Origin of the sequence: Prochlorococcus marinus CUG1417, from assembly GCF_017695975.1 — a bacterium.
GTDB classification, from domain to species: domain Bacteria; phylum Cyanobacteriota; class Cyanobacteriia; order PCC-6307; family Cyanobiaceae; genus Prochlorococcus_A; species Prochlorococcus_A marinus_AG.
Genome location: NZ_JAAORN010000001.1, coordinates 1 through 461,373 on the forward strand (window position 1 = coordinate 1; position 461,373 = coordinate 461,373).

Annotated in this window: 508 protein-coding genes, 13 tRNA genes and 3 rRNA genes (1 of these 524 only partly in view); 264 read left to right on the plus strand and 260 right to left on the minus strand. The window is 31.7% G+C overall.

Annotated elements, in window-relative coordinates:
- Positions 1-138 precede the first annotated feature (138 nt).
- The 4 genes from dnaN to purF are packed head-to-tail and all read left to right on the plus strand — an operon-like array spanning position 139 to position 5,856.
- Entirely contained in the window at positions 139-1,296 is a 1,158-nt protein-coding gene (gene dnaN, locus HA140_RS00005; protein ID WP_209039171.1) for a DNA polymerase III subunit beta, read from the plus strand.
- 1 nt (position 1,297) lies between these two features.
- Positions 1,298-2,005 (plus strand): PRC-barrel domain-containing protein, encoded by a 708-nt coding sequence (locus HA140_RS00010; protein ID WP_209039172.1) that lies wholly within the window; start codon positions 1,298-1,300, stop codon positions 2,003-2,005.
- A 3-nt stretch (positions 2,006-2,008) separates the two neighbouring features.
- Positions 2,009-4,348, plus strand: coding sequence for a phosphoribosylformylglycinamidine synthase subunit PurL (gene purL / locus HA140_RS00015; protein WP_209039173.1), 2,340 nt, complete (start codon positions 2,009-2,011; stop codon positions 4,346-4,348).
- Between the two features lie 47 nt (positions 4,349-4,395).
- Positions 4,396-5,856, plus strand: coding sequence for an amidophosphoribosyltransferase (gene purF / locus HA140_RS00020; protein ID WP_209039174.1), 1,461 nt, complete (start codon positions 4,396-4,398; stop codon positions 5,854-5,856).
- Here purF and HA140_RS00025 read toward each other — a convergent pair.
- The 3 genes from HA140_RS00025 to queG all read right to left on the minus strand — a co-directional run bounded on the left by HA140_RS00025 (position 5,853) and on the right by queG (position 10,187).
- Complete coding sequence (locus HA140_RS00025; protein WP_209039175.1) at positions 5,853-8,294, minus strand: DNA gyrase/topoisomerase IV subunit A; 2,442 nt, start codon at positions 8,292-8,294, stop codon at positions 5,853-5,855. The two genes, purF and HA140_RS00025, sit on opposite strands and share 4 nt — an antisense overlap.
- A 77-nt stretch (positions 8,295-8,371) precedes the next feature.
- On the minus strand, positions 8,372-9,235 hold the full coding sequence (locus HA140_RS00030) for a tetratricopeptide repeat protein (RefSeq protein ID WP_209039176.1): 864 nt from the start codon (positions 9,233-9,235) through the stop codon (positions 8,372-8,374).
- 4 nt (positions 9,236-9,239) lie between these two features.
- Positions 9,240-10,187, minus strand: coding sequence for a tRNA epoxyqueuosine(34) reductase QueG (gene queG, locus HA140_RS00035; protein ID WP_209039177.1), 948 nt, complete (start codon positions 10,185-10,187; stop codon positions 9,240-9,242).
- 145 nt (positions 10,188-10,332) lie between these two features.
- Here queG and HA140_RS00040 point away from each other — a divergent pair, with 145 nt between their 5' ends.
- The 6 genes from HA140_RS00040 (at position 10,333) to HA140_RS00065 (ending at position 16,607) form a co-directional block, all read left to right on the plus strand.
- Positions 10,333-11,067, plus strand: coding sequence for a DUF502 domain-containing protein (locus tag HA140_RS00040; RefSeq protein WP_209039178.1), 735 nt, complete (start codon positions 10,333-10,335; stop codon positions 11,065-11,067).
- A gap of 3 nt (positions 11,068-11,070) precedes the next feature.
- On the plus strand, positions 11,071-11,700 hold the full coding sequence (gene nusB, locus HA140_RS00045; RefSeq protein ID WP_209039179.1) for a transcription antitermination factor NusB: 630 nt from the start codon (positions 11,071-11,073) through the stop codon (positions 11,698-11,700).
- Positions 11,701-11,758: 58 nt separating this feature from the next.
- Positions 11,759-13,018: a signal recognition particle-docking protein FtsY gene (gene ftsY, locus HA140_RS00050; RefSeq protein WP_209039180.1), complete on the plus strand. Its 1,260-nt coding sequence runs from the start codon at positions 11,759-11,761 to the stop codon at positions 13,016-13,018.
- Between the two features lie 67 nt (positions 13,019-13,085).
- The gene (locus tag HA140_RS00055) at positions 13,086-14,429 is read left to right on the plus strand and encodes a PP2C family protein-serine/threonine phosphatase (protein ID WP_209039181.1); all 1,344 of its coding nucleotides are present in this window, start codon (positions 13,086-13,088) and stop codon (positions 14,427-14,429) included.
- A 62-nt stretch (positions 14,430-14,491) separates the two neighbouring features.
- Positions 14,492-15,871, plus strand: a complete 1,380-nt coding sequence (gene argH, locus HA140_RS00060; protein ID WP_209039182.1) for an argininosuccinate lyase — start codon at positions 14,492-14,494, stop codon at positions 15,869-15,871.
- Positions 15,872-15,986: 115 nt separating this feature from the next.
- Positions 15,987-16,607 (plus strand): RNA recognition motif domain-containing protein, encoded by a 621-nt coding sequence (locus HA140_RS00065; protein WP_209039183.1) that lies wholly within the window; start codon positions 15,987-15,989, stop codon positions 16,605-16,607.
- Here HA140_RS00065 and dusA read toward each other — a convergent pair.
- A complete protein-coding gene (gene dusA, locus HA140_RS00070) occupies positions 16,604-17,608 on the minus strand; it encodes a tRNA dihydrouridine(20/20a) synthase DusA (RefSeq protein ID WP_209039184.1) in 1,005 nt (334 codons plus the stop codon). The two genes, HA140_RS00065 and dusA, sit on opposite strands and share 4 nt — an antisense overlap.
- A gap of 22 nt (positions 17,609-17,630) precedes the next feature.
- Between dusA and msrB the strand changes: the two genes are divergently transcribed.
- The 5 genes from msrB to rsgA all read left to right on the plus strand — a co-directional run bounded on the left by msrB (position 17,631) and on the right by rsgA (position 21,211).
- Positions 17,631-18,125 (plus strand): peptide-methionine (R)-S-oxide reductase MsrB, encoded by a 495-nt coding sequence (gene msrB / locus HA140_RS00075; protein WP_209039185.1) that lies wholly within the window; start codon positions 17,631-17,633, stop codon positions 18,123-18,125.
- A gap of 75 nt (positions 18,126-18,200) precedes the next feature.
- Positions 18,201-18,920 carry a nucleotide exchange factor GrpE gene (gene grpE, locus HA140_RS00080; RefSeq protein WP_209039186.1) on the plus strand — a complete coding sequence of 240 codons (720 nt, stop codon included), beginning with the start codon at positions 18,201-18,203 and terminating at the stop codon, positions 18,918-18,920.
- Positions 18,921-18,949: 29 nt separating this feature from the next.
- Positions 18,950-20,074: a molecular chaperone DnaJ gene (dnaJ, locus tag HA140_RS00085; RefSeq protein WP_209039187.1), complete on the plus strand. Its 1,125-nt coding sequence runs from the start codon at positions 18,950-18,952 to the stop codon at positions 20,072-20,074.
- The gene (locus HA140_RS00090; protein ID WP_209039188.1) at positions 20,074-20,304 is read left to right on the plus strand and encodes a sulfurtransferase TusA family protein; all 231 of its coding nucleotides are present in this window, start codon (positions 20,074-20,076) and stop codon (positions 20,302-20,304) included. The genes dnaJ and HA140_RS00090 overlap by 1 nt, the downstream gene beginning before the upstream one ends.
- Complete coding sequence (rsgA, locus tag HA140_RS00095) at positions 20,294-21,211, plus strand: ribosome small subunit-dependent GTPase A (RefSeq protein ID WP_209039189.1); 918 nt, start codon at positions 20,294-20,296, stop codon at positions 21,209-21,211. Before HA140_RS00090 ends, rsgA begins: the two co-directional genes overlap by 11 nt.
- On the opposite strand, the gene HA140_RS00100 is transcribed toward rsgA, so the two are convergent.
- The 3 genes from HA140_RS00100 to murC are packed head-to-tail and all read right to left on the minus strand — an operon-like array spanning position 21,177 to position 23,864.
- Positions 21,177-21,527 carry a YbaB/EbfC family nucleoid-associated protein gene (locus tag HA140_RS00100; RefSeq protein WP_209039190.1) on the minus strand — a complete coding sequence of 117 codons (351 nt, stop codon included), beginning with the start codon at positions 21,525-21,527 and terminating at the stop codon, positions 21,177-21,179. The two genes, rsgA and HA140_RS00100, sit on opposite strands and share 35 nt — an antisense overlap.
- Before the next feature lie 16 nt (positions 21,528-21,543).
- Entirely contained in the window at positions 21,544-22,437 is an 894-nt protein-coding gene (murB, locus tag HA140_RS00105; protein ID WP_209039191.1) for a UDP-N-acetylmuramate dehydrogenase, read from the minus strand.
- Between the two features lie 17 nt (positions 22,438-22,454).
- Positions 22,455-23,864 carry a UDP-N-acetylmuramate--L-alanine ligase gene (gene murC, locus HA140_RS00110; protein WP_209039192.1) on the minus strand — a complete coding sequence of 470 codons (1,410 nt, stop codon included), beginning with the start codon at positions 23,862-23,864 and terminating at the stop codon, positions 22,455-22,457.
- Between the two features lie 193 nt (positions 23,865-24,057).
- Between murC and gap the strand changes: the two genes are divergently transcribed.
- Positions 24,058-25,080 carry a type I glyceraldehyde-3-phosphate dehydrogenase gene (gene gap, locus HA140_RS00115; RefSeq protein WP_209039193.1) on the plus strand — a complete coding sequence of 341 codons (1,023 nt, stop codon included), beginning with the start codon at positions 24,058-24,060 and terminating at the stop codon, positions 25,078-25,080.
- Here gap and thiL read toward each other — a convergent pair whose 3' ends face one another.
- Positions 25,081-26,067 carry a thiamine-phosphate kinase gene (gene thiL, locus HA140_RS00120; RefSeq protein WP_209039194.1) on the minus strand — a complete coding sequence of 329 codons (987 nt, stop codon included), beginning with the start codon at positions 26,065-26,067 and terminating at the stop codon, positions 25,081-25,083.
- A complete protein-coding gene (locus tag HA140_RS00125) occupies positions 26,060-27,151 on the minus strand; it encodes a peptidylprolyl isomerase (protein WP_209039195.1) in 1,092 nt (363 codons plus the stop codon). Before HA140_RS00125 ends, thiL begins: the two co-directional genes overlap by 8 nt.
- Positions 27,152-27,194: 43 nt before the next feature.
- On the opposite strand from HA140_RS00125, the gene efp reads away from it, so the two are divergent.
- Together efp and accB are read left to right on the plus strand one after the other, a co-directional pair.
- On the plus strand, positions 27,195-27,755 hold the full coding sequence (gene efp, locus HA140_RS00130) for an elongation factor P (protein WP_209039196.1): 561 nt from the start codon (positions 27,195-27,197) through the stop codon (positions 27,753-27,755).
- Entirely contained in the window at positions 27,755-28,261 is a 507-nt protein-coding gene (gene accB, locus HA140_RS00135) for an acetyl-CoA carboxylase biotin carboxyl carrier protein (protein ID WP_209039197.1), read from the plus strand. Before efp ends, accB begins: the two co-directional genes overlap by 1 nt.
- On the opposite strand, the gene pdxA is transcribed toward accB, so the two are convergent.
- From pdxA to HA140_RS00160, 5 genes are all read right to left on the minus strand, one after another.
- Positions 28,238-29,272 carry a 4-hydroxythreonine-4-phosphate dehydrogenase PdxA gene (pdxA, locus tag HA140_RS00140; protein ID WP_209039198.1) on the minus strand — a complete coding sequence of 345 codons (1,035 nt, stop codon included), beginning with the start codon at positions 29,270-29,272 and terminating at the stop codon, positions 28,238-28,240. The genes accB and pdxA overlap by 24 nt on opposite strands.
- 22 nt (positions 29,273-29,294) lie before the next feature.
- Entirely contained in the window at positions 29,295-30,173 is an 879-nt protein-coding gene (locus tag HA140_RS00145; protein WP_209039199.1) for an SDR family NAD(P)-dependent oxidoreductase, read from the minus strand.
- Positions 30,174-30,436: 263 nt separating this feature from the next.
- Positions 30,437-30,838 carry an HNH endonuclease gene (locus HA140_RS00150; protein WP_209039200.1) on the minus strand — a complete coding sequence of 134 codons (402 nt, stop codon included), beginning with the start codon at positions 30,836-30,838 and terminating at the stop codon, positions 30,437-30,439.
- A 164-nt stretch (positions 30,839-31,002) separates the two neighbouring features.
- On the minus strand, positions 31,003-31,467 hold the full coding sequence (locus HA140_RS00155; RefSeq protein ID WP_209039201.1) for a DUF6554 family protein: 465 nt from the start codon (positions 31,465-31,467) through the stop codon (positions 31,003-31,005).
- A gap of 56 nt (positions 31,468-31,523) precedes the next feature.
- A complete protein-coding gene (locus tag HA140_RS00160; protein WP_209039202.1) occupies positions 31,524-32,036 on the minus strand; it encodes an AbrB family transcriptional regulator in 513 nt (170 codons plus the stop codon).
- 133 nt (positions 32,037-32,169) lie between these two features.
- On the opposite strand from HA140_RS00160, the gene HA140_RS00165 reads away from it, so the two are divergent.
- Complete coding sequence (locus HA140_RS00165) at positions 32,170-32,367, plus strand: hypothetical protein (RefSeq protein ID WP_032515134.1); 198 nt, start codon at positions 32,170-32,172, stop codon at positions 32,365-32,367.
- Positions 32,368-32,374: 7 nt separating this feature from the next.
- Here HA140_RS00165 and HA140_RS00170 read toward each other — a convergent pair whose 3' ends face one another.
- Positions 32,375-33,505 carry a pyridoxal-phosphate-dependent aminotransferase family protein gene (locus tag HA140_RS00170; RefSeq protein WP_209040204.1) on the minus strand — a complete coding sequence of 377 codons (1,131 nt, stop codon included), beginning with the start codon at positions 33,503-33,505 and terminating at the stop codon, positions 32,375-32,377.
- Positions 33,506-33,592: 87 nt separating this feature from the next.
- Between HA140_RS00170 and cbiD the strand changes: the two genes are divergently transcribed.
- From cbiD to mrdA, 6 genes are all read left to right on the plus strand, one after another.
- The gene (gene cbiD / locus HA140_RS00175) at positions 33,593-34,705 is read left to right on the plus strand and encodes a cobalt-precorrin-5B (C(1))-methyltransferase CbiD (RefSeq protein ID WP_209039203.1); all 1,113 of its coding nucleotides are present in this window, start codon (positions 33,593-33,595) and stop codon (positions 34,703-34,705) included.
- A 53-nt stretch (positions 34,706-34,758) separates the two neighbouring features.
- A complete protein-coding gene (gene guaA / locus HA140_RS00180; protein WP_209039204.1) occupies positions 34,759-36,345 on the plus strand; it encodes a glutamine-hydrolyzing GMP synthase in 1,587 nt (528 codons plus the stop codon).
- Positions 36,346-36,420: 75 nt separating this feature from the next.
- On the plus strand, positions 36,421-37,134 hold the full coding sequence (locus tag HA140_RS00185) for a PD-(D/E)XK nuclease family protein (RefSeq protein ID WP_209039205.1): 714 nt from the start codon (positions 36,421-36,423) through the stop codon (positions 37,132-37,134).
- Between the two features lie 81 nt (positions 37,135-37,215).
- Complete coding sequence (locus HA140_RS00190; protein ID WP_209039206.1) at positions 37,216-37,824, plus strand: hypothetical protein; 609 nt, start codon at positions 37,216-37,218, stop codon at positions 37,822-37,824.
- Between the two features lie 107 nt (positions 37,825-37,931).
- A complete protein-coding gene (locus tag HA140_RS00195) occupies positions 37,932-38,075 on the plus strand; it encodes a hypothetical protein (protein ID WP_209039207.1) in 144 nt (47 codons plus the stop codon).
- Positions 38,076-38,086: 11 nt separating this feature from the next.
- A complete protein-coding gene (gene mrdA, locus HA140_RS00200) occupies positions 38,087-39,889 on the plus strand; it encodes a penicillin-binding protein 2 (protein ID WP_209039208.1) in 1,803 nt (600 codons plus the stop codon).
- A gap of 11 nt (positions 39,890-39,900) precedes the next feature.
- Here mrdA and HA140_RS00205 read toward each other — a convergent pair whose 3' ends face one another.
- From HA140_RS00205 to HA140_RS00220, 4 genes are all read right to left on the minus strand, one after another.
- Entirely contained in the window at positions 39,901-40,425 is a 525-nt protein-coding gene (locus tag HA140_RS00205; RefSeq protein ID WP_209039209.1) for an NAD(P)H-dependent oxidoreductase, read from the minus strand.
- Positions 40,426-40,442: 17 nt separating this feature from the next.
- Positions 40,443-42,245 (minus strand): diflavin flavoprotein, encoded by a 1,803-nt coding sequence (locus tag HA140_RS00210; RefSeq protein ID WP_209039210.1) that lies wholly within the window; start codon positions 42,243-42,245, stop codon positions 40,443-40,445.
- A gap of 206 nt (positions 42,246-42,451) precedes the next feature.
- Positions 42,452-42,598, minus strand: a complete 147-nt coding sequence (locus HA140_RS00215; protein ID WP_209039211.1) for a hypothetical protein — start codon at positions 42,596-42,598, stop codon at positions 42,452-42,454.
- Positions 42,599-42,881: 283 nt separating this feature from the next.
- Positions 42,882-44,657, minus strand: a complete 1,776-nt coding sequence (locus HA140_RS00220) for a diflavin flavoprotein (RefSeq protein ID WP_209039212.1) — start codon at positions 44,655-44,657, stop codon at positions 42,882-42,884.
- A 119-nt stretch (positions 44,658-44,776) separates the two neighbouring features.
- Here HA140_RS00220 and alaS point away from each other — a divergent pair, with 119 nt between their 5' ends.
- Positions 44,777-47,437: an alanine--tRNA ligase gene (gene alaS / locus HA140_RS00225; RefSeq protein WP_209039213.1), complete on the plus strand. Its 2,661-nt coding sequence runs from the start codon at positions 44,777-44,779 to the stop codon at positions 47,435-47,437.
- Here alaS and speA read toward each other — a convergent pair.
- On the minus strand, positions 47,422-49,368 hold the full coding sequence (gene speA / locus HA140_RS00230; protein WP_209039214.1) for a biosynthetic arginine decarboxylase: 1,947 nt from the start codon (positions 49,366-49,368) through the stop codon (positions 47,422-47,424). The genes alaS and speA overlap by 16 nt on opposite strands.
- A gap of 122 nt (positions 49,369-49,490) precedes the next feature.
- Between speA and ndk the strand changes: the two genes are divergently transcribed.
- Complete coding sequence (gene ndk, locus HA140_RS00235; protein ID WP_025932884.1) at positions 49,491-49,949, plus strand: nucleoside-diphosphate kinase; 459 nt, start codon at positions 49,491-49,493, stop codon at positions 49,947-49,949.
- Positions 49,950-49,952: 3 nt separating this feature from the next.
- Here ndk and thiO read toward each other — a convergent pair whose 3' ends face one another.
- Positions 49,953-51,062 (minus strand): glycine oxidase ThiO, encoded by a 1,110-nt coding sequence (gene thiO, locus HA140_RS00240; RefSeq protein WP_209039215.1) that lies wholly within the window; start codon positions 51,060-51,062, stop codon positions 49,953-49,955.
- Positions 51,063-51,141: 79 nt separating this feature from the next.
- On the opposite strand from thiO, the gene gatB reads away from it, so the two are divergent.
- The gene (gene gatB / locus HA140_RS00245) at positions 51,142-52,614 is read left to right on the plus strand and encodes an Asp-tRNA(Asn)/Glu-tRNA(Gln) amidotransferase subunit GatB (RefSeq protein WP_209039216.1); all 1,473 of its coding nucleotides are present in this window, start codon (positions 51,142-51,144) and stop codon (positions 52,612-52,614) included.
- Between the two features lie 3 nt (positions 52,615-52,617).
- Here gatB and coaE read toward each other — a convergent pair whose 3' ends face one another.
- Positions 52,618-53,235, minus strand: coding sequence for a dephospho-CoA kinase (coaE, locus tag HA140_RS00250; RefSeq protein ID WP_209039217.1), 618 nt, complete (start codon positions 53,233-53,235; stop codon positions 52,618-52,620).
- Between the two features lie 76 nt (positions 53,236-53,311).
- Between coaE and argJ the strand changes: the two genes are divergently transcribed.
- On the plus strand, positions 53,312-54,550 hold the full coding sequence (gene argJ, locus HA140_RS00255; RefSeq protein ID WP_209039218.1) for a bifunctional glutamate N-acetyltransferase/amino-acid acetyltransferase ArgJ: 1,239 nt from the start codon (positions 53,312-53,314) through the stop codon (positions 54,548-54,550).
- Positions 54,551-54,721: 171 nt separating this feature from the next.
- On the opposite strand, the gene HA140_RS00260 is transcribed toward argJ, so the two are convergent.
- A complete protein-coding gene (locus tag HA140_RS00260) occupies positions 54,722-55,393 on the minus strand; it encodes a ParA family protein (protein ID WP_209039219.1) in 672 nt (223 codons plus the stop codon).
- Between the two features lie 150 nt (positions 55,394-55,543).
- Between HA140_RS00260 and HA140_RS00265 the strand changes: the two genes are divergently transcribed.
- The gene (locus HA140_RS00265) at positions 55,544-56,506 is read left to right on the plus strand and encodes an aldo/keto reductase (RefSeq protein WP_209039220.1); all 963 of its coding nucleotides are present in this window, start codon (positions 55,544-55,546) and stop codon (positions 56,504-56,506) included.
- Between the two features lie 8 nt (positions 56,507-56,514).
- Here HA140_RS00265 and HA140_RS00270 read toward each other — a convergent pair whose 3' ends face one another.
- Entirely contained in the window at positions 56,515-56,652 is a 138-nt protein-coding gene (locus HA140_RS00270) for a hypothetical protein (RefSeq protein ID WP_198025670.1), read from the minus strand.
- 483 nt (positions 56,653-57,135) lie between these two features.
- Here HA140_RS00270 and HA140_RS00280 point away from each other — a divergent pair, with 483 nt between their 5' ends.
- On the plus strand, positions 57,136-58,260 hold the full coding sequence (locus tag HA140_RS00280; protein WP_209039221.1) for a THUMP domain-containing class I SAM-dependent RNA methyltransferase: 1,125 nt from the start codon (positions 57,136-57,138) through the stop codon (positions 58,258-58,260).
- A 1-nt stretch (position 58,261) separates the two neighbouring features.
- Here HA140_RS00280 and HA140_RS00285 read toward each other — a convergent pair whose 3' ends face one another.
- Together HA140_RS00285 and HA140_RS00290 are read right to left on the minus strand one after the other, a co-directional pair.
- Positions 58,262-58,648, minus strand: coding sequence for a phage holin family protein (locus HA140_RS00285; RefSeq protein ID WP_025880084.1), 387 nt, complete (start codon positions 58,646-58,648; stop codon positions 58,262-58,264).
- Between the two features lies 1 nt (position 58,649).
- Positions 58,650-59,111: a DUF883 C-terminal domain-containing protein gene (locus HA140_RS00290; protein WP_209039222.1), complete on the minus strand. Its 462-nt coding sequence runs from the start codon at positions 59,109-59,111 to the stop codon at positions 58,650-58,652.
- Positions 59,112-59,280: 169 nt separating this feature from the next.
- Here HA140_RS00290 and HA140_RS00295 point away from each other — a divergent pair, with 169 nt between their 5' ends.
- From HA140_RS00295 to HA140_RS00310, 4 genes are all read left to right on the plus strand, one after another.
- Positions 59,281-59,436: a hypothetical protein gene (locus HA140_RS00295; RefSeq protein ID WP_209040250.1), complete on the plus strand. Its 156-nt coding sequence runs from the start codon at positions 59,281-59,283 to the stop codon at positions 59,434-59,436.
- A gap of 83 nt (positions 59,437-59,519) precedes the next feature.
- Positions 59,520-59,882 carry a hypothetical protein gene (locus HA140_RS00300; protein ID WP_209039223.1) on the plus strand — a complete coding sequence of 121 codons (363 nt, stop codon included), beginning with the start codon at positions 59,520-59,522 and terminating at the stop codon, positions 59,880-59,882.
- Between the two features lie 76 nt (positions 59,883-59,958).
- Positions 59,959-63,549, plus strand: coding sequence for a chromosome segregation protein SMC (gene smc, locus HA140_RS00305; RefSeq protein WP_209039224.1), 3,591 nt, complete (start codon positions 59,959-59,961; stop codon positions 63,547-63,549).
- A 45-nt stretch (positions 63,550-63,594) separates the two neighbouring features.
- A complete protein-coding gene (locus HA140_RS00310) occupies positions 63,595-64,638 on the plus strand; it encodes a PRC-barrel domain-containing protein (RefSeq protein ID WP_209039225.1) in 1,044 nt (347 codons plus the stop codon).
- Between the two features lie 3 nt (positions 64,639-64,641).
- On the opposite strand, the gene HA140_RS00315 is transcribed toward HA140_RS00310, so the two are convergent.
- Both HA140_RS00315 and HA140_RS00320 read right to left on the minus strand, forming a co-directional pair.
- Positions 64,642-65,928: a glycosyl transferase gene (locus HA140_RS00315; protein WP_209039226.1), complete on the minus strand. Its 1,287-nt coding sequence runs from the start codon at positions 65,926-65,928 to the stop codon at positions 64,642-64,644.
- 4 nt (positions 65,929-65,932) lie between these two features.
- A tRNA-Leu gene (locus HA140_RS00320) sits at positions 65,933-66,014 on the minus strand.
- A 260-nt stretch (positions 66,015-66,274) separates the two neighbouring features.
- Here HA140_RS00320 and accC point away from each other — a divergent pair.
- Positions 66,275-67,624, plus strand: a complete 1,350-nt coding sequence (accC, locus tag HA140_RS00325) for an acetyl-CoA carboxylase biotin carboxylase subunit (RefSeq protein ID WP_209039227.1) — start codon at positions 66,275-66,277, stop codon at positions 67,622-67,624.
- Positions 67,625-67,641: 17 nt separating this feature from the next.
- On the opposite strand, the gene HA140_RS00330 is transcribed toward accC, so the two are convergent.
- Positions 67,642-67,947: a YggT family protein gene (locus HA140_RS00330; RefSeq protein ID WP_209039228.1), complete on the minus strand. Its 306-nt coding sequence runs from the start codon at positions 67,945-67,947 to the stop codon at positions 67,642-67,644.
- An 89-nt stretch (positions 67,948-68,036) separates the two neighbouring features.
- Here HA140_RS00330 and psbX point away from each other — a divergent pair, with 89 nt between their 5' ends.
- Complete coding sequence (gene psbX / locus HA140_RS00335; protein WP_025905805.1) at positions 68,037-68,222, plus strand: photosystem II reaction center X protein; 186 nt, start codon at positions 68,037-68,039, stop codon at positions 68,220-68,222.
- A gap of 80 nt (positions 68,223-68,302) precedes the next feature.
- Positions 68,303-69,235: a Ycf66 family protein gene (locus HA140_RS00340; RefSeq protein WP_209039229.1), complete on the plus strand. Its 933-nt coding sequence runs from the start codon at positions 68,303-68,305 to the stop codon at positions 69,233-69,235.
- Here the strand turns inward: HA140_RS00340 and HA140_RS00345 are convergent, their stop codons facing one another.
- The 5 genes from HA140_RS00345 to def are packed head-to-tail and all read right to left on the minus strand — an operon-like array spanning position 69,236 to position 72,821.
- Entirely contained in the window at positions 69,236-69,511 is a 276-nt protein-coding gene (locus HA140_RS00345) for a chlorophyll a/b-binding protein (RefSeq protein ID WP_209039230.1), read from the minus strand.
- An 8-nt stretch (positions 69,512-69,519) separates the two neighbouring features.
- Positions 69,520-71,502, minus strand: a complete 1,983-nt coding sequence (locus HA140_RS00350) for an ABC transporter ATP-binding protein/permease (protein ID WP_209039231.1) — start codon at positions 71,500-71,502, stop codon at positions 69,520-69,522.
- A gap of 42 nt (positions 71,503-71,544) precedes the next feature.
- Complete coding sequence (locus HA140_RS00355; RefSeq protein ID WP_209039232.1) at positions 71,545-71,823, minus strand: hypothetical protein; 279 nt, start codon at positions 71,821-71,823, stop codon at positions 71,545-71,547.
- A 46-nt stretch (positions 71,824-71,869) separates the two neighbouring features.
- Positions 71,870-72,211, minus strand: a complete 342-nt coding sequence (locus tag HA140_RS00360) for a histidine triad nucleotide-binding protein (RefSeq protein ID WP_209039233.1) — start codon at positions 72,209-72,211, stop codon at positions 71,870-71,872.
- Positions 72,212-72,215: 4 nt separating this feature from the next.
- Positions 72,216-72,821: a peptide deformylase gene (gene def, locus HA140_RS00365; protein WP_209039234.1), complete on the minus strand. Its 606-nt coding sequence runs from the start codon at positions 72,819-72,821 to the stop codon at positions 72,216-72,218.
- A 75-nt stretch (positions 72,822-72,896) separates the two neighbouring features.
- Between def and HA140_RS00370 the strand changes: the two genes are divergently transcribed.
- Positions 72,897-74,822, plus strand: coding sequence for an alpha/beta hydrolase family protein (locus HA140_RS00370; RefSeq protein ID WP_209039235.1), 1,926 nt, complete (start codon positions 72,897-72,899; stop codon positions 74,820-74,822).
- Here the strand turns inward: HA140_RS00370 and HA140_RS00375 are convergent.
- From HA140_RS00375 to sufB, 4 genes are read right to left on the minus strand one after another with little or no spacing between them, the layout of a single operon-like run.
- Positions 74,819-76,072: a SufS family cysteine desulfurase gene (locus HA140_RS00375; RefSeq protein ID WP_209039236.1), complete on the minus strand. Its 1,254-nt coding sequence runs from the start codon at positions 76,070-76,072 to the stop codon at positions 74,819-74,821. The two genes, HA140_RS00370 and HA140_RS00375, sit on opposite strands and share 4 nt — an antisense overlap.
- Positions 76,072-77,289 (minus strand): SufD family Fe-S cluster assembly protein, encoded by a 1,218-nt coding sequence (locus HA140_RS00380; protein WP_209039237.1) that lies wholly within the window; start codon positions 77,287-77,289, stop codon positions 76,072-76,074. Before HA140_RS00380 ends, HA140_RS00375 begins: the two co-directional genes overlap by 1 nt.
- Before the next feature lie 4 nt (positions 77,290-77,293).
- On the minus strand, positions 77,294-78,079 hold the full coding sequence (gene sufC / locus HA140_RS00385) for a Fe-S cluster assembly ATPase SufC (RefSeq protein WP_209039238.1): 786 nt from the start codon (positions 78,077-78,079) through the stop codon (positions 77,294-77,296).
- A 21-nt stretch (positions 78,080-78,100) separates the two neighbouring features.
- Entirely contained in the window at positions 78,101-79,543 is a 1,443-nt protein-coding gene (gene sufB, locus HA140_RS00390; protein WP_209039239.1) for a Fe-S cluster assembly protein SufB, read from the minus strand.
- A gap of 95 nt (positions 79,544-79,638) precedes the next feature.
- Between sufB and HA140_RS00395 the strand changes: the two genes are divergently transcribed.
- The 5 genes from HA140_RS00395 to HA140_RS00415 all read left to right on the plus strand — a co-directional run bounded on the left by HA140_RS00395 (position 79,639) and on the right by HA140_RS00415 (position 84,539).
- Positions 79,639-79,992 (plus strand): hypothetical protein, encoded by a 354-nt coding sequence (locus tag HA140_RS00395; RefSeq protein WP_209039240.1) that lies wholly within the window; start codon positions 79,639-79,641, stop codon positions 79,990-79,992.
- 269 nt (positions 79,993-80,261) lie between these two features.
- A complete protein-coding gene (locus tag HA140_RS00400) occupies positions 80,262-81,362 on the plus strand; it encodes a DUF4912 domain-containing protein (protein ID WP_209039241.1) in 1,101 nt (366 codons plus the stop codon).
- A gap of 12 nt (positions 81,363-81,374) precedes the next feature.
- Positions 81,375-81,545 carry a hypothetical protein gene (locus HA140_RS00405; protein WP_209039242.1) on the plus strand — a complete coding sequence of 57 codons (171 nt, stop codon included), beginning with the start codon at positions 81,375-81,377 and terminating at the stop codon, positions 81,543-81,545.
- Between the two features lie 32 nt (positions 81,546-81,577).
- Positions 81,578-83,215, plus strand: a complete 1,638-nt coding sequence (locus HA140_RS00410) for an alpha-D-glucose phosphate-specific phosphoglucomutase (RefSeq protein ID WP_209039243.1) — start codon at positions 81,578-81,580, stop codon at positions 83,213-83,215.
- A 34-nt stretch (positions 83,216-83,249) separates the two neighbouring features.
- The gene (locus tag HA140_RS00415; protein WP_209039244.1) at positions 83,250-84,539 is read left to right on the plus strand and encodes an AAA family ATPase; all 1,290 of its coding nucleotides are present in this window, start codon (positions 83,250-83,252) and stop codon (positions 84,537-84,539) included.
- On the opposite strand, the gene HA140_RS00420 is transcribed toward HA140_RS00415, so the two are convergent.
- On the minus strand, positions 84,536-85,192 hold the full coding sequence (locus HA140_RS00420; RefSeq protein ID WP_209039246.1) for a 4'-phosphopantetheinyl transferase family protein: 657 nt from the start codon (positions 85,190-85,192) through the stop codon (positions 84,536-84,538). The two genes, HA140_RS00415 and HA140_RS00420, sit on opposite strands and share 4 nt — an antisense overlap.
- Here HA140_RS00420 and bcp point away from each other — a divergent pair.
- The gene (gene bcp / locus HA140_RS00425) at positions 85,192-85,659 is read left to right on the plus strand and encodes a thioredoxin-dependent thiol peroxidase (protein ID WP_209039248.1); all 468 of its coding nucleotides are present in this window, start codon (positions 85,192-85,194) and stop codon (positions 85,657-85,659) included. The genes HA140_RS00420 and bcp overlap by 1 nt on opposite strands.
- On the opposite strand, the gene HA140_RS00430 is transcribed toward bcp, so the two are convergent.
- Positions 85,656-86,345 (minus strand): type III pantothenate kinase, encoded by a 690-nt coding sequence (locus HA140_RS00430; protein WP_209039249.1) that lies wholly within the window; start codon positions 86,343-86,345, stop codon positions 85,656-85,658. The genes bcp and HA140_RS00430 overlap by 4 nt on opposite strands.
- A 15-nt stretch (positions 86,346-86,360) precedes the next feature.
- A complete protein-coding gene (locus HA140_RS00435) occupies positions 86,361-87,083 on the minus strand; it encodes a phosphoadenylyl-sulfate reductase (protein ID WP_209039251.1) in 723 nt (240 codons plus the stop codon).
- Positions 87,084-87,178: 95 nt separating this feature from the next.
- Between HA140_RS00435 and HA140_RS00440 the strand changes: the two genes are divergently transcribed.
- From HA140_RS00440 to HA140_RS00455, 4 genes are read left to right on the plus strand one after another with little or no spacing between them, the layout of a single operon-like run.
- Positions 87,179-88,360 (plus strand): NAD(P)/FAD-dependent oxidoreductase, encoded by a 1,182-nt coding sequence (locus HA140_RS00440; protein WP_209039253.1) that lies wholly within the window; start codon positions 87,179-87,181, stop codon positions 88,358-88,360.
- A gap of 59 nt (positions 88,361-88,419) precedes the next feature.
- On the plus strand, positions 88,420-90,228 hold the full coding sequence (locus HA140_RS00445) for an SLC13 family permease (RefSeq protein WP_209039254.1): 1,809 nt from the start codon (positions 88,420-88,422) through the stop codon (positions 90,226-90,228).
- A 5-nt stretch (positions 90,229-90,233) separates the two neighbouring features.
- The gene (locus HA140_RS00450; protein ID WP_209039256.1) at positions 90,234-91,637 is read left to right on the plus strand and encodes a TrkH family potassium uptake protein; all 1,404 of its coding nucleotides are present in this window, start codon (positions 90,234-90,236) and stop codon (positions 91,635-91,637) included.
- 18 nt (positions 91,638-91,655) lie between these two features.
- Positions 91,656-92,360 carry a potassium channel family protein gene (locus HA140_RS00455; RefSeq protein WP_011862125.1) on the plus strand — a complete coding sequence of 235 codons (705 nt, stop codon included), beginning with the start codon at positions 91,656-91,658 and terminating at the stop codon, positions 92,358-92,360.
- 6 nt (positions 92,361-92,366) lie between these two features.
- Here the strand turns inward: HA140_RS00455 and HA140_RS00460 are convergent, their stop codons facing one another.
- Entirely contained in the window at positions 92,367-92,669 is a 303-nt protein-coding gene (locus HA140_RS00460) for a ribbon-helix-helix domain-containing protein (protein ID WP_209039257.1), read from the minus strand.
- A 117-nt stretch (positions 92,670-92,786) separates the two neighbouring features.
- Between HA140_RS00460 and HA140_RS00465 the strand changes: the two genes are divergently transcribed.
- Together HA140_RS00465 and HA140_RS00470 are read left to right on the plus strand one after the other, a co-directional pair.
- Positions 92,787-93,125, plus strand: coding sequence for a hypothetical protein (locus HA140_RS00465; RefSeq protein ID WP_209039258.1), 339 nt, complete (start codon positions 92,787-92,789; stop codon positions 93,123-93,125).
- A 34-nt stretch (positions 93,126-93,159) separates the two neighbouring features.
- Complete coding sequence (locus tag HA140_RS00470; RefSeq protein WP_011817578.1) at positions 93,160-93,390, plus strand: hypothetical protein; 231 nt, start codon at positions 93,160-93,162, stop codon at positions 93,388-93,390.
- Here the strand turns inward: HA140_RS00470 and HA140_RS00475 are convergent.
- Entirely contained in the window at positions 93,368-93,544 is a 177-nt protein-coding gene (locus HA140_RS00475; RefSeq protein WP_209039260.1) for a hypothetical protein, read from the minus strand. The two genes, HA140_RS00470 and HA140_RS00475, sit on opposite strands and share 23 nt — an antisense overlap.
- Positions 93,545-93,615: 71 nt before the next feature.
- On the opposite strand from HA140_RS00475, the gene HA140_RS00480 reads away from it, so the two are divergent.
- Both HA140_RS00480 and HA140_RS00485 read left to right on the plus strand, forming a co-directional pair.
- The gene (locus HA140_RS00480) at positions 93,616-95,244 is read left to right on the plus strand and encodes an ABC-F family ATP-binding cassette domain-containing protein (protein ID WP_209039262.1); all 1,629 of its coding nucleotides are present in this window, start codon (positions 93,616-93,618) and stop codon (positions 95,242-95,244) included.
- Between the two features lie 142 nt (positions 95,245-95,386).
- On the plus strand, positions 95,387-95,530 hold the full coding sequence (locus HA140_RS00485) for a hypothetical protein (RefSeq protein ID WP_209039264.1): 144 nt from the start codon (positions 95,387-95,389) through the stop codon (positions 95,528-95,530).
- 5 nt (positions 95,531-95,535) lie between these two features.
- On the opposite strand, the gene HA140_RS00490 is transcribed toward HA140_RS00485, so the two are convergent.
- Positions 95,536-96,657 (minus strand): trypsin-like peptidase domain-containing protein, encoded by a 1,122-nt coding sequence (locus HA140_RS00490; RefSeq protein ID WP_209039271.1) that lies wholly within the window; start codon positions 96,655-96,657, stop codon positions 95,536-95,538.
- 172 nt (positions 96,658-96,829) lie between these two features.
- Here HA140_RS00490 and HA140_RS00495 point away from each other — a divergent pair, with 172 nt between their 5' ends.
- The 3 genes from HA140_RS00495 to HA140_RS00505 all read left to right on the plus strand — a co-directional run bounded on the left by HA140_RS00495 (position 96,830) and on the right by HA140_RS00505 (position 97,714).
- Positions 96,830-97,093 carry a DUF2973 domain-containing protein gene (locus tag HA140_RS00495; RefSeq protein ID WP_209039273.1) on the plus strand — a complete coding sequence of 88 codons (264 nt, stop codon included), beginning with the start codon at positions 96,830-96,832 and terminating at the stop codon, positions 97,091-97,093.
- Between the two features lie 23 nt (positions 97,094-97,116).
- A complete protein-coding gene (locus tag HA140_RS00500) occupies positions 97,117-97,500 on the plus strand; it encodes a hypothetical protein (protein ID WP_209039275.1) in 384 nt (127 codons plus the stop codon).
- Between the two features lie 67 nt (positions 97,501-97,567).
- Complete coding sequence (locus tag HA140_RS00505; RefSeq protein WP_209039277.1) at positions 97,568-97,714, plus strand: high light inducible protein; 147 nt, start codon at positions 97,568-97,570, stop codon at positions 97,712-97,714.
- Positions 97,715-97,717: 3 nt separating this feature from the next.
- Here the strand turns inward: HA140_RS00505 and HA140_RS00510 are convergent, their stop codons facing one another.
- The 5 genes from HA140_RS00510 to HA140_RS00530 all read right to left on the minus strand — a co-directional run bounded on the left by HA140_RS00510 (position 97,718) and on the right by HA140_RS00530 (position 102,704).
- Entirely contained in the window at positions 97,718-98,059 is a 342-nt protein-coding gene (locus HA140_RS00510) for a hypothetical protein (protein WP_209039279.1), read from the minus strand.
- Positions 98,060-98,063: 4 nt separating this feature from the next.
- Positions 98,064-98,981 carry a YihY/virulence factor BrkB family protein gene (locus tag HA140_RS00515; protein WP_209040205.1) on the minus strand — a complete coding sequence of 306 codons (918 nt, stop codon included), beginning with the start codon at positions 98,979-98,981 and terminating at the stop codon, positions 98,064-98,066.
- A gap of 87 nt (positions 98,982-99,068) precedes the next feature.
- Positions 99,069-99,869 (minus strand): inositol monophosphatase family protein, encoded by an 801-nt coding sequence (locus HA140_RS00520; protein ID WP_209040206.1) that lies wholly within the window; start codon positions 99,867-99,869, stop codon positions 99,069-99,071.
- On the minus strand, positions 99,869-101,299 hold the full coding sequence (locus tag HA140_RS00525) for a TolC family protein (protein WP_209039280.1): 1,431 nt from the start codon (positions 101,297-101,299) through the stop codon (positions 99,869-99,871). Before HA140_RS00525 ends, HA140_RS00520 begins: the two co-directional genes overlap by 1 nt.
- A gap of 25 nt (positions 101,300-101,324) precedes the next feature.
- Positions 101,325-102,704: a TIGR03279 family radical SAM protein gene (locus tag HA140_RS00530; protein ID WP_209039282.1), complete on the minus strand. Its 1,380-nt coding sequence runs from the start codon at positions 102,702-102,704 to the stop codon at positions 101,325-101,327.
- Between the two features lie 178 nt (positions 102,705-102,882).
- Between HA140_RS00530 and HA140_RS00535 the strand changes: the two genes are divergently transcribed.
- A complete protein-coding gene (locus HA140_RS00535; RefSeq protein ID WP_209039284.1) occupies positions 102,883-103,650 on the plus strand; it encodes a DUF3120 domain-containing protein in 768 nt (255 codons plus the stop codon).
- The gene (nadB, locus tag HA140_RS00540) at positions 103,650-105,317 is read left to right on the plus strand and encodes an L-aspartate oxidase (RefSeq protein WP_209039286.1); all 1,668 of its coding nucleotides are present in this window, start codon (positions 103,650-103,652) and stop codon (positions 105,315-105,317) included. The genes HA140_RS00535 and nadB overlap by 1 nt, the downstream gene beginning before the upstream one ends.
- Here nadB and HA140_RS00545 read toward each other — a convergent pair.
- Entirely contained in the window at positions 105,307-106,242 is a 936-nt protein-coding gene (locus HA140_RS00545; protein ID WP_209039287.1) for a vitamin K epoxide reductase family protein, read from the minus strand. The two genes, nadB and HA140_RS00545, sit on opposite strands and share 11 nt — an antisense overlap.
- Before the next feature lie 106 nt (positions 106,243-106,348).
- Here HA140_RS00545 and rimO point away from each other — a divergent pair, with 106 nt between their 5' ends.
- Positions 106,349-107,713 (plus strand): 30S ribosomal protein S12 methylthiotransferase RimO, encoded by a 1,365-nt coding sequence (gene rimO / locus HA140_RS00550; protein ID WP_209039288.1) that lies wholly within the window; start codon positions 106,349-106,351, stop codon positions 107,711-107,713.
- Between the two features lie 3 nt (positions 107,714-107,716).
- Here rimO and petL read toward each other — a convergent pair whose 3' ends face one another.
- The 5 genes from petL to HA140_RS00575 all read right to left on the minus strand — a co-directional run bounded on the left by petL (position 107,717) and on the right by HA140_RS00575 (position 111,067).
- Complete coding sequence (petL, locus tag HA140_RS00555) at positions 107,717-107,809, minus strand: cytochrome b6-f complex subunit PetL (RefSeq protein ID WP_025925809.1); 93 nt, start codon at positions 107,807-107,809, stop codon at positions 107,717-107,719.
- Positions 107,810-107,873: 64 nt separating this feature from the next.
- Complete coding sequence (locus tag HA140_RS00560; protein ID WP_209039289.1) at positions 107,874-108,260, minus strand: DUF4346 domain-containing protein; 387 nt, start codon at positions 108,258-108,260, stop codon at positions 107,874-107,876.
- A 61-nt stretch (positions 108,261-108,321) separates the two neighbouring features.
- The gene (locus HA140_RS00565; RefSeq protein ID WP_209039290.1) at positions 108,322-109,476 is read right to left on the minus strand and encodes a peptidogalycan biosysnthesis protein; all 1,155 of its coding nucleotides are present in this window, start codon (positions 109,474-109,476) and stop codon (positions 108,322-108,324) included.
- A gap of 17 nt (positions 109,477-109,493) precedes the next feature.
- Entirely contained in the window at positions 109,494-110,144 is a 651-nt protein-coding gene (locus HA140_RS00570; RefSeq protein ID WP_209039291.1) for a dihydrofolate reductase family protein, read from the minus strand.
- Positions 110,141-111,067 (minus strand): 6-pyruvoyl trahydropterin synthase family protein, encoded by a 927-nt coding sequence (locus HA140_RS00575; RefSeq protein ID WP_209039293.1) that lies wholly within the window; start codon positions 111,065-111,067, stop codon positions 110,141-110,143. Before HA140_RS00575 ends, HA140_RS00570 begins: the two co-directional genes overlap by 4 nt.
- Positions 111,068-111,117: 50 nt before the next feature.
- Between HA140_RS00575 and HA140_RS00580 the strand changes: the two genes are divergently transcribed.
- Positions 111,118-111,675, plus strand: coding sequence for a shikimate kinase (locus HA140_RS00580; RefSeq protein ID WP_209039295.1), 558 nt, complete (start codon positions 111,118-111,120; stop codon positions 111,673-111,675).
- Positions 111,676-111,687: 12 nt separating this feature from the next.
- Here HA140_RS00580 and HA140_RS00585 read toward each other — a convergent pair whose 3' ends face one another.
- Positions 111,688-111,945 (minus strand): chlororespiratory reduction protein 7, encoded by a 258-nt coding sequence (locus HA140_RS00585; RefSeq protein ID WP_209039296.1) that lies wholly within the window; start codon positions 111,943-111,945, stop codon positions 111,688-111,690.
- A gap of 1 nt (position 111,946) precedes the next feature.
- Here HA140_RS00585 and HA140_RS00590 point away from each other — a divergent pair, with 1 nt between their 5' ends.
- Positions 111,947-112,654 (plus strand): DUF6816 family protein, encoded by a 708-nt coding sequence (locus HA140_RS00590; protein WP_209039298.1) that lies wholly within the window; start codon positions 111,947-111,949, stop codon positions 112,652-112,654.
- On the opposite strand, the gene HA140_RS00595 is transcribed toward HA140_RS00590, so the two are convergent.
- On the minus strand, positions 112,641-113,366 hold the full coding sequence (locus HA140_RS00595) for a glutathione S-transferase family protein (RefSeq protein ID WP_209039300.1): 726 nt from the start codon (positions 113,364-113,366) through the stop codon (positions 112,641-112,643). The two genes, HA140_RS00590 and HA140_RS00595, sit on opposite strands and share 14 nt — an antisense overlap.
- 54 nt (positions 113,367-113,420) lie before the next feature.
- On the opposite strand from HA140_RS00595, the gene HA140_RS00600 reads away from it, so the two are divergent.
- The 3 genes from HA140_RS00600 to HA140_RS00610 are packed head-to-tail and all read left to right on the plus strand — an operon-like array spanning position 113,421 to position 114,806.
- Entirely contained in the window at positions 113,421-113,630 is a 210-nt protein-coding gene (locus HA140_RS00600; RefSeq protein ID WP_002806502.1) for a DUF751 family protein, read from the plus strand.
- A complete protein-coding gene (rbfA, locus tag HA140_RS00605; protein WP_209039301.1) occupies positions 113,630-114,022 on the plus strand; it encodes a 30S ribosome-binding factor RbfA in 393 nt (130 codons plus the stop codon). The genes HA140_RS00600 and rbfA overlap by 1 nt, the downstream gene beginning before the upstream one ends.
- The gene (locus HA140_RS00610) at positions 114,009-114,806 is read left to right on the plus strand and encodes a uroporphyrinogen-III synthase (protein ID WP_209039302.1); all 798 of its coding nucleotides are present in this window, start codon (positions 114,009-114,011) and stop codon (positions 114,804-114,806) included. Before rbfA ends, HA140_RS00610 begins: the two co-directional genes overlap by 14 nt.
- On the opposite strand, the gene HA140_RS00615 is transcribed toward HA140_RS00610, so the two are convergent.
- Positions 114,799-115,269 carry an SRPBCC family protein gene (locus HA140_RS00615; protein ID WP_209039303.1) on the minus strand — a complete coding sequence of 157 codons (471 nt, stop codon included), beginning with the start codon at positions 115,267-115,269 and terminating at the stop codon, positions 114,799-114,801. The genes HA140_RS00610 and HA140_RS00615 overlap by 8 nt on opposite strands.
- A gap of 3 nt (positions 115,270-115,272) precedes the next feature.
- Positions 115,273-116,727 carry a 9,9'-di-cis-zeta-carotene desaturase gene (gene zds / locus HA140_RS00620; protein ID WP_209039304.1) on the minus strand — a complete coding sequence of 485 codons (1,455 nt, stop codon included), beginning with the start codon at positions 116,725-116,727 and terminating at the stop codon, positions 115,273-115,275.
- A 99-nt stretch (positions 116,728-116,826) separates the two neighbouring features.
- Between zds and HA140_RS00625 the strand changes: the two genes are divergently transcribed.
- The 4 genes from HA140_RS00625 to HA140_RS00640 are packed head-to-tail and all read left to right on the plus strand — an operon-like array spanning position 116,827 to position 119,120.
- The gene (locus HA140_RS00625; RefSeq protein WP_209039305.1) at positions 116,827-117,219 is read left to right on the plus strand and encodes a HesB/IscA family protein; all 393 of its coding nucleotides are present in this window, start codon (positions 116,827-116,829) and stop codon (positions 117,217-117,219) included.
- A gap of 6 nt (positions 117,220-117,225) precedes the next feature.
- Entirely contained in the window at positions 117,226-117,654 is a 429-nt protein-coding gene (locus tag HA140_RS00630) for a tetratricopeptide repeat protein (protein ID WP_025880236.1), read from the plus strand.
- Between the two features lies 1 nt (position 117,655).
- Positions 117,656-118,858 carry a lipid-A-disaccharide synthase-related protein gene (locus HA140_RS00635; RefSeq protein ID WP_209039306.1) on the plus strand — a complete coding sequence of 401 codons (1,203 nt, stop codon included), beginning with the start codon at positions 117,656-117,658 and terminating at the stop codon, positions 118,856-118,858.
- Complete coding sequence (locus HA140_RS00640; protein ID WP_209039307.1) at positions 118,851-119,120, plus strand: hypothetical protein; 270 nt, start codon at positions 118,851-118,853, stop codon at positions 119,118-119,120. Before HA140_RS00635 ends, HA140_RS00640 begins: the two co-directional genes overlap by 8 nt.
- Here HA140_RS00640 and HA140_RS00645 read toward each other — a convergent pair.
- Positions 119,071-119,997 (minus strand): TIGR01777 family oxidoreductase, encoded by a 927-nt coding sequence (locus HA140_RS00645; RefSeq protein WP_209040207.1) that lies wholly within the window; start codon positions 119,995-119,997, stop codon positions 119,071-119,073. The two genes, HA140_RS00640 and HA140_RS00645, sit on opposite strands and share 50 nt — an antisense overlap.
- A 136-nt stretch (positions 119,998-120,133) precedes the next feature.
- Here HA140_RS00645 and HA140_RS00650 point away from each other — a divergent pair, with 136 nt between their 5' ends.
- Complete coding sequence (locus HA140_RS00650; RefSeq protein WP_209039308.1) at positions 120,134-120,370, plus strand: NAD(P)H-quinone oxidoreductase subunit O; 237 nt, start codon at positions 120,134-120,136, stop codon at positions 120,368-120,370.
- Between the two features lie 10 nt (positions 120,371-120,380).
- Here HA140_RS00650 and HA140_RS00655 read toward each other — a convergent pair whose 3' ends face one another.
- Entirely contained in the window at positions 120,381-121,058 is a 678-nt protein-coding gene (locus HA140_RS00655) for a J domain-containing protein (RefSeq protein ID WP_209039309.1), read from the minus strand.
- A 16-nt stretch (positions 121,059-121,074) separates the two neighbouring features.
- Positions 121,075-122,043, minus strand: coding sequence for a cysteine synthase A (gene cysK / locus HA140_RS00660; protein WP_209039310.1), 969 nt, complete (start codon positions 122,041-122,043; stop codon positions 121,075-121,077).
- A 152-nt stretch (positions 122,044-122,195) separates the two neighbouring features.
- On the opposite strand from cysK (HA140_RS00660), the gene HA140_RS00665 reads away from it, so the two are divergent.
- The 3 genes from HA140_RS00665 to HA140_RS00675 all read left to right on the plus strand — a co-directional run bounded on the left by HA140_RS00665 (position 122,196) and on the right by HA140_RS00675 (position 123,272).
- Entirely contained in the window at positions 122,196-122,468 is a 273-nt protein-coding gene (locus HA140_RS00665; protein WP_209039311.1) for a hypothetical protein, read from the plus strand.
- An 8-nt stretch (positions 122,469-122,476) separates the two neighbouring features.
- Positions 122,477-123,151 (plus strand): ABC transporter ATP-binding protein, encoded by a 675-nt coding sequence (locus tag HA140_RS00670; RefSeq protein ID WP_209039312.1) that lies wholly within the window; start codon positions 122,477-122,479, stop codon positions 123,149-123,151.
- A gap of 49 nt (positions 123,152-123,200) precedes the next feature.
- A tRNA-Asn gene (locus tag HA140_RS00675) sits at positions 123,201-123,272 on the plus strand.
- A 218-nt stretch (positions 123,273-123,490) separates the two neighbouring features.
- On the opposite strand, the gene HA140_RS00680 is transcribed toward HA140_RS00675, so the two are convergent.
- Positions 123,491-123,673, minus strand: coding sequence for a hypothetical protein (locus HA140_RS00680; RefSeq protein WP_209039313.1), 183 nt, complete (start codon positions 123,671-123,673; stop codon positions 123,491-123,493).
- 161 nt (positions 123,674-123,834) lie between these two features.
- Between HA140_RS00680 and HA140_RS00685 the strand changes: the two genes are divergently transcribed.
- Complete coding sequence (locus HA140_RS00685; protein ID WP_209039314.1) at positions 123,835-124,152, plus strand: hypothetical protein; 318 nt, start codon at positions 123,835-123,837, stop codon at positions 124,150-124,152.
- A gap of 582 nt (positions 124,153-124,734) precedes the next feature.
- Here HA140_RS00685 and rfbB read toward each other — a convergent pair.
- The 5 genes from rfbB to HA140_RS00710 form a co-directional block, all read right to left on the minus strand.
- Positions 124,735-125,811, minus strand: a complete 1,077-nt coding sequence (gene rfbB / locus HA140_RS00690) for a dTDP-glucose 4,6-dehydratase (protein WP_209039315.1) — start codon at positions 125,809-125,811, stop codon at positions 124,735-124,737.
- A 15-nt stretch (positions 125,812-125,826) separates the two neighbouring features.
- On the minus strand, positions 125,827-126,756 hold the full coding sequence (gene rfbA, locus HA140_RS00695; protein ID WP_209039316.1) for a glucose-1-phosphate thymidylyltransferase RfbA: 930 nt from the start codon (positions 126,754-126,756) through the stop codon (positions 125,827-125,829).
- Between the two features lie 367 nt (positions 126,757-127,123).
- Positions 127,124-128,371, minus strand: coding sequence for a hypothetical protein (locus tag HA140_RS00700; protein ID WP_209039317.1), 1,248 nt, complete (start codon positions 128,369-128,371; stop codon positions 127,124-127,126).
- 115 nt (positions 128,372-128,486) lie between these two features.
- Positions 128,487-129,683: a class I SAM-dependent methyltransferase gene (locus HA140_RS00705; RefSeq protein WP_209039318.1), complete on the minus strand. Its 1,197-nt coding sequence runs from the start codon at positions 129,681-129,683 to the stop codon at positions 128,487-128,489.
- Between the two features lie 22 nt (positions 129,684-129,705).
- Positions 129,706-130,677, minus strand: coding sequence for a glycosyltransferase family 2 protein (locus tag HA140_RS00710; protein WP_209039319.1), 972 nt, complete (start codon positions 130,675-130,677; stop codon positions 129,706-129,708).
- 208 nt (positions 130,678-130,885) lie between these two features.
- Between HA140_RS00710 and HA140_RS00715 the strand changes: the two genes are divergently transcribed.
- Both HA140_RS00715 and HA140_RS00720 read left to right on the plus strand, forming a co-directional pair.
- A complete protein-coding gene (locus HA140_RS00715) occupies positions 130,886-132,055 on the plus strand; it encodes a DegT/DnrJ/EryC1/StrS family aminotransferase (RefSeq protein ID WP_209039320.1) in 1,170 nt (389 codons plus the stop codon).
- Positions 132,048-132,794, plus strand: coding sequence for a class I SAM-dependent methyltransferase (locus HA140_RS00720; RefSeq protein WP_209039321.1), 747 nt, complete (start codon positions 132,048-132,050; stop codon positions 132,792-132,794). Before HA140_RS00715 ends, HA140_RS00720 begins: the two co-directional genes overlap by 8 nt.
- 952 nt (positions 132,795-133,746) lie before the next feature.
- On the opposite strand, the gene HA140_RS00725 is transcribed toward HA140_RS00720, so the two are convergent.
- On the minus strand, positions 133,747-134,106 hold the full coding sequence (locus tag HA140_RS00725) for a DUF7326 family protein (RefSeq protein WP_209039322.1): 360 nt from the start codon (positions 134,104-134,106) through the stop codon (positions 133,747-133,749).
- A 382-nt stretch (positions 134,107-134,488) separates the two neighbouring features.
- Between HA140_RS00725 and HA140_RS00730 the strand changes: the two genes are divergently transcribed.
- Positions 134,489-135,271 (plus strand): response regulator transcription factor, encoded by a 783-nt coding sequence (locus HA140_RS00730; protein WP_209039323.1) that lies wholly within the window; start codon positions 134,489-134,491, stop codon positions 135,269-135,271.
- 3 nt (positions 135,272-135,274) lie between these two features.
- On the opposite strand, the gene HA140_RS00735 is transcribed toward HA140_RS00730, so the two are convergent.
- From HA140_RS00735 to HA140_RS00745, 3 genes are read right to left on the minus strand one after another with little or no spacing between them, the layout of a single operon-like run.
- Positions 135,275-136,237, minus strand: a complete 963-nt coding sequence (locus HA140_RS00735) for a DNA polymerase III subunit delta' (RefSeq protein WP_209039324.1) — start codon at positions 136,235-136,237, stop codon at positions 135,275-135,277.
- A complete protein-coding gene (tmk, locus tag HA140_RS00740; protein ID WP_209039325.1) occupies positions 136,234-136,872 on the minus strand; it encodes a dTMP kinase in 639 nt (212 codons plus the stop codon). Before tmk ends, HA140_RS00735 begins: the two co-directional genes overlap by 4 nt.
- Positions 136,873-139,167 carry a heavy metal translocating P-type ATPase gene (locus HA140_RS00745; protein ID WP_209039326.1) on the minus strand — a complete coding sequence of 765 codons (2,295 nt, stop codon included), beginning with the start codon at positions 139,165-139,167 and terminating at the stop codon, positions 136,873-136,875.
- Positions 139,168-139,288: 121 nt separating this feature from the next.
- Here HA140_RS00745 and HA140_RS00750 point away from each other — a divergent pair, with 121 nt between their 5' ends.
- Positions 139,289-139,810: a photosystem I assembly protein Ycf3 gene (locus tag HA140_RS00750; protein ID WP_025913995.1), complete on the plus strand. Its 522-nt coding sequence runs from the start codon at positions 139,289-139,291 to the stop codon at positions 139,808-139,810.
- Between the two features lie 6 nt (positions 139,811-139,816).
- On the opposite strand, the gene radA is transcribed toward HA140_RS00750, so the two are convergent.
- Positions 139,817-141,169, minus strand: coding sequence for a DNA repair protein RadA (gene radA, locus HA140_RS00755; protein WP_209039327.1), 1,353 nt, complete (start codon positions 141,167-141,169; stop codon positions 139,817-139,819).
- Positions 141,170-141,276: 107 nt separating this feature from the next.
- Here radA and rpaB point away from each other — a divergent pair, with 107 nt between their 5' ends.
- Genes rpaB through HA140_RS00780 form a run of 5 tightly spaced genes read left to right on the plus strand, consistent with a single transcriptional unit; the run spans position 141,277 to position 146,094 of the window.
- Positions 141,277-142,023: a response regulator transcription factor RpaB gene (gene rpaB, locus HA140_RS00760; RefSeq protein WP_209039328.1), complete on the plus strand. Its 747-nt coding sequence runs from the start codon at positions 141,277-141,279 to the stop codon at positions 142,021-142,023.
- The gene (gene plsX, locus HA140_RS00765) at positions 142,024-143,496 is read left to right on the plus strand and encodes a phosphate acyltransferase PlsX (RefSeq protein WP_209039329.1); all 1,473 of its coding nucleotides are present in this window, start codon (positions 142,024-142,026) and stop codon (positions 143,494-143,496) included.
- A gap of 53 nt (positions 143,497-143,549) precedes the next feature.
- Complete coding sequence (locus tag HA140_RS00770; RefSeq protein WP_209039330.1) at positions 143,550-144,557, plus strand: beta-ketoacyl-ACP synthase III; 1,008 nt, start codon at positions 143,550-143,552, stop codon at positions 144,555-144,557.
- Between the two features lie 14 nt (positions 144,558-144,571).
- The gene (gene fabD, locus HA140_RS00775; protein WP_209040208.1) at positions 144,572-145,468 is read left to right on the plus strand and encodes an ACP S-malonyltransferase; all 897 of its coding nucleotides are present in this window, start codon (positions 144,572-144,574) and stop codon (positions 145,466-145,468) included.
- Positions 145,469-145,473: 5 nt separating this feature from the next.
- On the plus strand, positions 145,474-146,094 hold the full coding sequence (locus HA140_RS00780) for a lysophospholipid acyltransferase family protein (protein WP_209039331.1): 621 nt from the start codon (positions 145,474-145,476) through the stop codon (positions 146,092-146,094).
- Positions 146,095-146,098: 4 nt separating this feature from the next.
- On the opposite strand, the gene HA140_RS00785 is transcribed toward HA140_RS00780, so the two are convergent.
- Together HA140_RS00785 and HA140_RS00790 are read right to left on the minus strand one after the other, a co-directional pair.
- Complete coding sequence (locus HA140_RS00785; protein ID WP_209039332.1) at positions 146,099-146,752, minus strand: molecular chaperone; 654 nt, start codon at positions 146,750-146,752, stop codon at positions 146,099-146,101.
- A 9-nt stretch (positions 146,753-146,761) separates the two neighbouring features.
- Positions 146,762-147,013: a Ycf34 family protein gene (locus tag HA140_RS00790; protein WP_209039333.1), complete on the minus strand. Its 252-nt coding sequence runs from the start codon at positions 147,011-147,013 to the stop codon at positions 146,762-146,764.
- Positions 147,014-147,026: 13 nt separating this feature from the next.
- Between HA140_RS00790 and HA140_RS00795 the strand changes: the two genes are divergently transcribed.
- Both HA140_RS00795 and HA140_RS00800 read left to right on the plus strand, forming a co-directional pair.
- Positions 147,027-148,244: a CCA tRNA nucleotidyltransferase gene (locus HA140_RS00795; protein ID WP_209039334.1), complete on the plus strand. Its 1,218-nt coding sequence runs from the start codon at positions 147,027-147,029 to the stop codon at positions 148,242-148,244.
- Between the two features lie 57 nt (positions 148,245-148,301).
- Positions 148,302-148,721 carry an RNA recognition motif domain-containing protein gene (locus HA140_RS00800; RefSeq protein WP_209039335.1) on the plus strand — a complete coding sequence of 140 codons (420 nt, stop codon included), beginning with the start codon at positions 148,302-148,304 and terminating at the stop codon, positions 148,719-148,721.
- On the opposite strand, the gene HA140_RS00805 is transcribed toward HA140_RS00800, so the two are convergent.
- Both HA140_RS00805 and pds read right to left on the minus strand, forming a co-directional pair.
- Entirely contained in the window at positions 148,722-149,630 is a 909-nt protein-coding gene (locus tag HA140_RS00805) for a phytoene synthase (RefSeq protein ID WP_209039336.1), read from the minus strand.
- Positions 149,631-149,664: 34 nt separating this feature from the next.
- Positions 149,665-151,065, minus strand: coding sequence for a 15-cis-phytoene desaturase (pds, locus tag HA140_RS00810; protein WP_209039337.1), 1,401 nt, complete (start codon positions 151,063-151,065; stop codon positions 149,665-149,667).
- Between the two features lie 90 nt (positions 151,066-151,155).
- On the opposite strand from pds, the gene ndhM reads away from it, so the two are divergent.
- A complete protein-coding gene (gene ndhM, locus HA140_RS00815) occupies positions 151,156-151,503 on the plus strand; it encodes an NAD(P)H-quinone oxidoreductase subunit M (RefSeq protein WP_209039338.1) in 348 nt (115 codons plus the stop codon).
- Positions 151,500-152,132, plus strand: coding sequence for a DUF3172 domain-containing protein (locus tag HA140_RS00820; protein ID WP_209039339.1), 633 nt, complete (start codon positions 151,500-151,502; stop codon positions 152,130-152,132). The genes ndhM and HA140_RS00820 overlap by 4 nt, the downstream gene beginning before the upstream one ends.
- A gap of 6 nt (positions 152,133-152,138) precedes the next feature.
- On the opposite strand, the gene HA140_RS00825 is transcribed toward HA140_RS00820, so the two are convergent.
- Positions 152,139-153,083, minus strand: a complete 945-nt coding sequence (locus HA140_RS00825) for a LysR family transcriptional regulator (protein WP_025922065.1) — start codon at positions 153,081-153,083, stop codon at positions 152,139-152,141.
- A gap of 83 nt (positions 153,084-153,166) precedes the next feature.
- Here HA140_RS00825 and HA140_RS00830 point away from each other — a divergent pair, with 83 nt between their 5' ends.
- The 5 genes from HA140_RS00830 to HA140_RS00850 all read left to right on the plus strand — a co-directional run bounded on the left by HA140_RS00830 (position 153,167) and on the right by HA140_RS00850 (position 159,848).
- Positions 153,167-153,895, plus strand: coding sequence for an NnrU family protein (locus HA140_RS00830; RefSeq protein WP_209039340.1), 729 nt, complete (start codon positions 153,167-153,169; stop codon positions 153,893-153,895).
- A gap of 33 nt (positions 153,896-153,928) precedes the next feature.
- Entirely contained in the window at positions 153,929-155,950 is a 2,022-nt protein-coding gene (locus HA140_RS00835; RefSeq protein ID WP_209039341.1) for an NAD(P)H-quinone oxidoreductase subunit 5, read from the plus strand.
- Positions 155,951-156,071: 121 nt separating this feature from the next.
- A complete protein-coding gene (locus tag HA140_RS00840; RefSeq protein WP_209040209.1) occupies positions 156,072-157,676 on the plus strand; it encodes an NAD(P)H-quinone oxidoreductase subunit 4 in 1,605 nt (534 codons plus the stop codon).
- 123 nt (positions 157,677-157,799) lie between these two features.
- Positions 157,800-158,621: a segregation/condensation protein A gene (locus HA140_RS00845; protein ID WP_209039342.1), complete on the plus strand. Its 822-nt coding sequence runs from the start codon at positions 157,800-157,802 to the stop codon at positions 158,619-158,621.
- A 48-nt stretch (positions 158,622-158,669) separates the two neighbouring features.
- Positions 158,670-159,848, plus strand: a complete 1,179-nt coding sequence (locus HA140_RS00850; RefSeq protein ID WP_209039343.1) for a nucleotidyltransferase family protein — start codon at positions 158,670-158,672, stop codon at positions 159,846-159,848.
- Here HA140_RS00850 and HA140_RS00855 read toward each other — a convergent pair.
- Complete coding sequence (locus HA140_RS00855; protein WP_209039344.1) at positions 159,832-160,722, minus strand: methylenetetrahydrofolate reductase; 891 nt, start codon at positions 160,720-160,722, stop codon at positions 159,832-159,834. The two genes, HA140_RS00850 and HA140_RS00855, sit on opposite strands and share 17 nt — an antisense overlap.
- Before the next feature lie 77 nt (positions 160,723-160,799).
- On the opposite strand from HA140_RS00855, the gene HA140_RS00860 reads away from it, so the two are divergent.
- A complete protein-coding gene (locus HA140_RS00860; protein WP_025922072.1) occupies positions 160,800-161,078 on the plus strand; it encodes a helix-turn-helix domain-containing protein in 279 nt (92 codons plus the stop codon).
- Positions 161,079-161,080: 2 nt separating this feature from the next.
- Here the strand turns inward: HA140_RS00860 and HA140_RS00865 are convergent, their stop codons facing one another.
- From HA140_RS00865 to HA140_RS00905, 9 genes are all read right to left on the minus strand, one after another.
- Positions 161,081-161,230: a hypothetical protein gene (locus HA140_RS00865; protein ID WP_209039345.1), complete on the minus strand. Its 150-nt coding sequence runs from the start codon at positions 161,228-161,230 to the stop codon at positions 161,081-161,083.
- A 66-nt stretch (positions 161,231-161,296) separates the two neighbouring features.
- The gene (locus HA140_RS00870) at positions 161,297-161,794 is read right to left on the minus strand and encodes a CYTH domain-containing protein (protein ID WP_209039346.1); all 498 of its coding nucleotides are present in this window, start codon (positions 161,792-161,794) and stop codon (positions 161,297-161,299) included.
- Positions 161,795-162,706 carry an NAD(+) kinase gene (locus HA140_RS00875; RefSeq protein WP_209039347.1) on the minus strand — a complete coding sequence of 304 codons (912 nt, stop codon included), beginning with the start codon at positions 162,704-162,706 and terminating at the stop codon, positions 161,795-161,797.
- 9 nt (positions 162,707-162,715) lie between these two features.
- Entirely contained in the window at positions 162,716-163,036 is a 321-nt protein-coding gene (gene nuoK / locus HA140_RS00880) for an NADH-quinone oxidoreductase subunit NuoK (protein ID WP_002807273.1), read from the minus strand.
- An 18-nt stretch (positions 163,037-163,054) separates the two neighbouring features.
- On the minus strand, positions 163,055-163,654 hold the full coding sequence (locus HA140_RS00885; RefSeq protein WP_209039348.1) for an NADH-quinone oxidoreductase subunit J: 600 nt from the start codon (positions 163,652-163,654) through the stop codon (positions 163,055-163,057).
- 13 nt (positions 163,655-163,667) lie between these two features.
- Positions 163,668-164,294, minus strand: a complete 627-nt coding sequence (gene ndhI, locus HA140_RS00890) for an NAD(P)H-quinone oxidoreductase subunit I (RefSeq protein WP_032519732.1) — start codon at positions 164,292-164,294, stop codon at positions 163,668-163,670.
- Positions 164,295-164,362: 68 nt separating this feature from the next.
- A complete protein-coding gene (gene nuoH, locus HA140_RS00895) occupies positions 164,363-165,481 on the minus strand; it encodes an NADH-quinone oxidoreductase subunit NuoH (protein ID WP_209039349.1) in 1,119 nt (372 codons plus the stop codon).
- 75 nt (positions 165,482-165,556) lie between these two features.
- Positions 165,557-166,702, minus strand: a complete 1,146-nt coding sequence (locus HA140_RS00900) for a citrate synthase (RefSeq protein WP_209039350.1) — start codon at positions 166,700-166,702, stop codon at positions 165,557-165,559.
- Positions 166,703-166,827: 125 nt separating this feature from the next.
- Complete coding sequence (locus HA140_RS00905; RefSeq protein WP_209039351.1) at positions 166,828-168,288, minus strand: hypothetical protein; 1,461 nt, start codon at positions 168,286-168,288, stop codon at positions 166,828-166,830.
- 89 nt (positions 168,289-168,377) lie between these two features.
- On the opposite strand from HA140_RS00905, the gene HA140_RS00910 reads away from it, so the two are divergent.
- Positions 168,378-168,728, plus strand: a complete 351-nt coding sequence (locus tag HA140_RS00910) for a rhodanese-like domain-containing protein (protein ID WP_209039352.1) — start codon at positions 168,378-168,380, stop codon at positions 168,726-168,728.
- Here the strand turns inward: HA140_RS00910 and trpB are convergent, their stop codons facing one another.
- Positions 168,729-169,973: a tryptophan synthase subunit beta gene (trpB, locus tag HA140_RS00915; protein WP_209039353.1), complete on the minus strand. Its 1,245-nt coding sequence runs from the start codon at positions 169,971-169,973 to the stop codon at positions 168,729-168,731.
- Between the two features lie 48 nt (positions 169,974-170,021).
- On the opposite strand from trpB, the gene HA140_RS00920 reads away from it, so the two are divergent.
- On the plus strand, positions 170,022-170,333 hold the full coding sequence (locus tag HA140_RS00920) for a translation initiation factor SUI1 (protein ID WP_209039354.1): 312 nt from the start codon (positions 170,022-170,024) through the stop codon (positions 170,331-170,333).
- A gap of 42 nt (positions 170,334-170,375) precedes the next feature.
- The gene (cysC, locus tag HA140_RS00925; RefSeq protein WP_209039355.1) at positions 170,376-170,999 is read left to right on the plus strand and encodes an adenylyl-sulfate kinase; all 624 of its coding nucleotides are present in this window, start codon (positions 170,376-170,378) and stop codon (positions 170,997-170,999) included.
- Positions 171,000-171,014: 15 nt separating this feature from the next.
- Here the strand turns inward: cysC and purE are convergent, their stop codons facing one another.
- Positions 171,015-171,551 carry a 5-(carboxyamino)imidazole ribonucleotide mutase gene (gene purE / locus HA140_RS00930; protein ID WP_257469807.1) on the minus strand — a complete coding sequence of 179 codons (537 nt, stop codon included), beginning with the start codon at positions 171,549-171,551 and terminating at the stop codon, positions 171,015-171,017.
- A gap of 89 nt (positions 171,552-171,640) precedes the next feature.
- On the opposite strand from purE, the gene bchM reads away from it, so the two are divergent.
- Positions 171,641-172,342, plus strand: coding sequence for a magnesium protoporphyrin IX methyltransferase (bchM, locus tag HA140_RS00935; RefSeq protein ID WP_209039356.1), 702 nt, complete (start codon positions 171,641-171,643; stop codon positions 172,340-172,342).
- Between the two features lies 1 nt (position 172,343).
- On the opposite strand, the gene HA140_RS00940 is transcribed toward bchM, so the two are convergent.
- The gene (locus HA140_RS00940) at positions 172,344-173,072 is read right to left on the minus strand and encodes a response regulator transcription factor (protein WP_209039357.1); all 729 of its coding nucleotides are present in this window, start codon (positions 173,070-173,072) and stop codon (positions 172,344-172,346) included.
- 60 nt (positions 173,073-173,132) lie between these two features.
- On the opposite strand from HA140_RS00940, the gene HA140_RS00945 reads away from it, so the two are divergent.
- Positions 173,133-174,278 carry a cysteine desulfurase family protein gene (locus tag HA140_RS00945; RefSeq protein WP_209039358.1) on the plus strand — a complete coding sequence of 382 codons (1,146 nt, stop codon included), beginning with the start codon at positions 173,133-173,135 and terminating at the stop codon, positions 174,276-174,278.
- A 6-nt stretch (positions 174,279-174,284) separates the two neighbouring features.
- Here the strand turns inward: HA140_RS00945 and rsmH are convergent, their stop codons facing one another.
- Positions 174,285-175,190 (minus strand): 16S rRNA (cytosine(1402)-N(4))-methyltransferase RsmH, encoded by a 906-nt coding sequence (gene rsmH, locus HA140_RS00950; RefSeq protein ID WP_209039359.1) that lies wholly within the window; start codon positions 175,188-175,190, stop codon positions 174,285-174,287.
- Positions 175,191-175,228: 38 nt separating this feature from the next.
- Here rsmH and HA140_RS00955 point away from each other — a divergent pair, with 38 nt between their 5' ends.
- Positions 175,229-176,416, plus strand: coding sequence for an NAD(P)H-quinone oxidoreductase subunit H (locus HA140_RS00955; protein ID WP_209039360.1), 1,188 nt, complete (start codon positions 175,229-175,231; stop codon positions 176,414-176,416).
- A 9-nt stretch (positions 176,417-176,425) separates the two neighbouring features.
- Positions 176,426-176,878: an acyl-CoA thioesterase gene (locus HA140_RS00960; protein ID WP_209039361.1), complete on the plus strand. Its 453-nt coding sequence runs from the start codon at positions 176,426-176,428 to the stop codon at positions 176,876-176,878.
- Between the two features lie 3 nt (positions 176,879-176,881).
- Here HA140_RS00960 and HA140_RS00965 read toward each other — a convergent pair whose 3' ends face one another.
- The 3 genes from HA140_RS00965 to menA are packed head-to-tail and all read right to left on the minus strand — an operon-like array spanning position 176,882 to position 179,960.
- Positions 176,882-178,084 carry an AMP-binding protein gene (locus HA140_RS00965; RefSeq protein ID WP_209039362.1) on the minus strand — a complete coding sequence of 401 codons (1,203 nt, stop codon included), beginning with the start codon at positions 178,082-178,084 and terminating at the stop codon, positions 176,882-176,884.
- Positions 178,081-179,046 (minus strand): o-succinylbenzoate synthase, encoded by a 966-nt coding sequence (locus tag HA140_RS00970; protein WP_209039363.1) that lies wholly within the window; start codon positions 179,044-179,046, stop codon positions 178,081-178,083. Before HA140_RS00970 ends, HA140_RS00965 begins: the two co-directional genes overlap by 4 nt.
- Entirely contained in the window at positions 179,043-179,960 is a 918-nt protein-coding gene (gene menA, locus HA140_RS00975; protein ID WP_209039364.1) for a 2-carboxy-1,4-naphthoquinone phytyltransferase, read from the minus strand. Before menA ends, HA140_RS00970 begins: the two co-directional genes overlap by 4 nt.
- 101 nt (positions 179,961-180,061) lie before the next feature.
- Between menA and HA140_RS00980 the strand changes: the two genes are divergently transcribed.
- A complete protein-coding gene (locus tag HA140_RS00980; RefSeq protein WP_209039365.1) occupies positions 180,062-181,474 on the plus strand; it encodes a chorismate-binding protein in 1,413 nt (470 codons plus the stop codon).
- Here the strand turns inward: HA140_RS00980 and gshB are convergent.
- On the minus strand, positions 181,467-182,390 hold the full coding sequence (gene gshB / locus HA140_RS00985) for a glutathione synthase (RefSeq protein WP_209039366.1): 924 nt from the start codon (positions 182,388-182,390) through the stop codon (positions 181,467-181,469). The genes HA140_RS00980 and gshB overlap by 8 nt on opposite strands.
- 5 nt (positions 182,391-182,395) lie before the next feature.
- Complete coding sequence (gene grxC, locus HA140_RS00990) at positions 182,396-182,650, minus strand: glutaredoxin 3 (RefSeq protein ID WP_209039367.1); 255 nt, start codon at positions 182,648-182,650, stop codon at positions 182,396-182,398.
- 76 nt (positions 182,651-182,726) lie between these two features.
- Here grxC and prfB point away from each other — a divergent pair.
- The 6 genes from prfB to HA140_RS01020 all read left to right on the plus strand — a co-directional run bounded on the left by prfB (position 182,727) and on the right by HA140_RS01020 (position 186,352).
- Positions 182,727-183,849 (plus strand): peptide chain release factor 2 gene (gene prfB, locus HA140_RS00995; RefSeq protein ID WP_209039368.1). Its coding sequence is split into 2 segments (ribosomal slippage): positions 182,727-182,801 and positions 182,803-183,849, totalling 1,122 coding nucleotides; the frame shifts between segments, so codons are not numbered across the junction.
- Between the two features lie 2 nt (positions 183,850-183,851).
- Positions 183,852-184,034, plus strand: a complete 183-nt coding sequence (locus HA140_RS01000; RefSeq protein ID WP_209039369.1) for a DUF3285 domain-containing protein — start codon at positions 183,852-183,854, stop codon at positions 184,032-184,034.
- A gap of 6 nt (positions 184,035-184,040) precedes the next feature.
- Positions 184,041-184,580 (plus strand): rRNA maturation RNase YbeY, encoded by a 540-nt coding sequence (gene ybeY, locus HA140_RS01005; RefSeq protein WP_209039370.1) that lies wholly within the window; start codon positions 184,041-184,043, stop codon positions 184,578-184,580.
- 6 nt (positions 184,581-184,586) lie between these two features.
- Positions 184,587-184,997: a diacylglycerol kinase family protein gene (locus tag HA140_RS01010; protein WP_209039371.1), complete on the plus strand. Its 411-nt coding sequence runs from the start codon at positions 184,587-184,589 to the stop codon at positions 184,995-184,997.
- Positions 184,998-185,009: 12 nt separating this feature from the next.
- A complete protein-coding gene (locus HA140_RS01015; RefSeq protein WP_209039372.1) occupies positions 185,010-185,606 on the plus strand; it encodes an anthranilate synthase component II in 597 nt (198 codons plus the stop codon).
- 20 nt (positions 185,607-185,626) lie between these two features.
- Positions 185,627-186,352 (plus strand): MBL fold metallo-hydrolase, encoded by a 726-nt coding sequence (locus tag HA140_RS01020; protein ID WP_209039373.1) that lies wholly within the window; start codon positions 185,627-185,629, stop codon positions 186,350-186,352.
- Here the strand turns inward: HA140_RS01020 and HA140_RS01025 are convergent.
- The 4 genes from HA140_RS01025 to mnmE form a co-directional block, all read right to left on the minus strand.
- The gene (locus tag HA140_RS01025; RefSeq protein ID WP_209039374.1) at positions 186,349-187,458 is read right to left on the minus strand and encodes a pyridoxal phosphate-dependent aminotransferase; all 1,110 of its coding nucleotides are present in this window, start codon (positions 187,456-187,458) and stop codon (positions 186,349-186,351) included. The genes HA140_RS01020 and HA140_RS01025 overlap by 4 nt on opposite strands.
- A complete protein-coding gene (gene argS, locus HA140_RS01030; protein ID WP_209039375.1) occupies positions 187,458-189,272 on the minus strand; it encodes an arginine--tRNA ligase in 1,815 nt (604 codons plus the stop codon). The genes HA140_RS01025 and argS overlap by 1 nt, the downstream gene beginning before the upstream one ends.
- Positions 189,273-189,299: 27 nt before the next feature.
- Positions 189,300-190,166 carry a carboxylating nicotinate-nucleotide diphosphorylase gene (gene nadC / locus HA140_RS01035; RefSeq protein ID WP_209039376.1) on the minus strand — a complete coding sequence of 289 codons (867 nt, stop codon included), beginning with the start codon at positions 190,164-190,166 and terminating at the stop codon, positions 189,300-189,302.
- 82 nt (positions 190,167-190,248) lie between these two features.
- The gene (mnmE, locus tag HA140_RS01040; protein ID WP_209039377.1) at positions 190,249-191,631 is read right to left on the minus strand and encodes a tRNA uridine-5-carboxymethylaminomethyl(34) synthesis GTPase MnmE; all 1,383 of its coding nucleotides are present in this window, start codon (positions 191,629-191,631) and stop codon (positions 190,249-190,251) included.
- A 66-nt stretch (positions 191,632-191,697) separates the two neighbouring features.
- On the opposite strand from mnmE, the gene HA140_RS01045 reads away from it, so the two are divergent.
- Positions 191,698-192,141, plus strand: a complete 444-nt coding sequence (locus HA140_RS01045) for a DUF2062 domain-containing protein (protein ID WP_011817683.1) — start codon at positions 191,698-191,700, stop codon at positions 192,139-192,141.
- Between the two features lie 18 nt (positions 192,142-192,159).
- Here the strand turns inward: HA140_RS01045 and HA140_RS01050 are convergent, their stop codons facing one another.
- Complete coding sequence (locus tag HA140_RS01050) at positions 192,160-194,469, minus strand: RelA/SpoT family protein (RefSeq protein WP_209039378.1); 2,310 nt, start codon at positions 194,467-194,469, stop codon at positions 192,160-192,162.
- Positions 194,470-194,523: 54 nt separating this feature from the next.
- Here HA140_RS01050 and HA140_RS01055 point away from each other — a divergent pair, with 54 nt between their 5' ends.
- Positions 194,524-196,122 (plus strand): ABC transporter ATP-binding protein, encoded by a 1,599-nt coding sequence (locus tag HA140_RS01055; RefSeq protein ID WP_209039379.1) that lies wholly within the window; start codon positions 194,524-194,526, stop codon positions 196,120-196,122.
- Here HA140_RS01055 and HA140_RS01060 read toward each other — a convergent pair.
- Positions 196,115-197,074 (minus strand): RluA family pseudouridine synthase, encoded by a 960-nt coding sequence (locus tag HA140_RS01060; protein ID WP_209039380.1) that lies wholly within the window; start codon positions 197,072-197,074, stop codon positions 196,115-196,117. The two genes, HA140_RS01055 and HA140_RS01060, sit on opposite strands and share 8 nt — an antisense overlap.
- Positions 197,065-197,937 carry a ribosome biogenesis GTPase YlqF gene (gene ylqF, locus HA140_RS01065; protein WP_075507480.1) on the minus strand — a complete coding sequence of 291 codons (873 nt, stop codon included), beginning with the start codon at positions 197,935-197,937 and terminating at the stop codon, positions 197,065-197,067. Before ylqF ends, HA140_RS01060 begins: the two co-directional genes overlap by 10 nt.
- 212 nt (positions 197,938-198,149) lie before the next feature.
- On the opposite strand from ylqF, the gene HA140_RS01070 reads away from it, so the two are divergent.
- A complete protein-coding gene (locus HA140_RS01070) occupies positions 198,150-199,358 on the plus strand; it encodes a phosphoglycerate kinase (protein WP_209039381.1) in 1,209 nt (402 codons plus the stop codon).
- Position 199,359: 1 nt separating this feature from the next.
- Here the strand turns inward: HA140_RS01070 and HA140_RS01075 are convergent, their stop codons facing one another.
- Positions 199,360-200,085, minus strand: coding sequence for a hypothetical protein (locus HA140_RS01075; RefSeq protein WP_209040211.1), 726 nt, complete (start codon positions 200,083-200,085; stop codon positions 199,360-199,362).
- Positions 200,086-200,126: 41 nt separating this feature from the next.
- Between HA140_RS01075 and HA140_RS01080 the strand changes: the two genes are divergently transcribed.
- The gene (locus tag HA140_RS01080; protein ID WP_209039382.1) at positions 200,127-201,218 is read left to right on the plus strand and encodes a UDP-N-acetylglucosamine--N-acetylmuramyl-(pentapeptide) pyrophosphoryl-undecaprenol N-acetylglucosamine transferase; all 1,092 of its coding nucleotides are present in this window, start codon (positions 200,127-200,129) and stop codon (positions 201,216-201,218) included.
- On the opposite strand, the gene HA140_RS01085 is transcribed toward HA140_RS01080, so the two are convergent.
- The 10 genes from HA140_RS01085 to HA140_RS01130 all read right to left on the minus strand — a co-directional run bounded on the left by HA140_RS01085 (position 201,197) and on the right by HA140_RS01130 (position 210,416).
- Positions 201,197-202,324, minus strand: a complete 1,128-nt coding sequence (locus HA140_RS01085) for a pyridoxal phosphate-dependent aminotransferase (RefSeq protein WP_245156168.1) — start codon at positions 202,322-202,324, stop codon at positions 201,197-201,199. The genes HA140_RS01080 and HA140_RS01085 overlap by 22 nt on opposite strands.
- A 16-nt stretch (positions 202,325-202,340) precedes the next feature.
- Entirely contained in the window at positions 202,341-203,510 is a 1,170-nt protein-coding gene (locus HA140_RS01090; protein ID WP_209039383.1) for a quinone-dependent dihydroorotate dehydrogenase, read from the minus strand.
- A complete protein-coding gene (locus HA140_RS01095) occupies positions 203,507-204,235 on the minus strand; it encodes a ribonuclease H family protein (RefSeq protein WP_209039384.1) in 729 nt (242 codons plus the stop codon). The genes HA140_RS01090 and HA140_RS01095 overlap by 4 nt, the downstream gene beginning before the upstream one ends.
- 48 nt (positions 204,236-204,283) lie before the next feature.
- Positions 204,284-204,679, minus strand: coding sequence for a 50S ribosomal protein L7/L12 (gene rplL, locus HA140_RS01100; RefSeq protein WP_209039385.1), 396 nt, complete (start codon positions 204,677-204,679; stop codon positions 204,284-204,286).
- 28 nt (positions 204,680-204,707) lie between these two features.
- Entirely contained in the window at positions 204,708-205,235 is a 528-nt protein-coding gene (gene rplJ, locus HA140_RS01105) for a 50S ribosomal protein L10 (protein WP_011862246.1), read from the minus strand.
- Between the two features lie 190 nt (positions 205,236-205,425).
- Positions 205,426-206,133, minus strand: coding sequence for a 50S ribosomal protein L1 (gene rplA, locus HA140_RS01110; RefSeq protein WP_209039386.1), 708 nt, complete (start codon positions 206,131-206,133; stop codon positions 205,426-205,428).
- Positions 206,134-206,199: 66 nt separating this feature from the next.
- The gene (rplK, locus tag HA140_RS01115) at positions 206,200-206,625 is read right to left on the minus strand and encodes a 50S ribosomal protein L11 (RefSeq protein WP_002805232.1); all 426 of its coding nucleotides are present in this window, start codon (positions 206,623-206,625) and stop codon (positions 206,200-206,202) included.
- Between the two features lie 67 nt (positions 206,626-206,692).
- Positions 206,693-207,304 carry a transcription termination/antitermination protein NusG gene (gene nusG / locus HA140_RS01120; RefSeq protein ID WP_032517322.1) on the minus strand — a complete coding sequence of 204 codons (612 nt, stop codon included), beginning with the start codon at positions 207,302-207,304 and terminating at the stop codon, positions 206,693-206,695.
- Positions 207,305-207,355: 51 nt separating this feature from the next.
- Complete coding sequence (gene secE, locus HA140_RS01125; protein ID WP_077141848.1) at positions 207,356-207,598, minus strand: preprotein translocase subunit SecE; 243 nt, start codon at positions 207,596-207,598, stop codon at positions 207,356-207,358.
- Positions 207,599-207,659: 61 nt separating this feature from the next.
- Positions 207,660-210,416, minus strand: coding sequence for an ATP-dependent Clp protease ATP-binding subunit (locus HA140_RS01130; RefSeq protein ID WP_209039387.1), 2,757 nt, complete (start codon positions 210,414-210,416; stop codon positions 207,660-207,662).
- Between the two features lie 262 nt (positions 210,417-210,678).
- Between HA140_RS01130 and eno the strand changes: the two genes are divergently transcribed.
- A complete protein-coding gene (eno, locus tag HA140_RS01135; RefSeq protein WP_209039388.1) occupies positions 210,679-211,971 on the plus strand; it encodes a phosphopyruvate hydratase in 1,293 nt (430 codons plus the stop codon).
- A 4-nt stretch (positions 211,972-211,975) separates the two neighbouring features.
- On the opposite strand, the gene HA140_RS01140 is transcribed toward eno, so the two are convergent.
- Together HA140_RS01140 and HA140_RS01145 are read right to left on the minus strand one after the other, a co-directional pair.
- A complete protein-coding gene (locus HA140_RS01140) occupies positions 211,976-213,643 on the minus strand; it encodes an ABC1 kinase family protein (RefSeq protein WP_209039389.1) in 1,668 nt (555 codons plus the stop codon).
- Positions 213,640-213,957 carry a hypothetical protein gene (locus HA140_RS01145; RefSeq protein WP_209039390.1) on the minus strand — a complete coding sequence of 106 codons (318 nt, stop codon included), beginning with the start codon at positions 213,955-213,957 and terminating at the stop codon, positions 213,640-213,642. Before HA140_RS01145 ends, HA140_RS01140 begins: the two co-directional genes overlap by 4 nt.
- A gap of 255 nt (positions 213,958-214,212) precedes the next feature.
- Here HA140_RS01145 and HA140_RS01150 point away from each other — a divergent pair, with 255 nt between their 5' ends.
- Positions 214,213-215,169, plus strand: a complete 957-nt coding sequence (locus tag HA140_RS01150; RefSeq protein ID WP_209039391.1) for an NAD(P)/FAD-dependent oxidoreductase — start codon at positions 214,213-214,215, stop codon at positions 215,167-215,169.
- Positions 215,170-215,191: 22 nt separating this feature from the next.
- Here the strand turns inward: HA140_RS01150 and HA140_RS01155 are convergent, their stop codons facing one another.
- The 3 genes from HA140_RS01155 to HA140_RS01165 are packed head-to-tail and all read right to left on the minus strand — an operon-like array spanning position 215,192 to position 218,133.
- The gene (locus HA140_RS01155; protein WP_002805886.1) at positions 215,192-215,473 is read right to left on the minus strand and encodes a P-II family nitrogen regulator; all 282 of its coding nucleotides are present in this window, start codon (positions 215,471-215,473) and stop codon (positions 215,192-215,194) included.
- Positions 215,474-215,475: 2 nt separating this feature from the next.
- Positions 215,476-216,474 (minus strand): sodium-dependent bicarbonate transport family permease, encoded by a 999-nt coding sequence (locus tag HA140_RS01160; protein WP_209039392.1) that lies wholly within the window; start codon positions 216,472-216,474, stop codon positions 215,476-215,478.
- A gap of 6 nt (positions 216,475-216,480) precedes the next feature.
- Positions 216,481-218,133: a SulP family inorganic anion transporter gene (locus tag HA140_RS01165; protein WP_032519679.1), complete on the minus strand. Its 1,653-nt coding sequence runs from the start codon at positions 218,131-218,133 to the stop codon at positions 216,481-216,483.
- Positions 218,134-218,357: 224 nt separating this feature from the next.
- Between HA140_RS01165 and hemB the strand changes: the two genes are divergently transcribed.
- The 5 genes from hemB (at position 218,358) to HA140_RS01190 (ending at position 223,528) form a co-directional block, all read left to right on the plus strand.
- Entirely contained in the window at positions 218,358-219,359 is a 1,002-nt protein-coding gene (gene hemB / locus HA140_RS01170; protein WP_209039393.1) for a porphobilinogen synthase, read from the plus strand.
- A 62-nt stretch (positions 219,360-219,421) separates the two neighbouring features.
- Positions 219,422-219,808, plus strand: a complete 387-nt coding sequence (locus HA140_RS01175; protein ID WP_209039394.1) for a VOC family protein — start codon at positions 219,422-219,424, stop codon at positions 219,806-219,808.
- Between the two features lie 14 nt (positions 219,809-219,822).
- A complete protein-coding gene (locus tag HA140_RS01180; protein WP_209039395.1) occupies positions 219,823-222,234 on the plus strand; it encodes an endonuclease MutS2 in 2,412 nt (803 codons plus the stop codon).
- Between the two features lie 42 nt (positions 222,235-222,276).
- Positions 222,277-223,260, plus strand: a complete 984-nt coding sequence (obgE, locus tag HA140_RS01185; protein WP_209039396.1) for an Obg family GTPase CgtA — start codon at positions 222,277-222,279, stop codon at positions 223,258-223,260.
- Positions 223,261-223,345: 85 nt separating this feature from the next.
- Complete coding sequence (locus HA140_RS01190) at positions 223,346-223,528, plus strand: hypothetical protein (RefSeq protein WP_011817712.1); 183 nt, start codon at positions 223,346-223,348, stop codon at positions 223,526-223,528.
- Positions 223,529-223,599: 71 nt separating this feature from the next.
- Here HA140_RS01190 and HA140_RS01195 read toward each other — a convergent pair whose 3' ends face one another.
- Complete coding sequence (locus HA140_RS01195) at positions 223,600-223,818, minus strand: CP12 domain-containing protein (protein WP_011817713.1); 219 nt, start codon at positions 223,816-223,818, stop codon at positions 223,600-223,602.
- 128 nt (positions 223,819-223,946) lie between these two features.
- Positions 223,947-224,891 carry a glutathione S-transferase family protein gene (locus HA140_RS01200; protein WP_209039397.1) on the minus strand — a complete coding sequence of 315 codons (945 nt, stop codon included), beginning with the start codon at positions 224,889-224,891 and terminating at the stop codon, positions 223,947-223,949.
- A gap of 23 nt (positions 224,892-224,914) precedes the next feature.
- Between HA140_RS01200 and HA140_RS01205 the strand changes: the two genes are divergently transcribed.
- A complete protein-coding gene (locus tag HA140_RS01205; RefSeq protein ID WP_209039398.1) occupies positions 224,915-225,820 on the plus strand; it encodes an aspartoacylase in 906 nt (301 codons plus the stop codon).
- A 117-nt stretch (positions 225,821-225,937) separates the two neighbouring features.
- Here HA140_RS01205 and HA140_RS09395 read toward each other — a convergent pair whose 3' ends face one another.
- Positions 225,938-226,066, minus strand: a complete 129-nt coding sequence (locus tag HA140_RS09395; RefSeq protein WP_257469811.1) for a hypothetical protein — start codon at positions 226,064-226,066, stop codon at positions 225,938-225,940.
- 189 nt (positions 226,067-226,255) lie between these two features.
- Between HA140_RS09395 and psbA the strand changes: the two genes are divergently transcribed.
- Entirely contained in the window at positions 226,256-227,338 is a 1,083-nt protein-coding gene (gene psbA, locus HA140_RS01210) for a photosystem II q(b) protein (RefSeq protein ID WP_002805533.1), read from the plus strand.
- Between the two features lie 107 nt (positions 227,339-227,445).
- A complete protein-coding gene (gene aroC / locus HA140_RS01215) occupies positions 227,446-228,543 on the plus strand; it encodes a chorismate synthase (protein ID WP_209039399.1) in 1,098 nt (365 codons plus the stop codon).
- Between the two features lie 34 nt (positions 228,544-228,577).
- Here the strand turns inward: aroC and HA140_RS01220 are convergent, their stop codons facing one another.
- The 6 genes from HA140_RS01220 to isiD all read right to left on the minus strand — a co-directional run bounded on the left by HA140_RS01220 (position 228,578) and on the right by isiD (position 234,850).
- Entirely contained in the window at positions 228,578-229,204 is a 627-nt protein-coding gene (locus HA140_RS01220; RefSeq protein ID WP_209039400.1) for a bifunctional 4-hydroxy-2-oxoglutarate aldolase/2-dehydro-3-deoxy-phosphogluconate aldolase, read from the minus strand.
- Positions 229,205-229,225: 21 nt separating this feature from the next.
- Positions 229,226-231,079: an ATP-dependent zinc metalloprotease FtsH gene (ftsH, locus tag HA140_RS01225; RefSeq protein WP_209039401.1), complete on the minus strand. Its 1,854-nt coding sequence runs from the start codon at positions 231,077-231,079 to the stop codon at positions 229,226-229,228.
- Between the two features lie 46 nt (positions 231,080-231,125).
- Positions 231,126-232,301 carry a sulfate adenylyltransferase gene (gene sat, locus HA140_RS01230; protein ID WP_209039402.1) on the minus strand — a complete coding sequence of 392 codons (1,176 nt, stop codon included), beginning with the start codon at positions 232,299-232,301 and terminating at the stop codon, positions 231,126-231,128.
- A gap of 71 nt (positions 232,302-232,372) precedes the next feature.
- The gene (locus HA140_RS01235) at positions 232,373-233,167 is read right to left on the minus strand and encodes a photosystem II manganese-stabilizing polypeptide (protein ID WP_209040213.1); all 795 of its coding nucleotides are present in this window, start codon (positions 233,165-233,167) and stop codon (positions 232,373-232,375) included.
- 215 nt (positions 233,168-233,382) lie between these two features.
- Positions 233,383-234,639: a bifunctional phosphopantothenoylcysteine decarboxylase/phosphopantothenate--cysteine ligase CoaBC gene (gene coaBC / locus HA140_RS01240; protein WP_209039403.1), complete on the minus strand. Its 1,257-nt coding sequence runs from the start codon at positions 234,637-234,639 to the stop codon at positions 233,383-233,385.
- Positions 234,629-234,850, minus strand: coding sequence for a protein IsiD (gene isiD, locus HA140_RS01245; RefSeq protein WP_209039404.1), 222 nt, complete (start codon positions 234,848-234,850; stop codon positions 234,629-234,631). Before isiD ends, coaBC begins: the two co-directional genes overlap by 11 nt.
- 218 nt (positions 234,851-235,068) lie before the next feature.
- On the opposite strand from isiD, the gene HA140_RS01250 reads away from it, so the two are divergent.
- Positions 235,069-235,269, plus strand: a complete 201-nt coding sequence (locus HA140_RS01250) for a hypothetical protein (protein WP_209039405.1) — start codon at positions 235,069-235,071, stop codon at positions 235,267-235,269.
- A gap of 11 nt (positions 235,270-235,280) precedes the next feature.
- Complete coding sequence (locus HA140_RS01255) at positions 235,281-235,622, plus strand: DUF565 domain-containing protein (protein WP_209039406.1); 342 nt, start codon at positions 235,281-235,283, stop codon at positions 235,620-235,622.
- 2 nt (positions 235,623-235,624) lie between these two features.
- Here the strand turns inward: HA140_RS01255 and HA140_RS01260 are convergent, their stop codons facing one another.
- Both HA140_RS01260 and HA140_RS01265 read right to left on the minus strand, forming a co-directional pair.
- A complete protein-coding gene (locus HA140_RS01260; protein WP_209039407.1) occupies positions 235,625-236,641 on the minus strand; it encodes an aspartate carbamoyltransferase catalytic subunit in 1,017 nt (338 codons plus the stop codon).
- Positions 236,642-236,662: 21 nt separating this feature from the next.
- Entirely contained in the window at positions 236,663-237,247 is a 585-nt protein-coding gene (locus HA140_RS01265) for a DNA-3-methyladenine glycosylase (RefSeq protein WP_209040214.1), read from the minus strand.
- Between the two features lie 171 nt (positions 237,248-237,418).
- On the opposite strand from HA140_RS01265, the gene gatC reads away from it, so the two are divergent.
- Positions 237,419-237,712, plus strand: coding sequence for an Asp-tRNA(Asn)/Glu-tRNA(Gln) amidotransferase subunit GatC (gene gatC, locus HA140_RS01270; protein ID WP_209039408.1), 294 nt, complete (start codon positions 237,419-237,421; stop codon positions 237,710-237,712).
- A 5-nt stretch (positions 237,713-237,717) separates the two neighbouring features.
- On the opposite strand, the gene HA140_RS01275 is transcribed toward gatC, so the two are convergent.
- On the minus strand, positions 237,718-238,665 hold the full coding sequence (locus tag HA140_RS01275; RefSeq protein WP_308788982.1) for a fatty acid desaturase: 948 nt from the start codon (positions 238,663-238,665) through the stop codon (positions 237,718-237,720).
- Between the two features lie 241 nt (positions 238,666-238,906).
- On the opposite strand from HA140_RS01275, the gene HA140_RS01280 reads away from it, so the two are divergent.
- From HA140_RS01280 to ileS, 3 genes are all read left to right on the plus strand, one after another.
- Positions 238,907-238,988 (plus strand) — tRNA-Leu (locus HA140_RS01280).
- Positions 238,989-239,060: 72 nt separating this feature from the next.
- The gene (locus HA140_RS01285; RefSeq protein WP_209039409.1) at positions 239,061-239,510 is read left to right on the plus strand and encodes a hypothetical protein; all 450 of its coding nucleotides are present in this window, start codon (positions 239,061-239,063) and stop codon (positions 239,508-239,510) included.
- A gap of 121 nt (positions 239,511-239,631) precedes the next feature.
- Positions 239,632-242,538, plus strand: coding sequence for an isoleucine--tRNA ligase (ileS, locus tag HA140_RS01290; protein WP_209039410.1), 2,907 nt, complete (start codon positions 239,632-239,634; stop codon positions 242,536-242,538).
- Here ileS and HA140_RS01295 read toward each other — a convergent pair.
- Entirely contained in the window at positions 242,535-242,843 is a 309-nt protein-coding gene (locus HA140_RS01295; RefSeq protein WP_245156169.1) for a hypothetical protein, read from the minus strand. The genes ileS and HA140_RS01295 overlap by 4 nt on opposite strands.
- Complete coding sequence (locus HA140_RS01300; protein WP_209039412.1) at positions 242,830-243,453, minus strand: DUF3177 family protein; 624 nt, start codon at positions 243,451-243,453, stop codon at positions 242,830-242,832. The genes HA140_RS01295 and HA140_RS01300 overlap by 14 nt, the downstream gene beginning before the upstream one ends.
- A gap of 123 nt (positions 243,454-243,576) precedes the next feature.
- Between HA140_RS01300 and trmB the strand changes: the two genes are divergently transcribed.
- Entirely contained in the window at positions 243,577-244,206 is a 630-nt protein-coding gene (gene trmB, locus HA140_RS01305; protein ID WP_209039413.1) for a tRNA (guanosine(46)-N7)-methyltransferase TrmB, read from the plus strand.
- A gap of 7 nt (positions 244,207-244,213) precedes the next feature.
- Here trmB and glmM read toward each other — a convergent pair whose 3' ends face one another.
- Positions 244,214-245,566 carry a phosphoglucosamine mutase gene (glmM, locus tag HA140_RS01310; protein WP_209039414.1) on the minus strand — a complete coding sequence of 451 codons (1,353 nt, stop codon included), beginning with the start codon at positions 245,564-245,566 and terminating at the stop codon, positions 244,214-244,216.
- A gap of 135 nt (positions 245,567-245,701) precedes the next feature.
- Here glmM and HA140_RS01315 point away from each other — a divergent pair, with 135 nt between their 5' ends.
- On the plus strand, positions 245,702-246,247 hold the full coding sequence (locus HA140_RS01315; protein ID WP_209039415.1) for a thioredoxin domain-containing protein: 546 nt from the start codon (positions 245,702-245,704) through the stop codon (positions 246,245-246,247).
- Between the two features lie 3 nt (positions 246,248-246,250).
- Here HA140_RS01315 and thyX read toward each other — a convergent pair whose 3' ends face one another.
- From thyX to HA140_RS01330, 3 genes are read right to left on the minus strand one after another with little or no spacing between them, the layout of a single operon-like run.
- Positions 246,251-246,883, minus strand: a complete 633-nt coding sequence (thyX, locus tag HA140_RS01320; protein WP_209039416.1) for an FAD-dependent thymidylate synthase — start codon at positions 246,881-246,883, stop codon at positions 246,251-246,253.
- A gap of 1 nt (position 246,884) precedes the next feature.
- On the minus strand, positions 246,885-247,478 hold the full coding sequence (gene dcd / locus HA140_RS01325) for a dCTP deaminase (protein WP_209039417.1): 594 nt from the start codon (positions 247,476-247,478) through the stop codon (positions 246,885-246,887).
- Between the two features lie 4 nt (positions 247,479-247,482).
- Positions 247,483-248,064: a cob(I)yrinic acid a,c-diamide adenosyltransferase gene (locus tag HA140_RS01330; RefSeq protein ID WP_209039418.1), complete on the minus strand. Its 582-nt coding sequence runs from the start codon at positions 248,062-248,064 to the stop codon at positions 247,483-247,485.
- A gap of 200 nt (positions 248,065-248,264) precedes the next feature.
- Between HA140_RS01330 and ntcA the strand changes: the two genes are divergently transcribed.
- The 3 genes from ntcA to HA140_RS01345 are packed head-to-tail and all read left to right on the plus strand — an operon-like array spanning position 248,265 to position 250,443.
- Positions 248,265-248,999 (plus strand): global nitrogen regulator NtcA, encoded by a 735-nt coding sequence (ntcA, locus tag HA140_RS01335; RefSeq protein ID WP_209039419.1) that lies wholly within the window; start codon positions 248,265-248,267, stop codon positions 248,997-248,999.
- Positions 249,000-249,038: 39 nt separating this feature from the next.
- Complete coding sequence (locus HA140_RS01340; protein ID WP_209039420.1) at positions 249,039-249,998, plus strand: DUF3084 domain-containing protein; 960 nt, start codon at positions 249,039-249,041, stop codon at positions 249,996-249,998.
- Between the two features lie 7 nt (positions 249,999-250,005).
- Positions 250,006-250,443 (plus strand): hypothetical protein, encoded by a 438-nt coding sequence (locus HA140_RS01345; RefSeq protein WP_209039421.1) that lies wholly within the window; start codon positions 250,006-250,008, stop codon positions 250,441-250,443.
- On the opposite strand, the gene HA140_RS01350 is transcribed toward HA140_RS01345, so the two are convergent.
- From HA140_RS01350 to psbH, 3 genes are all read right to left on the minus strand, one after another.
- A complete protein-coding gene (locus HA140_RS01350; RefSeq protein WP_209039422.1) occupies positions 250,424-250,681 on the minus strand; it encodes a DUF3146 family protein in 258 nt (85 codons plus the stop codon). The two genes, HA140_RS01345 and HA140_RS01350, sit on opposite strands and share 20 nt — an antisense overlap.
- 3 nt (positions 250,682-250,684) lie before the next feature.
- Positions 250,685-251,287, minus strand: a complete 603-nt coding sequence (gene pth / locus HA140_RS01355; protein ID WP_209039423.1) for an aminoacyl-tRNA hydrolase — start codon at positions 251,285-251,287, stop codon at positions 250,685-250,687.
- 142 nt (positions 251,288-251,429) lie between these two features.
- On the minus strand, positions 251,430-251,630 hold the full coding sequence (psbH, locus tag HA140_RS01360) for a photosystem II reaction center phosphoprotein PsbH (protein ID WP_002805661.1): 201 nt from the start codon (positions 251,628-251,630) through the stop codon (positions 251,430-251,432).
- An 80-nt stretch (positions 251,631-251,710) separates the two neighbouring features.
- Between psbH and psbN the strand changes: the two genes are divergently transcribed.
- From psbN to HA140_RS01375, 3 genes are all read left to right on the plus strand, one after another.
- On the plus strand, positions 251,711-251,863 hold the full coding sequence (gene psbN, locus HA140_RS01365) for a photosystem II reaction center protein PsbN (RefSeq protein WP_011817745.1): 153 nt from the start codon (positions 251,711-251,713) through the stop codon (positions 251,861-251,863).
- A 108-nt stretch (positions 251,864-251,971) separates the two neighbouring features.
- Positions 251,972-252,100: a photosystem II reaction center protein I gene (locus HA140_RS01370; protein WP_002805124.1), complete on the plus strand. Its 129-nt coding sequence runs from the start codon at positions 251,972-251,974 to the stop codon at positions 252,098-252,100.
- 13 nt (positions 252,101-252,113) lie between these two features.
- A complete protein-coding gene (locus HA140_RS01375) occupies positions 252,114-254,123 on the plus strand; it encodes a DUF3769 domain-containing protein (protein ID WP_245156170.1) in 2,010 nt (669 codons plus the stop codon).
- Here the strand turns inward: HA140_RS01375 and leuD are convergent, their stop codons facing one another.
- From leuD to HA140_RS01400, 5 genes are all read right to left on the minus strand, one after another.
- Positions 254,124-254,747 (minus strand): 3-isopropylmalate dehydratase small subunit, encoded by a 624-nt coding sequence (gene leuD, locus HA140_RS01380; protein WP_209039424.1) that lies wholly within the window; start codon positions 254,745-254,747, stop codon positions 254,124-254,126.
- Positions 254,744-256,153 carry a 3-isopropylmalate dehydratase large subunit gene (leuC, locus tag HA140_RS01385; RefSeq protein WP_209039425.1) on the minus strand — a complete coding sequence of 470 codons (1,410 nt, stop codon included), beginning with the start codon at positions 256,151-256,153 and terminating at the stop codon, positions 254,744-254,746. Before leuC ends, leuD begins: the two co-directional genes overlap by 4 nt.
- A gap of 13 nt (positions 256,154-256,166) precedes the next feature.
- Positions 256,167-257,441, minus strand: a complete 1,275-nt coding sequence (locus HA140_RS01390) for a competence/damage-inducible protein A (protein WP_209039426.1) — start codon at positions 257,439-257,441, stop codon at positions 256,167-256,169.
- A complete protein-coding gene (gene glyA, locus HA140_RS01395) occupies positions 257,438-258,709 on the minus strand; it encodes a serine hydroxymethyltransferase (protein ID WP_209039427.1) in 1,272 nt (423 codons plus the stop codon). The genes HA140_RS01390 and glyA overlap by 4 nt, the downstream gene beginning before the upstream one ends.
- Positions 258,710-258,785: 76 nt before the next feature.
- A tRNA-Arg gene (locus HA140_RS01400) sits at positions 258,786-258,859 on the minus strand.
- A gap of 85 nt (positions 258,860-258,944) precedes the next feature.
- On the opposite strand from HA140_RS01400, the gene HA140_RS01405 reads away from it, so the two are divergent.
- Both HA140_RS01405 and HA140_RS01410 read left to right on the plus strand, forming a co-directional pair.
- Complete coding sequence (locus tag HA140_RS01405) at positions 258,945-259,196, plus strand: hypothetical protein (protein ID WP_209039428.1); 252 nt, start codon at positions 258,945-258,947, stop codon at positions 259,194-259,196.
- A 15-nt stretch (positions 259,197-259,211) separates the two neighbouring features.
- The gene (locus tag HA140_RS01410; protein WP_209039429.1) at positions 259,212-259,502 is read left to right on the plus strand and encodes a DUF3181 family protein; all 291 of its coding nucleotides are present in this window, start codon (positions 259,212-259,214) and stop codon (positions 259,500-259,502) included.
- 15 nt (positions 259,503-259,517) lie between these two features.
- On the opposite strand, the gene murJ is transcribed toward HA140_RS01410, so the two are convergent.
- Positions 259,518-261,080: a murein biosynthesis integral membrane protein MurJ gene (murJ, locus tag HA140_RS01415; RefSeq protein WP_209039430.1), complete on the minus strand. Its 1,563-nt coding sequence runs from the start codon at positions 261,078-261,080 to the stop codon at positions 259,518-259,520.
- 71 nt (positions 261,081-261,151) lie between these two features.
- On the opposite strand from murJ, the gene sfsA reads away from it, so the two are divergent.
- The 4 genes from sfsA to HA140_RS01435 all read left to right on the plus strand — a co-directional run bounded on the left by sfsA (position 261,152) and on the right by HA140_RS01435 (position 265,485).
- Positions 261,152-261,892 (plus strand): DNA/RNA nuclease SfsA, encoded by a 741-nt coding sequence (gene sfsA / locus HA140_RS01420; RefSeq protein WP_209039431.1) that lies wholly within the window; start codon positions 261,152-261,154, stop codon positions 261,890-261,892.
- A gap of 181 nt (positions 261,893-262,073) precedes the next feature.
- Entirely contained in the window at positions 262,074-263,534 is a 1,461-nt protein-coding gene (locus HA140_RS01425; protein ID WP_011862304.1) for an ammonium transporter, read from the plus strand.
- 89 nt (positions 263,535-263,623) lie between these two features.
- Positions 263,624-264,820 (plus strand): 4-hydroxy-3-methylbut-2-enyl diphosphate reductase, encoded by a 1,197-nt coding sequence (locus HA140_RS01430; protein WP_209039432.1) that lies wholly within the window; start codon positions 263,624-263,626, stop codon positions 264,818-264,820.
- A gap of 104 nt (positions 264,821-264,924) precedes the next feature.
- Entirely contained in the window at positions 264,925-265,485 is a 561-nt protein-coding gene (locus HA140_RS01435; protein WP_209039433.1) for a DoxX family protein, read from the plus strand.
- A 1-nt stretch (position 265,486) separates the two neighbouring features.
- Here HA140_RS01435 and purH read toward each other — a convergent pair whose 3' ends face one another.
- Positions 265,487-267,040, minus strand: a complete 1,554-nt coding sequence (gene purH, locus HA140_RS01440; RefSeq protein WP_209039434.1) for a bifunctional phosphoribosylaminoimidazolecarboxamide formyltransferase/IMP cyclohydrolase — start codon at positions 267,038-267,040, stop codon at positions 265,487-265,489.
- 33 nt (positions 267,041-267,073) lie between these two features.
- On the opposite strand from purH, the gene HA140_RS01445 reads away from it, so the two are divergent.
- Entirely contained in the window at positions 267,074-267,691 is a 618-nt protein-coding gene (locus HA140_RS01445; RefSeq protein WP_209039435.1) for an alpha/beta hydrolase, read from the plus strand.
- Here the strand turns inward: HA140_RS01445 and HA140_RS01450 are convergent.
- Positions 267,688-268,056, minus strand: a complete 369-nt coding sequence (locus tag HA140_RS01450; protein WP_011817760.1) for a DUF3155 domain-containing protein — start codon at positions 268,054-268,056, stop codon at positions 267,688-267,690. The genes HA140_RS01445 and HA140_RS01450 overlap by 4 nt on opposite strands.
- Positions 268,057-268,312: 256 nt before the next feature.
- Between HA140_RS01450 and HA140_RS01455 the strand changes: the two genes are divergently transcribed.
- Positions 268,313-269,449, plus strand: coding sequence for a sensor histidine kinase (locus HA140_RS01455; protein ID WP_209039436.1), 1,137 nt, complete (start codon positions 268,313-268,315; stop codon positions 269,447-269,449).
- Here the strand turns inward: HA140_RS01455 and HA140_RS01460 are convergent.
- Positions 269,427-270,209, minus strand: coding sequence for an adenosylcobinamide-GDP ribazoletransferase (locus tag HA140_RS01460; RefSeq protein ID WP_245156171.1), 783 nt, complete (start codon positions 270,207-270,209; stop codon positions 269,427-269,429). The two genes, HA140_RS01455 and HA140_RS01460, sit on opposite strands and share 23 nt — an antisense overlap.
- Positions 270,210-270,264: 55 nt before the next feature.
- Between HA140_RS01460 and tgt the strand changes: the two genes are divergently transcribed.
- Positions 270,265-271,383, plus strand: a complete 1,119-nt coding sequence (gene tgt, locus HA140_RS01465; protein WP_209039437.1) for a tRNA guanosine(34) transglycosylase Tgt — start codon at positions 270,265-270,267, stop codon at positions 271,381-271,383.
- Positions 271,384-271,416: 33 nt separating this feature from the next.
- Positions 271,417-271,557: a photosystem II reaction center protein K gene (locus HA140_RS01470; protein ID WP_002805418.1), complete on the plus strand. Its 141-nt coding sequence runs from the start codon at positions 271,417-271,419 to the stop codon at positions 271,555-271,557.
- A gap of 23 nt (positions 271,558-271,580) precedes the next feature.
- Here HA140_RS01470 and HA140_RS01475 read toward each other — a convergent pair whose 3' ends face one another.
- The 3 genes from HA140_RS01475 to HA140_RS01485 all read right to left on the minus strand — a co-directional run bounded on the left by HA140_RS01475 (position 271,581) and on the right by HA140_RS01485 (position 273,995).
- The gene (locus HA140_RS01475) at positions 271,581-272,585 is read right to left on the minus strand and encodes a Gfo/Idh/MocA family protein (protein WP_209039438.1); all 1,005 of its coding nucleotides are present in this window, start codon (positions 272,583-272,585) and stop codon (positions 271,581-271,583) included.
- A gap of 50 nt (positions 272,586-272,635) precedes the next feature.
- Positions 272,636-273,904 (minus strand): hemolysin family protein, encoded by a 1,269-nt coding sequence (locus tag HA140_RS01480; protein ID WP_209039439.1) that lies wholly within the window; start codon positions 273,902-273,904, stop codon positions 272,636-272,638.
- Positions 273,905-273,922: 18 nt separating this feature from the next.
- Positions 273,923-273,995: transfer RNA gene (locus HA140_RS01485), tRNA-Ile, on the minus strand.
- Positions 273,996-274,136: 141 nt separating this feature from the next.
- Here HA140_RS01485 and pyrE point away from each other — a divergent pair.
- On the plus strand, positions 274,137-274,697 hold the full coding sequence (gene pyrE, locus HA140_RS01490) for an orotate phosphoribosyltransferase (RefSeq protein WP_209039440.1): 561 nt from the start codon (positions 274,137-274,139) through the stop codon (positions 274,695-274,697).
- A 10-nt stretch (positions 274,698-274,707) separates the two neighbouring features.
- The gene (locus HA140_RS01495) at positions 274,708-275,544 is read left to right on the plus strand and encodes a folate-binding protein YgfZ (protein ID WP_209039441.1); all 837 of its coding nucleotides are present in this window, start codon (positions 274,708-274,710) and stop codon (positions 275,542-275,544) included.
- Here HA140_RS01495 and HA140_RS01500 read toward each other — a convergent pair whose 3' ends face one another.
- Positions 275,545-276,948, minus strand: a complete 1,404-nt coding sequence (locus HA140_RS01500) for a TM0106 family RecB-like putative nuclease (RefSeq protein ID WP_209039442.1) — start codon at positions 276,946-276,948, stop codon at positions 275,545-275,547.
- An 80-nt stretch (positions 276,949-277,028) separates the two neighbouring features.
- On the opposite strand from HA140_RS01500, the gene HA140_RS01505 reads away from it, so the two are divergent.
- Positions 277,029-278,483: a phosphoglucomutase/phosphomannomutase family protein gene (locus HA140_RS01505; protein ID WP_209039443.1), complete on the plus strand. Its 1,455-nt coding sequence runs from the start codon at positions 277,029-277,031 to the stop codon at positions 278,481-278,483.
- A 2-nt stretch (positions 278,484-278,485) separates the two neighbouring features.
- Positions 278,486-279,061 carry an RdgB/HAM1 family non-canonical purine NTP pyrophosphatase gene (rdgB, locus tag HA140_RS01510; protein ID WP_209039444.1) on the plus strand — a complete coding sequence of 192 codons (576 nt, stop codon included), beginning with the start codon at positions 278,486-278,488 and terminating at the stop codon, positions 279,059-279,061.
- A 2-nt stretch (positions 279,062-279,063) separates the two neighbouring features.
- Here rdgB and HA140_RS01515 read toward each other — a convergent pair whose 3' ends face one another.
- The 3 genes from HA140_RS01515 to fabI form a co-directional block, all read right to left on the minus strand.
- Positions 279,064-280,548 carry a carotenoid oxygenase family protein gene (locus tag HA140_RS01515; RefSeq protein ID WP_209039445.1) on the minus strand — a complete coding sequence of 495 codons (1,485 nt, stop codon included), beginning with the start codon at positions 280,546-280,548 and terminating at the stop codon, positions 279,064-279,066.
- Between the two features lie 72 nt (positions 280,549-280,620).
- Positions 280,621-281,226, minus strand: a complete 606-nt coding sequence (hisB, locus tag HA140_RS01520; RefSeq protein ID WP_209039446.1) for an imidazoleglycerol-phosphate dehydratase HisB — start codon at positions 281,224-281,226, stop codon at positions 280,621-280,623.
- Positions 281,227-281,247: 21 nt separating this feature from the next.
- The gene (gene fabI, locus HA140_RS01525; RefSeq protein ID WP_209039447.1) at positions 281,248-282,030 is read right to left on the minus strand and encodes an enoyl-ACP reductase FabI; all 783 of its coding nucleotides are present in this window, start codon (positions 282,028-282,030) and stop codon (positions 281,248-281,250) included.
- A 104-nt stretch (positions 282,031-282,134) separates the two neighbouring features.
- Between fabI and HA140_RS01530 the strand changes: the two genes are divergently transcribed.
- On the plus strand, positions 282,135-282,728 hold the full coding sequence (locus HA140_RS01530; protein ID WP_209039448.1) for a thioredoxin family protein: 594 nt from the start codon (positions 282,135-282,137) through the stop codon (positions 282,726-282,728).
- Positions 282,729-282,781: 53 nt separating this feature from the next.
- On the plus strand, positions 282,782-283,987 hold the full coding sequence (locus tag HA140_RS01535; protein ID WP_209039449.1) for a DegT/DnrJ/EryC1/StrS family aminotransferase: 1,206 nt from the start codon (positions 282,782-282,784) through the stop codon (positions 283,985-283,987).
- Here the strand turns inward: HA140_RS01535 and HA140_RS01540 are convergent.
- Genes HA140_RS01540 through folK form a run of 3 tightly spaced genes read right to left on the minus strand, consistent with a single transcriptional unit; the run spans position 283,972 to position 286,580 of the window.
- Positions 283,972-285,405: a cryptochrome/photolyase family protein gene (locus HA140_RS01540; RefSeq protein ID WP_209039450.1), complete on the minus strand. Its 1,434-nt coding sequence runs from the start codon at positions 285,403-285,405 to the stop codon at positions 283,972-283,974. The genes HA140_RS01535 and HA140_RS01540 overlap by 16 nt on opposite strands.
- The gene (locus tag HA140_RS01545) at positions 285,402-285,965 is read right to left on the minus strand and encodes an NUDIX hydrolase (protein WP_209039451.1); all 564 of its coding nucleotides are present in this window, start codon (positions 285,963-285,965) and stop codon (positions 285,402-285,404) included. Before HA140_RS01545 ends, HA140_RS01540 begins: the two co-directional genes overlap by 4 nt.
- Before the next feature lie 51 nt (positions 285,966-286,016).
- Positions 286,017-286,580, minus strand: a complete 564-nt coding sequence (folK, locus tag HA140_RS01550) for a 2-amino-4-hydroxy-6-hydroxymethyldihydropteridine diphosphokinase (RefSeq protein ID WP_209039452.1) — start codon at positions 286,578-286,580, stop codon at positions 286,017-286,019.
- A 96-nt stretch (positions 286,581-286,676) separates the two neighbouring features.
- On the opposite strand from folK, the gene bchD reads away from it, so the two are divergent.
- Positions 286,677-288,809 carry a magnesium chelatase ATPase subunit D gene (gene bchD / locus HA140_RS01555; protein ID WP_245156173.1) on the plus strand — a complete coding sequence of 711 codons (2,133 nt, stop codon included), beginning with the start codon at positions 286,677-286,679 and terminating at the stop codon, positions 288,807-288,809.
- Positions 288,810-288,816: 7 nt separating this feature from the next.
- On the opposite strand, the gene HA140_RS01560 is transcribed toward bchD, so the two are convergent.
- Both HA140_RS01560 and HA140_RS01565 read right to left on the minus strand, forming a co-directional pair.
- Entirely contained in the window at positions 288,817-289,662 is an 846-nt protein-coding gene (locus tag HA140_RS01560; RefSeq protein WP_209039454.1) for an MlaD family protein, read from the minus strand.
- A gap of 5 nt (positions 289,663-289,667) precedes the next feature.
- Positions 289,668-290,453, minus strand: a complete 786-nt coding sequence (locus HA140_RS01565; protein ID WP_209039455.1) for an ABC transporter ATP-binding protein — start codon at positions 290,451-290,453, stop codon at positions 289,668-289,670.
- A gap of 134 nt (positions 290,454-290,587) precedes the next feature.
- Here HA140_RS01565 and HA140_RS01570 point away from each other — a divergent pair, with 134 nt between their 5' ends.
- On the plus strand, positions 290,588-291,973 hold the full coding sequence (locus HA140_RS01570) for a gluconeogenesis factor YvcK family protein (protein ID WP_209039456.1): 1,386 nt from the start codon (positions 290,588-290,590) through the stop codon (positions 291,971-291,973).
- On the opposite strand, the gene HA140_RS01575 is transcribed toward HA140_RS01570, so the two are convergent.
- The 3 genes from HA140_RS01575 to HA140_RS01585 are packed head-to-tail and all read right to left on the minus strand — an operon-like array spanning position 291,970 to position 293,598.
- On the minus strand, positions 291,970-292,500 hold the full coding sequence (locus tag HA140_RS01575) for an NAD(P)H-quinone oxidoreductase subunit J (protein WP_209039457.1): 531 nt from the start codon (positions 292,498-292,500) through the stop codon (positions 291,970-291,972). The two genes, HA140_RS01570 and HA140_RS01575, sit on opposite strands and share 4 nt — an antisense overlap.
- On the minus strand, positions 292,500-293,231 hold the full coding sequence (locus HA140_RS01580) for an NADH dehydrogenase subunit K (RefSeq protein ID WP_245156174.1): 732 nt from the start codon (positions 293,229-293,231) through the stop codon (positions 292,500-292,502). The genes HA140_RS01575 and HA140_RS01580 overlap by 1 nt, the downstream gene beginning before the upstream one ends.
- Before the next feature lie 4 nt (positions 293,232-293,235).
- Positions 293,236-293,598: an NAD(P)H-quinone oxidoreductase subunit 3 gene (locus HA140_RS01585; protein WP_011817786.1), complete on the minus strand. Its 363-nt coding sequence runs from the start codon at positions 293,596-293,598 to the stop codon at positions 293,236-293,238.
- A gap of 77 nt (positions 293,599-293,675) precedes the next feature.
- On the opposite strand from HA140_RS01585, the gene HA140_RS01590 reads away from it, so the two are divergent.
- From HA140_RS01590 to HA140_RS01615, 6 genes are all read left to right on the plus strand, one after another.
- The gene (locus HA140_RS01590) at positions 293,676-294,104 is read left to right on the plus strand and encodes a rubredoxin (protein WP_209039458.1); all 429 of its coding nucleotides are present in this window, start codon (positions 293,676-293,678) and stop codon (positions 294,102-294,104) included.
- Positions 294,105-294,113: 9 nt separating this feature from the next.
- Positions 294,114-295,130: a photosynthesis system II assembly factor Ycf48 gene (locus HA140_RS01595; protein WP_209039459.1), complete on the plus strand. Its 1,017-nt coding sequence runs from the start codon at positions 294,114-294,116 to the stop codon at positions 295,128-295,130.
- Between the two features lie 136 nt (positions 295,131-295,266).
- Positions 295,267-295,515, plus strand: a complete 249-nt coding sequence (gene psbE / locus HA140_RS01600) for a cytochrome b559 subunit alpha (protein ID WP_002806020.1) — start codon at positions 295,267-295,269, stop codon at positions 295,513-295,515.
- Positions 295,516-295,517: 2 nt separating this feature from the next.
- On the plus strand, positions 295,518-295,664 hold the full coding sequence (gene psbF, locus HA140_RS01605; RefSeq protein WP_011375863.1) for a cytochrome b559 subunit beta: 147 nt from the start codon (positions 295,518-295,520) through the stop codon (positions 295,662-295,664).
- Positions 295,665-295,675: 11 nt separating this feature from the next.
- Positions 295,676-295,795 carry a photosystem II reaction center protein L gene (locus HA140_RS01610; protein WP_002806119.1) on the plus strand — a complete coding sequence of 40 codons (120 nt, stop codon included), beginning with the start codon at positions 295,676-295,678 and terminating at the stop codon, positions 295,793-295,795.
- Between the two features lie 9 nt (positions 295,796-295,804).
- Positions 295,805-296,002 (plus strand): photosystem II reaction center protein J, encoded by a 198-nt coding sequence (locus HA140_RS01615; RefSeq protein WP_011375864.1) that lies wholly within the window; start codon positions 295,805-295,807, stop codon positions 296,000-296,002.
- A gap of 43 nt (positions 296,003-296,045) precedes the next feature.
- On the opposite strand, the gene mtnP is transcribed toward HA140_RS01615, so the two are convergent.
- Complete coding sequence (gene mtnP, locus HA140_RS01620; RefSeq protein ID WP_209039460.1) at positions 296,046-296,939, minus strand: S-methyl-5'-thioadenosine phosphorylase; 894 nt, start codon at positions 296,937-296,939, stop codon at positions 296,046-296,048.
- 10 nt (positions 296,940-296,949) lie between these two features.
- Here mtnP and selD point away from each other — a divergent pair, with 10 nt between their 5' ends.
- Positions 296,950-299,124: a selenide, water dikinase SelD gene (gene selD, locus HA140_RS01625; protein WP_209039461.1), complete on the plus strand. Its 2,175-nt coding sequence runs from the start codon at positions 296,950-296,952 to the stop codon at positions 299,122-299,124.
- Here selD and HA140_RS01630 read toward each other — a convergent pair whose 3' ends face one another.
- From HA140_RS01630 to HA140_RS01640, 3 genes are read right to left on the minus strand one after another with little or no spacing between them, the layout of a single operon-like run.
- Positions 299,125-300,372, minus strand: coding sequence for a CCA tRNA nucleotidyltransferase (locus HA140_RS01630; protein WP_209039462.1), 1,248 nt, complete (start codon positions 300,370-300,372; stop codon positions 299,125-299,127). It abuts the gene before it with no gap.
- A gap of 5 nt (positions 300,373-300,377) precedes the next feature.
- The gene (locus HA140_RS01635) at positions 300,378-302,786 is read right to left on the minus strand and encodes a UvrD-helicase domain-containing protein (RefSeq protein ID WP_209039463.1); all 2,409 of its coding nucleotides are present in this window, start codon (positions 302,784-302,786) and stop codon (positions 300,378-300,380) included.
- 22 nt (positions 302,787-302,808) lie between these two features.
- Entirely contained in the window at positions 302,809-303,015 is a 207-nt protein-coding gene (locus HA140_RS01640) for a hypothetical protein (RefSeq protein WP_075449222.1), read from the minus strand.
- A gap of 178 nt (positions 303,016-303,193) precedes the next feature.
- Here HA140_RS01640 and HA140_RS01645 point away from each other — a divergent pair, with 178 nt between their 5' ends.
- Positions 303,194-303,706, plus strand: coding sequence for an R-phycoerythrin subunit beta (locus HA140_RS01645; RefSeq protein WP_209039464.1), 513 nt, complete (start codon positions 303,194-303,196; stop codon positions 303,704-303,706).
- On the opposite strand, the gene HA140_RS01650 is transcribed toward HA140_RS01645, so the two are convergent.
- From HA140_RS01650 to HA140_RS01660, 3 genes are all read right to left on the minus strand, one after another.
- Complete coding sequence (locus HA140_RS01650; protein ID WP_209039465.1) at positions 303,690-304,241, minus strand: phycobiliprotein lyase; 552 nt, start codon at positions 304,239-304,241, stop codon at positions 303,690-303,692. The genes HA140_RS01645 and HA140_RS01650 overlap by 17 nt on opposite strands.
- A complete protein-coding gene (locus tag HA140_RS01655; RefSeq protein ID WP_209039466.1) occupies positions 304,216-304,395 on the minus strand; it encodes a hypothetical protein in 180 nt (59 codons plus the stop codon). The genes HA140_RS01650 and HA140_RS01655 overlap by 26 nt, the downstream gene beginning before the upstream one ends.
- A gap of 118 nt (positions 304,396-304,513) precedes the next feature.
- On the minus strand, positions 304,514-305,149 hold the full coding sequence (locus tag HA140_RS01660; protein ID WP_209039467.1) for a TVP38/TMEM64 family protein: 636 nt from the start codon (positions 305,147-305,149) through the stop codon (positions 304,514-304,516).
- A 147-nt stretch (positions 305,150-305,296) separates the two neighbouring features.
- On the opposite strand from HA140_RS01660, the gene HA140_RS01665 reads away from it, so the two are divergent.
- Positions 305,297-305,716 carry a hypothetical protein gene (locus HA140_RS01665; RefSeq protein ID WP_209039468.1) on the plus strand — a complete coding sequence of 140 codons (420 nt, stop codon included), beginning with the start codon at positions 305,297-305,299 and terminating at the stop codon, positions 305,714-305,716.
- 88 nt (positions 305,717-305,804) lie between these two features.
- Here the strand turns inward: HA140_RS01665 and HA140_RS01670 are convergent.
- The 7 genes from HA140_RS01670 to psbB all read right to left on the minus strand — a co-directional run bounded on the left by HA140_RS01670 (position 305,805) and on the right by psbB (position 312,016).
- Positions 305,805-305,877 (minus strand) — tRNA-Phe (locus tag HA140_RS01670).
- Positions 305,878-305,968: 91 nt separating this feature from the next.
- Positions 305,969-307,198, minus strand: a complete 1,230-nt coding sequence (locus HA140_RS01675) for an FGGY-family carbohydrate kinase (RefSeq protein ID WP_209039469.1) — start codon at positions 307,196-307,198, stop codon at positions 305,969-305,971.
- 13 nt (positions 307,199-307,211) lie between these two features.
- Complete coding sequence (metK, locus tag HA140_RS01680) at positions 307,212-308,453, minus strand: methionine adenosyltransferase (RefSeq protein ID WP_209039470.1); 1,242 nt, start codon at positions 308,451-308,453, stop codon at positions 307,212-307,214.
- A gap of 136 nt (positions 308,454-308,589) precedes the next feature.
- A complete protein-coding gene (locus tag HA140_RS01685) occupies positions 308,590-309,681 on the minus strand; it encodes a 30S ribosomal protein S1 (protein ID WP_209039471.1) in 1,092 nt (363 codons plus the stop codon).
- Between the two features lie 109 nt (positions 309,682-309,790).
- Complete coding sequence (nrdR, locus tag HA140_RS01690) at positions 309,791-310,270, minus strand: transcriptional regulator NrdR (RefSeq protein ID WP_209039472.1); 480 nt, start codon at positions 310,268-310,270, stop codon at positions 309,791-309,793.
- 100 nt (positions 310,271-310,370) lie between these two features.
- Positions 310,371-310,469 (minus strand): photosystem II reaction center protein T, encoded by a 99-nt coding sequence (locus HA140_RS01695; RefSeq protein WP_011131951.1) that lies wholly within the window; start codon positions 310,467-310,469, stop codon positions 310,371-310,373.
- Between the two features lie 23 nt (positions 310,470-310,492).
- Positions 310,493-312,016, minus strand: coding sequence for a photosystem II chlorophyll-binding protein CP47 (gene psbB, locus HA140_RS01700; RefSeq protein WP_209039473.1), 1,524 nt, complete (start codon positions 312,014-312,016; stop codon positions 310,493-310,495).
- A 222-nt stretch (positions 312,017-312,238) separates the two neighbouring features.
- Here psbB and HA140_RS01705 point away from each other — a divergent pair, with 222 nt between their 5' ends.
- From HA140_RS01705 to HA140_RS01720, 4 genes are all read left to right on the plus strand, one after another.
- A complete protein-coding gene (locus HA140_RS01705; protein ID WP_025890419.1) occupies positions 312,239-312,601 on the plus strand; it encodes a 2Fe-2S iron-sulfur cluster-binding protein in 363 nt (120 codons plus the stop codon).
- Between the two features lie 104 nt (positions 312,602-312,705).
- Entirely contained in the window at positions 312,706-312,858 is a 153-nt protein-coding gene (gene psbM, locus HA140_RS01710) for a photosystem II reaction center protein PsbM (RefSeq protein WP_025893997.1), read from the plus strand.
- 11 nt (positions 312,859-312,869) lie between these two features.
- On the plus strand, positions 312,870-313,739 hold the full coding sequence (prmC, locus tag HA140_RS01715) for a peptide chain release factor N(5)-glutamine methyltransferase (RefSeq protein ID WP_209039474.1): 870 nt from the start codon (positions 312,870-312,872) through the stop codon (positions 313,737-313,739).
- A gap of 19 nt (positions 313,740-313,758) precedes the next feature.
- Positions 313,759-314,340: an L-threonylcarbamoyladenylate synthase gene (locus tag HA140_RS01720; RefSeq protein ID WP_209039475.1), complete on the plus strand. Its 582-nt coding sequence runs from the start codon at positions 313,759-313,761 to the stop codon at positions 314,338-314,340.
- A gap of 178 nt (positions 314,341-314,518) precedes the next feature.
- On the opposite strand, the gene HA140_RS01725 is transcribed toward HA140_RS01720, so the two are convergent.
- The 6 genes from HA140_RS01725 to ctpZ all read right to left on the minus strand — a co-directional run bounded on the left by HA140_RS01725 (position 314,519) and on the right by ctpZ (position 319,166).
- A tRNA-Thr gene (locus HA140_RS01725) sits at positions 314,519-314,590 on the minus strand.
- Between the two features lie 65 nt (positions 314,591-314,655).
- Entirely contained in the window at positions 314,656-314,982 is a 327-nt protein-coding gene (gene minE / locus HA140_RS01730; RefSeq protein ID WP_002806062.1) for a cell division topological specificity factor MinE, read from the minus strand.
- A 1-nt stretch (position 314,983) separates the two neighbouring features.
- A complete protein-coding gene (gene minD / locus HA140_RS01735) occupies positions 314,984-315,799 on the minus strand; it encodes a septum site-determining protein MinD (RefSeq protein ID WP_209039476.1) in 816 nt (271 codons plus the stop codon).
- 111 nt (positions 315,800-315,910) lie between these two features.
- Complete coding sequence (locus HA140_RS01740) at positions 315,911-316,573, minus strand: septum site-determining protein MinC (RefSeq protein ID WP_209039477.1); 663 nt, start codon at positions 316,571-316,573, stop codon at positions 315,911-315,913.
- Positions 316,574-316,583: 10 nt separating this feature from the next.
- Positions 316,584-317,840: an HD domain-containing protein gene (locus HA140_RS01745; protein WP_209039478.1), complete on the minus strand. Its 1,257-nt coding sequence runs from the start codon at positions 317,838-317,840 to the stop codon at positions 316,584-316,586.
- 36 nt (positions 317,841-317,876) lie between these two features.
- Positions 317,877-319,166, minus strand: coding sequence for a carboxyl-terminal processing protease CtpZ (gene ctpZ / locus HA140_RS01750; protein WP_209039479.1), 1,290 nt, complete (start codon positions 319,164-319,166; stop codon positions 317,877-317,879).
- 71 nt (positions 319,167-319,237) lie between these two features.
- Between ctpZ and petB the strand changes: the two genes are divergently transcribed.
- Complete coding sequence (petB, locus tag HA140_RS01755; RefSeq protein WP_011817812.1) at positions 319,238-319,894, plus strand: cytochrome b6; 657 nt, start codon at positions 319,238-319,240, stop codon at positions 319,892-319,894.
- A 33-nt stretch (positions 319,895-319,927) separates the two neighbouring features.
- Positions 319,928-320,410, plus strand: a complete 483-nt coding sequence (petD, locus tag HA140_RS01760; protein WP_002808353.1) for a cytochrome b6-f complex subunit IV — start codon at positions 319,928-319,930, stop codon at positions 320,408-320,410.
- Here petD and HA140_RS01765 read toward each other — a convergent pair.
- Entirely contained in the window at positions 320,407-321,846 is a 1,440-nt protein-coding gene (locus HA140_RS01765; RefSeq protein WP_209039480.1) for a glycoside hydrolase 100 family protein, read from the minus strand. The two genes, petD and HA140_RS01765, sit on opposite strands and share 4 nt — an antisense overlap.
- A 611-nt stretch (positions 321,847-322,457) precedes the next feature.
- Here HA140_RS01765 and HA140_RS01770 point away from each other — a divergent pair.
- The 5 genes from HA140_RS01770 to rrf all read left to right on the plus strand — a co-directional run bounded on the left by HA140_RS01770 (position 322,458) and on the right by rrf (position 327,539).
- Positions 322,458-323,942 (plus strand): 16S ribosomal RNA (locus tag HA140_RS01770).
- A 125-nt stretch (positions 323,943-324,067) separates the two neighbouring features.
- Positions 324,068-324,141, plus strand: a tRNA-Ile gene (locus HA140_RS01775).
- Positions 324,142-324,153: 12 nt separating this feature from the next.
- Positions 324,154-324,226, plus strand: a tRNA-Ala gene (locus tag HA140_RS01780).
- 256 nt (positions 324,227-324,482) lie between these two features.
- Positions 324,483-327,358: ribosomal RNA gene (locus tag HA140_RS01785) — 23S ribosomal RNA — on the plus strand.
- 64 nt (positions 327,359-327,422) lie between these two features.
- Positions 327,423-327,539: ribosomal RNA gene (gene rrf, locus HA140_RS01790) — 5S ribosomal RNA — on the plus strand.
- Together the 16S, 23S and 5S rRNA genes with 2 tRNA genes alongside form the textbook arrangement of a ribosomal RNA operon.
- A gap of 43 nt (positions 327,540-327,582) precedes the next feature.
- Here the strand turns inward: rrf and HA140_RS01795 are convergent.
- From HA140_RS01795 to HA140_RS01810, 4 genes are all read right to left on the minus strand, one after another.
- Entirely contained in the window at positions 327,583-328,461 is an 879-nt protein-coding gene (locus tag HA140_RS01795; RefSeq protein ID WP_209039481.1) for a DNA-formamidopyrimidine glycosylase, read from the minus strand.
- A 4-nt stretch (positions 328,462-328,465) separates the two neighbouring features.
- Entirely contained in the window at positions 328,466-328,675 is a 210-nt protein-coding gene (locus HA140_RS01800) for a photosystem I reaction center subunit IV (protein WP_011375896.1), read from the minus strand.
- An 80-nt stretch (positions 328,676-328,755) separates the two neighbouring features.
- Positions 328,756-329,517 (minus strand): LysM peptidoglycan-binding domain-containing protein, encoded by a 762-nt coding sequence (locus HA140_RS01805; protein ID WP_209039482.1) that lies wholly within the window; start codon positions 329,515-329,517, stop codon positions 328,756-328,758.
- Positions 329,518-329,589: 72 nt separating this feature from the next.
- Complete coding sequence (locus HA140_RS01810; protein ID WP_209039483.1) at positions 329,590-330,981, minus strand: aldehyde dehydrogenase family protein; 1,392 nt, start codon at positions 330,979-330,981, stop codon at positions 329,590-329,592.
- Positions 330,982-331,137: 156 nt separating this feature from the next.
- Here HA140_RS01810 and HA140_RS01815 point away from each other — a divergent pair, with 156 nt between their 5' ends.
- Entirely contained in the window at positions 331,138-332,028 is an 891-nt protein-coding gene (locus tag HA140_RS01815; protein ID WP_209039484.1) for a GNAT family N-acetyltransferase, read from the plus strand.
- Between the two features lie 65 nt (positions 332,029-332,093).
- Here HA140_RS01815 and HA140_RS01820 read toward each other — a convergent pair whose 3' ends face one another.
- Positions 332,094-332,342, minus strand: a complete 249-nt coding sequence (locus HA140_RS01820; protein WP_209039485.1) for a DUF3104 domain-containing protein — start codon at positions 332,340-332,342, stop codon at positions 332,094-332,096.
- A gap of 449 nt (positions 332,343-332,791) precedes the next feature.
- Positions 332,792-332,929, minus strand: a complete 138-nt coding sequence (locus tag HA140_RS01825) for a hypothetical protein (protein ID WP_012007127.1) — start codon at positions 332,927-332,929, stop codon at positions 332,792-332,794.
- A 365-nt stretch (positions 332,930-333,294) separates the two neighbouring features.
- Here HA140_RS01825 and HA140_RS01830 point away from each other — a divergent pair, with 365 nt between their 5' ends.
- Complete coding sequence (locus HA140_RS01830) at positions 333,295-333,729, plus strand: NADH-quinone oxidoreductase (protein ID WP_209039486.1); 435 nt, start codon at positions 333,295-333,297, stop codon at positions 333,727-333,729.
- Here HA140_RS01830 and HA140_RS01835 read toward each other — a convergent pair.
- On the minus strand, positions 333,726-334,235 hold the full coding sequence (locus HA140_RS01835; protein WP_209039487.1) for an alternative oxidase: 510 nt from the start codon (positions 334,233-334,235) through the stop codon (positions 333,726-333,728). The two genes, HA140_RS01830 and HA140_RS01835, sit on opposite strands and share 4 nt — an antisense overlap.
- A 156-nt stretch (positions 334,236-334,391) precedes the next feature.
- Between HA140_RS01835 and HA140_RS01840 the strand changes: the two genes are divergently transcribed.
- Positions 334,392-334,532, plus strand: a complete 141-nt coding sequence (locus HA140_RS01840; RefSeq protein WP_209039488.1) for a hypothetical protein — start codon at positions 334,392-334,394, stop codon at positions 334,530-334,532.
- Positions 334,533-334,806: 274 nt separating this feature from the next.
- On the opposite strand, the gene HA140_RS01845 is transcribed toward HA140_RS01840, so the two are convergent.
- On the minus strand, positions 334,807-335,115 hold the full coding sequence (locus tag HA140_RS01845) for a hypothetical protein (RefSeq protein ID WP_209040219.1): 309 nt from the start codon (positions 335,113-335,115) through the stop codon (positions 334,807-334,809).
- A 301-nt stretch (positions 335,116-335,416) separates the two neighbouring features.
- Here HA140_RS01845 and HA140_RS01850 point away from each other — a divergent pair, with 301 nt between their 5' ends.
- Both HA140_RS01850 and HA140_RS01855 read left to right on the plus strand, forming a co-directional pair.
- A complete protein-coding gene (locus HA140_RS01850) occupies positions 335,417-335,623 on the plus strand; it encodes a hypothetical protein (RefSeq protein WP_075449072.1) in 207 nt (68 codons plus the stop codon).
- Between the two features lie 90 nt (positions 335,624-335,713).
- Positions 335,714-336,004 (plus strand): TIGR03894 family protein, encoded by a 291-nt coding sequence (locus HA140_RS01855; RefSeq protein WP_011817831.1) that lies wholly within the window; start codon positions 335,714-335,716, stop codon positions 336,002-336,004.
- 11 nt (positions 336,005-336,015) lie between these two features.
- On the opposite strand, the gene HA140_RS01860 is transcribed toward HA140_RS01855, so the two are convergent.
- Together HA140_RS01860 and HA140_RS01865 are read right to left on the minus strand one after the other, a co-directional pair.
- Positions 336,016-336,219 carry a hypothetical protein gene (locus HA140_RS01860; RefSeq protein WP_025922916.1) on the minus strand — a complete coding sequence of 68 codons (204 nt, stop codon included), beginning with the start codon at positions 336,217-336,219 and terminating at the stop codon, positions 336,016-336,018.
- Between the two features lie 117 nt (positions 336,220-336,336).
- Positions 336,337-337,866, minus strand: a complete 1,530-nt coding sequence (locus HA140_RS01865; protein WP_209039489.1) for a phytoene desaturase family protein — start codon at positions 337,864-337,866, stop codon at positions 336,337-336,339.
- A 322-nt stretch (positions 337,867-338,188) separates the two neighbouring features.
- Between HA140_RS01865 and HA140_RS01870 the strand changes: the two genes are divergently transcribed.
- A complete protein-coding gene (locus tag HA140_RS01870) occupies positions 338,189-338,674 on the plus strand; it encodes a hypothetical protein (RefSeq protein ID WP_209039490.1) in 486 nt (161 codons plus the stop codon).
- 1 nt (position 338,675) lies between these two features.
- Here HA140_RS01870 and HA140_RS01875 read toward each other — a convergent pair whose 3' ends face one another.
- The gene (locus tag HA140_RS01875; protein WP_011817836.1) at positions 338,676-338,891 is read right to left on the minus strand and encodes a Nif11-like leader peptide family natural product precursor; all 216 of its coding nucleotides are present in this window, start codon (positions 338,889-338,891) and stop codon (positions 338,676-338,678) included.
- Positions 338,892-338,978: 87 nt separating this feature from the next.
- Here HA140_RS01875 and HA140_RS01880 point away from each other — a divergent pair, with 87 nt between their 5' ends.
- Positions 338,979-339,296 carry a hypothetical protein gene (locus tag HA140_RS01880; protein WP_209039491.1) on the plus strand — a complete coding sequence of 106 codons (318 nt, stop codon included), beginning with the start codon at positions 338,979-338,981 and terminating at the stop codon, positions 339,294-339,296.
- Between the two features lies 1 nt (position 339,297).
- Here HA140_RS01880 and HA140_RS01885 read toward each other — a convergent pair whose 3' ends face one another.
- Together HA140_RS01885 and HA140_RS01890 are read right to left on the minus strand one after the other, a co-directional pair.
- On the minus strand, positions 339,298-339,690 hold the full coding sequence (locus HA140_RS01885) for a hypothetical protein (protein WP_025906283.1): 393 nt from the start codon (positions 339,688-339,690) through the stop codon (positions 339,298-339,300).
- A gap of 4 nt (positions 339,691-339,694) precedes the next feature.
- Positions 339,695-339,961 (minus strand): TatA/E family twin arginine-targeting protein translocase, encoded by a 267-nt coding sequence (locus tag HA140_RS01890; RefSeq protein WP_209039492.1) that lies wholly within the window; start codon positions 339,959-339,961, stop codon positions 339,695-339,697.
- Positions 339,962-340,439: 478 nt separating this feature from the next.
- Here HA140_RS01890 and HA140_RS01895 point away from each other — a divergent pair, with 478 nt between their 5' ends.
- The 3 genes from HA140_RS01895 to HA140_RS01905 all read left to right on the plus strand — a co-directional run bounded on the left by HA140_RS01895 (position 340,440) and on the right by HA140_RS01905 (position 341,701).
- Positions 340,440-340,610 (plus strand): hypothetical protein, encoded by a 171-nt coding sequence (locus HA140_RS01895; protein WP_245156175.1) that lies wholly within the window; start codon positions 340,440-340,442, stop codon positions 340,608-340,610.
- 301 nt (positions 340,611-340,911) lie between these two features.
- Positions 340,912-341,361 carry a peroxiredoxin gene (locus HA140_RS01900; protein ID WP_209039494.1) on the plus strand — a complete coding sequence of 150 codons (450 nt, stop codon included), beginning with the start codon at positions 340,912-340,914 and terminating at the stop codon, positions 341,359-341,361.
- A gap of 67 nt (positions 341,362-341,428) precedes the next feature.
- Positions 341,429-341,701, plus strand: a complete 273-nt coding sequence (locus tag HA140_RS01905) for a small RNA NsiR4-regulated ssr1528 family protein (RefSeq protein WP_002808213.1) — start codon at positions 341,429-341,431, stop codon at positions 341,699-341,701.
- Positions 341,702-341,801: 100 nt separating this feature from the next.
- Here HA140_RS01905 and HA140_RS01910 read toward each other — a convergent pair whose 3' ends face one another.
- Together HA140_RS01910 and HA140_RS01915 are read right to left on the minus strand one after the other, a co-directional pair.
- On the minus strand, positions 341,802-342,146 hold the full coding sequence (locus HA140_RS01910) for a hypothetical protein (protein ID WP_209039495.1): 345 nt from the start codon (positions 342,144-342,146) through the stop codon (positions 341,802-341,804).
- Between the two features lie 228 nt (positions 342,147-342,374).
- On the minus strand, positions 342,375-342,611 hold the full coding sequence (locus HA140_RS01915; RefSeq protein WP_025914197.1) for a hypothetical protein: 237 nt from the start codon (positions 342,609-342,611) through the stop codon (positions 342,375-342,377).
- A 204-nt stretch (positions 342,612-342,815) separates the two neighbouring features.
- Here HA140_RS01915 and arfB point away from each other — a divergent pair, with 204 nt between their 5' ends.
- Positions 342,816-343,244, plus strand: coding sequence for an alternative ribosome rescue aminoacyl-tRNA hydrolase ArfB (gene arfB, locus HA140_RS01920; RefSeq protein ID WP_209039496.1), 429 nt, complete (start codon positions 342,816-342,818; stop codon positions 343,242-343,244).
- A 72-nt stretch (positions 343,245-343,316) separates the two neighbouring features.
- Positions 343,317-343,565: a DUF1651 domain-containing protein gene (locus HA140_RS01925; RefSeq protein ID WP_209039497.1), complete on the plus strand. Its 249-nt coding sequence runs from the start codon at positions 343,317-343,319 to the stop codon at positions 343,563-343,565.
- Between the two features lie 255 nt (positions 343,566-343,820).
- Here the strand turns inward: HA140_RS01925 and HA140_RS01930 are convergent, their stop codons facing one another.
- Together HA140_RS01930 and HA140_RS01935 are read right to left on the minus strand one after the other, a co-directional pair.
- Positions 343,821-344,702 (minus strand): CPBP family intramembrane glutamic endopeptidase, encoded by an 882-nt coding sequence (locus HA140_RS01930; protein WP_245156176.1) that lies wholly within the window; start codon positions 344,700-344,702, stop codon positions 343,821-343,823.
- Positions 344,699-344,896, minus strand: coding sequence for a hypothetical protein (locus tag HA140_RS01935; protein ID WP_025892753.1), 198 nt, complete (start codon positions 344,894-344,896; stop codon positions 344,699-344,701). Before HA140_RS01935 ends, HA140_RS01930 begins: the two co-directional genes overlap by 4 nt.
- 377 nt (positions 344,897-345,273) lie before the next feature.
- Here HA140_RS01935 and HA140_RS01940 point away from each other — a divergent pair, with 377 nt between their 5' ends.
- The 3 genes from HA140_RS01940 (at position 345,274) to pip (ending at position 347,060) form a co-directional block, all read left to right on the plus strand.
- On the plus strand, positions 345,274-345,414 hold the full coding sequence (locus tag HA140_RS01940) for a hypothetical protein (RefSeq protein WP_209039498.1): 141 nt from the start codon (positions 345,274-345,276) through the stop codon (positions 345,412-345,414).
- Positions 345,415-345,416: 2 nt separating this feature from the next.
- Positions 345,417-345,599 (plus strand): hypothetical protein, encoded by a 183-nt coding sequence (locus tag HA140_RS01945; RefSeq protein ID WP_025887448.1) that lies wholly within the window; start codon positions 345,417-345,419, stop codon positions 345,597-345,599.
- A 510-nt stretch (positions 345,600-346,109) separates the two neighbouring features.
- Positions 346,110-347,060: a prolyl aminopeptidase gene (gene pip, locus HA140_RS01950; protein ID WP_209039499.1), complete on the plus strand. Its 951-nt coding sequence runs from the start codon at positions 346,110-346,112 to the stop codon at positions 347,058-347,060.
- Positions 347,061-347,084: 24 nt separating this feature from the next.
- Here pip and HA140_RS01955 read toward each other — a convergent pair whose 3' ends face one another.
- Together HA140_RS01955 and HA140_RS01960 are read right to left on the minus strand one after the other, a co-directional pair.
- Positions 347,085-347,258, minus strand: a complete 174-nt coding sequence (locus tag HA140_RS01955; protein ID WP_179852285.1) for a hypothetical protein — start codon at positions 347,256-347,258, stop codon at positions 347,085-347,087.
- Between the two features lie 127 nt (positions 347,259-347,385).
- A complete protein-coding gene (locus HA140_RS01960) occupies positions 347,386-348,882 on the minus strand; it encodes an FAD-binding domain-containing protein (RefSeq protein ID WP_209039500.1) in 1,497 nt (498 codons plus the stop codon).
- A gap of 86 nt (positions 348,883-348,968) precedes the next feature.
- Here HA140_RS01960 and HA140_RS01965 point away from each other — a divergent pair, with 86 nt between their 5' ends.
- Together HA140_RS01965 and thiD are read left to right on the plus strand one after the other, a co-directional pair.
- On the plus strand, positions 348,969-349,592 hold the full coding sequence (locus HA140_RS01965; protein ID WP_209039501.1) for a TenA family protein: 624 nt from the start codon (positions 348,969-348,971) through the stop codon (positions 349,590-349,592).
- A 49-nt stretch (positions 349,593-349,641) separates the two neighbouring features.
- Positions 349,642-350,421, plus strand: a complete 780-nt coding sequence (thiD, locus tag HA140_RS01970; protein ID WP_209039502.1) for a bifunctional hydroxymethylpyrimidine kinase/phosphomethylpyrimidine kinase — start codon at positions 349,642-349,644, stop codon at positions 350,419-350,421.
- A gap of 18 nt (positions 350,422-350,439) precedes the next feature.
- Here thiD and HA140_RS01975 read toward each other — a convergent pair whose 3' ends face one another.
- On the minus strand, positions 350,440-350,625 hold the full coding sequence (locus tag HA140_RS01975; protein ID WP_209040251.1) for a hypothetical protein: 186 nt from the start codon (positions 350,623-350,625) through the stop codon (positions 350,440-350,442).
- A gap of 182 nt (positions 350,626-350,807) precedes the next feature.
- On the opposite strand from HA140_RS01975, the gene HA140_RS01980 reads away from it, so the two are divergent.
- The 5 genes from HA140_RS01980 (at position 350,808) to HA140_RS02000 (ending at position 352,988) form a co-directional block, all read left to right on the plus strand.
- On the plus strand, positions 350,808-350,951 hold the full coding sequence (locus HA140_RS01980) for a hypothetical protein (protein ID WP_209039503.1): 144 nt from the start codon (positions 350,808-350,810) through the stop codon (positions 350,949-350,951).
- A gap of 83 nt (positions 350,952-351,034) precedes the next feature.
- Entirely contained in the window at positions 351,035-351,502 is a 468-nt protein-coding gene (locus tag HA140_RS01985) for a cupin domain-containing protein (RefSeq protein WP_209039504.1), read from the plus strand.
- A 70-nt stretch (positions 351,503-351,572) separates the two neighbouring features.
- Positions 351,573-351,950 (plus strand): phosphoenolpyruvate carboxykinase, encoded by a 378-nt coding sequence (locus tag HA140_RS01990; RefSeq protein ID WP_209039505.1) that lies wholly within the window; start codon positions 351,573-351,575, stop codon positions 351,948-351,950.
- 388 nt (positions 351,951-352,338) lie between these two features.
- Positions 352,339-352,659, plus strand: coding sequence for a DUF3303 domain-containing protein (locus tag HA140_RS01995; protein ID WP_209039506.1), 321 nt, complete (start codon positions 352,339-352,341; stop codon positions 352,657-352,659).
- 71 nt (positions 352,660-352,730) lie between these two features.
- Positions 352,731-352,988, plus strand: coding sequence for a DUF1651 domain-containing protein (locus HA140_RS02000; RefSeq protein ID WP_209039507.1), 258 nt, complete (start codon positions 352,731-352,733; stop codon positions 352,986-352,988).
- Positions 352,989-353,421: 433 nt separating this feature from the next.
- Here HA140_RS02000 and HA140_RS02005 read toward each other — a convergent pair whose 3' ends face one another.
- The 3 genes from HA140_RS02005 to HA140_RS02015 all read right to left on the minus strand — a co-directional run bounded on the left by HA140_RS02005 (position 353,422) and on the right by HA140_RS02015 (position 357,484).
- Complete coding sequence (locus HA140_RS02005; RefSeq protein WP_209039508.1) at positions 353,422-353,607, minus strand: hypothetical protein; 186 nt, start codon at positions 353,605-353,607, stop codon at positions 353,422-353,424.
- A gap of 26 nt (positions 353,608-353,633) precedes the next feature.
- Positions 353,634-353,771 (minus strand): hypothetical protein, encoded by a 138-nt coding sequence (locus HA140_RS02010; RefSeq protein ID WP_209039509.1) that lies wholly within the window; start codon positions 353,769-353,771, stop codon positions 353,634-353,636.
- Positions 353,772-353,929: 158 nt separating this feature from the next.
- Positions 353,930-357,484, minus strand: coding sequence for a BspA family leucine-rich repeat surface protein (locus HA140_RS02015; RefSeq protein WP_245156177.1), 3,555 nt, complete (start codon positions 357,482-357,484; stop codon positions 353,930-353,932).
- Between the two features lie 273 nt (positions 357,485-357,757).
- Between HA140_RS02015 and HA140_RS02020 the strand changes: the two genes are divergently transcribed.
- From HA140_RS02020 to HA140_RS02040, 5 genes are all read left to right on the plus strand, one after another.
- Positions 357,758-358,042 (plus strand): DUF3764 family protein, encoded by a 285-nt coding sequence (locus HA140_RS02020; protein WP_209039511.1) that lies wholly within the window; start codon positions 357,758-357,760, stop codon positions 358,040-358,042.
- Between the two features lie 2 nt (positions 358,043-358,044).
- Positions 358,045-358,362 carry a hypothetical protein gene (locus HA140_RS02025; RefSeq protein ID WP_245156178.1) on the plus strand — a complete coding sequence of 106 codons (318 nt, stop codon included), beginning with the start codon at positions 358,045-358,047 and terminating at the stop codon, positions 358,360-358,362.
- Positions 358,359-359,333 carry a hypothetical protein gene (locus tag HA140_RS09360; protein WP_245156179.1) on the plus strand — a complete coding sequence of 325 codons (975 nt, stop codon included), beginning with the start codon at positions 358,359-358,361 and terminating at the stop codon, positions 359,331-359,333. Before HA140_RS02025 ends, HA140_RS09360 begins: the two co-directional genes overlap by 4 nt.
- Complete coding sequence (locus HA140_RS02035; protein ID WP_209039512.1) at positions 359,330-359,881, plus strand: hypothetical protein; 552 nt, start codon at positions 359,330-359,332, stop codon at positions 359,879-359,881. Before HA140_RS09360 ends, HA140_RS02035 begins: the two co-directional genes overlap by 4 nt.
- 244 nt (positions 359,882-360,125) lie before the next feature.
- Positions 360,126-360,908 (plus strand): SIMPL domain-containing protein, encoded by a 783-nt coding sequence (locus tag HA140_RS02040; protein ID WP_209039513.1) that lies wholly within the window; start codon positions 360,126-360,128, stop codon positions 360,906-360,908.
- Between the two features lie 96 nt (positions 360,909-361,004).
- Here the strand turns inward: HA140_RS02040 and HA140_RS02045 are convergent, their stop codons facing one another.
- The gene (locus HA140_RS02045) at positions 361,005-361,196 is read right to left on the minus strand and encodes a hypothetical protein (protein WP_032526694.1); all 192 of its coding nucleotides are present in this window, start codon (positions 361,194-361,196) and stop codon (positions 361,005-361,007) included.
- Between the two features lie 317 nt (positions 361,197-361,513).
- On the opposite strand from HA140_RS02045, the gene HA140_RS02050 reads away from it, so the two are divergent.
- The 6 genes from HA140_RS02050 (at position 361,514) to HA140_RS02075 (ending at position 370,614) form a co-directional block, all read left to right on the plus strand.
- Positions 361,514-361,930 carry a very short patch repair endonuclease gene (locus HA140_RS02050; RefSeq protein WP_209039514.1) on the plus strand — a complete coding sequence of 139 codons (417 nt, stop codon included), beginning with the start codon at positions 361,514-361,516 and terminating at the stop codon, positions 361,928-361,930.
- A gap of 114 nt (positions 361,931-362,044) precedes the next feature.
- A complete protein-coding gene (dcm, locus tag HA140_RS02055) occupies positions 362,045-363,094 on the plus strand; it encodes a DNA (cytosine-5-)-methyltransferase (RefSeq protein WP_308788983.1) in 1,050 nt (349 codons plus the stop codon).
- 98 nt (positions 363,095-363,192) lie between these two features.
- Positions 363,193-364,617 carry an ATP-binding protein gene (locus tag HA140_RS02060; protein WP_209039515.1) on the plus strand — a complete coding sequence of 475 codons (1,425 nt, stop codon included), beginning with the start codon at positions 363,193-363,195 and terminating at the stop codon, positions 364,615-364,617.
- Positions 364,614-367,481 (plus strand): Z1 domain-containing protein, encoded by a 2,868-nt coding sequence (locus HA140_RS02065; RefSeq protein WP_209039516.1) that lies wholly within the window; start codon positions 364,614-364,616, stop codon positions 367,479-367,481. Before HA140_RS02060 ends, HA140_RS02065 begins: the two co-directional genes overlap by 4 nt.
- Positions 367,481-368,515 (plus strand): PD-(D/E)XK motif protein, encoded by a 1,035-nt coding sequence (locus HA140_RS02070; protein ID WP_209039517.1) that lies wholly within the window; start codon positions 367,481-367,483, stop codon positions 368,513-368,515. Before HA140_RS02065 ends, HA140_RS02070 begins: the two co-directional genes overlap by 1 nt.
- Complete coding sequence (locus HA140_RS02075) at positions 368,512-370,614, plus strand: AIPR family protein (protein WP_209039518.1); 2,103 nt, start codon at positions 368,512-368,514, stop codon at positions 370,612-370,614. Before HA140_RS02070 ends, HA140_RS02075 begins: the two co-directional genes overlap by 4 nt.
- Positions 370,615-370,706: 92 nt before the next feature.
- Here the strand turns inward: HA140_RS02075 and HA140_RS09365 are convergent, their stop codons facing one another.
- From HA140_RS09365 to HA140_RS02090, 3 genes are all read right to left on the minus strand, one after another.
- Positions 370,707-371,336, minus strand: a complete 630-nt coding sequence (locus tag HA140_RS09365; RefSeq protein ID WP_308788979.1) for a tyrosine-type recombinase/integrase — start codon at positions 371,334-371,336, stop codon at positions 370,707-370,709.
- Positions 371,337-371,812: 476 nt separating this feature from the next.
- Positions 371,813-371,884 (minus strand) — tRNA-Thr (locus HA140_RS02085).
- 10 nt (positions 371,885-371,894) lie between these two features.
- Positions 371,895-371,976, minus strand: a tRNA-Tyr gene (locus tag HA140_RS02090).
- 102 nt (positions 371,977-372,078) lie between these two features.
- Here HA140_RS02090 and aroQ point away from each other — a divergent pair.
- From aroQ to proC, 10 genes are all read left to right on the plus strand, one after another.
- Entirely contained in the window at positions 372,079-372,519 is a 441-nt protein-coding gene (aroQ, locus tag HA140_RS02095) for a type II 3-dehydroquinate dehydratase (RefSeq protein WP_079318543.1), read from the plus strand.
- Positions 372,520-373,128: a tRNA-(ms[2]io[6]A)-hydroxylase gene (locus HA140_RS02100; RefSeq protein ID WP_209039520.1), complete on the plus strand. Its 609-nt coding sequence runs from the start codon at positions 372,520-372,522 to the stop codon at positions 373,126-373,128.
- A 16-nt stretch (positions 373,129-373,144) separates the two neighbouring features.
- Positions 373,145-373,900, plus strand: coding sequence for a precorrin-2 C(20)-methyltransferase (gene cobI / locus HA140_RS02105; protein WP_209039521.1), 756 nt, complete (start codon positions 373,145-373,147; stop codon positions 373,898-373,900).
- A complete protein-coding gene (locus tag HA140_RS02110; RefSeq protein WP_209039522.1) occupies positions 373,900-374,385 on the plus strand; it encodes a DUF1823 family protein in 486 nt (161 codons plus the stop codon). The genes cobI and HA140_RS02110 overlap by 1 nt, the downstream gene beginning before the upstream one ends.
- A 73-nt stretch (positions 374,386-374,458) precedes the next feature.
- Positions 374,459-375,832 (plus strand): ribosome biogenesis GTPase Der, encoded by a 1,374-nt coding sequence (der, locus tag HA140_RS02115; RefSeq protein ID WP_209039523.1) that lies wholly within the window; start codon positions 374,459-374,461, stop codon positions 375,830-375,832.
- The gene (locus tag HA140_RS02120; protein ID WP_209039524.1) at positions 375,832-376,746 is read left to right on the plus strand and encodes an energy-coupling factor transporter transmembrane component T family protein; all 915 of its coding nucleotides are present in this window, start codon (positions 375,832-375,834) and stop codon (positions 376,744-376,746) included. Before der ends, HA140_RS02120 begins: the two co-directional genes overlap by 1 nt.
- A gap of 18 nt (positions 376,747-376,764) precedes the next feature.
- Complete coding sequence (locus HA140_RS02125; RefSeq protein WP_209039525.1) at positions 376,765-377,031, plus strand: PII-interacting protein PipX family protein; 267 nt, start codon at positions 376,765-376,767, stop codon at positions 377,029-377,031.
- Between the two features lie 3 nt (positions 377,032-377,034).
- Complete coding sequence (locus HA140_RS02130; RefSeq protein ID WP_209039526.1) at positions 377,035-377,670, plus strand: YggS family pyridoxal phosphate-dependent enzyme; 636 nt, start codon at positions 377,035-377,037, stop codon at positions 377,668-377,670.
- Positions 377,671-377,820: 150 nt separating this feature from the next.
- Positions 377,821-378,396: a cell division protein SepF gene (locus tag HA140_RS02135; RefSeq protein WP_209039527.1), complete on the plus strand. Its 576-nt coding sequence runs from the start codon at positions 377,821-377,823 to the stop codon at positions 378,394-378,396.
- Between the two features lie 7 nt (positions 378,397-378,403).
- Positions 378,404-379,216: a pyrroline-5-carboxylate reductase gene (gene proC / locus HA140_RS02140; RefSeq protein WP_209040223.1), complete on the plus strand. Its 813-nt coding sequence runs from the start codon at positions 378,404-378,406 to the stop codon at positions 379,214-379,216.
- Between the two features lie 9 nt (positions 379,217-379,225).
- Here the strand turns inward: proC and HA140_RS02145 are convergent, their stop codons facing one another.
- The 4 genes from HA140_RS02145 to hpf form a co-directional block, all read right to left on the minus strand.
- The gene (locus HA140_RS02145; RefSeq protein ID WP_209039528.1) at positions 379,226-380,380 is read right to left on the minus strand and encodes a glycosyltransferase family 4 protein; all 1,155 of its coding nucleotides are present in this window, start codon (positions 380,378-380,380) and stop codon (positions 379,226-379,228) included.
- 82 nt (positions 380,381-380,462) lie between these two features.
- Positions 380,463-381,248, minus strand: coding sequence for a DNA repair protein RecO (gene recO / locus HA140_RS02150; RefSeq protein WP_209039529.1), 786 nt, complete (start codon positions 381,246-381,248; stop codon positions 380,463-380,465).
- Complete coding sequence (locus HA140_RS02155) at positions 381,249-381,908, minus strand: 2-deoxyribose-5-phosphate aldolase (protein ID WP_209039530.1); 660 nt, start codon at positions 381,906-381,908, stop codon at positions 381,249-381,251.
- A gap of 7 nt (positions 381,909-381,915) precedes the next feature.
- Positions 381,916-382,500, minus strand: a complete 585-nt coding sequence (hpf, locus tag HA140_RS02160; protein WP_209039531.1) for a ribosome hibernation-promoting factor, HPF/YfiA family — start codon at positions 382,498-382,500, stop codon at positions 381,916-381,918.
- Positions 382,501-382,544: 44 nt separating this feature from the next.
- On the opposite strand from hpf, the gene lipB reads away from it, so the two are divergent.
- From lipB to queA, 5 genes are all read left to right on the plus strand, one after another.
- Positions 382,545-383,195, plus strand: coding sequence for a lipoyl(octanoyl) transferase LipB (gene lipB / locus HA140_RS02165; RefSeq protein ID WP_209039532.1), 651 nt, complete (start codon positions 382,545-382,547; stop codon positions 383,193-383,195).
- A 27-nt stretch (positions 383,196-383,222) separates the two neighbouring features.
- Entirely contained in the window at positions 383,223-385,166 is a 1,944-nt protein-coding gene (locus tag HA140_RS02170) for an AMP-binding protein (protein ID WP_209039533.1), read from the plus strand.
- Between the two features lie 38 nt (positions 385,167-385,204).
- Positions 385,205-385,648, plus strand: coding sequence for a YlqD family protein (locus HA140_RS02175; protein WP_209039534.1), 444 nt, complete (start codon positions 385,205-385,207; stop codon positions 385,646-385,648).
- Positions 385,649-385,865: 217 nt separating this feature from the next.
- Positions 385,866-387,233, plus strand: a complete 1,368-nt coding sequence (locus HA140_RS02180; RefSeq protein ID WP_209039535.1) for a dihydrolipoamide acetyltransferase family protein — start codon at positions 385,866-385,868, stop codon at positions 387,231-387,233.
- A 6-nt stretch (positions 387,234-387,239) separates the two neighbouring features.
- The gene (gene queA, locus HA140_RS02185) at positions 387,240-388,364 is read left to right on the plus strand and encodes a tRNA preQ1(34) S-adenosylmethionine ribosyltransferase-isomerase QueA (RefSeq protein ID WP_209039536.1); all 1,125 of its coding nucleotides are present in this window, start codon (positions 387,240-387,242) and stop codon (positions 388,362-388,364) included.
- Between the two features lie 2 nt (positions 388,365-388,366).
- On the opposite strand, the gene cysK (HA140_RS02190) is transcribed toward queA, so the two are convergent.
- The 4 genes from cysK (HA140_RS02190) to rpsD all read right to left on the minus strand — a co-directional run bounded on the left by cysK (HA140_RS02190) (position 388,367) and on the right by rpsD (position 392,759).
- Entirely contained in the window at positions 388,367-389,353 is a 987-nt protein-coding gene (gene cysK, locus HA140_RS02190) for a cysteine synthase A (protein WP_002805805.1), read from the minus strand.
- A gap of 84 nt (positions 389,354-389,437) precedes the next feature.
- Positions 389,438-390,907: a PLP-dependent transferase gene (locus HA140_RS02195; protein WP_209039537.1), complete on the minus strand. Its 1,470-nt coding sequence runs from the start codon at positions 390,905-390,907 to the stop codon at positions 389,438-389,440.
- A 3-nt stretch (positions 390,908-390,910) separates the two neighbouring features.
- A complete protein-coding gene (locus HA140_RS02200; protein ID WP_209039538.1) occupies positions 390,911-392,074 on the minus strand; it encodes a trans-sulfuration enzyme family protein in 1,164 nt (387 codons plus the stop codon).
- Positions 392,075-392,150: 76 nt separating this feature from the next.
- Positions 392,151-392,759: a 30S ribosomal protein S4 gene (gene rpsD / locus HA140_RS02205; RefSeq protein WP_011817920.1), complete on the minus strand. Its 609-nt coding sequence runs from the start codon at positions 392,757-392,759 to the stop codon at positions 392,151-392,153.
- Positions 392,760-392,854: 95 nt separating this feature from the next.
- On the opposite strand from rpsD, the gene yidD reads away from it, so the two are divergent.
- From yidD to HA140_RS02225, 4 genes are all read left to right on the plus strand, one after another.
- Positions 392,855-393,091 (plus strand): membrane protein insertion efficiency factor YidD, encoded by a 237-nt coding sequence (yidD, locus tag HA140_RS02210; protein WP_025928090.1) that lies wholly within the window; start codon positions 392,855-392,857, stop codon positions 393,089-393,091.
- A gap of 4 nt (positions 393,092-393,095) precedes the next feature.
- Entirely contained in the window at positions 393,096-393,398 is a 303-nt protein-coding gene (locus tag HA140_RS02215; RefSeq protein WP_209039539.1) for a glutaredoxin family protein, read from the plus strand.
- 7 nt (positions 393,399-393,405) lie between these two features.
- Positions 393,406-394,941, plus strand: coding sequence for a UDP-N-acetylmuramoyl-L-alanyl-D-glutamate--2,6-diaminopimelate ligase (locus HA140_RS02220; RefSeq protein WP_209039540.1), 1,536 nt, complete (start codon positions 393,406-393,408; stop codon positions 394,939-394,941).
- An 81-nt stretch (positions 394,942-395,022) separates the two neighbouring features.
- Entirely contained in the window at positions 395,023-395,727 is a 705-nt protein-coding gene (locus tag HA140_RS02225; RefSeq protein WP_209039541.1) for an SDR family NAD(P)-dependent oxidoreductase, read from the plus strand.
- A gap of 28 nt (positions 395,728-395,755) precedes the next feature.
- Here the strand turns inward: HA140_RS02225 and HA140_RS02230 are convergent, their stop codons facing one another.
- From HA140_RS02230 to HA140_RS02240, 3 genes are all read right to left on the minus strand, one after another.
- Positions 395,756-396,931 (minus strand): aminotransferase class V-fold PLP-dependent enzyme, encoded by a 1,176-nt coding sequence (locus HA140_RS02230; RefSeq protein WP_209039542.1) that lies wholly within the window; start codon positions 396,929-396,931, stop codon positions 395,756-395,758.
- Positions 396,932-396,967: 36 nt separating this feature from the next.
- The gene (locus tag HA140_RS02235) at positions 396,968-397,762 is read right to left on the minus strand and encodes a methyltransferase domain-containing protein (protein ID WP_209039543.1); all 795 of its coding nucleotides are present in this window, start codon (positions 397,760-397,762) and stop codon (positions 396,968-396,970) included.
- A 77-nt stretch (positions 397,763-397,839) separates the two neighbouring features.
- Positions 397,840-398,013 carry a DUF4278 domain-containing protein gene (locus HA140_RS02240; protein WP_071813219.1) on the minus strand — a complete coding sequence of 58 codons (174 nt, stop codon included), beginning with the start codon at positions 398,011-398,013 and terminating at the stop codon, positions 397,840-397,842.
- A 253-nt stretch (positions 398,014-398,266) separates the two neighbouring features.
- Here HA140_RS02240 and HA140_RS02245 point away from each other — a divergent pair, with 253 nt between their 5' ends.
- A complete protein-coding gene (locus HA140_RS02245) occupies positions 398,267-398,524 on the plus strand; it encodes a hypothetical protein (RefSeq protein ID WP_011375974.1) in 258 nt (85 codons plus the stop codon).
- A 21-nt stretch (positions 398,525-398,545) separates the two neighbouring features.
- On the opposite strand, the gene HA140_RS02250 is transcribed toward HA140_RS02245, so the two are convergent.
- Positions 398,546-398,791, minus strand: coding sequence for a NifU family protein (locus HA140_RS02250; protein ID WP_002805305.1), 246 nt, complete (start codon positions 398,789-398,791; stop codon positions 398,546-398,548).
- 70 nt (positions 398,792-398,861) lie between these two features.
- Between HA140_RS02250 and HA140_RS02255 the strand changes: the two genes are divergently transcribed.
- The 3 genes from HA140_RS02255 (at position 398,862) to HA140_RS02265 (ending at position 403,147) form a co-directional block, all read left to right on the plus strand.
- Positions 398,862-400,358, plus strand: a complete 1,497-nt coding sequence (locus HA140_RS02255) for a malate:quinone oxidoreductase (RefSeq protein WP_209039544.1) — start codon at positions 398,862-398,864, stop codon at positions 400,356-400,358.
- Between the two features lie 55 nt (positions 400,359-400,413).
- Positions 400,414-402,222, plus strand: coding sequence for a translation elongation factor 4 (gene lepA / locus HA140_RS02260; protein ID WP_011817927.1), 1,809 nt, complete (start codon positions 400,414-400,416; stop codon positions 402,220-402,222).
- Positions 402,223-402,391: 169 nt separating this feature from the next.
- The gene (locus tag HA140_RS02265) at positions 402,392-403,147 is read left to right on the plus strand and encodes an ABC transporter permease (RefSeq protein WP_012007248.1); all 756 of its coding nucleotides are present in this window, start codon (positions 402,392-402,394) and stop codon (positions 403,145-403,147) included.
- A gap of 2 nt (positions 403,148-403,149) precedes the next feature.
- Here HA140_RS02265 and trmH read toward each other — a convergent pair whose 3' ends face one another.
- Entirely contained in the window at positions 403,150-403,821 is a 672-nt protein-coding gene (trmH, locus tag HA140_RS02270) for a tRNA (guanosine(18)-2'-O)-methyltransferase TrmH (protein ID WP_209039545.1), read from the minus strand.
- A gap of 96 nt (positions 403,822-403,917) precedes the next feature.
- Here trmH and HA140_RS02275 point away from each other — a divergent pair, with 96 nt between their 5' ends.
- The 7 genes from HA140_RS02275 to HA140_RS02305 all read left to right on the plus strand — a co-directional run bounded on the left by HA140_RS02275 (position 403,918) and on the right by HA140_RS02305 (position 408,368).
- On the plus strand, positions 403,918-404,121 hold the full coding sequence (locus HA140_RS02275) for a hypothetical protein (protein ID WP_011817930.1): 204 nt from the start codon (positions 403,918-403,920) through the stop codon (positions 404,119-404,121).
- Positions 404,122-404,298: 177 nt separating this feature from the next.
- Positions 404,299-404,688: a thiol-disulfide oxidoreductase DCC family protein gene (locus tag HA140_RS02280; RefSeq protein ID WP_209039546.1), complete on the plus strand. Its 390-nt coding sequence runs from the start codon at positions 404,299-404,301 to the stop codon at positions 404,686-404,688.
- 5 nt (positions 404,689-404,693) lie between these two features.
- Positions 404,694-404,930 carry a TIGR03643 family protein gene (locus HA140_RS02285; protein ID WP_002806923.1) on the plus strand — a complete coding sequence of 79 codons (237 nt, stop codon included), beginning with the start codon at positions 404,694-404,696 and terminating at the stop codon, positions 404,928-404,930.
- A gap of 3 nt (positions 404,931-404,933) precedes the next feature.
- A complete protein-coding gene (locus HA140_RS02290; RefSeq protein ID WP_209039547.1) occupies positions 404,934-405,065 on the plus strand; it encodes a DUF2256 domain-containing protein in 132 nt (43 codons plus the stop codon).
- Entirely contained in the window at positions 405,062-406,552 is a 1,491-nt protein-coding gene (locus HA140_RS02295) for a cryptochrome/photolyase family protein (RefSeq protein ID WP_209039548.1), read from the plus strand. Before HA140_RS02290 ends, HA140_RS02295 begins: the two co-directional genes overlap by 4 nt.
- A 105-nt stretch (positions 406,553-406,657) precedes the next feature.
- Positions 406,658-406,837: a hypothetical protein gene (locus tag HA140_RS02300; protein WP_209039549.1), complete on the plus strand. Its 180-nt coding sequence runs from the start codon at positions 406,658-406,660 to the stop codon at positions 406,835-406,837.
- A 214-nt stretch (positions 406,838-407,051) separates the two neighbouring features.
- Positions 407,052-408,368, plus strand: coding sequence for a 16S rRNA (cytosine(967)-C(5))-methyltransferase (locus tag HA140_RS02305; protein ID WP_209039550.1), 1,317 nt, complete (start codon positions 407,052-407,054; stop codon positions 408,366-408,368).
- A gap of 9 nt (positions 408,369-408,377) precedes the next feature.
- Here the strand turns inward: HA140_RS02305 and HA140_RS02310 are convergent, their stop codons facing one another.
- From HA140_RS02310 to petP, 3 genes are read right to left on the minus strand one after another with little or no spacing between them, the layout of a single operon-like run.
- Positions 408,378-410,147, minus strand: a complete 1,770-nt coding sequence (locus tag HA140_RS02310) for a transglycosylase domain-containing protein (RefSeq protein ID WP_209039551.1) — start codon at positions 410,145-410,147, stop codon at positions 408,378-408,380.
- Between the two features lies 1 nt (position 410,148).
- A complete protein-coding gene (chlG, locus tag HA140_RS02315) occupies positions 410,149-411,096 on the minus strand; it encodes a chlorophyll synthase ChlG (RefSeq protein WP_011817939.1) in 948 nt (315 codons plus the stop codon).
- 8 nt (positions 411,097-411,104) lie between these two features.
- Positions 411,105-411,329 carry a cytochrome b6f subunit PetP gene (petP, locus tag HA140_RS02320; RefSeq protein ID WP_011375988.1) on the minus strand — a complete coding sequence of 75 codons (225 nt, stop codon included), beginning with the start codon at positions 411,327-411,329 and terminating at the stop codon, positions 411,105-411,107.
- Between the two features lie 59 nt (positions 411,330-411,388).
- On the opposite strand from petP, the gene hisF reads away from it, so the two are divergent.
- Together hisF and ubiE are read left to right on the plus strand one after the other, a co-directional pair.
- A complete protein-coding gene (hisF, locus tag HA140_RS02325; protein WP_209039552.1) occupies positions 411,389-412,159 on the plus strand; it encodes an imidazole glycerol phosphate synthase subunit HisF in 771 nt (256 codons plus the stop codon).
- Between the two features lie 42 nt (positions 412,160-412,201).
- Complete coding sequence (ubiE, locus tag HA140_RS02330) at positions 412,202-412,903, plus strand: bifunctional demethylmenaquinone methyltransferase/2-methoxy-6-polyprenyl-1,4-benzoquinol methylase UbiE (RefSeq protein ID WP_209039553.1); 702 nt, start codon at positions 412,202-412,204, stop codon at positions 412,901-412,903.
- Positions 412,904-412,908: 5 nt separating this feature from the next.
- Here ubiE and HA140_RS02335 read toward each other — a convergent pair whose 3' ends face one another.
- On the minus strand, positions 412,909-413,394 hold the full coding sequence (locus tag HA140_RS02335; protein ID WP_245156181.1) for a DUF721 domain-containing protein: 486 nt from the start codon (positions 413,392-413,394) through the stop codon (positions 412,909-412,911).
- 75 nt (positions 413,395-413,469) lie between these two features.
- Between HA140_RS02335 and HA140_RS02340 the strand changes: the two genes are divergently transcribed.
- Entirely contained in the window at positions 413,470-414,219 is a 750-nt protein-coding gene (locus HA140_RS02340) for a biotin--[acetyl-CoA-carboxylase] ligase (protein WP_209039554.1), read from the plus strand.
- Positions 414,220-414,221: 2 nt separating this feature from the next.
- Here HA140_RS02340 and HA140_RS02345 read toward each other — a convergent pair whose 3' ends face one another.
- Both HA140_RS02345 and HA140_RS02350 read right to left on the minus strand, forming a co-directional pair.
- Complete coding sequence (locus HA140_RS02345) at positions 414,222-414,908, minus strand: ABC transporter ATP-binding protein (RefSeq protein ID WP_209039555.1); 687 nt, start codon at positions 414,906-414,908, stop codon at positions 414,222-414,224.
- A gap of 16 nt (positions 414,909-414,924) precedes the next feature.
- Positions 414,925-416,445, minus strand: coding sequence for an NAD(P)H-quinone oxidoreductase subunit N (locus HA140_RS02350; RefSeq protein WP_209039556.1), 1,521 nt, complete (start codon positions 416,443-416,445; stop codon positions 414,925-414,927).
- 175 nt (positions 416,446-416,620) lie between these two features.
- On the opposite strand from HA140_RS02350, the gene topA reads away from it, so the two are divergent.
- The 5 genes from topA to HA140_RS02375 are packed head-to-tail and all read left to right on the plus strand — an operon-like array spanning position 416,621 to position 422,564.
- Positions 416,621-419,227, plus strand: coding sequence for a type I DNA topoisomerase (topA, locus tag HA140_RS02355; protein WP_209039557.1), 2,607 nt, complete (start codon positions 416,621-416,623; stop codon positions 419,225-419,227).
- A gap of 7 nt (positions 419,228-419,234) precedes the next feature.
- Positions 419,235-419,738: a hypothetical protein gene (locus tag HA140_RS02360; protein ID WP_209039558.1), complete on the plus strand. Its 504-nt coding sequence runs from the start codon at positions 419,235-419,237 to the stop codon at positions 419,736-419,738.
- Positions 419,739-419,757: 19 nt separating this feature from the next.
- Positions 419,758-420,396, plus strand: coding sequence for a DUF2232 domain-containing protein (locus HA140_RS02365; RefSeq protein ID WP_209039559.1), 639 nt, complete (start codon positions 419,758-419,760; stop codon positions 420,394-420,396).
- Positions 420,397-420,407: 11 nt separating this feature from the next.
- Positions 420,408-421,565 (plus strand): nicotinate mononucleotide-dependent phosphoribosyltransferase CobT, encoded by a 1,158-nt coding sequence (gene cobT / locus HA140_RS02370; RefSeq protein ID WP_209039560.1) that lies wholly within the window; start codon positions 420,408-420,410, stop codon positions 421,563-421,565.
- A complete protein-coding gene (locus HA140_RS02375; RefSeq protein WP_209039561.1) occupies positions 421,566-422,564 on the plus strand; it encodes a hypothetical protein in 999 nt (332 codons plus the stop codon). It abuts the gene before it with no gap.
- On the opposite strand, the gene HA140_RS02380 is transcribed toward HA140_RS02375, so the two are convergent.
- Positions 422,553-423,695 carry an aldo/keto reductase gene (locus HA140_RS02380; protein WP_209039562.1) on the minus strand — a complete coding sequence of 381 codons (1,143 nt, stop codon included), beginning with the start codon at positions 423,693-423,695 and terminating at the stop codon, positions 422,553-422,555. The two genes, HA140_RS02375 and HA140_RS02380, sit on opposite strands and share 12 nt — an antisense overlap.
- Positions 423,696-423,806: 111 nt before the next feature.
- On the opposite strand from HA140_RS02380, the gene HA140_RS02385 reads away from it, so the two are divergent.
- Positions 423,807-424,460 carry a riboflavin synthase gene (locus HA140_RS02385; RefSeq protein ID WP_209039563.1) on the plus strand — a complete coding sequence of 218 codons (654 nt, stop codon included), beginning with the start codon at positions 423,807-423,809 and terminating at the stop codon, positions 424,458-424,460.
- A gap of 10 nt (positions 424,461-424,470) precedes the next feature.
- Here HA140_RS02385 and HA140_RS02390 read toward each other — a convergent pair whose 3' ends face one another.
- The 4 genes from HA140_RS02390 to coxB form a co-directional block, all read right to left on the minus strand.
- Positions 424,471-424,824, minus strand: coding sequence for an AbrB family transcriptional regulator (locus HA140_RS02390; protein ID WP_025922214.1), 354 nt, complete (start codon positions 424,822-424,824; stop codon positions 424,471-424,473).
- A gap of 97 nt (positions 424,825-424,921) precedes the next feature.
- Positions 424,922-425,524, minus strand: a complete 603-nt coding sequence (locus tag HA140_RS02395) for a cytochrome c oxidase subunit 3 (protein WP_209039564.1) — start codon at positions 425,522-425,524, stop codon at positions 424,922-424,924.
- 7 nt (positions 425,525-425,531) lie between these two features.
- Positions 425,532-427,157 (minus strand): cytochrome c oxidase subunit I, encoded by a 1,626-nt coding sequence (gene ctaD / locus HA140_RS02400; protein ID WP_209039565.1) that lies wholly within the window; start codon positions 427,155-427,157, stop codon positions 425,532-425,534.
- Positions 427,154-427,957, minus strand: a complete 804-nt coding sequence (coxB, locus tag HA140_RS02405) for a cytochrome c oxidase subunit II (RefSeq protein ID WP_209039566.1) — start codon at positions 427,955-427,957, stop codon at positions 427,154-427,156. Before coxB ends, ctaD begins: the two co-directional genes overlap by 4 nt.
- Positions 427,958-428,220: 263 nt before the next feature.
- Between coxB and HA140_RS02410 the strand changes: the two genes are divergently transcribed.
- Genes HA140_RS02410 through HA140_RS02430 form a run of 5 tightly spaced genes read left to right on the plus strand, consistent with a single transcriptional unit; the run spans position 428,221 to position 432,586 of the window.
- On the plus strand, positions 428,221-429,147 hold the full coding sequence (locus HA140_RS02410) for a COX15/CtaA family protein (RefSeq protein ID WP_209039567.1): 927 nt from the start codon (positions 428,221-428,223) through the stop codon (positions 429,145-429,147).
- The gene (locus HA140_RS02415; protein WP_209039568.1) at positions 429,144-430,145 is read left to right on the plus strand and encodes a heme o synthase; all 1,002 of its coding nucleotides are present in this window, start codon (positions 429,144-429,146) and stop codon (positions 430,143-430,145) included. The genes HA140_RS02410 and HA140_RS02415 overlap by 4 nt, the downstream gene beginning before the upstream one ends.
- Before the next feature lie 39 nt (positions 430,146-430,184).
- Positions 430,185-431,201, plus strand: coding sequence for an ABC transporter ATP-binding protein (locus HA140_RS02420; protein ID WP_209039569.1), 1,017 nt, complete (start codon positions 430,185-430,187; stop codon positions 431,199-431,201).
- A 49-nt stretch (positions 431,202-431,250) separates the two neighbouring features.
- Positions 431,251-432,075 carry an ABC transporter permease gene (locus HA140_RS02425; protein WP_209039570.1) on the plus strand — a complete coding sequence of 275 codons (825 nt, stop codon included), beginning with the start codon at positions 431,251-431,253 and terminating at the stop codon, positions 432,073-432,075.
- A gap of 7 nt (positions 432,076-432,082) precedes the next feature.
- On the plus strand, positions 432,083-432,586 hold the full coding sequence (locus tag HA140_RS02430) for a glycoprotein (RefSeq protein WP_209039571.1): 504 nt from the start codon (positions 432,083-432,085) through the stop codon (positions 432,584-432,586).
- Positions 432,587-432,589: 3 nt separating this feature from the next.
- Here HA140_RS02430 and groL read toward each other — a convergent pair whose 3' ends face one another.
- The gene (groL, locus tag HA140_RS02435; protein ID WP_209039572.1) at positions 432,590-434,335 is read right to left on the minus strand and encodes a chaperonin GroEL; all 1,746 of its coding nucleotides are present in this window, start codon (positions 434,333-434,335) and stop codon (positions 432,590-432,592) included.
- A 131-nt stretch (positions 434,336-434,466) separates the two neighbouring features.
- Between groL and HA140_RS02440 the strand changes: the two genes are divergently transcribed.
- Positions 434,467-434,646, plus strand: a complete 180-nt coding sequence (locus HA140_RS02440; RefSeq protein ID WP_011376012.1) for a hypothetical protein — start codon at positions 434,467-434,469, stop codon at positions 434,644-434,646.
- On the opposite strand, the gene fabG is transcribed toward HA140_RS02440, so the two are convergent.
- Entirely contained in the window at positions 434,647-435,396 is a 750-nt protein-coding gene (fabG, locus tag HA140_RS02445; protein WP_209039573.1) for a 3-oxoacyl-[acyl-carrier-protein] reductase, read from the minus strand.
- A gap of 92 nt (positions 435,397-435,488) precedes the next feature.
- On the opposite strand from fabG, the gene ispD reads away from it, so the two are divergent.
- Positions 435,489-436,166: a 2-C-methyl-D-erythritol 4-phosphate cytidylyltransferase gene (gene ispD / locus HA140_RS02450; RefSeq protein ID WP_209039574.1), complete on the plus strand. Its 678-nt coding sequence runs from the start codon at positions 435,489-435,491 to the stop codon at positions 436,164-436,166.
- On the opposite strand, the gene HA140_RS02455 is transcribed toward ispD, so the two are convergent.
- Positions 436,161-437,030 (minus strand): S66 peptidase family protein, encoded by an 870-nt coding sequence (locus tag HA140_RS02455; RefSeq protein WP_209039575.1) that lies wholly within the window; start codon positions 437,028-437,030, stop codon positions 436,161-436,163. The two genes, ispD and HA140_RS02455, sit on opposite strands and share 6 nt — an antisense overlap.
- A gap of 9 nt (positions 437,031-437,039) precedes the next feature.
- Positions 437,040-437,948, minus strand: coding sequence for a 4-hydroxybenzoate polyprenyltransferase (locus HA140_RS02460; protein WP_374938789.1), 909 nt, complete (start codon positions 437,946-437,948; stop codon positions 437,040-437,042).
- Positions 437,949-438,052: 104 nt separating this feature from the next.
- Between HA140_RS02460 and HA140_RS02465 the strand changes: the two genes are divergently transcribed.
- Positions 438,053-439,648: a Ppx/GppA phosphatase family protein gene (locus HA140_RS02465; protein WP_209039576.1), complete on the plus strand. Its 1,596-nt coding sequence runs from the start codon at positions 438,053-438,055 to the stop codon at positions 439,646-439,648.
- Here HA140_RS02465 and HA140_RS02470 read toward each other — a convergent pair.
- From HA140_RS02470 to petC, 5 genes are read right to left on the minus strand one after another with little or no spacing between them, the layout of a single operon-like run.
- Complete coding sequence (locus tag HA140_RS02470) at positions 439,641-440,135, minus strand: helix-turn-helix domain-containing protein (RefSeq protein WP_209039577.1); 495 nt, start codon at positions 440,133-440,135, stop codon at positions 439,641-439,643. The genes HA140_RS02465 and HA140_RS02470 overlap by 8 nt on opposite strands.
- A 55-nt stretch (positions 440,136-440,190) precedes the next feature.
- Positions 440,191-440,946 carry a precorrin-4 C(11)-methyltransferase gene (gene cobM, locus HA140_RS02475; protein WP_209039578.1) on the minus strand — a complete coding sequence of 252 codons (756 nt, stop codon included), beginning with the start codon at positions 440,944-440,946 and terminating at the stop codon, positions 440,191-440,193.
- Positions 440,939-441,832: a prolipoprotein diacylglyceryl transferase gene (gene lgt, locus HA140_RS02480; RefSeq protein ID WP_209039579.1), complete on the minus strand. Its 894-nt coding sequence runs from the start codon at positions 441,830-441,832 to the stop codon at positions 440,939-440,941. Before lgt ends, cobM begins: the two co-directional genes overlap by 8 nt.
- A gap of 10 nt (positions 441,833-441,842) precedes the next feature.
- Positions 441,843-442,775, minus strand: a complete 933-nt coding sequence (petA, locus tag HA140_RS02485) for a cytochrome f (RefSeq protein ID WP_374938795.1) — start codon at positions 442,773-442,775, stop codon at positions 441,843-441,845.
- Positions 442,776-442,800: 25 nt separating this feature from the next.
- The gene (gene petC / locus HA140_RS02490; RefSeq protein WP_209039581.1) at positions 442,801-443,337 is read right to left on the minus strand and encodes a cytochrome b6-f complex iron-sulfur subunit; all 537 of its coding nucleotides are present in this window, start codon (positions 443,335-443,337) and stop codon (positions 442,801-442,803) included.
- A gap of 123 nt (positions 443,338-443,460) precedes the next feature.
- On the opposite strand from petC, the gene HA140_RS02495 reads away from it, so the two are divergent.
- Entirely contained in the window at positions 443,461-443,778 is a 318-nt protein-coding gene (locus HA140_RS02495) for a DUF3067 family protein (RefSeq protein ID WP_209039582.1), read from the plus strand.
- Here HA140_RS02495 and tatC read toward each other — a convergent pair.
- The 3 genes from tatC to HA140_RS02510 all read right to left on the minus strand — a co-directional run bounded on the left by tatC (position 443,747) and on the right by HA140_RS02510 (position 446,577).
- A complete protein-coding gene (tatC, locus tag HA140_RS02500; protein ID WP_209039583.1) occupies positions 443,747-444,505 on the minus strand; it encodes a twin-arginine translocase subunit TatC in 759 nt (252 codons plus the stop codon). The genes HA140_RS02495 and tatC overlap by 32 nt on opposite strands.
- Before the next feature lie 80 nt (positions 444,506-444,585).
- Positions 444,586-444,846 carry a hypothetical protein gene (locus HA140_RS02505; RefSeq protein WP_079293330.1) on the minus strand — a complete coding sequence of 87 codons (261 nt, stop codon included), beginning with the start codon at positions 444,844-444,846 and terminating at the stop codon, positions 444,586-444,588.
- A gap of 30 nt (positions 444,847-444,876) precedes the next feature.
- Entirely contained in the window at positions 444,877-446,577 is a 1,701-nt protein-coding gene (locus tag HA140_RS02510; protein ID WP_209039584.1) for an Rqc2 family fibronectin-binding protein, read from the minus strand.
- Between the two features lie 74 nt (positions 446,578-446,651).
- On the opposite strand from HA140_RS02510, the gene gmk reads away from it, so the two are divergent.
- The gene (gmk, locus tag HA140_RS02515; RefSeq protein ID WP_209039585.1) at positions 446,652-447,206 is read left to right on the plus strand and encodes a guanylate kinase; all 555 of its coding nucleotides are present in this window, start codon (positions 446,652-446,654) and stop codon (positions 447,204-447,206) included.
- A gap of 16 nt (positions 447,207-447,222) precedes the next feature.
- Here gmk and psaJ read toward each other — a convergent pair whose 3' ends face one another.
- Together psaJ and HA140_RS02525 are read right to left on the minus strand one after the other, a co-directional pair.
- A complete protein-coding gene (gene psaJ / locus HA140_RS02520) occupies positions 447,223-447,357 on the minus strand; it encodes a photosystem I reaction center subunit IX (protein ID WP_011862490.1) in 135 nt (44 codons plus the stop codon).
- Between the two features lie 23 nt (positions 447,358-447,380).
- Positions 447,381-447,935, minus strand: a complete 555-nt coding sequence (locus tag HA140_RS02525) for a Photosystem I reaction center subunit III (protein ID WP_209039586.1) — start codon at positions 447,933-447,935, stop codon at positions 447,381-447,383.
- A 74-nt stretch (positions 447,936-448,009) separates the two neighbouring features.
- Here HA140_RS02525 and tsaD point away from each other — a divergent pair, with 74 nt between their 5' ends.
- The 3 genes from tsaD to HA140_RS02540 all read left to right on the plus strand — a co-directional run bounded on the left by tsaD (position 448,010) and on the right by HA140_RS02540 (position 450,634).
- The gene (gene tsaD / locus HA140_RS02530) at positions 448,010-449,080 is read left to right on the plus strand and encodes a tRNA (adenosine(37)-N6)-threonylcarbamoyltransferase complex transferase subunit TsaD (protein ID WP_209039587.1); all 1,071 of its coding nucleotides are present in this window, start codon (positions 448,010-448,012) and stop codon (positions 449,078-449,080) included.
- A gap of 5 nt (positions 449,081-449,085) precedes the next feature.
- A complete protein-coding gene (locus HA140_RS02535; RefSeq protein ID WP_209039588.1) occupies positions 449,086-449,262 on the plus strand; it encodes a high light inducible protein in 177 nt (58 codons plus the stop codon).
- 166 nt (positions 449,263-449,428) lie between these two features.
- On the plus strand, positions 449,429-450,634 hold the full coding sequence (locus tag HA140_RS02540; protein ID WP_209039589.1) for a cation:proton antiporter: 1,206 nt from the start codon (positions 449,429-449,431) through the stop codon (positions 450,632-450,634).
- On the opposite strand, the gene gltX is transcribed toward HA140_RS02540, so the two are convergent.
- The 6 genes from gltX to HA140_RS02570 all read right to left on the minus strand — a co-directional run bounded on the left by gltX (position 450,626) and on the right by HA140_RS02570 (position 453,474).
- Positions 450,626-452,065 carry a glutamate--tRNA ligase gene (gene gltX / locus HA140_RS02545; RefSeq protein WP_209039590.1) on the minus strand — a complete coding sequence of 480 codons (1,440 nt, stop codon included), beginning with the start codon at positions 452,063-452,065 and terminating at the stop codon, positions 450,626-450,628. The genes HA140_RS02540 and gltX overlap by 9 nt on opposite strands.
- Positions 452,066-452,082: 17 nt before the next feature.
- Positions 452,083-452,156: transfer RNA gene (locus HA140_RS02550), tRNA-Asp, on the minus strand.
- A 148-nt stretch (positions 452,157-452,304) separates the two neighbouring features.
- Positions 452,305-452,499, minus strand: a complete 195-nt coding sequence (locus HA140_RS02555) for a hypothetical protein (protein ID WP_002807701.1) — start codon at positions 452,497-452,499, stop codon at positions 452,305-452,307.
- Between the two features lie 37 nt (positions 452,500-452,536).
- A tRNA-Trp gene (locus tag HA140_RS02560) sits at positions 452,537-452,609 on the minus strand.
- A 53-nt stretch (positions 452,610-452,662) separates the two neighbouring features.
- Complete coding sequence (gene rplS / locus HA140_RS02565; RefSeq protein ID WP_245156182.1) at positions 452,663-453,133, minus strand: 50S ribosomal protein L19; 471 nt, start codon at positions 453,131-453,133, stop codon at positions 452,663-452,665.
- A 32-nt stretch (positions 453,134-453,165) separates the two neighbouring features.
- Positions 453,166-453,474: a PepSY domain-containing protein gene (locus tag HA140_RS02570; RefSeq protein ID WP_209039591.1), complete on the minus strand. Its 309-nt coding sequence runs from the start codon at positions 453,472-453,474 to the stop codon at positions 453,166-453,168.
- A gap of 88 nt (positions 453,475-453,562) precedes the next feature.
- Between HA140_RS02570 and map the strand changes: the two genes are divergently transcribed.
- Positions 453,563-454,402, plus strand: coding sequence for a type I methionyl aminopeptidase (gene map, locus HA140_RS02575; RefSeq protein WP_209039592.1), 840 nt, complete (start codon positions 453,563-453,565; stop codon positions 454,400-454,402).
- A 3-nt stretch (positions 454,403-454,405) separates the two neighbouring features.
- On the opposite strand, the gene HA140_RS02580 is transcribed toward map, so the two are convergent.
- Positions 454,406-455,125 (minus strand): SDR family oxidoreductase, encoded by a 720-nt coding sequence (locus HA140_RS02580; protein ID WP_209039593.1) that lies wholly within the window; start codon positions 455,123-455,125, stop codon positions 454,406-454,408.
- 157 nt (positions 455,126-455,282) lie between these two features.
- Here HA140_RS02580 and HA140_RS02585 point away from each other — a divergent pair, with 157 nt between their 5' ends.
- From HA140_RS02585 to HA140_RS02605, 5 genes are all read left to right on the plus strand, one after another.
- Entirely contained in the window at positions 455,283-456,392 is a 1,110-nt protein-coding gene (locus HA140_RS02585) for a phosphotransacetylase family protein (RefSeq protein WP_209039594.1), read from the plus strand.
- Positions 456,393-456,417: 25 nt separating this feature from the next.
- Positions 456,418-456,930, plus strand: coding sequence for a DNA recombination-mediator protein A (locus HA140_RS02590; protein WP_209039595.1), 513 nt, complete (start codon positions 456,418-456,420; stop codon positions 456,928-456,930).
- A 66-nt stretch (positions 456,931-456,996) separates the two neighbouring features.
- Entirely contained in the window at positions 456,997-457,494 is a 498-nt protein-coding gene (locus HA140_RS02595) for a YajQ family cyclic di-GMP-binding protein (RefSeq protein WP_209039596.1), read from the plus strand.
- Between the two features lie 26 nt (positions 457,495-457,520).
- Positions 457,521-457,730: a hypothetical protein gene (locus HA140_RS02600; protein ID WP_209039597.1), complete on the plus strand. Its 210-nt coding sequence runs from the start codon at positions 457,521-457,523 to the stop codon at positions 457,728-457,730.
- Positions 457,731-457,839: 109 nt separating this feature from the next.
- Positions 457,840-458,643, plus strand: coding sequence for a prohibitin family protein (locus tag HA140_RS02605; protein ID WP_011817992.1), 804 nt, complete (start codon positions 457,840-457,842; stop codon positions 458,641-458,643).
- Positions 458,644-458,714: 71 nt separating this feature from the next.
- Here HA140_RS02605 and hemL read toward each other — a convergent pair whose 3' ends face one another.
- Together hemL and xth are read right to left on the minus strand one after the other, a co-directional pair.
- Entirely contained in the window at positions 458,715-460,016 is a 1,302-nt protein-coding gene (gene hemL / locus HA140_RS02610; protein WP_209039598.1) for a glutamate-1-semialdehyde 2,1-aminomutase, read from the minus strand.
- A gap of 226 nt (positions 460,017-460,242) precedes the next feature.
- Positions 460,243-461,088 carry an exodeoxyribonuclease III gene (gene xth / locus HA140_RS02615; RefSeq protein WP_209039599.1) on the minus strand — a complete coding sequence of 282 codons (846 nt, stop codon included), beginning with the start codon at positions 461,086-461,088 and terminating at the stop codon, positions 460,243-460,245.
- Positions 461,089-461,160: 72 nt separating this feature from the next.
- Between xth and HA140_RS02620 the strand changes: the two genes are divergently transcribed.
- Positions 461,161-461,373 carry the 5' portion of a hypothetical protein gene (locus tag HA140_RS02620; RefSeq protein ID WP_209039600.1) on the plus strand. It continues 84 nt past the right edge of the window, so 213 of the gene's 297 nt are visible here — the first part of the coding sequence; its start codon is at positions 461,161-461,163; the stop codon falls past the right edge of the window.

Consider the following 461,373-nt stretch of genomic DNA (forward strand, 5'->3'; position numbering starts at 1 on the left):
ATTCCACAATTTCCACAAAAACTACTACTACTAAAATTATTTTATTTATTTATTTTTATATTAGAAAAAGAAAAAAAATAATTTATTGAATTTAATTTACGAAAAAAGTATATTGTGTGTAAAAAGTCCCAAAATCCAATGGAGATTATTTGTAATCAAAATGAGTTAAATAATGCTATACAACTAGTAAGTAAAGCAGTTGCTTCGCGTCCAACTCATCCAATTCTTGCAAATATCCTTTTAACAGCTGATGAAGGAACGAATAAAATTAGTTTAACTGGATTTGACCTTAACCTCGGAATTCAAACTTCTTTTGATGGAACTGTTAAAAATAGTGGTGCTATTACGATCCCTTCAAAACTTTTATCTGAAATAGTTAACAAATTACCTAATGAAACTCCTGTATCTTTGGAAGTAGATGAGAGTTCAGACAATATTTTAATAAAAAGTGATAGAGGTTCTTTTAATCTTAAAGGGATCCCCTCTGATGATTATCCTAATTTGCCATTTGTTGAAAGTGGTACTTCTTTAAATATTGACCCTAGTTCTTTTCTAAAAGCTTTAAAACATACAGTTTTTGCTAGTAGTAATGATGATTCAAAGCAATTACTTACAGGGGTTAATTTTACTTTTAAACAAAATTACTTGGAGTCAGCATCCACAGATGGCCATAGACTGGCAGTTGCTTTAATTGGCAATGAAGATTACCTAGATAATAAAGATAAATCATCTTCCAATATAGATGATTTATCAGTAACTATTCCAACAAGATCATTAAGAGAAATTGAAAAACTGGTATCTTTAAGAAGCTCAGAAAATCCAATAAAGCTCTTCTATGATAAAGGTCAAGTAGTTTTTATTTCATCAAATCAGATAATCACAACAAGAACTCTTGAAGGTAGTTACCCTAATTATTCACAATTAATTCCCGATAATTTTTCTAAGATTTTTAATTTTAATACTAAAAAATTAATTGAAGCATTAGAAAGAATTGCTGTTTTAGCCGATCAGCAGAGTAGCGTTGTTAAGATTAAATTGGATAATACAGATTTAGCTTCAATCAGTGCTGATGCACAAGAGATAGGAAACGCAAATGAATCAATCCCTGTTTCTAATTCTGATGAAAATTTTGATATCGCATTTAACGTTAGATATCTATTAGAAGGTTTAAAAGTTATTTCCTCTGAAAATGTACTTTTAAAGTGTAATCTTGCAACTACTCCAGCTGTTTTTGTTCCTGAAGATAATCTAAACTCTTTTACTTATTTAGTGATGCCTGTGCAGGTTCGTTCTTAAATTGAAATTACCTAAAGAAATTTTATTAAGTGAACTACTAAATTACAGTGTTAAGGGTAATATGACCCTAAATTATGGAAACGGTGAAAACGTTTGGATGCATCCTCCAGTTCATAGAATTTTAGGATGGTACTCTCGTCCTTCAAATTTTGATTTAAAACGAAATGTTTGGAGATTAAACCAAATAAGTCAAATAATAGATAATGAAATTTATGTTAAAGGTGATCCTGCAATATCTGATTTATCAACTTTAAATAGGTTTCCAACTTTAATAGAAGCTAATCTGATAAATATAAATGGTTCAAAAATAGGAGTTATTGCAGATTTTTTATTCGAAATTAAAACGGGAAAAATTAAATACTATTTAATTTCTCGATCTAATCCTAAGATTCCAGGTTCAAGTAGATGGAAATTAAATATTGAAAATATTAATGATCAACAACCAGGTTTAGTATTTTGTAAAAGTAATTCTTTAGATGATTTATCTTTAATAAGATCAAGTATTAAAAATGAATTTTTGCAAAAAGGGAAAAAAATTTTTGATAGATTTGATGAAATGAAAAATATAGCCTCTAATAGATTAGAGGATTGGCTTGAAGAAGATGAAGATATAACCCAAAACTTAGATTTTAAAGAAAATAGTTTTTATAATAACAATAGAAAATCAAGATCTTTTAGTAATAAAAAAGAAGATGACCCTTGGATCTGAAGAATGTTAAATTTAAACAGTAATGATCTATATGATCTTAATGAGGCATTAAAAGTTGAAAATTTAACAAATGATGATTACGAAGAAATTTGTAAAAGATTAAAGAGAAAACCAAATAGAACTGAACTAGGAATGTTTGGTGTGATGTGGTCTGAACATTGTTGTTACAGAAATTCAAAACCTTTATTATCTCAGTTTCCCACTAAAGGAAAAAATGTTTTGGTTGGTCCCGGAGAAAATGCTGGTGTGATTGATGTTGGAAATAATCAAAAACTTGTTTTTAAAATAGAAAGTCATAATCATCCTTCTGCAATTGAACCTTTTCAAGGAGCTGCAACAGGTGTTGGAGGAATATTAAGAGATATATTTACAATGGGAGCAAGACCAATCGCAGTATTGAATTCATTAAGATTTGGAAATCTTGATAAATCATCTAATGTTGATTTACTTCGAGGAGTAGTCTCTGGTATTGCACATTATGGAAATTGTGTAGGTGTTCCAACTGTTGGTGGCGAAATTGATTTCGATGATAGTTATTCTGGAAATCCTCTTGTCAATGTAATGGCTCTAGGGCTTTTGGAGACTAATCAAATCGTTTGTTCTGGAGCAAAACATGTAGGATCACCAGTACTATATGTTGGAAACACTACTGGAAGAGATGGTGTTGGTGGTGCTAGTTTCGCAAGTTCAGAGTTAACTACTTCTTCATTAGATGACAGGCCTGCAGTGCAAGTAGGTGATCCATTTATTGAGAAAAGTCTCATAGAAGCCTGTTTGGATGCTTTTAAGACTGGAGATGTAATCGCAGCTCAAGATATGGGTGCAGCAGGTTTAACTTGCAGCAGTGCAGAAATGGCTGCTAATGGAAATTTAGGCATATCCATTGATTTAGATTTGGTTCCTTCTAGAGAAGAAAATATGACTTCATACCAATATTTATTATCTGAATCCCAAGAAAGGATGTTGTTTGTCGTAAAGGAAGAAAAAATTAATTCTCTTATTGAAAAATTTAATAAATGGGGATTAAATGCCAATGTAATTGGTGAAGTAATAAAGGCTAAAGAAGTAATTATTTCTCATAAAAATAAAATTGTTGCTCAAATACCCACCTCTGCTTTATCCGATGATACTCCTGTTAATTTTCATAATTCTATTAATAAGCCCCCTGAATATCTTTTAAATAAATGGAAATGGAAAGAAAATAAATTACCAGAAATTAATGAGCAAAAAATACTTTCCTTAAAGGAAAAAAAGAGTTTTTCTTATTCACAAATTCTTTTAAAACTTCTATCCAATCCCTCAATTGCATCTAAAAGATGGGTTTATAAACAATATGACTCTCAAGTACAGGCAAATACTGTTTTTAAACCTGGAGAATCAGATGCAGCTTTAATAAGATTAAGAGAACAAACTGAAAAAAACAAAAATAAAGTATTTTCTGGTGTTGCTGCTTCAGTCGACTGTAACAGTAGATGGGTTTCTCTTGATCCATTTAGAGGAACTATCGCTGCAGTTGCAGAATCTTCCAGAAACGTTAGCTGTGTTGGGGCTGAACCATTAGCAATTACAAATAATTTAAATTTTTCTTCTCCTGAGACTCAAACAGGATATTGGCAACTTGCATCTTCATGTAAAGGCATTTCTGAAGCATGTAAAGCTCTTGAAACACCTGTTACAGGAGGAAATGTTTCCTTATACAATGAGTCAAAAAATAAAGATAATGAAATTACTCCTATTAACCCTACACCAGTAATTGGAATGGTTGGGAAGATTGATAATGTTGATAAAGCTATAAGTAGTGGATGGAAAAATTTAAATGATCAAATTTGGGTAATTGGTTCTTATAACTCAGAAACAACAATTGCAGCCAGCTCTTATTTGGAATATTTTCATGGTGAAATTACAGGTCGGCCTCCAAAAATAGATTTGTTGGATGAAAAGTTTTGCCAGAGTTTTATAAGAAATGCTATCTTAAACAATTTTGTAGTTTCCGCTCACGATATTAGCGATGGAGGTTTAGCTGTAGCTTTAGCAGAGTGTTGTATTTTGTCTTCAAAAGGTGCATCGATAGAGATAGATAAAGACCTTAAAAGAGATGATAATTTATTGTTTGCAGAAGGAGGCTCTAGAATTATTTTTTCAGTAGATAGAATAAAAGAAAAAAAATGGCTTGATTATTTAAAATCAAATCAAATAATCACCCATTCAAGTGTTTATATAAAAAAAATAGGATTTGTTTCTAATGAAACTCTTGATATAAAAATTCAAGAAAATATTATTTGCAATATTGGGGTTGAGGAATTAACCGAAAAATTTAATAATAGTATTTCAAGTTACTTTTAAATATGAATAAGATTTTTCAACTATCAAACTTTTTAAGAAATTAAGTTATGTGTGGAATAGTTGGAATCGTTTCTTCAGAAGATGTAAATCAACAAATTTACGATAGTCTTTTACTTCTCCAGCATAGAGGTCAAGACTCAACAGGTATAGCTACAATGGAAAATACTATTTTCCACATACACAAGGTTAAAGGTCAGGTAAGCACAGCATATAGAACAAGAGATATGAGGAATTTAATAGGCAAAATTGGATTGGGTCATGTTAGGTATGCTACAAAGGGATCAGCAGAAAGTGTAGAGGAAGCTCAACCTTTTTATGTCAATGCACCATATGGAATTGTGTTAGTACATAATGGTAATTTAACGAATACCAGAGATTTAGAAAAACAATTATTTAATATTGATAAGCGGCATACAAATTCCTCAAGTGATACTGAAATGTTATTGAATGTATTTGCTACAGAATTGCAAGATCAGATTCATAATCAAGAATTACAACCTGATATTATTTTTGATGCTGTCAAATCTTTACACAAAAGAATTCAGGGATCATATGCTTCAATCGCATTAATTTCTGGCCACGGTTTATTAGCATTCAGAGATCCTTTTGGAATAAGACCTTTAGTTATAGGAAAAAGACTTTCATTAACAACAAATAAGGAAGAATGGATGGTTGCTAGCGAATCTTTGGTACTTGAGAATAACGATTATCAAGTAGTTAGAGATGTAGATCCTGGAGAAGCTATTTTTATAAATCTTAATGGTGAGTTTTTTTCTAAGCAATGTTCTGAAAATCCAGTTTTATGTCCTTGTGCTTTTGAATATGTTTATTTAGCTAGGCCAGATTCAATTATGAATGGAATTTCAGTATATAAAGCTCGTCTGAAAATGGGAGATTATTTGTCTGAAACAATAAAACAGACAATTAAGCCTGGAGATGTTGATGTTGTAATGCCTATTCCTGATTCTTCTCGACCTGCGGCTATGCAAGTTGCAAGACAGTTAGGTATAGAATATAGAGAAGGTTTTTTTAAAAATAGATATGTTGGTAGAACATTCATAATGCCTGGTCAGCAGAAACGTAAGAAATCGGTTAGACAAAAATTAAATGCTATGAGTGCAGAGTTTAAAAACAAAAATGTATTAATTGTTGATGACTCAATAGTAAGAGGTACTACTTCTAAAGAAATTGTTCAGATGGCTAAAGATGCAGGTGCAAATAAAGTTTTTTTCACATCTGCGGCGCCACCTGTTCGATTTCCTCATGTTTATGGAATTAATATGCCTAATAAAGATGAATTGATTGCTCACGATAGAACAATTAGTGAAATCGCTGATCAACTCGCAATTGATAATCTTGTTTATCAAAGTGTTGAAAATTTACGCAAATCTATAATAAGTGATTCGCCAATAAAAGATTTGGAGATGAGTTGTTTTACTGGTTCTTATGTAACAGGAACAGTAAATCAAGAATACTTAAATTGGGTTGAAAATGAATATAACTCTTAATTGACAAGGTTTTTAAGTCGAAAACAATTTTCAAGATGTTCCCCTTCCTCTAATTTTAAAAAGTCAATTAAGAAATTTGTTTTAATAGATTTGAAATTTAAGTTATTAAAATTTAATCTAGCAGATTTATTTTTATTAGTTTCAATATCAAGGTAATGATTACTAGGTAAGATTTTAAGGAAGTAATCGTTTTTTAGCTGAGTTCTTTCATTTAAATAGCCTAGACTGTATTCATTCGCGTAATAAATTTCATTATTATTTATGCAAAAGATTTTCCCTTTTTTAGAAACTAAATAAATATCTTCTCCATTTTGACACGGGCAACAAGAAACAATCATTTCGTTCGGTAAAAGATTTACAAGTATTAATCCCTGAGATTGTTTACTAGTTGGAGCTAAAAATTTATCAGATAAATTAAATTTTAAAATTCTTCCTATTGAGGTTAATATTATTAAAATTTTTTCTTCGTTAGATATAAATGAATCAATTATTTTAATATTTTTTTTTAATTTTGTTATTGCGAAAGATCTATTAGTATTAATCATATCTTTATCAAAAAAAACTTTTTTAAATCGTCCATCAGAATTCAAGATACACAAATAGTTTTTAATTCCTTTTGTAATTGAATGGAAATTTATTATTTCATTTGGTTCAATATTTCCAAGGCTTTTTTGATCTAATTTATAGTCATTATTAATATTTGACTCCCAATCTATGTGAAAAACTTTTCCTGAATATGTAATTCCAATTAATTTTAAATTTTTATCAATATTACAAATAAATTTTTGAATATTTCTATTATCTATAATTTTATTTATATCCTCAAAAGATTTCTTATAATTATTTAAAATCATTTTTCTTAAATATAGTCTATTGTCTATGTTTAATTTAGTTTTTTTATTAATAAAATCTTCTAATATCTGATTATTTATTGTTTCTAATTCTTCATTTTGATTAATATTTTTAAGGATTTTTGTTTTTCTTTTGACATTATATTTCTGTTTTAAAAATAATAATTCATCCATTAGTAATTCAAGTAATAAACTTCTATTAATCAATATTTTTTGCAGATAATTCTTTTTTTCTTGGAGAATTTTTATATCATCATCTATTTGATTTTTTTCAAGATTTGTTAATTTTTTTAGAGGCATATCTAAAACTGAATTTGCTTGTTTTTCACTTAAGAAAAAATTACCAATCAATTTTGATTTTGCTTCTGCAGAATTTTCTGAGTCTTCAATTATCGCGATAACTGCTTTTATATCTTTTGTTGCCTTAGATAAACCCTCTAATATTTCAAGTTTTTCAAGAGTATTTTTTAGAAAATAATTAGTTCTTTTTCTAATTGTTTCTTCTCGAAATTCAAGAAAAAAGTTGAGATATTGTTTTAAGTTGAGTTGGATAGGCTTGCCTTTAATTAAAGCTAAAAATATTGCGCCAAAGTTGGTTTGGAGAGTAGTTTTTTTATATAAATTAGAAATTATGAGTTCAGCATTAGAGTCTTTTTTTAACTCTATTACAATTCTCATTCCATCTCTGTCGCTTTCGTCCCGAATGTCTGAGATCCCATTGATTTTGCTTGTATTAACAAGTTCTGCTAATTTTTCAATCCAACCTGCTTTACTAATTTGATAAGGAAGTTCAGTAATAATTAGTGCAATTTTTTTATGTTTACCTTTGCCTAAATTTATTTCTTCTGTATTTATTACTCCTCTAATTGTTATTGATCCTCTACCAGTTTCGTAAAGCTCCTCTATTGCTTCAGTATGTATTAATTCTCCGCCAGTAGGAAAGTCAGGTCCTCTTATTATTTTAGAAAGCTTTCTACTACTTACATCTTTATTTTTGATTAAAGCAATTAAACCATCTACTACTTCTCCTAAGTTATGAGGCGGGATATTTGTTGCCATTCCCACAGCAATTCCCGATGATCCATTTAACAATAAAAATGGAAGTTGGGCTGGAAGAACAGCAGGTTCTTTTTGCGAACCGTCAAAGTTATTTGAGAAATTTACTGTTTCTGACCCAATCTCTTCAAGAAATCCTTTATGAGCTATTGGAGATAGCCTAGTCTCAGTGTATCTCATTGCTGCAGGAGGATCATTATCCACAGATCCAAAATTTCCATGCCCGTCTAGAGTAGGATATTTAGTTGAAAAATTTTGCACTAGTTTTACTAATGCATCATATACTGCTTGATCTCCATGAGGATGGTATTTTCCAAGAACATCTCCAACAACTCTCGCACATTTTCTAAATGGTTTATCAGGCGTTAAACCTAATTCGTACATTGCAAACAGTATTCTTCTCTGGACGGGCTTAAGACCGTCTCTCGCATCTGGAAGAGCACGACCAACTATTACACTCATCGCATACTCCAGATAAGAACGTTCCATTTCTTCTTGGAGAGAGATAGAAGTGAATTTTTTCTTATCCATCAGTTTGCAAAACTAAATATGTATTGATTATCTAAATTAAGACTAATAGGTAAACAAATATTTACCAGTCTTGAAAATTAAGAAGATGTATTTATTTTTGATTTTGCCAATATTACATCTGTTTGAAGCTGATTATTTTTTAAAAGGATTTCAGTAGAAGATTGTAAATTTTCTCCCCATAACTGATCTTTTCTATAATCATAGCTAACGTAGTTAGGATCTTGAGCTAAAGCTTTTTTTGCTAGTTGAAGCGCTAATTCAATATCTTTCACCCTTAAACTCGAAGCAAGCCCTAATAATGGTTCTGCATTTTCCTGAATTGAGATTGCTTTTTTAAAAAGTTTTATAGATTTATTAAGATTGTTTTTTTCGAAATAAGCTAAAGCTTTATTATTTATTGCTTGCCAAAAATCAGGTTTTATATTTATTGACTTATCAAATAATCTTATAGCTTCAGAGTAATTTTTTTCCATTAATGAAATATTTCCCAGTTGAAAAATAGCAGTATGGTTATTTGGTTTTATTTTTAATCCTGTTTCTAAAGCGGCCTTTGCCTTTTCTAATTGTGAAATTTTAAGATAAATATTACTTTTAGCAAAGTATATTTCGCTATTTTTTGAATTAATTTTTTGTGCTTTATTTAAAGAAATTAATGCGTTTTTATATTGTTTATTAGCTATCTGTGCTTCAGATAAAATTAACCATAGCTTTTCATCCTTTCTACTTATTCGTACTGCTAATTTAGCCAAGTTAAGGCTCTGCTTATATTGTCCAAAATATAAAAGTTGATATGCATTTTTTCCAATAGATAAGCTTTCCTTTTGTAAATTTTTTATTGAAGGAAAATAATAATAGGGGACAAGCGATTGAACTTGTTCTGCCTTAAATAAGCTGAAACTGATTAATGAGACGCATATTATTTCTTTTAAAAACTTTTTCATATACTTATTTTTTACTTAGATTTGCTTTCATGTTTCTTCTCCACATCCAAGGTTTTATTCTTTTTAGCGTAGTTCCTTTAAGATTTTCTTCCCAAGTTTTATCATCCCAATTTAATGACTCAATATTAAGATTTTTAATCCATTCTTTTGGAGTTGTTTCAAAAGTATTGTTGTGTGGCACTCCTTTGTTCCAAGGGCATACATCTTGACAAATATCACATCCTGCAACCCATCCATTTAAATTTTTCTCAATATTTTTTGGAATAGTTTTTGATCTACTTTCAATTGTATGATAGGCAATACATAGATCTGATTGAATCACAAAGGGCTCTACTATTGCATTTGTTGGACAAAGGTCAATACATCTATCACATTTTCCGCAAAGTGATTGATGAGGTTTATCTGGTACTAAATCTGTTGTAAGGATCATAAAACCCAAAGTAAACCAAGAACCATATTTATTGCTAATTAAGTTACTGTTTTTACCTATCCAACCAAGACCTGACTCTTCAGCCCATGCTTTTTCTAGAAGTGGCGATGTGTCAACACATATTTTCCATTTGCAATCTGGAATTTCTAGATTAATCCATCTACCAATATTTTTTAATTTCTTATAAATTACTTTATGGTAATCTTCTCCTTGACTAAATTTACCTACTTTGAAGATTTTGTCTTTGTTATTGTCTTCTGAATTAATATAAGTAAATCCAACGCTTAGAACACTTTTTGCTCCTTCAAGCAGTGAGCTTATATTTTTCCTTCTTTCTGCTTCCATCCATTTCATTTCACTATGGTGGTTATTAGATAACCATCTGTTTAATGCATTAGTTCTTAACTTTAAGCGCGAACTCCCTGGTATTGATGCAATTCCAGATATTGTAAAACCTTCATTGATTGCTTTTTCTTTTAATTTTTTACTTATTTCTTTTTTGTCCTGAGTTGTATTTATCATTTCTTTATTATGAATAGCATTTTGTTGAAAAGTTATTTTTTGACTTAGAAAATGATGAAAATTTTAATTAATTAAGAAAATATATCTTAACTAAGTTTAAAAGAGTTAAATTATTAGTAAAATTGGTTTAATTATAAACGTTATTTTGGTTGAATCTAATCAAAATCAAGATTCGAATTTAGGGTCTAGGCTTCAACAAGATCTCAAAAATGATCTTATTGCTGGCTTGCTGGTCGTAATACCTTTAGCAACAACTATTTGGCTTTCTTCATTAGTTAGTAAATTTGTTTTAACGCTAGTTACCTCTGTTCCTAAGCAACTAAATCCTTTTATAACTTTAAATCCATTGTTGCAAGATTTAATTAATCTCACTTTGGGTTTAACTGTGCCGTTATTAGCTATTTTGCTCATTGGCTTGATGGCAAGAAATTTTGTAGGTAGATGGTTATTAGAATTCGGGGAAGGTACTTTATCAAAAATTCCAGTCGCAGGAGCGGTTTATAAAACTCTTAAACAATTACTTGAAACTTTCTTAAGTAATAAATCTAATCGATTTAGAAGAGTTATATTGGTTGAATACCCACGTAAAGGGCTTTATAGTGTGGGCTTTGTGACGGGTGATGTTGGCCCCTCTCTTCAACCAGAATTGGACGAAAAGTTGCTAAGTGTTTTTATACCTACAGCACCAAACCCAACCACTGGATGGTATACCTTGGTCCCTGAGTCTTCAGTTAAAGATTTGGATATTTCTGTTGAAGATGCTTTTCGAACAATAATTTCTGCTGGAATAGTTAATCCAGATGAGAAAAATAATACTACAAATCCAACATTTTCAAAATTATTTTCTCAATTACGTGCTTCCACTAATACCTCTTCTTAAGTGATGCATAATAATAAATCTCTTTCTAGAGAGTTATCTTTAATTTCTCTAAGTCTGATAAAGGATAAAGGTGATTTTCAATTAAATAAATCTCAAATAGAAGATATTTTTGAATCTGCTCTTGATTCACTAATTAACCATTGCAGAGATGAATTAGATAATTGCGAATCAGATTTAGAAAACGCATCACAAAAAATATTAGATAGTGAATTGCGAGAAGGACTTGATTCTCCTTTTGTAAATGTTAGAAACGACTTAAAAAAATCTTTAACAAAAATTGAAGCTGTAATGAATACACTCTCAGTAACTTTAGACTTTCCAAAATTAATAGTTTCTAGTGGTCAAATTGATATTAGAGAGGATGTGAATGAGAGGGTTACTAATATTATCGATAATCTTACAATTATTGATGCTGAAATTGATCAAGCAATGGAAGGTTGGAGACTAAAAAGATTACCAAGAATTGATCGTGATATTTTGCGTTTAGCTTATGTTGATATTAATTATTTGAGTACACCAGTTGCTGTTGCTTGTGATGAGGCAGTTAATCTAGCCAATAAATATAGTGATATGCAGGGAAGAAAATTTATTAATGGAGTTTTAAGGAGATTACAAACAGTAAAATTACAATGATTATTTGATATAAATAAGTAATATTTACAAATTTAATAAATACGGACTAAATATATCAATGACAAATACTGATTCTGATAATTCTCGTGAGTGGGCTGCACAGGCTTATGCACTTTTAAAAAAACGACAGGAGGATCAAAAGCAAGAATTAAAAAAACAGGAGGATCAAAAGCAAGAATTAAAAAAACAGGAGGATCAAAAGCAAGAATTAAAAAAACAGGAGGATCAAAAGCAAGAATTAATTGATAACTCTAGTAAAGAAAATATTTCTGTACCTTCTAAAACTATTGCTGAAACTAAATTAGGAGAATTTGACGATAATTTTACTTGGTCTGCAATGGTATTAGCTGCTCAAGGAAAAAAAATAAATCAAATATCGATAGATGAAATTGATTGGTTAACTAAATTAAGAAGAGGATTAGAAGAAACTCGAAAAGGATTTGTTACTGAATTATTGGATAAATTAGGAGATGATCCTCTTACTCCTGAATCTCTTGATGATTTAGAGACTTTATTAATTAGAGCAGATGTTGGTATTGATTCAACTGATAGAGTAATAAGTGCTCTTAGAACAAAATTAAACGAAGAAGTCTTAGGTGGGGAAGCAGGAATAAAATTTTTAAAGAAGGAATTAAAAATAATTATCGATAAACCAATAGTAAATTCAGGTGTTGATATTTTAGTGCCTCAAAAGGGTAAGTTAAATGTTTGGTTACTTGTAGGAGTTAATGGCGTTGGAAAAACTACTACTTTAGGAAAATTAGCATATTTGTCATCAAAGAGTAATTATAAAACTTTAATAGCTGCTGCTGATACTTTTAGAGCTGCGGCGGTAGAACAACTTAAAGTTTGGGGTGAAAGAAGTAATGTTGATGTTATATCTAATCAATCAAAAAATGCTGATCCAGCTGCTGTAGTTTTTGATGCAATTAATTCTGCACAAAAAAGAAACGTTGACTTATTACTTGTTGATACAGCAGGTAGATTGCAGACAAAAAATAATTTGATGGATGAATTAGCAAAAATAAAAAAAATTATTGATAAAAAGGTTCCAGATGCAATTATTGAATCATTATTGGTTTTAGATGCAAGTCAAGGTCAAAATGGCTTAAAGCAAGCAAAAAGTTTTGCTAAATCAGCAAATTTAACTGGAGCAATTATTACTAAATTAGATGGGACCTCTAGAGGAGGAGTTTCATTAGCTGTATCTGAAGAGGTAAATTTGCCTATAAGATTTATTGGGGCTGGAGAGGGTATAAAAGATTTGAGACCTTTTAATAGTTATGAATTTGTCGAAGCTATGCTTGCAGATAAATAAATATTTAATTAATTTTTTTTAAAAATTAAAATTTAATGTTAAAACATATTTATCTATTAGATTTGTTGTGACAAATAATCAAAATGAGAAATTATTTTCAAACAAATTTATTAAAAAATTTTTAGAAAATGAACCTGCACTATTTTTAAAAAATAAATATAAATTTGCTGAAATCGCGTCTTCATTATCATATTACTTAAAATCTTTTTCAAACGTAGATAAATTATTGGATTACATATGCTTAATTTTTAAACATATTTTTAATGAAAAAATAATATTAATTATCCCTTTAAATTATGAGGGAGAGATATGGAATGAAAATATAAAAATTTCAGCTAATAATGAATGTTCAATAATTCAAGAAGAAATTGCTAGTTTTTTTAAGCAATTTTATTTTTCTAGAAATTTTAAAATAAAAGAAATTTTAACTTTTGAAAATGCTCTAAAAGATAATTTTAAAGAATATAAAATTGAAACAAAAAAGATATTATCAAGAGGGAAATGTAGAGGATTTATATATATTTTTAGCAATGATATGACTAGCATATCGATTACTGAAGATAATAATTTTAATTTTATTCAAAATTGTTTGGCTGTTGGATTAGAAAATTACTGCTTAATAAAAGCAAAGAAAAAGCATGAGAACGTAGATAGAGAAATTTCAACTGGGGCTGAAATACAATCTCAATTGCTTCCAGATTATTGTCCCATTATTTATGGAGTTGACCTAGCCGCACATTGCAGACCAGCTCTCCAGTTAGGAGGGGATTACTATGATTTTATGTGCGTAAAGACGAATATCTCAGAAAAAAGAAAAGAAAAAGCTAGATGGGCATTTGTAATTGGTGACGTTATGGGTAAAGGAATTCCAGCTGGCCTTTTAATGACTATGCTGAGAGGAATGCTACGTGCAGAAGTTCTTACGGGGCTGCCTCCAGATAGAATTTTGCATGATTTGAATCAACTAGCGATAGATGATTTAGATCAATCTCATAGATTTGTAACATTGTTCTATTCAGATTATGACCCCAGAACTAGAAAATTGAGATTTGCTAATGCTGCACATAATCCTCCTTTGCTTTGGAAAAGTTCAGATCAGAAAATTATAAAATTAGATGCAGAGGGATTTGTACTTGGATTACAAAAAGACGCTGAATATGATTGTGGTGAAATCAAACTTAATGAAAATGATTTAGTTCTTTATTACACAGATGGAGTAATCGATACTTCTAATTCTTTGGGTGAAAGGTTTGATGAGGAAAGGTTAATTAAAACCCTTACAAAATTATGCAAGCAATCTTATACATCTCAAGAAATTTTAAATAAAATCTTCAAAAAATTAGATGATTTTACTGGCCAAAATAGACATTTGGAAGATGATGCATCTATTGTTATTTTTCAATTAAGGTAGATATTTTTTGTCACCTATATGAAAAAATGCTTTATTAGAGATATCTAAAGTTACTAATTGATATGGCAAAAGTTTGGAGTAAAAGGTTTGATAATTCACTTAACCCTTTTATTGAAAAGTTTAACGCTTCAATTGGTTTTGATAGAAAGCTTATTTTAGAAGATTTGGATTGTTCGATAGCTCATGCAAAAATGCTTGGCAAAACTAAAGTGTTATCCTCATCTGAAACGTCGATAATTATTAATGGTCTAGAGAAAATTAAGGTTGAGTATTTGCAGGGTAAATTTTTTCCAAGTTTTCCTTCTGAAGATATTCACTATTGTATTGAAGAAAAACTAATAAGTCTAATTGGTGAAACGGGGAAAAAGCTACACACAGGTAGAAGTAGAAATGATCAAGTTGGCACAGATATAAGGTTGTGGCTAAGAAAAGAGATTGATAACCTTGACATCTTAATAACTGATTTGCAAAAAGCTTTCTTAAATCATGCCAAATCTAATATTTATACTTTAATTCCTGGTTATACACATATGCAAAGAGCGCAACCTTTATCTTTGGCTCATCATTTATTGGCTTATTTAGAAATGCTTCAAAGGGATCGCGAAAGGTTGAAGGAAGTAAGATCAAGAGTCAATATTTCCCCATTAGGAGCTGCAGCATTAGCTGGCACAAAAATAAAAATAGATAGGAATTTTACAGCTGCAGAATTAGGTTTTGAAAACATTTATAAAAATAGTATTGATGCTGTAAGCGATAGGGATTTTTGTATTGAGTTTGTTTCTGCATCTGCTTTATTAATGTCTCATTTGAGTAAAATATCAGAGGAAATAATTTTGTGGGTAACTGATGAATTTTCTTTTGCAAAGTTAACGGACAAATGTGCTACTGGAAGTAGCTTGATGCCGCAGAAAAAAAACCCTGATGTTCCAGAATTGATAAGAGGTAAAACCGGAAGAGTTTATGGACATCTTCAAGCATTGTTAACAATGGTCAAAGGTGTACCACTTGCATACAATAAGGATTTTCAAGAAGATAAAGAGCCAATATTTGATACTGCAGAGACAATCTCTTCTTGCCTTAAAGCAATGACAATCTTAATTGATGAAGGCATAAAATTTAATATCAAAGATTTATCTAATTCGGTAGCAAATGATTTTTCTAACGCCACTGATTTAGCAGATTACTTAGTTGGTAAAAATGTTCCTTTTCGAACTGCGTATCAAGTTGTTGGTGAAATCGTTAAATATTGTTTGGAGAGGAAAATGTTGTTTAAAAATCTCAAAATTGATGAATTTAAAAAATTTCATCCCGAATTTGATGAGGATGTTTTTGTGGACCTTGAACCTTTTAATGTTGTTAAGTCAAGAACTAGTGAAGGTGGAACTGGTTTTGAACAAGTAGAAAAAGAGGTAAATAATTGGCAGAAAAAATTGTTACTTTGAATCTAAATTTTTTTTCTACAACTGGGGTATTCTTTGAAGTAGAATAATGATGTAAAGTTATGAGACTACTTATTGTAGTTTTTTAATAAGGTAAATTTTCTTTGTTGAGTTTAAAGTGAGTATTTTTGTTGGCAATCTGCCATTCCGCGCGGAGCGTGAAGACGTTTTACAGTTGTTTGCCCCTTTTGGTGAAGTTTTAAATTGTTCTCTTCCCCTTGAAAGAGATACTGGAAGAAAAAGAGGATTCGCATTCGTTGAAATGTCAGATGAAGCAATTGAGTCAGCAGCTATTGATGGTTTGCAAGGTACGGAGCTCATGGGTAGACCATTAAGAATTAATAAGGCCGAGCCAAGAGGTTCTGGCGGATCTCGAAGAGGAGGAAGAAGTGGCGGTTACGGCGGTGGAAATAATGGTGGCAGCTATGGCGGTGGCGGTTACGGCGCTGGAAATAATGGTGGCAGCTATGGCGGTGGCGGTTACGGCGCTGGCGGTTACGGCGGTGGAAATAATGGTGGCGGTTACGGCGGTGGCGGTTACGGCGGTGGAAATAATGGTGGCAGCTATGGCGGTGGGTCTGAATCTAATGCCAATTACACTAATAAACCTTCTGGAGCAGAAGGGTGGGAGGACAGAAGTTATGGAAACACCTCTGAAAATGCTGAATATGAAAGCGGTAGGAGTAGAAGAAAAAGGGGAGTTTCTAATGACAGCAATGCTGCAATCGAGGATAACTAGTACCCCATTTCTTCGAGCTTTTTAGTTTCTTTAAGTAGATATTCAATATCTAATTTTTTATCTATAGATTTATTAGAAATTTGATTTCTCCAAATTTTTGCTTTTGGAATACCTTCGACCAAATTTATTAGATGTTTGCAAATATCCCAAGATTTTCCTCCATTAGTTAAATGTTCATCTATGTATGGGATTAAGGAGAATATAATATTTGAAGCTGATTTAGGTTCGGTATTGATTCCATAAACTTTTTGATCAATTTCAGACCATCTTAAGGGATGTTTATACACAGAACGTCCAATCATGACACCATCAAAATCATTTAGAGCTTTTAATGATTCATCGATATTTGTGAAACCTCCATTGATTTCTATTAATAATTCTGGATTTGATTTTTTCAATTTTTTTACTAAATCATAATTTAGTGGGGGTATAGTTCTGTTTTGTTTTGGATTAAGACCTTTTAATATCGCTTTCCTTGCATGGACTGTAAATCTGTCTGCACCAGCATTTGCGATAATTCTTACGAATTTATTCAAGTTAACGAAACTATCATCATTGTCTACACCGATTCTGTGTTTGATTGTCACCGGTAAGTTGCAATTATTTTTTAAGGATTCTATACATTTTGCTACTGTTAGAGGGTCTTTCATAAGTGAAGCTCCAAAATTTCCAGAACAGACCCTTGGACTCGGACAACCAACATTAAAGTTTATTTCGTCATAACCCCAATCCTGTGCTATTCGGGCTGCCTCTTTAAGGATTTTTGGATTGTCCCCTCCAAACTGAATCGATATCGGGTGTTCTTCATTATTAAAATCTAAAAATTTTTCCTTTTTATCCGTATGAAATAAACTTTTGGCCACAATCATTTCCGTATATAGCAGAGCTTTAGAGCTTATTTTTCTCATTATCATTCTGAAATGTTTATCAGTACAATCCATCATTGGAGCAATACTTAATTTATGAATATTTTTAATAGAATCGGAATGTATGGAACTCATTACTTTTTATGTGAGTAAATATATGAATCAATTTTTATCAAGAAGAACTTTTATTCTAATTCCTACTATGTCAATACTAAAAACATTTTTTAAGCCTATGCAAGTTTTAGCTTCTTCGCTTGCTTCTAAAGAGGAGTGGAATTTATCAAAAGAAGAATGGAAATCTAGGCTAAGTCCAGAATCCTACTATATTTTGAGGGAGGAAGGCACTGAAAGAGCTTTCAGTAGCGAATTAAATAATGAGAAAAGAAAAGGGGTTTTTCACTGTGCAGGATGTGATTTACCACTTTTTCTCTCAGATAAAAAGTTTGATAGTGGCACTGGTTGGCCAAGTTTTTGGGATTCAATTCAAGGATCAGTTGCAACAAAGGTTGATTTTAAGTTAATTGTTCCCAGAACTGAATATCATTGCTCTAGATGCGGAGGTCATCAAGGACATGTTTTTAATGATGGCCCTCTTCCTACAGGGAAAAGATACTGTAATAATGGATTAGCATTAAGGTTTGTTCCTGAGTAAAAATTTGTGCGGCCTTCCGTAACTTGTTTTGTGCATCACTTTATTAGAAAATAGTCTTATTAAATTTTTAGAAAAATGATTGAAAATCAATCAGATAATATTGATATTAAAGAAAATGATGTTTCTAATCAGGATAATGCTTCTGAAGATACTTCATCTGCCGAAGAAAAAATAATCGATAATGATGAATTATCTTCTCAAAAAACAGAAGAAATAAATACCGAAGAATTAAAAAATACTATTTCTAATAATGATGCGAGATTAGAACAATTAGAAAAAGAGCATGAGACATTAAAAAATCAGTATGTAAGAATTTCAGCAGATTTTGATAATTTTAGAAAAAGGCAGTCTAGGGATCAGGGGGATTTAAAAATCCAACTTGTTTCAAAGACTTTAACGGCAATACTTCCTATCGTTGATAATTTTGAGAGAGCAAGACAACAACTGAAACCAGAAAGTGAAGAAGCTCAAGCTCTTCATAGAAGTTATCAAGGATTGTATAAACAATTGGTAGAAGTTTTAAAACAACAGGGAGTCTCTCCAATGAGGGTTGTTGGTCAGCAATTTGATCCAAGCTTGCATGAAGCTGTATTAAGAGAGCCAAGTGACGAGTTTGATGAAGATTGTATTATTGAGGAATTACAGCGTGGATATCATCTAGAAGGTAAGGTTTTGAGACATGCATTGGTTAAGGTTTCTATGGGACCCGGTAAACAAAATTCACAACAGGAAGTAGAAACGGATACAGTTGAAGAGGATGTAGATTCAGAGGAAAATACTTCTGAAGATGTATAAATTCCAAATTTTTATTTGAGCATTATCCAATGGCTGATTTTTACCAAATACTTGGAGTTTCAAGAGATGCAGATGCTGATACCTTAAAAAGGGCTTATAGAAAATTAGCTAGACAATATCATCCTGATGTTAACAAAGAACCTGGTGCTGAAGACAAATTTAAAGAAATTGGCAAGGCTTATGAAGCATTAGCTGATCCTGAAACAAGAGCTAGATATGATCAGTTTGGAGAGGCCGGCCTTGGAGGTGCGGCTGGAATGCCTGATATGGGAGATATGGGTGGCTTTGCAGATTTATTTGAAACTTTTTTTAATGGCTTTGGCGGACAAAATCCCCAGGGTGGAAGAACTCAAAGAAGAGGCCCTCAACAAGGAGATGATTTAAGGTATGACCTTAATGTTGACTTTAAAGATGCAATATTTGGCCAACAAAGAGAAATTAAAATTCCTCATCTTGAGACATGTGAAGTCTGTAGGGGAACAGGTGCCAAACCAGGAACTGGACCAAAAACTTGTTCTACATGTGGTGGAAGCGGACAAGTTAGAAGAGCTACAAGAACACCTTTTGGTAATTTCACACAAGTAGCTGAATGTCCTTCATGTAATGGAGCTGGTCAGATTATTGCTGATCCATGTGTAAGTTGTGGCGGTAATGGAGTAAAGCAAGTTAGAAAAAAATTAAGAATTAATATTCCTGCAGGAGTTGATACTGGTACTAAATTAAGAGTTTCCGGAGAGGGAAATGTTGGTTTGAAAGGGGGCCCGCCTGGAGATCTTTATGTTTTTATTAAGGTTAAGAATGATTCGAAATTAAAAAGAGATGGTGTGACTATTTATTCAGAAATAGTTGTGAGTTATTTACAGGCAATTTTAGGAGATACTGTCGAAATTATTACAGTTGATGGCAAAGTTAATTTAAAAATCCCTAGTGGTACGCAACCAAATACTACCCTTTCACTTGAAAATAAAGGAGTACCTAGACTTGGTAATCCAGTTGCTAGAGGAAATCATGAAGTTCTTGTAAAAGTAAAATTGCCAACTCGTATAACTGATGAAGAGCGAAATCTTTTAGAGGGTTTAGCTTCTCAGTATTCAGATAAAAATATTAATTCCAGTAGTGGACTATTTAGTAAATTATTTGGTAAAGAATCTTAATGACTTCTTTAAAGTATTTGGATCTGAAATCTGTTCCATGTCCTTTAAATGTCGTAAAAATTAAATTGGCTTTAGAGAAGTTATCCAAAAATGAACAACTTATTGTTGAACTAGATAAAGGAGAACCAGAAGAAATGGTATTAAAAAACTTAAAAGAGATGGGATGTTTGTATGAACAAATCAAAGAACATGAAAAATTTTTAAAAATAAAAATTCTGAATGAAAACTAATAGTAAACATTTAGGTTTAGTTACGAAAAAATTTAATGAATTTTTCTTTGTTGACCTAAAAAATAAAGAACACTTTGGAACTAGTCAAAGATTTTTATGTAAGGTAAAAAAGTCTATTAATTTCAAAGATCAATTTATTTATGTTGGAGATGAAGTAGAAATTGATAATATTGATTTAACAAGCAAAAGGGCAGTAATAACAAGTCTAAAAAAGAGACAAAATTTATTAAATAGACCATCAGTTGCAAATCTTTCTAACATTTATATTACTTTTTCAGTTGAAGAGCCAAAGTTAAATTTATCTCAAGTTAATAGGTTTTTGATATCAGCAGAATCTATGGGGGTAGAAGTGTCATTAGTTTTGACAAAGTGTGATTTAATATCAGACAAAAAACAGATTTTTTTACTTGATAAATTTAAGAAATGGGGTTATCAAGCAATTACTTTAAATTTACATCAATCTAATCACTTTGAAGATTTATTAGCTGATTTAAAGAAAAAAAAGTGTTCGATTTTTATGGGCCCATCGGGTGTTGGTAAAACTACTTTGCTTAACAAGATAATTCCAGGTCTTCAAAATAATACTGCTCCAGTTTCTAATAAAATTAAGAGAGGTAAAAACACTACTCGAAATGTTGAGTTATTTTCCATATCTAATCAAAGTTATGTTGTTGATACGCCAGGTTTTAATATGCAACCTCTAGAGGTTGATATAAGACTGTTGCCAAATCTTTTTTCGGAAATATATAAACAAGTAATCGATGAGGGAATTAGGTGTAAATTTCGGGACTGCTTACATTTGAATGATGATGGCTGTAATTTAAATAAATCTTTTGAAAGATATTCTTTTTATAAAGAAATAATCGAGTCTTCTAAGAGTCACTATTATCAAAACCTGGAAGATTAAGATTTAATCCACCAGTTAAATCATTCATTCTTTCTTTCATAGTGGTAGTAGATAATTCATGAGCTTTTTGAATGGCTTGTAATATGTTTTGCTCAATTTTTTCTTTATCTGAATTTAAAATATTATCTTGCACTTCTACCTTTAAAGGAACTTGGTTCCCGCTTATCCATACTTTTACCATTTCATCATCACTTTTCCCTTCAATTTCCATATTTTCAAGTTCATCTTGTAATTTTTGTGCATCTTGTTGAATTTGTTTAGCTTTTTTAAAAGCTTCTGTAAGTTGTCCAAAATTAGGAAGTCCAAAACCCGCCATTTTAAAAAAAGTTTCTTTAATTAGGATAGTCAAAACCAATCATTCTTACTTCCGGTTGCAGATAAATCCCTTTGTTTTGTAGTATTTTTTGTTGAATTACAGTTATTAATTCATAAATATCTTTTGAACTTGCTGAAGAATTGTTAATTATAAAATTTGAATGCATTGTAGAAATTTCAGCTCCCCCAATTTTAAATCCCTTTAAACCCAAATCATCAATTAATTTCGCTGCATAATTATTTTCTGGATTTTTAAAAACACTACCAAAACTTGGTAGATGATATGGCTGGGCTTTTGTTTTTAATTTGAGGTTATTTTTGGTTGTTTTAATTAATTGTTCTAGATTACCATTGGGCTCAAAATGTAGCTTTGCACTAATAATAGCTAAATCATTACTTTGAAAAGAACTAAATCTATACTCAAAATCGATATCTTTTTTTTTAATTTCAAGTTGTTCATTAGTTTTATTATTGATAACTTTTACAGAAATAAGGTTTTTTGCTAGCGATAAATTATTTGTACCAGCATTCATATAAATTGCACCTCCTAAAGTTCCTGGAATTCCGACAGCCCATTCTCCTCCTTGTAATCTATTTTTTGCAAGACAATTAGATAATGTTGGGAGCATTACACCAGCTTCCGCTTCAACGATTCCTGAAAAAGGTTCAATCGCTAAAGTTTTCATTTTTTTTGTACATATAACTAAACCTTTTATAAAAATATTATTTATTAGTAGATTTGAACCTGCACCAATTATTTGGCATTTATGTTTATTTGAATTAGCCCATTTTATGAGGTATGAAAATTCGGCAATGCTGCTTGGCTCAGCAAAATATTCCGCTACTCCTCCCACTTTTATGGTTGTAAAACTACTCAGATTACAGTTCTTAGAAAAAATCTTTTTATTCATAAATTAGTTAAGAATTTTTATAATTTTTTATCATTTAAAATTGACCAGAAATTATGACAATCTCCAGCTCCCATATTCAAAATTAAATCCCCTTTTTGAGTTAAATTGTAAAAATTTTTTGTAATTTCATGATAATTATTTATGTAACTAACATTTTTGTTTTGTTTATAAATCAGATCAGTGATAATTTCCGAATTAATTTTCTCTTCGTTTATTTCTCCCGCGTCATAAATACTAGTTACGTAAATAACATCTGCTTTAGACAATTCTTCAGCGAATTCTTTAGTAAATTTCTTGACTCGAGAGTATCTATGGGGTTGAAATATAGCGATTAATCTGCTTTTTTGAGATTCATTATTATGTTTTTGCTTAATAAATAATCTTCCTAATTTAATCGTTTCTTTTATTTCGTTTGGATGATGTGCATAGTCATCATATAAGTGTCTTTCATCTATTTCGCCTCTGAATTCAAATCTTTTTTTTGGTAGTTTAAGGTATTTTATATTTTTCTTAATTTCTAAAAAATCTATACCTATCATTCTTGAAGCTGCAATTGCAGCGGTGATATTAGATAGATTATGTGATCCTGGAATTGGAATATTTAAACTACTAATAAAATTTCCATTTTCATAATATTCACCAATTGTATACCTTTCATTAATTACAGTTGGAATTATGGCATAAGCTACGTTTTTTGTTGTAATATTTGACCACTTGCTATCAGAATGAAAATTTTCTCTCGTAGTTTTACAATCAAAATTAATTAATAATTTTTTAGAATTTTCAGCGAAACTTGTAAAAGAAGATATAACTTCACTTAAATTAGAAAAATGATCGCAATGATCAAAATCAATGTTATTGATTATTCCAATGTCAGATTTATATTTATTAATTGTCCCGTCAGATTCATCAACTTCGGCTACTAAGAATTCTGTATTTTCTAAATGACAATTAGAGTTATAGATGGGAATTATTCCTCCAGTTATTGAAGAAGAATTATGTGTACATAACTCAAGTATCGTAGAGAGAAATGTACTGGTTGATGTTTTTCCGTGGCTGCCTCCTACGGCTAATGTAGTGTAATTGCGCATTAGCATTGCAAGTATCTCTGAACGATGTTTAACTGGTAAATTTTTTTTCTTACAGTACATTAATTCTTTATTTTCTGGCTTGATAGCTGTGCTTACAACAAAATTAATCAATTTGTTGTTAAATTTTGAAGTTATAAATTCAATATTTTGCCCAACTTGATTATTGAAGATAATTGCACCTAATTTTTCTAATTTATATGTTTCATCGTTTTTAACTAAATCAGATCCTGAAACTGAATAACCATTTTTCAGTAAACCCATTGCAATTGCTGACATTCCAATACCTCCCACTCCAATGAAATGAAAATGATTTTTAGGTATTAATTCTTTAACCAATGTTTATCTTTTCCTTAAATTAAAATAACTTCAATGTAAAATTTTGGTATTTTTTCTTAAAAAAAAATGATTTTTTTTCTCGAATTAATACAAAACTAGACTTATTTGCTTAATAAATCAAAAAAACCTTACGTTATTGCACAAAATTCAGTATGATCAGCAACTTAGGTTAATCATTTAGAAATTATTAGTTATGACTTTGCGTGTTGCAATTAACGGATTTGGCAGAATTGGTCGAAACTTTATGCGTTGTTGGCTCAGTAGAGGTGCTTACACCAATATTGAAGTTGTTGGTATTAACGTTACTTCAGATCCTAAGACCAATGCTCATCTTTTAAAATACGACTCAGTTCTTGGTCAACTTGATGGCGTTGATATTAAGTATACTGACGATACTTTTGTAATTAATAATAAAACAATCAAGTGTTTCTCTGATAGAAACCCGTTGAATTTACCTTGGAAAGACTGGGGTGTAGATCTTGTAATTGAATCAACTGGAGTTTTTAATACAGATGTTGGGGCAAGTAAGCACCTAGAAGTAGGAGCAAAAAAAGTTATTTTAACTGCACCTGGTAAGGGTGCTGGAGTTGGTACTTTTGTTGTTGGAGTAAATGCTGACACATACAAACATAAAGATTATGATATTTTGAGCAATGCTAGTTGTACCACAAACTGTTTAGCTCCAGTAGTTAAAGTTTTGGATCAAACCTTTGGGATTAATAAAGGTTTGATGACTACAATTCATAGTTATACTGGTGATCAAAGAATTCTAGATAATAGTCATAGAGATTTAAGAAGGGCTCGAGCCGCCGCTACCAATATCGTTCCAACTTCTACGGGTGCTGCTAAAGCTGTTGCACTGGTTTATCCAGAAATGAAAGGTAAATTAACAGGAATTGCAATGAGGGTTCCTACACCTAATGTCTCAGCGGTTGATTTTGTTTTTGAATCTTCTAAATCCGTCACAAGTGAGGAAGTTAATAATGCTCTTAAAGAAGCATCTTTAGATTCAATGAAGGGCATTATTAAGTATGGAGATGAACCACTAGTTTCTAGCGATTATGCAGGTACGAATGAATCATCAATTGTAGATAGTGACCTCACAATGTGTATAGGAGATAATCTTGTTAAGGTCCTTGCTTGGTATGATAACGAGTGGGGTTACAGCCAAAGGGTTGTAGATTTAGCGGAGATTGTTGCCAAAAATTGGGAATAATTAAAAGTGCTTGAAAGGTGTGTTTTCCAATAATTGATTTTTATTTTTATCTTTAAATTCTATTGTTGGTCTACCATTAGAAAAATAACCAATCTCGTAAATACTTTTATCGAGCTTTGATAAATTATTTGCCCATTTTTTGGGTAATGAGAAAACTAATTCGTAATCTTCACCTCCAAAGAAATAATATTCATCCCATTTATCTCCTTGGGGCCAATGCTTATCTTTGGGTATTTTTTCGTAATTCATAATTGCTTTACAGTTGCTAGCTATTGCTAAATCTTGTATGGCTTGAAATAGACCGTCACTACTATCAGTACATCCTATTCTTCTGATTTTTTTATTTGATCGAGTTTTAAGGAGATTTTTTAGAAAATTTGGGTAAACTTGAGGACGACAAAAATGTTTAATGGACTTACTGATTAATTTCTCATCAAGAGAAATATCATTATCGAAATTAATTTTATTTTGTATCATAAATCCTAATTTGCTGAGGCCATGAATTCCCGTAGTACAAATAACATCTCCTGGTTTACATGCGTTTCTTCGTAATTCAAGTTCACCTTGAATTCCAAAGGCCGTAATGGAAATAATTTTTTCATCTCCCTTTGAGCAATCTCCCCCAAGAATTATCCCGCCATATTTTTTTAATGCTTCATTGATTCCAGTGTATAATTCTTCAATCCAAATCCATTCAGTTTTAGAAGGTAGAATTAGACTTATTGTAATACCTATAGTTTTTTTACTTCCACTTGATATTAAGTCAGAGATGTTGCTAACAACTGCTTTCCAACCAAGGTCTTGAGGGCAAATAGTATTGTCATTGAAATGAACATTTTCTACCAAAGAATCAGTATTAACAAGTAAATTTTCATTTTTAGTTTTGATTAAAGCGCAGTCATCTGAAACTTGATTTCTAGGCATAAATTTTCCTAGCCTGTTTATTAATTCTTTTTCCCCTATATCTTCTAATTTTTCTTTATGCATTTAATTTGAGGTTTTCAATCCCTTCTAAAACATCTATTGAAATTATTGTGTCATCTTTAGTGAGCTCTTCTAATACATCAAATCCATTTACAACGTAACCAAATGCAGCATTCCGCCCGTCTATTAAATTACGACCTGCTGGATTTAATTCTGCTTCATATAAAAAGAAGAAAAATTGCGATGAGCCATCATCAACTGCGGTATTTGAATGGGACCATCCTAGAGTTCCAAGTGTTGCAAAAGGTAATGTTGGCGTCTCTGTGTAAAGACCTAAATCTTCAAAAGTTTGATTATAAAAAGTATCCTTTTCATCAGGAATTCTAATTTCTAGAGGAACGTGACGTTCTTCATTTGTTTCAGGATCTATGAATCCAATTGCATCACCAATTGGATCACCTGTTTGCAATACAAAAAATTCTTCTGCTCTGTTAATCGGTAAATCTTTGTAGAAGTTTTTTGATGATAAATCTATAAATGCTCCAGCTGTAAGTGGTGCGTTAAATCCATCCACAATAGCTTGCATATCTCCTTTGGAGGTTTTTATATTGACTTTTGCTCTGCCCAGTAATCTTGGTAAATTATCAAATTCTTCGGGTATAGAATATGGAAATTTATTTGGTAGAAAATATTCTTCTATCCCACCTATTTTATCTAAAGCATCTCTTCGGGTCGCTATAAATGAGTATTTATCTTTTGATTTAGAATAATCTTGAAGGCTATTAAAATTTTCTTTGAGCTCTAAAAATGTTTTTTCAGCAATTTTCTTTTTATCGTTTGGCAATTCTTGAATAATTTTACTTTGGTATTTTTTTAGTAAAGATTGACATTTTGTAACAGTTTTCGTAAGAGCAGGCCATCTTCCTCCTCTTACAAGGTCACTAGTTTCTTCTAATTTGTGTTGAATTTCTTGTAACTCAACTTGCTTGATAGGGAGAGCGTTTCTGAGGATTGCATTAGGGTCTTTTACTGCATTTCCAGTAGGTAAATCAGCTAGTACTTGAGTTGGTTTAATGAGAAAAACCTGTAAAATTATGATTGATAGAATTAAGAAAAGTTTGTTCTGATTTGATAAGAATTTTTGCATAGCACTCTTGCAGGTTTATGATCCTTGGGGATGTAATACAGGAATGATTTCCAGTAACGATTTTCGCACAGGTACCACCATCGAATTGGATGGACAAGTTTGGCGTGTTGTAGAATTTCTACATGTCAAGCCTGGTAAGGGTTCTGCGTTTGTGCGAACAAAATTAAAATCAGTTCAAAGCGGCAACGTGGTTGAAAAAACTTTTCGAGCCGGAGAATCAGTACAACAGGCTATCCTTGAGAAGTCTAACCTGCAACATACTTATGTGGAGTCTGGAGATTATGTTTTTATGGATATGACAAGTTTCGAAGAGACAAGACTTTCCGCTGAGCAAATCGGGAGAGGCGCAAAGTATTTGAAAGAAGGTATGGAGGTTAATGTAATTTTCCATAATGGTAAAGTTTTAGAAGTTGAACTTCCAATATCTATTACTTTGAAAGTTACAGAGACTGACCCTGGAGTTAAAGGTGATACTGCAAGTGGGGGTACTAAACCAGCTATTCTGGAAACAGGTGCTCAAGTTATGGTTCCTTTATTTATTTCGGTAGGAGAAATGATTAAGGTGGATACACGTAACGATAGTTATCTTGGACGTGAAAATTAATGGCTATGAAATTAGATCATGAAGACTTAAATCGCTTAATAGATAAGATCTCTTTAAGCGATATTCAAGAATTCTCACTAGAGGGAGAAGATTTTAAACTCGAAATAAAACGGAATTTAAATGATCAGACTCATTTAAATAATAATTTAGTTTCTAATACTTCATTTGATAGCCAATCAATTTCCAATCAAAAAACTATCAATGATAATTTATCATTGGCAAATGAGCCTGAAGTGCCCCAGGTGGCACCTCCAGGCCGTGCAGATCTAGTTGAAATTACTTCTCCTATGGTAGGAACCTTTTACAGGGCAGCAGCCCCTGGGGAGGCTCCATTTGTCGAAGTAGGAAACCTTATTAAGGTTGGCCAGACGATTTGTATTTTGGAAGCTATGAAGTTAATGAATGAAATTGAATCTGAATTTAATGCGGAAATAGTAGAGATTCTTGTGGAGAATGGAACGCCAGTTGAATTTGGTCAAGTTTTAATGCGAGTTAAGCAGTCTTGAATTTCTAGTAATTTCAATCGCAGCCTTTATAGCCTCAATCATGCTTTGACATTGAGCTATCCCTTTGCCAGTAATATCAAATCCCGTTCCATGATCTGGAGATGTTCTTATAAAAGGCAAACCTATAGTGGTATTTACTGAGTAATTAAGAGCTATAACTTTCATCGGTATTAAACCTTGATCATGATACATTGCAAGAATACCATCATGATGTTCAGCATCTTTGTCTCTCCAAGCTTTTGCTGACGAATTCCAGCAGCTATCTGGGGACAAAGGCCCTAATAATTTAATATCTCTATTCCTTTTATTCCAATCAAGCAATGCTTTATTAAGCCAATCTTTTTCTTCACTACCCAAAATCCCTTCTTCGCCAGCATGAGGGTTTAATCCGGCAACTTTTAAAGTAGGTTTATTAATATAGGTGCTACAAAAATCCCTGAAAAGATCTAATTTGGAATGGATTAGTTCTGTGGTTAATTTTTTAGGAACCTCACAAAGAGCTATGTGGGTTGTGGCTAGTAAAGTATTAAATCTCCAGCCTGTAATTGGTGATTTTGCGGTGAATAACATTCCAACATTTTTCACTCCACATGATTTTGCTAACACTTCAGTTTGACCAGAGTAGAAATGACCCGCTAATGACCATGATTTTTTACAAATTGGTCCAGTTACAAGTGCTGAATTAGGATATTCTTTTACAATTTCAATTGCTTTTTTCAAGTAATAAAAACTAGCATTTCCATAACTTGATGGAGAGTTATTTTTAGCTGATGAAATTTCAAGATCATGAATTTTTAAATAATTAGGATTTGCGAGGTTTTCTATTCCTAAAGACTTAAGGTGCCTATATGTATTTTGTAGATTTTTTTTTGAACCAACTAATAAAAAGTCAATATTTTCTGGTATTTCATCAGAACAAAGAGCTTTTAAGATTATTTCAGGTCCTATGCCAGATTCATCTCCCACCGTTATTACAATTTTAAATGAATTTTCTGTATTTTTAGTATTCATAAAAAGTTTTAAAATTTATTTTTTAAAAATTTAATAAGCAATCTTTTAATCCTAATTTATAGTTTTTGTAAATTAATTTATAACCAAGTATTTCGCATAATAGTTTATTAGAAACTCTTCTATTTTCCATCCAAAAAGATAGAGCTATAGGTGATAATTCTTTTTGTGCTTCTTCAAATAATATTGGTTTTGGCATTTTTAACCCAAGCTTATTATAACAATATTGAATAACTTCTATTTGAGGACAGGGTTCATCATCTGCAATATTGATTATTTGGTGAAATTTTAAAGAGTCTTTATTTTTTAATAGATAAATAATTGCATTTGTTATGTCAGCCACATGAATCCTTGAAAATACTTGATCTTTTTTAGAAATAACTCGAATTTTTTGATTTCTGATTGCTTCAAAAGTGGATCTTCCCGGTCCATAAATACCTGGCAACCTAAAAATTTGTACTGGCAAACCGGATTTAATCCACTCTTTTTCGCAATTTAATCTGTTATGACTTCTTTTTTGAAAAGGATTAGGCTTATCTATCTCAGAAACCCAATCACCATCTTTGTTCCCATATACTCCTGTGGTAGATAAATAACCAGCCCATTCAATAGATAAACTCTTTATTTTATTTTGCAGACTTCCTAAAACTGGATCTTTCCCATTTTTATCGGGAGGTATGCAACTCAGAATATGTGTGACCCCATCAAAAATTTTGTCATTAGGAACTATACCCTTTTCACTATTAAAAACATAATTATTTGGATCACTGTTTTCAGATCTTGAAGTTGTCAAAGCGGTACAACCAAATTTTCTTATAGCTTTTGCAAAAAAACTACCGCTAAAGCCGCATCCTAAGATCAAAAATTTTTTTTTATTATCTAGTGAACTTGCTGTATTCTTCATTTGGAGTTATTGTAGTACATATGTATTAATTAGTAATGAAGACAGCTCTTAAGCCTTATTTAAAATCAAGAACTTTCTGCATAAGCCAAAGTTATACTCGCTTGAAAGAAAAAGAAACTTATTTAGATAATTGTAAATTCTACCAAAAATTATTTGTTCTTCTCATTTCATTTCTTACAATTTTAATATTCCCAGAATCGCCAAGAGTATTGGGAAATGTATGTGAGATTTATAACTCTAGAAAAATATGCAATATTTTGTAGTCAAGCTGCTTTATATTCTGTTTCATCTTTTTCATAATCTTTATTATTTACCATAAAGTTAGGATTTGCCCATTGCAGTAATCTTATAGCTAATCTTAAATCACCTTCTAACCAAGCTCTTATAGCCATTGCTCTTCGAGGGTCATAGAATTTTTGTTTTCTATACCAATACAATGCATTTTTATCTGATTTATCTCCATTACAGGAAAGACATGCAGGTACACAGTTTTCTGTTGTACTTAAACCACCTTGGCTACGTGGTAATACATGGTCAATTGATTCAGATGGTTTTCCGCAATAAATACAACTTTTACCAGTAAATCTATGTATTGATTTTCGCCATTGTCTCAATCTGAATTTGGGACATAAATCCTCTAAAAACACCGCATCATTAATATGCATTCAGACTATTTAATTAAATAAATAATGGCTCGAATATATTAAAAGTCAATCTTTATTTATAATTTTTTTCTTGAAATTTACTTTAAAAATGAAATTTAGTGTTGATAGATACAAAAAAAAATATTATAAAATTTTTTGTAAATTTGAAAATAGTTATAGCTTTATTAGTAACTGTATCTTTCAATTGTTTCTTCTGAAAATTCAGCGTTAGCTTCTTCAGTAGCTTCTTCTAATTCTTTTTCTAACCTTTTTCTCTTTGCTTCTTTTTCTTGAGCTTCCTTTTCTTTTCTTTCTTCTTCTTTTTGTAAATCTCTTATTAGTTTTCTATTTGGATGAAGGTTATCTAAGTATTCAACGCAATAACTAAACTTTTCTCTTTCTCTTATAACTGTTTCTGTAATTTGCGCTGCTGCATTTTTAGGTGAAACTTTGAATAATCCTCCTTTTTGTTTTTTTATATACGTATACGCTGCATCCCAGCTACTTTCATGGTCATTACCACCATCTCTCATAGTACAAAAAATTTCCGCCCCAAATGAACTTGCATTTACTTTTAGCGAAATAAAGTTTAAAGGAGTGAAAATTCCTAAAGCTAATATAGTTAGTTTTTTCTTCTTAAATCTTTGCATTTAGTTTTTGCCTCCTAATTAAAAATATCTTTTATTAGAAATATGTCTATAGATATTTAAGATTTTATTATTCCAATTAGGTTCAAACATTTTACAACTAAAGGGAGAATTAGAAGCACGGTAATCAACCTTACTGCGTGTAGAGTTGCGACTGCAGCACCTACGCCATATTCAGACCCTACAAGGCTCATACCACTAATACCTCCTGGTGCTGCACCAAGAATTGTTGTAATGACATCTATATTGAGTAATCTGCTTGTCCATAATCCAATTGCGAGGCCTGTAATTACTAAGGTAAAAGTTATCAAAATGGCTGGCCTCCATAAGGTTTGAAGATCAACCAACGAATCTTTAGTTAATGATGTACCAATAACTGTTCCAATTCCAATTTCTAATACCGTTCTTGTGCCGATTGGCCACTCTGCTATGTCGACTTTACCACTGAGGCTTAATATGCTTGCTCCGATTAAAGCACCTGCTAGAGGAGCTGCGGGAATACCTGTTTTTAGAGCTAAAGCTCCAAAAATACTACCTGCAAGTAGATAATATATTAGATTTATGTTTGACATGAATTTGGAACATGTTTGGACATAATATTAGAAAAATTTTCTACTTCTTGGGTTTGTAGTCAAATAATATTTTTGTTTTCCTCTCATAATGTCCCCTTTTGTTGGCATAATAATAATTAAAGCATGAATTTTTATGTCTTCACAAATTTCATATAAAGATAATAAAAACCGCATAAAGAAAAAATTATCTTTTTTTGAGGGTGGTCACCAACTTGAAAAGTTAGAGTTTGCCCTTGCAATAGCTCAAACTAAGGGTGATGAAAAAAAATCGATCGTTCTTAGAAAAAAGATCGTTGAATTAGGCGGAAATATAGAAGAGCCTGGCACTTAACTTAATTTTACTCAAGATACTTAGATGCTTCAACTAATGCTTCTCCTACTTCTTTACTAGTTATTTTTCCTAGATCAATAAGTGTTTTACCAATAGCAGAAATCACTGTAATTATATCTCTATCGTTTACATAACCTAAGTGACCGACTCTAAATATTTTTCCCTTCAAATGATCTTGACCACCGGCAAGTAGGATATCAAATTTATTTTTTATTGTCTTTCTAAATTCTTCAGCATCAATTTCTCCAGTATCTATAGCAGTTATTGAGGGGCTTAGATGTCTTTCATCAGCAAATAATTTGAGATTTAATGCCTTTACTGCATTACTCACTGCTAATTTATGTTTTTTATGTCTGAGGAAAATATTATCTAATCCTTCTTCTCGCATCATGTTTAAAGCTTCCTCTAAAGCAAAAACCAAATTAATTGCTGGAGTATATGGATTACTATTACTTATAAGACTCTTTCTGTAGGATTTCAAATTTAAGTAAAATTTTGGTAAATTCGATTTCTCTGTAGCTTCCCATGCTTTTTGGCTCATTGCTACAAAACTAAGTCCTGGCGGTATCATATATCCCTTTTGAGAACCTGAAGCAACGATATCTAACTGCCATTCATCTACTGGTACATTGCAAGCTCCAAGACTTGTAACGCAGTCAACAATAGATAAAGCTGTGTTGTGTGCTCGAATATAGGAACTTATACTTTCTAAATCATTAATGACACCTGTTGAGGTTTCAGAATGAGTTAAAATAACGGCTTTTATTTCCTTTTGCTTATCTTCCTCTAATAACTTTTTGAATTTTTCTGGATTAAGCGGAGTGCCCCATTCTGATTCAATTTTTATTACTTCTAAACCAAATTCTTCGGCAACTTTTACCCATCTTTCGCCAAATTTTCCATTTTCTCCACAAATCACTTTATCTCCTTTACTTAAGGTATTTATTATTCCAGCTTCCATAGCGGCAGTTCCACTACCAGTAATTGTTAGAACATCATTGTGAGTTTGATGAAGCCAACGTAAATTTTTCGTAGTACTTTCTACTAGATCTTGAAATTCTTTACTGCGATGGCCTATTGGATGTTTACTTAATGCTTGTAAAACTTTTTCTGGTACTGGAGTGGGTCCAGGAATCATCAATGATAATTTTTGTTCTATGGCCACTTTTTGTTAAATAAGTCATTCTTAGATTAGTTACCATTATATATTTTTCAATTACTTAATTTGAAAAAAGGATTTTCTTTACCTTTGTGGGTTGCTGGCGCTGCTAGGTCAGCATTAAAAAAACTAGTAGGATTGCCATTTGAGAATTATGAACTTATAAAAATTCCTAATGAAAAAAAAGAAATAAAAATCGAGATTCATTCTGTTGGTTTACTTAAAGATGACTCACATGCATTAGGAATTTCCTTTGCAAAGTCTGGCTTAGAGCTTGATATTACTCAAAACCTAGAAATATGGACAATAGCTTCTTTAGAAAAAATTTCTTCTAATAATCCTGTTAAAACTAATCATATAAATATTATTGCGGGATCTGGTGTAGGCATAAAAGAGAAAACATCAGAGATATGCATTTCTAATTTTGCTAAGGAAGTTTTATATGAAAATTTATTAGATATTATTCCTGAGGGTTTTAATTTAAATTTAGAAATTATTTTCCCAAATGGGGAGTTTTTAGCTGAAAGAACAAGTAATAAGTCATTTGGTATCGTTGGTGGATTATCCATTATTGGAACTTCTGCCGAGACTTATTCAAGTGCTTCCCCTCAACAATTAGAAGAGGCTAAATTTAATCTAGCAAAGTTGATTCAAGATGATTTTAAAGGGAAAGTTGTTTTTGTTATTGGTGAAAATGGTTTAAATTTAGCAAACAATTATAATGTTAACTTGCCAATTATTAAAATTGGAAATTGGATTGGACCATTATTAGTTGATGCTGCAATAAAAAAAGTTAAAACTGTTATTCTTTTTGGTTATCACGGAAAGTTAATTAAATTAGCAGGTGGTATTTTTCATACACATAATCATTTGGCTGACGGAAGAATTGAGATACTCGTTTATTTAGCCGTTCGAGAAAAGTTGCCATTAGAGATAATTGTCAAATTATCTCATTTAAATACTCTTGAGGATGCACTACTTCTTATTGAAAGATTTAATAAATCTTTAGCTGATAGATTATTCCAAAATCTATCAAATACAATTGAAAAACGTTCTTTTGCTTATGTAAATAGGTATTTAAAAACGGATATGGAAATCGCATCAATCATTTTTGATAGAAAACGGAAAATAAGGTGGTCAGGAAATCATGGTAAAAATTATATTTCTTATTTCCAATGAGATTAATTTTTGATTGATTATGCTTTTTAAATAAATTGAGCTAACTTTTATACATGAGTCAAACATCTTTAAAAAAAGAACGAGATCCTTCAATATTAATTTTAGATTTTGGATCTCAATATTCTGAATTGATTGCGAGAAGAATCCGAGAAACTAATGTTTTTTCTCTTGTAGTAAGTAACTGTATTTCAATTGAAGATATTCATGACATTAATCCTAAAGGGATAATTTTGAGTGGAGGACCAAATTCTGTATATGACAAAAATGCTCCTACGTGTGATGAAAAAATTTTTGATCTAGGAATTCCTATTCTTGGAATATGCTACGGAATGCAATTAATGGTTAAAGAACTCGGAGGATCTGTTACTTCAGCAATTAAAAAAGCTGAGTATGGAAGGGCACCAATAAATGTAGATTTAGAATGCGACCTACTTTCTGATGTAAAAGATAAATCTATAATGTGGATGAGTCATGGCGATTCAATACACTTTTTACCTGATGGATTTAATAAAATTGCTCATACCGAGAATACAGTTCATGCAGCAATTTCAAATGATATAAAGAAATTATTTGGGGTGCAATTTCATCCTGAAGTAATTCATTCAGAGTTTGGTATGACCGTAATCAAAAATTTTGTTTATAAAATTTCTGGTTGTGCTGCTGACTGGACAACCGAAACCTATATAGAGGAAACTATCCCCAGAATAAGAGAGCAAGTTGGCAATAAAAAAGTTTTGCTTGCCTTGTCTGGAGGAGTTGACTCCTCAACTCTTGCTTTTCTTCTCAATAAAGCAATTGGAGATCAGCTTACATGCATGTTTATAGACCAAGGTTTTATGAGAAAAGGTGAACCAGAATTTTTAATGAATTTTTTTGATAAGAAATTTCACATAAAAGTTGAATATATTAATGCAAGGGAAAGGTTTATCGCTAAATTAAAAGGAATTACTGATCCAGAACAAAAAAGGAAAATTATAGGTGAAGAATTTATTAGAGTATTTGAAGAAGAAAGTAATAGATTAGGACCTTTTCAGTATTTAGCTCAAGGTACTCTTTATCCTGATGTGATTGAAAGTGCTGGTACTAATATTGATCCTAAGACTGGTGAAAGAATAGCTGTAAAAATAAAGAGTCATCATAATGTGGGTGGATTGCCAAAAGATTTACAATTTAAATTAGTTGAGCCATTAAGAAAACTTTTTAAGGATGAAGTCCGAAAAGTTGGAGCTGCTTTAGGTTTGCCAGATGAAATTATAAAAAGGCATCCATTCCCAGGACCAGGATTAGCTATAAGAATTTTGGGAGAGGTAAATAATGAAAAACTTAATTGTTTAAGAGATGCAGACTGGATAGTGAGAGACGAAATTAAAAAAGCTGGTCTTTACAATGAAATTTGGCAGGCTTTTGCAGTATTGCTACCTGTTAAAACTGTGGGAGTGATGGGAGATAAAAGGACTTATGCATGGCCAATAGTTTTACGTTGTGTATCAAGTGAAGATGGTATGACAGCAGATTGGTCAAAAATTCCTTTTCAGATTTTGGAAAGGATCGCAAATAGAATCGTAAACGAAGTAGATTCGGTTAATAGAGTTGTTTATGATATTACAAGCAAACCTCCTGGAACTATTGAGTGGGAGTAAGTTAACAAATTGTCTAAAAACTTTAAAACTTTTTATTTTACATAAGAAATATTTTTAAATGAAATATTAATCGTAATGACTGAGATTATTAAATTAAGTAGATCTACTGTTGAGAAATATCTTAGTTGTCCCAGATGTTGTGTACTTGACAAAAAATATAAAATAAAACCACCATCATTACCATTTACTCTAAATATCGCTGTAGATAATTTGTGTAAAAATGAATTTGATTACTACAGAAAAATTCAGGAGCCACATCCTTTATTTATTGAATATGGTATTGATGCTGTCCCTTTTAAACACAAAGATTTAGAACTTTGGAGAAGTAATTTTCAAGGGATAAGATATAAGTCTGTTGAACACAATTATGATTTTGGTGGAGCTATAGACGATATTTGGCAGAAAAAAAATGGTGATCTTATTATCGTTGACGTAAAAGCAACATCTAGAAATAATTTTGATTGGTTTGAGACTTTTAATAAATACGAATATGCAAAAGCTTATAAGAGACAATTGGAAATGTATCAGTGGTTATTTAAAAAAAATGGTTTTCAAGTAGCTCAAGAAGCTTACCTTTTATATTTCAATGGCAAGAAAAATGAAGAGTTTTTTCATAACCAATTAAATTTTGACGTACATCTAATTAAATTAGATTGTTCTAATACATGGGTGGAAAATAAGATAATTGATACGGTCAATTTATTACGTTCGGATAATTTCCCCAAACCTTCCTTAAATTGTGAATATTGTAATTATTTGAAGAAGCGTTGGCAGTTATCGAAAACTTAATATTTATAGGATTATTTTTTCATTTTTCTGGAAAAATAGTGAATAAAAGATAATCTTTAATTAAATTATTAATTTAGACTTTTGATTAAATCGAAAAATTCTGAAAGAAAGATAACCAATCATCTTCAACAAGATGTAGTCAAAGTATCTGGTAAAACAGTTTTTATTAATCCTTTTTTATATTGGCGGAGATTTGACGAAAATACTAATAGATGGCTTAGAGAACCTGGTCAAATGTCAGAGGATCAAATTTCTCCAAACAGGAACCGTTTTTATCCAGAAATAGAGTGGGCTGATTTAAGCCATGAACAAAAACTCATAAAAGATGCAACTGTTGAGATGTTTTTAAAAACTCTTGAATTGATAAGTACATTTCATCCTTATCTAAGTTCTGGACAATTATTAGAAGTCGAGAGAAAAATGGCTATCATAAAAAAGATCTCTTTCGAAAAGTGGGTAACAAAATCGTTCGCCAAAAAAGCGAGATTATTAGAAAATGAAAAAAGAAAATTTCAAAGAGAAAGATTTTTTAATAGCTGGAGGGAATGGTTTAGTCTCGTAAATACTCAACAAGCCATTTTGCCGTTAATCGTCACATTATTTATTTCTTCATTTATTGGATGGTCTTTAGGGATATCAAAGAATAGTTGCAATCCTTACTTTGAACAAAATATAGATCAATTAAATTAATTTGTTTTTCATATGTTTAAGTATCAAAGTTAATATAATTTTGAAAAAATAAATTTCTTATTTAGAATTATATTAATTAGTTTATTACTTAAAAAAGTATATTTTTTATGTGTGAAAATTTTGATTCAAACAGCATAGAAAATGATGAGTTTAATCTGAAGAATGATGATAGTGAATATAAAGATTTAATAAATAGACTTAAAGAGATAAAATCAACCATTGCTTTATTAGAAAAAATAATATTTAAATAAATTTTATATTTTTGATTAAAACAAGTCCTAATAAAAAACTTATTTCATTTAAAAGACAACCTTTAGTCTTACTTATCTTTTCTTCTATTTCGTTTTTATTGATTCTATTTAGGCTAATTTTTTTACAACTATTAAATTATGAATCTTTTAAGAAGATGTCAGATGAAAATAGGATCAGACTTATTGCTTCGCAGCCTATACGTGGAAGAATACTAGATAAGAATGGTTATGTTTTAGCAGATAGTAGAGTTAAATATTCTTTAATAATAAAGCCTCAATCTGTTAATAAAAGTAATTGGGAAAAACATAAATCAAGTATTTCTAACTTGTTAAACATTGATAGTAATGTAATTCAAAAAAAATATTCTGATGGTCTAAAAAATCAAAAGCTTTTAGTTACTATTCTTGATGATTTAAATGTAGATCAATTAATAAAATTTAAGGAAAATGAAGGTAATTTAATTAGTTTTGAAATAGCAACCAAATTAATTAGAAATTATCCTTATAAATCCCTTGCTGCCCATGTAATTGGTTATACCCAGCCAATTACTGAATCAGAATATAAATTCTTATCTAAAAAGGGTTATAAATTAAGTGACTTAATAGGAAGAACAGGAATTGAATATGTTTACGAAGATTTTATAAGAGGTGAATGGGGTGGCGAAATGGTTGAAGTAAATTCATTAGGAAAATTTCAAAGATCCTTGGGTATAAAACCTCCAATTCAAGGTAATGATGTTGAATTAACAATCGATATAAATTTGCAATTAGTTGCTGAGGAAGTTCTTAAAGATAAAAAAGCAGGCGCGATAATAGTTATGGATCCCAGAGATGGTGCAATAAGAGCGATGGCAAGTAAGCCTACCTTTGATTTAAATTTTTTTTCAAAGGATTTCAAGCCTGAAAAAGAATATAATAAGATATTTAATTCTCCAGAAAAACCTCTTTTTAATAGAGCATTAAATGCTTATGATCCTGGAAGTATTTGGAAAATTGTAACCGCTTTAGCCGGCTTGGAAAGTGGAAAATTTCCTAGAGATACCATTTTAGATACAAAGCCATGTTTAACTTATGGGAGTCAATGTTTTAGAGAGCATAATGATTTAGGCTTTGGGTTGATAGGTTACGAAGATGCTTTAAGAGTTTCTAGTAATACATTTTTTTATCAAGTAGGCTACGGAGTAGGAGTTGATGAAATTCACAAGGTTTCACGAAAGCTTGGTTTTAATTCTTTATCTGGCATTGAAATTTCTGAACAAGAAAATATAGGATTAGTAGCTAGTAGTGAATGGGCTAAAGAAGGTAGAGGATGGGGGCAGCCAGGAAGAACTCCTTGGGTTCCAGAAGATATTGCAAGTATGTCTATCGGACAATTTGTTGTTCAAGTTACTCCAATTCAAATAGCTAAAGCATATGCAGCGATTGCCAATGGAGGTTACCTAGTTACTCCACATTTGACTAAAAAAGATTTAGAAAGTCGTTTAGATGAAAAACGTACTCCAATTGACATTGATCCTCAAAATATTCATTTGATAAAAAGTGGTCTAAGGAAAGTAGTAGAGTCTGGTACAGGGGTATCAATTAATTATGGAGTTTCAAATTTACCTCCAGTATCAGGTAAAACAGGAACTGCTGAAGATGGTGAAGGCGGATTAGATCACGCTTGGTTCGTTTGCTTTGCTCCTTCGGAAAAGAGTGAATTGCTCGTAGTCGCTTTTGCACAAAATACTCCTGGTGGAGGTTCGGTACATGCGCTTCCTATGGCTAGAGAAATTTTGAAAGTTTGGAATGAAAAAAGAATGAAATTTTATTAGGTTTTAAATGTTTATGTTTTTATTTTTTTCATTTGTAAAAGTCTTTGAATAATATCTTCAATTGTTTTTGTATCTATAGGTTTACTATATGAGGACAAAAGTTGTCTACCTAATACTTGACTTCCCAAATGTACTAATTGAATACGTAATGAGGTAAGTAACTCTAAACCTATTCCACCAGAGAATGTAGCAATTGCAATTGGTTGACCATTAAATAAATTCCTAAAATCATCTCCTGAAATAGATAACCAAGCTATGAAGTTTGAGAGAATAGGAGGAATAGATCCATTATATTCAGGAGCACAAATCACCCACTTTTCTATTGTGAAAAGCTTTTTTTTTAATTCTTCTATTACAACTGGGATATTATCTTTGCTGTGAATTCTTGGATTAAATAATGGAATATCAAGAGTCGTAAGATCTAGTATCTCAGAACTTATTTTAAGTTCAATACTTTTTTCAAGGAATTTTTCTGAAAGTTCTAGATTTTTTCCACAACTAGCAGTAATGATTATAAGATCTTTTGATTCAGTCATAAATTAGATAAATAAATTTAATAGCTAGCACCAGTTTTACGGTGATGAACTGCGGTTAGACTATCGGAGTTTAGTATATTACCGTGTAGTACTTCAGCGTATATTACCCAATGATCCCCACATTCCATTCTCTCTTTTACTGAAGCGTCTAACCACGCTAAGGATTCAGGAATGATTATTTGTTCATTGGGAGTTAATTCAATATCTAAACCTTCAAATCTATCTTCTCCTGGCGCAAAGGGTTTTGTAAATCTTTTCAGAGGTTCTTTAAAATCTTTTTCACTGAGAATATTTAATGCGAATGAATCTCCTATTTGCAGAAGAGACTCTACCGATCTATCTTTTGCTACTGCAATACTTAATCCCGGAGGAGAAAAACTTGCTTGACTAACCCAAGATGCAAGCATAGCCCCTTTGATATTATTCTCATCTTTGCCTTTAGAGGCAGTTAGAACGCAGAGTGAGCCAATTACTCTTCCAAGAGCTTGTAGCTTTGGATCCGTTTTGCTTGTAATCATTCCAGTATCTGATTTTCTGGGTTTTTTCTTTGCTTTTTTTATAATTTTTCTTCCAAAGTGAGTTCCTATTTCTTCTAGCTCTTTAATTTTTGGTTTATTTGGACTGAATTTAATTCTTATAGGTTCAAAACTAAACTTAAAACCACCATCTTTTAATTTTGTTTCAAGTAAATCTATAGCTTCGCCGCTCCAGCCAAAACTACCAAAAATTCCAACTGGTTTATCTCTATTACCCTCTGATAATAATGTGCCTAGTGCACTTACTATTGGAGTTGGGGCGTGACCGCCTAGTGTTGGTGATCCTATTAAATATCCATCAGCGTTTTGGATAGATTTTATAAGTGCATCATTTGGTGTAAATTCACAATTTATACTTTCAACTTCGACAGAAGTTCTATTTATCCCTTTAGCCAATGCATCACCTATTGAGGCTGTATTTCCATATGCACTTGCATATATCAGAGCTATCTTAGGATTATTTCTTGAGAGATTTTCACCCCATCTAATGTAGTCATTTAAGAAGCTTTTTAAGCTATATTCGATAGCGGGACCATGTAATGGTGCAATAGTTTTAATGTCGTAATCTGCAATTTTTTCAGTTATTGATACTACTTGATTAGACATTGGTGCCATCAAGCAATCATAAAAATGTTTCCTATCAATTTCTGTGCTAACTCGATTTGTTTCAGACCATTCTGTAGAAGCAATATGAGCAGAGAAAATTTTTTCACTTAGAAGAATTTCTTGATTACGTTCATAAATTATCAGGCCCCCAGGCCAACGTGCTGTTGGAATAGGAATTAACTCTAGTGAAATGTTATCTAATTCTAAATTATGTTCTTTTTTGATTATGTTTATTTCAGGTAAGTCAATTTCAACGAAGTCTTTTAATTTAGGATTTCTTTGATTCCAAAGTTCGCTAATAAGTTTATAACCTGGATTCGAGCAAGTAATAGTTGTGTTTTTAAATTGGGTGCTTATATTTTTTATGGTTTCAATGATTTGGGGATTAATATGACCAGAAATAAAGTTGATTTTATTTAATTTAAATTGATCGCAAAACCTAGAAATTACTTTATTAAATGAATTTAAATATTGTTTCTCAGGGGGATGAATAATAAAAAGTTCTTCATGACTTCTAATGAAAAAAGTATTAAAAGAGGTTCCTTTTTCAAGGTTAAATTCAAGTTCAAATCTTTCTTTATTTTGGTCTAAAAATCTTACACAAGAAAAATTTTCGCTAATTTCAAATTCTGATAAGTTTTGATTTTCAGCTAGTAAGCCTATATTAATATCTGACATTTTAAAGACTTATTTTCTAGTTTTAATTTGCGACTTATTAGTCGAGAAGTGGTGTCATATTGACTTTCAACGGATTTTCAACTATCGACCAGAACATTTAGTTCTTGTGAAACCGTTATTTATCAATCGATTATACCTATAACAGCACCATTAATGAGTTGTTAAATGTAGGGTTTTCAACTGGAACGCGATATCTTTTTGGTTATCTAAACAAATTGATGATATTTATACATTTTCCTATAATCGTCATGCAATCTTTCTGTTGCTAATTTTCTATTCTTCATTGCGTCTCTAATCAAATCTATTTCATGGAAGTTTTGATTGAGAATAGTGAAAGGAGTAATGAGTTTCATAAGACCTCCTGTATCTACACTTATATTGTCCTCCTTTTTACTTGAAATTCATAGGCTATTTCTACCCGAGTATTAGTGCTTTGTGGTTGTTACGACTATCATTTTCCATTTAGTAGGAGTAGAAATAATTCAGGAGTCAAAAGCACTTCATCGACTTTGTGGACAGCGAGGTGCATACGACTCGAAGAGGGCAAAGAAATGCCCTCTTATAAATTAAAAAAAATATTTGCTATTTGAGTTGAGTGATATCAAGTAGTCTCAAAACTCTATTTGAAAAGTCTAATCAATAGTGATTAGCAACTTTTCTGTGATGAACTGCTGTCTTGCATGATAAGTCAGAAACATTACCATTTTCAACAACCCCATAAATTATCCAATGGTCTGGAGTCTCTAGTCTGGAACTAACTTTGCAATCTAAAAAGGCGAGTGAATCTGAGAGAACTGGTCCACCTTCAGCGATGTTGCTAATTACATCTACATCCGCAAATCTATCAGCTCCAGGGGCAAATCTTTTTAGAAAATGTCTGAACATTTTTTGATAGTTATCTTCTCTCAAAATATTCACAACAAAACCTTTCCCAACTTGCATATATGATTCAATAGCTCTATCTTTTGCTACTGCAACTGTAATACCAGGTGGAGAAAAGCTTGCTTGACTAACCCAACTTGCGACCATTGCACTTTGTCTAAATGTAGAACCTTCGCCTTGGCTCGCTGTAACTACATATAATCCTCCACTTAATCTCCCTAACGCTTTATCTAAATTTGAATCAAGGCTCTTCATAGAGGCAATATTCTTCTTTTTATTGATCAATTGACCCAAGTCAGTTCCGGCTTCTTCGAATTTTTGATAAACAATGGGATCTGGAATATTTTTAACTCTCAAGGGAGAGAAAGCTTCTTTTTGACCAAGTTCTCTTAATTTATTTGCTAAGGAATCTATTGGTTCATCATTTCCACCAAATGCATCATAAACTGCAGTAAATTGTTTTGGTTTTAGTGCTGCAAATAAAGTACCGAGAGATTCTTTTAATTCGTTATCTGAGTCTACTGGCCATGTGGGAATGACTACTGCTTTTGATTCGGAAATTAAACTTGTTAATTCTTGCGGGTCAGAAGATCTTAAATCAATTAATTGAACCTGCGCATCTGCTTTGCTTATTCCATGAGATATAGCTTGACTTAGTCGATCACAATAACCATAGTCGCTTATATAGCAGACTGACACAAAATCATTGCCTTTGCTTTTATTACTACTCCATTCTAGATATTTTCCTTTCCAAAAATTGACCTGATTATGGAGCAAAGGCCCATGACCAACAGCTATTGTTTTTAATTCAGGTAGCTTATCTATTCTTTTAATTGCCTGCATAACGCTTCTAGCGTTTGGACCCATAAGGCAATCGTAATAAAAACGGAAATCATCGTATATTTCTTTTTGATCAGCGTCAAAAAATTCGTCAGAACAATAATGTAGTCCAAATGCATCGCATGTATAGAGAACATTTGTGCTGTGATCATATGAAAAAATGGTATCTGGCCAATGTAAATTTGGTGCGCTTATGAATTCAATATTATGTTCTAAACCACTATTAGGATTAGTTCCGAGATTTAAAAACTCTCCACTCTTAACCTCTAGACGTTTAAAAGGAATATGTATTTGGTCTTCAATAAATTTAAGTGCTAATTTCGATCCAACTACTGTAATATTTTGGTTTAATTCTAAAAGATTACCTATTAAACCAGAATGATCAGGTTCTGTGTGGCTAGTAATTAGATAATCAACTTCTTGCGGATTTACCTTTTTAAGTAATTCTTCAAACCATAATTTTTCGAACTTTGCGTGACTAGTATCAATAATTGCTAGTTTCTCGCCTTTAATAATAAAACTATTGTAAGTAGTTCCATTTCTCAAACCAAATTCAATATCAAATCTACTGCGATCCCAATCCAAAGATCTTATGGCACAAGAATCATCAGCAAAGTTTTGAGATTGAACCGTCAACTTGTTATTAGTTTGTGCCAATTTTGAATTACTTGTCTGGGCAGAGGCTATCATAGAATAATTAGCTTTATAAATTAACTTTAGTTATATAGAATATAAATTCGCGTGATTATTTTTGCGAAATAACCGAAATTACGCTTTTCTTTAATTTTTAATCTTCTTATTCTGGATAAATGACATCTCAACTAATTAAAAAAATAGTTACTGGAGATGAGATAAGAAATGCTTTTTTAAAATTTTATAGTGAAAAATTACATAAAATCATTCCAAGTGCATCTTTGATTCCAGATGACCCTACGGTTATGCTCACAATTGCTGGAATGCTACCTTTTAAACCAGTTTTTTTAGGTTTAAAAGAAAGACCATCAAAAAGGGCTACATCTAGCCAAAAGTGCATCAGAACAAACGATATAGAAAACGTTGGAGTTACAGCTAGACACCACACTTTTTTTGAAATGCTTGGTAATTTTTCTTTTGGAGATTATTTCAAACGAGAGGCTATTCAATGGGCTTGGGAATTAGTTACTAATATTTATCAACTTTCTGTTGAAAATATAATTGTGAGTGTTTTTCACGAAGACGAAGAGTCTGCAAAAATTTGGAGAGATGAAATTGGTATTCATCCAGATAGGATAGTCAAACTAGGTGAAGAAGATAATTTTTGGTCATCTGGCAAAACAGGTCCATGTGGACCTTGTTCAGAACTTTATTTTGATTTTCATCCCGAAAAGGGTCTGCATAATATTGATTTAGAAGATGGAGATCGTTTTATTGAATTTTATAATCTTGTTTTTATGCAATATAATCGTGACCCTAATGGAAAATTGACAGATTTAAAATTTAAAAATATTGATACAGGCATGGGTCTTGAAAGGATGGCTCAAATACTACAAAAAAAGCAAAATAATTATGAGACAGATTTAATTTTTCCCATCATTCAAAAAATTTGCGAGATTGCAAATATTGATTATTTTTCTACAGAAGATAAAAACAAAATTTCTTTAAAAATCATTGGTGATCATACAAGAGCTGTTATTCATTTAATTTCTGATGGTGTAGCAGCAAGTAATCTCGGCAGGGGATATATATTAAGACGGCTTATTAGAAGAATGGTTAGACATGGCAGATTATTAGGAATAACAAATGAATTTTTACCTCATATTGCTACTGTTGGGATCAATTTAATGCAAAATAATTATCCTGATTTAAAAAATAATAATGATTTAATTTTGAATGAGATAAAAATCGAAGAAATAAGATTTAGGGAAACTCTTGAAAGAGGAGAGAAATTGCTAGATGAGATAATTTCTTCAGGCCAGAAATTAATTTCTGGTTTTAAAGCTTTTGAACTTTATGATACGTATGGATTTCCTTTAGAACTTACTGTAGAAATTGCTGAAGAAAATAGTATCAGTGTAGATGTAAAGGGTTTTGAAGAAGAAATGAATGCACAAAAAGATAGAGCTAAAGCTGCTTCAAGTAATATTGATTTGACATTAGAGGGATCATTAGAGAGAGAAATAGATCTTTTTAACAAAACTGTTTTTAATGGTTATAAGTCACTCATTTCGGAAGCTGAAATAAAGGGTATATTTTTGGATTCAACATTAGTTAAGCAAGCAAGTGAAGGTCAGAAAGTTTTAATTGTTCTTGATCAGACAACTTTTTATGGAGAATCTGGCGGGCAAGTTGGTGATATTGGAACGATATTTTCAAAAGATGTAGAGGTCTTGGTTGATAATGTTGTGCGAAAGAAAAATGTTTTTTTACATTATGGAACGATCAAAAAAGGAATATTAACTATTGGACAAAAAGTTAAGACTAATGTTAGTCCCTCTAATAGAGCTAAGGCTGCTGCAAATCATACAGCTACTCATTTATTACAATCTGCACTTAAATCAGTTGTTGATGAAAGTGTTGGACAAAAAGGTTCATTAGTAGCTTTTAATAAATTACGATTTGACTTTAATTCCTCTAATTCTATTTCTAAAGATCAAATTTCTAAGATTGAGACTTTAGTTAACTCTTGGATTATGGAAAATCATGCCCTAGAAATAAAAAATATGTCTAAGAGTGAGGCTCTTGAAAAGGGAGCAGTCGCCATGTTTGGAGAAAAATATGATGATGAAGTGCGCGTTGTGAATGTACCAGGAGTTTCAATGGAACTTTGTGGGGGCACACATGTTAAAACTACATCCGAATTAGGTTCTTTCAAAATAATTAGTGAGGAAGGAATCTCAGCCGGAGTACGAAGAATCGAAGCATTATCAGGCCAATCAGCATTAGAATATTTCAGTGATAGAAATGCTTTAGTAAATCAATTAAGTGATTTGTTAAAGGCAAATCCTAATCAACTTTTTGAAAGGGTTAATAATTTGCAAGCAGAGCTTATCAATAAGAAGAAAGAGATACAAAAAATGAAAGATGAAATTGCATATATTAAATACTCTTCTATAAAATCATCCGCAGAAATAGTAAATTCTTTTTCAATTTTGGTAAATCAGATTGATGGATTAGATGGGAACTCATTGCAATCAGCAGCACTTAATTTAACTTCTAATTTAGGAAATAAAGCAATAGTGATTCTTGGGGGGATACCAAATCCAGAAAATAGAAAGTTGTTATTTGCAGTTTCTTTAGGTGATGATGCAGTAAAAATAGGATTGCATGCAGGTAAATTAATCAATGAGATTGCAAGAATTTGTTCGGGAGGAGGAGGAGGAAAGCCTAACTTTGCTCAAGCAGGTGCTAAAGATATTGATAAGTTAAGTGATGCTTTAGATTATGCTAAAAATTATTTGCAAAAAACATTAGATAGTCATTCTGATAAATAACTACTTTTTCTAAGACTAGTTTCGATTTGATCCATTAATTTCCTTGCTTCTTCAATAGTTAATTTTTTTTGATCAATTGCTGATTCAGTATTAATTCTTATAGATTCAACCAAAGAAGCTGAACTGTAATCTAATAATTGCAAAATTTCAGATTTACTTTCCTCTTTAATAATATTTTTGACCTTATATGAATTTTCTTGATTTATATCTATATGAACAACGTTTGTACTGCCAAATAAATTGTGCAAGTTTCCTAATGCTTCTTGATACGCTCCAGTCATAAAAATTCCAATTAGATAATCTTTATCTTCCTCTGGCTTATGCAAATTTAGTAATGATTTAATTTTTCCATTATCAATAAAATTATTTAGTTTCCCATCTGAATCACATGTTAAATCTGCAAAGTTGCCTTTGCAGAAAGGCTCCTCTAAGTGCCTATGTATTGGTACTACTGGAAAAATCTGATTGATTGCCCAGCTATCGGGAATAGATTTAAAGATAGATAAATTTGCATAATAAGTTGATGCAAGAGTTTCTGTAATTTCAGATAAATCAGGGTGATTAATTTCATCATTATTCAGGTTATTAGAAATTTCTTTTGCACAAGCCCAAGTAAGTTCTTCGGCATAAGCTCTTTCTGCCAAACTTAAAAATCCTAATCTAAAAGCGACTAAGCAATCTTCTTTAAACTTTTTTGCATCATTCCATAGTTCAATTATTTGAGATAAATTTATTTTTTTATTTTTAAGTTTTTTTAATTCATTGAAAGTTTCAAGTAAATTTGAAATTATTAATTGTTGATTTTTTTTATCAAAAATTTTTAGTTTTGAATTGACATGGCTTGTTCCTAAGACATTAAAAATTAAAACTGAACAATGACTAATTATTGCTCTTCCACTTTCTGAGATTATGGTTGGATGCTTGATATTATTTAATTCACATGAATCCTTAATAGTTGCAATTACATCGTTAGCATAATTTTGAAGCGAATAATTAGTAGAGGTGTTGGAGGAGGTTTTAGTTCCATCAAAATCTATTCCTAATCCTCCCCCAACGTCGATATATTGCATAGGGGCTCCTAGTTTGCATAGTTCAACATATATTTGACTAGCTTCTTGTAATGCGTCTTTGATCACAGCAATATCACTTATTTGACTGCCTATATGAAAATGGAGCAATTTCATTTCGTTGATAAGATTTGCTTCTTTTAGTTCTTTGATTGTCAACATAATTTCTGGGATTGATAATCCAAATTTGGAATTATCTCCAATAGATTTACCCCACCTACCGCTGCTTTTACTTGATAACTTTGCTCTAATTCCTATCAGTGGAGTAGCGTTAAGTTCTTGAACTGCTTGAATTATTCTTTTTACCTCATCTCGTTGTTCAATAACTATTATTGGATTTTTGCCCAGTTTTCTGGCCAAAGTAGCAATCTCAATATATTTTTTATCTTTATATCCGTTGCATATTAATAATGAATTTTGGTTTTCAAGAAGTGCAAGGCCAATTAATAGTTCTGATTTACTTCCTACTTCTAAACCAAAATTCCATTGGCTACCAAACTCTATTATCTTTTCTAGGACATTTTTCTGTTGATTACATTTGACAGGAAAAACACCTTGATAAATATTCTTATATTTATAGGTTTTTATTGCTTTAAAAAAAGAGTCATGTAATGCATTTATGCGATCTTTCAAGATATCGTTAAATCTTATGATTAATGGAGGATTTATTTCTCTACTCTTAAGTTCTTGGGCAAGCTTAAAAAGATCAATCTTATTTTCAGATTTTATATCTTTAGTTACTGATATATTTCCTTTGGAATTTATAGAAAAATATTTATCTCCCCATTTGTCTATGTTATAAGTCGAAATACTATCTTTAATAGTCCAAATATTCTTTAATTTTTTCGGTTCAAAATTGGTCAATTTATGTCTTAGTGATTAATAAATGTTTTTGAAAATAACTCAAAACAATATCTTTTATTTTAATGATTACTTGCCAAGTTACCACCCAAAAGTTGAATATACATAGAGTGATTATTAACTAAATGACCAAAGAGAGAACCTTTATTGCAATTAAACCAGATGGAGTTCAAAGAGGATATGTTTCTGAGATTATTGGCAGATTTGAAAAAAAAGGATTTAAATTGGTTGGATTAAAGCAATTAATTCCTTCAAAAGAACTTGCTCAAAATCATTATGGAGTACATAGAGAAAGACCCTTTTTTGGTGATTTAGTAGACTTTATTTCAAGTGGTCCTGTTGTAGCAATGGTGTGGGAAGGCGAAGGAGTTATTTTGAGTGCAAGAAAACTAATAGGTGCAACAAAACCTCTGGAAGCAGAGCCTGGAACAATTAGAGGTGATTTAGCTATTGATATTGGGAGGAATATTATTCATGGTTCTGATGGAGAAGATACAGCAAAATTTGAAATTGATCTTTGGTTTAACGAAGAGGAATTATGTGAGTGGGAAACTTCTGATTCGAAATGGCGATCTGAAAATTAAAATTTAAATCGCAAATCTATCTAAACTAAATTTTTCTAAAAAGCTTTTTTCTATTTCTTTGAGATTTTTATTTTGAACTATTTTCAAAAGAAGATCACTTGTTATTGCAGAAAATAAAACTCCATTTCTGTAATGTCCTGTAGCTATAAAAAGATTTTCAATTTTTGATTTTCCAATTATTGGTTTTAGATCTGGTGTGCAAGGTCTAAAACCCCACCAATGTTCCATTTGTGGCCAATTAATAGCTTCTGGCAATAATGAGCGAATGCCTTGTTGCAGTTGTTTTATTCCATTAGGAGTATTACCCTGATTAAATTTTGAATCTTTTTCAACTGTCGCTCCAACTATAATAAGTCCATCATCACGGGGAACTAGATAAGTTTTTGGACCAAAAATAACTCTTTTCAAAAAATTTGTTGGACCTTGTATTGATAGCATTTGTCCCTTTACAGGAAAGACTGGAATCTTATTAAAAATCTTTTTACTCCAAGCACCGCTGCATATAATTGCTTTTTCGCAGTTAATTTTTTTTATTTCCCCAGTGGCACATACAACTGTTGCGCCTGTAACTTTGTTTTTTTCGAATGTCAAATCCTTTACTTCTGATCCCTCTTGAAATTCGACTCCATGCAAGGAGCATGCTCTCTCAAGAGCACGCATCAGTCTTCTTCGGTTATCTATTTGACCATCTTGTTCAAAAAGTAAACCATGTTTCCAAATAGAATGCATTCCATTAATTTCTGTTTGAAGATCTTTGTGATTTAAATATTTTCCATATTCATAAGTGGGAAATTTTTCAAGATCTTCTTTGTTTTTAAAAGGAACTACTATGCCACATTTTCTTAAACCGCATTTAATATTACTATCTTGTTCAATACTTTTTATCCACTTTGGAATTAGATTTTGACTTTCTTGGCCAAATTTTAGTAATTCATCTTCGAGCCCTTCGGCATGAGTAGCTAACATTCCTGCAGCAACAAATCCAGCTGATTCATTTCTGTTTTTGCTTAAAACTAAAACTTTGAAGTTATTTCTGGAAAATTCATAAGCAATAGATAAACCTAAAAGTCCACCGCCAATGATTAATATTGAATTTTTGGTTTCTTGTGCCATTTAAAAATTAATATTTTTATTTGTGTTTTGGTCCTCTTTTCCTTTATATCCAATAATATTAATAAAGAGACTTTTGATAATGAACAATTTGGAATCTTGGGAAGCTGTGATTGGTTTGGAAACTCATGTACAGCTTAATACGAAAAGTAAAATATTCACATCTGCGTCAACAGCTTTTGGAGATGCACCTAATACTCATATAGATCCTGTAGTTTGCGGGTTACCAGGAACTCTTCCAGTCTTGAATGAGACTGTTCTTGAGTATGCTGTAAAAACTTCGTTAGCATTAAATTTAAACGTTGCAGAACATTGTAAATTTGATAGAAAACAATATTTTTATCCTGATCTGCCTAAAAATTATCAAATTTCACAATTTGATGAGCCATTAGCTGAAAATGGTTGGTTAGAGGTTGAAATAATTGAAAAGGACAAGGAACCCTATATCAAAAAAATTGGTATAGAAAGGCTACATATGGAAGAAGATGCCGGAAAACTAGTCCATTCAGGAAGTGATAGATTAGCTGGCTCTAAGTATTCTTTAGTTGATTACAATCGTGCCGGAATAGCACTTTGTGAGATTGTAAGTAAACCAGATATTAGATCAGGTAAAGAGGCATCTGAATATGCTTCAGAGATTAGAAGAACAGTTAGATATCTAGGGGTATCAGACGGAAATATGCAAGAGGGTTCATTACGCTGTGATGTCAATATTTCAGTTAGAAAAGGACCTAATGCTCCTTTTGGTACCAAAGTGGAAATAAAAAATATGAATTCATTTTCTGCAATTCAAAAGGCTTGTGATTATGAAATAGCCAGACAAATAGAAGTTTATGAAAATGGAGGAAAAATTCTCCAAGAAACAAGGTTATGGGATGAAGCTAAGCAATTAACGAAAAGTATGAGATTAAAAGAAGGTAGTAGTGACTATAGATATTTTCCTGATCCTGACTTAGGCCCAATTGAAATAACTAAAGCCCAACAAGAAATATGGTTTAAAGAACTACCAGAATTACCTTCACAGAAAAGAAATAAATACGTAAGTCAATTTGGATTGTCTGCATATGATGCAAGGGTAATTTCTGATGAAATAAGCATGGCAAACTTTTTTGAAGAAACAGTAGCAAATGGTGCCGAGGCCAAACTAGCTTCAAATTGGGTAACAAGTGATATTGTGGGCTATTTAAAATCAAACAAACTAAGTTTTAGTGAATTAAAGCTTAGTCCTGAGAATCTTGCTGAAATGATTAATATGATTTCAAAAAATATAATTAGTGGAAAAATTGCTAAAGAAATTTTACCTGAACTTATTCAAAAAAATATTTCTCCGAAAAAATTAGTTGAAGAAAAAGGGTTGGCAATGATATCTGATTCTTCAAGTATTTTACCAATAATTGATGAACTGATAAATGAACATCCAAATGAAGTTGAAGCATTTAAAAATGGCAAAACTAAGTTACTTGGTTTTTTTGTTGGTCAACTTATGAAAAGAACAAAAGGTAAAGCTGACCCGAAACTTGCAAATAAACTTCTTATGGAAAAATTGAATAGCTAAAGCTTAAAGAAGCTCTTTTATTGTATTTATCCATTTATTTTGATCATCCGAATTATCTAAAATAATATCTGAAAATTTTCTTTTTTCTTCAAAACTTAATTGAAAATTTATTAGTTTATATGCTTCTTTTTCGCTAATTTTATCTCTTGTGATAAGTCTTTTTTTTTGTAGTTCTTTAGGACATTTAACTAACCATATTTCAGTGCAAATATCTTCAAATTTTGCTTCAAACAATAATGGAATAGCCAATACTATAGTTTGATTATTTCTGTATTGACTGCATTCTTTTATCATTCTTTCTTTAATTAAAGGGTGAAGCAGTTTTTCAATCCATTCCTTGCTTGCTGAATGTTTAAAAATAATGTTCCTTAAAAGTTTTCTATTTATTTCCCTTTTTGAATTGCTTTTATTATCAATAATTTTATTTCCAAAATAATCTAAAATTTTCTTATATCCATACGTATTTGGTTTGATTAATTCTCTTGAAAAATGATCTGCATCTAATATTGGTATGTTTTTATGTTTTCTAATGTAATTAGTTATGGTTGTCTTCCCACTTGCAATACCACCTGTTAAACCAATTCTTCTTTGGTTGTTTTTTAATTTTTGAAGAATATCCATATAATTAATAATAATCTAATTACTTAGTGTCTTTAGTATTAAAGAGTAGTTAGTATGAATTAAAATACCAAAAAGTTTGAGCCAGTTAGATTCCAATTGGTCGTTTGTTGATGACAGTAAGGTAACACCTAAGGGGTTTCTTTTTGCTGGGATATCTGCTGGTTTAAAAGCTTCTCAAAAAAAGGATTTAGCACTAATACTCGCTCCAGAAGGAAGTATTTTTAGTGGAATGTTTACCCAATCAATAGTTCGCGCTTCTTGTGTGGATATTTGTGAGGAAAGGATTAAAACAACTTCAGGTTTTGTAAGAGCAATACTAATTAATTCTGGTCAAGCAAATGCCTGTACAGGAGATCTTGGCATTCAACATTTGCAAATTGCTACAGGAAAGATTGCGGAACTTTTAGGAATAAAAGAAGAAGAAGTTTTAATGTGCTCAACTGGTGTAATTGGTGTTCCAATACAAATAAATAATCTAGTAAAAAATCTGCCGAATTTAGTTAGTGATTTAAAGGATAATAATTTTGAAAATGCAGCAGAAGCAATTTTAACTACTGATTTGACTTTGAAAAAAGTGTCAATAGAGACGATTATTCAAGGTAGAAAAATAAAAATAGCAGGATTTGCAAAAGGTTCAGGAATGATTTACCCCAACATGGCTACAATGCTTGCTTTTCTAACCTGTGATGCGGGTATTCAAAAAGAAGAATGGGACAAAATGATTGCTATTGCGGTTCAAAAATCTTTTAATGCAATATCGGTTGATGGAGAGACAAGCACAAATGATTCTTTTGTTGGAATAAATGCAGGAGAGAAAATTGAAAAAAGGTTTTTTCCAATTATCCAAGAAGGGATTGATATTGTATGTCAGAACTTGGCAAAAAATATTGCGAGGGATGGAGAGGGAGCAAATTGTTTATTAGAAGTTTTGGTTCAAGGAGCAAAAACTACAGATGATGCAATTATGCTCGCGAAATCTATTTGTAATTCTGCCTTGGTAAAAACTGCGATACATGGTTGTGATCCGAATTGGGGACGAATCATTTCTGCTGCAGGTAATTCTGGAGTTAAATTTAATTTAAATCACGTTGACTTGTATATTGGAAACGCTCAGATTTTGGAAAACGGAAAGTTAAATAAATATGATCCACAAAAAGTCACAGACTATATTAAGTCCAGAATGAAAGGTAGATATTTAGTAGATGATATTGTAAAAATTGCGATTAATCTAAATTCTGGCGAATCAAAAGGCACAGCTTGGGGGTGCGATCTTTCTAAAAAATATGTTGAAATAAATAGCGAATATACTACTTAAGTTTTAGTAAATCTAAGGGTAGATATTCATTCATATAAAGAAACAGTATTGTTAAAGTTCCAATTACAGAGCCTATAAAACCTCCAAAAAAATTAACTAATAATCCAGATTGTGTAATTATTGCTTCTTCGTTTTTTTCTTCTTCTTCAAAGTTAGGAGAATCAACTACTTTTAAGCGCTGATTGGTTGATGGTTGTTTAAGTTGTTGGTGTCGGATGAGGGCTTCGAAATCAGGCATGGAATTTGTGAGGCAATTGAACAATAAGCAGACCAGCCCGTCATTCGACGAGGATCTGATCTACCTAAATCGTCTACAGCTTCAAATACAGCGTTGCCCGAGGCTTCTGCTTTATCAAATGCTGAAAGTAAGGGTATAAATGTATCAAAAACATATAAACCAAAATTTTCTAGAGCTGCTTTGGCTTGTTGCGCTGCTTTTTGCTGTCTAAAATCAACTTTTACTATTACTACAGCATGGTTAACTTTTAAGTTGCTTAATAAATTAGCTAGTTCAACAGTTAATTCTACTGATCTTGCTTTTGCAGTTGTAGGTAAGATAACTAAATCTGAACCATACGCTAAGTGTTTAAGTTCTTCTTGATCACTGCTAGCTTGGCCATCAGTTATTACAATTTCTGATGATCTTGATGCTTTAGCAGCTGAACTGACGGGGAAAACTGGAAATGGAAGATTGCCTCTTGATGCGTATGCTAAAGCAGATCTATTCTTGTCGGCATCGACTATGCAAACTTTTTTACCTTCAGAATGCCAAACACTAGCAAGGTGAATACTTGTACAGGTCTTGGCCACCCCCCCTTTTTGTCCGCAAACGGTAATGAACAATTTTTTATTTTTATTTCTCTTACTTTGGAGAATAATTTCTCAATGTCAAGAGAAATTGATTTTTAATGCTTTAAAACTTATTTTTTGAAATATTTTTAAGAAGTTAATATTTTTAGATAACCTTATAAAGTTCCTTATTTAAATTGGCTAGTGAAGAAAAGAATTGGATTAGGTACGTGGTCTTGGGGGAATAAGCTTTTCTGGAATTACCAATCTACAAATGATGATGATTTACGTGAGACATATAATGAAGCCTTACTAAGAGGTTTCGATCTAATTGATACTGCAGATTCTTACGGTACTGGAAATCTTCAGGGTAGAAGTGAATTGTTGATAGGAAAATTTTTACTAAATACTCCTTCAGCAAAGAAAAAAAGAATTCAAGTAGCAACCAAACTTGCACCTTATCCCTGGAGAATAGGTAACAGAGGTTTTAATAAACCTTTTTTGAAAAGTTTAGAAAGACTTAATAACAAATTAGATATAGTTCAATTACATTGGTCAACTGCAAAATACAATCCTTGGCAGGAATTAGACCTGTTGAATAATCTTTGCGATTTAAAAGATGAAGGCTTTGATTTTCAAATAGGCTTATCAAATATAGGCCCTAAAAGATTGATGAAATTAATTAATTTTTTAGCAAAAAGAGATCAGAGCCTAAAGAGTGTTCAAATACAGTTTTCTTTGCTTGCTCCCGATTTAGGAAAACAATATCAAGTAAAAAAAATTTGCGACGAAAATAATATTGATTTCTTTGCTTATAGTCCTTTGTCCTTTGGAATACTTTGTATTGATCCTGATAAAGAACAGAATAAAGAAAAAAGTTTTATTCGTAATGCATTATTTGAAAACTATAAAAAACCAACATATGAATTGCGGAGGTGTTTAAAAAGAATTGCAAATCAAAGATCAGTTTCCCAAGCGCAAGTAGCAATTAATTGGTGTTGTTATCAAGGAGCTATTCCGCTTGTTGGAATGCGAAAAAAATCTCAAGTTATAGATGTATCGAATGTATTCAAGTGGAATTTAAATAAAAGTGAATTTAAGGTACTTCAGGAATTGTCAAAAAAATGTTTAAAAAAAATGCCTAAAAATCCTTTTTCAAGCATTTAATTAAATTTTTAGCTAGATATTTTCTTATTTTTTTTTATTTGACAACCACTATTCCATAGTTCATTGGGAAATTTTTCGCCAGTGAATCTAATAACTTTTGGTTTGAGATTTATTATCAAGTCATTCAGTTTTTTATTAGATTCCATTTTGCAAGATTCGATTTTTTAATAAGATAAATTAATTTAAAACTTATCTTCTCAGTATTTATACTTATAAAATTAAAAAAATTCTTTTTAATACAAGCATTTGCAGCAATATTTACAAACTAATAAATTATCTATTACAACTTCTTAGTTATTTTAAAAAAAGTGGAGTCCTTCCAGACTCCTCGTATCATTTGGTTGATAAGGCTGATATAACCCCATCTCCTTTAGGATCAAGCAGCAACTGGTGCTGTTTGACGGGAGAAACTAACGATTTTGTTAGCATTTGTGTTTTTGCTCTAACCGAGCCGGCTTCAGTCACCTTCCTTATGCCCCGTCGAAACCATTACAACCCCAAATAGTGGAGTTGAGCGGAATCGAACCGCTGTCCGAAACATCGGTTGAGATCACCTAGTCCAATTGGACATTTATATTCTGACAGGCAAAATGGTTATTGAATAGTTTTTTTACTAAGTTTTATCGTATATGAATGTAGTGGCATCATCTCCGGAGGGACTAGAGAAATCTTTAGCAGAAGAAATTGCAAATTTAGGCGGCTTTAATATTAATACTTATAAAAGATTTATTAATTTTGAATGTGATTTTGAAACTTTTTATAGAGTTCATTTCTATTCCAGATTAGCTTTTCGTTTTTATAGAGAAATTGCAAGTTTTAATTGCTATGACAAGCAATCTTTATATGCGGGGGTTAGAGATTCATTTGATTGGTTAAATTGGTTGCACTTTGATAAAACGTTTAATGTTCAAGTGACTGGGAGAACATCTTCATTAAGTCATACTCATTTCACTGCTCTTGAAGTAAAAAATTCTATAACTGATTTGCAACAGGCAGTTTGGAATAAAAGATCAAATATTTCTCTAGCTAATCCTGATTTTATAATTCATCTGCATTTAAATAATAATAAAGCAATTCTCAGTCTTCAAAGCAGCGTTGAGAGCTTACACAAAAGAGGCTATAGACCCGCAATTGGAAATGCTCCATTAAAAGAAAATTTAGCTTCTGGATTGATAAATATGACTCAATGGAATGGCAAAGTTCCATTAATAGATTTTATGTGCGGTTCGGGAACTTTTTTAATTGAGGCAGTCAACCAATACCTTGGAGTTCCCATAAATATTGATCAAGTATATCTTTTTGAGAATTGGTTGGACTTTAGGAAAGATATTTATCTTAATGAAAAAAATAAGGCAAAAAATAAAATTATAAATTATGAAAAATTGCCAATAATAATGGGATGTGAAATTAATAAAAAGGTTTTTGAGCAGGCGAATGTAAACATATCATTAGCTGGACTAGAAAATTATATTGAGCTTATAAATAATGATTTTTTAGCACTCCAATTAAGTTGCACACCTGGGATAATCATATGTAATCCTCCGTACGGCAAAAAATTAGGCGATGAAAATGAATTGATATATTTATATGAACAAATGGGAATCTTCCTAAAGAATAATTTTTCAGGTTGGGAATTTTGGCTGCTAAGTGGAAATCCAAAACTAACAAAATATTTGAAAATGAAATCTTCATTGAAAATTCCTGTTAGCAATGGGGGAATAGATTGTAGATGGATAAAGTATTTAATAAGGTAATTTATTTTTTGCCTAAAACGGCTTTTGTTGTCTTGCCTAAACCCTCTAATGTTTGAGGAAGATATGGTCCTTTTGCTAATTTTCCTCCAAGTTTTAAACTTAAGCCTGCAAGAACTAAATCGATAAATATTATGAGTAATAAATTATATTCAATATTCCAGTTATTATATTTTGTTAGAAAAAGGTAGAAAATAATATGGATGCAAATTAGTACTAATAATAATAATGTGCTGCCAATTGCCAAAAATATTCCACCACTAATTAATCTTCTTTTTTCTCTATCTACTTCTTGAAGAGCTATTCTTACATGCAAATCCATAACTGAACTTGCGATCGCTGAAATTCTCGAGGCGGTATTTGCAAAGTTTTTATTTTTTGGTTTTTCCATATTATTTTCTACCACTATTTAGGAGCGTTCCTATTAGTAAACCAATACCAGCCGCAATAGCAATAGATAATAATGGTTTTTTTCTTATAGGACTTTCTATTTTTGGTCTAAGTGTATCGTTAAGTTCTTCTAATAATTCTTCTAATTGACTTTCTATAGGCTCAATTTTTTCTGATATTTCCCAATTGTTTTCTCTTATTGAATCAATTATTTCAAATAGTTGGCTTTTTATTCTAATTGCTGAGGTTCCGCTATGGCTAGCTATTACTTCAACCAAATCATCAATACTCCCTTTTGTGGCTTCAAGGGTTTGTTGTGCAATGTTAGGCCATTTTTCTTTTATTAAAGGTATTAAACTGTCAATTTTTTCGAGTAACCATTTTTCCGAGAGAACCTCTCTTTCAGGAAGATTAGAGTTATCTTCTTTATCTTCTGCTTCTTTGGGAGGATGATAAGTCTCCATTATTCAAACTTATTTATTTTAAGATTAGACCCATTTTCTTAATTTGGAACCCTTATCTAAATAATTGTGGGATTTATATAGAATAAAAACATATAAAAGTTTATTTACATTTTATTTATCTACTCTGTTCTGCAAGAAGCTTTTGTTAAGCTATTACAGGAATTATTAAATGAGTTTAAATTTCATCATGGATATTACATTTGCATCATTAATTTTTGCATCTCGCACAATCCCTACAGATTTTGGATTAATAGCTGCAGCTATTGCTGGAGCTGGAAGTTTGCTATTCATCGCTTTAAGATTTGTTCCTGATGCAGGTAATTAAATAAAAGAGACCATCTTTAATAAAAAATATCTTTATCTAAACTTTGTTTTGCAAAAAGATTTAATTTATTTATCAACTACATAATGGATAAATGGGTTTTGCTGGAACATGAAGTTTATAATGCTAAGTCTAAAGATATTCATTATGATTTTCTTGTTGAAAATGGAATAGATTGTTTAACTTGGAAATTTTTAAAACTACCTTTATTAAATCAAGCTTCTGTAGAAATTTCTAAGCAGCCAAATCATAGACTTATATGGCTATCTAGGATAGAACATGAACTTTCTGATAATAGAGGTTTTGTAAAAAGAATTGATCATGGAATATTTAAAAACGTTTCTACAGACTTGGACTCTGAAAATTATCGATTCATTTTGGATGGTGAACTTCTTTATGGCTTGTTTGAAATTTCGGCTAATTCTTGTAGATTAAGGAAAAATTATTAATATTCATTTATAAATAAACGTAATATTTCTATTGAGAATTTTTGCAAATTAGTTATTCTTATTTAGCTATTGAGACTTGAGATTGGTACATATCAATCAGGTCGAGTTTGAAAATTTTAAATCTTTTGGGGGAAATGTAAAAATTCCTCTTGAAGAAGGCTTCACAGTGGTTACAGGCCCTAATGGTTCTGGGAAAAGTAATATATTAGATGGAATTTTATTCTGTTTAGGTCTGGCTAATAGTAGAGGGATGAGGGCTGAAAGATTACCAGATCTAATAAATAACTCCAAAGTTAAAGAGGGTAAGTCATCAGAAACATCTGTATCAGTAAAATTTAATATTCAAGATTGGTCTCCCAGAGAGGACCTTCCGCCTTTGGAACTAGAAGAAGAAGAAATTGCCCTTAATAAAGGTCAAAAAGAATGGGTAGTTTCTAGAAAATTAAGGCTTATGCCAGGTGGTTCTTATGCTTCTACTTATACTTCTGATGGCAAACAATGTACCTTGCTACAAATACAGAGAATATTAAGAGATATTAGTGTTGATCCTGAGGGCAGCAATGTTGTTATGCAGGGTGATGTAACAAGAATAGTATCAATGAATAATAAGGAAAGAAGAAATCTTATTGATGAATTAGCAGGAGTCGCACTTTTTGATACAAGAATAGAACAAACTAATGCAAAATTAAATGACGTTTTTGAAAGACAAGAAAGATGTGAAATTTTAGAAAATGAATTGCAATCTAGTAAAAATAAGCTTGAAAAAGAATGTGAAAAAGCAAAGCGATATAAAGAGTTAAAGGCAAAACTATTACAAATAATAGAATTAGAGAAAGTTCTCATTTTTGAAAATCAAGTTAAGCATGTTGAATCTATAGAAAAAAAAGAAAGTGAAATTGAAAAAAATAAAATCTTGTTTAATAAAGAAAAAGAATCTATTAGTAAAGAAATATCAGTTTTAGAAGATGCTTTGAAAATACTTGTTAATGAGCTTAAGGAGAAAGGAGAGGATAAATTGATAAAAGTTAATTCTGATATTGGAAGTATTAATTCTAGCTTGAGAGAACTTGATAGGATATCAAGTTTGAATAAAGAAGAAGGTATTAAATTACAAAAACAGAGAGATGAAATTGCTATTTCTAAGAGGGATATCGAGTCAGAAAAGATGAGACAAGAAAATTTCGATGATAATTTTTTAAATCAATTGAACTTGCAAATTGATGATCTCACTTTAAAACACAAACTTTCCAGAAAAAAACTTTCTGACGCAGCTGGAGAATCTGGAGAATTCTCAAAACAAAGTATCAAATTAAATACAGAGCTTGAAAGTATAAAAAATCAAATTAATCCTTTGGAAATAAAAAAAAGGAAAATTGAAGAAGAAACTATTCAAAATAATATACAAAAAGATGAGATATTGTCACAGATCGAATCCTTAGAATTAGAACAGGAGAAGCTTTTTCAAGGAAATCAAAGCAAAAAAGAGACATCAGATACAAAGAATAAAAACCTGGCAACTAACAGCGCAGAAATTAATTCTTTAAAAAATGAAATTGATTTATTAATTAAAACCAAATCAAGGCTAAACAATGAGCAATTAAGGCTTGAAAAGGATTTATCTAGATTCGAAAGCAGAAAGGAAGCTTTAAACGAATCTAGAGGTTCATATGCCCTCAGGATTCTCTTAGAGGCAGGGTTAGAGGGTATACATGGTTATGTAGCTCAACTTGGAGAGGTCAGTGAGAAAAATAGATATGCATTAGAAATTGCTGCTGGAAATAGGTTAGGACAAATAGTTGTTGATAATGATCATATTGCTGCTAAAGCAATTGAAATTCTTAAAAAGAAGAAAGCGGGAAGATTAACTTTTTTACCTTTAAATAGAATTAAAAGTCAAAAAAAGAATTATGCGATTTCAAGATCTGAAAATAACAGAGAGAATGGATTTATTGATAAAGCTATTAATCTAATTACTTTTGATGAAGTTTATTCAGATGTTTTTCGATATGTTTTTGGAGATACTTTGGTTTTTTCAGACTTATCTTCAGCTAGGTTGTCTACACAAAAAAATAGGTTGGTTACCTTAAGTGGTGAATTATTAGAAGTAAGTGGTGCTATTACAGGAGGTAGTAAGTTAAATAAAGATTTGGCTTATAGGTTTGGAATTAATAATGATATTGATGATTCCAGTCCTATAAAAGAAAGATTATTAGTTATCGAAGAAGCTTTAAAAGAGTCAAATAATGATTTGATACTAAAAAATAATAGACTAAGTAAATTAAATTCTAATCGCAGTCAAATTATTGAGGATTGTGCCTCATTTAATAAAGAAATTGAAGTAAATCAAGATTCTCTTAAAGTTGTCTCGCAAAGAATTGAGGATTGTAAATCGAGATTAAATAAACTTGATACTGCTAATAATTTATTAGTTAACGAGTTAGGTCTTTTAAAAAATGAATTGCAGCCTTATCACGATAAGTTTAATCAACTACAAACCATTCAAAAGGCAAATTATGAAAAAAATCAAAAATCATCATTAATATCTTTTAATGACGATTTTAATAATCTTGATAAAAAACTTGAATTACTTATTAAGGAGAGAAATACATTATTAGATAAAAAGAATCAATTTGCTTTAGATAAAGAGCGTATCAATAATTCATTAAAAATTACTTTAATACAAGAAAAAAACTTGCAGGAATCTATTAAACAACTCGCAATTGCTCATAATGAATGGGTAGAAAAAAGAGATCAATTTAAAAAAGAACTTTTAGATCTCGATATTCAAAAAAATTCTCTAGAGAGGGATTTAGGTTTATTGAGAAGGAAAAGAGATGAATTAAACGCTTCAATTTCAAATAAAAGGCAAGAATATAATAACTATCTGTTGAAGCTTGAATATCTTGAAAGGGATATGCATTCTCTTAAAGAAGAGATAAGAAGCGAGAAAATAAAATTAGAAAATTATAAAAAAGATTTACCTAATCCTTCCCCGGAGTTTGGAGAATATGAAGGGAAGAGTCTGGAATCTTTGCAATCAGAAATTTCGATCATAAATGCAAAACTGCAAAGCTTAGAACCTGTTAATATGTTGGCTCTTGATGAATTAGAAGAATTAATTGAGAGATTAAAAGGTTTGCGAGAAAAATTGGAAATTCTATCTAATGAAAGATCTGAATTATTGCTGAGAATAGAAACTGTATCTACGATGCGACAGGAGGCTTTTATGCAAGCATTTACAGAAGTTGATAAGCATTTTAGAGAAATTTTTGCAAATTTATCTGATGGAGATGGTTTTCTTCAACTTGAAAATCCTAATTCTCCTTTAGAAGGAGGATTAACTTTAGTGGCTCATCCTAAAGGGAAAAATGTCAGAAGATTAGCCTCTATGTCAGGTGGAGAAAAATCATTAACTGCTTTAAGTTTTTTATTCGCTTTGCAAAAGTATAAACCTTCACCTTTTTATGCATTAGATGAGGTTGATAGTTTCTTAGATGGTATAAATGTTGAAAGATTGTCAAAATTAATATCTAATCAGTCATCAAATGCTCAATTTATAGTCGTAAGTCATAGAAGGCCTATGATTAGTGCGTCTGAACGAACAATTGGGGTTGCGCAAGCAAGAGGTGCGAATACTCAAGTTCTTGGGTTACCAAATGCTGCATAAACACACTTTTTTAAATTTATACGTCAGAATGATAAAAAGAAATTTATGAGCTTGTCTAACACATCTGCTAATAAGAATTTCCCTAACTCTGTTCCTAGCGAACGTTTATGGTTAAGGTCAGAATTAATGGGAACTCAAGTGATAACTACTGATACTGGTAGGCGTCTAGGCGTAGTTGGCGAAGTTGTTGTTGATATCGATAGAAGAGAGGTGGTCGCTCTGGGGCTAAGAGATAATCCACTTACAAGATTTTTACCAGGTTTGCCAAAATGGATGCCTTTAGAAAGTATAAAGCAAGTTGGAGATGTCATATTAGTTGACTCCCTAGATTCTTTGAGTGAGAGTTTTTCTCCAGAAAGATATGGGAAGGTAATTAATTGTCAAGTGATTACAGAATCTGGTCAACTTTTGGGAAGAGTTCTTGGCTTTTCTTTTGATATTGAGACTGGGGATTTGATATCTCTTGTCATGGGTGCTGTTGGTGTTCCGCTTTTAGGGGAGGGAGTTTTAAGTACTTGGGAAATACCTGTTGAGGAAATTGTAAGTAGTGGTACTGATAGGATTATTGTTTATGAAGGTGCCGAAGAAAAATTGAAGCAACTAAGTAGTGGACTACTTGAGAAACTTGGAGTCGGGGGTTCTTCTTGGGATGAAAGGGAAGCAAATGGATACTCAGCAAATCTTGTACCTGTTGAGAATCAGTTACTTTCAGGTTCTGAATCAGAACAGCAAAACAATTTGGTCGAGGAATATGAAGAAGTTGTTGAACAAGATGATTATGAAGATGATTATGAAGATGAACTTGAATATGTTGAAATAAAGGGTTCTTCAGAGGAAATAAATAACAGAAAAAAGCTATATATGGATAATGATTATTCTGATCAGATCGAGAATCAAAATAGTGTGAGTTCAATAGATGAAAAAAACAATATTGATCTTAAGCAAAAGAAAAAATCAAATACTAATTTTGCTTCGAAAAGACCAATTCAAAATGCTACTGAAACTTTAGATATTGAACCACTAGATGAACAAAATTTAGTTCAAGATAATAAAAAATTAGAAAAGTTTGAAATTGATGATCCTTGGTAATTGTTAAAGTTTTTCTATTGAATTAACAATTATAGAAGCAAGTTTTTTTGCAGCACCTTTATCGCCTCTTTCTTTTTTTAGATTTTCTCTAATACTTTTTAATTGCTCTCTATTGTTAATAAGAAATAATACTTCACTTGCAATTTTTATTGGCGAAATATTACCTATCCTTTCAGGGACAATCATTCGTTTAGCTTTTATATTTGGCCAAGCAAAAAATTTCTTTTTTTTAAAATAGAAATTTTTAATTATAAAAGTTAGGAATCTATTAATGAATGAAATTTTTCCAATTACTCCAAAAATTCCATCCCATGCATTCATCATGTTTAAATGTTGAGTTGGTAAAACGACTAACATTGGAAGACTAATTGCTGCTAATTCTGCAGTATTTGCTCCAACAGTTGTAATTGCAAGATCACATTCTTTTAATATTTCATAGCAAGGATGTTTCTTGATTAGATAAATCTTTGTATTTTTTGATGTTTCAATTACATAATCAAAATGAGAGTCTTTGAAGTTTTTAATTGTTTTGATTTTTGATGAGTAATATTTAGCAATTGGATTTTTATTGCTTTGAAAAAATAAATATTCACTTTTATCAGTAGTTGGAGCAATGGGAATTATAAAATTAATATTTTGATTTTCTTTAGCGATATGATCTGCAACTTCTAAGAAGAAAGGAATTCCAACAGAAAGCTTTGCTTTCTTAGAACCGGGCAACAATGCAATGTAGTGTTTTTCTTTATTTCTTAATGATATTTCGCTATTAAGTTTGATATCTGCCATTAAATCGCCAATGACTTTACATTTATATTTATATCTTCTAGGTATTAACTCTTTTACTTTTACATTCATAGCAGCAATTTCGTTGGTCCATTTAGGCCATCGCGAAACCCATTCAGCATATGTGATATTTATATAACCTAATCTTTTGGCTAATAAAATGCTCCAAAATTGATCCCCACCAAGGAAAATAACCACCCCTTTTTTTGGCCAGTTAGCAAAAGAATGTGGCTTTATTAATAATTTCCAAAAACTTTTGGATTTTGTAATTAATTCGAATTTATTCCATGACTTTGCAACTAAAAACTCTTTACCAGTGGCATTTGGGCAGGGAACAAGGACTAACCTAAGGGTGAGATCGGGTTTATCGTCATCACATAGTGATTTATTTATTTTGTTAAGCTCATCCACTACAGGATTTACCCATGTAGTCAATTCACCAGGACCATTGGAAATTATAACTACTGCAACTGATTTTTTTTTCATTGCAGTTAAACCAGAATACATTAAATGCGGACGGCGAGACTTGAACTCGCAAGGCCGAAGCCACACGCTCCTTAGACGTGCGCGTCTACCAATTCCGCCACGTCCGCAAAGGGTTTTCAGCAACCGGGCGATGCCTAAACCTTAAAAATATCATACATTATTGGCTGAAATAAGCATTTAGTTCGAAAAGAGTTTTTTTGAATATTATGAATAATTTTTCTATTGCATAAAACAAATATTTATACATATATAACGTTTTAGGTTGTATTGTAAAAAATGTCCTCTGATCACTAAAAAATTTTGTTTAATATTTTGGCAAATAATTTTTTATTTTAAGTCATTTCATTTCTTCAATTTTATTTTCATAATGGTTGAAAAAGTTTTAATTGCTAATCGTGGAGAAATAGCTTTACGAATTGTCAGAAGTTGTAGAGAACTAGGTATTGCAACCGTTGCAGTTTTTAGCACTGTAGATAAAAAAGCATTGCATGTTCAGCTTGCTGATGAGGCGGTTTGCGTCGGAGATTCATTAAGTAATAAGAGTTATTTAAATATTCCAAATATACTTGCTGCTGCTACATCGAGAGGAGTTGATGCTATTCATCCAGGTTATGGATTTCTTGCGGAAAATGATAAATTTGCTGAGATGTGTAATGATCACGGCATAGTTTTTATTGGCCCATCTCCTAAAGCTATTAGATCTATGGGAGATAAATCTACAGCTAAAGAAACAATGGAAGCAGTTGGAGTTCCAACAGTACCTGGTAGTAAAGGCTTGTTATCAAATGTTGATGAGGCTTATAAATTGGCAGATGATATTGGCTATCCAGTAATTATTAAAGCGACTGCTGGAGGAGGTGGAAGAGGTATGAGGTTGGTTGAAAACTCTGATAATCTAGAAAAAATGTTTAAAGCAGCTCAAGGCGAAGCAGAAGCAGCTTTTGGTAACGATGGTCTATATATGGAGAAATTTATTAAGAAGCCAAGACATGTAGAAATTCAAATTTTGGCCGACAGGTCGGGTAATGTAGTTCATTTAGGAGAGCGAGATTGTTCAGTTCAAAGAAGACATCAGAAGTTGCTAGAAGAGTCTCCCAGTCCTGCAATTAACACTGAGCTAAGAAAAAAAATGGGGAACGCAGCTATTGCTGCTGCAAAAAGTATCGGCTACGAAGGAGCGGGGACAGTTGAATTTTTAGTTGATGATGATGATAATTTTTATTTTATGGAGATGAATACTAGGATTCAAGTTGAACATCCAGTTACTGAAATGGTTACAGGAGTTGATTTAATAGCAGAGCAAATTAAAATCGCAAGCGGAGCAAATTTGGAATTTAATCAGGATGATATTCAATTAAATGGTCATGCCATTGAATGTAGAATCAATGCTGAAGATCCTTCTCACAATTTCCGACCATCACCTGGAAAAATAACTGGGTGGCTTCCTCCTGGTGGCCCTGGTGTAAGGGTGGATAGCCATGTGTATACAGGCTATGAAATACCTCCTTTCTATGACTCATTAATTGGTAAATTAATAGTCTGGGGAAAAGATCGTAATACAGCAATTAAACGCATGAATAGGGCTTTAAATGAATGTGCGGTCACTGGTATTCCTACAACAATAAACTTTCATCTAACTTTACTGAATAAATCTAAATTTAAGCAGGGTAAGATACACACTAAATATGTAGAAGAAGAATTATTGCCAAATTACTGATAAATAATTAATTATTTCTATGAAATATGAGAATGTAATGCAAGTTTTATGAGCCCTTGCTGACCGACTAAAATTTCCCTTAAAAAGCTTATAACTCCGATCCAAATTACGGGTCCAACATCAACACCTCCAATAGGAGGAATTAGTTTTCTTGTTAAATTAAGAATGGAGCTTGATGGTATTGAAATTAATAACCATAAACCTTTACTTAAATCAATTTTTGGGTACCACGTAAGTATTAATCTTATTAGAAAAACTATAGTTAGATATGAGAGAGAAATTCCTAAACTAATATCTAAAATTTGAAGAGAGTTAACAACCAAGAAATCACAATTATTTAACTCATCTTAATAAATAACCCATTGAAACGTATTTAATTCGTATTATAAATTGAGAATTTAATATCTAAAAAGTGTTTCAAATCTCAAATTTATTACTAGCCGCAGATTTTTCTGCTGAAGTTGCAAATAATTCCGCAGTTGGAATGATAGGTAGTTTTATTGCCGCCGCTTTACTTATCGTTATTCCAGCCACTGCATTTTTAATTTTTGTCAGTCAGAAAGATTCTCTCGATCGTACTTCTACTGGAAGACGCTAGTTTTTATAGAAGTTTTAAGTACACTATATATATAGGGGATTTAAGTAACCCTTTTAAAAATAATATTTTGGAGAAAGAATGTGGTCAATGCTAGTCTCAACTGGGCCAGTATTGTTGGTATTGTCCTCGCTGTATGTGGTGGAGGCCTTTATTTTTTAAGGTCTTTTAAACCTGCATTAGCAAGAGATTATGATGTTTTCTTTGCAGCAATAGGACTTTTGTGCGGGGGAATATTATTTTTTCAAGGCTGGAGGTTAGATCCCATACTTCAGTTTGGTCAGTTTTTGTTGGCAGGAACCACAGTTTTTTTTGCATATGAAAGTGTGCGATTGAGGGGAGTCGCTACTGATCAAGCTAGAAGGTCATCTTATTTTGATGATGATCCTATTGCTGATGTGCCTAGAAATTCTAGAAGTCGATTTAATCAAGATTACGATAGGTTTGAAGAGGCTGAAAGGCCATCAAGAAGATTTAAACCTCAAGAAGACGAATTTGAAGAGGACTATATGGAGGGAAGATCGCGTAGAAGGAATGTTTCAAGAGCTATACCTTCTGCAGCTGCAAGTAGAAGCAGGCCATCGATAAGAGAAGAAGGTCAGTTTGAAAATGAGGAACCTATAAGAAGAAGAAGAAGACAGACTTCTGAAGAAAAAATTAGTAATCAATCAGAAAGAAATAACTTTGGTGAGAGACGCAACTCATCTCGCAATGCAGTTAAAACAGGATCAAGACCTAGAACAAATCGTTCAGTTTTGAAACAAGATAATATTTCTTCGCCTGATGATTCTTCTCCATTGAGAAAGAAACCCACAAGATCTTCTATTAGGCAGCAAACTTCAACAGCTCAAGTAGAAGATGCTTCATTTAAAGATATTAATCAAGTAAAAAAAACTAATGATACGCGTAGAGTAAGTTCATCAGCTAGATCAAGTTCAAAAAATCAAAATAGTAGATATAACGTTGGAACAAATAAGAAGAAACCAAGAGATAATAGTTCTAGATTTGATGATTAATTATAAGATTCCTGCCCATTTTAAAAACGATTGTTTACTAAATAATTCAATCAATAATATTGCAAGGAAGCCAATCATTGCAAATCTTCCATTAGTTATTTCAGAATAACTACTCCATCCAAATTTATATTCATCTTTAATTTCTATAGATTTTTCATCTAGTTTATTGTCTCCAATTTGTTCATTGATGTAATTTGGATCTTTTTGCTGTTCTATTAAACTCTTATTCTCTAAATTAGTGACTTCTGAGTTGGTTTGTTCTTCTTTAGAATTCATTTTTTTGGTTAATCCTTAAAATTATACTTATCAGAAGTCAATAATTTCCAGTCTCCTTGTCCATTTAATTCTAAAATATTCTCGTGAAAATCTTTTAAACTAGGTCTATGGCCAACACTGATAAGAGAAAGTTCTCGTTCCTTTAGTAAACTATATAGTTTTTTTTCAGTATTAATATCTAAAGCACTTGTTGCTTCATCAAGTACTGCAAATCTTGGAGAATTTAGTAAGAGTCTTGCAAAAGCTAATCTTTGTTGCTCGCCTAGGGAAAGAATTCGTGGCCAATCTTGTTTGATATCAAGATTAGGATAACGATCCACTAAGGTTTTTAAATTTACTTCATGAAGTACAGAAGTAAGGTGTTCGTCGCTAAACTTCTTAACTTCTGTGGGATAACATAATTGTTCTCTTAAAGAACCAAGTAACATATATGGTTTTTGAGGTATGAATAATAATTCCCCAATTTTTGGTTTTTTAATTACTCCCTGATCGGGTTCCCATAAACCACTAATCATTCTTAGTAAAGATGTTTTTCCGCATCCAGATGGTCCAACAACCAAGAGTGATTGCTTATTGTCGATGCTCAAATTTAAATTTTTAATTATTGTTTTATTTGATCCAGGTGGGCAAAGGTCAGCATTATTGATAAGAATTGAGGGGTAATTTGAAATAACATTTTGATTGCTTGTTGGGTTGGTTTGACTAATGGATTCAACTTTTGATTGGAATCCTTCTAATCTGCCAATACCGGCAGTAAATTTTGCAAGTTCTTCGATTTGATTAACAATAAAAAATAACGAACCTTCAACCATTCCAAATGCAAAGCTTGCCTGAATAAAGCGTCCATAATCAATATCACCTTTAAAGTAAGGGATTGCCATTATTAAATATGGAAAGAAATTTCCAGCATAATTAATGGATCTTCTCATTACGTCTATTATTACTCTCCATATAATCAGTAAATTAAAGTTTCTCACTACTTCTCCTAAGCGTCTTTCAGTTTCACTTCGCTCAGGATTCTCCCCAGAGTAAAAGGCTATTGATTCAGCATTATCTCTAATATGTACTAATCCATATCGAAAATCTGCTTCATATCTGAGTTGATCAAAGTCAATCTTTACAAGATTTTTTCCAGCAATTAAAAGTATAGAAGTTGCAAATGCAGCGTAACCAAATAAAGAAAAAGTAAGCGTTGTACTAATACTCCATAAAATAAGAATATTAAGTGAAAATGTTAGTAGGGCATCAAAAATGCCTAATGTGAAAGAAAGACTTTGCCCGGTAAAAGCTCGAGTATCATCTGTGATTCTTTGATCAGGATTATCTACATCGGTTTGTTCTTCATCATTGGGATTTAATTGGTAATAAGCTTTATTAGTCATATAATCTTTGACTAAACTTTTTGAAAGCCATTCTCTCCAAATTATTCCTAATTTATATGTAAAAAATATTTGGGAAACACGTATTGGTAGAGCCACAGCAAAACAACAAGCGTAAATTCCCAATATCCGATAAAACCCATCTTCTTGTTTTTCTACTAAAGCATTTGTTAAATCTCTCGCAATGAAACCAATACCAGCGTTTATTCCGTTTACAGCTAAAAGCATTAATACAATTATCGCAAGGAATAACCAATGCAACCATCTACGGTTTTTTAATTGACGTCTTAAGCTAAAAAAGCTCCCTGATCCAATTAGAAATAAGGCAGAGAAAAGTAATCCCCAGCTTCCAGCCCATATTGAATTGACAGTACTTACTACACCTCCAAAATACTTTTCAAGAAAAATTGGTTGAAAGCTTTCAAAAAAACTGATAATTCCTGTAAGACCAACAAGTACTACTCCACCAACGCAAAATAAAAGAGAAATCAAAAGCCATATGAATTGAAATCCATTACATTGGTCTATGGGAAGAAAAAAAGGCTGAGATAACTTCCTTAATTTTTGTAATTGGTAAAGTATTTTGGATCTATTATTAACTGCTTTATTCATCACTAGACAGGTTTTATAAGGTAAATTATAACTTTTAGCAGTCTATTGACCAAAACCAATAAATGAAAGTGCCCAGTCAGGTAAATTTAAGTAATGCATTATTGTTGTATCGAATTTATGAACCTTTGGAAAAGATTTATCTAATACCCACCATAAAAGAAAGGGTAGATTAAATAAAATTTGTAATTGCCATTTATAAGTTAAAACTCTCCAAATTTTAATTAACTTAGTTTTGAGTGAATCGTCTAGCTCTTCCCAATTTTTTGATATTAAATTGAATAAGTTGTTAGATTTTGTATTTAAGGAATCTGGTGTATTCATTTTGTTTTTTCTTATTTATAACCCATAAACACTTCTTTCGAGAGTTTTAACCTGGGGGCCAATTCATTTTTCTTCCAGATAAAAAATGAATATGTAAATGAAAAACTGTTTGCCCCGATTCTGATCCAGTATTAATAACTGTTCTCCAATTAGTTAAATTTTTTGATTTAGCTATTTTGCTACCAACAAAAAGTAAATGCCCTAATAAATTTGCATCTTCTTCAATACAATCTAATAAACTAACAATTGGCTTTTTGGGAATCACTAAAAAATGTACTGGTGCTTGCGCTTGTATATCATTAAACGCAATACATAACTCATCTTCATAAAGCTTATCGCAGGGTATTTCTTTATTAATTATTTTTTGAAATATTGTAGTTTCTGTCATTAGATTAATTAATAGAAATTACGTCTTTTTCGTTAAACCCTTCCTTTATAAGTTCTTTGTTCAAATCATCTTTTGATGTAACTCTATCAACAAATAATATTCCGTTTAAATGATCCAATTCGTGTTGAATACACCTCGCTAGAAGTCCATCTGCTTTCATTTTACGTGGTCTCCCCATTTCATCTCTAAATTTTAATTTTATAGTTGAAGGTCTTACTACATTCAAATAGACGCCAGGTATACTCAAGCAGCCTTCTTCGTATGAATTAAGAGTTGTTCCAAAGTCTGTAATTTCTGGATTAATTAATATTAGAGGTTCTGCTGCTGAATCTTCAAAATTTACATCTATAACAAGAAGCTCTTTGTTGATACCAATTTGAGGTGCGGCAAGTCCAATTCCTTTAGCTGCATACATGCTTTGAAGCATTTCTCTAGCAAGTTTTCTGATTGATTCGTCAACCTTAGTTATTCTTTTAGAATTTTGTCTTAATACATCATCACCAAGTTTATAAATGTCTAGAGATGGCTTACCTGTTTGTTCTTTTGAAATTTTTTCTGAGCTTCCATTTGTTCTTGACTTTTTTGCAAGTTGTGAAAAATGGTTTGCCACGTTAAAAAGTTTTTAATTAAGAGTTTAGCTATAAAAATATTAGCACTTTAATTTACTTTCTTTATAGTTTTTTAAATGAGTAATGATGATAAGTTAAAAGTTAGGCAAACTGAATCTAAAAAAAAAGCTTTTAAGGAATTAACTATTATTAGGGATATCATTTTTTGGATTGATGTTGTTGGTGAAGGTCAAAATGAAAATGCCATTTTTGCAAGACCATTTAATGACAAAGGAGCGTTTCCTCAGAAATTAACAAGCAAAAAATATAATATTAAAAATAATTTTCATGGATATGGTGGTAAATCTTATAAATGTATAAATTTTAAAAATAATTTTTATTTGATATGGATAGATCAGATTACCAAGGCAGTATGGTTTCAAATTTTTAAAGAGGCAACGTCAACTTATAGAAGCCAAAATAAATATCTCGTTTCAATTCAAGAACCTAAGCAACTCTCTAAATCAATTGATGGAAATTTTGATTCTTCATTTGTCATTTCTGAAAAAAATGTATTGTATGGTATTTGCGAAATAAATAATAGAGATTATTTATTTTCTTTAAATTTAAAAAAAACTAAACAAGATATTAATCAAATAAAAAAATTTAAAAATTTTGCTGGAGAATTATCTTCTAATACATCTGCTAACTTACTTTCTTGGATAGAGTGGGATACTCCTTATATGCCCTGGGAGAAAAATGAGCTGTTTTTTGCTCAAATAAATTTAGATGGCAAGATACAAAAAATAAAAAAATTCAAAAATAACTTGATAAATTCCAAAAAAAACGTTTCTTTTTTTCAACCCTATTGGATAAGTGAAACACATTTGGTATGTTCTGAAGATAGTTCTGGATGGTGGAACTTATTGTTTTTAGATGTTAGTGAAATTGAGAATATTTTTATTAAGAAAAGAGTAGAGAGAGACTTGATTGAATATGGAGCACCACAATGGGTAACTGGAATAACATTCTTTTCAGGGAATATAAAAAATTTATTTTGCTTAGCAAAAAAAGAAAATAATTTAATAGTGGAACAATATAAAGATCTTGAATTTGTTAAAGAATTTTCTACTCCTTTTACCTCAATAAGTGATTTCAGTGTTTTTCAGGAAAAAGTTCTTTTTAAAGGTTATGGATCTGATTTTTTTGGAATTGTATTTGAAATTGATTTTGCAAAAAAAGTTTTATCAAATTTTTCTGAGCAGATATTTTTTGATCATATAAAAGATTGTTCAAAACCTGAAACATTTTGGTTTAAAGGTTTTGAGGCTCAATCTACCCATTCTTTTCTTTATAAGCCGCTTGTTGAAAAATTTAGAAAGCCACCGCTCCTTGTTAGAGCACATAGCGGACCAACTTCATGTTTTGATGGATCATATAATTCTGAAGTTCAATATTGGACATCTAAAGGATTTTTTGTTGCTGAAGTCAATTATGGAGGATCATCAGGATTTGGCAAAGCATATAGAGAGAGGTTGAATTATAAATGGGGTATTGTTGATTCTTATGATTGCAAAGCACTAGCCCTTGAATTGATTAAATCAAATAAAGTTGATAGTGAAAAAGTAGTAATTTTTGGGAATAGTGCTGGTGGGTTAACTGCTTTTAATTGTTTATTATATGGTTCTATTTTTACAGCAGCAATTTGTAAATATCCTGTTATTGATTTGAAGGATATGCATTACAACACTCATAGGTTTGAAAAAGATTATTTAAATTCTTTGGTAGGAAATTATGCAAAAAACCATGATGATTATATAAATAGATCACCAATAAATCATATTAACAAAATAAAAAAACCTATCTTATTGTTTCATGGAAAAAAAGATACAGTTATTTCATATAAACAAACTTTGAAAATTCAAGAAATTTTGATTCAGAATAATAAATATTCAGAAGTTATTTTTTTTGATAATGAAGGGCATGGTTTTAGAAATATTGAAAATAAAGAATTAGTAATGCAAAAATCTCAGGAATTTTTAAAAAATGCTCTGAATATTTAAGAATTGATTTTTAGAAAATTAATAGTATCTTTTAATTTTTCTATAAACATATCAATTTCTTCCTTATTGGTTGTGAAATTCATGCTGATCCTAGCCGTTGATTTAATTCCAATGTATCTGTGAAGAGGTTGACAGCAATGGTGGCCACTTCTTATGCAAATTCCTTTTAAATCAAGAATTTCAGCAATATCATTTGAATGTATATTTTTTATATAAAAGGTGGCAAGTGAGGCTCTGTCTGGATCTATCTCTGGCGATGGACCTATGATTTCAATATCTTCTATTTTAGTTAATTTTTCAAATAAATATTTAGTAATAGTCTTTTCATATTCATGAATTTCATTCAATCCAATATTGTTAATATAATTAATTGCTTCTGCAAGACCTATTGCTTCTGCAATGGCTGGAGTTCCAGCTTCAAATTTGTGTGGTAGTTCTGCCCAAGTACTTGTCTCTTCAAAAACATCTTGAATCATTTCGCCACCTCCAAAGAGAGGAGGAATTTTTTCTAGGATTTCTTTTCTTGACCAGAGGAAACCAATACCTGTAGGGCCACAAAGTTTGTGTCCTGATCCAGCTAAAAAATCTATATTAAGATCAATCACATCCAGTTTTTGATGAGCCAAACTTTGGCATGCATCTATTAATACTAAAGAACCTTTTTGTTTAGCTAATTTAGTTATTTCTTTGATTGGATTACAGCAACCTAGAGTATTACTAATATGTACTAGGCTAACAAGTTTAGTTCTAGATGTTAGTTTTGATTTAAAGTCGTCTATATCTAATTTTCCATCTTTATCTATACCTATAAATTTTAATTTGCATTTATTTTTTGCTGCAACCATTTGCCATGGAACAATATTGCTATGATGCTCCATTATTGATAAGAGAATTTCATCGTTTTCTTTTAATGAATATTCGCCCCATGATCTAGCTACTAGATTGATTGCTTCAGTAGCATTTCTTGTGAAAATAATTTCTTTTGTTGAATTCGCTTTTATATATTTGCTAATTAAATATCGTGCATTTTCAAATTCTTCTGTTGCTTTAGCACTTAATTGATGTGCCCCTCTATGTACATTGGCATTAAAGTTTTTGTAATATTCATTAATTTTTTTTAAGACTTGTATTGGTTTTTGTGTTGTCGCAGCATGATCTAAATAAATAATTTGCTCATTACTTTTTAAGTTCTTATTTAAAAGAGGAAAGTCTTTCTTCGTTATTTCAGGAAAATTTTGAATCGTTTCCATTAATTCTCATTTAAAAGTTTATCAAGCAAATCCCATCTATCTTTTGAAATGGGAATAAATGAAATTATTTCTTGAAAGTAAGAACTTAATTGTAGTTTACTTGCTTCTGTTAATGTGATCCCTCTTGTTCGCATATAAAAAAGTTCTTCTTCATTTAGTTGCGAAATAGTAGCTCCATGTTTGCATTTGACATCATCAGCAATTATTTCTAATTGAGGTTTGGTATCTATTTGCGCGAGATTTGATAAAAGTAAATTTCTGCTTAATTGGGAAGCATTAGTTCTCTGGGCAATTTTCGGAACTATTATTGAACCTTCAAATATTGCATGTGATTTATCATCAGCAAGTGATTTATTAATTTGATCTAGAAATCCATTTGGGCCATTAAAGTCTATTTTTGTATAGGTTGAAATTTGCTCATCTTTTTTTGTTATTTGCATACCTTTGATATTTGTCTTAGCGTTTCCCGCAGATTGTTTAATACTAATTTCAAATCTCGCGTAATTGAATTTGAAATGTAAAGATCCTAAGTTGTATGCACTATTTTTTTGTTGAATTACATTGAGAGAATTTAATAAATTTGATCTGTTTTCACCGTAAGAAACAACACCATGATTTACGGAACTATTTTCATTTAAGCAAAAGAAAGTTGATTGCGATAATGAAGAGTTTTCTTTACCAAGATTTACTTGTAATAATTCAATATCACAATTTTTTTCTAAAAATATAACGAGAGTTTTTGCGTTTAAAGAATTACTTGATGAATGACTAAAAATTTCAATAGGAGGAATTTTTGATCCATTTATTTTTAATCCCAAAATATTATTTTTACAACTCAAAGAAAGATTTAGTAGGTCACTCCAATTTTCGTTTTGCTTAAAAAAAGATATCTGTTCCTTGATATATTTTTGTAATTCATCCTCACTTAATTGCTGTATTGAATAATTTTTTTCTATTAATTTAATTTGGCAATTTTCACCAATTATTAATCTAATAGTACTTTGAGAATCTTTCGGATATGGAGTATCAAATTTTGAATCTTTTTCATTAACTGAGTAATCTAAAAAGTTTGAAAATTTTGATTTATTTGAAAGTCTCCATAGTTCACTTTTAGGATTAGGGAGAGGACTTGATTGTAATTTGTGAAGACAGATTTTTTGTATTTCTGTTAGGTTTTCATCCGATTTATTAGTTTTTATTTTTTCAATAATTTCCATTTTTTTATGTCTTTTTTATAAAGTTATCAGTCCATTCATACCCTTTTTCTTCAAGCTCTAGAGCAAGATCACTCTCACCAGTTTTTATAATTTGTCCGTCTGACATAACATGGACATAATTTGGTTTAATTTCATCTAATAATCTTTGATAGTGGGTGATAAGTATAATTCCAGTTTGTTCATTAGATATTTTTTTAATTCCTGATGCCACTATTCTTAGAGCATCGATATCTAGACCAGAATCGGTCTCATCTAATATTGCTATTTTAGGCTCAAGTAAAGCCATTTGCAGAATTTCATTTCTTTTTTTTTCACCTCCGGAAAAGCCTTGGTTTACACTCCTTGATAGGAATGCATGATCCATTTTCACAATTTCTAACTTTTCTTTAACTAATTCTTCAAAATCAAAAGTATCCAATTCTTCTTTGTTGAGGAATTTCCTTCTTGCATTAGTTGAAACTCTTAGAAACTCAAGATTACTTACACCTGGAATTTCAATTGGATATTGAAAACCAAGAAAAATTCCTGATTGAGATCTCTCTTCAGGTTCTAGAGAGTTTATGTTTTCACCTAAAAATTTTATGTCGCCATTTGTAATATTATACGAGGGATGTCCTGCAATGATTTTCGAAAGAGTACTTTTGCCACATCCATTTCTTCCCATAATGGCATGGATTTCTCCAGGATAGACAGTAAGTGAAACCCCTTTTAAAATTGGAAGATTATCAGTAGATGCAGAGAGGTTTTCAACTTCTAAAATTGGATCTGATTCTTTCATTTTACTTTGCATTTCAGTTTAGAAATTGATTAATTAACCTACTGATCCCTCTAGTTTAAGTGCCAGTAACTTATCTGCTTCAGCAGCAAATTCCATAGGCAATTGATTAAATACATCTCTGCAAAAACCGCTAACCATCATAGATACAGCCTCCTCAAATTCTATACCTCTACTTTGGAGATAAAAAAGTTGGTCTTCTGAGATTCTACATGTGCTTGCTTCATGCTCAATTTCAGAATTAGGTTGTTGGGATTTGATGTAAGGGAACGTATTTGCAGAAGCTTGATCCCCTATTAACATTGAATCACATTGACTGTAATTTCTTGATCCTGTTGCTTTTGTTCCCATTTTGACAAGACCTCTGTAGCTGTTTTTTGATTTACCTGCACTAATACCTTTGCTAACAATGGTTGATTTGGTATTGGGACCAATATGAATCATTTTTGTGCCGGTATCTGCTTGCTGAAGATTATTGGTGAGAGCCACTGAATAAAATTCTCCTACAGATTCTTCCCCTAAAAGAAGACAGCTCGGATATTTCCATGTAATTGCCGACCCTGTTTCAACTTGAGACCAGCTAATTTTACTTCTCTTGCCTAAACATTTTCCTCTCTTGGTGACAAAATTAAAAATTCCGCCAATACCTTCTTCATCACCCGCATACCAATTTTGTACTGTTGAATATTTTATTGATGCGTCGTCTAATGCAATAAGCTCTACAACTGCTGCATGTAGGGTATTTGTATCAAACATTGGAGCTGTACAACCTTCAAGATAACTTACAGAACTTGATTCTTCAGCAATGATTAGTGTTCTTTCGAATTGTCCTGAATCTCCACTATTAATTCTGAAGTAGGAAGATAGATCCATAGGGCAGGTAACACCTTTTGGGATATAAACGAAAGAACCATCACTAAAAACTGCTGAATTTAGTGCTGCAAAATAATTATCACTAGCTGGAACTACTGTACCTAAATATTTTTCAATCAAATCCGCGTGATTTTTTACTGCTTCACTAATTGAGCAAAATATAACTCCATGTTCAGCAAGTTCTTCTCTAAAAGTTGTGGCTATAGAAACACTATCAAAGACAGCATCTACTGCTACATTTGTGAGTTTTTTTTGCTCTGTGAGGGGTATCCCTAATTTATCAAAAGTTTCAAGAAGTTTAGGATCAACTTCATCTAAGCTAGAAATTTTCTCTTTTTGCTTAGGAGCAGAGTAATAAATGATATCTTGATAATCGATTTTGTTATATCCTAATTCTGCCCAATCAGGCTCTTTCATGTTTTGCCATTTTTTAAAGGCTTTTAATCTAAAATCAAGAAGGAATTTGGGCTCTTCTTTCTTCTGTGAAATTAATTTTATGATATCTTCATTTAATCCCTTTGCTATTTTTTCAGTTTCAATATCAGTAACGAAACCATATTTGTAAGGCTCTTTTACTACATCTTTAACTAAATTTTCGTTGACCATGTTATCAAAAATAACTTATTACAATTAGCTTTATATACTTTAACGAAAGATACCCCCAATATTGAGTTTTTTTCCTTTATTAAAACTAAAAATTAATGTCTAATCATCTTGATCCCCTGTCTAACCTATTAAACATAGAAACTATTCAAGAAATTGATAATCTTGATCTACCTATAATACAGAAACATCATTTAAGAATTCTTGCTCATTGCCTTCAAATTTTAAAAATTATCAATTTTGATAATAGTTTGGAATATCGAAATAAAAATCCCCTGAGAGAATGGTGTGATAACCAATCTAAAAAATTTGACGATAAAAAATTTAGTGATCTTTTTTATGAACAGTTAGAGTCTACTTCGAGAAAATTAAGTGCTTTTTCAAAAAAAATTGGTAAAAATATTGAGGATTTAGAGATAGATGATTTAGTACTTCTAGTTGAAAAAGGCTGAATCCTCCTTTAATTGATCCCGAAGAAAAAATATATTTTTGTTGAGTCGTTAACAAATTCAGGTAATAAAATTTAAAAAAAAAGAAAATTAATTTACATTTGACAAATTCCTGAAAATTAATTAATTGCTTTGATACCAATTGTTTTGAAGAGAAATATCAATTTTGATAATTTTTTAGTAGTCAGAGGATCCTGACGACAGGGCAAAAAGACACACAATTCCAAAAAAAAAAGAACATACTGATCCCAAACAAAAACGGAGATTTTAAAGTGGCTGATGGGATCATGAATAAAGATCAATTACTCTCACTTACCCTCAGACAATTACGTCAAGAAGCAAGTAAATTATCAGTTCCTCTATACAGTCGCAAAACAAAAGCTGTTTTAGTTGATTTAATACTCAAATATCAAGAAAAATCTACAAAAAAAACATACACTACACCCCCTGAGTCAAAATCTGAAGAAACTTTCGAGTCCAATGCTTTAAGCAGTAGTGAAGAAGTTAAAACAAACGTAGTTTTTCTTCCCAGAGATCCAGATTGGGCTTATGTTTTCTGGCAAATTTCTGATGCAGATAGAGAAAAAGCACAGTCTTTGGGAGCTAATAAGTTATGTTTAAGATTATTTGATGCATCTGGTTCTGAAGGAAGCAACTTGAATCAAGGAACACTAAGGGAGATAGCAGTTGATAGTTACAGTACAGAATGGTACTTGCCAATCCCACTTGCAGATAGAGATTATAAAGTTGAATTAGGTTATAAATATGGTTTTAACTGGATGTCATTGGCATTTTCTTCGATAAGCCATGTCCCTGGGTCTCATCCTTCTGAGCAAATTCTTGATAAATTTGTACCTTTTAATTTAGATTCTACCTCTGAGTCAATCCCAGATATTTCTAATTCTATTGCCTCAGAACAAAATGGTATGCATGAAAGATTATACCAAGCGGCAACTAACATTCCTCTCAGAAGAAAAGTTGGTTCTGAAGAATTTATGGAAAACGTAAATTCAACAAACCTTAATGATAATCTTACAGACTCAGGTGCTGGTAAATGGTCATCAGGCTTGAATGATTCTGGAAGCGGAATTGTTAAAAATAGATCTTTTTGGCTCGTCGCTGATGCTGAATTAATTGTTTATGGAGCTACAGAGCCTTCTGCAAAACTGACTATAGGTGGAGAAGATGTACCTCTTGCTGCAGATGGTACTTTTAGAATTCAAGTTCCATTTAGAGACGGGACTCAAAAATATGATATTAAAGCTGTTGATGTATCTGGTGAGCAAGAAAAAAGTATTTCAATGAAATTTGATAGAACAACACCTCTTGACGATACTAATGAAAAAGATAATGCTGAGACTGAATGGTTTTGATCAATTAAATTAATGCTAAAAAAAATTGTAGCTTTTACTCCATTGTTTGGGGCATTAACGTTTCCACTAATAGTTCCAATTACAATTTCTAAATTTGGTGTTAACTATGGAATTATTAGTGCATTATTAATTTCATCATTATGGTTTATCGCTATGTTAAGAACTTCCGAAATGCCTCATTAATTTAGTTAGATTTTTGGAAGTTTCTTAAAAATATGAATCAAGTTAGTGTAATTAATATCAATTCTCCTTTTCTAGATCAAAAACCAGGTACCTCTGGATTAAGAAAAAGTACTTTAAAGTTTCAGGAAGAACATTATCTAGAAGTTTTTATTGAAGCAATCTTGCAATCATTAGAAGATTTAAAATGTTCAACATTAGTAGTTGGCGGTGATGGCAGATATGGCAATATTGAAGCAATAGAAAAAATTGTACAAATATGTATTGCTCATAAAGTTCAAAAGGTTATTGTTCCAAAATACGGTTTATTATCTACTCCTGCGACATCACATTTAATTAGAAAAGAAAACGCTATTGGTGGAATTATTCTTTCTGCAAGCCATAATCCAGGTGGGATTGATGGCGACTTTGGAGTCAAATTGAATATCTCTAATGGAGGCCCAGCGCCTGAGATAATTACTAATAACATTTTCAAGGCTTCACAATTACTCACTAGTTATAAAATTTGTAAAATTCAATTACCTGATTTTAGTGAATATGGAACTTATCCTTACGGTGAAACCACCTTAGAAATTATTGATGGATTAACAGATTATTCTAATCTGATGGAGAAAATTTTTGACTTTGATCAAATTAGTGATTTTTTAAAAAAAGACTTCTCGTTAATCTTTGATGCAATGAATGCGGTTACAGGCCCATATGCAAAAAATATTTTTGTTGAAAAAATGGGTCTTCCATCTGATTGTGTCATGAATGGTAACCCGTTAAAAGATTTTGGAGGTTTACATCCTGATCCTAATCTTACTTACGCATCCCACTTGGCTGATTTATTACTAAATAAAAAATCTTATAGTTTTGGTGCTGCATGTGATGGAGATGGAGATAGGAATATGATTTTAGGAAGTGGATGTTTTGTAAATCCTAGTGATAGCCTTGCAGTTATAACTGCTAACACAAAATGTGTCCCAGGTTATAAAGATGGTATTACAGGTGTTGCACGATCCATGCCAACCAGCTCAGCGGTTGATAATGTTGCCAGAGTATTAAATATACCTTGTTTTGAGACGCCTACTGGCTGGAAGTTTTTTGGAAATCTTTTAGATTCTAATTTAATTACTTTATGTGGAGAAGAAAGTTTCGGAACAGGTAGTAATCATGTGAGAGAGAAAGATGGACTATGGGCAGTTTTGTATTGGTTACAAGTTTTAGCTGAGAAAAAATGTTCGGTAAGTGATTTGATGCAGAATCATTGGAAGCAATTTGGTAGGAATTATTATTCAAGACATGATTATGAGGCAATTCCCTCAAATATTGCCAATCAAATATTTGGCAATCTAACTTCTATGCTTGAAAATTTAAAAGGAAATAGTTTTGCTGGCCATTTAGTTAAAGTTGCAGATAACTTTTCATATTTAGATCCCATTGATAATTCCATAAGTAAAAATCAAGGTATAAGATTAGTCCTTGATGATAATTCTCGTGTAATTGTGCGCCTTTCTGGAACTGGAACTAAGGGTGCAACATTAAGACTTTACTTTGAGAAATTTTTTAATCCTCAACAGAATCTTTCGTTAAATCCGCAAATCGCTTTAAGACCATTAATAAATGATTTAGACGCTTTATTAAAGATTTCAAAACTTACTCAAATGGAAACTCCTACAGTAATTACATAGAATTGAAAAAAAATTATTTTTTCATTTTATTTATATGCATTCAGAAAATTTATTTACTAATTATTCTCAAATAGAAAATAATGCACCTTTGGCAGATAAATTAAGACCAAAGAATTTGGATGATTTTTTTGGTCAACAACCAATTTTGAATGAGAATTCGCTTTTAAGAAGTGCAATATTAAACGATAAGATTAGTAATTTTATTTTTTCCGGCCCTCCAGGTGTTGGAAAAACTACTCTAATTGAAATTATTTCCTTTAATACTCGTTCAAAATTAATTAAGTTAAATGCAGTGTTATCAAGCGTTAAAGAATTAAGAAATGAAATTGCTAATGCAAAAGATAGATTAATAAATTCAAAAAGAAAAACAATTTTATTTATCGATGAGGTACACAGATTTACAGCAGTTCAGCAAGATGCTTTATTACCGTCCATAGAAAATGGAACTATAACTTTTATTGGAGCTACAACTGAAAACCCTCTCTTTGCTGTTAATAAAGCACTTGTTAGCAGGTCTCGTATTTTTACTTTGCTTCCTCTGGCAGAAAATGATTTGCAGAAAATAATACAAAAAGTTATATCTCACTACTCTAATAAAAAAGATTCAAAAAAGGTTTATTTAACTCAAGATGCTATAAGTCATTTAATTAAATTTTCTGGTGGAGATGCAAGAACATTAATCAATGCGCTAGAGATGGCAATAGAAACAGCTGCTGAAAATGATGCTAAAGAAATAAATATTAATCTCTCAATAGCAGAGGATGCAATCCAAAAGAAAAATATTGTTTACGACAAAAATGGTCAAAATCATTACGATGTGATAAGTGCCTTTATCAAGTCCATAAGAGGTTCTGATCCAGATGCAACTTTATTCTGGCTTGCGAATATGCTGGAGGCTGGTGAAGATCCTAATTTTATTTTCAGAAGACTACTTATATCTGCCAGTGAAGATATTGGAATAGCTGATCCAAATGCCATAGTAGTTGTACAATCCTGTTCTGATGCGTTTGATAGAGTTGGTTTTCCAGAAGGATTATATTTTTTAACCCAGGCTTCTTTATATTTAGTTATGTGTCCAAAAAGTAATAGCACAAAAAGTATTTTTAAAGCAATAGAAACAATCAAATCTACCAATGCTTTTTATGTTCCACTTCATTTAAAAAATAATTCTAATAGTTATGTAAATCCTCATAATTATCCGGGTAATTGCGTCGTACAAGAATATTTACCCAAATCCTTAAAAGGTTTAAAAATATGGGAACCAAGTAATAATGGATGGGAAAAAACTCAATATGAAGAACTGCTTAGAAGAAAAGAAAACTAAAAATTTTTCGAACAACAAATAATCTCAGGATTAAAAGAAGTTTTTTCTTCGTAGGCTAAAGCTATAGTCCAATTATGGAAGTTAATCTGTGAATAATTTAAATGTATGTTTTTCTTCTTATGAATTAACTTTTTTGGTTTTTCAAAAAATTGCCAATGGTTAATGTCTTTAGCTAATTTCCCATGATCCCATTTTATAGCCGCTTCAACAGCACACCATTGATTTAATATCATATTTTTTGTCAAATAATTATTATGTATTGATTTATTGGTATGAAAAAAATATTTTTCTGCAAATTTTAAATAGTTAAAATCTCTATCTGTTCTCTCAATATCAATTCCTATTTTGCCTTTATGCCAGACAATAGTAATGGCATCTTTACAATGACTTAAACTGATATTTCCCATGCCAGAGGGTAAACTTGGAGGTTCTCCAGGATGAGCATTAATTGGAATATCCAGGGGGTCTAAATCAAAAAGTGTTGAAAGTGAATGTCGCAAATAGGCTCTTGTTTCTAAGAATATCTTTGATCTTGAATTTGTTAGGTTTTTTGCAGTTTGAATTTCTTCTATAGTTGCGACATCTTGCACACCTTTAATCTCATAAAACCAAATTTTTGGTATTTTATATTCATACTCATTTAATAATTTCAATGGCTCTTAAGGTTGGCGACAAAGCACCAGAATTTAAATTAAAAGATTCTTTTGAGAAAGAAGTTTCTCTTAGTGATTTTAAAGGTAAAAGAATAATACTATATTTTTATCCAAAAGATAATACTCCAGGATGTACTAAAGAAGCATGTAATTTTAAAGAGAATTGGGATTTACTCCAAAAAAATAATATTGTTGTGCTTGGCATTAGTAAGGATAATGCATCATCTCATCAGAAGTTTATAGAAAAATTTAATTTACCTTTTATTCTTTTAACTGATCCTGAACCCTTCAAAGTTTCTTCTGATTACGATAGCTATGGATTGAAGAAATTCATGGGAAAAGAATATATGGGAATGATGAGAAATACTTTTTTAATTGACACTCAAGGTAACATCGAAAAAATTTACTTAAAGGTAAAAGCAGCAATAATGGCTGATCATATAATTGCAGACCTAGGGTTAAGCTAATTTTTTGTGGACAGGTGGTGAATAATCATCCCCTCCATAACTAAATTAGGAGCATTGATAATATTTTCTTTTTGAGTCTTTAGAGATTTTGTGAGTAATTGGGAGTCTCCTCCACAGATTATTAAAATATCCTTTTCGGGATTATATAAACTATTAATCACGCCAGTAAGAGAGTTGATTACTCCTTTTAAGATTGCTTCTTCTGTATTAATTAAAAAATCTTTGATCGGAATATCATATTGTTTGGGAACTTTAAGATTTTTTGTATTTTGTTCCATTGATTTTAATTGTGTCAGGAAACCTGGAAGCAGTTGACCTCCAATAATAGATCCATTCGACTTAAATTTTGTTATTGATAATATTGTTCCAAAATCTGCAATTAGCAAATCTTTTTTAAGAGGGTTTTTAATAATTTCTAAAGCGGCAATACAGGCAAGAGCTCTATCAACTCCAAAATAATCAGGAAGATTTGATAACTGAATATCTTTAGTTTTTATTTCATTTTCTTTTTTCAGAAAAAAATTTGGTAGTTTTCCTACTGAAGCCCAAATTAATTTATCAAGATCTATATTTTCGGGAACTTTTTGCTCTTTTTTGGTATGGAAGAATTTAGATTGATTTTTAGAATATTTTGCCCAATGAAGCCTACTATTACCTACTAATAAAAAATTTATATTGGAGACCATTGTTTTATGATCAATTTAATTATTAGTGTGTATTCCACATTCTTGTTTAATCCCCCCAAATCTTGTATCTCTGCCCTTTGCTTCAATACTATCGGGACTGCTTGAATGCCAATCGCCTACAGAAGAATAACCTTTAATAAAAAGTGGATGGGCAGGTAAATTATTCTCTTCCATATAATAAAAAATATCTTTATTTGTCCAATTTAATAAAGGTCTTAAAGAGAGTCTTTGACGTATTACGTCTATCAATTTCATTTTGTTTCTATTTTCTGTTTGACTTGATCTAACACCGCTTGCCCAGCAGAAAATATCATATTTTTCTAGACCATTTTCCAAAGGTTTTATCTTTCTTAATTCATGATACTTATCTAAATCACTCTCTTTATTTGTTTCCCAAAGTTTTCCGTATTTGGCCTCCATTCTTGCTGGAGATAATTCACTTTGTAGAACTTCAACTTCTAAGGATAAATTATCAATAAGCTTTTCAGCGTAATGGTATGTTTCTGGAGCAAGGTAACCTGTATCTATCCAAAATATTTTGATTTTTTTTTGTAGACATAATTTACTTACCATATCTAAAAGTACTGATGACTGTATACCAAAACTTGTTGTAATAGCAAATTGATTATCATACTTTTCATAACCCCATGTAAGCATTTCTTGAGGCTTCATATCTACTAGCTCTTGATTATATTTCCTCAAGTTAGTTGGAATATCTTTGTGGATTTTTTCAATCATTCTTCTGTTTGGTTATGAGTTGAATTTTATTTCGCTCAATTTAAAAATTATTCGTATAGTTTAATAATACATTTACGTATAACAATATTTCTCTAATGAAATCAATACAAAAACCAATAGTAATAGTTGGAGCAGGTTTTGCAGGTATGACATTTGCTTTGAATTTAAAGAATCTTAATCCTTCTTTACCAATTCTTGTGGTTGATTCTGAAACTAACTTTATATTTAAACCTTTAATGTACGAAGTTTTAAGTAAAGAAATAAGCAGTTGGGAAGCCACCCCAAAATTTGCAAATATTTTTTCTGATGCGGGTATAACTTTTTTAAGAAATTGTTTAACCAAGATTTCCTTCAAAGAAAATATTCTTGAATTTAGTGATGATTTAAAATTAAGTTATCAGTATCTTGTCATCTGTACAGGATCTATTCCAAATAGTTTTTTTATAAAAGGTGTAGATGAAAATTGTTATTTTTTTAATGATGTTCACGATCTAAATAAATTAAATGCTTTTTTAAAAAAATCACAAGATACTGCGTCGCATAAAAAGTTATTCATAGTTGGAGGTGGTCCATCCGGCATCGAGTTGGCATGCAAAATTAAAGATATATTTAAATATCAATTTGAAATTAATGTAATAGAAAAATCAAACGAAATCCTCAATAAAAACAAAATTTTTAATAGAGAACAAGCAGAGAAGGCATTAGAAAAAAGAAAAATCAATGTTCTTCTGAATTCTACTGTTAAAGAAGTCTCAGAAACTAAGATTAGTATTTCTAGTGAGGTTGGAATAACTTCCTTGGATAAAGATATCGTTATTTGGACTGCAGGTGTTAAACCTAATTTGTCTTACTTAGAAACTGATCAAATAACAAAAAAATTTGGACGAATTTTAGTAAATAATAATTTGCAAATAGAAAACCATAAAAACTGTTTTGCTATTGGTGATATTTCAATTATTGAGGGAATGGAGGATTTACCCATAACAGCTCAAGTTGCTATGCAGGAAGGAAATCATCTAGCTAAAAATCTAGAACTTTTAATTCAAGGAAAGGATCCTTTACCTTTTGAATTTCAGGACAATGGTGAAATGATTAGCTTAGGTACAGGTGAAGCTTCAATTTCTGGGCTTGGGGTTACTTTATCTGGCAAATTGGCTTTTGAGGCAAGAAGACTTATATATGCCTCCAAGTTGCCTGATATCACGGAAAGCTTAAAATCTGCATCTTCATGGATATTTCAAAAAAAATCTATTTTTCAAAAGTTTCAAAAAAGATAATTCAATTTAAACTTTTTTGAAATATTGTTTTTGGGTATATTGAGTTAAATAAGTTTTATATGAATTTAATTTCAGTAGTTAGTAGTAATTTTGATGCGTTTATAACGGTAGTTGTTTTAATAATGTCAATAATTTTATTTATCAAAAATACTATTGCACCAGAATTGACTGGTCTGTTATGTGTTGGCATATTTATAGCTACAGGGGTTCTTTCTCCTGAAAAAGCTTTAGCTGGATTTGGCAGCCCTTCCTTAATCACCCTTATGGGTTTATTTGCAGTTTCTTCTGCATTATTCAAAAGCGGTGCTTTAGATAGAGTAAGAGAATTGATTTCTTCTGAAAGTATTAGAACGCCAAGGAAATTAATTTCTTTAATCGCTTTTTTGATTGCTCCAATATCTGGAATTGTCCCTAATACTCCAGTAGTGGCATCTTTATTACCTTTGATTGAAGGTTGGTGCGAGCGAAGAAATATATCGCCATCAAAAGTTTTATTACCTCTTTCTTTTGCGACTTTACTAGGTGGAACTCTGACATTATTAGGTAGCTCAGTAAATCTTCTTGTAAGCGATATTAGTCAACAATTAGGTTATGGCGCTTTGGAGTTATTTAGTCTGACTTCAATTGGAATTCCTGTTTGGCTAATAGGTACAACCTATATGATCCTAGTTTCTGACGTGCTTTTGCCAGATAGAGGGAGAGATAAGGAGTTTATTAAAAATGGGGATATGAATATATACTTTACTGAAGTTACTATTCCCTCTTCTTCAGAATTAGTTGGACAATCTGTCAGAAATAGTAGATTGCAAAGACGATTTGACGTTGATGTTCTCGAATTGCAACGAAATGGGAAAGTTATTCTTCCTCCATTGGCTGATATAAAGATTGAACCTGATGATAGATTAATAATCCGCGTTACAAGGGCTGACTTATTTAGGCTGCAGCAGGAACACACCATTCTTTTGGGAGAAAATAAAACATCTTTTGACGGAGCTAATATTTTCTCAGATGATGAAGGTTCTAAAACGTTTGAAGCTCTATTACCGGCTGGCTCAACTCTTGCTGGTGCAAGTTTGAGAGAATTAAGATTTAGGCAGCGTCATAATGCAACAGTTTTGGCATTAAGAAGAGGTCAACAAACTGTTCAGGAGAGATTAGGCCAAGCTGTTTTACGGGCTGGAGATGTTTTATTATTGCAAGCGCCTTTAGATTCAATAAGAGGTTTGCAATCCAGTAATGATTTGCTTGTTTTAGATCAATTTGAAGATGATTTACCCGTCTTGATAAAAAAACCAATATCAATTGCAATTGCAATAGGGATGGTTGTTTTACCTTCTGTTACTGATATCCCATTAGTAGGTTCAGTTCTTTTAGCAGTTATTGCAATGGTTGCTTTTGGGTGTTTAAGACCTGCAGAGATACAAAAATCAATTAGGTTAGACGTTATTTTATTGCTGGGATCCTTATCTTGTTTTAGTGTTGCTATGCAGGTAACAGGATTAGCAGATTTAATTGCATTCAATCTTAATTTTGCTCTTGATGGTTTGCCTATGTATTGTGCACTTGTAGTAATTTTTGTATCGACCGTTATCCTTACTCAATTTATCAGTAATGCTGCTTCGGTTGCTTTGATTTTGCCCGTTGCTATTGAATTCTCAAATGTTTTAGGCATTTCACCCAATGCTTTAATAATGCTTGTTTTATTTGGAGCAAGTCAATCTTTCTTGACTCCAATGGGATATCAAACAAATTTAATGGTTTATGGTCCTGGAAGATATAGATTTTTTGATATCGCAAAATACGGAGCTGGATTAACAATTATAATGTCACTTATAGTGCCAGCATTGATAATTTTAAATTTCAGATAACTAAAGTGCAATTCAGAAGTCAAGTTTACAGCTTAAAAGATGCTTACAGAAAATTATCTGTACCTCAATTTACTATCGTTACAGGGTTGGTTATTATTTTCTTCGGAACTTTAATTTTAAGTTCCCCTTTATGTTCATCTTCAAAGGTTGGTTTGTGGGAGGCATTTTTTACATCTACCTCTGCCATAACGGTTACTGGTTTGACCATTATTGATATTGGTGTTGATTTGAATTTCTTTGGTCAAGTTTTCTTGGCTTTTATGCTTTTATCAGGTGGTCTTGGATTGATGGCGATTACTACATTTCTACAAGGTTTCGTTGTAAAAGGGACAAAGCTAAGAACTAGATTAGATAAAGGAAAAACTCTGGATGAATTCGGAGTTGGAGGAATTGGCCGAACTTTTCAAAGCATTGCTATAACTGCGACTTGTATCATATCCTTTGGCGCAATTTTTTTATATTCTTTTGGATTTGTAGATATTCAGAATAATTGGGAAAGACTATGGTCCTCTATTTTTCACAGCATTTCTGCATATAACAATGCAGGATTTTCGTTAATGTCAAATAGTCTTCAAGACTATAGAACAAATTATTTGGTGAATAGTGTTTTTGTTTTTCTCATTGTTATGGGTGGATTGGGCTGGCGGGTTATTGATGATATTTGGAGTCATAAAAAAAATCTTTCTTATAAGAAATTAAGCCTTCATTCCAGACTAGTTATTAGGACAAGTTTGTCTCTAATATTTTTCGGATCATTAGGATTCTTTATCACTGAATCATTGCTAAATAGTCAATTTTTTAGTGATTTAAATTTATTTGAACGTTTAATGTCATCTATCTTTGAAACAGTTAGTGCAAGAACTGCAGGCTTTACAAATTTTCCGATTTCTTTAAACTCTATCTCAGATACCGGTCTCTTATTACTAATGACGCTTATGTTTATTGGAGCAAGTACGGGAGGTACTGGTGGAGGCATAAAAACAACTACATTTATTGCTTTAATGGCTGCAACTAGATCAACTTTAAGAGGTCAGAAAGATGTAATTATTAGCAATAGATTAATTTCAGATAAAGTTATTCTAAAGGCAGTTGGAATAACAGTTGGATCTTTGCTTTTTGTTCTTTTAATGGCAATGTTGCTAAGTACAACTAATACTTTTGTTAAAAAAGAATCATTCACATTTCTAGAAATTCTGTTCACTTGTATCTCTGCATTTGCAACAGTTGGTTTTGATATTGGTTTAACCGCAAAATTAAATCATTTTGGTCAATTTATTCTTATTGTGGGAATGTTTGTGGGCAGACTTGGGATCCTTTTGCTTTTAAGTGCTCTTTGGCAGGCTCTTTATAAGAGTAGAATAGATAGACAAAAGAGAATTGGCTATCCTAGGGCTGATCTATATGTTTAGAATTGACTGAGTTTTATTATGGCTGATTGGTGGCAGTGGTCTCAAAAGAGAGAAAATGAAGCACTCACTTTTGCAGTTGTCGGCGTTGGAAGATTTGGAACCGCAGTTTGCAGAGAACTTATTAGTAATGGTGCAGATGTTTTGGCTGCAGATTATTCGGAAAAAGCTATTGATGATTTAAGGCAATTAGAACCTTCGATAGAAGCAAGAGTTGTAGATTGCACTGATGAAGAGTCTATGAAGGAATCGGGAATACTTGAAATGAATACTGTTGTGGTGGGTATTAGTGAACCTATTGAAGCCAGTATTACTACAACTCTTATTGCTAAGGATAGTGAAGGTAGCAAAGTGAAAAGAGTAATAGCGAGAGCTACCAGTGACTTGCACGAAAAAATGTTAAAAAGAGTAGGTGCAGATAAAGTTGTTTTCCCATCTAGGATGCAAGGAGAAAGATTAGGTTTAGAACTAGTAAGACCAAACCTAATTGAAAGATTGGAACTAGATAATCAAACTGGTATAGATGAAATAACTGTTCCAGAAGAATTTATAGGAAGATCTTTAAGAGATTTAAATTTGAGGAAAAATTATTTAGTTAATGTTCTTGCCGCAGGACCTGCTGAAGAGTTAACAGTTAATCCTCCAGCAAAATATATTTTGGAAAGAGGAAATATTTTGGTAGTCATGGGTAAAACTGTTGATTTACAGAAATTGCCTCAAAATTAATTATTTTTAATCAGATTTTTTGTAGTATCTAATCCTTTGAGGAGCTCTTTTTAGTCTTCTGATGCTTTGTTTTTCAAGTTCATCTCTAAATTTATCAGTATTTAAATTAGTTTCTGAAACAGGTCTTTTACTTTCTTTTTCGAAATATTTTTTTATACCTTCTTGAATTAACACCTTTGCCATATTACTTACTGTCCTAGATTCATTATCAGCCAAAATAGTTAATTGCTCACATATTAATTCCGGAAGGACTACTTGAATTCTGGGGGATTTAGGCTTCCCATTAGTTGAGTTTTGGCGGGTAGCCATGAGTCAATGTTGATAACTGTTACTTATAAGTATACACAGTTAGTCAAGGATACTATCTTTGTGTATATTATTAGTAAGGAAATTTATGTCCGTATCAATTAATTGTTTTATTGTCCCATGAAAAATTCAAGAAAAATTGATTCTCCTAAAAGGTCGATAATTGATAAGCCGAAAAAAAGATTAGTTAATTCTGAATTTCACGATAGTGAAAATAGTGATGTTTTGGTATCAGCTGTAATTAGTCCATATTTATTAACTCATCTTCACCATATTCTTCAGCAATCTGAGTATTATGCTCAAAAAGATGGCAGAAAATCCCACGCAGCTAACTTTGCGAAACTAAGAAAAGTTTTATGTTTAGATGCAAGAAGTATGGCTGATGCTTCTGCAAAAGAGATAAAAGATGTGGATAATGATTTATCTAATAATAAATATAATGAACAAAATGTAGCTTGAAGTAATAATCTATTAATAAATAGATTTTAAAAACATGTCTAGTAATGCTGAAAAGCTCTATAAATTAATAGCCAACGATTCCAAAAAGAAACAAAGTCTGTTTATGACAGCCTTAACTAATCCAAAAAAAGCCTTAGATAAAATATGCGATATTGGCAACGAGTTAAATATTTCTGTGACTAAAGAAGAGGTTATTGAATATTTGAGCACTATTGATGATGAGGCAACTAAAATGTGGTTAATCAAGGCGCGAGGAGGTCTTTAGAAAAAGGTTTCGAATAATTATTATTTTGATTTGGAATAGGTTTTATTCTTTTGTTGTAGCCACCCCCTCCAGCCAAAGTCCAAAAAAACCAATAACTTGGAATTGCAAGAGCTGCAGCTATGAAAATCACTGCAATTTGTTCTATTCTTTTCATAATTTAATTTTATTCCACAAAATATTTTTTAGTAAATAAGCCACAGATTTTGTAAATTCTATTTTAAAACAGTGATTAGATTTGAAGGTATAAGCAAAATTTATTCAACAGATGTTGTTTTAAAAAATATTAGTTGGGAGATTAAGAAAGGAGAAAAAGTTGGATTAGTTGGTTCTAATGGTGCAGGTAAATCAACTCAATTTAAGATTTTAATTGGAGAGGAAGAGCAAACAAGTGGAACGATCATCAAAGAGGGAAATCCTAAAATTGCTCATTTAAAGCAAGAGTTTGATTGTAATTTGAATTTTTCAGTGAGACAGGAATTAGAAAGTTCTTTTAAAGATATACAAGTTGTTGCTTTAAAACTTTTAGAAATTGAGAATAAAATGAAATCATTGGATATAAAAAAAAATTCCGAAGAACTTGAAATATTTGTAAATGAACTCGCAAAATATCAAGCAAAATTTGAAGCTTTAGGTGGTTATAAAATGCAATCTGATGTGGAAAAAATATTACCAAAATTAGGCTTTTCTATAGAAGATGCTGATAAATTAGTTGGCAATTTCTCAGGTGGTTGGCAGATGAAAGTTGCACTTGGAAAAATAATCTTACAAAAACCTGATTTACTTTTACTGGATGAACCAACTAATCATTTAGATTTAGAGACTATTTTTTGGCTGGAAGAATATCTATCATCGCTTAAAATTGCAGTTATAATAATTAGCCATGATAGATATTTCTTAGATAAATTATGTAAAAAAATAATTTTTGTAGATAGAGGAACATCTGAAACATATAATGGGAACTATTCTTTTTTTGTCGAACAGAAATCTTTAAATGAAGAATCTCAAAATAAGGCATATCAATTACAACAAAAAGAAATTGAGTTACAGAAGCTGTATATAGATAGATTTAGAGCTAGTGCAACTAGAAGTTCTCAAGCAAAGAGTAGAGAAAAACAATTAAAAAAGATTTCTAAAATTGAGGCCCCTAAAGCAAAATCAAAAAGTCCTGTTTTTAATTTTCCAGAGTGCCCTCGCTCAGGAAAATTGGTTCTTAATATCAAAAATTTGTCTCATAGTTTCGAGGATAAAATTCTTTTTTTAGATATTAATTTAAAGATTTCTTCGGGGGAGAAAATAGCAATATTGGGACCTAATGGTTGCGGCAAATCTACATTGCTTAAAATTATTATGAAAAAAATATCTCCTGAAATTGGAGAAATTAATCTTGGTAAACATAATATAATTTCAAGCTATTATGAACAGAATCAGGCTGAAGCACTTTCACTTGAAGAAAGGGTTATTGATTTGATATGTAATAAGTCTCCAGAATGGTCCCAAAAAAAAGTTAGAACATTCTTAGGGGGTTTTGGCTTTCAAAATGAAGCTGTATTTAAATATATTAAACAACTCAGTGGGGGAGAAAAGGCAAGATTAGCTTTGGCGCTCATGATTATTAATCCTAGTAATTTCCTCCTTTTGGACGAACCAACTAATCATTTGGATCTGCAATCTAAGGAAAACTTAGAATTAGCAATTAAAAATTATAAAGGTTCATTATTAATCATTTCTCATGATCGGTATTTTATTTCAAAGGTTGCAAATAGAATTATTGAAATTAAAGATTCAAAGTTATTTTCATATGATGGTAACTACCAATATTATTTAGAAAAAAATAAAAAACAAAAATATTTGTAATTAAAAAGTAATTATATTTGAAAGAAATTTGATTCCTTTTAATAAAGTTTACATTTGGCTAAGCATGATCACTCATTTATCTTTACATAGTTTACCTTCCTTGATTAGTCTAAAAATACAAAAATAAGTTTTAATAATTTTCATGAAAAATTACGATTTCCCAGAAAAAAAGTTTCAAATTTCTGATCCTATTGAAAGTTATTTTGAATGCATTGCTACCTGTGATATCAGTGATGGTATATGTATTTCTAGGTGTGTAGAAATACTTAAAAAGAATGAAAGTTAAATCTTTTAGTTATTTTGTAGATTAGTTATATCAGTGGGTATTACTTTTAATTTAATAAATTGATTTCTACGTTTCAATAATATATTTACTTGTTTATTGACACCGTTTTTACTTATTTGATCAATAACGTCTGATGCGGTTTCAATATCTTTATTGCCTACTTTTATTAAAATGTCATCTAACTTGATTCCACTTTTTTCAGCTGGACTGTTCGGCACTACATATCCAACTTTTACCACATTATTTGTTTTTTCAGAATTCCTCTCTTCTATTAGGCTAATCCCGATCATAGGATGTATTACTTTTCCATTTTTTATAAGTTGATAGGCGATTTCCTTAGCTTTATTAATTGGGATTGCGAAGCTTAAGCCAGCGCCTGGACCTGATCTTATCAAGGTATTAATACCAATTACTTCACCATCGCTATTCAATAGTGGACCTCCAGAATTTCCAGGATTAATAGCAGCGTCTGTTTGTATCAGTTCTAGTTTTTTATCATAAATTCCTAATTGAGCAACGTTTCTATTTAGATTACTAATAATACCAAGAGTAACTGTATTTTCTAATCCGAATGGATTTCCAACTGCTATAGCCCAATCACCAACTTTAATCTTTGAAGAATCTCCCAATTTTGCTTTTGGCCAAGGTCCTTTCCCTTCAATCTTTAGCACAGCTAAATCAGTAAAAAAGTCTTGCCCTATAAGTTTTGCGTTTAATTTTTTGCCATTGGTTAAACCAACTATCACCTTATCTGATCCATTTACAACATGAGCATTTGTCATTACAATCCCATCAGCAAATATAAATCCACTTCCTTGGTTTTGCTCTATCCTTGGTCGATTGTCATTAGGTAAATCTAATCCAAAAAATCTTTCAAAATATGGGTCTAGAAATAGTTGAGAATTGCTTGGAAAATTTCTTTTTTTAATATATCTTTGAGTATCAATTGTCACCACAGCTGCACCCGTCTTTTCTACAGCTTTAGTTATGAAAGATTTGTTTGAATATAAATTAACTTCATTAATTTTTGGTTTACTTACTGGTTGGGATATTACTTTTGCAGGACATGTAATGCCCACTGAACTTAATGAGGCAAATAGTAAAAGCTTCTGGATGTAACTTTTCAATTGTGAATTTCTTATGTTCTTCGAGAGATTAATACACCAAATCAGTGTAGCCTAAATATAACTACTAAATAAATTAATTGAATATAGAGAATAATTTATTAACTTAAAATAGCTAAATTTATTTTTTTCGGGCTATGATATTAAAAGTATAAATCACTAATCTATAAGTTCGATGACCATCCTATTTCCAATCATATATTCTGCAGCCTTAACTTATTTAGTTTGGAAAGCTTTTAAAGTAATGTCTAATGGTTGGGGTATATCCGATAATAAAAATAAAAGTTTTAGCACTTCCAGTTTTAAACAAAAAAAGTACACAATACATCCAGAACTTTTAGATAAATCAGGAAACATAACAGAAGAGGAACTATTAACAGTAAGATTTTCGAATGATAATGACTCTACATTAGAAGAAAAAGGTTCAACAACTGATTAATCAAATTACATTTAAGGAAAAAATTGGAATTAAGAACAAAAATCGTCTCAGCGGTCATAAGATCTCTCAAATTACCTCCAAGGTTTCGATTAAAAATGGTCAAAGAAGATCCTGTTAGGCTTGAATTAAGTCTTACCCCTTCATATGGTAAAAATCCAATTATTGTTGGATTAGTAGAATCTTTAGATCTAGTTGCTCGAAGAGATAGAGAGGGCAGAATACCTAGAGATTTGCAAGGGACTTGGGATTGGACAGTAAGGCATGGGAAAATTAGTACTGGAGGATGGAATCCAATGCTTAAAGAAGCTTTGCAAACAATGTTTGATACAGGATTGCCAGCAATTGTATATGAGGAATTAACTGGAGATGAGTATAGACCTGTTGATGGTGTTAGGCATGTTAAATAATTAATTTATTATTTTTCATAAATTCTTCCCAAAAACGTTAAAATAATCTATATATCTGTAGTGAACCATGAATGATGAAAATCAGACAAGATTCGGATTCGTAAATTTTGCTGAAACTTGGAATGGCCGTATGGCAATGATGGGTATTTTAATTGGCCTTGGTACTGAATTAATTACTGGGCAAAGTATCCTAAGACAAATTGGAATTGGTTAGGTTTTATTTTATTTCTTCTGCCTTTACCTCTACGGTACTTTCACTTGGTTTTTGATCTAATTTATCTTTTTTGTTAATATTTTCTAAATCTGCACCACAGTTCATGCAGATTTCATTCAAACCTAGGGATATTGCACCGCAGTTACTACAGGTATTTATTTTTGACTTGTAATAATTAAAACCTAGAAACACTAGAACTAATAATAATAAAGGTATTAGAAATAAAAGTAATATTATGTTGCCAAGAAAGCTAATTAAAAAGTTTATTCCAACAAATGGAACAACTAAAAGTAATATCAAGAAATAAGTAATTAAATTTTTATTAGCTTTAAGAAAATAGTTCACAATTTTAAAATTTCTTGTATCTTGTTTTTTTTGCTATTGACATGCTAGCAATAACAACGCTCCAACACTGTCCAAAATATAAAATTACTCCTAGAAGCCAGACCCACAAGGTAAGTACAAGAAATCCTCCGATAAAACCATAAGCTTGAAATCTTACGCCAAGCGAGAGTATACTTTTGCTTACTGCTAAGTTCAACGTTGTTAGGCCAATTCCAATAAGAAAAGATCCAGGTAGAAGTGGTTTTAAAGGTACTTTTCTACTAGGTAAGAGGGCTTGAAGTAAAAGAGCCATTAAAGAAAATCCAATTACTGGTATTGCAAATTTACCAACTTGTAATAGAGGTAACTTTAGTAATATATCTGAAATTAAATTATTGGATTTTGAAAGATTTTCTAAAACATTACTAGGGATCATTCTAAGATTCGCACTAATCTGATCTAGTACCATTAAAAAACCAATAAAGAATACTATCAAAAAAGCTTCAATTCTATTTCTAAGAAATCTAGAAGCTTGCTCTCTCCATGCAGCATTTACTTTTTTAGAAGGAATTTCGTCCTCCCATAGTCTATCTGAGCCTCTTTGGAGAGATAAATATGCATTTCCTGCTGTAAATAGCAAAAACATAGCCCCTAGAATACCTGCCCCAAAACCTTGATCTATTAATTTAAATAACGTTGTTTCTACTAATTCAACTACTGAAGGTGGCAAAAGTTGAGAAGCAATAGCAATTATTTGTTGGTCCAAGCCTTCTTGTTTTCCTAGGAACCATGATGCTATTGAGAGTGAAATTAGAAGAATCGGGAAAAAGGATTGTAGTGTGTAATATGCAAATGCAGCACTCAAATCAATGCAGTCAGATTTACTCCATCTCTCACAAGCTCCCCACAAACTCTTAAGTATCCAAGTTGAGCTGTGCTGCAAATTTATTTTCTTCAAATATTTTTTTTTATGCTTTTTTATTGTATCTAATTAAGAAATTTTTCAAGGAATTATGTCTTTATGATGCAACTATTTTTCCAATAATAAATTGCCCCATGGCTTTAAAATTCCAACTTTTTCTATAGATCGACAAGCAATTAATGGAAAATTAACATCGCTCAAGTCTTCTCCAGGAACTAAATTTAAAGGATCTCTTTCTAACCACTCTATAGAGCAATTGAGTTCTTCTAATAGAAGCCAGGCTGCGGCAATATCCCATATCTTAGGGGTTGATTCTATTGCTCCGAAAGTTTGTCCCATCGCTACACTTGTAAGATTTAAACTTGATACACCTAAGAGTCTGATTTTGCCAGGAAATACCGAGTTTGGTTTTTTTTGTAAAATTTTTATTGATCTACTACACAAAGAAACGCATTCACTTTGATGATTATTTTGGCTAGGATCTATTTTGAGATTATTTAACCAAACTCCTTTACCTTTAATGGATACAAACTTTTTTTTCAATGTAGGAATTATTAAAAAAGAAGATTGCGGTTTACCATCAACGAACCTTGCCACTGATATAGACCAGTAAGGAATACCTGCTGCAAAATTTGTTGTCCCATCGAGTGGATCGACCACCCAATAAGCTTTTGAGTTTGGAATTAACTTTTGCCCTTCTTCACTAAGGACGCCCTCACCTGGAGCTATTGAAGCTAAGCCATCTACTATTGTTTTGTCACTCCATAAATCACAACTTGTTAATAATGATCCATCTGCTTTATTGCTGGCGTTAATATTTCCAAAATCTTTTTGCTGACGTTGACTAACTAATTCAAATAAAGAATCTAATTTACTTAGTTGCTTATTAGTTAAATTTGGTGGATTCATCATTTTATATTGCAAATAGAACCTTTATTTTTAATTTTAGTATTATTACTAACCAAACAATTTTTACTGATATCAAGAAAAGTTAATCTTTTTAATTCATCTAAATTCAAATTGTAATTATATATTGCATTAATATTTTTTGATTTCGCATTACTTAATTCACTTTGTCTAACAAGAACATCTTTTAGAGTTGATATTCCGACATCATATCTAAGTCTGGAAAGCCTTACAGACTCTTTGCTAGATTCAATTTCTTTAAGAGAGGAAATTATTTTCTCTTCATTTAATTTGAGATTTAAGTAGGCTTTACTAATATTTGTGGTTAAAACATTTTTTAGATTTTCATAAGTATATTTTTCAGCTTCTGCCTCTTCTATTTTTGATTGATAGGATTTCTTATTTTGTCCGCCATCAAAAATACTCCATGCAAAATTTAGACTTATGGTATTAGTATAATTAGATCCAGATTTTTCAAAGTCGATATTAGTTGCTAGAGAGTCACCCTTTGAAAATGTACTAGATAATGAATTACTGATATAGATATTTGGCTTATTTTGAGCTAAAAAACTATTTGCTTGGCTCTTTTTGATTGATTGTTGAAGAATAAGGTTTTTTAATGAAAGATTTTTATCCAAACCCTCATTTATATTTTTATTCAATTTATGATTCCAAAATCCTATTAGATTTTGCTCTTTATTAGTTTCAAAATCCTCCTTAATATTGAGAATCTCTTTGAGAGAAATTTTATTAATTTCATGTTCTATTTTCTTTTCATTAAGTGATTGTTTATCTCGAGATAATTGAGCTTCTGCTTCAAGAACTTCAAATTTTGTACCAATTCCAGCATCTAACTTCGCTTGAGCATTTTCTAAACTTGTAAATGATAAATCAAGTGTGAACTGTTTATTTTGAATATCTTGAAATGACTTTTTGTATTTGTGATACCTGATTCTTGCTTCTTGAATTAAATCTTTTTTCTTTATCTCATAATTATTTTCTGCAATTTTGTAATTTGTTTTGGCAATTTCAATTTCGGATCCTCTAATCGGGGCAATTACATCCCATTTGATATTTAGGGATGGATTAGCAGTAAATTGTGATGTTTTTAAATTAGGTGAATTGCTATTGTACTTTTTACCTGCAACATATTTTGGTAGCCCATTGGCTTGGAAATCTAAGGAAGGATACCTTTTGGCAATTTGACTGGAAAGATTAAAGCTTGCTGAGGCTACTAAGTTTTGTAATGACTTTAATTCTTGATTATTCAATACAAGTTTTTCTATTTCTTGATAATCAACAAAAGTAATATTTACTCTTTCTTCTAGAACATTATCAATATAATTTTTTGTTTCGCTCGAAAGAACATTAACAGAGTTGATACTAAAAGTAACTGGTAAGAATAAGATAGGATTTATTATTCTTCTAAGCATGTTTTATAGTATCGAAGATATTCGATTAACCAATCAAAGTATTAATAATATCATTTGAATCATCAAGAACGTGAATTTTGGTATTTAATTGATTTTCAACTTCTTGGATATTTTTATCATCTAAAAATAAATCAGTATTAATTTTTAACATAATAGATGGGATGTAAACAGCTTCTCCTAAGTCTTTATTTTGCAGCCCATGAATCAGGTCTTCTCCCGTTAGGAGTCCAGTTACAACTTGCTCTTGTCCCCAATAAATACTTGGTAGACCATATAAATTAATTATCAATCCATCAATTAAGTTTAATTTTTTAACTACAGGAATGAGGGCTTCATAGACTAATTTACCTACAATCCAACTAATTTTTTTTGGCTTTTTTACTTTTTTGGGTAGGTTTTTAGACTTCTCTTTTAATGTTTCTAGAAAGTTTCTAATAGTGCCAACCCCATTAGATTCTTGTGGCATATTTTCGTAGGTTTTGTAACTAGGTAGATTTGTACCAGCAATCAAATACCATTCGTCTGCTAGCCAACAAAAACGAGTCCCATGAGTAATTTGTAGAGAGGCTTGAATTCTCTCTACTTGTTTAATAGTTTTTATTGCGTATTCTGGGTTTATTGATTTCAATCCATCATTTTCAGGTCTAAATTTTGTAAGTCCTACAGGAACTATTGCAACTGAAAGTACTGTCTTAGAGGTTTTTTTGTAGAATTCAGCAAGTTCTAAAATTGATTTCTCAAGAATATCTCCATCGTTTATATCTGGACAAATAACAATTTGAGCATGTATTTGAATAGAGTTTTTTTCAAACCATGAAATTTGATCAAGGATCACTCCTGCTTTTTTATTTTTTAATAATTTTTCTCTTGTGGCGGGATCAGTAGCATGAACTGAAATAAAAAGTGGGGATAGTTTTTGCATAGCAATTCTTTCCCAATCTTCTTTTCTTAAATTCGTTAGAGTTAGATAAGAGCCATACAGGAAACTTAATCTATAGTCATCATCTTTTATATAGAGGCTTTTTCTTTTACCACTTGGCTGTTGATCAATAAAACAAAATGGACATCTATTATTGCATTGCTTGATTGAGTCAAATAATGCATCCTTAAAATTTATACCTAAATTAACGTCTTGATCTTTTTCAATATTTATATTGTGAATTTCATGATTTTTATCTAAAACTGATATGTCTAAAAATTCTTCACTAATGAGAATTTGATAATCAATTAAATCTCTTGGTTTTTTCCCATTAATACTAATAATTGAATCACCTGATTCAAATCCTATTTCTTGAGCAATGGAATTAGCTTCAATACTTTCAATTTCTGCAGGGTTTATTTTATAAGTAATGTTAGGAACCAAAAGATCATTGGGATCTTCTGTGTAATTAATTTCTTGCCACACAATTTAAGGCCACAAACTCTTATTTATATTTATTCTAAACTTATATATGACTCAAAGTGTATTAAATACTTTTAAAAAACTAAATATAGTTTTGAAATTATGGGCCTTTAATTTATTAAAATATGTCATTCGCAGTTTTCTAAAACACGATTTAGATTAATTAAAATAACCTTTTTCATTGAAAGAATTAATTACAAAAAATTTAGAAGTGAAAGATAAATTGAACTATGAATTGCAAAATACATTTGATTCATACGAAGATAGTTTTTTATCAAATCCTATATCTTTAAGATTATGGTCTTCTTTTTTTGTAATTTTACCTATTTTTGTTCAAGCTCCTTGGGTTAGATTAGAACCAATAAGTGCTCTTTGTTTTACTTTTGTTATTCTCCTAGTGGCATTTGTTTTGAATCAGAAAGGATCAAATAAGTGGTTTATTGTCAGTTCATTATTACTTGGTGTATCAGGTAGTTGGCTTGGTGGATGTTTGTTTTGGGGATGGTTAAGCCCATTTCCTATTTTACATATACCTGTTGAGGCTGTAGTTCTCCCATTAGCTTTAATTGGATTTGGTACTAATTGGAAAATAGGTTCAAGTTTTTATATCTCTTCTTTATTTGGAACCGCAATTACCGACATTACAATATTTTTAATCGGAATTATGGATCAATGGAAGCAGGTGATTACAGCAGATTCTGAAAATGCACCTATAATTCTTCAAAAAACTTCAGAGAGTCTTATCCAAATAAAATCTCTATCTATTATTGTTTTTGTTGCTCTTATACTTTGGTTTATTTCAAAAGAAATTTTAGATTCAGCAACAATCAATACTACTAGTGGTAAAGCACTTTTAGTTTCTAGTTATGTAATTCAAACGACATTAATTGTTGATGGTATTTTTATTGTTTTAGCAATTCTTCAACCAACTTTTAGTGGATTGGTTTAATGTTAAGGCCTCCATTTTCGCAAGAACCGATACCAATAAATAATTGGGATGTAATAGTTGTAGGTGCTGGAGCTGCTGGCCTTATGACTTGTCTTGAATTACCTGCAAATTTAAAAGTGCTTCTTCTAAATAGAAATACTAGTAAGGTATCTTCCAGTAGATGGGCCCAAGGAGGAATTGCATCTGTTGTTAGACAAGATGATTCATTTGATCTTCATGCTGAGGACACTTTAAAAGCAGGAGATGGGCTGTGTGATTTTCAAGCTGTAGAAATGTTGGTTAAAGAAGCTCCAGGTTGTGTAGACAGGTTGCAGAATTTAGGGATGATTTTTGATCAAAGTGCTGATCAACTAGCTACTACCTTGGAAGCAGCCCATTCAAGAAGAAGAGTCTTACATGTTAAAGATCGTACTGGACGAGCCTTAGTTGAAGTTCTAGAAGATCATATTGAGAATCATAAAAATATTCTTCACTGCAGGGGTGTAAGAGTCACTGAGCTTCTCATTGAAAATAAAGAATGTAGAGGAGTTCAGGTTCTTGATGGAGCAAATTTATATTGGATTCAATCGAGAGCTGTTGTTTTGGCTACAGGTGGGGGTGGTCACTTATTTACTAATACAACAAATCCTGCTCAATCATCTGGAGAAGGGATTGCTCTTGCATGGAAAGCAGGCGCTGCTATCGAAGATTTAGAGTTTGTGCAATTTCATCCAACCGCTTTAAAATTTTATGGCGCACCTTGCTTCTTAATATCTGAGGCACTTAGAGGAGAAGGAGCGATTTTAGTTGATAAAAATGGTGAAAGTCCAGTTAAAAATCTTGAAAATCGTGATTTAGCTACTAGAGATCAGGTAAGTAGAGCAATTATGAAAAATATGCATGATAATAATGTAGATCATGTTGGCTTAGATCTTCGGTATATTGACCCAGAAAAAATCGTAGAGCGCTTCCCCACGATCTTAAGTCGATGCCAGGATTATGGTGTTAACCCTCTCAATGAGGTTATTCCCGTAGCTCCTGCAGCTCATTATTGGATGGGGGGCATTAAAACTGATTTAAATGCATCTTCAACAAGAAAAGGATTATATGCCGTTGGAGAAGTCGCTTCTACAGGTGTGCATGGTGCTAATAGACTGGCAAGCAATTCACTGATGGAGTGTCTTGTTTTCGCAAGAAAAATGTCTTCAATTGTTTTAAATGACTTTTCTAAATTTCAAAAATTTGATAGATCATTTAAAGAATTTGATATTGAAGATCCTAAAGAAGGTCAAATTTCTAGAATTGCTGAAAAAATTGATGAACTAAGAAAACTATGTTGGTTAAATTTAGGAGTATCTCGAAATAAGGCAAATATGAGTAAATTTTTAAATAATATTCAAGATGATATTTCTCAACTACAAAAAAATGCTTTACTAAGTACTCTTGAAAAAATAGAATTTCATCAAAAAATTAAACTTAGTGAGCGCAATAGGAGGGCACTTAATCTTTTACTGGATTTAAAGAACAGACAAATAACCACCATAACCTTATTAAAAGCTTGTCTTTTTAGAGAAGAGAGTAGAGGAGGCCATTATAGAGATGATTTTCCAGCTAAAGATAAAAATTGGGAATGCCATACTAGACAAAAGTTAGATCATAAAATTCAGAAGAGGTTTATTAAAAATTAGAATCTCCTTGATAGCCCGTCTTTACGGCTAATTCATTTAAGTCGCGAGTACCACTGATGATTTCTCCATTTATTTCCCAAGAAGGAAATCCACTAATTCCTTTTGTTTGGCATAGCTCATACTCATTATCTTTACCATCTTTAGCGCATTCAACTACTTTTAATTCTTTAACTGCTTCCCTACCAAATAATTGTTTCTGATCGTGGCAATGCGGGCACCAGTATGCACTATACATAAAAATGTTGTTTTCACTTAAAAATTTTGCAAATTTTACCTTCTGGGGAGAGCTTGAAGTGGTAATTATTGGCGATACATTTTCAGTGGGGCTTGCAACATTTATAGCATTAGAGGGATCAACGTTTGTAGACCAAATTAAGCCTCCTAGCAAGACACTAATTGCTACAATAAAACCTCTAAAAATCATAGGTTCTCTACTTTCAAACTTTGCTCCAATCATAGAAATTATAAAGATAGAAAACGATAAGATTGCTGAAAGTATACAAAAAAAGCAATATGCTTGAATCTTAAAAAACATTATATTGATTAATAAAAAGCTAAATGTTGATGATGAACAAGATATTAGAAATAATAACCACCATAAAAACTTATTTAGTTTTTCTTTTGGGGAAATTAAATTAAGCGAAAGTATTATTGTGATAACTAATATTGATAAATAAGTTATAAATCCAGCTAATGAGAGAGGTATATTAACTTGATTATTTTCAAATAAAGTACCCCAAGGACTATTTAAAACTGTTTCACAACCATTTTGTATCCCTGGGCATGAAAGCGAAGTAAATAATCCCCAGTTTTTTAAAGTAATAGAACCTGTATCAACTATGCCTATAGTGCTAAGAATTCCGATTATGATTTTTGGCCATTTCAAATCTTTTTTATTTCTTCTGTTTAAAGTCTTAAGGGCCATACAAAACGAAAGTTTGTTATTTACATTATCTATCCTAATATTATCTTGGCATGAAAAATATATTACAAAATGCTTTTTAAATCTTTTAATTCTTATTTTTCAAGTTGTGAAACAAAATAGTCTCAATATAAAAGAAAAAAAACTATCTAAGATTGCATTCAGTCATGTTGGTTGTGAGAAAAATCTTGTAGATACTGAACATATGCAAGGCTTACTATATAGAGAGGGTTATGACGTTGACAGCAATATAAATGATGCAAATGTTGTTGTTGTAAATACTTGCAGTTTTATTGAAACAGCTAGAGAAGAATCTATTAGAAAAATTCTAGAATATACAAATCAAGGAAAGGAAGTAATAGTTGCAGGCTGTATGGCTCAGCATTTTAAAGATGAACTTCTAAAAGAAATCCCTGAAATAAAAGGTTTGGTTGGAACTGGAGATTATCAAAAAATAGCCAAGGTTTTAGACAGAGTAGAAAAAGGGGAAATCGTTAATGAAGTTTCAAAAATACCTGAATTTATTGCAAATGAGGAAATGCCTCGTTTTGTAGATAAAAACAAATTTGTTGCTTATCTTCGTATTGCTGAAGGCTGTAACTATAATTGCGCTTTTTGTATTATTCCTAAATTGAGAGGTCCCCAAAGAAGTAGAACAATAGAATCTATAGTTTCAGAAGCCAAAAGTCTTGCAAAGCAGGGAATACAAGAAATCATATTAATTAGTCAAATAACAACTAATTATGGTCAAGATATTTATGGAAAACCATCATTAGCCAAACTTTTGAATGAGCTTTCTAAAGTTCCAATTCCTTGGATCAGGATACATTATGCTTATCCAACGGGTTTAACTGATGAAGTTATTAGAGCCTTCAAAGATTCAGAGAATATAGTGCCTTACTTTGATTTACCACTTCAGCATAGTCATCCAGATGTGTTGAGGAGTATGAATAGACCTTGGCAGGCTTCTTTGAATGAATCAATTTTGGAGAAAATTAGAAAAGAAATTCCATCTGCTGTATTAAGAACTAGTCTCATTGTCGGTTTCCCAGGAGAAAAAAAAGAACATTTTGAACATCTTCTGGAATTTTTGTATAGGCACAAATTTGATCATGTAGGAGTGTTTATTTTTTCTCCTGAGGATGGAACTGCAGCTTTTGATTTGCCAAATAGAGTATTCCCAGAGGTTGCAGAGGCAAGAAAAGATAATGTTATTTCAGTTCAACAAAATATTTCTAAAGATAAAAATCAGTCATATGTTGGTTCAAAAATGAAAGTTTTGGTAGAAAAAATATCAGATAATAACGAATTAATAGGTCGGTCCTACAATTTCGCTCCTGAAATTGATGGAAATGTGATTTTATCTATCAATAATAAAAATGATTTGAAAAATTATATTGGTAAATTTGTTGAATCAAATATTTCTTTTGCCGATGAATATGATTTGTATGGTGAGATTATTAAAATTTTGTAGTTTTTAAATTAATTTAACTGCTCTTAAGAGCTTATCTAATGCGAAAGCAGCTCCAAAACCAAAACCAATAAATGCAATATAGAAAATGATGTTCATTAATTTTTTTATTTTTATTTAATTTAACATCAGATGAAAAGATTAGATTTTTTCGTTTAATTTCTTAATCTTGGATATATGGTAATTTTTTGTATAAACATTCTTCTGCTTTTTGTAGTTCCCGGCCTAAATATAGAGCATGATCGAATCTGGTTATTAAGTCATTTCTTTCTTCAGTAATCAATATTCCAAGTTGTTTCGCACTAGTACCTTTAAAAATTTCATTACTAACTCTTTTATTTTGAGAGTCGCATTTAATTGGTTCATTTGTTTCTGGGTCAAGAGCATAGCCTTCTTCATCGATGTTATTTAAAAAGTGTTCTAAAATTATTTTATTTTCTTCTAAATCTACTTTTATAATAAAATAACCGTTTGGATCTAAATCTATATATCTGTTGGATAGATTATTATCAATCTTTATTTTTTCATCTAAACTTTTACTAGAATCCATTATTAGAGGTTAATAAAAACGCATACTACTAATATAAACTTTAGAAAAGCCATATAATTTTTTATTTAAAGGGTATAGAATTATTCTCAAATTCAATTTCCTTCTGGGTTTGTTTATTAACTTCATTTAGCCAAGGATAAATTATATTTTCCATATTTTTGTCAAACCACTTATGCAAGCTAACGGTCCTTTTTGCAAAAAACCCTCTCCGCCTTTTATGTTTACCCCCCGCTCCAGGATCAAAAAAATGGATACTATTTTTTATTGCCCATTCAATTGGCTGGTAGTAGCATAATTCAAAATGTAAATTAGATATGTCTTCTTGACTTCCCCAATATCTACCCCATAAGTTGTTTTTATTTTTAATGCACATCGACATGGCAAAAATATCATTTGAATCATTTTTTGATGCACTAAAAAGTAAAATATTTTTTTTATTAGCAACAATTTTTTCGAAAAATGTAGATGTTAGATATTTACTTCCCCAAACTCCCCACCTAGAACAATGCTGTTCATAAAAATTATGCATTTTTTTGAGGATTTCTTGGTTGATATCATCTTCACTAAAAATTTCTACTTTTACATCTTGTTTAGTAATTGATTTTCTCTCTTTTTTTATATTTTTTCTCTGATTAGAGTTAAATCTACAAAGAAAGTCATCAAATGTCTTTTCTCCATTATTTCTCCATTCACTGCTGGAATTTATCCATTTATGGTATCCCAAAGATTTAAGATGGTTGCCCCAGCTTTCGTCAATATATAAAAAATTACAACTTAAAATTTTGTTTGTAATCGCAAAGCTTTCGATATGGTTTATGAGTAAATTTGTAATTTCTTTCTTATCTCCATTTTTTTTATAAAGAAATTGATATCCATTTACAGGACTATAAGGACTCATTCCAATTAATTTAGGGTAATAATTTAAATTCAGCTCTTGAGCCAATCTTGCAAATGATTGATCAAAAATGAATTCTCCATAGCTATGATTTTTTAAAAAAAGTGGAGCAATTCCTAATATTTCTTCATTTTTATAAGCAACAAAATATAGAGGTTGCCAACCAGTTTCTCTTGAGACACTTTTTGATATTTCAAGGTTTTTAAGCCAAGTCCATTCATAGAATGGATTTTTGATTTCATTTGTTAATTCATTCCATATCTCCTTGGATATTTCCTTGATTGACAATTTGACTTCAACTTTATGTATTTTTTGGTTCATTTATTATGGAATCTTTTTCAAATTTTTTTGTAATGAATATGGATTTCATTATTCATTAAATTTTTAATTGATTTTATTTCCCATAGTCTTTTGAGATTAAAAATCTCATTTGTTTCTTCTTGAGGTATCCATGTATATTTACCTCCAATAATTTGTGGAATTATTGTAATTTTTATATCTGTTATTAGATCCTCTTTTATAAATGAATTTATAAGTTTTGCACCTCCTAAAAGAGCTAGATCATTTATCCCTTGTTTTTTAAGTGAAATTAAAGTTTTACTCCATGAATCTTCGAAAAAGAGTTGTTTCTCGAAGTCATTATTCGACGAATTATCAACTTTACTTGAGCTTATTAGCCATCTTCTAATTGGTTGACGAAAGTATTCCCAATTACTGTTAAATTTTTTGCTATTTGAGGCAACTATAGAAATTGGTTGTTTTTTTGATAATGTTACTTCGTCATTACCATAGAGATTTTTAATTAGGTAAGTTGATTGATGAGCTATTAAAGTACCTAAACCAAAAATGGTGGCGTCAACCATTGATAAGTGTTGATTTAACATTCTTTTATCTTCTTCGCTTCCTAGATGCGATTCTCCACCTCCGGGAAATGCAATTCTCCCATCAAGACTAGATGCTATAACAATTATTACTCTTGGGATACTCAAGTTTGTGAGACTAAACTATTTTCAAGTTTCAACTTAAATGAATTGGTTAGCTTTTGATCAACATAAATTTCTGCAGCATTATTTGGGCTCTCTTGGAGTCTTATTTTGTGTAATGTTGCACCAAGTTCATGTATTGGATCTTTAAGAATATCAGAAATATATAAAGCTATATTTTCAGCAGTTGGAACACAATTCTTGAAAAATTCGATGTCTTTATTTAGAAAAGTATGATCTAGTTGTTCAACAACCAATTCATTAATTATCTCCTGGAGTGCAGATAAGTCGCAAACCATTCCGGTTCTTTTATTAATGTCTCCTTTTACAGTTATATCGACAAGATAGTTATGACCATGTCCATTAACTCTGGCACATTTCCCATAGATTTTTTTATTTTCATCAAAGGAAATCTCTTCTTTTGCAAGTCTATGAGCGGCTGCAAAATGAGTTTGTACTGTTAAAAATGCTTCCATGTTTTTTCCAAAATAATCTGCCCATAAATTAGGGTTTTCAAAAAGCCTTAGACTTGTAAGAGGTAAATCATCTTTTAGACGACTCCAAATAACCATTACCAATGCTTCAGTTGTGGGAAGTATACCTTCTTGATTATTAATATTAAATTCAGGCCAGACATCATTTAAAAAACGAAAATCTAATTGTCCAGTAACCTTATCTTTAATAGAGTGTTTTACATCAGAGAGATTAAGTACCATTCCATCAGAGTCTAGTTCTCCACCCATTGAAACAATAAGTTCATAATTATGACCATGACCTGGTGCAATACTGCAATTTCCAAAAAGAGATAAATTTTCTTCTGGGGTTTTTTCAGGAAGCCAATAACGGTGACTAGAACTAAAGCAGGCACGTCGAGTTATGACGCATTCACGTCCTTTGCCATGTAATGGTTTGGATTGTGTAGAAGTCATAGCTTTCTGCGATAATACTATCTTAAGGTTTTAAATACGCTTTTGTCTTTATGGAACAATCTATTATCAAAAAAACAGTTCATACTTTAAAGGGCAGAAGCATATTTTTAATAGGAATGATGGGTTCTGGTAAGTCACAAACTGGTTTGAAGCTGGCTGAATTATTGAAGTATAAATATATTGATTTAGATTCGTTAATAGAGAAGTTGGCAAAAAAATCAATCAATCAAATTTTTAATGATGAAGGAGAAAATAATTTCCGTGAATTAGAAGCAAGCTGCCTTAAAGAAACTATCAAAATTCCTTCATTAGTAATTTCTACTGGGGGAGGAATAGTTACCAAATCGGAAAACTGGGGAATCTTAAGGCAGGGAATAATTGCTTGGATAGATCTTGACAAAGATATAGCAATTGAAAGATTGAAAAATGAAATTAAAAATAGACCACTTCTTCAGGGAAAGAATCTGAATGATTTATATATGAGCATTTTTCATTCTAGAGAAAATTTGTATTCTCAAGCAGATTTAAGAATTCAAGTAAAAAGGGAAAATATTGAAGAAGTCGCTATGAAAATAATTAATGCAATTCATAAAGAAATAATTAATTAATTAATTAATTAATTAATCTGGCTCAATTCTTACTGCAAACCATTTTATAACGTATCCTAATTTTATTTCTAATTCATAAGTGCTTTCTAATAATTCTTCAAAAAATTCATTATCAGGACCTTCTATATTTTGATATATTGTTTGTGCTTCTGTCTTACTGAGCCAATTCTTTAACCATAAAATTGCTTCTTGCTTTGATACAATTTTTTCTTTTGAATCTGGCTCTAATAATACATAATGATCTGATGCTCTTATTAGTGGATTTGACATAATGAATATTCTGCTTGGATTAATTCTTTGCTTGATTTTTCAAGGAATTTTTTTAGAAAGTTCTTTTGCTTCTGTAAATTCTAATGTACGAGAGTTTTTGGAAAATCGTGTAAATCAATGGCCAGAATTATATTTACCAAATTTTAAATTGTCGGATACTTCTCAGGATTTAATTTATCCTCAATGGTTCGAGGGGAATTGGCTTGTTACTTCTCAAGATATAATTAATGATTCAGAAGAGCCAGTTATTTATAAAGTAAATTTCTTTAAGAATGATTCAGATTTAGTTGTTGGAAATCGTGCAAAAAATTCTGAATCTATTGGAAAAGCAATATTTGGTGATACCTTAATCAAGGTTGTAAATGATCCTCAATCTATTAATAATCAAATTACTTATTTAAAAGATGATTTTTATATCGATTCAAGAATTACAGGGAGAAATCAGATCCAAGATGATGATATTTTTTTCGCAGATGAGCTAGTTATACAAACTGCACATAAGCCAGGTGCTTCAAGGATTAATCAGGTAGAGACCATTAGTAAATTTCAAAAATGTTCCGAAGAAATTTTGGAAGTTGATAATTCAATCAAACCATCAATTTGTGGAGTGCAATATGTTGCTTCTTATGGTTCAAAAGTTGGTGATCCTTCTATTCTTGCTATAAATACAAATAAATATAAATTGACGTTTGAATTTATTGAGAGTTAGCACTAAAAAGATATTCTTCTAAGTTGTTCCTCCAAATGAAAAGATTTTCTAAATAAGGGTTGTTTATGTATTCTTGGCTCCCCTCTCCTGAAAGAATTGGTCCTGCAGACTTTGGAAATTTAAGAAGGGATAATTGAGCAGCAATTGAAATATCTGCAATTGATAAACTATCTCCGACTAAATATTTCTTGTTGATCAAGGATTTTGATAAAGCTTCCAGTAATTTTTGGAGTTCTAAATTATCTGTAGAAGACAAAATTACATTAGAAATTTTACTAAGATTTTTAAAAGGTAATTTATCAACAATACTTTTAACTGAAGAAGGTATTTCATCTGGAAGTAATGCAGTTCTTAGCTGTGGATTTTCTATTGCAGATTTTATTAGAGCTTTTCTACAAGTTGTAGCCATTGTAGTATCTGCCCAGTCTTCAATTAGTTTGCATTGTGCAAATAATATTGGGTCCTCAGGAAAAAGTGGATTGTTATCATTTTTTTTATCTATATATTCGCAAATATTTGAAGAGTCATTAATAACTTGATCATTACTATCTACTATTACAGGTACTTGTTTTTGACCTGATAATTTAAAGATTTCAAATTGGCCTATTCCAGGTGTTACTTCTTCAACTCGATATTGTAGTTTTTTTGCATGAAGAGCCATTCTTGTTTTTAAACAAAAAGCACTATGCCTAAATTGATATAATGTAATCATGCTGTTTAATGTTTGTTAAAACTTAGCTAAAAAAGTAATCTATTTGTGGAGCTGATGGGCGAATTTTTCTCTAATGTTGCGAGATATCCAAAGTATTTGATATCTATCATTGTTGGGGGACTTGTTGCTTTGCTTGAACCTTTATTCAAAAATAGATCAAATCCTCTCACAATAGTAGGATTGATATCTTCTGTCTTAAGTGCTTTCATAACTGTTTATTTTGTCTTGCAAGCGATGACAAACCCAATAAACTTACAACCATAATGCCAAATAATTACCGTCTTGCAAAAGTTTCTTCTCTTTTGAAGAAAGAAATAACCCTTATTTTGCAGAATGATTTAGAAAATGATCTTATTAGAGATCATTTCGTCAATATTTCTAAGATTGATTTATCAGGTGATTTGCAACACTGTAAAATTTACATAACTTCAACTGCTCAAGAGAAAGTAAGGAAAGAGATTGTGGCAAATTTGAATATTGCTAAAAGCTCCATAAGACATAGTTTAGGTAAAAGAATCGAGATGAGAAGAGTGCCAGAGATAATTTTCAAAGAAGATGTTGTTTTTGATAAAGGGTTATCAGTCTTGAAACTTCTCGATGAATTAAAAAATAAAACTCAAGACAAAAATAGTGAGGATAAGGATGCCAATAGTTGATCTACCCCTTGATCAAAGAAATATAATAATCACTCGATCAAAAGAAGGGATATTGGATATAAAAAAGATATTCACAAGCAAGGGCGCTAATGTATTTGATTTGCCCGCAATAAGTATTGGTGATCCTGATGATTTTAATCCTCTTGACGAAGCATTAAATCAAATCAATGATTTTCATTGGATTATTTTTTCCAGTAGTAATGGGATCAAATTTGTGGATAAAAGACTTAGATATTTTAATAGTTCATTAAAAGAGTGTTCTAAAAAAACAAAAATCGCTGTAGTCGGGCAAAAAACCTCAAAAACTCTTGATGATTTTGGGATTAAGGCTGATTTCATACCTCCAGAATTTGTTGCTGAAAGTTTAATTGATAATTTCCCCATATCTGGTTATGGACTACGAGTCTTTGTACCAAGAGTTCAAACAGGTGGTAGGGATCTAATTGCAGATCAATTTAGAAAGGCTGGTTCTCGTGTATTTGAGGTTGCTGCATATGAAACTAGATGTCCTGACTCAATTCCCGAAGAAACAATTGATATTATTTCTAATCGAAAAGTCGATGCAATTCTTTTCTCAAGCGGTAAAACCGTATCAAATGCTGCTTCTTTACTAGAAAAAAAACTTGGTAAACATTGGTTGGAATATTTTGATCAAATTAAGTTGTTAACTATTGGACCTCAAACAACAAAAAAATGTAACAAGATTTTTGGAAGAGTTGATGGTCAGGCACAAAAATATACTTTTGAAGGACTACTTGATGAAGCAATTAATATTTTTAGTTAGACAAATTTTTTGTATAGTTCTTTTCAACTAAATCTTTGAACCTATTAATATTGGCCTGTAATTCGTTTGTAACCATTTTGCCTAAAATATTTTCTTCCATAAAACGCGCAATCATTTTAGGTAGCTCATAAGTTATGGCTAAATTTACTGTTGTGATTTGATCACTGTTACTTTCGAAAACTACTGATCCCTCAGTTGGCAAACCACCTATAGATTTCCATTTAAGTTTCCTTTTTTCGACCCTTTCTATAATTTGAGCTCTCCATTTAAACCTAAAACCATTTGCAGCTAAAGTCCATTCTGTTAAATCTGGTAACGTATTAGTCTCTACATCAACTGTTTTTACAGATTCTATCCAGCTCATCCAAAGTGACATTGAGTCTAAATCGCTCCATGTATCCCATACATTTTCAAGAGGCGCATTAACAACTGTTATTACTTCATGTTTTAGCCAAGTACCCATGAATTAACTTACTGCAAGATTTTTTGCTAATTCGGCTTTCTTCTCTAAAATTGCAGCGGCAGCTAAATGTCCACTCATTGTAGCTCCCTCCATAGAGTCTATATAGTCTTGTTTTGTATAACTACCAGCCATGAAGAAATTAGATATAGATGTTTTTTGATCGGGTCTGAAAGGTTCCATACCGGGAGCTTCTCTATAGAGTGATTGTGGAATTTGTACCACGTTACTCCAAAGCAATTTAAGGTTTTTTGAAGATGGGAATAGACGGCGAACCTCTTTATCTATTTCTTTTGTAATCCTTTCTGTGGATCTTCCCATCCATCTATCGCCAGGAGTTAAAACACATTGGAGAAGCGATCCCATATCTTTTTTTCTGTAGTCTGCTGGACTTGCCAGTGCTAAATCAGCAAAACAACTGAAAGAGGCATCAGCAGAATAGAGAAGGTTATCTAGTCCAATTGGTTCGTTTCCAGTATTATCTTTTTGTAATTCAGTAACCCACCCGTCATATCTTAATTGGATTGTGGCAACAGCTACAGCTCTAAGTTTTTTTAAACCTTCAAATTCTTTAAATTGATACCATTCTTTTGGAATTATTTTTTTTATTCCAGGAACATCACAGGCAGCTAGAAATTTATCTGCAAATACTGCCTTAATTCCTTCAGGAGAAGATATTTTTAATTGATTTACTGAATAAGAGGAAGATTCTTTTTCATAAATGATTTCTTCTACCTTATGGTTTAGATGTATTTTTGCTCCTTTGTTTGTGATGTAGTCGACAATAGGTTGAGTTAACCACTTATGCGGAGAACCTTTTAAAAGATTAAGTTTTGAGGCTTCTGTTTTTGAAGCAAACATCATAAATATAGTTAGCATGCATCTTGCTGAAATATCTTTGCAATTAATAAAACCTAAAGCGTATGCGATAGGATCCCACATTCTTTCTAAGCTTTTTTCACTTCCACCATGGTTTAAAAACCATTCTTTAAAACTAATTTTATCTAGATCTCTAATTATTTTCATTGCGCCGTCATAGTCTATCAATCCTCTAACTATTGGGCTTGTACCTAAAGCTAAGGCATTTCTGAACTTATCTAACCAAGTAAGTTGTTCTGTCGTAAAAAAAGCTTTAAGTCCGTTAAATGGAGCACCTAGAGGGAATCTGAAGTCTAAAGATTTTAAATTACCACCATTATTAATAAATAGATGAGTATGATCTTTCGGGAGTAAATTGTCTAGAGCTCCCACTTTTTTCATTAATTTAAAAAGATTTGCATAATTGTAAAAAAATACATGTAAACCCATTTCTATGTGGTTGCCATCCTTATCTTCCCAACTTCCCACTTTACCTCCCCAAAATGACCTGCTCTCGAAAATTTCTACTTCGTGACCTTCATCAACTAAATTGACTGCTGCTGTAAGACCAGCTAATCCAGAACCAACTATTGCAATTTTCACTTTTTCTTAGAATTATAACAAATCAAGTTTGGATAACGTTTGTTCTATGCATCCTATCGGTTAAGTTTTTATATTATAAATAGTAGAAATCCCTCGTTTATGGAAAATTTAGAAGTTAAACAGGAAATTAAAAATTCTGATGATGGCAAAGGTATCTTAATTACGAATAATGCTATAGAACAAATTTCAAATTTATTAAAGGGTCAAAGTGATAAAAAAGCACTAAGGGTAGGAGTAAGATCAGGCGGTTGTAGTGGTATGAGTTATACGATGGATTTTATAGGAACTGATGAAATAAATCCCGATGATAAAGTTTATGATTATTCATTAAAAGCTGATCAAAGCTTTCAAGTGGTTTGTGATCCTAAAAGTCTTCTATATATTTATGGAATGCAGTTAGATTTTAGTAAGGAATTAATTGGAGGTGGCTTTAATTTTGTAAATCCCAATGCCTCGCAAACTTGTGGTTGTGGAAGCTCCTTTGCAGTTTAATAAATAATGAATAACGAAATTAATCCCATCGAAGAGGATTTTAATGCAGCTTTATCAAGATATAAAGCAGGGCAAGATTTAATTCCAATCGTTCAAGATTTTCAAAAAATTATACAGCAAATTCCAAATCATTTTGCTGCTTGGACTTGTTTATCATGGCTTCAATTACTTTTGAAAAATAATGAAGAAGCTTTGTCAGCTGCCAGACAAGCTGTTCGATTAAATCAGCAAGATCCACAAGCAAGAATGAATTTGTCTTTAGCTCTTTTGGCTACCAATAATAAAGGTGTTAGGGATCATATTGAGTTAATAAAAAAAATGTCTATGATGATGCCAGATGTCAAAAGTGAGTTGAAAGAATCTGTTGAAGACGGATTAAGTAGATATCCAGATTGGCCTGAGTTAACTAAAGTAAAAAAATGGTTGGAATTTTAAATTGTTTAAGATTTTAATACTAAGTAATGGGCATGGAGAAGATCTATCTGGCAGTTTAATAGCTAAGGAATTCGTAAAAAGTGGTTATTCTGTTCATGCTTTGCCAATTGTTGGTATGGGAAACCATTACGAAAAAGAACAAATTAAGATTATCGGTAAAACTAAAGAATTTAGAACTGGAGGAATTGGCTATAATTCTTTCAAAGGAAGACTTACTGAGATATTAGGCGGAGAAATATTTTATGTTTTAAAAAAATTATATTTAACTTTTAAAATAAAAAAAAAATATGATTATTTTTTTGTAGTTGGAGATATTGTGCCAGTTTTTTTTGCATGGGTTTGTAAGAAAGATTTTTTTACATATCTAGTTGCTTATTCCAGCCATTATGAAGGGAAGTTGAAATTACCATGGCCTTCTAAATTTTTCTTGCTCTCACAAAAAGCAAAAAAAATATATACGAGAGATTCCCTTACAGCGAATGATTTAACATTGCAATTAAAAAAGAAAGTGTCTTTTTTAGGCAACCCATTTATGGATAAGTTTTTCCCAAGAAACAAAGAATTAAATAAAACTGAATTTAGTATTGGATTATTTCCAGGAAGTAGATTCCCTGAGATTTTAGATAATTTTGTTTTTATTTTAGAAGTATTAGAGGTATTGTCAGATTTAAGATATTTTCAAAAAATTCAGTTTAATTTTGCAATAGTTAATTCTCTATCTTCATTAAAAATAAAGGAGATATTTCAAAAAAGAGGATGGTTTAAAATAGAAAATATAAAAGATAATAATCTCTTGAAATTCCAATATAAATTTTTAGAAGTCAATATATATTGGAATAATTTTGACAAAATATTATTGAAAAGTAGATGCTGTATCAGCATGGCAGGAACAGCAGCAGAGCAAGCGATTGGATTAGGAAAACCGGTTATTCAGATTGAAGGTAAAGGTCCACAATTTACAAAAACTTTTGCAGAAGCGCAAAGACGTTTGCTTGGAAAATATGTTTTTTGTGCCACTAATTATAAAGATAAGAATGATCAAATCAATCAGACAATAAAATTGATCATAAAAACAATATACCTTTTACAGCTGAATAAGAAGTTTATGATCTCATGTAATGAAAATGCAAAAAAAAGACTGGGTGAAAACAAAGCTTGTCTTAAAATGGTTGATGATATGAATATTGTTATAAAAAATGACTAGGGAGAATAATCAAAATAAGTTAAAACAAATTATCGATAATTTGTTATTAATAAATTTATTTACAGTCATTTTTTTTGCAATATTTTTTATTTTTGCAATCATCATGCAATTTAATGGCATATTTATTTTTATTAATTTTATTCAGACAGTTTGGAATCCTCTTATAGTTCCATTGATAACAATTCTTATTATTGGTGCTTTAGTAAACGGTATTAATTCTTGGTGGAGGCGTAAATTGCTTTCTCAAGAAGAGGATATTTAAAAGTATAATTTTTGAGTTTACTACTTATTACTTTTTGTCCTTCCAATACAACTTTTGCTCCATCTCCTAACAATATTTTTAAAACCGCTCCAGGTACTGGAAGTAAATTAGGTCTATTCAGACATTTGCCTAAAGTCTGGGAAAATTCTCTCATTAATACTGGATTTGGTGCAACAGCATTAAATACTCCCGAATACTTTTTATCAACTAATGCTTGAGTAATTAATGCACACAAATCAGTTCTATGAATCCAACTCATCCATTGCTTACCATCTCCAATTGGTCCACCTAATCCGACTTTAAATATAGGGAGCATTTTTCCTAATGCTCCTCCATCTGCCTCTAGAACTAGGCCAATTCTAAAAATAACTAACCTTGAGAAAAATGGTTTTTCAGCAGCGACTGCTTCCCATTTTTTGCAAAGATTAGCTAAAAAGTCTTTTCCTCCAATACTATTTTCAGTGAATTCCCCAGACAAACTTGTACCGTAATAACCTATTGCTGATCCATTTATAATGACTTTTGGGTTAATTTTTAAATTTTTAAGTGTCTTCATCATAAATGTTGTTGTGTTAATACGACTATTTTCAATCTCCTGTTTTTGTTCAGAAGTCCATTTTTTTTCTGCTATGGGTTCTCCCATCAGGTTAATAATTCCATCGGTCTCTCTTAAAATATTTAGAAGATTTTCGTTATTCCAGTTTTTTTCTTTTGATAAATCTATTTGAAAAAACTTAAACTTATTGAAATCTAAATCAACCTTTAATTTACTTATGGGTTTTCTACTTACAATGTATATTTCGTGATTTTCATTGAGTAGTGTTGGAACTAATTCTTTCCCAACAAATCCAGTGCAGCCAAGTAGTAAAAGACGCATATCATATTGATGTTTATCATTTAAGGCTATTAAATTTTTTAGAGGTTTGTAATTATTATGCCGGTATGAATTTTTTTTAATATTTTTCAAACAAGTTTTTGTATGATAGATTTCAAATAACTTTCTTGAATTTTTTATGACAGATTCTATTCCAAAGAAACCTCTCAAGAAAGGAAGCTTAGTTTTTGTCGATAGAGAAAAGTATATAAAAAGTATCGAGGCTCTAGCTAGTGATCACGATTTACCTAATTATGTGTTTGAAGGTCCTGGAGAGATTCTCTCAGTCAAAGATGAATATGCTCAGATTCGATGGCGCAGACCTGTTCCAGATGTTTGGTTGAAATTAGAACAACTTAAAGAATATTTGCAATAAAGTTTTGTATCTAAAAATTTTTATTTTTTTTCTCTGTAGACATCTTTGATAGGATTCTTTTTGCTTCTTTGATCATTTCCTTACCATCAAATAAGTAATTATCTACATATCCTTGTGTATATCTATCAAATTCTGATAGTGCATCTTTAACTTGTGAAAAACAATGATAAAGATCGAGGCCTAAAGCTGAAATAGACTTTGGAACTATTTGTTTGTTATAAATTTTTTCAACTTTTTCTATTTTCTTTTGTGAAATACTAATGTAAATGCAAAAATTTTCCATTAGTTGGTCATCATATGGATCTGCAGATAGTTCTTTTATTTCGTTGTTCAAAGGTTTAATTATTTGATTAATTAATCTAGTGATTGGCGTATAAATTTCTTTGATCCAAGCTTCCACCTCTTTGTCCTTAATTGAAGAATTATATTTTTTTGAATTAAATTTATCTTCCCAATTTTCATTTAATGAATCAAATGATGAACTGGAAGAGAAAATACTTCTATCATATTGTTCTTTTTTGATAGGATCATTTAGAGTCTCCCATGCATTTTGTATTGCAATAAAACGTTCTTTTTTCCCGCCTGCATCAGGATGATGTTTCTTAACTAAAGAACGATATGAAGATTTAATTTCATTTCTGGTTGCATTTTTTTTGAGACCTAATTCTTCATATAAATTTTTTTCCATTTTTATAAATTATGGATTAAAGATAACCATCTTTTCTGGCTTGAATTGGAGTATTCGATTCAAACATTGCTGTTGATAAATATCTTTCACCAAAACTTGGAAGAATAACTATCAATCTTTTATTTATTAATTCTTTTCTCTCAGCAATTTTTATAGTTGCTGCCAGAGCTGCACCGCTGCTGATGCCAGATAAAAGACCTTCTAATCGAGCTAATAAACGCCCATAATAAAATGCTTCATCGTCATCTATTTTTATAATTTCATCAATTAATTTGGTATTCAGTACTTTCGGTACGAAACCTGCTCCTATTCCTTGAATTGAATGAGATCCTGCTTTTTCTCCAGAAATGACAGCACTTTTTTTTGGCTCTACAGCATAAATTTTGCAATTTGGATTAACTTTTTTCAAAAAACGTGCGCATCCAGTAATTGTTCCTCCTGTTCCTACTCCTGTAACAAGTCCATCTAAATTGTTGTTGGATTGGGCCCATATTTCTTGAGCCGTTGTTCTTTCATGAATATCTGGATTAGCAAAGTTTTCAAATTGATTAAATTGATAGCTATTTGCAATGCTTGAAGACAAATCATTAGCTAAGTCTAAGGCTCCTTTCATTCCTTCCTCCCCTGGAGTTAGCTGTAATTCAGCTCCATATGCTCTCAACATAGCCCTTCTTTCAATACTCATCGTATCAGGCATAGTTAATATCAATTTATAGCCTTTTGCTGCAGCGACCATCGCTAGTGCTATACCAGTATTTCCACTTGTTGCTTCAATCAACGTAGTTTTATCTGGCGTTATCAATCCTTCATCTTCAGCTTTACATAACATTGAATAAGCAATTCGATCTTTTACAGAAGCAGATGGATTGAAACTTTCAAGCTTAGCTATTATTTCTGGATAACAATCAAAATACTTTCTGATTCGATTTAATTTTACTAACGGGGTATTTCCAACTAGAGAAGTTATATCATTTGCTATTTCCATGAAAAAATTATTTAAATTGCAAAATTAAATCTCCTATTTATATAATAATTGGATTTAAAGATCTTTTATATAATTTTCCAAAAGAATTTAAATTAAAATAACTTTCAGAGGAAGAATATTTATTATTATGTAAGTGTGTTTTGATAATTATTATGTATTCGTTGGAACTAAGTCTCAGATATTCACCTTTTCCACTTTCAATTCAGAAGAAAGAACTTGATGATGTTCGGAGAATTTATGATGAAATAAAAAATTCTATGAATGAAACTTTAGAAAATACAAAGTTGATTGAATTAAGGTGTGACAAAGTCCAAGATAAATTAATTGCTGTAAGAGCTCAAGAAATTATTTCTGTGCAGATGTATGAAAAATCATCTGTAGCAACAGGATCTAAAAAACCAGGATTTTCTCTAAACATAGATTGATTTAATAAATGAGAGATGATTTTGAAAATGAAATACCTCATATTCATTTCAAAGATGTCTCTTTTTCATATCCAGGGAAAGAGGAAAATTTAATTTTTAAATGTAATTTCTCAATAAAACAATCTGGATTTTGGATGGTAGTTGGTAAAAATGGAAGTGGAAAAAGTACTCTTTTAAAATTAATTAATGGAATTATTAAACCCAAAAATGGAATCATTAATTCTAAAGCAAACATTGGCATGGTATTTCAAAATCCTGATCATCAAATATTGATGCCAAACTGCAGGAGTGAACTGCTTATTAATATTAATCAAGATATAAGTAATTATGAAATTAATAAAAAAATTGAATATGTGCTTGATAAGGTAGGCCTAAATGGTTTTGAAAAAAGGCCAGTGCATACTTTAAGCGGTGGGCAAAAACAACGCTTAACTATTGCATGCGCTCTTATAAGTAATAGAAATCTTATTCTTTTGGATGAACCTACAGCTTTACTTGATCAAAACAGCCAATTAAAAGTTTTAAAAACTATTAAAAATCTAACAAGTGACCATAAAAAACCCTTATCCGCTTTATGGATCACTCACCGTTACGAAGAATTAACTTATGCTGATGCAGTAGCAGAATTAAAAAATGGTATTTTATCTAGATGGCAAGAACCATCAAAATTTCAAAATAATTAATTAATCTACTTGTCATAAGGCACTTTAAAGAGTTAAATTCATTTTATATTCCTCGGTAGCTCAGCGGTAGAGCGATCGACTGTTAATCGATTGGTCGCAGGTTCGAATCCCGCCCGGGGAGTTTTAAAGTCTCGAAAAGTCATGCAAAGTTATGCAAAGTCACCTAAAAGGTGACTTTTTTTTGCCTATGACTACCTTCTCAATGAAAAATGTCTAGACGAATAATGACACTATAGTGAAATTTTATTCGTCCATTATTCGTCTTTTTATTCATCTTTTAGCAAAAATATTCGTCCAGATTTTTAGTCACTTTTCCTGCTATTTCTCACGTTTTTATCCTCAGTCGCAATAAATTAAACAATTCTGATTAGTCGGATGTTTTCTACATTCCTTATCCCAAAAGTTTTGAAACTCAGAATTACATTTTTCTAGTTCTTGTGGAGTCTCATTCAAGTTTAACCCTGCATAATTAAATGCAGTTAGGTATCTTGGAAGGACATTGAATTGATTGAATAGTTTCATAAGACCTCCTAGATCTATATCTATATTGTCCTCCTATTAACTTGAAATTCATAGAGTATTATTACCCGAGTAGAAGTGCTTTGAGGTATCATCAAGAATTTCCATAAAAAATAAACTATCATTTATAGAATTAATGAAAAGAAAATAATCTTTGATATTTAATGTTGCGACTTCTTCCTCTACCGATTTTTATTTGCATTTATCTATTCTCTTGGTGGAGATGTAAAAAAAATATTATCGCTAGTGATGAGCAACTAAAACCATGCATTGATTGGGCATATGTAAAAAATTTACCGATCCCACCAAAACCTTCATTTATCGAGTTTTATATTGTTTATGTTTCTTCTTTTTTTAAATTCCCCTTTGGGATAATTGTTCAACAACTACCTTTCTCAAAGAAAGTAAGATATTACGAAAGAGAAATGAAATTAATATTTGATAAATGGAATTTAGAAAAAATTAAAAAAATAAAAAACTAATTTATTCGTCAAAATATTCGTCCATTTTCTTATTTTTTTCATATATGTCATGACATATTGTTTCATATCAAGACATATTTTGTTTAATGCTCGACCGCCCGGGGAGTTTAATAAAAATTTTAAAATTATTAAAAGACTTCACAAGTCTCTTTTTTTAATATCCATAAATTGAACTAGAAGCAAATAAAAGATTTATTAAATTTCTTATATTATTTCACGTATATATATTTTTCTGATGAATAAAAACTTACTTGATAGCGAGTCTACTTCTATCGCATTATTAGATTTTTATTAGGAATAATTAGAAAAGCAATAAGTACTTGTCGAAATATTTTTATTACTCTTTGGAATACTGAGTTAATTTGAAAATATTCTATATGCATCATCGGGTTTAATCTTTAAAAATCTCCGATTATTATTTCATTAAAATAAATATATCTTAGAAAGAATTTTATTCACTAATTTTATATTCATAAGATCTAATTAAGAGGCTTGTAAATCTTTTTCTTTAAATTTTTAAAAATAAATTTTTGGCATCAGCTTTAATAGTTTTTATATGAAGTTAAATATTTTTAATTTTACTTAATTATTATGATGAACATTTTTTAAGATTTCTTGAGACCAAATTAGATTCTTTAAATACCATTTAACAGTTTTTTCAATACCTTGTTTGAAACTATATTTTGGCGCCCAACCCAATTCATTTTGTATCAAAGATGAATCAATTGAATATCTAAAATCATGTCCTGGCCTGTCTTTTACATTTGTAATTAATTTTTTAAAAGACGTTACTCTTGAAATTGATTTATCTAATATTTCGCAAATAGTTTCTAAAACTTCTCTATTTGTTTTTTCGTTTGATCCTCCTATACAATATCTTTTTCCAATTAATGCTTTTTTAGATGCAACCATTATTAATGCATCAATATGATCATCTACAAAGATCCAATCTCTCACATTTGAGCCATCGCCATATAGTGGTATGTTTTCACCATTAATCGCTTTATTAATTGCTAATGGTATTAATTTTTCGGGAAATTGCCAAGGGCCATAATTATTACTGCAATTTGTAATTACAGTTGGCAATCCATAAGTATGATTCCAAGCATTAACCAAATGATCACTAGCAGCCTTACTTGCAGAATAAGGACTTCTAGGAGAATAAGGTGAAATTTCTGAGAACCGTCCCATTAGTCCAAGAGTTCCAAAAACTTCATCAGTGCTAACGTGAATTAATTTAAATTTATTTTTATCCTCATCAGAAAAAGAATCAAATAATTTTCTTGCAGAATAAAGAAGATTAAAAGTACCAATAATATTACTATCAATAAAATCTGATGGACTTTGAATTGACCTATCAACGTGCGACTCAGCTGCTAAGTGAAAAATTAGATCTGGTTTAACAGAGTTAACTAATTCGTCAATTTCTTTAAGATTACAAAGATTAATATGAAAAAATTTATATCTTTCTTTTTGTTCATTTTTCATTTTAGATAGTAAATTATTTATTGCAAACTGGTCGCTGGCATAACCTAATTTGTCAACATTAAAAATGTTTAATGAAGAATTTAGCAGTAATTTTCTTATCAGATTACTTCCTATAAAACCATAACCACCAGTTATGAGGACTCTGCAATGGTTTTTTAAAAGTACAGTCATTTATTTTTTTTATTTTTAAGATTTTATGCTGTTAGGAGTATTACCTAATAAATATTTATTTTTTGAATTAGATGAGTCTATCAATTGCATAAGGTATTCCCCATAACCGCTTTTTAAAAGGGATTTTGATAACTTGATTAGTTGCTGATCAGAAATCCATTTTTGCCGCCATGAAACTTCTTCTGGACAACCTATTTTAAAACCTTGTCTTTGTTCTATTATTTTTATAAAACTACTGGCTTCGTGAAGTGAATCGCATGTTCCAGTATCTAACCATGCAGCACCCCTACCTAATAATTGAATTTTCAGTCGATGTTCTGACAAAAGTAATTGATTAAGATCTGTAATTTCAAGCTCTCCTCTTTTGGAAGGCTTAAGATTTTTAATCTTTTTAATTACTTGATTTTGATAAAAATATAGACCAGTGACAGCATAATTTGTTTTTGGATCTTTTGGTTTTTCTTCAATATTCAAAACATTATAGTTTCCATCAAATTCAACTACTCCATATCTTTCTGGATCTTTAACTGGATAAGCAAATATAGTTGAATTTTCGTCGTCTAAGTTGGCTTCCTTTAGGGATTGTATTAAATTACTCCCATGAAAAATATTATCACCTAGAACAAGAACAATTGGAGAATCACCAATAAATTCTTGAGCTATTAGTAATGCCTGAGGTATACCATCAGGATTATCTTGAATAGCATATTTTATTGAAATACCTAAATGATTCCCATTTTTGAATAAAGTTCTAAAAGCTTTTTCATCTCGTTTAGTAGTAATAATCATTATTTCCTTAATACCAACCATCATCAGGGTTGTTAATGGATAGTAAATCATTGGTTTATCGTATATCGGCACTAACTGTTTACTAATGGCATTAGTTATTGGGGAAAGTCTTGTTCCACTTCCACCCGCTAAAATTATCCCTTTTCTGTGAATCATTTTTTAATTATAAATTTTAATATATATATTTTCAAATTTAACTATATGTATAGTAATTACCTAATTTTAAAAATAAACATATAAAGATAATTCTTCTGAAGACTTTTGATGAGATGATAGTTTATTTTTAAATAATAATCAAAATTAAATTTTGGAGTTATAGAGTATTTAATACTTAAAACCTTCATTAAAAATTTATCCAAACATTAAAAGCTCCTATTTATTAAAACAACCATATAGTAGTGATTATTAAAATTAAAAAATAACTATTCTCCTAAAAAGGTTTCCCTTTGCAATTTATAAACAGATATATTAATAAAGAGATTCATATTTAATATACTTTTTAATAAATTTTTAAACATCCTAATCAGCCATTTAATCCTGTTAAAAAACTCACTCTTATATGAGTCAGTATAACCCCAAAATAAAAAGGTATATAAAGCAATAATGAGGGGACAAAAGAAAAAAATCTTTTAAATACAAAACTTGCGAAATAAACCAGGCCACAGGCATATATAAAACCAAAGATGTATGAATATCCTTGTAAATGAGCAGCGAATGACTGTTGAAACACCAAGCAAAAAGTAAAAAATACCAAGAATATAGGCATAAGGAACCATCTATCTGTCTTATTTGCATTGGAAAATTTCACATAACCAATGATGCTTATAATCGATAATATGACCATTCCAGAAATACTAAATAGACAATTCAAAAGAAATATCTTTGAAGTCATACTACTCATCAAAGAATCAATATTAATATTCTCTAAGCAGGAAGAAACTCTATTACCGCCTAAAAATTGAAACGACGCCAACCATCCTCCATGATTTATGTTATCTGGAGAATCAAGGCCAATTCTGAACATTACATTAGATCCTCCGTAGACAAAATTATTTGAGGATAAATTAAGGAGAAATTTCTGCAAAAATAATGAAAAAGTTGGAAATAATCCAATACTTATCAAAAGAATGAGATTTTTAAGCTTCATCAATTGATTTGGTAAAAAAAGCCCTTGAGATCTATTTTTTCTAGAAAATCTATTTGCCAAGGATGAAATTAAAAAGAGACAACTTAATATAAAAGACCATTGATATTGAGAGAAGGCTGCTAGGGTATATGATAATAAAGCTAATTTATATCTTTTTCTTTGTACGAAAAAAATCGCTAAAAGTAAAAATAATAAGAAATAAACTTCTTGCCATGGGGCTAATAACATTCTGTATGACCATGGAGAAGTTAAAAAGAAGCTGAATGATGTTATTGCGATTAAAGTGCGACTAAATTTTTCTGCAGTAATACACAAGACGTATATGATTTCACCTGTAAGAAATCCAGAAAGAGAAACCGCAATTTTATCTAATAATTGGCCATAAAAAATTATTGCATTTTCTCCTCCAAAAAGAGAAAGTAATTTCAGATGGAGATTCTGATATATTGGCAAAATATAAACTCTATTATTTGAAATTTCATCTCCTAATTCATTGATAAAATCTCTTGAAGTAAATCCAAAATAAAAACCATCAAAATCGGGATTAATGTTATTAACAATATTTATTACCCATTTTCTAAAAAAATCTAGCCACTCAATACCGAGCAAAGATTTTTCGCTCATATAAATAAAATAAATGATAGATATTACGAGATAACAAAAAATCCTAAAATACATCGAGCCTAAATAATTTTTTTTTAAAAGTATATTCATGAAAAACTTTAACTACTTAATTTTATTAAATGATATTTAAGAGTTTAGGAGTATAACTGTTTGATTTTAAATTTTGAATAACATCTGCTTCTATATGCCAAGCCAAATTTAATACCGTTGGAGGTTTTTCATCTTTATGAAATAATTCTGCTTCTGGTAATATTGGTATTTTAGTTCCAGGTATATAAAAACCGGTTTTAAAAGAACCTTTAATTTCATAAGTAGCAGAAAGTAATTCTTTATCCAATTTGAGAATGTTGATTGGTATCGATGCTCTACCAGGAAATGCTATCCCAGTCATTGGAGATTTAGTAAGCTTTACATAATTTTCAATCTCCATTAATTTTCTTTTTTTCCAGTCGGAGATAAAAACTGACAATTTTTCAAATTTCATAGAAGTACATGATTCATCTAAAGTAGAACAGATATTTATGGGTTTTTTCTTACTTATAAATACTCTTATATTTCCTCCATACCTTTCAGGAAACGAATATTTCCAAATGTATGCAGAGAGAGATTTTGCTATATACTCGAAGGATTTTGCACTATAAGTTCTTACATGCTCATGGTAAAAAGTATCAAACTGTCCAGTATTTAATACTGTTCCTAGATAATGATTTTCAATAACCAATATAGTTTCTTCTGACATTAGGACTTCGACTCCTTTCAAAAGTCCTTGCAGATTTTCAATATGAGCAAACGAATTTGTAAAAGTAATGATATCAGGTTTTCCATGCTCATTAATAATATTTTCTGCTGTATTTATATCAAAATATGATTGATAAGTACTATGATTTTTTGAAGCTTTTTTTATCGCATCGGTTGGATCAACTCCAATTGTTTTAAATTTATACTTTTTAAATAAATTCAATAATGAGCCATCATTACAACCTATATCAACTACTGTTAAGTTATTTTTTTTTGTAAATAAAACTGTAGATAGTTCGTTAACCAATTCTTGCATTCCACTTAAGACACTGGGAGTATTTGCTGCTCGATAATGATAAGTTTGAGGGAACAAAACTTCTTTGCTAACTTCAATTTGTTGATGGGCTGTGTAGCATTCAGTGCATAAAAATATTTGCAAAGGATATAAATTTGATTTTTCTTTAGAGCCTATCTTTATTAAGTCGTCACATAATGGCTGATCGCCTAAATCCAATACTTTTTCTAAATTATTGCTTCCGCAGACAGAGCAGGTTTTTCTTACAGATATTTTCATTAAATTTTACTTTTATAGCATATTACTTGTTTTGTTTTGAGCTTTTTGGAGAATACTTATAAATATTTCTAATATTACTTTGTGGCTTACTTCCAACTATCATAAGAACTCTCCCAAGATACTCACCTGAAATTCCAATCAAAAAACACTGAATACCTCCGAAAAGAAGTGTTGCACAAATAATTGACAACCAGCCTCGAACTATAATTCCATTAATTAGGCTCTCAATTAAAACAATTATTACTCCAATAAAACCAGTGAATGCCATAAAACATCCCAAAATTGTGGCTAGACGAAGAGGCATTAGTGAAAAATTTGTAAAAATATTTAACCATAACCTTATTAGCCTTCTTAATGTATATCCACTTTTTCCTGCTACTCTCTTATCATGTTTAACGGCTAATGATCCTATTGATTGTGTTAATTGTGAAAGCAAACCATCAATATAAACAAAAGGTCCATTATATTCAGCAGCTTTAAGAGCAATTTCTCTCCTCACACATCTGAAACTAGACAAGTAAAGTTTCTTAGGAAGGTCAAGTAATAAATTTGCAGTAAAATTTGCAAATTTACTTCCTATGTTACGCCAAAGAGAATGTTGCTTAATAATATAATCGCCATATACGACATCAATTTTTTTATCTATTGCATAATTGTAAATTCTGATAATCTCTTCAGGAGGGTTTTGCAAGTCATCATCAATATTAATAAAATATTTTCCTTGCGCATGCCTATATGCAGTAAGAATTGCAGCATGATCTCCAAAATTACGAGTATGACGTATTAATGTTGCTTCCAGAGATGTGTTTTGCAAATTTTTAATTAATGATTCATAGCTATTATCTGAACTTCCATCATCTATAAATATAACTTCCCATTTTTTATTTGATTTTAATTTATTTAATCTGGACAGCAAGTTGGGAATAATCTGCTCAGAATGATAAACAGGAATAATTATAGAAAAATCATAATAATTATCTTTAAGATTATTCAATTTTTTTTAATAATTAATATTTCTATTTAACACTAAAATTAGAAAAAAAAAAACTTAGACCAAACTTATTAAAATCGAATTATTTTTTTCAAAACAGATTTGCAAAACCCCATTTTTTGCTGATTTCCAGAATAATGTAAAATTAAAAAAGATATATGTTTTTTAATGGAACTATCTTTTTTAGAAAATAAATAAATTCAATTATTTTATGAGTATTATGAATAGTGGTTTGCAGGGTAGATTTAATTATCCTCAAACTGAATCTAGAATTTATCATCGTTCTTTCGTAAGAGCTTCAAAATATGTTCAACAAAGTGGACAATTAATACTAGGAGAGGGAGTCAAGAAATTCGAAGAAAATATTGCGAATTGGATGGGTGAAGATATTAATGCAGAGCAAGTTATTGGAGTAGCCACTGGAACTGATGCATTGGAACTTTCTCTACTCTCTTGCGATATAAAAACAAATGATCAAATTGCAGTACCCTCACATACAGCTTATGGAACAGTAGCAGCGATTCTTAGAATAGGTGCTATTCCTGTTTTTATAGATGTAGGAGATAAGTTCTCTACAATTAGTCCCTATGATTTACGTGATAAATTAAGCAATAATTCAAAGATCAAAGCTTTGATAGCAGTTCATTTATATGGAGAGGCGTGCGACCTAAAATCTTTATTGAAAATTTGTCGAGATTTCAAGATACCATTAATAGAAGATTGTGCTCAGGCTTTTGGCACCCTCTATGAGGGAAAACCCGTAGGTATTTTTGGAGACAGATCAGCATTTAGCTTTTACCCAACAAAAAATCTTGCAGCTTGTGGTGATGGAGGATTATTCATATCAAAAACACAAGGAGAAAAATTGACTTATTCAAGAAGATTAAGATTCTATGGATGGGATAATTCGCGTTATGCTGTGCAAAAAGGAGTAAATAGTAGGCTAGATGAAATACAAGCTTTGATACTTTCTTCAAAACTTATTGACATTAAAAAAAGGATTTCTCAAAGAAGAAAAGTAGCGAATTTTTATAAAATTTATCTTGAAGAGCTACTATCAACTGGAGATTTAATATCTATTCCTAAGGATGGTAATAATTGGCTACATAGTTACCATTTGTATGTAATAAGAATAAAAAAGGAAATAAGAAACTTTGTATATGAATATTGTCTTGCAAAGAAAATACCCGTAGGAATTCATTATTTGAAAGCATGTCACCAGCAACCTTTTTTATCAAATAATAATTATTCGTTAATTAATACTGAAAAAATAGTTCAAGAGATTATAAGCTTACCAATAAATCCTTACTTAAGGAAAAGAGATGTTCAAAGAGTTTGTAAAATATTAAAGGAGGGAATTTGGGAGGCTAAAAATGAATGACTTAGAATATCAAACTATGGGCGAAGTCGAACAGGATCATTGGTGGTTTAAACATAGATTATCAAAAGTCCAAAAGGTTTTACGAAACGAATCAGAGAAGAAAAAATATTCATTTAATATTTTTGACATTGGCTGTGGAACAGGTGGATTGCTATTTGAGTTGAAAAAGAATGATTTCATAAATAAAGCTAGCGGGTGCGAACCTCATCCAATAGGGTTTGAATTTTGTCAGAAAAGAAAATTGTCAGTACAAAAATGTACTTTAAATAATTTAAAAATTGACAATGAGATTTATGATGTAGTCTTATGTATGGATGTTCTTTATCATAAAGATATTGATCCAATAGAAAGTTTTCAAAATATCAAACAGTTACTTAAGCCTAATGGTATTTTAATCCTAAACGTAGCTGCATTATCTTGTTTAAAAAGTTCTCATGATTTAAATGTCATGGGAGTAAGAAGATTCAACCTAACAGGTTTAAGGAAACTTGCCATTAAAAATGGTTTTATAGTTAATCAATTACATTATTGGAATACTTTTTTAACACCATTAATTTATTTAAAAGCAAAAATTGATTATTTAATTCCCTCTTTAAATAAAGGTAAATCATCTGTGAGATTGCCGAATAAATTTTTTAATAAGTTTTTGATACTGGTGCTAAAAATTGAAAACTTATTTCAAAAATATATTAATTTTCCTTTCGGAACTTCACTTTTTTTAGTCTGTGAAAAAAGATAAATTAATTAGATCTAATAGGATTTATGGAGAATATCAAGCTGTGATAAAAGGTTATCAATAAACTTGTCGAAATTTTGCTGTAAATTTCGATGATAGTCTTCAAAATCCTCCAGAAGAAGCATTAAAACTTTTTCATTTGGCTAAATAGTTCATTAATCCAAATGATAAAGTTCCCCATATTATTAGTGTCGCAAACGCAATTGATAAATTATTCATACCTATCCAAACAAATAAAAAACTAAGGATGTAAGTGCTAAAGATACAAAATAATTGAATAGTAATATATTGAAAAAGGAACTTGAAATGAAAATCCATCCTAAAACTAAATTTGGCATGCATATATGAATTAAAGAAAATACAAATTATTCCAGATAGTAAAACAGAAAAAGTACTTTTAAAATTTAATAATGTAAATAATGAAAACAATAATAAATAAAATATTTCTCCAATAATTCCAACTCCAAAAAACCTAAATATCCTTTTATTAAAAAGATCTAAAAAGTAATTCTTAATTTTCCTCATTATTTACATAAAAACTTAAATTTTTTTCTTATATTTTGTTTTTCAACTGATGAAAATAAAGAATATACAATTATGAGTTAAATAGACATATTAGTCTAACAATATATCCTTAATTAAGGAAAAAGGATATACATGAATTTTCTAATACATAAAGCAGGTAGTTGGGAAAGAAAAAATAAATGTAGGAGTTTATAGGACTTATTCATTCATTGTATTAAGAACATTTATTAGAACACTTTATGTATTACAAAACTGTTGATTGTTTCTTAATATATTCTTATAAAAATTGTATTTTTAATAACAGTATTTAGAACAACAATAATTAATAAATGCCAATTAAAATTTTTTTCTTATATTTTGTTTGTACATATAGTAAATATATATTTTTGTTATTGAGATCAAAATTTTTCTTTTCAGCAAATACTAAATACTAATCATCCCACATATCCTTTTTCGCTTGACCTATGTTATTTTTCTCAAGTAATGCTGATCTTTCTTTCTGATGATCTATTTCTTGGTCTAGGTTGTTTGGATCTTCGCTATATTTTGTTTTTATCTCATTAAGAATTAGTTCAAATTCCTCTCCAAAAAAATCTGACATTTCTCTCCATGCCTCCATTTCTTCTTCTTTACCAATAGTATCGTTTATCTGATGTGAAATGATTTCTAGTACATATTTTTTAAGTGCTTCATGACTCATAGATTCAACTTTTTTTTGAATATAAAATTCTTTTAGATTTTCCAGTTGTTTTTTCGATAAATCAGAATAGATTAATAACTTTTTTTTCATGAATACATAAATTTTTTTTAATATAGACAAAAATCATTAGCTTAAACACTTATAAAATTTCAAAAACTATTAAAACAGTTTTAATCTTTTTGAAAACTTAGAGAAAATCTCGTAATTTGATTTTTAAATATTTTTAGTACGCACTTTTAGTAATGCATTTCTGTAAATATTCTTCTAATTATTAAGAAATACTAAAAAAAATCAAAAGAAATTATAAAATTTGAATGATTTCTAAATTCGTTTTTTCTTTCTAATACGCTGCTATTATTGACTTAATAGATATAATTGATTGATAAAATTGTTTACATTAATTCAGCAATCTTCCTAAATTATTGAGAGAATCATATTACTAAAATTTATTTAATTTTAATAGTAGGTAAATATGAAAATTTCAATCCTTTTAATTGAAGATGATCGTGATATGCGTGATTTAGTATCTAGGCATTTAGAACATTCTGGTTTTGAAGTCCAAAAAGCTGAAGATGGAATTAAAGGCCAAGCATTAGCACTTCAATATTCACCAGACTTAATTCTCTTAGACTTAATGTTACCAAGTGTTGATGGATTGACTTTATGTCAACGCCTTAGAAGAGATGAAAGAACTTCAAATATTCCTATTTTAATGATTACAGCATTAGGAGGTCTTAAAGATAAAGTTACTGGTTTTAATTCTGGAGCTGATGACTATATCACGAAACCATTTGATCTAGAAGAATTACATGTACGTATAAAAGCTTTATTAAGGAGAACAAATAGAGCACAGTTAAATTCTAGTAATCAGCAAGAAATTCTAAATTATGGCCCTCTTACCCTTGTTCCTGAAAGATTCGAAGCTATGTGGTTTGAATCTCCGGTTAGACTAACTCATCTTGAATTTGAATTACTTCATTGTCTTTTACAAAGACATGGACAAACTGTATCACCAGCATTGATTCTTAAAGAGGTATGGGGATATGAACCTGATGATGATATTGAGACAATAAGAGTGCATATTAGACATTTACGTACTAAGTTAGAGCCTGATCCACGTAAGCCTATATACATAAAAACTGTTTATGGAGCTGGTTATTGTCTTGAATTACCTATTGGTTCTCAAGTTGAAACTGCAAAGCAGGAGTTTGTTAAAACAAGAAATCCTGATTTAATAAATTCTGTAATTGATTAAACTTCATATATTTTCCATTGATATTTTTAAAAAAGTAACTTCCCATGCCAACCTTGGTTGAATATTTTTTCTTAAGAGATATTTTAAATTTTCGAGTTTCTTAACTAAACTAATATTTTTTGTCTTTCTCCACCACATAGTTTGAATTAAATTAACTAAACAAATTTGTTGATAAATTTCTAGTTTTTCCGATATTAATTGAGATATTTCTAATATTTCAACACAATTTTTTGTTGGATAATCTAATTTTCTTATGATTTCATCTGAACAATCATTTAAAATTTCAATATTTTTAAATAATTGAGTTGGGGATCCATTGGCAGAGTTTATTAAATCTTCCAATTTGAATTTTGTATTAATATTTAATTTAGAAGTATCTAAGTAATCTTTCAAAATAGCCTTTATTTGTTTACTAGAAACAGATCGAAATCTAACTATTTGACATCTTGAGATGATCGTATCTAAAAGAAGGTTTAATTTTGATGTTAATAAAATAAAAATACCATTACTAGGTTCTTCTAAGGTTTTTAAAAGGCAATTTGAAGCTGCTTCGTTTAGAAGGTGGGCATCAATAATTAAAACAATTTTTTTGTCTGAGTTGATTGATTTTTGCCCAAGAAAAGTTTTGATATTACGTATTTGTGCAATCTTAATAATCTCAGATCCACTTGTGGTTGTTTTTTCGAGATCTGTACTTCTTGAACTTTTAGTTGCCAAAAGAGAATTAGGTTCGATAATGAGGAAATCAGGATGATTATTGTTTATAATTCTCTTTTCAATATTCTCGCTTTGTGAAGATTGTTTGAAAATCTCTTTTATAAATCGAAGAGCAGTTTGCCTTTTACCTACTCCTTCAGCACCACAAAATATATAACCATTAGAAAACGATTTGTTTTTAATTATATTGTTAAGACAGATATCGACTTCTGGATTAAATTGAAAATTATTTTTTTTAACCTCAATCATTTTTTATTAGAAAAATTTTTTAGTACGGTCTCTTTAATTTCTGTAGAAATAGTTTGAACGTTTTGTGAGGCAGATATTACTTTCCAGTTTTTTTCTTTGGCAATTTGTTTGAAGCCTTCATTTACTTTTTCTAAAAATCTAATACCTTCTGATTCTATCCTATCTGGAATTTCATTTTTTCTTCGGAATACGCTCTCTTCTGGAGAAATTTCTAAGAAGAAAGTTAGATCAGGAGATTCTCCTTGACACACAATAGATTCAATAGTTTTAATTATTTCTAAATTTATATTTCTTCCATAACCTTGATAAGCCAAAGTGGAATCGGAAAATCTATCACTTATTACCCAATCATTGTTATTTAAAGCAGGTGTAATAATTTTGGAAACGTGTTCAGCTCTATCCGCTGAATAAAGCAATAATTCCGCAAGCGATGAAGGCTTGTTTTTTTCATTATTATCAAGAATTAGTCCTCTGATTTTTTGTCCTAAAAGACTACCTCCAGGCTCTCTTGTAGTAATTAATTTAGACCCTCTCTTTATAAGACCACTATGAGGTAGCCATTTGGATAGTTCATCTATTTGGGTAGTCTTACCACATCCATCAATACCCTCAATAACGATAAATTTTCCTTTCATTTAATCCAAGGATAAAGCATTAAATACAACTGTAATAGAGCTAGTAGCCATCAATAATGCTGCTATTGAGGGTGTAAGAAGAATACCGTATTTAGGAAATAAAATTCCTGCGGCTAAAGGTATAGCTATTAAGTTGTAACCAAAAGCCCATGTTAGATTTTGTTTTATTTTTTTTATAGTTTTTTTTGCAAGATTTAAGGCGTAAGGTAATCCATTTAGTTGATCTCCCATTAGTACTACATCTGCATTTGCCTTGGCTATTTGAGTCCCTGATCCCACCGCAATCCCTAAGTCTGAGGACGCTAAGGCTGGAACATCATTAATACCATCGCCAATCATTGCTACTTTATTATTGATTTTTAGATTTTCAATAGTCTTTAGCTTCATTTCAGGCAGAAGATCCCATGCTACTTCTGTTTCTTTACAACCAATTTTTTTTGCTAAAGCTAAAACTGTTTGTTTTCTATCTCCACTTAAAATATTGATTTTAAATTTGTTATCTCTTAAATTTTGAACTGTTTTAATCGAATCATCTCTGAGTAAATCTCCTAACAAGATAAATCCTAATAATTTATCTTTGACACTTACCCCAATGATGGTGTTCGTTTTTGTCTCTTCATTATCAATGACTTTTTTTGCATCACTATCAATTATTATTCCTTTGCTTATTAGCCATTCAACATTGCCAATATTAATAATTCCATCAACTGAATCAAGTTCTCCAGAAATACCTCTACCTGAATGAGTGAAAATTTCTTTTATTGGAAATAGATTTAAATTTTGTTTTTTTGCCTCTTGAATTAAGGCATTCGCGATTGGATGTCTGCTTTCCTTCTCTAAACTGGCAGCTATTCTTAATAAAAATGAATTATCATTGGTATTTTTGTAGTCAACAATGAAAGGCTTACCTTTTGTTAAAGTACCTGTCTTATCAAAAATAATGTGATTAATTTTTGAAGCCATCTCTATTTTGTCCCCTCCTTTAAATAAAATTCCTTTTTTTGCTGCTTTACCTGATGCGACAGTTATTACAGTAGGAGTCGCTAAACCTAATGCACAAGGACAAGCTATTACTAAAACAGCAATTGACAATTGAATCGCTAAACTCAGGAAATTCTCAGCATTACTACCAAGCGAACTATGAAGTGTGTGGCTCGAGTGAGTTATGAATTGATGATTATTACTTAATAAATCAGGCCAAATGTTTCTTGCGCCCTTCCACCAAAAGAAGAAAGTTAATGAAGCAAAAATAAGCACAAAGTAAGTAAATTTGCCTGCAATTTCATCAGCAATTCTTTGAATTCCTGGCTTTCTAGAGTTTACAGACTCAATAAGGCTTACTAGTTTTGCAAGAGATGAATCTCCACCGACCTTTTGTACTTTAAGTCTAAGAGTTGAATTTAGATTTAAAGATCCATTAGATAGGTTGTCGCCTTTTTTTACTTCGATAGGTTTGGATTCTCCAGTAATATGTGAAAAATCAACATATGAATTACCTTGAGTAACAATGCAGTCAGCAGGTACTCTGTCTCCTGCTAAAACTTGAATTTCTTGATCAGGTTTTAAAGTGTTTACTCTTATAGACTTTATTTGATTATCTTTTGTGTAGATATTTGCCATTTCAGGTTGAAGATCTAATAACTCTCCAATAGATGAACCAGTTTGGTATTTTGCTCTTTCTTCTAAGAAACGCCCAATCAGTATAAAGCCTAAAAGCATAACTGGTTCATTAAAAAAACAAGGAAAACCAGTGGCAGGAAATATTAGGGATAGAATACTTGTTGTATATGCGCTAGTTACTCCAAGAGCAACTAAAGAATCCATATTCGGACGGTTCTTAATAAATGATTTAAAGCCATTAATAATTATTCCTCTGCCAGGAAGGAATAGGGCTAATGTTGCTAGTGATGCGTGAAAAAATATATTACCTAATATTGGGGAATTTATATAACTTCCTTCTGCAAGATGACCTAAACCTGAAAATAATAAAAGTAATAAGGAAAAAGTAAGTTTTATCCATTGATTATTCCACTTCTTTTTTTTTTCTAATTCTGCTTTATTTATTTTTTTTGAAAAATCATTTATGTAAATTTTGGATGGGAAACCATTATCTTTTAGATTTTCGAGAACTGTTTCTATATCTATATGATTATGGGTAATTTCAAAATATGCACTTTCAGTGAGTAAGTTAACAGAAACATTTTCAATACCATCAGAATTATTCAATAATTTTTCAACAGTACTAACGCAACCTCCGCACTTCATACCTGTAATGCTTAATTGAATGCTCTCCATATTTTTCTCTTTAGAAGCAAATTAATGCTTAAATTCATTTCTAACTATAATAATAAATGTAATTTACTTTTTAAATAATTATTTTTTAAATTACTATATTAACTTTATTAGAATTAAAGAAGTGCCTAGTAATCAAAACAGAGACAATTTTATTGATAAAGCTTTTACTGTAATTGCCGAATCTATAGTTAAAATAATGCCTATTGCAGAGAAAGAAAAAAAGGCATACATTTATTATAGAGATGGCCTAGCTGCACAAAATAATGGGGATTATTCCGAAGCATTAGAATATTACAAAGAGAGTTTATTGCTCGAAGAAAATAAAATTGATAGGGGTGAGACTTTAAAAAATATGGCAATAATATATATGAGTAACGGAGAAGAAGATTTATCTATTGAAACTTATGAAAAAGCATTAATAGAGAATCCCAAACAGCCATCATGCCTCAAAAATATAGGATTAATTTATGAAAAAAGGGGCAGATATGCTGAGCAAAATGGCGATCTAGATCAGAGAGATATTTGGTTTGATAAAGCTGCTGAAGTCTGGTCTAAAGCAGTTAGATTATATCCAGGTGGATACCTAGATATTGAGAACTGGTTGAAAAACTCAGGAAGAAGTTCAATCGATATGTATCTATAATACTTTTCACTCAGATAAAGAATAGTCAACTGCTTCTTTAATATTGGAAATCTCTTTGATATTTATTAAATTTTGAAAATTATTATTTAGCTCCTCCTCTAATTTTGGCACTACAACATTTTTGATCCCTAGTCTTACAGCTTCTTCTATCTTTGTTCGAAGGTTATTCGATTTTCTAACCTGACCGCTTAAACCCAATTCCCCAATAAATGAGCTATTTGCCAAAGGAGGAATATTTTTCAAACTTGATAAAATTGATATTGCTACTCCTAAATCAGATGAAGGATCATTAATCTCAAAACCCCCACCAGTAGCTACATAACAATCAAATTCAGATAATTTTATACCTACGTGTTTTTCGATAACAGCAAGAATTTGATGTAATCTATTTATGCTAATTCCAGTTGTAGTTCGTCTTGGGTTACTGTAGAAAGTTTTATTTACAAGTGCTTGTATATCAACAGCTAATGGTCGAGTGCCTTCATTTGTAATCGTAGTTGTTACACCTGAAATATTTTCTTTATTTGTAAAAATTGAACTCGGGTTTTTTATCTCTCGTAAACCCTCTTCAAGCATTTCAAAAATTCCAATTTCAAAGGTCGACCCAAATCGATTTTTTATACTTCTAAGAAATCGATGTGAGGAAATATTATCTCCTTCAAAGTTGATTACTGTATCAACTAGATGCTCTAGAGTTTTAGGACCAGCTAAAGCACCATCTTTGGTTACATGACCAATTATTAGAAGTGCAATATTATTGTCTTTTGCAAGATTTTGTAATTCAGATGAACATGCTCTAACTTGTGAAACTGATCCCGGAGAACTTTGCATCTCATGATTATGGATGGCTTGAATACTATCAATAATTGCGAAACTTGGATTTAAACGTTTGATCTCTTCAATTATTAGAGATAGATTAGTTTCTGCAAAAATTTTTAAATCAATGCTTTTTTGATTTAATCTTTCCCATCTAATTTTTACTTGTTCTAAAGATTCTTCTGCAGTTACGTATAAAACTTTCTCATTAAGAGATATTTTCCCCGCTGACTGAAGAACTATTGTGCTTTTACCTATTCCTGGTTCTCCCCCAAGTAAAACAACAGATCCAGGGACTATTCCACCTCCAAGAACTCGATCAAATTCCTTGAATCCTGTAGTAAATCTTGATATTTTTTTAAATGAAATTTCATTAAAAGGTATAGCTTTCTTACTATTTTTTATATCTTGATATTTTGAGCTCTTGTTTTTAATTTCTTCAACAATGGAATTCCATGAGTTGCAATTAAGACATTTCCCAAAGTATTGAGAAGTTTCAGTTCCGCAATTTTGACAAATAAAAGTCGACAATTTGCTAGACATTTAGTTTTTGAATTAAATAATAGAACTAGAATGTTTGGGATATTGCCCCTCTACAAGTTAGATTAGGTTAATAATTAATTCTCTTACTGATTAGCTAATAGAAACAAATGGCTCTATCTAGTCAAACTAAAGAAACAATACTTGTCGCAGATGACGAGGCAAGTATTAGAAGAATTCTGGAGACACGCCTCTCCATGATTGGCTACAAAGTTGTAACTGCAAGTGATGGCAAAGAAGCACTAAAGTTATTTAAAGATTATGAGCCAGATTTAGTTGTACTTGACGTCATGATGCCAAAGTTAGATGGCTATGGAGTTTGTCAAGAATTAAGAAAAGATTCTGATGTCCCAATTGTTATGTTAACTGCATTAGGAGATGTTGCGGATAGGATTACGGGTTTAGAATTAGGAGCCGATGATTATGTTGTCAAACCATTTAGTCCTAAGGAATTAGAAGCTAGAATAAGGTGTGTTCTACGAAGAATTGATAAAGAACAACTTCCTGGAATGCCTAATTCAGGATTAATTTTGGTTACTGACATCAAAATTGATACAAATCGAAGACAAGTTTTTAAAAGCGATGAAAGAATTAGATTGACTGGTATGGAATTTAGTCTTTTAGAGCTTTTGGTAAGTAGGTCAGGCGAGCCATTTAGTAGAGGAGAAATTTTAAAAGAGGTTTGGGGATACACTCCTGAGAGACATGTAGATACAAGAGTAGTGGATGTTCACATATCAAGATTAAGATCGAAACTTGAGGCAGATCCAGCAAATCCAGAATTGATACTAACAGCAAGGGGTACAGGATATCTTTTTCAAAGGATTGTTGATATTGCTCCTTATGACGGTAAATAAATGGGGAAAGAAACTGTACATAAAATTAACAAGCCTAGAGCTATCAGAAGATTAGTTATTTGGTATAAAAGAAACTCGGCAGTAACTTCAATAGTAGATACTGCTGCTAGTTCTGCAGTAACGGCTAGTAATGTAGCGGGTAATGTAGTTTCTGGTGCTGGGTCTGTAGTAAGTACAGCTAGCAATGTTGCAGGTAATGTTGCAGGTAATGTAGTTTCTGGTGCTGGGTCTGTAGTAAGCACAGCTAGCAATGTTGCAGGTAATGTTGCAGGCAATGTAGTTTCAAGTGCTGAATCTGTTGTAAATACTGCAAGTAGTGTAGTTTCAAATGCTAGTTCAATAGCTAAAAATACTTTACAGCCATTAGTTTTTGACCCATTAAAAAGATTACAAAACAATGATAATTTTTTAGAAAAAGAAGAGCATTCGCACTCGAATAGAATTTGGATTGCAGTTGATGGTATGGGCGGAGATTATGCTCCTGGGCCAATACTAGAGGGTTGTCTTGAAGCGATAAATAGATTTCCAATAAATATTAAGTTTGTTGGCAAAATTGAAAACGTTAAAAAAGCAGCAGAAAAAATCGGTTTAGAAGAATTACTTGAAAAAGAAATAGAAAATAATCGTCTTGAATTAATTGATAGTGGAGATCCTATAGGAATGAATGAGGAAGCTACTGCAGTCAGAAAAAGGAAAAACGCAAGTATAAATGTTGCAATGGATTTGGTTAGAAATAATGAAGCACAGGCTGTTTACTCAGCTGGGAACTCGGGAGCAATGATGGCTTCTGCCATATTTAGAATTGGTAGATTGAAAGGAATTGATAGACCTGCTATAGGAGCATTATTCCCGACAAGGGATCAAACTCGTCCTGTTTTAGTTTTAGATGTTGGCGCAAATACTGATTGTAAACCATCTTATCTCCATCAGTTTGCTCTTTTAGGTAATATTTATGCAAAAGATGTCTTACAGGTAAAGAAACCGAGAATTGGCCTTTTAAATATTGGAGAAGAAGAATGTAAAGGTAATGATTTATCTCTTAAAACATTTGAACTACTTTCTAATGAAAAAAGTTTTGATTTTGGAGGTAATTGTGAAGGCCGAGATGTATTATCAGGTAGTTTCGACGTAGTAGTCTGTGATGGATTTACCGGAAATATATTATTGAAATTTCTTGAATCTGTTGGAGGAGTTTTATTAGATATTTTGAGATCTGAGCTGCCACGTGGAAGGCGGGGGAAAGTTGGTTCTGCTTTTTTAAAAAGTAATTTAATCAGAATTAAGAAAAGGTTAGATCATGCCGAACATGGAGGAGCTTTATTACTTGGGGTAAATGGAATTTGCGTTATTGGTCATGGAAGTAGCAAATCTTTATCAGTAGTTAGTGCTCTTCGCTTGGCTCACTCTGCAGTTAACCATGGTGTTATGGACAATTTAAATCAACTTCAAAAGCTTCAAGTTTTAAATTCATAAAACATATTGAGTCAAATTTATGTTTGACTAATATAAGTAACTAAAAAACTCTTTTGGAAGGACTAAATTTAAATCAGATTGGAGTATCATTCAAAGGAAGCGGAAGTTATGTACCTGATCAAATTTTAACCAATCAAAAAATTAGCCAAAAGGTTGATACAAGCAACGAATGGATAAAATCTAGAACAGGCATTTCTGAGAGAAGAATTTCTAGCTTAGAAGATAATGTTACTGAGATGGGTTATAAGGCGGCTTTAAACGCTGTAGAAATGGCTAATTGGGATATTAAAACGATTGATTTAATTGTTTTAGCTACTTCTACTCCGCATGATTTATTTGGATCAGCGCCATCCATTCAAGCTAGATTAGGGGCAGCTAATGCTGTTGCTTTCGATTTAACTGCGGCATGTAGTGGCTTTTTATTTGCCTTAATTACAGCCTCACAATTTTTAAAAGTGGGTACTTTTAAAAGGGCTCTTGTTATAGGAGCAGATCAACTATCAAGCTTTGTTGATTGGAATGATAGAAGAAGTTGTATTCTCTTTGGAGATGGTGCAGGTGCAATAGCAATTGAAGCCACTACTGAATTTGATAATTTAATCGGTTTTGATATGAGAACTGACGGAGAAAGGGGTTCTTTTCTTAATCTTCCATCAAAAAATAATAAGGATTCAATAATTGATAACATTGATTTTTTAAGTGGAGCTTTTTCTTCAATCAAAATGAATGGTCAGGAAGTGTATAAATTTGCAGTTAGAGAAGTCCCGATAATTCTTGAAAATTTGTTTAAAAAAATGAATTATTCTTCCGATGAAGTTGATTGGCTTGTATTGCATCAAGCTAATCAAAGAATATTGGATTCTGTAGGAGACAGGTTAAAAATTCCTGGAGAAAAAATTCTTAGCAATTTAGAAAAATATGGTAATACTTCAGCAGCAACAATTCCACTAGTGATGGATGAGGCTATTAGAAATAATAGAATTAAACAAAATGATATTATTGCCACAAGTGGTTTTGGTGCTGGGTTAAGTTGGGGTGCAGCCCTCATTAAATGGGGTTAAAAAAAAGGAGCATTATGACAGTTGCATGGGTATTCCCTGGACAGGGTTCGCAAAAAATCGGAATGGCAAAACAAATTGAAAATTTGCCCAACACAAAAGAGAGGTTTAGTTATGCATCTGAGATATTTGAGAGGAATTTATTTGAAATTTGTGAGTTAGATACTGAACTAAAAAATCCTCTTTTTGATTTAAATAACACAATAAATACACAAATTTGTCTTTTTTTAATTGAATCAATCCTATTAGATGCATTAAAGGAAAATGGATTGAAACCAAATTATGTTGCTGGTCATAGTCTAGGAGAAATTACTGCACTATATTGTGCGGATGTTTTTTCATTCGAAGATTGTGTTTCTCTTATAAAAGAAAGGTCGCAATTAATGGTAAATGCCGGGAAAGGATCTATGGCAGCAGTAATTGGTTTTGATAGAGATCAACTTGATCTATTAGTTCAAAAAATTGATGATATTGTAATTGCCAATGATAATAGCTCTTCCCAAGTTGTCTTATCAGGATCTACTGAAGCATTAGATAATTTATCAAGAGAAATTTCTTGTAAAAGATTCTTGAAATTAAATGTTTCAGGTGCATTTCATTCACCATTTATGAATGAACCTTCATTAAAATTTTCTGAGTATTTAAAAAAGATTAAATTTAATAATCCATCTTTCCCAGTTATAAGTAATTATGAACCTTCACTCTGTAGTGATTCAAACGAGCTTAAAATTAGATTAGAAAAGCAAATGTGTAATGGAGTGAGGTGGCGCGAAACTATGGATTTAATGGCCAGAGATAGTGATCTTCATATTGTTGAAATTGGCCCTTCTAATGTACTAAGCGGTTTAGTGAAAAGACATCTTAAAGATGTAAAAATTTCTCAAGTATCATCTTCTGATCAAATATTTTATTAATTTGAATGAAAAATCATACTATTCAACAATTAATTTATGAATTAGTTAGCAAGCTTTTTGTATTTCCTATTTATAAGTTTGTATTTAAAGGTCATTTAATAGGTAGAGAAAATATTCCTCAAACAGATTCCTTTATCATGGTTTCTAATCATGGTTCTTTACTTGACCCTCCTTTGTTAGGTCATGCCCTTGGACGTAATATATCTTTTATGGCTAAGGCAGAGCTTTTTAAAATTCCTTTTCTTGGCTTTATAATCACTGCTTGTGGAGCGTATCCTGTTAAAAGAGGAATTGCTGATAAAAATACAATTAAAACAGCATGTAAAAAATTATCAGACAATAATTCTATTGGAATTTTTATTGATGGTACTCGTCAAAAAAATGGTCGAGTGAATAAGCCTAAACAAGGTGCAGCATTACTAGCTTTTAAAAATCAAAAATTATTATTGCCTGTTGCAATAGTTAATTCACATAGACTAATAAGATTTAAATTCTGTATTCCTTTATTTTCAAAAATAGTAATTAAAGTGGGAAAACCTGTTCAACCTCCACAAAGTTCATCAAGAGATGATCTGCATTCTGTGACAATGCTTCTTAAAGATAAAATTAATAATTTGATTGGTTGAATATTCAGTTAATTGGAGAAATAGGGTAAAGAGGCAAAACTGTTTTCCAAGAATCTACATTTGAATTTAATAAATTTTTATTTGATAAATTTAATAGTTCTTTTAAATCTTCTTTATCATCATAAATAGCCTCAAACAATATTTCTTTACTCTCAAGTTCTTTCACAACTTTGGGTAAAACTGTTTCTCGAATAATAAGATCCGAGGGGGTTTTTTCGTTATGACAAATTTCATATTTACCTGCAATAAAACCCTTTCGTTTTAATTTTTTGTAAATCCAGAATGATTTTTTGTTTATAAAGATATTATTTTCTGATGCAATTCTTTTTGCCATTATTTCAAATGAACTAAAACTGTCGAGAGGACAATTTATTTGTTGTGAGATAGTTCTTGCTAAAACCACAATCAGTCGTGAAGCATTAAAATTTGCTGGTCCTATGCTGACAGATAACTTATTTATTTTTTGTAAATTTTCTTTGGAAATGAATTTATTAAGATCATTAATTAAGTTGTTGCAAAGGTCATTATCAAATTTTTTAATAAAAAATTCATCAAATTTAAGGTTATTGTTTTTTCTATACCCGAAGCAAAAAGAATTGTCTGTGCTATGAATCACTAATGTAGGGTAATTTTCTCTTTGTTTGAGTTTAACTGTCATCTATTACCTTTAAACAGGTAATTCCTTACCTGGATTGCATTTAGACCATTTACCAAATTCATTTTCAAAACTTTCACAAGATTGAACATCCCAATCAGTTTTATAATCACCATTATTATCTTTAACTATATTGACATGAATGAATGGTTTTTTTGCTTTAAAATCAGGTAGATCACAAATATGATCAACACCATGATTATTCTCAACATCATGATATGTGATACATCTATCAACCCATTTACAGTTGATGCAAATGCACATAATAAATAAAAAAATGAAAAGTAGCATTCTCAAAGATCATACACTAATAATTGATGAATTAGAAACAAGTATAAAATTTCATAATTTGAATTTTATGTTAGGTTTTTTACCTAGAGGATCATATTTGGTAGGTGGTTACATAAGGGATATTATTTTGGGAAGACAGCCTGAAAAGGTAGATATTGATATTGTGGTACCTTGTAATGCAATTGAAATTGGTCGAAAGATTGCAGAAAATATTGGATCAAAATTTATAATTTTAGATGAACAAAGAGAAGTGGTGAGAATTATTCTCAATCATATTTATATTGATATTGCTAATCAGGTTTCATCTACGATTGAAGGAGATTTATGTTCTAGAGATTTTTCGATTAATTCAATTGCTTTTTTATTTGATAAGAAGTGTTTGGTTGATCCATTGAATGGTCTTAAAGATCTAGAGATTTCCTTGCTTAGAACTCATTCTGAAAGAAATTTACTAAATGATCCTCTACGAATATTAAGGGGTTTTCGATTTGTTTCAGAATTGAATTTTAAAATTGATCCTAATTTAATTACTTTTATTAAAAAAAATAAACAGACATTATATCTTGTTGCTAAAGAGAGGATTAATTATGAAATACAGAAAATTGTACATGGAGCAAATTCTCTTGATGCAGTGTTGCTGATAAAAAAATTAAATATATTTGGCACTGATAATCTATCTAAAGATTCTTTTTTTTTGGACTTAGAGAAAATTAATTATGCAGAATTTAATCAGGAAGAAAAAGAGAGATATTTACCATTATTTTTGATAGCCCAAATTTTAGATGAAGGATCTCTAGAGCAATTTAATTTTAGTAAAGCTGAAATTGCAAAAATTAAGTTATTACGGAAATGGCACTTTTTGTTGGAGGAAAAAAATATCTCTCAATTAACTGAATCAGACAGATTTGCATTACATAAAGAATTAGAGATGTTTTTCCCATCTTTTATTTTTTATTTACCTCAAAACTTACGATTAGATTGGCTTCATAGATGGCGTGATAACGATGATAAATTATTTCATCCTTCAAACTTACTTAATGGTGACGTAATTAAAAAAAATTTGAAAATAAAGGATGGGCCTATCTTAGGAGAGCTTTTACAGTATCTTTCTAAGGAACTTGCCTATAAGAGATTGAATAATTTTGATGAAGCTATTTATAAAGCAAAGCGATGGATTGAACAAAATGCGCCAAAATGTGATTAAATACACATAGCTTAGTTTTGTTTAGAAGTTCAGACTTCAAAATCATTTTTAAAATTTATGAGCATTCGCATTTACATTGGCAACTTACCACAAGGATTTAATCCGAAAGAATTTGATACACTTTTAAAGTCAGTTTCTGATTCGATTAGATTTAAAGCAGTACTAGATAAGGAAACTAAGGAATGCAGAGGGTTTGGTTTCGCAACATCTAATAATGAAGATAATGCCAATTTATTAATTCAAAAGTTAAACGGTTTTGAATTTAATGGTTCTAAATTAAGAGTAGAGCTATCAGAAAAGAAAGATTCTGCTTCAAACAAAAGAAATAATGGAAAATTAAACAAAAATAAGAAAAGAAAAGAATTTAAGAAAATTGTTCATAGTGATGCTCCTAACCTAGAAGCTCCTGATCCAAGATGGGCTGGAGAACTATCTAAATTAAAAGATTTGTTGGCTAACCAAAAAACTCCTGCATAATTATTTAATTCGAGAAATTAAAAAAGATATTGGAATCTCAAGAGCTTTTACTGAATTTTTTACAAAAGCTCTATTATTAAAAACATCATAATCTAATCTTTCTATAGAATCTAAAATCCCTCTGTAAAGGCGTAAAGAAGTCCATACTGGCCATCTTGCATCAGAAGATAACCACTTTATACCATCCTCAGATTTTCGGAACCATTCGCGAGCTCTTGTTAATTGGAAGTCCATAAGTGCTTTCCACTGCTTATTTATTTTTCCTTTTAAAAGTTCTTCTTCAGAATAATTAAATTTTTCAATGTCCGCTTGCGGGAGATAAATTCTTCCTCTGTGTCTATCTTCTCCCACATCCCTCAATATATTTGTTAACTGATTTGCAATTCCTAAAGCTATAGCTGCTTCAGAGGGGTCAGGCATGGCGCTCCAAGGAGCTGATGTATAAGCGCTATCAATCCCCATCACATTCTGAGTCATTAAACCAACAGTCCCTGCGACTCTATAACAATAAAGTTTTAATTCATCAAAATCTTTGTATCTAAATTTATTGAGATCCATTCTCTGGCCATCTATCATATCTAGATAAGGTTGAATACTTTGTGGATATTTCTCAATAGTATCTAATAAAACTGAGTCTAATTCAGATTTAATATTCCCTTTAAATACATTTTTAGTATTTTCTTCCCATTCATCTAAATTGTCTGAAAGCTCATTTTGCGATTTGGTTGAGGCTTCCACGCTATCCATTATTTCATCAGTTCTTCTACACCATACATAGATAGCCCAAATAGCTTTTCTCTTTTCTTGAGGTAATAGGAGTGTTCCCAAGTAAAAGGTTTTAGCCCATTGTTGAGTTTCTTTTCTGCATATTTCATATGCTTGATCTAGTTGAGAAATTGAATTTTTCAAAAAGTTTTAGCTGAATTTAAGAAATTTGTAAATGTTATTTAGAAACATTTTGAGGTTTTTTGGAATACTCTTTGTTGATTGATTCCGCGCATAATTTACCACTTAAAACAGCTCCTTCCATAGAGGCTAAATATTTTTGCATTGTATAATCGCCAGCCAAGAAAAAGTTTTTTATGGGGGATTTTTGACTAGGTCTGAAATCTTGACATCCAGGAACTGCCTTATAGACCGATCTTGGAGTTTTAACTACCTTATATTTTCTTAATTTTGTCTTATCGTCACCCATGAAATGTGTTGGGAATAATTTCTTCAACTCTTCCATAGTTGCATCAACGATATCTTGATCACTTCTATTTATCCAATCTTTAGCTGGTGCGAAAACCAATTCAAGCATTGATCTATTTGGATCTTCGTATTCTTTACATGTAATACTCATATCTGCGTAAACGCTAAGAAGTGGTGATCTGCTAAATAGTAGATGGTCGATATCTGTTAATTTTTTGTCAAACCATAAATGGATATTAATGACTGGTACACCATTTAAACCATCTAATTTTGAAAAAGCATCTAATCCTTTCCATTGTTGAGGGATCATTAATTTAAAGAGATCTACAGGCATTGCGCTTACATAAGCATCTGCCGTTAGATCTTTCTTTTCATTTTTATCTAAAGAGGCAATAGTAAAGCTTTTAACTGTGCTGTCTTCATTAAGGTTAATTTGCCTTAATGGGCTATTCATGTGAACTTCTCCACCACGAGCGGTAATATAATCAACCATTGGCTGGCAAAGTCTTTCTGGAGGGGCTCCGTCAAGAAATGCCATTTTAGAACCATTTTTTTCTTGTAAAAATCTGTTTAATGCTGTTAATAAAACTGTAGATGATATTTCATCCGGCCCAATGAAATTTAAAGCTTTGCTCATGGCTATGAAAACTTCATCATTAACTCTTTCCGGAATATTGTGCTCTTTAAGCCAATCTGTCCATGATTTCGTATCACATTTATCTAAGTATTTTTGGCCTCTTAACATTGCAGGCACTAAACCTAATCCAAATAGAATCTTTTCATTCCATGAAAGCATATCATTATTGCTCAGTATCGCTGAAACTCCATTAACGGGAGCGGGTATGTCCGGGAAGTCAAATCTACTGTAAGTACCAGGCTCTGATGGCTGGTTAAAAATCATTGAATGGCTTTTCCATTGAAGTCTATCTTCAATATCTAATTCCTTGAAAAGTTGCAACATATTAGGATAGGCACCAAAAAATATATGCAAACCAGTTTCATACCAATCTCCATCTTCATCTTTCCATGCAGCAACTTTGCCACCTAGAACATCTCTGGCTTCGAGTACAATTGGGATGTGTCCATTATCAACTAAATATTTAGCACAAGATAAACCCGCTAAACCAGCACCAGCAATTACAACACGCATTCTTAAATCAAGAAATAAATAAACACTTACTAATAAGCTACATTAAAGTTAGAACATAATAGTTTTTTTCGTTGATTATTTTGTAAAATTATGGAAAAAATGCTTTTGAAATCGACTACTAGACATGTAAGACTTTTTACTGCCGAAGTAGTTGATAAGGAATTACAGTTTCATCCCAACAAGCTAACGCTTGATTTAGATCCCGATAACGAATTTGTTTGGAGTGAAGATTCTCTAAATAAAATAAATGAAAAATTCAATGAATTAATCAAAGAAAGAGCAGGAAAGGATTTAGATGATTATGAACTTCGAAAAATAGGATCAGAAATCGAAGGTTTAATCAAATTTTTGCTTCAAAATGGTCAGCTAAGTTACAACCCTGAATGTAGAGTAATGAATTATTCAATGGGTTTACCAAAGACAAATGAAGTGCTGTGAATAGATCATCCTCAAATAGAAGGCCAAGGAGAGGCTCAAATAGAAATTATTATCCTTCAAATCCAAGAGGTTCAAGAGATATTGATCCTAACGGACAAATAAATGGCAGATTGCCTGCCTCTTCTGAACAAAAGATCAACTTAAGTTCAGGAACTATTGCTGTACTTGCGGGAGTACTCATTTTAGGAGTTGGTATTGGGAGTGCTATCACAAGTACAACAGACGGCGGACAGGGAAATATAGCTAGTCAACAACAATTAGATATGGCTGTTCCAGATCCTGAATTTTGTAGACAATGGGGAGCTAGTGCTTTTGTGATTGATGTTGAAATGTATACTACTCTGAATCCATCTACGAGTTTTGTAACGCAACCAGCTCTTCAACCGGGGTGTGTGATTAGAAGGGAGAATTGGACAGTTTTACAAAAACAAGGCGCAATTAGTAATGAAGATGTAAGAGAATGTAAGCAAAGGATGAATACTTTTGCTTACATTGGATCTATAAGGGATAAGCCAATAGTTAAGTGCGTTTACCAGACTGATGTAAATGAAAATAAATTTATAATTAAAGGCGATGGACAAGCCGAAGATGGAGGAGTAGGTATTAATAAAGAAGCAATTCAGTTTTGATCAGAACTATATATGCCTTAAAGGACTTTCTAAACTGGCAAATTGTGGCAGAATATTTTTCTTAAATACTTCTGATGCTCTCGATGTATATCGTGACGGATTAGTAATTAATTTGAGTTCTCTTTTAACTTCTAGGTCGGCAACGAATGCTTTGTGGATTGTCCCAGCAGATAGTTCTCTTTCAATTGAAACAACAGGCAAAAAGGATGCGCCTAATCCTGACTGAACTGCATTCTTGATTGCTTCAAGAGAGTTAAGTTCCATTTCAATTTTTAATCTTTGAATATCAAGTCCAGAATCTTGAAGCAGTTTGTCAACAACTTTTCTTGTTGTTGATTGAGAGTCTAATGTTACAAAATTTAATTTGTATAAGTCTTCTTTTAAGAGCTCTTTTTTTGTCGAAAGTGGGTGTTTAGAGGGTAAAACTAATGCCAATTCATCTGTGGCATATGGAATTACTTGTAGCAAATTTTCTAAATCTCCTGGTAATTGTCCGCCAATAATGGCCAAGTCAATTTGGCCATTGGCGACACTCCAACCAGTTCTTCTAGTACTATGAACTTGAAGTTGAACAGATACATCAGGGTATTTTTGTCTAAATAGTCCTATCATTCTGGGCATTAAATAAGTTCCCGTTGTTTGGCTGGCTCCAATCACAAGTGTTCCACCTTTTAAGCTATTTAAATCTTCAATAGCTTTGCAGGCTTCGTCGCACTGATTCAAAATTCGTTCGCAATATTCAAGTAATAATCTGCCTGCTTCAGTCAATAAAGCCTTCCTGCCACCTCTGTCGAAAATTGTGATTTCAAGTTGTTTTTCTAGATTTTGTATTTGTAAACTCACGGCAGGTTGAGTTACATACAGGAGGTCTGCAGCTTTTTTAAAACTGCCTTGAGCTGCTATAGCTTTTAGTATTCTTAATTGGTCGAGTGTAAATGGTAATTCTGGCATCTATTATGCCTGCAATTGCTTATAATTCTAATGCTAAGAAGTATTCTTGTTAAGAACAAAAATTATTTGAATAATTTAAATGTATGGAGACTCATAAAACTTCTTTAATAATCTTGCTATTGATTTTGATTTTTGCAGTAATTCATAGTGGTGGAGCTGCTTTAAGAACCAAAGCAGAATCTATTATGGGTCCAAGGTTATGGCGGTTGTGTTTTGTTTTTTTAAGTTTGCCATCTGCAATTATCTTGATTAGTTATTTTTTAGCTCATAGATATGACGGAATCAGGTTATGGAATTTTCAAGGTAATAATCTTGTTTTTGTAATGGTTTGGTTTTTAACTGCATTAAGTTTTTTATTTTTATATCCCGCTACTTACAATTTGCTAGAAATCCCCTCGGTTTTAAAACCTAAAGTAAGAATCTATGGAACTGGGATAATGAGAATCACTAGACATCCTCAAGCATTTGGTCAGATAATTTGGTGTGTTGCTCATACTTTATGGATTGGCACATCATTCACATTAGTAACTTCTATTGGCTTAATTTTGCATCATCTTTTTGCAATCTGGCATGGTGATAAAAGATTGGCAAATAGATTCGGGGAAGAATTTGAAAAATATAAAAAAGATACTTCCATAATCCCTTTCATGGCAATTCTTGAAGGGAGGCAAGAATTTAAGATGAAAGAATTTTTTAGATTATCTCAGCTTGGTATAATTGTCGCTATTGGCGTACTTTGGTGGTCCCATCAGTACATAAATATTGCTGTTAAAACATTTAATTCATCATTTTTGTCTGAATTTTTCAATTGACAGTTTAAAATCTAAATATAAGTTTTTTAAAACATGCCTCAAGCTTCAGAAATTGCCTGGTTAATTCCTGTTTTCCCACTTATTGGAGCAGTGCTTTCTGGTTTAGGCCTAATAAGTATTAACAAGAAAATTAATAATTCCAGAGAAATTGTTTCTGTAGGTCTTATTTCGTTTGTTGGCATTTCTGCGGCAATTAGTTACAAAGCTCTTTTTGAACAAGTTAATGGTTATCAATCTGTAGAAAAATTATTTGTATGGGCTAGTGCTGGGGATTTTATTATTCCGATGGGTTTTGTCCTTGATCCTTTGGGTAGTGTAATGCTTGCTCTTGTAACGACTATAACTTTGCTGGTAATGATCTACTCTCATGGTTATATGGCGCATGACAAAGGTTATGTCAGATTTTTTACATATTTAGCATTATTTAGTAGTTCAATGATGGGACTAATAGTTAGTCCGAATTTATTAGAAATTTATGTTTTTTGGGAATTAGTTGGGATGTGTTCTTATTTGTTGGTTGGTTTTTGGTATGACAGGGATGGCGCTGCCCACGCTGCACAAAAAGCATTTGTTGTTAATAGAGTGGGAGATTTTGGCTTATTACTAGGAATTCTTGGCCTATTTTGGGCAACAAATAGTTTTGATTTTAATGAAATAGCCACTGGAATTTCTCAATCAATATCTGACAATTCGATACCTATTTGGGCTGCTTTACTCCTTTGTTTTTTAGTTTTTTTAGGGCCAATGGCAAAATCTGCTCAGTTTCCTCTTCATGTGTGGTTGCCTGATGCAATGGAAGGCCCGACACCTATTTCTGCACTTATCCATGCCGCAACAATGGTTGCTGCAGGAATATTTCTTGTAGCAAGACTCCAACCTTTGTACTCAATATTCCCCTCTATTCAGTTCATTATTGCTTTAGTTGGCACCATTACTTGTTTTTTAGGAGCCTCTATAGCTTTGACCCAAATGGATTTAAAAAAAGGTTTAGCTTACAGCACAGTGTCTCAGCTTGGGTATATGATGCTTGCAATGGGTTGTGGAGCGCCAGTAGCAGGAATTTTTCATTTAGTGACTCATGCTTGCTTCAAAGCAATGCTATTTTTGGGATCTGGTTCAGTAATACATGCTATGGAAGAAGTAGTTGGCCATCAGCCTGTATTAGCTCAAGATATGAGATTAATGGGTGGTTTAAGAAAAAAAATGCCATATACATCAACAACATTTTTAATAGGTTGCGTAGCAATTAGTGGTATTCCACCATTGGCAGGTTTTTGGAGTAAAGATGAGATACTCGGAAATGCTTTTATATCATTTCCAGCTTTTTGGTTTGTAGGACTTCTAACCGCTGGTATGACTGCTTTTTATATGTTTAGGCTTTATTTCTTGACATTTGAAGGAGATTTCAGGGGAGAAAATAAAGAATTGCAAAAAGAGCTTCTAATAGCCTCTAAAATAAACCAAGATGAAGAAAATGAAGAACTACATGAAAAGCATGGCTCTATTCATGAGTCACCCTGGTCAATGACATTTCCCTTGGTATTTCTAGCTGTACCTTCTCTAATTATTGGTTTTATGGGACTTCCATGGGATAGCAAAATTGCAAATCTACTAGATCCTGAAGAAGCAGAGACTGCTGCAAAAGCTTTTGAATTAAAAGAATTTTTGCCTTTAGCGACAGCTTCAGTTCTTATTGCATCGGCTGGAATCATTATTGCTTATCAGGCATATTTTGTGAAAAAAATTAATTTATCAGTTTTATTTGCCGAGAAGTTTCCTAGTATCAACAGATTTTTATCCAATAAATGGTATCTAGATGACATTAATGAAAAACTTTTTGTTAAGGGTAGTAGAAAACTTGCTAAAGAAGTCTTAGAGGTTGATTCTAAAGTTGTTGATGGCGTCGTAAATCTTACTGGACTTGTAACTTTAGGAAGTGGAGAAGGTTTAAAATATTTTGAGACTGGTAGGGCTCAATTTTACGCGCTTATTGTTTTTGGAGGCGTAATTCTACTAGTTGCCATATTTGGTATTCAATCTCCTCAAGTATCTTAATTACAATTGTGTGTCTTCACTGTCCATTGGGGTGAAAAAATACAGAAAATTTCTAGACTTTATTTAAGATAAATTTCTTATTAAATTGAGTACTTATTTTTATACACATTTTGCGACACAAATGTTGGGAACTTTGGGAGCTGGAATGTCTAATTTTCCTTGGTTATCTGCTTCAATTTTATTCCCAATTGGTAGTGCATTTGTGATACCTTTTTTCCCTGATAAAGGTGATGGCAAAGAGGTTAGATGGTTTGCATTGTCTATTGCATTAATAACTTTTTTAATAACTGTAGGTTCATATATAAATGGCTTTGATATTAGTAATGAAAATGTCCAACTGAAAGAAAATATTAGCTGGCTCCCGGATTTAGGTCTTACTTGGTCTGTTGGTGCTGATGGCATGTCTATGCCATTAATACTATTGACTAGTTTTATAACTGCTTTAGCAGTTCTTGCTGCATGGCCAGTCAAGTTCAAACCAAAGTTATTTTTCTTTTTAATATTGATTATGGATGGTGGTCAAATCGCTGTGTTTGCAGTACAGGATATGCTTTTATTCTTTCTGACTTGGGAACTTGAGTTAATTCCGGTTTATTTATTACTTGCTATATGGGGTGGCAAAAATCGACAATATGCTGCAACAAAATTCATTATTTATACAGCTGGTAGTTCTATTTTTATTCTTTTGGCTGCGTTAGCAATGGGTTTTTATGGTACAGAAATTCCTAACTTTGAGTTTTCTCACTTGGCAGCTCAAGATTTTAGTCAAAAATTCCAAATATTATGTTACGTCGGGCTCTTAATTGCATTTGGAGTGAAACTACCAATAGTACCTCTTCATACTTGGCTTCCAGATGCTCATGGAGAGGCCACAGCTCCTGTTCATATGCTTCTAGCTGGAATTTTATTAAAGATGGGAGGATATGCTCTTTTAAGATTCAATGCACAATTATTACCCGTTGCTCATGCTCAATTTGCCCCACTATTAATAGTTCTAGGGGTAGTCAATATAATTTATGCTGCATTAACTTCTTTTGCTCAAAGAAATCTTAAAAGAAAAATTGCATATAGTTCGATTAGTCATATGGGTTTCGTTCTTATTGGTATAGGTAGTTTTAGTAGCCTTGGAACAAGTGGAGCTATGCTGCAAATGGTTAGTCATGGATTAATCGGTGCAAGTTTATTTTTTCTTGTTGGTGCCACCTATGATAGAACTAAGACTCTTAAACTTGATGAAATGAGTGGTGTAGGACAAAAAATGAGAATCATGTTTGCCCTATGGACTGCTTGCTCGCTTGCTTCTCTAGCTTTGCCTGGCATGAGTGGATTTGTTTCGGAATTGATGGTATTTACAGGATTTGTTACTGATGAAGTTTATACACTTCCGTTCAGGGTAGTTATGGCCTCTTTAGCTGCTATCGGTGTAATACTTACTCCTATTTATCTACTTTCAATGTTACGAGAAATTTTCTTTGGTAAAGAAAATCCTAAATTGATCGAAGAACGAAAACTTATAGATGCAGAGCCAAGGGAAGTTTATATTATTGCTTGTTTACTTTTACCGATTATTGGTATAGGTCTGTACCCAAGATTAGTAACTGAAAGTTACATTGCATCTATCAATAATTTGGTTGATCGAGATTTAACTGCAGTTAAAGGTGCTGTGAAAACAAATATTTTTTCAGGCACTAAAGCAAATGAGATCCTAAAAGCTCCTACTATATAATTTTTAAAATTAATGCGATATTGTTTGGCATTAAATAATTAAGGGTATATCTTATGTATAGCTATTACCAATTTAAAAATATCTAACTACAACCCTGTTCATAGACAACAATTAGGGCCTAGATTGTTGATTAAGTTTCTTCAAGACGCCGCAGGTAAAGGTGATCTTGATCCATGGGATATTGATGTAATAAGTGTAATTGATAGTTTTTTAGAGCAATATTCACAATCTTTTTGCAGCAAATCAAATAGTAAAAGTTCCTATCAAAAGGATTTATCTGAGACAAGTGAAGCATTTTTTGCTGCTTCCGTATTAGTTAATTTAAAGGCTCAAGTTTTGGAATCTGATGTTTTCAAAGACAATTCTTCCGATTTTGAAGATGATTTTGACTTGGATGATCAAGATTGGATTGACCAAGAATTTGATATACCAAAATATCCTGAAAAATATCTAAGGAGAAGATCAATAGCACAACCAATTCTCAAACGTACAACCACTCTGGGAGAACTTGTAAGCCAGTTAGAGTCTATTGCTGAAGTTATAGAAACCCAAGACCTTCTACTAATGAAGAGAAAAAGAAATAAAAAATATTCAGATAAAGCTTTAATTTCTCAAGTGAAATCATTAGCGCATCGTGAGAAACTACCGGAAACCACTAAAGCACTAGGTAAATTTATTGAAGGGTGGGAAAAAGCATTACAGTGGACAGATTTTGAATATCTAGTTGAGAAATGGCAAACTGTTGTAAAAAATGATTTAGATAAAGATCGTTTGGGGGTTTTTTGGGCCTTATTATTTTTATCATCTGAAAATAAAATTGAAATTAAACAAATTAACTACTTATATGGACCAATTCAAATTAAAAGAATAATTCCTGAAGGAGGCTTAGCTCAATTGCCCATAGATAATCTTGATGTATCTAAGACTTATCCTTCTGCTGTTTAGGAGCTTATTAGTAATAACGTATAATCTTTAAAAAGAGGTTTTGAATTCATGAAGGCAATGATACTTGCGGCAGGTAAAGGTACACGTGTTCAGCCTATTACGCATGTTATTCCGAAACCGATGATTCCGATTTTGCAAAAACCTGTTATGGAGTTTCTCTTGGAACTTTTAAGAGAACATAACTTTAAGGAAATAATGGTAAATGTTTCTCATCTGGCTGAAGAAATTGAAAATTATTTTAGGGATGGGCAAAGATTTGGAGTAGAAATTGCGTATAGTTTTGAGGGAAGAATTGAAGATGGAGAATTAATAGGTGATGCTTTGGGATCCGCAGGAGGATTAAAAAAAATTCAAGATTTTCAAAATTTCTTTGATGAAACTTTTGTTGTTTTATGTGGTGATGCTTTAGTTGATTTAGATTTAACTCAAGCTGTTAAAAAACATAAGCAGAAAGGAGCTATTGCGAGCTTAATAACAAAGAAGGTAACTAAAGATCAAGTATCAAGTTATGGTGTCGTAGTTTCTGATGAAAATGGACGAATAAAGGCTTTTCAGGAAAAGCCAACAGTTGATCAAGCTTTAAGTGACTCTATAAATACAGGAATATATCTTTTCGAACCTGAAATTTTTAATTACATACCTTCAGCAGAGAAATTTGATATTGGAGCTGATCTTTTTCCTAAACTTGTTGAAATGAATTTACCATTTTTTGCATTACCAATGGATTTTGAATGGGTAGATATTGGAAAAGTTCCTGATTATTGGAGTGCTATTAGAAATGTATTACAAGGTAAGGTGAGACAAGTGCAAATACCAGGTAAGGAAATAAAACCAGGAGTTTTTACCGGTTTGAATGTAGCGGCTAACTGGGAAAATATTAATATTATCGGGCCAGTTTATATAGGAGGCATGACTAGGATCGAGGATGGAGCAACAATTATTGGCCCTTCCATGATTGGACCAAGTTGTTGTATTTGCGAGGGAGCAACTATAGATAACTCAATTATTTTTGATTATTCTAAAATCGGTAAAGGTGTAAGACTTATGGATAAGTTAGTGTTTGGTAAATATTGTGTTGGGAAAAATGGAGATCATTTTGATTTGCAAGATGCATCTTTAGATTGGTTAATAGCAGATTCAAGAAGAGCTGATTTGACTGAGCCATCACCTCAGCAGAAAGCTATGGCAGAATTATTAGGTACTGACTTGATTAATATTCCAGACTAAGATCAGCTTTTTCAATTATCTCAGGAATTAAATGCTCTGATTTTACGGCCATTAGATGAATACCATCTGCGATATTAATAAAATCATGAGCCTGTTCAGCTGCAATTTTAATACCTTCTTGTAATGGGTCTTTAGCATCTTTTAGACGATTTAAGATATTTTCAGGGATGTTTGCCCCTGGCACGTATTTGTTTATAAAGAGAGCATTTTTATAAGACTTTAATAGGAATACACCTGCAATTACAGGCATGTCGAGAGGGTTGGTAATTTGTTCACAAAACTCTATCAAATTTTCTTTTTTCATAACCATTTGAGTTTGTATAAATCCAGCCCCAGCCTCTTTTTTCTTTCTCATTCTATTTTCTAAACTTCTTTTATTTCTGCAACTGGGATCAGCTGCAGCACCTGCAAAAATAAATGTTTTTTTATCGGAGAGTTCTCCAAAAGTAGGATCAATTCCTTTATTGAAGGCTTGAATTTGTTTTAGTAATCTTACTGACTCAAACTCATGAACAGCCTTGGCATCTTGTTGATCCCCGGCTTTTACTGAATCACCAGTAATGCATAGAATGTTTTTAATTCCTAAAGCATTTGCTCCAAGAATGTCTGATTGTAAAGCAATTTTATTACGATCTCTGCAAGATATTTGCATGACTGGTTCTATTCCATGTTCCAGTAATAGTTTGGACATTGCCAAGCTGCACATTCTCATTACTGCCCTACTTCCATCAGTAATGTTAACTGCATGTACCTTATCCTTCAAAAGTTGTGCTATCTTAAGAGATCTTATGGGGCTTCCACCTCTAGGCGGCATTAACTCTGCCGTAATTACCTTGGATTTTTTTTCTAAAATCTGCTGAAGTTTTGATTTCAATTGCTTTTGTTTCCTAGTTGGTTAACAAGTGTACTGAGATTGCTAAACTTAATTAATATAAAAAAGGAACTGTTTAAATGCAAATGGTTGATGAAGAAGTAAACAACATTGATATGATGGGTCTCTCAGCAAGGGAGATGGAAATCATTGATCTCGTAGCTGATGGGCTTACAAATCAAGAAATTGCGGTAAAACTAACTATTAGTAAAAGAACTGTTGATAATCATGTAAGTAATATGTTTACAAAAACTGGTTCTAAAAACAGAGTAGCACTCTTGAATTGGGCAATGGACAACGGAAAGATTTGTAGAGATGGGTTTAATTGTTGTACACTACCAGACTCTGATCAAGATTAGTATTACCCTTTACTTTTTTTTGTATCATTTTCTAGTTCCATTAGACAATAATTTGTAGAACCTAATTCGAAGAGTTCAGCATATGCAATACATGCATCCTTGTCTGAATCAACAAATCTCAATATTCCTTCTTTGTCGTAAAGACCATACATCTGGAGAAAATAAAAAATTCTTTGCTTAAATATAAAGAAAATATAAAGGATGAGTGGCTCTTTCGACTAGTCACTTTTTAAAGTTTTTAAATATTCTTCTTTCCATTCTGAAAAAGGATTGTTAGCTAGACTGAAATTGGAGTAATCTGTCAGCCCAGTAATTTCTCTTGAAATAAAGGATGGTAGCAATAAATCCTCTTCTTCATCGGAAAGTTCAATTTCTGCAATTTCAAGTGGATAATTATTTTCTTTAAAGCAATCTATAATCCAAGATTTTTTTTCAATTTCTAGAAAGTATCTATCTTTTTTAATTGTGTTTGAAAGATTTGACATTATTGTTTCAGCATCGCTTCGTGGAATTGAGTATTCAAATTCAAAGTTGGTAAAACCCTTGATATGTTTTTTAAGTGTAATTTTAGAGTTTTTGCCTATAAGTCTTACTCTAGTAATCCAACCATCTAAACTTTTGGAAAAATATCCTTGTTCTATATAAACTTTTTTATTTATGAATTCTTTCCAATTATCATTTTTTATAAGAAATCTTCTTTCTATCTCAAAGGCCATTTAATTTTTGAAATTTTTTGGAGACAAATCGCCTTTCCAATCTAGTTTTTTTATTAAGGTATTGTAGTAACTTGTGCTTTTTTTAAACTTTATTATTTTGCAGGGTGATTTTCCTTTCTTGATCTCACAATAATAATTTTTCTTAATGGTCATACATTTTGAACCGTCAGTCCATAATTTAATTTCCCCTTTACTTTTTTTTACTGGCTTAATGATTACCTTACTTGTATTAGGTATGACGATTGGTCTGCTAGCCAAACTCATTGGGCATATAGGGTTAATAATCATTCCATCTATACTAGGATGTACTATTGGACCTCCTGCAGCCATTGAGTAGGCTGTTGAACCCGTGGTTGTAGATACAATCAATCCATCACCTTTATATTCATTCACCTTCTCATTATCTATTTCAATTTGTATTTGGTTGGTCGGAGAAATATCTTCTTCAACGGATTTAAAATAAAAATCATTTAAGGCGTTGTAGCTTTTTATGATTTTTTTTTCAGAACTTGTCCCCTCAATACAAATATTACAATTTAATCTATTACGAAAGTCAATTAAATATTCTTCGTTTTCAAGGATTTCAATAAAAGATTTGTCAAATAAAAATTCTTTCTCTTGAGTAAGAAAACCCAAATTACCTCCAATATTAATACTTAATAAAGGAATATCATAATCAGCTAATGCATTTGCACATTTAAGGAAGGTTCCATCTCCACCAAGAACTATGCCAATATTTGGTTGTGATTCTGAATTAGAAAAATATTTTTCAATTTCATCTTTATGAAAATTACTTTCAATCCTGTTTGATTTGATATTTTTTGCTTTAAGAACTTCTTCACAGAATTTTGAAGCCTCTTGAGCTATAGAACTATCTGAACGATATACAATAAGCACTAATGAAAGTTTCATTTAATGCTTTTACCATTTTAATAAATTAAAACTTTCCATATCGACAGTCACCCTATTCCTATAAAGAGATAACAATATAGCTAATCCAACGGCTGCTTCTGCGGCAGCAACAGTAATCACAAAAATTGTAAAAACTTGTCCCTGAATTAAATTATTATCAATATAGGAAGAAAACGCCATCAAGTTTATATTCACCGCATTGAGCATTAACTCAATGCTCATAAGAACTCTGACTGCATTTCTGCTATTTAATAATCCCCAAATACCAATGCAAAATAGTGCTGAAGAAACTATTAAAAAAGCTTGAAGAGGAATTGATTCTAAATTCATAATAAGAAATACAAAAGGTTAATTTTTATTTGTAAGTAATGGTTCTGATGATTTTTCAATTAACTCTTGATCAACAGGTAGTCCTGTCGAAATATCTTTGTTCATTACATCTCTTCTAGCTAAAACAATAGCCCCAATCATTGCCATTAAAAGTAAGACTGAAGCTACTTCAAATGGGAGTAAATAATCACTAAAAAGATGTTCACCAATCCTAATAGTTGATTCTTCTCCAATAGAGTTTTGAGGACTTGATAAGCTCCATACATTGGTCAAGTCAACTCTTATTAAGAGGCTTAGAAGGGTTAAACATATCGATGTTGATATAAATCTTCTCGATTTAATGTCATTAATAGGCTTTAAATCTTCTTTTTTATTGACTAGCATTATTGCAAAAATTATTAATACATTCACTGCACCCACATATACTAAAACTTGAGCTGCAGCAACAAAACTTGCATTTAATAGAAGATATAATCCTGCAACACTCATGAAAACTCCACCAAGCAGAAATGCTGAATAAACAATACTTTCGAGCAACACAACACCAAGTGCTCCAATAATTACAACTAAAGATAAAACTGTAAAACAAATAAATTGTGTTGTTATGGCAATTGACATAAATTAATCTGAATTAATTGTTTGGATTAGAAACTTTATCTTTATTTTCATTGGATTCAGGCCTCATCCAATCATAAACTTCTTCCGGTAATTTACCAACTCTTGCATCTGAAGCTGGGATTTCATGAGGGTCCATGACACCTTTAGGAAGATAGGCAAGTTCTCTTAGAGGTTTAACTGAAGGATCTGTTGTAACATTTGTGGGTAATCTGCCAAGTGCGACATTATCGAAATTTAAATTGTGTCTGTCAAAAGTAGCTAATTCATATTCTTCTGTCATTGACAGACAATTAGTTGGGCAATATTCAACACAATTTCCGCAAAAAATACAAACTCCAAAATCTATTGAATAATTTCTAAGTTCCTTTTTTTTGGTTTCTTTATTCATTACCCAATCAACTACTGGGAGATTTATGGGACATACTCTCACACAAACTTCACAAGCAATACATTTATCAAATTCATAATGTATCCTTCCTCTATATCTTTCAGAAGGTATTAATTTTTCATATGGATATTGAACAGTAACTGGTCTTCTTCGAAGATGATCAAAAGTTACCGATATACCATTGTATAAATATTTGCCAGCATTAAATGCTTCTTTGATATAGCTATTTATTTGTTGAAGGAAATTGTTCATTTCGAAAAATTTTCTTAGTTATTTTATTTTAGTGGAATAATTTTAAATTTAAGTATTTTTACTTAAATTTAACCACCAAAGAATTGCGGAAAAGCAAGTTTTAATCCTGCTGTTATCAAAAGATTAGCAAGAGAAATGGGCAGAAGAAACTTCCATCCTAGATCTAAGAGTTGATCAATTCTTACTCTAGGAGTTGTCCAACGTAATAATATTGCAATAAAAACTAAAAGATATGCTTTCAGTACAGTCATTACAATTCCTATTGATGCAGTGAAAACCTGAATAAAGGGTGCATTAATAGGTAAATGAAGAAACTTAGCTATTAATTCAACTGGAATAGGAAAACCCCATCCTCCCAAATAAAGTATTGATACTAATAAAGCGGAAAGAATTAAATTAATGTAACTACCCAGGTAGAACAATGCGAATTTCATTCCTGCATATTCAGTTTGATATCCCGCAACTAATTCTTCTTCAGCTTCGGGTAAGTCAAACGGAAGTCTCTCACATTCTGCAAGAGCACAAATCCAAAAGACTATAAAACCAACTGGTTGTCTCCATATATTCCAACTTAGGATTCCAGCACCACTTTGTTGGTTGACAATGTCAATAGTGCTTAGAGAATTTGTCATTAGTACAATAGCCAGTACGGATAAAGCTAAAGGAATTTCATAACTTATTGATTGAGCCGCTGCTCTTAAACCTCCTAATAAAGAATACTTATTATTTGATGCGTATCCGCTCATAAGAAGGCCAATTGGCTGAATACTGCTTAAAGCAATCCATAGGAAAATTCCAATGCCAACGTTACTTATTAAAAGGTTTTGTCCAAAAGGAACAATTAGCCAAGACAGAATCACTGGGACAAGAACTAATATAGGTCCTGCAGTGAAGAGAATCCCATCCGCTTTGGCAGGAATAATATCTTCTTTGACAAGTAACTTAAGACCATCTGCAATTGGTTGGAGGACGCCAAGCGCTCCAGCATATTCTGGACCTATTCTTTGTTGAGCAGCAGCAGATATTTTTCTTTCAAGCCAAACTGTTACTAAAACGCCAACAACTGCCGCTACCAAAACCAAAAGCATAGGAAGAGGGAGCCATATTATATGAGCGATTTCGCTGGAAAGGCCAAAACCTTTTAAGAATTCATTAAAACTATATTCGAGATCTAATCCGTATTCCAAAATTTTTATGTTATTTACTTAATAGATTAACTCTTCACAAACAATATGTGTGTTTTTTATGAAAAGCTGCAAATATTATTCTCTGTTTTCTAGGCTAATCCAATCTCTTGGTGCTGAACCTGTATAGATTTGCGATGGTCTGAAAATTCTATTTGCTCCAAGTTGCTCTCTCCAATGAGCTAACCAACCAGCCACTCTGGATATGGCAAAAATTGGAGTAAATAAATCACGAGGAATACCAAGTTTTCTATAAACAAGGCCAGAATAAAAATCCACGTTAGGGAATATACCCTTAGGTCCAAGTCTTGGTATTGCCTCTGCCTCAAGTGATTTAGCAACTTCATACATTTCATCTGCTCCAAATCTAATAAAAAGTTCTTCTGCAAGTTTTTGAAGAATTATTGCTCTGGGATCTTTGACTTTATATTCCCTGTGGCCAAAGCCCATTATCTTACTTTTATTTTTTATTGCATTATCTAAAAAAGACCCAGCATTTTCTGGAATTTTGATTTCTTCTAACATTGCAATCACATCTTCATTTGCTCCTCCATGAAGAGGGCCAGCAAGGGTTCCTACAGCAGATGCGATGACAGCATATGGGTCTGTAAGAGTGCTCGCGGTCACTCTAGCGCTAAATGTACTTGCGTTTAAACTATGTTCGGCATGTAAAATTAAACACCTATCAAAAACTTTTGCGGCTATAGGATCTTGTTCTTTTTCAGTCAGCATGTAAAGAAAATTTGATGAGTAAGTTAAATCATCACGAGGTTGAATAGGGTCTTGTCCTTTTCTAATAAGTTGAAACGCAGCAATCATAGTGGGTATTTTTGCTATTAGTCTTATCACTGCGTTGTAAATGTAATTAGGATCATCTATTGCTCTACGTGAATAGAAAAGCCCCAAAGAAGCTGCGCTAGATTGAAGAGCGTCCATAGGATGACCTGTCGCAGGGAAACATTTCATCATATCTCTCACTCTAAAACTTAACCTTCGATGCATCTGTACTTCTTGTTCAAAATCTCTAAGTTGAATAGCAGTAGGCAATTGACCCCAAATCAATAGATAAGCAGTTTCTAAAAAACTGCTTTTTTTGGATAGTTCTTCAATGGAGTAGCCTCTGTACAATAATTTTCCTTTATTTCCGTCAATATCACATATGGATGAATTAGTAACTGGGACACCCTCTAATCCTGGTTTTAAAATTAGTTTGTTGCTATCCAATTTCTTAATTCAATATAAAATACTTATAGATTAAAGATAGACAAATAATTTTTAATTAACCACAAGTTATTAACTTCACGAGAATTTAAATTGATAGTGTTTGAAGCTTCTTTGAATAAATTTAATTAAAGGATTTTTAAACTTTTTTCTGTATAAAGAATTGGATTTTTTTCTGGAATAGATTGACTTATGATTTCTAGAGATTCTTCATTTGATATTTTTAAAATATTTCTAATAAGAAAATTAAGATCTTCAAAATCAGAAAGATATTCAATTTTATTGGAATTTTTATCTTTGGTATCAACTTTTGTATAAAGAAAAGCAGATTTATCTTTATTACTTTTTAGATGAAAAAATTTTTTTGAGATTGTTTCCAGTTTGTCACTATCAATTAAATAATTACTTATGAATTGTAAATCTCCTGATTCTATTGAATAGATATTTTCAAAAGTTAATTTTTTGATTACATCGTCTTTTTCTTCAAGAATATCTTTGGAATATATCGAGTAGATATTTTCCTTTTGTTTCAAAGTATATTTATTGAAATCTTTTAGTTTTTTCAAAGCACTTAAATCAAATTGATCTTCAGTATTTTTTTCAAATGTAATAAGCCAATCTTTTTTTGAATTGAGAATTAAGATGTTTTGATTAGAATTATGATTAAAATCTTCAAAAAAACTTTGTTCAAAATCATTTATTAAAGGTTTAATGTATTTGTCAAAATTTTTTACATCACTAAAAATTGAAACTTCAGGATTATTTTTATTTTTATTCTCCTCATTAATTAGCTTCTCGTAAGAGAGAATATCAAGATTTTTTTTATTATTTAGCAAATATGATTTTAAAAACAAATGTTTATTTTTAAAATCAAATGTTGTAGCAATGATATCTCCATTATTCTCAGTAAAAATTTCTTTATTAAAAAATATGCTTTCCAAAAAGTTATTTGTAAATAATATATTTTTTTCGTTTTTAAGACCAGAAAGTTCTCCCTCATATTCAAATTTTTTTTCTTTAAAATGATTACTGGAGTTAATACTATTTTTGATTAAGTTTTGATCTGTTGAAGCAATTATATAATTATCTTCAGTCCGATATATAGACTTGAGGAAATTCATTTTATTTTCTCTATTAATTGAAATTAATTCATCAACCTGATCAATTTTATAAGGCAAATTTAATAAATCATCTATTGTTTTTTCTGGCTTAATTTTAAAAACAATCAAAATATCATCATTAAGTTTTTTATTATTCTCAAAAGTTGAGATTATAAGTTCATTATCATAGATATCTTCTAATTTATTGTTTCCTAGATCAATGCCTAAGTAATCGAATATAGAATCTTTTATTAAAAAAAAGTTATCTTGATTTTTTCGATTTTTATCTTTTTCATTATTATTACCAATATTAAAATTATCTAAATTTGAAATAAATAATAATTTATTTTTTTCAGGAATATACTTTAAGATTTTTAGTTGCTCAATATTCGTAGTTTTCCCTTTATTTTTATTATCAGAAATTTTTTTAAAACCAAAAAAAAATAATAAAGAAAATAATAATATAATTGCTATAACTCTATATCTCATTATAAATGTTTATTTTTATTTTTAACAATAAATTTCCTACTGCAACTTAATTTATTAAATTGTAAATAATTCATAATTTATCCTCTCAATTGGGAAATTATCCAAAATCTATAGATGCCTCTAGTCTCAATGATTGGTTCAATTCTGAGAAAGAAGATCCAGTTTTGATTGATGTAAGAGAACAGTCAGAGCTTCAACTAGCTCGTTTCTCAAAAGAATTTCTACATGTACCAATTAGTAAAGTCTCATTTGAATACGTTGAAGAAATATTTGCTGATTTATTAGATAGAGAAATTGTAGTTAGCTGTCATGCAGGAATAAGAAGTTATAACTTTTGTCAATGGTGCTTAGATAATAATATTGTGAGCGAAATATGGAATTTGGAGGAGGGGATTGATGGATGGAGTAGATATATTGACCCATCAATTCCAAGATACTGATTAAATATCTAATGAAGAAGCAACAGTATTAACATCTTTATCACCTCTTCCAGAACAGTTGATAACTATATGAGTATCTTTTTCAAGAGTAGGGCATAATTTATCCAACCAAGCGAAGGCATGGGACGTTTCAAGCGCCGGAATAATTCCTTCAAGTTCACTAACAAGTCTTAAAGCATCTAAAGCCTCTTGATCTGTCACTGATCCATATTCAGCTCTACCTATATCTTTTAAGTGGCTATGTTCAGGCCCTACTCCTGGGTAATCTAAACCTGCACTTATTGAGTGAGCTTCTTGTACTTGACCATTATCATCTTGTAAAAGAAGACTCATTGATCCATGCAAAATTCCAACTGATCCTTTAGTAATAGTTGCGGCATGTTTGTCGGTATCAACTCCGCTTCCAGCAGCTTCAACTCCAATTAGTCGTACAGATCTTTCTTTAACGAAAGGATGAAAAAGTCCCATTGCATTTGATCCACCACCTACACAAGCAAGTAAAATATCGGGTAAAGAACCAAAGGATTCCAGACATTGTTTTTTAGTTTCTTCTCCTATAACTGCATGAAAATCCCTTACAATCTTCGGGAAAGGGTGTGGACCTGCAACTGATCCTAAAATATAGTGAGTCGTTTCAACATTAGAAACCCAATCTCTAATGGCTTCACTGGTTGCATCCTTAAGTGTTGCAGTGCCAGAATTTACAACTTTAACTTCAGCTCCTAGAAGTTTCATTCTGAAGACGTTAAGGGATTGCCTTTTTATATCTTCAGCACCCATATAAATAATACATTTCAGGCCAAATCTTGCACAAACAGTAGCCGTAGCAACTCCATGCTGACCTGCTCCAGTTTCTGCAATTATTCTTTTTTTACCCATCCTTATTGCTAATAAAGCTTGTCCAAGGGCATTATTAATTTTGTGAGCACCAGTATGATTTAAATCTTCTCTTTTAAGCCATATTTTTGGAGTTGCTTGTTTTGTTTTGTAATGTTCAGTAAGTCTTTTGGCTTCATAAAGTGGTGTTTCTCTGCCTACATAAGTCTTAAGTAGATGATTTAATTCTTTTACAAAAAGTTTATCTTTCCATGCATTTGATGCAGCTTTTTCAAGCTCAAAAAGAGCAGGCATTAGCGTTTCAGGAACATATTGACCACCATATTGCCCAAATCTTCCCTCTTTGGAGGGTTGATTTAAATCTTCATTTTTATAATTTTGATCTTTGCGAGAAAATGTACTTACCACTTTTTCTTTAGAATAAGTATTAACTAACTATAGAATAAATTCAAAATAATGGGAAAAAAGAATTGGATCGAATTTGATAATCAAAAAAACAAATCTGAAGAAACTGCTAAGTTAAATACTTTTAATAAAAGATCAAAAATAAATATTTCAAAACAAAAAAAAGGTAAAAAAGGTAAAACTGTCACTTTAATTAATGGTTTAGGAACAGAGGATGAAATCTTATTAAAAGAATTACTAAAAAAAATTAAAGTTTTTTGTGGTACTGGAGGAACAATAATTGATAGTAATATCCAGTTACAGGGAGATATGGTATCAAAATCGATTGAGTTTCTTCGTAAAGAGGGATTTCATAATTTATGAAGCAAGGGTTAGGATGGGTTTTTAATTTTGATTATTCAAAAAATGAAAGAACAAGAACAAGCAAAATCAACCAATATTAAGTGGCACAATTTAACCATTGATAGAAAAAAGTTAGAGAAAATGAGAGGTCATAAAGGAATGGTTATCTGGTTTACAGGTTTATCTGGCTCTGGTAAGAGTACTTTAGCCAACGCTTTAAATGAAGTTTTACATTTAGAGGGTTTTTCGACTTACGTGTTGGATGGTGATAATATTAGACACGGTTTATGTAAAGATCTTGGGTTTTCGGATGAAGATAGAGAAGAAAATATTAGAAGAATTGGAGAAGTTGCGAATTTATTTATGAATGCAGGGATAATAACTATTACAGCTTTCGTTTCTCCGTTTATTAGCGATCGAGATAAGGTGAGAAAAATTATTGGATCTAAGGATTTTATTGAAGTTTATTGTGCCGCAGATATCACAGTTTGCGAAAATAGGGATACTAAAGGTCTTTATAAGAAAGCTCGTTTGGGTGAAATTAAGGAATTTACAGGCATTTCTAGTCCATATGAAGCTCCTCATAATCCAGAAATTGTTGTTGATACAGGCTTGTTAGATTTAAATGATTCCGTTGAAAAAGTTATTAATTACCTTAAAGAAGGAAACTTTCTTAAAAAGAACTAATAGAAAAATATTAGTTCATTTATTTTGTAGATAATTGTCAGCTCCAATAGTTGATAACTTACTATTTTTAGTTCTTACATTTGTATGAAGATTTTTTCTGAATTCTTTTAAATTTTTCTTTATGGATTCATCAAATAAACTGATGATCTCTATTGCCAATAATCCAGCATTCTGACCTCCATTAATTGCAACTGTTGCAACGGGAATTCCAGCTGGCATTTGAACGATTGATAAAAGAGAGTCAATCCCCTTAAGTGTCTTACTCTCGACTGGTACTCCAATGACGGGAATGCAAGTTATGGATGCCAGCATTCCTGGAAGATGAGCAGCACCACCGGCACCGGCAATTATTACTTTTATGTTTTCTGATTCTGCGTTTTTTGCATATTCCATCATTTCAATAGGTGTTCGATGAGCAGAAAGTATACAAACTTCAGTTTTTATTCCAAATTCTTTTAAGATGTCAATTGCAGGTTTCAATGTTTGTAGATCTGAATCACTACCCATTACGACAGCAATTTTATAAATATCTTTAGAATTTAATTCTGACAAAATAACAAATCAATTCTTTCCTATAATGGCGTGCAATTAATTTGGCGCCAGTTAGTTAGTATAAAAAGGATAAATTTTTCTAGGATATTATGACGTCAAATAAGATTATCGAAAAAAGGGAAGTTAGGGAGTATTTTAATGGCACTGGCTTTGAAAGATGGAATAAAATTTACAGCAAATCTGATGAAATTAATACAGTTCAGAAAAATATTAGGAAAGGACATCAAAAAACTGTAGATGATGTCGTCTCATATATCAAAAATTATCCTGAACTAACAAAAAAAAGTTTTTGTGATGCAGGATGTGGTGTAGGAAGTCTATCTATACCTCTATTAAGACTTGGCATAAAAGATCTACAGGTGAGCGATATTTCTTCTGAAATGATTAAAGAAACAAAGAAACGAATTAGTGAGTTAGGTTTGAATCAAGGTAAGATCAAATATGAAGTCTGTGATCTGGAAAAATTAAAAGGATTATTCGATGTTGTAGTTTGTTTGGATGTATTTATTCATTATCCTCAACCGGTCGCAGAAGAAATGGTCCAGCATCTATGTGATTTAAGCAAAGAAAAACTAATCGTTAGCTTTGCTCCTTATACTCCAATTCTCGCTCTTCTTAAAAATATTGGGAAATTATTTCCTGGGCCAAGTAAAACTACTAGAGCCTACACATTAAAAGAAAAGGGCATTATTGATGCTGCTAAAGAAAGAGGATTTAAAGTGGTCAACAAGAAATTAAATCAAGCCCCTTTTTATTTCTCAAAACTAATTGAATTCGAAAAAATTAAATAATTTATTTCACTAAACGATTTTCAAGTGCATAACGAACTAATTCGGTTCGGCTAGAGGTACCTGTTTTGATAAAAAGTCTACTTACATATTTTTCAACATTTCTAATAGATGTTTCAAGCTGTCTTGCAATTTCCTTGTTCATCAGTCCCTCTGCTACTAGTTGAAGTACACTTTCTTCTCTTGGAGTAAAACTTGGGAGATTTATTTTATCTTCTGAATTAGTTGGATTTTGGTCTGTGAGCATAGATTTTATTTCAGTAATTTGCTTCGCCATTTTGCTTACATCAACATCTGCAAATCTTGCTGCTTCTTTTAGTAAACGTTCTTGTCTGTTGATTACATTTTTCACTCTCGCAGCTAATTCATCGGGATCGAAAGGTTTGGAAATATAATCATCAACTCCTGCAAGATAACCTTCTGTTCTGTCAAGGGTCATTCCTTTTGCAGTTAGAAAAATAACTGGAGTTCCTCCTAATTTTTCATCCTCTCTAATTTTTTCTAATAAAGCATAACCATTAGCTCGAGGCATCATAATATCGCTAATTATCAAATCGGGAAAAACTGTTTGAGCTTTTTCCCAACCATCCTCTCCATCAACTGCAATAAATATTTCAAAGCCTTCATCTTCTAGAAATGTTTTTACAGCTGTTCTTAAACCAGGCTCATCATCAACTAATAAAATTCTTGATTTTCTTACCGGTTCATTATTTATTTGATTAATTTCATTCATTTTTTTAAATTCTTTAATTTGATTTTCTAGTAATAAAGAGAATTTTATATACTAAACATAATGCTATCAACTCCTATACTACTAGACTATCAATCTTCGACTCCTTGCTCAAAAGATGTTGTTGATTCTATGAAACCTTTTTGGAGTGAGATATTTTCTAACCCTTCAAGCAAATCTAATTTGGCGGGCATCAACGCGAGCGCTATATTAGAGTCTTCAAGAGAAAAAATAGAACAAAATTTATTTCTTAAGAATAAAAAAGTTATTTTTACAAGTGGGGCAACAGAATCTAATAACTTAGCCTTATTAGGTTTTGCTAGAAATTATTATAGAAAGACAGGCAAATATGGACATATTATTACTTTAAAAACAGAGCATAAAGCTGTTTTAGAGCCATTAAATCAACTCAAAAAAGAGGGATTTATGGTTACAGAAATTCAACCTGAGAAAGATGGCTTAATTTCAGAAGAACAATTCAAAAAAAATATAAGAGAAGATACATTTTTGGTTAGTGTAATGTTGGCAAATAACGAAATAGGAGTAATTCAGCCCATAGGGAATATTTCAAAGATATGTAAATCGAGAGGGATAACCTTTCACTCTGATTTTGCCCAATGTTTAGGTTATATCGAGTTAGATGATCTTTTATCAGAAGTGAATATGATAACGATGAGTTCTCACAAAATATATGGTCCTAAAGGGATAGGACTTCTTTTAATTGATGAAGCAATTCATCTTGAGCCTTTAATTGTTGGAGGAGGTCAGGAATATGGTCTCAGGTCTGGTACATTGCCTCTTCCTTTAGTAGTTGGCTTTGTTAAAGCAATAGAGATAGCAGTTTGTAATCAAAAAAATAACGCTGAGAAATTACTTTTGTATAGAAATAACCTTTTGGAGGGTTTGTTGGAAAATAATTCTGGCTTATTAATTAATGGCTCCATCGAAAAAAGATTACCTCACAATTTAAATTTGACTATATTGAATTTAAACGGAGCAAAGTTTCATAAACTTTTAAAATCTAAAATAATTTGTTCTAGTGGATCTGCATGCAGTAATGGTGAACCATCTCATGTTTTACTAGCCTTAGGTAGATCTTTTAAAGAAGCAGAATCTTCTATAAGATTAAGTATTGGATTAAGCACTAATTCAAAAGATATACAACAAGCAATTCATATTCTTACAAATACGATCAAATCATTACGTTAATAATTATTAGCTCTTTAATTGAGCAATTCTTAATTTTCCACTTCTTGCTCTTTTATTAAGTTCGACTTCTTGTTCAGAGGGAGTTATTGGTTTTTTTGTCAGGTTTTTTAGTCTTTGATCATTCTTAAAAGAGCTTTTAACTAACCTATCTTCCAGGGAATGAAAACTAATAATTGAGACAATTCCACCAGGTAGAAGCCATTCAGGGACAACTTGTAAAAATTTTTCTAATACTTCAATTTCTTTATTAACGGCAATTCTTAGTGCTTGAAATGTTCTTGTTGCTGGGTGTATTTTTTTATATCTTTGTTTTGGCGGGAAGCAGCCGGCAATAGAATAAGCTAACTCTTTTGTCCCAGAATATTTCCCATTTTCTTTTAAATCCATTTTTATTTTCCTAGCAATTTTTCTTGATAATCTCTCATCTCCATATTTATAAATTAGGTTAGCTAGATCTTTTTCGTTTAAAGTTTCAATTAATTTTTCTGCATCAATTGCAAGAAAAGGATTCATGCGCATATCAAGTGGACCATCTTTTTGGAAACTAAATCCTCTTTTAGGGTTATCAATTTGATTACTATTTACTCCAAGATCTGCAATCACAAAAGAAACTTTTTCTTTCGGAACAAAATCTGCAAAATTTGAAGCCCTTATGTCAATCCTATTTTTAAATTCATCAAGTTTTTGTGATGCTGATTTTCTTGCGAATGGATCTTGATCAAGTCCAATTATATTTAAATCCGAATATTTTCTCAATAAATGATAAGAGTGCCCGCCTCCGCCTAAAGTTGCGTCTATTCCTTTAAGTTGGTTGTGATGTATTAATGGGTAATGCTCTAATGACGCCATAATCTCATCTGTCATAACTGATTTATGATTGAAAAAAGATGAATCAGATAGGTCAGTTTGCATAACTTTCGACTAAGATTTATTTAGAAGTAAAATTTCGAATGGCTCAGCTAGAGACTAGAACAGAACCAATGGTGGTCAATTTTGGCCCTCACCACCCCTCAATGCATGGGGTTTTAAGGTTAGTTGTAACTCTTGATGGTGAGAATGTCATTGATTGTGAGCCTGTAATTGGATATTTACACAGGGGAATGGAAAAGATAGCTGAAAACAGGACAAATGTAATGTATGTCCCTTATGTAAGCAGAATGGATTATGCAGCAGGAATGTTTTATGAAGCTATTGTAGTAAATGCTCCTGAAAGATTAGCTAATATTCCAGTTCCTAAAAGAGCTAGTTACATCAGAGTTCTTATGCTCGAACTTAATCGTATTGCCAATCATCTTTTGTGGCTTGGTCCCTTTTTAGCAGACGTGGGAGCTCAAACTCCATTTTTCTATATTTTTAGAGAAAGAGAAATGATTTATGACCTCTGGGAAGCTGCTACTGGACAAAGGCTAATAAACAATAATTTCTTTAGGATAGGTGGTGTCGCATGTGATCTTCCATATGGATGGTTAGATAAATGTATAGATTTTTGTAATTGGTTCGGTCCTAAGATAGATGAATACGAGAAATTAATAACAAATAATCCAATTTTTAGAAAAAGAATTGAAGGTCTTGGAACAATACAAAGAGACCAGGCAATTAATTGGTCTTTATCTGGGCCAATGCTTAGAGCTTCTGGGGTGTCTTGGGATTTAAGGAAAGTCGATAGTTATGAATGTTATGACGATTTTGATTGGCAGATTGCTTCAGAAAAAGAAGGTGATTGTTACGCGAGATATCGAGTAAGAGTTGAAGAGATGAGACAATCACTAAGCATCATTCGCCAAGCTTGCAAAATGATTCCAGGAGGTCCAACAGAAAATTTAGAAGCTCAAAGAATGGCGACTGAAGATAAGAAAAGTGAAATATTTGGTATCGACTATCAATATGTCGCTAAGAAGGTTGCTCCAACTTTTAAAATTCCTAACGGAGAATTATATACTAGATTAGAGTCCGGCAAAGGGGAAATAGGTGTATTTATTCAAGGAAATAATGAAGTTACCCCATGGAGATTTAAAATTAGAGCAGCTGATTTAAATAATCTGCAAATATTGCCTCATATTCTTAAAGGTGCCAAAATCGCTGATATTATGGCAATCCTTGGTTCAATAGATGTCATTATGGGATCTGTTGATAGATAATTTCTTTAAATGAACCCCTCTGACTGGCTAATATTGCAGAAGAAAGTAAGGTTTGGTGATTGTGATTCTGCAGGTGTAATTCATTTTCATAACTTATTAAAATGGTCGCATGAAGCTTGGGAAGAAAGTATTGAAATCTATGGGATCCCTTGTAACGATATTTTTCCAGATTTTTCTATACGTAAAAGTCAAATTATTTTTCCAATAGTAAATTGTGAAGCAAACTTTCATGTGCCTATAAAAATTGGAGATTTATTAAAAGTAAAAATTGCCCCCCATAAAATTAATACTCATTTGTTCCAAGTAAATAGCTTTTTTATAAAAAATGGAAATAAAGTAGCCGAAGGGAAAATTATACACTGTTCTTTAGATGTTGATTCAAGAAATAAAATAGAAATTCCCGATCAGCTAGAAAGATGGATAGAGGCTTCTAATGTGAGTACAAATTTAAAAGAATGCTGATTATTATTTTTTGAATTTATAGTTTATTTTTTCTGTAATGCTATTTTTGTTTTTAACAATCCACTTTTCAGGCTTTTCATGTTTAGGCCAACTTTGAGAAAAATTTTTTAATAAATTTAAAGAAATTTCAATATTTTTATCATTTGTAAGTTCTCTAAATTCAACTATTACTTTAATTTTATTTCCCCATAATTTGTTAGATACTTTCGCAATATTGAATTTATTAATTGGGATATTTTCTTTCATAATGAAATCATTTAATCTAGATTCAATTACTTCAGGGAAAACAACTTCTCCTCCTGAATTAAAGGCATTATCACTTCTTCCAACAAATTTTAAATAGTAAGAATTATTGATTTGCTTAATTTCACCTAAATCACTTGTTTGCCACCACCCATTTTTATTTTTGAAATTTTCAGTTTTTAAAGAATCTATTATTTCAATTCCAATTCTGGCTGATTTTATTTCGATTAATCCTTGTGCGTTAATTCTTATTTTTGTATCAGGTAGTATTTCTCCAACATTTTTAAAACCCATTAAGAATTCTTTTGGTTTTAAACTCGTAACCATTGCTGCAGTTTCAGTTGCGCCGTAACAAGGTGCTAATTTTATTTTTTCTTTTATACATTGTTCTGCAGTTTCGTCTGAAATTGAAGCTCCACCTACCCAAATTAGATCAAAAATTTTTAGCCAACTAATTCCATCTTTTTGAGCTAAAAGTCTTTGTAATTGGGTAGGTACTAATGATGTAATCAAGTGTTTTTTGTTTTTTTTAAATTTAATTGTGAAAAGTAAAAGTTCTCGAGTTTTTTTTATCAAATTCGGAGAAATATTAATACAATCACATCCCCAAGTTTGACTTCTAAAAATTGGCATTAATCCACTTATATGGTTCAGGGGTAAAGTATTTAAAATTAAGCAGTTTTGTAATTCAAATCCTTGCTCTATTAGCCATTGACCTGATGTAGTTGCAGATAATTTAAGATTATTTAAATGGTGAAAACATTGTCTCGGTTTTCCAGAACTCCCACTACTGTTTAAGATAATTGCTGGCCCATTTTCAGTAATTGAATCTAATACATCTTTGTCTTCATAAAATTTGTTTTTTACATAAATAATTTTATTATCTCTAATTTTTTCAATTATTTTTTCTACAGATTGAGTTTCGTTATTTTCAACTTCAATAGTATGAATTTTATTTTTCATAGTTGATCCCATATCGTTTTTGCTTCATTTAAAAATAGAAACGAATTAGGGAATTTATTCATTGCTAAACCAGGAACTTTTGGTGTTGGTCCTTGCAATTGTAGAGAAGATAAATGATGGAGCCATCTCTTTCCTATTCCAGTTTCAAATGAGGTACTTATAGATATTAAAGCTTTTTTATTTTCTAATTCTCTTAAAAGCTTAACTGGATTATTTTCTTGAGAAGGCCTTCTAATTTGCCAACCCTTCCACTCATCAATCAAAGTTGGAAATTTTAAAAGTGATTCGTCTAAAGCTATTGGAATTTTTTTGTTTAGTTCTGTCATTCCATCAATATCATCAACACAGAGAGGTTGTTCTAACCAATCTATATTTTTATTATCTTTCAAAATATCAGCCCATCTATTAGCTATCTCTCTTCCCCAAGAACCATTAGCATCTATTCTTAACTTAATATTATTACCTATTTTGCTTAAAATTTCTTCTAATTTTGCTTCTTCCTCATGGTTATTTTTTAGTGCTACTTTCCATTTTAAGGTTAATGATTTTCCAATATCACAATATCTTTTTTTAATATCATTTAGATCTGAAACTACATTTTCATGATTTAACAATATGGCTGTTTTACCAATTTCATCAAAGTAGTAGTTTTCTTTAAAAATTATTTTTCCATTAATCTCAGCTAATGCAGAATTTATTGCAGATTGAATGCATGGGTGAAAAATATTTATTTGCTCAGATAAATTAAATTCCTCTATATACTCAGGGATCATATCTAGTTGTTTCGTACACTTTTTTAAGTCTTTTTTATGTAGCGGTGAAACTTCTCCAAACCCTATTTTTTTATCATTACTTATTAATTTAATTATCCAACCCGATTTTGTATGGTAATTGGTTTTAGAATTTTCTACTTTGGCCGATAACTTAAAGCTATAAGATTTTTTTTGAAATATTAAGTTCATTTATTTAGTAAGTAATTAAATATTAATCCTGTGATTAAACCAATTCCATTAAGAGTTTGAAATTTTATTGCGATGAATTTGCAATTTTTTATTGCAGAAGGTTTTGTATACGAAGATTTTAATAAATTTATAAGTCTTGTTGCTTGAGGGAAACTAAGCAAATAAAGGATGCAAAAAACTGGAATAAATCCATAAACTATTGTGAAAAGTTGAAAAATATATATTGTAAAAATTATCCAAGGCACAAATTGAGAACCTTTTTTTGCCCCTAAGCGAACTAAAGGTGAATTTTTCCCATGCTTTTTATCTTCAGAAATTTGATGAAAATGAGAACAAAATAACACAAGAGTTGTTGCCAAGGAAGGTCCTGAACCAAGTAATAAAGAAACTTTCCATGGAATATCTTCGAAGTAAATATTAGACGGATTTAACGCAATTAAGACTGCAGAGTACGCAAAAGGTCCAAATGCAAGCCAGCATAATGGTTCTCCTAAACCTTGATAGCCTAATCTAAAAGGAGGACCTTGATATAAGTATCCTAAGAAGCAGCAAGCTGCCACCAAAATAAAAATGTTTATACTTGTTGATACTGAAATAATTAAAATTATTAATAAACCAATAACTAAAGATGTATATGCAATAAATGAAATTATTTTTTTATTTTTTACAAGATTTACAATTGAATGGAATTTAAATTCATCGATTCCTGTTTCTGCGTCGTATAAATCATTAGTTAGATTTTCCCAAAGTAATATCAAAACTGCAGCTAAAGTAAATGAAATCAAATTATAAATTTTTACCTCTTCATATTGATTGAGCAAGTAAGCCCCTGTTATTAAAACTGGAAGTATGGCCACAGAATAAAGAGGCCATTTTATTGCTTTTTTCCATAATTTTTTTTTATCTTCTTCCATTTTTAATTAACACGCAAAATTAGATAATTATTGGATGTAGTTTATAAATTGAGTTACATTTTTTACTTTATTGCATCATTTTTAGTTATTTTCAATAAGTAATGAAAAATGATTTAAACTTAACAGATTTTTTAAAAGATGTATTTTCCTCTTTCGATAAGAAAGTTGAAAATTCTGGATTAGTAAGTATTTGTATTGAGATTCCTTGTATTGATTTATTTCAAGTTTATGAATTGTTAATAAATCAATATCCGTTTTCTTCATTTTGGGAGGAATCTGATGGCATTTCATATATAGCTTTCGAGAAGTGTAAATATGTTACTCTGGATGGCCCAAAAAGATTTGAGGTGGCAAAAGAGTTTAATTCTGAGAATTTTAAAAATTTAATTAACTTAACTAATGAATCGCATAATTCTGCACTTTCAAAAATAATTTATTTGTTTTCTTTCTCTGAAAATTTGAATAATAATAATTTACCTACAGATATCCCTAGTTTGGAAGCAATTTTGCCAAAAATATTAATTACTAAAAGTGGCAAGAATTGCTGGTTAAGAATCAATGGTCATGTTGAAGGTAAATCATCATTAAGAACATTAATTGAAGAAATATGGACAATTAGAAATCAAGTTATTAATTCTGGCTCAGAATTAATAAAATCATCTGGTTTAAAAACTATTTTTGATTCCCCTTTTATTGATGATTTCTCACGCTCCTTAGAAACTTCTAAAACAAACATGAAAAAAGTAGTAAATAGAGGAATTCAATTAGTAGAGAAAGATATCCTCGAAAAGATAGTTTTAGCGAATAGGATTAAAATAAAGCTTAAAAATAAATTAGATTTAGTAGAAATTTTAAAAAGATTTAAAAAGAAGCAACCAAATACCTGTAGATACGTTTGGAAAAGGAATTGTAAGGATATTTTGTTTGGAGCATCTCCAGAAAAATTATTTTCTTTCTCTAAACCTAATTTAACTTTAGAGGCTCTTGCTGGAACTATCTCTACTAATTCAAATTTTAAGAAACTCCTAAAAAGTACTAAAGACTTAAAGGAACATAATTATGTAATACAACATTTGATTAAATCTTTAGAAGTTTCAAAAATAACAAACTTTAAAAAAAGTGATATCAAGGTAAATTCATTTGGAGATATTTCTCATTTGCAAACACTCATTTTCTCTAAAGTTGAAAATATTTGTCCTTTTGAATTGCTTAAAAACTTACATCCATCTCCAGCTGTTTGTGGATACCCAAAAGATGCAGCATTGGATTGGATAAACACTCTTGAGTCTTTTCCTAGAGGGAATTATGCTTCTCCAATGGGTTGGGTTGATTCATCAGGCAATGCTTCATTTCTTTTGGCAATAAGAGGTGCAAGATGTATTGAAGAAAATATTGAATTTACTGCAGGTTCAGGTATAGTTTCTGGCTCCGTTTTAGAGAAAGAAATAGATGAGATTAAATTAAAATTTGAATCTATAGTAAAACAGATATTTTGCGCTAAAAACCCTAGATAATTTCTACTAATTTTTCAATAACTTCCTCTGAAACATTTTTATTGGATAAATTTTCTATTTCTCTTAAACCTGTTGGGCTGGTTACATTAATCTCGCTAAGCATTCCATTTATTACATCAATTCCTACAAAAAATAAACCCTCATCTTTGAAGTGTTGAGATAATTCTGAGCAGATACTTTTTTCTTTTTCTGTTAATAATGTGGGTTCAGCCTTGCCTCCCATCGCTAAATTACTCCTAAAATCGCCTCCTTGAGGAATCCTATTTATTGATCCAATTGCTTCTCCGTTTACGATAATTATTCTTTTATCACCCTCTATGACTTCAGGAATAAATTTTTGCATCATAACGGGTAATTTTTCTTGAGAAGTGATTAATTCAATGATTGATTTAATTCCTGGAGAATTTTTATTTATCCTTATAACACCTTGACCACCTTTTCCTCCTAGAGGTTTTATAACTACTTCATTATTTATATTTGCAAAATTAATAAGATCTTTTACCTTACTCGCAACTATTGTAGGTGCCATTAAGTGGCTGTATCTTAAAGCACCTAGCTTTTCATTCCACGCTCTTAACGATGAGGGTTTGTTTATTACTTTTACTCCTTTTCTTTCGGCAACTTCTAAAAGATGGGTTGCATATAAATAAGCCTCATTTACAGGAGGATCTTTTCTCATCCAAATGCAATTAAATTCGGCGAGAGGTATGCAATCATTCTCTTTGAAAGAAATCCATGGAATTACTTCAACTTTTACGGAAGATGCCCATACTTCATCACCTCTAGCTTCCAGGTCTTGAGGAGTACAACTCCAGATTTCAATATTTTTTTTTGATGATGCTTGCATTAAAGCAGCAGTTGAATCTTTTAAGGGATTTATATTTTTAATTGGATCTATTACGAATAGAAATTTCATAAGATCTAGTTTAATAATGCTTCTAATTTATTTTCATTTTCTAATGCGAAGAGATCATCGCAGCCTCCGATACCCTCATTATCTATAAATATTTGTGGTAATGTTCTTCTACCATCAGCTCTTTCAATCATCAATGCTCTGGCATCTTCGTCGCCATCTATTTTATATTCTGTAAAATTTACATTTTTTTTCTTGAGTAGTGATTTTGCTCGAATACAGAATGGGCAATATTGCCAAGTATAAATTTCAACTTTGGACATTTTTTTAAAATAATACTTAGTTTATACTATTAAACAAAAGTGCTTGTTAGATTATAAATAACGATTAAATTCTATTTTGATAGATATTACAGATTTCAAAAAAGATCTTTCGGAACTAACAGAGCGCCTGGGTAATGCTCAGGATTGTCTTTGACGTTCCAAGATTAAAAGCGAAAAGGAAAGAGTTAGAGCAAATTTCTGCTCAGCCTGAATTTTGGGATAATCAAGAAGAAGCTAAAAAGCAAATGTTAATCCTTGATGATGTTAAAGCACAACTCGAATTGTTAGACAAATGGAAAACTTTTATTTCTGATGCTAATGCCTCTCTTGAGCTTTATTCTCTAGAACCCGAAGAGGAAATGATTTTAGAATCGCAGCTGGGATTAAAGAAATTAAGAGAGAATTTGGATAAATGGGAATTTGAAAGATTGTTATGTGGTGAATACGATAAGGAAGGAGCAGTAGTGTCTATTAACGCCGGTGCTGGTGGAACAGATGCACAGGATTGGGTAGAGATATTATTGAGAATGTATACAAGATGGGCAGATAATAATCAAATGAGCCTTATCATCAATGAATTATCTCAAGGAGAAGAAGCAGGGATTAAAAGTGTAACTTTTGAAATTGATGGAAAATATGCATATGGCTATCTGCAACATGAAAAAGGTACTCATAGATTAGTAAGAATTTCACCTTTTAATGCTAATGGCAAAAGACAAACCAGCTTTGCAGGGGTAGAGGTTATGCCAAAATTAGATGATAAAATTTCACTTGACATACCTGAAAAAGATTTAGAAATTACAACAAGTAGATCCGGTGGAGCTGGAGGACAAAATGTTAATAAAGTAGAAACAGCAGTAAGAATTGTTCATTTGCCTTCAGGGATTTCAGTAAGATGTACTCAAGAAAGATCTCAATTACAAAATAAAGAAAAAGCTATGTTACTTCTTAAGTCTAAACTACTTGTGATTGCTAAAGAACAACGAGCTGCTCAAGTCGCTGATATTAAAGGTGATATTGTGGAAGCTGCATGGGGCAATCAAATCAGAAATTATGTTTTCCATCCTTATCAAATGGTAAAAGATCTTAGGACTATGAAGGAGACCAACGACTTAGATAGTGTTTTAGATGGTGGACTTGAACCATTTATTCATGAACTATTACGCATGAATATTTCTTCTGAAGAATCTATTGACTAAAAATGGAAAATAAAAACGCAAATTTAGAAAAAAAAGTTGCTCCTCCAAGCTTTATAAAGCTTGCAATGAGAAATATGGTAAGGAAGGGTTCAAAAAGTATTTCTCATTTTTCAATAACCTTTTTAATTTTAATTGGGATTTTAATATTAGTGGCCACAATAGGTAAGCCCAATATTCCTGTGTAATAATTTATGAAAGAAAAAATTATTTCTGAAATAAATTTAGATTTAGTTTTTCAATGTAATGATTTTTCTCAATTTTCAAATAAGTTAAAAGAAACTAAAACCAAACTTATTTTTGACTCTATTTTTTGGGAACAAGTTTTTTTATCTTGGATAAATACAATATTAAAAAAACACGATTATGCATTGCCAAATTTTATTTTTGAAAAAAAATCTTTTTCATTAGGCTTACAGATAATATCTAATCAAGAAATTGCTTCTTTGAACAAGAAGTGGATGCAAAAAAATGGTCCAACTGACGTCCTATCTTTTCCAATCACTTCTGATGAATCTCTAGATAATTTAGATCACATAGAATTGGGAGACATATTTATATCATTAGAGATGGCACTTGAGCAATCTTATGAATATAAACATTCAATCTATAATGAGATGCTCTGGTTGGCTAGTCATGGATTTTTGCATCTTTTAGGATGGGAACATAATAATGATCTTGATTTAGAAAATATGTTAAGTTTTCAAGAATATTTAATTACTCAATTAGATTAAAAATCTATGGAAAAAAAAATAAACTCTTTAGAAAATAGAAAAGAATCATACAAAACTTCTAGGAATGTATTTATTAGTTTTAAATATGCTTTCAGTGGAATTAGTTATGTATTAAAAACTTCAAGAAATTTTAAAATTCAATTAATTTTTGCAGTAACAAGTTTAATAATTGGTTTTTTATTGCACATTAGTCTAAGTAATTATGTGATTTTGATTGCCGCAATTATGTCTGTTTTAATATTAGAAATATTAAATACATCTATTGAATCAATAGTTGATTTAGTAGTAAAAAAAGAATTTAGTATTTTGGCTAAAATTTCAAAAGACACATCTGCAGGAGCAGTATTATTGGCTTCCATTAATTCTGTTATTATTGCTGTATATATCTTTTTTCCTAAAATAAAGTTGTTATTTTAAATTCATATAAATATGTTTCTTGTTATTGATAATTACGATAGTTTTACTTACAACCTTGTTCAATATTTAGGTGAACTTTCAGTTGAGCATGAAATAACTAAAGAATTAATAGTGAAAAGAAATGATGAAATTACTATAGAAGAAATTATCAATCTAAATCCTAGTGGCATCCTATTATCTCCAGGTCCTGGCAATCCAGATCAATCTGGAATTTGTCTACCAATACTAAAAAAATTATCTAAAAACATTCCCACATTAGGAGTTTGTTTAGGTCACCAAGCTTTGGCCCAAGCTTTTGGAGGGAAGGTTGTAGTTGGTAAAGAACTTATGCATGGTAAGACATCTAAAATTTTTCATAATCAAAAAGGATTGTTTAAAGATATAGAGACTCCATTTGTGGCTACTAGATACCATAGTCTTATAGTTGATTCAAGTTCTTTACCATCTTGTTTTGAGATAACTGCGACTTTAGAAGACTCAACTATTATGGCTATTTCGCACAAAGAATATAAACATTTACATGGGGTACAGTTTCATCCTGAAAGTGTCTTGACACAATTTGGTCATAAATTAATTAGTAATTTTCTAAAAATGGCTGAACAAAAGTAAAATAAAAAAAAATTAATATTATGATTTTTCAAATTAAAAACTTATTCTTTTTTTTATTATTTAGCTTTTTCTTACCTACTTCATTATTAGCAAGGAATTTATTAATAAAAAGTTTGGGGCATAGTAGTTTTTTAATTAATAGTGCAGAAAAATCGATCCTTATAAATCCTTTTAAAGCAACAGGTTGTGCAAGTAATTTAAAGGAGCCAAATGAACTAAATGTAGATTTTATTTTGGCTAGTTCTAGGCTCCTAGATGAGGGATATAACCCAAATGATCAATTAATGTTTGTTGATCCTGGAATCTATCAATTTGAGGATATTTTATTAAATGGAATTTCTGTTCCACATGACAGATTAGATGGCAGAAGATTTGGGATGGCAACTGTTTGGAGTTGGGAGCAGAGTGATCTTAAAATTGTTCATATGGGAGGAGCAGCTGGTGATGTTGATATTAATAGTCAAATTATTTTGTCTCGCCCAGATATCTTATTTATTTCAATTGGTGGAGGAATAAAATCTTACGATGGAGAAGAGGCCTCGAAAATCGTTAAAATTTTAAAACCTAATGTAGTTATTCCTGTTCATTTTGCCCCAGGCAAACAAATTATTAAAGACTGTGATTTCTCAAATGCAGATTTATTTATCGAAAATATGAAAGATTTTAAAGTAAAATATGTTGGAAATGATTTTCAAATAGAGCCTCAAAAAATCGATCAAAATACAATTTATATTTTTAGTAACTAATTTATTAAATCTAATTCCTTGTAATTGTTCCAGAAAAAAATCATTTGTTCTGTATTTCCAATACTAACCCTTATGGAATTCCCAATATCTTTTTTGTTCTCCATACTTCTAATTAGAATACCTTTTTTTCTCATCTCTTTTATTAAAATTTTAGGATCTTTTTTTGGCCAAATTAAGAAATAATTACCTCCACTAAAGTGAGTTCTGATTTTTGTAGATTTGAATTTATTTAAAATCCATTCTCTTGCTTTTTTTACTTCTAAAACATAATTATCAATATATGATTTGTCTTTAAGAGCTGCTAATGCTGCTGTTATAGCAAAGCTATTTACATCATATGGTCCTGTAACTTTATTAATGTACTCAATTAAACTTTTATTGCCAAAAGTAAAACCTATTCTTAAACCAGCTAAACCTGCTGTTTTTGAGAGAGATTGGATTATTAGTATATTATGATTCTTTTCAAAATCTATCGATTCAAGAAGACTATCTCCATTAAATTTTTCATATAGTTCATCAACAATTATCAATGAATCTCGATTGATATTAGCTAAGTTAATTATTTCTTTAGAGCTTAAAACTGTTCCTGTTGGATTATTTGGATTACAAATAAATATTAACTTTGGATTTTTCTTTTTGATTATATCCGTAAATTCTTCAATGGGGAATAGAAAATTTTCTCCAACATAAGAACAACTTATTTTCTTCATTCCACGCATTTCTGAACAAGGAGAATAGTAACCAAAAGTTGGATTTGTGGTAAGAAATATTTGATCTTTTTCTCCAAAGCAATTAAAAATTGCATTAATTGCAGCATCTGCTCCATTAAAAATTCCTATTTCATTAATATCAAATTTTCTTGAATCAAGATATTTATCACATAAAAATTTTTTTAATAAATTATATTCTGGATAAATTGAAATCTCATTTAATTTTATCGCATGTAATGCTTCTAAAACCTTAGGACTTGGACCTAAAGTATTTTCATTAAAGTCTAAGCGGAGTAAATTTCTTCTATTTTCTAAAGGTGCAGAGTAAGACTGCATATTTATTATTTCTTCTCTTGGTTTTGGGAAAAGATTATTTAATGGATCAAAATCATTCATTACATTCTTTCTAAAGTTTCAATTCCTAGTAGCTCTAGGCTTAATTTTAGTATTTTTGCAGTTAGGTCACATAAATTAAGTCTAGAAATTTTTATATTTTTTTCTTCTTTGAGGATTGGGACTTGATCATAGAATCTATTAAAAGTCTGACATAGTTCAAAAAGATAATTGCACAGTCTATTTGGCATTAAGTCTTTTTCAATAGAGATTATGACTTCATCGAACTTAAGTAATTTTCTGATAAGTTTCCACTCACATTTATGTTCATAATTTATATATTCAGAATCTTTATAGTCATAAACAAAATTACTTTTTCTTTTAATTCCTAAAATTCTTACAAGTGTATATAACAAATAAGGAGCAGTATTACCATTTAGGGAAAGCATTTTATCAAAACTAAATTGATAATTGGTAATCCTATTTTGACTTAAATCTGCATACTTAACAGCTCCTAATCCAATAATTCTTGAAGTATTTGCTATAAACTCTTCGGTTTCATAACGATCTTCATCTTCTAATCTTTTCAATAAATCTTCTTTTGCTCTTCTAACTGCTTCATTTAATAAATCTTTTAGGCGTATTGTTTCACCTTCTCTTGTCTTTAGTTTTTTACCATCAATTCCTTGAACTAACCCAAAAGGGACATGGTCTACTTGACAATTTTCTGGGATCCATTTTGCTTTTTTTGCAACTTGAAAAACTCCAGCAAAATGATTTGCTTGCCCATGATCAGTTACATAAATAATTCTTGAAGCATCATCGCCATTAGGAGGTTTATTGAATCTGTATCTTATAGCAGCAAGATCTGTAGTGGCATAATTAAAACCCCCATCTTTTTTTTGAATAATTAGCGGTAAAGGTTTGCCTTCTTTATTAGTCATCCCATCTAAAAATACACATTTTGCTCCTTGATCTTCTACTAATATTTTTTCTAAATTCAAATCATCAATAACTGATTTTAAGAAGGGATTATAAAAAGATTCACCTCTTTCTTCTATTTTTATTTTTAAATTTTTATAGATTTCATCAAATTCTTTCCTTGATTGATCACATAATAATTTCCAAGCTTTAATCGATTTAATATCTCCACTTTGTAACTTAACTACCTCCTCTCTAGATCTTTTTTGGAATTCAGATTCGTTATCAAATCTTTTTTTTGATTCTTTATAAAATTCAACTAAATCACTTATTTTGATCTTTCCTATTTCTTCTAGATCATTTGAATATAAATCTTTGAGCTGAGTAATAAGCATGCCAAATTGTGTTCCCCAATCACCAACATGATTGAGTCTCAATACTTCATAACCTCTTAACTCGAAAATTCTAGATATTGAGTCACCTATTATTGTTGATCTTAAATGCCCTACATGCATTTCTTTAGCAATATTAGGGCTAGAAAAATCTACAATAACTTTATTGGACAAACCACTATTTAAATCTTTTCTAATTAGAGGTATGCCAGCCCTATTGCATTGAATATTTGACTTAATTTCATTTATTAGAACCTCATCTTTTAATTTTATATTTATAAATCCAGGTCCAGCTATTTCTAGACTCTTACATAATTTTGATATGCTTATATTTTTATTTAAAAGGTTAATAAAATCATTAGAAATATCTCTGGGGTTCTTTTTATATATTTTTGATAAACTCAAACAAACATTACATTGATAATCACCAAATTCCTCTTTTGATGATTGTGTAATTAAATTTTTTCGAAGAATTTCGAATTCTCCTTTTTTATCATTTTTTTCAAGACTATCTAAAAGAGATTGTTCAAATTGTTTTGTTAATTCTTTAAAAATGATTAGCATTAATTATTCAATTATTTATCTATATAATTAATTAATATAACGCATACTCAAATCAATCCAATTACTTTTGGTGATTGAAGAACTTGTTGAAATCAAATCAATACCTTTTATTAGATATTTACTAATTTCTTCAGGGTTAATTCCAGAAACTTCTATTATCAAATTTTTATTTACTTCTTTTTTTAAGCTAATCATTGATAAATCTCTTAATTCTTGAACGTTTTTTTTGATTATTTCAGGGCTAAGTTCATCCAATAAGACACTATCTGCTCCTGCTAATACTGCTTCTTTTGCCTGTTCGATATTCTCGGCTTCAATTATGATGTGAGTTGTAAAAGGCGAATTTAGTCGAATTTTTTTTACTGCATTATTAAGATTATCTGTCCATGCAATGTGATTTTCTTTTATCATAGCTGCATCGTATAATCCCATTCTATGATTGACTCCACCTCCGCATTTGAATGCATATTTTTCAAATATTCTTAAGCCAGGAGTCGTTTTCCTAGTATCTGCTAATTTTATATTTGTACCTTCTAACTTATTTACAAGATTCTTTGTGTATGTTGATATTCCAGATAAATGCATTGCTATATTTAAGCTTATTCTTTCACTAGCTAGCAAACTTTTTGAAGGCCCATATATTTCTAAGAGTTTTTGATCTTTAACAAATTGATCTCCATCAGAGATATTAAATTTTGGACTGATTTTTAAATCAATTTTTCTAAAAATTTCTTTTATAATTTCAACCCCGCAGAATATACCCTCTTCTTTTGCAATCCAATATGCATTACCGTTCTCTTCTGTAATAGAGGAACTTGTAAGATCTCCCCTACCTATATCTTCATCGATCCAATTATCAATGATTCTACTTATTATTGGAGTATTTAAATCCACTAAACTAAGAAATAATTAATTAATAAAAATTAAACTGAAGTTAGAGAATCAACTATATACCACTATGTAATTTAACTCAAATTTATTTACCAATACAAAACTTAGAAAAAATATTATCTAGAAGTTCCTCTGTTAATTCTTGACCAGTAATTTTAGATAAGTTTTGAATTCCATCTCTCAGCTCAATTGATAACAAATCAAATGGTAATTTATTTTCAATTATTTCATCAGTATCATTTAAATTAGATAAGCAAGCAGACAAATTTGTTAGATGTCTTTCGTTTAAAAATATATTGATATTTTCTACTTGTTTTAATCCGCATTTTTTTATAATTGTGTCTATTAATAATCTTTCACCATCATTATTCTTAATACTCATAAGAATTGTGTTTTTTAACTCATTTGAATTAATATTTTTGTAATCAATTAAATCTTTTTTATTGCCCAAAATAGTAATTAATTTTTCTTTGGGAATTTCTTGTATTATTTTTTTGTCTTCTTCATTAAATCCTTCTTCAAGACTATAAATATAAATTATAAAATCTGACTCTTTTATTTTCCCAAAACTTTTTTTAATTCCAATACTTTCAATTTGTTCATGAGTTTCTCTTATGCCAGCAGTATCAATTATTTTCATTGGAATATCATTAATAGTTAAATTAACTTCAATAACATCTCTAGTTGTTCCAGGAATATTAGTTACGATTGCTTTCTCTTTTTTTGCAAGCAAATTTAATAAAGAGCTTTTGCCAACATTTGTTTTACCTATAAGCGCAATGGATATTCCATTGTGAATATATGAATTTCTTTTTGCATTTTCTATTAGTAATTCTATTTTTTCTTTTACTTTTTTAATGTTTTTTAGATATTTGGTGTAATCAAAATCTGTGAAGTCTTCTTCAAAATCAACTCTCGCTTCTATTTCGCAAAGTTGATTTATAAGGTCATTTTTAATATCATCAATTTTTTTCTTTATTTCTCCTTGAACCCCGCTAAAGGCTAACTCGGCTGATCTGGTATTGCTTGCATTAATTAATTGATTAATCGACTCGGCTTGAGTAAGGTCTATTTTCCCATTAAGAAAAGCTCTTTGACTAAATTCTCCTGGGTTTGCAAGTCTAACTCTAGAATTACTAGATAATAATATCTTTAAAACTTTATTTACTATGATAATTCCGCCATGGCAATGAAGTTCAACTACATCCTCTCCTGTGAAGCTATTTGGGGATTTCATCACTAAAATTAAAACCTCATCTATAAATTTATTTTGTTTATTTTCCTGAATAAAACCACGAAAAACTCTATGTGATTTCCATGCATATTTAGATTTAGTTTGAACAATCTTTTTGCAAGAATTTATTGCGTCTTTCCCTGATATTCTTATTATCGCAACCCCTCCCTTCCCAATACTTATAGCTGAAGCAATTGCGGCTATCGTATCTTCTGTAGTAACTATTGAATCCATCTCTCGCTTTGTTATGGATAATTAAGTAAGATTATCAAGAATTTAATTTTGAAATTTTCTTTCTGAATGAGATTTAAAAGAGATATTACCTATAAGAAAATTCTATCATTATTTAGGAGTCAGAATGGAAGTCCTTTCTTTAATGCTAAAGGTTTAGCTATAGGGGTATTTAGTGGTTGCTTTCCATTTTTTGGTTTTCAGACTTTAATGGGAGTATTTTTTGCGAAAATAGCTAAGGGAAATATTGTTCTAGCTGCAATTGGTACCTGGATCAGCAACCCTTTTACTTATATTCCACTTTATTATTTTAACTATAAAGTTGGTTCGATTTTTTTAAATAATCCTTCTAATAAAATTCTTGAAAAAAGTTTAGTTATTGATGACTTATGGAAACAAGGTAGAATTTTTTCCTTAAAATTACTCTTAGGTTCATCTTGTGTAGGTATTTTATTAGCTTTGATTTGCGGCAGTATTGTTTTCTTTATCTACAAGATAAAAAGTAAGAGATAGATTGATCTGATTTTAAAATTAACTTTGTCCAACTCTGGCAATATCTAAAACATCTGCCATTGATTTAATTTGTTCAATTGTTTTGTGAAGTTGATTATAACTTTCAAGACCTACACAAAGATTTATAATAGCTGGTTTACCATAAGCAGTTTTAACATTGGCATCACTAACGTTTATACCTTTATCAGATAACCGCATAAGAATATCTTTAAGAACTCCAACTCGATCAATTACTTCTATTCGTAGCTGAATTGGAAACTTATTATCGCCAGTTTTATTATCTTGATTCCAACCGACAGGTAACCTTCTCTCTATTGGAATTGGTATTACATTTTCACAATCTTCCCTATGTATAGTTATCCCATGGTTGCCGAGCGACACAGTTCCGATAATATCCTCGCCTGGGAGCGGGGAACAACATTTACCTATTCTGTAATCAAGACCTTCTATACCGGAAATTGGTGATTTAGCTGCTGTATTAGATTGATTAGTGGATAAATTATTATTACTTTTAAGAGATTTTGCTATTTCAGAGTCAGAATCATTTTTTACATCTTCTGTCTGTAATTTTATTTCTTCTCTTAGTCTGTTTAATACTTGATGCAAAGTTAAACCACCAAAACCAAGAGATGCAAGAAGGTCTTCAGTAGTTTTTAAATTGCATCGATTTGCAACTTTTTTCATGGCTTCACTAGAAAGTAATGCTTCAAAACCGTTTCTACCTACTTCTTTTTCAAGTAAATCTCTACCTCTTTTAATCGTTTCATCACGATGGCTTTTCTTATACCATTGGCGAATTCTATTTTTAGCAGTTGGCGTAACTACAAAGTTCAGCCAATCCAAGCTTGGAGTAGCATTATTACTTGTCAAAATTTCTATGAAGTCACCATTTTGAAGTGCTGTAGATAATGGAGAAAGCTTTTCATTAATTCTTATTCCATTACAGTGATTTCCAACTTCAGAATGGATTCTGTAGGCGAAATCTATCGCGGTAGATCCTTTCCTTAAACCAACAACATCTCCTTTTGGAGTGATTACAAATACTTCTTCATCAAATAAATCTTCTTTAATTGAAGCTAAATAATCATTATGATCCCTTTCATTACCTTCTTGTTGCCATTCTACTAATTGTCTTAGCCAATTAAATCTCTCGGCATTACTTTTAGCAGGAGAACCTCCCTCTTTATATTGCCAATGAGCGGCAATACCATATTCAGCAATTTGATGCATCGAAGTAGTTCTAATTTGAACTTCAATAGGTCGATGTCTTCCAATCACAGAAGTGTGTAAGGACTGATATCCATTGGGTTTTGGTAATCCTATATAGTCTTTAAATCTACCTGGAATTGGTTTGAAAGTATCATGAACAACTGCTAAAGCTCTATAACAACTATCTGAATTGTCCACGATAATTCTTAGGGCAGCAACATCATAAATCTCGTGAAAATGCTTTTGTTGTCTTTCCATTTTGCTCCAGATGCCATAAAGATGTTTTGGCCTTCCTGTTATTTCAAAATTTTTCAAACCCGCTGAATTCAAGTTTTCCTTCAGAAGATTCAAAGTTACTTTTAATCTTTTTTCTCTATCACTTCTTTTAACGGCGATTTGATCTTTAAGATCTAGATATTCTTTAGGCTCTAGGAATTTAAAAGCTAAATCTTCTAATTCCCATTTAAATCTGTTTATTCCTAGTCGATTAGCTAATGGTGCATAAATCTCTCTTGTTTCTCTCGCTATTCTTAGTTTTTTCTCATCATTTAGCCATTCAATTGTTCTCATGTTATGAAGTCGATCTGCAAGTTTAACTAAGACAACTCTGATATCGCTGGCCATAGCCAAAAACATTTTCCTAAGATTTTCAGCCTGTGCTTCAGTCCTGTTGTTAAAGTGAATGCCGCCTAATTTTGTTACACCCTCTACAAGTATTTTTACTTCTAATCCAAAATTTGTTTCTATTTCAGATAAATCAATGCCAGTATCTTCAACTACATCATGTAAAAGGCCTGCAGCAATAACAGATGAACTAGCACCTATTTCTTTAAGGAGATTTGCAACAGCAACCGGGTGGATAATGTATGGCTCGCCGCTCGCACGGAATTGTCCATCATGAGCTTTATAAGCAAGTTTAAAAGCCTTTACTATTAGGTTTTGATTCTCATCATTTTCTTTATTTGATTTTTCAAAATTATGAATATCTTTAAGAAGCCAATCGGGAATATTTATTTGATAATTTAAAGATTCACTTTCATATTTTTTATTTTCAGGCAAAATAGTTTTGGAAACTTCAATTTCGTTTTTTTCTTTTGAATTTGCAGCTGCCTCGGACATTTTATATTGCTTTAGATGTATTTTATTTATGTCTAGAAAAATTTGCTATAAATCATGGAAAAAAATAAAGAAAAAATTATTGTAGTTAAAAATCTTACTGTTAAATATGGTCTAAAACAGCAACCTATTATCAAAAATTTTAATTTGGAAATAGATAGTGGAGATCATTTGGCCATAATAGGACCTTCTGGATGTGGAAAGACCACTTTTGCAAAAACATTAGTAAATATATTGCCTGCAAAGGCCACTTCTAAAGGGTATCTATCGATTTCTAATGTAGATCCTAGGAAAATAAACAACAAAGATGCACAATTATTTAGAAGAAAGAATTTTGGATTTATTTATCAAGACTCTATAAAAAAACTTAATCCGCTAATGAGAGTTGGGGATCATTTATATGAATTATTTAAAACACATGATCAAACTAAATCATCTTTAGCTATTAAAAAATTAGTAAGAGAAGTTTTTCAAAAAGTCGGAATTGAAGAAACTAGACTTGATTCTTTCCCACATCAATTTAGCGGCGGAATGAGACAGAGAGTTTCTATAGCAATGGCACTTGCTTTGAAACCTAAATTATTAATAGCTGATGAACCTACAACAAGCTTAGATACCAAAACAAGTTTTGAAATTATGCAAGAAATAATTCATCTATGTAATGAATTTGATACAACTTTAATTTTAATTAGTCATGATATTAATCTTGCAGCAAAGTGGTGTAAAAAAGTTGCAATAATTGAAAAGGGATCGATTGTTGAAAAAGGGAATATATTAGATATTTTTCAAACACCAAAATCAGATATCGGCAAAAAGTTAGTAAATGCTTCAAAAATAGTATTAGAACCAAATACTAAAAATAATGCTCGAGATAAGGTCGTTCTAGAGGTAAATAACCTAAGACATTGGTATAAATTAAATTCTTCAATTTTCATTAATAAATGGAATAAGGCTTTAAATGAAGTTAGTTTCAAGTTATATGAGAATGAGACTCTTGGAATAGTTGGTTCTTCAGGGAGTGGTAAAAGTACACTATGTAGGGCTTTAATTGGACTTCTTAAAGTAAGAGGTGGTGAAATCAAAATTTATGATAAAAATCATGCATCGAAAAAAAATAAATTTTTTAAAAAGAACAATAAAGTGCAAATTATTTTTCAAGATCCTTTTTCAAGTTTGAACCCGAAAATGACAATTAAAAGTATTTTGGAAGATATATTTTTTATTCAAAAAATTTTAGATAAAAGAAAAATCGAAAAAGAAATAAAATTAATGTTTAGAAATTTGAATCTTCCCTTAAATAATGATTTTTTTAATTCTTATCCTAGCCAATTATCTGGTGGTCAATTGCAAAGAATTTCATTAGCCAGAGCGCTATTGTTGAAACCAAAAATTTTGATTTGTGATGAGAGCGTTAATATGTTGGATGCTTCAGTAAAAATAGAGATTCTTGAATTACTTAGAGTCTTGCAAGAAAAAATGAATTTAACGATTATCTTTATTACTCATGATTTGGGCATTGCTAAAAGATTTTGTGATAGGTTGCTAGTTATGAATCAAGGAAAGATAGTTGATGAAGGAGAAAGTTCCACAATATTCACTAAAACTCAAAACACGTATACAAAATCGCTTCTAAATTCATCTTTGAATCTTATTTAATTTTAAGAACACTTAGTAATTTTTGAAAATCTAATGGTAATTCTGATTCAAATATCATTTCTTTACCATTTATTGGATGTATAAGTCCAAGCTTAATTGCGTGTAAAGCTTGGCCATCTAATTTACATGGTAGTTTTTTACATCTTCCATATAACGGATCACCCACAATTGGATGATTAATGTGAGCGCAATGTACTCTTATTTGATGCGTTCGCCCCGTATCTAGTTTGAAACTCATTAATGAGTAATTACCAAATCTTTCTTCTAATTTCCAATAGGTACAGGCATACCTTCCTGAAGTTTCTTCAACTACTTTATATTTCAATCTATTTAATTTATCTCTGCCAATGTTTCCCACTATTTGGCCTTCTTCAGACTTCGGTGCTCCATGAATTACTGCAATATATTCGCGTGATGCTATTTTTTCTTTAATTTGTTTCTGGAGATTTACTAATGCCTCTTGGCTTTTTGCAACAACCATACATCCGGAGGTATCTTTATCTAATCTGTGAACAATCCCAGGTCTTAGTTTCCCATTAATTCCAGGTAGATCTTTACAGTGAAAAAGTAATCCATTCACTAAAGTTCCAGATTTGTGTCCAGGGGCTGGATGAACAATTAGTCCTGATTGTTTATTAATTACTATGATGTGCTCGTCTTCAAAAAGGATATTTAAATCCATTTTTTCAGGTTTCAAATAAATAAGAGGTTCAGGAGGAGGCATCCATATTTGAATATTGTCGCCATTTTTTAATGGGGTCTTTGCTTTTGCAGTCTTATAGTTTACAAGTACTAAACCTGAATTTATAAAATGTTGAATTCTTGCTCTACTTTGTTCTGGCCTTTTACTTACCAACCATCTGTCTAGCCTCATAGGAAGAGGTAGCTCATAAATAATTTCTATAAGCTCACCTTCTCCAATGCCGAAAGAATTTTGATTGTTTAATTCCATAGTGGGACTTCTAAAGCAATTTTACCCAGCATTTGATTTCTATAATCTTCCAATAACTTATGAGACATTCTCCTTTTATCGCCAGAGGTATGTTTTGAAGCTGCTTCGTTGATCCAAGCAGAAGGACTCTTAAAGCCTTTAGTAATATCAACTCCATATCTATTAGATATTTGTTTAACTGAGATATTCGCATTCTTATCTTTGTTGAGAGTGGATATAATTTTGATAAATCCAATTGCGACACTCTCTATTTCATAAGCAGCTTCTCCAATATCGTCACACAGTGCAAGATTAAGTGCTGATTTTTGATCTTCTAAATTTGGAGGTATAACACCAGGAGCATCTAACAGATCTATACCACTTTCTAATTTTATCCATCTTAAATTACGAGTCACGCCTGCTTTCCTAGCGCTATCTACAACTCTTTTTTTTGCGATTCTATTAATTAATGCCGACTTTCCTACGTTTGGAAAACCAAGTGTAAGGGCTCTAATTGGCCTAATTCGCATTCCTCTAGAGAGTCTTCTATCGTCGATTGACGACCTAGAATCTTTGGCTGACTTACAAATTTCTTTAATCCCTATTCCTCTTTTAGCATCACACCAAAGAGGATATTGATCTTTAGAATTAAACCATTTATTCCAACTATTGATTGTATTCGGGGAGATCATATCTGATCTGTTAATGACAAGAATATGTTTTTTATTATTTATCCATTTATTTAAGTGTGGATGTCCTGTTGACAAAGGAATTCGTGCATCTCTCACTTCGATAACTAAATCTACTTTATTGATAACTTCAGATAATTTCTTTTCTGCTTTTGCGATATGGCCTGGGTACCATTGGATTTTGGGTATGTCCACTTCAATAAATCAAATAAATTTTTGTATTCCTTTTAGTTTTTATAAGTTTCAAAAGTATTTACTTCTAAATTTTAGTATAAATTTAATAACTAAAAATTTTTATAATCGTTAATTCTTAAAATTTATTAAGGCATAGGTAACAGTAACTACTTTTTAACCCAATAAGCCCAAATTAACGTTAGGGTCTTGAGATTATAAATATAGCTTGTTTAATGTCAAAATTATCTCTTTCCAGTCTTGATAAGACACATTTAGAAGGAAAAAAAGTTCTTGTAAGAGTAGATTTTAATGTTCCATTAAATGAAGACGGTCAAATAACTGACGATACGCGTATTCGTGCAGCGATCCCAACTATTGAATATCTAATTAATCATTCTGCAAAAGTCATTTTAGCTGCTCATTTTGGTAGACCGAAGGGTCAGGTAAATGAAAAAATGAGATTAACTCCAGTAGCAGCAAGATTAAGTGAATTGTTGGGGCAAAATGTTGCTCTTACTAACAGTTGTATTGGTGATGAAGCAGTTGCACAATCAAATAGCTTATCTAATGGAGATGTTCTCTTACTCGAAAATGTTCGTTTTTTTGGTGAAGAGGAAAAGAACGACCTTGAGTTTGCTAAAAAATTAGCATCACATGCAGATATGTATGTAAATGATGCTTTCGGTGCTGCTCATAGAGCTCATGCTTCAACTCAGGGTGTTACTAATTATTTAAGTCCCTCAGTAGCTGGATTCCTTTTAGAAAAAGAATTGAAATACTTACAAGGGGCAATAGATTCTCCAAAACGTCCATTGGCAGCAATAGTCGGAGGATCAAAGGTTAGTAGCAAAATAGGAGTACTTGATTCTTTACTAGATAAGTGTGACAAAATCATGATTGGTGGAGGTATGATTTTCACTTTTTATAAAGCTAGAGGTTTAGATGTCGGAAAGAGCCTTGTAGAAGAAGATAAACTCGAGCTTGCTAAAGATTTAGAAGCAAAAGCAAAAGCAAAAGGAGTAGAATTATTATTACCCACTGATGTTGTTTTGGCTGATGAGTTTTCTCCGGAAGCTAATAGCAAAATATCTCAAATTGATTCAATTAGTGGCAACTGGATGGGTCTCGATATTGGTCCAGATTCCATTAAGGTTTTTCAGAATGCTCTTGCAGAATGTAAGACAATTATTTGGAATGGTCCAATGGGAGTTTTTGAATTTGATAAATTTGCAGACGGTACAAATGCAATAGCTACTACACTTGCTGACTTAAGTGCTTTTTCTGAAGTTTGTACAATAATTGGTGGTGGGGATTCAGTCGCAGCAGTAGAGAAAGCTGGATTAGCAGAGAAAATGTCTCATATATCTACTGGAGGTGGAGCTAGTTTGGAACTTTTAGAAGGTAAAACCTTACCAGGTGTAGCTGCGTTAAACGAATCTTAAGCTATATTTCATCAACAATATCAATACTCTTTGTAAAAGTAATCATTCCCTCAGGGTGAGCTATGATTCCTGACCAAATTTGTATCCCTGGTTTTGAAGGGGCTCTCGTCATTTTGAAAATTCCGCCTGATGATAATGGCTCCAGTAATATTTCTTGTTCAAAAAATGAATTAACTTGATGAGGTTTTATAGCTCCAGCAATAATCACTTCTTCAAGTGGCTTATTTAGAATAATATCTATATCATATTTTGCACCAGTAAGAACTTTGTCTGGGAATTTAAAACTAATATCTATCTTCCTTTCATCATTTCTTATTGTTGTGAATAAATTTTTGATAATCCCTTCATCTATTTTTCCATTTACGATTGAAAATAAATAATCAAAATTTGATTCGAGTATATATATCTCTCCATTAACTATTTTTTCCCCAGAAACTTTTATTCGCAAAATATCTTCATTTGGGATATTAGATTTTAATCTTTTGATCTTCCATTTGCTGTCAGGGAAATCACTAACAATTTTTGAAAACTGCTTTGTTATATTTTGGTTTTCTTCATTTCTAATATTTTTTTTAATAAACTCTAAATCTCGATTATTTAAAGAATTTTCTAGATTTCTTATAAAATCAATTTTTAAAGTTTGCGTTATTGCTGAATAGGGAATAATAAGATAAACAAATAAGTAGAGAAGAAATCCTATATTTTTGAATAAGTTTAAATTAAACATATCAATCATTGGTTATTTTTATTCTACTAATTAAAGTTTTTATGTCTAAAAAAAATAATTTATTAGTCGCAGCAAGTGGAACAGGAGGGCATATTTTTCCGGCTTTAGCAATTTCTAAAGAGATTGAAGATAAATGGAATATTCATTGGTTGGGGGTTCATCAAAGACTTGACGCAAATTATATTCCCAAAAAATATAATTTGAAGACTTTGAATATAAAGACACCAAGAAAAAATATTTTTTTGTTTTATCAATATATAGGAATTTTAATGTCAACTTTCAAAATAATTAGGATATTAAAAGAAAAAAAAATTAATTTAGTTTTTACAACTGGAGGTTATATATCAGCACCTACTATTATTGCTTCAAAACTTCTCAAGATACCTGTCATTATTCACGAATCAAATTTAATTCCAGGAATGGTTACAAAATATTTTGGTTTTTTATGTAATTATGTTTTTTTAGGATTTAAGAAAACAAATTTTTATTTAAAAAATTGTAAAATCATTTTTACTGGAACTCCTTTAAGAGAGCAGTTCTATAAATCTAATCTCTTGCCAGAATGGGTTCCAAAAGGTAAAGGCCCTCTTTTGGTTGTTATGGGAGGAAGTCAAGGTGCAAAAGCTATAAATCAAATTCTTTTCGAATCTCTTGAATTTTTAATGAAAAAAAAGTTTCGGATAGTTCATATTATTGGCGAATATAATAAACAATTCTTTCAAGTAAAAAATTCCAAAAGATATGTTCAAAAAAAATTTACTAATGAAATTGCAGCTTTAATTCAAAACTGTGATCTTGTTATATCGCGATCTGGTGCTGGAACTATAAACGAACTAATAAAGACTCAAAAACCTTCAATTTTAATTCCATATCCTTATTCTAAAAATAATCACCAGGAGAAAAATGCGATGATTCTTGCTGAGAGTGGAGGATCAGTTTTAATGAATCAAAATAAAATTTCTAAAAAAGTTTTTGAAGAAACTATTGAAAGAATTTTCAAAAAAAAATTAAAAAACGGAAAAAATCACTATGAAATTTTAGATCTTATGAAGAAGAATATGGAAAACAATAATAAAATCAAATCCAAAATTGAAATTAAAAAAATTTTTAATTATTTTTTAAAGGAATTTTGAATTTCTTTACATAAAAGAGTATTATTTTTCTTGCTCTGCAAACTTATTCTTGCCCACCTTTCGTCAAGAAATCTAAATGAAGTACATTCTCTAAGTAATATTCCCTTGTTTTCTAAGAATTTTATATTCGGCAACAAGGATTTTTTACTTTCTATTAAAAAAAAATTGGTTGAAGAGTTGTGAACCTTAAGGTTTTCTATTATTGATAATTTTTCAAATACTCTCTCTCTTTCAATATTTATCCATCTGTGAACCTTTCTTATCCATTTTTCATAGAATTTAGTATTACTTAGTAGGTCAATACCCGCTTTAATAGCGAAGGAATTTAAAGGCCAAGGATCTCTATTGATTTGCCATTGCTTAAGTTTTTTTGATGAACCAATAACGTAACCTAACCTAATACCAGGAATATTGAAGATTTTGGTCAAGCTTCTCAAGACTAATAAATTGTCATATTTTTGGGTTAATGGTATTAAAGATTCTTTGTCTCCGTTAGGTGTTATTGATAAAAAAGCCTCATCGCAGATAACTAATTTATATTTTTTTATAATTTCCTCTAATGAATTCTTACCCCATAATTGGCCAGTTGGGTTGTGTGGATTTGTTATCCAAATGACATCACCTTTAGGATGAAGCGGAAATGATTGAGGAAAAATATTATTCCAGTTTTTTGGTAATTCGCAAGGTATAAAATTACTATTCCAACAATTTAATGATCTTTCATAATCAACAAAACACGGAGAAGGAATACAACTTGTTCCAAATTTAGATGCTTCATAACCTGCCCAAGTTATTAGTTCAGAAGCTCCATTTCCGGGTAATATATTTTCTGGATTTATCCCATGAAATTTACCGATTATTTCTTTCAAATCACTTAAGTTTCTCTCAGGGTAATATCTAAATCCAAGATTCTTAATTTCTGAATTTAATGAATCTATTAAAATTTGAGGAGGATCAAATGGTACTAATGAGGCACTTGCGTCAATAATTTTAGAGGGTAATAAATTTAATCTTTTTGCATTTTCATATACATTTCCTCCATGCTTTATGTTTGATATTGGCATGGATACTAGTGTTGAGTAATCATTATGTTCTATTTTATGCATTATTCATTTTCTTATTTTATTCAACCCATTTTAAATTTGTTCCAATGGCCTCTTTTATATTAGATAATTGATGTTTATTAATTTGCTTAATGATTCCTTCAAGTATATCGGGTACTAGTTGTGGACCCTTATATATCCATCCTGTATAGAGTTGAATTAATGATGCTCCAGAACAAATTCTTTCCCAAGCTGACTTAGGACTATCGATTCCGCCAACGCCAATTAAAATAATGTTTTTATCAATACTATGAATATGTTTTATTATTTGATTAGCTTTTTTTTGTAGAGGTCTTCCACTTAATCCTCCATTCTCTTCAGAAAGTAATAATCCTGTTTGGCTGATCTTTCTATTTTCAAGACCTAATCGATTAATGCTGGTGTTAGTAGCAATTATTCCATCGATGTTTTCCTCGATAATTAATTGGCAAATATTTTCAATATCTTCAAGACTTAAATCTGGTGCAATTTTTACAAATAATGGTGGACAATTAGGTAAGTTTTTAATTTCTTTAAGAAGTTCTTTTAGAAGAATTGGATCTTGCAACTTTCTTAGTCCTTCAGTATTTGGAGAACTTACGTTTATTGCTGCGTAATCACAGTATGGAATTAATAATTTTAGAGAAGTTAAATAATCATCTTTTGCTTGAGATAAACCTGTAATTTTAGACTTGCCGAAATTTATTCCCAAACAAGTATTCACCCTGTTTTCTTTAAATTTAATTCTTTGTTCAAGAAAGTTTTTAACAAGATTCTCAGCACCATTATTATTGAAACCCATTCTATTTAATGCTGCTTCTTCTTCTGCCAATCTAAACAACCTTGGTTTGGGATTGCCATTTTGAGCAAATTTAGTTACCGTACCAAGTTCAGCAAATCCAAAACCAAAATCTTTCCATATATTCGCCGCACTCCCATTTTTGTCAAAACCCGCAGCTAAACCAATTGGATTACAAAAATTTATTCCACATATGTTCTGACTTAACCTTTTATCGACTATAGAAAATTCTTCATTTAGATTTTTCAGTATTGAAGAAACTACAGGCCAATTATATTTTCGTGAACTAAATGATAGAAGGCTAAGAGATAAATTAGTTAAGTATTCTGCATCTATTCCAGAGTCTTTTTTCAGTATAGGGTTCATCAAGTTTTTATAAAGATTTTTAAATACCCCCTTCTGTTTATTCATAAAAAATCAGGATTCTTTTTTTCTATTATCCAATATTTTTTATCTTTAGGAATCAATCTCCAATTACGCCATTCAAACAATAAATATTTTTTTATCTTTAAGTGGTTTTCTTCACCCAATAAATTACTTAGTTCTAGTGAACTTAATAAGTACTTTTTGTCCGCAAATTTTTGAATTAATTCATTTCTTGAAAATAATTCCTGAATTTCAGAAGGTGCATTTTTTTCAAAAAAGTCTACCGAAGATACTGACTCTTTTAAATTACTTACTAAAGATATTCCTTTGCTGTAGTTGGTTGCTATTTTATCAACCCTATCATTTTGTTTGTCACCGCTATGGCCTTTAACATATTCCATTACAAGGCCATTAATTCTTAATTGATCAATTTTTTGCCATAAATCAAGGTTTTGAACTGATTTTCCTGAGCTTGTTTTCCATCCATTTTTCTTCCAATTAATAATCCATTTTGTATAACCTTCTATGACATATTTACTATCAGTTCTTAATTTGAAGTTCTCTTTTAATTTATAGGTTTTTAATTTCTCAAGTGTTTTTATAGCCGCAACGAGTTCCATCCTATTATTAGTAGTATTTTGCTCGGAACCACCTATTTCTAATTCACTGTTGTCGTCAAAAATTATTAAGCCACCCCAACCACCTGGACCTGGATTACCACTGCAGGCACCATCTGTTGCAGCTTCAATTGCAATACTATCACTATTCATAATTTCTGAAGCCGATACACTTAAATATCGGCTTGAAAAAATCTTCTCTTACTTAAGTGTAACTTTACCGCCAGCTTCTTCAATCTCTTTCTTTAAAGATTCAGCATCTGCTTTAGCAATTCCTTCTTTTACTGTTTTTGGCGCAGCTTCAACAAGTGCTTTTGCATCGCCAAGACCAAGACCAGTTGCATTTCTTACAACCTTAAGTACTTTGATTTTTGCGGCTGCATCAAAGCTTTCGAGAACTACATCAAATTCAGTTTTTTCTTCAGCAGCGCCACCATCTGCGTCACCGCCAGCTGCTCCAGGAGCTGCCATAACTACACCTGCAGAAGCTGCAGCAGATACACCAAAAGCCTCTTCAATTTGCTTTACAAGCTCAGATGCTTCTAAAAGTGATAGAGATTTTAATGATTCAAGAATTTCTTCAGTTTTTGCGGACATTTTCTTAAAAGTTAATTAGGTTTTGAATTTAAGATTCTGATTTTTCAGAATGTTGTTTAAGTGATCTAGCAAGTCCAGAAGGTACTTCATTAATAGAGATCGCAATTTTTGTTGCAACGCCATTAAGAGCGCCAGCAATTTTTGCCATCAATACTTCTTTAGATGGAAGACTTGCAATTTCTTTTATTTCAGAATCGCTTAGAAGTCTGCCTTCAAATAAAGCTCCTTTGGTTTCGGATTTTTTGGTGTCTTTTTGAAAAGATTGGATAGCTTTTACAGCACCACCAACATCTTCTTTAATTAAGACAAAAGCATTTGTTCCGGTCAGTAAAGATTCAAGATCGTTCCAATTACTATCACCATCAATAGCTTTACGCATTAATGAATTTTTAGTAACTTTGCAGATGCCGTTAGTTGTTTGCAATCTAGATCGCAAATCTGACATCTCTTTGATAGTTAAACCTTTATAGTCAAGAACTACAGCCATTTCCGAGTCGTTTAATAGAGATTTAATCTCAGTAACGATTTGTTGCTTATTCTCTAGTGTTCGGCCCATTGAGGTTTTTTGGATCGTAATTTAGGGAGAGCAGGAAATGCGGCAAAGTTCTTTTAAAGAGGCCGCTTTTATTAGATCCAAAAAGAAATAATTTAAGACGAGTCCTCGGTAGGAATTAAAAATTTAGAATAACTAAATCAACCTACTTTCTTTGGCCGTATTATTGCAATTAAAATTATACTACAAAGAGTTAACCTTCAGGTTGGTAATCTTGTACAGCATTTATGTCTACTTGAACTGAAGGCCCCATTGTTGAGGTTACATAAAAAGTTTTCCAATACTTTCCCTTGGCTCCACTTGGTTTGTTTTTATCAATTGATTCTTGTAAAGTTTTTAAGTTTTCAAATAGAGCCTCTTTTGTGAAACTTGCTTTTCCAAAGCGTACATGAACGATTCCAGCCTTATCTGCTCTAAATTCGAGCTTACCAGCTTTGAATTCTTTTATTGCATTAGCAATGTCATTAGTTACAGTCCCAGCTTTAGGATTAGGCATTAAACCTCTAGGTCCTAAAACTCTTCCCAATTTTGCAACCTTTGGCATCATATCTGGAGTTGCGATAAGTAGGTCAAACTCCATATTTCCTTTGTTGATGCTTTCCACAAGATCTTCTTCGCCAAATAAATCTGCACCAGCGGCCTTAGCTTTCGATACATTCTCACCGCTTGTAATTACTGCAATTTTGATGCTTTGGCCAGTACCATGTGGTAATGCAACAGTAGTCCTTAATTGTTGATCAGTATATTTTGGATCAATACCTAGACGTATATGTGCTTCAATAGTTTCATCAAATTTCGCATTAGCATTTTCCTTGATAATACTAAGAGCTTCAAGTGGTGCGTATATGCGATCTTCTATCTTTGTTGATAGAGCCGCCATTCTTTTAGATAGTTTTTTCATAATAATATTGGGTGCAAACGGTTATTGATTAACCTCCCCTAAATAGTGAGAAATTTTGTATTGAACTCAATCAGTGATAGAGACGCCCATATTACGAGCAGTACCCTCAATTACTTTCATTGCTGATTCAACACTAGAACAGTTTAGATCAGGAAGCTTAGTTTTGGCTATTTCTTCTAATTGAGCTTTACTTATATTCCCAACTGAGCCTTTTGCGGATTCACCTGATCCTTTTTCTATACCAGCTGCTTTTGTTATTAAAACGGAAGCAGGAGGTGTTTTTGTGATAAAAGTAAAGCTTCTATCTTCAAAAACAGAAATCTCGACTGGAATTACAAAACCTGCTTTATCTTGTGTCCTTGCGTTGTATTCTTTGCAAAATGCCATGATATTGACACCATGTTGTCCTAAAGCTGGCCCTACAGGAGGAGCAGGATTTGCTTTGCCTGCTTGTAGAGCAAGCTTGATAACTGCAACAATTTTTTTTGCCATTAGATTAGAGAATTTAAGCTGAAGTAGAAAATCATAATTTTACTCGATAAACAAGAACAATTAGAAATTAATTTTGTTTATTGATTTGGGAGAATTCTAATTCTACAGGAGTCTCGCGCCCAAATATTGAAAGTAATGCTTTTAATTTATTTCTTTCTCCGGAAACTTCTATAACTTCTCCCTGGAAATCCTTGAATGGACCGCTAGTTACAATGATTCTATCTTTTTCTTCAATATCTAACTTGATTACAGCTTTTTTCTCTGATGCGCGCTTAAAGATTCTATTAACTTCTTGTCTTGATAATGGTCGAGGTTTGATATGACCTCTTGATCTTCCGCTGCCTCTACCGTCTTCAGCACCTACAAAGTTAATAACATTTGGAGTGCTTTTAACAGCCATCATTGTATCTTCATCCAAAATCATTCTAACGAGGACATAACCTGGGAAAACTTTTTCTTCAGTAGTTTGTCTGCTTCCATCTTTTTTTAATTTAATTCCTGGAGTTTGGGGAATTTCAATTTCAATGATTCTATTATTAACACCTAAAGTGACTGATCTCTGCTCAAGAGTCGCTTTTACTTTTTTTTCACAGCTTGATGCTACCTGAACGGCATACCATCTTGCGATGCTTGTATTTGCTTTTGAAGAAGCAAGGCTTGTAGTTAGTTCATTACTCATTTTTCTGTAAGCTTAATTAAGATCTTTATTAATGGATATAAGGGAGATAATTCAACCAAAAATTTGCGAGGCTGCCCATCCATAGAATCTGCTAACAGAAGCAATTGCTGCAGCAGAAAAAGATACCATAATTATAACTGCTACTGATTCGCTAAAAAGTTGTTGTTTGTTAGGCCACACGACAAGTTTAAGCTCATCGTAGGTAGATCTAAAAAAATTATTCTTTTTTTTAGGCTCTTCAACTTCAGGAGAATCCTGTTTAAGAGGTTCTTTATTAGTGGTAGGACTTGTCACAAAATTTTTTTTTAAATTAAGCTTTACGCTTTAATTTTATTTTAGCTTATTGATTTACTCCTCAGCTAGGTTTGAAAACGATCTCATCTTTTTTAGCAGGGTTAAGTTTAATTGTTATATTTTTTTTGTTTTTGAAGTTATCCTCTAAAAGTTTTGCAGCCAAGGGATTTTCTATTTGTCTTCTAAGTTCCCTGCTAAGTGGCCTAGCACCATATTCAGGTTCGTAAGAATCGTTTGCAATTTTATTAATAACTTTTTTGTCAATAGTGATATTTATTTTCTGTTCAAGAAGTAGGTTTTTTAAATCTTCTGTTTGTAAAATTATTATTTTTTGAAGCTCATCAATAGATAATGGATTAAACTTTACTACTTCGTCAATTCTATTTAAAAATTCAGGTCTAAAAATTGAAGACAATGTATTACTAATTGAATCATCTAAGATTTGTTGGTCTTTTTCTAGCTTTCCCTCACTTTTAGAAATCTTTTGTGAATACTCCAGTATCGATTTACCGGCTAAATTGCTTGTCATAATGATTACGGTATTTTTGAAGTCTACGGTCCTTCCCTGAGAGTCCGTTAATCTTCCTTCATCTAAGACTTGTAAAAGGATATTAAAAACTTCTGAATGTGCTTTTTCTATCTCATCAAGAAGTATTACTGAATAGGGTTTACGTCTTACAGCTTCAGTTAATTGACCTCCCTCTTCATAACCAACATATCCTGGAGGAGCTCCTAAAAGTCTTGCTACGGCATTTTTCTCCATATATTCACTCATGTCTAATCTTAAAAGTGCGTCTTCTTCATCAAATAAAGCTGTTGCAAGAGATTTTGCTAATTCTGTTTTTCCAACACCTGTAGGACCCATAAATAAAAAAGATCCGATAGGTCTTTTAGGACTTTTCATACCAACACGAGCTCTTCTAATTGCAGCAGAAACAGCTTCTATAGCTTTTTCTTGTCCTATAACTTTTTCACTTAGTTCTGTTTCTAGATTGACTAATTTCTTGCGTTCATTTGAAACTACTTTTGAAATTGGAATACCTGTAATTTTTGAGACAACATCAGCAATATCATCAGGTTCAACTTGATATTTAAAAGGGAAATTTCTATTTTTCTTAATTTTATTAAAGTTCTCTTCAACTTTTTGTATTTCATTCTCTATTTCATTTAACTCTTCTTCAAGCTTTTCTAAATAATCCAGATCATTTTCAATTTCTCCATTTGATTTATCTTTGATTTGTTTGGTTAACTTATCTTCTTCTTTCATTAAAATAGATAATTGCTCCATTTCTTCCCGCAAATTGTTCCAATTGTCCAAAAGAACATTCAGTTTTGACTCTGATTGTTGCCTCATATTCAATAATTTTTCTTGAGCTTCGATATTTTCTCCTTGCAAATTATTCAGTTTTTCATTAATAGTATGAAGTTTGTTTTCTTGTTGGAGAATTATTTGAGGCTTTTTATTAGATTCGATTTTTAACTCTGCAGCTGCTTCATCAATTAAATCTATTGCTTTATCAGGAAGACATTTATCGCTGATGTATCTGTCGGCCAATTTTGCAGAATAGATTACAGCTTCTTGAGAGATTTTTATGCCATGATGTGATTCATATTTCTTTTTGATACCTTGCAGTATTTTTGCGCTTAATTCTACTGAAGGTTCATTAACAGCTATCTTTTGAAAGCAATTATTTAATGCCTGATCTTTTTCAATAGTTTCACGAAATTTCTCAGGTGTTGTTGTGCCGATACATCTAAGTTCTCCCTCAGCCAGTAAGGGTTTTAAGATATTGCTAATGTCTGTAGAAGATCTGTCAGAACTTAATATTGAATGAATTTCATCAATAAATAGAATCATTCCTTGGCTTGGATTGTTAAGTTCCTGCATTATTAAGCTTAGCCTTTCTTCTAGTTGGCCTCTAAATTTTGTCCCAGAAACTAAAGCACCTAAGTCAAGCGAAATAATTTTAAAGTCTTTTAAAGAATCAGGAACTTTTTTGTCCACAATTAACTGCGCAAGTAATTTTGCAATTGAGGTTTTACCAACTCCAGGATTACCGATAAGTATAGGATTATTCTTGTTTCTTCTGCAGAGTACCCTCATTAAATTATTGATTTCGTTTTCTCTCCCTAAAACGGGATCTAGTAAGCCTTTTTTTGCTGATTCTGTTAAATCTTTTCCATAAATTGAAAGAGCATTTTCATCTTTCTCAAATTGTTTTTTGGTTTCAATTTGAAGTTTACTTTTGGGTAATGGAACAATAGCTTCTTTAAATTTTTCTGCTTTAACTAAAGTCTCTTTGTTTGATTCAAAATTAGATTGATTATTGATTTCAAGTACTTTCTCATAATTAAAAGAATCTTTTGATTGATTAATATTTGGGAAAAACTTTAATTCTTCTTCTAATTTTTCCATCGAAAGGTTGCCTTCTTCAAAAACATAATTTCCAATTCTTAAATCTCTTCCAAGAGCAATTAGTAAATGAGGGATTTCTATGAATGTCGATCCCCATTGGCTTTTAATCTGATTCGCATTATCTAATAAAATTTCCAAATCTTCTCCGATAGTAAAAATATCTGACTCATTTATTGGAGTCTCTTCTAAAAAATCTTCTGTTATATCTAAAACTGTATCTTGGTCGATTGATAATTTTTCAATGAAAGCAAAGAATTCACTTGATGAGAACAATGTATGAATTATGTGTTCAATATTAAATTCGCTATGATCCCATTTTTTTGCTGTTTCTTCCGCTAATAAAAGAAGATTCCAACTGATATCGCTAAATAGTTCGGGACTAGTTGTAAGTGTTTCTCTCATAAACTATAAAAAATATAGTTGATTATCTATTAATATTCTAAATAGTATCTGCATTAATAATCATTCAATAATCTTTAAATTGTAAGATGAATTTGAAAAATATGCTTATGAGAGCGGTTGCAGGGACGTCAGAATTAATAAAAGGGTTAACTAGTATTTAAGTTGTTGTGAAATCAAAAATTATAATTGGTTAACATATATATTTCAGATATTAGCCAAATAGTTCAGCTATTAATAGGATTTATATAGTAATAATTAAATTGTGAAAGAAACTATTGATTTTCTTATTGATACTATTGAAGCAAGGCAAGTCCTTGATTCAAGAGGCAATCCAACTGTAGAAGCAGAAGTATTTTTGGAATGTGGTGCAAGTGGTAGAGCAATTGTTCCCAGCGGAGCTAGCACTGGTGCCCATGAGGCACATGAATTAAGGGATGGTGGTTCAAAATATATGGGGAAGGGTGTTTTAAATGCTGTTAATAAAATTCATGAAACAATATCCCCGGCTTTATGTGGTTTGTCAGCTTTAGATCAAACTGCAGTAGATAAATTAATGATTGAAATTGATGGAACTCCTAATAAATCTAACCTTGGAGCAAATTCAATCCTTGCTGTAAGTCTTGCAAGTGCCAGAGCATCAGCAAATGCTTTAGACGTTCCACTGTATAGGTATCTTGGAGATCCATTATCCAATCTCCTTCCTGTCCCATTAATGAATGTAATAAATGGTGGTGCTCATGCACCAAATAGTCTTGATTTTCAGGAATTTATGCTTGTCCCACATGGAGTTAATAGTTTCAGTGAATCATTAAGAATGGGGACTGAAATTTTTCACTCATTAAAATCATTACTTGATCAAAAAGGTCTATCTACTGCTGTAGGAGATGAGGGTGGATTTGCACCTAATTTGTCATCAAGCGAAGAAGCAGGGGACTTATTGTTAGAAGCAATTCAAAAAGCCGGATTTAAGCCTGGTGAGCAGGTATCTTTAGCTTTAGATGCTGCTAGTACTGAATTTTATAGTGATGGTATTTATAAATATGAAGGTAAAAGTTTAAATAGTTCTGAAATGATTTCATATCTTTCAAGATTAGTTTCTAATTATCCAATAGTTTCAATAGAGGACGGTTTAGCTGAGGATGATTGGGAGGGTTGGTCAGAATTAAACAAAGAATTAGGAAATAAAGTTCAGCTTGTTGGTGATGATTTATTTGTTACTAATACAGAAAGATTAAGGAAAGGGATTATGGAAAAGTCTGCCAATTCAATCCTAATAAAGGTAAATCAAATTGGAACATTAACTGAAACTTTGGAAGCTATTGAGTTAGCTAAAATGTCTGGTTTTACCAGTGTTATTAGTCATAGAAGTGGTGAGACTGAAGATACAACAATTGCAGATTTATCTGTCGCCACAAGATCGGGTCAGATCAAGACAGGCTCTTTGAGCAGAAGTGAAAGGATTGCGAAATACAATAGGCTTTTGAAAATTGAGGAGGAATTGGGAAATCAAGCAAGATTCGCTGGAGCTTTAGGTTTAGGTCCCAAAAATATATAGTTTTTTAGCGCTTAAGTTTTTCTAAACGTGAGCCTTTTCTCATACTTAATTGGCACTTTATCCAATCAATACTTATTGGTAGTGCAAAAAAAAGTGGCAACAATGCAAAATTATTTTGTTTATTGGTTACAAGTAAAGCAGATGCAATTGATAAGCTTCCTATAAGAATTGAATGGCCTAATGTTTTTTGAGCAGTAAACATTTTTTTAAATTGCCTATCAGACTCTCCCATTCTTATTTGCAATTGTAAATCGCCCTGCTCTAATCTTTCTAAACTTTCATCTATTCTTTTGGGAATGCCAACAGCTTTTGATCCTAGTTCACCTACTTGCCTTCCAAATTGGTTAATTAAATCGTTGGGAGTTTGATTATTTGAAGTCATAAGTTCTATTAAATAAGGCTTGGTAACTGATACAAGGTTAAACCCTGGATCAAGCATTCTACCAACTCCCTCAAAAGTTGATAAAGCTCTCATAACAAAGATTAAATCTACTGGTAGTTGAAATGGTGTTTCATAAACAAGTTCGTACAAATCTCCAGATAATTTTTCAATTACATTTGGACTAAATGGTGGAGTTAAGGCTTCTTTAAGCATCAATCTGACTAATCTTCTGACTGGTCCTACATCAATATCTTTTGAAATTAGCCCAGCTTGTTGTAATTGACTGACAAGTGATGAGGCGTCTCTTAAAGCGGCAGCCTTAACCATCCCCCCTAATCTTGTTTGAAGATTATTTGAGATATTGCCCATCATTCCAAAATCATAAAAAATCAATTTACCTTCATTGGAAACTGCTAGATTCCCTGGATGAGGGTCTGCATGAAAAAAACCGTAATTTACTAATTGTTTTAAATAACTGATGGCGCCTATTTCTGCGATTTTAGGTAAATCTATCTCTTGTGATTGTAATTTTTCTAAATCGCTTATTTTTGTTCCTTCTAGATAACTTAAACAAAGGACTTTTTCACTGCTCATATCCCAAATTACTTCAGGAATTTCAACATTTTCATCATCAAGAAATTGCTGTCTAAATCTTGCTGCATATTGTGCTTCACAATTAAAATCAAGCTCCTTCATGAGAACTTTCCTACACTCTTTAGCAATCTCAACCCAGTTTCTGCCTCGACTCCAATTCTTATTTTTCTGTAATAATCCTGCTATTTGCTGCATTATGCCCAAATCTATAATAAACAATTCTTTTAAATTAGGTCTTTGAACTTTAAATACTACTTTCTTCCCATCTTTCAAAGTCGCCTTATGGACTTGCGCTAGTGATGCTGATCCAACCGGATCACATATTATTTGATCTATTTTATTAAACTTATGTCCTAGTTCCTCTCTTATAGTTTTTTCAACTTGCGCAAATGAAAAATTAGGAACTTGATCCTGCAATTTAGACAATTCCTGTATCCAGGTATTAGGAATTAAATCAGGTCTTGCTGATAATAATTGTCCAATTTTAATAAATGCTGATCCAAGCTTTATTAATTGATTAGTAAACCACCTAGCTCTTTTAACTTGGACCCTAATTTTTTCATTCTTCCTATTTTGGAAAATTGTAAATCTAATATTATCTACCCATAAATTTATTAAAAGAGAAATCAGAGTTATCCAAATAAGAAAGGCCCTCTTCAATTTTTTTAAACGATAATGAAGAATGTGATAAATCATTTAATTTGATTATTTATATTTTTATTAAAGAGATCAATTTGCTTATTGATACCTTCAATTTCATTTAAAGCTTTTTTTATTTTGGAATCTTGATAAGTTTTTGTAGACTCATTTTCTTGAATATTTTCGGCTTTTTCCAGTCTTGATGCCTCTTCGATTATGGATTCTTTTAAACTATCAAATTCTTTTTTGAGAATTTCTGGAGCATCCTGAGCAATATTTGTTGCTTCTTCAATTTTTTCAACCAATATTTCGTTTAATTTTTCGGTTACTTTCTTAATGGCAGCTTTTAAAAGGTAATCAGAGTTGGTCATGAAAAATATAATGTTTCAACGGCAATTGATTTTTCGATATGATCTAATAATAGATCAATACAGAACATTTCACGTAACTGATCATTTTGATAATTAATTTTTTATGTTTTTCCTATGTAAGTTTGTTTCTATATTAAGCTTTTTTCTCTTTTTTCTTTTAACTTATATCTATATAAAGGTTCAGGTATTTACTTCAAAAATATCTTCTAACCAAGAACTCATCTAATGAACTACTAAAAAAGGAGTTTTTTAAAATTGGAAATCATTGAGTCAGATGTAGTTATTATCGGAGGAGGCCCGGCCGGATGTACTTGCGCACTTTATACATCTCGTTCAAACTTAAAGACAGTAATTTTAGATAAAAATCCATCTGTTGGCGCCTTAGCAATAACTCATCAAATTGCTAATTATCCAGGTGTCCCGGTTGATATAAGTGGAGAGAAATTACTTACTCTAATGAGAGAACAGGCTGTGCAATACGGCACAGATTATAGAAGAGCGCAAGTGTTTGGAATAGACGCTAGTGGAGAATGGAAAATGGTTTATACGCCAGAAGGCACTTTTAAAGCTAAAGCACTTGTACTTGCAAGTGGAGCCATGGGTAGGCCTGCATCATTTAAGGGCGAGGCGGATTTTCTTGGCAAAGGAGTAAGTTATTGTGCTACATGTGATGGGGCTTTTTATAAAAATAGAGAAGTTGCCGTTGTTGGAGTGAACAAGGAGGCAATTGAAGAGGCAACTGTTTTAACTAAATTTGCATCAACTGTGCATTGGATTACATCAAGTGATCCTAAATCAGATAATGAAGAAGCTATGGAATTGATGGACAATTCAAATATAAAACATTGGAGTAGAACAAGATTATTGGAAATATTGGGTGATGATATGGGTGTGAATGGGGTTGTTGTAAAAAATAAAAAAGAAGAAAATCCTATCAATTTAAATTTAGATGGAGTGTTTGTCTATATGAGTGGTTCAAAGCCGATTACTGATTTTTTAGGGGATCAAATTGCTTTAAAAGAAGATGGAGGAGTTATTGTTGATGACTTTATGTCTACAAACTCTGATGGAGTATGGGCTATTGGAGACATAAGAAATACACCATTTAAGCAAGCCGTAGTTGCGGCTTCTGATGGATGTATTGCTGCAATGTCAATTGATAGATACCTAAATAGTCGAAAAAATATAAGAGTAGATTGGATTCATTCTTAGAAATAAATATTGCTTATTTAAGTTAAAGGGGTGTTGCTTCAGAAATATAAGCAACTCCTCCGTAATAGCTTAAATCGTCCCTGATGTTATCTCTCATTTTATCTATTAATTCTTGCTCACAAAAAACAATTACATGAGCATTTGCTCCTAATCCTGTAAATTCCATATCTTCAGTAACAACTCTTTCAGGACCTCTGCCTGTCGCGTGTTTCATAACTGTATATCCAGGAACATTAGCTTTTTCTAATGTTTTAATGATTGCATCTAGTTCTCTTTCACTAAATATCAAGTCTAATCTTTTCATTTTTATAGAGGGGACAATGGGATGATGGTATTTACTAAACTCATATATATGGGAATGCCAAGAACTATATTGAATGGGAAAGTTAGACCTAGTGTAGTTGAAATGTAATAACTAGATTTAGCTTCTGGAACTGTCATCCTCATCGCTGCAGGAACTGCTAAATAAGATGCGCTTGCACATAAAACCACAAATAAAAGTGCGTTGCCAGGTCCTAAAGATAAAAATCTTGCAACGAAAACACCAATAAATGCGTTAAACAAAGGCATAAAAATGGCAAAGCCAATTAAAAATGAACCTGCACTTTTCAGTCTCGGCAATCTTTGAGCAGCAACTATTCCCATATCTAACAAGAAGAAGCATTCTGCTCCATAGAATAATTGTCCAGTAAAAGGCTCCATTTTTGCAATCCCTGAGGGATTACTTGAAGCAGTGAGAAATCCTACAATTAAGCTTGAGAGCAATAAATAAACCGATCCATTCAAAAGTGATTCGTGTAATATTGCGCTTAGATGCATTTTTCTTGATTTTGGTCTGTTTTTGGGAGCTGCGAATTTTACAAGTAATAATCCAACAATTATTGCGGGAGATTCCATTAAAGCTAAGGCGCCAACCATAAACCCATCAAAGGCTATTTTTTGACTTTCCAAAAAACTTTCTGCGGAAATAAATGTAACAGCACTAATTGATCCGTATGCGGCTGCTATTGCGGCTGAATTAAAGACATCAAACTTAATTCTTAAAATTAAAAATCCAATTAGTGGGATTACAAGTGACATCAGTACTGCAGCACTTAAAGTAGGCAATACTTGATCAGTAAAACCACTCTTCTGTATCTCTATACCTCCTTTAAACCCAATAGCTAGTAGAAGATATAAGGAGAAGAGTTTTGGTAATGGAGCTGGTATTTCTAAATCAGATTTAAAGAGTACTGATATTGCTCCAATCAAGAAGAAAAGAACTGGCGGGGCTAATACATTTTGCAGAATTGGATTTATTTCCATAGATTACTAAGCAATTTCATTTAGAGCAGTTTCTAAAGCTTCTTTTCTTGTTTCAATAATGCCTTCAACTCCAAACTTTGCTAATCTGTCTTTTACTTTTTCATTAGCACCAGCAACAAATGCTTTTCTAGAATTATTTTTTGCTTCTTGCATCATATCCTCTATTGCCAGAGTCGCAGTAACTCCAAGTCGCGGTACATCAGTGATATCTAATATCAAAACTTTGTAGTTTCTTACAAGCATCATTCTCTCAGATATGCCTTTAGCTGCTCCAAAACTAAGTGGTCCTTTAAGTCTAAATAGCATTACCTCGCCTGAACATCTATCTAGAAGTGCTTTTTCATCAGCAGGCAAAGCATTTTTTCCTTGATCATCTTCTGATAAAGGATTATCCTCATCCATACCTTCTAGTTGAGTTTCGGTTATTGAATCAATAGTGAGCATATTTGCTATAAATACACCGACTAAAACTGCCCAAATTAAATCCCAAAAAACAGTCATTAAAAGTACGCCGTACATTACTACTGATGTTTTTAAAGATAATTTGTGAGCCCTCCTCAAGAATCCCCAATCAATAATATCTAAGCCTACTTTTATAAGAATTCCTGCTAGCAATGCAGTTGGTATTTGTTCAGCTAAAGGTCCTGCACCAACTAAAACTATCAATAACACAACCGAGTGAACCATACCAGAAATTGGAGTTGATCCTCCAGATTTAACATTTATAACTGTTCTCATGGTTGCTCCTGCTCCAGGTAAACCTGAAAATAGACCTGCAACAGCATTTCCTATTCCTTGACCAATAAGTTCTCTATCAGAATTGTGTTTTGTTTGAGAGATGTTGTCTGCTACTAGAGATGTCAGTAAGGAGTCAATTGCGCCAAGTACTGCTAGAACTAATCCTGCTTTGAAAATAATTGGGAAATATTGATTAAAACTTGGGAAATTTAAAGATGGCACTCCCCTTGGGATTTCTCCAATTCTATCAATAGCTCCATCTCCAAAAATTAATATTGATATTGGGGTAACTATCAATAGGGCCAAGAGAGGAGAAGGAACCCACTGACTTATTTTTCTAGGAGTAAGAAATACTATACCTAGTGTCATTATTGCTACTCCAATAGCAGCACCATTGGGTTGGAAATTTGAAAATACAGTAGATAAAGATTCGACTACTCCACCTCGAGTGCTAATTCCAAGTAATGGTCCAATCTGAAGCGCAATGATTATTACTCCAATACCAGACATAAATCCTGAAACAACAGAATATGGAACTAAAGTAATATATTTACCTAATTTTAGAATTCCGAATAATATTTGCAGTAAGCCGCCAATGACTACGGCTGCCATAACTAAAGGTAAAATTTGTCCTGCAGAAAGATCTCTAGGAACCCCTACTGCTGCTAAGCCTGCTACTACGCCTGCAACAGTTACACTCATGGGACCGGTAGGCCCACTAACTTGAGCAGGTGTTCCGCCGAATAATGCTGCTAAAAACCCAACTACTACTGCTCCATATAGTCCATAAATTGCTCCGCCAGGTCCTAACGCAGCATTACCAAAAGCAAGAGCGAGAGGCAAAGCCACTACTGCGGCTGTGATCCCTCCTAAAATATCGCCTCTTACATTCTTTAGATGAAATCCATTAATTATTTTCAAAGATACTCTCCTTAAAATAAATACTTAACTAAAAGATATTATCTCTTTATGACGTAAATTTGTGAAAAATGAAGTTTGTGCAAAATATTTTTGTAACTTTTTACTCTTTGTCTTTAAAATAATTAAGTTAATTTTCCTGAACAAAAGGAGTCCCTGATTGATTTATGTGCAAGGCAAGCGATTAATGTATTAAATAAATATTTTTCAACTTAAATAATATTAAAATGAACTCGATTATTCGCCCAAGAAGATTAAGAAGGACTGAGGCAATTAGAGAAATGGTAAGAGAAAACCATTTAAAGGCTGCGGACTTTATATATCCATTATTTATTCATGAAAAAGATTTTAAAGAGGAAATTTCAGCAATGCCCGGAACTTATAGATGGGATATTAATGGCTTAATCAAGGAAGTTATTAGGGCATGGGAATTGGGAATAAGATGTGTGGTTCTTTTTCCAAAAATAAACGACAGCTTGAAGACTGAAGATGGAGCAGAGTGTTTTAATGAAGACGGTTTAATACCTAAAGCTATTCGAATATTAAAAAAAGAGATTCCAGAAATGACAATAATGACTGATGTTGCCTTGGACCCATATTCGTGTGATGGGCATGATGGATTAGTTGATAAAAATGGAACAATCTTAAATGATGAAACTATTGAAATTTTAAAAAAACAAGCTTTAACACAAGCAAGAGCTGGAGCAGATTTTATTGGCCCTAGTGACATGATGGATGGGAGAGTTGGAGCAATTAGAAATGCTCTCGATAATCAAGGATTTTGTGATGTAGGAATTATCAGTTATACAGCAAAATATTCATCTGCTTATTATGGTCCATTTAGAACTGCTTTAGATTCAGCTCCAAGAGAAAATAGCAAAAAAATAATTCCAGATAATAAGTCTACATATCAAATGGACCCTGCCAATTCAAAAGAGGCTTTAATTGAATCTGCATTGGATCAATATGAGGGAGCTGATATTTTGATGGTAAAACCTGGAATTTCTTATTTAGACATTGTATATAGAATAAGCACTTTTTCAAATAAACCTATAGCTGCATATAACGTTAGTGGGGAATATTCCATGGTAAAGTCTGCTGCCATGAAAAACTGGATTAATGAAAAAGATATTGTTTTAGAAACTTTGCTTAGTTTTAAAAGAGCAGGAGCAAAACTTATACTTACTTATCATGCTTGTGATGCATCACAATGGTTGCAGGATAGTTAAAAACTCATTATTAACAAAAATTTGGTTTATTCTTAGATTAATAATAAGTTCACTGTTTTGTTTTGAAGTTTACTCCAGGAGTTAATAGGATTGGTCATATCGCACTTAGAGTAGAGAATCTCGAAAGGGCGAAATCTTTTTATATTAAGCTTGGTATGAACTTAGTTTGGGACGATAAAGATTGGTCTTATTTAGAAGCTGGCAAAGGAAAAGATGGACTTGCTTTGTTAGGCCCCAGCTACAAAGCTGCGGGACCTCATTTTGCTTTTCATTTTGAAAATAAAAAAGAAGTGGAAAATATTCAAAATGATTTAAAAAATTCTGGTGTAAAAGTTGGACCTTTACATGAACATAGAGATGGAACAGCATCATTTTATTTGAAGGATACTGAAGGAAACTGGCTAGAGATGCTTTATGTTCCTCCTGAAGGAATTCAATCAAATGTTTGATTCTTTTTTTTTGTATGCAAGAGAAAAGTTATTCTAAAAAATCATATTCACATAACACTTTAGATGAAGAATCTGTAAACCTTTTAGAGTGGGATTCATTAAAAATGCATTTATCTTCGTTCGCCTCCACTGAAATGGGTAAACGAGCAATTTTAAGTTTTGAGATTCCTTCAGAATACGATGCATCTAAAAGACTTTTAAATGAAACTGTTGAGATAACTGCGCTAGAAAGTAATTTAGATAAATCAATTAGTTTTTCTGGTGTTTTTGATATCAGTAGAAATATTGAAATTTGTTCCAAGGGGGGTGTAATTTCATCTTCTGAATTGTTAGAAATTGCGAAAACAATTTCTGCAGCAAGAAATTTAAAAAAAATCTTATTAGATTTTGAACAAAGGCCTTATATTTCATCATTTATAAAAAATTTAATTGACCATCAGAATGTCGAAACGATTTTTAAAAAAGGCATTGAATCTAATGGAAGGATTTCAGACAATGCTAGTAATGAACTATCTATTCTAAGAAAAGAATTATTATCTAAGAAGCTTGAAAGAAAAGCATTAGTTGAGAAATTTATTCAAAAGAATTTAGCTTATTTGCAAGATACCACTATTGGAGATCGATATGGCAGACCAGTTTTAGCAGTGAAAGTGAATTATATAGATAAATTTAAAGGCATAATTCATGACTCTTCATCTTCAGGAAATACAGTATATTTTGAACCTGATAGTGTAGTAAGTAAAGGTAATAAGATTGCTTCTTTAGCGGCTAGGATCACATCAGAAGAATTTAAATTACTCAAGAAATGGTCCCATGTTGTTTGTGATAATTCAGAAAATCTTACTGAAATGGCATCCATTTTATTGAGATTAGAAAATGCTCTAACTCGTTCAAGATATTCGAAATGGATTGGAGGCAAAACTCCTACTTTTGAGAAAAATCCCATTATTTCTCTAATTGGTTTTTCTCATCCGTTATTGATTTGGGAACATAAGAAAAAAGGATCTCCTCCTCCAGTGGCTGTCGATTTTCATATAAATAGAAATATTAAGGTTGTAGCCATTACTGGTCCAAATACTGGAGGTAAAACAGCAGCTTTAAAAGGGTTGGGACTGTCTTTACTTATGGCTAGAGCAGGATTATTGATACCCTCTACTATTAATCCTGTTATACCTTTTTGTCCAAATATATATGTGGATATAGGAGATAATCAATCATTAGAAGAAAATTTATCTACCTTTAGTGGGCATATATCCCGAATAAAAGAGATTTTAGATTCACTTGATAATAGGAAAGGATTGTCAGTTGTTTTATTAGATGAGATTGGATCTGGTACAGATCCTCTTGAAGGAAGTGCTCTTGCTATGGCTTTATTAAAAGAATTTGCAAATAAATCTGATATCACTTTAGCAACTACACATTATGGAGATATTAAAGCTTTAAAATATAATGACTCCAGATTTGAAAACGTATCAGTTGCCTTTGATGAGGATTCTTTCAAGCCAAAATATATACTCAACTGGGGCATTCCTGGGAGGAGTAATGCTTTGTCAATTTCAAAGAGAATTGGCCTCGATGAAAGTATACTCAATGAAGCTGCAAATTATCTAAAGCCAAAAGAAGTTGATAATATTAATAGTATTATTAAAGGACTTGAAGAAGAGAGGATTAAACAACAAAATTCTGCAGAAGCTGCTGCAGAACTCATTGCAAGGACTGAAATATTACATGATGAATTGAAGAGAAATTATGAATATCAAAAAATAAATGCTGAAAAAATCCAGGAAATTGAAAGGGCTAAATTATCAAAACATATTGTATCTGCTAAAAAAGAGGTAATAGATTTGATTAAAAAATTAAGAGATAAAAATGTTAATGGAGAGGATACGAGAGTTATTGGAAAAAGATTAAAGGAAATTGAGACGGAACATTTAACCCAAAAAAAATTTGAAAAGTCAATATCATGGAACCCTCAGGTCGGCGATTTTGTAAAAATTAAAAGTCTAAATAGCACAGGACAAATTATAGATTTAGATAAAAAAGGAGGTTTTTACGAAGTTAAATGTGGTTCATTCAGAAGCACATTATCTGTAAATGACTTTGAGGGTATTAATGGAGAAAAGCCTAATTTCAAAAGTTCAAAAATTGAGGTTAAGTCTAAAAGAGAAGATTTTTATTTTTCTAAAATTAGAACAAGTAAGAATACAATTGATGTAAGAGGGCTTAGAGTTCATGAAGCCGAAATAATTATTGAAGAGAAAATTAGAAAATTTCATGGACCGTTATGGATTGTTCATGGAATTGGAACAGGAAAATTAAAAAAAGGATTAAGAAATTGGTTATCAGGTTTAAATTATGTTGATAAGATTGAAGATGCTGCCAACAACGAGGGTGGACCTGGTTGCAGTATTGCGTGGATAAAATAAAATTTATAAATACCTAGAAAAATAATTTAATAAGTGTATTAAGTGCAATTTATTGATCAAGCAAACATTATTCTTAAAGCTGGAAAAGGTGGAAATGGAATAGTTTCATTTAGAAGAGAAAAATTCGTTCCTGCTGGAGGACCTTCAGGGGGAAATGGTGGAAGAGGGGGTTCAGTTATTCTGATGGCTGATAATAATCTTCAAACATTATTAGATTTCAAATTCAAACGTGAAATAATTGCTAAAGATGGATGCAAAGGAGGTCCTAATAAGAGATCTGGTGCTTCAGGTGAGGATACAATCCTTAAAGTTCCATGCGGTACAGAAATAAGGGATATTAAAACCGGTATTATTTTAGGAGACTTAACTAAAGATAAACAGAGTTTAACTATTGCCATTGGAGGAAGAGGTGGACATGGAAATGCTTATTATTTAAGTAATCAAAATAGAGCCCCAGAATCTTTCACTGAAGGAAAAGATGGTGAGATATGGGAAGTTCAATTAGAACTAAAACTTCTTGCAGAGGTTGGGATTATAGGCCTTCCAAATGCTGGGAAAAGCACTTTGATTTCCGCTGTGTCATCTGCCCGTCCAAAAATCGCAAATTATCCCTTCACAACTCTAATACCTAACTTAGGTGTAGTAAGAAAAATTGATGGGAATGGTTGCCTTTTTGCGGATATTCCTGGATTAATATCAGGGGCAGCTGATGGAGTGGGTTTAGGGCATGATTTTTTAAGGCACATCCAAAGAACGAAGATACTTGTTCACTTAATTGATGCAATTGCAGAAAATCCTTTACATGATTTTGAGATAATTGAGCAGGAATTAAAAAAATATGGAAAAGGGCTTTTAGATAAAGAGAGGATAGTAGTATTGAATAAAATGGAACTTGTAGATGATGATTATTTGAAAAAAATTACAAAAAAGTTAGAAGATTTATCTAAAAAAAAAGTTTTAGTTATTTCTTCATCTTTAAAAAAAGGTCTATCTTCACTGCTTTCTGAAGTATGGAAAAGGATCTAACTTAAATTAAAAATTTTTTTGTAAAAAATACACTTGATTTAATAATGAAAATTAGTCATAAATAAGATACTTCTTTAAACACAATATGAATTTCTATACTTGCTTTGATCAACAAGGAAAAATAATAGCTAGATGTCAAACTATTCAAGATATTGAGGTTTTGAAGAAAATGGGAAGACCAATTGTAGAAGTAAAGGAAATGAAAAATGAGGAGTCGGTTGTATGTTCGCTTACAGGAAGTCCATCCGACTTTAATAGAGATTACTAATAGAATTAACAAATAAAAAAAGGGCTTTTAGAGCCCTTTTTTTTATTGTTTATTATTTAGCAAAAGAAAACTTAATCATCATAAACAAGACATTCTGGTTCATCCGGATTGGCATCGCAGAATAATTCCAAGGCATTAGGATCATGTTTGTCTTCTGGATGATGATCCTTATATTCTTCAAGTTCTTTTAGTTCTTCAGTTAAATGTCTGACCTTTGGAAGATTGCCCTCTGCTTTTGCAGATTCGATTTCCGATTGATCTTTTTGGATGTGTTCGTCAATGGATTTCATTTTAAGCTTTTCGTACTTTAGTAGACATACATAACATAGTTAATTTCTAATGAAATTGCATTATCTATGAACTAAATAAGTGTTCATTACAACATCAATTTTTTTTTCGAAATTGATTTATGTATTTTTCATGACTCTAATCTCATTATTTCCTCAAGTGTTGGTAAAACTGGGATTAGTTGATTTGGATTTAAAGGAAATAAAGCTTTGTAGTAATCTTTTTTCCATTCATTGTCGAAGCAAGTCCTTTTTACATGAGATAATTTAAAGAATTTTAATCTCCATTCAATAATCTTTTCGAAACTTGATAGTTCTTGTTCAGTACATTTGAAAAGTTTGCTATATATCAATTCCCATCTTATAAGCGTTGGAAAAAGGTAAATATCTGCGTAGGTTAACTGTTCTCCAAATATCCAGTCCCCTTTGTTTTTCTGTAGTAAATTTTCAACTTCATTTATAGCTGTGAAAAGATTTTGACTAGCTTTTTCATAAGCTGACTGGTTTCTTGCAAAACCACATTTATATACGCCATCATTAATGTTGTTATTAATTAAATCTAAAAATTTTTGATTACAGTCTTTAATTGTCCATATCTGATATTTTGATTGAATTTTTATTGAATTAAGTAGTCTTATAATCTGGGAACTTTCATTAGACAAAATATTTACTTCATCTTTTGAAAAACAGATTAAAAGAGGTAATGTCGCCCTAAAAATAATCTTTTTATTAGCTTTTTTGTAAAGTTCTGAAAGTCTCCTACATCCTTTAATCTTTGTATTGAAAATCCATTCGCCATGCTCAACATCGGCTTTTAAAAATATAACCTTAACTTTTTTTGATAAGTGTTTAATTTCGTGTACGAGTAAAGTTCTTTGACACCATGGACAAGAATTGCCTACCAATAAATAAATTTGTCCATTCTCATTATTAATATCGTATTCATTATCAATTGTTATACCTTTAGGCCTTTTATAATTACCATGTAAATCCGATGGTGCGAAGCCATTCATTAGTTGGGCCCAAAACCAATACCAGAATTTCTTGGAGGCCTTAATAAGGTATTTATTTTGCATAAAATTTTATTTTCAAAGAAAAAATGACTGTTCAAAGAATACTTATCGTTTCAGGCACTCATGGGAATGAAATTAATCCTGTTTGGGCGGTTAAACAATATAATAGAGAGGAAAATAGTTTAAATCATGGTATTGAGTATGAGTACATAATTGGTAATCCTGTTGCCTATGAAAAAGGGTGCAGATATATTGATGTAGATTTAAATAGATCTTTTAAAGAAATTGAGAATTTTGATCAACATAAGAATAACTTTTATGAAATTGATAGAGCCAATTTTTTAGTAGATCAATTTGGGCTTGACGGATCTAAACCCTGTCAAATTGCAATCGATTTGCATACTACTACTGCCAATATGGGAACTTGCATTGTTTTGTATGGTAGGAGATTCAAAGATTTTTGTTTAGCTGCATTATTTCAGAACAAATTTGGATTGCCTATTTATTTGCACGAAAAAGATAAAGCTCAAACAGGCTTTCTTGTAGAAGCTTGGCCATGCGGTCTAGTTATTGAAATAGGAGCTGTAGCACAAAATTTTTATGATCAAAATATTATAAATAGATTCTCTCTAATAATTAGCTCCCTAAGGGAAGAGATATATAAATTAAAAAACAATCTTATAGAACTTCCAAAAGAATTAGTTGTTCACGTTCATCAAGGGAGTATAGATTATCCAAGAGATGAAAAAGGAGATATTGATGGCCTAATTCATCCTGAGAGAATAAACCAAGATTGGCAAATGGTTAAAAAAGGAGATCCATTATTTCTGGATAGCCAAGGAATAATTCACAAATATGATGGAGACCAACCGATTTGGCCAGTTTTTATTGGAGAAGTCGCTTATAAGGAAAAAAAAATTGCCATGAGCTATACAAAAAAAGAAGTGATTTATTCCAAAAAACAATGGGTTCAGGAGTTTGAAAGTCTTTAAATTAATAAACCGGAACAATAAATCGTTGAAAACTAATAAGGATTTTTTATTTTATAGATAAGTTTATTTAATATCCAATACTTTTATTTTTTTTGCTAATTTTTAAACCTTAAAAACCTAAATTCTCTCACTCCAATAAATAACAGCTCCAAAAGCCTCTAATTGCAGTCTTCTATGCTTAGCATCTCTTAAGGCAACTACCTCTCTAGATCTTTTTCCGTTAAGAAGCCATTCGATTATTACCAAGTTGAATCCTCAATAACAAAGAAAATCTTAAGACATGGAAGTTCTTTTCTTTTATTTTTCAAAAAATAAGTTTACTTAAAGAAAAAATATTTACACATTTTTAGCGATTTTGGTCTAAAATCTTCGAAGCGGAATCTATTTTCCGTTTTTATTTACACGTCTCACTTTAGAGACATACTTTACGAACTCATGACAACTATTCAGCAGCAGCGTTCTTCGCTGTTAAAAGGTTGGCCACAGTTTTGTGAGTGGGTAACATCAACTAACAACAGAATTTATGTTGGTTGGTTCGGCGTCTTAATGATTCCATGCCTTCTTACAGCAGCGGCTTGCTTCATCGTTGCATTCATCGCAGCACCACCAGTAGACATCGACGGAATTAGAGAGCCAGTTGCTGGTTCATTCCTATATGGAAACAACATCATTTCAGGTGCGGTTGTTCCTTCATCTAACGCTATTGGTCTACACTTCTACCCAATCTGGGAAGCAGCAACTGTAGATGAGTGGTTATACAACGGTGGTCCTTACCAGCTTGTAATTTTCCACTTCCTAATTGGTATCTCAGCATACATGGGAAGACAGTGGGAGCTTTCATACCGTCTAGGTATGCGTCCTTGGATCTGTGTTGCATACTCTGCACCAGTTTCAGCAGCTTTCGCAGTATTTCTTGTATATCCATTCGGTCAAGGTTCTTTCTCTGACGGAATGCCTTTAGGTATCTCTGGAACATTCAACTTCATGTTTGTTTTCCAAGCAGAGCACAACATTCTTATGCACCCATTCCATATGGCTGGTGTTGCTGGTATGTTCGGAGGATCTTTATTCTCAGCTATGCATGGTTCACTTGTTACTTCATCTCTAATCAGAGAAACAACTGAGACTGAGTCTCAGAACTATGGTTACAAGTTCGGACAAGAAGAAGAAACATATAACATCGTTGCAGCTCATGGCTACTTCGGTCGTTTGATCTTCCAATATGCAAGTTTCAACAACAGCAGAAGTCTTCACTTCTTCCTAGCTGTATTCCCAGTTGTTTGTGTATGGTTAACTTCAATGGGTATCTGCACAATGGCATTCAACCTTAACGGTTTCAACTTCAACCAATCAGTTGTTGATGCTAACGGTAAGATTGTTCCTACATGGGGTGATGTTCTTAACAGAGCAAACCTAGGTATGGAAGTAATGCACGAGCGTAATGCTCACAACTTCCCACTTGATCTAGCAGCAGCTGAGTCTACAACAGTAGCTCTTTCAGCTCCAGCTATCGGTTAAGCTTAAAGTTCTTAAACTTACAAGCCCCCTTTTTGGGGGCTTTTTTTTGTTTAATTTTCAATTGGTTTCATATAATGTTTATATATAGATAAACATTTGATATTTCTATGAGTAGTAGTTTTGGAAAGATTTTTCGTGTTAGTACTTTTGGAGAATCACATGGTGGTGCAGTAGGAGTTATCCTTGATGGATGTCCACCTAAATTAAAAATAGATATTAATCTGATACAAAATGAATTAGATAGGCGCAGACCTGGCCAAAGTGACATTACAACACCCAGAAATGAAGAAGATAAAATTGAAATATTAAGTGGGATAAAGGAAGGGTTAACACTTGGAACTCCAATAGCAATGTTGGTAAGAAATAAGGATCAAAGACCAGGAGATTATAATAATTTGGAGCAGGTATTTAGACCTTCTCATGCAGATGGTACATATCATCTGAAATATGGAATTCAGGCAAGTTCTGGTGGTGGAAGAGCCTCTGCTAGAGAAACAATTGGGAGAGTAGCTGCTGGAGCTGTAGCAAAACAATTATTAAAAACCTTCTGTAACACTGAAATACTATCTTGGGTAAAGCGTATACATGATATTGATTCTGATATAAATAAAGAGAAGATTTCTCTCAAAAAAATAGATTCTAATATTGTTAGATGTCCTGATGAAAAGGTATCAACAGAAATGATCGAGCGAATTAAGGAATTAAAGCGTCAAGGAGACTCTTGCGGCGGAGTTATTGAATGTTTAGTAAGAAACGTTCCGTCTGGTCTTGGCATGCCTGTTTTTGATAAATTAGAAGCTGATTTAGCAAAGGCTTTGATGTCTTTGCCTGCTACAAAAGGCTTTGAAATAGGTTCAGGTTTCTCTGGAACTTATTTAAAGGGAAGCGAACATAATGATGCCTTCATTAAATCTGATGATATTAGGAAGTTAAGAACAATATCTAATAATTCGGGCGGTATACAGGGAGGAATAAGTAATGGCGAAAATATTGAGATGAAGATAGCTTTTAAACCTACAGCAACTATCGGGAAAGAACAGAAAACAGTAAATGCTGAAGGTAAAGAAGTTTTGATGAAAGCAAAAGGGAGACATGATCCATGCGTTCTACCAAGAGCAGTTCCTATGGTTGATGCTATGGTGGCTTTAGTACTTGCTGATCATTTACTTCTGAATCAAGCTCAATGTGGCTTAATGAATAATTAGTAGTTTTGTTAAATAAATTATATTTATCTTTTATTTAATTATTTTTGAGCCATTCATATATTTTTGGATCAAATTTTTTATTTTTGATAGCTTTATCTCCAATCACGATTGCTTTATATCCTAAAGATTTATAAGTTTTTACATCATTGATTGATAGTCCTCCAGCAGCAATAAAATCAATATTTTTATAGTTGAATATATCTATCGAACTATCTTTACTTTTTATTGGATAAATTTTGATAATGTTGCAATTTAAATTTGCCGCTTCCTTAAGATCCTTTAAATTACGAATTCCAGGAATTAATAAATAATTCTTTGAATGCGCATAATTGAAAAGATCTTTATCCCAAAATTTCATCATCGAAAAATTTAATCCAATTTTTAATGAATCTTCTATTGATTGCTTATTAACTATGGAGGCAGAGCCTAAATTGATTTTTGGATATTTGAGTTTAATTTCGGATACAAAATCCAACCAATTTTTGTTATTTGACCAACTTATTTCAATATTTTTTAATCCTAATTTTACTAAGCTTTCTAAATCTTCAAAAAATAAATTCTTTATAGAGGTATTTAAGTAAATCTTATCTTCAGGTTTTATGAGTAAAAAAAAAGATTCTTTTAGTAGTAAATCAGAAAAAGAATCTTCCTTAATATCCATTAAGTATTTAAATTTTTAAGACTAGATATAGTTTGCGACTTTGACTTCTGAGCGGTTAAGCAAATCTTGAATATCTTCAGTATCTATAGTTTCTCTTTCAATGAGCATTTGAGCCATTTCGTCGAGGACTATTCTATTATCTGTCAAAACTTTTGTAGCTCTTTTGTATGCCACATCAACAAGCTCTGAAACCTCAACATCTATAGTCGCAGCAGTATCTTCAGAGAAGTCTCTTGTAGAGCTCATATCTCTTCCAAGAAACATTCCACCTTGAGATTGACCTAAAGCCACTGGGCCTATTTTGTCACTCATACCGAACTTAGTGATCATTTGTCTAGCTACATTAGCAACTTGCTGTAAGTCATTTGAAGCTCCCGTTGTAACTTCTTCTTCTCCATAGACTATTTCTTCGGCAACTCTTCCACCAAGAGCTACAGCCATTTGATTTTGAAGGTAAGAACGAGAGTAAAGACCAGATTCCATTCTTTCTTCACTTGGAGTAAAGAAGGTTAAACCTCCAGCTTGACCTCTAGGAATTATTGAAACTTTTGCTACGGGATCATAATCAGGCATTAATGCTCCAACGAGTGCATGACCAGCTTCGTGATAGGCAACTAATTCTTTTTTCTTGTCACTGATGACTCTATCTTTCTTTTCAGGACCTGCCATAACTCTTTCAATGGCATCACCGACTTCATCATTACTTACTTTATCTAAATCTTTTCTAGCCGCTAGTATTGCTGCTTCATTCAAAAGGTTAGCTAAATCTGCACCAGTAAATCCTGGTGTTCTTCTAGCGACTTTATCTAAATCAACGTCTTTTGAAAGAGTTTTATCTTTTGCATGAACATTTAATATCTGTAGTCTTCCAGCGTAATCTGGTCTATCTACTGTGACTTGTCTATCGAATCTTCCTGGACGCATTAAAGCTGAATCTAAGACATCAGGTCTGTTTGTGGCAGCAACAATTATTATTCCTGAATTACCCTCAAATCCATCCATTTCGGTTAGGAGTTGATTTAATGTTTGCTCTCTTTCATCATTTCCTCCGCCCATACCAGCACCTCTTTGTCTTCCAACTGCATCTATTTCGTCAATGAATACAATACAAGGAGCATTCTTTTTAGCTTGTTCAAAAAGATCTCTAACTCTGCTAGCTCCGACTCCTACAAACATCTCTACAAATTCCGAACCAGATATTGAGAAAAAAGGTACACCTGCTTCTCCAGCAACTGCTTTTGCTAGTAATGTTTTTCCTGTACCAGGAGGGCCAACAAGAAGGACTCCTTTTGGAATTTTTGCTCCGACTGCGGTAAATCTATCTGGACTCTTGAGAAAATCTACAACTTCTGTGAGTTCTAATTTTGCACCTTCAACACCAGCAACATCTGAAAAAGTTACCTGTGTAGATGGTTCCATTTGAAGTCTAGCTTTGCTTTTTCCAAAACTCATGGCAGGGTTGCCACCCCCAGCATTACCACTTTGGGATCTTCTGAAAAGAAAAAATAGGCCTCCAATCAGAAGTACTGGGAAAATTAAGCTACTTACAGCCTGTTGCCATGGATTGGCTAATTTTGTAGGTGTTACAGCTATATCTACATTATTCTCAGTCAGTATTTTTAATAAATCTTTGTCAGGAGCTAAATTGACCTCAGACCTGCTCCCATCATTTTCAACAACTTGAGCTGTGGCGTTATCTGGAGATATTAGTACTCTACTTATTTGTTTATCTTGTACTGCCTCTATAAAATCACTATATCTCAAGGTCTTTGTAGAACTTTCAGTACTAGGTTTATCAAAAACTGAAGTACCAATGAAAATTACAGTAATAACAGCTAGGACGTAAAGTCCTACGTTTCTCCAACGTTTGTTCACGATAAAAAATCTTTAATAAAACTATAATACTAATAATAAAACAATATTAAGAGCGTCTTAGAACATCTACTACACTTTTGAATGCAAACCATTCAGGAATTGGTTCGCCATTTCTCAATTTCTTTCTAAATTCAGTACCACTAAGTTTCATAATTTCATAATTAAACTCTTTAGCTTCTTCAGCTGTTATGTATCCTTTTTCCTTCGTATAAACTAAATTTTTTGAAGGAACAGTTTGCATCATCAATTCATCTGCACACTTATTCGCAAAATTCTGGGCGTCATATGGACCATAAAAATCTTCACCAGTTGATGAAGACTTACAACCAGCCATATCTCTACCAATAATAAAGTGGGTGCAGCCATAATTTCTTCTGATTATCATATGTTGAAGAGCTTCTCTTGGCCCTGCCATATGCATTGAATAAGGTAAAAAAGCCCATTTTATTCTTTCATCAGATATTTCCTCTTCTAATTCTTTATAGGTCAAATATCTAACTTTTCCAGGGATATCATCTTGTTGTGTTGGTCCACAAGTTGGATGAACTAAAACAACTGAGTTAGAGGAGACATTATCCGAAAGTAAGGCATTAGTAAATAATTCATAATGTGCTCTATGAATTGGATTTCTGCATTGAAATGCAACTACATCATGATTTGATGGCAGTGTAGATCTAACTTCTTCTGGGGTTTTGCAGGGGAATTCTCTAATTGGTAGTTCGAAACCATAAACTCTTCCTCCTATATAAAATCTCCCTCTCTCGTTAAAAATCATCTTAACCGCAGGATGATCTAAAGAATTAGTACCATAACAAAGTTCAGCTTCTAAGGATTTGTCAGGCTCCCAAATAGAACTTACTTCTAAAACTGCTATTTTTTGTTTCTTATAAGTAAGCAATATTGTCTCTCCAGCTTTTACTTTTTCATTATTTGAATCAAATACTATAGGCAAGCCAAAAAGCAACCCATTTGTATTTCTATTATTTTTAATTACCGCATTGTAGTTATTTTCATCCATAAAACCTTCCAATGGAGAGAAAGCTCCAACTATCAAAAGTTCTACATCGCATGCGTTTCTCTCGCTACATTCAAACTCATAAGTAGCTTTAGAGATAAGATCATTTTTAAGGTTTTTATCTTGGATAATTAAATTTTTCAGTTCCCCTCCATAAGGCGGTATTAGTCCATTAGTATCTGTTTTAGTTTTTTGTTGTAATTCCATTTTTAAAATAGATAAAGAAAAATTTTGAAAAAAAAAAAGGGGTTTAACCCCCTTTTTATCTTAAGTAGGATTTATGCCTTTCTTCCGTAAAGCTCCCCAATTATTTTTACATCAAGTGGATCCTTTGAACCCATATCTGTATCTGAAGGTTGGATTGCTTCAAAAGTACCAGCAAATTCGTCTGTGTCAGAATCTACATTGTTAATTGAAAGAGTAATAACGCCAGTACCATTTACATCAACTTTAATATTTTCTTTTGCAAGTTCTTCGTCATCGCCTCCTAATGCAACTAAACCTTGAGCATATTCAACACCAGTATTTTTAGCTCTTGCCTTAGGATCTAGAAAGTCACCAGTTCTGTAGTTAGGTGTAAATGTTAAACCACTAATTTCAGTGCCAGGCTCAATTGATGAAGGTAAATCAGCTGTAAGATCTTTTGCTGAGAATGCAAATGGCACCTCTAAACCACCAGGAGTTAACACAGTAATAAGTTGAAAATCAATACCACCTTTTTCATTGAAAGTTCCTGAATCTATATCTCCATAAACTTCTGTCACTGTGGTGTTATTTCTAGGACTAATAATTTTTGTAGAAACAAATTCTGCAGCTTTTCGTTTTGTCCCTGGCACTTTTACATAAACTTCTGTTGGATGCATGCATATTCCTTTAAGGCTATCTCCATTCCCTAGAGATATTGATCCGACAAGAGACGAGTCTAATGTAGGGCAATCATTAGCTTTTCCTGTGTTAACAACATCTGTGAATTGTGCATTTCCTCTTTCAGAAAAAGCAAATGTTTTAACAGGTACGAAAGCAAAAGTTATACAAATTGAAATAACAAAAGCTAAGAAAGAACGGATTCTCATAATTAAAGTTGCAGTAAATTTCTGTGACGGTAGATTAAAGGTCATCTAATAAGTTCAGTACGGATATTACAAGGGAAAGGACCATAAAAGTTAGGACTATTAAATCCTCGAAACAACCCGTAGCTTTTTAGATTTTAAAAAACTGGAATTATTTTAAGCTATCGCATTATTTTTAATGATTAAGATTACAAAAAAATACAAATTAAAAAATTTTTTTATTTTTCTAATGAAATAATTTTGGTTATTAATTTATTTGCTAAATCAATTTTTGATGTTTTGTTAATGTAGTATTCCGTATCATTAGTGTCGAATAACCAACCTTCATTTTGTGCCGCAAAGCCAAATCCTTGGCCTTCAAGATCAATTGGATTTGCGAATAAATAATCACAACCTTTTTGGATAATCTTTTCTTTAATTGTCATTCGTGCTTCTTCGATAGATCCTGTAAAAGCACAAAAGCCTACAAAAACTTGGTTATCTTTTTTTGATTTACTAATTATTTTTAAAATATCTGGGACTAGCTCAAAGTTTTGATTCAAATGAGCATTAATTTGATTTTTTGGAATTTTAGCTGAAGTATCAGAGTTTATTTTGAAATCAGATACTGCTGCATTCATAAAAAAATAATCGCAATTTGATATTTCATTATTAAGTGCCTTAATTAAATCAACACTAGTTTCAATTTCATATCTTTTTATCCCATCAGTAAGATTCTTATCGATTTTCAGAGGACCATGAACATATTTTACTTGTGCTCCCCTGAACCTCGCTACTTGAGAAAGTAGTAGGCCCATAGCTCCAGAACTTTTGTTAGTAATGTGTCTTGCCGCGTCAATTTTCTCTGAGGTACACCCTCCAGTTATTAAAATTTCTTTATTAAGTAAATCTTTGCGATATTCATTTTGTTTATGTGAAGCTATAAATTCAAGAGCTAATTGGATTAGATCATTGGGAGGTATCTTACCGATGCCAATAGCATCACATGCTAAGAGGCCTTCACTTGGTTGCAAAGACAAAACATTTTCGTAATTCTGTAAATTCTCATAATTTTTTTGGACAGCTTTATTTAGCCACATTTGTGAATTCATTGCTGGTGCGACAATTATTGGCTTTATATTTGCTATTAAGATGCTTGGGATCAATCCATCTGCATTTCCAGTTACCCATTTTGCTAATGTTGTCGCTGTTAAAGGGGCGATGATTAAAATATCAGCCCAATTACTTACTTCTATGTGAAGAGGTGTTGATTGACCATCAGACCATTGATCATTTTCTAAAATGCACGGGTTTCTACTTAAAATAGAAAGAGAAAGCGGCTTTATTAATTTTTCTGCATTTTTTGATAAAACGCATCTTATTTCATAATTTTCTTTCGCTAGTTGGCTAACTAATAATGGAACTCTTACAGCTGCAATACTTCCACTTATTAATAAAAGAACCTTTATTTTGGATTCCCTACTTTTAGTTTTCATCGAAAGGTTCCTGATCGAGGAGATGGGTATAATTACTCGTTAATTCAGGCCTATTGATTGCAAGAGCCCTCAGTAAGTGCCAGTCTTTTAAACCATCAAATGGAGTAATATAATTATCTTCCTCTAGCCTTTTAGCGAGTTCAAAGGTCATTTCTTCATCAAAAGAATTTACTAGTTCCTCACTTATTTTATTTTCAGAAATGAATTTCATATTGAGTAAAGTCAATATACTCTAATAATAAGGCCTCAAGTAATTATTTAAAATTGATAAAAGAATTAAGTACATATTTTCAAGGATATGATAATTTTCAATTTTCATATCTTTTCAAATTGTTTTTAGGTCATTTATCTTCATTCTCAGTCATAAATATGCAAACTCTCCTTTTCAAAAATATTCTTTCTTAAAATGTTGATGAAAAAATTTATATCATGTCGCAAACCAAAAGAGAGCAAGTCATTTGTCACATACGCTATTTAAGGCAAGAGCTCAGAGAAATGCATTTAGGAATAAAAGAAGATGACCTTTTCCCTGAGCCAGGCGAATTAAGAGGGTTATTGGCTCAATTTGAAGCATTACTTGAATTAATAGAAGGAAATACTAAAATTCAATCAAATTCTGAAGCGGCTTAGTTTAATGCAAAATGGTTGTTAAACCTCAAAAGACAAAATTTCAGCTAAAAATTGTGGAAAATATTCAGACACTAAGTATTTGGGCTAGTAATCCATGGCGAAGATATTCAATATCATTAATTACACTTTTAATCGGATACTTTTTTGGAAGCTCTCTAGGTATGGTAAGTGCCGTTGTGGAACTCATGGATCCTGTAGCCGCTTTTTTATCAGTAGTTTTTATTGAGTTTTTAATAGTTTTGAGAAGAAATTTTAGATTTGAAAGGAAAAAGAAATTTTTAGTACTTTTATTAGATTCTTTAAGATTGGGATTATTTTATGGTTTCTTTACTGAAAGTCTTAAGTTGCTATAAGTTTACTTGTTGTGTTTCTGTAATAGATAAAGCAAAGCCATTCTTATAGGGATACCATTTGCAACTTGATTATTAATTAAGCAATTAGGATATTTATCTACCACTTTGCTACTAATTTCAATATCTCTGTTAATGGGACCAGGATGTAGAATTGGAATTTCTTTATTATTTAAAGATAATTTCTCTGGGGTTAAGCCATAATTCAAACTATATGAATCAATGCTACTTAGTAAATTTTCCATCATTCTCTCTTTCTGGAGTCTTAAAACAATAATCGCATCTGCAATTTTTATTGATTCTTCCAATGTTCTAGAAATTGTTATGGAACCTCTTGATTTAACAGGATCTTCTGTTTGATTTGGCGCGGGGGTGTTTAAAAAATTGATAAATTCATCAGGTATTAATGTCTTAGGACCACATAAGATTATATCGGCGCCGAATGCACTCAAAGCCCAAAGATTTGACCTGGCAACCCTTGAATGATTAACGTCGCCAATTATTAAAATTTTTTTGGAATTTAAAACCTCTGGATTCAGTGTTTTTGGGGAAAAGAATTTTATCAATGTATAGATGTCAAGCAATCCTTGGCTGGGGTGACTATGTAATCCATCTCCCGCATTAAGAATCGAAGTCTTGGCATTTATTGCATCAAGTTTTTTTGCGATCTCAAAGGTTATGTAACTTGACGAATGTCTGATAACTAATGTATCTGCCCCCATAGCAGAATAAGTTATGGCTGTATCAATTATTGTTTCGCCTTTTGTTAAAGAGCTGGAGGATGGCGCAAACGTTTGAACATCAGCAGAAAGTCTTTTTGCTGCAAGCTCAAAACTATTTTTTGTTCTTGTACTTGCTTCAAAAAATAAAGACGTTACCAAAGTCCCTTGTAAGGCCGGTATCTTTTTTGTTCCTGCATTCTTTAGTGCATCAAATCTATTAGCTAATTCAAATACTGACTCATAATCTTTAATTGAAAAATTAGCTAGTGTGTGAATATGTTTATGAGGCCAAATTTGCATTACGCTTAAAAAGATAAATGATTATTGAAATTTAGGTGTTCTGTCACCTTTTAATCTTTTACTTACACTCCTACTATTTTTGAGATACCAACGCCATTTTATATTTTTTGCCTTTGATATGCCAATTCTCGTAGTTTGAATAAGATCTTTTTCTTCTAGAGTGGAGTCTCGTGGAGAAATCCATAAAGAATTGTTATTAAGAACTTCAAGTGAGTTAAATGAAATGTCTACACTGAATGTTTTTGTTACTAGGCCAGGTCCAGAAGCTAATCTTTCATATTTATTAGAGATAAAAACTGATCTTATCAAAACACCACTCGCAAAATTTTCTTTATCAGTAACTATGTTTAAACAATGATGAATCCCATAAGATTTGTAAATATAAAATGTGCCAGGTTTGCCAAATAATGATTTGTTTGATTCAGTCATTTTGCGGTAGCCATGACAGGCCTCTTCTTCCTGTGAATAAGCTTCAGTTTCAACAATTACCCCTTTAACTTGATCTATCTCATTATTTTTTTTTATGAGGTAACAGCCTATTAAATCAGGAGCAACAAGTTTAGAGTGCCGATAAAAAAAATTTTTTGGAAAGAATTCTTCTTCTATTTTTCAATATCTATCTAATAACATATTTAGCTGAGAAAAATAATTAAGGCTATCAATTGATATTGATTTTCAAAAAGATGTGATTATTTTTTTAAAATATTTGAAATTCAAAGGATATTTAAATAAGTTGTTCTTGATAAACTATTATTTAATAAGAAAGATATTAAACATATGACAAAAATAACTAAAGAGGAAGTAAAAAAAGTTGCTCATTTAGCAAGATTAGAACTTAACGAGAATGAAATTTATAATCATGCACATCAATTAGAAAAGATATTGGATTATATAAAACAACTTGAAAAAATTGATACAGATGATGTCCCCTGTACAACGAGAGCTATAGAGGTTGTAAATGTATTTAGAAAAGACGAAAAGAAAAATTCTGATTGCAATGAAGAACTTTTAGAATTGGGTCCATCGAGAGAAGATAAATATTTTAAAGTACCAAAAATTATTAATGAATAAGTAAGTTAGTTACTTCCAATGAATGTTTTGTTGACTATCTTTAATAAAAATTTTTTTATCTTAAAGCCTGGATATAAATTTATGATTTTTCTTATTTTTCCCCTCTTTTTGCTATGACTCCTTACACCTATTAATAAATCATAAATAAAGTTAAAAATGTCTTCTTTACTTTCAAAAATCCCAACTCTTTGAGGGGAGCCTTTTTTATCCAATAAAGGCTTAGTTTTTTCATAAGCTATTTTGTATTCAAACCAAGGGATCGAAGGCCATAGATGATGAATGAGATGGTAATTTTGTCCCATTATTAATAAATTCATAAATTTACTTGGATAAACTCGAGAATTTATCCATTTATTTCTTGATCGAAATGGTCTATGGGGTAAATAATCAAAAAATATTCCTAAAGTGACCCCTACCATTAATGCTGGTCCAAACCATAAATTATAAATTAAATTCATAAAATCAAATTTCAAACCTGCCAAGATAATTGTTAGGAATATGGATCTTTCAATTCCCCATTGCATTAATTCATATCTTCGCCAGAGTTTTCTTTGAAAGAAAAACACCTCATGATAAAAGAATCTTGGAGCAATTAGCCAAATTGGACCAAAAGTACTGACAATATGATCTGGATCATTTTTGGGGTGATTTACGTGAATATGATGTTGTAAATGAACTCTCGTAAAAACTGGGAAGCTAAACCCTAACAGAATAGCTGAGCCATGGCCCATTGCTTGATTTATCCAAGGAACTGGATGAGCAGCTTTATGACAGGCATCATGAATAACAGTACCTTCAATATGTAAAGCTAAAAAAGCAGTGGCTACAAGTAAAGGTAAAGGCCAAACACCTCTATACCATTGCCATATGCTTAGAAACGCAAGAAAATAACCGCCAAAAAATAAACCTAATGTTGGATTCCAAAAACTTGGCGGATCTACGTAATTTTTAATCTCTTTTTGCCAATTAAATGTTTTTGAAGAAATAGTATTTTTCGTTGTATTTTTACTGGTTAAGTTTGAAATCGTTTCTTTTATTCTTTAAATAATATAACTAATATTTAAGGATGATTGCATGCTTAAACATAAAAAATTTCTTTAAGGAGATTTTTAATTCAAGTTGAATGTGTCAAATTAATCATCTTAAGAAAAAAAATTTTTAAAATAAACCTCTTTCAATTATTATTTTATTTAAGCGGTCGTGGCGGAATTGGTAGACGCGCGAGTTTTAGGTACTCGTATCTTCGGGTGTGGGAGTTCAAGTCTCCCCGACCGCACTTAAAGATATTATGTTAGATAGTTTGTTTATTTATATCAACTTCTTATAATTTAATTAAGTAGTTAATTTAATGAATAGCATTATATTTTATTTGGGAATTTTCTATATCGTAATTGGGACCATTTTTTTATCTGTACCTATAATTTATCTTGAACTAGGCAAACCAAAAGACTTAATAAAAGCTTTTTTAAATTTATTAATAGGTTTGATATTAATTATTAAAAATAAAGCAATTGATGAATCATTTTTTGTAATTTTCCTCTTCTTAACAGTACTAGTAATTTTTTATCTAACAGAGATCTTTTTATCTAGATGGCGCCAATTGACAGATAAAGAAAAGAAAAAATTAATCACCTTTTTGGAATTTAAAAATAACTTTTTGAAAATATTAGAGGCTATTAATATGGGATTTCGAAATTTTATGAAACCTTTTAATTTTTTTAATTTTGGTAGCAAAAATAAAAAAATAACTCAAAAAAAGTGGGTAAGAAATGATAAAAATGATAATATAAAAGTCTGAAATCAAATAAATTAGTTATTTGAAACATTCCAAAAAAAATACAGGTCAACTAAGAAAGAATCTAATAAATTAGATTTATTTAAATAATTCTTTTGATCACTTATATTTCTCATGTCGTAGTATGAAATCTCAAAATAGCAAAGAACAAAAATCAGACTTTTCTTATAAAGAAACTTTAAATTTACTTAAAACTGAATTCTCAATGCGTGCTAACTCAGTTGTAAGAGAACCTGAGATTCAAAATTTTTGGGCTGAAAATAATATTGATTTCCAATTAGGTTCAAGTAATTCTGGCGAAATATTTACATTACATGATGGCCCTCCTTATGCAAATGGAGCTCTTCATATGGGTCATGCCCTTAATAAAGTTTTAAAAGACATAATAAATAAGTACAAAACCTTGAGAGGATTTAGGGTTCACTATGTTCCTGGTTGGGACTGTCATGGATTACCTATTGAATTAAAAGTTCTTCAGAATTTAAAATCTGATGAAAGAAAGAATCTTGACACTCTAAACCTGAGAAAAAAAGCAACAGATTATGCCCATATCCAAATTAATAATCAAATGGAGGGTTTCAAAAGGTGGGGCATATGGGGAGATTGGGATAACCCTTACTTAACTCTAAGAAAAAGTTATGAATCTGCTCAGATTGGAGTATTTGGGAAAATGTTTTTAAATGGCTACATATATCGAGGTCTGAAACCTGTGCATTGGAGTCCAAGTTCGAGGACTGCACTTGCAGAAGCAGAATTAGAATACCCTGATGAACATTATTCAAAAAGTATTTATGTTTCTTTTAAGATCACTAAAGTATCTGAGGAAATACTATTAAATTGCATCGAAGAAAATCTTAATATCAAAAAAGATTTTTTTCAGAAAAATGCTTTCATAACTATTTGGACCACTACTCCTTGGACTATACCTGCAAATGAAGCAGTTGCAGTTAATCCAAAAATAAAGTACGTTTTTGCCATTGATGAAGAGAAACGAATTTTCCTTTTTGCAAAAGATTTATCTTCTGAAATAAGTAAGAAATTTAATAAAGATTTCAAAGTGCTTTTAGAGCTTAAAGGCTCTCAATTGGAAAATATTGAATATCAACATCCTACTAAAAATAAAGTTTGTAGGATTGTTATTGGAGGCGATTATATTACTACAGAATCAGGTACTGGGATTGTTCATACTGCGCCAGGTCATGGGATAGATGATTTTAATGTAGGTCAAAAATATGATTTACCAATAACATGTGTTGTTGATGAAAAAGGTAACTTAAATGAATATTCTGGTCAATTCAAAGGATCAAATGTCCTGAAAGATGCAAATGATTTAATTATTGAATATTTAAAGGGAAATAATTTGCTTCTATTACAAGAAAACTACAAGCATAGATATCCTTATGATTGGAGAACCAAAAAACCAACTATTTTTAGGGCAACAGAACAATGGTTTGCATCTGTAAATGGCTTTAGATCATCTGCTTTAAAGGCAATCGAAGATGTTGAATGGATGCCAGCAACTGGAAAGAAAAGAATTTATTCTATGGTTGTTGGTAGAGGTGATTGGTGTATTTCCAGACAAAGGTCATGGGGAGTCCCAATTCCAGTTTTTTACAAAAAAAATGGAAATGACATTCTCCTTAACAGCGAGATAATTAACCATATTCAAGAACTTTTTAGTGAACATGGGGCAGATATTTGGTGGGATTGGGATGTTAAGAATCTATTGCCAGAAAATTATGTAAAAGAATCGGATCTATGGAAAAAAGGAACAGATACAATGGATGTTTGGTTCGATTCGGGATCCAGCTGGGCTGCTGTATGTGAACTAAGAAGTGAATTAAAGTATCCAGCCGATCTTTATTTAGAGGGCTCAGATCAACATCGAGGATGGTTCCAGTCTTCTTTGCTAACATCTGTCGCAGTCAATAATAAACCCCCATATAAGAAAGTTTTAACTCACGGTTTTGCACTTGATGAAAATGGAAGAAAAATGAGCAAATCTTTAGGCAATGTTGTTGATCCAAATATAATTATTAATGGGGGTAATAATAAAAAAACTGAACCTGCTTATGGCGCTGATGTTTTAAGGCTATGGGTAAGCTCTGTAGATTATTCAGTAGATGTTCCAATTGGTTCGAATATACTAAAGCAACTTTCAGACGTTTACAGAAAAGTTCGTAATACTGCAAGATATCTTCTTGGTAATATTCATGATTATGATCCAAAAATTGATAGTTTTGAAATTGATCAATTACCTATCTTGGATCAATGGATGTTAGGCAGATTAGTTGAGGTTACAGATCAAATATCAAATGCTTATGAAAATTATGAATTTTCAAAATTTTTCCAAATCTTACAAAGTTTTTGCGTTGTAGATCTATCTAATTTTTATTTGGATATTGCAAAGGATAGGTTATATGTAAGTTCTAAATCACAATTTAGGAGAAGATCATGTCAGTTTGTTATGTCAAAAGTTGTTGAAAATTTAGCCGTACTTATTTCTCCAGTACTTTGTCATATGGCTGAAGATATTTGGCAAAATATTCCATATTCAACTAAAGAAAAATCTGTATTTCAAAGAGGATGGCCAATATTTTCGCAGTCATGGAAAAATCAAATTCTTAATGAGCACATTGCAAATTTAAGAAATCTGAGAGTTGAAATTAACAAGGCTATAGAAGGATGCAGGACTAAACAAATAATTGGATCTGCTTTAGAAACTGAAGTTAATTATTTGCCTGAAGATAAAGTTGTAAAAAATTCACTGAGTTTTTTAAAAGAATTTGGCAATCAAGATGTAGATTTGTTTAGGGATTGGCTGATAGTGTCAAACTTCCAGGTGGTATCTGATTTGGTGGAAAATTCTCTGATTATCGATAACAATGTACTTGGGAAAATTCAAATAATAAAAGCTCATGGTCAAAAATGTGATAGATGTTGGCATTATCAAAAAGAAACTTTTAATGGAATCCAAAATACAAAATTATGCAAAAGATGTTCAAATATTATTAATCTTGAATCTACTTAAATCCAGTTTTTTTGATTCAAAAAGAAAACTGAGTTTTGATTTTCTCTTATAAAATTATTTTTTCTTTCTGTTAAAGGTGCTTTATAAAGTTTAAAATTCGTAAGTATATAAGTAAATGCAATAACATTCTTTTCTAAATCTATTTCAATTGGATGTGTTGTTGAGCTACTGAATCCTTTGAAAATAATTATTTCTAATTTTTCTTTGTGATTTTCTTTTACAATGAAACCTTCTAATTTAAGTATCCTATTAGGTATCTCGGAACTTATTTTTTCAAGATTATTTATTAAATTAATTTCTGCCATTTTCGGAAAAGCAAGAGTTTCTTCCATGTCTGGGTAGTTTAATCATTGACCACTGAACCAAGCCCAAAGTATAGATTAATAATGAAAATAATCCTAAGAATTTTGCTATCGGCTGAGTAAATTCAGCTCCGAACAAAAAATTAAATAAATTTTTGATAATTATATAAAAATTTGAAGAGGGCTCAAGCCACATTTCACATGCACCCAAATTAATAAAAGAAAAGCAGGCTAAGTTTTGTAAACTTTGAATTAAGAAATTGAGAGATATAAAAGTTATCGACCATCTCCACACTTTTGTAGTCGTGGTTAGAGAGTAGGACAAATTATATTCTTTTAATTCATCATTAATATCGTTCCAAAACCAAACTGATATTGTCATTAATAATAATGAAATATTTGTAACTAACAGTGCATAATTATATTTTCCTATTAACAGGAAAAGGCTTATAAAAAATAAAAGGGATACTTTCCAATATATCGATAGGAGCTTATTAACAGCTTTGTTTCTCCTTATAGTTGACCATAAAAATAATATAATAGGAATCCCAATAAAGAAAATTATTGAAAGTTGAAAAGAGAGCCAAACTGAAAGTTGATTAAGAACGTTCAAAACAATTTGTTTTTACATACATATCAATTAAACATCAAACTGTTACTTTTTCATATTACTATTGTCATGGTTGTGAATATTTCACATATTTGAATAAGCACAGATTAATAGAATAATAATTTAATGAGACAGCATGTTAATCCTCTAAGTAAATATTTCGATCAAATTGAGAGAATTCCATCTTTGAATGAAATGTTTGATAATTCTAAATTAAATCTTCATATTGATATCGGTTGTGCTTCCGGTGAGTTTTTATTCGATTTAGCTTTAGATAATACTAATTGGAATTATATAGGGATTGAAATTCGTGAGAGATTGATCAAAACAGCTAAATCAAAATTGCGAGAGAAAGAAATTAAAAATTTGTATTTTGTATTTGGAAATGCACATAACATATTAAATGATAATCATAGTAAATTCATAATTAAAAATCTGAAAAGTATTTCCTTCAATTTTCCTGATCCATGGTTTAAAAAGAGACATTATAAAAGGCGTGTAATACAGCCAGAGTTTATTAATATTCTCTCAAATTTAATGAAAGAAGGATCCCTTGTTTATATTAAAACTGACGTAAAAAATTTATTCGAATATATGGATTGCACGATATCAAGTGACTGTAATTTTAAAAAAATAGACAAAAAGTATTTCAATGATTCCGCAAGTTTTAACCCAAATAAAGTTCAAACTAATAGGGAAAAATATGCTCTTGCAAATGAACTTAAAATTTTTGAAAATATTTATGTAAAAACCTGATTCAAAATTAATCAAGTATTTTATTAATTTCCAAACTGAGTTTGTTTGTTATTTCTCTCGATAAAGAATGAACCTGCTTCTCATTTTCAGTCTCTACAAGTACTCGGATTAGGGGTTCTGTCCCGCTAGGTCTTATATAAATTCTAGAACTGTCGGAATAATTAACCTTAATATTTTTTATGGCTTCACCAATTAAGCTTCTAGTTTTTTGCTTTATTTTATTTATATTAGTATCTAAATTAATATTGGTTAGTTTCTGAGGGTAAGGTTTGAAACTACTTTTGAGCCAAGAATTTAAAGTAATATTTTTCTTCTTACAGAATTTAGAAATTTGAAGTGCAGTCAATATTCCATCTCCACAAAAGTTATTAATTTTTGAGAGTATGTGACCTGATTGTTCACCTCCTAAAATTGCTTTTTTTTCCTGAATTGCCTCATAAACGAATTTATCTCCAACATCAGATCTATATAAAATTCCACCAATTTTATTCCATGCCTTTTCAAAACCTAAATTTGCCATTTGAGTTGATATTAGTAAATTATTTGTGAGAATTTTTTGTTCCATAAGTTCTCTACCCCAAAGAAAAAGGATATGATCTCCATCTAATACATTCCCTTTAGAATCAATACCAATTACTCTATCGGCATCACCATCGAAGCTAAATCCCATATCAGCAGCATTCTCGTTTATAGCTTTTTTTAGTGGTTCAAGGTAAGTAGAACCACAATTCATATTAATTTTCAAACCATTTTTTGAGTTGTTTATAACTTTTACATCGGCGCCCAGATTCTGAAAAATTTTTTTTGCACAGGTCGTCGCAGATCCATAACATGTATCTAATACTATTTTCATACCGCTTAAATTCTCTGCCTCCATTGTTTGGATAAGGCTTTGGATATAAATATCCATAAGCTCTTTATTTTCTTTTAAAGAAATTATTTTTGTATCAATGAAATTATTTGTATTTATATCTTCAATTATTTTTTGGATTTTATTTTCAAGATTCGCAGTAATTTTTTGTCCATTATGATCAAATATTTTTATGCCATTATATTCTGGAGGATTATGACTAGCAGATATCATTATTCCACTACTTAGTTGTCTATGTCTAATTAAAAAAGGAATAGCTGGAGTAGGGCAGATTCCAAGATTTATAAATTTTTTACCACTTGCATTTATACCTGATGTGATTGCCTGAAGCAGAATATCTCCGCTAACTCTAGTATCTTTTCCAATCAATATTGGATTTTTATTTTCCAAAGTCAAACCTAAAGCGTAACCAACTTTATAAGCTAAAGAATAAGTTACTTCTTTATTGTATTTTCCTCTTATTCCATCAGTTCCAAAGATTGATTGCATAATTAATATTTAGGAACTAGATATATCCTAATATTATTCATTTATTACATTATCAGTTGATTAAAAAGAAAAAGATTAGCATTCTCTTTATTTATTAAACTTCTTTAATATATTTGAATAAACAAAGTCTTCATAATGCAATCTGAGAGTAGAGAACAACTTTTCAATAAAAACCTGAAAATAATTGTTGTTCTGTTGATTGCTGTTGTGATTAGTTGTTTGATTTTATTTAAAAATCTTTTTTTTCAATCAACTTTTCTTCTTAAGAGTTTTGGAGAATTATCTGTTGATCCTGAAATCGCTTTTGCAAATAATAAGCCAACTTTCCTTGAATTTTATGCTGAGTGGTGCGAAGTTTGCAAAGAGATGGCTCCTAAAGTATCTTCTTTAAAAGAGGAATATGAAAAAGATATTAATTTTGTTTTTTTAAATGTTGATAATCAAAAATGGAATAGTTACATCCGAAAATTTGATGTAAATGGTATTCCTCAAGTTAATCTGTTCGATAAAAAAGGTAATTTAATATCTACTTTTATTGGTAAACAAGAAGAATTAATAATAAAAGATTCTATTGATCAACTATTGAGAGAATCAATATCTCATGAAGAAGTTCTTAATGCTGAATTTTCAGTAATCAAAGAAAAAAACAAAAATATGATTTCTCCTCGTAGTCATGGATAATATTTACCAATCTAGAGATTTTGACACAATTGGAAAACTTTGTTTAAAAATAGACTTGCAATCTTGGGCAATAGACTTATGTTCTTCTTGAGTACCATGAGCTGAACGCAAATGAATGTAATGTATCCATGACCTGCATGATCCTGACATGTAGATTCTCGTTGGAGTTGCTAATGGCAATACAAATCTCGCACATTCTTTAGCTATTCCTTCAGCAAGTAATTCTTCATATAATTCTGAAGCAGCTTTAAAATGTAAAGCAATTTTTTCATTGAATCTTTTTTTTAACTCATTAGGCAGGTCTGGAATAGAATTTTGCCTATTTTTAAAATCTTGTCTTCTTAACTCTGGCAAAGGAATTTTACCCAATTGAGAGCTGTCTGCATATCTCTGTGAAAATTCTTGGAAAGTGAATGATCTATGTCTTAAGATTTGAGCCGCAATTCCTCTGTTGGTTTCTATTTGTAAAGTCATAAAAGACTGTTCAAATACACTCCAATGTTCATTTTTAATGCAATAACTCAATAGTTTTGAGTAATCCTCATTTTTCTGATTATTTGGATTGCTTACTCTAGCGATGTAAGCCATTGTTTTTTCTGCATTAGGAGTTAGCGAAATAAGTTCAACTTTACTCATTTTAGATCTTTGCTAAGGTTACTTTCTCTGGTTGATTTTGATATTTACCTTTTCTATCTTCATATGTTGTAGAACAAGGATCACCTTCAAAAAAGAGTAGTTGGCAGATCCCTTCTTTGGCATAAATTCTGCAATCTGCACCTGAACTATTACTAAACTCCAAAGTTAAGTGGCCTTCCCAACCCGCTTCTGCAGGCGTTGTATTGACAATTATCCCAAGTCTTGCATAAGTACTTTTACCTATGCAAATTACAGTTATATTTTCTGGCACCTTCATCTTTTCTAGAGCCACTCCTAAACCATAGGAGTGTGCAGGGAGAATAAAAAAATCTCCATCATCATCATGGTGAAGAACAGTTTTTTCTAAATTATCAGGATTAAATTTTTTGGGATTCATAACTGTACCAGGTATATGCCTAAAAATTAAGAATTCTTTTGATGAAAGTCTTAAATCATAGCCATAAGAGGAACATCCGTAACTTAAAACTGGATTTTGTTTCTTATTAGGCTCAAGATGCCGGACCAAATTTGATTGGAAGGGATTTATCATCCCTTCAGAGGCTTTTTGATTTATCCAAAGATCATTTTTAAGCATTTTTTTATGAGCGAAGTTGGGTAATTTGGTTGGCCATTAATAATAATTCTTTAGGAATATCTGTACCAGTAAGAATTACATCTCCTGTTATGTTTCGGTTTTCAAGTGTTGAAATCAAGTCATCTTTATCGATAATTTTCATCTCAATTGCAAGAAAAATTTCATCAAGTATGATTTGATCATTTTCACCAGAAAGTAGTTCTTTTTTGCATAAATTCCATAATTCATAGGTAGATTCGTGAATAGATTTTTCTAAATTTTTATTATTTTCGATTTCCTCAGAATGATATTGATCATAGGAATGGGATGATCTTACCCAAGTTAAATTGCCACAAAGTTTTAATTGATTAGCAACCCCTTGTTTAACTCCTCCCTTCATAAATTGTACTAAGAGTACTTTCTTGCCAAGGGCAGCATTCCTGAGACAGTCTCTAATGATGGAGGAATAACTTCCTCTATAAGAAGATTGATAGATTTGGATTTGCCCGTTTTGTTTAAATCTTTTTAAGTTTATTTTGGTAGCAGAACTTATTTTTAACGCATCAGGATTAATTTTGGAATAATTATTAGATGAACTAATTACCATTATCTTAGATTTTTTTCTATATGCAGTATAATTACAATTTATTTACGCTGCATATAGTGTAATTTTACTTAAAAAATATTGAAGAAACTGAAGCTAAAAGAAAGGAGTTTATAAAAAAAACAATAAGAATTCAAAATTGTTACTGTTGCTACAAGATTTTTTGAGGTGTCTTCTTAAATTTTTTAATAGTAAAGTTATTTATGATACCTTCTTCTCGAGGATTAAGCCGCTTGAGTTCGCATCAATCCGGACAAAGTAAAAGTAACTATGTTGGTGAACGTTTTCCAATCAATAAAACTTTAATGGAAGTAATTAAAGGTCTTGAGGGTGCAAGTACAGAAATGGTTGAGAGATCTAAAACAATATTTTTCCCTGGTGATCCTGCTGAGAGAGTTTATCTTATAAGAAGAGGAGCAGTAAGGTTGTCAAGAGTTTACGAGTCAGGTGAAGAGATAACTGTTTCTTTGTTAAGAGAAAATAGTCTCTTTGGTGTTTTATCTCTTCTGACAGGACATAGATCTGATCGTTTTTATCATGCAATAGCATTCACAAGAGTAGAAATGATAACAGCACCTGCAAATTCTGTTTTAAGAGCAATAGAGGAAGATGCATCAGTAGGTTTATTATTGTTACAGGGCCTTTCAAGTAGAATCCTGCAAACAGAAACAATGATTGAAACTCTTACTCATAGAGATATGTCTTCTCGATTAGTAAGTTTTTTAATGGTTCTTTGTAGAGACTTTGGAGTAGCAAGTGAAAAAGGTATTACAATTGATTTAAGACTTTCACATCAAGCCATTGCTGAAGCTATTGGTTCAACGAGAGTAACAATTACAAGATTACTAGGAGATTTGAAGGATTCGGGCCTTTTAGTTATTGAAAGAAAAAAGATTACAGTTTTTGACCCTATAGCTCTTGCGAAAAGATTTAATTGATTCATCATTCATTATGATGTAATGATTGTATGAAAAAATGTGGCTTGGATTTTAATTGTTTTTTTAATATTTCTCGGAGGACTAATTGCACCATTTGGGGATCTTCTTGGTACGAAGATTGGTAAAGCAAGATTTAGTATTTTAAAATTAAGACCAAAGAAAACAGCAACAATCGTAACGATAATAACTGGAGGTTTTATTAGTGCAGTTTCGATTGGATTATTGATCTTAGTAAGTGAAGAATTTAGGCAAAGACTTTTTGTAGATATTCCTTTTTTACAAAAAACTTTAGATGAGAGTAAAAAGGCGCTTATTCCTTTGAAGGAAGAAAGAAAGAGACTTGAAGATAAAATTATCAAAAAAGAAAAGGAATTAAATCAACTAAAAAGTGATGTCAAAGAATTTAGAAGAGGAAATGTAGTTATTAAAAGAGGTCAAACTTTATTTATTGCAAAAGTTACTTCTAATTCAAATATAAAAATAGATTTAGGAAAGATTTATAATAGTGCAGATAAATATGTTCATAAAATTGTAAAGCCTACTAAAAAAGAAATAAAAAATATTCTTTTATGGAGACCTAGTGATATTTCTAAAATTGAAGAAGTAACCTCAAAAGAGGGAGATTGGATCATATTGATTAAATCAGCAACTAATATTTTGAAAGGAGATGATTTTGTTTTTGTATATCCAGAGTTGCTCCAAAATAAATTCATCTTAAGAAGAGGAGAAGTTATTACAAGCGAAATTCTCGAAAGAAAAGATTTTGAGAATAAAAATATTAATTTAGAAATTAAAAATTTGTTGAGTCAAACAAGAGATGAAATTAAGTTACGAGGATCTATTGTTAACGAAATTAAGACAAGAGGGAACTTTATTAACAAAATAAGAGATTCATTAAAGATAAATCAAAACAATAAATATCGATTAGATGTTGTATCTTTACAAGATAGTAAAACTGCTGACCCAATAATTGTTGATTTGAATATCACTAAATTATAAATTTTTTATGTCTAAATATCTATCCATAGATCCTGGTAAATCTAAATGTGGTTTGGTTTTAGCTGAAATAAGTGAAAAAAAAGTTTATAAAGCCATTATTCTTAAAAGCGAATTACTCGAGGGATATGTTAGAAATTTAAATACCTCCGAAAATATATCAAAAATTATTATTGGGAATGGTACAACTAGTAGAGAGATTAGAGGAAAACTAGATTTTTTTAAAAAGGAAATAATAACTTTTGAAGAAAAAAATACTACCTATAGAGCAAAAGCAAGATATTTCGAACTCTTTCCAGTTAGAGGCTTGCAGTGTTTAATTCCAAGGGAGGTTTTTATTCTTAATAAGAATCTCGATGCGATATCGGCGTTGATAATTTTGGAGGATTATTGCAGAATTCAATTTACTTTAAATCAAAATATGGATTTTAAAACTTGGCTGAAATAGTAAATTTATATTCATTTCCTGCTTCTAGTTCATAATCTTTTTTCAATAAAAATCTCAATAATGCATTCTCAATTAAGGCTCTTCCAAGTGGAGGATTCACTAATAATTTACCTTTATTAAAAGACCATGTAAAATCCCATTTAAATTGACTAGCTTCTACTACTCCCTTAATTTGCTTTTTTGAGAAGCAATATTCTTTAATAATCAAATTAGCTATTGTTTCTGGTTTGAAAGGCATTTCTTAAATATGGTCTTTATCAAAAGAATTTAATTCGTTAATTATATATTCTTCTTTTTTACAATTTAGTTGTTCGAGTGATTCTATTACTTTCTTGTAAACTTTATCCAATATTGAGTTTTCTTCTAGAGAAATATTGCCCAAAACATGTGAAATAGTATTGAAATTATTTTTTCCTTTTACAGATTTAGGGGATCCAATACCAATTCTGATTCTATTAAATTGATTAGTCTGCAATTTTTCAATTATGCTTTTAAGACCATTATGTCCACCTGAACTTCCTTTTTTTCTAAATCTTATTTTCCCTAGAGGAAGATCTTTATCATCGACTATTATAAAAATTTGATCTAAATTAATTTTGTACCAATCTATTATTGCTTTGACCGCATCACCACTATTATTCATAAACGTATTTGGTAAAAATAATCTATAAGTCAAATCATTGATTTTAAATTCTGAGCAAGAACTTTTCAATTTATTTTTTAGTATAAAATTCGAATTATATTTTTTTGATAGGTTTTCTAATAGCAAAAAACCTATATTATGTCTGCTTTTCGAGTATTGTTTCCCAGGATTCCCCAAACCTATTAAATATATTTCATTCATGACGAATTTCTAAATCTCTTTTCATTGAGAATTATAAATATTCATTCAAAATATAACTAAGTTAATTAAAACAAAAGTTCTAAAAGTTAAATAAGTAATATTAAATTTATTTTAAATAGACTTTTTAGGGAATTTCGGAAAATTAATTTCCGTTCCAATCTACTGAGAAGCCTTGCAGTAGCAGGGATTGGTTATAAATTTGAAGAAGAATAACTAAAAAAACTAATAGTAACAGACCTATGACTGTCATTACAGGAACTGCTCCCCAGCCAGGTACGACTTTTCCTTGACCAGAATTTCCAATTGCTTTTAAAAGACTTCCTAATGCTGTTTTTTGGCCCATGTTGAATTCACAAAATCGAATATTATTTCGCTATTGTATAAGAACTTATACATAAATTGTTTACAAACTTAGCAAAATTGATGCAAACTTTATCATCCGCTCCAGATCCTGCTGTTTCTATAGCAGTAACTATTCTGGCTTTACTTCTAGCTTTAACAGGTTTTGGGTTATGGACTGCATTTGGACCTAAAGCTGCAAAACTTACAGATCCTTGGGATGATCATGATGATTAGTTTCCACCAAAGTATTTCAAAATTTTCCAAAAATACAAAAAGTAAACCTTTTTCCGTAAATTAAATATAAATTTAATAGGATATAAATCTGTTAGCACACGTAATTCTATGCTTGCCTTAAAAATTTCTGTTTACACTATTGTTTTTTTCTTTGTAGGAATATTTCTCTTTGGATTTTTAGCTAGTGATCCAACTAGAACACCAAACAGAAAAGATTTAGAAAGTCCTCAAGATTAATCATTTAACTTGATTGACTTTGAATTCAGGAATATCAAAAAAATTAATAGTTTCTTTTCTTTTATTTATTAATTCCATACAGACAACAAGATCTGCTGAATTTCATAAAATTAATGAAATTGAAAATAATGAAGCTAATCTTCTAAGTCTGGCTAGAACACTTAAAAATAAAAATATATCAAATCCATTATTAATTAATTATTTTCAGACAATTCCTTTAGAAAAAAAACCTATAGAGGAAAATTCAGAGCAACTTATAGCTGACTTAAATACAAAGCGAGATGAGGTAGTTATCCAATCAGATAAACAGTCTGAAATAAATAATGTTCTATTTGCAGAGGGTAACGTATCTGTCTCATACAAAGGTAAACTCCTTAGGGCTGATAAATTAATTTATGAAAAGCTAAATAAAAAAATTAGTGCTGAAGGAAATATAACTTTGTTTTTTGGTGAGCAAATATTCAAAATGTCTAAACTTGAATACAATTTTAAAAATGAAAAAGGATATTTATTAGACGTAAAAGGCTCTATAAATTCTGATAAATTAATTACTGACTTATCAGAAAATTTTTATGATTCAGATTTTCAAAAGCTTCAAAACTTACTGAATTTTAAAAAAAAGGTAGTTTTAAATACTCCTGATAAAGTGAATAATTGGATTTTTTCCTCTGAAAAAATTAATATTGATGGGGAAAAGTGGAAGAGTGATAAAGCAATATTTTCTAATGATATCCTTCAATTTAAACAAGTAAAAATTGAGATTAATTCATTGGAAGTTCGCTCTTTCAAAGATGAATTAAGATTTAGGTCTTCTTTGAACTATTTAGTTTTAGATGAAAATATTTCAATCCCATTTTGGCTTGGTAATAGAAAGCTTACTAAAGCTGAACAAAACAACCTTGATTCAAAAGCTAGTTGGACATTAGGTTATGACAAGTTAGATAAAGATGGTTTGTTTATTGGAAGAAAACTAAATTCTATAGATTTAGCTGATGATTTTTTTATTGATTTAGAACCACAATTTTTAATTCAACGTTCATTAAATGGATATACAAAGAGTTTTGTAAAGGATGGCGATTCAATAACTGGAGAAAAGAAAGAAAGAGGTGCTGAATTGGCTGACTATTTTGGGTTTGAATCTCAAATAGTAGGGGAGGTTAATAGCTGGGATTTGGAAATAAATAATCAAATTAATTCTCTTGATAGTAATAAATTTCCTGATGCACTTAGATTAAAATCTCTTTTGAAGAAAGAAATTAATTTCTTAAATGATAAATGGGATAAAAGTTTTTATGGAGTTTATAGAGATAGAGTATGGAATGGTTCATTAGGGGAGGCTGAAATTTATTTAGGTTATGGTTCAAAATTAGAAAAGAAACATACTTGGGAAGTAAATGGCACTACCAATTTTGAAGTTTTGTCTTTAGGTTTAGCGCATTTAAAAGGAGAGGAGTTAATTAGTAAAAACTTAGTTGGTAGTCTAAAAGGTAATTTGTTTTACTCTTTAGATAAAAACATTCCATTAAGTGTTGATAAACCTAAAAATAAAACTATTGATAGTTCATATGAGTATATCTATGAGCCAATTCAAAAGGGACTTAGCCTAAATACAAGAATGTCAGCATTATATTCCCTATACGATGATGGAAAACATCAAAAATATATTGGTTTGGGTTTTGGTCCAGAATTAATTTTAGGTAATTTCCAAGATAAAGCCTTTGACTATACAAGAATTAGTATTTTTCCTTTTTATAAATTTAAAAATGGAGAAAGTGTATTTAAATTTGATCAAATATCTGAAAAATTGACTTTAGATATTGGTTTTGATCAACAAATTTTTGGACCAATAATTTTTGAGAGTAATGGGACATTAAACTTAGATGGTGATTCTAGTGACTACGGAAAATTTATAGATTCTAAAATATTAGTTAATTGGAAAAAAAGATCTTATGAATTTGGTATTTTTTATCAACCTCATAATCAAGCAGGAGGCGTTTCATTTAATCTCTTTGGATTTAAATAGCTACAATATTGGAGTATTAAATTTTAAATAAGGTAAATCATTTAATTTTTCTTCAATAAGATTTTCATTTTCAAGAAGTGTCGAAGTTGCATCCCATTCCCCTGATAAAAACATTTTTTTTGAGCTTTCCTTAATCTCAAGATTAAAATTAAAATCTTTTGATTTTGCTAAAGAATTGTTCAGATCAATTTCTAAAAATAAAAATTGATTATCGCAATAGTTTTGTATTTCTTCTATGGATGTTTTAGGCAGCGTAAAACATGGGATTCCAATTGCAATACAGTTGCCGTAAAAAATATCGGCGAAACTCTCTCCTATGATTGCTTTTATGCCCCATCTCATAAGTGCTTGGGGGGCATGTTCTCTGCTGGAACCACACCCAAAATTGCTATTTACAATTAGTATATTGGCATTTTTGTTTTCCTCTAGATCGAAAGGATGCCTTCCCTTTAAAGTTTTTCTGTCGTCCTCAAAAACAGATTCACCCAATGAATCAAAGTTAACACACTTCAAGAAACGCGCTGGAATTATTCGATCTGTATCAATGTCGTTACCAATCAAGGAAATACATTGCCCGTTTATTTTTTTAATTTTTCCAATTGGTTGGAGATACTTGGATTTCATTGGTTGATAAATTCTCGAACGTCACTGACTTTGCCATTAATTGCAGCAGCAGCAACCATTGCTGGACTCATGAGTAGTGTTCTCCCGCTGGAAGATCCTTGTCTACCCTTAAAATTTCTATTACTAGAACTAGCACTAACTTGATTACCTATTAGCTTATCTGAATTCATTGCCAAACACATTGAGCAGCCTGGTTCTCTCCATTGAAATCCAGAATCCTTAAATATCTGATCAAGACCTTCTTGTTTTGCTTCTTTGGCAACTTTTTCTGAACCAGGCACTACAAATGCTTTTACATTCTTAGATACTTTTTTGTCTTTTAACACTTTAGCTGCAATTCTTAAGTCACTGATTCGCCCATTTGTGCAACTGCCTATGAAACAAACTTCTACTGGAACATCTTTTATTGATTGTCCTGGCTTAAAACTCATATATTCATAAGCCTCTTCAGCAACTAATTTGTCATTTGGGGATAATTCATCTAAAAGGGGGATCTGTTGATTAATGCCTACACTTTGTCCCGGAGTAATACCCCAGGTAACAGTCGGTTCTATTTTAGAAACATCTATTTTAATTACATCATCATAAATTGAATTTTCATCGCTTTTTAGTGATTGCCACCATGTGAGTGCTTTCCCCCAATCCTCATTTTTTGGTGCGCATAATTTGTTTTTTATATAACTAAAGGTCTTTTCATCAGGGTTTATATAGCCGCATCTTGCTCCTCCCTCAATAGACATATTGCATATGGTCATTCTTTCTTCCATTGATAATGCGTTGATCGCAGGCCCTCCGAACTCATATGCAAAACCCACCCCAGCCTTTACACCTAGTTTATTAATAATATGAAGAACTAAATCCTTAGCATAAACACCTTTAGATAGTTTATTCTCACACCAAATTTGCCTAACCTTTAACTTGTTCATGGCTATGGTTTGTGTAGCAAGAACATCTCTTACTTGGCTTGTACCTATCCCAAAAGCAATTGAACCAAAAGCTCCATGAGTTGAAGTATGTGAATCTCCACAAGCGATTGTCATTCCTGGCTGAGTTAGCCCTAATTCTGGTGCTACTACATGAACTATTCCTTGATTACCACTACCAATATTAAAAAATCTTATTTTATGTTCTCTGCAATTCTTCTCAAGTGTTTCAATCATCTGTTCAGCGAGCTTATCTTTAAAAGGCCTGCTTTGATTATCTGTTGGAACAATATGATCAACAGTGGCAACGGTTCTTTCAGGGAATTTTACTTTTAAGTTTTTGTCTTTTAAAGCGCCAAATGCTTGAGGACTCGTAACTTCATGAATAAGATGAAGACCAATAAATATTTGATCAGATCCTCCAGGAAGACTTGAAACTTTATGTAAATCCCAAACTTTATCAAATAGGGTATCTTGACTCAATTTTTAAAAATAGTTACTCTCTATTTGATAATAGGATTAATCTGAGGCTGTTCAAACACACATTTACACTTAGTGTTTGAATTTCTATTCTATTTCGCGTTGAATTGAATAGTTTTTTTATATTCGATATATGATTATTCGGTCCTGAAATTGAGATATAGACAAGTCCAACCGGTTTATCTTGACTGCCTCCGTTAGGACCAGCTATTCCACTAATTGCTATTGCCCAATCTGCTCCTAATTTTTCTTTTACATTAATTGCCATGGCCTCACAAACTTCTTCAGAAACAGCTCCATATTTTGTAAGCTTTTCTTCCGAAATATTTAGTAATGAATTTTTTAGCTCATTACTATATGAAACAATACTACCTTGAAAAACTTGAGATGAGCCTGATATTGATGTTAGTGATGAAGATAGAAGTCCTCCGGTGCAGGATTCAGCAAAAACAATAGTTTGGTTCCTCTTGGTTAATTCTTTTATTAAAACGCTAGGAAGAGTATCATTATCCTCTCCAAAAATAAATTTCGAAAAGTCTCTTTTTAATTTTTCTTTTACAGGTTTAATTATATTTTTTGCTTCTAGGTCATTCTTTGCTCGCGCTGTGATTCTGAGTTTAACTTCTCCTAAGTTTGCATATGGAGCAACAGTTGGGTTTTTAAGATGTAATAGATCGTTAATTTTTTCTGCAACGCTAGATTCTCCAATGCCTGCAAATTTAAGAGTATTTGAAAAAAAGGAATAACTATCTGAGAATTTGGTTTTAACAAAATCATATGCCGTCTCTTCCCACATGGTTTTCATTTCACTGGGTACTCCTGGGAAAGTAAGAATAGTAAATCCTTTTATTGGTTCCCAAATCATCCCCGGGGCAGTGCCTCTAGGGTTATTAATTATCTGAGCATTTTTTGGGAAGAAACATTGTTTCCTTAAGATAGAGGAATCGTCCTTTAGCTTTGAGTTTGAGAGTTTTTGTTTAATTTCATCCCATAAGTGCGGTCTTTCAAAAAGAGATACATTAAAAGATTTGGCTATTGCTTCAGTAGTTAAGTCATCTGGGGTTGGTCCCAAGCCACCCGTTGTAATTAAAAGATTACTTCTTTTTGATATTTCTTGAATTATTTTTATAATTCGATCACAATTATCACCTACAGTTGATTGCCTAAAGTGGTTCAGGCCTAATTGAGACAACTGTACGGAAATCCATTGAGCATTTGTATTTATGATATTTCCTAAAAGTAGCTCCGTCCCAATAGAAAGAATTTCAACTCCCCTGGAATTAGGACTCATTTGATTGATGCTTCGAGTTTGCCTTCATAAAGAGGAAAACGATCACATAATGATAATACTCTTTCTTTACATTGACTTTCGATCTGTGAATCGTTTGGGTTAAGTAATCTATCAGCAATAATTTCGCCAACCTCAGCAAAAGCATTCTCATTAAAGCCTCTAGTAGTTAACGCGGCAGTACCAAGCCTAAGTCCGCTGGTCACAAAAGGTGATTCAGGGTCAAATGGAACAGTATTTTTATTCGCAGTAATATTCACTTCGCTTACGAGCAAATCAGCAATTTTACCAGTCATATTAATACTTCTTAAATCGAGTAAAACAATATGGTTATCAGTGCCTCCGCTCACGATATTGATACCTCTATTTATTAAAGTTGAAGCTAGAACTTTGGCATTTTTTATTACTTGTTGGGAATAATTAACGAAATCTGGTTGTAAAGCTTCGCCAAATGCAACTGCTTTAGCGGCAATAATATGTTCTAAGGGCCCACCCTGTGTTCCAGGGAAAACAGCTTTATCAAATTTCTTTCCAAATTCTGCATCTTTACACAAGATAAGACCCCCTCTAGGGCCTCTTAATGTTTTATGAGTCGTTGTAGTTACTACATCACAATAAGGAATTGGATTTGGGTGAAGTTTACTTGCTACAAGACCAGCGATATGAGCAATATCAGCCATTAAGAATGCACCCACTTCATCTGCAATATTTCTAAAAGATTCGAAATCGATTGTTCTTGGATAAGCAGAATATCCGCATATGATCAATTTTGGTTTTGTTTCTAGTGCTAACTCTCTTATTTCATCAAAATTTAATTCACTAGTTTCCTTATTTACACCATAGTGAACTGCGTTGAACCACTTACCACTCATGTTTACGGGAGATCCGTGAGTAAGGTGTCCACCATGAGATAAATCCATCCCCATAATTGTGTCGCCAGGTTTAAGTAGACTTAGGAAAACAGCAGCATTCGCCTGAGCTCCACTGTGGGGTTGAACATTAGCCCAATTTGCATTAAATAATTTTTTCGCTCTCTGAATAGCTAATTCTTCAATTTCATCAACAAATTCACATCCCCCGTAATACCTTTTTTGGGGTAATCCTTCGGCGTATTTATTAGTAAGGACGGAACCTTGAGCCTGCATGACGGCATTTGATGCGAAATTTTCACTTGCAATTAACTCAAGATGAGTTTCTTGTCTATTTTTTTCTGAGTGGATAAAATCAAATATTACTGGATCACTTTCTTTAAGATTTTGAAGGATATTCATTGAATTTGATAAGTAATATTCATAATATAGACGATATTTTTAGAAAAATATAAAAAGAATATTTCAGAATTTTAAACGCGCCTGGAGAGATTCGAACTCCCGACACCCTGATCCGTAGTCAGGTGCTCTAATCCACTGAGCTACAGGCGCATAATTATGTAATATCTCTGTTGCAGGGTCTCTTAGTCAACTAGATTTCGGGTAAAATATCTATTGTTAACAATCTATTATTAATATGCCAATAAAGTGGTATGGAAATGGTGATTTAGAAGATCCTATCTACAAACATTTTTCTCGAATAGTAAATTTTGTCATTCACTGTATGATATTCACTGCGATTGTAAGTGGCACATGGCTTTTAAAAGAAATTAAATATGAAATTATTTATTTTAATAATTTTGCAATTTTCTGGTCAGTTCTTTTGTTCTCTCATTTGGTTTTCGTGATTATAAAAAAACCTAAAGATACTTCAAAACAATCAAGTTAAATCAATTTTATATTCATGAACTCTCAAATACGAATAAGTGATCTAGAAAATATTATTTCAGAAAAGGTTTTTATAAAGATAGAAAAGTGGAATTTGTATCTTGGAGATGCTGGTCTAGCTAGACATCTTGCCATTGAATGTATAAGCAATAAAGAACGAGGCCCATTAGAGGCTGCAAAAATAAGTTTGAAAGCCATCAATGTAAAAGTAGGAGATGGTGTTAAGAGTATTCCACTTATTAATTTAATCACTTCCTCACAAATTCTAGAATTAGAGGAGATTTTGGAAAATTTTTTTGAAAACTAAATCTTTTTTATAAACTCAATATTTATTTACTTTGAAATATTTTGTAAGTAAATAATAAATTACAAAAAAAGTTAGAGATCCAAATATTAATAATAAGAATTCTCCGAGATTTGAATTGGAGTTATTCATAGTTTTGAGAATAGTAAAACAAAATGTGCTATCTATAAAAGCTGCTAATGACATAAGACTGATTTTCCTGAATAAATCCAAGTTAGGTAAATGGATATCTTCATTTCGCAGATTAAAAGAAAGCAAAATACAAACTATAAAGTTGACTATTACTGAAGATAAAATTATTCCTACAACTCCAAAATTATATGGAGAAAGATTCCCAAAATTCTTAATTGGGCCACCAATTAAAAACCAATCAAAAAAAATGTTAAATATTATCCCTGCAAATGAAGACTTAAAAGGAAAGTTTGTTTTTTCTATTGAATAGTAAGTTCTTACTAATAAATCTCTATATAGATAAAAAGGTATGCCAACTGCATAAGCAATTAATATTTTCTTTACTTGTGAGGCCGCTGAATAATCAAAAGATCCTCTTTGAAAAACTAATTGTACGATTTGATTATTGAATGTTATGAAAAATCCGGCTAAAAAAATAGAAGTCAAGAAACACAACTCTATTCCAGATATCAATTTTTTTTTGAGACCTCTATCGTCTTTATCACTTCTCAATTTGGAGAATTTTGGAAGTAATGGCAATATCAAAGAGTTAGATAATATGCCTAAGGGGGCTTGTACAAGAAAGTTTCCGTAAGCCAGTCCAGATGCTGCTCCTTGAAAACTTGAAGCGAAAAACATATCTATAAAAACATTAATTTGACTTAGACCTGATGAGATAGATGCTGGAATAATAAGTTTGAAAATCCTCCTCTCTTCATCTATAAATGAATTGAAAGATGAATCTAATCTCAAGAGGCCGATTTTATTTATTTCCCAAATTTGAATGACAAACTGAATAAAAGTTCCTATTAAAGTTGCAAAAGCAAGTAATCCCGTCTTGGCAAGTAAATTTGAAGATGTGTTTTCTTGGTTGAAACTCAAAGAAAATAAAATAAAAAAAATAATAGATAAGCTTGTTATGGCTGGACTTATACTTGATAAAAAGAATCTTCTTCGAGAATTTAAGGCGCCAAAGCTTAAACCTATGAATCCAGATAAAGGGATACAAGGTGTAAGTATCTTTAATTGATAAGTGGCAATAACTTTAGCTGCGTTACTTATATTGGGGGCTAATAATTCAATTAATAAACCGGAATTAAAATAAACTAGTACAGCTAAAAATAATAATAATATTGAAAGTTTTATACTTACTTGAGTTAGAACTATTCCTCCATTTTTTTTGTCAAGAGGGGTTAGAACTGCAACTACTGCATTATGTAAAGGGCCATTAATTCCTCCAATGATTATTAGCAAAAAACCTGGAATTATATAGGCATAATTAAATGCGTCGTATGTAACCCCAACCCCGAAAGCTGCAGCTATCAAGATTTGTCTTAGGCATCCAGCTAATTTACTAAGACTAGTACCAAATGAAATCGAAAAAACATTATTTTTTAAAAATGAATTCATTTAGCTTTATCTGAAATTTTTCAAGATGATGAAGTTTCAATTATATTTGATTTTTAATTAAAGACATATTTATGAATGATCGGATAATTGAATTTGATCCATTAATTGAAGGGGTTTTAATCAAGAGGTATAAAAGGTTTCTTGCAGATATAAAATTAGAAAGCGGAAAGGTAGTAACTGCTCATTGTGCTAACACTGGCCCAATGAAGGGTCTTTTGAGTGAGGAAGCAAAAGTAAGAATAAGTGTTTCCTCTTCTCCAACAAGAAAATTACCTTTTACATTGGAACAGATATGTGTATTAAATACAAAAAATGAAGAGGTTTGGGTGGGTATTAATACTTTATTTGCAAATAAGTTAATCAAAAAGGTTATTGAGAAAAATTTGCTAAACGAAATAATAGGAGAAATAGAGACAATTAAATCAGAAATCCCCTATGGAAAAGATAAAAAAAGCAGAATTGACTTTTTTTTGACTACAAAATCTTCAAATCCTGATAAACGTAACATTTATATTGAAGTAAAAAATACGACTTGGATTAAAGAAAATGTAGCTCTTTTCCCAGATACAGTAACGAAAAGAGGCCAAAAACACTTAAAAGAATTAAAAGAACTGATTCCTGAAAGTAAAAGCATTTTAGTACCTTGTATAACTAGAAAAGATGCAGAATTTTTTACTACTGGAGATGATGCAGATCCCATATATGGCAAGCTTTTTAGAGAATCTTCTAGAGCAGGCATGATTACCATCCCTTGTTCGTTTGTATTTCATAAAGATCACGTAACATGGAATGGAATTAAACCTTTAAAATAATTAAAAAAACTTGATAATTTGAAATTCTAAAAAAATAATTTTCAAATCTAACAAATAATGTTTTGGGGTGCAACTATAAAATTGGTATAAACAACTACTAGACACTGATAAGTTTTTTGAATAAATTTAAATTTGAAAGGAAACAGTACAAACTGTTTTTTTGCAGATCTAATTTTTTTTTATGACCACTGCTTTGCAAACGCCTCAAAGGCGCTCTAGGTCCAAATTACAAGATGCAAGTCTTGTTAATGGACCTATGCTCCTTTTGAGGAGTATTCGAGGATTTAGTTCAAACCGCTCTATGTTGTGGCTTGCAACTGTTCCCCTAGCTTTGTTTGGTTTAGGTATTTTTAATCTTTCAGCTCATGCAGCTGATTTACCTGAGTTGAATGCAGCTTTTCTTGCTAACAATTTATGGCTTTTGATCGCTACTATTTTGGTGATCTTCATGAACGCCGGTTTCGCTATGGTTGAGGCAGGTATGTGTCGTTCTAAGAACGCAGTAAACATCCTTGCTAAAAACCTCTTTGTATTTGCTCTAGCTGTAACTTCTTATTGGTTTATCGGCTATTCATTAATGTACGGAGGAAGCGTTGCTGACGGATGGCTTTATTTTGGAGGCTTATTTTTTGATCCAACAGTTACCGCTGATATGGTTACTGACGCTGGATTAGTCCCAACTGTTGATTTCTTGTTCCAGTCTGCATTCGCAGGAACTGCGGCAACTATCGTTTCCGGTCTTGTTGCTGAAAGAGTTAAATTTGGAGAATTTGTTGTATTTGCTGTTGTATTAACTGCATTTATATATCCAATTGCTGGTAGCTGGAAATGGAATGGTGGTTGGCTTGATTCCTTAGGTTTTGTTGACTTCGCTGGTTCTTCAATTGTTCACTCAGTTGGAGCATGGGCAGGTCTTGTAGGAGCTATGCTTCTTGGACCAAGAATTGGCAAATACTCTGATGGGAAACCACAAGCTATGCCAGGACACAATATGGCCATAGCTACTCTAGGTGCATTAGTCCTATGGATAGGTTGGTATGGATTTAACCCCGGTTCTCAACTTGCTATGGATCAATGGGTTCCATATGTTGCTGTAACAACTACTTTGGCAGCAGCAGCTGGAGCTATTGGTGCAACTATTGTTTCAACATTAACTTCTGGTAAGCCTGATCTTACAATGATAATTAACGGAATCCTTGCTGGTTTGGTTAGTATCACTGCTGGTTGTGGTGATATGACTCTTGCTGGAGCCTGGTTCGCAGGACTAGTAGGTGGGATTATTGTTGTATTTTCTGTCGCAGCACTTGATGCCGCTGAGATTGATGATCCTGTAGGTGCATTCTCTGTTCACGGAGTTTGTGGTGTATGGGGTACTGTAGTTATCGGTCTTTGGGGTACAGCTGTACAAGGTGATGGAGCAGGTATGGGATTGTTCAATGGTGGAGGTATAACCCTTCTTCTAGTTCAAGCTCTTGGTGCCGCAGCTTATGCTATTTGGACACTAGTTACTTGCTGGATTGCCTGGTCTGTAATTGGAGGATTATTCGGTGGAATCCGAGTATCTGAAGAGGAAGAGACTCAAGGCTTAGATATAGGAGAGCATGGAATGGAAGCATATCCAGACTTTGCATCTGCTAAATAATCTAACTGAAAATTGATTTAAGAAACCTGACTTATGTCAGGTTTCTTTTTTTTTACGAAAAATTATTTAAAACGTTGTAATATAGTTAAATGGACACTCAAGCTTTTAGAAGATCCCTTCATCATTCTGATAGATATAATAGAAGAGGTTTCGATTCTCCAACAAAAAGAGCTCAGGCGTTAGAAGATGCTTACCAAAGTGATTTGATAAGTTCTATTAGAGATAATGGTTTTACTTACACTAAAGGTAGACTAAATATTAAGTTGGCTAAAGCCTTCGGTTTTTGTTGGGGAGTTGAAAGAGCTGTAGCTATGGCTTATGAAACAAGAAGACATTACCCTAATGAGAATATTTGGATAACAAATGAGATAATTCATAACCCTTCAGTTAATGATCATTTAAGAAAAATGAGTGTAAAATTTATTTCCGCTAAGAACGGAATTAAAGATTTTTCTTTAGTTTCTGAAGGTGATGTAGTTATACTTCCTGCTTTCGGAGCGACTGTTCAAGAAATGAAACTCCTTCATGAGAAAGGATGTCATATCATAGATACAACTTGTCCTTGGGTTTCAAAAGTTTGGCATACTGTTGAGAAACATAAAAAACATGTTTTCACATCTATAATTCATGGAAAATTTAAGCATGAAGAGACTCTTGCTACTAGCTCATTTGCAGGAAAGTATTTAGTTTTATTAGATCTAGAAGAAGCAAATTTTGTATCTGAATATATTCTTGGCAAAAGAACTAGAAATGAATTTATGAATAAATTTGCTAAAGCTTGTTCTGATGGATTTGATCCTGATAAGGATTTAGATAAAGTTGGAGTTGCTAATCAGACAACTATGCTTAAGAGCGAAACCGAAGAAATTGGAAAAGTTTTTGAGAGAACGATGTTAAAAAAATTTGGACCAGAAAACCTAAATAATCATTTTTTAGCATTTAATACAATTTGCGATGCAACTGAAGAAAGACAAGATGCAATGTTTTCTTTAGTTGATGAAGAACTTGATATTCTTGTTGTTATAGGAGGCTTCAATTCGTCAAATACTACGCACTTACAAGAAATAGCAATTAACAAGAATATCTCTTCATATCACATAGATACTCCAGAGAGGATATCAATTGAAAAAAACTCAATATTACATAAGCCACTAGGATCAGATTTAGAATTAAAAAATAACTTTTTACCTAGTGGAAATATTAAAGTTGGAATCACCTCAGGCGCATCTACTCCTGATAAGGTTGTTGCGGATGTAATAGAAAAGTTAATTTATATAGCTTCCTAAATTTGGAATCTAATAAATAACTTTGCTTAGTTTCTTTAATTTATTATCCAGATAGTTCCTAAAGACCATCATTATTAACTAGAATAATTAAAAAATTTTGAAGTATGGAAGACAAAACGCCAACTAATGATGTTCAAACAGCCAGTATGAATAGAAATAAAGCCCCCCAGAAAGTTGAAGTTGTAGTTGCTAATTCATCTTCAGGTTCAGAAGTAAATATCCTTGGAGAACTATCGATTTTTGTTTTGAGAATAGGTTTTTGTGCTTTGATGATTCATCATGGCCTTGAGAAACTTCAGGATCCGCAAGGTTTTGCTGAATTTGTAGTCGGTAAGTACTTTCCATTTTTGCCTGGTGATCCTGTTATTTGGACTTTTGGAGCAGCAATTACTCAATTGGTATGCCCTGTAGGGTTGGCTTTAGGGATTTTTGCAAGGCTTTCTTCTCTTGGTCTATTCTCCACTATGGCATTTGCAGTTTATTTTCATCTCCTCGATACTGGACTAGAAGGTTTCCCTCTGGCTGTGGTTGAGGGTCATAATTATGCTTTCGAATTGTCTTTTATATATGGTGCTATTTCTCTCTACTTTCTGTGTGCAGGTCCGGGCAGGCTATCTTTATTTAGAAAAACTAATAAGATTACCTATTATCCAAAATCAACATAACCTAGTGTAAAAAGTGCCTTTTTTGGGTAAATACCATTGAAATTCCTTTCGAATTACACATATCAATGCTTTCTTGATCTCTTAGGCTTCCCCCTGGTTGGATTATAGCTTTTATTCCATATTTATTTGCTAGTTCTACAGTATCTGCAAATGGGAAAAATCCATCGCTAGCCAAAACAGCATCAGAACATAAACTTCCAGCTGCTTTTAATGCAATTTTTGCTGCCCCAACTCTATTCATTTGTCCAGCTCCAATACCAATAGTTTTTTGGTCTTTAGCAATAACAATGGCATTAGATTTAACGTGTTTACAAACTTTCCATGCAAAATTTAGATCTGAGTTAAATTGATTACTCGGATTTTTATTAGTTACTGAAATCCAATTTTCAGTTTTTTCTTCACTATCATCAGTATCTTGAACTAGTAATCCACCCATTATTGATTTAGTAGAAGTTTGATTCTTTTTTGGGAGTCGATCTTTTGAAAACTTTAAAATTCTCAAATTCTTTTTAACTTTTAAAATTTCTAAAGCTTCCTCGTCAAAAGATGGAGCGACGACGCACTCTAGGAAAATATCTTTGAGGTGAATTGCGGTCTTACTATCAACATTTGAATTAAAAGCAACTATTCCTCCAAATGCACTAGTTGAGTCGCATTCCAAAGCATTCAAAAATGCTTGAGAAGCTGAATTACTTATAGAGGCACCACATGGATTATTGTGTTTTAGAATGACAGATGCAAACATATTGTTTGTAAGAACATCTTTTTCTGCGTAGCCAAATTCTAAAACTGTTGCAAGTGCCGACTCTAGATCTAATAGATTGTTATAACTTAAGTCTTTACCTTGTAATTGTTCTGCTGAGTTCCATCCAATGTTACTCAAACCATACCAAAATGCTTTTTGATGGGGATTCTCACCATACCTTAAGGTTTTGATTAGTGGATAGGATTCAATATATTTGGAAGATTGTAAACCTCTTTCTTTTCTTATCCAATTAGATATTGCAGTATCATAGTCTGCTGTATGTTGAAAAGCTTCAAGGGCTAATTTCGCTTTGTATGATTCCTTTAATTCACCTTTTTTACTTTCTTCAAGAAAAGTTTGATACTGACTAGGATCTACTAAAACGGAAACGTATTTATGATTTTTAGCCGCAGAACGAATCATAGATGGTCCTCCGATATCGATATTTTCAATAGCATCTTCCCATTTTGCCTCCTGATCTACAGTTTTTTTAAACGGATATAAATTGACTACTACTAAGTCAATTAACTCAAGATTATTAGCTTCTATATCTTTTTTATGTTCCTCATCAGTTCTTTTAGCTAATATTCCACCGTGTATTTTGGGATGTAAAGTTTTAACTCTTCCTCCAAGAATTTCTGGAGAATTAGTAAAATCTGCAACTTTAATAACTGGAATTTTTCCTTCTATAAGATGTTTGGCAGTTCCTCCACTTGATAGAATTTTATAATTAAATTGCTCTACCAATTCCTTACAAAATGGGATGATATTTTTTTTATCAGAGACACTTACTAAAGCTAATGGTGACATTATGGGAAAGTTTACTTACTTTAGAATATAAACATGAAATATGCTATCAATCATGAATTTGTCTCGATTAGCTCTCAAACTGCAACTCATAGAATTATTTTGATGCATGGTTGGGGAGCTGATTCAGATGACCTTTTAACATTTGGAAAGGAGATGAATGAAAAAATAAATCTTGATTTTGAGGTAATTTCTTTGAGAGCCCCTGGATTACATCCAAGTGGTCAGGGAAGACAGTGGTATGGATTATACCCACATGATTGGAATGGAGCTGAGGTTGAAGTAAATAAACTTTTAGTTACATTAAAAAAATTTGATACTGACCAGATTCCACTAAGAAAAACAATTTTGTTGGGGTTCTCTCAGGGGGCGGCAATGGCAATTGATGCAGGATTTAAATTAAATTTTGGATTAATTGTTGCTTGTAGTGGTTATCCTCACCCCAACTGGGTCCCTAGAGAAAATTGCTCGCCATTGATTATTAGTCACGGTATATTTGATGACGTCGTGCCTATAGATGCTTCTAGGACTATTTATGAGCAGGTAAAGAGTAAGTCTTCTAAATATTGTGAATTATTAGAATTCGATGGATTTCATCAGATTGATTCAAATTTAATTAATTTTATAAGTTCAAAAATAAGTACGATTTTTTAAACAAAAGCATATTCGTATTCTTCAATTTCTTCCCAATCATCTGCAGTAAGTTCTAGTCCCTCAAATATTTTTTCTTCACCAATTCCTTCTACTACAACTTTTAGTGATGGAAATAGAAAATGATTTTCTTCAGCGTATTGAGCGCTAAATAACCCTTTTTCACCCCAAAAAAACCTGTCAGTAGTATGTTCATTTCTTCGGACATTAAAAACTGAAGGTGCAGAAAGACCATTTTCAGCTATGAATCTTCTTGCTGCTGTAACTGGTTTATGTTTGCCAGTTTCGATATGATAAATAGGTACATGTGCCATGACTCTTTGGCCAGCCAATCTTCTTCTGCTGATTCTTTTCCTTTTTTTTGACATTGATTGGTGCTCCTGAAATTATTAATGAGATTAGTCTTATTAATTAATTTTACTAATCTTAATATATGTGATTTTAATTTCACTTCAAATTACATAGAGGACCCATCAACCCCTGATGTAGCTTAAAATATGATTAAATATTCATATTTAAGGCTGGCTAAAGTCAGACCTCTTTATATATCTTAATACTTTTTTCATATTTTACAAGCCCTTTTTCAAGTTTTTTTTAAAAAAATTACTCAAAATTTCATTTATTATGAATCTTTCAAAAAAATTTGAAGAGTTAATTAATAAACAGCTTGAGAGTTTTGGTTGCTCAATGGGCGTGACTAATTTAGTCATGTATCTTGCTTCCGCAAAGCAAGGAACTAAAGCATCTTTTGAAATGATTGGTCAATGGCCACAAATTGATAGGCTACTAACATCAATAGAAGATGATCCTTCGCTAAAAGTTTCATCCCCTAATAGAAGATGGTACCCGCTTCAAGAAAACGATATTCTACTTGGTGTCCTTAGGGTAGAAACTGATTTGAAAGGGGGGAGTTGGCCAGCATCTCTTGATTCTAGATTAAAAGCGCTTTCAATATCTTTAGCTAAGTGCGTATCTATCGAATTAGAACGTCAAAATAAAAATGAAGAAATTAATTTCTTAAAAAATCAGGTCAATGTCATAATCCATCAATTAAGGAATCCATTGGCTGCTATTAGGACATATGCAAAATTACTAATAAAAAGACTTGGTTCAGATGATGACTCTATTGAAATAGTCGAACGCATGATACTAGAGCAAAATCAAATTAATCAATATATGGATTCTTTTGCGCAATTAAATTCACCTATTCAACTTCCTCTAGAAATTGGAGAGGAAAGATTATTATTACCACCAAATTTAGATAATAAAAAGGTAATAACTGTTCAGAGTTTATTGAGGCCAATATTAGAGAGGGGTAAAGCTAATTCAGACTTAGAGAATAGAGATTGGACTGAACCTGCTCTTTGGCCAGATTGGACTTTATCGCCATTAAAGGCAAAATATGCTGTAATTGCCGAAATTGTGGCCAATTTATTAGAAAATGCGTTTAAATATGCTCAAAAAGACGCTGAAATTGGACTCGCAATTACGAGTAATGGACTTTGTATATTTGATGATGGTAAAAAAATAACCAAAAATGAAAACGAGAAAATTTTTGAAAAAGGTTTTCGAGGAGCTGCCGCTAAGAAGAAGGACGGCACGGGTGTGGGACTTTTTTTGGCGAGGAAATTAGCAAAACAAATTGGAGGAGAATTGAGATTGCTGGAAAATAACTCGATTGATAATACTGAGAAATTAAAAAATCTTAAGAAGAAAAATATTTTCTATTTAGAACTTCCTATAAAAGAATTGCATGCATAAATAACATTGCAGTTTCAACTAGTACAACACTTGCACCGCAACCATCTCCATTGAAGCCTCCAATTTTATCCCCTAGAATGTTTGGGATAGAATAGCTAAGAAAAATACCAATCAAAATTAGAATTAAAAATTTAATTAATATGGCTTTCGATGTAATAGAAAATAATTGGTATCCAATGAAAATTAAGAGAAAAATAATGGAAATCAAAGATTCTTTTTTAAATCCATTCCAAAATTTTTTATGATTAATAGATTTTTTCTTATAACTCACATATTTAAACTTTTCTATAAAAAATAAATTCGAAAATCTTCCCCAAAATAAGCATATTGGTAAAACAAAAATTATTAGGTTTTGAATTTTGAGTATGCAAGCTATTTGAATTAAAGTTATAAAAACTAAAGCTTGAACTCCAAAGGAACCAACTTTACTGTCTTTCATGGCTTTTAAACGTTTCTTTTTGCCCGCAAAAATACCATCGAAAGTATCCATTAAACCATCGAGGTGCAGTCCACCAGTAATCAAATATCCTGAAGCCAAACAAATTAATGCAGATGCATAAATTGACCAAGAGTTTGTTCTTAAAAAAAGAAAGATATAACTCTGAATTGTTCCAATGAAAAATCCTAAAGGTGCCGCAAATTGTGCAATATTTTTAAATTCGGGTTTAATCAAAGGTATCTTTGGAAATGTCGTGTAAAAAATCCAAGATCCTGCTAAATTTTTTATAAAATATTTTTTGATAAGAAAAAGTAGATTCAATATTAAATAATAGGGTAGATTAATAAAAAAAGATAAAAAAATTTTTAAAAATATCGTGTTTGAATTTGAAATTACATCGAATTGCAGTAACACAGGGGCAAGAACTGGCATATTTCATACACCAAATGGTCAGGTAAACACACCCAAATTTATGCCTGTGGGTACTTTGGCAACAGTTAAAGGAATTTCATCTAAGCAATTAATCTCTACAGGATCAGAAATGATTCTCTCAAATACCTTTCATCTTCATTTACAACCTGGAGAACAATTAGTTAAAGAATCTGGAGGAATACATAAGTTTATGAATTGGCCCAAGCCTATACTTACCGATTCAGGAGGATATCAAGTTTTTAGTTTGGCCAAATTAAATAATATTTCTGATAAAGGTGTGGAATTTAAAAATCCAAGAGACGGTAGTCATGTATTTTTATCACCTGAAAAAGTAATGCAGATTCAAATGGATCTTGGATCGGATGTTGCAATGGCTTTTGATCATTGTCCTCCGCATACAGCTACCGAAAATGATATTGAGGACTCTTTACAAAGAACTCATTTATGGTTAAAACAATGTGTAAAGTCTCATAAGAAATCCAATCAAGCATTATTTGGTATAGTTCAAGGTGGTAAGTATCCAAAATTAAGAGAACATAGCGCAAAATTTACAAGTTCTTTTGATTTGCCTGGAATTGCGGTGGGAGGTGTAAGTGTTGGTGAGGCAATCGATGAAATACATAGTGTAATAAATTACGTACCAAAATTCTTACCATTAAATAAACCAAGATATTTAATGGGGATTGGCTCTTTAAGAGAAATTTCTTTAGCTGTTGCTAATGGATTCGATATATTTGACTGTGTTTTACCTACAAGACTAGGAAGACATGGGACTGCATTTTTAAATGATGAAAGATTGAATTTGCGAAATGCTAGATTTAAAAATGACTTTTCTCCGATTGACAAAACTTGTAAATGCGAAACCTGTAACTCTTATTCTCGTGCATATTTGCATCATTTAATTAGAAATGACGAAATATTAGGTCTCACTCTTATAAGTTTGCATAATATTGCTCATTTAATGAGATTTACGAAGGCCATTTCTACTGCAATTAAAGATAATTGTTTTACAATTGATTTCGCTCCTTGGAAAACATCCTCCATTGCTCACCATACGTGGTAACGTCTTAACATAATTAATTAATTTTTTAAAAAGGTGCTCATTCTTTTAAATACATTCGCTGAATTACCTGAAGCTTACAAGGCTTTTGCTCCAACTGTTGATGTTCTTCCACTGATCCCTTTATTTTTCTTTTTATTAGTGTTTGTTTGGCAAGCTGCAGTTGGATTTAAATAAAATTATTTGCTTCTAGATAATTTTTAGAAGGGATTTTCAAGTAAAATTGCATCTCCGGAATTTTCTACAGCACTCTCTATAAAGTCAGCTATTTTTAAAGCTCTTGATGCTTGCTCACCATCTACTTCGGGTGTTTCTTTACCTTGAAGACATTTAAGAAAATGTTCCAATTCTGCATAAAGAGGCTCAATGGAAGTTGTGCTTACTTCTTCTACATATCCATCATTCCTATAAACTAATTCTCCATGCTCTGCAGTGTATGATTCATGGGATTTTCGATGAATTTGAAGAGAGTGATTTAAGAAATCAGTTTCTACTAGACCATTTTGGCAGTGAGCACTTAAGCTTCTAATTTTTTTGTGACTCATTTTGCTGGCAATTAAGCTTGCAATAACATTATTTTCAAAAACTAAAGTAGCATTCACATAATCTATTAACCCTTCGCTATTTCTTCCTCCAACCGCTGCTAATTTTTGTATTTTCGAGTTTACAAGCTCTAAAACAAGATCAATGTCATGAATCATTAAATCCATTACTACAGATACATCATTTGCTCTATCAGCATGAGGACTATGTCTTCTTGCTTCTAAAACGACAATTTCTTCATTATTTACTATTTTATTTAATTCTCTAAAGGCAGGATTAAATCTTTCAATATGCCCAACTTGTAACAAACAATTACTTGCATTCGCGGCTTCTATTAAAGATTTCGCTTCTAACTCATTAGCTGCAATTGGTTTTTCAATTAGAACATTGGTTCCTCCCTTAAGACAATCTAGGCCTACTTTTTGATGAAGTAGTGTTGGGACAGCTATACAAATAGCATCAACTTTCGGAATTAGATCCTTATAATCCCTGAACCATTCACATTGAAATTGCTCAATAGCTAATTTACCTCTCTCTTCATTTGGATCTGCAACTCCAATTAGATTCGCATCTTTGAGTAAACTTAGTACTCGAGCATGATGCCATCCCATATTTCCTATACCTATGACTCCAACCTTTACTGGTGGTGAGGTTGGTTGCATAACTTTAAATCCATCTATTAAGTATCATTATCCTCTATAGGAAGCCACATTTAGCTTTTAGGAAGAATAATTTTAACACGATCAATTTTAGGACCTGACATAGATATAACTTCAAATTTAATTTGATTAAAATCTAAAATGTCGCCAATTTTTGGTACCATCTGAAATTTTTCTAGCAGGAATCCAGCAAGGGTATGGTAGTCTGCACCTTCTGGGATAGAGCATCTTAACTTTTTATTGATATCTATAATTTCTGATTTTCCAGCTATTGACCATTTTCTAGAGAAATTATCTAACATTTTCATGTCTGAATAAATTCTACTATTGAGCATTTCCTCTCCAACTATTTCTCCATTTAGATCAGCTGCAGTTATAAGACCCTCCGTCCCCCCGTGCTCATCAACTACTAGTAAGAAAGGATTGTATTCTCTGACTAATGGCAAAATTTCTGCTAAAGAACTTGTTTCTATTATTTTTGTGACTGGCAAAAGGAATGGTTCCAATAAAGTATCGGCTTCCATTTCACCTTTTGATATTGGTTTAGCTAAATAACGCAAATCTAATACACCTAATACATCATCTAGAGACTCGTCGATAACAAAGAAGCGTGCATGTCGAGTTTTGTCTACTTGTTTCATAAGTTCTGAAAAGGTTATATTTTTTGGCAAAGTTACCATTTCAGATCTTGGAATCATTACTTCTTTTACTTGCGTATCTTTTAAAGCAAAAACCCCTTCAAGAATATTTTTCTCATCAGGCTTTAAACCTGTAACATTATCTGTTTCTATAAGAGTTTCCAATTCGCTTGCGGATAAACCCGAATTTAAAGAATCCCATTTGTTATTTAAATGAAATAAACCTAAACAGGCGCTAGCAAAGAATTCGATTATCGTAACTATAGGTTGCATACCTTTTCTTACTGCATCGAATATGGTGGTTAACCTTAATGCAGCAGATTCTGGATTGTTAATTACTAGGGCTTTAGGAATTAGTCCAGATACAAGAGTAACTACTAAAACCACAAATAGAAATAGCAAAAGATCATAAAATCTATTTGGCCATATATTGCTTTTCCAATAATCATTTGCCAAGCTATTGCTAAGCCATCCAATTGCAATCAATGAAATTGTTACTCCAAATTGAGAAGCAATTAAGGAAGATCTAAATCGTTTTTGAATTTTTAAAATTGAAAATGCCCCTTTCTTTTTTTCTTCTATTAGTCTTAAAACTTTGCTTGGTCTGATCAATAAAAAAGAGAGTTCACTTGCTGCGAAAAAAGCTGGTAAAAATAAAATAAATAAAAGTAGAGTTATTTTCATTCAATGACAAATGAATAATGGGGGTGGCGAGGATCGAACTCGCCTTAGCCAAATTATGAGTTTGGTGCATTCACCAGATTGCTACACCCCCAATGGAATTAATGTAATTTTAATTACATTGAATTTCAATATACAATATAAAAATAATATTTCAAAAAACACCTCATTAGGAAGTTTTTGTGAGATATCTTTTTTTTCTTCTAATCTTTAAATATAAATTTATCTTTTACTAATGGGCAATTTTTCAGAAAAGTATGTTTTAAATAAGGCAAAATTGTTAAAACAGTTATTTGAAAAATCTTATAAGAAAGGAAACTTTACTTTATCTTCAGGAAAAAAAAGCAGTCATTACTTGAACTGTAAACCAGTATCATTAAATGGGGAAGGCCTAAACTTAATAAGTGATTTATTTCTAGAATTAAAGGATTCAAGGTCAAAAGCTGTAGCAGGATTGACATTAGGTGCAGATCCTTTAGTAAGTGGATTAATTATCAAAGCAGCTTCGCAAGGCTTAAACCTAAATGGTTTAATAATTCGCAAAGAAATTAAAAAATACGGTACTAAAGCTGGAATTGAAGGTCCTATATTAGAAGCAGGTACCTTGGTAACTGTCTTAGAGGATGTAGTTACAACTGCTGGTTCAGTAATAAAAGCTATAAAAAAGTTAAGAGAAAATAATTATGTTGTTGAGGAAGTTTTGTCTATAGTTGATAGGCAAGAAGGGGGATGTGAAGCGCTTAATGATGAAAATGTTAAATTAAAGAGTCTTTTTACAATCAAAGACTTTCTATAAATTTCTCAAAATGCAAGATATAATAAAAAAGTTTTGGCTTGAAAAATTTGATTGCTTTTCTGTTAGTGGAAAAGATGCCAAGAAATTTTTGAATGGAATAACAACTAGTAATATTCTTAAAGCAGAAAATAAAGTTATCAAAACTTGTTGGTTAACTCCAAATGGAGTTCTAAGGTCATTAATTGAAATTATTTTTTTAGAAAGAAACTTAGAAGTAATTATCTTGGCGGGTAATACCAATGAAATAATTGATTACTTTAATCAAATTATTTTTCCAGCGGACGATGTACTTTTAAGTGAACCTTTCTTGATAAATAGAATTCAGGAAATTGATGAATCTAGTTCATGGAGAACTTACCGGCCTATTTTCTTCAAAACAGAAGATAAAGAATTTGAAATATATAAAAATAAACTAAATTTACTAAATCCAAATGATTTAAAACTTTGGAAGATTAATCAGGCAATACCCTCATTAGAAATGGAAATAGACGGAAAAAATAATCCTCTTGAACTTGGATTACAAGATCTTGTAGATTTTAGTAAAGGTTGTTATTTAGGACAAGAAACAATGTCAAAAATAAAAAATGTTTCTTCTTTAAAACAGGAAATAAGAATTTGGAAATCAATTGAATCTAATTTGAATTTAGATGTTGAAGATAAAAATTTATATATAAATTCTGCCAAGGATATTTCTGTAGGCAAAATCACTAGTTTTTTTAAATCAGATTCTCAAATAAAAGGTTTAGCAATGATAAAAAGAAAATATTTAGAGGAAGGAAGTTATTTTTTTTCAGAAATCTTTGGAAAAATTGTTATTAATAAATCTGTAGGATCAATTTTTCTTTAATTAATTTTTGATTAAATATTCTGCTATTTGCAGAGTTGCAAAACAATCATCTTTGTTATATTGGATGATTTTTTTTAAAAATATTTTATTTTCTGTAATTTGATATTGAAGCCACCAATAAAGGGCTTTCGAGCCACTTGCATTTTTCTGCATCCATTCAAATCCAAGCCAATTAGCAACAGTTTTTAAGCCATAGTTTTTTATTGGTAATATCCAAGACTTTCTTATTAAGGTATGTAAGTCTATAAATCTTGAGGCAAGTGAATCAATTTCTTCAAAACTAAAATTTAGGTTTTTAGCAATATTAATTATTGCTATCTTTTCAGTCTCTCCGTAATGTAAAACTGGCCATTCATTCTGTGAAAAAAGTATTTCAATAATTTTCCTGTAAGATTCTCCTTTATTGTTTTTGAGATTCAAAATAGGTTTATAAAAAAGATCTTCTTTTTTTGTAAACAAATTATTTATTTTTAAAAAACCATATAAAAAGTCATGCTTATCATCTGGACTTGACTCAATATCAAATATATAAAATCCCGAAGATGTTTTTTCTAGTAGATTATTAGTATCATTTTTATTGAAAATGCGATATGGTTCTCCAGAAATATAAGCTTTTGCTTGCTTTATAAATAAGGAAGCTTTTTCATACTTTTGATCGTTGAATTTAGATAATTTCTCTCCAAGTTGTTTTTCGCTAGAAGAAGCTAATTTTTGGGTATCAGATATTCCATTTGTTGTAAGTAATGATGCGGTTTTGGATCCTATCCCATCTATATCTGTTAGATATCCATTCTCTTTTGCTTCTTTGTCACAAAATTTTTGCCATGAACAAATAGTACATTTTTTTCTATCTTGAGTTATTTCTGGCATTAATCCCTCCAAGCATTTATTCAAACTTAATAAAACATTCAAAACTTTGTTTCTTAATTTTTTATTTAAATAAATTTCTTCAACATTAACTTTTTTATCAAAACTTGAAATTACTAATCCTTTCTCAACTTTAGATTTTTGAAAAGATTCCAACAGCATAGAACTAAATGCTAAGTCGAATAAATGTTCTTTAGTGGTTTTGTGGCCTAACTTATAAACAGCAGGTAAATATTTGTATGATCCCCATTTACTTTTACCTTGAGCCTTTACAAGTAATTGTGGACGTATCTCTGCGTTAATATTTTGGAAAAGATTCTCTTTAATTTTTAATCCAATTACCCCTTGATAACCATTTTCACAGGCTTTTAATCCTGTATAAATTTCACTATTACAAAATTCAGAGAAAATTTGAAACTGATTAATTTTATCTATAGCTTTATGGGGGGACCAAACTTCATAGGATTTTTTACCCTTAAAATCTAGCCATGCTTTTCTTTTGCATCTTGTGAAACTTTTTAAAAGAAGAGAATTCAAATTATTTTTTAAGGGCGGTTTTAAAATTTACTCATATAAATTAGTATAGATAATTAGAAGAAATCAAGGAAATTTTAAATTTGAAAGCTGATAAATCGGATAAAATAAAATTTGGAACTGATGGGTGGAGAGGAATTATTGGATTTGATTTTAATTTATCCAATCTTTCAAGAGTTGTAGTCGCTGCATGCCAGGAATTGCATTATCAATACTATAGGGAAGTTAATTCAAAGAAAATTATTATTGGATATGATCGTAGATTTATGGCTTTTGAATTCGCCAAGCAAATAGTGCCTTTTGTAAGAGGATGTGGTTTCGAACCGATCTTATCTGATAGCTTTGTTACAACACCCTCTTGTAGTTTCTATGCCAAAGAAGTAGGCTGTCTTGGAGCCTTAGTAATTACAGCAAGTCATAATCCATATAATTGGCTAGGTCTGAAAATAAAGAGCTTTAATGGATGTTCTGTTGACGAATCTTTTACAAGTGAAGTTGAAAAAAGATTAATGCTTGGAAATTCAATTGAAAAAATAGATGGTGTAGATCAATTGGTAGATATTAAGAAATTTCATTTAGACAGAATTAAATCTCTTTTTGATATTGACTTTATTTCCAATAGATTGAAAAAAATGAAATTGAGAATTTTTGTAGATTCTATGCATGGTTCAGCTGCAAATTGTATGACTGATATTTTTGCCTCTAGTGATTCAGAAGTTATTTCAGAAATTAGAAAAGATAGTGATCCTTTCTTTGGCGGCAAACCTCCTGAACCTCTTTTAAATTATGCAGATGATCTAAATCAAACACTAATCAAAAATTCAACAAATGAAGTGAAAACACTAGGAATTATATTTGATGGAGATGGTGACAGAATTGCAGCAATTGATGAAAAAGGAAGATACTCTAGTACACAAGATTTACTGCCATACTTTATTCACTATTTGGGCGAAATTAAAAATAATTCTTATCCAGTTTTAAAGACTGTTAGTGGTTCAGATATTATTAAAAATATTTCAGAAAGTCAAAAAAGAGATGTTTTTGAACTCCCAGTTGGCTTCAAATATATTGCTGAAAAAATGATCAAAGAGAAAATATTTATTGGTGGAGAGGAATCGGGAGGGGTTGGTTTTGGTGACTTTATGCCTGAAAGAGATGCTCTTTATGCAGCAATGGTTTTATTAAATGGGATTGCTGAAAAATCTCAATATTTATTCGAAACCTTAGATGAAATACAAAAAGAGTTTGGGCCTAGTTTCTATAAAAGAATTGATATTAAATTTCCAAATCAGTCAGAAAAAAAATCTGTAGAAGAATTTATAATACAAAATATTCCTGAGAATATTAATAATCACAAGTTAAAAAGTATCTCAAAGATTGATGGAATAAAGTTGAGAATTGATAAAAATTTTTGGCTTCTTTTTAGGTTTTCAGGAACGGAACCTCTTTTAAGATTATATTGTGAAGCACCAAAAGAATCTTATTTAGATGAGTTATTAGAATGGGGGCAAGTATTTATAAATTTGGCAGGAAAATAAGGATGAAAAGTTTATATTTAGCGAGTAAGAATAAAGGTAAAATTAAAGAATATAAGAAATTGCTTGCTGGAGTTAATTGTAAATTATTACTCCAGCCAGAATCATTAGAAGTTGAAGAGGATGGACTGACATTTAGAGATAATGCAATTAAAAAAGCGAGTGAAGTTTCGAAGAAAACAAATAATTTTTCAATAGCAGATGATTCAGGAATTTGTATTGAAGCACTAGATGGTAAGCCTGGTATTTACTCATCTAGATATGCAGAAAATGATCAGAAGAGAATTGAACGAGTTTTAAAAGAACTTGATGGAGTTCAAAATAGAAGTGCTTTCTTTATTGCCAATATTTGTGTTTGTTCCCCAGATGGTGAAGTGATTATTGAATCTGAGGCCAAATGCCATGGCAATATTATTTTAAACCCGAGAGGAAAAGGTGGTTTTGGGTATGACCCAATTTTTGAGGAGAGTTCTACCAGATTAACTTTCGCAGAAATGAATAATGATATTAAAGACTCTTGTAGTCATAGAGGTAAAGCATTAAAAAAAATGATTCCAGATTTAATTGAAATCTTTTCTTAAATTCAATTAATCCAAGATCCATGAAGGCCATGAGGAATTGAAATGGGTAATTCATAAACAGCTAATTCTTTTAAGTCTTTTGCGTCTAATATTACTAAATCGCTTCCTCTTCTTTCTCCATTCCACAGAAGTATAAATAAAAATCCCTCATCTTCTTTTGAAGATTTTTCTGATGGAACCATAATTGGTTCACTTACGAATCCACTTGGACCTGCTGACCAAGAAATCTCTTCCTTAGAAGTTAAATTTATTTTTTTTATTGCTTGAAGTGGAGCGTTCCCCAGCTTTTGAGATGTGCTTGCCATCCAACTAAAAGTTGCTTTTAATCCTAAGTTTTTAGGATTAACAACAGCAAATTCACAGCATTGTTCACTTAAAGTTTCAAGTTCACTAGTTTTTCCCTTTAGATCGATAATTGATCTTTTCAGTTTTCCTTCTGGATATTTATCAAAGTCAATATCCCTAAAATTCTCATCTGGACCAACTGATGGGAAATCATCATAAAAAATACTATCTAATACGATTTTGGAATCTTTTTCAAATGCATTTACATGATGAAAAACGAATCCTTCTGGAGCATCTATTGTTAACGGTGGCTGACCTCTAAATAATCCACTTTCTCTGGGGATGATAAAAAACTTTGCCTTTTTGTTGGGGTTTGACTTTAGACATTGTGCTGCACCTCTTTGACCCATTACGAATGGGAGAGGATTGAAATCAATGGCATTCTGTAGAAATATTGCCCAATTAGTTGTAATTGCGAAATCATGAAGGAATGCAAAACCATTAAAGGTATCTTTTCTGTCAAAGATGAGCTCTCCAGAATTTGTACCAGCATTATTAAATTCCATTAATCTGATGGTACTTTTTGGCCCCGTTTGCACTCCAAAAGTGACTAGAAGTTCAGAAGATGCATTTGAGTTGAGGTCTGTTTTGGGATGAGCGCTGAATGCTTCGTTAGGCTTGAGCACCCCTTTTAATGTTGTTAAACCAATAGTGTCAAGACTATCAGGATCCATTGCATGTGGCCCGGCTGCTTCCCATAATGCGAGAATTTCATCTCCTAATTTAATGACATGAGTATTAGCGATATTCTTGAATTTTAGATCTAATGCATTATTTAAAATTCCTCCATTTTTTTGAGTCCCAAAAACACCTCTATAAATAAATTTATTTATTTTTTCCTCTTCCAAATAGCCTTTAGTTTTAACAAATCTATTTGTTAAGAATGGCTGACCATTTTCGAATTTTATGGATGTTATCATTCCATCACCATCAAATGGATGATGAACCCATTGCCCACCTCTCTCTAGTATTCCTGGTCCATTTCTTAATAATGTTCCATTTAAATTTTTAATATTATTACCTTTGCAAATTATTAGAGGCTCTTTAGTTAACTCTTTTTCTACATTTTTATATGCACTAGACCAATCTTCTTTATTAAAAATTTTAAATTTATCAATTTTTTTATCTTGTAAATTAGTCACAACAAAATAATCTCTATATCTATCTTCGCCAAAAATTAACTGAAATGTGGCTGATTCGAAAAAATTCCTATTTTATTGATTTTCTAACATTCCTTTACTGCTTGGAATTGAATCAGACCTTCTTAGATCTATCTCGGTAGCCATTCGCATTGCTCTTGAAAAAGCTTTAAAGCACGCCTCAACTATATGATGTGAATTGCTACCCCGTATTTGATTAATATGAAGAGTAATACCGCTGTTATTTACAAAAGCAATAAAAAACTCTCTTACTAGTTCAGTATCATAATTCCCTATTCTAGGGGCTTTTAATTGAAGATCATAAGATAGATGGGGTCTGCCAGAGCAGTCTAAAGTGACTTGAACTAATGCTTCATCTAATGGGGCAAAGAAATGTCCAAATCTGCTTATTCCTTTTCTTTCTCCCAAGGCTTTTGAAAATGCTTTGCCTAATGCGATTCCTACATCTTCATTTGTATGATGATCATCAATATGGGTATCTCCAATTGCTTTTATTTTTAAATCGAACAAACCATGACTGGATATTTGATGAAGCATATGATCTAAGAATGGTATCCCGGTATCAATCTCGGAAATCCCATTTCCATCTAAATTTATAAATACAGAAATATCTGTTTCATTCGTTTTTCTTTTTATTTCAAATTGCCTTAGAGATGACATTTTTATGCAAAAAAACTTAGTTTACATTCCATTAATGCAGTAACCCGCATCAACATAAATTGTTTGGCCTGAAATGCCGCTAGAGAGATCACTCAATAAAAAAGCAGCAGTATTACCTACTTCTTTTTGAGTGACTGTTCTGCGTAAAGGAGCCTTTTCTTCAACATTGTGAATCATATCTAAAATGCCACCTATAGCAGAACTCGCAAGTGTTCTTATAGGCCCAGCACTTATTGCGTTAACTCTGACTTGTTTTTCGGGACCAAGTTCTGCAGAAAGATATCTTACTGAAGCTTCTAAAGCTGCTTTAGCAACCCCCATCACGTTATAGTTAGGAATCGCCCTTTCTGATCCTAAATAAGTTAATGAGACAACTCCAGCACCATCACTAAAAAGTGGTTTTGCTGCTTTACATAAAGGCGCTAATGAATATGCACTTATATTAAGAGCCCTATCAAAGCCCTCTGAAGTGGTGGCACTATAATCTCCAATCAATTCATCGCGTCCTGCAAATGCTAAGCAGTGAACTAATCCGTCAATTTGCCCCCACTTGTCCTTTATATTTTTAAAGATTTCTTCAATTTGAGCTGGATTTTGAACATCTAGAGGCAAAAATAACGATGGGTTTAAAGGTTCAGTTAGTTCTCTAACTTTAGATTCGAATCTTCCCTTATCATCAGGCAAATATGTGATTCCAAGTTCTGCGCCAGCTTTTGAAAGTTGTTGAGCGATACCCCATGCTATTGAACGATTGTTGGCAATTCCTGTAACAAGAATTTTTTTGCCATTTAGATTTAGAAGCATTTTGTTTATTATTTCTATTATTCTCCTATATCAAAGTACCTATCTTTACGGATTACTGCAAAATATACAATAATTTTCAAATATCAAAGAATTTTTAATTGAACATGGTCAGAACAAATTCTATGGTTTTGGAATTAGGTTTTCTACTACCTAATTTTCAAATGTTAAATGCTAATTCTTCAAAAAATGAATATTTTAATTCTCATAATCTAGATAATCGGCATTTACTTTTAATGTTTATTTGTGCCCATTGCCCATTTGTTAAATATATTGAGAATCAAATTTTCACCTTAAGTAAAGAAATTGAAAAAACAGTTCAAACAGTTGCAATTTCTAGTAATGATATTATCACTCATCCTTCAGATTCTCCCAAAAATTTGAGATTACAAGCACAATCACGGGGATGGAGTTTTCCTTATCTATATGATGAAAATCAAAATTTTGCTAAGGAATTAAAAGCGGCTTGCACCCCAGATTTTTATCTTTTTTCAAATGAAGGAGAGGGTAATTTTTTATTGTTTTATCATGGCCAATTAGACGATAGTAGACCAGGTAATAATATCCCTGCATCTGGAAAAGATTTACGCTCTGCCGTAAAAGATTTAAATCAAGATAATCCTTATCCTTCAAATCAAATGCCTTCTTTAGGTTGCAATATTAAATGGACTCCTGGTAAAGAACCAAGTTGGTTTAAATAAATTAAAAAATTATTTTACCCATAGAAATATGGTTTAGGGTTAATATAATCACTATGCAGATACCTCCATTTACTCTAAATAGGCAGTACCAAGAAATTGGCTCAGAAATTGAGAGTGAGGTTTCTAAAGTTTTAAAAGGGGGCCAGTATATTGGGGGACAAGAAATTGCCAAATTTGAGGAGAGTTTTTCTAATCTGATTGGAGTTGAAAATACTATTGGATGTAATAGTGGAACTGATGCATTAGTATTAGCTTTGAGAGCATTAGATATTGGTGTGGGTGATGAAGTTATTACCTCATCTTTTAGCTTTTTTGCGACTGCAGAGGCTATAAGTGCAGTTGGTGCTAATCCCATTTTGGTAGATATAGATCCAGAAACTTATCTCATTAATACTGAACTAATAGAACAAGAAATAAATTCTAATACCAAGGCAATTATGCCAGTTCATCTATTTGGGAATGCAGTTAATATGTCCTTAATAAAATCTTTGGCCAACAAATATGACTTAAAAGTAATCGAAGATTGTGCTCAGGCAACATGCACAATGTGGGAAAATTACAAGGTTGGGAGTATCGGTGATATAGGTTGTTTTAGCTTTTTCCCTACTAAAAATTTAGGTGCTGCTGGAGATGGTGGAGCAGTAACAACTTCAGATCAGAAGATTGCCAAAAAAATTAGAGAACTGGCTGTTCATGGCAGCCCAATAAGATATCACCATACTCAAATTGGATATAACAGCAGACTTGATACCATTCAAGCTGCCATATTAAACATAAAAATTAAATATATTTCTAAGTGGATTAAGAATCGCCAAAAAATTGCTAATAATTACCTTGATTTATTAGAAGAAAATCCATTTATTAGTTTTCCAAAAATTAGCTCTGATTCAATTTTCCATTCTTGGAATCAATTTGTAATCAAATTAAGAAACGATAAATATTTGTTAAATGATGATTTTTCAAATTTATTTGATACTGATTACAAAAAATACTACTCCTTAAGGAATTTAGTAAAACAACAACTTTTTGAAAAAGGTATTAATTCAATTATTTATTATCCAATTCCGATACACGCACAAAAAGCTTACAAAAATAAAAATTTTTCCAGAACAAAACTCATAAATACAGAGAGAATTTGTACAGAAGTTCTTAGTCTTCCAATGTTTCCTGAAATTACTTATGAAGAGCAAGTTTTTGTAGCAGAAAGTTTGAATAAAGTTTTAAAGAATTGTATTGAGCAAATTCAAATTTCAGCATAAAGTGATTTAAATAATCTTTGTTGTATCTTGTGATTGACAATAGGGCTTGAATAATTATTTTTTTCTAAATTAGATATCTCCCCATTTAATAATTCTGAATTTGACACTTTAGATAATTCAGGAATCCAATATTTTATATATTCGCAAATAGGATCAAATTTTTTTGCTTGGGTATATGGATTAAAAATTCTAAGTGGTTTTGGATCCATACCGCTACTGGCGCTCCACTGCCATCCCCCATTATTTGCAGCTAAGTCTCCATCAACCAACGTCTCCATAAATTTTTTCTCGCCCATTTGCCAATTGCATATAAGATCTTTTACCAGAAATGAAGCGACTATCATCCTACATCTGTTATGCATCCAGCCAGTACTATTTAGTTGACGCATCGCAGCATCAACTATAGGAACTCCCGTCTCTCCGTTGGTCCAATGTTGAAACCATTTATTATTGTTTTGCCATGGAAAGTGATCCCATTTTTTTCTATATGGACCTTTCTCTAGCTGTGGGAAATGGAATAAACAATGTTGATAAAATTCACGCCAAACAAGTTCTTTTTGCCAAGTTTCAATTGATAGGTAATTTTCTTGATTTGCAAAATCTGAATTTAAATTTAATGTGGCGTTCCAAACTTTTCTAATGCTGATTGTGCCGAATCTGAGAGATGCACTTAGAAATGATGTTCCATTGTGGGAAGGGAAATCTCTTGCAGAACTATAAGAAAATAATTTTTTTTCATTAATGAAGTTTTCTAATAATGTTTCTGCAGCATTCTCTCCAGGTCTACATGGACAAATATTCGAACCAGTAAATTTGATATTTTTGATAAATTTCTCTAGAACCGAATCAGATGAATTTATTGTCTTATCCTTGAGTTTATTATCTATATCTTTAAACTGGAAATCAACTTTATCTTGTTCATATGAACCTAATAAATTCATTTTTGATTTAAGATTTTTATAAAAAGGTCCATAAACTGAATAAGGATTATTATTCCCTGAAAATATTTTTAAAGGTTCTACTAATATGTGATCCCAAGTTTCAATAACTTGAACATTTTGTTCTTTTAAATTTTTTGTTATTTGTAAATCTCGATTAATCTCATAAGGTTCAATTGATCTATTCCAAAAAACAAATTTAGCATCTATTTTTTTTGCTAGTTGAGGAATTATTAATACCGGATCTCCTCCTGCAATAACTAATCTACTACCCATTTTTTTCCAATTATTTCCTAATTCTTGTAGTGAATTTCCTAGAAACCAAGCTCTTGAACTTGCATTGAAATCATGTGAGTAATTATTATCAAATATATAAGTTGAAGTGATTGCATTTGACAATGAAAATGCTTTGATTAGAGCTTGATTATCAAATATTCTTAAATCCTTTCTATGCCAAAAAAGTATTCTAGGTTTATTCATGATTTATCTAAAAATTGTTTAGCTCTAAACCAAGCCGTCACGGTTTTTGCGTCAAGAATTTCATCTCCACTAGAAATAAGATTATCTAGTTCGTCTGGATCTAAAATTAATACTTCTATATCTTCATCTAAATCTCCTTTAACCTCGGAATTGAGTTTGTTTAAATCACGGGCCAAAAATAAATAAATTTCTTCATCTGCATATCCAGGAGCAGGGACAAGAGTTCCTAGTTCATCCCATTTGTTTGCACTGAATCCAGCCTCTTCTTGTATTTCTCTTTGAATTGAATTAATAGGTGTTTCACCTATTTCTAATGTACCTGCTGGGAATTCTAATAAATACCTTGCAACAGCAAATCTATATTGCCGAAGAATGATAACTTTATTGTCTTTTGTAATAGGTACGGCTAATGCTGCCCCAGGATGCTTGATGTATCCATATTCAGATTCATGTCCATTTGGAAGCTCAATTCTATTTATTTCGAAACTAAATTTTTTTGACTTTAACTCAGATATTTTTTCTTTAAAAATAGATCTTCTTATAAGGTTTTTATTGCCCATAATTTTTAAATAAAAATAGCCTAACAGTTATTTTTTGGTTTTGTAAAACATTTATATAGACCATTTTGGGGCATCAAACTTTGTGATTTTTTGGCTTCTACTTAAGATTTCAGATAGTGGCGTAATAACAAAATTCCGATTCATGAATCTAGGGTGAGGTAATGTTAATTCCACGTCAACCGTATGAAAATTTTCCCACCAAAGAATATCTAAATCGAGACATCTTGATAGCCATTTCTTGCCCTTTGGCGTCTCTTCTCGTCCGAAAAGTCTCTCTAACTTTTTTAGCTCTTTTAGAAGTGATTTAGCTTTTTTATTTGATGGTTTAGGAAAAGAATCACTTTTTACAAGTAATAAAGTATTTAAATAATTTGGCTGCTCATTTTCAACACCATGGGGTAATGTCTCATAAATTGAAGACCAAAAAAAGTTTGCATAAAATTTGCTTTTCTCTTCTTTTTTTTTGTTGGAACTATCTCCCCACTCATTTATTATTTGTTCTATTTTTGGTTTGCAAAGTAATAGTGACTCAAGAGGGCTTCCGAATTTACTATCAATATTTGCTCCCAGGGATATACATAGTCCATTTTTGATATTAAGATTTGATAATTCCACTACAAAAAACAAAGTTATTGGATAAATTCTATATCAGGCATTTTTAAAGTGATTTTGAACTCCGAGTTAAAAGAAAAAGGAGAAATAAAAGATTTAATGAATTCGAAGGATTCTTTTAGAGCTTTCCCTTTGGCGGCAATTACAGGTCATAGCTTATTGAAATTATCTTTGCTTTTGGCAGCAGTTGATCCAAGTTTAGGAGGAGTGATTATCGCTGGCGGGAGAGGTACTGGCAAGTCAGTATTAGCAAGGGGTTTGCACACTTTACTCCCTCCTATAGAGGTATTAGATAATGAATCAATACTGGAAACACTATCTAAGAAAAATAGTAATACTTCACTAAGACCTATTGGTAGGAACCTAGATCCAGATAAACCAGAGGAATGGGATATTAGTACTAATAAATTGTTAGAGGAGGCAATTGGAAGTAATTATTTGAATCAAATTGATGAAATTCCAAAAAAAGTAAAAGAGGCACCATTTATTCAAGTTCCTATTGGTATAACTGAAGATAGACTTGTTGGATCAATTGATGTCGCTGCCTCATTAAGTACGGGAGAACAAGTGTTTCAGCCAGGAATTTTGGCAGAGGCTCATAGAGGTGTCCTTTATGTAGATGATATAAATTTATTGGATGATGGTATTGTAAATTTAATTCTTGAAGCTACGGGAAGAGAGAAAAATAATATTGAGAGAGATGGTTTAAGCCTATCTCATCCTTGTAAGTCACTATTAATAGCAACTTATAATCCTGAAGAGGGTGCTTTAAGGGATCATGTTTTAGATCGTTTTGCAATTGTGCTTTCTGCAGATCAATCTATTGATAATGCTCAAAGAGTTGAGATTACAAAATCTGTTTTATTACACGCAGAAAATAATATAAAATTTTCAGAAAAATGGTCTGAAGAATCTGATAATTTATCCACTCAATTAATTTTGGCAAGGCAATGGTTAAAGGATGTCAAGATAACAAAAGAGCAAATAACCTATCTAGTTAACGAAGCTCTTAGAGGAGGAGTAGAGGGGCACAGGTCAGAATTATTTGCAGTAAAAGTAGCAAAGGCAAATGCAGCTCTTAGAGGAGATGAGAATGTAAATCCTGAGGATCTAAAAGTCGCAGTAAGATTAGTTATCCTTCCACGAGCAATGCAAATCCCACCTGAAGACGATGATGATATTCAACCACCCCCTCCAGAGGACCAGAGTCCACCACCACCTCCTCAATCAAACAATGATGAGTCTGAACCTGAGGCTAATGAAAATGATGATCATCAAGAGCAAGAACAAGAAGAAGATAATTCTAACGGGGAAGAAGAATCTACTCCCGAAATACCGGAGGAATTTATATTAGATCCTGAGGCATGTATGGTTGATCCGGATTTATTACTTTTTTCATCTGCCAAAGCTAAAGCAGGTAATAGTGGAAGTAGATCAGTGATATTTAGTGATAGTAGAGGAAGATATGTAAAACCTATTATTCCTAGAGGTAAAGTGAAAAGAATTGCAGTAGACGCAACTCTTCGAGCTGCCGCTCCTTATCAAAAATCAAGAAGATTAAGGAACCCTAATAAATCAATAATTATTGAAGAAAATGATTTTAGGGCAAAACTTCTTCAAAAAAAGGCTGGCGCTTTAGTTATCTTTTTGGTTGATGCAAGTGGCTCCATGGCTTTAAATAGGATGCAAAGTGCTAAAGGTGCAGTGATAAGACTTTTAACAGAAGCATATGAGAATAGAGATGAAGTTGCGCTTATTCCTTTTAGAGGTAATCAAGCAGAGGTCCTTTTGCCTCCAACAAGATCAATAACTGCTGCAAAAAGAAGGTTAGAAACAATGCCTTGTGGTGGAGGATCCCCTTTGGCACATGGACTAACACAATCAGCAAAAGTTGCAAAAAATGCTCTTTCAACAGGAGATATAGGTCAAGTTATAGTTGTAGGAATTACTGATGGAAGAGGAAATGTGCCATTAGGATTATCTTTAGGACAAAATGAGGTTGAAGAAAAAGATAATGAAAATGCTAATTTAAAACAAGAGGTTCTTGATATAGCTGCAAAATATCCCATGCTTGGGATAAAACTCTTGATAATAGATACAGAGAGAAAATTTATTGCAAGTGGATTTGGTAAAGAATTAGCAGAGGCAGCTCAAGGTAAATATGTTCAACTGCCAAAAGCTACAGATAAAGCAATTGCTGCTATGGCTTTAAATGCTATAAATGAATTCTAAATATTTCTTATGGATAAACTTCGTTTAGGAATTTTGAAAGTCCAATAGTTAAGTCTCTGATAGATTTAGTTAATTCTTTATCTTGTGTTAATTTTTCAAAATCATCACTCATATCATCTATTTTGCTTGAGATAGACCTTGCAGCATTTATTGTCAATTTAATGTCATTAAGAGTTTCTTTGTCATTGATAGTAGACAAAATATTATTTAAATGATTAGCGGCAATTGTTATTTCTTTTATTAGAGGTTCAACCCTTTCTATTTCTTTTTTAGATAAATAAATTAATTCATCAAGATTTTCTTGTGTTCTGTCAAATTGATCAACTGAGTTTACCAAGTTCTCTATTAAGTTTTCTTGATTTGATTCTTTTAAAAGTTGGCTTATTCTATTTGTTATGTTCGACAAGCTTGATAGTTGTTTACCTGTTATGGTATCTCCTTGACAAATAATTAATTTTGTATCGCAATTATCGGATGTGGGTTTTTCAATGTTTTTTGGAAGTGTTTTTTCACTAGTTTCTATAGCGACCTGGACATCCCCTCCGAGGAAAGAATTAGTTACGACCCTTGCAAAGGCTGGTCTAGGAAGAATAATTTCTGGACTGTTTAATACTATTTTTGCTTTTATTGATTCATTGGTAAATAAAATATCTTCGATTGATCCTACTAAAATTCCCCTATATGAAACAGGAGATTTTTTAGATAAACCGCTGGCATTATTGAACTCGGCAAATAAGTGCCAATTTTTTGAGGATAATCTTACTCCTCTTAGCCAAAAAGAAAAAAATGTGAATATTAAAATTCCTCCTAATAAGGAAAATCCAACTATTGAATCTCGTAAGCTTCTACGCATAATTGCTAAATGTCTTTGGGTTGCATTGGACCATCAAGTTTCCCATGTCTAAATTGAAATACATAGGGATCATTACTCTCTTTAAATTCATTAATAGAACCTGCCCATCTAAATTTGCCTCCATAAAGCATTAAAACTTTATCTGAAGTCCTCTCTATAGTACTAAGAACATGACTTACCACAATAGATGATCCGTTTGCTGTATTGTTTGTCTTATTAATTAAATCTTCAATTCTTGATGAGGCAATTGGATCAAGACCTGCAGTTGGTTCATCAAAAAGTAATAGAGGTTTACTATCTGAATTAAGAGTTTGATCAGTAATTAAAGCTCTAGCAAAACTTACTCTTTTTTGCATGCCTCCACTTAATTCATTTGGTAGTTTGTTCTCAACATTGAATAATCCTACCTGAGCTAAACATTCACTTACAATTTCATGGATAAGTTTTTTAGATAGTTTTTTATTCCTTTTAAGGAGAAAACCTACATTTTCTTCAATTGTTAAAGATCCTAATAATGCTGGGTTCTGAAAAACGAGTCTTACATCAGGAGGATTATTTTGGTCTAGTCTCAAATATGTTTGTTTTTGACCGAATATTTTTAATTCTCCTTTAGTAGGTAAAATCAGACCTGCCAATATTTTTAATATAGTTGATTTTCCTGAACCTGAGGGGCCAACTATAGCTAATTTCTCTCCTTGATTTAGTTCAAAATTAAGATTATTAAGCACATTAACTTTCCCCCAGCTTATTGAGAGGTCTTTTGTTTCAACAGCGTGCTTTGTTTTTTTCAAAACCTAGATAAAGAAAAATTCTTCTTCATCTATAATATTGCCTATTTTTAGAAATAAAAAAAGGATGTATGAATTTGATTTATAATCAATTTAAATAATTTTTAATTTGAAGATAATAATTAAAGAGGTTTTTAATGAATAAGCGCAAAAAAAGAGTTAGAAGATTGTACAAATACCATAAAAAGTATAACTTTCATCTATTGAATAAAATTTCAAGAATTTTGAGTTGGCTTTTGCCAGGACTGGTAATAAAAAGATGGATGCTTACATCTGCAATAGGATTTCTAACTTTATTATTGGGTCTGTCAATTTGGACAAATTTAAGCCCCCTTTATTGGTTTACTGAAATATTTTTTGGTTTATTGTCAGGCTTAACTAAAATCTTACCTGTTACAATATTGGGTCCATTAATTTCTGTCATTGGGATTATATTAATATGGATTGGACAAAATAGAAGTATTAATTCTATTCAAAAAGCGCTTGTCCCTGAAAAAAATACATTTTTAGTTGATGCATTAAGAGTTAAAAGTAAATTAAATAGAGGACCTAATATTGTTGCGATTGGCGGAGGTACAGGTTTATCTACTTTGTTAAAAGGATTAAAAAATTACAGCAGCAATATAACAGCAATTGTAACTGTATCCGATGATGGTGGAAGTAGTGGAATTCTTAGAAAACAATTAGGTGTGCAACCTCCAGGAGATATTAGAAATTGTTTGGCAGCCTTATCAAATGAAGAACCTATTTTAACTAGATTATTTCAGTACAGATTTTCAGAGGGAAGTGGTCTCGAGGGACATAGTTTTGGAAATCTATTTTTATCAGCTTTAACAACAATCACAGGCAGTTTAGAAAAAGCAGTTCAAGCCTCTAGTAAGGTTTTGGCTGTACAAGGTCAAGTTTTGCCTGCAACTAATATTGATGTTATGTTATGGGCCGAATTAGAGGATGGTGAAAAAATTTTTGGTGAAAGTAACATCAGCAAATCTAAAAAATTAATTTCAAGGATTGGTTATCTACCAGAAAATCCTGCAGCTCTCCCAAGTGCTCTTGAATCAATAAAAGATGCTGATTTGATTGTTCTTGGTCCAGGAAGTCTTTATACTTCTTTGTTACCTAACCTATTAGTGCCAGAGATAGTAGATGCTTTATTGCAAAGTAATGCTCCTAAAATTTACATAAGTAATTTAATGACTCAACCAGGAGAAACAGATGGACTTGATGTTTATCAACATATCAAATCAATAGAAAAACAACTTTCAAATTTTGGAGTTAATACTCGAATTTTTAGCGGAATCTTATCGCAAATCCAATTTGAAAGTTCTCCATTAATAGATTATTACGAAAGTAGAGGGGCGGAACCTGTTGAATGTAATAAAGAAAAATTATTATCTGAGGGTTATTATGTTTTGCAGGCACCCTTATATTCAAAAAGGATAACTCCAACCCTTAGGCATGATCCAAGGAGACTAGCAAGAGCAGTTATGTTTATGTATCGTAAACTAAAGAAATTAAATTAATAAGCATCTTGAAGTTCATAAAAGTCTGGCTGAATATAGTCTTTTCGCAATGGCCAACCTCTCCAATCTTCAGGCATTAAAAGTCTTTTGGGATTTGGATGGTCAACAAAATTTATTCCAAACATGTCATATGTTTCTCTTTCTTGCCAATCACTACCTTTAAAAATTTTATACAAACTAGGGATTGATAAATTCGAATCTCTTTTTAAAAAGACTTTTAATCTAACTTCTTTAATCTTTCCAATTTTTTGCAAGTCATCAACAGTTATAAAATGATAGAAACTTACAAGATTTTTCCCAGGCCCCTCATCATAGCCACCTTGACATTGGAGATAGTTGAAACCGTAATTTTTTAAGGCAGATACTGCTTCATATAATTTGCTTGGTTCCACAGAAATGTTTTCTATACCTAAGTGATCATTTGCTAAAGATTGATTTGGAATTCCATCCTTTGATAAATTTTGACTAACAAATCCACTTGCTTCTAAGGATAAATCAGCAGATTGGGCTATATCGTCTTTTTCCATTAATCTTCTTTAGTATCAAAAATTTCAGTTTTGGTATTTTCGGGAAATTCAGTTACTTTTTCTTTTTTGGAAGGGGGTATTACGTTGGCTGAAGTTTTGTTTAGATATTCACCTGTATTTTCTGAGAAAACGAGATTCATTTCGTGATCAGATGTTATGTATCTGTGAGTTTGTTCTGTTTTTGTGCGCTCTAATATTGATTCATTACCAACTTTTTTTCTTAATTTAATTACAGCATCAAAAATTGCTTCTGGTCTTGGTGGGCATCCTGGGAGGTATAAATCAACTGGTATCAATTTATCAACGCCTCTAACTGCAGTTGTAGAATCTGCACTGAACATTCCCCCTGTAATTGTGCAAGCACCCATAGCGATAACATACTTTGGTTCAGGCATCTGCTCATAAAGTCTTACAAGCGCGGGTGCCATCTTCATCGTTACTGTTCCTGCAACTATTAGTAAATCTGCTTGCCGTGGTGAGCTTCTAGGAACTAATCCAAATCTATCAAAATCAAATCTTGATCCAATTAAGGCAGCAAATTCTATAAAACAACAAGCTGTCCCATAAAGGAGGGGCCATAGACTACTTAACCTGGCCCAATTATGAAGATCGTCTAAACTTGTCAATATAATATTTTCGCTTAAATCTGTAGTAACTTGGGGCGCACCAAGAGGATTACAAGTTCCTTCTCGGATTTCTCTTATTGCTTTTGGGGATAATTGTGGATTCAATGTTTTAACTCCATTCTAAAGCACCTTTTCTCCATGCGTACGCAAGGGCAATAACAAGTATTGCAATGAAGATTAAAGCCTCAATAAAAGCTAATAATCCTAATCTATTGAAGGCAACAGCCCAAGGATAAAGGAATACTGTTTCAACATCAAATATAACGAAAACCAAGGCAAACATGTAATAACGAATATTAAATTGAATCCATGCTCCTCCAATAGGCTCCATTCCAGATTCATATGTAAGTTTTCTTTCCCCTGTTCTGCCTTTTGGGGCAACGATGAGATTAGTAACAAGAGCTAATACTGGAACAGCTGCAGCAATTAGAAGGAAACCTAAAAAGTATTCATAGCCAGTTAATAAAAACATCTTGAAAAATTAATTTTGAATAAAAGTCGCTTAATTAGGCAAAATCTTTTAAAGTTCTTAAAGAATAATAATAAACCGTGAGTGAAAACATTCAACCAGCCTCTGAGGAAAACAAAATAGTTGAAGATTTTGAGAAAGAGAAACTTTCTGAAAATCCCTCAGGAGTAAATGTTGAACAACCTACCTTTAATCTAGAACAAAATAGATTCGAATGTAGAAGTTGTGGATATATTTATGATCCGTCTGAAGGAAATAAAAAATTAAACATACCTAAAAATACTCCTTTTTCAGAGTTGGATGGGAATACCTTCGCTTGTCCTGTTTGTCGAGCCGGTAAAAATTTTTATAAAGATATAGGTCCTAAATCTAAACCTAGTGGTTTTGAAGAAAATTTAGTTTATGGGTTTGGGTTTAATAGTTTGCCTCCTGGACAAAAAAATATATTGATTTTTGGAGGTCTGGCGTTTGCGGCTGCTATGTTCCTTTCTTTGTACTCTTTGCATTAATATATACAAATGAAAAAATTTATTACCAGTATCCCTAATCTTCTTTTATCAGTTCTTCTTTGTTTTGTATTGAGCAGTTGTTCATCTACAGGAGTAAAGTTGAGTGATAGCAGCCCTTGGAAAACTATTCAGTTTGAGGACCAAGCTAATGCGCTAGATGTTGATTTTATAGATGAAAAAAATGGATTTTTAGTAGGTTCTAATAGACTTATTATGGAATCTAATGATGGTGGAGAAACTTGGGAAAAAAGAAATTTAGATTTACCAAGTGAAGAGAACTTTCGTCTCCTAGATATTGATTTTAAAGGTGAAGAGGGATGGTTAATTGGTCAGCCCTCATTAGTTATGCACACACTTGATGCGGGAAAGAATTGGACACGTTTATCTCTAGGTAACAAATTACCTGGCCAACCATTTCTAATAACAACTGTCGATGCTGGTGTTGCAGAATTGGCTACCACTGCAGGGGCTATTTATGAAACATCAGATAGTGGTGAATCATGGAATGCAAAAGTTGTAGATGCATCTGGTTCTGGAGGTGTAAGAGATTTAAGAAGAACTAATAAAGGAGATTATGTCAGTGTAAGTAGTTTAGGTAATTTCTTTTCTACTTTGGAAAAGGATAGTAATGCATGGATAGCTCATCAAAGAGCTAGTAGCAAAAGAGTTCAAAGTATTGGTTTTAATCCAGAAGGAAGTTTATGGATGCTTTCTAGAGGAGCAGAAATTAGATTTAATGAAGATACTAATGACCTAGAAAATTGGTCAAAACCTATTATACCAATTCTTAATGGATACAATTACCTAGACATGGGATGGGATCCAAATGGTGATATATGGGCTGGCGGGGGTAATGGAACTTTAATAGTAAGCAAAGACCAAGGTAAAACTTGGAATAGAGATCCTATTGCTTCTGAATTGCCAACAAACTACATTAAAATAGTTTTTCTTGATAAGGAGGCTTTAGACAAACAAAAAGGATTTGTACTTGGCGAGCGTGGTTATATCCTTAAATGGAATAGCTAACTTTGAATAACTTGAGTTAATAGTAAAAAAAAAATTAATTTTTGAAAGATTTAGCAACTGTCTGTAACCAACCTGTTAATTTCTTCGCGAACTTATGATTTTACACTGTAAGATCATAGGGTAAACATTTGTGATTATGGCCGCAGGTTCAACGGGTGAACGCCCATTCTTTGAAATAATCACCAGTATTAGGTACTGGATTATTCATGCAGTAACATTACCAGCTATCTTTATAGCAGGCTTCTTATTTGTATATACAGGCTTAGCATACGATGCTTTCGGAACTCCTCGTCCAGATAGTTATTTCCAATCATCTGAATCTAAAGCACCTGTTGTAACACAAAGATATGAAGCTAAATCTCAACTAGATTTAAGAACAAAATAAAAATGACTAATTCTCAAGCTCCAATGCAGGCTGCAGAAGTCCGCGTTTATCCTATATTTACTGTCCGTTGGCTAGCAGTTCACGCTCTAGCTATTCCATCAGTATTCTTTTTAGGTTCAATTGCTGCTATGCAATTCGTAGCCCGATAAATTTAACTATCATGCAAGTAAACGAAAATCCTAACAAAGTTCCAGTTGAACTTAATCGTACAAGCCTTTATTTAGGCTTATTATCAGTCTTTGTATTGGGAATTTTATTTTCCAGCTACTTTTTCAATTAAATTAAAATCATGAGTAAATTAAAAGGACCTGATGGAAGAATTCCAGATAGACTTCCCGACGGTAGACCAGCAGTTGCATGGGAAAGAAGATGGACTGAAGGAACCCTTCCTCTATGGCTTGTTGCTACAGCAGGTGGAATTGCAGTTATCTTCGTTTTAGGTATATTTTTCTATGGTTCATACCAAGGGGTTGGAGCTGGAGGCTAACAAACTCTTACGTTGACCTGATGATCACTTATATCAAAAAATCCTAATAAGAATCAGTAAATATCCTTAGTTTCTCTTTTGTAGAGCTAGGGATATTTTCTTTTTGGGTTATTAATCCATCTTTTAATGAAAAATGAGATTTACTTTTTGGTCTTTCTTTTTCAATTAATTTAGCTACTTCAAATATTATTTTATTAGCCACTTCAGTATTTGATCTAAGATTATCCAAAACCATCTCTACAGAAACTTCTTGATGAGTTTGATGCCAGCAATCATAATCAGTAACCATAGATAATGAGGAGTAAGCTATTTCAGCTTCTTTAGCTAATCTTGCTTCTGTGTGGTTCGTCATTCCAATTATTGAACATCCCCAACTTCTATATAAATTAGATTCTGCTCTAGTTGAGAAAGCGGGGCCTTCCATTGCTAAATAGGTACCCCCTCTATGTAATTGTCTACCGCCAGGAATATTTTTTTCTCCGATTTCACTTAATATACGTGATAAATTTGTGCAGAAGGGATCTCCCATAGTTACGTGAGCAACAGCTCCCTCGTTAAAAAAGGTTGCGGGTCTATTTTTTGTCCGGTCTATAAATTGATCTGGGACCACTATATCAAGTGGCCTTATCTGTTCTTGTAATGAACCAACTGCTGATGGAGCAATAATCCATCTTACTCCTATCGATCTTAGTGCCCAAATATTAGCTTTGTAAGGAATTTCAGAAGGATTTAAACTATGTGTTCTGCCATGTCTAGGAATAAATGCTATCTCTAGGTTTCCAAGATTATATACTTTTATTGAATCAGAAGGTTTACCATAGGGAGTATTGATTTCTAATTCTCTTAAGTACTCCATTTGATCCATTGAATAAAATCCACTTCCACCAATCACCCCTAATCTTGATTTTTCAATTGGTAATAAATGTTCTTTATTCATAGTGATGTAAATGACTTTTAATCATCTGGTACTAATTGGAGGAGGACACTCAAATGTTTCTTTATTGAAGAAATGGTTAATGTTTCCGAAATTAATGCCAGAAATTCCTGTTTCAATTATATCTAGAGATTCTCATTTGGTTTATTCGGCGATGTTCCCATCGGTGATTTCAAAATCAATCACTCTAGAAGAGAGTTTAATTGATATAAAATCTTTAGCAAAAAATGCAAAAGTCTCCTTTATAGAAGAAGAAGTAAAGGATATTGATTTCAATTTAAAGAAAATTATCTTAAGTAATGATAGACCTTCAATTAATTATTCTAAGTTGGTACTTAATTATGGAAGTCAAACAATAATTCCAAAAGAATTTGAATCACTAGTTAAAAATCGAAATGCTTTTTCAATTAAACCTTTTTTAATGGCTTATGACTCAATACTAAAAGAGGACATTTTTGATTCATTTAATGAACTTCCATTTGTAATTGTTGGGAGTGGCCTTGCTGCAATTGAGGTATCATATGCTTTGCGAAAAAGATGGGGAGATAGACCTTTAAAACTATTATGTGATTCAAGAAAAATTAATAATAAAATTCTAAAAAGTTTATGGAATTCCAATATTGAATTAGTTGAAAAACTTAATTTTGATTATGGCAAAATTCTTTTATGCACTGGAAATACATCTCCGTTATGGGCAAAAAAAAAATTATTAGATATGGATTCTTATGGCAGAATAATTACAAATCAGAATTTACAGATAAAAAGTTTATCTGGAATCTTTGCTGTCGGTGATTGCGCAGTTGTAGGTTCAGCAAAAAGACCAGCATCGGGAGTTTTTGCAGTAAAAGTTGTAAATAAATTAGTACAAAATCTAAAAAAAGATATAGAAGGGAGATCATTAAAAAAGTGGTTTCCTCAAAAGATTGGATTGCAAATAGTAAATATATTTCCAAGCCATCATCTAAAGGCTTTTGCTATTTATCGCAATTTTGTTTTCGGCCCTTCTTTTATTTTTTGGATTTTAAAGCATAAAATTGATCTCAACTTTATTAAAAAGTTCAGATCAAAAAGGCTAATGATGAAGAGTAGTGAAAAAAATATTTCATTGAATGATTGCAGAGGATGTGCAGCTAAAATTCCTCAGTTAGTTTTGAATAAATCATTAATAAATTCTAATTTAAATTCTTTTGCCTCATCACCTGAAGATGCAGTTGAGGTATATCAAAATGGTCAAGATATTATCTTGCAAAGTGTAGATGGATTTCCTGCTTTAGTAAGTGATCCTTGGCTTAATGCAAAAATTACTACTTTGCATGCATGCTCAGATTTGTGGGCATGCGGAGCAAAACTTTCATCCGCGCAGGCTTTAATTTCATTACCAAAAGTTGAAAGGGAATTTCAGAGTTACCTCTTTTCTCAATCACTTCAAGGTATTAAATCAACAGTTGAGGATCATGGAGGTGAATTACTTGGAGGCCATACTTTCGAGGCAAGAAGTTTAGTAAATAAACCTTATTCATTTGGAATAGATATTTCTTTAACAGTTCAAGGTATTTTAAAAAATGGAACAAAACCATGGCTTAAATCTGGAATGAATATTGGAGATATTCTAATGATGTCTAGACCTCTGGGCGTTGGGATTTACTTTGCCGGTCAAATGCAAAATATTAATATTCTAGGCAGTTCTTCTGAAGTAATTAATAATTTAGTAAAGAGTCAGCAATATTTGATTGATGAAATATATCTTTTTCAAAATCAATTTAAAGAATCATTAGTCAGCGCTGCGACTGACATTACTGGATATGGATTTATTGGACATCTTAAAGAAATGGTTGAATCATCTAATTTATATAGGCAAAGCAATAATCTTGAGCCACTAAAAGTTTTATTAGATTTATTTGCATTTAAAGCTTATCCTGGAGTATTTGATTTAATAAGAAAAGATGTTAAAAGTACTTTCTTTGAATCTAATAAAGAAATTTTTGACAAAATTTATAAAGTAAATAAGCAAAAAAGAATAATTCATTTTTTAAACGAAAATTCATTAGATCAAGAGACTTTTAAAGAGAGAATATCATTACTATTAGATCCTCAAACATGTGGACCCTTGTTGATTAGTTGCAATCGTAAATATGAAAATGTTCTAAAGGATAAATGGTACAAGGTTGGAGAGGTTGTAGAAATGTAATTAATTTCTATTTAATTTGTCAATTTCCAAATATCTTAATCTTTTGATTTCCTTGCCCATCTCCTCCCCTGAGTCCCATCCTTCTTTTTTTAATGTTTCTCCATCTTTTTTTGATTTTATGAATTTGTAAATAAATAACCACTTAAACAATTTACTCCAGTATTTTCCTCCATCACAAATTAATAATTTAACTGTCTCATCATTAAGGTTTCTGTCCTCAATAAATTCTGTCCAACTTGATGGAGAAAAATGATTGAAAGTTTTTTGGTTTGTATTTAATATCTTTTTGATATTTATATAATCTTCTAATATTTTTATCTCACTATTATTTACCAAAAATCTTTGACATGCTTTTTCTAAATTTTCTGAATCTTTTAATAAGTAAAGCATATGATTTCCCTTTAACTTCTTAATCCAATTTAGTCCTCTTAAAAATCTTTTATCGACTTTAATATTTTCATTTAAGATTGAGATAATTCCCCATTTATGAATTATCGAAATTACATTAGTCAAATTATCGTGTTTGCATATTTGAGCTAGTTCCATCCTTATTCTTATGCCGAGTGCAGGAGGGTAAATCATTTGCTGATGAGTTTCTGAACTTTTCCATGGCCACTGTCTAACTGTTTCTTGAGATTGTTTGAGGGAATTATTTGAGATATTGAAATCTAACCTTGAAGCATATTTTGCACATCTAATTAATCTACTTGGATCATCTGAAATACTTTTACTGTGAAGTAGGTTCAATTTCTTGCTTTTTATATCAGAAATTCCTCCATAAGGATCATAGATTTTCCTTGTCGAGACCTCAAATGCTATTGAATTTATCGTGAAATCTCTCCTTTTAAGATCATCCTCAAAAGTACTATTAGTTACTGTGGGATTTAAGCCTGGTGCAGAATAAGTCTCTTTTCTTGCAGAAGCAATATCAATTTTAAAGTCATTAATATTTATTTCTACGGTGTTGTATAAATTAAATTCCTTGATTAAACATATATCTACATTTACAACATTTTTTTTTATAAATTTTGCCAGAGAGATAGAGGAACCTTCAATCACAAGATCTATATCTACAGGTTTAGAAAAAGATTTTTTGTGGAATTTACTAATTAATAAATCTCTTAAATAACCGCCAACAAAAGCTACTTTAATATTGTTATTAGATTCAATGTATTTAGTAATAAGGTTATATAAATTAAATGGAGTTTTGATTAATTCTGTTTGGATGTAATCAGAGATATCGTTCATTAGTTTTAACTTACATAACGAATTGGAGCTAATCTGGGATCTAAAATTTTACTTCCTTTATCACCAAATTTTACTGCTAAAGATATTTTTTCCCCACTCCCAAAAATATGTATGATTTCACCTTTCCCAAATTTTGAGTGAATTAGCTTATCTCCAACTATCCAGCTTTTCCCTTTACGAGGTCCTGAATATAATTTCCTTACTGCATTTATTGGTTTGTTAACGAATTCATTTGGATTTTTTCTATCAACTCTTGTTAAACGCTCAAGATGCCAATCTCTTCTAATTGAAGCACCACCAGTTTGTGGTAATTCGCCATCCATTAAATCTTCAGGTATTTCCGAAAGAAATATTGAAGGAATTGTTGCTTCTCGCATTCCACCCCATAATCTTCTTTCTCTGGCATGACTCAAGAAAACTCTTTCTTTAGCTCTAGTAATACCTACGTAGCATAATCTTCTTTCCTCTTCCAGAAGTGAGGGAGTATCTATTGATCTATGGCTCGGGAAGAGACCTTGTTCTAGTCCAGTGATAAAAACATTTTGAAATTCTAAACCTTTACTATTATGCAGAGTCATGAGAGTTACAGAGTTAGGGTTATTTTTCTTTGTATCATTATCAGTTGTTAAGGCTGCTGTAGAAAGAAATCCCTCTACATCTCCACTTTCTGTTTCTTCTTCATATTGAGTGGCTGCATTAATTAGTTCTTGTAAGTTATTTCTTCTATCTTCAGATTCTTCAGTCCCACTAGAGAGCAAGTCACTTAAATAACCACTTTTTTCTAATATAAGTTGTAATAGTTGAGCGGGACCTGAATTTTCTAGGTAACACAGTAGATCATTCATAATTTCAGTAAATTTATTAATTCCTTTTGATGATCGGCCTATTGTTTCTTCAAGACTTTGCTTATCATTAAGAACCTCCCATAATGGGATATTTAACCTATTAGATAGTTCACTAAGTTTTTGAATAGTAGTCTTACCAATCCCTCTTCTAGGAACATTTATGATTCGTAAAAGACTAACGTTATCTGAAGAATTAACCAGAACTTTCAAATATGCTATTGCATCTTTAATCTCTCTTCTATCATAAAAACGTAATCCTCCAAAAATTGTATAAGGAATGCGCCACCTTACAAGAGATTCTTCTAATACTCTCGACTGAGCTCTGGTTCGATATAAAATTGCAAAATTTTTCCAAATTGGGTTTTGATTATAGTTATTGAGTGATTTTATTTTATTGGTAATTGCTTCTGCCTCGGAAATTTCATCATCACAGCTGAGTAATGTTAAAAGTTCCCCTTTTTCTTTGGTAGCCTTTAAAACTTTGTCAATTCTTTCAGAATTATTTTCAATTAGTGAGTTTGCAGCATCAAGGATATTGGAAGATGACCTATAATTTTCTTCTAATTTAATTAAAGATGATTTTGTATCGTCATTGATTGAAGTTTTAAAATCTTCTTGAAAACCAATTAAAATTCTGAAGTCAGCCGCTCTGAAACTATAAATACTTTGATCAGCATCCCCAACTACAAAAATTGACCGATCTTCCCAATTGAAGAATTTTTTTGGTTCAGTATTTCCAGCCGTAATTAATTTTATAAGTTCATATTGTGTTCTATTTGTATCTTGATATTCGTCAACTAAAATATGTTTAAATCTTTTGTGCCAGTAGTCTCTGACTATATCATTTTGCCTCAACAAGAACACAGGTAAAAGTAGAAGATCATCAAAGTCTAAAGAATTATTTTTTGAGAGCGAAATCCTATATCTCTTGTAGGCTTCTGCAACTGTTTTATCAAAATTATTATCTGCTTTTTCTAAAAGATCATTAGAAGTTAAGCATTGATTTTTAGCATTACTTATTAATCTTTTAATCTTTTTGGGATCATATCTTTTTGGGTCAAGATTCATATCTTGACTGATAATTTCTTTTACTAATGTTTGAGAATCTGTTTCATCATAAATTGAAAATTGTCTTGTCCATTTTAGGCCTTCTGGATCAGTGTATTTTTCAATATCGTATCTCAGAAGTCTTGAAAATAAAGAATGGAAAGTACCGATCCAAAGGTTCTGAAGCCTCTCTTGGTGAACGTTTGTTCTTAATTGATTTTGATCAATTTCTTTGAGAGTTGTCCAAGGCTGACCAAATTGATTAAAAGCTAATTCTTGGGCTAGAAGAACCTCTAATCTTGCTTTCATTTCTTTGGCAGCTTTGTTAGTAAAAGTGACTGCGAGAATGTTATAGGGATCTATAGAGTTACCCTCAATAAGGTTTGCAATTCTGTGAGTAAGAGCCTTAGTTTTTCCGCTACCTGCACCAGCTACAACTAATAGTGGTCCGTAAACATGTTTTACTGCTTGAAGTTGTTGATTGTTTAGGGACTTAAAAAGGAAATTGTTGGTTTGAGGCACTTTTGGAAATGTTTTTCAAAAATCAGACTTTACTATGAGATTCAGATTCCGTTTCTAGATCCTCTAACGTTTTTTTTAAATTGATAAGTTCATTATTGTTATTAATTATTTCTTCAAACTTATTTTGAGGCATCTTTAATTTCATACTTCTGTCTAGAATTTCTTTTTCCAATCTCTTTTTATATGAGGAAATAAGTTTCTTTGATAATTTTAAATCCTGTTGATCCAAAACTTTATAAAAAATGTAGTTTTATATTAGCGAAAAAAAAATTTTTTTTTTGAATTATTTCAACTATCACTTTGGAATGAAGTTATTAATTAAGAAGCGTTGCGTTAAGTTTGAAATTGTATTGTTTTTACTAGCTTTGTATTATTCTTAAGATCGGTCTTTAATTTTTAATAAAGGAATGTCAGTTTCAAAGAATAATCAACTATTGTCAGCCGATAAAAAATTAAATGATTTAAGCAATATAAAAGAATTTATTAATACTGCAAACTCAAGATTAGATGCAATAACCTCAATAACCAATAATTCACATGCAATCGCAGCAGACGCTGTAACAGCAATGATTTGCGAAAATCACGATTCACTTAATTCAAAAATTTCTTTAAATACAACTAACAAGATGTCCGTTTGTTTAAGAGATGGAGAAATAATCCTAAGGATTGTTGCTTATCTTTTAATTTCTAATGACGAATCAGTTTTAGAAAAAAGTTGTTTGATGGATCTTAAAAATACTTATCTTGCTCTTGGGGTACCTTTAAGAAATGCAAGAAGGGTTTTTGAATTAATGCGAGATGCAACTATCTCTGATTTGAATTCAACAGTTAATAATATGCGTGGAAACAAAAGCTTTCTTCCTAAATTAATATCTGAAACAGAGTTTCAATTTGAAAGGATAATTAATCTTTTAAACTAGCTAAATTCCTTATCTCTGAAGTATGGGACGTCTGTATAACTGAGTTATTTTCAAGATTTCTAATGGTAGAAAATCTGGATCTTACATGAGTGGATAAAAAAGAAATTCTTTCTTCGGAAACTGTTGATTTATAAATAGTTTTAATGTGTAAATTATTTTGTTCATCAACAAAATAATTGGATGATGAAATAAAGGATTCTGTATAACCTTTATTTCTTAAAACAATTCCTGATTTTTCATCTTCGGGTAAAAAAATCAGAATAGTTTCATCTCCCTCACGGATATCATTATTGTCCCAATCACTAATAGCTTGCCAGTTTATAGAAATAGCTATGCTCTCTAGGTTTAAACTGAATTTATAATTTTTAAAAATATTAACGACTTTTTTATTTTTTTTGTTGATATGTTTTATATGTATTTTACTAGTTGAGTTTTCAAATTCCTGAAAAGCTAAAGTGTGTGTACTTCTAATAGATTTCCACTCTCCTATACTTTTATCAATGAATTGATTAATTATTTTTAGATTCTTCGTCAAGTTTATCTTCTACAGAATGATTTTCTGCTTTTTGTATCATTCTTACCATTGAATCCACCATTAATCTCTTTGCAGAAGTTACTTTTAATCCAGAAGGAGTAGTTGATATTTGTTCTCCAGGGCGATCATATGAAGTTGGTCTAAATGGAGTCATCTAATGTCTCTAAAAAAATAATCGATTTCTATTCTTGCATGAATCATTATTTATATAGTTATTGTTTGCGAAAATGTCATATCTTTCTTCTTTGATTACAGAATTATCAACTGTTGTGTTACCTAGGCATTTTATTTTTTGCCAATCCTGAAATAGTCGCTAAAGCAAACATTCCTAATAGAGCAATCCCAAGAAATAATCCTGCTCCCTGACTAACTCCAGCTCCTACTGCGACAAGTATAGAGTCACTGATTAGAAGACTTATTATTAATGCAGGAGTAAATATTTTCCAGCGAGTTCCACCAATACCAATTGCGTAGCTTAGAAAATCAAAAAGGCCAGTCATGAGAAGACCTGTCATAAGAAAGAAATTTTCTTCTAGCTGGTTTTGATTAAAACTTTCAATCTTTTTCATTGCTTTCTGGCCGACTAAATTACGTACAGGAACCCGACCATAATTTCTTGCAATAAAGAAAGCAGCTTGGCAAAAAACAATATCAGAAAAGATTATTGTCATGTAACCTTTTTGAAATCCTAGTAATGAACCAGCTAGCAGAGAATAAGCTGAACTTGGAAGAGCGGGCAAAATAATACTTACTCCTCTAAGTATGAATATTCCAAAAGGTGCCCAAATTCCCATACTTTCTATTTTGTTTCTAAGAGGTTCAATCCCATAATTTTGGATTAAGTAAATCAATACGACGAATATTGCTATAAAAAAAACTATTGAGAGAAGTTTTTGTATTTTATTCATTATCTTTCTAATTAACTTATTGGAAGTAAGTTTTGAATTTAATATTTGATTGTATCTATAATAGAAATACTAATCAATAAAAAATTTTACAAATTTTTAATCTTATATTTAGTCTAGATAAAAGATTTTTGTATTTGACAAGTATTCATGGTTGATTCTAAGAATAAAGTTAGTTCAATATTTATTAGAAATAGCATTGGTTTAGTTCTGTCAATAATCGTTCCAATTTGTATTTTTATAAAACAAGCAAATGCTTTTCCTCATGAATGGGTGGGAGTCCCTAAAAGTGAATATGGAGAACAGTTGTGGGATAGACAAAGTATTAAAAGGAATGAGGATGGTTCTGTGAGAGTATTGAGTAAATATATTCCCAAAACAAAAAGTGAAATCACTAAAGATATTCTCTATACAATGGATATAAATTGTTTTGAAAAATCATTTAGAGATGTTGATGTCTCTATAGATGAAGTGAATAGTAATTTTAATGATTTAGCTGATTGGCAAGATCCAAATGGAGATGAATTGATTTTGGGTGTTATTGGTCAAGTCTGCAGAATAGAAAACTAACAAATCTAAAATTCTAAAAACAAAATAAAAAGTAAGTTTTTACTTTTTTAGAAAATATAAAACCCCTTCATAGAAGAGGTTTTAAAGGTGCCAGGACCCAGATTTGAACTGGGGACACGGCGATTTTCAGTCGCCTGCTCTACCAACTGAGCTATCCCGGCTCTAACCTATATACTTTAAATTAAGATGTGTAGTTTGTGAAACCCTTTTAATTAAAAATTTTATATCTTCATCAAATATTTAAAAAAACTTTTATTTTGAGTTCATCGCTAACACGGCTGTACCAAATGAAGTAGTTTTTTTACATGAAACTATTGGTATATTGATAATCTTTTCTCTTATTTTTCTCCACTGAGGGTTTTTTGAACCTCCACCAATAGTAATAATTTTTTTTGGAAGTGAACCTGTTAGTTCGCCTAGCTTTTCCCATCCTTTCAATTCGATCTTAGCTAGACCCTCGAATAATGCATGTAAATAAAGTGAGTCGCTTACTGGCCTTGGACCAAGTATCGGCTGTAAATTAGAATCATTAACAGGAAATCTTTCTCCTTTACTATTAAGAGGCAAAAGATTTAAAGAAGTGTTTTTTGATGGATTTATTTGTCGACTGAGCTCTTTTATTTCTAAATCAGAGAAAAACTGAGATAATATACCACAGCCTGCGTTTGATGCTCCTCCACATATCCAATTGCCATTTACTCTATGGTTTGTAATTCCTTGTTTTTTTATAGGATTATCAATAATTTTCTTAACTACAATAGTTGTTCCTAAAACTGTGAGACCATCTTCTTTTCCTAAACCTGCAGCTATTACACTTGCATTAGAGTCAGTAGTGCCTGAGATTAATATTAATTTCTTATTAAGGTTAAATCTCTCTGCTAAATCAAAATTCACTTGTCCAATAATTTTCCCACTTTTTATTATTTGAGGCAGGCATTTTCCCCATGAAGTATTGAGATAGCTTTTTGGCCATGATTCTTTTTTTAGATCCCAACCAAGTTTTAGATTATTACCTTCTTCTCCATAAGTCCAATCTTTTAAAAACCAACCAGTGATCCAATCAGATTGATGTCGTAAAAGTATATTTGTCCCATATTTATCTATTAGCTTTAATGCTTTAGCAAGACTACTGTATGGAGTTCGCAGATGATTTTCTCCAGAAGTTAATGATTCAAGAAGGATCTTATGTTCATTACATGCTTGGTCATAAGATATTGCTTCTCCTATTGGCTCTCCTCGTAAATTCGATGCTGTTAAAGTTCCTGATGTGCCAGATATAGCCAATTTTTGAAGGTTACTTTTAACCTCAATAGGTAAACATTCTAAGAGTTTTTCACAAGAATTGATCCAAGAATTTGGATTTTTAAAGCTACATAAATAAGGAACTGAATTTGAATATATCAATTCTTTATGAAAATTTATTATAGATATTCTTGCGCCACTAGTTCCAAAATCTAATCCCCCATAAAAATTATCAGGCATAGAATAAATATTTTTATAAAAATACTTTGGAAGCCTCAGATAATTGGGCTGCTTTTACTTCTACCTTTTCCCAAGGGAGATCTAGATCTCTTCTGCCAAAATGTCCATAGGATGCAGTCTTTCTGAAAAATGTACCACCCATTTTTTTTGGTAGATTTCTTAAGTTAAATTCTTTTATTATTGCTGCAGGTCTTAAATCAAAGTGTTTTTTAATAAGCTCAGTTAAATTAGCTTGTGAAATAATACCAGTATCAAAAGTATCAACGAGAATTGAAATTGGTTTTGCTACGCCAATTGCATAACTTAATTGTACTTCTGCTTTTTTTGCTAATTTTGCCTCAACTATACTTTTAGCCACATAACGTGCAGCATAAGCGGCTGATCTATCTACTTTAGTAGGATCTTTCCCCGAGAATGCCCCTCCTCCGTGTCTTGCGTATCCTCCGTAAGTGTCTACAATAATTTTTCTACCAGTAAGCCCCGCATCTCCTTGCGGACCTCCTACTACAAATTTTCCAGTAGGGTTTACTAGAAACCTTGTTTTGTGAATATTTGGTTTGATTTCTAGATCTTCAGTAGCAGGAATTACAACATGCGTCCATAAATCTTCTTTTATTCTTTGACGAATTTCTTCTTCATTTGTTATTCCATCAATCTCAGGATTATGTTGAGTTGAAATTAAAATCGTATTAATAGAAACAGGCAACCCTTTTTTATAATCAATACTTACTTGAGTTTTACCATCAGGGAGTAGATAATTAAGGACTTCTTCATGCCTCACTTTGGCAAGTTGAATGGCTAATCTATGAGCTAAGCTAATCGGTAAGGGCATTAATTCAGGCGTCTCATCGCATGCATAGCCGAACATTATGCCTTGGTCACCAGCACCGGTATTATCTTCCAAATCATCGTTATCATCATCTGCTTCGTTAACTCCTTGTGAAATATCTGGTGATTGCTCGTCAAGTGCTACTAAAACAGCACAACTGTTTGCGTCAAAACCACCAGCTCTATAGCCTTCATATCCAATTTCTTTAATTACATTTCTTACAAGTTTGATGTAATCGACTTTTGCTTTTGAAGTTATTTCTCCAGTAAGTAAACAAAGACCCGTATTAACAACAGTTTCGCATGCAACTCTGCTTTCTGGATCTTCTGTTAATAAAGCATCTAAAACAGCGTCACTAATTTGATCACATATTTTGTCTGGATGACCCTCAGTTACGGATTCAGAAGTGAAAATGAAATCACTCATTTAAAATAATATTGAAATTAGACTTTATCCTAAATTAGACTATCGTTACAAATCAATCATTGTAAATTAAAAAATACTTGCAAGAGAAATACAAGACTTAAATTCCGATATTCGCGCACAAAATAAATAAGTGAATTTATTCTGTTTCAGCTGAATCTGTTGACATCTCTTCGTTATCGTCAGTTTGCTCAAATAACATTTGTTTGTATTTTGCAGCCATTTCTTCAGCCTTACTAAAAACTTTTTGAGGGTCAGATAGCATATCGCCTGGTTCGGGTTCAAGTGCTTTAGTAGATAATGAAATTCGTCCTCTTTCTGAATCAAGGTCAATTATCATGACTTTCATTTGGTCATTCACATTTAAAATATTATGAGGAGTTTCAATATGTTCATGACTGATTTCAGAGATGTGCAATAGACCACTAACTCCACCAATGTCAATAAAGGCTCCATAGGGTTTAATACCTTTTACAGAACCAACAACAACTTCCCCCACCTCAAGTCGGTTCATTTTTTTCTCAACTAAAGCTCTTCTATGACTTAGTACTAATCTATTTCTCTCTTCGTCAACTTCAAGAAATTTTAAAGGTAAATATTCACCCTCTAAGTCATCTTTAATTTTTCGAGCGCTTATATGAGAACCTGGGATAAAACCTCTTAAGCCTTCTACCCTAACAAGAGCTCCGCCTCGGTTTGTTGCAAAAACTTCAGAATATATAGTTGCATCTTCTTTCTGGAGTTGTCTAACCCTTTCCCATGCTCTTTGATATTCAATTCTTCTAATGGAGAGAGCTAATTGGCCATCTTCATTTTCTTCGCTCATTATGAAGAATTCTCTACTTTCTGAAGGTTGTAAGACATCATTAAGTCCTTCAACTCTATTTATTGAAACTTCCTGAACAGGCATAAAAGCAGCTGTTTTAGCCCCTATATCTATCATGGCTCCTTTGGGCTCTAGAGCAAAAACGGTACCTTTTACTAGATCGCCAGGCTTAAAGTTATAGTCATACTTACCTAAAAGTGATGCAAATTCTTCTTGAGTAAATCCTGCATTGTCAAAATCTGTATTTGTTCTGCTAGAGGAAGAATCTGCTGAAGGGATATCGCTCTTCTCGAATGATAAATCTTCCTCATTTTGGGATGCTGAATTATTATCTAACTCAGAAGAATTTTTAATTTCTTGATCCTCAGAAAGTTCTTTAATGGTTTGGGAAGAATTTTCGTTCATTTGTTGTATCGCAGACTACCTAAGGTAGTTAGAAAGGAATGCTACTAGCCTGCAAACCAATAGCAAAAAACATTTGTGATATGTATTCTACACTTTAAGATGCTTTATTTTATGAAATTGAAGCTAATTGGTTTTTAGAACTTCCTTTTAGAGATTCAAGAGTAGAAATAAAATCTTTTACCCCATTAAATTTCCTGTAAACTGAGGCGTATCTTATATATGCAACTTCGTTTTCTTTCCTAAGATTTTTAAGTATTAACTCTCCGATATGTGAAGACTTAATATCTTTATTAGAGTCTTGAACGATTTGTGATTCAATTCCATCTACGAAATTAATAATTGCTTCACTACTGAAATTAGTCTTTTCGCAAGCTCTTGATATACCGGTAAATAGTTTTTGTTTATCAAATAATTCTCTGCTACCGTCTTTTTTTATAACTGAAACTGGCATTGATTCAACTCTTTCATAAGTTGTAAATCTAAAGCTGCAATTTAAGCACTCTCTTCTTCTTCGAACACTTTTACCACTATCAGCAGATCTTGATTCCAAAACTCTGCTATCTGTATTTTGACAGGTTGGGCACTGCATGTGGTGAAATAAGCTGCTCTTCAACTCCAATACTAGAGTAATATCTTAATTATGAAAAGTAAAAAAAAACCTCTTGTTAAAGAGGTTTTTTTTTCTAAGTTCATTTTCTATCAAATTTAGGTGGATCTCTAAAGGCGACAGCAAAGAATAATGTAACAACTGCGAGAGTGAGAATAAGAACGTAAGCGAAAGCTTCCATAAGATTAAGTAATAAAGTTTAGTTTAAACCCTTCCTGGGATTCTTCTTGTGGTTTCATCACCAAGCTTCTTGAATAAACCAAATTCAACTTGGTCGCCAATCTCAGCATCAATACCAGCAAAGGAATTTCTGTAAAGAGTTCTTGAAGCGTGCCACCAGTGGCCAAACAAGAATAGCAAGCCGAAACATAAATGAGCATATGTAAACCACGCTCTTGGTGAGCTTCGGAATACACCGTCGGATTTATAAGTCTCTCTGTCAAACTTGAATGCTTCTCCAAGTTGAGCCTTTCTAGCTAATCTTTTGACTACTGCAGGATCAGTAAATGTTTGACCATTAAGATCTCCACCATAGATAGTTGCAGTGATGCCAGTCTGTTCAAATGAATACTTTGCTTCAGCTCTTCTAAATGGAATATCTGCTCTTACATTACCTTCTTTGTCTTCAAGGATGACAGGAAAGTTTTCAAAGAAATTAGGTATTCTTCTAACTTCTAACTCGTTACCTTCTTTATCTTGAAAAGCAATATGACCTTGCCACCCAGTTGGTAAACCATCACCATTAACGAGAGCTCCAACTCTGAATAGACCACCTTTTGCAGGGCTATTCCCAACATAATCGTAGAAGGCTAATTTCTCCGGAATTGATGCATATGCCTCTTCTTTAGTGGCACCATCGTCGATAGCAGCTTGAACCCTTCTATTGATTTCAGTTTTGAAGTAGCCGGAATCCCATTGGTACCTGGTAGGACCAAATAATTCGACTGGGGTTGTTGCTGAACCGTACCACATTGTTCCTGAAACAACAAAAGAAACAAATAAAACAGCAGCTAGAGCGCTAGCTAGAACTCCTTCAAGACTTCCAAGTTTTAATGCTCTATAAAGTCTTTCTCCAGGTCTATTGGTAATGTGAAAAATACCCCCAATAATCCCCATAAGTCCAGCAGCAATATGATTAGCAACAATTCCTCCAGGGTTAAAGGGGTTAAATCCTTCCACTCCCCAAGAAGGTGCTACAGGCTCCACATGGCCAGTTAAACCATAAGGATCAGAAACCCAGATCCCAACGTTTGCGCAGTGAAAAGCACCAAAACCAAAGCATGTAAGTCCAGCTAGAAGGAGGTGAATTCCAAATATTCTTGGCAAATCAAGAGCAGGTTCACCAGTTCTTGAATCTTCCCATAGATCTAAATCCCAGTATGTCCAGTGCCAAATAGAAGCCAACATCAATAGTCCACTAAAAACTATGTGTGCTGCTGCAACACCTTCAAAACTCCAGAATCCAGGATCAACTCCTGTAGCACCCGTAATATCCCATCCGTTCCAACTACTTGTGATACCAAGTCTTGCCATGAAAGGCATAACGTACATTCCCTGTCTCCACATAGGATTGAGAACAGCATCAGAAGGATCAAAAATGGCTAATTCATAAAGAGCCATAGAACCGGCCCAGCCGGCTAATAATGCAGTATGCATAAGATGCACAGCGAGTAGTCGACCTGGGTCGTTAATAACTACCGTGTGAACTCGATACCAAGGCAATCCCATCGGTTAATTTCTAGTAACTATGCTGAATAAACAGCTAAACATCACGATAGTAAGGGTTTTTTAGTCTTTGAGGGATTTTTGTAAATAAATTAATTTTCTTGCAAAATTTGGGCAAATCAATTTGCAGGACTAAGTTTTCAAGGAATTTTTAGCTAAAAATTGTTAATATTTTGGTCACAATTCTCAAAGTAAAACGCCAAAATAAGAAAAATAACTAAAAAAATGGCAACTATTAGATTTATCCGTGAGGATTTAGAAGTTCAATGCAACCCTGGTGAAAATTTAAGGGAACTTGTAATGAAAGAGAATTTACAGCTTTATGGATTAAAAGGTATTTTAGGAAATTGCGGAGGGGCAGGACAATGCAGTACTTGTTTTATTTCAGTTGAAGGTGGAAACAAAAATTCTTTGAGCCCTCTTACATCTGTTGAAGAAGAAAAACTCAAAAATAGGCCAGAAAATTGGCGACTTGCATGCCAAACTTTGATAAAATCTTCTTCAGTAATTTTAACAAAACCACAATCACCTCCCTCAAATTTGGAAGAACTAAAAAAAATTAGTGAAAATAAAAAATTACCTCGCTAAATTGTTTAAGACTGTTAATCAGTTTATAAAATTTGTTTATTTTTCCACTTTATTCCAAGTTATATGTTTATAGTCTTATTACCTGATATAGAACTACTAATTACATGGAAACAACTAATTTTGGATTCGTAGCTAGTCTTTTGTTTGTAGGAGTTCCAACAATATTCCTAATAGGTTTATTTATTTCTACTCAAGATGGCGAAAAATCAAGCTTCTACTCTGACTCTAGTAAAGGTAAGCTTGGGCCAAAACGCTAATTCTTCAATAAATGCTTAGCATTTCTGCAGAAGAATTCTTAGTTTGGGAAAAAAAGCAACTTTCTAAAGGCGGTGATCAACAATCTTTTGATTTTTTACTTGATTGTATAGGCGGTATATCTACTAGTAACCAAAACTTTATAAGTATAAATCCTGAGAGAAATCTATATTTAAAAAAAAACTTAGAGTTTTTAGAATCTATTTGGAACGAACATTTACTGAGTTCTTGCCCAATTCAATATCTTTGTGGAATAACTTTTTGGAGGGACTTAAAATTAAAAGTTACAAACAAAGTACTCATTCCTAGACCAGAAACAGAACTCATAGTCGACATTGTCTTCGATATATTTAAAAAGAAGACAGAAAAATTATTTTTTGCTGAATTAGGGACTGGATCAGGCGCTATTAGTATTGCTTTAGCATTGGCTTATCCATTTAGCGATGTAGTAGCAACTGATATAGATCAAGAGGTATTAGAAGTAGCCACTAAAAATTATATAAATTCTTCTAAACAATCAAATTTGAAATTTTATTGTGGAAATTGGTGGTCACCTCTTGAAATGTTTAAAGGAAAATTAGACATCGCAATTTCAAACCCGCCATATATTCCTCAAGATACTTATGAAAAATTACCCAAAGAAGTTAAAAATTTCGAACCTAAAGTTGCTTTATTAGGGGGCGAAGATGGTTTAAAACATATCAAGGAAATAACACAAAAAGCACCATTATTTTTAAAAGAGAAGGGGTGGCTAATCTTAGAGAATCATTTTGATCAAGGTGAAAAAGTAAAACAACTACTGATTAACAATAAATTTACATCAATAAAAATTGTGAAAGATCTTTCAGGTATTGGTAGGTTTACCATTGGAAGATATAAATAAATTGTTGATAACAATTTAAATGAATTTTGTAGACTGCAAAACCGCCTTGAAGACTCTTAAAAGTGGTTTACCTATAATTTTCCCAACTGACACATTACCTGCAATTGGATGTTTGCCAAAATTTTCAAATACTATTTATAAATTTAAAAAAAGAGATAGAGACAAACCCTTAATTCTTATGGGATCAGAACACAAACAATTAATCGATTATGTCCACGAATCAGCTAAAGAAGATTACGAAAATATAGCTTCAAAATATTGGCCTGGAGCTCTGACAATGGTTATTCCTGCTTCAGAAAAGCAGACTACAATCCTTACAAGCAATGATTTTACTCTTGGGTTGAGGATTCCAAATTCATATCTGGCTAAATCTCTAATGAGAGAAACAGGCCCATTGTTAACTTCAAGTGCAAATATTTCAGGTTTTAAAGGATCAATTACAGTTGAAGGTATTGCTCTAGACTTCCCTTCTGTAAAAATATTGGGCCCTATCCCATGGGAAAAGTCAAGTGGAAAAGCTAGTACTATTATATTTTGGAAGAAAAGTGGAGATTGGAGGCTGATTAGAGAAGGAGAAGTATTAGTTAGGGAATTGCATTAATGTTTTTATTATTATTTTTTGTTTTATTAATTCAATTTTTTACTTATTGGATATTTGAACCCCTCGCATCTTTTTTAGAGTATGTTCTCGAAATAAAAATTTTTCCTAGCATTGCTCTAATAGGTTTAATCTTTTTATTTTCAGCGAAGAATATTAAACAGAATTAATAAAATCAAAATGCCGGCTAACAGATTTGAACTGATGACCTTCGCTTTACAAAAGCGCTGCTCTACCGCTGAGCTAAGCCGGCAATCTCTTCATCTTACAATTAGAAAGGGTCAATTATTAGTATTTTTTTAGCTTTTTTTAAATTTATTACTTTTTGATATCTTTATTAGCTTTATCGGTTTTTTTGAATTTTATTTCTCCTGAAATTGTTCTTTTGATTGGTAAATTGGCAACTAATGCAGTCATTCTATCCTCAGTCTCTAAACTTACTGCAACCTCTTCAAAATCAATTTCAACATATTTAGCAACAACATCGAGTATTTCTTTCCTCATTTTATCTAAAAGATCAGTTGTTAACGAACTCATATCAACTCTGTCATGAGCAAGTACAAGTTGTAATCTTTCTCTAGCTGTATTTGCACTAGACGTTTCTCTGCCTAGTAATTTATTTATAAGATCTCTGAGAGTCATCATTTTAAAAAACCTTTGTTTGCATTAATCTCATGAATTTATCTTTAAGACTTTTGCCTTCTTTTTTTGGATCGATAATTGGTACATCTTTATTCGTAAGTCTTTGAGAAACATTCAAATAACATTTTTTTGCGGGAGATCTACCATCTGAAAGTGTCAGTGGCTCTCCTCTATTTGTACTTATTATTACCTGTTCATCTTCTAAAACAATACCTAACAAAGGCAAAGAAAGAATCCCTTGAACATCTTCGATAGATAACATTTCTTGACTTGCCATCATGTTAGGGCGGACTCTATTAATTACAAGTTGGATAGGCTCAATATCTGAAGTATTAAGAATCCCTATTACTCTATCGGCGTCGCGTACTGCAGATAATTCTGGGTTAGTAACAACAATAGCCTCTTTACAAGCTGCAAGAGCATTCTTGAAGCCATCTTCTACACCAGCAGGGCAATCTACTAAGACAAAATCAAAGTTCTCACTAAGGAGCTCACTAATCTTTTTCATATCTTCGGGCTTCATCCAATCCAACATTCTTGGATCTCCAGCAGGTAGAAGAGCAAGATTAGGTTCCTTTTTATGTCTAACCAATGCTTGGTCAAGACGACAATTCTTGTCTAGGACATCTTGAGCCGTATAAATGATGCGATTTTCTAATCCTAGAAGAAGATCTAAATTTCTTAAGCCAAAATCAGCATCTAATACAGCAGTTGTTGCCCCACTATTAGCAAGTGCTATGCCAAGGTTTGCGGTTAAAGTTGTTTTGCCAACTCCACCTTTGCCTGAGCAAATTAATATTGTTCGAGTACTCTTCCCCACGATTTTAAAGATTTTCCAAATAATAAAGCCACTTGCAGAAAGTTAAATATTTTAAAGATTAAGTAATTCTTAAATTTATCTAGTTTGAATTAATTTATTGCAAATGATTGATTAATTTTTACTTTCGATTATATGTGGTTTGATAATTATCGTTTGTTTATCTATTACCGCAATTTCTGGATAATAATTTTTAGGCTTATCCTTTGGTCCAATAGCTATTACATCTGCAATTCTTAACTGTAAAGGGTTTAGATAAAGTGATGCAATAGAGGCATTTTTATTACCACTTTTTCCTGCGAATGCGATCCCTAGCAATTTGCCCCAAACGTAAATATTTTTCTTAGCGGAAACTATCGCTCCTGGATTAACGTCTCCAATAATACATAGGTTTCCATTTGAAGATATTCTTTCACCCGATCGTACTGTTCCTTTGTGAAGAATATCGTCCTTCTTTTTTGAATTAAATAATAGTAACTTATTTTTAATCTCTTGCTCTTTAATAAAAACAGAATCTATTTTTAAATACTTTCCACTTAAAACTGTATCTCTATTATTTGAGTAAATGCATAAGGAACAAATATTAATTTTGTCAAAATGATTTTTTAATTTCGATAATTGATGAGAATTAATTGACTCGTTGACTGTGAAAATTTTTATTTCTAAAGGCCCCTTAATGGAAGAAAATTTTTTGAAAGTTTCATGGATATTATCTAAATCTAACAAAGAAAAAATTTCAGAATTTTTAGTTTTAGTGTTAATTAAAACGATTTCCATTGAATTAAATCTAGGAATTGTTTTTTATAAATGAAATTTCATTTTTAATTTCATTTTTGAAAGCGCCTGGATAAATAATAAAAGAGCTTTCCTCGGATCTCATTAAAGTTTTTATTAATCCAGAACTATTTTCTAATGCGCTTTGGTAAGTGCCGTCCCATATTTTTAGTGCATTTTTAGATTCAAAACCTTTAAAAGACCTTTCCTTAATTCCGCAAAATATTTCTGAATCATAACCATTCTTTTCACATAATTTTGTGGCATATGCAAGGATTTTTAATCTATTTATCTTACTTAAAAAACTTATGTCTGATGCTTTTAATAAATCTCTGTCAATAAACATTTTGCATAGTGTAGAAAGTGGCTCAAAAGATTCATCTTTCCATCTAATCAAATGATAATAAAAGGTTATATCATCATTTCTTATGAAATCATCAAAATCAATCTTTGAAGGTGAAAAAATCCATTTATATAGATGATTATCTAACCAAATTTTCTTTTCGTAATTATGTTTTATTGTATGAAATATTTTTTCCAGAATCCATGTTGATATTTCATTTATCCTGTGATTGTAGATTGTTCTATACATCAAGTTTCTTAGTACAAGGAAATGCTCAATAGCGATTACTCCTTTTGGTTTTATTCCGATACTCCCATCAGGTGAAAAGGTAAGAGCTGAAATTATTCTCTCTAAATCTACTAAGCCATAATTAGTACCTGTGTTGTAACTATCGCGTAAAAGATAATCGAGACGATCGCAATCTATCTCACTACTTATTAGTGTTTTTAAAGGTTTTGAAAATAGTTGTTTTGATTGAAATAATTCACCAATTTTTTTCGGTAATTCGTTGTCATACTTTTTCAGGACTGAATTTATTGGAGAATAATTCATAACCAAGTTTTCAGACCATTTTTCATGATCATGCTTGAATATTTTTTCACTAGTATGGCTTAAAGGTCCATGACCTAAATCATGTAGTAGAGCTGCTCCATAAAGAACAAATTGATTTTCACAAAATGAAGATTTACTTTCAATTAATCTCTTATAAATTTTTCTAGCTATACAAAAAACACCAATTGAGTGAGTAAATCTACTCGATTCTGCACCATGAAAAAGTAATGAAGCCGCTCCTAATTGTTTTATTCTTCTTAGTCTTTGGAAAGCAACTGTATCAATTAATTCCATAATCATTAATTCTTCAGGCTTTCCTGCATCAAATACTATTTCTTTATGAATTGGGTCATGAAAAATTCTTTTAATATTCATATTTTTAAGATTTTTTATTTTCAATCTTTAGCCATTTCAAGATTTTATTCCTTCATTATTTAGATCAATAGTCTGAACTGAAACTTCTTCTTTTTCTAGAAGAGATCCCAGAAATAATTCTGCATTCCTTACCCATTTATCATCAGTACTTCCATATTCACTTGCATCCGGGAGATCAAGTAATTTGTCAGGAGTCATACCTTGGCCTTGAATATTATTACCTTTGGGGGTTAAGTAACTAGCCACTGTTACAGCAATACCACTGTCTTCTCCCAAACTTTTTAGCGATTGAATTAAACCTTTCCCATAAGTTTGTTCTCCCATGAGAATTGATCTCTCATTATCTTGTAAAGAACCAGCAAGTATTTCACTTGCACTTGCAGTACCTTTGTTTACTAAAGTCACCATTGGTCCATCAAAAGATGTCTCTTTTTGAGAAATAATTGCATCTTTGATTCCATTTCTGTCTTTTGTCTCGACCACAGGTTTTTCACTCAATAATGAGTCTGCAACTGCTATACCTGAGCTTACTAGTCCCCCTGAATTATTTCTAAGATCCAAGATTAAGCCCTCAACCTCTTTCTCTTTTAACTCTTGAAGAGCTTCTTCAACTTTTTTTGGTACGCTCTCGCTAAATTGAGTTATTCTCAAATATCCTATTGTGTGAGAGTCGTCTCTTAATCTTTTTGTTCTTACAGGTCTCAGGTCTACTGGTCTTCTCTCTAAATCAACTTCTTTAATTTCTCCTGATTCCGAAGAAATTTCAACTAAAACTTTGGTCCCTGATTCACCTCTTAATTTAGAGGCAGTATTCGCAAGTCCTAATTCTTCTGATGAAATTCCATCCACTTTTTCTATTAAACTCCCACTTGTTATTCCAGCTTCTTCCGCTGGTGAACCGCCAAGAGTAGATACAACTTTTATTTTATTACTATCTTCATCTTCTCCTAATTGAAGCCCAACGCCATTAATCTCACTACCAAAATTACTCGATTTCAAGAGTTCATAATCTTTTGGGCGTAAAACTCTTGTAAAAGGATCATCTAGAGGTCTCAACATATCTTCAATTGCAGAATAAGCTTCTTCACTTGTTTCAATTTGTTTCTGTAATGTTTTTTGCCTAATTCTTTTCCATTGGATTTCATCAAACTTTTCTGGGTCATAAAAACCCTCATTAACTAATGTCCAGGCATCAAGTACTAATTGCTTGCTATCACTGAGAGCATCCACTTTTTCAATGAATAAAAAGTTTGTACAAAAAACACTGATCATTAATACAACAATCAATATTTTAAATGTTAAAAGTTTGTTAAAAGATGAATTCATTGGGTTAAGTGTTAACACCAAGTATAAGAATTTTAAGTAAGCTCTTTATATCAAAGCTAATTTTTTTTTGGATGGCGAATTCTTCATCTGTTTATGATTGGTTTCAAGAAAGGCTTGAAATCCAAGACATAACTGACGACGTAACTTCCAAGTACGTACCCCCACACGTAAATATATTTTATTGTTTAGGAGGCATAACTTTAGTATGCTTCCTAATTCAATTTGCAACAGGTTTTGCAATGACTTTTTACTATAAGCCAACAGTCACACAAGCTTATAGTTCAGTAAGTTATTTAATGACCGATGTAAGTTTTGGATGGTTAATAAGATCTGTGCATAGATGGAGTGCATCAATGATGGTTTTAATGTTAATCCTTCATGTCTTTAGAGTGTATTTAACCGGTGGTTTTAAAAGGCCAAGAGAACTTACTTGGGTAACAGGCGTCGTAATGGCAGTAATAACTGTTGCTTTTGGTGTTACAGGATATTCTTTACCTTGGGATCAAGTTGGTTATTGGGCAGTCAAAATTGTTTCAGGCGTTCCTGCAGCAATTCCGGTAATCGGCGATTTTATGGTTGAACTACTCAGAGGAGGAGAAAGCGTTGGGCAATCTACTCTTACAAGATTCTACAGTCTTCATACTTTCGTTTTGCCATGGTCATTAGCAGTATTTATGTTGATGCACTTTTTAATGATTCGTAAACAGGGTATTTCAGGGCCTTTATAAACTCCTATACTTAAACAATTAACAGAGTTCTACATGTCTACGTTAAAAAAACCAGATTTATCTGATCCAAAATTAAGAGCAAAATTAGCTAAAGGTATGGGTCATAATTATTATGGTGAACCAGCTTGGCCAAATGATTTATTATATATTTTCCCTGTTGTTATCTTAGGTACTATCGCTTGTGTTGTTGGGCTAGCAGTTCTTGATCCTGCTATGTTGGGAGACAAAGCAAATCCTTTCGCAACTCCACTAGAAATATTACCCGAATGGTATCTTTATCCAGTTTTTCAGATCCTCAGGGTAGTGCCTAATAAACTCCTAGGTATTGCACTTCAAACGTTAATTCCTCTTGGATTAATGATTTTACCCTTCATTGAAAACGTTAATAAATTTTCTAATCCCTTTAGAAGACCTATTGCAATGTCAGTTTTCTTATTTGGAACTTTTTTAACAATATATCTAGGCATTGGTGCTTGCTTACCTATTGATAAATCTCTAACTTTAGGTTTATTTTAAATTTTAAACATATCGATATCATTATTTTCTTTTCTTAGAAAATGGTGCATTAATAAAAATCCAACTATTGTCCAGGTTTGGTATGTTCTTGATTGTTGCCCGACCCAAGTACCCGTAGGACCGTCAAAATATTCTGCCCATTCTTGCTTAGGCAATTGATTAAGTTGGCACCAATATGATTCTTCGATTAAAGATTTCATTTCTTCCATTAGAATTACGTCATCGGAAGGAAACTTTTTTTGGTGTAAAAGTACAGCTGTCCCAAAAAACCAAAGTAAGCTCGGCCAATGTCCACCATTATGGTAACTCCAAGGCCAATTCTTAGGATCTGAACCAGTTTTATTTTGCCATTCTTCGACATCCATATGAGGATGACAAATTCTCATGGGCATTTGAGCCATCAAATGCTGTCTGTTGTGTAAAACCAATCTAAATAAAGCTCTTTGCTCTGTGGGGGGAAGCACTCCAAACATACAGGCTAAAGAATTTCCTAAACTGTAAAATCTAAAGTCAGGTCTTCCTGTTCTAATATTTCCTATTAAATATCCACCTCTATTCTCTAACCAATCTTGAAGCCATGAAGGAACTACTTGTGGTTGAACATTGAATTCATTGAAGTGTTGGTCATCTCCGTACTGCTCGGTTGGTCTTCTTCTTAGGATTTGCATTGTTTGGCTGGTAACCCAATAATGTTTTAAGAGAAAACTTCCTAAGTCTTTAACCCATTGATTTGTAAGGATAAGTCTTTGATCTAATAGTCTACTTACATGATCTGCTCTACTCAATTCCATTAAATTTATACAGCTTTTTAAACATCCATGAAGTAAAACTTCAACTTCTAAAGGTGCTCCCCAAACATCCATTGGTCTGTCGATCATGAATGCGCAATCTGGCACAAAAAGTACGGGAGTACCTTCGAATGTTGGATGAAGAACTAAATCTAATAAAAGTTGTATACCTCTTTGGACGCTCTGACTCTTTCCGAAAGCAAAATCACCGCTTTTATTCACATAATACCAACATAAAATTGGCCACCATAAACTTGCATCGGCTGAAGTAATTCTGCCAATCGACCTTTGACCATAGTCTCCAATAAGCTTTCCATTTTCTTCAACAAAACTAGTTGGAAATACTCCACGCGTTTGATAATTAGTGCTTTGTAATTCAAGACATACAGAAAGGAACTTTTTTACAATTTCGTACCTTTTTTGAGTAATAAGGTAAATCATTACTGGTACATTGTCTCTTAAAAATATTTCTCCATAATTTAACTTTTTATTTTTTGTTGGGTGTTCTAGTGCCGCAACACTTCCTACTATTTCACCTGATATTTCAACTAAAGTCTTTTCAAAATGTTTTTTTGCATTTGTTACAATCTTTTCTTCATCGGAACTTGGTCTTACTCTTAAATTTTTTTGACTAAATCTTTCTGCCATTTCATTCACAGCCCTTTATTTAAGCCTAGTTGTTTAATGAGACTTTGAACAAATAAAAAAATTAATAAAAAATTTTTGTATAAAAGGTTGCACAATTTAGGTTGTATGGTTTAGTATTTTCTTCTGGGCAAAAATATTTTTTTTTGCATTATTCAACCAATTATCTTAAATCTTATTTTTGATAAATGAGTGAATCTTTTGGAGATTTGATTTCGGTCAATATTTTCAGCCAGAAGAAGGGTTTTCCCTTCAAAATGAGTTATTCACTTTTTGTTTAACTCGGAACCTAGAAAATTTAAAAACTTAGGAACTGATGCTTTTATTGCGTCAAAACTTTATCAAACCTAGCTTTGGTAATTTTTTGATGTATTGCAATAAAGGTGTGAGGTCCCGTCAAGAATATATAAATTGTTTTCAATTGCTAACTTTTAGTTTTTTGAAAACCAACGGATCTGAGATCTTGGAAAGTCACTTTAGAAATATTTTTAATGTGCACTCAAAGTAATCCTTAATTTTTAAGGAGGCTGAACCTAAATAATTTAAGTCAATCTTATTTTTATTTGGAGAATGCAATTCATATTGAGTAGATTTATCTACAAAAGGATTTGAACACAACGGAGAGTTTGATCCTGGCTCAGGATGAACGCTGGCGGCGTGCTTAACACATGCAAGTCGAACGAACCTTCGGGTTAGTGGCGGACGGGTGAGTAACGCGTGAGAATCTGCCCTCAGGAGGGGGATAACGGTTGGAAACGACCGCTAATACCCCATATGCCTATTGGTGAAATGAATTTCGCCTGAGGATGAGCTCGCGTCTGATTAGCTAGTTGGTGAGGTAATGGCTCACCAAGGCTTCGATCAGTAGCTGGTCTGAGAGGATGATCAGCCACACTGGGACTGAGACACGGCCCAGACTCCTACGGGAGGCAGCAGTGGGGAATTTTCCGCAATGGGCGAAAGCCTGACGGAGCAACGCCGCGTGAGGGACGAAGGCCTCTGGGCTGTAAACCTCTTTTCTCAAGGAAGAAGATATGACGGTACTTGAGGAATAAGCCACGGCTAATTCCGTGCCAGCAGCCGCGGTAATACGGGAGTGGCAAGCGTTATCCGGAATTATTGGGCGTAAAGCGTCCGCAGGCGGCTTTTCAAGTCTGCTGTTAAAGAGTGGAGCTTAACTCCATCATGGCAGTGGAAACTGAAAGGCTTGAGTATGGTAGGGGCAGAGGGAATTCCCGGTGTAGCGGTGAAATGCGTAGATATCGGGAAGAACACCAGTGGCGAAGGCGCTCTGCTGGGCCATTACTGACGCTCATGGACGAAAGCCAGGGGAGCGAAAGGGATTAGATACCCCTGTAGTCCTGGCCGTAAACGATGAACACTAGGTGTCGGGGGAATCGACCCCTTCGGTGTCGTAGCTAACGCGTTAAGTGTTCCGCCTGGGGAGTACGCACGCAAGTGTGAAACTCAAAGGAATTGACGGGGGCCCGCACAAGCGGTGGAGTATGTGGTTTAATTCGATGCAACGCGAAGAACCTTACCAGGGTTTGACATCCTGCGAACCTCTTAGAAATTTGAGGGTGCCTTCGGGAATGCAGTGACAGGTGGTGCATGGCTGTCGTCAGCTCGTGTCGTGAGATGTTGGGTTAAGTCCCGCAACGAGCGCAACCCACGTTTTTAGTTGCCAGCATTTAGTTGGGCACTCTAGAAAGACCGCCGGTGATAAACCGGAGGAAGGTGTGGATGACGTCAAGTCATCATGCCCCTTACACCCTGGGCTACACACGTACTACAATGCTACGGACAAAGGGCAGCAAACTCGCGAGAGCTAGCAAATCCCATAAACCGTGGCTCAGTTCAGATCGTAGGCTGCAACTCGCCTACGTGAAGCAGGAATCGCTAGTAATCGCAGGTCAGCATACTGCGGTGAATACGTTCCCGGGCCTTGTACACACCGCCCGTCACACCATGGAAGTTGGCCATGCCCGAAGTCGTTACTCCAACCCTTGTGGAGGAGGACGCCGAAGGTGGGGCTAATGACTGGGGTGAAGTCGTAACAAGGTAGCCGTACCGGAAGGTGCGGCTGGATCACCTCCTAACAGGGAGACAACAAAATGTTTAATATTATTATTTTGTCACCTTAGGTCGATCGGTATCTCACATTCTTAATTTATTAAGGATTTCATTTCCTAAGTTTTTCTAGGTCACACCCATTATTTTTCCTGGGCCATTAGCTCAGGTGGTTAGAGCGCACCCCTGATAAGGGTGAGGTCCCTGGTTCAAGTCCAGGATGGCCCATATCTCTATGTTGGGGGTATAGCTCAGTTGGTAGAGCGCCTGCTTTGCAAGCAGGATGTCAGCGGTTCGAGTCCGCTTACCTCCACTGATTACCACCTCTTCCATAATCAGTAGAAGGGAAATGTACTGAGTTGTGATCAAATCTGAACGAATCTAGCTTCCTAATGAAATCATTAAGATGCTGGACTCATTGAATTAATTTCATTGTTTTCAGAGAACCTTGACAACTGCATAGATTTTTTTAAAGACAATAAGCATCATTTAATGATGCAGATTTATTATTTGTGCGAAAGCATTAATAACAATTCTATTGAGCTGATGCTTCAATTTTTGAAGTTATTGGTCAAGCTACAAAGGGCTCACGGAGGATACCTAGGCACACAGAGGCGATGAAGGACGTGGTTACCTGCGATAAGTCTCGGGGAGTTGGAAGCACACTTTGATCCGGGAATTTCCGAATGGGGCAACCCCATGTACGGCCAACTGAATATATAGGTTGGTGCGAGCTAACCCAGCGAACTGAAACATCTTAGTAGCTGGAGGAAGAGAAAGTAAATAACGACTCCCTCAGTAGCGGCGAGCGAACGGGGAACAGCCCAAACCGATAGTCTTGACTATCGGGGTTGTGGGACAGCAATATGGATCAATAAGTCTAGAAGAAACGTTTGAATGGCGTGCCACAGAGGGTGAAAGCCCCGTAATCGAAAGATAAGTTGACCTAGCTGTATCCCGAGTAGCACGGAGCACGTGGAATTCCGTGTGAATCTGCGAGGACCACCTCGTAAGGCTAAGTACTACTGTGTGACCGATAGAGAAACAGTACCGCGAGGGAAAGGTGAAAAGAACCCCGGGAGGGGAGTGAAATAGAACATGAAACCGTGAGCTTACAAGCAATGGGAGCCCGACTAATCGGGTGACCGTGTGCCTGTTGAAGAATGAGCCGGCGACTTATAGGCACTGGCGGGTTAAACCGGAAATGGTGGAGCCACAGCGAAAGCGAGTCTTAATAGGGCGTTTGTCAGTGTTTATAGACCCGAACCCTGGTGATCTAACCATGGCCAGGATGAAGCTTGGGTGATACCAAGTGGAGGTCCGAACCGACTGAAGTTGAAAATTCAGCGGATGAGCTGTGGTTAGGGGTGAAATGCCAATCGAACCAGGAGCTAGCTGGTTCTCCCCGAAATACGTTGAGGCGTAGCGTCTAGTGCTCCAGCAGGGGGGTAAAGCAACCATTTCGGTGCGGGCTGCGAAAGCGGTACCAAATCGATATGAACTCTGAATACCCTGTGTGTAACTAGGCAGTCAGACTGTGGGGGATAAGCTCCATAGTCAAGAGGGAAACAGCCCAGACCGCCAGCTAAGGTCCCAAAATTAACGCTAAGTGATAAAGGAGGTGGGATTGCCCAGACAACCAGGAGGTTTGCCTAGAAGCAGCCATCCTCAAAGGAGTGCGTAATAGCTCACTGGTCGAGCGATCCTGCGCCGAAAATGAACGGGGCTAAGCGTTATACCGAAGCTGCGGATAAATTTATTTATGGTAGGGGAGCGTTCTATGTAGGGTGAAGCGTTAGCGTAAGCGGACGTGGACGGCATAGAAGTGAGAATGTCGGCTTGAGTAGCGAAAACATGGGTGAGAATCCCATGCCCCGAAACCCTAAGGGTTCCTCCGGCAGGCTCGTCCGCGGAGGGTTAGTCTGGACCTAAGGCGAGGCCGAAAGGCGTAGTCGATGGATAACAGGTCAATATTCCTGTACCAGAAGTGTTTTGGGAAGGGGGACGGAGAAGGCTAGCCAGGCCAGATGTTGGTTACTGGTTCAAGCGTTCAAGGCTTTGAGAGATGGAGAAAACATCTTGAGCTAAGGCGTGAGTACGAGCTGCTACGGCAGCGAAGTTGGTGATGTCATGCTTCCAAGAAAAGCCCTACACCCGTTAAGACACATATGCCAGTACCCGAAACCGACACAGGTGGGGTGGTAGAGAATACCGAGGGGCGCGAGATAACTCTCTCTAAGGAACTCGGCAAAATGGCCCCGTAACTTCGGGAGAAGGGGTGCCAGCGAGAGCTGGTCGCAGTGAAGAGGCGCAAGCGACTGTTTACCAAAAACACAGGTCTCCGCTAAGTCGCAAGACGATGTATGGGGGCTGACACCTGCCCAGTGCCGGAAGGTTAAGGAAGCTGGTTAGCTTTTAGTGAAGCTGGCGACTGAAGCCCCGGTGAACGGCGGCCGTAACTATAACGGTCCTAAGGTAGCGAAATTCCTTGTCGGGTAAGTTCCGACCCGCACGAAAGGTGTAACGATTTGCGCGCTGTCTCGGAGAGAGGCTCGGCGAAATAGAATTGTCTGTGAAGATGCGGACTACATACACCCGGACAGAAAGACCCTATGAAGCTTTACTGTAGTTTGATATTGTGCTCGGGCTCTGAATGCGCAGAATAGGTGGGAGACGTTGAAATAGTGCTTGTGGGTACTATTGAGTCATCGGTGAGATACCACTCTTTTAGAGCTAGGGTTCTAACGCTTACCCGTTATCCGGGAAGCGGACAGTATCTGATGGGCAGTTTGACTGGGGCGGTCGCCTCCTAAAAGGTAACGGAGGCGCACAAAGGTTCCCTCAGGCTGGTTGGAAATCAGTCGTTGAGTGCAAAAGCAGAAGGGAGCTTGACTGTGAGACCTACAAGTCGAACAGGGACGAAAGTCGGTTTTAGTGATCCGACGGTTCTGCGTGGAAGGGCCGTCGCTCAACGGATAAAAGTTACTCTAGGGATAACAGGCTGATCTCCCCCAAGAGTTCACATCGACGGGGAGGTTTGGCACCTCGATGTCGGCTCATCGCAACCTGGGGCTGAAGTCGGTCCCAAGGGTTGGGCTGTTCGCCCATTAAAGCGGTACGCGAGCTGGGTTCAGAACGTCGTGAGACAGTTCGGTCCATATCCGGTGTATGCGCAGGAATATTGAGAGGATTTCTCCCTAGTACGAGAGGACCGGGAGGAACGCACCTCTGGTGTGCCAGTTATCGTGCCAACGGTAAACGCTGGGTAGCCATGTGCGGAGTGGATAACCGCTGAAAGCATCTAAGTGGGAAGCCCACCTCAAGATGAGTATTGCCATGGCTTTAGCCAGTAAGGTCACGGGAAGAACACCCGTTGATAGGCTCTACGTGGAAGCTTGGTAACAAGTGCAGCGGAGGAGTACTAATAGACCGAGGGCTTGACCAAATAAACTTAATTTATTGTTTTTAATTTATATAATTTTCTATGCAGTTTTCAAGGTTCACACTATCCTGGTGTTCATGGCGATGTGGAACCACTCCGATCCATCTCGAACTCGGTTGTGAAACGCATCAGCGGCGAAAATATTTAGGGGGTAGCCCCTTGAGAAAATAGCTCAATGCCAGGTAAAAATATTTAAAAGGGTTTATTCTTAAAGAATAAGCCCTTTTTTATTTTTGGCATTTAGGACACCAATGGGTGCTTCTTCCAGTAATTTTTTGTTTTTCAATTAAATTTCCACATTTACGACACTCTTTACCAGTTCTCCTGTAAACATTGGTCTGCAAACCAAAGTTACCATTCTCCCCCTCCAAGTCTCTAAAATCACTAAATGTAGTCCCTCCAGAACCTATACTTTTTTTTAAAACATTTACAATTGATTTCTTGAGCTTGTTTAATTCATACTTTTTTAATGTTCGAGCTTCCCTAAAAGGTGAGATGCCAGCAGAATACAAACTTTCATCAGCATAAATATTCCCTATACCTGCCACTATTGTTTGATCTAATAAAATAGCTTTTATAGATTTAGTTCTTTTTGAAATAACTTTCTTAAGATAATTTTCATTAAAGTCCTCAGAAAATGGTTCCGGCCCTAGTGAACCTAATCCTTTAATTATTTTATAAGGCGATAAACTTTCCTTGATCCACCACATTTGACCAAAACTTCTTACGTCAATGTATCTAAGCTCATTATTGTTTTTATCAAAAAATCTTATTCTTGTATGTTTGCAGGGTTGAGTAGAGTTATCAATAAATTTGAAATATCCAGTCATTCTTAAGTGAACTACAAGAAATCCATTATTTTTTGAGAATTTTTCAAGAGGAAATTTAATATTTTCATTTTCAAATTTTTTTAGTTCAGCTATTAAATATTTTCCTTTTCTATCCCATTTGTAAATAAGTGAACCTTGAAGTCCTTTTATAAATTCTTTTTTAGTAGGGAAAGCAACAGTTGAATCCCTACATACTTCTAAATTTTTAATAATGAATTTATTAAGTTTTTGCTCTAAACCTCTGCGTACAGTTTCAACTTCAGGTAACTCAGGCAATTATTTAAGCTTTCTCTAATTCGCTTTCAGCAAAATTATTTGTATTTGCTCCACCTTCAGTTCCGCTTATTCCCGCATAATTTACTTTATCGAATCTCACCACACAGTTATATTTAATACCTGAGGTGTCGACTGAAGCAACTTTACCTATTTCATTGTACCAATATGATTCTGGTCTTTTTACTCTTACGAGATCTCCTCTTGAAATTGCCATTACTGTTAGTTTAACTTTTTGTAGAATAACCCATCATTAATATTCTTAGACAAATTATTCACACATATTAATTAAAAGTTTTAACAAAAATCATCTATTAAATTATTTTCGAATTCTTCTTTAGCAGGCTTACTTCCCATCCATTTCCTGCCAGGTATTCTTACATCTAATTCATTTGTATCACAATTGATTGAAAGAATCAGTTTTTTATTTTCTTGATTTAGCACGTTTAAAACTTTTCTACTTTTAAAATCTTCATATGGTTTACTCTGGATAATTAAAGGTCCATAAAATTTTTTTTCTAACTCAAGTAAGTCATTATTTTTTTTATTTCTAATTATTTGATAGTTTTCTGTACTAATTGATTTATTTTTGCTTAACAGAAGCTTTTGACCAACTTTTATTGAATCAGGATTAAGGAGATTATTAATCTCTACTAGATCGATTACTTTTAAATTATATCTGTTTGATATCTCCGTAAGATTTTCACCAATTTGAACAATATGATAATTATTTATTAAATCTGATTGTTTTGAGAGATTTTCAGTAGATTCGGAGATAATAAGATTTTGGCCAACAAAGATATAATTTTCATCTTTTAAGTTATTCAATTTAATAATTAAGTCTTTATTTATGGAATAGAATCTTGAAATAGTTGATATTGTATCTCCACTTTTTACAATATGAATTTTTTTTATTTCAGTTTTTTCTTCAGTAATTGATTCTTTTCTAGCAATATTCTCAACGTTACTTTTTGCTGAAAATTTTTTTTCTTCTGATTTTATCAATGAGTGATTAAAAAAATTAATAAATATGGCAATTACTAAAAATGCAAATTTCATAAAACTCACTATTTATTTAAAGATAATCTTTAAATTTAAAATCGCTAGGTTTTTGAAAACAATTTAAGTAATTTAAACCTGAAAAATAAACTTTAAAAATTTCTTTACTCTTTCATAGGGGGGATACCGCAGATTCGAATCAAATAAAAAACCTTTAAAAGTAATAGATTTTTGATTTGAAAAATTTCGAAAACCTTCCTCTCCATGAAATTTACCAATACCACTTTGCCCAACGCCTCCAAACGGTAAATTTGGAATAAGGACTGGTAACATCACATCATTTATACAAATTGTTCCAGAGCTGGTTACTTTTGAAATATGATTATGGATTTTTTTATTCCCTCCAAATAAGTAGATTGCTAAGGGTTTTGATGTTTGACTAATCTGTTTTAAAGCTGATTCCTTATCATTAATTCTAACTACAGGAAGTAGTGAACTGAATAATTCTTTCTGCAAAATATCTGTTTCATTTAATTTAGTTCTCAAAATTGTAGGAGATATTTTCAACTTTTTTTTACTAAAAGTCCCCCCAAATAAAATTCTTTTTTCTTTTTCATATTGTTTGAGAATTTCTACAGTTGATGTAAATTGTTTTTTCTCCAATTTTGAAAGGTTTTCGGAAATAATTGGATTATCTCCGTAAAAACTTACTATGTATTTCTTTAATTTTTCTATAAAAATATTCTCAATTTCTTTATCTACAAAGATATGATTCGGGGCCATGCAGGATTGACCAGAATTAAAAAATTTACCCCAAACAATTCTTTTTGCAGCCACTTCTAAATTTGCATTTTTGAAAACAATTACAGGATTTGTTCCACTTAACTCAAGAGTTAATGGAGTTAAGTTTTTTGAAGCTAATTTCATTATAGATTTTCCAGTTTCAGTACTTCCTGTAAAAAAAATGTGATCAAAATTTTGTTCAATTAATTTTATGGATTGTTTATCATCACCCTCCACTGTCATTAGGACATCTTTACGGAAATATTTGGAAGTAAGCTTTTTAATAAGTTTTGAGGTCGCAGGACATTTCTCTGATGGTTTTATAACTGCAGTATTCCCTGCTGAAAAAATATTTACCAATGGCTTTAAAATATAAAGTAATGGATAATTATAAGGACCAAGAATTAAGACACATCCAAGAGGTTCATAAATAACTTTGGAGGATGATGGGAAAAGATAAAAGGGGGTATCAATCTTTTTTGGTCGCATCCAAGAATTGAGTTTCTTTTTTATGAGTGAAATTTCTTCTTTCACTAAAAGGATTTCTGAAAGTCCTTCAATTTCAGATTTGCCGAGATCAACAAAAAGTGATTTAATTATCTCTTTTTTATTTTCATTCAAAAGTTTAGAAACTATATTGATATGATGGATCCGCCATTTTATATCTTCAGTTTTACCAGTGAGAACTGTATTTTTTAATTTATAGATGTCTTCTAAATGAAATTTATCAGAAATTTTCATTTTTTACCTTTGAATAGTATTAAATATATCAGAGGATAAATTGTAAATAACTAAGGTTTTTAGGCATTTAAATCAAAGCGAATGATTTATGAGAAATAATCAAATTTATTAATATTGCTTTTAAAAATTTAAATTTTTCTTGGTTAGTATATTTCTATGAGGGAAAATTTTTCAATAAGATTGATATCTATAAATGAAATACCAGAAGTCACAAACTGGGCAAGGTTAGAAGGATTTTCTCCTGGAATGGATGATTTATCAATTTATAGAAATACAGATAAACAAGGGGTATGGGTAGCTTGTCTAGACAATAATCCTATAGGCTCTATTGCGTGTATAAAATATAATTCCTCGTATGGTTTTATAGGTTTATTTATCGTTAAAAAAGAATTCCGGAATAATGGATATGGAGTGAGATTATGGAAACATGCCCTCGAATATTTGAAAAATGTTGAATGTATTGGTCTTGAGGCTGCCCCAGATAGATTAAATGATTACGCAAAGTGGGGGTTTAGAAAATCTTCCATTACAAATCGATGGAAATTAAATGGTTCTCAAGATTTGCCATTGAAAAATTTCTATAAAGATCAATTTCATTCTTTTAAAGTTGTCCCGAGTAATAAAATTTCTTCTGAAGCAGTCTTAATTTATGATGATCAAAGAGAACCTAGTCCCAGACCACATTTTCTAAATGACTGGTTGAAAAATTCTCATGGTAATGTCAGTGCAATTGTCGACAATAATGGGATGTGCCATGGATTTGGCAGGATAAGACCTTGTGTATTGGAGGATAATGAGCAAGGCTGGAGAATTGGCCCTCTTTTAGCGGATACTCCACCACTTGCTGAATTATTAATAAGGGAGTTAGTTGGTGATTTAGATGCTCAAATCTTATTGGATTGCTCTAATCTGAACCCTTATGCAAATTATCTTTTATCAAGTTTGGGATTTGAGGAAATATCAAAAACTTACAGAATGTATAAAGGCATTCAACCTCCCTGCCCTATGAATCAAGTATATGGACTTGCCTGCTTGGAACTGGGGTGATTTCTTTAAAGCGTTCATTCCCCCTTTTGTTTCTGTAATACTGAAAGAATTTTGTTTGATTAAGATTAACTTCCAGAAGGTTTCAAAATTTTTTCTACAATATCGGCATTGATTATAGTGATCTCTCCATTGTCAATATTGGCAACTTGAAACAAGGTCCATGAATTTGGATTTCTAGCTCCTCCAATACAGTCGATAACTTGACCGACCCAATAATTTTCATACTTTTCCTTAGTATCTTCGCAATTTTCTTTTTTAATTGCGACATAATCACCAGGCCTAACGAAAAGAAACTCAGGAGTTGCTGAGCTCACAATAAATAACTAATAGTATATACGTACTATAGCAAGTTATTGGTTTTGTTGCTGAACTTTGAATTATTTAGCAAACTAGGGGTAATTCAAAAATAAAATGGAATCAACTGAAATTGCAGTATTTTCGACATTATTGGGGTTAATCCTAGCTTTAACTGACGCTTATATAGAAAGAAATATTCCAGGATAATATTTCCAATTCATTTTTTAAATTAAATAAGATTTAAGCTGGTCTAATATGTCGGCACGGTTGGAAACTAATTTTGTAAAAACTAAATATATCAAACCTCCCATTGCTAGCCTTCCGTTAATTTTTTCTAACTGCTTTAGTTTTCTCAAAAATTACCCTTGCCGCTAAATAAAATTTAAAGGGTATAGAAAATAAAAAAGTATTGATTAATTCAAAATTAAAAAAAAAATTATAGAAATATTTCAAACACGAATTAAATTTAAAGCCAAGCTTCTTTCATCTCAAGATAAAGTCTCTCACTCTCAGCAGAATTAATTTTGCTGTCGGAATAGGATTGTTGTTGTTGCTGTTGCTGCTGCTGAGTTGAGTTAGTATTAGAATTTTGGACTTCGCTCATTAGAGGGACTAAATATTTGTGTTTATTCTCTCATATTTAGAGCTTTTTTTGTCAACTTAAATTCTTAAATTTTATTTAAATTTTCTGCGTTTTTAATTTTCCTGTTTTGAGTGAATTTATTTCGCTACAGTAGTTTTGGTATATAGGAATTTAACTTCCCAATATACAATTGCTAAGAAGATAGCACTTGCAATAATAATTTCAGAAATGGCTAACATTTTATTTTTCAATACTAATTTAATTTTGGTATCAATTTACACAGAATGCAATAGGTACTAATTACATTTTAGATTTTAAAAAATCTTATTTAATAAAATAACGCGTCGAAATAATATAAAATTTTAAGTTAGATACAAATTATTTCCGTGGGAAATTTTATAAATTCAACAACCCTTATACCTCTAATACCTTTAGTAACCTCTTTATTTATTCTCATTTTATTGGCAAGTTTTAACAGAACACTTAACAGGTTAACAAAACCGGTTACTGCACTGGTTGCATTATCTTTATTAAGTTCTACTTTTATAAGCTCCTTTGACTATTTTAAGAAAATAGAAGAAGAAATAGTTTTATCTGAATATCTCAAATTTTTTGAAGAAAAAAATTTAGTTATACATCTCAATTCAGTAAATGAAAAATTTATAATTTTTTTCTCATTAATAATGATATTAATTATTGGAATATCTTTTTATAAATTGCCAAGAAAAAAAGGTTATGTCTCATTGATGATTAGCCTAGGATTAATATCTTCTTCGGTGATGCTCTCAATATTGCTAATAGATTTTTCAGCACTAATCTAAACTGTAGTAATAATTGACAAAGCTTCGTTCAGTTCTTGGACATGATTTAATTCATCTTGAGCAATTTCTTTTATTTTTTGATCATTTGGATTATCTATTAAATATTTGGAATAAGTTTCAAATGCATGTTCTTCGATTTTTATGTTGACATCATAAGCATTAGCTGGCGAGAAGAAATAATAAAAAACCATGATCCAGTAATATAAAAGCACAAGGTGTCTCGCAAAAAATCTATCAATCCAGAACCTATCTCCTCCTCTTTTCTCCATTTCTTTAAGATGCTCAGTTTCGTTAATAGCTTGATAAAAATGTTCTTTCATTAAAATCATTGTTTTTTCATTTTTGATTCCTAGGGATTCTTTAAAATGAAGAACTGAAAGAAATGCAAAATAAGGTGATCTAGCTATTACTTCTAAAACCCAAAATCTTTGTAAAGATCTACCAGAGTAGATGAAGTCTAAGAAGTTAACTGTATTATTCAAAATCAAAGAATTTAATTTCTTCATAAATTTTTGTTTTTATTTAAGTATAATTACTCAGCCGCTTAAGAACTATAATGTATTTAAGTAATTAACCAAAAATTAATATTTATAGTCTAAAAATTGTTACTTCCATTGAAATATTTTTTTTTCATGCATTAATTGGATAGATCAAAATCTTATATGACAACTACTGAAAAAATTTTAAATGCCAAAAAGAGGATTGATGAATTAGAGAGACTTATAAAATACTGGAATGATTCAGACCATGATGAGGCAAAAATAGAAAATTTTACAAGAAATATTGAAAATAAAGTTGCTTAGATAGTGATGATTAAGGCTGATGAGCTTTTATCTACTTAAAGTGATTTAATATCTTTGAGGTTTCCAATATTGTTTTATTCATAAATAGAGCAATTAAACCTATTCTCAAAAACGGTAAGGAAGAAATAATCTAAAAGAAAAATCTAGATGAAAACCTTTTCAAAAAAATATTTAGTGCCGATTAAATTTATACCATGGGTTTTTTGGGTATTTATATCTTGTATAAGTATATATTTGTGTAAGTTAGCATGGGTAAATTGAATAATTAATGGATCTAGCTTCTCCTTAGCCAACCTGGAGCACCGCCAAACCAATCTGATATATCATCTTCATTCGGGTTGAAATGATTTTCTTTATCTAGTCCATCTATCCCAAATGATTGTAAGAGGTTATCAATCCCCCCATCATTTTTTGAACCATTCCTTCTAAAGCTGTTAGCTTTTTTCAGCCAAAGAGAAATTGTCGAATTATGGTGTGCAAATTTCTCAACATATATTCTTTCTTCTAATGTAATTGATTTATCTTGAGCAATTCTTTTAATTATTCCTTGGATTTTTAGTCTTTTTGAATTACTAAGAAGCATATTTGATAAATTCATTATTCTTTTTATAGGAAGGATTACTAAATATATCTTGTCAATGTTAATTTCAACAAAATAACGATTTTAAGAGGTTTTTAAGCAATAAAAGTCTTAAGACACTAAAAAAAGGGATCAATAAGTTACTAATGATACTTTTATTCATTTATCAAACTTATATTTCCTGTAAATTAGATAATAAAAATCAATCCATTCTCAAAGACACTTTAAAGTTAAGAAAAAGTCGACCCACTTGTTGCATAATAGTAGATCTGTACTACTATTAGTACAGATGTATTGTTAAGACATGAAAGTGATTTCATCCTCTCCTTATGCCCCTTTTAATTCAAAAGAGTGGAATTCTCTAATAAGCAAAAATGTAAAGTTTGAAAATACTCCAATAAAGATTCAAAAAAAATTTTATAGAACTTTTACTCTAAAAAAGATTGAAAAAGATAAACTTTTGCAAGAGAAGAATGAATTGCACCAACAAATGCAACTTGTATTCGGATAGAAAAATATTAACTAACAATCTTTTTATTGAATATTATTTTACGAGATCCAATTTTTTGTTAGATTAGTAGAAATACAAGAAGGATTTAATTTGGCTGTTGATCGAGAACTTTTAAAAGAAGTAACCCAAGAACTTTGGAATACCGTAAAAAAACTAAGACCTGAAATAGATCGGCAAACTCGACTTCAATTAGTTTTAAAGGCCTTATTAACTATTGGAGATTTACCAGATCAAATGCAAGCTGCCATGGTAGTAGGTGTTTGCGCAGAAATGGATAAAAGTGATGTTGATAATGTTGAAACTAATTCACAAACTAAAGATTCAAGCGGAGTTGATACTTCTACAGGTAGAAAAGTGGTTAGAAGAAGTTCAGCCAAATAAACTTTAAACGATCAACCTTTAATTTTCTTTGATTCGTTTTTGTTAAGTCTATTGAATAGGTAATATGAAATTACAAGTAAGAGAGGAACGAATATTGAATGTAAAGTCATCATTAATTCTGTTTGGCCCATTCCTATAAGATTTGACTCGTTTGGAAGTTGTTCTGACCAAGTGCCAACTAAATGCCAGGCTTGAGGAATTGATAAGAAAAACATATAAGAGCTATAAGTAAAGTTTATGTTCAGATAAAGATTATCATTATTGAACGTTTTTGCTTTCTTTATTCTTATTTCTTAACTAAGTATTTGTAGAGTTATAAAAAAGAACTTGATTCATAAATTTATTTTCTTAAGAAGAGTTTTAAATTCTTTTTTACCAATAATTTTTTCAGCTGCGTAAGCGCCACTTGCTGAAACAGCTGGAATTCCAATACCTGGAAATGTACTTGCGCCGCAAGTAAATAAATTTTTCACTGGAGTTTTGCAGCCCGGGAAAAGACCTTTTGCTGCAGACAATGCAGGGCCGTAACTGCCGCAATAGGTATTGGTGAATTTTTTATGAGTGATTGGGGTTCCTAGCATCTTTAAATCAATCCTTTCATCTATATCAGGGATGAATTTTCGCACTGCATTAAGGAATATTGAACATCTTTCTTCTTTCAAATTTCTATATTCTAATTCCTTTGGATTTAGGTTTTCCCAAATTTCCCAAGGTTCATTTGCGGGAGTATATCCATGAAGAACATGTTTTCCTTCAGGGGCCATATTTTTATCTAAAACAGATGGGATTGAAAATACGGCTATATTTCTTTCTGCGGTTATACCTTTTTCCCACTCATCAACATGTATTGCATGTATTGGCAAATTTTCAAGACCATCAGCATCAAAACCTAGATGTATATGAAGGAAAGAATCACATTTATTAGGGTTCAAAACTTTTGTATTCCATCTTTTTGAAATCTCATTTGGAATTAACTTTTTTAAATTCCATACATCAGTATTCGTGACAACAGATTCACAACTATAACTAGAACCATTATTAAGAGTTATACCTGTGGCTAAATTTTTATTGAAGTTAATTGTCTTTACTCTCGAAGAAAGAATTAATTCTCCTCCATTTTTTTTAAATCCATTAATCAAGGCTTTTACGATAGATTCACTACCTCCTTTGGGGTATTCAAGGTATGAATTTGGTTCAAACCATTCATTAAATAAAGTAGCCATCGCAGCTGTATTTGTATCATGCATTGACATACCACTTATCAAAAAGCTCAATAAATCAACCCAATTTCTGAGAAAAGGATCCTCAAGATGATTATTTACTAAATTCCCAAAGCCTTTATTAATTTTTGGTATTTGATTGATATAAGGTAAAAATTTTGAGGATAAATTTATTAGATCTAAGAAATTTATTGATTCGGGAGAAAATGAGAGTAAAGGTATTTCATTTATTATTTGGCTAAGAGGTTTTATTCCGGAAATAAATGATTCCCATTCTTTAACAGATTTCTCACCTCTTAAAGTTCTAATTGTTTGTTTAAAAGGTTCTTCCCCCACATCAAGATTAAAATTGCCTTCTGGGACAATTACTTGCCAACCTTTGTATTGAAATAGTTCTACTTCTTCATTCAGCAGTTTAAGAATTTGCCCTAGGGGATTAGTTGTCGGCCACTTACCTATTCCACTCCACAATGACGGACCTGATTCAAAAGTATAACCTTTTCTTTTGAAACTGTGAGCAACACCTCCAGGCTGGGTATGTGCTTCGCAGATAAGTACTGTTTTGCCTGATAAAGCTAAAATCGAACCGCAGCATAACCCTCCTATTCCACTACCTACTATCACAACATCGTACTTTTTCATTAAATATTTACTTTACTCTTCTCGTAAAACTAATGTTTCAGACGAATGTATTAGTTGTAGTTGTAATGCTTAGAACAACAGCAAGGAAAAATATGTAAGGGACAGCTTTTAGAGGAATGTATCCTTGACTTTTAGAGATAAAATCCATTGTTTTGGTTACTTTGTGTAAACATATTAACTAGTTCTTGTTCCTTATGTGTGCCAAAAAATTATTTTTTTGGAAATATATTGAAACAAAGAAATCTTTTTAGGGAGATTTTTTAAACTAAAAACATTTTTTATGAAGTTATCTTAGTATTTGATTCTTAGATTAAAATCTATTATGAAACACTTTCCTGATATTAATAAGATAAAACTATTAGAAAAAAATTCCCAAAAAAATGGTAGCGGAATTGTATATGAGGAATTGTTAGGAATATGGAAGTTTAAGTATGTATGGGGAAAGGAGTCAGATGAAATCAAAAATATACCCAGTTCGATTCTCCAAGTATTGTCGGCAAGACTCGAATTGAAAAGTAAAAATGAAGATGATCAAATAAATTATGAAATAAAAAATTCAATTAATTTGGGATTATTAAATATTACTTTTATAGGCAGCGCAGAATTAAAAGGGATTAGACCTTTATTGGCTTTCTATTTTGAAGAATTGAAAATTAGTATTAGTAGTTTTCGTATATTTAATAAGGAATTAAAAAAACCAGAAGATAAAAAAATGCCTTTTTTCTCACTTGTAGGAATTAGCACTAAAGATAATTGGTTATGTGCTCGAGGCAGGGGCGGAGGGCTTGCAATATGGGTTAAGTCTTAATTTAGTGGTATTCTCCTGGATGATCTACCTTTCTTACGGTAACTTTATCAACTTTTTGTCCATTAAATCTTAAGAGATCATCTCCTGAAAAGTCATAACCTAAGCGTTGACCTATTAGGGCTACATCATCTGCTGTAGAGGATGTAGTAACCTGCTTTTTTAATTCTTCATCAGATTGCATCTTAATTAAAAATTTTCTAATTTCAGAAAAACTCATTACTAGAATTTGATTGATGTTAAAGAAATTTATAAAATCTTTTTCTTAGCAAGAACAAGATAAATAGATAATTATTATACTATTTTTATGACTTACCTATTCCTCTATATAGTTGGCATAATTTTAATATGGTGGACATATCGTGTCGGTTGGCTTGAGGCGCTCAAAACAGTAGTTAAAGTTGTAGTTCCCTCAGCGCTTATTATTTTATTTAACATAAAAGCCGGAAGATTACTTTTTAAAAGTCCTGTAGTCGGTTTATTAAGCGCTTTGCCTACCTCTATTTTTATTTTTAGAGGGTCATTGCCTTTAGTTAGTTATATAAATAACTGGATTGAAAATAAAATAAATAAGTATGTTGATTCGGAAGTTATAGATACTGATTCTGTTTCTTTAGATGATTAATTTAATCAAATCCAAGAAATAATTCTTTGTGTACAACAAGAACATCAAATAAAGTTGTTCCATGAATAGGACTTAATGGGATTTTGTCTATATTCAATGCTTCTGCGCAAATTAAATGAGCATCCCATTTTGTATTGTGATCACTTATTTCAATTGACCACTCAATTACTTTTTTGAAATGATCTGGCATCTCCGAACCAATTTTTCTACAAATTTGACATAGAACTGACAAAAGAGGAGGTTTTGAGGGCATTTTTAAATCTTTAATAAGACTAGGCTGTGTAAAAACACTTGTATAGCGGATGTAGTCTATCAATTCATATTCTTCTTTAGTAAGAGCTGCTTTATCTAATGCTCTTTCAAATTCGTCTATGGGGGTTATGGGCCTATCCAAGATATTATTTTTTGCTGTTTTCTGAATCTATTTTTTCTTGATTAATTTCGTTTGTTTGATTGCTTTCTATAGATTTAGGAGATTCCTCTTTATCTTCTTCGTTCATAACTTTATCGATTTCATTTTGAAATTCATTCGATGCTTTTTTAAGACTTTTCAAGGTTTTGCCCAGCTGTTTTCCTAATTCTGGGAGCTTTTTTGGACCAAAAATTAAAAGAGCTAAGATAAGTATTACAGTAACCTCAGGCAAACCCACACCAAAAATATTCATGGCTGATAACTATTTAACTAATGAGAAAATCTATTATTAAATATAGTCAAATCATTTAAAAATTTCATTCTTGGAATGGCTTTATTAATATAAAAAAATTTTTAAAAATATTAATGTTATTAATACCCCTTTAAAGAAGACTAACCAAAGTAATTGATAATCACTCAAGTTTAAATTTTTTTGGTACCAATTTATAAGAGTTTTGTGTTTATCTATTAATTTTCTCATTTTCACGGATATTATTTATTACTATTACTTATTTTATCTTAACTTCCTTTATTATTATTTTTAGAGAAATCCTAGATTCAACTCAAAATAGGTTATTCTAATAAATTTTAATCTTCTCCCAAATTGATTTTGTTTCTTAATTATAGAAACTAATCGCTAAATATCTAATTTCTTAAAAAAAATGAAGTACTTATTTGCCGTCTTTTACCTGTTTTTTCTAATTTATCCAGCTGAAGCCGTTACCACAAAAATGTTTAAAGTATTGGATACTTGTGCAAGATATCGACTTGGTGAGATTGATTCTAATGAGGCATTAGAAAAGTTAAAATTAAAATTAAAGAACTCCTCTACTAATAAGCCGACTGAATTAGTAAAAAAATATTGCTCTGTATTTACGCCAAATGAAAAAATTGAATTTTAACCTAAGTAATAAATGTTTAATTATTTTTTTTTGAATGAGCATTAGATTTGTTTCGTATTTCTTTAACTTTTTTAAAATTGGTTATTTTTAAATTTAAAATAACTCCCAAAAAAAGAATAAGAAATAAAGAAATATAAATTATTAATTCCATAATATTGAATTAATAAATTCACCTTAGTTTATTTCAGTAATTTTTTAGTATCTTTTAAAACAAAAAAACTGCCTTTAGTATTAGTTATTTGTTTTGAAGGTCACAAAAAAAACATATTAACCTCTAATATGGAATTTTATAAGAATTATTGTGAAGGTTGGAGATAAAATTCCAGAATTTTCTTTACTGGATCAAAATGGAATTAAGAGATCAAATAAGGGATTAAAAAATCCACTTGTTTTGTTTTTTTATCCAAAAGATGATACTCCAGGTTGCACTATTGAAGTTTGCGGATTTAGAGATAAATATGACTTATTTAAAGTATTAGGTGCGCAAGTTTGGGGAGTAAGTAATGGAAGTACCTCAAGTCATTTAGCATTTGCCAATAAAAATAAATTACAATATCCACTCCTTTGCGATACTAATGACTCTCTTAGGAAAACTTTTAAAGTTCCCAAAGTATTAGGTTTTATGGATGGTAGGGTAACTTACGTTATTGATCGCAAAGGGACAGTTAGGCATATTTTTAGAGATTTATTGAATGGTCCTGAACACATTAAAGAGGCTATTAGAGTACTCAAGGCAATTCAAAATCAATAAATTATTATTCAAAGAATTTTAGATTAATAAGTTTTGTTTTATTATAGTTTCAGCTTTTTTTTAATATATGAAGAAAATGGGAATGCAGGCTGTTGATCTTGCTATTCAAAATGGAGTGGATCTTGACGGTACTCCAATCCCTCAAAAAATGTTAGATCTATACAATAGAATTATGGATGAGGAGAATAAAAGACAAAGGAGTGGTGTTAAAAAATCAATGAGAAATAGATGCGTCAAAACGGGTTCTAAGCATTTTGATAAAGAAACATTGAATCAATTATTAATAGATTCGGGATGGGAAGGTCTTAAAGAAAAGGAAATTTTATTTTTTTATAACTGAAAAAATTTTTTAATTATCTTAAAAATCATTTATGGTAATTATTTATTTAAATTAAGAAACTGAGAACTAATTAAATATTTTTTAGATCTAATTTTTTGAATTATTTAAACCATCCTTTTTTTTCAGAGGAAATTATTTTCTCTTTTTCAGCTTTTGTTTTATTACTTGCTTTTTTGTATGCCAAGTTTGCTTCTATAACTGTAACTATAGATATAAAAAAAAGGCCAGAAAATCCAATTATTTGTTCACTTTGAGAGGGTTCTGAATCTCCTTGTAAAAAAAAACCTAAAGCGAACCATGCCGTACTAGCAGTGATGGTATAAAAGTAGGGTTTCCATCTTCTTTGATATAAGTAACCCGATCCTAAACCAGGAAGAAAGTTTAAAAAAGATGCTACCCACCCTTTTGAAGAGGCAAGTATTTCGTCTCTTGAGGGATAAGACATTTATTTTAGGTATTTATTAAATGTGAATTTATATAAGCAAAAGATATTGCTGCACAAATTACCCAACTAAAGGGTAAGAACATTCTTATTTTTTCTTTGTTATTATTCATTTTTTAATTATGGAAAATATTTTTAAAATCTGTGGATTTTATAGATACCTTAAAACTAGAAGAATTAAAAAAGACGGTTTAAAACCGTCTTTGAAAAAGTAATTTCTCTAAAAATAAATTATTTATCTTTTGAGGCTGAGAGTACTTTAAGTTCTTTTTTTACTTCTTTTTCTCTCTCTTCAAGATGTTTTAGTTGAGCTTTAAAAGCATCTTCAAGTCTTACTTTTTGTGTTTTAATTTCATCAAGCTCTTCTTGATGTTGGTTTTTCTTTAACTCCTTCATTTCACTATCGGAAATAACATATACAGGGCGATATGAAGGTGTTTCAAAAAGAAGATCAAACATTGAATACATAAGTGACCTTTGAATTAGTACAAACTCAATATCTGATAATTCTTTTGAATATGAAAGGATAAATACCGAAGATATTGATACGGCAAATACACCGAATTTCGGTTTACCTAACTCAACCGCCCAGTATTTACCGATCGAATTTTAAGGTATGTTTTAAAGTATTAAGGAGATGATTCTAAAGATCTAAATCAAAAAGAACTAAAAATGGATTTAAAAATTACTAAAACATTAGTAATCCCATCCAACGAAATTAAGTGGCGATTTTCTAGATCCTCCGGTCCTGGAGGACAAAATGTAAATAAAATTGAAAGCAGAGTAGAGATTATTTTTAATTTAGAAGATTCCAAAGTATTAAATGATTATCAGAAAGCAATTCTTAAGAGAAACTTGAAAAACAAATTAGTGAATAATAGCTTACGTTTAGCGGTTCAAGAACATAGAAATCAATTATTAAATAGGCAGCTAGCTTTAATGAAATTTAGTTCAATAATAAAAAATGCTTTAAATAAACCTTTTAAATTAAGAAAAAATACCCAACCCACTAAAGCATCACAAAAGAAAAGAGTTGAGGTTAAGAAAAAACGTGGCGAATTGAAAAAAAGTAGACAAAAAGAAAAAACATATCAAATATGAATAAACTAAATAAATATTTCCCTCGCAAATTTTAATGAAAGCATATTATTAATTTAATTTCATTTTGGATTTTTGAATACAAATAATGATTTCTGGTTAATTGACTCTAATTTTGTAGGGGTGATGCGTTTCTACAAAGATAGAGATAATTCTGATAAATCTATTGATTATATGTTTATTGAAGAAGGAATTATTATGGGAATTCATGGAGAAAATCCTCCATTAATGAAAACTAGAAAAAAAATTGTTATTGAAGAAGCAAGAATATTATGGCAAAAATTGTTAAATGAAGGTTGGCAAAAAACTAATAAAAAATGGTGAGCAAAGTCTACAAAAACTTTTTTTAATTTCAGAAAATAAATGAACCTTTAGGGTATAGCCTGGAAATTTTTTTCTGCTGTAAATATTTCTTTTTTTTGATGTCGTTTTCATATCTTCTCAACATCATTAGATAGTAAGTAACTCCAAAAATAATTAAAAAAACAATAAATCTTATTCCTGCCTCGAAGTTCATATGAGTATTAAACTTTATTCTAATCTGACAATTACTAATTAAAAATCAATCGGTATTTATATCTAATTAAAACGTCTAGTAAAAATTTTTTTTGATTTTACTGTATAAAAAATACATAACAAAAATAATATTAAAATTGCACTAAAGCTTCCGATTGGGTTTGGAATATTTTGTGTAAAAGGCCCTGCTAAAAAAGAAGGCGTATTTTCTTTGAATTCTATTAATCCATTATTTAATAAAAACCAAATACCCACAAGTCCTCCATGAATTCCTATGCAATTCCATAAAGAGCCTTTATTTCTAATTTTTACTAATGATAGAAATATCCCAAGTAAAATAAATCCCAAACGTAATCCTACTATGTTCCAAAAGATCTCATTTGATAAATTATGAACGAAGCTAAAAATTATAGCTTGTAAAGCTATTGATATTTTTGTACCATATTCAAATTTTAATTCTTCTAGTAACCAGCCTCTAAAAATTATTTCCTCTGCGAATCCAACACCTAATCCCAGTAAAATAGAATTTAACAATATTGTTGGCGAGAATTCACCTATCCAAGAAATATAATTTTTTTGTAATAGTGGTACAAGAATTAGAATTATTAAAACTAAAGCAAATAAAATACCTTGAGAAAAATTGAAAAAGTTTTTCAAGAATTTGTCTTTTGTTATCCCAAGAATTATCCAAGTACTTGATTTATTTCTTTTGATATAAAACCAATATGGGAGTAAAAAGATAAAAAGTAAAAAAGTAATAATAGTACCAATTAAGGATAAATTATCTTTTTCAAAATTAAACAATAAAAGTGGCTGAGATAAAGACCAGCCAATTCCATAAAGAATTGGAATAAAAAATATAGTGGATAAAAATCTTGGTCTTAAAAGAAAAAAACTTCTAATTAGTATCATTACATTTTTCATTTTAGTTTGAATATTAGTCAACCCCAGCCTTTGCCTTTTATTATTCTAACTACTTGTTCAAAAAGTTTTAGCTTTTTCTTTTTACTATAATTTATGTTTTTTGTAAGATTAGATAAATCTTTATAAAATTGCCGAGTTATTTTATCTTCTTTATCACTAGGCCATAGTAAGTCTGAGCCCTCTTCATATTCTTCTTTATATCTTTCTTTATTCAAATTTTTTTATATCGATATAATTTAAATTTTACTTATTGCAAATGCTTAAAAGTGATGTTTATTAAATTTGTATATTTATTTAAAATTTATGCTGATTAATCTTCCAACTTTAGTCTTTACATTATTATCTCCATTCCTTATTTTTGCAGTAATAGTATCGGTTTACTTATTTCATTAGGAAGTATTTAATAAATAAACTTAATTAATTTAAGGGTGTATTATGCCTACTTTTTCTAATGCAAATGATAAAACTGCAATTACGGCCATTACTGTTAAGATCTTGTTCTTTTTGATGAAATCCATAATGCATATCAATAATCTATTTATTAAATTATTATATAAAATAATAAATATTTTAAATTATTATAACAATTAGAATGGAACCCATATATGTAGGAGATTTACTTCCCTCAATAGCTTCTTATAAAAAGATAATTGAAAAATATGATAAGGGTATAAAAGAGGGGGAATTTTATGAAGAACCTATAGGCGGAGATTTTAATTACCCTGATTGGTAAATATGCTTACTACAAAAATAACTTTTGCCTTGGCAGATTGGATTAGAGAGTGGCGTAAGTGCCGGGATAAGAATCCTTCTATTGATGAGTGTGTAAAATTTGTTCAGTGGAAATTGGAAGATTATAAACTTTCTGATAGTGATAAAAGAATAATTGAATCTATTTTGCTCTATGAATCTGAATAACAAAGAGACTATAGACTTTATTATTTATATTTATCTATAAAAAACAAAGGATCATTAAAATCCTCTTACAAATTAAGAAAAAAGTAAATCAGCATATTTACGGATTTACTGAAAATATAAAAAGGAGTAATTTATAAATGTTGAGTTCGGAGGCAATCTAAATGATTGATAGTCCGCCTGAAATTTAGCAAATTCCAAAATATAGGAAGCGTATTCCTGAGAATGGGATTATTCGAAAATTAAAGTTCAATCAATTAGTCTGATAAGACTTCGCTTTATAATTACTAGCGACAATAGGGACTGAAATTATCGAGAGAAATCCCCGAATTCACATATTCTAGGTTTATGAGTAAATAGACTTTATAATATGTAATTTTATATCCTGTAAGAAGGAAATCAAATATTAAAAAGGACTGCACAAGCAGTCCTTTTTTTGTTTAACAAATTTCCTCTAAAATAGACTTCTTTTTGGATAATATTGATTAATAAAGTGTTTAAAAATATTTCACAATGAAAGATCAAGTCTTGTTTCCTAAAATTGAAGTTCGCGAAAAAGGTTTTTTACAAGTAAGTGATATTCATACGATTTATTGGGAAAGATCTGGCAATCCAAATGGTAAAAAAATACTAGTTATTCATGGAGGCCCAGGCGGAGGAAGTCAAGCAAGATATAGAAGATACTTTGATCCAGATAAATTCGATATTATTCAATTTGACCAAAGAGGTTGCGGGTCTTCAACTCCTTTCTCAGAATTAAAAGAAAATACTACTAATCATTTAGTTGATGATATTGAGAAATTAAGGATTCTATTAAAAATAGATAGTTGGCATTTGTTTGGTGGCTCTTGGGGCTCAACACTCTCACTTATATATGCAATAAAAAATCCCTCAAGAGTTAAGAGCTTAACTTTGCGAGGAATATTTTTATGTAGAAAGTTTGAATTATTGTGGTTCTATCAATATGGTGCAAGTGAGATATTCCCTGATGAATTTGATGAATATATTTCTGTAATACCAAAAGAAGAAAGAAATGATTTGATAAGTTCTTTTTATAAATATCTAACATCATCAGATGCAAAAATTAGATCAAAAGCAGCAGCATCTTGGACAAAATGGGAACTCTCAACTAGTCATTTAATAAATAAAAAATTCGATTTTGATAAGTCCCAAGTTAATTCTTTCGCAGATGCATTTGCAAGGATAGAATGCCATTATTTTGTTAATAATATTTTCTTAGAAGATGATTTTATTTTGAAAAATATAAAAACAATAGAATCGATTCCAACAAAAATAATTCAAGGGAGGTATGACGTTGTATGTCCTGTTAGGAGTGCTTGGGATCTAAATAAGAAATTAAAAAATTCTGAATTAATTATTGTTAATGATGCTGGTCATTCAATGAGTGAAAAAGGTATAAGTATCGAATTAATAAAAGCTGTAAAAGGAATTGAAAATCTCTAATAAAGAGAAATATGGTTTTAAAAATTAAAGTCCATTATCTTCAATATTTTGTGCAATACTCCTAAGAAGTTCGACTATATCAGAATCTTCGCATTGAGTATCCTCTTTAAGCAAAATGCACTCGTCTCTGATACTTACATTAGTACTCCACCATATACCTGAACTATTGGTATCGTCCCATTCAAATCTTTCAGACATAATTAATAAAATCTAATAAATACATTAAAGCTTGCATTAGTTCATCGTGGATTTATATATTTCATTTAAAAATTTAAAAAGCTTTCCTAGGCGCTCAAAGGAATCTAGAAATTTCTGACAATAAAATTTAGAAATCCAATTTCAGTTCGTATTGTTTTTCTTTTTCCTTAGAAACAGTTTTTTTATTATTTATATTTTTTCTAAGCCTTTTTCTAGAGCCATGCTTTAAATAAATTTCTTTTGAGATATCCCAATATCCATCCTTTTTAGTGATTTCCTGGATTTTCTTCTTTGCAGTTTTAGTGCTATTTGGGATGTCAATTATTGGTCTTATGTAATAAATTTGTTCATATTCTTCTTGATTAAATCTAGATAATAGCCATGGTTCATGAATGAAATTAAGTGATATATCCTTTAATTCTGGTATCCATTTTTTTATAAATTTTCCTTGAGGATCATGATCTTTTCCCTGCTTAATAGGATTATAAATTCTATTGGTATTTATAGAAGTAGTTCCAGATTGCATTTGGCATTGGTTCCAATGTATTCCAGGCTCATAATCTACAAATTTATTTGCTAATTCAGTACCTGAATCTTGCCATGGTAGCCATAAATTATAGCTAGCAAAAGACATTAACATCGCTCTCATCCTGAAGTTAATCCATCCATTGAAATTTAGTGAACGCATACATGCATCTACAAAAGGAAAGCCCGTATTACCTGAACTCCATGAATAAAGTAATTCATTATTTTTTTCTCTAATATTTTTAAAAAAAGGATGGTATTCCCTAAACTCTAGTTCTGGTTCACTTTCAAGTTTCTGAATAAAATGACAATGCCAAGTTAATCTGCTTTTTAACATCCTTGAATTATTGTTTTTTGATATATTTGCCTTCTTAAAAATTTCTTTTAATGAAATGCATCCCCAACAAATGTATGGTGATAGTCTTGTACAACTATCAAATGATTTTTCTGGGCTAGATATATCTTTTGAATAAGAATCTAATTTATTACTAAAGAAGTATTGCATTCTCTCTAAACCTTTCTTTCTTCCACCTTGCATTCTTCCTGGACAAGTTTCTTTTTTAAAGTTAAAAATTTCGTCTGAGGGTATTTCTCCAATATTAAAGTTAATAGAATTAATTCTTAATGGAGCTTTAAGTAAGTTTTTGTCGGAATTTTCTTGCCACTTTTTAGACCAATTATTCCTATCTAAATTTCCTCTAAAAACTGAAAATTGTAGAAATTCCTTCCAAATAATATTTTTGCTTGAAGCCCATTCTCTTACTTTTTGATCTCTTTTATAAGTAAGCCAATCTCCGGTTTCTTGATGGCTATATATACCTTTGATTTTAAATTTTGTACTAATTTCATCAAAAATATTAATAACATTGCCAGTCCTAATAATTAATGGTTGGCCAATCTCAGCAAGTGCATTTCTTAAATCTATTAAACTTTCTTTGCAAAATTGCCATTGTCTATCTGAATGAGTATTTTGGCTCCAAATATTTAACTCAATAATATAAATAGGTAAAATATCATTATCTTTTATAGCCTCACAAAGAGCTTCGTTATCAAAAATTCTTAAATCTTTCTTAAACCATAAGATATTTATTTCTTTCATAATTTTTTGTTTTAATCCTAGAAAACTAAGATTAAGTTTGTAGGTAAAAAATATAAAAAATTTTAGAATAACTAAAAATCAAAAAAATGAAAATAACAAAAAAACTTTGGGAGGATAATTATGAGATTGCTTTACTAAGTTTAAATACAAAATTTGTTCAAGGTTTAAAGAATGGAAGTCTCCCTAAAAATATATTTCAAGAATATTTAGCTCAAGATTATTTCTTTTTAGAGACTTTTGCTAAGGCTTATGGTCTTGCTGTTTCCAAATCAAAAGATAAGTACTCAATAAGGAAGTTAAGTGAACTGTTAATGGGTGTTTCAGAGGAGTTAATACTTCATGAAACGTATGCAAGAGAATGGGATATTGATTTGTCTAATAACTATATAAAAAAAGCCACTAAAAATTATACAGATTTTCTTGATGATACTTCCAAAAGACTTAGCTCCGTTGAAATAATGTTTGCAATGACTCCATGTATGCGACTTTATTCTTGGATAGGAAAAAGTTTGTATAAGGAGGATTTTGACATTAAATATAAAGAATGGATAATTACTTATTCTGATGAGAGCTTTGAAAAGCTAGCAGATTCACTTGAAAATCTTATTGAGACTAATAAAGAAACATATGATATTAATCAGGCCAAATATTTATACAGGAGAGCTATGGAATTGGAGTTAGATTTTTTTAATGCATATTCAGATTTCTGATTTAAATTAAAATTTATTTATAGTACTTTCAAAAACAGGTTAATAAATTATGTATTCTAAAATTGCACTTACTATAGGTGGAAGCGATTCTGGAGGTGGCGCAGGCATCCAGGCTGACTTAAGAACTTTCATGGCACTTAAAGTCCATGGATGTTCTGTTATTACATGTATTACCGCTCAAAATAGTATAGAGGTTACATGCGTTCAACCAGTAGAGAAGAATACTTTATTAAGTCAGTTAGACACTTTATTTGCTGATTTTGGTATTGATGCTTTAAAAACAGGAATGTTACTAAATGAAAGGATAATTAAAGATGCTGCATTAAAATTAAATACATATGAAATTACTAAAATTATTGATCCAGTAATGGTTACAAGAACTGGTTCTAGATTACTGGAAGATTCTGCGATTGATGCTTATAAAAAACTCTTATTACCAATAGCGGATTTGGTAACTCCAAATATTTATGAGGCAAATTTACTTTCTGGTTTAGAAATAAAGAGTAAAGAAGATATCGAAAATTCAGCAAGAAATATTATTAATCTTGGTACTAAAGCGGTACTTATAAAAGGAGGCGGTTTAAAGGAGATGAAAGGAAAAGATTTTTTTCTCGACTTTAATGGAAGAAAAGAGTGGCTCTTTAATAATTTTATAAATACAAAAAATACACACGGTAGCGGTTGTACTTTAAGTGCTGCTATTTGTGGTTACAAAGCTTTAGGTTTTGAACTACTTGATTCCATACACAAAGCAAAATTATTTGTTGAGAAATCTTTAGAAAATTCTTACAAAATAGGATCTGGCCCAGGCCCGTTAGGCCATCATTAATTATTTATAGAAGTGGAGTTAGAACCACCATTTCCTGTATGGTTTTTTTAAAAATAAGATTTCTTCAGATTCCCATCCTCCCTCCAACCACTCAAGATGCTCAAGCAATAAAGACTCACTTTCCCTTTTGCTTAATTTCCCAATTCTATTAGCAATACCATCGAACCTTACTTTCATCAATTCCTCAATCTTGATGTTATTCATAGGTTAAATAATAAATTTTTTCTACTGTTACTTGTATAGATTTTCTTGTCAACGATTTAATTTTATTTGCTTACTAGCATTTCTTGAATATGTATTAAATACAACTTTTTGGAATAGATAGTAATTAAGACTTATTCACATAGATGTAATAAAAGACTAATTTATATAAAAATACTCAAACTATGAATACAGAAGAAACATCAAAGAAAAAAACTATTTTAAATGTAGGCTATTGTGAAACTACCTCTGAATGGCTCAAAAGAATTATTACTGAATTGGCAGATGAAAGTAAAAATTTTGTAGATTTGTCAGTTATTTGTGCTTGAGTTTTTAAAATATATATATTATTTTGATTTATATTTAAGGTTCCTATTAATTGGAAGATAAATCTAAAAGATATTTTTGTTAAGTGAATAATAATCAAAAAAATATAGAGATAATAAAAAAATTTAATTTATCTCCACATCCTGAAGGAGGATGGTTTAGAGAGATAGTAAGAAGTAAGAATTCTTTAATGAGGGATGATGGCCAAAGTAGAAACTTTATTACGGGAATTTATTATCTTTTGGAGAGACATGAAAAAAGTGCTTGGCATAGAGTAAAAAATGCAGATGAAATTTGGATTTATCTAAGGGGGGATCCTCTGAATTTGTGGTGCCTAGATAATGATAATAAGTTAATAAAAAACTTAATTTTAGATTCCAATAATCCAGTAGAAATGATCCCATCTGGATATTGGCAAGCTGCAAAAAGTACAGGCGAATTTACTTTAGTGAGTTGTTGTGTTGGCCCGGGCTTTGATTTTAAGGATTTTGAATTACTCAGAAATACAAATCATACTTCTAGATTAGATAAAGCAATTAATGATCTTATTTGAGACATTTTTTTGTTTATATTTTTGAAATTATCCTCTAGATTTATAAGGCTACTCAATCAATATATATTTAATGAATCAAAATCCTGTCAAAACAATTGGTATTAATGATGAACCAAGAAAAGATTCACACTTAGTATATGTAAATCAGGCTGATGGATTAAAAGGTATCCTTAATAGGGATTTTGATGAATGGTCTAATTTTGATAGTTGGGAAAGTATTTCAGTTCAGCAATGGATTTTTTCTAGAGCTTTAGAGGTTTTCAGAGGTAAGAAAATTGATATTAAATGCGACTGTTGTGAACATAATGATTTAATGCCAAATGATTTTGAGAGCATTAAGGTAGAAAAATGTTTTGGCAAAAAAAGTGCTTACATGATTGAAAAAGTTGTAGATGAAATTGTATTAGCTAAGGCAAGAAGAGAAAGTGATGGAACATATTCTGCGTAAGAATCATAAATATTTATGGAGTGAAAAATCTTTTACTTACCAATGAAAATTATCAGAAGCACCAATCGTTAAATTTCTAGTCGACATCTTGTGGAACTTAAAGTGTACCGAAGCACTGAACTCCTTTTCATCTGAGTAATTCACAAGATCAACTGGGTCGATGTTTTCATCGAACCATGCATCATATTCAATATGGTTAGGTTCAGCAAAATAACTCATAACCGATTAATAGCTAACAAAAAATTTATAAACGGTACATGCGATACCAAATAAAAATTCTTTTTAGTCAATTCATATTGAAAAAGGCTTAAAAATCTAAATTTAAAGATAATTTAAATGCTTTTTAAGTAATGGTTTTTAAATTGAAATTACATTTATGATTTTATTTATGGCTTACTATCACGTTCATGGACTTATTCCAGATGGAATTTCTCAGTCCGAAGGTTACAAGATGTTTGAGCAGTATATTGCTTCAGGTGCACCTATGGATAATTTTGATGGCTTTGAATTGGTAAGTAGATTCCATGCGCCTGAAACTGGAGAGGTTTTTGTAACTTTCAAGGCTGATAATCATTTAGCAATATCTCAACATTTTGGAGTGTGGAGAGCGAAATTTGGTCTTGATTGGAATATTACTGCTGTTCTAAATGATGATGAGGTTATTCAAAGAAACAAACAAGTTGATGATGCTGTCGCCGCAATGGGATAATTTAATTGATTGACAGTCGATCTAGAATAAGGGGCAACTAGCTCCTTTTTTTATGTCTCTTGAAACAATTAATGGCTAAATCTCATTGGTTAATTAATCCAAAAAGAACAGAAGTAAAAAGGTTTATAAAAAATGAAAAGAGCATAGATGGTGTTTTTGAGTATATGTTTGTAGATACTGGAAAAATAGTTGGTGTATTAGAAAAAGAACCGCCTGTGATGACAACAACAGTTTCTGTAGATATAGATTTAGCTAGAGAAATTTATGGAAGGTTAATTTCTCAAGGTTGGAGGAAAACTGAGGAGGTTTGGCAAAATAAAGAGAGTTAGGTCTTTGCTCCAGAAATTTTATTGCTGAAATTTACGGAACTGTGGGAGATAAAGTTATTGAAGCTATGAACGGAACAGGAGTTCCATATAAGATCTTTAAAACAAAATTAGGTTTGAGCAGAGTTTAAGGATGAGAGTATTAACTAATTAGTTCGACTAAATTATTAATAAGAATCTGAGCGCAAGAGGTAACCACAGACATAGAAGAAGCATTAGTAAAAGAGTAATAGCATGAACATTTGGGATGTATTGCTCTTTAAAAATTTGCGTCTTCATAATTTATCTCGCTTTCTTAAGTTTGATTTCTCTTCTGATAAGCAGAGCTATTACTACAACACACATGTTCATTAGAAATACGTCTAATGGCATTTAATAAAAAAGTCTCTACTTAATTAATAGCAAGATTATTGATCTAAGGATCAGTAAATGAAAATTAAATTGAGATTCTATCAAGCATCAATAAATCTTGAGCTTTAATTGTATCTTTCTTATCTTCATCTTCGGGATCTATATAAGATTCAATTTCAGCTTGAATTTTTCTCTTATAAACTCCCTTGATATAGTCAATTTCTCTTCTTTCTTTATTAAGTATTGAAAATGGTGATCTTTTTATGTTCATAAAAATCTCCAAGAAATAAGTTTTGATTAGCTCCAGTTTTTCTCAGATTCAACAAAGCTATCCAATGTTTGTTGGTTTCTGATTTCTTCCTCAAGAAGTTCTTCCTCTGATCTTTTTTCAAGCTCAGATTTATAATTTTCTTTTAGTTTGTATTTGGTAGACATTTGCTCATGACGACTACAATTATGTTCTAACTACTCAGACAGGCCATCCGACTTATAAATATGTACGGTTTGAGGTACTCCCATATACGGATAAAGGATCAACAATTGAATTTGAATATGGTTAATATGTTATGAATTTTGATCCACTTTTTTATTTTTTAGAAATTCCAATTTATCTGAAGTTGATAGGAATCTGAATTTTTTGAATCTCCCTGTTCATTTTTGTAAGAAAGCACTGCTCCGAATCTATTTTTCCTATTCATCTGCAATCCAATGGTGTTGCTGAGGAAATTATCCGATGAGTTCAAAATTGAAAATCTGTAATTGGTGGTGCTGTCATCTACATAATTCAGATCCACAATAGAATCATCTGTGAAGTCGAAATTGTATTCAATCTTTGCGAAAGGTTTTATTTTCCATTCCTTAATCTCAAATTCGCTGAATAAATCTGATCCAAGGGCCAAAACTTTATGGTTGATTGTCTGTTCTTTGAAAGTCAAGGCAAGATGACTGCCTGATTCGGAAAATGGTTTTAATGATATATGAGAAGCTTCAATCCTTCCGTAGGGATTGAAAGTGATGTTTCTCTTGGAAATCGGCTCGGGCCTGAAAGAAAATGATCCAAAGATAAGATTGGCCTCTCTCTGGCCTTTGTGGGCAATTGAGTCTTCGAATCTTGTTGTATAGAAATCCATTTTCCCAATCCCCAACTGAAAATCTGTGGGCAAAAAGCCTTTGAATTTCTGAGAGGAGTAAATTGAAACACTGTAGTTATCTGAATTTAACTTGCTTCCTTGCGAGCCGATTTTTATATGATCATTTCCATAAGTAAAAGCGAAGCCAAGCAGAGAATTGTTTTTTAATTTTTTGTCCGCACCAAAAGTTAAGTTAAGTGCATCTGATTTCTGATTTGATGATGTTGCATTTTTTTTATAATCACCAACAACTACCTCTCCATCAGTCCATAAAAACCAGTTCCCCAGTAATTTTCCACCTTTTGGATTTAAATCAGGATCAAATGTTTTTTCGCGTAATTCTGCAAAAGCAATGTCTACCGAATTATTTCTGAGATCATCGATTATTTGGTCAGATTCATTTTTCATTCTTTCATCATTCCAGTTTGCTCTGGCCCAATTTTCAAAATCTTTACTTTCTATATCTTTAAATTTTTTTTCCGATCCATTAAAAACTTTCTCTAATGTTGGATTTGAGAAAGAAAAATCAATGCCTTGAAATGATTTTTTATCAGATCTTTTATTCCTGGAAAGCCATTCTAGCCTTCTATTCACAGCATCTAAGCCGGCCTTGCTGAATCGTATTGATGCGTCTGTCCATGCTTCTGCCATTCCCAGTACATCAGGTTTCAAAGTTGGATCACCCTTTGAATCTATAGGAATATGATTATTTATCACACCATTTGATGTGGTGGATGAAATACCTGTGAAAGTAAAGTTAAAATTCAGATGATAGGTTGTGAGTTCTCCGGAATCTGGAGCATCTTCCTGTATTTGAATGTTCTGTGCTCCTCCGCCAAGATCTGGAGTGAAAATGCCATCTTCCGAGATAATCTTTGTGCTTTCAAAACCATATCCTTTGGGCGGATCCACAGTAATTGAGTAATTACCACTTTGTGCGACATCTCCTTTCAGAACAAAATTATATTTGCCATCTGAACCCGTCTCTTGGATATTATTCCCTCCACTGTCATCCAGCCAGTCGTTATTTATGAGACTTCCTTCATAAAGCAATTTAACTGTTACTCCGGATACCGGTTGTCTTGTAGATGATTCGTATATCACTCCCGCAGGGTCAATTAAAAGGCCATCTATATCACTAAATTCTTCACATGAAGAACTGATTTGGATATTTTTTATAAATCTTCCTGATGAAACTGGTCCATCTGTTAAATCAACTTTACCTTTCCCATTTTTTCCAGCTGATTTTACAAATTCAACTTTAAAGGTCCCAGCGCTGCTAGGGAAAAAATTATAGTTACCCACACTATTGGTTGTCGTAGTTGTGATTAGAGAATCGTCCTTATAAAGTTTTACGGTTGAACCGTTAGCTGGATCACCATTTTTGTATCTGACAACTCCCGATATCGATCCGCAGGAAACACTGTTTGTAGTAAAATTATAAGTATCCTTTGAATCAATTCCAGCAAAAGAATTAGGAGAAGCAGCTTCATCCACTACTGCTCCTGTTGAAATTAAAATGTAATATTGAGTACCATCATTTATCAAAACTGATCCGTCAGAATCTCTTAATGAAATTGACATTTCATTCCCGGATATGGAGATATCAGTTGTGTTGCTCATATTGAATGATCTTATTAATGCATCAGTTGAATAGTTGTATAGAGAAATATTTCCTGAACCACGAACGACATTTTCACTGAAAATTATTTCAACTGTTGGATCAGATGTAGAAACATCAGTAGCATTATCCTCTGGAGATTGGGAAGTTATAACTGGAGCGACTGAGTCATTACTATAAGTTGAAAAATTCAGTTCAGTTTTATCTGTAATTCCTCTGTAGCTAATGCCATTGGAAGATTCAATTATTTTTGGTTCGATAAGTAGATAATAATCAGTATTTGCAGTAAGTTCTGTTGGTAAAGTAATAACTTTGCCTGAAATATTCAATGAATCATTGCTGTATTGTTTGACTAAAGTCCGGTCAGATTTATGCAGAGAAATGTTTCCACTTGTTTCCGATGCTCTTATATCTTTGTCAAAGGTCAATGTGAGATTAAGACTTGTATTTACCCCAAAAGAATTATCTGATGGATTGGTGGAAATTAAATTTGGACCACTTGGACATCCATTAAAACCCCAGCATGGTTGCTTATTACTAGATAATATTGGAGCGAACAAAATTGGTGTATGGGCATAGTGTTCAACATTCCATGAGGTCAGATTCTGATCGAATACGCTTGCATTTTTAAAGGTCCTTGTAAAATTTGTGACCTCTGCCACATCCCAATTACTAATATCTTTATTAAATGCTCTCGCTCCATCAAAAGTTCTCCTTAATGACCTTAAACTTTCAGTGTTCCAGCTTGAAATGTTTCCATTAAAATTCTTTGCTCCGGCAAATGTTCTGTGCATGCTCACAACTTTTGATACATCCCAGCTGTTTAAATCACTATTGAAATTAATAGCTTTTAAAAAAGTTCTGTCTAATCTTGTTACGCTACTTACATCCCAGCTATTTAGATTTTGATTGAATGCTGCTGCTCCCCTGAAGGTGCTGTTAAGCCTGGTAACTTTGGAAATATTCCAACTACTAATATCTTGATTAAATACCAAGCTATCCTGGAACATTCCATTGATATTGGTGACATTATTTAATTGCCAGTTCGAAATATCCTGGTTAAAGCTGGATGCGTTCATAAACATTCTGCTCATGGTTGTAGCTTTACTGGTATCCCAATAACCTATATCTGCATTAAAGTTACTTTGATCCTTAAAGAGGCTTGAAAAATTCTTAACTTGACCAGTAAAAATTTTATTGCCGGTGTTTCCAAAATTGTATGTAATCCCATCTTTAGTTATTTGAAAATCTGATCCAACAGCACCATTTGCTATGCCTTCATCAAGTAAATCTCTATCGATGATTAGCATATTTGCGCAAACTGTTCCGGATGCCCCAACTGTGCCTACATATAGATCTGAGTAGCAATTTGAATCATCAGCTTTAGCTGAATTCAAGGGATAAAATAATGAAATTAAGAATAGATATTTATATAAATTTTGTTCCTTCACCTTTGTTTTGATTATTGATTAAATTTTTAGCTTCTGAAATCTTTTTTATATTAACAACCAATTTTTTGAAATCCATGATTAATTTCTGTTTAGACTCTTAAAGTTTGATTTTTTATTCATTATTAGTTTTTGCACTTTTGCAGATGATATTAATGCTATGGGATGATTTTCTTGATTGACAGTCGATCTAGAATTAAGGGGCAATTAGCTCCTTTTTTTATGTCAATTGAAACAACTGTTTTGGATTTCAAATTAAGCAATACTTTTGAGGAATATGAGGCTCATATGAATGCTCCTGAACAACAGGCCATGTTTAAAGAGATGGGAGTAAAAACTTTTTATATTGGCAAATCATTGGAAGACCCCAAAAGAGCAACTGTTATGTTTCAAGGACCAGTAAATACTTGTTACGACATCTTTGTTAACCCAGAAACTAAACCAATAGTTGAAGCATCCGGTCATATTTATGATGGGACAATAATTAATCGCTGGATTTCTGAATAATTTTGAAACGCCTTCTACTTCCACTGCTGGCTGCATTGGCATTACCTAATGCTGTTAATGCCAATGAAAAAGTTTCATCTGAAATGAATGATATTGAAGCTAATAAAATACTTCTTGGTCAAGTTCTATCTGTCTGCTATGCAGTAGATCGAAATCACATAACTATGAAACAAAAAATAGATATGTTGGGATTCGCCCTAAACCTCCACGAACGTGCTCATGGAAATAAAAAAACTATACAAGAAGATCAAATGAATGCTGTTGGAAAAGTCTTGGATATCTTCCCAGATTGTTTCCCTGAAGTAAAAAAGGATAAATGAACCCCTTGGAAGAAAAAAATTATCAACTTACAGAAAAGGACGCTTTGAGTATCTATGCGAAAATGATGCATACTCTTGATTCATCTGAGTTTGAATCGTTTTTGTCAGAAGATTTCACATACTCCTCACAGAAAATTTTGACCGATATGAACTCAAAAGATGAATTCATTGAATACATCAGACCAAAACTTGAAATAATAAAAAAAACTAAAAGTTCTGTTTACGCAGAATTAGGCGTATGCCCAGCATATGGACATTCCGATTGCCTTATCATGGCTCAAGGAGATAAGTCCAATCTACTTGGAGTTGCTTATGCTTCTGTAGAGGAGGGAAAAATTTCTGGTCTTTCCTTGTGCATTGTTCCAACTCCTGATTCGGCTATTCGAAGTGGAATTTATCCAGGTCTTAATGAGGTGGATCCCAGTCTTAATGTGAAAAAAGATCAGGTCATAATAACTGAAGGAGAATTTCAATGTAAAAAGGAAAAGTTATTAAATTTAGGAAAAGAAGAAACTTATCAAATAGGATTTTCTGGGTATGACGAGGTGCAGGCTTTTGGTTATGCTTTTAGTTTTTTGAATGATGGAAAAATACCAGATCCATATGATTTTTGTATATCAAATAACTTTAATAATCTAGAGAGTTCCTTACCTTCAGATACTATTAAAGTCGCAACTTATGTGAACAAAAAATACTCCACAAAAAAAATATATTTTTATGTGTGCTCATTTACTGAATCAACTCAGAGAGCAAATCATCATGAAGTATATTCACTCTTTTCTATTATGTGGAGTAGAGATAGTCTCTGGGAATTAAACCCTTGGTACTGTTGTTCTGTACTATCTGAAGAACCTCAAGCAACTTTACATAAAGAAGCAGCAAATTGGATGTTTAAAGGAGTTTCTACCACAGGTTGTTTAATTGCATCAGTAGATGACTTCAAAAATGGGACGCTAGAAATATTTAAATGAAACGCATATTATTAATACCACTTTTGTTAGGTTTTACTTCTCCAGTAATAGCTAAAGAAATTTGTACTCTTACAAGTGAAGTTGAACCAGATGTAACTATAACTTTGAAATATACTGGTTCCGCCGGTGGGATAGGAACTCTAAATTATAAAAATAAACCTTCATTAGGTTTCTATGTGGGTATCTGGAATGGATATGGAGGTCAGTATTACAATGCAAGATCATATTCACCTGAATTGTTAAACGAAGAAAAAACCTATCAGGAAAGAACAAAAAATACAAAAGAAATAGGTACAGGACATTTTATGAATTTTGTTGGCAATCAAATAGCAAGAGCGACTTCAAAAGAAGATAGAAAATCTGGAAAATTTAGGGCATTGATGCCGCAACTTTCTCAAAATTATTACTACTCAATTCCTTTTACAGAGAAGGGACAATATGGTAGACAGAAATTATCAAAAGAAATGAAAACTATTATTGATGCATCAGAAGGGTTCTTTGTTGATTCAGGTGGATGCAGAAAGTTTTTTCCTTATGGATGGGATTAGATAAGGGAATTTTATTTTAAATATTTTGTCTAGTTCTTTATAGTCATTTTCGTAATACAAATATACTTCTTGCGAAGCGTTATTTCATTTGGCAATATTAGTAACCGACTCCAAAATTGGCACATCCGACTTGGATGTTCCCATTAATGGCCAGATAGAACTGAAGGAATAAAAGTCAGGGATTTTCTAATATTTTTCTTTCGGTTCAGCTGTTAAAAAGCTCCTACACACATACTGATAGACAATGAAAATTATTAAGAGACTCAGGTCGCTGCCGGGCGATTCTCTGGGCGTTATACGCCGCACTCCGCCACTTGTTTTCGCAATGGCTGTCTTATCTCTCGGAGGATTTATAGGTGCCTCTACGGTCCTTGTAAGAGGGTTCAGAACCGTTGAGAATACTATCACTGTTACCGGTGCAAGTACTGAAAGTTTCGAGAGTGATATTGCAAAATGGTCAGTCCAGGTAAAGACCTCAGGTCAAACCCAGATTGACTCATTTACCAAGCATAAAGAGTCAATGGAAAAGACAATGAATTTCCTTAAAGCCAATGGAATTGAGGACAGTGTAAAGCAGGATGTTTATCTTGGACCTGCGAGTATCAGCGAATATAAAACCAAGCATCCAAAGACCAATGAAATCATTAGAACTGAATGGATTACTTATCAGAATATTGAGATTGAAAGTAGGGATGTTTATAACATCCAGAAGACTCATAGTCAGATAACAGAATTGCTTGGGAAAGGGGTAAGGGTGAAACCAAGCCGCCCTGAATTCACCTATTCAAAGCTGGCTGATAAACGAGTTGATATGCTTGCTAAGGCAGCAAAGGATGCAAGAGTTAGGGCTGAAGCTATCGCTCTTGAGGCGGGATCTGAAGTGGGTGGTTTAAAGAGAGTGAATACTGGAGTTTTTCAGATAACAGTACCGAATTCCACCAAGGTAAGTAGTTGGGGTTCTTATGACACTTCAACTATCAAGAAAGACATCACTGCGGTTATGGGAGTGACTTTCGCAGTTAAGTAGATACTCAGGTAGTCTGTTTTTTGCCTCTCAGAATCATCAGCAAAGGCAGACCAATAAGCATCAGACTCCCATCAATTAATAAAAAAGTATTCAGACTCATTTATCCATTCCTTCGGGGGTATCCCAATTAAGGGGTATCCCTTTTTTAACTGGTTCTTTTTTCATATCATCCATCTCTTTTCTGATTTTGTTGTAGTAGGCCAACTCCTCTGGATCATCAGAACCAAGACCATAATTCATGGTCGCTGCGAGATAAATTCTGTGCATACGGTATGACGATAGTGGCATTACTGAAGACAATCTCCATTAAATATATATGAATTAAAGGCAAAATGCTGACCTCTGAGATCTCAGTAATTGCAGTGTTTTATCCAACCCCACCATTAAACACAGGGAGAAGGGGTAATAAGACAATAAATTGAGTGGGGACTACTTACTGGATATGTGTACATCATCATTGTAAGTACTGAAAATAAACAACTCTAAACAACAACTAAACTACTTATATCTGATACGTGGGTATGTGTGTAAACACATAATGCACGTACTGTATATAGGTACCTATAGGGTGATGGTGAGTATATTCTTTAAAACTGATTGGTTAGATGAGTAGTGAAGTAATACATAAGGTGAGTGAGCAGAGATCAAGGAATATGTCTGCCATTAAATCAAAGAATACAAAGCCTGAAATAAAGGTAAGAAAAGTTCTACATTCTATGGGATATAGATTCAGACTTCATTCAAAAGATTTACCGGGGTCTCCAGATATTGTTCTCCCAAAATATAAAACTGTTATCTTTGTCCACGGATGTTTCTGGCATAGGCATGAGAATTGCAAGTATGCTTCCACTCCAAAAACAAGGCAGGAATTCTGGAACAAAAAATTCACAGAAAATATAAAAAGGGATTTAGAAATTCAGGATAAAATAAAAAATCTTGATTGGAGATCTGTTGTTATCTGGGAATGTGAAACAAAAAATATAGAAAATTTAAGAGAAAAAATAATTGATGTTTTTAGTTAATAAATTGGTTGACTTTATAAATCTCGGTGCCATATTAAATAAGAATTTAAGAGAAGAAAGATTCAAAAATCTCAAGTTAGCAAATTAAATATTTTACAAAAGCAGTTTGATTTTATTGATCTCTTTGCAGGCATAGGTGGCTTTAGAAAAGGTTTTGAATCAATAGGTGGAAATTGTGTTTTTACGAGTGAAATAGATAAATTTGCTCAAGAAACTTATAAAGCTAATTTTCAGACAGAACATAAATTTGCTGGAGATATTAGAGATGTGGATACAAAATTAATACCAAGTCATGATGTTTTACTTGCGGGATTTCCATGCCAGCCTTTTAGTCTTGCAGGCGTAAGTAAAAAAAATTCACTTGGTAAATCTCATGGCTTTGATTGTCAGATCCAAGGGACTTTATTTTTCGAAATAGCAAGAATTCTCGAGCACCATAGACCCAAAGCGTTTCTTCTAGAAAACGTAAAAAATCTTAAAAGTCATGATAAAGGTCAGACCTTTAAAACTATTCTTGATGTATTAAAAAATAAGCTTGGTTATAAAGTTCAATATCGTGTAATAAATGCAAAATCTTTCGTCCCTCAAAATAGACAGAGAATTTATATAGTCGGTTTTAGAGAAGAAAATAATTTTAATTTTGATGATTTAATTATTCCGGATATATTAGATGGTCCAACATTATCTTCAGTACTTCATCCAGAAGATGGATCCGAAACTTTAGAAGAACCATATACTATTCCTCATCTTTCAAAAGTAAATGAGAAATACACCATCACTAATAAATTATGGGACTATCTCAGAATGTATGAAAAAAAGCATAGAGCAAAAGGAAATGGATTTGGTTTTGGATTATGTAAACGCGAAGATGTTGCTAGAACTTTATCTGCCAGGTACCACAAAGATGGTGCTGAGATATTGATATATCAGGGAGATAAAAAGAATCCAAGAAGACTAACTCCAAGAGAATGCTCAAGGTTGATGGGGTTTGATAAAACTGGAGAGTCAAATTTTATAATTCCAGTTTCTGATTCTCAGGCGTATAGACAATTTGGTAATTCAGTAGTTGTTCCTGTTATTGAGGAAATTGCAAAAGCTATGAGTGGATATATCAATCAAAAAGATATTATGAAAGAAAAAATCAAATTACCAATCTGTGCTTAAAAAAATAGATTTGTTAGAGGTAGAACAAATAATACAAAATGATTTTTAAAAATAGAGTAGTATTTTCCAAATTTATATGATTATTTTCTTAGCAATATATGGGTGTTGAACCAGAGTATATTGATGCATCTCCCTCCGCTGCTTACCTTATGGAAAGTATCAGAGATTTTGGATATACCATTGAAACTGCGATTGCTGATTTAGTTGATAATTCAATATCTGCAGAGGCATCAAATATAGAAATTAGTTTGGATAATGATGAAAATCAAAACCCAATGCTATCAATTGAGGATGATGGCATTGGAATGAATAAAGTTGAATTATTACAAGCAATGAAACTTTGCTCCAAGGATAGGCATCAGGCAAGAAGCAAAAATGATCTTGGAAGATTTGGAATGGGTCTTAAAACCGCTTCATTATCTCAATGTAGACAATTAACAGTTGAGACAAATATGGATAATAAATCAACATCAATGACTTGGGATCTTGATGATGTTTTGAAGAGAGATGATTGGAAAGTAAAAAACAATATTATTGAAACTAGGAAACCAGGTACAAAAGTTATTTGGAAAAAAATTGATAGAGTAAATTTAGAAATAGATACACCATCAACTAATGCAACTATAAAAAATATTAGAGATCATCTTGGGCTTGTTTTTCATAGATATATAGATACTAAAAATGATGAGAAAAAAAATATAAAATTAAAGTTTAATGGTATTGATATTGATCCATTTAATCCGTTCAATGAAAAAAATTTTGCAACTATTAAACATGAACCTTTTGAACATCAATATCAGGATTCAACAATTAGAATTCAATCATATATTTTGCCGCATAAAACAAAAGTCAATTTAGAGGAGTGGGAAAAATATGAGGGAAAGGGCGGATATACAAAAAATCAAGGATTTTATGTTTACAGAGAGGGACGTTTGATAATAAATGGAACTTGGTTTGGGCTTTTAAAGAAAACAGAATATACAAAATTTTGCAGAGTAAAGATTGATATTACAAATGAAAAAGATACTGATTGGAAAATTGATATAAAAAAAAGTAATGCATCTCCTCCAAAAGAAATTAGAGAAATGCTAGATAATTATCTTTCTAAACTTGAGAAAGCTGGAGTAAAAGTATATACAAGAAAACCAGTTTCAATATATGAAAATAATCATTTAGATTTATGGAAAAAAATGAGTAAAGATTCTCAAAGTTATTATGCGATAAATAAAAATAATCCCATAATTAAAAAATTTATAAACAACTCAAAAGATAATTTAGATTTACTGAAATTGATAGAAAATACACTTCCTTATCAAGAGATTTTTAGATTAATGAGTGATGGCAAAGAAATGATGATTACATGGGAAGATGATGAAGATGAATCAATTAAATTGATAAAAAAATATATCTTAGATTTAAAAGAAAGTAATATAGAAAAATTAATTATTGTAGGCTTAGTTCAAAAGTTTTTGCAGAATAGTGTTTTATCACTTACCACAGAACAAATAATAGAGATGTTATGAATCAAGAAAATATAGATTTGGCGATTAAAAATGTTCAATCATTTATTCTTCAAAACCATAGGGATTTAAGTGGTGGAGAAAAATTAACTAAAATTGTAATTGAAAGGATAGAAAAATCTGAAGAATATTTTCAAGATATAGCTACTGATGAACAAAGAGAATTCATAATTAAAAAAGTTTTCTCAAATTTGAGTAGAACAATGGAGGATGGGGTAACTCTTATAGATAATGATTCATTTGAACCTTGGTATAGAGATATTAAAGGAGAAATTAAAAGTATATATTGGGAAGATTATAAGAGACATTTAAAAGTTAATGAAGATTGGCCTGACACAGATAATGGTCCAATTAACGGTCTAGATAGAAGTACAGATTCAATTCTTGAGAATTGTGCTGACCCAAGTAAAAAAAATATTTCAAGAAAAGGAATGGTTGTTGGAAATGTCCAATCTGGTAAAACAGCAAATTATTTAGGCTTAATATGCAAGGCTGCAGATGCACAATATAAAGTAATAATTGTAGTTGCTGGTATGTTAGAAGATTTAAGAAAGCAGACTCAAATACGATTAGAAGAAGGTTTAGTAGGAGTTAATGAATTAACAGGACAAAAAGTTGGATGCGGAAATTTATCATCAAGAAATGAGAAAAATAAACCAGTATGTGTAACAGATAGAGAAAGGGATTTTACAGCAAATAACACAGACTCAAATTTAATAAATATTACTAATACTGCTCCCTATGTAATAGTGGTTAAGAAAAATTCCAAAACGTTAAAACATCTGAATAATTGGCTAAATAAACTCAGAAGAAATTTTGATGATAAAAAAATCCCTGTTCCAATGCTTTTGATTGATGATGAGGCAGATAATGCTTCAATCGATGTCAGAAATAGAAGACGAAAAGCAGCAAAAACAGAAAATGAAAAAGGGGAGCAGACATCTGATAATCCATTCCCTGAAGAAGATGCAAATCAATTTAATGTGACTGCAATAAATAGAAATCTCAGGCTAATACTTAAGAAATTTACAACTTGTACTTATGTTGGATATACAGCTACTCCATTCGCAAACATTTTTATAAGTCCAAAAACTAATGATGATGTTTTAAAAGATGACTTATTTCCAAAAGATTTTATTTCATATTTAGATCCTGCAAATAATTATTTTGGGCCTCAACAAGCCTTTGTGGAACCTTTTAAGTACAAAAGATTTATAAAACATATCAATGTTGTTGAAACATTAAATGGTAAAGGAATAACAATCCCACATAAAAAAGATTTCATATTAGAAAGGGTTCCAAAGTCTCTTCAAGATGCGATTAAAAGTTATATTCTTGCAACAACAATAAGATGGGTTGATGGCTACAAAAATAAACACTCATCAATGTTAGTCAATGCTTCATGCTATTCAGATGTGCAGATCTCAATTGCAAACAAAATAGAACGCTACTTAATTAAGATTGCTGATTCATTAAAAGCTTCTGCAGGATTAGATGATAAAAAAGCTGAAAAAAACTATACCTATTACAGGGAATTAAAAACTTTTTGGAAAGAGAACTTTTTAAAAGATAGACCAAAAATAGTTTGGGATGATTTAAAGCCGTTAATACACATTGTTGCAAATAAAATTGTCGTTAAAATTGTGAACAAAGAAAAGAAAATATCTTCAAGGTTAGATTACGATCAATTCCCAAAGGGTAGATTAGTGATCGCTGTTGGAGGATACGCATTATCTAGAGGACTTACTTTAGAGGGACTAATAACTTCTTATTATTTAAGAACATCTAGAATGTACGATACTATTTTGCAGATGGCTCGCTGGTTTGGATATAGAGATGATTATGAAGAACTATGCAGACTATATATGACTAAGAAATCTGAAGAGAATTTTACTCATATTTCTAAGGTTATTAATCATTTAAATAATCAAATTAAAATACTTGAAATCCAAAGAAAGACCCCAAAAGATTTTGCGCTTTATGTGAGAAGTCATCCAGATGCAAAAAGATTAATGGTTACTTCTAGGCCAAAATTAGGCTCGGCCGAATTAGTAAGAATTACGCTTACTTATGCAGGTAAATTAGTAGGAAATTATTTAATACCCAAAGATATAAATGATATTGAATTTAATAGAAAACAATCGTTTGATTTTATAGAAAAATTATCTAAAAATTATGGTAATAACTTATTAGGAGCAAACATAAATAGTGATCTATCGAGTAGATATGCATTTAGGAACATTCCTTTTAGTGAAATATTTGAACTTACTGAAAAGCACATTGTTTCTTCTGATAATGTTCAAATTGATCTGCCCTCATTTTTAAATTACTTAAAGGAAAGAAAAGATGAACTAAGTAATTGGGATGTGATAATTGACACTAATTCTAATAAAAAACAAGGTTTTGAAATAGGTGGATTAAATATTAACCCAGCTAATAGACTGACTAGGGTTGATGAAAGATTTATAAGTAATACAAAATCTATAACTACTGTAGTGGGTCAAAACAGCACAATATTAAGTAATGATATTGCCAATGTAGCGGCTTCAAAAGAAGAGGTTGAAAAAGCAAAAGAAAAGATAGAAGAATATAAAGGGAAATTAGGTTTGGCTAAAGCTATTTCATTGGTCACTTCCAGGCCTATTCTTTATATAACAATATATAGAATTAATCTTGAAGAGATTAGAGAAGATCAAGCATTTTATGATCAGTATAAAGAATTTAAAGACTTCTCTAAAAATTTAGAAGTTTATGCTTCGCTAAGTTATCGCCTCCCAGAGACTGAGCTTAAAGAGGAACCAAAAGAAGTTTGGAGGAATGCAGATATTGATACTATTGATGAAGATTATGATGATGGTGATGATTAATGGCAAATGATTTGAGTAAACCAAATGAAAATGAGATTGATGATAATTGGATAAGTCTTAGAGCTGCAAAAAATCCGCCTTTAGATGGACTTGAATATAGACCTGTTTATTCAAAAAAAGGATGGAATATTATTCATTTTAAAGATCATAATGGTGATTATGGAATGAGAATATTTTTTGAAGAATTGGAATTTAATAAATTACAAGAAAAAAAGTTTCCGGATTGGAATGAAATTAAAATTAAACCTTTAGAAAATAGAAAAAAAGATAAAGGCTATCTAGATATAAGAATCACTAATGCTATCTATCTTGAGCAATTTGATACTTTTTGCAAAAATATTGTCTCAGGATCTGATATGTGTTCTACCGAAACTGAACTTTTAGAGAATATTTTTAAAAAATGCAATCATTGGAAACTCTTAATGAAAAACAAGAGAGTTGAAAAACTTAAACCTTTTGAACAACAAGGACTTATTGGAGAATTAACTTTTTTAAAATTATTAATGGAAAAAATTGGAGTCAGAGATGCTATCGAAGCGTGGAAAGGTCCTGATAAATTAGTAAAGGATTTTCTATTAAGTTCTATTGGCGTTGAGGTAAAAACTAAACAAGGAGGTTTAAAAGGTCAAGTTCAAATTTCTTCAGAATTTCAACTAAGCAAGGACAATCTTTCAAAATTGTTCTTACTAGTGTTTACTGTGGATAAATCAACTGAAATAAATCCAAATAGTTTCACCTTAACTGAACAAATTGAGGATATAAAAAATTTTATTATTCAAAAAGATATAAATTCCTTGGATGAATTTTTAGGAAAAGTTTATATGAGTAGATATGATGATAAGCATGATTATAAATCTGATTTTTGGTTATTAGTTGATCCATATCAACTTTTTATTGTTAAAGAAAAATCTCCGAGAATTTCTCCTGAAAATACAAACTGTAATTTTTTAAGTGAAGTTAAATATAAACTTTCACTTGAAGGCTTGAAAGATAGTTTATTAGAAAATCTGGATGCGATTTATGATGAATTATGACTGAAGAAAAAATATTAGAAGATGATTTTTATGAGCAATTTTTACTTGAAATAAGTAATGAATCTATAGATAGCGGCTCAACTCCTCAAGAAGTATTTTTTAATCGCGTCACTGATTTACTTATAGAAGAAGGGGATATTAAAGATGCGATATATGCTCCTTTTCTTAGAACTGGTTTGCAATTTAATGGCTATGGTGGGAACCCATTGGAGGATAATAGAAAACTTACAATTTTTTTATCTGAATTTACCCAGTCAGAGCAATTAGAAGGCTTATACTCAAAAGATTTAGATGCACTTTTAAAGAGAGGAACTAATTTTATATCTAAAATTACATCTAGAGAATTTCTGCAAATTGAAGAGAGTAATCCAGTGTTTTCTGCGATACAAACTCTATCAGTAAAGATGGATCTTTTATCTCAAATTAGAATAATAATTCTTACAAATAAATTAATAAAAATTAGATCAGATAGCATAAAAGCTCCAATGATTGGAGAAATTAAAGCTCAAATTGGTATTTGTGATTATGAAAGAATTAAACAGCTTGAAAGTGGAATTGAAGAAAAACCTGAAATTATAATTGACTTGGAAGAAAGTCAAAATTCTTTACCAGTTTTGACTGCTCATAGTTCTGAAAGCTCTTATGAATCATATTTAACAGTTTTACCTGGGGATTTGATAGCGGAATTATTTGATAAATGGGGTAATAGATTATTAGAAAAAAATGTAAGAGTTTTCTTACAAGCGACTACAAAAATCAATAGAGGTATTCGAGATACTATTCAGGATAAGCCATCAATGTTTTTTGCTTACAATAATGGTCTCACGGCTACTGCAGATGATGTAAAACTAAAGACATTACCAAATGGCGCAAGAACAATAACAAAAATAAATAATCTACAAATTGTAAATGGAGGACAAACTGTTTCTTCTATATATGCGGCTTCAAAATTTATAAATAAATTTAGTAAAGCTGATTTGAGTAAAGTTTATGTTCAAATGAAATTATCAAAAGTTCCCAAGGAATCTGAAGATGCCGATAGTTTTGTCTCAGATGTTTCCCGTTTTGCAAATACTCAAAATAAAGTAAATTTATCTGATTTTTCCTCCAACCACTCATTCCATGTACAGATAGAAAATTTATCTAAAAAAATCTCTGCTCCACCAGCTCCAAACTCTTTAAGATCATCTCATTGGTTTTATGAAAGATCTAGGGGACAATATAAATCTGCTAAAAGTAGGAATAAAACTCAGGCTCAAAAGAAGATATTTGATAAAGAATTTCCCTCAAAACAAAAAATTGACAAAGTACAATTAGCTCTTTATCAGAATTTGTGGGATTGTAAAATCTTAGAGGTTATGAGGGGTAAAAATAATGCAAGCTATTTATCTTTTTTTGATGGAATAGAAGAAGAATGGTCAAATAAAAGTTATCAATTTAATGAAAGATATTTTAAGGAGTTAGTTGCGAAAGCAATAATTTATAAAACTCTTGATAGAGAGACGAAGAAAGAGAGGTTTACGGATTTTAAAAGTACTGTAGTGGCATTTACTATTGGCCTTTTGGCTTTACATTTCAAGGATTCCAAATCAAAAAGATTTAATTTTATGAAAGTTTGGTCCGAACAATCTTTAACCCAAGATTTTATCGATGAATTACTTGGAGTTGCGAAAAATATTAATTATTTAATTATGAACCCACCTGTTGGCATGAATAGAGATGTTCGTGAATATGCAAGAAAACCAGAATGTTGGCAGAATATCCAAAAAGCTAATATTCAATGGTCATCAAAATTGGAAAATTATCTTATATCTGCAAGTGAATACAACAAATTAGAAAAAGCAGAAAGAGAAAAAACGGCTAAAACAGAGGAATATGATTTGGTGAATAAGATTAAAAATGCGCCAAATATTATTTGGAAAGAAATTGAAGTTTGGCTTGGCGCGCAAACTAATATAAGAATCTCAGGTTCAGATTCAGATCTATTACGTGATGCTCAAGGCATGAATGAAATTTTTTCTCCGAGTATAGGTCAGGCAAAAAGGTTATTTAATATCTATAACCTCGTTAAAGAGTTTGGTTTTGAGAAAGAATTATGAGAACAAATATAAAAAATTTTACAAAAATATTCTCTTTCGTTTTATACGTCCAATCCCTTTAAATAACCCCCCCAAGGGGGGAAGTTATTAATTTAAAAACTTAATTGATAGTGACTGTATCTCATCAACATTTTTATATCTCTGTGTCCACTGCATGCACTTATCTCCAGAGTATTCATTCCTGAACTCCACATTCTGCTTATAGCTATATGTCTTAGATCATGAAATCTTAGATTTTCTAAACCTGCTTTCTTCCTTGCTCTGTCAAATCCATTTCTTGCAGATCCCTTTGTCAGGTTTATTACACTTCCCTCTTTGCTTTTAAAGCTTTTGAGAAGTTCTTTTGCTTTCTGGGGCAAAGGAACCATTCTCATGGAACTGGAACTTCCTTTTGCCGCACATTCCTTTCTTTGGATACGAAGTCTGTTGTTCTTTAAATCGATATTTCTCCAGTTCAGGCTTAAAAGTTCAGAGAGGCGAAAGCCAGTGATCAGTGCAAGCTTTGTGAGTCTCAGGTGATTTGGGTTGGACATCTCAGACAGTTCATGTAAAAGTCTTTTCTCGTCTTGATCAGTGAAAAAAGGAGCCCTTGCATCTCCTGTTCCTCTCACTCTCAGTTGCCTTGCGGGATTGTCTTTTATTTCCGCTCCTCTTTCATCTCTTGCCCAGTCAATCAATACTCTCAATATCCTCAGTTCCCGCATCACTGTATTTGGTTTCACCTTCAGTAATCGTTCATCTCGCCAGACTGCAAAATGCCTTATCTGCAGGTCTTTCAGAGGAATACCTCCAAGCCAGCTTTCTGCCGTCACTCTGAGAGGATATTTTTCATTCTCCGCACTGCGGTGCAGTAGCACCGGACCATTTATATAGTCATTGATTGCCTCTCCCAGGGTGACGGGGATGTCATTTAAAACCCTTTTTGTTCTCTCTTCGACTGCTTCTGCCCATGATTGGGCCAGATCTCTGGAAAGAAATGTTCTTGACCTTGGGCCCACATAATTCTTCCTTCTGATAAGGACCTGCCAGCCGCTGCCGCTTCTTCTGATTGTTGCCATTTAGGTGTCATCGTTTGTGTGATGCACCTCCAAATATCTGCTTTTAAAACAGAAAAGTGGACCCGAAAACGGACGTCCACTTCTGAATAATTTCTTTGTGCGATAGTGGTAATCTCACTGATACCAAGCTACCCCGCGAGTGCCCTCGTCGGGACTTGAACCCGAGACCTCTCCCTTACCAAGGGAGTGCTCTACCGCTGAGCTACAAGGGCAATTTTAAAGTGGGCCGGGTTGGATTTGAACCAACGTAGGCAGAGCCAGCGGATTTACAGTCCGCCCCCTTTAACCACTCGGGCACCGACCCCCACTATTTGAACTTATCAGTTAATGGACACTTTGTGTGAAATTGTTTTGGTTTTTTTGTTTCTTTCTAGATAGCATTTATAAAGAAAAGACTTTATTGCTGATGAATATTTTATTGATAAATGGACCAAATCTAAATCTTTTGGGCACTAGAGAACCTGAAATATATGGTAATAAAACATTGAGTGATATAGAAAAAGATTTAACTAAAGTTGCTAAAGAAAAAAGTATTAATCTTGAATGTTTTCAAAGTAACCATGAAGGAGAAATAGTAGATAAAATTCAGGATTCCGTAAAAAGTATACAGGGAATTCTTATAAATGCTGGCGCTTTTACTCATACCTCGATTTCTATTCGTGACGCTTTAATTGGATCAAAAATTCCTTTTGTAGAGTTACATATTTCAAATATTTTCAGTAGAGAAGATTTTCGTAAAGAATCTTTTCTTACAGATAAAGCTATAGGAATTATTAGTGGATTCGGCATATCAAGTTATTCCCTAGCTCTTGAAGGAATTATTGGATATTTAAGTAGTAAAAATTAAATGCTAGTCGATTTTAAAAGGCCCACCTCTTATATTAAATATTTATCGTCATTTACCTCAGATGAGTGGATCAAACTCGCATTATCTAATCCAATAGATATTCTTCTTGACCATGCTCATTGTGAAAGAAAAGCAGCAGGAGTAGCTATTCAATTGATGTTTAGATATCCATCAGAACCAAATCTGGCAGAAGTTCTTAGTCCAATAGCGAGAGAGGAATTAGAGCATTTTGAAAAAATACTTTATTTTTTAAAGGATCTTGGACATTCTCTTGAGTCCTTAAAACCGCCTCCATATGGAGCTGAATTGTCCAAGAATATAAGAAAGGAAGAGCCCAATAGAATGCTTGATAGTTTCTTAATCGCAGGACTTATTGAAGCAAGAAGTCATGAAAGATTAAGCTTGCTTGCGCTGAATTCTGAAGATAAATCGTTTAAATCCCTTTATGAGTCTCTGCTTGAGAGTGAGGCAAGACATTTTGGGGTTTACTGGAAACTAGCGCAAACTAAATTCTCTAAAAATCAAACTTTCAAAAGGTTAGAGGAATTGTCTGAAATTGAGTCATCAATACTAGCTGAAACTTTTTTATTGCCAAGGATTCATAGCTAAAGTTAATAAAATAAAAATGATAATAAATAAGTTCTTAAGTTTACTTAATCGATATAAAACTGATTTACCAACATTCACCATCGTTGGTGTAGGCCCTGGAGATCCATCGCTTTTAACAATTGCTGCTGTGGATGCAATAAAAAAAGCGAAAGTTATAGTTTTTCCAATATCAGATGATAATAAAAAGAGTTTCGCTGCAGAAATAGTCAAGAGATACACCAAATTTAAAAAAAATGTACCTATCATCTTTCCAATGGCTAGGAAGGATTTTGATCCAGATGAAATATGGTCTAATGCTGTAGAAAAAATTGTGAAATTTATACAAAATGGCGAATCAGTTGTTTTACTTTGTCTTGGAGATACTTCACTATTTGCAAGTTCTTCTAATATTTTGAGGTTAATAAAAAATAATCATGCGGAAATTATTACAAAAACAATACCTGGTATTTCCTCTATTTCAGCAGCAGCAGCTTTGAATGATTTTGATTTGGTAAAAAAAGGCGAGACATTGATCATCAAAGAATGTCCTTCTTCAGAATCTGAATTAACAACCCTAATTAGGGAAAGTAAGGCAAATAAAACGGTATTGGCAATTATGAAAGTTGGCAAAAGATGGAATTTAGTCAGGGAAATTTTAAAAAAAGAGGGTATCATCAATACATCATTAATAGCTTTAAGTGTTGGGATGCCTGATCAAATTATTCAATATGCATCCCAATATAAAAAGGAATTTATGCCTTATTTTTCTTTGATTTTGATAAGGTTAGATTAATGTATAAAAAAGAAAAATTAGTTGAAAATCAATTTACATGGCCAATATGTAAGGATCTATTATTTCTTGTTCTTGAAGATAAGGTTAGTGACGTATTTGTTTGTGAATTAGTTTGGGAAAGACTTTTTTATACTAAAGAAATATCTATAAATAATTGGACCTTTAGTGTGTTAACTCCTTCTTATTGGTCAGAAAAATTTGAAAAAGCTCCTCAAATTATTTCAGAGCGTCCAGCCTCAGTACATTTGACTCGATCAATTCCAAAAGAATATAAACAGGGATTGAAAAATTTTCTTAATTTTAAAGGTTATAAGATTAATGAACTTTATCCAAGAAGAACTAGGAGAGCGACCGCAGTAAATTGGTTGATTTATTGGGCTATTGAAAATGACTGTTTTTCAAATGATAATCGAGTAATCCCCAGTCCTAGTAAACCACCTGTTAATCCAGTTAAAGGCCATTTTGGCGATCCAGAAATTAAATAAGTTTTTTTAATGAGGTAAATGTTTTTATTAAAGGTATAGTTGTAATGGATACTACTTTCTTTGGAGAGAAGAAGTGATTCTTCCTACAATAGCTATTATTGGAAGACCTAACGTTGGGAAATCTACCTTAGTTAATCGTCTTTGCCAAAGTAATGATGCAATAGTATTTGATAAACCCGGTGTTACTAGAGATAGAACTTATCAAAATGCTTCATGGGGAGGTAAAGAATTTCAAATTGTTGATACTGGAGGTTTAGTTTTTGAAGACGATAGTCAGTTTCTCCCAGAGATAAGAACACAAGTTTTCTTAGCTCTAGAAGAAGCTTCCCTTGCTTTACTCGTTGTGGATGGAAATCAAGGCGTTACGGATGGTGATTTATCAATAGCAAAATGGTTAAGAAACTCAAGCTGTAAAACAATTGTTGCTGTTAATAAATGCGAATCGACTACTCTTGGAATCTCTTTGGCTTCAGAGTTCTGGAAATTAGGATTGGGAGAACCTTACCCAGTGTCTGCTATTCATGGATCAGGTACTGGTGATCTTTTAGATCTCGTTATTGGGGAACTTCCTGAAAATAATATTCAGGATGAAGAAGAAAAGATAATGATGTCAATTATTGGCAGGCCAAATGTTGGTAAATCTAGTTTGTTAAATTCAATCTGTGGAGAAAAAAGAGCAATAGTTAGCGATATTAGTGGAACGACAACTGATTCAATAGATACTCTAATAAAAAAAGGTGATCATCAATGGAAAATTATTGATACTGCAGGGATTAGAAGAAAGAAAAATGTTAAATACGGTACCGAATTTTTTGGTATTAATAGGGCTTTTAAATCTATAGATAGAAGTGATGTTTGTGTTTTAGTGATAGATGCAATAGATGGAGTAACTGATCAAGACCAGAAGTTAGCAGGGCGAATAGAAGAACAAGGCAGAGCTTGCATAATCGTTGTTAATAAATGGGATCTTGTAGAAAAAAATAGTTCAACAATTTATCAAGTTGAAAAAGAACTTAGATCTAAACTTTATTTTTTACACTGGTCAAAAATGATTTTTATATCTGCTCTAACTGGACAAAGAGTTGATAATATTTTTGAGCATGCTCTTAATGCTGTAAATCAACATAGAAGAAGAGTTACAACATCAGTTGTTAATGAAGTACTTAAAGAATCAATTAGTTGGAAAAGTCCTCCAACGAAAAGAAGTGGCAAGCAAGGTAGGCTTTATTACGGTACCCAAGTAAAAAACAAACCTCCCACTTTTACACTTTTTGTAAATGACCCTAAATTATTCGGAATAACTTATAGAAGATATATTGAAAAACAAATTAGGGTAAATTTAGGCTTTGAGGGCACACCTCTCATTTTACTTTGGAGAGGCAAACAGCAAAGAGCATTAAATAAAGAAGTTGAAAGGGAAAATATTGAACTAATTCAAAAAGATTAATGAATTTACTAACCCAATTTTCTGTTGGACAATACGTTTATGGCAATAGAAGTTGGCTAAGAATTATAGATAGTAGATTGAAAATAATTATTGTAATGATATTTTTAATCACTCCAATTTGGGCAGGTCCAATTTGGAGATTGAGTTTAGTTGGTTTTTTATTATTAATTACTTTTGTAAGTTTATTGCCATCCAGAGTTTGGTGGCGATCATTATTTTTACTCTCATGTTTATCGCTAGTAATAGGATTTATATCAATACTTGCTTCTTCTGATGTTCAATCTATCGATAGCTACTTAAGAAACCCCAGCGAGTTGCAAGTAGTACTGGAAAGCTATAAAGAATGGAATATTTTGCAAATTCCTTCTCAGAAGATTTGGTTTATAAATTTTGGTCCCTTTAACTTATCAAGAAAAGCCTTTGAACTAGGAATAAAAACTTCTACTTTGATATTTACCGTTATTCATAGTGTGAATTTGATGCTTTTGACCACATTGCAAGAAGACATTGTATGGGGATTAAGTTGGTTTATGTATCCATTAAGAAAGATTGGATTACCAATAAGTAAGTGGCTTTTTCAGTTATTAATTGCATTACGTTTTATTCCTCTAGTGCAGGAAGAATTTCAAAATATAATTAAATCAGTATCAGTAAGATCAATAAATTTTCGAAAATTAGGTTTAAAGAAATCCTTTAATGTCTTTTTAACCTTAGTGGAAAGGTTATTTCAAAATATATTACTAAGAATTGATCAAGGATCAGAGTCATTGCTTTCAAAGAAAAAAATTATTATGAAAACTAAAAGATTTAGAACTCTTTATCCTTCAAAATCTCTCAATGTAATTGTTAATACATTATCGATTTGTTTTATTTGCATAGCAATTTTTCTTAGAAAACTGTATGGTGCATTATGAATAGCACAATATTAAAGTTTGAGCTCTGAGCGTTATTTAAACCATCCAACATTTGGCATGTTGTACCAAGTCTCTTCTGGAAATGATGGAAGAGATATTTATGCGACTTTATACGCTCAAAAAATGTTTTTTTTGGTAGAAGTTAGACAGAGAGAAGTATTTTTCGAAGTTATACCTTATTTAGATGCTCGAAATAAGGCTGAATTAAACCTTCAGAAAGCAAGAAGAAATGGATCTGAAGAGCTATCTAAATGGGAGAATTTATTTTCACAAACTTTCTTGTAAAAGGTGGATCCTGCAAATTATTTAAAAATAAAAAGTAAAATACCATCAAATGTAAATATTCTTGCTGTAAGTAAAGGATTTAAAAGTCAAGAAATCAAGACTATTCAAAATATTGGTCAGAATGATTTTGGTGAGAGTAAGTTTCAAGAGGCGTTTGAAAAACAATTAATCCTAAAAGATCTTAAACCAATTAATTGGCATTTTATTGGACGAATACAAAGTAATAAAATAAGAAAAATAGTACAAAACTTTAAATACATTCATTCTGTAGATTCTTTTGAAAAGTTGGAAAAGATTTCTAGTATTTCATATGAAGAGAAGAAAAATCCTATAATAATGTTGCAGGTTAAGCTGAGTGATGACCCAAAAAAAGGAGGTTTTAATCCTGAATTTTTAAAATTGAAATGGAGAGAAATCAAAGAGTTGAAAAATATCACATTAACTGGTTTGATGACTATCAATCCTAAAGGACTTAGCTCTAACGAAAATTTAGAATTGTTTAAAAAATGCCGTGCCTACGCTAATTCACTTCAACTGCCAGATTGTTCCATGGGGATGTCAGGGGATTGGGAGGAAGCTATAGAAGCTGGATCTACTTGGTTAAGATTAGGATCATTGATTTTTGGTTGTAGATCTTAATTAGTTATTTTTTTATAAAAATCTTATTTATAAACTTGCAGTTAAGTACAACTAACGTTATCTAAGTATAGGTAGTTAATTCATTTAAAAAATGAATTTATTACTTAAGGTTCTTTAACCTTAGTAATCAATTTTAAGAGGATTTAAAAGGTGTCACTTATTTCTAGATTAAAAGCAGTTGTTGCAGGGGATGAGTATCTCGATGATGATTTTGATGAGTTGGACTATGCATCAGAGGATGAATTAAATAATATTAATGATTTTAAACAAGATCAAAGAAATTCAAATATCCTTGCAAATTCAAATCCATTCGAGTTTATGAATAACAACCGATCATCAAAAGTAGTTGGAATGCCTGGAATATCGAATTCCTCCTCAGAAGTAAGCTTAATGGAACCAAGAAGTTTTGATGAAATGCCTCAAGCTATCCAAGCATTAAGAGAGAGAAAAACTGTAATTCTTAATTTAACTATGATGGATCCTGATCAAGCTCAAAGAGCAGTCGATTTTATTGCTGGAGGCACTTATGCAATTGATGGACATCAAGAAAGAGTCGGTGAAAGTATTTTTCTTTTTGCGCCAAGTTGTGTAAATGTAACTAGTTCTTCTTCAGAAGAAGCTTCTCCTTCTTCTGTTCCTACAGAAAATACACCACAATATAGTTTTGGGAAAAACACTACTCCTGAACCAGCATGGGGCAAGTCTAAATTAAGTGCTTATTCATGATTTATCAGTGACTGATAAAATCGCGATTATTGGTTTTGGAAATATTGCAAATGCTATAATTACTCCTCTTTTAGATAAAAAATTAATTAAGCCAGAGAATATTTTTTGTGTTGTAAAATCAGAAAAAAGTCTAGAAAATATAAAAAAAAATTATAGATATAATATAAATGTTTATAAATCAGGCTCTGAAGAGGCGAAAATAATTTGGGATTGTAAATATAAACTTCTTTCGATAAAACCGCAACAATTCAAAGATATAACTGAAATCCGTAATGTAGAAAATAAGGATAATTTGTTAGTTTCAATTCTTGCTGGTGTTTCAATAAATAGTCTTACTCAAAAATTTCCTAACCATAAATGTGTGAGAGTTGTCACAAATATTCCAATAACAGTTGGAAAGGGTTTAACAGGAATTGCTTGGGGTGAAAATCTTACAAAAGATCATAAACAATTTACAAAAAAATTATTTGAAAATACCAGTAAGATTTACGAATTTACTGAAGATTACCTTGATATATTTTTAGCTTTGACATCATCAGGTCCTGCAATTATTGCACTAATTATAGAAGCATTAAGTGATGGAGGGTTGAGCGGCGGGTTGCCAAAAGTTCTTTCAGAACAACTTATTATGGAAATGATAATGGGGACTATCAGTTTAATAAAAGAAAATCAACTAACACCTTCCGAGCTTAAAAATTTGGTAACTTCCCCAGGAGGAACAACTATTTCTGCTTTAAGAGTTTTAGAAAAAAAGAGTGTAAGGTCAGCATTAATTGAATCAATAGTTTCGGCTAGTAATCGAAGTAAAGAGTTTCGTTAGTTTGTGCAATTACCTTTTTAGGTTCATGTAAACTTTCTCAAGAAAATTTATATTTTGAGTAATCGTATATCTCTCAAGTACTCTTTCTCTAGCTTTTTCTCCAAGATCTTTTGTAAAAGAAGGATGTTCTATAAGAATTGGAATTATAGTTTTTAATTGTGCAGCCACATTATCGGTTGAAATCACTATTCCTGCTCCGTGATCTAAAACTTCACCGTCAGCCCCTGCATCTGTTGCTACACATGCGGTACCAGTAGACATTGCCTCTAAAAGTGATAAAGATAGACCCTCTACTAAGCTTGGTAAGAAAAATACCTCTGCAATTTGCATTATCGCCACCCTAGTTTCTAAATCTAACTCGGCTCCCCACCAAATTAATTTCTCATTACTAAGGTTTGAAAAACTATTTTCAAGTGTTGGCTTCATTGGTCCATCTCCAACAATAACTAATTTGCAATTATCGTTTTTTGTTTGGCGCCAAGACCGTAAGAGTGACTCGATATTTTTCTCATTGGCAATCCTTCCCATGTATAAGAAAATTCTTTCATTTCCAAGTTTGTTTTTTACCTGATCATATTTTTTATTTTTTTTGCAAAAAGGTTTCCAAATTTTTTCATCAACCCCGTTTGGAATTATTACTAGTTTTTCTTTAGACACTCCTAATTTTTCAAGAACATTTTTTTGAGATTTAGAAAAGATAATAACTTTATCAAACTTTGCTAAAGAGGGAGCGTAAAGTTGATATGTTAATTGTTGTGTGCTCGCCGTTAAATTTCTATTTTTTGCATCAAATGGTGGATGAAATGTTCCTATAAGTGGAACATTAATTTCATTACAAAGCTCTGGAAGTCTAAAGTCTAAAGGAGATAAAGTTAGACTTGCATGGACTATATCTGGCTTTAATCTTTCCAATGATAGCCTTAACTTCTTTTCTGCTCTTGGTGAGGGTATTGTATAAACTTGGGACTTAATTAAATATGGGAGACTTAAATCAGGATCATTTGCCAGAAATAATGGTTTCGATAAATTTGAGCTAGAGGGATTGTCAAAATGAATAAAACTAATTTTATACCCTCTGTTCTTCAATTCCTCAGTAGTTGAATTGCCGTAGGTTACATTTCCACAAAAAGGTGATTTTTTACCTAACCAAGCTACATGAACCACATTAATTGAATTAACTATTTATTAAGTTAACAGTAAGGGAGCCTGAGAACATAATTTAAAATTTTTAAAGTTAATAAAAATGCTAACTATATAATTCTCTCAACATTTTTAGTGAAGATAGATCTTTCTCTAGCTGAGTCTTAATCCAAGTTTCAATAATAAATAATATTTTAAGCCAGACCTTTTTAGGTCCCAATAACTCTCCATTAGATTTTATTGGTAATTCGGGGAAAAGAAGTCTCTGTAATAGAGCAACTTCAGATGCATTTATTTTTAGATTACTTTGAGGATCTTCCACGGATGAAAACCCTTCACTTGGCAGGTAATAACAACTCCAATTCCAATTTCCTAAAGGCGGAATAATAGGTTCTCCAGTTTTACAGCAATGATGAATTGGTAAATTTATACCTCCAATGGCCAATAGATGGATTAAAGATTGAATACTCATTGAGAGCATTTTAATATCTTCTTCTTTAGATTCTTCATATAAATAAATCCTATCTAGATGTGCAAGAACACAAGACAAATAGTTTTGTTGCTTGTCATTATTACCTACTAATAAAAAAGTTAATTCAGTTATTGCTTGCGCGGCTGCAAGACATTCAATATTTTTACCTAGACCAGAATAGCTTTTTAATATTTTAATTTGACGTACTGATTTAAGATTTCTTTTCCCAAAAATTTGCAAACTTAAATATGTTAATGGAGTTGCTGCGGCAAGACTACTTTTAGGACGTCTAGCACCAGGTGCCGCCAATCGAACAATCCCTTGCTCATCAGTAAGAATAGTTATTAATCTATCATTCTCGCCTAAGGCAGAAGCTTTTATGCAGAGACCTTTGAGTCTGCACTCACCGGAACCAGACATTTAAATAACCTTTACTTCTTGAAAAATCTCACAAAACTTAGAAGTTCCAACGCAACTAATTCCATTATCAAACAAATCAATAACTTGTGTCAGTTTTTTTATACCACCTACAACTTTGATATGATTTTGGGAGCCCGTAATGTTTAATATTTCCGCTACATCATTTAATGTAATAGGAGGACCAAACCCGTCTCCGAATTGAAAATTTTTTATTCCTAATTCCAAAGATATTTCTATCGCATTGTACAAAACTTCTTCTTGGAGTTTTGATTTACTCATAATTAGTGAAACTGGCAATCCAGATAACTTCACTTGCTCAATTTCAGCAGCGAAAGCTTCTAAGTTCCTTTTGGATAAATTGAAAAAGTTTGGGATATATTCAATTCCGTTTGCACCTTTATCTTTAGCAAAATTAACTAATTCTTCAATAAATGTAACTGGTAAATCTGCTAAAGGGTAAGAAATGAGTGCGTTTAAGTTTGCACTATAGTTGTTCAAACGGTTTTTAAAATAATCTAAATAATTAAGTGAAGTAGAAATATTCTTGATATTATATTTTTTTATTAAATCGCAATTCGCGCAGAAATCTTCCCAAGTTATATAAGGGTTAATAATAATGGCATGAATTTTTTCGTTTAATTCATATTCAATATTGGGCATTTAAAAGTTATTTGGATTGAATCAATCCATAACCTCCATGATTCCTCTTGTATATAACTTGAAGTTCATTATTTTTTTTATTTCGAAAAACATAAAAATCATGATCAATTAGATCTAATTGTTTTCTTGCTTCTTCTGATGAAATTGGATTCATTTCAAAGTATTTATTTTTTATAGAAGGCGCAGGCAGACATACTTCCGTTCCTTCCTTAAGTAAAGCTTTATCTAAAAATCCTGATTCCATACTTTCAATTGGTAAAGACTCTTTATTTTTAAATTGATTATTATAAATAGCTTTATTGTTTCGTTCTTTGTATTTACGTAATTTTCTACAAAGTTTATTTGAGACTAAATCAATGCTTGAGTATAGATTTTCAGTTTTTTCTTCAGCTCTAATTACGGTACCATTTGCAAAAATAGTAACTTCTGCAGTCTGGAACGATACTCTTGGGTTTTTTTCTATTGAAAGGTGTATGTCGGCTTCTTTAACGATATCTTTATAGTGATGAGTTGCTTTTTCTATCTTTGCCTCAGTATATTCTTTTAATGCTCCAGTGAGCTCAAGATTCTTTCCATGGATTAAAATTTTCATAACAAATCTAAAAATATTTACTTACTCTCTAAATCTACTTAAATATGGTTAATAGAACAGCAATAATTAAACAACCTGATAAAATATCTTTTTTCAATGATGTTTATAAATTACAAAAAGAATATCAGGATGCATTGATTTTAGATAATTCTAACCCTGCTTTTATTTGGATAGGGGAGCATCAACTCTGTTATACATTGGGGAGAGGATCTAATTACGATAATTTACTATTTTCTCTGAATGATGCTAAATATGATGTTTTTAAGATTGATAGAGGTGGTGAGGTAACTTGTCATATGCCAGGGCAATTAGTAACGTATTTGGTCTTAGATTTGAAAAATTTTAATAAAGATTTAAATTGGTACTTAAGAAAAATTGAAGAAATTATTATTAAAATCCTCGGAGCTTTTAATATAGATTGTCACTCTAGAAAAGGGTTTACTGGTGTTTGGATAGGAAATAAGAAAATTGCATCAATTGGAATTGGGTGTAAAAGATGGATTACGATAAATGGATTTTCAATCAATATTGACTGCGAATTAGAAAACTTTAATAAGATTGTTCCTTGCGGAATAGAAAATTGTCTTATGGCAAATATGATTGATTACAACAAAAATTTAAATATTCAAGAAGTCAAGAGAATTGTTAAAAAAACCATCGAGGAAGAATTTAATTTTGATTTTATATCAAAATAGAAATTAAAATTTCAAAATCAATTTAATATGGGTGATTTAGCGCATTGGCCTGCAGTCAAACCTCTTTCTAAAAAAAATAAATTTGCCAACAATAGAGATTTTATTAAGAACCTTAATCATATAGATCAAATTTGGGAAAAATTAAAATTCAAATGTGGTGATACTTTAGCTGTTTGCGATTTGAGAGGGAAATACAAAGAAAAATTTTCTTATTCTGAGCTGGCTGATTTAATAACAAAAGTCTCTTTTTCTTTCGAAAATTATGGTTTAAAAAAGGGGGATGTAGTTACTGTAATATCTGAAAATTCTCCAAGATGGCTAGCAGTAGATCAAGGCTTAATGCGTTTAGGAGCTATAAATGCAGTGAGAGGTATAAATTCTCCTTCAGTAGAATTAGACTATATTATTAGGCACTCTAATTCAGTAGGACTAATAGTTCAATCTAAGGAAATTTGGCTAAAGTTAAACAACAAAGAAGAATTAAAAAAAAGACTGAAATTTATAATCAATTTAGAAGATGAACAATTTGAAAGTTTAATAAGTTGGAGTAAATTCATAAGTTCAGTAGAAAAAGAAAATTCACAAAATAATAATCTTGAAAAATTTAATCCAGAAATTGATGACGTCGCTACTATTCTTTACACTTCTGGGACGACCGGAAAACCTAAAGGTGTGCCTTTGACTCATGCAAATTTTTTACATCAAATAATCAATTTAGCCTATATCGCTGATCCAGAACCAGGGACCTCTGTATTAAGCGTTTTGCCTATCTGGCATTCTTATGAGAGAAGTGCTGAATACTTCTTTTTTTCATGCGGTTGTTCTCAATACTATACAATTCCAAAATTTCTTAAAGATGATATTACACAAATAAAACCTGTTGTCATGGCTACTGTTCCGAGACTATGGGAAGCAATACATGATGGTTTTTTTCAGGCTTTAAAAAAAATGCCTTCCAAAAAGCAAAAACTTATTAAGTTTTTGATAAGTAATAGTTCGGTTTTCAAAAGAAGTCTTAGAAAGATAAGAAATATAGATTTAAATCAAATAACTTTTAAATCAAAAATCCCCTTACTGGGTTCTGTTATTAGCCGATATCCTTTACATAAATTGTCTACTATTTTTTTATGGCCGAATATTCTTAGACAACTATGCGGAGAAAAACTGAAATTTCCCATTAACGGTGGAGGTGCATTGCCAGAACATGTAGATCTTTTTTTTGAATCTTTAGGTGTAGATGTTTTGGTGGGATATGGACTCACAGAAACTAGTCCAGTATTAACTTGTAGGAGAAGAGAATTAAATGTTAGAGGATCATCTGGTCAGGCTCTAGCATTTACTGAAATCAAAATAGTAAATGATGATAAAAAAAAGATTCTGAAGTTCAAAGAAGTCGGGAAAATTCTTGTTAGGGGGCCGCAAGTAATGAAGGGTTATCTTAATAATGAAATAGCTACAAATGATGTTTTATCCAAGGATGGTTGGTTTGATACTGGTGATTTAGGTTTTCTAATACCAAATGGTTCTCTCTTTATAACAGGAAGAGCCAAGGATACAATAGTGCTATCAAGTGGTGAAAATATAGAACCTAATCCGCTAGAGACCGAAATTCTTAGTTCTGAATTTATTAATCAGATTCAACTAGTAGGACAAGATAAGAAATGTTTAACAGCCCTTGTAGTTCCTAATGTCGAATTGGTTAAAAGCAAGTTTTTGGAGGAAGACCTTTCAAAATTAAACCTGAATAAGAATATTGGTACATTTTTCAAATCACAAATTAATAATTTGCTTAAAAGTCGATTAGGAGCAAGATCAGAAGAACAAATATTAGATTGTTATTTTGTTGATGACTTTACTCTAGAAAATGGGTTGTTAACACAAACTCTTAAACAAAAAAGAAAAGAAATAGAAAAAAAGTATTCATTACAAATAGAAAATATGTATGAAAACAAATTTAGTAAGAAAATTTGATTTGTTCTATCTATATTGAAAAGGCAATTTAATTTTTTATGGAAACAAAAAACTCAATATCGATAAAGCGCTCAATAGCTATTAAAGCAGTAGTTACACCAACTTGGAAGGAAGATGCTGAAAAAGAATTAAGTAAAGCAATTTCAAACATTGATCAGAAATTATCGCAATTGGAGCAGGAGGGACAGCAAATAGTAAATAATATTAGATCCCAATCGGTTAATCCTCTAGATCCAAGGGTTCAAGAACAGATTAGTCAGGTGCAACAACAAGTCGCAGCAAAACGAAATGAAATTGAAGAACAAAAAAGAAATCTACTTCAACAACAGAGTCAAGTTCGCGAGTTGAAAATGGATGAAATTGTTGATCAAGGACAAGTGGATAGTTTCTGTGATGTCACTGTTGGCGACAATCTTATTGAAAAAATGCAAGTCTCGATAACTGTTAAAGATGGAGTTATTCAATCTATAGATAATAATTAAGGTAAAAGATTTAGTATTTTTTTTAAAAATAAGTAAACTTAATTGCAAAAAGTTTTAAATTCTAATCGATCGAAATTATTACTTTCTTAAGTTTTAAGAGTTCCCACTGTGAACATGATTTCGTATAATTAGATCAAGAGTTAAAAGGGTTCTTAATCATAAAACTTTTGAAAGTTTGGTAAAAATCCCTTAAAACTTATGCAATAACAATTTTCTTATGTCTCACGAAATATTCATGCCTGCCTTGAGTTCTACTATGACGGAGGGCAAGATTGTGGAATGGTTGAAAAATCCGGGAGATAAGGTTGAAAGAGGCGAATCTGTTTTGGTTGTTGAATCTGATAAGGCAGATATGGATGTTGAATCTTTTCAAGATGGATATCTTGCAGCAGTTTTAATGCCTGCTGGCAGCACTGCACCTGTTGGAGAAACTATTGGTCTCATTGTAGAAAATGAAGATGAGATAGCTTCAGTTCAAGAACAAAATAAAGGAAATCAACCCGAAGTCTCTACTTCAGACCAACTTGAATTGGTAAGCAATAAAACTGAAGAAAAACCAGTAGTCAAGACTGAAAATATTAATAAAAAAGAGGAAGAAGTCGTCTTAAAGAGTGAAAAGCCTGTACCATCTTTTAATACCGATCAAATTAATGCCGCTACAAGTAATGCTTCTTCGAGGATAATTGCATCTCCAAGAGCTAAAAAACTTGCCTCTCAAATGGGTGTTGATTTAGCAAAGGTACATGGATCTGGCCCCCACGGAAGGATTCAAGCCGATGATATTTTAAAAGCTAATGGCCAACCTGTCTCCATACCATGGATAGGTGAAGGTGGTTCTCCTGCAAGTATTCCTAGTGCAAATTTGGGAGTTGAAAGTAAACCAGAAACTTCAGGAAATAGTTTTGGTAATCCCGGAGAAACAGTTCAATTTAATACTCTTCAAAAAGCGGTAAATAAAAATATGGAATCTAGTTTAGATGTGCCATGTTTTAGGGTGGGTTACTCCATTAACACAGATAAATTAGATAATTTCTATAAAAAAGTAAAACAGAACGGAGTGACTATGACTGCTTTACTAGTTAAAGCAGTTGCAAAGACACTAAAGAAACATCCTCAAGTTAACTCAAGTTTTTCAGAAAATGGAATTTCTTATCCAGAAAATATAAATATTGCTGTAGCTGTTGCGATGGAAGATGGTGGACTAATAACTCCAGTTTTAAAAGAACCATGCAATACTGATTTATTTGAATTGTCTAGGGAATGGAAAGATCTCGTAAAAAGATCAAGATCAAAACAATTAGAACCTGATGAATACTCAACGGGAACCTTCACTTTATCTAATCTTGGGATGTTTGGGGTTGATAGATTTGACGCAATTCTTCCTCCAGGTACCGGTGCGATCTTAGCGATAGCATCATCTAAACCAACCGTTGTTGCTAATAGTGATGGTTCAATATCTGTTAAAAAAATAATGCAAGTAAATCTAACAGCTGATCATAGAGTGATCTATGGAGCTGATGGAGCTTCATTCTTAAAAGACCTTGCTTCCCTAATTGAAAATGAGCCAGAGACTCTTGTCTCCTAAATTTAATTGATTTCTCAAATTAATAATGAAGAAAGAGATTATAAGCTTGAAGCTTATGATTATTTACTTGATCCTTCATTAATTGCTAGTAAACCTTCTGCAATTAGGCATGAATCAAGATTGATGATAGTTAGAAATAGTGTTTTAGAAGAAGACTGCTTAACTAATAAATTTACCAAGAATCTTTTAGATGAATTTAGAGAAGGGGATCTTGTAGTTGTAAATAATACTAAAGTTATGAAAGCTAGGTTAAAGGTTGAATTAGAAAATAAGACATTAGTCGAATTATTAGTTTTGGAGAGATCCCATGAATGTGTATGGTTATGTTTGGCAAAACCAGCGAAAAAGTTAAAAATAAATAGAAAATTAAAATTAAAATCTCCTTTAGCACAAGATATTTATTTGATTGTTGATGGAGTTGATGAAGAAACTGGAGGGAGATTTATTAAATTTCCGGAAAATATAACTTGTCTCAATTCAATGAATGAACTTCTTGATAAATACGGGGAAATCCCTCTCCCTCCTTATATAAAAAATTCCGAAGAAGAATCTTTTCATGAGAAAAGTTATCAAACTGAGTATGCAACTAATCCGGGGGCAGTTGCTGCACCAACAGCTGGTCTACACTTAAGCAAAAGTCTTATTTCCAATTTAAAAAAAAAAGGAGTAATAATCTTACCGATAACTTTGCACGTGGGTTATGGAACATTCAAACCAATTGATCAAGAAGATTTAAGTAACTTAAAACTTCATAAAGAATGGGTAAGTGTTAACAAGGAAGTAGTGGAGGAAATAAAAAGAATAAAGAAAACAGATAGAAAAATAATTGCTATTGGTACAACAAGCGTAAGAGCTCTTGAAAGTTGTTATTCTCATGAAATTAATGACTATATTCCCATAGCGAAGTATGTGGATTTAGTAATTAAGCCAGGTTATAAATTTAAGGTAGTTGATGGATTATTAACTAATTTTCATCTTCCTAAAAGTTCATTATTACTTTTAGTAAGTGCGATGATTGGTAGAGCAAGATTATTAGATTTGTATAAGAAAGCAATAAAAGAAAAATTTAGATTTTTCTCTTATGGCGATGCGATGTATATTTCACCAGATTCATTACTGGAGAAAAAATAGATTTAGGCTTTGACTGGTTCTTGAATGATTCCGCTTGGAACTTCAGTAAACATAATTGATGATAAATATCTCTCTGCTAAATCAGGTAGAACAACTACAATAGTTTTTCCCGCATATTCATCTTGTTCAGCTAATCTAACAGCCGCAGCAGCAGCAGCTCCACAAGATATTCCGACTAATAGACCTTCTTCTTTTGCTAATCTAAGAGCCATCTCGATTGACTCGTCATTTGTCACCTGTTCAACCTTATCAACAATTGATAAGTCAAGGTTCTTAGGAATAAATCCTGCTCCAATTCCTTGAATTTTATGTGGTCCAGATTTAACCTCTTCCCCATTCATTGTCTGTGTAATAACAGGACTATGTGATGGTTCTACAGCTACAGAAGTAATATTTTTGCCCTTTTCTTGCTTAATGTATCTTGAAACTCCTGTAATTGTGCCGCCAGTTCCAACTCCTGCGACTAAGACATCAATTTCACCATCGCAATCATCCCAGATTTCTGGTCCAGTAGTTTTGAAATGAATTTCAGGGTTTGCTGGATTATCAAATTGACCTGGCATGAAATATTGAGAAGGATTACTTTCTGCAATTTCTTTAGCCTTAGCTATTGCTCCAGGCATACCTTTAGATGCTTCTGTTAAAACAATTTCAGCACCCAACACTGCCATAACCCTTCTTCTTTCAATTGACATGGATTCTGGCATTGTAAGGATGAGTTTATAACCTCTTGCTGAAGCAGTAAAAGCTAGAGCAATTCCTGTATTTCCAGAAGTTGGCTCAACAATAGTTTTGTCTTTTGTAAGCTTCCCACTTTTCTCTGCATCCCAGATCATGTTGGCGCCAATCCTGCATTTGACACTGTAAGCAGGGTTTCTACCTTCAATTTTTGCAAGTACTGTAGCTTTCGCGTTTTTAGTAACTGATTTTAATTTTACTAATGGAGTGTTTCCAATAGCAAAACTATTGTCCTCATAAATTTTTGCCATTTATATATTGAGAAAATATATATTAATACTAACTATTATTCAGAAAAAGAGTATATAAGTTTCTATACGGTAAATACTAGGAATTTAGAAATTATTTAGCGCCTCAGAAAAGCTTTTCCATAATTGATCTTGGTCTTCTAATCCAACTGATACTCTAATAAGGTGCGAGGGTATACCAAAACTTTCAGCCCAATCCAACTCGTTATAATGAGCAAGTAAAACATAAGGACAAACTAGAGTAAATTTTGTACCTAAACTAGGCCCTTTAGATACTTTTAGAGAATCATAAAAATTCTTAGCTTTGTTTAATCCTCCTTTTAATTCGAATGATAATAAGCAGCCGTATCCTCCATCAGAAGTTAGTAAAGAATTGAAATTTGGACAATTTTCAGGATGGAAAATATTTTTAATCTCGCTATGGGTCTCTAATCTTTTTTTTAATTCTAAACATGCTTTATTTTGTTCAAAAACTCTTTGATTTACATCTCTACTAACTTTCTCTAGATAAACTGTATCTCCATCGGAAAGTGTTGGAAGATTAATCTCGTTTATTGCATTTCTAAATTGATCAATCCATTTGCTTTTTGGATTTAGTATTAATGATCCGGCAAGAATATCACCACTACCTGAAAAAATTTTTGTAAGTGAAGTAAAAACTATATCTGCATGTTCTAGGGAATTTATATTTAAATTGGAACCAATTGTATCGTCAACAATTAAGGGAATATTTAACTTTTTTGCTATTTTTGAAATTTTTTTAATGTTTACACATTTGAGCATTGGATTACTAGGTAGTTCAATGATTAATGCTGATGGATTTATGCTTTTAATTTCAAATTCAATATCCTCGCAATTTTCTTCTGTAATTAACTTGGCTCCATGAAAAATATTCATTGGTAATTTAAGTACATCTACATATGGAAAACCAACTTGGAGTGTTGCTTTAGCTGGAAATAATTTATATATGATTTCTAATGATGTATGCAATGCAGACATTCCAGATGAAGTTAAGTGAATATCATTAGGATTAATTTTTGTAGATTTAGAAATTCTATTTTTTATTCTTTGAGAACATTCATTTACGTAAGATTTTGGAGGGCAATCTTCAAGACCTAGTTCTATAGCAGCAGCCCTTGAAGATATTCCAAGACCAGTATGTTGCCAAAAAGATTTCGCATAAATACTTCCTTCTTTTTCAGTTATTAAGAAAGCTAAATTATCTCTTTTTTCTATAAATGACAATTGTTCAGAAGTATTTCTATCAATGTATTTTTTTGCTTTAAAAGCTATGCTTTCATTCGGATATGGCCAGATACTTTTATTGTTATAGTAATTTTCCTTTTTTACTTTTTCACATAATCTTTTCACTATGGGATTTAGCCCGAATCTTGGGTAAATGGACCTCAATAAATTCATGCATTCTTGATTTTTTTCCTCGTAATTTATTACATCATTCCAAGTAGGTAATGCTACAGAAACAGCATGAATACTATCAGGAATAGAATATCCCAACTCTAAATTTTTCCATATAGGTTTTTTAAGTAAATCTCTCAATTTTCAGAATTTATTTAAAGCAAATAATATGTCTGAGATTAAATCGTTTGTTTCTTCACATCCAATCGATAATCTGACAAGAGCATCATCTATCCCTAAAAGATTTTTTGTTTCATCATCAACAGAAGCATGAGTCATTGTTGCGGGGTGACAAATTAAACTTTCAACTCCTCCAAGGCTTTCTGCTAGCGAGAAATATTTGAGAGATTTGCAAAATTTAAAAGTATCCTCTTTATTTAAATTTAATTTTATGGTAATCATCGAACCTCCAGCACTCATTTGCGATTTTGCTAAATTAAATTGCGGATGTTTTTGATTAAAAGGATAAATTACTTTACTAATTATTTTATGATTGTCTAATTTTTCAGAAATTAATTTTGCACTTTGCGTTTGTTGTTCGATTCTTAAAGGAAGAGTTTTTACTCCTCTCGTAATGAGCCAACTATCAAAAGGAGATGGTTGAAGCCCTAGAGCTTTTTGAGAGAAAAGCAACTTACTATTCCATACCTCATTATTTGTCAGTACTGCTCCACCAAGTGCATCACTATGTCCATTAATGAATTTTGTTGTGCTTACTAGTGATAGTGTTGCGCCAAGGTCCAATGGTTTTTGAATAAGTGCTGTTGAAAAGGTATTGTCCACTACTACTGGGATTTGTAGTTTATTTGCTTCATCACAAATTGCCTGAATATCAAGTACTTTCAAAAGTGGATTAGTTGGACTTTCTAGCCATATCAAGGTTGGCTCGAAGTATGAAATCTTTTTGATATTATTTTCGTTTGTAAAATCTGTGTATAAAACTTCTAGCCCAAATTTCTTGAAAACTTTTTCGAACATCCTCACTGTACAACCATAGAGATTTGACTCACAGAGTATCTTGTCACCTGATTTTAGTGTTGATGAAATTGCAGTTACCGCGCTAATTCCAGATCCAAAAACTGTACAGTATTTAGAATCTTCTATTGATTTAAGGACGCTTTCTAGAATTCTAAAGTTTGGATTGCCTGATCTGGTGTAGTCGAAATTATCTTTATTTCCATGTTTGAAAGTAGATGTAGAAAAAATAGGAGGCATAACGCATCCGGTTTTTTCTGCAAATGTTTCCCCATGGTGAATAGATAAGGTCTTAAAACCTGGTTTTTTTATATTATTTTCTTCATTTCCCATTATTTTTAAAAATAAGAATTAAATTAAATCTCTCATTTTTTTAATGAGAGATTTAATAATCCAAAGAAAAGTAGTATTAAACTTTTCTTGAATAATATTCAACAACTAGTAGTTCGTTTATTTCAAGAGCTACCCACTCTCTATCGCATTTCCCATTTATTTTCCCCGTTAATTTAGGTTTGTCTAAATCAAGATGAGGTGGGACATTTGCTAAACCAGGGAATTCTATATTACCTTCTACAAGTTTTTTGCTTGCTTTGTTTTCTTTGATTCCGATTACATCGCCTGATTTGCATTGATAACCAGCAATATCAAGAACCTTTCCATTAACGGTTACATGGCCATGATTTACTAATTGTCTTGAGCCTGGAATGGTACCTCCAAAACCTAATCTAAAACAAACATTATCAAGTCTGTTTTCTAAAAGTCTTAGTAGGTTAGTTCCTGTAGATCCTTCTTGAGCTCTAGCTTTTTTTACATAACGAACTAGTTGTTTCTCAGAAACTCCATAATTAAACCTAAGTTTCTGCTTTTCCTCTAGACGAATTGCATATTCTGATCGCTTGCGACGGGCTTGGCCGTGCTGACCTGGAGGATTAGACTTCTTTGAAGCTTTCCTAGTGAGACCTGGTAGTTCTCCCAAGCGACGCGTAACCCTTAATCTGGGGCCGCGGTATCTTGACATAATTTTAAATTAAATAGAAATTTGCAATAAATTGGATAATTGATTAAATTCAATTAAACTAATTACTACTGGAAATATCATTTTACATCATTAAAGTGTTCAAAACTATTAATAAATCAATCACTTCTATACTTCTTTTTATGATTTCGTTCTATCAAAAGTGGTTTTCTCCTTTTTTTGGACCAAGATGTAGATTTATTCCAAGCTGCAGTTCTTATGGATATGAGGCAATTACTAGACATGGTCCTTGGAAGGGAGGGTGGTTAACTTTAAGAAGATTAAGCAGATGTCATCCTTTAACTCCCTGTGGATGTGACCCTGTACCTGACTAAATGAATGAAAATATTTATTTTTGTTAGGCAGGGATGTTGCCTTTGTGATTCATTAAAAAATAAACTGGCAAAAATAAATCTTAATGAGTTATTCCCTAATCTAGAGGAGCTTAAAGAAATTGATATTGATAGGGTCGATTTATATAAAGATAAATATAAAAAATATGATTATGAAGTACCTGTTATTGCTGTTGAAGGAATTAGGTCCGAGGAGATTATAGAATTGCCTCGCATTTCTCCAAGATTAAAAGATGATCAGTTAACAAATTGGTTTCAAAAAAATATTAGTAACATTCTGGAGAAATAATTTTTATATGAGATCTATAAAATTACATAAACTTTTAGATTTGGTAGGAATTATTCCTTCATTAGATTTAATCGATCATGAAATTAATAATATTTCTTTTAACTCTAAAGAAGTACAAAAAGGAACTTTATTTTTAGGTATGCCTGGTTTAAAAGTGGATGGAGGAAAATATTGTATTGAGGCAATTGAAAATGGCGCAGAGGCTGCCATTGTTGGGTCTGCCGCAAAAGAGAAAATTGGATCTATTGATCCAGAAAGGATTTTGGTTATAGAAGATAATTTAGATTATATTTTTGGTCAAATAGTCGCTGAGTTTTGGAATAGGCCTTCAAGAAAACTTAAACTTATTGGTGTTACGGGTACAAATGGAAAAACAACAATTACTTTTTTATTGGAATATCTTTTAAAAAAATTAGGGAAAAAGACTGCATTATTTGGGACCTTGCTCAATAGATGGCCTGGATTTTCAGAAGTGGCTCTTCATACAACTGATTTCGCCGATAAACTCCAAAAGAAATTGAATGCTGCTGTTGAGGCAGAATCTGAATTCGCGATATTAGAGGTAAGTTCTCATTCTATTGCTCAAAACAGGATATCAGGATGCGAATTTGAGGCGGCTATTTTTACTAATTTAACTCAAGATCATCTTGATTATCACTCAGATATGGAATCATATTTTCAAACAAAAAGAAAATTATTTTTCCCGCCTTACTTAAAAGAAAAAGATGGAATTTGTGTATTAAATAATGATGACCATTGGATATCTAAATTACCATCTGATCTTAAAAAAAGATCTTCATTAGTCTCTACAAAAATTACTGAAAGTGAACTTGAAAATGATGATTTTTTTTTCGTAACAGATAAAAAATTTACTGAAAGTGGTTCCACCTGTATTTTTCATACACCTAGGGAAAAAATTAAACTTTTTGTTCCACTTGTTGGTGAATTTAATTTAATGAATGCGATTCAAGCAATAACAATTTTGTATAAACTTAATTTTTCTTTAAAAGATCTATCAAAGTTAATAAAATCTTTTCCTGGTGCACCTGGGAGAATGGAGAAAATAAAAATTGATAATGATGTCCTTTTAAGATCACTTCCAACAGTAATTGTTGATTATGCCCACACTCCTGATGGATTAAAAAAAGTTTTGGAATCAATTAAAAAACTTTGTGAAGGAAAACTCATAACTGTTTTTGGCTGTGGCGGAGATCGAGACCGTAGTAAAAGGCCTTTAATGGGATCAATAGCTGAAGAGTTATCTGATCAACTTTTTATAACTTCAGACAATCCAAGATCAGAAGAACCCCAAAAGATAGTAAATGATATTTTGATGGGTATAAAAAAAAGAGAAAAAATAATAATTGAGATTGATAGATTTAAAGCAATATATGAATCTATTAAATTTGCCAATAAAGAAGATATTGTTTTAATTGCTGGAAAAGGACATGAGGACTACCAAATTCTCGATGAAAAAGTTATTAATTTTGATGATAGAAAAATAGCTTATAAATTATTAAAAGAAAAAAATAAATCTCAATAAAATTTCCTAATCAAATAATAAAGATCTTTACGCAAATCATAAGAAAAGTTTTTTAGAATCAATGTAGTTATTTTTAATAAAATGAAAGGCTTAGCCTTAGTTGTAGGAGCAGGTGGAATTGGAACACAACTAGCTAAAGATTTGAATGAAAGTGAAAAAGATTTAGATGTTGTTTTGTGTGGGAGAAAAAGTGAATTTAATCCTTTTTGGGAATTAGATATAGAGGATTATCAATCCCTTTTGCAGTTGAAAAATAAAATATCAAATCATCCTTCAAAATTAAGGCTAGTTGTTAATGCTACAGGAAGACTTCATGGTGATTCTCTTCAACCAGAAAAAAGATTACAACATCTTGATAAAAAAAATATGATGGAAAGTTTTTCAATAAATGCCTTTTCTCCTATTTTATTGGCTAAAGCGATTGAAGAATTTATACCAAAAGATTTTAATTTTAATTTTGCAAGTATAAGTGCAAGAGTGGGCAGCATTGGAGATAATCAAACTGGAGGTTGGTATTCATATAGAGCTGCTAAATCTGCGCAAAATCAGTTTTTTAAATCTTTAAGTATTGAATGGGCTAGACGTTTCCCAAAGGCTACTATCACATTGCTTCATCCAGGGACAGTAGATACTGATTTATCTAGACCTTTTCATAAATTTGTTCCAGAACATAAATTATTTAGTAAAGAAAAATCCTCCCAATTTTTGATCAATATTATTAAAAATCAATCACCAGAATCTACAGGAAAATTTATTGCATGGGACAACTCGGAGATACCTTGGTAAACGAAATTTTTTTTATATCAATAGATCTTTAATTCAATATTTTTTTTATTTCTCTAGCAAGTAAATCAATCTCAGCTTCTGTAGTCATTTGATGTACGCATGCTCTAAACCATTTTGGGTCTTCTAAAACTCTAATCCAAATTTTCTTTTCTCCAAGTTTCTTTACAAATTTATCCTTATCTTTAATATTTTCGATATTAAAACTAACAATCCCATTTAAATAATTTTTTTCTAAAACTAATTCAACTCCCTTTGATTGATTTAATTCATCCCAAAGTTTTCTACTTAATTTTTTGATATTTTTGTTTTTTTCTTTTTCATGGCAGTCTTTATCCAAAAGATCTAAAGAATTCCGGAGCCCAGCAAGTAAAGGAATGCAAGAGGTAGCTATTTCAAATTTCCTTGCATCATCATGAAAAAGATTATCTGAAGGCTCATAAATACCTTGTTCTTTTTTTAATGATTTCCAACCAATTATTGTTGGATCTGTTTCATGAATAAATCTATCTGAGACATAAATGGCTCCAAGTCCTTCTGGTCCACATGCCCATTTATGAGAAGTTATTGAATATAAATCAGAATAAAAAACTTCTTTTTCAATATTTATGTGCCCAAAGGTTTGAGCACCATCAACAAGTAAATAAGAATCTTCTCGATTATTTTTTAATTCGATAGAAATTTGTTTTAAAGGAATTTTATATCCAAAGTTCCATAAGATATGAGAAATAATTAGGATCTTAGTCTTACTATTTAGATTTTTCAAAATCTCTAAAATTATATTTTCGTCGTTTAGATTTTTAATTTTTTGGATTGGCAGAATTTTGAATATTAATTTATTTCTTCTGCAAAATTCTCGACTTGCAGCCACTACTCCAGGATGTTCACAGTCACTTATTAACAATTCTTCTCCCTCTTCTACTTTTATTCCCCAAAAGGGCAAAATCATACCGGAAGAGATATTTTCGGTTAAAGCTACATTCTTTGAATTGACACCTAATTTTTGCGCAATGACTCTTTTTGTGGTCAATATTTCTTTGTAAATAAAAGGCCACATATCATTGGTAAATGGTCCTAAATCTTGGATAATTTCCCAAGTTTTAACTATTGCTTCTAGAGAAGATTTTGGTAATGGCCCTTGACCGCCATAGTTAAAATAATACTTATTTTTTAATGCGGGTATTTGATCTCTTAGATTATTTCTCATGGAAATTTATATTGTATTTTCAACTCTTGAATTTTTTTAAATATTGCCCACTAAAGTTACTGTTCTAAATTCAATATCCTCTATTACTTTCCAAGGTTCAGCGCTCCTTTCTGCAAATTTTAAATTTTTAAATCCTAGTTCTTTAAAATCACTAATAAACTCTGGCTCATACCATGCTCCACTAATACATCCTGTCCATAAATCATGATCATTTTGCAATCTTAAAGGAACTTTTTTGTTAGAGACGATATCGCTAATTGCAATTCTTCCATTATCGTTTAAAACTCTTTTTATGTTATTTAGAAGGTTATTTCTAGATTCTGGACTTACCAAGTTTAAAACGCAATTACTTAAAATAATATCAACTGATTTATCTGCGATTAATGGATTTAAATCTTTATCTAATTCATCAAGTTTTTCAATTGAACCTTCTAGAAATTCTGTATTGTTGAAACCTATATTTTTTGTAACTTCTTTAGATGCTGATCTTGATAAAGAAAGCATGTCAGGATTCTGATCAACTCCAATAACTTTCCCTTCTTCCCCAACAATTTGGGCACAAATGAAAGCATTTTTGCCGCTACCACTTCCAAGATCTAAGACTATATCATTTTTTTGAACATATTTTGTTGGATCACCACACCCATAGTCTCTTTCTATAACCTCTTGAGGAATTGCTTCAAGTAAAACGGGATTAAATCCAACTGGTGTACAAAGACAACTTTCTTTTTCTTGTGCGGCTGAGCCATATCTTTCTTGAATTGCATCTTTATGATCGAATTGATTTGGCGCTTTATTCGACGTGTTTGTATTACAGCAACTTTCAGACATATTTTTTAAAGGACTCTTGATAAATATAGCCAAAAAAAAAGCCCCTGAAAAAGGGGCTTTTAATTTGTTTAATTAAATTATTTAGTGTAATTAACACCTCTGTAATTTAATTCTGCTTTTTCATTACTTGAAGAAGCGTCATCCATTCTGTTGGTGTATACGTTTCTTCTGTAGGTAAGTTCAACAAGTTGCTTTTTAGCAGCTTCTTTATTTTGAACGTAGTTTTTACCTCTGTAAGTTAAAGTAGTCATGTTTCGATGTGACAACACGGCCATCCCCCGTTCCATGGTATGACTCGAACTGCGCCCTCAAATGAGGGTGAACGAAAAGTAGCGAATGCTACAAAATTATTATAGGCGTATTTTTAACTGCATGTCTAGCTTTTACAAATAGAAACGAAGATTTAATGTTTTTTTAATTATTATCTTAGGTAAATTTTTTTATAAATAGTCTCTAAAAAGGTTTATGTTTATATTTGGTTTAATCTTCATGTAACTATTTTTTATGACAGGTTTTTTATATTTCTTGGGAAATACTTTAAGGTGGCCAGTGTTAAAGCCAAAAGAATTTTTTTCACTTCATGCTTATTTTTCAATTATTTATTTGATAACTTTTACTTTGAGTAAATATGATGTAAGCCAATCAAATTTAGTTTTTACTTTAGGAATTCTTGCACCCCTTTTAATCGCTATTGGTCAAGGACTTCCAATTGATTGCCTTGATATGGAATCATCTTTGTTGAAGGAATTAAAAACTAAATAATATATATTTAGTTAAAAATTTTTATAAAACCTGGACAACTTCGCTTATTTCAGGAATCATTTCTTTTAACTTTCTTTCAATACCCATTTTGAGAGTCATAGTGCTACTTGGGCAACTACCACATGCTCCTTGAAGTCTGACTTTGACAATTGGACCATCTATTTCTGCAATCTCTACATTTCCTCCATCAGAAATTAAAAAAGGTCTTAGCTCGTCAAGGACTTTTTCTACATTTTCGTTTGTCAGGGAGAGTGTTTCAGTACTCATAATTTTGGATTAACTTTATAATAAGCCTAGAAAGAAATCTGATTAATTGCAAAAAAGATAATTTTCTGTTGTGACTTCATCTAAAAATCCCACTAATGACAATACATACTTTGATGCAGTCTTAGTAGGAGCAGGGATAATGAGTAGTACTTTAGCCCTCCTAATTTCAGAAGTTTTACCAGATATAAAATTTCTTATTATAGAAAAATTAAATGCTCCAGGAAGTGAAAGTACTGGCGCTTTTAATAATGCAGGTACAGGACATGCGGCTAATTGCGAATTAAACTATACACCTTTAGATGAAAAAGGAAATCTAAAAATAGATAAAGCGCTCTCAATAAATCGTTCTTTTGAAACATCCATGTCTTTATGGGCCTCATTGTATGAAGCAGGGAAAATTGATATTAAGAAGTTTCTAAAATTTATTCCTCATATTAGCTTTGTGTCTGGTGAGGAAAATATTTCTTTTTTAAAAAAAAGATTTCAGAAAATGACCGAAAATCCTGAATTTATCGATATGGAATTTTCTACATCTTTTGATGAAATTTCATCATGGGCTCCTCTAATAACAAAAGATAGAAATCCATCTACTCAAATTGCTGCTACTAGAATAGGTAGAGGAACTGATATTAATTTTGAGGCTCTAACTAAAGAGTATTTGTCATTAGTTTCCTTAAACAAAAATGTTGAAATTAGATACAAAACAGAATTAGTAGATTTAAAAAAAATTGATAAAAAACAATGGGAACTAGAAATCAGTTCTGAAGGTAGAAAAATTTCAATTAGAACTGGCTACGTTTTTCTTGGTGCTGGTGGAAAAACAATTAATTATTTACAAAAATCAAAAATCCCAGAAGCAAAAAGTTATGGTGGATTTCCTGTTAGTGGGAAATGGCTTATTTGCGAGAAAAAAGATTTAACAGAAAAACATAACTCAAAAGTTTATGGTAAAGCTGATATTGGATCGCCACCAATGTCTGTGCCTCATTTAGACACAAGATGGATTGATAATAAAAAACTTCTTTTATATGGACCTTTTGCTGGATTTACAACGAAATTTCTAAAACAAAGTTCATACTTTGACTTATTTAGTTCAATTAAAAAGAATAATATTTTTTCTATGTTAGACGTTGGTTTCAAGAACAATGATTTAATTAATTACTTAATATCACAATCATTAAAGAACCATAACTCAAGAGTTGAAAATTTAAAGAATATGATGCCATCGGCTAATTCGTCTGATTGGTATTTAAAGAATGCTGGTCAAAGAGTCCAAATAATTAAAAAAACTGAAGCTGGTGGTTCTTTGAAATTTGGAACTGAGATTGTGAATTCATCTGATGGTTCATTATCTGCTTTGTTAGGGGCTTCTCCCGGAGCAAGTACTGCGGTCTCAATTATGGTAAAGGTTCTAGAAAAATCTGTCTTATTTTTAAACAACAAGCATAATCTTCAGAAAAAAATAAATGACTTAATCTATCCAGAGCTATCGGACTCTGAAAATAACAGTACCTTCATAAAAGACATCAAAAAAAGAAATAATTCTATTTTTGGTTTCCATCCATAATTCTAATTAGCTAGTATTAACCAAGATGTAATAAGAGGAGAATTTTTCTTTCTATATGACTGATATATCGGTTTCAAAAATTAGAAATTTCTGCATAATCGCTCATATTGACCATGGTAAATCGACCCTTGCAGATAGGTTGCTCCAAGATACTGGTACTGTGCAGCAAAGGGATATGCAAGAACAATTTTTGGACAGTATGGATCTTGAAAGAGAGAGAGGAATTACTATCAAGTTACAAGCCGCTAGGATGAAATATAAAGCTGACGATTCTCAAGAATATGTCTTGAACTTAATAGATACTCCTGGGCATGTTGATTTCTCTTATGAGGTTAGTAGATCTCTTCAGGCTTGTGAAGGCGCTTTACTCGTTGTTGATGCTAGTCAAGGAGTAGAAGCTCAAACCTTAGCTAATGTTTATCTTGCCTTAGAAAATAATCTTGAAATTATTCCTGTTTTAAATAAAGTAGATTTACCAGGTGCTGATGCTGAAAAAATAAAACAAGAAATAGAGGAAATTATTGGACTTGATACATCTAATGCTATAAATTGTTCAGCAAAAACTGGAGTTGGTATTAAAGATATTTTGGAAGCAATCGTAAGAAGAGTACCTCCTCCTCAAGATGAAATTAAACTACCTACAAAAGCACTGATTTTTGATTCTTATTATGATCCTTATAGGGGAGTTATTGTTTATTTCAGGGTGATATCTGGGTCTCTTAATAAGAGAGAAAAAATATTATTAATGGCAAGTAAGAAAAATTATGAACTAGATGAGATAGGAATAATGGCCCCTGATCAGCAGCAAGTTGATGAATTACATGCGGGAGAAGTTGGATATTTAGCTGCTTCTATAAAATCAGTTGCTGATGCGAGAGTGGGAGATACGATTACTCTTTTAAATTCACCTGCCAATGATCCTTTGCCTGGTTATAAGACAGCAAATCCTATGGTTTTTTGTGGCTTATTCCCTACTGATGCTGATCAATTTCCAGATTTAAGAGTATCACTAGAAAAATTACAATTATCTGATGCAGCTTTAAAATATGAGCCCGAAACCAGTAGCGCCATGGGCTTCGGATTTAGGTGCGGATTCCTAGGACTTCTTCATATGGAGATTGTTCAAGAAAGATTAGAAAGAGAATATGACTTGGATCTAATCGTAACGGCACCATCAGTTATTTATAAGGTTAACTTAAATCAGCAGGAACATATCTTTATTGATAATCCTTCTACAATTCCTGATCCACAACTTAGAGAATCAATAGAAGAGCCTTATGTGAAAATGGAAATTTATGCTCCCAATGAATTTAATGGAACATTAATGGGTTTATGTCAGGAAAGAAGGGGAGTATTTATAGATATGAAATATATAACAACAGATCGAGTTACCTTGATTTATGAAATTCCATTAGCAGAAGTAGTTACAGATTTCTTTGATCAAATGAAAAGTAGAACCCAAGGTTATGCATCAATGGAATATCATTTGATTGGCTATAGAAAAAATGACCTTGTTAGATTAGATGTTCTAATAAACTCAGAAAGAGCAGATCCATTAACTTCTATTGTTCATAAAGATAAGGCTTATGGAATTGGCAGAAGTTTAGTTGAGAAATTAAAAGAACTTATTCCAAAACAACAATTTAAAATACCTATTCAAGCATCAATCGGTAGTAGGATTATTGCAAGTGAAAGCATAAGTGCTTTGCGAAAAGATGTATTATCTAAATGTTATGGAGGGGATATTTCTAGGAAGAAGAAACTTTTAAAGAAACAAGCCAAAGGTAAAAAGAGGATGAAGGCAATGGGTAAAGTTGAAGTCCCTCAAGAAGCTTTTATGGCAGTCTTGAAATTGAACCAGTAATTTCTTTGAATTTAAAATTTATAGCTATTTATTTTTAAAAGAATTGGGTATATTTCATTTATATCTTTAAAACAAGATTTTGGATATTAACTCATCTAATCGTGTCGGCGCAAATATCAGAAAAGCTGGATTTTTAATTGTACTTTTTTATCTTCTTGTTGTCTTGATAATGAAATTTTTAGAGGCCAATAATTTTTTTGGCTATTCATTTTCAATGTTAAGCAATGATATCTTTGCACCTCCTTCTCTTAATCATTTTTGTGGCACAGATAGATTAGGAAGAGATGTTTGCTTAAGAACTTTGCAAGGATCATCATTAGCAATAGAAGTTGTATTCTTAGCTATTCTTTTTTCATTAAGTTTGGGTTTGCCATTGGGATTATTAAGTGGATATTTTGGTGGTTTTTTTGATAAATGCTTATCACTAATAATGGATACTATTTTTTCAATACCTGTAATTTTGCTTTCAGTTGTTGTGGCTTTTGTATTGGGCAAGGGTATCCTTAACGCGGCTTTGGCATTGTGTATTGTTTACTCTCCTCAATATTTTAGATTGATCAGAAATCAGACAATATTGGTTAAATCCGAAACTTATGTGGAGGCAGCTCAAGTTGCAGGAGCTGATGTTAAAAAAATTATTTTTAAATATATTCTCCCAAATGTAATAACACCATTGCCTATTTTGCTTACCCTAAATGCTGCAGATGCTGTTTTGGTATTAGGAAGTTTAGGGTTTTTAGGCCTTGGCGTTCCTGCAGATGTCCCAGAGTGGGGAAGTGATTTAAATCTGGCTCTTGCCGCTTTACCTACAGGTATCTGGTGGACGGCTTTGTTCCCTGGTTTGGCAATGTTTTTTTTGGTTTTAGGTCTTTCTTTTATAGGAGAGGACCTTGAAGAAATTTTTGATAGTCAAAATTCTGAATAAATTTAGTTATCTGTAATAGGATCAAGTTCTCCTTGATCATTCAACTTTGGATATTCTTTAGCTGATTTTTTATACACCTCAGCTAATTCTGGGTAACACCATTCAAAAAGTGTTTTTTGATATTCAACCATATTTAACCCTTCTCCATTAGCGGGTAATATACCTTTATTTTTTCTTTGGCGAACCGCTTCAAATAATAATATAGAAGCGGCAACAGAAACATTCAGGGATTGAACCATACCTCTCATAGGTATAAAAATTGATTGATCTACCATTGATATAAGTTCATTACTTAGTCCCCATTTTTCTGCTCCTAAAACGAAACATGTATTTTGAGAATAATCAAAATTTCTATAATCTACTGATTCACTATTAAGAGTCGTTCCATATAATTTAAAACCCTTATTCTTTAAATCAGATATTGCTGTGATAGTGTTTTCATGATTATTCAGTTTTACCCATTTTTGACTTCCTTGAGCAGTACTATTAAAAGTCTTAACGGCATTCGTTTTGCTAATAAAATTTGCTTCGAAAACTCCTGCTGCATCACATGTCCTTAATATCGCAGATAAATTATGTGGTTTATTGACATCCTCAACTAAAACAGTCAAGTTTTTCATTCTGCAATCTAAAACACTTTTGATTCGTTCAAATCTTCTTGGCAAAATTGACATTTATAATTTTTTCACACTTTTAAATTATATTCAAAAAATATTGATTACCTATCAAATCTCTTGGTTTATAATATTTTGGTAGTTTAAATTAACTCAATGGCATACATAGAATGGGACTATACAGTAATAACAAGTATGGTAGAAAAACAAGGGTGGGATTTACCTGATCGGGAATCGGAAGAATGGAATAAATTTAACGATGAATTAGGAGAAAAAATGAGAGGTGTTGGACTTATTTTTGAAAAATATTGTAAATTTACACCTGACGTAGGAGAAGGAGTTCATCTTCTAGATGACTGATCATAAATAGTTTTAAACCATTGATGTATCCCTTAATCAATGGCTTATTAATTAATAAGATAATATAATTTCACTAAATTAGAACTGGCAATTATTAAGGCTTTATAAAGCTTATACTCTAAAAAAAATTTTTTATTCCACAAAAAAGTAATTTAATTTCTATATTTGAATAAAAATATGAAAAATAAATTAACTTTTTTATTTGATGGTGGTTGTCCACTTTGTTTGAGAGAAACCAATTTTCTTAAAAAAAGAGATACCTTAAATCAAATTACATTTATAGATATTAATAGTAAGGATTATGATCAAAGTCTTTTTAATGACATCTCATATTCAGAAGCTATGTCAAACCTGCATGGGATTATTGAAAATGGTGAAATTATTAGGGGACTAGACGTACTTGCATATTCTTATGAATTAGTTGGTTTAGGTTGGGTTTATTATCCCTTGAAGATTAAGCTCTTATCTCCATTATTGAGATTGGTCTACAGATATTGGGCAAAATATAGACTTCAAATTACAGGTAGATCCGATATTGAAAAACTTTGTACCTCACAATGTGAATAATAAATATGGAAAGTATCGATATAGATAGAATAATAGAAATGTGTTGGGAAGATAGAACACCCTTTGAAGCTATCGAGTATCAATTTGGTTTAAAAGAGGAAGATGCGATAAAAATTATGCGTCAAAATCTTAAACCCAAATCTTTCAAAGTCTGGAGAAAGAGAGTTTCGGGAAGAAATACAAAACATATGGCCCTTAAAGATTCAACTAGATTTAAATCTACTCATAAAAGAAAATTATAAATTTTGAAAAATCTTTCTACTAAAACTTGTCCTGTTTGCAATAGGCCTTTTGAGTGGCGTAAAAAATGGAAAAACTGTTGGGATGATGTTATCTACTGTTCAAAAAGATGCAGTAACAGGAAATCGAAAAGATGAAACAAGTATCAATTATTTTCCCGAATCAACTTTTTAGAGAAAGCCCAATATTAAAAATAAATTGTGAAGTTTTGATTTTGGAAGACTCATTATTTTTTGGGAATGATAAATTTCATAAATTAATTAACCATAAAAATAAGTTAGTTTTTCATAGAGCATCTATGCTAGCTTATAAAAATTATTTAGAAATATCTGGCTTTAAAGTTTTATATATCGAAAACAAGAATAATGTTTCTACAGTTGATTACTTATTGGAATTTATTAAAAATAAATATCAGAAAATAAATCTCATTGACCCTCATGATTTTTTAATAATGAAGAGGATTAATAATTTTGTTGAAAGTAATAATTTAGCTTTAAATATTTTGCCTTCTCCTATGTTTATGAGTAGTGAAGATTTAAAAGATTTATTTGCATCAAATGCAAAAAAACCTCTTATGGGGAGATTTTATGAGAATCAAAGAAAGAGCCAAAAGATATTAGTTAATCCTGATGATACACCTGAAGGTGGTAAATGGAGTTTCGATGAAATGAACAGAAAAAAATTACCAAAAAAAATAAATATACCCGATACACCTAAATTACAAAAAAATAAATTTGTAGTTAATGCAGAAAGGTCATTAGCCAATTTTGATATTGAGTTTATTGGAGAAAGTAATAACTTTTTATATCCAACTAATTTTGAAGAGGCAGATGAATGGTTAAATGATTTTTTTAAACATAGATTTTTCTTATTTGGAGATTATGAGGATGCTATTTCTAAAGAAAATTCTTTTTTATGGCACAGTTTACTTTCTCCTCTTTTAAATAGCGGCTTATTAACCCCAGATGTAGTAGTAAATAAAGCATTACTTTTTGCAAAAAATAATAATGTTCCTATTAACTCTTTAGAGGGTTTTATTCGTCAAATTATTGGATGGAGAGAATTTATTTGCCTCGTTTATAAAAAGTACGGAACAAAGATGCGAAATAGTAATTTCTGGAATTTTGAAGATAAGCCAATTCCAAAATCTTTTTATCAAGGAAATACAGGAATTGAACCAGTAGATGTTGTTATAAAAAATATTATTAAATTTGGTTATTGTCATCATATTGAGCGGCTAATGATTATTGGCAACTTTATGCTTCTATGTAGAATTCACCCAAACCAAGTTTATAAATGGTTTATGGAAATGTTTATTGATTCCTATGATTGGGTTATGGTCCCAAATGTTTACGGAATGAGTCAGTTTAGTGATGGTGGTATCTTTTCAACAAAGCCATATATATCAAGCTCTAATTATGTAAAAAAAATGTCTAATTTTAAAAGTGGCCCATGGTGTGAAATATGGGATGGCTTATTTTGGAAATTTATTAAAGATAATGAAAGCTTTTTTAGAAAGCAATATCGTCTGGCAATGTTAACGAGAAATCTCGATAAAATGTCAGAGGAAAAATTAAATAATCACTTAAAAACGGCCGATAAATTTTTAAGAGATATTCATTAAATTAGGAGTAATAACCTACAGTTGACTTTGAAAAATTAAAAGAATATTATGTTATGAAGAAATATTAAATAGGGATGTTAACTTAGAAAAAATTAGATTTATCTAATGGAAATTGGTAAGCTTTTTTTAAAAAGTAATTCGACAGGTATTATCACTTTTTCTGAGTTAGATTGGATAACTACCCATCAATCCAGTTTCACCAGGTTGGAAGAATCCATAGCAATTAAATTAGGCAGAATGCTTGATGCAGGATCTATCAATATCGGTTGCCGTTTGAAATCCTGAATAAGTTTTTATTTTAATAATGAAGTATCAAAAAGAGAAAAAAATATTTTTTCGGGAAAGAATCCATTCTTTAAATATCTTTCTTTTTTTAGGATTTAATCTTTCACTTATTTCTATCTTAGGTTTTATTTGGTTTAATTCTGCAATTGAAAAAGTAGTTTAAATTTTTAAATTTTTTGTATATTAAAGTTATCTTTAAAAAATTAATTACATTTTGAGCATAGGATATTTACAAAGAAAGGCAGCTTGGGAAATTTTATTAAAAGTTAGTTCTGGTGATTTTTCTGATCATGCTCTTGAAAAGGTTTTAAAAAATTATCAATTTAATCCTCTTGATATAGCTTTTATTACGGAATTATCTTTTGGATGCATAAGGTATAGAAAATTTCTTGATCTTTGGACGGATCATACATCAAAAATTACTCATAAAAAGCAGCCTCCAAAGTTAAGATGGCTTCTACATATAGGTTTGTATCAACTATTGAAAATGGATAAAATCCCATTTCCTGCTGCTATTTCTACCACTGTAGAAGTAGCTAAAAAAACAGATTTAAATGGTTTAGCGGGAACTGTAAATGCGATATTGAGAAATGCATCAAGAAAATTAGAACAAAAAATCTTTCCTGAATTATCTTCTGATAGAAAAGAAAGAATTTCATATCTTGAATCATTTCCATTATGGCTTGTTAAGGATCTTTTTAAATGGGTCGGCAATAGCGAGGGTGAAGATATTATTAAGGCATTTAATAAAAAACCATCAATTGATTTGAGAATTAACCAATTAAAAACTAATTTAGATAACTTTTTGAAAGTACTTCATGAAAATAAAATTGATGCTGAAATTATTAAAGATTTACATTATGGAATTACTTTAAAATCTAATCCAAGATCTATAAAAAATTTACCAGGATATAGTGATGGACTTTGGACAATTCAAGATAGATCTTCTCAGTGGATAGCACCTCTATTAAATCCAAAAAAAGGTGAAAAGATTTTAGATGCTTGTGCAGCTCCAGGAAGTAAGTCTACCCACCTTGCAGAATTAACAAATGATAGTGCTGAAATCATTGCCGTAGATAGATCAGAAAAAAGATTGAAAATACTGCAATCAAATTTAGAAAGGTTAAATTTGAAATCTGTTAATACCCTTAAGGCTGATGCTACGAGTTTGATTGAATTAAATCCTAAGTTTATATCTTATTTTGATAAGATTTTAATAGATGCTCCATGTTCAGGCATTGGAACTCTCTCCAGGAATCCAGATTCTAGATGGTCTTTAAGTAAAGAAAAAATAAAATCTTTAACTTTATTACAGGAAAAACTTTTGGAGAGTATTTTCCCTCTTTTGAAAAAAGATGGTACTTTAGTTTACTCAACTTGTACTATTTGTCCTGATGAAAATAATCTATTAATTGAACGATTTGTTGAAAAAAACAAAACTTTAAAATTGATTAGCCAAAAGCAAATTTTACCTAGATTGGATTATCCTGGTGATGGATTTTATTCTGCAATAATTTCATATAAACCTTAAAAACATAATTTATTTTTTAATTGGAATTTTGTAAATTTCAGATATGAACTTCTTCCATAAATAAGCTGCATTCCCACTAGATAATTCAGATTCCTTGTTATCGTCGTAACCTATCCAGATCCCTGTTGTAAGATTATCAATGGAACCAATAAACCAGAGATCTTTATTTCCATCAGATGTTCCTGTTTTCCCATAAATTTTCTTTCCTTTTATAAAGGCTGCTTTAGAAGTTCCTTCTTTTACAGATTTTTCAAGAAGTTTATTTATTTTCTTGTTTATTTTTAAATCTAATATTTTCTTGGAAATAGATTTATTTTCCCAAAGAGTTTGTTTTTTAAATGATTCTATTTTTTCTATGATTTCAGGGCTTTGAATCTTCCCATTATTGTTTATTGCAGAATATGCATTTGTGATGTTTAAAAGATTATCTCCGTAGGCGCCAATAGCTAAGGATGGGTATTCCTCAAACTCTTGCTCGTAACCTAGTCCAAATGAATTCGCTAAATTAATAATATTTTTTAAGCCAATTTTTTTTGTTATTGATATTGGAACGATATTTGATGAACTTTTAAATGATTCAATCAAAGATATTGAACCTCTATAGTCTTCTGAAAAATTTTTTGGGCAATAACTTTCCCAGCATATTGGTAAGTCTTCAAATTTATCGCTTAATTTTATTCCTTCTATTAATGCAGCAGCATAAGGAATTATTTTAAAAGTAGAACCTAAAGGTCTTACAGATGAAATCACTCTATTGTATTCATTAATTGATGGATTTTTGCTGGTTATCATTGTCCTGATTAGTCCTGTGTTTGATTCGATAGATAACAGACTAAATTCAAGTTCTTTAGGCCCTGAGTATCTTGATATTTTTTGACCTTTTTCTTGCCAATCTTTGTTGATAGAGGATTTAATTCTTAAAAACTTATAATCATTTTTACTTCCAATTTTTTTATCTGTTTCCTGAAGAATAAAGTTTATTAGTAATTTATCATCTAAAAAATTATCAGCTGTTTGATAATTTAACTTTATTTTTTCTTTAATAGCCTTATTCTTATTTGCAAGAGAAATATATCCATCAACATACATTGATTCAAGAACTTTATTTCTATTTTTAATAGCTAGTTCTAAATTTTGATAAGGTGAATAAATTGATGGAGCTGGAGCTAGGCCTGCAATTAATGCGATCTCTGATAATGTCAATTCTTCTATAAATTTTCCATAATAAACTTGGGCAGCCTCGTCTACCCCGTATGCTCCTGATCCCAGATAAATATTATTTAAATATAATTTTAAAATTTGATTTTTGTTATATTTAAATTCAAGTATGAGTGATATAAATATTTCTTTGATTTTTCTTTGAAAACTTAAATCATTATTTAGAAAAAGTAATCTAGCAACTTGTTGTGTAATCGTACTTCCTCCCTCTTTAACATAACCACTTCTAATATTTTGAATAAGGGCACGAGAAATACTTTTTAAATCTATTCCATTATGTTTATAAAATCTTTTATCCTCAGAAGATATAAAAGAATGTTTAAGAAAAAATGGAATTTTATGATAACTATTATCTATTTCAAATTTGCGGCTTAATTTGCTTAGTATTTTATTATCAGAAGATGATATTACGTAAGAATATTTGGTTCCCCGAGACTTTTTATTTTTAGAAATGTCAAATTTTAAAGTACTAAATATTAGACCAAAAAAGTAAAAAGATATTCCAGAAAAAATTAATATTGGAATTATTAAAACAAAAGATTTGAATTTAATCTTTTGCACTTTAAGCAACTAAAAAACTGTGTCCTATCGCTAAAGCTGTAACTAACATTCCCGTTATAAGGAACGGTTGGGCACTTGCTTGATATTTGACATCAAACTTTAAAGGATCTCTTAGTAACCACATATCTTGAAATGTAATTTGTGGAATTACCAATAAAACCAAAATTACAGAGGCTAAATGTTGACCAATAATGACTAATACTACAACCATTGCTAATTGAAAAATGTCAATTAGTCCTGCACTTATTCTACTTGCATTTTTAATTCCAAATACTACTGGTAGAGAATTTAAGCCTAGCTTTGAGTCTCCTTCAACACTTTTGAAATCATTAATAACAGCAATTCCAAGTCCTGAGAGACTATAAGCAAGTGTTAGTATCGCCGTCACTATAGTTAATTTCCCAAACAAGGCTTGTCCTGCCCACCAAGGTAAAGCTATATAAGATGCTCCTAATGCATAATTTCCAAGCCAACCATTCTGTTTTAATTTGAGTGGTGGAGCAGAATATATATAACTAACAAAGGAACCTCCTAATGCCAGAAGTAAGACGGAGGGGAAGCTGTGCTTAGCATATAAATCTAATAGAAAAGCAACTATTAAACCAGCTATAAGTAATACCCAGATTTGTATTTTTACATCTTTAATTGAAATTTTGCCAGAAGGAATTGGTCTGTTTGGTTCATTAATTGCATCAATTTCTTTATCAAAAAAATCATTTATGGTTTGGGTATAACCAGCCAGAAGTGGTCCACTCATCAACATACATGCCAATGAAGCTAGAACATTACTAAATGTCCATTCAAAATTCCCACTTGCAGCTGCTCCACAAATAACCCCCCATATCAAAGGGATCCACGTTATGGGTTTCATTAACTGTATACGGAGTTTCCATATGCTTGATGTTTCAGAGGCACCCTTAATTCCTAATAGTTGTTTTGGATCATTCACTTTACTTTTTAACCTTTCTCAATTTCTTCTGGGAAAAACCAATTTTGCTCACCATTCTGAAATTTTGCGGTGATCCCAATACTCCTGCCGTCGGTCATTTTATAGCCTGTTATTACGGCTTTTGGATTGGAGGATATTTGGTCAATTAATTTAGCTGGTAGTCTATCTTTTACTTTGTTAATGTTAATTTTAATTTTACTACCAATTTTGGGTAATAATTTTGTTTCAGCCATAAGAGGTAAAATGGAAGCTATTATGCAAGATTAACAGCATTTGGACAATTTTTACTAAAATGGTAGCTCTTCGTTTAATTCCTTGTTTAGATGTCGCCAATGGCAGAGTCGTTAAAGGTGTAAATTTTGTTAACTTGAGAGATTCAGGTGATCCTGTTGAATTGGCTTGTAGGTACTCTGATGAAGGCGCAGATGAATTAGTATTTTTAGATATTAGAGCAAGCGTGGAAAATAGGAATACATTAGTTGACCTTGTTTCTAGGACAGCAAAATCAGTAAAAATTCCTTTTACAGTAGGTGGAGGTATAGATTCTGTTTCTTCTATTAATGATCTTTTAAGAGCAGGAGCAGATAAAGTGAGTTTGAATTCCTCAGCCGTAAGAAATCCCTATTTAATTTCTGAAAGTTCTAGAGAATTTGGTAATCAATGCATCGTTATAGCAATTGATGCTCGAAGAAAAGTTGATAAGTTTGGAGAGTGGGAGGTGTACGTGAAAGGAGGTAGAGAAAATACTGGTATAGATGTATTAAGTTGGGCAAAGAAAGTTGAGGAGTTAGGCGCAGGGGAAATATTGCTTACTTCAATGGATGGTGATGGAACACAGAATGGATATGATTTAAATTTGACAGAATCTGTTGCAAATATTGTTGATATCCCAGTAATTGCTTCCGGAGGGGCTGGTTGTTTAGAAGATATCTATGATGTTTTCAATGAAGCCAAAGCATCCGCTGCACTTTTAGCATCATTACTTCATGATAAGAAACTTACTCTACAAGAAATAAAAACTTTCCTTATCGAAAAAAATCTTCCAATTAGACCATATGAATAAAAATTTAATTTAATACCAAAAAAATAAGTTAAAAATTTAAAAATGAAATTCACAAAAACTATCGAAGTCAAAAATATATTTAATAAAATTTCTTATAAATATGACTTTTTAAATAATCTATTAAGTTTTGGGCTGCACAGATTATGGAAAAGGAAATTAGTTAATTTATTGGCACCTTTAAATGGCGAAGATTGGGCTGATTTATGCTGTGGAACTGGAGATTTAGCATTCTTAATTTCTGAGAGAGTTAGTCCAAGGGGGTCGATTACTGGGATTGACAGTGCAGAGGATATCTTAAATATTGCAAAAAAAAAATCAGAGCTTAAAAAAAATAAATTTATTAAGTGGGAAATTAAAGATGTATTAGAAATTAATGATTATTCAAAAAATTTTGATGGGATTTGCATGTCATATGGACTTAGAAACTTAAATAATGTTGAAGAAGGAATAAAAAAAGTTTTTGATCTTTTGAAGGATAAGGGGAGGGCAGGATTTTTGGATTTTAATCACTCAACAAGAAATTCTTTATCCAATATTTTTCAGAAAATTTATTTGAGATTAATTGTAGTAACCATTTCGCGGCTTTTTAATTTAGGTCCAGAGTACGGATATATTGAAAAAAGTATTAGTAATTTTCCAAAGAAAAAAGAGCTTATAAATATTGCTAAAGAAGTTGGATTTAAAAAAGCTGAATATAGGACTATTTGGGGGGGGCAAATGGGAATACTAATTTTAGTTAAATAAAGAATTTAGTTTTTTACTTTTCTCCAACAAAAAGAACACTTTCCCCATCTTTTGATTTCGCCCTCAGGAGTAGGGGAATTACAAAGAGTACAAATGCACATATTATTTTGATTGATTCTGCTTGGATGCTTTGCCCAAACTATCTTTGCATTAGTAGCTTTGATATTTTTATTTTTAATTTCATAATTTTGTATTATTTTTATTTCATTCAAAGTTATTCCAATTTTCTCGATTCTCTCTTTTAATTTATGCTTGTTATAGATTAAAGCTTGGCGCCACTGTGGATGATTTACCGCGATAGTAAGAATTTTTTTTTCAATATTTAATGGTTTACATTCTTGAAATAGTTCTAATCCGATTAAGTTCTTCCAGTTTTCGTTGATTTTAGAGAGTTTATCTAAATCTCCAAAGGATTTTTTGAAATTATCAAGACAAATTTTTAATGGATGTGGATTCCTTCTATTCACTATTGGCAAATACTTTTTGTCCAATTTGTAAAATTTACTTATTAAGACTAAAGTTAATCTAATCTTTTAAAAGATGCTCGTTGTTTTAATAAAAAATTTGTGAAAGTTATTGGACCTGCAGCTAAGACAGTTTTTTATTTAAAAAAAATTCAGGGTCAATATCCAACTTGGACACTTCATTACAAAATAAAATGTAAAAGTACAGAAAATGAGCTAACAAACTTTTTTGAATATTCTGAAATAAAGAAAAATCAGCCTGTAGCTATAATCGCAAGAGAACAGTTCTCGGGGGTTGGCCAAAACTCAAAAACTTGGATTTCACCAAAAGGCGGGATTTGGTTAAGTGCAGCTTACCCAATATTTTCAAAAGAATTTGAATGTCAAATATTTAATTTATCTTTAGGTGTTAAGTTATGTGAAATGCTTAGACAAGAGAATATAAATGTTTGTTTGAAATGGCCAAATGATATTTTTTTTGGTTCAAAAAAGTTGATTGGATTTTTACCGAGGGTTATAACAAGAGGCAAAGAAATTATCTATGTAAGAGTAGGAATTGGCATGAATGTTTTAAATTACACTCCATCGGAAGGTATTTCATTATCAAAAGTACTTCAAACTAAGAATATTAATCAACATTATTGGACAGCCAAAGTTCTTAAAGCTTTTTATGATTCAACTGAATTTAATAAGAAGAAAGAATATGTAATTAAATCAGCAAATAAGTTTCTTAATAAAAGTTTTTTACCTAGTGGTTATTGTCCTAATACATGGAAAATTAAAGATATTGATTTCAATGGGAATTTAAGAATTGAAAATGAAACTGAACTGAAGGTAATTAGACGGTTTTGAATTTAATTAACTTTTAATTCAACTATTCTTCCATCCTTAAATTTGGCTATTTTTTTTGCGCGATTTGCAACTTCATCTTCATGAGTAACTAAAACTATAGTTATTCCAGATTCATGCAGCTTGTCAAAAAGATCTAATACATCTACAGTGGTTTTTGAATCTAGTGCTCCAGTAGGTTCGTCTGCCAACAATATTGCAGGATTATTGATAATCGCCCTAGCAATAGCAACTCGTTGTTGTTGACCTCCGGATAATTGGTTTGGACGATTATTCATCCTTTCTGAAAGACCAACTTTTTCTAAGGCATTCTTAGCTCGCTCTAATCTTTGCTCAGGCTCAATACCAGCATAAATCATCGGTAAAGTTACGTTTTCAAGTGCAGTTGCGTCTGATAGAAGATGAAATTGTTGAAAAACGAAGCCTAATTTTTGATTACGAATTTCCGCAAGCTCATCATCACATAAATTTTCAACAGGTATACCATTTAATTTATAAACACCTTCAGATGGTCTATCTAGACATCCAATAATATTCATGGCTGTGCTTTTGCCTGAGCCACTAGCTCCCATTACAGCTAAATAATCACCTTTAAAAATTTCTAAGTTTATGCTGTCTAAGGCTTTAACAATTAGATCTTCTTTTCCATATGTTTTAGATATATTTTCTAAACTTGCGACTTTCTTAGACATTTATCGAAAAATTCTTCTAGGAAATATTATTTGCAGTAGCAATAATATCTTGTAAGAAAGGAGTTTCTGAAACTGCGGTATTGGCTAATTTAAAAAGAGGATTAGAAAGGATTCCTCCAAGAGCAGTTACTGCCACGCAAGTATAAAGTGCAATTCTTAAGGGAGGCAATCCTACAATTCCCCATTTAATCTCAGGATATGATTTGACGATTTCAGATGCTTCCTGTGGTTCTTTAACTACCATCATTTTTATAACTGAAATGTAATAATAAATAGATATAACTGAAGTAACTAATCCAACGATTACTAATAGATATTGATGATTTGCCCAACCTGCAAAGAACAAATAGATCTTTCCAAAAAATCCTAACATTGGAGGTAAACCTCCAAGAGATAAGAGACAAAGGCTTAAACCTAATGTGATGAGAGGATCTTTTTGGTAAAGTCCAGAGTAATCAAGAATTCTGTCAGAACCAGTTCTTAGTGAGAAAAGTATTACACATGAAAATGCTCCCAAATTCATAAATAAATATGCAGCCAAATATAAAACAGCAGCTGATAAACCATCTTGTGTACCGGATACTATTCCTATCATTACAAATCCTGCTTGTCCAATAGAACTGTAAGCTAACATCCTTTTCATTGAGGTTTGAGCTAGCGCTACAATATTACCTAGAGCCATGCTCAAGATGGCCAAAATAGTAAATAATAGTTTCCATTCTTCATCGAATGAAGAGAAAGTAGTGCTTAATATTCTTATCGCAAATGCAAAACCTGCTGTCTTTGAACCGACGGATAAAAAAGCAACTACAGGTGTAGGTGATCCTTCATAAACATCAGGAGTCCATTGATGAAAGGGAACTGCAGCGATTTTAAAAGCAACAGTTGACAAGACAAATACGAGAGCAAGAGAAGTGATGAAGGAGGGTTTGTTTATAATCTCTAAACCAATAGTTGCTAAGTTTGTTGAACCACTTAATCCATAAAGAAAAGAGGAGCCATACAAATAGACAGCGGCAGCGGCTGAACCAACAAGCAAGTATTTTAAAGCTGCTTCTGAACTTCTTGGATCTCTCTTGAGGTAACCAGAAAGTAAGTAACTTGCTACAGATAAAGTTTCCAAAGATATAAATACACTAATAAGGTCAGTAGATCCACACAAAAGCATTGCTCCAAGGGTTGCCGAAAGAACTATCGCGGCAAACTCGCCAATTGGGCTTCCACTTTGTTCCGTGTAACGCCAACTTATAAGTAAAGATACTAAGGTTGATAAAGAAATTATTGCTCTAAATGCGATTGCCAAATTATCTGAATTAAAGGACCCCAGGAATGCGCTTTCTACCGGATTACTCCATTGCAATGCCAAACTAACAAGAGAGCTGCCAATTGATAAATAGCAAATTATTGGTGCCCATTTTGATGCAGTTTTTTCTCCAGCTAAATCAACAAGTAATGTTCCAACAATGCCTAATAAAATAAAAGCTTCTGGAATAATGGCTTGAGCATTTAGATTAATTGTAAAGATTTCGTTGGGCACTTTATTAAATTGGATTAAATTAGATGTTTGATTGTAAGGGTCTAAGAGTTAATCTTAGTTTGATTATAATTTGTGGGTATGATTTTTGAAATTTTAAGAAGAAGTTACTTGAAAAACCTTCAAATAATCATAATATGCCCTAACTGAACAAAAACACCAATTTTTGAAATAAACCTTGGATCACACACTTGTTATTGTTGAAAGTCCCACCAAAGCAAAAACCATAAGAAAGTTTTTGCCTTCTAATTATGAAGTTCTCGCTTCAATGGGACACGTAAGAGATCTTCCAAAAGGAGCTGCTGAAATACCCGCTGCGGTTAAAAAGGAAAAATGGTCAAGGATAGGAGTTAATACAACAGAAGATTTTGAACCACTTTACATAGTTCCTAAAGATAAGAAAAAGGTCGTTAAAGAGCTGAAAGATGCTTTGAAAGGTGCTACCAAACTATTACTGGCAACTGATGAAGATAGAGAGGGAGAGAGTATTAGCTGGCATCTTCTGCAAATACTGAAGCCTAAAATTCCAACTAAGAGAATGGTTTTTCATGAAATCACAAAAAAGGCAATTAATAAAGCTTTAGATCAAACAAGAGAAATTGATATGGAACTTGTTCAGGCTCAAGAAACCAGAAGAATCTTGGACAGGCTTTTTGGATATGAATTATCTCCTTTACTTTGGAAGAAGGTAGCCCCCAGATTATCTGCTGGTCGGGTTCAATCAGTTTCTGTAAGGCTTCTTGTTAGAAGAGAGAGAGAAAGAAGATCCTTTAAAAAAGCTAGTTATTGGGGAATTAAAGCTTCCCTAGTAAAAGATAATATAACTTTCGAAACTAAATTATTCAGTTTAAACGGTCAACGAATCTCTAACGGTTCCGATTTCGACGAACAAACCGGTAAATTAAAAGAAGGGAACAAATCTTTAATAATTGGAGAAGAAAAAGTAAATGACTTATTGAATACTTTTTCCTCTGAGGATTGGTTAGTCTCAAAAATCGAAAAAAAGCCATCCACTCGTAAGCCAGTTCCTCCATTTACAACTAGCACATTACAACAGGAAGCGAATAGGAAGCTTCGTTTGTCTGCAAGAGAAACTATGAGATGTGCACAAGGGCTATATGAGAGAGGTTTTATAACGTATATGAGAACTGATTCAGTTCATCTTTCCGAACAAGCCACAAGAGCTGCTAGAGAATGTGTTAGTTCTATGTATGGAAAAGAATATTTATCTAACTCACCAAGACAATTTAATTCAACTGCAAGAAATGCTCAAGAAGCTCACGAAGCTATTAGGCCTGCAGGTGAGGTATTTAAAACACCAAAGGAAACTAATCTAACTGGTAGAGATTTATCACTTTACGATTTAATTTGGAAAAGAACTGTAGCTAGTCAAATGGCTGAAGCTAGGCTAACAATGGTTAATGCTGAAATTAGCGTAGGGGATGGAATATTTAAATCGAGCGGGAAAAGTATTGATTTCGCAGGATTCTTCAGAGCTTATGTGGAGGGAAGTGATGACCCAAGTTCATCCCTTGAACAACAAGAAATTATTCTCCCAAACTTAACAACTGGAACATGTCTTGATGTTACTAATAAGGAATCTACTTTTCATGAAACTAAACCTCCTGCAAGATATACAGAGGCCGCATTAGTTAAAGTTCTTGAAAAAGAAGGCATTGGAAGACCTTCTACCTATGCCAGCATTATTGGGACCATAGTTGATAGAGGTTATGCGAATATATCTTCTAATACTTTGGCTCCAACGTTTACAGCTTTTGCTGTTACTGCTCTATTAGAAGAACATTTTCCTGATCTGGTTGATACTACTTTTACGGCAAAAATGGAATCTTCATTGGATGAAATATCTTCAGGCAATCTTGAGTGGCTGCCATACCTCGAAACTTTCTATAAAGGTAAAAATGGTTTGGAGGTAAAGGTTCAGAAAACAGAGGGTGATATTGATGGTAAAGCTTATAGACAAGTTGATTTCGAAGACCTTCCTTGCGTAGTCAGAATAGGCTCTAACGGACCTTGGCTAGAGGGTACAAAAATTGATGAATCTGGTAATGAAATTCAAGCGAAAGGTAATCTTCCAATGGATATTACTCCTGGAGATTTAGACATAAAGCAAGTTGATCAAATTTTAAGTGGCCCATCGGATCTTGGGACTGATCCAAAAACTGGGGAAAAAGTCTTTTTAAGATTTGGCCCTTATGGACCTTACGTACAATTGGGAAATAATGATCAAGATAAAGCTAAACCAAGAAGAGCTTCATTACCCAAAGAGTTGAAAACTGATGATCTAACTCTAGATGAGGCTCTTGTACTTTTAAGTTTGCCTAGATTGTTAGGAGTTCATCCTGAAGGAGGAGTTGTCGAGGCTGATAGAGGAAGATTTGGCCCGTATATTAAATGGATTAAAAATGAAAATGAATCTGAAAACAGATCCTTAAAGAAAGAGGATGATGTTTTTACAGTTGATATTGAACGAGCATTAGAAATTCTTGCGATGCCAAAAATGGGTAGAGGTGGTCAAGAGGTACTTAAAGACTTGGGAAAACCAAAAGAATTTAAAGAAAAAATTCAAATATTAAATGGAAGATATGGGGTCTATTTAAAATGTGGTAAAACCAATGTTTCGATTGCCAAAGATACTGACATAGAAAAATTTACCATAGATGACGCAGTATCTCTTTTAGAAGAAAAACTAAAAGATAAAAAAGGTTCAATTTTAAAAAAAACAAAGATAAGTAATAAAAAAACTACCAGGAAAAAGAAAAGTTAGAAAAAATATGATTTTTAAAAAAAAAGAATTTTTTTTATTAATTTTTTTAATTTTCTTGCAATCATGTTCTGGAGGGAGGATTGGAAATTTTCTTGAAAGTAGTTTTAATGATTTAGAAAAACCAAGCAAAAATGAAGATTTACAAAATAACTTATTAAATAAAAACGATATAAATTTAGAAAAAGAAAACAAAAATTTTGATGATAAAAAAAATAAAAAAATTAAAAATGTAGAAAAGCCAAAAAATGTTCCAGAAAATAAAAATGATATAAATTTAGAAAAAGAAAACAAAAAATTTGATGATAAAAAAAATAAAAAAATTAAGAATCTAACAAAAAAAAGAAAAATTGAGCTTCAATCTTACAAAATAATATTCATTTTAAAAGATGTAGATCCAAAAGATCCCACGGAAGAGTTGAGTTCCATATTGAGTAATTCTGAGGTAAATTTTGAAATAGAAAAGATTGAACGTATCTTAGATTCAAAAAATAAAAGTATGAATAAAAATTAATTAAAAATATTCAAAAAAAATGAAAATAACAACAAAAACTGAAGCATTAAATATTGTCGAGACCTCTTATTTAGCATCTCTTTCGTCTTTATTATGGGTTGCATTATATTATCTGCCAATTGGGGGAGCTTTATTAAGGTTGATTTTACCCCTCCCAATGATCTTGTTGCACTTGAGAAGAGGAACTAAAATTGCATTGGAAGGACTTTTAATACAATTTCTACTTTTATTCATAATTATGGGTCCTATTAGAGGGACTTTATTTTTATTTCCTTATGGGATTTTGGCTTTTTGGTTAGGTTGGTGTTGGTTTAAAGAAAAGAGTTGGAAACTTAGTTTGACTGGGGGAGTTGTTATTGGAACCCTTGGCTTCTTAATAAGAGTAATAGCATTATCTACTTTGGTTGGAGATAATCTTTGGGTGTTAATTACTAGAGCGAGTTATGGTCTAATAGAAAAGTTAATTGGATTATTTAATTTACCTTTATATCCCTCAATTTTGGGTATACAACTAGGTGCAATTTTATTAATAATTTTTCAAGAAATAGTTTATGTTTTAACTGTACATGTAGTTGCCTATTCGCTGTTTCCTAGATTTAAATTAACCATCCCAGATCCTCCAAGATTGTTAAATAGCTTAGTTGATTTTAATAATTAAAAAAAGTAAGAATGTACAGTACAGAATTAGGGATAAATTTTTTTGGTAATGAATCCAATAAAAAAAGACAACTCAATAAGATAGAAATACTGAAAAAGAATATTAAAAATTTAAAAATGTTTCTTATAATTGCTGGCACTAATACATCTCAAATTCCGGGAATTTCAGCAGCAGGTATTAATCCAAAATCTAGGAGAACAACTGCGCTCGCAGATGCTGAATTTTTGCTTGAAGGTGCTTCAAAAGATCATAAATATAAATTGCCTCTTCTCAATGCAGGAGTAACTCCGGCCCTAATCAGTCATGTTTGTTCAAAGCTTATAAATACTTATCCAGTTATTGTTCCTCTGGGAATAGGAGCAAAGCCTTATTTTAATCATTTGGTTGTAGAAGATAGAAGTTTGGGCCCATCAAATTGTCTTACCACTGGTAAATCGATGACTAAAGAGAGAGTTTTAAATCTCTATGAAAAAGGTCTAGCGATAGGAAAATCGTTAAAACAAACAGTTTTAATTTCTGAATCTGTACCCGGGGGCACCACAACTGCTCAGGCAGTAATGGAAGCTTTTGGTTTGCAGGTATCTAATTTAGTAGGGAGTAGTTTATTTAAAGCTCCAAGAGAACTAAGAAGACAAGTAATTAGAAGAGGACTTTCAAATGCGAATTTCAATGCTGATTCCGACTCTTTTGATGTTGTCGCGGCAGTAGGTGATCCTTTCCAAGCTTTTTCAATGGGTCTATTAATTGGTGCTAGGTTAGCAAAACAACCTGTAATATTGTCTGGAGGAAGTCAGATGTTAGCAGTCATTTTGCTTGTATTAGAATTTTTAGGTGAAAAAAATAAAGATGAATTTATTGAAGATGTTTTTATTGCGACAACTGGGTGGCTTGTGAAAGATAATTCTCTAAATGATTTAGTAAATCTAATTAATGAAAAATATGATGTCAAATTATTAGGTTTAGCAAGTCCTTTAAATTTCAAATCTTCAAAATACAAAGAATTGAAGGATTATGAATTAGGTCATGTAAAAGAGGGTGTAGGTGCTGGTGGAATATCATTGCTTGCTTTCTTAAATGGATTCAAAAATGAAGAAATAGTTTCATTGTGTCAACAAAATCTGGAAATGATGAAGGGCCTAGGTCAAATTTCTTTAGAGAAGGATTGCTGAATGGTTTCAAAATTTCCAACTAGAAGAGAATTTTTAAATTGTGGTAAGCTTTCGCTTTTATTTTTCTTAAACTCTTGCAGTAATCTACCTAATAAAGTAAAAATTGCGTTACAAAATTCTTTTTATCCAGAATCTTTTAAAGATACGATTCCAAAAGATTGGAAGCAGGAAAAAATTAATTTTGAAAATATTCAGCTACAAAAAAATAGAAACACAATTTTTAATTCTGACTTTACTTTAATAAATGATGGATGGATTTCTGGTATAGATTTTTCAAAATTTGAAAAAATAAATGAATATGCATTGTTCGAAAATTTGGATAAGAGATCGATAGATTTTTTAGGAAGCTTTGATCAAAATCTGAGCAGTAAATTATTTCCTATTGGCGTAGTACCCTATACAATCATCATTAAAAACAATAAAGAATTAATAAATTCAGCAAGAACATCTTGGGATTTTCTTCTTTCTGAAAAATTAACGGGGAAAATTATTTTTCCTCAAAGTCCCAGAATAATATTATCAATTGCTCAAAAAATTAATTCATCTAATTCTTTAAAAAAACTCAAAAGCCAAGCTATGTTATTTGATGATAAAAATATGCTCAATTGGTTGATTAATTCTGATGCTATTGTCGCAATAGTTCCTTATAGTCTTTGTTCAAAATATTTAAAAATAGATCCAAGGCTTTCTTTAGTTTTCCCTAGCCAAGGCGTACCTTTGATGTGGCATTTTCTACTTAGTCGATCAAATCTAAATAATGCAATATTAATGAAATGGATTAAATCTTTAGAAAATAAATCAATAGTAGATAAATTAGTAAGCCAGGGTTGGTATCTTCCATTCAATAGTGATTATTTGCAAAGTAAATATAAAACTGAAATGCTCCCCATCTCAGGACCTTCTGAGAAATGTTGGGAAAATAGTTGGTCTTTCCCTGTCTTAACAAATGAACAAAAAATTAATCTTAAAAATATATGGAATGAGACCTTATCCCCATAATCTTTTTGTAGGATTTTCAATTAATAAGTTATGAGTTTCCTTTAATAAATTTGGTATATCTAATTTACTAGGACATTTAGGAACGCATTTATTACATCCTTGACAAAATGAGGAATTTTTTTCTTCCCACCAGTGGCCAGCTTTTCCTATTAAATTGTATCTTTCTTTTGCAAATTCTAATTGGCCATAACCAACAGATATATTCCTTAAACGAAGTATTTCTGGAATAGGCACTTCATTAGGACATGGAAGACAAGATCTACATTGTTCACATTTGGTTGAGTTTAATCTTTTATTAGAAACTTCCTCAATTTTATTGAGGGCGCTTTTTTCAAGTTTTGTAAGCTTCTCGAATGAGTTTCTAAGTTTATGCGCAAATTCAAAATCTTTTTTGTTTGTCGCTCCCAAGGATAAAGTTGTAATACCTTTTGCGAGAAGAAATCGATAGGCTAACTCTAATGGATGAAAAGGCTTAGAGGCGTCTATCAAAATATCACTTGGAGAATATAATCTACCGCCTTTATCTGCAGGTGATATTGCTAAAACTCCCATACCTTTTTTTATAGCTTCCTCTGCTAAAGCAAGCTTAGATTGATCTAAATAATGTAAATGAAGACTACAAAAAGTAAAAACTTCACAGTTAATTGCATCTTTAATTAGTGAATAACTTCCGTGAGAACTAAAACCGACTTGATCAACTAGTTCCTTCTCAAGTATCCAAGAAATGAATTTCTTACCCTCTCCAGAAAGAACCCAATCTAGATGTTTTTTTAAGTTGAGTCCGTGAATTGCAAGATTATTAATTTTCTCGCGATTTAAATTTTTAAGAGATTTTTTAAAATTATTTTTTAAAAAGTCAAAATCACCCTTTGGTAAAACTTTGGAAGTAATTACCCAATTTTTTTCTTTTATATTCTCTTCTATTGCTAATTTTTTTATTGAATTTCCAATAAGTGATTCAGCATCACCATAAGAGGGTGCTGTTTCTATGTGGTTAATTCCTACATAATATGCATTTTTTATTATGCTATACATTTTTTCGAGACTTTCAGTTGCTCGCATTGTCCCCAAAGTGAATAAGCTCACTTTCGCCCCTCTACCAAATGATCTTTTTTGTGAATTAATAATCATCTAAATATGATCAATTTCTTTTTATTTACTCTTTAATTTATTTATAGTTGAAAATGATTTAAAGTAAATTAAAGTAAATACAAAATTTTGCAAAAATATTTTTTTTAAACTATGTTTACAGGAATAATTCAATCAGTTGGAAAACTAAGACAAGAAAAAAATATTTTAGAAATTGAAATTCTAGATAATTTATTTGATATGGCAATTGGTGACAGCATAGCTGTTGATGGGATTTGTTTGACAGTTAAAGAGATTTTTCAAAATAAATTTACTGTTGATGTTAGTGAGGAGACATTAAAAAAAACAACTTTAGGAGTAAAGTCGAACCTGAATCAGATTGTTAATTTGGAGCCCGCTCTTAGGGTGTCTGACCGTCTAGGAGGGCATATAGTCAGCGGACATGTTGATGGGCTAGGAATAGTTGAGAATATAGAAAAATTAGAGAAATCTTGGCTCTTATCAATAAAGTGGAAAAATAATAATTTTTCAAAATATGTAGTTAAAAAAGGTAGTATTTGTGTAAATGGTATTAGTCTTACGATTGCAAAATATGAGCAGGAAGGAGCAATATTTACTATTGCGATAATTCCTCATACTTGGCATAAAACAAATCTGAATAAATTAAATATCGGTGACAGCGTAAACCTTGAGGCAGATGCACTAATTAAATATGTAGAGAAATTACTTTTATTTAATAAAAATAGTAATCAAGATTTATCTTCAAATAATATTTCTTCCGAGTGGCTTAAAGAAAACGGTTGGTAAAATATATTTTTTAATTTAATGGAATCAGATAAATTGTTTTTGATTCTTTTTTAAGATCGATTTTAAATTCCTGACCAGGTTCTAGACCTAATTTTTTGGTGTAGGCATGACCAATTAATAGATTCCCATTGCCATGAACTTTAGTTTTGAATTCTGTCTGTCTGCCTCTTGAAGCTCTATTACCATTTTTACCCTGACGACCATTTCCTATTTTGTAACCTTTAGCTTCAATAAGCGCCCTATAAAAACTTTTTCTTAAGATTCTTCCACTAGGACCTACGTACCCACAACCTCTGGCTATCTCATCTTCAGATTTTTTACTTAATAATTTTGCTTTTTCAAGAAGTTCTTTTCCTTCTAGCATTATCTGACAAATTTCTAATTATATATTCTTACTAAAAAGGAGAACTGTGGCAATATAAATTAATAAAAAATATATTTAATTTTTAAAATATATTTTTTTATAAAAGATACAAAATAATAAATAAAATAACCCATATTCCATCTACAAAATGCCAGTACAATTCAACAGCTTCCAAAGGGAACATATTTTGACTAGTTAATCTTCCGCCCTTGATTCTCGATTGCCAAGCAATAATTAAAATCATTAAAGTGCCTAAAGTGACATGTAAGCCATGAAAACCAGTAAGAGCATAAAAAGTACTTGCAAATAAATTATCGGTTAATCCAAAAGGTAAGTGAAAATATTCAAATAATTGACATATTAAAAATATAATTCCAAGAACAGCAGTAAAAAATAACCATTTTTGGGATTCAGAGTTTTTATCTTTTAAAAGTGCTTTGCCTGCTTTATGGAAAGTTGCACTACTAACAAGTAACAAAATTGTATTGAGTGTAGGTATTGGGAGTTCTAATTCATAAATAGCACCATCAGGTAATGGATTTACTGCTTTGTATGTTAAATAAGCAGCAAAGAATCCAGCAAAAGTCATTCCATCCGCAATCAGGAAAGTTATAAGACCAAACATTCTGAAGTCTTCATGTGTTTCGTTGACTTCAGAATTATTATTTTGAATTTCTTTTGAGCTATCAAGAGTTGTCATATGCTTTTTATTTTCGTTCAGAAATTTCTTTACCATAACCATAGGGATTTTCAACTAATGGAGCTTCTCCTTCCCAATTTTCAACTGGAGGTGGAGAAGATGTTAACCATTCGGGTGTAAGAGCATTCCAAGGGTTATCTCCAGCATCTTTTCCATTTCTTACACTAAGGAATACATTAATTAAAAAAGGAATTGTACTTATAGCCATCAAAAGAGCCCCAAGGCTACTGATTTGATTAACGAACTGGAATTGAGGATCATATTCTGCAACTCTTCTTGGCATTCCATTTAAACCAAGCCAATGTTGAGGGGCAAAGCACAAGTTAAATCCGATAAAGGTAATGATAAAATGTAAAATTCCTAATTTTTCATTGAGCATTTTTCCAGTTACTTTGGGGAACCAATGATAAATTGAAGAGAAAATAATAAAAACAGTCCCTCCATAAACTATGTAATGAAAATGGGCGACAACGAAATAGGTATCATGTACGTGAATATCGAAAGGGACCTGTGCCAAAGCAACTCCTGTAATACCTCCAAAAACGAAATTTATAATAAATCCACAAGAGAATAACATTGCACTATTTATGGAAATTTTACCTCCCCATAATGTTGCAACCCAATTAAAAAATTTTATACCTGTTGGAACAGCAATAAATGCTGTGGCAATCGTAAAGAACAATCTCATCCAAGGGGGCGTTCCACTTGTAAACATGTGATGCGCCCAAACTACTAAACCTAAAACTACTATCCCCATTATTGAAAAAACCATTGTTGTATATCCGAAAAGTGGTTTTCTAGCATGTACAGGAAGTATTTCACTAACTAAACCAAAGGCTGGAAGGACCATAATGTATACAGCTGGATGAGAATAAAACCAAAATAAATGCTGATAAACTACTACATTGCCTCCTAAAACAGGATTGAAAAACCCCGTATTAGCAATGATATCGAAGCTAAGAAGAATTAAAGTGCCTGCTAAAACAGGAGTTGACAAAACAACTAATAGACTTGTTCCAAGCATTGCCCAACAATACATTGGCAATTGCATTAGTTTTAATCCTGGCCTTCTTAATTTGATAATGGTGGCTATAAAGTTTATTCCACCAAATATAGAACTGCCTCCAAGTAATAGAACGCTCAGAATCCAAATAATTTGTCCAGATTGAGGAGTAGTTATGCTTAAAGGTGGATAAGCCGTCCATCCAGCCTGAGCAGCACCATCAACAAAATAGCTTGCTACCAACATCAAACCTGAAGGAGGAATTAACCAAAAAGCTACGGCATTTAATCTTGGGAATGCCATATCTCTCGCACCTACATAAAATGGAATTAAATAATTTCCAAAAGCACCGTTTACTACTGGCACTATCCAAAGGAATATCATTATTGTTCCGTGTAAAGTTAAAACTTGGTTATAAACATCTCTTGGCATGAAATCAGACATTGGACTGGCTAGTTCAATTCTTATAGCGCTCGCTAAGCTTCCTCCTATCAAATAGAAGAGAAAACCACAAACCAAGTATTGTATCCCAATTACTTTATGATCAAGGCTAAAACTAAAGTATCTAAGCCAGCCTTTAGGTTGAAGGCTTTCATTATTAGTTTTTTGTGGATCAATTGATATTGTCATAAATTTACCTCTGGTTTTTTATTTTTGTTAAACCATTCGTTGTAATCAGATTCTTCTTCAACAATTATGGAGGCTCTCATCCCTCCATGATATGGGCCACATAATTCTGCGCAAATTATCGGATATTTTCCTACTTTTGTAGGAGTGAAATTTAGAATAGTAGGTTGCCCAGGAATAATATCCTGTTTAATTCTGAACTCTGGCACCCAAAAAGCATGAATGACATCTTTGGATTCCATTTTCATTGATACTTTTTGATCAACAGGAACGTGTAGTTCTCCTGATATGAAATTCCCCTTGGGATAATTGAATAGAAATGCAAATTGCATAGCTGAAACTTCAATTGATAAATTATTTATTGCTATTTCATTATCAGAAGTTTGACTTATTCCAGCCCATATTTTTTCAGAATTAGAACTCATCATTTCATGGTTATGATTTAGTTCTTTCATCCCTCCCATTCGATCGTAGATGTTGTAACTATATAAACCTATTAACAAAACAATTATTGAAGGAATAATTGTCCATACAATTTCTAAGCTTAAATTTCCCTCTAAAGCTATACCATCACCTATCTGATCATTTCTTTTCCTAAACCTAAATAAGCTATAAATAACAGCTATTGTCATTCCTATAAAAATAATTAATCCAATGATGAAAAGAATTTTAAAAAGTTCATCGTAAATTGGTGCATTAATACTTGCTTCCGTTGGGAGCAAATTTACATTAAAACCAATCCAAAAAGATATAGCAAAAACAAGTGAAATAATTAATATTAAATAAATGTTTTTATTTAACAATTGATCTCTAAAAATTTGTATTTATATTCTCAAGATATTCAATTTTTTTAATCCTGCATCCTTTGTTAAAAGAAAAACATTTAAATTCACAACTTCTTAAGATTTACGAAATAAAAGACGTATTATTAATAACTTTTTAGAGTTAATTGTCAGGGAAAAAAGATTAAATTAGTAAATTATTTTTTAAATTAAACATATTAATTTTTAATTAATGTTTGGTTTTTGAATCTAAATTATTATGCAAAATAATAGGTTTTATCCATTTGATTAATAACCAGTTATATAAATCAAAATATCTGACGATTTTTAAAAGGTTGGGAAGTCATAGTGTATTTGCACTTATCGCACTAATCGTAATTGGAGGTGCTACGAGAGTTATGGAGGCAGGACTTGCCTGTCCAGATTGGCCATTATGTTATGGATCTTTTTTGCCTTTTAAACATATGAACCTAAGAGTATTTCTAGAGTGGTTTCATCGTCTAGATGCTTTTCTGGTTGGAATATTAATTCTTTTTAAATTTGCGCTTTCAATTATTTGGAAAAATAAAATTCCAAATTGGTTACCTAAAACTTATTCATTATTACTTTTTCTCGTTATTGTCCAAGGATCCTTTGGAGCTTTAACAGTCATAAACCTGCTTGATTCATATACTGTCACTGGCCATCTCTTAATAGCTTTTCTACTTCTCATTACAACAATTTCAATAAATCAAAATTTAGAAAATGACGACATTGAAGAGCCTTTAATTTGGTGGAGATTATTATTTTTTGTTCCTCTTTTACTTACTCTGATTCAATCTTTTATTGGCGTAAGGCTTTCATCAACCTGGTCAGCGCATATTTGCTTATCTTTTAATAAACAATGTCTAATTCTAAATACACATAAATTATTTTCTTTTCCAATTGCTTTCTCAATTTTATTGATTATTGCTATTGCAATTTATAAGAGAAGTTTGCTTGATGAAAATTGGAAATATCTCACAACACTTATTTTTCTCTTGTTTTCCCAAATTACTTTGGGTGTCTTAAGTCTTAAAACAAATTTAAATGAACCTATTTTTATTATCGGTCATCAACTTAACGCCTCTTTATTTATTGCGATATTAACAACATTAATTTTTAGAAATCCTTTTACTAAAAAAGGTCCAAACCACTCCCTTAATCCCCAAACGGCCGGTATCAACTCATGAACAGTAGTAACTTAGAAAACTTGAACTATAAATCTTCAATTAGGGATGAAGTTGTACCTTCAAGAAAAAGATTAACTTTGCCGCCCTGGCTTGAAGTAGCGAAACCTAGATTAATCCCACTTTTACTGGCTACAACTTTGGGAGGAATGGCTTTAACAGAAGAATGGCCTTTGTCTTCCCCGAAACTTATCTGCACTTTAGGAGGAGGCGCTTTGGCAGCAGCAGCAGCAGGAGCTCTTAATTGCTTGTGGGAAATGGAATTAGATAAGCGGATGACAAGAACTAGCAAAAGAGCCTTGCCAGAAGGAAAGTTGTCCTCTCAGACTGTATTTTTAGCTGCTGTATCATGTACTTTGGCAGCTTCGATGCTTTTAGTAAGTGGTGTAAATTATTTGGCTGCAGGTTTAACTCTTCTTGGTTTATTTAGCTACGTAATTTTATATACAGTTATTTTGAAACCTCGTACAACAAAAAATATTGTTTTCGGAGGAGTTGCTGGTGCGATACCGCCCTTAGTTGGAGCGTCTGCTGCCACAGGGCATGTAGGTCTGAGTGGTTGGTGGTTGTTTGGTTTAGTAATGTTATGGACCCCAGCTCATTTTTGGGCACTTGCAATTTTGTTGAAGGATGATTACGCATCTGTTGGTATTCCTATGCTCCCTTCTGTTAAAGGATCTGTTTTTACTGCTAAAGCGATTTCTCGTTACGGATGGGCAACAGTTTTAATGAGTATTATGGGAGTCTTTGCTTTACCTGAAGGGGGTCTCTTATACGGAATTATGTTATTGCCATTTAATGGAAGACTTTTGCAATTAATAAATGAATTAAAGAAATCTCCTGATGATCTTTCAAGAGCAAAATCTCTTTTTAGGTGGTCTATTCTCTATATGTTTGGCATTTGTCTTTTGTTATTAATTTCTAGGACCCAATTATCCGTAGAATTTGAGCAGCAATCTATGCAAATATTTTTATCTATTGTATCCCTGCTTAGTAATTAAATTAGATGTAAAATGTTTTTTAAGTAAATAGTAAGTTTGATGAATTATATAAAAGTTAAAGGGCTCTCAAAATCTTATTCAGAAATTAATGCATTAAAAAATTTATCAATGGAAATTGAAGCTGGTACATTATTCGGAATACTAGGTCCAAATGGTGCTGGCAAATCAACACTAATAAAAATACTCGCTACTTTAATAGAGCCTGATAGTGGAGAAGTTTTTATAAATAATATTAATCTGATAAAAAATTCAAGGAAAATTAGAGAATTAATTGGTTATGTCGCTCAAGACATTGCACTTGATAAAATATTAACTGGACGAGAGCTTTTGGATTTTCAATCAGATTTATATCACATCAACAAAAATAAAAAATTTGAAAGGATAAATAAATTAATAGATCAATTAGAAATGAATGATTGGATTGATCGTAAGTGCGGCACTTATTCAGGGGGAATGAAAAGAAGAATAGATCTGGCAGCTGGACTTTTACATTTACCCCAAGTATTAATTTTAGATGAACCTACAGTTGGTTTAGATATTGAGAGTAGGAATATCATATGGCAACTTTTGAAAGATTTGAGAAATAATGGAATGACCATTATTTTAAGTAGTCACTATCTTGATGAAATAGATAAATTGGCTGACAGATTAGTGATAATTGATGATGGAAGAGTTATAGCAAAAGGAACTCCTGCAGAGCTCAAAAATAAATTAGGAGGAGATAGAGTAACTTTGAAAGTAAGAGAATTTAGTAATCAGGAAGAAGCAAAAAATATATGTAAAATTTTATCTTCAATAGATGGAATTAGTCAGATTATCATAAATGAATCTCAAGGTTTCTCGATAAATTTCGTAGCAGATAAGCAAAAAGATTTACTTACAAAGCTAAAAGTGGAATTGGCCTTCTCAAAGTTTGAAATTTTTTCTCTTACCCAAAGTCAGCCAAGCTTGGATGATGTATATCTTCAGGCAACTGGGAAAACATTATTGGATGCTGAAATTTCTATGGCAGGGAAAAGAGACCTAAAAAAAGAATCAAAGCAATCCATGCGATAAAAAAAACTTTTGGTTAACTAACTATAATGAATAGTAAGTACTGCTAATTATGGAATTACAACAGTATAATTTATTTTTTTTATATCAAGAAACATTTGCCTTAACAAAGAGATTATTTATTCAATTACAAAGAAGACCATCAACTCTTTTAGCAGGAATATTACAACCAATAATTTGGCTTTTTTTATTTGGGGCATTATTTTCTAAAGCTCCTGAAGGTTTTTTACCAGGAGTTGATTCTTATGGGAATTTTTTAGGTGCAGGACTTATTGTTTTTACTGCTTTTAGCGGAGCCCTAAACTCTGGTCTTCCTTTAATGTTTGATAGAGAGTTTGGATTTCTTAATAGATTACTTGTGGCTCCTTTAACCAGTAGATTATCTATAGTTTTATCTTCTTTCTTTTACATAACAATCTTGAGCTTTATTCAGAGTATTGTAATAATGATTGTTTCATACATTTTGGGTTATGGATGGCCTAACCTATATGGTTTAGGAATTGTATTTACAACACTAATTTTATTAGTTCTTTTTGTGACATCAATAAGTTTATGTTTAGCGTTTGTTTTGCCGGGACATATTGAATTAATCGCTCTTATATTCGTAATAAATTTACCTCTTTTATTTGCGAGTACTGCTTTGGCTCCAATCTCTTTTATGCCCAATTGGCTAGGGTGGCTAGCTTCATTAAATCCATTGACTTTTGCTATTGAACCTATAAGGACTGCTTATACACAAAATATGGATTTAGAATTAGTGGCTTTACACGCCCCATATGGTGATTTAACTTGTAAGAGTTGTATCTCAATTTTATTTTTTTTAACAGTAATCTCTCTAATTGCTATAAGACCTCTGTTAAATAAAAAGTTAAATTAAAAAATTCATGCTTTTAAAAAACCATCTAATAGAAGTTTTTAAAAAGGCCTCTTCAGAAAATAATTTTTTGCTTAAAGAAAATATTGTTCTTAAGTGGGTCCATAGATTTGGGATTGATTCTTTAAGTGATTTATTAATTCATAGTACAGTTTTAAAGGAAAAGCAGAATAAGAAAGAAAATCAAGAACAAATTTCTTTAATTGATGAAGTGACTGAGGAAGAAAATCAAGAACAAATTTCTTTAATTGATGAAGTGACTGAGGAAGAAAATCAAGAACAAATTTCTTTAATTGATGAAGTGACTGAGGAAGAAAATCAAGAACAAATTTCTTTAATTGATGAAGTGACTGAGGAAGAAAATCAAGAACAAATTTCTTTAATTGATGAAGTGACTGAGGAAGAAAATCAAGATACTAATAAAATAAAACAATATATAAATACCCAAAAATCACCACTTCCTTATATTAAAAATTTACGAAAGTGGATTAATAACGATAAAAAAGCTAGTTAGCTTTTACATCATTCCTGGCATACCCATGCCACCCATCCCTGGCATGCCCATACCACCCATTCCTGGCATACCCATACCACCCATTCCTGGCATACCCATACCACCCATTCCTGGCATACCCATGCCACCCATTCCTCCCATGGGATCTCCTCCTGGGCCTCCTGGGGCTGGGGTTTCAGGCTCTGGAATATCAGCAATTGCCACTTCTGTTGTAAGGAGCATAGCTGCAATAGATACTGAATCTTGAAGAGCCAATTTTAATACTTTGGTTGGGTCTAATATCCCAGAATCTTTTAAATCCTCATATTTTCCTGAATTAGCATTAAACCCTTTTTTAAGCCTTTTAATTTCCGCGACCACTACATCACCATTAAAACCCGCATTTTTTGCAATTTGTTTAGTAGGTTCTAAGAGAGCTTCTTTTAATATATTTATACCTGTTTTTAAGTCGTCGGATGACTTTTGACTTAAATTTAAAAGATCATCTGAAATCTCTATTAAAGTTTGTCCACCTCCTGAAACAACACCTTCTTCAATGGCTGCCTTTGTAGCATTAAGTGAGTCTTCTGTTCTTAATTTTTTATACTTCATCTCTGTTTCTGTGGCAGCTCCTACTTTGATAAGAGCCACTCCTCCAGAAAGTTTGGCTATCCTTTCATTAATTTTATCCTGGTCGTATTCTGATTCTGTTATTTCGACTTCCTTTTTTAATTTCGCTACTCTCTCTTTTACTAAATCTTTAGTGTCTTCAAAGGCAACTATTGTAGTTTTATCTTTTGTAATAGTAATTTTTTTTGCTTTACCTAAATCATTTATGGATGCTTTATCTAATGTCATCGATTTGTCTTCACTAATTAAATTGGCTCCAGTAAGAATTGCAATATCCTCAAGGGCAGCTTTTCTTCTCTCACCAAATAGTGGAGCTCTTACGGAAGCTACATTTAAAACTCCACTATTTTTATTCAATACAAGTGTTGTTAATGCTTCTCCTTCTATATCTTCAGCAAGAATAAGAAAAGGCGAGCCTGATTTTTGAATTTCTTCTAATATTGGAACTAAATTAGCTAACGTTGAAATTTTCTGGTCAGTAATTAATATTTTGGGGTTTTCAAGTTCACAAACTTGTCTTTCTGGGTCCGTTACAAAATATGGGGAACTATATCCTCTATCAAAAGACATTCCTTCAGTTATATCTAATTCTGTATCTAATGATTGAGATTCTTCAACAGTTATGACACCATCAGAAGTAACGATATCCATGGCCTTTGAGATTATAGATCCTATTTCTTCATCACCTCCAGCACTAACTGTTGCTACTTTTTGAATATCAGAACCACTTAACGAAATACTTTTGGAACTTAATTTTTCTAGAACAAAAGCCAAGCCTTTCTCCATACCTTTTTTTAACTCCATAGGACTGGCACCAGAAGCAATATTTTTTAATCCTTCCTGAACCATCTTTTGAGTCAAAATTGTTGCTGTTGTTGTTCCATCACCAGCATTCTCTTTTGTCTTGGAAGCAACTTGTTCTATTAACTTCGCGCCTAAATTAGAAATAGGGTTTTCAATCGCAATCTCTTTAGCAACTGTAGATCCATCTCTTACTACGTCTGGAGAACCAAATTTTCTCTCTATTACTACGTTTTTTGCCTTCGGCCCAATTGTAACCTTTACTGCATTAGCTACGAAATTTACACCTTTTTCTAGTGCTTCTCTCGATTCATTAGAAAAACTTAACTGTTTGGCCATGTTTGCTGATTCTTTTCCTTATTCTAATCTCCCATAGAATCTTTATTTAAGGGATATTTAATTTAGTGGGGAAAGCCGAATTTCTTTTAATGAGACATACAAACTTATTCAAATAAGAGTATCTTTAAGATATGGATGAAACAAATAATCTTATTTTTACTCTTACTGCAATCCTCGCGATTGCTATGACACTAATATATTTTCCTCTAAGATTTTTCTTGACACTAACTGCAAGAAGTAGAAGATTAAAATTATTACAAAAAATTAGAAGGTTAAGAGATGAATTGGGACAACCATATGAAAGTACATAATCAAATACTCATACCCCCATCAATACTAATTGTTTGTCCTGTAATGTAATTTCCTGCATTACTTGAAACTAAGAATGACACTAAGTTTGCAATTTGAGTGCAACTTCCTAATTTCCCTAGAGGAATTACTTTCAGAATCTCTTCAGTATTAAGTTTTTCAGTCATCTCTGTTTCTATGAAACCTGGGGCTATTGCATTCACGTTTATACCTCTTGAAGCAAATTCTTTAGCGCAAGTTTTGGTGAATCCAATAATTCCAGCCTTGGCTGCAGAATAATTTGCTTGACCAGGATTACCAATTATTCCAACAACAGATGAAATGTTTACAATACTACCGCTTCTTTTTTTCATCATAAATTTTGAAGCATATTTTGTACAAAGAAAAACTCCTTTCAAGTTTGTATTTAGTACGTCATCCCATTGTTCCGATTTCATTCTCATTAATAGTCCATCTCTGGTAATACCAGCATTATTAATGAGGATATCAATGGACCCATTAATTTTTATGATTTCTTCAAAAGCTGAACTGACAGAATCCTCCTTAGAAACATCAAATTTTAACTTATGAGCTTTACCTCCAGATTTTTTTATTAAATTTACGACTTCTTCAGCTTTTTCATCGGATGAAGAGTAATTAATAAAAACTTCTGCTCCTAAGCGGCTTAGTTCTAAAGCAATTTCTTTACCAATTCCTCTGCTAGCTCCAGTAATTAAAGCAACTTTGTCTGATAATGAATCTGTATTGGACATTATTAAATTTTATAATTTTCAATCGTAGTACTATTTGTGTAAAGATATTGCTTTTATTTATAATTGTCTAGAAAATAAAAAGATCTTTTATCGTGCACTTTTTAATACCAGCTGCAGGCAGTGGTAGCAGAATGAAAGCCGGGAAAAATAAATTACTTATTGATTTAGAAGGCGAGTCATTGATTTATTGGACACTTAAATCTGTATTTTCTGCAAGCTCAACAAACTGGGTTGGGATAATTGGGCAACCAAAAGATAGAGAATTATTATTAAATTCAGCTAAAGAATATGCCCAAAAAGTTCATTGGATCAATGGTGGAGATACAAGACAACAGTCAGTTTTTAATGGTTTAAATGCACTACCAAAAGATGCTGAAAAAGTTTTAATTCATGATGGTGCTCGGTGTCTAATTAATCCTGAATTGATAGATCAATGCGCCAATCAATTAGATGGAAATGAGGGTGTAATTTTGGCTACTAAGGTAACTGACACAATAAAGGTTGTTGATAATGAGGGTTTTATCAAAGAAACACCAGATAGAAATTATTTATGGGCAGCGCAAACTCCTCAGGGCTTTTTAGTAGATAGCTTAAAAAAAGCTCATAAGATGGCAATTGATAAAGGCTGGGAAGTGACAGATGATGCCTCACTATTTGAAAAGCTTAATTGGAAAGTAAAGATTATTGAAGGAACTTATTCCAATATAAAAATCACTTCCCCTATAGATTTGAAAATAGCAAAACTTTTTGTGAAGAACTCCTCGTTATAAAGGTATATTCATACTAAGAATGCCATCATCACCATTTAAGGTAGCTTCATATCCTAAAGGGATGCAAGCATTCCCTGCTATATGGCCTATAGGGAGGTTAAAAAGAATAGGAAAACTAAATTCTTTTAGTCTTTCTGTAATGCAGTTTTTGAGTAAATCGTTCCATTCAGGATCGGAAGAATTATTAGAAAAATTTCCAAATCCAATACCTTTAATTTCAGTAAGTGTTTTAGTCATCCTCAAGTAAGTCAACATTCGATCAATTTTATAAATATCTTCATTAATATCTTCAAAAATTAATATTTTCCCTCTGCAATTTGGGAAGTGATTAGTACCAATTAAAAAACTAGCAATAGTTAAATTTGAAACTATAATTTCCCCTTTCGCTTTTCCTCCTCTTAAAGGAATTCCCTTGATTTCATCAACATATCCTTCAAAAAGTAAATTTCTTAATCTATCAATACTCCACTCTGGCTCTTTGAAGAGGCTTGCAACCATGGGCCCATGAATTGAACCAATAAATCCTTGAGAATATTTAGATAGTAATAAAGAACATGTATCTGAGAATCCAAGCATTAAACCATCCCGCCAAGAAGGTTCTTTTTCTAATATTCTTGCTGAACCCCAGCCTCCTTTAGCAAAAATTATTAGCTTACTATTTTGTGCTTTTTCCAGTTCTCTAAATCTAGTAAGATCATCTCCTGCAAAATAACCGAATCTTTTTGATAGAGAATTATTCTCATTAACTTCTAAGCCCCAGTTCTTTAAAATTTCTACCCCTTTTTGAAAATTCTCTTCTTCATCGATAAAGGAGCCTGGGGCTAAGATATCGATTCGATCACCTTTTTTTAATCTAAAAACCATACTTGGAATTCATGAGGCAATAATAATTCCAAATAAGAAGACTCCTCCATAAATTGATTGATTTTTGAAGTGATTCCCAATGTTTTTTATTGATTGCCTATTCTCAGGAAATATCTTTAGTATATCTCTCTGCATTAAAATCGACGTCGTAAGCCAAATTGGCCAAAAAATAAAATTCATTTGATTAATAAATCCACATAATGCGAGAAAAATAGAAGTTAAAAAATAACAAATTTGAATAATTATTCTTGTATTGTTCTGGAGGTTAACTGCAGAACTATTTATTCCAATTTTGACATCATATTTTTTATCTGCTAAAGCATATACCGTGTCAAAGCCAAAAGTCCAAAAAATGGTAGCTAGCCAGCAAAACAATAAAACGATGCTATTCAAATTGCCTTCATTTGCTGCCCAGGGAATTAAGACAGCAAAACCCCAGCATATGGACAAGATTAATTGAGGATACTTAAACCATCTTTTAGCAGAAGGATAAATTAAAATAATAGGTAAAGCTAAAAAGGCAAGTGAGATGGAAAGGGTCCTTCCAGGTTGAGGTAGTGACAAAGTTAAAAAGAAACTACATAAAATCAAGAAGAAAAGAATTGAATAAGCGGTTTTAAGACTGATTTTATTTGCAGCTAGAGGTCTATTTTTTGTCCTAATAACTTTTTGATCAATTTTTTTATCCCAAATATCATTAACCACGCAGCCTAATCCACTTACTAATACGCCTCCCAGGAATATTTTTAACAACATTAATAATGTTGGATCAGCATCTGGCGTTAAATATAAGCTCCATCCCGCAGGAATAAGTAAAATCATTCTGCCTGTGGGCTTATTCCATCTTAATAATTCAAAGAAGGTACTTAATTTAAAGTCTCGATTTTTATTTTCCATATTACCTATTGTATATTTCATAACTTTAAATAATCTTACTAGGATTAAGTGATTTCTATTATTTAATAATCACTCTTGAGTATATTTATTAATGGATTAAAGATATTTGCATCTTTTAGAAAACAATGATAGATAACCAAGATTTAAGATATTTTCAAGAAAAGCAAATTTTATTAGCTTCGATAGATATTGGAACTAACTCTACACATCTCTTGATAGCAGAAATTAATCTAGACTTAAAATCATTTTCAATAAAATTCACTGATAAATCAACCACTCGACTTGGAGAAAGAGATGATGAGGGCAATCTTACTGAAGAATCAATTCAAAGGGCATTAGTTACTCTTAAACGATTTAAGGAATATTGTAAAAGTAATGGAGTAAAACAAATAGTATCAGCCGCAACAAGTGCAGTCAGGGAAGCTCCAAACGGTCAAGATTTTATCAGAAGAGTTTTTGATGAAACTGATATTAAAATAGAATTGATAAGTGGTTCAGAGGAAGCCAGATTAATTTATCTTGGTGTTTTATCTGGAATGGCTTTTGAAGATAAGTCTTATGTAATCATAGATATTGGAGGAGGATCTACAGAATTAATACTTGCAGATAAAAAAGATGCAATAGCACTTACAAGTTCGAGAGTTGGTGCTGTAAGACTAAAGAATGATTTTTTAAATAAAGATCCTATAAATTCAGAAAGATCAAAGTTCTTGAAAACTTTTATTCAAGGTTCTTTAGAACCATCCGTTCAAAAAATAAAAAGAAGATCTAAGGAAGATAAGCCTTTAAATATGATTGCAACAAGTGGTACTGCAACCTCATTAGGAAATTTGATTATAGATGATTTAGGAGAATCTAAACAAAAGATTCATGGTTATAAATTTAAAAAGGAAAATCTACAGAATGTGTTGGGTAAACTGCTTAAAATGCCAGTTTTGGAAATTAAAAAAATACCCTCTTTGAGTGAGAGAAGAGCAGAAATAATTATTCCAGGTGCATTAATATTAAATACCGCAATGGAAATGTTGAACTTTAATGAATTAACTATTAGCGAGAGGGCATTAAGAGAAGGTTTAGTTGTTGATTGGATGCTTCGTAAAGGGATAATAAAAAACGAATTTTTTATTCAAAGCAATATTAGAAAAACAACCATAGTTCATCAGGCCAGCAAATTTGGAGTAGATAAGAAAAGAGCTGAGAAAGTTATCGATATTGCCTTTCAAATTTATGATCAGACTAAAAATATCTTTCATAATGATAATGACTCTAAAGCTAAAGAACTTCTTTGGGCAGCTTCTAATCTTTATAATTGTGGAAAATTTGTAAACATTAGTTCATATCACAAACACTCCTGGTACTTAATAAAAAATTGCGAATTGTTGGGATATTCTGAAGCAGAAACAAATATTATTGCTGCGATTGCTAGATACCATAGAAAGACTCTACCGAAGAAAAGACACGAGTCTTGGCAAAATTTAATATCCAAAGAGAATAAAAAAATTGTTCTTGAAATGTCATTAATTTTAAGACTTGCAGCATCTCTTGATCAAAGACCTGAGAAGGTGATATCCCAAGTTCAAATAAAATTGCAGGAAAATCTTCTTACATTTGAAATTATGCCTTCAAATAGAAACCATGATCTTCTTCTTGAAAAATGGAACTTAGGATTATGCCGTAATGCAATAAAAGAATTAAAGAATTTGGATTTAAAAGTTATTTAGTTTTTTTAATAAGTTCTTTTTTTGGAGTTTGATTCTGAAAAGACTCCGAAAATAAATTAAAAATTAAGGAGGAGGCGATTAGTCCGAGAAAGCCTGAAATTAAAATAAATATTGTGAATCCTATCTTAGTCAGACTCTTAGATTGCCTAGATGTATGATTTTTTTTTGAAACTTCTTCAACTATTTCTTCAATTTTTATTTCTTTCCTTTCTGTATTAAATTCATTCATTATAAATTCTGTATCAAGTTTCAGCTTCTGTGAAATCCTCCGAACCATTGCTTTGACGAAGACTTTTTCAGGTAGTTTTTCTTCGTTACCTTCTTCAATAGCTTCAAGTTGATGATTTCCGATTTTTAAATCAGAAGCCAATTCTTCAATAGATTGATTTCTACTTAACCGGGCTTCTTTAATAAAATTTCCAATTCTTTTTAAAGAGGAATTCTCTTCTTTATTTTTTTCTTTGGTAATAGATTTTATTTCTTTCAAAGTAAGTAAATTTTTACTAATTATAGTGATTAATATTTTTCTATCAACTTTAAGATTATTTATTTCTAAAAAGATGTTTATAAGATGGATTATAAAGATTAGACCTGTTATGAGAATTTTTAATTGCAGGGCTAATTATATAAATAGTTGTTCTAATTAATTTTTTTTCAATAGAAAATTTTTCCATATCTTTTAATTCTATTATTGATGTCCAACCATCATCCCAAGATACTCTAAATCCGACAATCACTTTAGTCTCTGGGGGATAAAACTCTAATAAAGTTTCTTGAGACCTTTTTACGTGCCTAGCACTTAGATAAAGACATAAAGAGGAATTATGTTTTGCAAGATCTTTTAGAGATTCTTTCCCGGGCATACCTGTTCTTCCCCCCGCTCTAGTTAAAATTATTGTTTGCGTAACATCAGGTATAGTTAGCTCTGCCTCGTGATATGCTGCAGCGACTTGAAAAGCACTAACACCAGGAACAACTTCAATTCCAATTTTTTCTTTTTTTAAAATTTGGATTTGCTCTCTAATTGCTCCAAAAAGACAAGGGTCACCATCATGCAACCTTATAACAGTTTTCCCTTCCTGAAATTTTTTTATCATAATTAAGGTAATTTGCTCTAAGGTGAGTGAACTCGTTTTTATTTTTTCAGAACCATCTTTAGAAAATTCTAAAATCTTTTCAGGAATTAGAGAATCTGTCCAGATAATGACATCTGCGAATTGTATCTTTTTTAAAGCTTTTATTGTTAATAAATCCGGATCGCCTGGACCAACTCCAATAAAGGATATTTTTTTATCCATTCTTTCTTTTGTTACTACCATATTTTTTTAATCTTAAAAAAAATATTCCAATTAATCCAGAAGAAAACAGAAAAATGCTTATAAATTGAGCCATTCTTATCCCGCCACTACAGAAAGGCGGAAGACCACCAATACATAGTGGGTCAGTTCTTAAACTCTCAATCCAGAATCTTCCAAAGCTATAACTTATTAAGTAAACGCAGCTAATAAAGCCAGGCCTGGAAAGATCTGTTTTATTTTGTTTATTAAAGATAAAAATAAGAAGTAAGAAAATTAAAAGATTCCACAATGACTCATAGAGAAAAGTGGGATGAAAAAATTCGTAATTAATAAATTCTAAAGGTCTATTTTGGACTGGTATAAATAATTTCCAAGGTAAATTTGTGGGAACCCCAAAGGCTTCATTATTGAAAAAATTGCCCCACCTTCCTATAGACTGCCCAAGAATAATGGAGGGAATTAATATATCTATAAAAGTTTTTAAATGAATGTTTCTCGACTTGCAGAAATAGATAATAGATATTAGACCTCCAATTAGACCTCCATGTATAGCTATGCCTCCTTCCCAAACTGCTAGAAAAGAAGGAATTTGAATGGTGTTATTGAATAGTTCTAAAGAAGTAAAAAAGTTCTCACCACTATATTGCCTCCACTCAAAAATTACGTAATAAGCTCTAGCTCCAATTAAAGAAAAGATTATTAAAGATGGAAGTATTTCACTTATATAATCAGGGTTAATATTTCTTGCATTCGCAAGTTTTTTAGAGATAAATAGACCTATTAAGACTGAAATCGAAATCAGCAGACCGTACCATCTAATAGTTATAAATCCTAAATTTAAAAAAGCTTCTCCAGGGGATTGTATAAAAGCTTGAACTGTAGGCATCTAAAGAAAGTTAAATACCCTCTGCCGCTTGAACTTTCTCTACCTGTTTTTTCTTTAATACTAAAAGTATTTGTGTTAGTCCAACACCAATAAAGAATGCAATCAGTCCAATTACTCTATAAGGGCTCTGTAGAACAACTTCAGCGTCTAATTGTCCAAAGCCTCCAACGTTGGGATCATTAGTAAGCGGATCGCCAGCATTGACTTTATCTTCTGCTTTTACTATGAGTTGAGGGCCAACAGGTATTGCTTCAGTTGTTAATTCACCATTATCGTTTTCTATATTTACCCTATAGCTGCCATCTTCAATTGTATCTATTGAATGAATAGTTCCTGAGGTAGAAGAGGTAAATACTACATTATTGCTCTTATCTCCAGTTGGGTAGACCTGACCTCTTCCTCTATTACCTCCGATATGTAATGAGTATTTCCCATAGTGATATTCTTTGTTAGTGGATGGATCAGGGGAAAGTACAGGGAAAACGATTTCTTTATTGGTATCGCCAGGTAAAGGTCCAACAATGATTATATTATCTTTCTCTTCACTGTAATTAGTGAAATATACCCCTTCTGTTTCCTGTTTAATTTCTTCGGTCCATCTTTCTTGTGGAGCAAGTTTGAAGCCATCAGGCAGCATTACAACAGCACCAACTTGTAATGGGACTTCAGAACCATCAGCCCCGATCTCTTTCAAGTCATTTTTGTAGGGTATTTTGACAACAGCTTTGAAAACGCTATCGGCACCAACAGATTGTGGAACCTCTGCAATAGTGGGCATCTGAGCTAGATGGCAGTTTGCACAGACTATCTTTCCTGTGGCTTCTCTTGGGGATTCGTAGTTTTGCTGAGCCCAAAAAGGGTAAGCAAAAGTGATCTTAGGATAAAAAATAATGCTCGAAAAGAAGAGCAGCGTGCAGATAAATAAACTTGTTTTTTTCATGATTTGATTTTTAAGATCTTTCATTTTTTTATGCCCACCAAGGATTTTCATTAGTTCTAAAGTCAGTTTCTGACCATTGTTTGACAAGTACTGCATCATCTTCGATATCGACATGAGCTAAAGCTAAAGATAAAGGAGCAGGCCCTCTGACAACCTTCCCATTTGTATCGTACTGACTGCCATGACAAGGACATATAAATTTATTAGCACCACTATCCCATGGGACAACGCAACCTAAATGAGTACAAATTGCATTTAAACCAAATTCTCCTATTTCTCCACCATCATTAACTATTAAATAAGTTGGATCTCCTTTGAGACCCTGAACTAGGCTTCTATCTCCTGCTTGATGGGTAGCCAGCCAACCTGTCTTAGTTATTGGATTTCCTAATTCATCTTTAGCAGAGGTTCCACCGCCCCCACCTCCTGCTCTTAAAGGCATGAAATAATTAGCTACTGGGTAAAGAGCTCCTAAAGCAACACCAGTTGCAGTACCAAATGTAAGAAGATTCATAAATTGCCTTCGACCCATTGAAGGGACATCATTGGAACTTAATTGAGTCATTCGCTACTTGGTTCTGTTATTTATTAATTATTATGGATCAAATTGCTCAATTTCTGTTGCAAATAGATAGGACTTTTAATAATTTAAAGTAAAAGTTTAGAAAGTCTTAATTAATTGATTTAAATGAAGCCATTACTAGTAGATGAAGTTATTCATTATTTGATTCATCGCTGGGGAAAAAAATATGATTTTAGACTCTTTAGAAGAGGTAAATTTGTCTATTTTCAGATGATGTGGGGATTCCTTGGACAGGAATCATTTCCTTTAAGTGAAGAAGAATATAAAAAATCTATAGCTGATAAAATTGAGATTCTAAACAGATGTGGTTACTCAGAGGAAGTAAGGGAATGGCTAAAGAAAGTCAATGCTAAGCCAAGATTAGGTAGAGCTGTTAGCTTGCAATTAAATGTTAATGAGAAGATGAAAGAGTTTTTGACTTAAGATTTTCTGATAAGTAAGTTAATCCAGTTCCTACAAAAAATAAAAACACAATAGAAATAGATAGCAATGACATTGTTAATGGGTCTGTTGAAGGGGTTATCACTGCAGATAAGATTGCTGAAGAGATTACAACTATTTTCCAATTAGAAATCATTTTCTCTGTAGTAATTATTCCAAGAGAACCAAGAATAAATTGTAACACTGGCAATTGAAAAGCTATTGCAGTGCTAGACATTAATAAAAGAACAAAATCAAAATATCTTTCTATTGACCATGTTGGTTCAACAATATCAGCACCAAAAGTAATAAAGAAATTTATGGCTGCAGGAACTAATATCCACCATGAAAAAATTAATCCCAAAAAAAATAAAAATCCTGAACCAAAAACAGCTGGCAGGATAAGGCTTTTTTCTTGTTTCGTTAATCCAGGTGAAATGAACAATATTATTTGATAAAAAATGAAAGGTATAGAAACTATTAATCCGCTGTAGCCTGCAACTTTAATAGCGACAAATAAAAACTCTCCTGGGGCAAGTTGTAGTAAATGAATATCACCAGCTGGAATTTCTAAAAAAGATATTAATGGCTTAATAATTAGTAAACTAAAGAATATTGAAATAACTACTGAGTAAATTGACTTTAGTATCCTTTGTCGAAGCTCCTCTAAGTGATCGCTAAAAGTCATAGAATTTGATAATTTATTTTCACTCTGACCTGTATCTTTCATTATTTTTTAATAAGGATTTTTTAAGAAAAAGTTTTAAAATTAATCTATTCAAAGTCCAATTTTATTTTCTAAAAATTTATTTATTTGCCTAATTTTGGATTTGTGGGATCTGGTAATAAGAAAGGAGGTGCATCATTTAAAGATGACTCGCCATAAGTTTCATATTCTCTGTATCCACCCATTTTCCCATTTGTTTTCATTAAAGCACTTACGAATGCAAGTAATAAGAAAACTGTAGGGGCTCCAATTATTAATGCAGCACCAAATAGATATCCAACAATAAATTCTGGAAAACTATGATTTCCTAAAAATTCATGAGTGCCCAAAAGAAAATCAAACATTTAGATTTAAAAAATTTTTTTTATTATAAACTAAATTACTGTTTTAAGATTTTTTTTAATGTAATCTTCTCCTCTTGTAGGATTTCCCCAAATAATTTCTCCATTTTTAAAGGAAACACAACCTGGTCCTCCTTTTTTGATTTTCTGCAAATCTTTAACCTTTACTAAATTAATTGGAACTTTAATGTTTCTTTTTGCCTTACTAAATAAGGCAGCTAAATCTGCAGCTATTTGAAGATCTTGTTCAGATGCTGCTTGAGTTGAAGACTTTAAAACTACATGACTACCTGGTGATTCCTGCGCATGAAACCATAGATCGCCTTTTTTTGAAAACTTAAAGGTTATTAAATCATTTTGCCTCATATTTCTCCCTACCTGAAGCTTCAATCCTGTTGGAGTACTTACTTGAATTGGTGAAGATTGTATTTCAGATGTACTGTTCTTATCTTCTCTTTGCTTTTTGATATTGATATTAAACTCGTTACATATTTCTTCCATAATTTCTTCTAGTAGTTTGATTCTTATAAAAAGTTTTTCATGATTTAAAGAATTTAGATTTTCTATTAGTGTAGAGAATTCATCTAATCTTTCTATATTTGTTCTGTAAATACTTAATCTTTTTTTTATCAATTCTCTAGATCTCTTAAGTTTTTTTGACTTTTTATAAAGTTTTTGTCCTTTAATAATATCTCTTTTTTTAATTTCATTTGAACTGAATATCTTGTCAGCTTTTTCTTTATATACCTCGTAGTTTTCTGATTTTATCAAAAGATCATATTGAATATTTAAATTCTTTTTCTCAGTATTGGTCTGTTTAAAAATTATCCCTTCAATTTTCTTTCCCAATAATTCAAGTTTTTTTTGCTTAAGATGATGGTCATAATAGTTCTCTAAACCGGTGCATAAATCTATTTTATTTTCGTAATTAATATCTTTATCAGAAAACCAAACGCAATAAAAATCTTTATTAAATATGGAAAAGTTAAAGTTATTGTTTCTAAAACGATTTATCCAAATCTTCCAATTTTTAAATATCTCCTTTAAGTCTGAATCGCTAATGAAATCGATATTTTTTTCCATTATTTCTGCGTCGATATTTTTGCTAACTACCTCTAATTGTTTTGTGAGGATAGGGCTTACACCTTGGTAAGTATTTATTAGACAGTATTTTAAAGATTCAGCTACGATTGAAATTGAGTCTTTCCATGATTCAAAGGACTCTTCTTCTTTAGGTTGTTTTTTGAGATTGGCTGGAGGGCCAGAATAAATTGATCCTGTTGAAATTGTTCTAAAACTGGATTGACTAGATTTAATTTGTTTCCCAACTGCAATTATTTTATGTTTATTATCTAAATAAAAAATATTACTATGTTTTCCCATTAACTCAAAAATTAAATACTTACTTACTTCCTCTCCAGGTTTTTTTGCAAAACCAAATTTTATAACTCTCTCGAAATTATCTTGTTCAATCGAAATTAAAGCCATATACTTTAATCCGTATCTTATTTGTTTAGAAAGTGTGCTTTCTCTCCCAATCTTTTCCGGTTTATTTATCTTTAGTATTCTAGGCGAGTCTCCATTCCATGAAAATTCTAACCATGTTTGAGAATTAACTCCTCTGAAACAGAATTGAACTGTATTAGTGTCTGGTTGTTGGGCAGTTTCAAACTTTGTAGGTAGGATGTTCTCTGTCAAATAATGCAAGACGGATCTAATAGATGTAATATCCATTATCTGTGGCACACCTTTTTGCATTATTCCTTTTTTAATTCACAAGATGTTTATCTTACTGTAAAAAATTTAATATGAAAAATCAAAAAAAACTCATTATCCTTACTGGACCCAGCGGCGTGGGTAAAGGAACAGTTGTTAAAGAACTATTAGGTAAAGAAAAAAATTTTTGGCTTTCAATATCTGCAACTACTAGAGAACCCAGAGAGGGAGAAAAAGACGGAGAAAGTTACTACTTTTTAAATCAAGAAAAGTTTAAAGAGATGATTGAACAAAACTTGTTCCTTGAATGGGCTCAATTCGCTGGGAACTACTATGGAACACCTCTCTCTTCTGTTAATGAGAAAATAAAAAAGGGATTTACTGTGCTACTTGAAATTGAGGTAGAGGGCGCAAGGCAGATAAAAAATAAGTTTCCTAATTCTCTGTCAATATTTTTACTTCCTCCGGATAAAGAAGAGTTAGAGAGAAGGATAAGAAATAGAGGTACAGAAAAAGAAGAGGCAATTAAAAAAAGACTCTTAAGGGCTAATTATGAGATTTCAGTATCAAATCAATTCGATTTTGTGTTAACAAACCACAATGTTGATGAAACAGCTAAAAAAATAATCAAGTTAATAAAAACTTGATTATTCTCTTTTTGTCTCAGCTCATTGGATGAAATAATAAATCTGGGAAAAACCTATTGAATTCAATAATAATTCCGGCTGTAAGGCTTAGCCAAATTGCTGCTACTACTGGGGCAGATCTTACAAATTTTGTGTTTAGGATTTTGAACATTTTATAAAAGTTTTTAAAGATGTTTAGCGAGGACCATTAAGTGTAATGTTGTTATCTTTCTCTCTTAAATCTCCATTTCTACCTTGTTTATTAGCGAGAAGAGGCCATTGCGCTCCTTTTACAAGACATTTTCTTGCTAAGTCTAAGTCAATAATGATCTCAAGATCTGCTGGATTCTTAGTCTTTTTTGATTCAATCAAATACTCTCTTCCAGACCAGCCTATAATCCCAGCAATGTAAATGAACAATACTCCGGGAATAAGTAAATCGCCTTCATGACCTCTATTTAAAAGGGCTCCCCATGGCTCAAGAGGAGGTCCAATTATTAAATGTGGAAGACCATCATCTCCGCATGATGCTTTTCCGTATCTTTCAAATCTTGCGATGTCTTTTTGAGTAGTTGCAGAATTTGCTCTCTCAATGAATTTAGGATTTTCAGAGCATTTTGTGAGGGCTGAAGCAGTATATTCTGTGCTAGCTCTGTCTGCGTTTAAGGCAGGCCCATTTGCAGCTAGAGCAATTGGAGTAATTCCTAGTAACAGAAAAACTGAGGTTATGATTGAAAAAAAGAATTTCATAAGTTGCAATCTTTAATTCCTTATAGTGTGTTGATTAAGAAATTAATATTAAAATAGAACAAGTTGAATCAAAAATGAATAAAGTTTTAGCTATTGAAACAAGTTGTGATGAGACATCTGTCTCAATAGTTTCTAATATTGGCGATACTTTCAAAATACATTCAAATATAATCGCATCTCAAATTGAAGATCATTCAAAATGGGGAGGTGTCGTGCCTGAACTCGCAGCTAGAAAGCATTTAGAGTTATTACCTTTTGTTTTAGATAAGGCTTTAGAAGAATCAAAAATCAAAATTGAGGAAGTTGATTATATTGCATCAACTGTAGCTCCTGGATTAGTTGGTTGTTTAAGAGTTGGCTCTATAACTGCAAGATCTCTTTGCATGTTACATTCAAAGCCATTTTTGGGAATTCATCATTTGGAGGGGCATTTATCTTCAATTCTATTTTCAGAAAACTATCCAAAGAAATCTTTTCTTACATTACTTGTCAGCGGCGGACATACTGAATTGATAAAGGTTGATGATAGAAGGGTAATGCAGAGACTTGGGAAAAGTTTTGATGATGCTGCTGGAGAAGCCTTTGATAAGGTTGGAAGACTATTAGGTTTAAGTTATCCTGGAGGACCTGCAATTGAAAAGATTGCTAAAAATGGGGACCCAATGAAATTTAATTTACCAAAATGTAGGATTTCTGATAAAAAAGGTGGATTTCTTAAATATGATTTCTCTTTTAGTGGTCTAAAGACCGCCGTATTAAGATTAGTTGAGAGAATAAATTTGGATGGGAAGGCCATTCCAATTCCTGACATTGCTGCAAGTTTTGAGAGAGTAGTGGCAGAAGTCTTGGTGGAGAGAACAATAAAATGCGCAGAAGACCATAGCTTGGATGATGTTGTTGTCGTTGGAGGAGTGGCTGCTAACAATACATTAAGAAAAATGATGATTAGCGAAGCTAGTAAAAAATCTATTAAAGTTCATTTAGCTCCCATTAAACTTTGTACAGATAATGCGGCAATGATTGGAGCGGCGGCGTTGTTTAGGATCAAATTTAAGGATCATTTGAGTTCCCTTAAATTAGGTGTCGCAGGAAGACTATCTATTGAAAATGCATATACCCTTTATGAAGAAAACCCTCCTTTTTAACTTCAATGAACAAACAATCTAAAATCGAGATTAAAGAGACAAAAAACTTTGTTGATAAAAAGGAACTGAATTTGTGGAAAAGAGGTTTTACCCCTCAAGCTGAAATATGGAATGGAAGGATGGCAACTGTTGGTATAGGAATTATTTTTCTAATTATTGCTTTAATAAGCCAATTTTCTTAAAAGAAATAAAATTCATTTAAATTAAAAGTAGTTTTGAAAGATTTAGTGAAAATTACTCTTGTTCAGCTGATTAATTAAATTAAAAAAGTATTGTATTTATTGGACTTCAGATAAGATTGTTGATTTAATCAAAATAATAAATATTTTTTACTAAATATAATTTTTTATGACGCCTGAAAGGCTTGGATTACTTTGGGGAATAACTGTATTCGCGGGTGCTTGTGCTCGATTATTTTCATCTTTAACAGGATTCCCCAGTGTTGTTATTTTATTGCTTTCTGGGTTACTCATAGGAAGATCAGGCTTAGGACTGGTTGAGCCTTTAGATCTTGGACAAGGGCTTGAAACTATTGTAGGGCTTTTAGTCTGTTTGGTTCTTTTTGAAGGGGGACTAAATTTAAAACTGCCTGAGGGGAATATAAGAAATACTGTTTTGAAAATTTCATTGGTAAGACTTTTTATTTCATTATCAGCTGGAATTTTTATCGCGCATTGGCTGGCAGGTCTCTCATGGCAAGTCGCAGGAATATATAGTGCAATAGTTCTAGCTACTGGACCAACAGTTGTCTCTCCACTAGTGGAACAAATAAAATTAGCTTCCCCTCTTTCGGAGGTTTTAAAAGCTGAGGGGTTGTTGCTTGAACCAATTGGTGCAGTTCTTGCATTACTTCTTCTAGAGCTGACTTTAGGTGACCTACGTGGGATTAATGATGTATTTATAGCATTAATGCAAAGATTAGGGGGAGGAGTTTTAATTGGATTAAGCGCAGGATGGATACTTTCAGAAATTTTAAAAAAAATAAAAAATGAAGCCTCATTTGGTATAGAGCTTCAAGTTACCCTTGGATTTATTTTCCTTGTGTATGGAATTTGCGAATATTTTCTTCCAGAATCAGGCTTGCCAGCTTCTGTTGCGGCAGGTTTTATTGTAGGTAAAAGAGAAGTTATTGATAAGGAGAGATTGGATAATCTAATAGGTGAATTAGCTCAATTAGCAATTACAGTTCTTTTCCCTCTTTTGGCCGCTGACGTTTCTTGGGGTGAATTAAGTCCGCTTGGGTGGGGAGGGGTTGTTTGCGTTTTTGTGTTGATGATAATTGTTCGCCCTATTTCTATATGGATAGCAACAATGGGAAGAGAATTAAACTTAAAAGAAAAAATATTTTTAGCCTGGTTAGCCCCAAGAGGTATTGTTACTGCAGCGGTAGCTTCTCTTTTTTCTATCAGATTAGAGCAGGCTGGTATCCTTGGGGCTGGCCGTCTTCAAGGTTTAGTTTTTCTTACTATATTAATGACAGTAGGAATCCAAGGCCTTTCAGCCAAACCTTTGGCTAATAAGCTTGAATTAGAACAAAAAAATAATTTAAATTGATTTAAGACATCTTTCAATTCGAGATCTGTCGGTTTTACTCTCTGAGAAGAGTTCCCAACTTTGAATTAAATCTGGCCCACTGAGAGATCCAAAAAAGGCTACTCTTAATGATTTCATTAATATCCCTTTTTTTACATTATGCATTTTTGAGATAGCGTTTATTATTTCTTTGGCTTTCTCTTTATTTAGTTTCATAGTATTTTGCTCATTTAAATAATTTAAGATTAGTTTTAGAGATGCTTTACTATCCTCGTTTTCCAGAAAATCTTGACCTTCTTTTTGAATTGTAGGTATTAAGAAAAATGGTTTTGATTGATCAATGACATCTTTTAAAAGAGTAATAGAATCTCTAAGCAAAGCTGCTAATTTATAAGCCCATTCTTGAGATGGCGGCACCCAGCCATGATCATCCCAGTATTTCCTCATGATCTCACTTAACTTTATTAACTCCATATTTTTTATATATTGAGAATTAATCCAGTTAAGTTTTTCCCAACTGAATTTTGCTCCAGCTTTATTTATGTCTGATAAGTCAAAAATTTCAGATATCTCATCAAGTGAAAGAATTTCGCTCTTGGCAGATTTTGGAGACCAACCTAAGAAGGCCATATAGTTCGATAAGGCCTCAGGTAAATATCCCATATCTCTAAATTCGTCGATAGAAGTAACGCAATCTCTCTTAGATAATTTTTTCCCTTCACTATTTAGTATTAGGGGTGTATGCGAAAAAGTCGGCAAATTAAAATTTAATGCTTTATAAATCAATATTTGTTTTGCAGTGTTCGAGATATGATCTTCACCCCTTACAACATGAGTAATATTCATGAAATTATCATCAACTACAACTGCAAGATTGTACAAAGGATCTCCAATCTCATATCCCTTTGCCCTTCTTGACAAAACTAAATCACCACCCAAATCCTTCCCTTGCCATTTGATTTCGCCTCTTATTTGATCTACCCATTTAATTTCTATTTTTTCATCAATCTTAAATCTTATTACTGAAGTCCTCCCTTGGGATATGAATGTTTCTATTTCTTCTTTTGAAAGATTTCTATGTCTATTGTCATGCTTTGGAGGTAATCCTTTCTTTTTTTGTTCTTCTCTTAACTCATAAATTTCATCTTCTGTTGTAAAGCACCTATATGCATCTCCACTTTTCAACAGATTTTTGATGTAACTTTTGTGAATCAAAATTCGCTCACTTTGCTTTATAGGTTCTTCATCCCATTTAAGTCCAAGCCAATTTAAACCCTCTAATATATTTTTTGTATATTTAGATTTAGATCGAAGGAAATCTGTATCTTCTATTCTGATAAGAAATTTTCCACCTATTTTTCGTGCATACAACCAGTTGAATAGTGCTGTTCGCGCTGTTCCGATATGAAATAAACCCGTTGGACTCGGGGCTAGTCTTAAACGTTTTTCCAAATTTCTTTTATAAGAAACGGGACCGACGGGATTCGAACCCGCAACTTCCGCCGTGACAGGGCGGTGCTCTAACCAGTTGAACTACGGTCCCAGAGTTTGTTCTAAATTTATTTAGAACTTCATTCTTAAAATTATCAGATCATAATACTTAATTTATGGTGTTGTAATAAAAAAAATTTATTAATTTGAGGATTTACAGAAATAATTAGTTTTAAAGCTGACTTAGTATGAACAACTATTTATTTTTGAGGCCTAAAACCAGCAGGTTCTATTAACCTAACCTGATTGCCTCTAGCGGTAAATTCTCTCCCTTGGTCACTTTGTACGACAACTCTCCCACCAGATTTAACTCTGATGACTCTCGCACGAACCCATCCTAAAGCTGCTGATTCGAGGACTTTAACTACGTCCCCAGGTTGAAGATCTAACTCCATCTTATGAAAAAAAATGATTTACATAATGTTGATGTAACGCGTCGTGGAGGACTTGAACCCCCGACATCAGGTTTTGGAGACCTGCGTTCTACCAACTGAACTAACGACGCATTTAAGTAATTATAAGCGTCTTTGTGACCAATAAGTTGATTAATTTACAACTTTATCGATCAAAGCGTTGTTTTACGCGAGTAGCTTTTCCTACTCTATCTCTTAGATAGAATAACTTAGCTCTTCTTACTTTACCTCTACGTTCAACTTTTAGAGAGGCAACTTGTGGACTATGTAGCATAAATACTCTTTCAACACCAATGCCCTGAAAAATTCTTCTAACTGTAATAGTCTGGTTAATACCTCCATGCCTTTTTGCGATGACAACACCTTCATAAGGTTGGACTCTTTCCTTATTACCTTCTGTAATTTTTACTCCAACTTTAACAGTGTCCCCAACATAAATTTCAGGTAATTCTTTTTTTAATTGTGCATTTTCAAATTCCTCAATAAGATTTGAGGCGCTTAAGGTTCGCGAAGTTTCAGAAACCATTTTTTCTACTTTTTGTTCAACTTCTACATCAACTGATGCGTCAGCTTCAATACTGGTTTCTAATTCCTTCTCTTGTTTCTCTTTGGCCATTTTGGTCTTTTTTATCCTACAAGTTCTATATCTTAACCTTTTGACTCGCCTTTAGTAACCTTTTTGGTAAATGAAATTGTTTTTGAAAACATTTGGAATCCCGTTATGAGCATCCATAAAACTCCAAGGGAATTCAATATTACATATATTAATTCTCCATTATCTCCAAGCCACTCGCCCTCATGAAGAGACATTAACCAATGAACTTTTTCTCTAGGGTAACCTAATAAATCCTTTGAAATTCTATAAAGAAGACCGGTAATTGAAGATATTAGTAATGGAAGAAAAACCCAAGGCGCCAAAGCTTTATGAAATTGCCTAGAATTAGATAAAAATTTCATTCCTGTAACCCATTGTTGATAGATTTAAGATAGCCAAGACCGTAATGGCTATTTTGATGATATTTAACTATTACTATTATTTATTCCAATGAAACATTTCGCAGATCTTTTATTAAATAAAAATAATTCCAAAACTAATGATCAAGTACCTTTTATTCAGAGGAGAAGAGGGATTGAAATAAAGTCTGCGCGTGAAATAAATTTGATGAAAAAATCAAGCAGGATAGTCGCAACAGTTCTTAGGGAGATAAAAGATTTAATCAAACCTGGAATGAGTACTCAAGAATTAGATGATTTCGCAGAAAAGAGGATAAGAAGTTTTGGAGCTGTGCCAAGTTTTAAAGGCTACCATGGTTTCCCTTCTAGTATTTGTTCAAGTATTAATAATGAGGTTGTTCATGGAATTCCAAGTAAAAATAAAATAATTAAAAATGGTGATCTAGTAAAAATTGATACTGGGGCCTATTTAAATGGCTTCCACGGCGATAGTTGTATATCAATTTGTGTAGGAGAAGTTAGTTCAAAGGCTCAAAATCTTAGCGATGTAGCATTTAAAGCCTTGTATGCGGGGCTTTCGAAAATTAAGGCAGGGAATACACTTCTTGATGTGGCTGGGGAAATTGAAGATGTCGTTATAAAAAATGGGTTTAGCGTTGTTGAAGATTACACAGGCCATGGAGTGGGAAGAAATCTTCACGAAGAACCCTCAGTATTTAATTTTCGGACTAAAGAATTGCCTAACGTAGTCTTGCGAGAAGGAATGACATTAGCTGTGGAACCAATTGTTAACGAGGGGACTAAATTTTGTAAAACATTAAATGATAAATGGACTGTAATAACTAAAGATGGAAAATTATCAGCCCAATGGGAGCATACAATAGTTGTTCTAAAAGATGGTATTGAAATTTTGACAGATAGAGATTTCTAGAAACTAAGATTTGTATCTAAAGATAATTTGGCAATACAAAAAGTTAAAAAATTCTTTCAGAGGGAAAAGCAGATAAGTTAAAGGGTTTGGACTAATTATTATTAAATAATTTTTTGAATTAGCTAATTCAATAATTTTCTTAGACACAAATTTTGGACTCATAATTCCGATAGGATTTAGTTCCGATTTAAAGGGACCTAAGATTATTTTTTTAATTATTAATTTTTTCTTTGTATTTTTTCCCAGAAGATTTTTTTTGAAAGAAACTAATTTACCAATAAGGGATTTACTAATCTCATATGAAGGATTTAGGGCTGGCAATATTTCTGCCTCTGATGTGTTTATCCAAATCTCTTTTCTTATAAGTGAATCATTGGTTAGAGCAATATCTTCAAACAAATTTAAAAATTTGAATTTGCTTAATGCATTTATTTCTATTGAGTTTTCATAATTGGAATTTTCTCTACTCAAATCATAGATACCATGATTCAAAATTAAAATGTCTATTTTTTCTAATTGTTTTTTTAATGAAGACTCCTTCCCACACTCCCATTTAATCCATTCATTTGGAGATTCAAGATTTATTTTATAATTAGTTTTACTATGAGTAAATCCAATCACTTTATATCCTTTTTGACGAAACAACTTTGTTAATTCTTTTCCTAACGCACCTGAGGCTCCAGTTATACCTATAGTCTTTTCGTTTTTTGTTGAATTTATCATTTTGCTTGATTTTTATGAGATACCAAAGAATTAAAATAAATTTACCAAAAAAAAGAGTAATTATTTTCTTATTTGATTAGAACTCATAAATAAATATTTGTTTAGTGCTGAAAAAAATATTATCTTAAACCTATCAATAAATAATTTTACTAAATTTATGAGCGATATATTATTAATTGGTTCATGTGAGCCATTTAGTGGTAAGTCTGCAATGGTTCTTGGGATAGCGAAAAAACTTTTACAAAAGAAAAAAAAAGTAAGAATAGGAAAACCGCTAGCAACATGTATTGAACTTACAAATCTTCCTTCAATGTCTTATGAAGGATTAATAGATGATGATGTTAAGTTTATTGGATCTACATTAAATATCGAAGAGGAGAATTTAATTTCTTCAGTAGGATTGTTGGATAATATATCAGCTGAAAAAAGAATCTTCAATAAAGACTTACTCCCAGGCAAAGGTTTTGATCAGATTGAAGGATTGGTTAATGATGATTTTGAAGGTCTAAATATTTTAGAGGCAGCTGGAAGTCTTCATGAAGGTATGATTTATGGATTAAGTCTCCCACAATTAGCAAAGGATTTAGATGCGAATGTTTTAATTGTGAATTTATGGGAAGATTGTAAAAGTGTGGATGCATTACTTGATGCGAAAAAACAATTAGGTGAGAAACTGGCTGGAGTTGTATTGAACGGAGTTTTGCCGCAAGAAGTAGAAAAAGTGAAAAATGAAATAATACCTTCCCTTAAAAATCTTGATATTGAAGTGTTTGGGGTGATGCCTAAATCACCACTTCTTCGAAGTGTCACCGTCGGTGAGCTTGTAAGAAGACTAGATGCCCAAGTAATTTGTTGCCCCGAAAAAGATCAATTACTTGTCGAAACATTAAGTATTGGTGCGATGGGAGTGAATTCTGCAATGGAATTTTTCAGAAGAAGACGAAATATGGCTGTAGTTACTGGAGCTGATAGAACTGATATACAACTTGCTGCTTTGGAGGCTTCGACTCAATGCCTAATTTTAACTGGTTTAGGAGACCCTTTGTCACAATTGATTCATAGAGCAGAGGAATTGGAGGTGCCAATTTTAAAGGTTGAATTAGATACTCTTTCTTCAGTAGAAATTATTGAACAAGCTTTTGGTCATGTCAGGATACATGAATCTATAAAGGCTTCTTATGCTATTCAATTAGTTCAAGAGCATGTAAATCTAAAAAGAATTCTCGAAAAGATAGATTTTCCCTGCAATTTTTCAGATAAATGCTAATTTCAAATATAGGAACTTTATTATTTTGAGTCGCTCTTTAGATCTACCTTCAGCTGAAGGCGTTGATGCCTTAGCTCAAGAACTTGCAAAACTCCAAGACAATGGAAAAAGGAGAATTGCTTTTTTAGGAAGTAGGCATGTACCGGTTGTCGATATACACTTAATTGAGTTGATAGCAAGGTCGTTAGCAGAGGAAGGACATAATATCCTGACTTCTGGATCCCAAGGTGTCAATTCAGCTGTTATTCGAGCTGTCTTAGATATTGATCCATCATTATTAACTGTTTTATTACCACAAAGTCTTGATAGACAAATACCCGAAATAAAAGATCAACTTGAAAGGGTTATGCATTTGGTTGAAAAAAGCGAAAATGATGAATTGCCTTTGCCACTTGCAAGTAGTCTTTGTAATCAAGAAATTATTACTAGGTGTGATCAATTAATATGCTTTGCTTTTCACGATAGTGAAACTTTGCTAAATAGTTGTAGATGCGCTGAAGAAATGGGGAAAGTGGTTAGTTTGTTATTTTTTGATTAAATAATCCATTTTCTTCCTATTAAAAGATGGCTTATGATAATAGTATTTAGCTTTTAATAATTTACGATGGCAGAAAGTTTTTCATTCGATGTTGTTTCTGAGTTTGATAGACAGGAATTAGTCAATACTTTGGATCAAGTAAAAAGGGAAATTTCTCAGCGTTATGATCTGAAGGGCACAGACACTTCAGTTGATTTAGATGAAGAAAATATTTTTATAATTACAAATAGCGAACTTACCTTAAATGCTGTTAATGACATAATTAGACAAAAGGCTACAAAAAGAAACTTATCTTTAAAAATATTTGATTATGGCGAAATTGAAATGGTTAGTGGTAATAAGGTAAAACAGTCAATTTTATTAAAACATGGAATAAAACAAGAAATTGCAAAAAAAATCAGTAAAAATATTAGAGATCAAATAAAAAAAATTAATGTCAACATCAACGGTGAAACCCTCAGAGTTGCCAGTAAGAGCAAGAATGACCTTCAATTAGCAATAAAGCTTCTTAGTGAGTTAGAAGAGTCTTTGAACATTCCTCTAAAAGCTAATAACTTTAGATAAAATCTTTAGAGAGATTATTTTAAAATATGGCAGATCATTCAGAATCTCTCATTAAATCATTGATTAAGAAAGTAAAAAAATACCCTCGATTTTCTAAAGAAGAAATAGAGAAATTTTGTTGGATGGCAGTACATGAGCATAAGCATGGTGTCTTACCTTCAGAATATGACATTAGGGAGATAGATGAGGACCTTTATTTAGAACTTTTGAAAGAATTTAAATCAAATATCCATTAAAAAATATTTATATTTCTATTTACAATTATTAAAAAAATATTTTAATTAAATGCCTTATTAATGCACTAATTAATCTATTTAAATATGATTAACTAAAAGAAAAAATTTAATGTCAACATCCTTTAAAAATGTCACGCCAACAGGCCCAGGTGGTACAGCAACATTATTAATTGTATTGTCTTTTACTGGCTTTCTTTTGCTCACGCAGTCTCTCTTTGTTGTTCCGTCTGGACAAGTTGCAGTTGTTACAACCTTAGGCAAAGTTAGTGGCCCCTCTAGGAGAGCTGGTTTAAACTTCAAACTCCCATTCATTCAGTCTGTATATCCATTTGATATAAAAACTCAAGTTCAACCCGAAAAATTTGAAACTTTAACTAAAGATCTTCAAGTTATTAGGGCTACAGCTACTGTTAAGTATTCAGTAAAACCTAACGAAGCAGGAAGGATCTTCGCAACAATTGCAAGTAGAAATAGCGATGTTTATCAAAAAATTGTTCAGCCATCTTTACTAAAAGCTCTAAAATCAGTTTTTTCTCAATATGAGTTAGAAACAATTGCTACTGAATTTGCAGTAATTTCTGAAAAAGTAGGAGATACCGTTGCACAAGAACTAAATTCATTCGATTATGTAGATGTAAAAAGTTTAGATCTTACTGGACTAGAGATTGCTGAAGAATATAGAGCGGCCATTGAACAAAAGCAAATAGCTGGTCAACAATTACTGAGAGCAAAGACGGAAGTTGAAATTGCGGAGCAAGAAGCTCTTAGATATGAGACATTGAATAGAAGCTTAGACGATCAGGTACTTTTTAAATTATTTCTCGACAAATGGGATGGTAGTACGCAAGTTGTTCCTGGTCTGCCTGGTTCAGAAGGAGGTTCTCCTCCAGTAATAGTTGGTGGTAGAAGATAATTACATAAAACAAATTTTCAATTCTAGTCAGGCATTTACTTATTCTTCTTAAACTTGGGATAAGTAAACGATTAACCTTTAATTGCATTAAATGATTGATCAAAAGCTTCGATAGTTTTATCAATTTCTTCTTCGCTATGAGCTAGTGACGTGAAACCAGCTTCAAAAGGACTAGGTGCTAGGTAAATACCTCGTTGAAGCATCTCTCTATGCAACTTGCCAAACAGTTCAGTATTATTAGTTTTTGCTTCATCGAAATTCCTTACTGGTCCATCACATAAGAAAAATCCAAACATAGCACTTACACTTCCACCGTTGATGGCGATACCATTATTTTCCGCAGACTGAATTATACCTTCAATCAATCTAGAAGTTGTTGAATCTAGTTTATCGTAAGTACCTTCTTGTTTAAGAAGTTCAAGAGTTTTTATTCCAGCAGTCATTGCAAGTGGGTTTCCGCTTAAAGTACCTGCCTGGTAGACGGGTCCTGATGGCGCTATCATTGACATTATTTCTTTCTTGCCTCCATAAGCTCCAACAGGTAGGCCTCCCCCAATTACTTTCCCAAGTGTAGTTAAATCAGGAGTTACCCCAAATTTCTCTTGAGCTCCTCCATAACTTATTCTGAATCCGGTCATTACTTCGTCAAAAACTAATAAGGATCCATTTTCAGTAGTTAATTCTCTTAATCCTTCCAAGAATCCAGGTTCTGGAGTAATAAAACCAGCATTACCAACAATAGGCTCAAGAATCACTCCCGAAATTGCATCAGGATTTTCAGAAAATAATTTTTTTACAGCTTCAAGATCATTGTAGGGAGCAGTAAGAGTATTGGCTGTTGTTGTTCTTGGAACTCCTGGAGAATCTGGTAAACCTAAAGTGGCCACACCTGATCCGGCTTTCACCAAAAACATATCAGCATGACCGTGGTAGCAACCGTCAAATTTAATAACTTTATCTCTTCCAGTAAATGCTCTCATAAGCCTCAAAACAGCCATACAGGCTTCCGTTCCACTATTAACAAATCTAACCATTTCTACAGATGGGACTGCATCTATTACCATTTCAGCAAGTATATTCTCTAAAACGCATGGAGCTCCAAAGCTAGTCCCTTTTTCAATTGCTTCTTGTAGTGCTGTTGTAACTTCAGGATGGGCATGTCCACATATAGCTGGCCCCCAACTCCCTATATAATCAATATATCTATTTCCATCAATATCCCAAGCATAGGGCCCTTTTACTCTATCAAAAACAATTGGCTGACTTCCTACAGATTTAAAAGCCCTTACAGGAGAGCTAACCCCTCCAGGCATTAATTCTTGGGCGGCAGAGAAAATTTCTTTAGATTTGGTGTAATTTAATATGTCAGTCACAATTTAACTAGATGATACTTTGAGAAAAATCTTGTCATGTTCTAAATTAGAAATAAGTAAAAAATTTGTCAATCAGATTGAAATTCTACATTATGATATTTTTATTGCGATAGTCTGGATTGTAAATTATTAATTTTTAGGAAATCATGATAGAAAATCAAAGTTTCTTAGATAACTCTTTATTAATAAGCGTTTTCAGGAATTAAAGTAATTTAATTTTCATTATTTATATTTCTAAAAAATCATCCTCATCATCAAAAAAATCTACATTTATGTCGTTCAAGTTAAGATCAATCATTACTGGGGCATGATCACTTGGACGTAAATTCCCTCTAGGTGAGCTGTCTATGACACAACTTTTAAGTTTTGATGACAGCTCTTTGCTGATATAGATATGGTCTATTCTCCAACCTTTGTTTAATTCATATGCGTTATTACGGTAATCCCACCAACTCCAATGACCAGTGTTTTTTTCAAAAATCCTAAATGAATCTATTAATCTCTCTTTCAGAACATTATTTAGTGCATTTCTCTCTATCTCAGACGCCATTATGCCTCCTTCATATTTATTTGGATCATGAATATCCAACTTAGAAGGAGCTACATTAAAATCGCCCATAAGACAAATTAATTCTTCTTTTTTTTCTTGCTCATCTAAAAAAGAAGCTAAACAATTTAACCAATTAATTTTGTATTCGAACTTATTAGATTCAAGAGAAGATCCATTTGGTACATAGACATTTATGATCTTAATTCCATTAATATCAGCAGAAATCAATCTTTTTTGTTCAAGGAAAATTTCGATGTTTTGATCAGATTCGATACAGCCGTAGAATCCTTTTTTAACATTTTCTAATTTTATTTTAGAAATAATAGCAACACCATTATATGATTTTTGCCCGTAAACCTCCACTGAGTAGCCTAATTTTTCAAAGGGTTCAATTGGGAAACTATCATCCATCACTTTTGTTTCCTGTAAACATAGAACATCAGGATTGACTTGATTCATCCAATCTATTATTTGTGAAAGTCTGGATCTGATAGAGTTAACATTCCAAGTCGCTATTAACAATTGTCTACCAAGTTATGTAAGATTAAATTAGCAAAAACTTTTCACATTAAATATTCTTTGAAATTAAATAAAATGAAAAATTACTTTTGCAAAAACTTTTCTAAGTCTTTTACTTTAGTAATTTTTTTTATTTCTTTAGTCTCCTTAAGAGGTGATTTAATAAGTGCTGAATATTTATTTGAAGAATTAGAAATCGATAGTTCAACTAAAACAAATGAGAATAGTTCAGGTATTCCAAGCAATCCATTTGAAATTATGGAAATAATTAGAAGACAAGTTAGTATG

Bases quoted from the DNA above. Each gene is read 5' to 3' on its own strand.
- dnaN (WP_209039171.1), top strand. From the start codon at position 139: ATGGAGATTATTTGTAATCAAAATGAGTTAAATAATGCTATACAACTA.
- purL (WP_209039173.1), top strand. From the start codon at position 2,009: ATGTTAAATTTAAACAGTAATGATCTATATGATCTTAATGAGGCATTA.
- purF (WP_209039174.1), top strand. From the start codon at position 4,396: ATGTGTGGAATAGTTGGAATCGTTTCTTCAGAAGATGTAAATCAACAA.
- HA140_RS00025 (WP_209039175.1), bottom strand. From the start codon at position 8,294: ATGGATAAGAAAAAATTCACTTCTATCTCTCTCCAAGAAGAAATGGAA.
- HA140_RS00030 (WP_209039176.1), bottom strand. From the start codon at position 9,235: ATGAAAAAGTTTTTAAAAGAAATAATATGCGTCTCATTAATCAGTTTC.
- queG (WP_209039177.1), bottom strand. From the start codon at position 10,187: ATGATAAATACAACTCAGGACAAAAAAGAAATAAGTAAAAAATTAAAA.
- nusB (WP_209039179.1), top strand. From the start codon at position 11,071: ATGCATAATAATAAATCTCTTTCTAGAGAGTTATCTTTAATTTCTCTA.
- ftsY (WP_209039180.1), top strand. From the start codon at position 11,759: ATGACAAATACTGATTCTGATAATTCTCGTGAGTGGGCTGCACAGGCT.
- argH (WP_209039182.1), top strand. From the start codon at position 14,492: ATGGCAAAAGTTTGGAGTAAAAGGTTTGATAATTCACTTAACCCTTTT.
- dusA (WP_209039184.1), bottom strand. From the start codon at position 17,608: ATGAGTTCCATACATTCCGATTCTATTAAAAATATTCATAAATTAAGT.
- msrB (WP_209039185.1), top strand. From the start codon at position 17,631: ATGAATCAATTTTTATCAAGAAGAACTTTTATTCTAATTCCTACTATG.
- grpE (WP_209039186.1), top strand. From the start codon at position 18,201: ATGATTGAAAATCAATCAGATAATATTGATATTAAAGAAAATGATGTT.
- dnaJ (WP_209039187.1), top strand. From the start codon at position 18,950: ATGGCTGATTTTTACCAAATACTTGGAGTTTCAAGAGATGCAGATGCT.
- HA140_RS00090 (WP_209039188.1), top strand. From the start codon at position 20,074: ATGACTTCTTTAAAGTATTTGGATCTGAAATCTGTTCCATGTCCTTTA.
- rsgA (WP_209039189.1), top strand. From the start codon at position 20,294: ATGAAAACTAATAGTAAACATTTAGGTTTAGTTACGAAAAAATTTAAT.
- HA140_RS00100 (WP_209039190.1), bottom strand. From the start codon at position 21,527: ATGGCGGGTTTTGGACTTCCTAATTTTGGACAACTTACAGAAGCTTTT.
- murB (WP_209039191.1), bottom strand. From the start codon at position 22,437: ATGAATAAAAAGATTTTTTCTAAGAACTGTAATCTGAGTAGTTTTACA.
- gap (WP_209039193.1), top strand. From the start codon at position 24,058: ATGACTTTGCGTGTTGCAATTAACGGATTTGGCAGAATTGGTCGAAAC.
- thiL (WP_209039194.1), bottom strand. From the start codon at position 26,067: ATGCATAAAGAAAAATTAGAAGATATAGGGGAAAAAGAATTAATAAAC.
- HA140_RS00125 (WP_209039195.1), bottom strand. From the start codon at position 27,151: ATGCAAAAATTCTTATCAAATCAGAACAAACTTTTCTTAATTCTATCA.
- efp (WP_209039196.1), top strand. From the start codon at position 27,195: ATGATTTCCAGTAACGATTTTCGCACAGGTACCACCATCGAATTGGAT.
- accB (WP_209039197.1), top strand. From the start codon at position 27,755: ATGGCTATGAAATTAGATCATGAAGACTTAAATCGCTTAATAGATAAG.
- pdxA (WP_209039198.1), bottom strand. From the start codon at position 29,272: ATGAATACTAAAAATACAGAAAATTCATTTAAAATTGTAATAACGGTG.
- HA140_RS00145 (WP_209039199.1), bottom strand. From the start codon at position 30,173: ATGAAGAATACAGCAAGTTCACTAGATAATAAAAAAAAATTTTTGATC.
- HA140_RS00150 (WP_209039200.1), bottom strand. From the start codon at position 30,838: ATGCATATTAATGATGCGGTGTTTTTAGAGGATTTATGTCCCAAATTC.
- HA140_RS00155 (WP_209039201.1), bottom strand. From the start codon at position 31,467: ATGCAAAGATTTAAGAAGAAAAAACTAACTATATTAGCTTTAGGAATT.
- HA140_RS00160 (WP_209039202.1), bottom strand. From the start codon at position 32,036: ATGTCAAACATAAATCTAATATATTATCTACTTGCAGGTAGTATTTTT.
- HA140_RS00165 (WP_032515134.1), top strand. From the start codon at position 32,170: ATGTCTTCACAAATTTCATATAAAGATAATAAAAACCGCATAAAGAAA.
- HA140_RS00170 (WP_209040204.1), bottom strand. From the start codon at position 33,505: ATGATTCCTGGACCCACTCCAGTACCAGAAAAAGTTTTACAAGCATTA.
- guaA (WP_209039204.1), top strand. From the start codon at position 34,759: ATGAGTCAAACATCTTTAAAAAAAGAACGAGATCCTTCAATATTAATT.
- HA140_RS00185 (WP_209039205.1), top strand. From the start codon at position 36,421: ATGACTGAGATTATTAAATTAAGTAGATCTACTGTTGAGAAATATCTT.
- HA140_RS00195 (WP_209039207.1), top strand. From the start codon at position 37,932: ATGTGTGAAAATTTTGATTCAAACAGCATAGAAAATGATGAGTTTAAT.
- HA140_RS00205 (WP_209039209.1), bottom strand. From the start codon at position 40,425: ATGACTGAATCAAAAGATCTTATAATCATTACTGCTAGTTGTGGAAAA.
- HA140_RS00210 (WP_209039210.1), bottom strand. From the start codon at position 42,245: ATGTCAGATATTAATATAGGCTTACTAGCTGAAAATCAAAACTTATCA.
- HA140_RS00215 (WP_209039211.1), bottom strand. From the start codon at position 42,598: ATGAAACTCATTACTCCTTTCACTATTCTCAATCAAAACTTCCATGAA.
- HA140_RS00220 (WP_209039212.1), bottom strand. From the start codon at position 44,657: ATGATAGCCTCTGCCCAGACAAGTAATTCAAAATTGGCACAAACTAAT.
- alaS (WP_209039213.1), top strand. From the start codon at position 44,777: ATGACATCTCAACTAATTAAAAAAATAGTTACTGGAGATGAGATAAGA.
- ndk (WP_025932884.1), top strand. From the start codon at position 49,491: ATGACCAAAGAGAGAACCTTTATTGCAATTAAACCAGATGGAGTTCAA.
- thiO (WP_209039215.1), bottom strand. From the start codon at position 51,062: ATGGCACAAGAAACCAAAAATTCAATATTAATCATTGGCGGTGGACTT.
- gatB (WP_209039216.1), top strand. From the start codon at position 51,142: ATGAACAATTTGGAATCTTGGGAAGCTGTGATTGGTTTGGAAACTCAT.
- coaE (WP_209039217.1), bottom strand. From the start codon at position 53,235: ATGGATATTCTTCAAAAATTAAAAAACAACCAAAGAAGAATTGGTTTA.
- HA140_RS00270 (WP_198025670.1), bottom strand. From the start codon at position 56,652: ATGGAATCTAATAAAAAACTGAATGACTTGATAATAAATCTCAAACCA.
- HA140_RS00280 (WP_209039221.1), top strand. From the start codon at position 57,136: ATGAATGTAGTGGCATCATCTCCGGAGGGACTAGAGAAATCTTTAGCA.
- HA140_RS00285 (WP_025880084.1), bottom strand. From the start codon at position 58,648: ATGGAAAAACCAAAAAATAAAAACTTTGCAAATACCGCCTCGAGAATT.
- HA140_RS00290 (WP_209039222.1), bottom strand. From the start codon at position 59,111: ATGGAGACTTATCATCCTCCCAAAGAAGCAGAAGATAAAGAAGATAAC.
- HA140_RS00295 (WP_209040250.1), top strand. From the start codon at position 59,281: ATGAGTTTAAATTTCATCATGGATATTACATTTGCATCATTAATTTTT.
- HA140_RS00300 (WP_209039223.1), top strand. From the start codon at position 59,520: ATGGATAAATGGGTTTTGCTGGAACATGAAGTTTATAATGCTAAGTCT.
- HA140_RS00310 (WP_209039225.1), top strand. From the start codon at position 63,595: ATGAGCTTGTCTAACACATCTGCTAATAAGAATTTCCCTAACTCTGTT.
- HA140_RS00315 (WP_209039226.1), bottom strand. From the start codon at position 65,928: ATGTATTCTGGTTTAACTGCAATGAAAAAAAAATCAGTTGCAGTAGTT.
- accC (WP_209039227.1), top strand. From the start codon at position 66,275: ATGGTTGAAAAAGTTTTAATTGCTAATCGTGGAGAAATAGCTTTACGA.
- HA140_RS00345 (WP_209039230.1), bottom strand. From the start codon at position 69,511: ATGAATTCTAAAGAAGAACAAACCAACTCAGAAGTCACTAATTTAGAG.
- HA140_RS00350 (WP_209039231.1), bottom strand. From the start codon at position 71,502: ATGAATAAAGCAGTTAATAATAGATCCAAAATACTTTACCAATTACAA.
- HA140_RS00355 (WP_209039232.1), bottom strand. From the start codon at position 71,823: ATGAATACACCAGATTCCTTAAATACAAAATCTAACAACTTATTCAAT.
- HA140_RS00360 (WP_209039233.1), bottom strand. From the start codon at position 72,211: ATGACAGAAACTACAATATTTCAAAAAATAATTAATAAAGAAATACCC.
- HA140_RS00370 (WP_209039235.1), top strand. From the start codon at position 72,897: ATGAGTAATGATGATAAGTTAAAAGTTAGGCAAACTGAATCTAAAAAA.
- HA140_RS00375 (WP_209039236.1), bottom strand. From the start codon at position 76,072: ATGGAAACGATTCAAAATTTTCCTGAAATAACGAAGAAAGACTTTCCT.
- HA140_RS00380 (WP_209039237.1), bottom strand. From the start codon at position 77,289: ATGGAAATTATTGAAAAAATAAAAACTAATAAATCGGATGAAAACCTA.
- sufC (WP_209039238.1), bottom strand. From the start codon at position 78,079: ATGCAAAGTAAAATGAAAGAATCAGATCCAATTTTAGAAGTTGAAAAC.
- sufB (WP_209039239.1), bottom strand. From the start codon at position 79,543: ATGGTCAACGAAAATTTAGTTAAAGATGTAGTAAAAGAGCCTTACAAA.
- HA140_RS00395 (WP_209039240.1), top strand. From the start codon at position 79,639: ATGTCTAATCATCTTGATCCCCTGTCTAACCTATTAAACATAGAAACT.
- HA140_RS00405 (WP_209039242.1), top strand. From the start codon at position 81,375: ATGCTAAAAAAAATTGTAGCTTTTACTCCATTGTTTGGGGCATTAACG.
- HA140_RS00410 (WP_209039243.1), top strand. From the start codon at position 81,578: ATGAATCAAGTTAGTGTAATTAATATCAATTCTCCTTTTCTAGATCAA.
- HA140_RS00415 (WP_209039244.1), top strand. From the start codon at position 83,250: ATGCATTCAGAAAATTTATTTACTAATTATTCTCAAATAGAAAATAAT.
- bcp (WP_209039248.1), top strand. From the start codon at position 85,192: ATGGCTCTTAAGGTTGGCGACAAAGCACCAGAATTTAAATTAAAAGAT.
- HA140_RS00430 (WP_209039249.1), bottom strand. From the start codon at position 86,345: ATGGTCTCCAATATAAATTTTTTATTAGTAGGTAATAGTAGGCTTCAT.
- HA140_RS00435 (WP_209039251.1), bottom strand. From the start codon at position 87,083: ATGATTGAAAAAATCCACAAAGATATTCCAACTAACTTGAGGAAATAT.
- HA140_RS00440 (WP_209039253.1), top strand. From the start codon at position 87,179: ATGAAATCAATACAAAAACCAATAGTAATAGTTGGAGCAGGTTTTGCA.
- HA140_RS00445 (WP_209039254.1), top strand. From the start codon at position 88,420: ATGAATTTAATTTCAGTAGTTAGTAGTAATTTTGATGCGTTTATAACG.
- HA140_RS00455 (WP_011862125.1), top strand. From the start codon at position 91,656: ATGGCTGATTGGTGGCAGTGGTCTCAAAAGAGAGAAAATGAAGCACTC.
- HA140_RS00460 (WP_209039257.1), bottom strand. From the start codon at position 92,669: ATGGCTACCCGCCAAAACTCAACTAATGGGAAGCCTAAATCCCCCAGA.
- HA140_RS00465 (WP_209039258.1), top strand. From the start codon at position 92,787: ATGAAAAATTCAAGAAAAATTGATTCTCCTAAAAGGTCGATAATTGAT.
- HA140_RS00470 (WP_011817578.1), top strand. From the start codon at position 93,160: ATGTCTAGTAATGCTGAAAAGCTCTATAAATTAATAGCCAACGATTCC.
- HA140_RS00475 (WP_209039260.1), bottom strand. From the start codon at position 93,544: ATGAAAAGAATAGAACAAATTGCAGTGATTTTCATAGCTGCAGCTCTT.
- HA140_RS00485 (WP_209039264.1), top strand. From the start codon at position 95,387: ATGAAAAATTACGATTTCCCAGAAAAAAAGTTTCAAATTTCTGATCCT.
- HA140_RS00495 (WP_209039273.1), top strand. From the start codon at position 96,830: ATGACCATCCTATTTCCAATCATATATTCTGCAGCCTTAACTTATTTA.
- HA140_RS00505 (WP_209039277.1), top strand. From the start codon at position 97,568: ATGAATGATGAAAATCAGACAAGATTCGGATTCGTAAATTTTGCTGAA.
- HA140_RS00520 (WP_209040206.1), bottom strand. From the start codon at position 99,869: ATGAATCCACCAAATTTAACTAATAAGCAACTAAGTAAATTAGATTCT.
- HA140_RS00525 (WP_209039280.1), bottom strand. From the start codon at position 101,299: ATGCTTAGAAGAATAATAAATCCTATCTTATTCTTACCAGTTACTTTT.
- nadB (WP_209039286.1), top strand. From the start codon at position 103,650: ATGTTAAGGCCTCCATTTTCGCAAGAACCGATACCAATAAATAATTGG.
- HA140_RS00545 (WP_209039287.1), bottom strand. From the start codon at position 106,242: ATGGCCCTTAAGACTTTAAACAGAAGAAATAAAAAAGATTTGAAATGG.
- petL (WP_025925809.1), bottom strand. From the start codon at position 107,809: ATGAACATCATTTTCTATATTGCATTTATTGGTTTTGGTTTTGGAGCT.
- HA140_RS00560 (WP_209039289.1), bottom strand. From the start codon at position 108,260: ATGGATTCTAGTAAAAGTTTAGATGAAAAAATAAAGATTGATAATAAT.
- HA140_RS00565 (WP_209039290.1), bottom strand. From the start codon at position 109,476: ATGAACCAAAAAATACATAAAGTTGAAGTCAAATTGTCAATCAAGGAA.
- HA140_RS00575 (WP_209039293.1), bottom strand. From the start codon at position 111,067: ATGACTTCTACACAATCCAAACCATTACATGGCAAAGGACGTGAATGC.
- HA140_RS00580 (WP_209039295.1), top strand. From the start codon at position 111,118: ATGGAACAATCTATTATCAAAAAAACAGTTCATACTTTAAAGGGCAGA.
- HA140_RS00585 (WP_209039296.1), bottom strand. From the start codon at position 111,945: ATGTCAAATCCACTAATAAGAGCATCAGATCATTATGTATTATTAGAG.
- HA140_RS00590 (WP_209039298.1), top strand. From the start codon at position 111,947: ATGAATATTCTGCTTGGATTAATTCTTTGCTTGATTTTTCAAGGAATT.
- HA140_RS00595 (WP_209039300.1), bottom strand. From the start codon at position 113,366: ATGATTACATTATATCAATTTAGGCATAGTGCTTTTTGTTTAAAAACA.
- HA140_RS00600 (WP_002806502.1), top strand. From the start codon at position 113,421: ATGGGCGAATTTTTCTCTAATGTTGCGAGATATCCAAAGTATTTGATA.
- rbfA (WP_209039301.1), top strand. From the start codon at position 113,630: ATGCCAAATAATTACCGTCTTGCAAAAGTTTCTTCTCTTTTGAAGAAA.
- HA140_RS00610 (WP_209039302.1), top strand. From the start codon at position 114,009: ATGCCAATAGTTGATCTACCCCTTGATCAAAGAAATATAATAATCACT.
- HA140_RS00615 (WP_209039303.1), bottom strand. From the start codon at position 115,269: ATGGGTACTTGGCTAAAACATGAAGTAATAACAGTTGTTAATGCGCCT.
- HA140_RS00625 (WP_209039305.1), top strand. From the start codon at position 116,827: ATGGAAAATTTAGAAGTTAAACAGGAAATTAAAAATTCTGATGATGGC.
- HA140_RS00630 (WP_025880236.1), top strand. From the start codon at position 117,226: ATGAATAACGAAATTAATCCCATCGAAGAGGATTTTAATGCAGCTTTA.
- HA140_RS00640 (WP_209039307.1), top strand. From the start codon at position 118,851: ATGACTAGGGAGAATAATCAAAATAAGTTAAAACAAATTATCGATAAT.
- HA140_RS00645 (WP_209040207.1), bottom strand. From the start codon at position 119,997: ATGCGTCTTTTACTACTTGGCTGCACTGGATTTGTTGGGAAAGAATTA.
- HA140_RS00650 (WP_209039308.1), top strand. From the start codon at position 120,134: ATGACAGATTCTATTCCAAAGAAACCTCTCAAGAAAGGAAGCTTAGTT.
- HA140_RS00655 (WP_209039309.1), bottom strand. From the start codon at position 121,058: ATGGAAAAAAATTTATATGAAGAATTAGGTCTCAAAAAAAATGCAACC.
- cysK (WP_209039310.1), bottom strand. From the start codon at position 122,043: ATGGAAATAGCAAATGATATAACTTCTCTAGTTGGAAATACCCCGTTA.
- HA140_RS00665 (WP_209039311.1), top strand. From the start codon at position 122,196: ATGTATTCGTTGGAACTAAGTCTCAGATATTCACCTTTTCCACTTTCA.
- HA140_RS00670 (WP_209039312.1), top strand. From the start codon at position 122,477: ATGAGAGATGATTTTGAAAATGAAATACCTCATATTCATTTCAAAGAT.
- HA140_RS00680 (WP_209039313.1), bottom strand. From the start codon at position 123,673: ATGAAACTATTCAATCAATTCAATGTCCTTCCAAGATACCTAACTGCA.
- HA140_RS00685 (WP_209039314.1), top strand. From the start codon at position 123,835: ATGTTGCGACTTCTTCCTCTACCGATTTTTATTTGCATTTATCTATTC.
- rfbB (WP_209039315.1), bottom strand. From the start codon at position 125,811: ATGACTGTACTTTTAAAAAACCATTGCAGAGTCCTCATAACTGGTGGT.
- rfbA (WP_209039316.1), bottom strand. From the start codon at position 126,756: ATGATTCACAGAAAAGGGATAATTTTAGCGGGTGGAAGTGGAACAAGA.
- HA140_RS00700 (WP_209039317.1), bottom strand. From the start codon at position 128,371: ATGAGCGAAAAATCTTTGCTCGGTATTGAGTGGCTAGATTTTTTTAGA.
- HA140_RS00705 (WP_209039318.1), bottom strand. From the start codon at position 129,683: ATGAAAATATCTGTAAGAAAAACCTGCTCTGTCTGCGGAAGCAATAAT.
- HA140_RS00715 (WP_209039320.1), top strand. From the start codon at position 130,886: ATGAGTATTATGAATAGTGGTTTGCAGGGTAGATTTAATTATCCTCAA.
- HA140_RS00720 (WP_209039321.1), top strand. From the start codon at position 132,048: ATGAATGACTTAGAATATCAAACTATGGGCGAAGTCGAACAGGATCAT.
- HA140_RS00725 (WP_209039322.1), bottom strand. From the start codon at position 134,106: ATGAAAAAAAAGTTATTAATCTATTCTGATTTATCGAAAAAACAACTG.
- HA140_RS00730 (WP_209039323.1), top strand. From the start codon at position 134,489: ATGAAAATTTCAATCCTTTTAATTGAAGATGATCGTGATATGCGTGAT.
- HA140_RS00735 (WP_209039324.1), bottom strand. From the start codon at position 136,237: ATGATTGAGGTTAAAAAAAATAATTTTCAATTTAATCCAGAAGTCGAT.
- tmk (WP_209039325.1), bottom strand. From the start codon at position 136,872: ATGAAAGGAAAATTTATCGTTATTGAGGGTATTGATGGATGTGGTAAG.
- HA140_RS00745 (WP_209039326.1), bottom strand. From the start codon at position 139,167: ATGGAGAGCATTCAATTAAGCATTACAGGTATGAAGTGCGGAGGTTGC.
- radA (WP_209039327.1), bottom strand. From the start codon at position 141,169: ATGTCTAGCAAATTGTCGACTTTTATTTGTCAAAATTGCGGAACTGAA.
- rpaB (WP_209039328.1), top strand. From the start codon at position 141,277: ATGGCTCTATCTAGTCAAACTAAAGAAACAATACTTGTCGCAGATGAC.
- plsX (WP_209039329.1), top strand. From the start codon at position 142,024: ATGGGGAAAGAAACTGTACATAAAATTAACAAGCCTAGAGCTATCAGA.
- fabD (WP_209040208.1), top strand. From the start codon at position 144,572: ATGACAGTTGCATGGGTATTCCCTGGACAGGGTTCGCAAAAAATCGGA.
- HA140_RS00780 (WP_209039331.1), top strand. From the start codon at position 145,474: ATGAAAAATCATACTATTCAACAATTAATTTATGAATTAGTTAGCAAG.
- HA140_RS00785 (WP_209039332.1), bottom strand. From the start codon at position 146,752: ATGACAGTTAAACTCAAACAAAGAGAAAATTACCCTACATTAGTGATT.
- HA140_RS00790 (WP_209039333.1), bottom strand. From the start codon at position 147,013: ATGTGCATTTGCATCAACTGTAAATGGGTTGATAGATGTATCACATAT.
- HA140_RS00795 (WP_209039334.1), top strand. From the start codon at position 147,027: ATGAAAAGTAGCATTCTCAAAGATCATACACTAATAATTGATGAATTA.
- HA140_RS00800 (WP_209039335.1), top strand. From the start codon at position 148,302: ATGAGCATTCGCATTTACATTGGCAACTTACCACAAGGATTTAATCCG.
- pds (WP_209039337.1), bottom strand. From the start codon at position 151,065: ATGCGTGTTGTAATTGCTGGTGCTGGTTTAGCGGGTTTATCTTGTGCT.
- ndhM (WP_209039338.1), top strand. From the start codon at position 151,156: ATGGAAAAAATGCTTTTGAAATCGACTACTAGACATGTAAGACTTTTT.
- HA140_RS00825 (WP_025922065.1), bottom strand. From the start codon at position 153,083: ATGCCAGAATTACCATTTACACTCGACCAATTAAGAATACTAAAAGCT.
- HA140_RS00830 (WP_209039340.1), top strand. From the start codon at position 153,167: ATGGAGACTCATAAAACTTCTTTAATAATCTTGCTATTGATTTTGATT.
- HA140_RS00835 (WP_209039341.1), top strand. From the start codon at position 153,929: ATGCCTCAAGCTTCAGAAATTGCCTGGTTAATTCCTGTTTTCCCACTT.
- HA140_RS00840 (WP_209040209.1), top strand. From the start codon at position 156,072: ATGTTGGGAACTTTGGGAGCTGGAATGTCTAATTTTCCTTGGTTATCT.
- HA140_RS00850 (WP_209039343.1), top strand. From the start codon at position 158,670: ATGAAGGCAATGATACTTGCGGCAGGTAAAGGTACACGTGTTCAGCCT.
- HA140_RS00860 (WP_025922072.1), top strand. From the start codon at position 160,800: ATGCAAATGGTTGATGAAGAAGTAAACAACATTGATATGATGGGTCTC.
- HA140_RS00865 (WP_209039345.1), bottom strand. From the start codon at position 161,230: ATGTATGGTCTTTACGACAAAGAAGGAATATTGAGATTTGTTGATTCA.
- HA140_RS00870 (WP_209039346.1), bottom strand. From the start codon at position 161,794: ATGGCCTTTGAGATAGAAAGAAGATTTCTTATAAAAAATGATAATTGG.
- HA140_RS00875 (WP_209039347.1), bottom strand. From the start codon at position 162,706: ATGAAACTTTCATTAGTGCTTATTGTATATCGTTCAGATAGTTCTATA.
- nuoK (WP_002807273.1), bottom strand. From the start codon at position 163,036: ATGAATTTAGAATCAATTCCTCTTCAAGCTTTTTTAATAGTTTCTTCA.
- HA140_RS00885 (WP_209039348.1), bottom strand. From the start codon at position 163,654: ATGTCAATTGCCATAACAACACAATTTATTTGTTTTACAGTTTTATCT.
- ndhI (WP_032519732.1), bottom strand. From the start codon at position 164,294: ATGAACAATTTCCTTCAACAAATAAATAGCTATATCAAAGAAGCATTT.
- HA140_RS00905 (WP_209039351.1), bottom strand. From the start codon at position 168,288: ATGAGATATAGAGTTATAGCAATTATATTATTATTTTCTTTATTATTT.
- HA140_RS00920 (WP_209039354.1), top strand. From the start codon at position 170,022: ATGGGAAAAAAGAATTGGATCGAATTTGATAATCAAAAAAACAAATCT.
- cysC (WP_209039355.1), top strand. From the start codon at position 170,376: ATGAAAGAACAAGAACAAGCAAAATCAACCAATATTAAGTGGCACAAT.
- bchM (WP_209039356.1), top strand. From the start codon at position 171,641: ATGACGTCAAATAAGATTATCGAAAAAAGGGAAGTTAGGGAGTATTTT.
- HA140_RS00940 (WP_209039357.1), bottom strand. From the start codon at position 173,072: ATGAATGAAATTAATCAAATAAATAATGAACCGGTAAGAAAATCAAGA.
- HA140_RS00945 (WP_209039358.1), top strand. From the start codon at position 173,133: ATGCTATCAACTCCTATACTACTAGACTATCAATCTTCGACTCCTTGC.
- rsmH (WP_209039359.1), bottom strand. From the start codon at position 175,190: ATGCAAACTGACCTATCTGATTCATCTTTTTTCAATCATAAATCAGTT.
- HA140_RS00955 (WP_209039360.1), top strand. From the start codon at position 175,229: ATGGCTCAGCTAGAGACTAGAACAGAACCAATGGTGGTCAATTTTGGC.
- HA140_RS00960 (WP_209039361.1), top strand. From the start codon at position 176,426: ATGAACCCCTCTGACTGGCTAATATTGCAGAAGAAAGTAAGGTTTGGT.
- HA140_RS00965 (WP_209039362.1), bottom strand. From the start codon at position 178,084: ATGAAAAATAAAATTCATACTATTGAAGTTGAAAATAACGAAACTCAA.
- HA140_RS00970 (WP_209039363.1), bottom strand. From the start codon at position 179,046: ATGAACTTAATATTTCAAAAAAAATCTTATAGCTTTAAGTTATCGGCC.
- menA (WP_209039364.1), bottom strand. From the start codon at position 179,960: ATGGAAGAAGATAAAAAAAAATTATGGAAAAAAGCAATAAAATGGCCT.
- HA140_RS00980 (WP_209039365.1), top strand. From the start codon at position 180,062: ATGAAAAATGATTTAAACTTAACAGATTTTTTAAAAGATGTATTTTCC.
- gshB (WP_209039366.1), bottom strand. From the start codon at position 182,390: ATGAAATTTCTATTCGTAATAGATCCAATTAAAAATATAAATCCCTTA.
- grxC (WP_209039367.1), bottom strand. From the start codon at position 182,650: ATGTCCAAAGTTGAAATTTATACTTGGCAATATTGCCCATTCTGTATT.
- HA140_RS01000 (WP_209039369.1), top strand. From the start codon at position 183,852: ATGGAAAATAAAAACGCAAATTTAGAAAAAAAAGTTGCTCCTCCAAGC.
- ybeY (WP_209039370.1), top strand. From the start codon at position 184,041: ATGAAAGAAAAAATTATTTCTGAAATAAATTTAGATTTAGTTTTTCAA.
- HA140_RS01010 (WP_209039371.1), top strand. From the start codon at position 184,587: ATGGAAAAAAAAATAAACTCTTTAGAAAATAGAAAAGAATCATACAAA.
- HA140_RS01015 (WP_209039372.1), top strand. From the start codon at position 185,010: ATGTTTCTTGTTATTGATAATTACGATAGTTTTACTTACAACCTTGTT.
- HA140_RS01020 (WP_209039373.1), top strand. From the start codon at position 185,627: ATGATTTTTCAAATTAAAAACTTATTCTTTTTTTTATTATTTAGCTTT.
- HA140_RS01025 (WP_209039374.1), bottom strand. From the start codon at position 187,458: ATGAATGATTTTGATCCATTAAATAATCTTTTCCCAAAACCAAGAGAA.
- argS (WP_209039375.1), bottom strand. From the start codon at position 189,272: ATGCTAATCATTTTTAAAGAATTAACAAAACAATTTGAACAATCTCTT.
- mnmE (WP_209039377.1), bottom strand. From the start codon at position 191,631: ATGGATTCAATAGTTACTACAGAAGATACGATAGCCGCAATTGCTTCA.
- HA140_RS01045 (WP_011817683.1), top strand. From the start codon at position 191,698: ATGAGATTTAAAAGAGATATTACCTATAAGAAAATTCTATCATTATTT.
- HA140_RS01050 (WP_209039378.1), bottom strand. From the start codon at position 194,469: ATGTCCGAGGCAGCTGCAAATTCAAAAGAAAAAAACGAAATTGAAGTT.
- HA140_RS01055 (WP_209039379.1), top strand. From the start codon at position 194,524: ATGGAAAAAAATAAAGAAAAAATTATTGTAGTTAAAAATCTTACTGTT.
- HA140_RS01060 (WP_209039380.1), bottom strand. From the start codon at position 197,074: ATGGAATTAAACAATCAAAATTCTTTCGGCATTGGAGAAGGTGAGCTT.
- HA140_RS01070 (WP_209039381.1), top strand. From the start codon at position 198,150: ATGTCAAAATTATCTCTTTCCAGTCTTGATAAGACACATTTAGAAGGA.
- HA140_RS01075 (WP_209040211.1), bottom strand. From the start codon at position 200,085: ATGTTTAATTTAAACTTATTCAAAAATATAGGATTTCTTCTCTACTTA.
- HA140_RS01080 (WP_209039382.1), top strand. From the start codon at position 200,127: ATGTCTAAAAAAAATAATTTATTAGTCGCAGCAAGTGGAACAGGAGGG.
- HA140_RS01085 (WP_245156168.1), bottom strand. From the start codon at position 202,324: ATGCATAAAATAGAACATAATGATTACTCAACACTAGTATCCATGCCA.
- HA140_RS01090 (WP_209039383.1), bottom strand. From the start codon at position 203,510: ATGAATAAACAGAAGGGGGTATTTAAAAATCTTTATAAAAACTTGATG.
- HA140_RS01095 (WP_209039384.1), bottom strand. From the start codon at position 204,235: ATGAATAGTGATAGTATTGCAATTGAAGCTGCAACAGATGGTGCCTGC.
- rplL (WP_209039385.1), bottom strand. From the start codon at position 204,679: ATGTCCGCAAAAACTGAAGAAATTCTTGAATCATTAAAATCTCTATCA.
- rplJ (WP_011862246.1), bottom strand. From the start codon at position 205,235: ATGGGCCGAACACTAGAGAATAAGCAACAAATCGTTACTGAGATTAAA.
- rplA (WP_209039386.1), bottom strand. From the start codon at position 206,133: ATGAAAAAACTATCTAAAAGAATGGCGGCTCTATCAACAAAGATAGAA.
- rplK (WP_002805232.1), bottom strand. From the start codon at position 206,625: ATGGCAAAAAAAATTGTTGCAGTTATCAAGCTTGCTCTACAAGCAGGC.
- nusG (WP_032517322.1), bottom strand. From the start codon at position 207,304: ATGAGTAATGAACTAACTACAAGCCTTGCTTCTTCAAAAGCAAATACA.
- HA140_RS01130 (WP_209039387.1), bottom strand. From the start codon at position 210,416: ATGAGAGAAACACTTACAACTAGTCCCGAACTATTTAGCGATATCAGT.
- HA140_RS01140 (WP_209039389.1), bottom strand. From the start codon at position 213,643: ATGATTTATCACATTCTTCATTATCGTTTAAAAAAATTGAAGAGGGCC.
- HA140_RS01145 (WP_209039390.1), bottom strand. From the start codon at position 213,957: ATGACCAACTCTGATTACCTTTTAAAAGCTGCCATTAAGAAAGTAACC.
- HA140_RS01155 (WP_002805886.1), bottom strand. From the start codon at position 215,473: ATGAAAAGATTAGACTTGATATTTAGTGAAAGAGAACTAGATGCAATC.
- HA140_RS01160 (WP_209039392.1), bottom strand. From the start codon at position 216,474: ATGGAAATAAATCCAATTCTGCAAAATGTATTAGCCCCGCCAGTTCTT.
- hemB (WP_209039393.1), top strand. From the start codon at position 218,358: ATGAACTCGATTATTCGCCCAAGAAGATTAAGAAGGACTGAGGCAATT.
- HA140_RS01180 (WP_209039395.1), top strand. From the start codon at position 219,823: ATGCAAGAGAAAAGTTATTCTAAAAAATCATATTCACATAACACTTTA.
- HA140_RS01190 (WP_011817712.1), top strand. From the start codon at position 223,346: ATGAATTTCTATACTTGCTTTGATCAACAAGGAAAAATAATAGCTAGA.
- HA140_RS01195 (WP_011817713.1), bottom strand. From the start codon at position 223,818: ATGAAATCCATTGACGAACACATCCAAAAAGATCAATCGGAAATCGAA.
- HA140_RS01200 (WP_209039397.1), bottom strand. From the start codon at position 224,891: ATGCAAAATAAATACCTTATTAAGGCCTCCAAGAAATTCTGGTATTGG.
- HA140_RS01205 (WP_209039398.1), top strand. From the start codon at position 224,915: ATGACTGTTCAAAGAATACTTATCGTTTCAGGCACTCATGGGAATGAA.
- psbA (WP_002805533.1), top strand. From the start codon at position 226,256: ATGACAACTATTCAGCAGCAGCGTTCTTCGCTGTTAAAAGGTTGGCCA.
- aroC (WP_209039399.1), top strand. From the start codon at position 227,446: ATGAGTAGTAGTTTTGGAAAGATTTTTCGTGTTAGTACTTTTGGAGAA.
- HA140_RS01220 (WP_209039400.1), bottom strand. From the start codon at position 229,204: ATGGATATTAAGGAAGATTCTTTTTCTGATTTACTACTAAAAGAATCT.
- sat (WP_209039402.1), bottom strand. From the start codon at position 232,301: ATGGAATTACAACAAAAAACTAAAACAGATACTAATGGACTAATACCG.
- HA140_RS01235 (WP_209040213.1), bottom strand. From the start codon at position 233,167: ATGAGAATCCGTTCTTTCTTAGCTTTTGTTATTTCAATTTGTATAACT.
- coaBC (WP_209039403.1), bottom strand. From the start codon at position 234,639: ATGAAAACTAAAAGTAGGGAATCCAAAATAAAGGTTCTTTTATTAATA.
- isiD (WP_209039404.1), bottom strand. From the start codon at position 234,850: ATGAAATTCATTTCTGAAAATAAAATAAGTGAGGAACTAGTAAATTCT.
- HA140_RS01250 (WP_209039405.1), top strand. From the start codon at position 235,069: ATGTCGCAAACCAAAAGAGAGCAAGTCATTTGTCACATACGCTATTTA.
- HA140_RS01255 (WP_209039406.1), top strand. From the start codon at position 235,281: ATGGTTGTTAAACCTCAAAAGACAAAATTTCAGCTAAAAATTGTGGAA.
- HA140_RS01260 (WP_209039407.1), bottom strand. From the start codon at position 236,641: ATGCAAATTTGGCCTCATAAACATATTCACACACTAGCTAATTTTTCA.
- gatC (WP_209039408.1), top strand. From the start codon at position 237,419: ATGACAAAAATAACTAAAGAGGAAGTAAAAAAAGTTGCTCATTTAGCA.
- HA140_RS01285 (WP_209039409.1), top strand. From the start codon at position 239,061: ATGAATAGCATTATATTTTATTTGGGAATTTTCTATATCGTAATTGGG.
- ileS (WP_209039410.1), top strand. From the start codon at position 239,632: ATGAAATCTCAAAATAGCAAAGAACAAAAATCAGACTTTTCTTATAAA.
- HA140_RS01295 (WP_245156169.1), bottom strand. From the start codon at position 242,843: ATGGCAGAAATTAATTTAATAAATAATCTTGAAAAAATAAGTTCCGAG.
- trmB (WP_209039413.1), top strand. From the start codon at position 243,577: ATGAGACAGCATGTTAATCCTCTAAGTAAATATTTCGATCAAATTGAG.
- glmM (WP_209039414.1), bottom strand. From the start codon at position 245,566: ATGCAATCAATCTTTGGAACTGATGGAATAAGAGGAAAATACAATAAA.
- HA140_RS01315 (WP_209039415.1), top strand. From the start codon at position 245,702: ATGCAATCTGAGAGTAGAGAACAACTTTTCAATAAAAACCTGAAAATA.
- thyX (WP_209039416.1), bottom strand. From the start codon at position 246,883: ATGAGTAAAGTTGAACTTATTTCGCTAACTCCTAATGCAGAAAAAACA.
- dcd (WP_209039417.1), bottom strand. From the start codon at position 247,478: ATGCTTAAAAATGATCTTTGGATAAATCAAAAAGCCTCTGAAGGGATG.
- HA140_RS01330 (WP_209039418.1), bottom strand. From the start codon at position 248,064: ATGGTAATTAGTTCATCTAATAATTATTCCAAAATTAATCCTGATGCG.
- ntcA (WP_209039419.1), top strand. From the start codon at position 248,265: ATGATACCTTCTTCTCGAGGATTAAGCCGCTTGAGTTCGCATCAATCC.
- HA140_RS01345 (WP_209039421.1), top strand. From the start codon at position 250,006: ATGTCTAAATATCTATCCATAGATCCTGGTAAATCTAAATGTGGTTTG.
- HA140_RS01350 (WP_209039422.1), bottom strand. From the start codon at position 250,681: ATGCCTTTCAAACCAGAAACAATAGCTAATTTGATTATTAAAGAATAT.
- pth (WP_209039423.1), bottom strand. From the start codon at position 251,287: ATGAATGAAATATATTTAATAGGTTTGGGGAATCCTGGGAAACAATAC.
- psbH (WP_002805661.1), bottom strand. From the start codon at position 251,630: ATGGGCCAAAAAACAGCATTAGGAAGTCTTTTAAAAGCAATTGGAAAT.
- psbN (WP_011817745.1), top strand. From the start codon at position 251,711: ATGCAAACTTTATCATCCGCTCCAGATCCTGCTGTTTCTATAGCAGTA.
- HA140_RS01370 (WP_002805124.1), top strand. From the start codon at position 251,972: ATGCTTGCCTTAAAAATTTCTGTTTACACTATTGTTTTTTTCTTTGTA.
- leuD (WP_209039424.1), bottom strand. From the start codon at position 254,747: ATGAAATCCAAGTATCTCCAACCAATTGGAAAAATTAAAAAAATAAAC.
- HA140_RS01390 (WP_209039426.1), bottom strand. From the start codon at position 257,441: ATGAGTCCTAATTCCAGGGGAGTTGAAATTCTTTCTATTGGGACGGAG.
- glyA (WP_209039427.1), bottom strand. From the start codon at position 258,709: ATGAATATCCTTCAAAATCTTAAAGAAAGTGATCCAGTAATATTTGAT.
- HA140_RS01405 (WP_209039428.1), top strand. From the start codon at position 258,945: ATGCCAATAAAGTGGTATGGAAATGGTGATTTAGAAGATCCTATCTAC.
- HA140_RS01410 (WP_209039429.1), top strand. From the start codon at position 259,212: ATGAACTCTCAAATACGAATAAGTGATCTAGAAAATATTATTTCAGAA.
- murJ (WP_209039430.1), bottom strand. From the start codon at position 261,080: ATGAATTCATTTTTAAAAAATAATGTTTTTTCGATTTCATTTGGTACT.
- sfsA (WP_209039431.1), top strand. From the start codon at position 261,152: ATGAATGATCGGATAATTGAATTTGATCCATTAATTGAAGGGGTTTTA.
- HA140_RS01425 (WP_011862304.1), top strand. From the start codon at position 262,074: ATGACCACTGCTTTGCAAACGCCTCAAAGGCGCTCTAGGTCCAAATTA.
- HA140_RS01430 (WP_209039432.1), top strand. From the start codon at position 263,624: ATGGACACTCAAGCTTTTAGAAGATCCCTTCATCATTCTGATAGATAT.
- HA140_RS01435 (WP_209039433.1), top strand. From the start codon at position 264,925: ATGGAAGACAAAACGCCAACTAATGATGTTCAAACAGCCAGTATGAAT.
- purH (WP_209039434.1), bottom strand. From the start codon at position 267,040: ATGTCACCATTAGCTTTAGTAAGTGTCTCTGATAAAAAAAATATCATC.
- HA140_RS01445 (WP_209039435.1), top strand. From the start codon at position 267,074: ATGAAATATGCTATCAATCATGAATTTGTCTCGATTAGCTCTCAAACT.
- HA140_RS01450 (WP_011817760.1), bottom strand. From the start codon at position 268,056: ATGTCAAAAAAAAGGAAAAGAATCAGCAGAAGAAGATTGGCTGGCCAA.
- HA140_RS01455 (WP_209039436.1), top strand. From the start codon at position 268,313: ATGAATCTTTCAAAAAAATTTGAAGAGTTAATTAATAAACAGCTTGAG.
- HA140_RS01475 (WP_209039438.1), bottom strand. From the start codon at position 272,585: ATGCAACCAACCTCACCACCAGTAAAGGTTGGAGTCATAGGTATAGGA.
- HA140_RS01480 (WP_209039439.1), bottom strand. From the start codon at position 273,904: ATGAAAATAACTCTACTTTTATTTATTTTATTTTTACCAGCTTTTTTC.
- pyrE (WP_209039440.1), top strand. From the start codon at position 274,137: ATGGGCAATTTTTCAGAAAAGTATGTTTTAAATAAGGCAAAATTGTTA.
- HA140_RS01495 (WP_209039441.1), top strand. From the start codon at position 274,708: ATGCAAGATATAATAAAAAAGTTTTGGCTTGAAAAATTTGATTGCTTT.
- rdgB (WP_209039444.1), top strand. From the start codon at position 278,486: ATGAAAAGTTTATATTTAGCGAGTAAGAATAAAGGTAAAATTAAAGAA.
- hisB (WP_209039446.1), bottom strand. From the start codon at position 281,226: ATGTCATCTCTAAGGCAATTTGAAATAAAAAGAAAAACGAATGAAACA.
- fabI (WP_209039447.1), bottom strand. From the start codon at position 282,030: ATGCTTCTAAATCTAAATGGCAAAAAAATTCTTGTTACAGGAATTGCC.
- HA140_RS01530 (WP_209039448.1), top strand. From the start codon at position 282,135: ATGGTCAGAACAAATTCTATGGTTTTGGAATTAGGTTTTCTACTACCT.
- HA140_RS01535 (WP_209039449.1), top strand. From the start codon at position 282,782: ATGCAGATACCTCCATTTACTCTAAATAGGCAGTACCAAGAAATTGGC.
- HA140_RS01540 (WP_209039450.1), bottom strand. From the start codon at position 285,405: ATGAATAAACCTAGAATACTTTTTTGGCATAGAAAGGATTTAAGAATA.
- HA140_RS01545 (WP_209039451.1), bottom strand. From the start codon at position 285,965: ATGGGCAATAAAAACCTTATAAGAAGATCTATTTTTAAAGAAAAAATA.
- bchD (WP_245156173.1), top strand. From the start codon at position 286,677: ATGAATTCGAAGGATTCTTTTAGAGCTTTCCCTTTGGCGGCAATTACA.
- HA140_RS01560 (WP_209039454.1), bottom strand. From the start codon at position 289,662: ATGCGTAGAAGCTTACGAGATTCAATAGTTGGATTTTCCTTATTAGGA.
- HA140_RS01570 (WP_209039456.1), top strand. From the start codon at position 290,588: ATGAATAAGCGCAAAAAAAGAGTTAGAAGATTGTACAAATACCATAAA.
- HA140_RS01575 (WP_209039457.1), bottom strand. From the start codon at position 292,500: ATGGAAAAAGACGATATAGCCCAATCTGCTGATTTATCCTTAGAAGCA.
- HA140_RS01585 (WP_011817786.1), bottom strand. From the start codon at position 293,598: ATGTTTTTATTAACTGGCTATGAATACTTTTTAGGTTTCCTTCTAATT.
- HA140_RS01595 (WP_209039459.1), top strand. From the start codon at position 294,114: ATGAAAAAATTTATTACCAGTATCCCTAATCTTCTTTTATCAGTTCTT.
- psbE (WP_002806020.1), top strand. From the start codon at position 295,267: ATGGCCGCAGGTTCAACGGGTGAACGCCCATTCTTTGAAATAATCACC.
- psbF (WP_011375863.1), top strand. From the start codon at position 295,518: ATGACTAATTCTCAAGCTCCAATGCAGGCTGCAGAAGTCCGCGTTTAT.
- HA140_RS01610 (WP_002806119.1), top strand. From the start codon at position 295,676: ATGCAAGTAAACGAAAATCCTAACAAAGTTCCAGTTGAACTTAATCGT.
- HA140_RS01615 (WP_011375864.1), top strand. From the start codon at position 295,805: ATGAGTAAATTAAAAGGACCTGATGGAAGAATTCCAGATAGACTTCCC.
- mtnP (WP_209039460.1), bottom strand. From the start codon at position 296,939: ATGAATAAAGAACATTTATTACCAATTGAAAAATCAAGATTAGGGGTG.
- selD (WP_209039461.1), top strand. From the start codon at position 296,950: ATGACTTTTAATCATCTGGTACTAATTGGAGGAGGACACTCAAATGTT.
- HA140_RS01630 (WP_209039462.1), bottom strand. From the start codon at position 300,372: ATGAACGATATCTCTGATTACATCCAAACAGAATTAATCAAAACTCCA.
- HA140_RS01645 (WP_209039464.1), top strand. From the start codon at position 303,194: ATGTCAGTTTCAAAGAATAATCAACTATTGTCAGCCGATAAAAAATTA.
- HA140_RS01655 (WP_209039466.1), bottom strand. From the start codon at position 304,395: ATGACTCCATTTAGACCAACTTCATATGATCGCCCTGGAGAACAAATA.
- HA140_RS01660 (WP_209039467.1), bottom strand. From the start codon at position 305,149: ATGAATAAAATACAAAAACTTCTCTCAATAGTTTTTTTTATAGCAATA.
- HA140_RS01665 (WP_209039468.1), top strand. From the start codon at position 305,297: ATGGTTGATTCTAAGAATAAAGTTAGTTCAATATTTATTAGAAATAGC.
- HA140_RS01675 (WP_209039469.1), bottom strand. From the start codon at position 307,198: ATGCCTGATAATTTTTATGGGGGATTAGATTTTGGAACTAGTGGCGCA.
- metK (WP_209039470.1), bottom strand. From the start codon at position 308,453: ATGAGTGATTTCATTTTCACTTCTGAATCCGTAACTGAGGGTCATCCA.
- HA140_RS01685 (WP_209039471.1), bottom strand. From the start codon at position 309,681: ATGAACGAAAATTCTTCCCAAACCATTAAAGAACTTTCTGAGGATCAA.
- nrdR (WP_209039472.1), bottom strand. From the start codon at position 310,270: ATGCAGTGCCCAACCTGTCAAAATACAGATAGCAGAGTTTTGGAATCA.
- HA140_RS01695 (WP_011131951.1), bottom strand. From the start codon at position 310,469: ATGGAAGCTTTCGCTTACGTTCTTATTCTCACTCTCGCAGTTGTTACA.
- psbB (WP_209039473.1), bottom strand. From the start codon at position 312,016: ATGGGATTGCCTTGGTATCGAGTTCACACGGTAGTTATTAACGACCCA.
- HA140_RS01705 (WP_025890419.1), top strand. From the start codon at position 312,239: ATGGCAACTATTAGATTTATCCGTGAGGATTTAGAAGTTCAATGCAAC.
- psbM (WP_025893997.1), top strand. From the start codon at position 312,706: ATGGAAACAACTAATTTTGGATTCGTAGCTAGTCTTTTGTTTGTAGGA.
- prmC (WP_209039474.1), top strand. From the start codon at position 312,870: ATGCTTAGCATTTCTGCAGAAGAATTCTTAGTTTGGGAAAAAAAGCAA.
- HA140_RS01720 (WP_209039475.1), top strand. From the start codon at position 313,759: ATGAATTTTGTAGACTGCAAAACCGCCTTGAAGACTCTTAAAAGTGGT.
- minE (WP_002806062.1), bottom strand. From the start codon at position 314,982: ATGATGACTCTCAGAGATCTTATAAATAAATTACTAGGCAGAGAAACG.
- HA140_RS01740 (WP_209039477.1), bottom strand. From the start codon at position 316,573: ATGGAAATCGTTTTAATTAACACTAAAACTAAAAATTCTGAAATTTTT.
- HA140_RS01745 (WP_209039478.1), bottom strand. From the start codon at position 317,840: ATGAATATTAAAAGAATTTTTCATGACCCAATTCATAAAGAAATAGTA.
- ctpZ (WP_209039479.1), bottom strand. From the start codon at position 319,166: ATGAATTCATCTTTTAACAAACTTTTAACATTTAAAATATTGATTGTT.
- petB (WP_011817812.1), top strand. From the start codon at position 319,238: ATGGCGAATTCTTCATCTGTTTATGATTGGTTTCAAGAAAGGCTTGAA.
- petD (WP_002808353.1), top strand. From the start codon at position 319,928: ATGTCTACGTTAAAAAAACCAGATTTATCTGATCCAAAATTAAGAGCA.
- HA140_RS01765 (WP_209039480.1), bottom strand. From the start codon at position 321,846: ATGGCAGAAAGATTTAGTCAAAAAAATTTAAGAGTAAGACCAAGTTCC.
- HA140_RS01800 (WP_011375896.1), bottom strand. From the start codon at position 328,675: ATGGCAATTTCAAGAGGAGATCTCGTAAGAGTAAAAAGACCAGAATCA.
- HA140_RS01805 (WP_209039482.1), bottom strand. From the start codon at position 329,517: ATGAAATTTGCATTTTTAGTAATTGCCATATTTATTAATTTTTTTAAT.
- HA140_RS01810 (WP_209039483.1), bottom strand. From the start codon at position 330,981: ATGAAAATTTCTGATAAATTTCATTTAGAAGACATCTATAAATTAAAA.
- HA140_RS01815 (WP_209039484.1), top strand. From the start codon at position 331,138: ATGAGGGAAAATTTTTCAATAAGATTGATATCTATAAATGAAATACCA.
- HA140_RS01825 (WP_012007127.1), bottom strand. From the start codon at position 332,929: ATGAGCGAAGTCCAAAATTCTAATACTAACTCAACTCAGCAGCAGCAA.
- HA140_RS01835 (WP_209039487.1), bottom strand. From the start codon at position 334,235: ATGAAGAAATTAAATTCTTTGATTTTGAATAATACAGTTAACTTCTTA.
- HA140_RS01840 (WP_209039488.1), top strand. From the start codon at position 334,392: ATGACAACTACTGAAAAAATTTTAAATGCCAAAAAGAGGATTGATGAA.
- HA140_RS01845 (WP_209040219.1), bottom strand. From the start codon at position 335,115: ATGCTTCTTAGTAATTCAAAAAGACTAAAAATCCAAGGAATAATTAAA.
- HA140_RS01850 (WP_075449072.1), top strand. From the start codon at position 335,417: ATGAAAGTGATTTCATCCTCTCCTTATGCCCCTTTTAATTCAAAAGAG.
- HA140_RS01860 (WP_025922916.1), bottom strand. From the start codon at position 336,219: ATGTTTTTCTTATCAATTCCTCAAGCCTGGCATTTAGTTGGCACTTGG.
- HA140_RS01865 (WP_209039489.1), bottom strand. From the start codon at position 337,866: ATGAAAAAGTACGATGTTGTGATAGTAGGTAGTGGAATAGGAGGGTTA.
- HA140_RS01870 (WP_209039490.1), top strand. From the start codon at position 338,189: ATGAAACACTTTCCTGATATTAATAAGATAAAACTATTAGAAAAAAAT.
- HA140_RS01875 (WP_011817836.1), bottom strand. From the start codon at position 338,891: ATGAGTTTTTCTGAAATTAGAAAATTTTTAATTAAGATGCAATCTGAT.
- HA140_RS01880 (WP_209039491.1), top strand. From the start codon at position 338,979: ATGACTTACCTATTCCTCTATATAGTTGGCATAATTTTAATATGGTGG.
- HA140_RS01890 (WP_209039492.1), bottom strand. From the start codon at position 339,961: ATGAATATTTTTGGTGTGGGTTTGCCTGAGGTTACTGTAATACTTATC.
- HA140_RS01895 (WP_245156175.1), top strand. From the start codon at position 340,440: ATGTTTAAAGTATTGGATACTTGTGCAAGATATCGACTTGGTGAGATT.
- HA140_RS01905 (WP_002808213.1), top strand. From the start codon at position 341,429: ATGAAGAAAATGGGAATGCAGGCTGTTGATCTTGCTATTCAAAATGGA.
- HA140_RS01910 (WP_209039495.1), bottom strand. From the start codon at position 342,146: ATGTCTTATCCCTCAAGAGACGAAATACTTGCCTCTTCAAAAGGGTGG.
- HA140_RS01915 (WP_025914197.1), bottom strand. From the start codon at position 342,611: ATGTATTCAATGTTTGATCTTCTTTTTGAAACACCTTCATATCGCCCT.
- arfB (WP_209039496.1), top strand. From the start codon at position 342,816: ATGGATTTAAAAATTACTAAAACATTAGTAATCCCATCCAACGAAATT.
- HA140_RS01940 (WP_209039498.1), top strand. From the start codon at position 345,274: ATGGAACCCATATATGTAGGAGATTTACTTCCCTCAATAGCTTCTTAT.
- HA140_RS01945 (WP_025887448.1), top strand. From the start codon at position 345,417: ATGCTTACTACAAAAATAACTTTTGCCTTGGCAGATTGGATTAGAGAG.
- pip (WP_209039499.1), top strand. From the start codon at position 346,110: ATGAAAGATCAAGTCTTGTTTCCTAAAATTGAAGTTCGCGAAAAAGGT.
- HA140_RS01955 (WP_179852285.1), bottom strand. From the start codon at position 347,258: ATGTCTGAAAGATTTGAATGGGACGATACCAATAGTTCAGGTATATGG.
- HA140_RS01960 (WP_209039500.1), bottom strand. From the start codon at position 348,882: ATGAAAGAAATAAATATCTTATGGTTTAAGAAAGATTTAAGAATTTTT.
- HA140_RS01965 (WP_209039501.1), top strand. From the start codon at position 348,969: ATGAAAATAACAAAAAAACTTTGGGAGGATAATTATGAGATTGCTTTA.
- thiD (WP_209039502.1), top strand. From the start codon at position 349,642: ATGTATTCTAAAATTGCACTTACTATAGGTGGAAGCGATTCTGGAGGT.
- HA140_RS01975 (WP_209040251.1), bottom strand. From the start codon at position 350,625: ATGAATAACATCAAGATTGAGGAATTGATGAAAGTAAGGTTCGATGGT.
- HA140_RS01980 (WP_209039503.1), top strand. From the start codon at position 350,808: ATGAATACAGAAGAAACATCAAAGAAAAAAACTATTTTAAATGTAGGC.
- HA140_RS01990 (WP_209039505.1), top strand. From the start codon at position 351,573: ATGAATCAAAATCCTGTCAAAACAATTGGTATTAATGATGAACCAAGA.
- HA140_RS01995 (WP_209039506.1), top strand. From the start codon at position 352,339: ATGGCTTACTATCACGTTCATGGACTTATTCCAGATGGAATTTCTCAG.
- HA140_RS02000 (WP_209039507.1), top strand. From the start codon at position 352,731: ATGGCTAAATCTCATTGGTTAATTAATCCAAAAAGAACAGAAGTAAAA.
- HA140_RS02005 (WP_209039508.1), bottom strand. From the start codon at position 353,607: ATGAACATAAAAAGATCACCATTTTCAATACTTAATAAAGAAAGAAGA.
- HA140_RS02010 (WP_209039509.1), bottom strand. From the start codon at position 353,771: ATGTCTACCAAATACAAACTAAAAGAAAATTATAAATCTGAGCTTGAA.
- HA140_RS02020 (WP_209039511.1), top strand. From the start codon at position 357,758: ATGTCAATTGAAACAACTGTTTTGGATTTCAAATTAAGCAATACTTTT.
- HA140_RS09360 (WP_245156179.1), top strand. From the start codon at position 358,359: ATGAACCCCTTGGAAGAAAAAAATTATCAACTTACAGAAAAGGACGCT.
- HA140_RS02035 (WP_209039512.1), top strand. From the start codon at position 359,330: ATGAAACGCATATTATTAATACCACTTTTGTTAGGTTTTACTTCTCCA.
- HA140_RS02040 (WP_209039513.1), top strand. From the start codon at position 360,126: ATGAAAATTATTAAGAGACTCAGGTCGCTGCCGGGCGATTCTCTGGGC.
- HA140_RS02045 (WP_032526694.1), bottom strand. From the start codon at position 361,196: ATGCCACTATCGTCATACCGTATGCACAGAATTTATCTCGCAGCGACC.
- HA140_RS02050 (WP_209039514.1), top strand. From the start codon at position 361,514: ATGAGTAGTGAAGTAATACATAAGGTGAGTGAGCAGAGATCAAGGAAT.
- HA140_RS02060 (WP_209039515.1), top strand. From the start codon at position 363,193: ATGGGTGTTGAACCAGAGTATATTGATGCATCTCCCTCCGCTGCTTAC.
- HA140_RS02065 (WP_209039516.1), top strand. From the start codon at position 364,614: ATGAATCAAGAAAATATAGATTTGGCGATTAAAAATGTTCAATCATTT.
- HA140_RS02070 (WP_209039517.1), top strand. From the start codon at position 367,481: ATGGCAAATGATTTGAGTAAACCAAATGAAAATGAGATTGATGATAAT.
- HA140_RS02075 (WP_209039518.1), top strand. From the start codon at position 368,512: ATGACTGAAGAAAAAATATTAGAAGATGATTTTTATGAGCAATTTTTA.
- aroQ (WP_079318543.1), top strand. From the start codon at position 372,079: ATGAATATTTTATTGATAAATGGACCAAATCTAAATCTTTTGGGCACT.
- HA140_RS02100 (WP_209039520.1), top strand. From the start codon at position 372,520: ATGCTAGTCGATTTTAAAAGGCCCACCTCTTATATTAAATATTTATCG.
- cobI (WP_209039521.1), top strand. From the start codon at position 373,145: ATGATAATAAATAAGTTCTTAAGTTTACTTAATCGATATAAAACTGAT.
- HA140_RS02110 (WP_209039522.1), top strand. From the start codon at position 373,900: ATGTATAAAAAAGAAAAATTAGTTGAAAATCAATTTACATGGCCAATA.
- HA140_RS02120 (WP_209039524.1), top strand. From the start codon at position 375,832: ATGAATTTACTAACCCAATTTTCTGTTGGACAATACGTTTATGGCAAT.
- recO (WP_209039529.1), bottom strand. From the start codon at position 381,248: ATGTCTGGTTCCGGTGAGTGCAGACTCAAAGGTCTCTGCATAAAAGCT.
- HA140_RS02155 (WP_209039530.1), bottom strand. From the start codon at position 381,908: ATGCCCAATATTGAATATGAATTAAACGAAAAAATTCATGCCATTATT.
- hpf (WP_209039531.1), bottom strand. From the start codon at position 382,500: ATGAAAATTTTAATCCATGGAAAGAATCTTGAGCTCACTGGAGCATTA.
- lipB (WP_209039532.1), top strand. From the start codon at position 382,545: ATGGTTAATAGAACAGCAATAATTAAACAACCTGATAAAATATCTTTT.
- HA140_RS02170 (WP_209039533.1), top strand. From the start codon at position 383,223: ATGGGTGATTTAGCGCATTGGCCTGCAGTCAAACCTCTTTCTAAAAAA.
- HA140_RS02175 (WP_209039534.1), top strand. From the start codon at position 385,205: ATGGAAACAAAAAACTCAATATCGATAAAGCGCTCAATAGCTATTAAA.
- HA140_RS02180 (WP_209039535.1), top strand. From the start codon at position 385,866: ATGTCTCACGAAATATTCATGCCTGCCTTGAGTTCTACTATGACGGAG.
- cysK (WP_002805805.1), bottom strand. From the start codon at position 389,353: ATGGCAAAAATTTATGAGGACAATAGTTTTGCTATTGGAAACACTCCA.
- HA140_RS02200 (WP_209039538.1), bottom strand. From the start codon at position 392,074: ATGGGAAATGAAGAAAATAATATAAAAAAACCAGGTTTTAAGACCTTA.
- rpsD (WP_011817920.1), bottom strand. From the start codon at position 392,759: ATGTCAAGATACCGCGGCCCCAGATTAAGGGTTACGCGTCGCTTGGGA.
- HA140_RS02215 (WP_209039539.1), top strand. From the start codon at position 393,096: ATGAAAATATTTATTTTTGTTAGGCAGGGATGTTGCCTTTGTGATTCA.
- HA140_RS02220 (WP_209039540.1), top strand. From the start codon at position 393,406: ATGAGATCTATAAAATTACATAAACTTTTAGATTTGGTAGGAATTATT.
- HA140_RS02225 (WP_209039541.1), top strand. From the start codon at position 395,023: ATGAAAGGCTTAGCCTTAGTTGTAGGAGCAGGTGGAATTGGAACACAA.
- HA140_RS02230 (WP_209039542.1), bottom strand. From the start codon at position 396,931: ATGAGAAATAATCTAAGAGATCAAATACCCGCATTAAAAAATAAGTAT.
- HA140_RS02235 (WP_209039543.1), bottom strand. From the start codon at position 397,762: ATGTCTGAAAGTTGCTGTAATACAAACACGTCGAATAAAGCGCCAAAT.
- HA140_RS02240 (WP_071813219.1), bottom strand. From the start codon at position 398,013: ATGACTACTTTAACTTACAGAGGTAAAAACTACGTTCAAAATAAAGAA.
- HA140_RS02245 (WP_011375974.1), top strand. From the start codon at position 398,267: ATGACAGGTTTTTTATATTTCTTGGGAAATACTTTAAGGTGGCCAGTG.
- HA140_RS02250 (WP_002805305.1), bottom strand. From the start codon at position 398,791: ATGAGTACTGAAACACTCTCCCTGACAAACGAAAATGTAGAAAAAGTC.
- lepA (WP_011817927.1), top strand. From the start codon at position 400,414: ATGACTGATATATCGGTTTCAAAAATTAGAAATTTCTGCATAATCGCT.
- HA140_RS02265 (WP_012007248.1), top strand. From the start codon at position 402,392: ATGAAATTTTTAGAGGCCAATAATTTTTTTGGCTATTCATTTTCAATG.
- trmH (WP_209039545.1), bottom strand. From the start codon at position 403,821: ATGTCAATTTTGCCAAGAAGATTTGAACGAATCAAAAGTGTTTTAGAT.
- HA140_RS02275 (WP_011817930.1), top strand. From the start codon at position 403,918: ATGGCATACATAGAATGGGACTATACAGTAATAACAAGTATGGTAGAA.
- HA140_RS02280 (WP_209039546.1), top strand. From the start codon at position 404,299: ATGAAAAATAAATTAACTTTTTTATTTGATGGTGGTTGTCCACTTTGT.
- HA140_RS02285 (WP_002806923.1), top strand. From the start codon at position 404,694: ATGGAAAGTATCGATATAGATAGAATAATAGAAATGTGTTGGGAAGAT.
- HA140_RS02295 (WP_209039548.1), top strand. From the start codon at position 405,062: ATGAAACAAGTATCAATTATTTTCCCGAATCAACTTTTTAGAGAAAGC.
- HA140_RS02300 (WP_209039549.1), top strand. From the start codon at position 406,658: ATGGAAATTGGTAAGCTTTTTTTAAAAAGTAATTCGACAGGTATTATC.
- petP (WP_011375988.1), bottom strand. From the start codon at position 411,329: ATGGCTGAAACAAAATTATTACCCAAAATTGGTAGTAAAATTAAAATT.
- hisF (WP_209039552.1), top strand. From the start codon at position 411,389: ATGGTAGCTCTTCGTTTAATTCCTTGTTTAGATGTCGCCAATGGCAGA.
- ubiE (WP_209039553.1), top strand. From the start codon at position 412,202: ATGAAATTCACAAAAACTATCGAAGTCAAAAATATATTTAATAAAATT.
- HA140_RS02345 (WP_209039555.1), bottom strand. From the start codon at position 414,908: ATGTCTAAGAAAGTCGCAAGTTTAGAAAATATATCTAAAACATATGGA.
- HA140_RS02360 (WP_209039558.1), top strand. From the start codon at position 419,235: ATGATTTTTAAAAAAAAAGAATTTTTTTTATTAATTTTTTTAATTTTC.
- HA140_RS02365 (WP_209039559.1), top strand. From the start codon at position 419,758: ATGAAAATAACAACAAAAACTGAAGCATTAAATATTGTCGAGACCTCT.
- cobT (WP_209039560.1), top strand. From the start codon at position 420,408: ATGTACAGTACAGAATTAGGGATAAATTTTTTTGGTAATGAATCCAAT.
- HA140_RS02375 (WP_209039561.1), top strand. From the start codon at position 421,566: ATGGTTTCAAAATTTCCAACTAGAAGAGAATTTTTAAATTGTGGTAAG.
- HA140_RS02380 (WP_209039562.1), bottom strand. From the start codon at position 423,695: ATGATTATTAATTCACAAAAAAGATCATTTGGTAGAGGGGCGAAAGTG.
- HA140_RS02385 (WP_209039563.1), top strand. From the start codon at position 423,807: ATGTTTACAGGAATAATTCAATCAGTTGGAAAACTAAGACAAGAAAAA.
- HA140_RS02390 (WP_025922214.1), bottom strand. From the start codon at position 424,824: ATGCTAGAAGGAAAAGAACTTCTTGAAAAAGCAAAATTATTAAGTAAA.
- HA140_RS02395 (WP_209039564.1), bottom strand. From the start codon at position 425,524: ATGACAACTCTTGATAGCTCAAAAGAAATTCAAAATAATAATTCTGAA.
- ctaD (WP_209039565.1), bottom strand. From the start codon at position 427,157: ATGACAATATCAATTGATCCACAAAAAACTAATAATGAAAGCCTTCAA.
- HA140_RS02415 (WP_209039568.1), top strand. From the start codon at position 429,144: ATGAACAGTAGTAACTTAGAAAACTTGAACTATAAATCTTCAATTAGG.
- HA140_RS02420 (WP_209039569.1), top strand. From the start codon at position 430,185: ATGAATTATATAAAAGTTAAAGGGCTCTCAAAATCTTATTCAGAAATT.
- HA140_RS02425 (WP_209039570.1), top strand. From the start codon at position 431,251: ATGGAATTACAACAGTATAATTTATTTTTTTTATATCAAGAAACATTT.
- HA140_RS02430 (WP_209039571.1), top strand. From the start codon at position 432,083: ATGCTTTTAAAAAACCATCTAATAGAAGTTTTTAAAAAGGCCTCTTCA.
- groL (WP_209039572.1), bottom strand. From the start codon at position 434,335: ATGGCCAAACAGTTAAGTTTTTCTAATGAATCGAGAGAAGCACTAGAA.
- HA140_RS02440 (WP_011376012.1), top strand. From the start codon at position 434,467: ATGGATGAAACAAATAATCTTATTTTTACTCTTACTGCAATCCTCGCG.
- fabG (WP_209039573.1), bottom strand. From the start codon at position 435,396: ATGTCCAATACAGATTCATTATCAGACAAAGTTGCTTTAATTACTGGA.
- HA140_RS02455 (WP_209039575.1), bottom strand. From the start codon at position 437,030: ATGGTTTTTAGATTAAAAAAAGGTGATCGAATCGATATCTTAGCCCCA.
- HA140_RS02460 (WP_374938789.1), bottom strand. From the start codon at position 437,948: ATGAAATATACAATAGGTAATATGGAAAATAAAAATCGAGACTTTAAA.
- HA140_RS02465 (WP_209039576.1), top strand. From the start codon at position 438,053: ATGATAGATAACCAAGATTTAAGATATTTTCAAGAAAAGCAAATTTTA.
- cobM (WP_209039578.1), bottom strand. From the start codon at position 440,946: ATGGATAAAAAAATATCCTTTATTGGAGTTGGTCCAGGCGATCCGGAT.
- lgt (WP_209039579.1), bottom strand. From the start codon at position 441,832: ATGCCTACAGTTCAAGCTTTTATACAATCCCCTGGAGAAGCTTTTTTA.
- petC (WP_209039581.1), bottom strand. From the start codon at position 443,337: ATGACTCAATTAAGTTCCAATGATGTCCCTTCAATGGGTCGAAGGCAA.
- HA140_RS02495 (WP_209039582.1), top strand. From the start codon at position 443,461: ATGAAGCCATTACTAGTAGATGAAGTTATTCATTATTTGATTCATCGC.
- tatC (WP_209039583.1), bottom strand. From the start codon at position 444,505: ATGAAAGATACAGGTCAGAGTGAAAATAAATTATCAAATTCTATGACT.
- HA140_RS02505 (WP_079293330.1), bottom strand. From the start codon at position 444,846: ATGTTTGATTTTCTTTTGGGCACTCATGAATTTTTAGGAAATCATAGT.
- HA140_RS02510 (WP_209039584.1), bottom strand. From the start codon at position 446,577: ATGGATATTACATCTATTAGATCCGTCTTGCATTATTTGACAGAGAAC.
- gmk (WP_209039585.1), top strand. From the start codon at position 446,652: ATGAAAAATCAAAAAAAACTCATTATCCTTACTGGACCCAGCGGCGTG.
- psaJ (WP_011862490.1), bottom strand. From the start codon at position 447,357: ATGTTCAAAATCCTAAACACAAAATTTGTAAGATCTGCCCCAGTAGTA.
- HA140_RS02525 (WP_209039586.1), bottom strand. From the start codon at position 447,935: ATGAAATTCTTTTTTTCAATCATAACCTCAGTTTTTCTGTTACTAGGA.
- tsaD (WP_209039587.1), top strand. From the start codon at position 448,010: ATGAATAAAGTTTTAGCTATTGAAACAAGTTGTGATGAGACATCTGTC.
- HA140_RS02535 (WP_209039588.1), top strand. From the start codon at position 449,086: ATGAACAAACAATCTAAAATCGAGATTAAAGAGACAAAAAACTTTGTT.
- HA140_RS02540 (WP_209039589.1), top strand. From the start codon at position 449,429: ATGACGCCTGAAAGGCTTGGATTACTTTGGGGAATAACTGTATTCGCG.
- HA140_RS02555 (WP_002807701.1), bottom strand. From the start codon at position 452,499: ATGGAGTTAGATCTTCAACCTGGGGACGTAGTTAAAGTCCTCGAATCA.
- rplS (WP_245156182.1), bottom strand. From the start codon at position 453,133: ATGGCCAAAGAGAAACAAGAGAAGGAATTAGAAACCAGTATTGAAGCT.
- HA140_RS02570 (WP_209039591.1), bottom strand. From the start codon at position 453,474: ATGAAATTTTTATCTAATTCTAGGCAATTTCATAAAGCTTTGGCGCCT.
- map (WP_209039592.1), top strand. From the start codon at position 453,563: ATGAAACATTTCGCAGATCTTTTATTAAATAAAAATAATTCCAAAACT.
- HA140_RS02580 (WP_209039593.1), bottom strand. From the start codon at position 455,125: ATGATAAATTCAACAAAAAACGAAAAGACTATAGGTATAACTGGAGCC.
- HA140_RS02585 (WP_209039594.1), top strand. From the start codon at position 455,283: ATGAGCGATATATTATTAATTGGTTCATGTGAGCCATTTAGTGGTAAG.
- HA140_RS02595 (WP_209039596.1), top strand. From the start codon at position 456,997: ATGGCAGAAAGTTTTTCATTCGATGTTGTTTCTGAGTTTGATAGACAG.
- HA140_RS02600 (WP_209039597.1), top strand. From the start codon at position 457,521: ATGGCAGATCATTCAGAATCTCTCATTAAATCATTGATTAAGAAAGTA.
- HA140_RS02605 (WP_011817992.1), top strand. From the start codon at position 457,840: ATGTCAACATCCTTTAAAAATGTCACGCCAACAGGCCCAGGTGGTACA.